General features: G+C 48.5%; 417 protein-coding genes, 2 tRNA genes and 8 pseudogenes (2 of these 427 cut by a window edge). 212 read left to right on the plus strand and 215 right to left on the minus strand.

From position 1 onward, the window contains the following. A protein-coding gene (gene idi, locus EZMO1_RS16265; RefSeq protein ID WP_051790819.1) for an isopentenyl-diphosphate delta-isomerase crosses the window boundary here: on the minus strand, positions 1-321 show its 5' portion. Its footprint begins 381 nt before the window's first position; 321 of the gene's 702 nt are visible here — the first part of the coding sequence; it begins with the start codon at positions 319-321; the stop codon falls past the left edge of the window. A gap of 217 nt (positions 322-538) precedes the next feature. Continuing rightward, a protein-coding gene (locus EZMO1_RS28240; RefSeq protein WP_420809906.1) for an IS1 family transposase occupies positions 539-1,296 on the minus strand; the annotation gives its coding sequence in 2 pieces (ribosomal slippage) (positions 539-1,029 and positions 1,029-1,296; 759 coding nt in all). A gap of 184 nt (positions 1,297-1,480) precedes the next feature. Between EZMO1_RS28240 and hpaR the strand changes: the two genes are divergently transcribed. Beyond that, positions 1,481-1,903, plus strand: coding sequence for a homoprotocatechuate degradation operon regulator HpaR (gene hpaR, locus EZMO1_RS16280; protein WP_034877154.1), 423 nt, complete (start codon positions 1,481-1,483; stop codon positions 1,901-1,903). A gap of 20 nt (positions 1,904-1,923) precedes the next feature. Here hpaR and EZMO1_RS16285 read toward each other — a convergent pair whose 3' ends face one another. After that, a complete protein-coding gene (locus EZMO1_RS16285) occupies positions 1,924-2,250 on the minus strand; it encodes a DOPA 4,5-dioxygenase family protein (protein ID WP_034877151.1) in 327 nt (108 codons plus the stop codon). Positions 2,251-2,451: 201 nt separating this feature from the next. Between EZMO1_RS16285 and EZMO1_RS16290 the strand changes: the two genes are divergently transcribed. After that, on the plus strand, positions 2,452-2,919 hold the full coding sequence (locus tag EZMO1_RS16290) for a NanQ anomerase/TabA/YiaL family protein (protein ID WP_034877148.1): 468 nt from the start codon (positions 2,452-2,454) through the stop codon (positions 2,917-2,919). Between the two features lie 419 nt (positions 2,920-3,338). Here the strand turns inward: EZMO1_RS16290 and EZMO1_RS16295 are convergent, their stop codons facing one another. The 3 genes from EZMO1_RS16295 to tnpA form a co-directional block, all read right to left on the minus strand. After that, positions 3,339-4,430 carry a Gfo/Idh/MocA family oxidoreductase gene (locus tag EZMO1_RS16295; RefSeq protein WP_082212208.1) on the minus strand — a complete coding sequence of 364 codons (1,092 nt, stop codon included), beginning with the start codon at positions 4,428-4,430 and terminating at the stop codon, positions 3,339-3,341. A 652-nt stretch (positions 4,431-5,082) separates the two neighbouring features. After that, the gene (locus EZMO1_RS26920) at positions 5,083-5,241 is read right to left on the minus strand and encodes a hypothetical protein (RefSeq protein ID WP_160173990.1); all 159 of its coding nucleotides are present in this window, start codon (positions 5,239-5,241) and stop codon (positions 5,083-5,085) included. A gap of 501 nt (positions 5,242-5,742) precedes the next feature. Then, complete coding sequence (tnpA, locus tag EZMO1_RS16300; RefSeq protein WP_034877142.1) at positions 5,743-6,213, minus strand: IS200/IS605 family transposase; 471 nt, start codon at positions 6,211-6,213, stop codon at positions 5,743-5,745. Between the two features lie 90 nt (positions 6,214-6,303). On the opposite strand from tnpA, the gene EZMO1_RS16305 reads away from it, so the two are divergent. Then, on the plus strand, positions 6,304-6,510 hold the full coding sequence (locus EZMO1_RS16305) for a nucleoside phosphorylase-I family protein (protein ID WP_034877139.1): 207 nt from the start codon (positions 6,304-6,306) through the stop codon (positions 6,508-6,510). 250 nt (positions 6,511-6,760) lie between these two features. Beyond that, positions 6,761-7,864 (plus strand): S-methyl-5-thioribose-1-phosphate isomerase, encoded by a 1,104-nt coding sequence (gene mtnA, locus EZMO1_RS16310; RefSeq protein ID WP_034877136.1) that lies wholly within the window; start codon positions 6,761-6,763, stop codon positions 7,862-7,864. A gap of 206 nt (positions 7,865-8,070) precedes the next feature. On the opposite strand, the gene EZMO1_RS16315 is transcribed toward mtnA, so the two are convergent. Further along, positions 8,071-9,498 (minus strand): transposase, encoded by a 1,428-nt coding sequence (locus EZMO1_RS16315; RefSeq protein WP_145912468.1) that lies wholly within the window; start codon positions 9,496-9,498, stop codon positions 8,071-8,073. Positions 9,499-9,759: 261 nt separating this feature from the next. On the opposite strand from EZMO1_RS16315, the gene EZMO1_RS25755 reads away from it, so the two are divergent. Next, positions 9,760-10,347 carry an outer membrane protein OmpK gene (locus EZMO1_RS25755; RefSeq protein WP_420809946.1) on the plus strand — a complete coding sequence of 196 codons (588 nt, stop codon included), beginning with the start codon at positions 9,760-9,762 and terminating at the stop codon, positions 10,345-10,347. A 116-nt stretch (positions 10,348-10,463) separates the two neighbouring features. Here the strand turns inward: EZMO1_RS25755 and EZMO1_RS16330 are convergent. Both EZMO1_RS16330 and EZMO1_RS16335 read right to left on the minus strand, forming a co-directional pair. Next, positions 10,464-10,540: transfer RNA gene (locus EZMO1_RS16330), tRNA-Arg, on the minus strand. Positions 10,541-10,643: 103 nt separating this feature from the next. Next, the gene (locus tag EZMO1_RS16335) at positions 10,644-10,838 is read right to left on the minus strand and encodes a flagellar biosynthesis anti-sigma factor FlgM (RefSeq protein WP_034877131.1); all 195 of its coding nucleotides are present in this window, start codon (positions 10,836-10,838) and stop codon (positions 10,644-10,646) included. Positions 10,839-11,160: 322 nt separating this feature from the next. Here EZMO1_RS16335 and EZMO1_RS16340 point away from each other — a divergent pair, with 322 nt between their 5' ends. From EZMO1_RS16340 to EZMO1_RS16350, 3 genes are all read left to right on the plus strand, one after another. Further along, complete coding sequence (locus tag EZMO1_RS16340) at positions 11,161-11,889, plus strand: MlaA family lipoprotein (RefSeq protein ID WP_236632034.1); 729 nt, start codon at positions 11,161-11,163, stop codon at positions 11,887-11,889. A gap of 239 nt (positions 11,890-12,128) precedes the next feature. Next, positions 12,129-13,307 (plus strand): SpoIIE family protein phosphatase, encoded by a 1,179-nt coding sequence (locus EZMO1_RS16345; protein WP_034877125.1) that lies wholly within the window; start codon positions 12,129-12,131, stop codon positions 13,305-13,307. Next, the gene (locus EZMO1_RS16350) at positions 13,308-13,835 is read left to right on the plus strand and encodes an STAS domain-containing protein (protein ID WP_051790138.1); all 528 of its coding nucleotides are present in this window, start codon (positions 13,308-13,310) and stop codon (positions 13,833-13,835) included. On the opposite strand, the gene dusA is transcribed toward EZMO1_RS16350, so the two are convergent. The 6 genes from dusA to EZMO1_RS16380 form a co-directional block, all read right to left on the minus strand. Continuing rightward, on the minus strand, positions 13,824-14,861 hold the full coding sequence (gene dusA, locus EZMO1_RS16355; RefSeq protein ID WP_051790137.1) for a tRNA dihydrouridine(20/20a) synthase DusA: 1,038 nt from the start codon (positions 14,859-14,861) through the stop codon (positions 13,824-13,826). The two genes, EZMO1_RS16350 and dusA, sit on opposite strands and share 12 nt — an antisense overlap. A 276-nt stretch (positions 14,862-15,137) precedes the next feature. Continuing rightward, a complete protein-coding gene (locus EZMO1_RS16360; protein WP_051790134.1) occupies positions 15,138-17,246 on the minus strand; it encodes a site-2 protease family protein in 2,109 nt (702 codons plus the stop codon). Next, positions 17,246-18,580: an efflux RND transporter periplasmic adaptor subunit gene (locus EZMO1_RS16365; protein ID WP_034877122.1), complete on the minus strand. Its 1,335-nt coding sequence runs from the start codon at positions 18,578-18,580 to the stop codon at positions 17,246-17,248. The genes EZMO1_RS16360 and EZMO1_RS16365 overlap by 1 nt, the downstream gene beginning before the upstream one ends. Before the next feature lie 13 nt (positions 18,581-18,593). After that, on the minus strand, positions 18,594-19,334 hold the full coding sequence (locus tag EZMO1_RS16370) for an efflux RND transporter periplasmic adaptor subunit (protein ID WP_082212200.1): 741 nt from the start codon (positions 19,332-19,334) through the stop codon (positions 18,594-18,596). Next, a complete protein-coding gene (locus EZMO1_RS16375; RefSeq protein ID WP_034877120.1) occupies positions 19,331-20,827 on the minus strand; it encodes a TolC family protein in 1,497 nt (498 codons plus the stop codon). Before EZMO1_RS16375 ends, EZMO1_RS16370 begins: the two co-directional genes overlap by 4 nt. Before the next feature lie 47 nt (positions 20,828-20,874). Then, the gene (locus EZMO1_RS16380) at positions 20,875-25,953 is read right to left on the minus strand and encodes a VCBS domain-containing protein (protein ID WP_034877118.1); all 5,079 of its coding nucleotides are present in this window, start codon (positions 25,951-25,953) and stop codon (positions 20,875-20,877) included. Between the two features lie 301 nt (positions 25,954-26,254). Between EZMO1_RS16380 and EZMO1_RS16385 the strand changes: the two genes are divergently transcribed. The 8 genes from EZMO1_RS16385 to EZMO1_RS16420 all read left to right on the plus strand — a co-directional run bounded on the left by EZMO1_RS16385 (position 26,255) and on the right by EZMO1_RS16420 (position 33,629). Then, complete coding sequence (locus EZMO1_RS16385) at positions 26,255-26,893, plus strand: phage tail protein (RefSeq protein ID WP_034877116.1); 639 nt, start codon at positions 26,255-26,257, stop codon at positions 26,891-26,893. A gap of 10 nt (positions 26,894-26,903) precedes the next feature. Beyond that, on the plus strand, positions 26,904-28,157 hold the full coding sequence (locus EZMO1_RS16390) for an SAM-dependent methyltransferase (protein WP_034877114.1): 1,254 nt from the start codon (positions 26,904-26,906) through the stop codon (positions 28,155-28,157). Positions 28,158-28,195: 38 nt separating this feature from the next. Beyond that, positions 28,196-29,137, plus strand: coding sequence for a methionyl-tRNA formyltransferase (locus EZMO1_RS16395; RefSeq protein ID WP_034877112.1), 942 nt, complete (start codon positions 28,196-28,198; stop codon positions 29,135-29,137). 22 nt (positions 29,138-29,159) lie between these two features. Further along, positions 29,160-29,771, plus strand: a complete 612-nt coding sequence (locus tag EZMO1_RS16400) for an aspartyl/asparaginyl beta-hydroxylase domain-containing protein (protein WP_034877608.1) — start codon at positions 29,160-29,162, stop codon at positions 29,769-29,771. Between the two features lie 130 nt (positions 29,772-29,901). After that, positions 29,902-30,696, plus strand: coding sequence for an arsenite methyltransferase (locus EZMO1_RS16405; RefSeq protein WP_034877109.1), 795 nt, complete (start codon positions 29,902-29,904; stop codon positions 30,694-30,696). Between the two features lie 223 nt (positions 30,697-30,919). Further along, positions 30,920-31,843, plus strand: coding sequence for an OmpA family protein (locus EZMO1_RS27830; protein ID WP_034877106.1), 924 nt, complete (start codon positions 30,920-30,922; stop codon positions 31,841-31,843). A 114-nt stretch (positions 31,844-31,957) separates the two neighbouring features. Beyond that, complete coding sequence (locus EZMO1_RS16415) at positions 31,958-32,887, plus strand: DMT family transporter (protein ID WP_051790130.1); 930 nt, start codon at positions 31,958-31,960, stop codon at positions 32,885-32,887. Between the two features lie 4 nt (positions 32,888-32,891). Next, the gene (locus tag EZMO1_RS16420; RefSeq protein ID WP_034877104.1) at positions 32,892-33,629 is read left to right on the plus strand and encodes a tRNA1(Val) (adenine(37)-N6)-methyltransferase; all 738 of its coding nucleotides are present in this window, start codon (positions 32,892-32,894) and stop codon (positions 33,627-33,629) included. A gap of 112 nt (positions 33,630-33,741) precedes the next feature. Here EZMO1_RS16420 and EZMO1_RS16425 read toward each other — a convergent pair whose 3' ends face one another. Beyond that, complete coding sequence (locus EZMO1_RS16425) at positions 33,742-34,983, minus strand: hypothetical protein (protein ID WP_034877102.1); 1,242 nt, start codon at positions 34,981-34,983, stop codon at positions 33,742-33,744. A 169-nt stretch (positions 34,984-35,152) separates the two neighbouring features. Continuing rightward, positions 35,153-36,214 (minus strand): class I SAM-dependent methyltransferase, encoded by a 1,062-nt coding sequence (locus tag EZMO1_RS16430; protein ID WP_034877100.1) that lies wholly within the window; start codon positions 36,212-36,214, stop codon positions 35,153-35,155. Between the two features lie 192 nt (positions 36,215-36,406). Between EZMO1_RS16430 and yciA the strand changes: the two genes are divergently transcribed. The 4 genes from yciA (at position 36,407) to EZMO1_RS16450 (ending at position 40,505) form a co-directional block, all read left to right on the plus strand. After that, entirely contained in the window at positions 36,407-36,793 is a 387-nt protein-coding gene (yciA, locus tag EZMO1_RS16435) for an acyl-CoA thioester hydrolase YciA (RefSeq protein WP_034877098.1), read from the plus strand. Positions 36,794-36,834: 41 nt separating this feature from the next. Further along, positions 36,835-37,455, plus strand: a complete 621-nt coding sequence (gene udk, locus EZMO1_RS16440) for a uridine kinase (RefSeq protein ID WP_034877096.1) — start codon at positions 36,835-36,837, stop codon at positions 37,453-37,455. A 497-nt stretch (positions 37,456-37,952) separates the two neighbouring features. Beyond that, positions 37,953-38,990 carry a GMP reductase gene (locus EZMO1_RS16445; protein WP_034877093.1) on the plus strand — a complete coding sequence of 346 codons (1,038 nt, stop codon included), beginning with the start codon at positions 37,953-37,955 and terminating at the stop codon, positions 38,988-38,990. A 609-nt stretch (positions 38,991-39,599) separates the two neighbouring features. After that, a complete protein-coding gene (locus tag EZMO1_RS16450) occupies positions 39,600-40,505 on the plus strand; it encodes a hypothetical protein (RefSeq protein ID WP_145912634.1) in 906 nt (301 codons plus the stop codon). A 35-nt stretch (positions 40,506-40,540) separates the two neighbouring features. On the opposite strand, the gene pflA is transcribed toward EZMO1_RS16450, so the two are convergent. After that, the gene (gene pflA, locus EZMO1_RS16455; protein WP_034877087.1) at positions 40,541-41,272 is read right to left on the minus strand and encodes a pyruvate formate-lyase-activating protein; all 732 of its coding nucleotides are present in this window, start codon (positions 41,270-41,272) and stop codon (positions 40,541-40,543) included. 84 nt (positions 41,273-41,356) lie between these two features. Further along, positions 41,357-43,639, minus strand: coding sequence for a formate C-acetyltransferase (gene pflB, locus EZMO1_RS16460; protein WP_061509586.1), 2,283 nt, complete (start codon positions 43,637-43,639; stop codon positions 41,357-41,359). Between the two features lie 573 nt (positions 43,640-44,212). Here pflB and EZMO1_RS16470 point away from each other — a divergent pair. Beyond that, a protein-coding gene (locus EZMO1_RS16470; protein WP_145912435.1) for an IS3 family transposase occupies positions 44,213-45,320 on the plus strand; the annotation gives its coding sequence in 2 pieces (ribosomal slippage) (positions 44,213-44,481 and positions 44,480-45,320; 1,110 coding nt in all). A gap of 350 nt (positions 45,321-45,670) precedes the next feature. Further along, entirely contained in the window at positions 45,671-46,138 is a 468-nt protein-coding gene (locus tag EZMO1_RS16475) for a hypothetical protein (RefSeq protein ID WP_034877082.1), read from the plus strand. Positions 46,139-46,289: 151 nt separating this feature from the next. On the opposite strand, the gene EZMO1_RS16480 is transcribed toward EZMO1_RS16475, so the two are convergent. The 4 genes from EZMO1_RS16480 to EZMO1_RS16495 form a co-directional block, all read right to left on the minus strand. Then, the gene (locus EZMO1_RS16480) at positions 46,290-46,748 is read right to left on the minus strand and encodes a methylglyoxal synthase (protein ID WP_034877080.1); all 459 of its coding nucleotides are present in this window, start codon (positions 46,746-46,748) and stop codon (positions 46,290-46,292) included. Positions 46,749-46,964: 216 nt separating this feature from the next. Continuing rightward, positions 46,965-48,275, minus strand: a complete 1,311-nt coding sequence (locus tag EZMO1_RS16485) for a sodium ion-translocating decarboxylase subunit beta (RefSeq protein WP_034877078.1) — start codon at positions 48,273-48,275, stop codon at positions 46,965-46,967. A gap of 20 nt (positions 48,276-48,295) precedes the next feature. Further along, complete coding sequence (gene oadA / locus EZMO1_RS16490) at positions 48,296-50,101, minus strand: sodium-extruding oxaloacetate decarboxylase subunit alpha (RefSeq protein WP_034877076.1); 1,806 nt, start codon at positions 50,099-50,101, stop codon at positions 48,296-48,298. Positions 50,102-50,178: 77 nt separating this feature from the next. Continuing rightward, positions 50,179-50,433, minus strand: coding sequence for an OadG family protein (locus tag EZMO1_RS16495; RefSeq protein WP_034877074.1), 255 nt, complete (start codon positions 50,431-50,433; stop codon positions 50,179-50,181). A 633-nt stretch (positions 50,434-51,066) separates the two neighbouring features. On the opposite strand from EZMO1_RS16495, the gene EZMO1_RS16500 reads away from it, so the two are divergent. From EZMO1_RS16500 to mnmC, 3 genes are all read left to right on the plus strand, one after another. Beyond that, positions 51,067-51,372, plus strand: a complete 306-nt coding sequence (locus EZMO1_RS16500; RefSeq protein WP_034877072.1) for a tRNA-dihydrouridine synthase — start codon at positions 51,067-51,069, stop codon at positions 51,370-51,372. 8 nt (positions 51,373-51,380) lie between these two features. Further along, positions 51,381-53,810 (plus strand): WD40 repeat domain-containing protein, encoded by a 2,430-nt coding sequence (locus tag EZMO1_RS16505; RefSeq protein WP_145912635.1) that lies wholly within the window; start codon positions 51,381-51,383, stop codon positions 53,808-53,810. Between the two features lie 504 nt (positions 53,811-54,314). Continuing rightward, positions 54,315-56,330 (plus strand): bifunctional tRNA (5-methylaminomethyl-2-thiouridine)(34)-methyltransferase MnmC2/FAD-dependent 5-carboxymethylaminomethyl-2-thiouridine(34) oxidoreductase MnmC1, encoded by a 2,016-nt coding sequence (gene mnmC / locus EZMO1_RS16515; RefSeq protein WP_034877068.1) that lies wholly within the window; start codon positions 54,315-54,317, stop codon positions 56,328-56,330. 204 nt (positions 56,331-56,534) lie between these two features. Here mnmC and EZMO1_RS16520 read toward each other — a convergent pair whose 3' ends face one another. The 3 genes from EZMO1_RS16520 to EZMO1_RS16530 form a co-directional block, all read right to left on the minus strand. Next, on the minus strand, positions 56,535-57,971 hold the full coding sequence (locus tag EZMO1_RS16520; protein WP_034872942.1) for a hypothetical protein: 1,437 nt from the start codon (positions 57,969-57,971) through the stop codon (positions 56,535-56,537). 131 nt (positions 57,972-58,102) lie between these two features. Next, on the minus strand, positions 58,103-58,801 hold the full coding sequence (msrA, locus tag EZMO1_RS16525; protein ID WP_034877064.1) for a peptide-methionine (S)-S-oxide reductase MsrA: 699 nt from the start codon (positions 58,799-58,801) through the stop codon (positions 58,103-58,105). A gap of 50 nt (positions 58,802-58,851) precedes the next feature. Then, positions 58,852-59,643, minus strand: a complete 792-nt coding sequence (locus EZMO1_RS16530; protein ID WP_244886703.1) for a M23 family metallopeptidase — start codon at positions 59,641-59,643, stop codon at positions 58,852-58,854. Positions 59,644-59,888: 245 nt separating this feature from the next. Between EZMO1_RS16530 and EZMO1_RS16535 the strand changes: the two genes are divergently transcribed. Next, positions 59,889-61,391, plus strand: a complete 1,503-nt coding sequence (locus EZMO1_RS16535) for a TolC family outer membrane protein (RefSeq protein ID WP_051790126.1) — start codon at positions 59,889-59,891, stop codon at positions 61,389-61,391. A 551-nt stretch (positions 61,392-61,942) separates the two neighbouring features. Here EZMO1_RS16535 and hemG read toward each other — a convergent pair. Beyond that, a complete protein-coding gene (hemG, locus tag EZMO1_RS16540) occupies positions 61,943-62,533 on the minus strand; it encodes a menaquinone-dependent protoporphyrinogen IX dehydrogenase (protein WP_034877060.1) in 591 nt (196 codons plus the stop codon). A 288-nt stretch (positions 62,534-62,821) separates the two neighbouring features. On the opposite strand from hemG, the gene EZMO1_RS16545 reads away from it, so the two are divergent. Together EZMO1_RS16545 and EZMO1_RS16550 are read left to right on the plus strand one after the other, a co-directional pair. Then, positions 62,822-63,622, plus strand: a complete 801-nt coding sequence (locus EZMO1_RS16545; protein ID WP_160174083.1) for a DUF1338 domain-containing protein — start codon at positions 62,822-62,824, stop codon at positions 63,620-63,622. A 72-nt stretch (positions 63,623-63,694) separates the two neighbouring features. Continuing rightward, positions 63,695-64,924 (plus strand): glycosyltransferase family 87 protein, encoded by a 1,230-nt coding sequence (locus EZMO1_RS16550; protein ID WP_034877055.1) that lies wholly within the window; start codon positions 63,695-63,697, stop codon positions 64,922-64,924. 24 nt (positions 64,925-64,948) lie between these two features. Here the strand turns inward: EZMO1_RS16550 and EZMO1_RS16555 are convergent, their stop codons facing one another. From EZMO1_RS16555 to alaE, 5 genes are all read right to left on the minus strand, one after another. Further along, on the minus strand, positions 64,949-65,893 hold the full coding sequence (locus EZMO1_RS16555; RefSeq protein ID WP_034877053.1) for an ABC transporter permease: 945 nt from the start codon (positions 65,891-65,893) through the stop codon (positions 64,949-64,951). Further along, the gene (locus tag EZMO1_RS16560) at positions 65,890-66,870 is read right to left on the minus strand and encodes an ABC transporter permease (RefSeq protein WP_034877050.1); all 981 of its coding nucleotides are present in this window, start codon (positions 66,868-66,870) and stop codon (positions 65,890-65,892) included. The genes EZMO1_RS16555 and EZMO1_RS16560 overlap by 4 nt, the downstream gene beginning before the upstream one ends. Positions 66,871-66,952: 82 nt before the next feature. Beyond that, positions 66,953-68,509: an ABC transporter substrate-binding protein gene (locus EZMO1_RS16565; RefSeq protein ID WP_034877048.1), complete on the minus strand. Its 1,557-nt coding sequence runs from the start codon at positions 68,507-68,509 to the stop codon at positions 66,953-66,955. A gap of 70 nt (positions 68,510-68,579) precedes the next feature. Next, positions 68,580-70,343 carry a dipeptide ABC transporter ATP-binding protein gene (locus EZMO1_RS16570; RefSeq protein ID WP_034877046.1) on the minus strand — a complete coding sequence of 588 codons (1,764 nt, stop codon included), beginning with the start codon at positions 70,341-70,343 and terminating at the stop codon, positions 68,580-68,582. Between the two features lie 369 nt (positions 70,344-70,712). Next, a complete protein-coding gene (alaE, locus tag EZMO1_RS16575; protein WP_034877044.1) occupies positions 70,713-71,144 on the minus strand; it encodes an L-alanine exporter AlaE in 432 nt (143 codons plus the stop codon). Between the two features lie 374 nt (positions 71,145-71,518). Here alaE and thiM point away from each other — a divergent pair, with 374 nt between their 5' ends. Both thiM and ubiT read left to right on the plus strand, forming a co-directional pair. Beyond that, positions 71,519-72,319, plus strand: coding sequence for a hydroxyethylthiazole kinase (thiM, locus tag EZMO1_RS16580; RefSeq protein ID WP_034877042.1), 801 nt, complete (start codon positions 71,519-71,521; stop codon positions 72,317-72,319). Between the two features lie 90 nt (positions 72,320-72,409). Further along, the gene (gene ubiT / locus EZMO1_RS16585; RefSeq protein ID WP_051790124.1) at positions 72,410-72,886 is read left to right on the plus strand and encodes a ubiquinone anaerobic biosynthesis accessory factor UbiT; all 477 of its coding nucleotides are present in this window, start codon (positions 72,410-72,412) and stop codon (positions 72,884-72,886) included. Positions 72,887-72,963: 77 nt separating this feature from the next. On the opposite strand, the gene EZMO1_RS16590 is transcribed toward ubiT, so the two are convergent. From EZMO1_RS16590 to EZMO1_RS16630, 9 genes are all read right to left on the minus strand, one after another. Continuing rightward, positions 72,964-73,854, minus strand: coding sequence for a U32 family peptidase (locus EZMO1_RS16590; RefSeq protein ID WP_034877040.1), 891 nt, complete (start codon positions 73,852-73,854; stop codon positions 72,964-72,966). 55 nt (positions 73,855-73,909) lie between these two features. After that, positions 73,910-74,908: a ubiquinone anaerobic biosynthesis protein UbiU gene (ubiU, locus tag EZMO1_RS16595; protein WP_034877038.1), complete on the minus strand. Its 999-nt coding sequence runs from the start codon at positions 74,906-74,908 to the stop codon at positions 73,910-73,912. A gap of 65 nt (positions 74,909-74,973) precedes the next feature. Then, entirely contained in the window at positions 74,974-75,585 is a 612-nt protein-coding gene (gene thpR, locus EZMO1_RS16600; RefSeq protein WP_034877035.1) for an RNA 2',3'-cyclic phosphodiesterase, read from the minus strand. Between the two features lie 76 nt (positions 75,586-75,661). Then, positions 75,662-75,829 (minus strand): hypothetical protein, encoded by a 168-nt coding sequence (locus EZMO1_RS26925; RefSeq protein WP_160174081.1) that lies wholly within the window; start codon positions 75,827-75,829, stop codon positions 75,662-75,664. 140 nt (positions 75,830-75,969) lie between these two features. Next, the gene (gene menE / locus EZMO1_RS16610) at positions 75,970-77,412 is read right to left on the minus strand and encodes an o-succinylbenzoate--CoA ligase (RefSeq protein ID WP_034877030.1); all 1,443 of its coding nucleotides are present in this window, start codon (positions 77,410-77,412) and stop codon (positions 75,970-75,972) included. After that, positions 77,409-78,446, minus strand: coding sequence for an o-succinylbenzoate synthase (menC, locus tag EZMO1_RS16615; protein WP_051790123.1), 1,038 nt, complete (start codon positions 78,444-78,446; stop codon positions 77,409-77,411). The genes menE and menC overlap by 4 nt, the downstream gene beginning before the upstream one ends. Before the next feature lie 7 nt (positions 78,447-78,453). Next, complete coding sequence (gene menH, locus EZMO1_RS16620; protein WP_051790121.1) at positions 78,454-79,296, minus strand: 2-succinyl-6-hydroxy-2,4-cyclohexadiene-1-carboxylate synthase; 843 nt, start codon at positions 79,294-79,296, stop codon at positions 78,454-78,456. Continuing rightward, complete coding sequence (gene menD / locus EZMO1_RS16625; RefSeq protein WP_034877596.1) at positions 79,296-81,047, minus strand: 2-succinyl-5-enolpyruvyl-6-hydroxy-3-cyclohexene-1-carboxylic-acid synthase; 1,752 nt, start codon at positions 81,045-81,047, stop codon at positions 79,296-79,298. The genes menH and menD overlap by 1 nt, the downstream gene beginning before the upstream one ends. Before the next feature lie 52 nt (positions 81,048-81,099). After that, on the minus strand, positions 81,100-82,503 hold the full coding sequence (locus EZMO1_RS16630) for an isochorismate synthase (protein WP_051790118.1): 1,404 nt from the start codon (positions 82,501-82,503) through the stop codon (positions 81,100-81,102). A 160-nt stretch (positions 82,504-82,663) separates the two neighbouring features. Between EZMO1_RS16630 and EZMO1_RS16635 the strand changes: the two genes are divergently transcribed. Further along, the gene (locus EZMO1_RS16635) at positions 82,664-83,017 is read left to right on the plus strand and encodes a hypothetical protein (RefSeq protein WP_034877027.1); all 354 of its coding nucleotides are present in this window, start codon (positions 82,664-82,666) and stop codon (positions 83,015-83,017) included. 66 nt (positions 83,018-83,083) lie between these two features. Here EZMO1_RS16635 and EZMO1_RS16640 read toward each other — a convergent pair whose 3' ends face one another. Both EZMO1_RS16640 and EZMO1_RS16645 read right to left on the minus strand, forming a co-directional pair. Continuing rightward, the gene (locus EZMO1_RS16640) at positions 83,084-83,521 is read right to left on the minus strand and encodes a hypothetical protein (protein WP_034877025.1); all 438 of its coding nucleotides are present in this window, start codon (positions 83,519-83,521) and stop codon (positions 83,084-83,086) included. Positions 83,522-83,703: 182 nt separating this feature from the next. Next, the gene (locus EZMO1_RS16645) at positions 83,704-83,931 is read right to left on the minus strand and encodes a hypothetical protein (RefSeq protein WP_034877023.1); all 228 of its coding nucleotides are present in this window, start codon (positions 83,929-83,931) and stop codon (positions 83,704-83,706) included. A gap of 122 nt (positions 83,932-84,053) precedes the next feature. Here EZMO1_RS16645 and EZMO1_RS16650 point away from each other — a divergent pair, with 122 nt between their 5' ends. Together EZMO1_RS16650 and EZMO1_RS16655 are read left to right on the plus strand one after the other, a co-directional pair. After that, positions 84,054-84,605: a hypothetical protein gene (locus EZMO1_RS16650; protein WP_051790115.1), complete on the plus strand. Its 552-nt coding sequence runs from the start codon at positions 84,054-84,056 to the stop codon at positions 84,603-84,605. A gap of 91 nt (positions 84,606-84,696) precedes the next feature. Then, complete coding sequence (locus EZMO1_RS16655; protein WP_034877021.1) at positions 84,697-85,071, plus strand: YacL family protein; 375 nt, start codon at positions 84,697-84,699, stop codon at positions 85,069-85,071. On the opposite strand, the gene EZMO1_RS16660 is transcribed toward EZMO1_RS16655, so the two are convergent. From EZMO1_RS16660 to pdxB, 3 genes are all read right to left on the minus strand, one after another. Next, a complete protein-coding gene (locus tag EZMO1_RS16660; RefSeq protein ID WP_034877019.1) occupies positions 85,055-85,447 on the minus strand; it encodes an ACT domain-containing protein in 393 nt (130 codons plus the stop codon). The two genes, EZMO1_RS16655 and EZMO1_RS16660, sit on opposite strands and share 17 nt — an antisense overlap. A 42-nt stretch (positions 85,448-85,489) precedes the next feature. Beyond that, positions 85,490-86,746, minus strand: coding sequence for a sterol desaturase family protein (locus EZMO1_RS16665; RefSeq protein ID WP_051790112.1), 1,257 nt, complete (start codon positions 86,744-86,746; stop codon positions 85,490-85,492). Positions 86,747-86,841: 95 nt separating this feature from the next. Further along, positions 86,842-87,981, minus strand: a complete 1,140-nt coding sequence (gene pdxB, locus EZMO1_RS16670) for a 4-phosphoerythronate dehydrogenase PdxB (RefSeq protein ID WP_244886704.1) — start codon at positions 87,979-87,981, stop codon at positions 86,842-86,844. 190 nt (positions 87,982-88,171) lie between these two features. On the opposite strand from pdxB, the gene EZMO1_RS16675 reads away from it, so the two are divergent. The 3 genes from EZMO1_RS16675 (at position 88,172) to EZMO1_RS25760 (ending at position 91,532) form a co-directional block, all read left to right on the plus strand. Next, positions 88,172-89,221 (plus strand): DUF3080 family protein, encoded by a 1,050-nt coding sequence (locus tag EZMO1_RS16675; protein WP_034877017.1) that lies wholly within the window; start codon positions 88,172-88,174, stop codon positions 89,219-89,221. Positions 89,222-89,302: 81 nt separating this feature from the next. Then, a complete protein-coding gene (locus EZMO1_RS16680) occupies positions 89,303-89,992 on the plus strand; it encodes a hypothetical protein (RefSeq protein ID WP_034877015.1) in 690 nt (229 codons plus the stop codon). A gap of 116 nt (positions 89,993-90,108) precedes the next feature. After that, positions 90,109-91,532 (plus strand): ISNCY family transposase gene (locus EZMO1_RS25760; protein ID WP_244886705.1). Its coding sequence is split into 2 segments (ribosomal slippage): positions 90,109-90,553 and positions 90,553-91,532, totalling 1,425 coding nucleotides; the frame shifts between segments, so codons are not numbered across the junction. 269 nt (positions 91,533-91,801) lie between these two features. On the opposite strand, the pseudogene EZMO1_RS16695 reads toward EZMO1_RS25760, so the two are convergent. Beyond that, positions 91,802-93,144: pseudogene (locus EZMO1_RS16695) on the minus strand (IS110 family RNA-guided transposase). Between the two features lie 264 nt (positions 93,145-93,408). Between EZMO1_RS16695 and EZMO1_RS16700 the strand changes: the two are divergent. Further along, positions 93,409-94,050 (plus strand): sulfatase-like hydrolase/transferase, encoded by a 642-nt coding sequence (locus EZMO1_RS16700; RefSeq protein ID WP_082212184.1) that lies wholly within the window; start codon positions 93,409-93,411, stop codon positions 94,048-94,050. A gap of 247 nt (positions 94,051-94,297) precedes the next feature. Here the strand turns inward: EZMO1_RS16700 and EZMO1_RS16705 are convergent, their stop codons facing one another. Together EZMO1_RS16705 and EZMO1_RS16710 are read right to left on the minus strand one after the other, a co-directional pair. Beyond that, a complete protein-coding gene (locus tag EZMO1_RS16705) occupies positions 94,298-95,152 on the minus strand; it encodes a pirin family protein (protein ID WP_034877013.1) in 855 nt (284 codons plus the stop codon). A gap of 1 nt (position 95,153) precedes the next feature. Beyond that, on the minus strand, positions 95,154-95,753 hold the full coding sequence (locus EZMO1_RS16710; protein WP_034877011.1) for an FMN-dependent NADH-azoreductase: 600 nt from the start codon (positions 95,751-95,753) through the stop codon (positions 95,154-95,156). A 218-nt stretch (positions 95,754-95,971) separates the two neighbouring features. On the opposite strand from EZMO1_RS16710, the gene EZMO1_RS16715 reads away from it, so the two are divergent. Further along, entirely contained in the window at positions 95,972-96,790 is an 819-nt protein-coding gene (locus EZMO1_RS16715; protein ID WP_082212182.1) for an ETS domain-containing protein, read from the plus strand. Between the two features lie 49 nt (positions 96,791-96,839). Here EZMO1_RS16715 and tusA read toward each other — a convergent pair whose 3' ends face one another. After that, positions 96,840-97,019: a sulfurtransferase TusA gene (tusA, locus tag EZMO1_RS16720; RefSeq protein WP_236632044.1), complete on the minus strand. Its 180-nt coding sequence runs from the start codon at positions 97,017-97,019 to the stop codon at positions 96,840-96,842. Positions 97,020-97,394: 375 nt separating this feature from the next. On the opposite strand from tusA, the gene EZMO1_RS16725 reads away from it, so the two are divergent. The 5 genes from EZMO1_RS16725 (at position 97,395) to ccoP (ending at position 101,903) form a co-directional block, all read left to right on the plus strand. Next, positions 97,395-98,321 carry a Dyp-type peroxidase gene (locus tag EZMO1_RS16725; protein ID WP_034877004.1) on the plus strand — a complete coding sequence of 309 codons (927 nt, stop codon included), beginning with the start codon at positions 97,395-97,397 and terminating at the stop codon, positions 98,319-98,321. A 393-nt stretch (positions 98,322-98,714) separates the two neighbouring features. After that, complete coding sequence (gene ccoN / locus EZMO1_RS16730; RefSeq protein WP_034877002.1) at positions 98,715-100,151, plus strand: cytochrome-c oxidase, cbb3-type subunit I; 1,437 nt, start codon at positions 98,715-98,717, stop codon at positions 100,149-100,151. Between the two features lie 18 nt (positions 100,152-100,169). Further along, the gene (gene ccoO, locus EZMO1_RS16735; protein ID WP_034877000.1) at positions 100,170-100,781 is read left to right on the plus strand and encodes a cytochrome-c oxidase, cbb3-type subunit II; all 612 of its coding nucleotides are present in this window, start codon (positions 100,170-100,172) and stop codon (positions 100,779-100,781) included. 4 nt (positions 100,782-100,785) lie between these two features. Continuing rightward, positions 100,786-101,007, plus strand: a complete 222-nt coding sequence (locus tag EZMO1_RS16740; protein WP_034876998.1) for a CcoQ/FixQ family Cbb3-type cytochrome c oxidase assembly chaperone — start codon at positions 100,786-100,788, stop codon at positions 101,005-101,007. After that, a complete protein-coding gene (gene ccoP, locus EZMO1_RS16745) occupies positions 101,004-101,903 on the plus strand; it encodes a cytochrome-c oxidase, cbb3-type subunit III (protein WP_330217124.1) in 900 nt (299 codons plus the stop codon). The genes EZMO1_RS16740 and ccoP overlap by 4 nt, the downstream gene beginning before the upstream one ends. Positions 101,904-101,986: 83 nt before the next feature. Here the strand turns inward: ccoP and EZMO1_RS16750 are convergent, their stop codons facing one another. Beyond that, the gene (locus tag EZMO1_RS16750; RefSeq protein ID WP_145912636.1) at positions 101,987-104,896 is read right to left on the minus strand and encodes a hypothetical protein; all 2,910 of its coding nucleotides are present in this window, start codon (positions 104,894-104,896) and stop codon (positions 101,987-101,989) included. A 750-nt stretch (positions 104,897-105,646) separates the two neighbouring features. Here EZMO1_RS16750 and ccoG point away from each other — a divergent pair. The 9 genes from ccoG (at position 105,647) to EZMO1_RS16795 (ending at position 115,323) form a co-directional block, all read left to right on the plus strand. Then, on the plus strand, positions 105,647-107,122 hold the full coding sequence (gene ccoG / locus EZMO1_RS16755) for a cytochrome c oxidase accessory protein CcoG (RefSeq protein ID WP_082212179.1): 1,476 nt from the start codon (positions 105,647-105,649) through the stop codon (positions 107,120-107,122). A 50-nt stretch (positions 107,123-107,172) separates the two neighbouring features. Then, on the plus strand, positions 107,173-107,727 hold the full coding sequence (locus EZMO1_RS16760; protein WP_051790109.1) for a FixH family protein: 555 nt from the start codon (positions 107,173-107,175) through the stop codon (positions 107,725-107,727). A 17-nt stretch (positions 107,728-107,744) separates the two neighbouring features. Next, complete coding sequence (locus EZMO1_RS16765; protein WP_034876993.1) at positions 107,745-110,225, plus strand: heavy metal translocating P-type ATPase; 2,481 nt, start codon at positions 107,745-107,747, stop codon at positions 110,223-110,225. Positions 110,226-110,227: 2 nt separating this feature from the next. After that, positions 110,228-110,434, plus strand: a complete 207-nt coding sequence (gene ccoS, locus EZMO1_RS16770; RefSeq protein ID WP_034876988.1) for a cbb3-type cytochrome oxidase assembly protein CcoS — start codon at positions 110,228-110,230, stop codon at positions 110,432-110,434. A gap of 82 nt (positions 110,435-110,516) precedes the next feature. After that, positions 110,517-111,236, plus strand: a complete 720-nt coding sequence (locus EZMO1_RS16775) for a sulfite exporter TauE/SafE family protein (protein WP_061509597.1) — start codon at positions 110,517-110,519, stop codon at positions 111,234-111,236. A 165-nt stretch (positions 111,237-111,401) separates the two neighbouring features. Then, positions 111,402-112,787, plus strand: coding sequence for an oxygen-independent coproporphyrinogen III oxidase (hemN, locus tag EZMO1_RS16780; protein WP_034876983.1), 1,386 nt, complete (start codon positions 111,402-111,404; stop codon positions 112,785-112,787). 430 nt (positions 112,788-113,217) lie between these two features. After that, a complete protein-coding gene (gene fnr, locus EZMO1_RS16785; protein ID WP_034876981.1) occupies positions 113,218-113,976 on the plus strand; it encodes a fumarate/nitrate reduction transcriptional regulator Fnr in 759 nt (252 codons plus the stop codon). A 121-nt stretch (positions 113,977-114,097) separates the two neighbouring features. Next, the gene (locus tag EZMO1_RS16790) at positions 114,098-114,640 is read left to right on the plus strand and encodes an adenine phosphoribosyltransferase (protein WP_034876979.1); all 543 of its coding nucleotides are present in this window, start codon (positions 114,098-114,100) and stop codon (positions 114,638-114,640) included. Positions 114,641-114,789: 149 nt separating this feature from the next. After that, on the plus strand, positions 114,790-115,323 hold the full coding sequence (locus tag EZMO1_RS16795; protein WP_051790108.1) for a hypothetical protein: 534 nt from the start codon (positions 114,790-114,792) through the stop codon (positions 115,321-115,323). On the opposite strand, the gene EZMO1_RS16800 is transcribed toward EZMO1_RS16795, so the two are convergent. Next, a complete protein-coding gene (locus EZMO1_RS16800; protein ID WP_034876977.1) occupies positions 115,324-115,659 on the minus strand; it encodes a TraR/DksA family transcriptional regulator in 336 nt (111 codons plus the stop codon). Between the two features lie 396 nt (positions 115,660-116,055). Between EZMO1_RS16800 and ttcA the strand changes: the two genes are divergently transcribed. The 3 genes from ttcA (at position 116,056) to EZMO1_RS16815 (ending at position 118,958) form a co-directional block, all read left to right on the plus strand. Continuing rightward, complete coding sequence (ttcA, locus tag EZMO1_RS16805; RefSeq protein WP_051790106.1) at positions 116,056-116,988, plus strand: tRNA 2-thiocytidine(32) synthetase TtcA; 933 nt, start codon at positions 116,056-116,058, stop codon at positions 116,986-116,988. A 177-nt stretch (positions 116,989-117,165) separates the two neighbouring features. Further along, positions 117,166-117,855: a hypothetical protein gene (locus EZMO1_RS16810; protein WP_034876974.1), complete on the plus strand. Its 690-nt coding sequence runs from the start codon at positions 117,166-117,168 to the stop codon at positions 117,853-117,855. After that, positions 117,804-118,958 carry a hypothetical protein gene (locus tag EZMO1_RS16815; RefSeq protein WP_145912637.1) on the plus strand — a complete coding sequence of 385 codons (1,155 nt, stop codon included), beginning with the start codon at positions 117,804-117,806 and terminating at the stop codon, positions 118,956-118,958. The genes EZMO1_RS16810 and EZMO1_RS16815 overlap by 52 nt, the downstream gene beginning before the upstream one ends. 22 nt (positions 118,959-118,980) lie before the next feature. Here the strand turns inward: EZMO1_RS16815 and EZMO1_RS16820 are convergent, their stop codons facing one another. The 3 genes from EZMO1_RS16820 to EZMO1_RS16830 form a co-directional block, all read right to left on the minus strand. Continuing rightward, complete coding sequence (locus EZMO1_RS16820) at positions 118,981-119,826, minus strand: DUF547 domain-containing protein (protein ID WP_034876961.1); 846 nt, start codon at positions 119,824-119,826, stop codon at positions 118,981-118,983. A 95-nt stretch (positions 119,827-119,921) separates the two neighbouring features. Continuing rightward, positions 119,922-120,746 (minus strand): DUF547 domain-containing protein, encoded by an 825-nt coding sequence (locus tag EZMO1_RS16825; RefSeq protein ID WP_034876959.1) that lies wholly within the window; start codon positions 120,744-120,746, stop codon positions 119,922-119,924. Positions 120,747-120,763: 17 nt separating this feature from the next. Beyond that, a complete protein-coding gene (locus EZMO1_RS16830; protein WP_082212176.1) occupies positions 120,764-121,642 on the minus strand; it encodes a glucosaminidase domain-containing protein in 879 nt (292 codons plus the stop codon). A gap of 275 nt (positions 121,643-121,917) precedes the next feature. On the opposite strand from EZMO1_RS16830, the gene EZMO1_RS16835 reads away from it, so the two are divergent. Continuing rightward, positions 121,918-122,529, plus strand: coding sequence for a Yip1 family protein (locus tag EZMO1_RS16835; protein WP_222842130.1), 612 nt, complete (start codon positions 121,918-121,920; stop codon positions 122,527-122,529). 14 nt (positions 122,530-122,543) lie between these two features. On the opposite strand, the gene EZMO1_RS16840 is transcribed toward EZMO1_RS16835, so the two are convergent. Both EZMO1_RS16840 and fghA read right to left on the minus strand, forming a co-directional pair. After that, positions 122,544-122,792 carry a hypothetical protein gene (locus EZMO1_RS16840; protein ID WP_051790102.1) on the minus strand — a complete coding sequence of 83 codons (249 nt, stop codon included), beginning with the start codon at positions 122,790-122,792 and terminating at the stop codon, positions 122,544-122,546. A 174-nt stretch (positions 122,793-122,966) separates the two neighbouring features. After that, positions 122,967-123,821, minus strand: a complete 855-nt coding sequence (fghA, locus tag EZMO1_RS16845; RefSeq protein WP_034876957.1) for an S-formylglutathione hydrolase — start codon at positions 123,819-123,821, stop codon at positions 122,967-122,969. 174 nt (positions 123,822-123,995) lie between these two features. Here fghA and EZMO1_RS25765 point away from each other — a divergent pair, with 174 nt between their 5' ends. Beyond that, complete coding sequence (locus EZMO1_RS25765; protein ID WP_160174080.1) at positions 123,996-124,445, plus strand: IS1/IS1595 family N-terminal zinc-binding domain-containing protein; 450 nt, start codon at positions 123,996-123,998, stop codon at positions 124,443-124,445. Positions 124,446-124,479: 34 nt separating this feature from the next. Here the strand turns inward: EZMO1_RS25765 and EZMO1_RS16855 are convergent, their stop codons facing one another. Further along, positions 124,480-125,877 carry an IS110 family RNA-guided transposase gene (locus tag EZMO1_RS16855; protein ID WP_061509599.1) on the minus strand — a complete coding sequence of 466 codons (1,398 nt, stop codon included), beginning with the start codon at positions 125,875-125,877 and terminating at the stop codon, positions 124,480-124,482. A 251-nt stretch (positions 125,878-126,128) separates the two neighbouring features. On the opposite strand from EZMO1_RS16855, the gene EZMO1_RS16860 reads away from it, so the two are divergent. The 4 genes from EZMO1_RS16860 to EZMO1_RS16875 all read left to right on the plus strand — a co-directional run bounded on the left by EZMO1_RS16860 (position 126,129) and on the right by EZMO1_RS16875 (position 129,232). Continuing rightward, on the plus strand, positions 126,129-126,569 hold the full coding sequence (locus EZMO1_RS16860) for an IS1595 family transposase (protein ID WP_061509602.1): 441 nt from the start codon (positions 126,129-126,131) through the stop codon (positions 126,567-126,569). Between the two features lie 270 nt (positions 126,570-126,839). After that, positions 126,840-127,947 (plus strand): IS3 family transposase gene (locus EZMO1_RS16870; protein WP_145912435.1). Its coding sequence is split into 2 segments (ribosomal slippage): positions 126,840-127,108 and positions 127,107-127,947, totalling 1,110 coding nucleotides; the frame shifts between segments, so codons are not numbered across the junction. Between the two features lie 382 nt (positions 127,948-128,329). Next, complete coding sequence (locus EZMO1_RS27685; protein WP_236632033.1) at positions 128,330-128,482, plus strand: hypothetical protein; 153 nt, start codon at positions 128,330-128,332, stop codon at positions 128,480-128,482. 237 nt (positions 128,483-128,719) lie between these two features. Continuing rightward, positions 128,720-129,232 (plus strand): LysR substrate-binding domain-containing protein, encoded by a 513-nt coding sequence (locus EZMO1_RS16875; protein WP_051790099.1) that lies wholly within the window; start codon positions 128,720-128,722, stop codon positions 129,230-129,232. 30 nt (positions 129,233-129,262) lie between these two features. On the opposite strand, the gene EZMO1_RS16880 is transcribed toward EZMO1_RS16875, so the two are convergent. Next, positions 129,263-130,858, minus strand: a complete 1,596-nt coding sequence (locus EZMO1_RS16880; RefSeq protein ID WP_034876955.1) for an ABC-F family ATPase — start codon at positions 130,856-130,858, stop codon at positions 129,263-129,265. A gap of 209 nt (positions 130,859-131,067) precedes the next feature. Next, a complete protein-coding gene (locus EZMO1_RS16885) occupies positions 131,068-133,230 on the minus strand; it encodes a heavy metal translocating P-type ATPase (RefSeq protein ID WP_082212165.1) in 2,163 nt (720 codons plus the stop codon). A gap of 173 nt (positions 133,231-133,403) precedes the next feature. Here EZMO1_RS16885 and EZMO1_RS16890 point away from each other — a divergent pair, with 173 nt between their 5' ends. Beyond that, positions 133,404-133,907 carry a SprT family zinc-dependent metalloprotease gene (locus EZMO1_RS16890; RefSeq protein ID WP_034876951.1) on the plus strand — a complete coding sequence of 168 codons (504 nt, stop codon included), beginning with the start codon at positions 133,404-133,406 and terminating at the stop codon, positions 133,905-133,907. A 287-nt stretch (positions 133,908-134,194) separates the two neighbouring features. Further along, positions 134,195-135,169, plus strand: coding sequence for a hypothetical protein (locus tag EZMO1_RS16895; RefSeq protein WP_034876943.1), 975 nt, complete (start codon positions 134,195-134,197; stop codon positions 135,167-135,169). On the opposite strand, the gene recQ is transcribed toward EZMO1_RS16895, so the two are convergent. Continuing rightward, a complete protein-coding gene (gene recQ / locus EZMO1_RS16900) occupies positions 135,149-136,969 on the minus strand; it encodes a DNA helicase RecQ (protein WP_034876932.1) in 1,821 nt (606 codons plus the stop codon). The genes EZMO1_RS16895 and recQ overlap by 21 nt on opposite strands. A 353-nt stretch (positions 136,970-137,322) precedes the next feature. Here recQ and EZMO1_RS16905 point away from each other — a divergent pair, with 353 nt between their 5' ends. Continuing rightward, entirely contained in the window at positions 137,323-137,949 is a 627-nt protein-coding gene (locus EZMO1_RS16905; protein ID WP_051790096.1) for a YecA/YgfB family protein, read from the plus strand. 88 nt (positions 137,950-138,037) lie between these two features. Here the strand turns inward: EZMO1_RS16905 and EZMO1_RS16910 are convergent, their stop codons facing one another. Both EZMO1_RS16910 and ihfA read right to left on the minus strand, forming a co-directional pair. After that, positions 138,038-138,442: a MerR family transcriptional regulator gene (locus EZMO1_RS16910; RefSeq protein WP_051790092.1), complete on the minus strand. Its 405-nt coding sequence runs from the start codon at positions 138,440-138,442 to the stop codon at positions 138,038-138,040. Next, positions 138,414-138,725, minus strand: a complete 312-nt coding sequence (ihfA, locus tag EZMO1_RS16915) for an integration host factor subunit alpha (RefSeq protein ID WP_034876930.1) — start codon at positions 138,723-138,725, stop codon at positions 138,414-138,416. The genes EZMO1_RS16910 and ihfA overlap by 29 nt, the downstream gene beginning before the upstream one ends. A 237-nt stretch (positions 138,726-138,962) precedes the next feature. On the opposite strand from ihfA, the gene EZMO1_RS16920 reads away from it, so the two are divergent. Beyond that, positions 138,963-139,154 (plus strand): hypothetical protein, encoded by a 192-nt coding sequence (locus tag EZMO1_RS16920; RefSeq protein ID WP_034876927.1) that lies wholly within the window; start codon positions 138,963-138,965, stop codon positions 139,152-139,154. Here EZMO1_RS16920 and pheT read toward each other — a convergent pair. Then, positions 139,132-141,522, minus strand: coding sequence for a phenylalanine--tRNA ligase subunit beta (pheT, locus tag EZMO1_RS16925; protein WP_034876925.1), 2,391 nt, complete (start codon positions 141,520-141,522; stop codon positions 139,132-139,134). The genes EZMO1_RS16920 and pheT overlap by 23 nt on opposite strands. Before the next feature lie 54 nt (positions 141,523-141,576). After that, on the minus strand, positions 141,577-142,593 hold the full coding sequence (gene pheS, locus EZMO1_RS16930) for a phenylalanine--tRNA ligase subunit alpha (RefSeq protein ID WP_034876923.1): 1,017 nt from the start codon (positions 142,591-142,593) through the stop codon (positions 141,577-141,579). Positions 142,594-142,810: 217 nt separating this feature from the next. Here pheS and EZMO1_RS16935 point away from each other — a divergent pair, with 217 nt between their 5' ends. The 5 genes from EZMO1_RS16935 to thiH all read left to right on the plus strand — a co-directional run bounded on the left by EZMO1_RS16935 (position 142,811) and on the right by thiH (position 146,708). Beyond that, positions 142,811-143,191 (plus strand): group II truncated hemoglobin, encoded by a 381-nt coding sequence (locus EZMO1_RS16935; protein WP_034876920.1) that lies wholly within the window; start codon positions 142,811-142,813, stop codon positions 143,189-143,191. 401 nt (positions 143,192-143,592) lie between these two features. Further along, positions 143,593-144,441, plus strand: a complete 849-nt coding sequence (locus EZMO1_RS16940; protein WP_145912638.1) for a hypothetical protein — start codon at positions 143,593-143,595, stop codon at positions 144,439-144,441. Between the two features lie 114 nt (positions 144,442-144,555). Beyond that, entirely contained in the window at positions 144,556-144,756 is a 201-nt protein-coding gene (thiS, locus tag EZMO1_RS16945) for a sulfur carrier protein ThiS (RefSeq protein WP_034876918.1), read from the plus strand. 36 nt (positions 144,757-144,792) lie between these two features. Continuing rightward, entirely contained in the window at positions 144,793-145,584 is a 792-nt protein-coding gene (locus EZMO1_RS16950) for a thiazole synthase (RefSeq protein ID WP_275934917.1), read from the plus strand. Further along, positions 145,584-146,708 (plus strand): 2-iminoacetate synthase ThiH, encoded by a 1,125-nt coding sequence (gene thiH / locus EZMO1_RS16955; RefSeq protein WP_034876916.1) that lies wholly within the window; start codon positions 145,584-145,586, stop codon positions 146,706-146,708. The genes EZMO1_RS16950 and thiH overlap by 1 nt, the downstream gene beginning before the upstream one ends. 77 nt (positions 146,709-146,785) lie before the next feature. Here thiH and EZMO1_RS16960 read toward each other — a convergent pair whose 3' ends face one another. Next, positions 146,786-147,040 carry an HP1242/YdcH family protein gene (locus EZMO1_RS16960; protein WP_034876914.1) on the minus strand — a complete coding sequence of 85 codons (255 nt, stop codon included), beginning with the start codon at positions 147,038-147,040 and terminating at the stop codon, positions 146,786-146,788. Positions 147,041-147,164: 124 nt separating this feature from the next. Between EZMO1_RS16960 and smrA the strand changes: the two genes are divergently transcribed. From smrA to EZMO1_RS26295, 3 genes are all read left to right on the plus strand, one after another. Beyond that, the gene (gene smrA, locus EZMO1_RS16965) at positions 147,165-147,743 is read left to right on the plus strand and encodes a DNA endonuclease SmrA (protein WP_034876912.1); all 579 of its coding nucleotides are present in this window, start codon (positions 147,165-147,167) and stop codon (positions 147,741-147,743) included. Positions 147,744-147,771: 28 nt separating this feature from the next. Continuing rightward, on the plus strand, positions 147,772-148,494 hold the full coding sequence (locus EZMO1_RS16970) for a LysE family translocator (RefSeq protein ID WP_244886706.1): 723 nt from the start codon (positions 147,772-147,774) through the stop codon (positions 148,492-148,494). A gap of 325 nt (positions 148,495-148,819) precedes the next feature. Then, positions 148,820-149,197: a hypothetical protein gene (locus EZMO1_RS26295; protein WP_145912639.1), complete on the plus strand. Its 378-nt coding sequence runs from the start codon at positions 148,820-148,822 to the stop codon at positions 149,195-149,197. A gap of 86 nt (positions 149,198-149,283) precedes the next feature. Here EZMO1_RS26295 and EZMO1_RS16975 read toward each other — a convergent pair whose 3' ends face one another. Then, positions 149,284-149,775 carry a hypothetical protein gene (locus EZMO1_RS16975; RefSeq protein ID WP_051790090.1) on the minus strand — a complete coding sequence of 164 codons (492 nt, stop codon included), beginning with the start codon at positions 149,773-149,775 and terminating at the stop codon, positions 149,284-149,286. 306 nt (positions 149,776-150,081) lie between these two features. Between EZMO1_RS16975 and EZMO1_RS16980 the strand changes: the two genes are divergently transcribed. Together EZMO1_RS16980 and EZMO1_RS16985 are read left to right on the plus strand one after the other, a co-directional pair. Next, entirely contained in the window at positions 150,082-150,348 is a 267-nt protein-coding gene (locus EZMO1_RS16980) for a hypothetical protein (protein ID WP_034876910.1), read from the plus strand. Further along, entirely contained in the window at positions 150,345-151,388 is a 1,044-nt protein-coding gene (locus tag EZMO1_RS16985; protein WP_051790088.1) for a hypothetical protein, read from the plus strand. Before EZMO1_RS16980 ends, EZMO1_RS16985 begins: the two co-directional genes overlap by 4 nt. A 7-nt stretch (positions 151,389-151,395) precedes the next feature. Here the strand turns inward: EZMO1_RS16985 and EZMO1_RS16990 are convergent, their stop codons facing one another. Next, positions 151,396-152,247, minus strand: a complete 852-nt coding sequence (locus tag EZMO1_RS16990; RefSeq protein ID WP_051790086.1) for a hypothetical protein — start codon at positions 152,245-152,247, stop codon at positions 151,396-151,398. Between the two features lie 145 nt (positions 152,248-152,392). On the opposite strand from EZMO1_RS16990, the gene EZMO1_RS28245 reads away from it, so the two are divergent. Further along, positions 152,393-152,692, plus strand: a complete 300-nt coding sequence (locus tag EZMO1_RS28245) for an N-acetyltransferase (protein WP_413783213.1) — start codon at positions 152,393-152,395, stop codon at positions 152,690-152,692. Positions 152,693-152,803: 111 nt separating this feature from the next. On the opposite strand, the gene rplT is transcribed toward EZMO1_RS28245, so the two are convergent. From rplT to EZMO1_RS17020, 5 genes are all read right to left on the minus strand, one after another. After that, positions 152,804-153,160: a 50S ribosomal protein L20 gene (gene rplT, locus EZMO1_RS17000; protein WP_034876906.1), complete on the minus strand. Its 357-nt coding sequence runs from the start codon at positions 153,158-153,160 to the stop codon at positions 152,804-152,806. A 39-nt stretch (positions 153,161-153,199) separates the two neighbouring features. Further along, on the minus strand, positions 153,200-153,391 hold the full coding sequence (gene rpmI, locus EZMO1_RS17005; protein ID WP_034876904.1) for a 50S ribosomal protein L35: 192 nt from the start codon (positions 153,389-153,391) through the stop codon (positions 153,200-153,202). Positions 153,392-153,625: 234 nt separating this feature from the next. Beyond that, on the minus strand, positions 153,626-154,195 hold the full coding sequence (infC, locus tag EZMO1_RS17010) for a translation initiation factor IF-3 (RefSeq protein WP_456077457.1): 570 nt from the start codon (positions 154,193-154,195) through the stop codon (positions 153,626-153,628). 62 nt (positions 154,196-154,257) lie between these two features. Continuing rightward, positions 154,258-156,180: a threonine--tRNA ligase gene (thrS, locus tag EZMO1_RS17015; protein ID WP_034876902.1), complete on the minus strand. Its 1,923-nt coding sequence runs from the start codon at positions 156,178-156,180 to the stop codon at positions 154,258-154,260. A gap of 433 nt (positions 156,181-156,613) precedes the next feature. Further along, positions 156,614-157,321, minus strand: a complete 708-nt coding sequence (locus tag EZMO1_RS17020; RefSeq protein ID WP_034876900.1) for a GNAT family N-acetyltransferase — start codon at positions 157,319-157,321, stop codon at positions 156,614-156,616. Positions 157,322-157,511: 190 nt separating this feature from the next. Between EZMO1_RS17020 and EZMO1_RS17025 the strand changes: the two genes are divergently transcribed. Next, positions 157,512-158,189, plus strand: a complete 678-nt coding sequence (locus tag EZMO1_RS17025; RefSeq protein ID WP_034876898.1) for a type 1 glutamine amidotransferase domain-containing protein — start codon at positions 157,512-157,514, stop codon at positions 158,187-158,189. Between the two features lie 95 nt (positions 158,190-158,284). Here EZMO1_RS17025 and EZMO1_RS27835 read toward each other — a convergent pair whose 3' ends face one another. After that, complete coding sequence (locus EZMO1_RS27835; protein WP_269077879.1) at positions 158,285-158,407, minus strand: hypothetical protein; 123 nt, start codon at positions 158,405-158,407, stop codon at positions 158,285-158,287. Between the two features lie 47 nt (positions 158,408-158,454). Between EZMO1_RS27835 and EZMO1_RS27400 the strand changes: the two genes are divergently transcribed. Continuing rightward, a complete protein-coding gene (locus EZMO1_RS27400) occupies positions 158,455-158,727 on the plus strand; it encodes a hypothetical protein (RefSeq protein WP_160174141.1) in 273 nt (90 codons plus the stop codon). Continuing rightward, positions 158,621-159,661 (plus strand): ISAzo13 family transposase, encoded by a 1,041-nt coding sequence (locus EZMO1_RS17030; protein WP_236632031.1) that lies wholly within the window; start codon positions 158,621-158,623, stop codon positions 159,659-159,661. Before EZMO1_RS27400 ends, EZMO1_RS17030 begins: the two co-directional genes overlap by 107 nt. A 334-nt stretch (positions 159,662-159,995) precedes the next feature. On the opposite strand, the gene EZMO1_RS17035 is transcribed toward EZMO1_RS17030, so the two are convergent. Next, entirely contained in the window at positions 159,996-160,409 is a 414-nt protein-coding gene (locus tag EZMO1_RS17035) for a hypothetical protein (protein WP_034876896.1), read from the minus strand. Between the two features lie 183 nt (positions 160,410-160,592). Next, positions 160,593-161,350, minus strand: a protein-coding gene (locus EZMO1_RS28250) for an IS1 family transposase (protein WP_420809906.1) whose coding sequence is annotated in 2 segments (ribosomal slippage) — positions 160,593-161,083 and positions 161,083-161,350 — 759 coding nt in all. Because the reading frame shifts where the segments join, the coding sequence is not laid out codon by codon here. Positions 161,351-161,438: 88 nt separating this feature from the next. On the opposite strand from EZMO1_RS28250, the gene EZMO1_RS17050 reads away from it, so the two are divergent. Further along, positions 161,439-161,762, plus strand: a complete 324-nt coding sequence (locus tag EZMO1_RS17050; RefSeq protein WP_034876894.1) for a type II toxin-antitoxin system RelE/ParE family toxin — start codon at positions 161,439-161,441, stop codon at positions 161,760-161,762. Next, positions 161,759-162,058: a helix-turn-helix domain-containing protein gene (locus EZMO1_RS17055; protein WP_034876891.1), complete on the plus strand. Its 300-nt coding sequence runs from the start codon at positions 161,759-161,761 to the stop codon at positions 162,056-162,058. Before EZMO1_RS17050 ends, EZMO1_RS17055 begins: the two co-directional genes overlap by 4 nt. 350 nt (positions 162,059-162,408) lie before the next feature. On the opposite strand, the gene EZMO1_RS17060 is transcribed toward EZMO1_RS17055, so the two are convergent. From EZMO1_RS17060 to EZMO1_RS17070, 3 genes are all read right to left on the minus strand, one after another. After that, a tRNA-Pro gene (locus tag EZMO1_RS17060) sits at positions 162,409-162,485 on the minus strand. A gap of 60 nt (positions 162,486-162,545) precedes the next feature. Beyond that, positions 162,546-163,073 (minus strand): O-acetyl-ADP-ribose deacetylase, encoded by a 528-nt coding sequence (locus EZMO1_RS17065; protein WP_034876889.1) that lies wholly within the window; start codon positions 163,071-163,073, stop codon positions 162,546-162,548. A gap of 6 nt (positions 163,074-163,079) precedes the next feature. Continuing rightward, positions 163,080-164,441 carry a class II 3-deoxy-7-phosphoheptulonate synthase gene (locus EZMO1_RS17070; protein WP_034876886.1) on the minus strand — a complete coding sequence of 454 codons (1,362 nt, stop codon included), beginning with the start codon at positions 164,439-164,441 and terminating at the stop codon, positions 163,080-163,082. 527 nt (positions 164,442-164,968) lie between these two features. Here EZMO1_RS17070 and EZMO1_RS17075 point away from each other — a divergent pair. Continuing rightward, positions 164,969-165,205 (plus strand): hypothetical protein, encoded by a 237-nt coding sequence (locus EZMO1_RS17075; RefSeq protein ID WP_034876883.1) that lies wholly within the window; start codon positions 164,969-164,971, stop codon positions 165,203-165,205. A gap of 39 nt (positions 165,206-165,244) precedes the next feature. Here the strand turns inward: EZMO1_RS17075 and EZMO1_RS17080 are convergent, their stop codons facing one another. The 3 genes from EZMO1_RS17080 to EZMO1_RS17090 all read right to left on the minus strand — a co-directional run bounded on the left by EZMO1_RS17080 (position 165,245) and on the right by EZMO1_RS17090 (position 167,337). Further along, positions 165,245-166,081: a sulfurtransferase gene (locus EZMO1_RS17080; RefSeq protein ID WP_034876880.1), complete on the minus strand. Its 837-nt coding sequence runs from the start codon at positions 166,079-166,081 to the stop codon at positions 165,245-165,247. Positions 166,082-166,176: 95 nt separating this feature from the next. Continuing rightward, on the minus strand, positions 166,177-166,707 hold the full coding sequence (locus EZMO1_RS17085; protein WP_034876877.1) for an acyl-CoA thioesterase: 531 nt from the start codon (positions 166,705-166,707) through the stop codon (positions 166,177-166,179). 297 nt (positions 166,708-167,004) lie between these two features. Next, positions 167,005-167,337, minus strand: coding sequence for a hypothetical protein (locus EZMO1_RS17090; protein WP_034876874.1), 333 nt, complete (start codon positions 167,335-167,337; stop codon positions 167,005-167,007). A 159-nt stretch (positions 167,338-167,496) separates the two neighbouring features. Here EZMO1_RS17090 and EZMO1_RS17095 point away from each other — a divergent pair, with 159 nt between their 5' ends. From EZMO1_RS17095 to EZMO1_RS17110, 4 genes are read left to right on the plus strand one after another with little or no spacing between them, the layout of a single operon-like run. Beyond that, positions 167,497-168,447, plus strand: coding sequence for a glycosyltransferase family 2 protein (locus EZMO1_RS17095; RefSeq protein ID WP_034877548.1), 951 nt, complete (start codon positions 167,497-167,499; stop codon positions 168,445-168,447). A 20-nt stretch (positions 168,448-168,467) separates the two neighbouring features. Further along, positions 168,468-168,833, plus strand: a complete 366-nt coding sequence (locus EZMO1_RS17100) for a GtrA family protein (protein ID WP_034876871.1) — start codon at positions 168,468-168,470, stop codon at positions 168,831-168,833. Beyond that, positions 168,830-169,657, plus strand: coding sequence for a ChbG/HpnK family deacetylase (locus EZMO1_RS17105; RefSeq protein WP_034876857.1), 828 nt, complete (start codon positions 168,830-168,832; stop codon positions 169,655-169,657). Before EZMO1_RS17100 ends, EZMO1_RS17105 begins: the two co-directional genes overlap by 4 nt. After that, on the plus strand, positions 169,638-171,170 hold the full coding sequence (locus tag EZMO1_RS17110) for a glycosyltransferase family 39 protein (RefSeq protein ID WP_051790085.1): 1,533 nt from the start codon (positions 169,638-169,640) through the stop codon (positions 171,168-171,170). The genes EZMO1_RS17105 and EZMO1_RS17110 overlap by 20 nt, the downstream gene beginning before the upstream one ends. A 62-nt stretch (positions 171,171-171,232) precedes the next feature. Here the strand turns inward: EZMO1_RS17110 and EZMO1_RS17115 are convergent, their stop codons facing one another. The 3 genes from EZMO1_RS17115 to tadA form a co-directional block, all read right to left on the minus strand. Further along, positions 171,233-171,703, minus strand: coding sequence for an outer membrane lipoprotein (locus EZMO1_RS17115; protein ID WP_051790175.1), 471 nt, complete (start codon positions 171,701-171,703; stop codon positions 171,233-171,235). Between the two features lie 330 nt (positions 171,704-172,033). Further along, positions 172,034-175,936: a phosphoribosylformylglycinamidine synthase gene (purL, locus tag EZMO1_RS17120; RefSeq protein ID WP_034877539.1), complete on the minus strand. Its 3,903-nt coding sequence runs from the start codon at positions 175,934-175,936 to the stop codon at positions 172,034-172,036. 326 nt (positions 175,937-176,262) lie between these two features. Continuing rightward, on the minus strand, positions 176,263-176,841 hold the full coding sequence (gene tadA, locus EZMO1_RS17125) for a tRNA adenosine(34) deaminase TadA (RefSeq protein ID WP_244886707.1): 579 nt from the start codon (positions 176,839-176,841) through the stop codon (positions 176,263-176,265). 284 nt (positions 176,842-177,125) lie between these two features. Here tadA and EZMO1_RS17130 point away from each other — a divergent pair, with 284 nt between their 5' ends. The 9 genes from EZMO1_RS17130 to sctU all read left to right on the plus strand — a co-directional run bounded on the left by EZMO1_RS17130 (position 177,126) and on the right by sctU (position 184,163). Then, a complete protein-coding gene (locus EZMO1_RS17130) occupies positions 177,126-177,614 on the plus strand; it encodes a type III secretion system chaperone (RefSeq protein WP_034876851.1) in 489 nt (162 codons plus the stop codon). A 92-nt stretch (positions 177,615-177,706) separates the two neighbouring features. Beyond that, positions 177,707-179,038, plus strand: coding sequence for a type III secretion system ATPase SctN (sctN, locus tag EZMO1_RS17135; protein ID WP_034876848.1), 1,332 nt, complete (start codon positions 177,707-177,709; stop codon positions 179,036-179,038). Between the two features lie 9 nt (positions 179,039-179,047). Next, entirely contained in the window at positions 179,048-179,509 is a 462-nt protein-coding gene (sctO, locus tag EZMO1_RS17140; RefSeq protein ID WP_034876845.1) for a type III secretion system stalk subunit SctO, read from the plus strand. Positions 179,510-179,537: 28 nt separating this feature from the next. After that, the gene (locus tag EZMO1_RS17145) at positions 179,538-180,269 is read left to right on the plus strand and encodes a type III secretion HpaP family protein (RefSeq protein WP_034876842.1); all 732 of its coding nucleotides are present in this window, start codon (positions 179,538-179,540) and stop codon (positions 180,267-180,269) included. A 2-nt stretch (positions 180,270-180,271) separates the two neighbouring features. After that, a complete protein-coding gene (gene sctQ / locus EZMO1_RS17150; RefSeq protein ID WP_034876840.1) occupies positions 180,272-181,291 on the plus strand; it encodes a type III secretion system cytoplasmic ring protein SctQ in 1,020 nt (339 codons plus the stop codon). A 76-nt stretch (positions 181,292-181,367) separates the two neighbouring features. After that, positions 181,368-182,027, plus strand: coding sequence for a type III secretion system export apparatus subunit SctR (sctR, locus tag EZMO1_RS17155; RefSeq protein ID WP_051790083.1), 660 nt, complete (start codon positions 181,368-181,370; stop codon positions 182,025-182,027). A 30-nt stretch (positions 182,028-182,057) separates the two neighbouring features. Beyond that, positions 182,058-182,321: a type III secretion system export apparatus subunit SctS gene (sctS, locus tag EZMO1_RS17160; RefSeq protein ID WP_034876838.1), complete on the plus strand. Its 264-nt coding sequence runs from the start codon at positions 182,058-182,060 to the stop codon at positions 182,319-182,321. Then, positions 182,308-183,114 (plus strand): type III secretion system export apparatus subunit SctT, encoded by an 807-nt coding sequence (sctT, locus tag EZMO1_RS17165; protein ID WP_244886708.1) that lies wholly within the window; start codon positions 182,308-182,310, stop codon positions 183,112-183,114. The genes sctS and sctT overlap by 14 nt, the downstream gene beginning before the upstream one ends. After that, a complete protein-coding gene (gene sctU, locus EZMO1_RS17170) occupies positions 183,111-184,163 on the plus strand; it encodes a type III secretion system export apparatus subunit SctU (protein ID WP_034876833.1) in 1,053 nt (350 codons plus the stop codon). The genes sctT and sctU overlap by 4 nt, the downstream gene beginning before the upstream one ends. Here sctU and EZMO1_RS17175 read toward each other — a convergent pair. Beyond that, positions 184,158-186,494 carry an inositol phosphate phosphatase SopB gene (locus EZMO1_RS17175; RefSeq protein ID WP_034876831.1) on the minus strand — a complete coding sequence of 779 codons (2,337 nt, stop codon included), beginning with the start codon at positions 186,492-186,494 and terminating at the stop codon, positions 184,158-184,160. The genes sctU and EZMO1_RS17175 overlap by 6 nt on opposite strands. An 11-nt stretch (positions 186,495-186,505) precedes the next feature. Continuing rightward, a complete protein-coding gene (locus EZMO1_RS17180; protein WP_051790080.1) occupies positions 186,506-187,114 on the minus strand; it encodes a Yip1 family protein in 609 nt (202 codons plus the stop codon). A 336-nt stretch (positions 187,115-187,450) separates the two neighbouring features. Here EZMO1_RS17180 and EZMO1_RS17185 point away from each other — a divergent pair, with 336 nt between their 5' ends. The 4 genes from EZMO1_RS17185 to EZMO1_RS17200 all read left to right on the plus strand — a co-directional run bounded on the left by EZMO1_RS17185 (position 187,451) and on the right by EZMO1_RS17200 (position 191,029). Continuing rightward, on the plus strand, positions 187,451-188,887 hold the full coding sequence (locus EZMO1_RS17185; protein WP_034877533.1) for an aspartate ammonia-lyase: 1,437 nt from the start codon (positions 187,451-187,453) through the stop codon (positions 188,885-188,887). Between the two features lie 528 nt (positions 188,888-189,415). Further along, positions 189,416-189,604, plus strand: coding sequence for a hypothetical protein (locus EZMO1_RS26935; protein ID WP_187300024.1), 189 nt, complete (start codon positions 189,416-189,418; stop codon positions 189,602-189,604). Continuing rightward, on the plus strand, positions 189,586-190,239 hold the full coding sequence (locus EZMO1_RS17195) for a response regulator transcription factor (RefSeq protein ID WP_034876826.1): 654 nt from the start codon (positions 189,586-189,588) through the stop codon (positions 190,237-190,239). The genes EZMO1_RS26935 and EZMO1_RS17195 overlap by 19 nt, the downstream gene beginning before the upstream one ends. 277 nt (positions 190,240-190,516) lie before the next feature. Then, positions 190,517-191,029 (plus strand): response regulator transcription factor, encoded by a 513-nt coding sequence (locus EZMO1_RS17200; protein ID WP_222842131.1) that lies wholly within the window; start codon positions 190,517-190,519, stop codon positions 191,027-191,029. On the opposite strand, the gene sbcB is transcribed toward EZMO1_RS17200, so the two are convergent. The 7 genes from sbcB to EZMO1_RS17235 form a co-directional block, all read right to left on the minus strand. Beyond that, entirely contained in the window at positions 191,018-192,451 is a 1,434-nt protein-coding gene (gene sbcB / locus EZMO1_RS17205; protein WP_034876822.1) for an exodeoxyribonuclease I, read from the minus strand. The two genes, EZMO1_RS17200 and sbcB, sit on opposite strands and share 12 nt — an antisense overlap. 13 nt (positions 192,452-192,464) lie before the next feature. Next, the gene (locus EZMO1_RS17210; RefSeq protein ID WP_051790079.1) at positions 192,465-193,094 is read right to left on the minus strand and encodes a YigZ family protein; all 630 of its coding nucleotides are present in this window, start codon (positions 193,092-193,094) and stop codon (positions 192,465-192,467) included. 81 nt (positions 193,095-193,175) lie between these two features. Beyond that, complete coding sequence (locus EZMO1_RS17215; protein ID WP_034876819.1) at positions 193,176-193,535, minus strand: PilZ domain-containing protein; 360 nt, start codon at positions 193,533-193,535, stop codon at positions 193,176-193,178. A 15-nt stretch (positions 193,536-193,550) separates the two neighbouring features. After that, positions 193,551-204,992 carry a hypothetical protein gene (locus tag EZMO1_RS17220; protein WP_034876817.1) on the minus strand — a complete coding sequence of 3,814 codons (11,442 nt, stop codon included), beginning with the start codon at positions 204,990-204,992 and terminating at the stop codon, positions 193,551-193,553. Between the two features lie 433 nt (positions 204,993-205,425). Beyond that, the gene (locus tag EZMO1_RS17225; RefSeq protein ID WP_034876814.1) at positions 205,426-208,329 is read right to left on the minus strand and encodes a hypothetical protein; all 2,904 of its coding nucleotides are present in this window, start codon (positions 208,327-208,329) and stop codon (positions 205,426-205,428) included. Between the two features lie 26 nt (positions 208,330-208,355). After that, positions 208,356-209,270, minus strand: coding sequence for a hypothetical protein (locus EZMO1_RS17230; RefSeq protein WP_061509604.1), 915 nt, complete (start codon positions 209,268-209,270; stop codon positions 208,356-208,358). A 155-nt stretch (positions 209,271-209,425) separates the two neighbouring features. Continuing rightward, complete coding sequence (locus EZMO1_RS17235; RefSeq protein ID WP_034876810.1) at positions 209,426-210,229, minus strand: coiled-coil domain-containing protein; 804 nt, start codon at positions 210,227-210,229, stop codon at positions 209,426-209,428. A 233-nt stretch (positions 210,230-210,462) separates the two neighbouring features. Here EZMO1_RS17235 and sodB point away from each other — a divergent pair, with 233 nt between their 5' ends. Further along, complete coding sequence (gene sodB, locus EZMO1_RS17240) at positions 210,463-211,041, plus strand: superoxide dismutase [Fe] (RefSeq protein ID WP_034876807.1); 579 nt, start codon at positions 210,463-210,465, stop codon at positions 211,039-211,041. A 137-nt stretch (positions 211,042-211,178) separates the two neighbouring features. Here the strand turns inward: sodB and EZMO1_RS17245 are convergent, their stop codons facing one another. After that, positions 211,179-211,898 (minus strand): hypothetical protein, encoded by a 720-nt coding sequence (locus tag EZMO1_RS17245; protein ID WP_222842132.1) that lies wholly within the window; start codon positions 211,896-211,898, stop codon positions 211,179-211,181. A gap of 224 nt (positions 211,899-212,122) precedes the next feature. After that, positions 212,123-212,692, minus strand: a complete 570-nt coding sequence (locus EZMO1_RS17250) for an FMN-dependent NADH-azoreductase (protein ID WP_034876802.1) — start codon at positions 212,690-212,692, stop codon at positions 212,123-212,125. A gap of 319 nt (positions 212,693-213,011) precedes the next feature. On the opposite strand from EZMO1_RS17250, the gene EZMO1_RS17255 reads away from it, so the two are divergent. Both EZMO1_RS17255 and EZMO1_RS17260 read left to right on the plus strand, forming a co-directional pair. Next, complete coding sequence (locus EZMO1_RS17255) at positions 213,012-213,818, plus strand: amino acid ABC transporter substrate-binding protein (RefSeq protein ID WP_201772206.1); 807 nt, start codon at positions 213,012-213,014, stop codon at positions 213,816-213,818. A 7-nt stretch (positions 213,819-213,825) separates the two neighbouring features. Continuing rightward, positions 213,826-214,491, plus strand: coding sequence for an amino acid ABC transporter permease (locus EZMO1_RS17260; RefSeq protein ID WP_034876800.1), 666 nt, complete (start codon positions 213,826-213,828; stop codon positions 214,489-214,491). A gap of 85 nt (positions 214,492-214,576) precedes the next feature. On the opposite strand, the gene EZMO1_RS26940 is transcribed toward EZMO1_RS17260, so the two are convergent. The 11 genes and pseudogenes from EZMO1_RS26940 to EZMO1_RS17300 all read right to left on the minus strand — a co-directional run bounded on the left by EZMO1_RS26940 (position 214,577) and on the right by EZMO1_RS17300 (position 222,706). Next, positions 214,577-214,756, minus strand: a complete 180-nt coding sequence (locus EZMO1_RS26940) for a hypothetical protein (RefSeq protein WP_222842133.1) — start codon at positions 214,754-214,756, stop codon at positions 214,577-214,579. Then, positions 214,750-215,190, minus strand: coding sequence for a LysE family translocator (locus EZMO1_RS17265; RefSeq protein ID WP_051790075.1), 441 nt, complete (start codon positions 215,188-215,190; stop codon positions 214,750-214,752). Before EZMO1_RS17265 ends, EZMO1_RS26940 begins: the two co-directional genes overlap by 7 nt. A 185-nt stretch (positions 215,191-215,375) precedes the next feature. Next, positions 215,376-215,522 (minus strand): hypothetical protein, encoded by a 147-nt coding sequence (locus EZMO1_RS27405; RefSeq protein WP_222842134.1) that lies wholly within the window; start codon positions 215,520-215,522, stop codon positions 215,376-215,378. A 117-nt stretch (positions 215,523-215,639) separates the two neighbouring features. Continuing rightward, positions 215,640-216,782 carry a glycerate kinase gene (locus tag EZMO1_RS17270; protein WP_034876788.1) on the minus strand — a complete coding sequence of 381 codons (1,143 nt, stop codon included), beginning with the start codon at positions 216,780-216,782 and terminating at the stop codon, positions 215,640-215,642. A 132-nt stretch (positions 216,783-216,914) separates the two neighbouring features. Then, positions 216,915-217,805 carry a 2-hydroxy-3-oxopropionate reductase gene (locus EZMO1_RS17275; protein ID WP_034876785.1) on the minus strand — a complete coding sequence of 297 codons (891 nt, stop codon included), beginning with the start codon at positions 217,803-217,805 and terminating at the stop codon, positions 216,915-216,917. A 38-nt stretch (positions 217,806-217,843) separates the two neighbouring features. Further along, positions 217,844-218,626, minus strand: a complete 783-nt coding sequence (gene hyi / locus EZMO1_RS17280) for a hydroxypyruvate isomerase (protein ID WP_034877527.1) — start codon at positions 218,624-218,626, stop codon at positions 217,844-217,846. A 289-nt stretch (positions 218,627-218,915) separates the two neighbouring features. After that, positions 218,916-220,315 (minus strand): annotated as a pseudogene (locus EZMO1_RS17285) (IS1380 family transposase). Positions 220,316-220,363: 48 nt separating this feature from the next. Next, positions 220,364-220,618, minus strand: coding sequence for a transposase (locus EZMO1_RS28255; RefSeq protein ID WP_051790073.1), 255 nt, complete (start codon positions 220,616-220,618; stop codon positions 220,364-220,366). 32 nt (positions 220,619-220,650) lie between these two features. Then, positions 220,651-220,803 (minus strand): hypothetical protein, encoded by a 153-nt coding sequence (locus EZMO1_RS26945; RefSeq protein ID WP_160174078.1) that lies wholly within the window; start codon positions 220,801-220,803, stop codon positions 220,651-220,653. A gap of 111 nt (positions 220,804-220,914) precedes the next feature. Further along, complete coding sequence (gene allE, locus EZMO1_RS17295) at positions 220,915-221,679, minus strand: (S)-ureidoglycine aminohydrolase (protein WP_034876783.1); 765 nt, start codon at positions 221,677-221,679, stop codon at positions 220,915-220,917. Between the two features lie 349 nt (positions 221,680-222,028). Continuing rightward, the gene (locus EZMO1_RS17300) at positions 222,029-222,706 is read right to left on the minus strand and encodes a GntR family transcriptional regulator (RefSeq protein ID WP_034876781.1); all 678 of its coding nucleotides are present in this window, start codon (positions 222,704-222,706) and stop codon (positions 222,029-222,031) included. A 256-nt stretch (positions 222,707-222,962) separates the two neighbouring features. Between EZMO1_RS17300 and arcC the strand changes: the two genes are divergently transcribed. Beyond that, positions 222,963-223,898: a carbamate kinase gene (arcC, locus tag EZMO1_RS17305; protein ID WP_034877522.1), complete on the plus strand. Its 936-nt coding sequence runs from the start codon at positions 222,963-222,965 to the stop codon at positions 223,896-223,898. A 95-nt stretch (positions 223,899-223,993) separates the two neighbouring features. Further along, the gene (icd, locus tag EZMO1_RS17310; RefSeq protein ID WP_034876779.1) at positions 223,994-225,241 is read left to right on the plus strand and encodes an NADP-dependent isocitrate dehydrogenase; all 1,248 of its coding nucleotides are present in this window, start codon (positions 223,994-223,996) and stop codon (positions 225,239-225,241) included. A gap of 19 nt (positions 225,242-225,260) precedes the next feature. Here icd and EZMO1_RS17315 read toward each other — a convergent pair whose 3' ends face one another. Then, positions 225,261-227,510 carry a malate synthase G gene (locus tag EZMO1_RS17315; RefSeq protein ID WP_082212157.1) on the minus strand — a complete coding sequence of 750 codons (2,250 nt, stop codon included), beginning with the start codon at positions 227,508-227,510 and terminating at the stop codon, positions 225,261-225,263. Between the two features lie 200 nt (positions 227,511-227,710). Continuing rightward, positions 227,711-228,625: a LysR family transcriptional regulator gene (locus tag EZMO1_RS17320; RefSeq protein WP_236632029.1), complete on the minus strand. Its 915-nt coding sequence runs from the start codon at positions 228,623-228,625 to the stop codon at positions 227,711-227,713. 196 nt (positions 228,626-228,821) lie between these two features. Here EZMO1_RS17320 and EZMO1_RS17325 point away from each other — a divergent pair, with 196 nt between their 5' ends. Further along, on the plus strand, positions 228,822-230,222 hold the full coding sequence (locus EZMO1_RS17325) for an IS1380 family transposase (RefSeq protein WP_034873155.1): 1,401 nt from the start codon (positions 228,822-228,824) through the stop codon (positions 230,220-230,222). Positions 230,223-230,575: 353 nt separating this feature from the next. Then, the gene (locus tag EZMO1_RS17330) at positions 230,576-232,159 is read left to right on the plus strand and encodes an isocitrate lyase (protein ID WP_034876774.1); all 1,584 of its coding nucleotides are present in this window, start codon (positions 230,576-230,578) and stop codon (positions 232,157-232,159) included. 81 nt (positions 232,160-232,240) lie between these two features. Here the strand turns inward: EZMO1_RS17330 and EZMO1_RS17335 are convergent, their stop codons facing one another. Both EZMO1_RS17335 and EZMO1_RS17340 read right to left on the minus strand, forming a co-directional pair. Beyond that, on the minus strand, positions 232,241-233,515 hold the full coding sequence (locus EZMO1_RS17335; RefSeq protein WP_034876772.1) for an amidase: 1,275 nt from the start codon (positions 233,513-233,515) through the stop codon (positions 232,241-232,243). A gap of 45 nt (positions 233,516-233,560) precedes the next feature. Beyond that, entirely contained in the window at positions 233,561-234,199 is a 639-nt protein-coding gene (locus tag EZMO1_RS17340) for a hypothetical protein (protein ID WP_034876770.1), read from the minus strand. A 200-nt stretch (positions 234,200-234,399) separates the two neighbouring features. Here EZMO1_RS17340 and EZMO1_RS17345 point away from each other — a divergent pair, with 200 nt between their 5' ends. The 9 genes from EZMO1_RS17345 to EZMO1_RS17385 all read left to right on the plus strand — a co-directional run bounded on the left by EZMO1_RS17345 (position 234,400) and on the right by EZMO1_RS17385 (position 244,817). Next, positions 234,400-234,885 (plus strand): hypothetical protein, encoded by a 486-nt coding sequence (locus EZMO1_RS17345; protein WP_051790070.1) that lies wholly within the window; start codon positions 234,400-234,402, stop codon positions 234,883-234,885. A gap of 71 nt (positions 234,886-234,956) precedes the next feature. Then, positions 234,957-235,268, plus strand: a complete 312-nt coding sequence (locus EZMO1_RS17350; RefSeq protein WP_051790068.1) for an ArsR/SmtB family transcription factor — start codon at positions 234,957-234,959, stop codon at positions 235,266-235,268. A gap of 84 nt (positions 235,269-235,352) precedes the next feature. After that, on the plus strand, positions 235,353-236,384 hold the full coding sequence (gene arsB / locus EZMO1_RS17355; RefSeq protein ID WP_034876768.1) for an ACR3 family arsenite efflux transporter: 1,032 nt from the start codon (positions 235,353-235,355) through the stop codon (positions 236,382-236,384). 127 nt (positions 236,385-236,511) lie between these two features. Continuing rightward, positions 236,512-238,275 (plus strand): bifunctional isocitrate dehydrogenase kinase/phosphatase, encoded by a 1,764-nt coding sequence (aceK, locus tag EZMO1_RS17360; RefSeq protein WP_034876766.1) that lies wholly within the window; start codon positions 236,512-236,514, stop codon positions 238,273-238,275. A 466-nt stretch (positions 238,276-238,741) separates the two neighbouring features. Continuing rightward, the gene (locus EZMO1_RS17365; RefSeq protein ID WP_034876764.1) at positions 238,742-239,323 is read left to right on the plus strand and encodes a 2-oxoacid:acceptor oxidoreductase family protein; all 582 of its coding nucleotides are present in this window, start codon (positions 238,742-238,744) and stop codon (positions 239,321-239,323) included. After that, the gene (locus EZMO1_RS17370) at positions 239,317-240,513 is read left to right on the plus strand and encodes a transketolase C-terminal domain-containing protein (protein WP_051790066.1); all 1,197 of its coding nucleotides are present in this window, start codon (positions 239,317-239,319) and stop codon (positions 240,511-240,513) included. Before EZMO1_RS17365 ends, EZMO1_RS17370 begins: the two co-directional genes overlap by 7 nt. 20 nt (positions 240,514-240,533) lie before the next feature. Next, the gene (locus EZMO1_RS17375; RefSeq protein ID WP_034876762.1) at positions 240,534-241,568 is read left to right on the plus strand and encodes a thiamine pyrophosphate-dependent enzyme; all 1,035 of its coding nucleotides are present in this window, start codon (positions 240,534-240,536) and stop codon (positions 241,566-241,568) included. A gap of 2 nt (positions 241,569-241,570) precedes the next feature. Further along, complete coding sequence (locus tag EZMO1_RS17380; RefSeq protein ID WP_034876760.1) at positions 241,571-243,202, plus strand: NAD(P)-binding protein; 1,632 nt, start codon at positions 241,571-241,573, stop codon at positions 243,200-243,202. Positions 243,203-243,548: 346 nt separating this feature from the next. Further along, positions 243,549-244,817: a hypothetical protein gene (locus tag EZMO1_RS17385; protein ID WP_061509606.1), complete on the plus strand. Its 1,269-nt coding sequence runs from the start codon at positions 243,549-243,551 to the stop codon at positions 244,815-244,817. Here the strand turns inward: EZMO1_RS17385 and EZMO1_RS17390 are convergent. Both EZMO1_RS17390 and EZMO1_RS17395 read right to left on the minus strand, forming a co-directional pair. Next, the gene (locus tag EZMO1_RS17390; protein WP_413783212.1) at positions 244,710-245,288 is read right to left on the minus strand and encodes a transposase; all 579 of its coding nucleotides are present in this window, start codon (positions 245,286-245,288) and stop codon (positions 244,710-244,712) included. The genes EZMO1_RS17385 and EZMO1_RS17390 overlap by 108 nt on opposite strands. Before the next feature lie 136 nt (positions 245,289-245,424). Beyond that, a complete protein-coding gene (locus tag EZMO1_RS17395) occupies positions 245,425-245,910 on the minus strand; it encodes a helix-turn-helix domain-containing protein (RefSeq protein WP_051789651.1) in 486 nt (161 codons plus the stop codon). 95 nt (positions 245,911-246,005) lie between these two features. On the opposite strand from EZMO1_RS17395, the gene EZMO1_RS17400 reads away from it, so the two are divergent. After that, a complete protein-coding gene (locus tag EZMO1_RS17400) occupies positions 246,006-246,230 on the plus strand; it encodes a hypothetical protein (protein ID WP_034876758.1) in 225 nt (74 codons plus the stop codon). A gap of 135 nt (positions 246,231-246,365) precedes the next feature. On the opposite strand, the gene EZMO1_RS17405 is transcribed toward EZMO1_RS17400, so the two are convergent. Together EZMO1_RS17405 and EZMO1_RS17410 are read right to left on the minus strand one after the other, a co-directional pair. Continuing rightward, positions 246,366-247,796, minus strand: a complete 1,431-nt coding sequence (locus EZMO1_RS17405) for a class-II fumarase/aspartase family protein (RefSeq protein ID WP_051790065.1) — start codon at positions 247,794-247,796, stop codon at positions 246,366-246,368. A gap of 51 nt (positions 247,797-247,847) precedes the next feature. Then, positions 247,848-249,335 carry a DASS family sodium-coupled anion symporter gene (locus EZMO1_RS17410; protein ID WP_201772205.1) on the minus strand — a complete coding sequence of 496 codons (1,488 nt, stop codon included), beginning with the start codon at positions 249,333-249,335 and terminating at the stop codon, positions 247,848-247,850. Between the two features lie 126 nt (positions 249,336-249,461). Here EZMO1_RS17410 and EZMO1_RS17415 point away from each other — a divergent pair, with 126 nt between their 5' ends. Then, the gene (locus EZMO1_RS17415) at positions 249,462-250,385 is read left to right on the plus strand and encodes a LysR family transcriptional regulator (protein WP_034876756.1); all 924 of its coding nucleotides are present in this window, start codon (positions 249,462-249,464) and stop codon (positions 250,383-250,385) included. Between the two features lie 19 nt (positions 250,386-250,404). Here the strand turns inward: EZMO1_RS17415 and EZMO1_RS17420 are convergent, their stop codons facing one another. Together EZMO1_RS17420 and EZMO1_RS17425 are read right to left on the minus strand one after the other, a co-directional pair. Further along, the gene (locus EZMO1_RS17420) at positions 250,405-252,297 is read right to left on the minus strand and encodes a collagen-like domain-containing protein (RefSeq protein WP_187300025.1); all 1,893 of its coding nucleotides are present in this window, start codon (positions 252,295-252,297) and stop codon (positions 250,405-250,407) included. Positions 252,298-252,469: 172 nt separating this feature from the next. Beyond that, entirely contained in the window at positions 252,470-253,825 is a 1,356-nt protein-coding gene (locus EZMO1_RS17425; protein WP_034876754.1) for an MATE family efflux transporter, read from the minus strand. A gap of 376 nt (positions 253,826-254,201) precedes the next feature. Between EZMO1_RS17425 and EZMO1_RS17430 the strand changes: the two genes are divergently transcribed. Then, a complete protein-coding gene (locus EZMO1_RS17430) occupies positions 254,202-254,507 on the plus strand; it encodes a hypothetical protein (protein ID WP_034876752.1) in 306 nt (101 codons plus the stop codon). Positions 254,508-254,635: 128 nt separating this feature from the next. Then, on the plus strand, positions 254,636-255,559 hold the full coding sequence (locus EZMO1_RS17435; protein WP_145912642.1) for a hypothetical protein: 924 nt from the start codon (positions 254,636-254,638) through the stop codon (positions 255,557-255,559). A 91-nt stretch (positions 255,560-255,650) separates the two neighbouring features. Here EZMO1_RS17435 and EZMO1_RS17440 read toward each other — a convergent pair whose 3' ends face one another. The 6 genes from EZMO1_RS17440 to EZMO1_RS17465 form a co-directional block, all read right to left on the minus strand. Then, positions 255,651-256,937 (minus strand): MFS transporter, encoded by a 1,287-nt coding sequence (locus EZMO1_RS17440; protein ID WP_236632028.1) that lies wholly within the window; start codon positions 256,935-256,937, stop codon positions 255,651-255,653. Positions 256,938-256,977: 40 nt separating this feature from the next. Then, positions 256,978-257,931 carry a phospholipase A gene (locus EZMO1_RS17445; RefSeq protein ID WP_051790061.1) on the minus strand — a complete coding sequence of 318 codons (954 nt, stop codon included), beginning with the start codon at positions 257,929-257,931 and terminating at the stop codon, positions 256,978-256,980. 143 nt (positions 257,932-258,074) lie between these two features. Continuing rightward, on the minus strand, positions 258,075-259,379 hold the full coding sequence (locus EZMO1_RS17450; protein WP_051790058.1) for an MFS transporter: 1,305 nt from the start codon (positions 259,377-259,379) through the stop codon (positions 258,075-258,077). A gap of 101 nt (positions 259,380-259,480) precedes the next feature. Further along, on the minus strand, positions 259,481-260,554 hold the full coding sequence (locus EZMO1_RS17455; RefSeq protein WP_034876744.1) for an alcohol dehydrogenase family protein: 1,074 nt from the start codon (positions 260,552-260,554) through the stop codon (positions 259,481-259,483). An 83-nt stretch (positions 260,555-260,637) separates the two neighbouring features. Continuing rightward, positions 260,638-261,999, minus strand: coding sequence for a protein kinase domain-containing protein (locus EZMO1_RS17460; protein ID WP_034876742.1), 1,362 nt, complete (start codon positions 261,997-261,999; stop codon positions 260,638-260,640). A 208-nt stretch (positions 262,000-262,207) separates the two neighbouring features. Beyond that, a complete protein-coding gene (locus tag EZMO1_RS17465; RefSeq protein WP_034876741.1) occupies positions 262,208-262,600 on the minus strand; it encodes a YybH family protein in 393 nt (130 codons plus the stop codon). A 142-nt stretch (positions 262,601-262,742) separates the two neighbouring features. Between EZMO1_RS17465 and EZMO1_RS17470 the strand changes: the two genes are divergently transcribed. The 4 genes from EZMO1_RS17470 to EZMO1_RS17485 all read left to right on the plus strand — a co-directional run bounded on the left by EZMO1_RS17470 (position 262,743) and on the right by EZMO1_RS17485 (position 266,160). Continuing rightward, the gene (locus EZMO1_RS17470) at positions 262,743-264,104 is read left to right on the plus strand and encodes a hypothetical protein (protein WP_034876740.1); all 1,362 of its coding nucleotides are present in this window, start codon (positions 262,743-262,745) and stop codon (positions 264,102-264,104) included. Positions 264,105-264,146: 42 nt separating this feature from the next. Continuing rightward, positions 264,147-264,809: a metallophosphoesterase gene (locus tag EZMO1_RS17475; RefSeq protein ID WP_034876738.1), complete on the plus strand. Its 663-nt coding sequence runs from the start codon at positions 264,147-264,149 to the stop codon at positions 264,807-264,809. 65 nt (positions 264,810-264,874) lie between these two features. After that, the gene (locus tag EZMO1_RS17480; protein ID WP_051790057.1) at positions 264,875-265,390 is read left to right on the plus strand and encodes an 8-oxo-dGTP diphosphatase; all 516 of its coding nucleotides are present in this window, start codon (positions 264,875-264,877) and stop codon (positions 265,388-265,390) included. Positions 265,391-265,701: 311 nt separating this feature from the next. Beyond that, positions 265,702-266,160, plus strand: a complete 459-nt coding sequence (locus EZMO1_RS17485) for an Hsp20 family protein (RefSeq protein WP_034876736.1) — start codon at positions 265,702-265,704, stop codon at positions 266,158-266,160. A 78-nt stretch (positions 266,161-266,238) separates the two neighbouring features. Here the strand turns inward: EZMO1_RS17485 and EZMO1_RS17490 are convergent, their stop codons facing one another. After that, on the minus strand, positions 266,239-266,529 hold the full coding sequence (locus tag EZMO1_RS17490) for a hypothetical protein (RefSeq protein ID WP_145912643.1): 291 nt from the start codon (positions 266,527-266,529) through the stop codon (positions 266,239-266,241). Between the two features lie 321 nt (positions 266,530-266,850). Here EZMO1_RS17490 and EZMO1_RS17500 point away from each other — a divergent pair. Beyond that, a pseudogene (locus EZMO1_RS17500) lies at positions 266,851-267,957 on the plus strand (IS3 family transposase). Between the two features lie 114 nt (positions 267,958-268,071). On the opposite strand, the gene EZMO1_RS17505 reads toward EZMO1_RS17500, so the two are convergent. The 3 genes from EZMO1_RS17505 to EZMO1_RS17515 all read right to left on the minus strand — a co-directional run bounded on the left by EZMO1_RS17505 (position 268,072) and on the right by EZMO1_RS17515 (position 270,375). Next, on the minus strand, positions 268,072-268,404 hold the full coding sequence (locus EZMO1_RS17505) for a hypothetical protein (protein WP_061509608.1): 333 nt from the start codon (positions 268,402-268,404) through the stop codon (positions 268,072-268,074). Between the two features lie 156 nt (positions 268,405-268,560). After that, entirely contained in the window at positions 268,561-269,910 is a 1,350-nt protein-coding gene (locus tag EZMO1_RS17510; protein WP_051789206.1) for a transposase, read from the minus strand. 72 nt (positions 269,911-269,982) lie between these two features. Next, complete coding sequence (locus EZMO1_RS17515; protein WP_145912644.1) at positions 269,983-270,375, minus strand: hypothetical protein; 393 nt, start codon at positions 270,373-270,375, stop codon at positions 269,983-269,985. Positions 270,376-270,395: 20 nt separating this feature from the next. Between EZMO1_RS17515 and EZMO1_RS25780 the strand changes: the two genes are divergently transcribed. Then, positions 270,396-271,819 (plus strand): ISNCY family transposase gene (locus tag EZMO1_RS25780; protein WP_244886709.1). Its coding sequence is split into 2 segments (ribosomal slippage): positions 270,396-270,840 and positions 270,840-271,819, totalling 1,425 coding nucleotides; the frame shifts between segments, so codons are not numbered across the junction. A gap of 334 nt (positions 271,820-272,153) precedes the next feature. On the opposite strand, the gene EZMO1_RS17530 is transcribed toward EZMO1_RS25780, so the two are convergent. After that, complete coding sequence (locus EZMO1_RS17530) at positions 272,154-273,086, minus strand: YfgM family protein (RefSeq protein ID WP_034876730.1); 933 nt, start codon at positions 273,084-273,086, stop codon at positions 272,154-272,156. 209 nt (positions 273,087-273,295) lie between these two features. Between EZMO1_RS17530 and EZMO1_RS17535 the strand changes: the two genes are divergently transcribed. The 5 genes from EZMO1_RS17535 to EZMO1_RS17555 all read left to right on the plus strand — a co-directional run bounded on the left by EZMO1_RS17535 (position 273,296) and on the right by EZMO1_RS17555 (position 278,837). Beyond that, a complete protein-coding gene (locus EZMO1_RS17535) occupies positions 273,296-273,820 on the plus strand; it encodes a hypothetical protein (protein WP_222842135.1) in 525 nt (174 codons plus the stop codon). Between the two features lie 608 nt (positions 273,821-274,428). Continuing rightward, a complete protein-coding gene (locus EZMO1_RS17540) occupies positions 274,429-275,937 on the plus strand; it encodes a carboxypeptidase M32 (protein WP_051790054.1) in 1,509 nt (502 codons plus the stop codon). Positions 275,938-276,076: 139 nt separating this feature from the next. Beyond that, positions 276,077-277,027 carry an EamA family transporter RarD gene (rarD, locus tag EZMO1_RS17545; protein ID WP_236632027.1) on the plus strand — a complete coding sequence of 317 codons (951 nt, stop codon included), beginning with the start codon at positions 276,077-276,079 and terminating at the stop codon, positions 277,025-277,027. A gap of 98 nt (positions 277,028-277,125) precedes the next feature. Beyond that, positions 277,126-278,175 (plus strand): AI-2E family transporter, encoded by a 1,050-nt coding sequence (locus EZMO1_RS17550; protein ID WP_051790052.1) that lies wholly within the window; start codon positions 277,126-277,128, stop codon positions 278,173-278,175. A gap of 29 nt (positions 278,176-278,204) precedes the next feature. Then, entirely contained in the window at positions 278,205-278,837 is a 633-nt protein-coding gene (locus EZMO1_RS17555; protein WP_034876728.1) for an NUDIX hydrolase, read from the plus strand. 46 nt (positions 278,838-278,883) lie between these two features. Here EZMO1_RS17555 and tldD read toward each other — a convergent pair whose 3' ends face one another. The 7 genes from tldD to EZMO1_RS17590 form a co-directional block, all read right to left on the minus strand. Further along, complete coding sequence (gene tldD, locus EZMO1_RS17560; RefSeq protein WP_034876727.1) at positions 278,884-280,323, minus strand: metalloprotease TldD; 1,440 nt, start codon at positions 280,321-280,323, stop codon at positions 278,884-278,886. Positions 280,324-280,429: 106 nt separating this feature from the next. Then, positions 280,430-284,311: a YhdP family protein gene (locus EZMO1_RS17565; RefSeq protein ID WP_034876725.1), complete on the minus strand. Its 3,882-nt coding sequence runs from the start codon at positions 284,309-284,311 to the stop codon at positions 280,430-280,432. Between the two features lie 107 nt (positions 284,312-284,418). Further along, a complete protein-coding gene (gene rng, locus EZMO1_RS17570) occupies positions 284,419-285,891 on the minus strand; it encodes a ribonuclease G (RefSeq protein ID WP_034876724.1) in 1,473 nt (490 codons plus the stop codon). A gap of 80 nt (positions 285,892-285,971) precedes the next feature. Next, positions 285,972-286,559: a Maf family protein gene (locus EZMO1_RS17575; protein ID WP_034876722.1), complete on the minus strand. Its 588-nt coding sequence runs from the start codon at positions 286,557-286,559 to the stop codon at positions 285,972-285,974. 50 nt (positions 286,560-286,609) lie between these two features. Continuing rightward, positions 286,610-287,098 (minus strand): rod shape-determining protein MreD, encoded by a 489-nt coding sequence (gene mreD, locus EZMO1_RS17580; protein ID WP_034876720.1) that lies wholly within the window; start codon positions 287,096-287,098, stop codon positions 286,610-286,612. After that, the gene (mreC, locus tag EZMO1_RS17585) at positions 287,095-288,012 is read right to left on the minus strand and encodes a rod shape-determining protein MreC (protein ID WP_082212149.1); all 918 of its coding nucleotides are present in this window, start codon (positions 288,010-288,012) and stop codon (positions 287,095-287,097) included. The genes mreD and mreC overlap by 4 nt, the downstream gene beginning before the upstream one ends. A 261-nt stretch (positions 288,013-288,273) precedes the next feature. Further along, on the minus strand, positions 288,274-289,311 hold the full coding sequence (locus EZMO1_RS17590; RefSeq protein ID WP_034876715.1) for a rod shape-determining protein: 1,038 nt from the start codon (positions 289,309-289,311) through the stop codon (positions 288,274-288,276). 411 nt (positions 289,312-289,722) lie between these two features. Between EZMO1_RS17590 and EZMO1_RS17595 the strand changes: the two genes are divergently transcribed. The 9 genes and pseudogenes from EZMO1_RS17595 to EZMO1_RS27690 all read left to right on the plus strand — a co-directional run bounded on the left by EZMO1_RS17595 (position 289,723) and on the right by EZMO1_RS27690 (position 298,435). Beyond that, positions 289,723-289,914: a hypothetical protein gene (locus tag EZMO1_RS17595; protein WP_061509615.1), complete on the plus strand. Its 192-nt coding sequence runs from the start codon at positions 289,723-289,725 to the stop codon at positions 289,912-289,914. 60 nt (positions 289,915-289,974) lie between these two features. Beyond that, a complete protein-coding gene (locus EZMO1_RS27410; RefSeq protein ID WP_222842136.1) occupies positions 289,975-290,163 on the plus strand; it encodes a hypothetical protein in 189 nt (62 codons plus the stop codon). A gap of 72 nt (positions 290,164-290,235) precedes the next feature. Then, a complete protein-coding gene (locus tag EZMO1_RS17600; protein WP_051790049.1) occupies positions 290,236-290,976 on the plus strand; it encodes a class I SAM-dependent methyltransferase in 741 nt (246 codons plus the stop codon). 142 nt (positions 290,977-291,118) lie between these two features. After that, positions 291,119-291,406: an Asp-tRNA(Asn)/Glu-tRNA(Gln) amidotransferase subunit GatC gene (gene gatC / locus EZMO1_RS17605; protein ID WP_034876711.1), complete on the plus strand. Its 288-nt coding sequence runs from the start codon at positions 291,119-291,121 to the stop codon at positions 291,404-291,406. Between the two features lie 51 nt (positions 291,407-291,457). Next, positions 291,458-292,924 carry an Asp-tRNA(Asn)/Glu-tRNA(Gln) amidotransferase subunit GatA gene (gatA, locus tag EZMO1_RS17610; RefSeq protein WP_034876710.1) on the plus strand — a complete coding sequence of 489 codons (1,467 nt, stop codon included), beginning with the start codon at positions 291,458-291,460 and terminating at the stop codon, positions 292,922-292,924. An 11-nt stretch (positions 292,925-292,935) separates the two neighbouring features. After that, positions 292,936-294,381 carry an Asp-tRNA(Asn)/Glu-tRNA(Gln) amidotransferase subunit GatB gene (gatB, locus tag EZMO1_RS17615; protein ID WP_034876708.1) on the plus strand — a complete coding sequence of 482 codons (1,446 nt, stop codon included), beginning with the start codon at positions 292,936-292,938 and terminating at the stop codon, positions 294,379-294,381. A gap of 491 nt (positions 294,382-294,872) precedes the next feature. Continuing rightward, the gene (locus EZMO1_RS17620) at positions 294,873-295,922 is read left to right on the plus strand and encodes an MFS transporter (protein WP_034876705.1); all 1,050 of its coding nucleotides are present in this window, start codon (positions 294,873-294,875) and stop codon (positions 295,920-295,922) included. Between the two features lie 42 nt (positions 295,923-295,964). Further along, positions 295,965-297,072 (plus strand): IS3 family transposase gene (locus EZMO1_RS17630; protein ID WP_145912645.1). Its coding sequence is split into 2 segments (ribosomal slippage): positions 295,965-296,233 and positions 296,232-297,072, totalling 1,110 coding nucleotides; the frame shifts between segments, so codons are not numbered across the junction. Positions 297,073-297,265: 193 nt separating this feature from the next. Further along, positions 297,266-298,435, plus strand: a pseudogene (locus EZMO1_RS27690) (NCS2 family permease). 141 nt (positions 298,436-298,576) lie between these two features. Here the strand turns inward: EZMO1_RS27690 and EZMO1_RS17645 are convergent. After that, positions 298,577-300,025 (minus strand): protein kinase domain-containing protein, encoded by a 1,449-nt coding sequence (locus EZMO1_RS17645; RefSeq protein ID WP_187300026.1) that lies wholly within the window; start codon positions 300,023-300,025, stop codon positions 298,577-298,579. A gap of 197 nt (positions 300,026-300,222) precedes the next feature. Next, positions 300,223-301,800, minus strand: coding sequence for a protein kinase domain-containing protein (locus EZMO1_RS17650; protein ID WP_034876701.1), 1,578 nt, complete (start codon positions 301,798-301,800; stop codon positions 300,223-300,225). 90 nt (positions 301,801-301,890) lie between these two features. On the opposite strand from EZMO1_RS17650, the gene EZMO1_RS17655 reads away from it, so the two are divergent. Then, positions 301,891-302,292 carry a hypothetical protein gene (locus EZMO1_RS17655; RefSeq protein WP_034876698.1) on the plus strand — a complete coding sequence of 134 codons (402 nt, stop codon included), beginning with the start codon at positions 301,891-301,893 and terminating at the stop codon, positions 302,290-302,292. Here EZMO1_RS17655 and EZMO1_RS17660 read toward each other — a convergent pair. From EZMO1_RS17660 to EZMO1_RS28260, 3 genes are all read right to left on the minus strand, one after another. Next, the gene (locus tag EZMO1_RS17660) at positions 302,248-303,312 is read right to left on the minus strand and encodes an IS701 family transposase (protein ID WP_034873259.1); all 1,065 of its coding nucleotides are present in this window, start codon (positions 303,310-303,312) and stop codon (positions 302,248-302,250) included. The two genes, EZMO1_RS17655 and EZMO1_RS17660, sit on opposite strands and share 45 nt — an antisense overlap. A gap of 150 nt (positions 303,313-303,462) precedes the next feature. Beyond that, on the minus strand, positions 303,463-305,094 hold the full coding sequence (locus tag EZMO1_RS17665; RefSeq protein ID WP_034876694.1) for an N-acyl-D-amino-acid deacylase family protein: 1,632 nt from the start codon (positions 305,092-305,094) through the stop codon (positions 303,463-303,465). Positions 305,095-305,280: 186 nt separating this feature from the next. After that, positions 305,281-305,394 carry an MBL fold metallo-hydrolase RNA specificity domain-containing protein gene (locus EZMO1_RS28260; RefSeq protein WP_160174075.1) on the minus strand — a complete coding sequence of 38 codons (114 nt, stop codon included), beginning with the start codon at positions 305,392-305,394 and terminating at the stop codon, positions 305,281-305,283. Between the two features lie 116 nt (positions 305,395-305,510). Between EZMO1_RS28260 and EZMO1_RS17670 the strand changes: the two genes are divergently transcribed. After that, complete coding sequence (locus EZMO1_RS17670) at positions 305,511-306,617, plus strand: IS3 family transposase (protein ID WP_086936491.1); 1,107 nt, start codon at positions 305,511-305,513, stop codon at positions 306,615-306,617. 292 nt (positions 306,618-306,909) lie between these two features. Here the strand turns inward: EZMO1_RS17670 and EZMO1_RS17675 are convergent, their stop codons facing one another. Further along, positions 306,910-307,767 (minus strand): hypothetical protein, encoded by an 858-nt coding sequence (locus tag EZMO1_RS17675; protein WP_034876690.1) that lies wholly within the window; start codon positions 307,765-307,767, stop codon positions 306,910-306,912. A gap of 268 nt (positions 307,768-308,035) precedes the next feature. Here EZMO1_RS17675 and EZMO1_RS17680 point away from each other — a divergent pair, with 268 nt between their 5' ends. The 3 genes from EZMO1_RS17680 (at position 308,036) to EZMO1_RS17690 (ending at position 311,312) form a co-directional block, all read left to right on the plus strand. Then, positions 308,036-309,364 (plus strand): CmpA/NrtA family ABC transporter substrate-binding protein, encoded by a 1,329-nt coding sequence (locus tag EZMO1_RS17680; protein ID WP_236632042.1) that lies wholly within the window; start codon positions 308,036-308,038, stop codon positions 309,362-309,364. Between the two features lie 89 nt (positions 309,365-309,453). Then, positions 309,454-310,449, plus strand: a complete 996-nt coding sequence (locus EZMO1_RS17685) for an ABC transporter permease (protein ID WP_034876688.1) — start codon at positions 309,454-309,456, stop codon at positions 310,447-310,449. A 17-nt stretch (positions 310,450-310,466) separates the two neighbouring features. After that, entirely contained in the window at positions 310,467-311,312 is an 846-nt protein-coding gene (locus EZMO1_RS17690) for an ABC transporter ATP-binding protein (protein WP_034876686.1), read from the plus strand. A gap of 121 nt (positions 311,313-311,433) precedes the next feature. Here EZMO1_RS17690 and eno read toward each other — a convergent pair whose 3' ends face one another. Next, positions 311,434-312,729, minus strand: a complete 1,296-nt coding sequence (gene eno, locus EZMO1_RS17695; RefSeq protein WP_034876684.1) for a phosphopyruvate hydratase — start codon at positions 312,727-312,729, stop codon at positions 311,434-311,436. A 475-nt stretch (positions 312,730-313,204) separates the two neighbouring features. Between eno and EZMO1_RS17705 the strand changes: the two genes are divergently transcribed. Continuing rightward, on the plus strand, positions 313,205-314,815 hold the full coding sequence (locus EZMO1_RS17705) for an AbgT family transporter (RefSeq protein ID WP_034877501.1): 1,611 nt from the start codon (positions 313,205-313,207) through the stop codon (positions 314,813-314,815). 74 nt (positions 314,816-314,889) lie between these two features. Here EZMO1_RS17705 and EZMO1_RS17710 read toward each other — a convergent pair whose 3' ends face one another. Beyond that, positions 314,890-316,158 carry a hypothetical protein gene (locus EZMO1_RS17710; protein ID WP_145912646.1) on the minus strand — a complete coding sequence of 423 codons (1,269 nt, stop codon included), beginning with the start codon at positions 316,156-316,158 and terminating at the stop codon, positions 314,890-314,892. A gap of 382 nt (positions 316,159-316,540) precedes the next feature. Between EZMO1_RS17710 and EZMO1_RS28265 the strand changes: the two genes are divergently transcribed. Next, on the plus strand, positions 316,541-316,651 hold the full coding sequence (locus tag EZMO1_RS28265) for a hypothetical protein (protein WP_236632041.1): 111 nt from the start codon (positions 316,541-316,543) through the stop codon (positions 316,649-316,651). 288 nt (positions 316,652-316,939) lie between these two features. Then, entirely contained in the window at positions 316,940-317,305 is a 366-nt protein-coding gene (locus EZMO1_RS17715; protein WP_051790043.1) for an STAS domain-containing protein, read from the plus strand. A 77-nt stretch (positions 317,306-317,382) separates the two neighbouring features. On the opposite strand, the gene EZMO1_RS17720 is transcribed toward EZMO1_RS17715, so the two are convergent. From EZMO1_RS17720 to EZMO1_RS17740, 4 genes are all read right to left on the minus strand, one after another. After that, entirely contained in the window at positions 317,383-318,648 is a 1,266-nt protein-coding gene (locus EZMO1_RS17720) for a hypothetical protein (RefSeq protein ID WP_034876678.1), read from the minus strand. Between the two features lie 355 nt (positions 318,649-319,003). Beyond that, a complete protein-coding gene (locus EZMO1_RS17725) occupies positions 319,004-319,639 on the minus strand; it encodes an HAD family hydrolase (RefSeq protein ID WP_034876677.1) in 636 nt (211 codons plus the stop codon). Between the two features lie 254 nt (positions 319,640-319,893). Further along, positions 319,894-321,192: an NAD(P)/FAD-dependent oxidoreductase gene (locus EZMO1_RS17735; RefSeq protein WP_034876674.1), complete on the minus strand. Its 1,299-nt coding sequence runs from the start codon at positions 321,190-321,192 to the stop codon at positions 319,894-319,896. A 74-nt stretch (positions 321,193-321,266) separates the two neighbouring features. Then, on the minus strand, positions 321,267-322,763 hold the full coding sequence (locus EZMO1_RS17740) for an aldehyde dehydrogenase (RefSeq protein WP_034876671.1): 1,497 nt from the start codon (positions 322,761-322,763) through the stop codon (positions 321,267-321,269). Positions 322,764-322,933: 170 nt separating this feature from the next. Here EZMO1_RS17740 and EZMO1_RS27885 point away from each other — a divergent pair, with 170 nt between their 5' ends. The 4 genes and pseudogenes from EZMO1_RS27885 to EZMO1_RS17755 form a co-directional block, all read left to right on the plus strand. Continuing rightward, complete coding sequence (locus EZMO1_RS27885) at positions 322,934-323,110, plus strand: hypothetical protein (RefSeq protein ID WP_330217123.1); 177 nt, start codon at positions 322,934-322,936, stop codon at positions 323,108-323,110. A 203-nt stretch (positions 323,111-323,313) separates the two neighbouring features. Then, positions 323,314-324,315 (plus strand): annotated as a pseudogene (gene aptA, locus EZMO1_RS17745) (omega-aminotransferase AptA). Further along, on the plus strand, positions 324,305-325,687 hold the full coding sequence (locus EZMO1_RS17750; protein WP_236632026.1) for a glutamine synthetase family protein: 1,383 nt from the start codon (positions 324,305-324,307) through the stop codon (positions 325,685-325,687). The pseudogene aptA and the gene EZMO1_RS17750 overlap by 11 nt, the downstream one beginning before the upstream one ends. A gap of 16 nt (positions 325,688-325,703) precedes the next feature. After that, a pseudogene (locus EZMO1_RS17755) lies at positions 325,704-326,507 on the plus strand (aminotransferase class III-fold pyridoxal phosphate-dependent enzyme); the annotation flags it as partial. 82 nt (positions 326,508-326,589) lie between these two features. On the opposite strand, the gene EZMO1_RS17760 reads toward EZMO1_RS17755, so the two are convergent. Continuing rightward, on the minus strand, positions 326,590-327,786 hold the full coding sequence (locus EZMO1_RS17760; protein WP_051789979.1) for a transposase: 1,197 nt from the start codon (positions 327,784-327,786) through the stop codon (positions 326,590-326,592). Positions 327,787-327,803: 17 nt separating this feature from the next. Then, positions 327,804-328,139 (minus strand): hypothetical protein, encoded by a 336-nt coding sequence (locus tag EZMO1_RS26300; protein ID WP_061509623.1) that lies wholly within the window; start codon positions 328,137-328,139, stop codon positions 327,804-327,806. Between the two features lie 121 nt (positions 328,140-328,260). Here EZMO1_RS26300 and EZMO1_RS17770 point away from each other — a divergent pair, with 121 nt between their 5' ends. The 4 genes from EZMO1_RS17770 to EZMO1_RS17785 all read left to right on the plus strand — a co-directional run bounded on the left by EZMO1_RS17770 (position 328,261) and on the right by EZMO1_RS17785 (position 332,073). Then, positions 328,261-328,788, plus strand: coding sequence for an aminotransferase class III-fold pyridoxal phosphate-dependent enzyme (locus EZMO1_RS17770; RefSeq protein WP_420809947.1), 528 nt, complete (start codon positions 328,261-328,263; stop codon positions 328,786-328,788). A gap of 52 nt (positions 328,789-328,840) precedes the next feature. Then, positions 328,841-329,938, plus strand: a complete 1,098-nt coding sequence (locus EZMO1_RS17775) for a polyamine ABC transporter substrate-binding protein (RefSeq protein ID WP_034876670.1) — start codon at positions 328,841-328,843, stop codon at positions 329,936-329,938. A gap of 76 nt (positions 329,939-330,014) precedes the next feature. Continuing rightward, positions 330,015-331,115 (plus strand): ABC transporter ATP-binding protein, encoded by a 1,101-nt coding sequence (locus tag EZMO1_RS17780; RefSeq protein ID WP_034876668.1) that lies wholly within the window; start codon positions 330,015-330,017, stop codon positions 331,113-331,115. 13 nt (positions 331,116-331,128) lie between these two features. Continuing rightward, positions 331,129-332,073 carry an ABC transporter permease subunit gene (locus EZMO1_RS17785; protein ID WP_051790035.1) on the plus strand — a complete coding sequence of 315 codons (945 nt, stop codon included), beginning with the start codon at positions 331,129-331,131 and terminating at the stop codon, positions 332,071-332,073. Between the two features lie 205 nt (positions 332,074-332,278). On the opposite strand, the gene EZMO1_RS17790 is transcribed toward EZMO1_RS17785, so the two are convergent. Beyond that, a complete protein-coding gene (locus tag EZMO1_RS17790; protein WP_034876666.1) occupies positions 332,279-333,616 on the minus strand; it encodes an IS1380 family transposase in 1,338 nt (445 codons plus the stop codon). 111 nt (positions 333,617-333,727) lie between these two features. Here EZMO1_RS17790 and EZMO1_RS17795 point away from each other — a divergent pair, with 111 nt between their 5' ends. After that, positions 333,728-334,654 carry an ABC transporter permease subunit gene (locus EZMO1_RS17795; RefSeq protein ID WP_051790033.1) on the plus strand — a complete coding sequence of 309 codons (927 nt, stop codon included), beginning with the start codon at positions 333,728-333,730 and terminating at the stop codon, positions 334,652-334,654. 15 nt (positions 334,655-334,669) lie between these two features. Next, a complete protein-coding gene (locus tag EZMO1_RS17800; RefSeq protein WP_034876664.1) occupies positions 334,670-335,221 on the plus strand; it encodes a cupin domain-containing protein in 552 nt (183 codons plus the stop codon). 2 nt (positions 335,222-335,223) lie between these two features. On the opposite strand, the gene EZMO1_RS17805 is transcribed toward EZMO1_RS17800, so the two are convergent. From EZMO1_RS17805 to EZMO1_RS17815, 3 genes are all read right to left on the minus strand, one after another. Beyond that, positions 335,224-335,715 carry a LabA-like NYN domain-containing protein gene (locus EZMO1_RS17805; protein WP_034876662.1) on the minus strand — a complete coding sequence of 164 codons (492 nt, stop codon included), beginning with the start codon at positions 335,713-335,715 and terminating at the stop codon, positions 335,224-335,226. A gap of 93 nt (positions 335,716-335,808) precedes the next feature. Then, a complete protein-coding gene (locus tag EZMO1_RS17810) occupies positions 335,809-336,204 on the minus strand; it encodes a hypothetical protein (protein ID WP_145912647.1) in 396 nt (131 codons plus the stop codon). Between the two features lie 262 nt (positions 336,205-336,466). After that, positions 336,467-337,828 (minus strand): glutamine synthetase family protein, encoded by a 1,362-nt coding sequence (locus EZMO1_RS17815; protein WP_034876658.1) that lies wholly within the window; start codon positions 337,826-337,828, stop codon positions 336,467-336,469. 252 nt (positions 337,829-338,080) lie between these two features. Between EZMO1_RS17815 and EZMO1_RS17820 the strand changes: the two genes are divergently transcribed. After that, complete coding sequence (locus EZMO1_RS17820; protein ID WP_034876656.1) at positions 338,081-339,658, plus strand: AbgT family transporter; 1,578 nt, start codon at positions 338,081-338,083, stop codon at positions 339,656-339,658. Positions 339,659-339,812: 154 nt separating this feature from the next. After that, positions 339,813-340,820, plus strand: a complete 1,008-nt coding sequence (locus EZMO1_RS17825) for a hypothetical protein (protein WP_222842137.1) — start codon at positions 339,813-339,815, stop codon at positions 340,818-340,820. Positions 340,821-340,906: 86 nt separating this feature from the next. Here EZMO1_RS17825 and EZMO1_RS17830 read toward each other — a convergent pair whose 3' ends face one another. Both EZMO1_RS17830 and upp read right to left on the minus strand, forming a co-directional pair. Further along, complete coding sequence (locus tag EZMO1_RS17830) at positions 340,907-342,172, minus strand: uracil-xanthine permease family protein (RefSeq protein ID WP_201772203.1); 1,266 nt, start codon at positions 342,170-342,172, stop codon at positions 340,907-340,909. A 143-nt stretch (positions 342,173-342,315) separates the two neighbouring features. Next, positions 342,316-342,942, minus strand: a complete 627-nt coding sequence (gene upp / locus EZMO1_RS17835; RefSeq protein ID WP_034876652.1) for a uracil phosphoribosyltransferase — start codon at positions 342,940-342,942, stop codon at positions 342,316-342,318. A 344-nt stretch (positions 342,943-343,286) separates the two neighbouring features. Between upp and EZMO1_RS17840 the strand changes: the two genes are divergently transcribed. Next, the gene (locus EZMO1_RS17840) at positions 343,287-343,844 is read left to right on the plus strand and encodes a hypoxanthine-guanine phosphoribosyltransferase (RefSeq protein WP_034876650.1); all 558 of its coding nucleotides are present in this window, start codon (positions 343,287-343,289) and stop codon (positions 343,842-343,844) included. Between the two features lie 133 nt (positions 343,845-343,977). On the opposite strand, the gene EZMO1_RS17845 is transcribed toward EZMO1_RS17840, so the two are convergent. Continuing rightward, complete coding sequence (locus EZMO1_RS17845; RefSeq protein ID WP_145912648.1) at positions 343,978-344,937, minus strand: hypothetical protein; 960 nt, start codon at positions 344,935-344,937, stop codon at positions 343,978-343,980. A 244-nt stretch (positions 344,938-345,181) separates the two neighbouring features. Here EZMO1_RS17845 and EZMO1_RS26305 point away from each other — a divergent pair, with 244 nt between their 5' ends. Next, positions 345,182-345,466, plus strand: coding sequence for a hypothetical protein (locus EZMO1_RS26305; RefSeq protein WP_145912649.1), 285 nt, complete (start codon positions 345,182-345,184; stop codon positions 345,464-345,466). Positions 345,467-345,660: 194 nt separating this feature from the next. On the opposite strand, the gene EZMO1_RS17855 is transcribed toward EZMO1_RS26305, so the two are convergent. Beyond that, positions 345,661-346,959 carry an amino acid permease gene (locus EZMO1_RS17855; protein ID WP_051790032.1) on the minus strand — a complete coding sequence of 433 codons (1,299 nt, stop codon included), beginning with the start codon at positions 346,957-346,959 and terminating at the stop codon, positions 345,661-345,663. 318 nt (positions 346,960-347,277) lie between these two features. Between EZMO1_RS17855 and EZMO1_RS17860 the strand changes: the two genes are divergently transcribed. After that, positions 347,278-347,568, plus strand: a complete 291-nt coding sequence (locus EZMO1_RS17860; RefSeq protein WP_034876644.1) for a PA4642 family protein — start codon at positions 347,278-347,280, stop codon at positions 347,566-347,568. Positions 347,569-347,636: 68 nt separating this feature from the next. Next, positions 347,637-348,065, plus strand: coding sequence for a rhodanese-like domain-containing protein (locus EZMO1_RS17865; protein ID WP_051790030.1), 429 nt, complete (start codon positions 347,637-347,639; stop codon positions 348,063-348,065). 82 nt (positions 348,066-348,147) lie between these two features. Here the strand turns inward: EZMO1_RS17865 and EZMO1_RS17870 are convergent, their stop codons facing one another. Continuing rightward, positions 348,148-348,711 (minus strand): pyridoxamine 5'-phosphate oxidase family protein, encoded by a 564-nt coding sequence (locus EZMO1_RS17870; RefSeq protein ID WP_034876642.1) that lies wholly within the window; start codon positions 348,709-348,711, stop codon positions 348,148-348,150. Positions 348,712-349,026: 315 nt separating this feature from the next. On the opposite strand from EZMO1_RS17870, the gene EZMO1_RS17875 reads away from it, so the two are divergent. The 4 genes from EZMO1_RS17875 to EZMO1_RS17885 all read left to right on the plus strand — a co-directional run bounded on the left by EZMO1_RS17875 (position 349,027) and on the right by EZMO1_RS17885 (position 353,186). Next, positions 349,027-350,220 (plus strand): MerR family transcriptional regulator, encoded by a 1,194-nt coding sequence (locus tag EZMO1_RS17875; RefSeq protein ID WP_034877492.1) that lies wholly within the window; start codon positions 349,027-349,029, stop codon positions 350,218-350,220. A gap of 27 nt (positions 350,221-350,247) precedes the next feature. Then, the gene (locus EZMO1_RS17880) at positions 350,248-350,751 is read left to right on the plus strand and encodes a GNAT family N-acetyltransferase (RefSeq protein WP_034876641.1); all 504 of its coding nucleotides are present in this window, start codon (positions 350,248-350,250) and stop codon (positions 350,749-350,751) included. Positions 350,752-351,060: 309 nt separating this feature from the next. Beyond that, complete coding sequence (locus EZMO1_RS27845; RefSeq protein ID WP_269077878.1) at positions 351,061-351,189, plus strand: DMT family transporter; 129 nt, start codon at positions 351,061-351,063, stop codon at positions 351,187-351,189. A 671-nt stretch (positions 351,190-351,860) separates the two neighbouring features. Then, the gene (locus tag EZMO1_RS17885) at positions 351,861-353,186 is read left to right on the plus strand and encodes a dicarboxylate/amino acid:cation symporter (protein ID WP_034876640.1); all 1,326 of its coding nucleotides are present in this window, start codon (positions 351,861-351,863) and stop codon (positions 353,184-353,186) included. Between the two features lie 184 nt (positions 353,187-353,370). On the opposite strand, the gene lpxL is transcribed toward EZMO1_RS17885, so the two are convergent. Beyond that, positions 353,371-354,402 carry an LpxL/LpxP family Kdo(2)-lipid IV(A) lauroyl/palmitoleoyl acyltransferase gene (lpxL, locus tag EZMO1_RS17890; protein ID WP_082212134.1) on the minus strand — a complete coding sequence of 344 codons (1,032 nt, stop codon included), beginning with the start codon at positions 354,400-354,402 and terminating at the stop codon, positions 353,371-353,373. 177 nt (positions 354,403-354,579) lie between these two features. On the opposite strand from lpxL, the gene tsaA reads away from it, so the two are divergent. Continuing rightward, complete coding sequence (gene tsaA, locus EZMO1_RS17895) at positions 354,580-355,299, plus strand: tRNA (N6-threonylcarbamoyladenosine(37)-N6)-methyltransferase TrmO (RefSeq protein WP_330217122.1); 720 nt, start codon at positions 354,580-354,582, stop codon at positions 355,297-355,299. Here tsaA and EZMO1_RS17900 read toward each other — a convergent pair. Further along, complete coding sequence (locus EZMO1_RS17900; protein WP_034876637.1) at positions 355,265-357,037, minus strand: hypothetical protein; 1,773 nt, start codon at positions 357,035-357,037, stop codon at positions 355,265-355,267. The genes tsaA and EZMO1_RS17900 overlap by 35 nt on opposite strands. Before the next feature lie 187 nt (positions 357,038-357,224). Here EZMO1_RS17900 and EZMO1_RS17905 point away from each other — a divergent pair, with 187 nt between their 5' ends. Then, on the plus strand, positions 357,225-357,458 hold the full coding sequence (locus EZMO1_RS17905; RefSeq protein WP_034876635.1) for a YheU family protein: 234 nt from the start codon (positions 357,225-357,227) through the stop codon (positions 357,456-357,458). Positions 357,459-357,511: 53 nt separating this feature from the next. Here EZMO1_RS17905 and EZMO1_RS17910 read toward each other — a convergent pair whose 3' ends face one another. From EZMO1_RS17910 to EZMO1_RS18015, 23 genes are all read right to left on the minus strand, one after another. Beyond that, positions 357,512-358,963, minus strand: a complete 1,452-nt coding sequence (locus tag EZMO1_RS17910) for a DUF945 family protein (protein WP_160174074.1) — start codon at positions 358,961-358,963, stop codon at positions 357,512-357,514. Between the two features lie 50 nt (positions 358,964-359,013). Next, on the minus strand, positions 359,014-359,625 hold the full coding sequence (locus EZMO1_RS17915) for a transglycosylase SLT domain-containing protein (RefSeq protein ID WP_244886710.1): 612 nt from the start codon (positions 359,623-359,625) through the stop codon (positions 359,014-359,016). Between the two features lie 14 nt (positions 359,626-359,639). Next, positions 359,640-361,694, minus strand: coding sequence for an NAD-dependent DNA ligase LigA (gene ligA, locus EZMO1_RS17920; protein ID WP_034876629.1), 2,055 nt, complete (start codon positions 361,692-361,694; stop codon positions 359,640-359,642). Positions 361,695-361,751: 57 nt separating this feature from the next. After that, positions 361,752-362,780 (minus strand): cell division protein ZipA, encoded by a 1,029-nt coding sequence (gene zipA, locus EZMO1_RS17925; protein WP_160174073.1) that lies wholly within the window; start codon positions 362,778-362,780, stop codon positions 361,752-361,754. A 155-nt stretch (positions 362,781-362,935) separates the two neighbouring features. Then, the gene (gene smc / locus EZMO1_RS17930) at positions 362,936-366,457 is read right to left on the minus strand and encodes a chromosome segregation protein SMC (RefSeq protein ID WP_034876623.1); all 3,522 of its coding nucleotides are present in this window, start codon (positions 366,455-366,457) and stop codon (positions 362,936-362,938) included. Between the two features lie 337 nt (positions 366,458-366,794). Continuing rightward, complete coding sequence (locus EZMO1_RS17935) at positions 366,795-368,042, minus strand: hypothetical protein (protein WP_034876620.1); 1,248 nt, start codon at positions 368,040-368,042, stop codon at positions 366,795-366,797. 433 nt (positions 368,043-368,475) lie between these two features. Beyond that, a protein-coding gene (locus EZMO1_RS28270) for an IS1 family transposase (RefSeq protein WP_420809906.1) occupies positions 368,476-369,233 on the minus strand; the annotation gives its coding sequence in 2 pieces (ribosomal slippage) (positions 368,476-368,966 and positions 368,966-369,233; 759 coding nt in all). A gap of 672 nt (positions 369,234-369,905) precedes the next feature. Continuing rightward, a complete protein-coding gene (locus EZMO1_RS27415) occupies positions 369,906-370,163 on the minus strand; it encodes a hypothetical protein (protein WP_061509627.1) in 258 nt (85 codons plus the stop codon). 343 nt (positions 370,164-370,506) lie between these two features. Further along, positions 370,507-370,734, minus strand: coding sequence for a hypothetical protein (locus tag EZMO1_RS17960; RefSeq protein ID WP_145912651.1), 228 nt, complete (start codon positions 370,732-370,734; stop codon positions 370,507-370,509). Continuing rightward, on the minus strand, positions 370,700-370,831 hold the full coding sequence (locus tag EZMO1_RS27850; protein WP_275934918.1) for a hypothetical protein: 132 nt from the start codon (positions 370,829-370,831) through the stop codon (positions 370,700-370,702). The genes EZMO1_RS17960 and EZMO1_RS27850 overlap by 35 nt, the downstream gene beginning before the upstream one ends. Before the next feature lie 2 nt (positions 370,832-370,833). After that, positions 370,834-371,073, minus strand: coding sequence for a hypothetical protein (locus EZMO1_RS17965; RefSeq protein WP_034876611.1), 240 nt, complete (start codon positions 371,071-371,073; stop codon positions 370,834-370,836). Between the two features lie 104 nt (positions 371,074-371,177). Further along, positions 371,178-372,749, minus strand: a complete 1,572-nt coding sequence (locus tag EZMO1_RS17970; protein WP_160174072.1) for a YfjI family protein — start codon at positions 372,747-372,749, stop codon at positions 371,178-371,180. Beyond that, a complete protein-coding gene (locus EZMO1_RS17975; protein ID WP_145912653.1) occupies positions 372,736-373,737 on the minus strand; it encodes a primase-helicase zinc-binding domain-containing protein in 1,002 nt (333 codons plus the stop codon). Before EZMO1_RS17975 ends, EZMO1_RS17970 begins: the two co-directional genes overlap by 14 nt. Before the next feature lie 19 nt (positions 373,738-373,756). Beyond that, positions 373,757-374,182, minus strand: a complete 426-nt coding sequence (locus tag EZMO1_RS17980) for a hypothetical protein (protein WP_034876602.1) — start codon at positions 374,180-374,182, stop codon at positions 373,757-373,759. Continuing rightward, complete coding sequence (locus EZMO1_RS26310) at positions 374,179-374,802, minus strand: hypothetical protein (RefSeq protein ID WP_187300027.1); 624 nt, start codon at positions 374,800-374,802, stop codon at positions 374,179-374,181. The genes EZMO1_RS17980 and EZMO1_RS26310 overlap by 4 nt, the downstream gene beginning before the upstream one ends. Positions 374,803-374,824: 22 nt before the next feature. Continuing rightward, positions 374,825-375,115, minus strand: coding sequence for a hypothetical protein (locus EZMO1_RS17985; protein WP_034876595.1), 291 nt, complete (start codon positions 375,113-375,115; stop codon positions 374,825-374,827). A 46-nt stretch (positions 375,116-375,161) separates the two neighbouring features. Continuing rightward, positions 375,162-375,566 (minus strand): hypothetical protein, encoded by a 405-nt coding sequence (locus tag EZMO1_RS17990; protein ID WP_051790024.1) that lies wholly within the window; start codon positions 375,564-375,566, stop codon positions 375,162-375,164. A gap of 67 nt (positions 375,567-375,633) precedes the next feature. Then, on the minus strand, positions 375,634-375,837 hold the full coding sequence (locus tag EZMO1_RS17995) for a helix-turn-helix transcriptional regulator (protein ID WP_034876593.1): 204 nt from the start codon (positions 375,835-375,837) through the stop codon (positions 375,634-375,636). A gap of 163 nt (positions 375,838-376,000) precedes the next feature. Then, positions 376,001-377,044 (minus strand): hypothetical protein, encoded by a 1,044-nt coding sequence (locus EZMO1_RS18000; protein ID WP_034876591.1) that lies wholly within the window; start codon positions 377,042-377,044, stop codon positions 376,001-376,003. A 91-nt stretch (positions 377,045-377,135) separates the two neighbouring features. After that, positions 377,136-377,309 (minus strand): type II toxin-antitoxin system RelE family toxin, encoded by a 174-nt coding sequence (locus tag EZMO1_RS25800; protein WP_201772202.1) that lies wholly within the window; start codon positions 377,307-377,309, stop codon positions 377,136-377,138. A gap of 10 nt (positions 377,310-377,319) precedes the next feature. Then, positions 377,320-377,520 carry a hypothetical protein gene (locus tag EZMO1_RS18005; protein ID WP_034876589.1) on the minus strand — a complete coding sequence of 67 codons (201 nt, stop codon included), beginning with the start codon at positions 377,518-377,520 and terminating at the stop codon, positions 377,320-377,322. 63 nt (positions 377,521-377,583) lie between these two features. Further along, entirely contained in the window at positions 377,584-378,969 is a 1,386-nt protein-coding gene (locus tag EZMO1_RS18010) for a tyrosine-type recombinase/integrase (RefSeq protein ID WP_034876588.1), read from the minus strand. Between the two features lie 290 nt (positions 378,970-379,259). Then, entirely contained in the window at positions 379,260-379,688 is a 429-nt protein-coding gene (locus tag EZMO1_RS18015; protein ID WP_034876586.1) for a DUF2147 domain-containing protein, read from the minus strand. Between the two features lie 179 nt (positions 379,689-379,867). Here EZMO1_RS18015 and EZMO1_RS27420 point away from each other — a divergent pair, with 179 nt between their 5' ends. Further along, positions 379,868-380,026: a hypothetical protein gene (locus EZMO1_RS27420; protein WP_222842138.1), complete on the plus strand. Its 159-nt coding sequence runs from the start codon at positions 379,868-379,870 to the stop codon at positions 380,024-380,026. A 184-nt stretch (positions 380,027-380,210) separates the two neighbouring features. Then, on the plus strand, positions 380,211-380,369 hold the full coding sequence (locus EZMO1_RS26960) for a hypothetical protein (protein WP_160174071.1): 159 nt from the start codon (positions 380,211-380,213) through the stop codon (positions 380,367-380,369). A 20-nt stretch (positions 380,370-380,389) separates the two neighbouring features. On the opposite strand, the gene ccmI is transcribed toward EZMO1_RS26960, so the two are convergent. The 18 genes and pseudogenes from ccmI to EZMO1_RS18105 form a co-directional block, all read right to left on the minus strand. After that, positions 380,390-381,568: a c-type cytochrome biogenesis protein CcmI gene (ccmI, locus tag EZMO1_RS18020; RefSeq protein ID WP_222842139.1), complete on the minus strand. Its 1,179-nt coding sequence runs from the start codon at positions 381,566-381,568 to the stop codon at positions 380,390-380,392. 2 nt (positions 381,569-381,570) lie between these two features. Further along, positions 381,571-382,041, minus strand: coding sequence for a cytochrome c-type biogenesis protein (locus EZMO1_RS18025; RefSeq protein WP_034876581.1), 471 nt, complete (start codon positions 382,039-382,041; stop codon positions 381,571-381,573). After that, positions 382,042-382,578, minus strand: coding sequence for a DsbE family thiol:disulfide interchange protein (locus tag EZMO1_RS18030; protein WP_034876579.1), 537 nt, complete (start codon positions 382,576-382,578; stop codon positions 382,042-382,044). It abuts the gene before it with no gap. Continuing rightward, positions 382,575-384,563, minus strand: coding sequence for a heme lyase CcmF/NrfE family subunit (locus tag EZMO1_RS18035; RefSeq protein WP_034876576.1), 1,989 nt, complete (start codon positions 384,561-384,563; stop codon positions 382,575-382,577). Before EZMO1_RS18035 ends, EZMO1_RS18030 begins: the two co-directional genes overlap by 4 nt. Next, positions 384,560-385,027 (minus strand): cytochrome c maturation protein CcmE, encoded by a 468-nt coding sequence (ccmE, locus tag EZMO1_RS18040; RefSeq protein WP_034876574.1) that lies wholly within the window; start codon positions 385,025-385,027, stop codon positions 384,560-384,562. The genes EZMO1_RS18035 and ccmE overlap by 4 nt, the downstream gene beginning before the upstream one ends. After that, positions 385,024-385,290 carry a heme exporter protein CcmD gene (gene ccmD, locus EZMO1_RS25805; protein WP_034876572.1) on the minus strand — a complete coding sequence of 89 codons (267 nt, stop codon included), beginning with the start codon at positions 385,288-385,290 and terminating at the stop codon, positions 385,024-385,026. The genes ccmE and ccmD overlap by 4 nt, the downstream gene beginning before the upstream one ends. 91 nt (positions 385,291-385,381) lie before the next feature. Beyond that, positions 385,382-386,122 (minus strand): heme ABC transporter permease, encoded by a 741-nt coding sequence (locus EZMO1_RS18050; RefSeq protein WP_034876566.1) that lies wholly within the window; start codon positions 386,120-386,122, stop codon positions 385,382-385,384. Between the two features lie 214 nt (positions 386,123-386,336). After that, positions 386,337-386,819, minus strand: a complete 483-nt coding sequence (locus EZMO1_RS18055; protein ID WP_051790023.1) for a rhodanese-like domain-containing protein — start codon at positions 386,817-386,819, stop codon at positions 386,337-386,339. A 238-nt stretch (positions 386,820-387,057) separates the two neighbouring features. Continuing rightward, the gene (locus EZMO1_RS18060) at positions 387,058-387,822 is read right to left on the minus strand and encodes an RNA polymerase sigma factor FliA (protein WP_082212119.1); all 765 of its coding nucleotides are present in this window, start codon (positions 387,820-387,822) and stop codon (positions 387,058-387,060) included. A gap of 2 nt (positions 387,823-387,824) precedes the next feature. Next, complete coding sequence (locus tag EZMO1_RS18065; protein WP_034876564.1) at positions 387,825-388,643, minus strand: MinD/ParA family ATP-binding protein; 819 nt, start codon at positions 388,641-388,643, stop codon at positions 387,825-387,827. 612 nt (positions 388,644-389,255) lie between these two features. Then, complete coding sequence (locus tag EZMO1_RS18070) at positions 389,256-390,737, minus strand: sigma-54-dependent transcriptional regulator (protein WP_275934919.1); 1,482 nt, start codon at positions 390,735-390,737, stop codon at positions 389,256-389,258. 262 nt (positions 390,738-390,999) lie between these two features. Beyond that, positions 391,000-392,205 carry an OprO/OprP family phosphate-selective porin gene (locus tag EZMO1_RS18075; protein ID WP_051790021.1) on the minus strand — a complete coding sequence of 402 codons (1,206 nt, stop codon included), beginning with the start codon at positions 392,203-392,205 and terminating at the stop codon, positions 391,000-391,002. 212 nt (positions 392,206-392,417) lie between these two features. Continuing rightward, the gene (locus EZMO1_RS18080; protein WP_145912655.1) at positions 392,418-392,783 is read right to left on the minus strand and encodes a hypothetical protein; all 366 of its coding nucleotides are present in this window, start codon (positions 392,781-392,783) and stop codon (positions 392,418-392,420) included. A gap of 267 nt (positions 392,784-393,050) precedes the next feature. Continuing rightward, positions 393,051-396,941 carry an ATP-dependent RNA helicase HrpA gene (gene hrpA, locus EZMO1_RS18085; RefSeq protein WP_034876559.1) on the minus strand — a complete coding sequence of 1,297 codons (3,891 nt, stop codon included), beginning with the start codon at positions 396,939-396,941 and terminating at the stop codon, positions 393,051-393,053. A 97-nt stretch (positions 396,942-397,038) separates the two neighbouring features. After that, on the minus strand, positions 397,039-398,739 hold the full coding sequence (locus EZMO1_RS18090; RefSeq protein ID WP_034876558.1) for an AMP-binding protein: 1,701 nt from the start codon (positions 398,737-398,739) through the stop codon (positions 397,039-397,041). 562 nt (positions 398,740-399,301) lie between these two features. Beyond that, positions 399,302-399,649 (minus strand): annotated as a pseudogene (locus tag EZMO1_RS25810) (transposase zinc-binding domain-containing protein); the annotation flags it as partial. 38 nt (positions 399,650-399,687) lie between these two features. Beyond that, positions 399,688-401,067, minus strand: coding sequence for a C2H2-type zinc finger protein (locus EZMO1_RS18100; RefSeq protein ID WP_187300028.1), 1,380 nt, complete (start codon positions 401,065-401,067; stop codon positions 399,688-399,690). 438 nt (positions 401,068-401,505) lie between these two features. Then, a pseudogene (locus EZMO1_RS18105) lies at positions 401,506-402,458 on the minus strand (IS1595 family transposase). A gap of 195 nt (positions 402,459-402,653) precedes the next feature. Between EZMO1_RS18105 and EZMO1_RS18110 the strand changes: the two are divergent. From EZMO1_RS18110 to EZMO1_RS18125, 4 genes are all read left to right on the plus strand, one after another. After that, positions 402,654-402,944, plus strand: a complete 291-nt coding sequence (locus EZMO1_RS18110; RefSeq protein ID WP_145912658.1) for a hypothetical protein — start codon at positions 402,654-402,656, stop codon at positions 402,942-402,944. A 114-nt stretch (positions 402,945-403,058) separates the two neighbouring features. Beyond that, a complete protein-coding gene (locus EZMO1_RS18115) occupies positions 403,059-403,985 on the plus strand; it encodes an alpha/beta hydrolase (RefSeq protein ID WP_086936492.1) in 927 nt (308 codons plus the stop codon). Between the two features lie 18 nt (positions 403,986-404,003). Continuing rightward, positions 404,004-404,480 (plus strand): MaoC family dehydratase, encoded by a 477-nt coding sequence (locus EZMO1_RS18120; RefSeq protein ID WP_034876542.1) that lies wholly within the window; start codon positions 404,004-404,006, stop codon positions 404,478-404,480. Between the two features lie 83 nt (positions 404,481-404,563). Then, positions 404,564-404,821, plus strand: a complete 258-nt coding sequence (locus EZMO1_RS18125) for a YkgJ family cysteine cluster protein (protein WP_034876540.1) — start codon at positions 404,564-404,566, stop codon at positions 404,819-404,821. An 84-nt stretch (positions 404,822-404,905) separates the two neighbouring features. On the opposite strand, the gene EZMO1_RS18130 is transcribed toward EZMO1_RS18125, so the two are convergent. Further along, positions 404,906-405,715: a hypothetical protein gene (locus tag EZMO1_RS18130; RefSeq protein WP_034876538.1), complete on the minus strand. Its 810-nt coding sequence runs from the start codon at positions 405,713-405,715 to the stop codon at positions 404,906-404,908. Between the two features lie 288 nt (positions 405,716-406,003). Between EZMO1_RS18130 and EZMO1_RS18135 the strand changes: the two genes are divergently transcribed. From EZMO1_RS18135 to EZMO1_RS18205, 15 genes are all read left to right on the plus strand, one after another. After that, a complete protein-coding gene (locus EZMO1_RS18135) occupies positions 406,004-407,257 on the plus strand; it encodes a valine--pyruvate transaminase (RefSeq protein WP_034876536.1) in 1,254 nt (417 codons plus the stop codon). Positions 407,258-407,640: 383 nt separating this feature from the next. Beyond that, a complete protein-coding gene (locus EZMO1_RS18140) occupies positions 407,641-408,378 on the plus strand; it encodes a hypothetical protein (protein ID WP_034876534.1) in 738 nt (245 codons plus the stop codon). 532 nt (positions 408,379-408,910) lie between these two features. Beyond that, positions 408,911-409,927 (plus strand): ornithine carbamoyltransferase, encoded by a 1,017-nt coding sequence (gene argF, locus EZMO1_RS18145; protein WP_034876532.1) that lies wholly within the window; start codon positions 408,911-408,913, stop codon positions 409,925-409,927. A 42-nt stretch (positions 409,928-409,969) separates the two neighbouring features. Next, positions 409,970-410,980, plus strand: coding sequence for an amino acid kinase family protein (locus EZMO1_RS18150; protein ID WP_051790019.1), 1,011 nt, complete (start codon positions 409,970-409,972; stop codon positions 410,978-410,980). Between the two features lie 275 nt (positions 410,981-411,255). Next, a complete protein-coding gene (locus EZMO1_RS18155) occupies positions 411,256-412,668 on the plus strand; it encodes a V-type ATP synthase subunit B (protein ID WP_034876522.1) in 1,413 nt (470 codons plus the stop codon). 3 nt (positions 412,669-412,671) lie between these two features. Then, on the plus strand, positions 412,672-413,292 hold the full coding sequence (locus tag EZMO1_RS18160; RefSeq protein ID WP_034876520.1) for a V-type ATP synthase subunit D: 621 nt from the start codon (positions 412,672-412,674) through the stop codon (positions 413,290-413,292). 62 nt (positions 413,293-413,354) lie between these two features. Beyond that, positions 413,355-415,154 (plus strand): V-type ATP synthase subunit I, encoded by a 1,800-nt coding sequence (locus EZMO1_RS18165; protein WP_034876518.1) that lies wholly within the window; start codon positions 413,355-413,357, stop codon positions 415,152-415,154. A gap of 2 nt (positions 415,155-415,156) precedes the next feature. Then, complete coding sequence (locus EZMO1_RS18170) at positions 415,157-415,606, plus strand: ATP synthase subunit C (protein ID WP_034876515.1); 450 nt, start codon at positions 415,157-415,159, stop codon at positions 415,604-415,606. A gap of 87 nt (positions 415,607-415,693) precedes the next feature. Then, positions 415,694-416,371 carry a hypothetical protein gene (locus EZMO1_RS18175; RefSeq protein WP_034876513.1) on the plus strand — a complete coding sequence of 226 codons (678 nt, stop codon included), beginning with the start codon at positions 415,694-415,696 and terminating at the stop codon, positions 416,369-416,371. Between the two features lie 112 nt (positions 416,372-416,483). Beyond that, a complete protein-coding gene (locus EZMO1_RS18180) occupies positions 416,484-417,173 on the plus strand; it encodes a DUF2764 family protein (protein ID WP_034876510.1) in 690 nt (229 codons plus the stop codon). Between the two features lie 83 nt (positions 417,174-417,256). Continuing rightward, on the plus strand, positions 417,257-419,104 hold the full coding sequence (locus EZMO1_RS18185; protein WP_034876508.1) for a V-type ATP synthase subunit A: 1,848 nt from the start codon (positions 417,257-417,259) through the stop codon (positions 419,102-419,104). 304 nt (positions 419,105-419,408) lie between these two features. Further along, on the plus strand, positions 419,409-428,975 hold the full coding sequence (locus EZMO1_RS18190; RefSeq protein ID WP_034876506.1) for a coiled-coil domain-containing protein: 9,567 nt from the start codon (positions 419,409-419,411) through the stop codon (positions 428,973-428,975). A gap of 84 nt (positions 428,976-429,059) precedes the next feature. Then, entirely contained in the window at positions 429,060-429,356 is a 297-nt protein-coding gene (locus tag EZMO1_RS18195; protein WP_034876504.1) for a hypothetical protein, read from the plus strand. Positions 429,357-429,460: 104 nt separating this feature from the next. Next, the gene (locus EZMO1_RS18200; RefSeq protein WP_034876502.1) at positions 429,461-429,784 is read left to right on the plus strand and encodes a hypothetical protein; all 324 of its coding nucleotides are present in this window, start codon (positions 429,461-429,463) and stop codon (positions 429,782-429,784) included. A 93-nt stretch (positions 429,785-429,877) separates the two neighbouring features. After that, entirely contained in the window at positions 429,878-430,441 is a 564-nt protein-coding gene (locus tag EZMO1_RS18205) for a response regulator (protein ID WP_034876500.1), read from the plus strand. Between the two features lie 9 nt (positions 430,442-430,450). Here the strand turns inward: EZMO1_RS18205 and msrB are convergent, their stop codons facing one another. After that, positions 430,451-430,852 carry a peptide-methionine (R)-S-oxide reductase MsrB gene (gene msrB, locus EZMO1_RS18210; protein ID WP_201772210.1) on the minus strand — a complete coding sequence of 134 codons (402 nt, stop codon included), beginning with the start codon at positions 430,850-430,852 and terminating at the stop codon, positions 430,451-430,453. A gap of 225 nt (positions 430,853-431,077) precedes the next feature. On the opposite strand from msrB, the gene EZMO1_RS18215 reads away from it, so the two are divergent. From EZMO1_RS18215 to EZMO1_RS18255, 9 genes are all read left to right on the plus strand, one after another. Further along, on the plus strand, positions 431,078-432,292 hold the full coding sequence (locus EZMO1_RS18215; protein WP_034876496.1) for a pyridoxal phosphate-dependent aminotransferase: 1,215 nt from the start codon (positions 431,078-431,080) through the stop codon (positions 432,290-432,292). A 35-nt stretch (positions 432,293-432,327) separates the two neighbouring features. Continuing rightward, complete coding sequence (locus tag EZMO1_RS18220) at positions 432,328-432,783, plus strand: hypothetical protein (RefSeq protein ID WP_034876494.1); 456 nt, start codon at positions 432,328-432,330, stop codon at positions 432,781-432,783. 134 nt (positions 432,784-432,917) lie between these two features. After that, positions 432,918-433,808, plus strand: a complete 891-nt coding sequence (gene htpX, locus EZMO1_RS18225; protein ID WP_034876492.1) for a protease HtpX — start codon at positions 432,918-432,920, stop codon at positions 433,806-433,808. Positions 433,809-434,127: 319 nt separating this feature from the next. After that, positions 434,128-434,631, plus strand: a complete 504-nt coding sequence (locus EZMO1_RS18230; RefSeq protein WP_145912659.1) for a hypothetical protein — start codon at positions 434,128-434,130, stop codon at positions 434,629-434,631. Positions 434,632-434,649: 18 nt separating this feature from the next. After that, positions 434,650-437,706: a hypothetical protein gene (locus EZMO1_RS18235; protein WP_034876488.1), complete on the plus strand. Its 3,057-nt coding sequence runs from the start codon at positions 434,650-434,652 to the stop codon at positions 437,704-437,706. A 115-nt stretch (positions 437,707-437,821) separates the two neighbouring features. Next, complete coding sequence (rnd, locus tag EZMO1_RS18240; protein ID WP_034876486.1) at positions 437,822-438,958, plus strand: ribonuclease D; 1,137 nt, start codon at positions 437,822-437,824, stop codon at positions 438,956-438,958. A 15-nt stretch (positions 438,959-438,973) separates the two neighbouring features. Beyond that, on the plus strand, positions 438,974-439,240 hold the full coding sequence (locus EZMO1_RS18245; RefSeq protein WP_034876484.1) for a YcgL domain-containing protein: 267 nt from the start codon (positions 438,974-438,976) through the stop codon (positions 439,238-439,240). Between the two features lie 32 nt (positions 439,241-439,272). Next, the gene (locus EZMO1_RS18250; protein WP_034876482.1) at positions 439,273-439,743 is read left to right on the plus strand and encodes a hypothetical protein; all 471 of its coding nucleotides are present in this window, start codon (positions 439,273-439,275) and stop codon (positions 439,741-439,743) included. 26 nt (positions 439,744-439,769) lie between these two features. Continuing rightward, a complete protein-coding gene (locus EZMO1_RS18255) occupies positions 439,770-440,219 on the plus strand; it encodes a YcgN family cysteine cluster protein (protein WP_034876480.1) in 450 nt (149 codons plus the stop codon). Between the two features lie 5 nt (positions 440,220-440,224). Here EZMO1_RS18255 and EZMO1_RS18260 read toward each other — a convergent pair whose 3' ends face one another. Continuing rightward, positions 440,225-440,788, minus strand: a complete 564-nt coding sequence (locus EZMO1_RS18260; RefSeq protein WP_236632024.1) for a nitroreductase family protein — start codon at positions 440,786-440,788, stop codon at positions 440,225-440,227. Between the two features lie 163 nt (positions 440,789-440,951). Between EZMO1_RS18260 and EZMO1_RS18265 the strand changes: the two genes are divergently transcribed. The 5 genes from EZMO1_RS18265 to EZMO1_RS18285 all read left to right on the plus strand — a co-directional run bounded on the left by EZMO1_RS18265 (position 440,952) and on the right by EZMO1_RS18285 (position 444,024). After that, positions 440,952-441,398, plus strand: a complete 447-nt coding sequence (locus tag EZMO1_RS18265) for an MASE2 domain-containing protein (protein WP_034876478.1) — start codon at positions 440,952-440,954, stop codon at positions 441,396-441,398. A 102-nt stretch (positions 441,399-441,500) separates the two neighbouring features. Further along, positions 441,501-441,905 carry a hypothetical protein gene (locus EZMO1_RS26965; RefSeq protein WP_061509633.1) on the plus strand — a complete coding sequence of 135 codons (405 nt, stop codon included), beginning with the start codon at positions 441,501-441,503 and terminating at the stop codon, positions 441,903-441,905. 23 nt (positions 441,906-441,928) lie between these two features. Further along, positions 441,929-442,255: a hypothetical protein gene (locus EZMO1_RS27855; RefSeq protein WP_061509635.1), complete on the plus strand. Its 327-nt coding sequence runs from the start codon at positions 441,929-441,931 to the stop codon at positions 442,253-442,255. Positions 442,256-442,466: 211 nt separating this feature from the next. Beyond that, positions 442,467-443,048 (plus strand): hypothetical protein, encoded by a 582-nt coding sequence (locus EZMO1_RS18280; protein ID WP_061509251.1) that lies wholly within the window; start codon positions 442,467-442,469, stop codon positions 443,046-443,048. Positions 443,049-443,100: 52 nt separating this feature from the next. Continuing rightward, the gene (locus EZMO1_RS18285) at positions 443,101-444,024 is read left to right on the plus strand and encodes an adenylate/guanylate cyclase domain-containing protein (protein WP_051790017.1); all 924 of its coding nucleotides are present in this window, start codon (positions 443,101-443,103) and stop codon (positions 444,022-444,024) included. Here EZMO1_RS18285 and EZMO1_RS26975 read toward each other — a convergent pair whose 3' ends face one another. After that, positions 444,025-444,162 (minus strand): hypothetical protein, encoded by a 138-nt coding sequence (locus tag EZMO1_RS26975; protein ID WP_160174069.1) that lies wholly within the window; start codon positions 444,160-444,162, stop codon positions 444,025-444,027. It abuts the gene before it with no gap. Positions 444,163-444,700: 538 nt separating this feature from the next. Continuing rightward, on the minus strand, positions 444,701-444,961 hold the full coding sequence (locus EZMO1_RS18295) for a hypothetical protein (protein WP_034876474.1): 261 nt from the start codon (positions 444,959-444,961) through the stop codon (positions 444,701-444,703). Between the two features lie 298 nt (positions 444,962-445,259). Between EZMO1_RS18295 and EZMO1_RS18300 the strand changes: the two genes are divergently transcribed. Then, positions 445,260-446,135 (plus strand): hypothetical protein, encoded by an 876-nt coding sequence (locus EZMO1_RS18300; protein ID WP_222842140.1) that lies wholly within the window; start codon positions 445,260-445,262, stop codon positions 446,133-446,135. Between the two features lie 305 nt (positions 446,136-446,440). Here EZMO1_RS18300 and EZMO1_RS18305 read toward each other — a convergent pair whose 3' ends face one another. Further along, a complete protein-coding gene (locus EZMO1_RS18305) occupies positions 446,441-446,881 on the minus strand; it encodes a beta/alpha barrel domain-containing protein (protein ID WP_034876471.1) in 441 nt (146 codons plus the stop codon). 125 nt (positions 446,882-447,006) lie between these two features. Then, entirely contained in the window at positions 447,007-447,831 is an 825-nt protein-coding gene (gene queF / locus EZMO1_RS18310; protein WP_034877472.1) for an NADPH-dependent 7-cyano-7-deazaguanine reductase QueF, read from the minus strand. A 272-nt stretch (positions 447,832-448,103) separates the two neighbouring features. Between queF and EZMO1_RS18315 the strand changes: the two genes are divergently transcribed. Together EZMO1_RS18315 and EZMO1_RS18320 are read left to right on the plus strand one after the other, a co-directional pair. Beyond that, a complete protein-coding gene (locus EZMO1_RS18315; RefSeq protein ID WP_145912660.1) occupies positions 448,104-449,174 on the plus strand; it encodes a transposase in 1,071 nt (356 codons plus the stop codon). Next, complete coding sequence (locus EZMO1_RS18320) at positions 449,171-449,530, plus strand: hypothetical protein (protein ID WP_034875937.1); 360 nt, start codon at positions 449,171-449,173, stop codon at positions 449,528-449,530. The genes EZMO1_RS18315 and EZMO1_RS18320 overlap by 4 nt, the downstream gene beginning before the upstream one ends. 49 nt (positions 449,531-449,579) lie before the next feature. Here the strand turns inward: EZMO1_RS18320 and EZMO1_RS18325 are convergent, their stop codons facing one another. From EZMO1_RS18325 to EZMO1_RS18335, 3 genes are all read right to left on the minus strand, one after another. Beyond that, on the minus strand, positions 449,580-450,362 hold the full coding sequence (locus tag EZMO1_RS18325) for an ABC transporter permease (protein ID WP_034876469.1): 783 nt from the start codon (positions 450,360-450,362) through the stop codon (positions 449,580-449,582). Positions 450,363-450,365: 3 nt separating this feature from the next. Continuing rightward, complete coding sequence (locus EZMO1_RS18330; protein WP_051790015.1) at positions 450,366-451,334, minus strand: ABC transporter ATP-binding protein; 969 nt, start codon at positions 451,332-451,334, stop codon at positions 450,366-450,368. Between the two features lie 113 nt (positions 451,335-451,447). Next, positions 451,448-452,365 (minus strand): TIGR01777 family oxidoreductase, encoded by a 918-nt coding sequence (locus EZMO1_RS18335; protein WP_034876467.1) that lies wholly within the window; start codon positions 452,363-452,365, stop codon positions 451,448-451,450. Between the two features lie 560 nt (positions 452,366-452,925). On the opposite strand from EZMO1_RS18335, the gene chbA reads away from it, so the two are divergent. From chbA to ptsG, 5 genes are all read left to right on the plus strand, one after another. Beyond that, positions 452,926-453,240: a PTS N,N'-diacetylchitobiose transporter subunit IIA gene (gene chbA / locus EZMO1_RS18340; RefSeq protein WP_034876466.1), complete on the plus strand. Its 315-nt coding sequence runs from the start codon at positions 452,926-452,928 to the stop codon at positions 453,238-453,240. Positions 453,241-453,276: 36 nt separating this feature from the next. Further along, a complete protein-coding gene (locus EZMO1_RS18345; protein WP_034876464.1) occupies positions 453,277-454,281 on the plus strand; it encodes a LacI family DNA-binding transcriptional regulator in 1,005 nt (334 codons plus the stop codon). 164 nt (positions 454,282-454,445) lie between these two features. Next, the gene (locus EZMO1_RS18350; protein ID WP_034876462.1) at positions 454,446-455,756 is read left to right on the plus strand and encodes a 6-phospho-beta-glucosidase; all 1,311 of its coding nucleotides are present in this window, start codon (positions 454,446-454,448) and stop codon (positions 455,754-455,756) included. Positions 455,757-455,814: 58 nt separating this feature from the next. Continuing rightward, positions 455,815-456,576, plus strand: coding sequence for a chitin disaccharide deacetylase (gene chbG, locus EZMO1_RS18355; RefSeq protein WP_034876460.1), 762 nt, complete (start codon positions 455,815-455,817; stop codon positions 456,574-456,576). Between the two features lie 495 nt (positions 456,577-457,071). Then, positions 457,072-458,502: a PTS glucose transporter subunit IIBC gene (gene ptsG, locus EZMO1_RS18360; RefSeq protein WP_034876457.1), complete on the plus strand. Its 1,431-nt coding sequence runs from the start codon at positions 457,072-457,074 to the stop codon at positions 458,500-458,502. Between the two features lie 147 nt (positions 458,503-458,649). On the opposite strand, the gene EZMO1_RS18365 is transcribed toward ptsG, so the two are convergent. The 4 genes from EZMO1_RS18365 to pfkA all read right to left on the minus strand — a co-directional run. Then, positions 458,650-459,387, minus strand: coding sequence for a copper homeostasis protein CutC (locus tag EZMO1_RS18365; protein ID WP_082212110.1), 738 nt, complete (start codon positions 459,385-459,387; stop codon positions 458,650-458,652). Between the two features lie 107 nt (positions 459,388-459,494). After that, positions 459,495-460,268, minus strand: a complete 774-nt coding sequence (locus EZMO1_RS18370) for a hypothetical protein (protein ID WP_034876455.1) — start codon at positions 460,266-460,268, stop codon at positions 459,495-459,497. Positions 460,269-460,465: 197 nt separating this feature from the next. After that, entirely contained in the window at positions 460,466-460,972 is a 507-nt protein-coding gene (crr, locus tag EZMO1_RS18375; protein WP_034876453.1) for a PTS glucose transporter subunit IIA, read from the minus strand. A gap of 176 nt (positions 460,973-461,148) precedes the next feature. Then, positions 461,149-461,373 carry the 3' portion of a 6-phosphofructokinase gene (pfkA, locus tag EZMO1_RS18380; protein ID WP_034876451.1) on the minus strand. The gene runs 756 nt beyond the window's last position, so 225 of the gene's 981 nt are visible here — the last part of the coding sequence; its start codon lies beyond the right edge, outside the window; it ends in the stop codon at positions 461,149-461,151.

Below are 461,373 nucleotides of genomic sequence, written 5' to 3' on the forward strand. Positions count from 1 at the left end.
ATCCGTTTCCAGTTCATCTTCTGAATAAAGCGGGTGGGAACAGCAGGTATTTGCCCAATAGCCGGGAAAGGTAATTTTGTCAGCAGAGCGTTTCTGAATCAGCAGTTGCCCCTGTTCATTAAACAGCAACACACTGAACGCCCTGTGCAATACACCGGTACCAACATGAGCATGGTATTTGGACACGCTGCCTGTTACCTCATCACCGGCTGTCACCCGGATGAGTAATTCCCCCATCAGGTCAGCCTGTTGCTGGTCATCAGCATGGCTATCGAGATAATGCTTCAGGGTATTTTCCTGTTCAGGAAAAGAGGCAGGCATAAAAGGAAGACTCCATTATTGAGAAGAACAATTGTACAAGGTAGCTGATTTTCGGCGAAACCATGCAGGATTAACCATCATCAGATAGTGAAGCCACTTGAGGTTGTCCGAAAAAAGCGCCAGAGAATACCTGAATTCCTGACCCGTTGCCAAAGAAGGCTCTGACTCCCTCATTCCCATCCGTTAACAAAAAACGGTCGGTAGTGGGCCAGAACTGTTATATCGCGTGAATATTGACCCCAAACTCAACTTTATTAATCAATAATCCAATAACAATATCGTGCATCTTTTCGAGCTTTGAAAAACAAATTGTCTTTCTGGCCAACCGTTTAATCCAAGTCCGAAAATTAAGGTTTTTACGCTCTATCTTCTGAGTGTTTGCTTTACCAATAATATGCATGTTTTCATCAAGGTGTCGCTCATAGGCTCCCCAATCATCGGTGTAAAATTTATTAATACCAAATGGCTTCAGAAGTGTTTTGAGTTCTTTAAAAACTTCATCTTTCCGTTTTCCGAAAACATAAGCAAGCACGGTATTTGTAGCGTGATCAACAGCATACCAAAGCCAGCGTTGGTTCGATTTATCATGAACATACGACCACTGCTCATCTAGCTCAGCCTCTTGGCAGACAAGCCCTACATGAATAATTGCATCTGACTTGAGATCAATAGTTTGAATATTTGGGTTGACCTTTACCAGACCGCTTTCTTTTTTTTTAGAGTCTTTATTACTGTTGTCTTGCTTATTCCGAGTACTTTACTTGTATCCCTGATTCCGCTGCCATTTATTGCCATATCGATGATTTTTTCTTTAACGCCAGGCTCACAGGCCTTGTAGCGATATTCAAGCATGAAGGTTTTGATTTCACATTTGTCATTACAGCAATAGTATCGTGGAACATCATGAGTGCTGTATCCGAAAGGCCGAACTTGGTTACTGCCACATGTTGTACAGAGGACTTGCGTAAGGCACATTTTTAAACCGCATTTTTCAAAGTTGCCGAATGTCGTATTTTAGCAGACAGGGCTAGAATCACAGAACTGTGCCACTACCAAACGGTCAACAGGTCGTAAAAAGCGCTCATATTTTAATCAAAGACTTGATTATCCTCTCTAAGATGAACACAATCGGCACCCTCCTACTAAAGCAGTATTCCCCATGCGTAAATACGAAAACTCTTTACCCCTGAAATTGCTGAAAGCGCGTGAAGCGGCTATGAGCTTTTTTCGCCCCATGCTTCAGGAGCACTCGATTACCGAACAACAGTGGCGTGTACTGAGGGTATTGAATGACCATGAGGAAATGGAAACCAAACAGTTAGCCGAAACCTGCTGCATTCTCAGCCCCAGCCTGACAGGCATTATCCAGCGACTGGAGCAGCAGGAATACGTACAGCGTCGTAAGTCTCCCGACGACCACCGTCGTACCCTGATCAGTGCCACAGAAAAAGCCCGCAGCCTGCTGGAAGAAATGGCACCGGAAGTTGACGCCAGCTACAACAAGCTCACCAGTAGCCTGTCGAAAGAAAAAATGGAAATCCTTAACGAACTGCTGACCGATGTCAGTCAGATTAAGCCCTGATCAGGGCTTAAATCCCCCCTCTACAGCTTGTCCAGATCCAGCGTTTCCTGATTTCCCAGCCAGAACACGTACTCGGTATGATCTCTGATATCATCGCCGGTCAGCCCGTGAACCATCACCGTCAGACTGTTCCGGTTTACCAGTAGCCAGGGAATCAGTTCTCCGAACCGCCCGGCACTGAAAGCCAGCTGGCAACTTCCTCTCGGGTGTGGCCCAACCGGCTGACTGTGCAATCGTCCCATTTTAAGATTGAAGCGCTCATCGGCGGCTCTGCATAATGATTCAGCCACCGCATATTCGTCAGGATCAAAATAGATATGGGCGTGATACCCTTTAATGGTGTCCACTGCCTTTCCTCCGTACGAATAAAATCTGTTGATTGTTTTTTATCTTGTCACAGATCAATTTTTTTTCTGGCCAACGCCATTATTTTAAAAGAACTCTGCACGCTTATCACTGAGTATCAATGAGCTGTCGTACAAAAAATTCAACAGACAGACTCAGCCTGTATCGGATTCCTTTTCCAATAACGCTATAACGAGAACGATATGATTACCGGTAATCTGAAAGACATCGACGATATCCACCAGTTTAACCCCATCATCAAGATGGCAATGAAAGACATCATTGCCAGGATGGATGATGCTCTGACCGCCTGCAAACGTTACGAAGTGATGGGCGAAGACCTGTACTGGTACTCAGACACCCTCGAAGGTTGTGACTGTGAGGAAACCTCGCCGGAATTTCATGACCAGTACGTCGATATTGAAGTGGTACTGAAAGGCCGTGAAGTGATTGGTTATTCAGAAAATAATCAATACGACACAGTGACTGATGATCATATTCTGGATCAGGACGTTGCCTACGTAGAAGGCATCAAAGATGAAAGGTACCTGTCTCTGGGCGAAGGCGACTTTGCCATTTTCTACCCAGGAGACATTCATCGCCCCTGCTATCGCAAGGATGATAAGAAAATTCAGAAGGCTGTGATCAAGATTAACAAAACCCTGCTATGACTCATCACGATTAGCTCAAGGGCAGTTTCAAAAGACTCGGAGAGACGTAGTTGAATATCGTCACGGATCTTGAATCAATCAACGACCACTTCGATGGTATTTTTTCTTTTTTATCTTACCGAGAATCCGGTAATCCCTATACCTCGCTAGAGCGATTTTGAAAGAGTCAGAATACGACGCCTTTCTCACAATGCTGTCGCTGTGTTCACAAACAAGCGTAGAACCAGCACAAAGGAAGCCCCCCAACTTTAGGAGGCTGTCGCAAAAGTCCTGAAAACGCGAAGTATTAAAACTTCGTCGTTCCCGCGCAGGCGGGAACCCACCATAAATAGTGGATCTCCGCATTCGCAGAGATGACGATTGAGAGTTAATTCCGTCATTCCATTACTTTTGCTACAACCTCTTAGTTGGGGGAGTTGTCAGGGCGCAGCACTTTCAGCGGGATATTGAACATCAATCCAGTCGCGATTCAGTCTGGACGTTTCGGCTGCCGCACCAGCTGCACACATTTGAGCCATTCGCCAAGGATTGTTCAAGGTTCGTTCACCTTGTTGCAAGGCGTTAAAAAATGCGATAACCGACTCATGAATACCTGGCCAACCTGCAACTGGAAGGATTGGGTCTACCTGCTTCTGCGACCACTCAGGATTCGCTCTGGTGCGCCATTTCAGGTTGCCAGTAAAGTAGCTGGCTACCAGGTCTCCCTCCGTACCATGTACCGTCAGTGTGGTCTCGTCACTGGCCACAGCCGCAGCAATATTGGCTCTTAAAGTCGCGGAAAAAGTACCAAAATCCAGTACCGCGAGGCTTTGGTTCTGACTAAGACTGCTGATATAGTCGGAATCTTCAAGCACCATGACCCGTTTGGGCAGTTTGCCTGACACCCGTGAGATAACATCAAAATACCAGGGCGCAATATTATTGATCAGGGACAGCTCACAGTCAGGAATTGGTCCCCAGTTTGAGTTCAGCTCCAGAGATATATGACGAATGTCGCCAATGAGATTGTCATTGATCAGATCAGAAGTCTGCTGAAACACCGGGGTATAAACCAGTTCCGTATCACCGTGAAGCAGTTGAGAAGCATTCTGCAAAACGTCCAGCATCGCCGGAATACGTTCTGGCTGATTAGAAATGGGCGGTTCATAAAAAATAGCAACCCCGGTTTCAATAGCCTGCCTCAGGTAGCTTTCATGCAATTCATCAGGTACTGCAATGAACAGGGCATCCAGGCTTTCTTGCGCTAACAGTTTTGTGAAGTCCTCGTACAGGGAAAGGTGCGCACCAATATCCTCTCTGGCCTTATCGAGGGTTGCTTTGCTGCGGGCGCAGACGGCCACAATTTCTGCTCGACCATCCTTTTGAATCGCTGGACCATAAGCTTCCCTTCCCCACCAGCCGTACCCAACAGAGCCACTCTTAAAGGGGCGCTGACGGATGAAGAAGAATCTTTTAACTTGTTGTTCATGGGATTTTACACCTGAGAAGAAAAAATACGGAGATCCAAGGATTGTAGCTGGATCATTTCATTTTGGGAGAGAGGCTGATAGTTGGATAAAACCATCATATTGACTATTTTTTAACCTGCGTGTTCTGGCTCTGATTTTAATGGTTTCGGGCAGGAAGTCTACTCCTAATCCTGTTAGAATTTTCATCAATAATAATCACAAAAATTTTGTAAGACGCTGTTTTAAAAGCTATAGACCACTGACTCAAGAAAATTCGTACACAATGTATTGTATTACCCTTCATATAGTGACAGTATTTCTGGAGAAATATTACTTGCCTGTATGATCAAGCACTTTAAGAAAATCCTAAGGTTTGGGCAGACTGCGGTTACAGAGGGTATCTGGAAGAGTGGTTTTATCGGAGAAAGCCGAGACGAGAGCTGGAAATCACAAAGCGCCCACGGGGTAAATTTGTTGTGCAAGCCAGGCGATAGGTCGTAGAGAGAACCTTTGGGTGGCTTGAAGATGGAATTGGTATAAGGGGCTGGTTTAGTTTTAAAACAGCCTCTTATGGGACTAGCAACACAGAATATACCAACTTACCTCATTCCCACGAAGGTGGGAATCGACCACGAATCGGGATAGGGTGGAGCCTCGCGGCTCCACTCCTCCCACAACACCCAGCGTACGGGTCCGTACTGGGCGTTTCGGTTAGTTAAGCGTCTACCATCAGCACAAACATGACAATGGAAGGGTCAGTGATACAAGACATATGACTCACACCACCCGCCGGGCTTTTGTAATCCTGTAATGCCGATATAGTCTCAGCTCTTATGACCTTGCAGCTTTCGGTTCCGCCGTCACCGCTTGGCATGAGCACCAGTGTTTGCTGGCCTTTGTCTGCGTCCGATATATCGAGAAACAGAAACTAATCACCGCTCTAACCGTTCAGGCCTTCACTGACTTCGCCAGCTACTATGCCGTCTGCTGACTTCTGTATGGCGATCAGGACATCTTACGATGACCTCAGTCTGAAATATCAGACACCAGACAGACCTCCCGAGGTAAGTTACACCGCCTTCCCTGCACAACTGCCGGATTTACTGTCCGAGTGTCCGGATGAGTATGGGACTTCGTCATCACATGCTGACTCGTCCTCACGCAGACAGCCTCATATCCGATTTCTATTCGTCAGCTCGCAGTTTTGCTCCACACTGCCTTCAGTCTGCACCTCGCGATACAAACCTTGTGCTTCGCTAGCCCTTCGCCCTCATCTGGCTGGGCAGGGGACTTTCACCCCCAAGCTGTGCAACATGCTCGGCACACTTGAACTACCTCGCAGCAAGCTGCGAGGTATCTATGCATAGTCGCAAGTTCACTGCATGAACAAGCTCATTTGATTTGGGTTCATTGGTGACCTATATAGCTGTTGATAGTCGTTATTTCCTTGATTCTTAACATATTTAGCTATTACGTCTTCTCCAGCATTCTGCCCTACTGTCGTCATAAAATAACCGGAACTCCATAACGCACCACCCCATAGCTCCTTCCTTACTTCTGGGTTGCGTTTAAATATTTCTCTCGCCGTAATGCTTTTTACCGTTTGGACAATATCCTTAGGACTTAGCGTTGGTACTGACTGTATCAAAAAGTGGACATGATCCTTGTCTGTTCCAATTTCCAAAAAATATATCTCATAACGGTCAGTTATATCTAAACAAACTTTCTTGAGTGTGTCGTCTACATCTGCACTGAACACTACTCGTCTATATTTTGCAGGGCAGACTAAATGATACATAAGTACAGTTACATTGTGAGATTTTCGGATAAAACTGCTTTTAGCCATCTCTCCAATGTAGACACAAACCCATGCTGCGGCTAACGCCGCAGAATCGCAGCAAGCTGCGGGGAATCAGACCCTAGGCTTCGCATTGAAATGGAAGCCTCTGCCATCTTTACCACTGCGCATCGTAAGGGGATTCGTGCCGCGGCTATTTATGGTGCCTCGGTGAACCTGGCGACTAACGAAATTTATTACGATGATGGTACCAAGGAAAGTGATAACCAGAAGCTGGTTCAGGCGTGGGAAGATGAAATTCAAATAGTGCTAGAAGCGATTTATCGCTTTGAAAATCAAAAATAAGTTTCAACTAAATTAGTTTCATTTAACCTGAAAACGGACAGGCAATTCTATTACCTGCCCGTTTTCTTTTATTCAGCATTTTCCTTTCAAACTATTTCTATTCACTCGCCCTCATACAAACGCTAATCATTTATTTAAAAAATAATTTTTCGTTCATGACAATTGTCATTTTTGCCACACACATTAATGCCTACCATAAAGTTGCATTTACGTTCGACTCTGAACCCACCGCATTATTAAAGGCAGTTCTATGAAAATTGATGGCAAGCAATACCGTTCCGTCTGGCTTTCTGACGATAAAAAAAGTATCCATATTTTTAATCAGGAACGGCTTCCCTACAGTCTGGAAATTCTTACTCTCAGCACAATGGCAGAAGCTGCAGACGCTATTGTTACTATGAAAACCAGAGGGGCTCCACTCATCGGCGTGGTTGGTGCCTACGGCCTTGCCTTTGCCATCAGCGAAGATACCAGTGACAGGCATATAGAAGACAGTTACAAGGTGCTTGTTGAAACACGTCCAACGGCCATTAACCTGAAATGGGCACTACAGCGACTGAAACAGGCTGTTTTAAACGTGCCAGAAATATCCCGAAAAGAACTGGCTTTCAAAGTCTGTGCAGACATTGCTGACGAGGATGTAGAGCTCTGCAAAAACATTGGTATTCATGGTCTTGAACTGATCAAGCAGATCGCTGCAGCCAAACCAGAAGGCGAAACCGTTAATATTATGACCCATTGCAACGCGGGCTGGTTAGCAACCGTCGATTGGGGAACCGCTTTGGCTCCTATTTATATGGCGTATAACGAAGGCATCGATGTACATGTCTGGGTTGATGAAACCAGACCCCGTAATCAGGGCACACTGACCGCATTCGAACTTGGCAAACACGGCGTAAAACATACTCTTATTGCTGATAATGCAGGCGGCCACCTGATGCAGCATGGTGAAGTGGATATGGTCATTGTCGGTACCGACCGGGTTACTGCTAATGGCGATGTCTGCAATAAAATTGGCACCTACCTGAAAGCACTGGCCGCGAAAGAGAATCGGGTTCCTTTCTATGTTGCCCTGCCCTCTCCTACGATCGACCCTGAAGTGGCTGACGGCGTAAAAGAAATTCCTATCGAACAGCGTGCCGGTCAGGAGCAGTCCCACGTGCAGGGTATAACAGAACTGGGAAAGCGGGGTATCGTTAATACCGCACCTGAAGGAACCCGTTGCGCTAACTATGCCTTCGATGTCACACCGGCAGAGCTTGTAACCGGGTTAATCACTGAGCGTGGTTTCTGTGATGCCAACAGACAATCCATAAAGAAGATGTTTCCGGAATTGCTTTCATCTTCCAAGTAATAAATTAACCACTCAATGCTCCGGAGTTTATTCCGGAGTATTCAACCAAAGCTTCTCAACATAATCTCAATACAAAGAGGCGCTGATGAAAACGAAGTATATGTTGCCCCTGTTGTCTTTGTTTCTTATTACGGGTGCTGCACAGGCTGATTTCTTATACTCGATGCTGCAGTTTTACCTAAACAAGTAACGTATTTATCTCGATTCTAAGCTGCATCTAAAAGTTTAAACTTCCGGGCGTGTGCTTTGAGTGAGTCAGTTGCCTTTTGTTCTCCCAGGTCTCTACCAGCCATATGCCTGCTCGACTCCCGCTTGGGCAAAGTATGCTCTAAGGCTAAGGCCAGAGCCTTAAGCTCGGTATCTGGATCTTCCGATTCAACCACTGATTTCACCGTAGCAAGCAAGGCTTCTGCATTGAGGCGTTCGATCAGACAGCCTGCGGGCATTCCGGCCTGTTTGTTTTTCAGTAGGACGAATTGCTCAGGGTGCAGTAACAGCATGTGTTCGCACAGCAGGCTCAGGATCACGCCGCGCTGCGATCCGTCAGCACCTTGCTGTTTGCTCAACCTGTTCCAGCCACAATGAGCTTTCCAGTCTTGAATGAAAACCTCGACCAACCACCTCAAGGTGTAAATCCTGGCTATGTCGGTATGCCGCCATGACATATCTGAAGCCACCAGATAGCGATAATCCTCTTCACCCTCATACTTCAGGGCAATAACAAAACGTCTTTTCCCATGAGCCTTAACATACAGCCGAGCAGCCAGCATCGTGACCTGCTCTTCTTTGCCACCGCGTATTATGAGTTGAGTTTCAGCGCCTTTCTGGCGCGAAAAGTAAGCTTTGAGAGTCGCTTCCGAGTGGTTTCGGTTGGATACTTTCTGATTCGAGCGCAGTTGGCTGACAACCTGGGCTCCGCCTGTTATTTCCGCAGCCTTATCCATAAAGTCTCCTGTGCCATACAGTGCATCAGCGAGAATTGCTTTGATCGTAATGTTGGGAAACGAATCAACAAATTCTTGCAGCATAACCAGCGTCAACGACTGCATGGTGGGGTAACGAACATGATCTGGCTCAGGACGGTTCGGTCGTTCTTTTTTCTGAATGCCTTGCTTCCTGAGCGCCTTGTCTTTCTTCCTCCATGCAGATAACTCAGGGTCAGGAATATAAAAGCGAAACCCTACTGGAAAGGTAGCTACTTCAGTAACGAGCACCATAAACACCAGTTCCTGCCCATTAAAATAACCACCTGTTGATTTGTCTTTTATCTTATGGGCACCGTCGATTTTTGAAGTCCTTTTAGTGCGCTTTTTTCCTGTATCGTCGATAGCAAGGGTTCCACTTTGTATTCCATAGCGTAGAAGAATATTTCTGACGCTGGCCTGTAGCAGGCTTTGCCATGCAATTTCTGCTTGATAAAACATCCAGCACAGACGGGTCGCTTTGAATCTGCCTAAGCTTCTGCGCTCAAAAGCAGCCCAGTTAATAGTTTTAGTTACCACGATTCCCATGATAAAAACGCCCAGTGCCACTTTCTGGGATCTACTCAACTGCGCAGAGGAATTGATGGACTTGAGCGAATCATTCAAAGCATCCAGAAAGGCAGTGACAACGGGTAATGGGCGAATTAGCAAGATACGACACTTGACGGTTATTAAGTTCCTATGAGATCTTACCTCCAACCTGCTGCTGTGGCTATGATGGAATCTCGCAAGGCTTGAATTCGGAGCTGCAGTAGTAGTCTGCTCTTATGCCACCCTGCCATTTCCTGCTCTCCCTCAAATATCAAAAACTGCAGCATCGAGTTATACGGTTGGGCAAAACTTAAATACGACTATCAAGCCCTTGACCATGGCACTGAAAATGTAAACAGGCCGAATCAACAACTCCTTGGTATAGAAGGAGGCTCGGCTTTCGACTGGGGGGAATTCTACGGTTTCTATGATCTGGAAGGCATTGACCGAAACAGTGCCAACAGAAACCAGGTGGTGAACCTTGAAGCCCATTATTACCTTGCAGACACCGGCTTAAGCCTGTTTGGCAAGGTGTACAGTATCAACAGTACTCATAACAATGAAACCAATCAGTTTCTCGGACTCGGGTATACCGGACTGCAAGGTAACAACTGGTGGTTTAAGCCCTGGCTTGCCAGTCATTATGTGAACGTTAACAATGAGTTCGACAACCTGAAATACTCCGGTTTTAACGGTCTCGCGCTAGGCTGGACTGCCGCCTATCGGTTCAATGTGGGTTCACAGAATTTCTTTCTTGGCAACTGGAATGAAATAGAGTTCGAACGTAATGGCAAATACGCCCGGGCCAATCACGGCAAAACTGGCGTCAATGGTGCTGTTTCACTGGGGTGGAATGCTACGGACAAAATCAGTCTTGAACTGGCCTACCGTTACTTTCATAACAAGCTAGGCTACAACAATCTGGGCGATGCCATTGTGTATCGGGTGGCATACAGCTTTGGTTCCTGACAGGTTTTCAGGCAGACTTGCCTGACCAAAGCCAAAACCTACACCTGTACCTACACCCATCCAGTAAAAACAGCAAAGCCCGAAGTGATCACTATCGCTTCGGGCTTTGTTTTAGCTGGCGCTCCCTAGAGGATTCGAACCTCTGACCTGCCCCTTAGGAGGGGGCCGCGCTATCCAGCTGTGCCAAGGGAGCATAGAAAAGCCAGCGGGCTGGTAGTTCCGGCTGGCTTGCTGCGTATTGTAACCAAATCTGTGCTGGTTTCAAACATTGTCTGCGCTATAACCCGCATTAAAAGTCATTCTTTGCTGTCAGTGCGACTCGGGTAATCCAGACTCCGTTCAAAATCTATTATTTTTTGTGCGAGTTTCGAACTGTTGACTGTTAACGTGCCGTCCAGGTAAGCCTCTCTGAAAGCTTTAACCTTCTCCTCTGAGCCACCCACTTCTACAACTTGTGTCGCTTTATATTCCGGCTGGACTTTATCTTCCATGATTCCTCCCCTGCCTAGTGAACGAATAATAGTGACATAAGCTGAAGAAGGCTTCCAGCGAACTCTATCTCATTTTCGGCAAACCAAAACGTAAATTTATGCTGATTAAAGATATGATTGAGGTGGCTCATATTTAGCAAATAATCACCGATAAAGCGTATTGTGCAGACCAGAAAACCATATGCCGGGCAATATTTGTATTTTATCAACGGTTAGTGGGATACTGTTAGCGTTATAGCCTGCGCTCCCATGAGCAAGAGTCAGCACAAGCCAAACAAGCTGGACTACTTTAAGAAAAATAAAAGGACATGAGGACAGGACTTTGACTTTTTTTGCTTGTTCTAATAGTCGTTGCGCACTGTCACGAATGCTGCAAATCCTGACTGCAGTGCTTCTGACCGGTTTCATTTCTCACTCTTATGCCGCAAAAGGTGTGTCCTTTGACGACCCCTGGGAAAATGTGAACCGGTCCATCTTTGGCTTCAATGACTGGGTCGATACCCATGCCCTGAAACCCGCTGCACAAGGGTATGACAAAATTACCCCGAAACCCATTCAATCACTGGTCAGCAACTTTTTTTCCAATCTTGGTGAACTGCGAAATGCCGTGAATTCACTGTTGCAGCTTAAACCGGTGGATACGCTCACGGCGGTGGGACGGTTTGGCCTGAACTCAACCATTGGCATGCTCGGTTTGCTGGATGTTGCCAGCCCACTGGGAATAGAACGCCGGTATCAGGACTTTGGCCTGACGCTGGCACACTGGAACGTACCCTCCGGTCCATATGTTGTCATGCCATTACTGGGCCCCAGAACGGTTCGTTCCGGGGTTGGTATTGTGCCGGACAGTATGGTCAGCCCCAAGCAAATGGTTGAGCCCATGAGTGACCGGATCATTGCTAACGGTCTGGATATTGTTAACACCCGTGCCGCATTACTGACCTCTGAAGACCTGATCGTCGGAGATCGCTACTCCTTCATTCGAGACGCCTACCTGCAGCGCCGTAATTACATTATTACCGGCGAACTGCCTGAAGACGACGACTTCTGACAGCGGCTGAACATCAGTGCATGATGATCCGACCGGGTGCCCATGCACTGCTTCTGTCGTCGATCATAAATCCCTCTAATAATAGATCACAACCATACACATTCGCTTGCAGCCATCAAAGGTTGAGAGTATGTTTCAACTGTATCTTACAGCCGTGCACCAAAGGTGGTTGAACAATCTATGCACAGGATTTTGCAAGACCGGTTTTATTTTATTAGCCAGCAGCCGTGGAATATTCTATGAGCAGAGTTGGCAATACCATTCTTGTTATTGATGATGACACCATTGTTCGGGAAAGCATCGTAGCTTATCTGGAAGACAGCGGTTTCAACATTCTGCAGGCTGAAAATGGTGAACTGGGGCTAACTGTCTTCAAAGATTCCCATCCGGATCTTATTCTCTGCGACCTGCGCATGCCACGCATGGACGGCCTTGGGGTGTTACGCAATGTCAGGGAAATTTCACCGGAAATCCCCTTCATTGTTGTTTCTGGTGCCGGCGTTATGGCTGATGTGGTTGAGGCCCTGCGGCTCGGTGCCAGCGATTACATCATCAAACCCATTGTTGACCTTGAAGTGCTGGAATACGCCATCAACCGCGCACTCGAAACCGCCCAGCTGGCGGTTGAAAACCGACGCTACCGTGAAAGCCTGGAAGAAGCCATAAAAACTCTGGAAGGTAATCTCCAGCTGCTGAAAGAAGATCAGAAGGCCGGCCGGGAAGTCCAGATGCGTATGCTACCGCGCAAGCCTCTGGAGTTTGAAGGCTATAAAGTGGATCACCACATTATTCCTTCACTCTATCTGAGTGGCGATTTTGTTGACTACTTTGCTCTCAACGATCACTGCTTTGCCTTTTATCTGGCCGACGTTTCCGGTCACGGTGCCTCTTCGGCGTTCGTTACGGTTCTGCTGAAACACATGTCCATCAATCTTCTGCAGGAATATCAGGCACACGGTGGCAAAGCCAGGGTCAAACCATCCCATGTGCTCAGCTTTATTAACCGCAATCTGTTAAAGAGTGCCCTTGGGAAACATGTTGCCGTGTTTGGCGGAGTGGTGGATACCCGCAACCACACACTGACTTATGCCTTTGGCGGGCATTACCCCCTGCCCATTCTGCAGAAGTCTGGGGAAACCAGCCTTATTGAAGGAAGAGGACTGCCCGTTGGCCTGTTTGAAGACGCCCGGTTTGAGGATGTCACCATCGACTTGCCGGAGCAATTCACCTTGACTATCCTGTCCGACGGTATTCTTGAGGTGCTGCCTCAGTCTTCCCACGAAGAAAAAGAGCAATACATGTTGTCTGTGATCAGGGATGGTGCTCATACCGTTCCTGCTCTCACCAAAAAGCTCGGGCTTGACGCTATGCGTGAAGCACCGGATGATGTCGCTTTGCTAGTACTGGCCCGGAATTGAATGACTGCTGGAAAAATACAGTTCGCAGAGAATGAAGGCACCTACGTGCTGAAGTTCGTAGGGGAAATTCGGCTGACCCTGAGTTCATCCCTCGAAAGTTTTCTGGACAATATGTTTAACGATCCTGATTTCAGTTCGGTGATCGTAGATCTGTCTGAAACGTCAACCATCGACAGCACTTCCCTTGGCATACTGGCAAAGCTGTCTATACAGGCCAAGAAACGCTTTAACCTTGTGCCTATTATTATTTCCACTCAGGAAGACATTACCCGTGTTCTGCTCAGCATGGGCTTTGACTCGGTTTTTGTGCTGGTTAGGGAGTTTGACGGCCTGGTAAAGCTGCCAATGAACGACCTGCCCTGTGAAGGCAGCACCGAACCCGCGACTCAGGAGCGGGTTCTGAATGCTCACAAGGTGCTGATGTCGTTAAATGAAGACAACCGCAAAGCCTTCAGCGAGCTGGTCGAACAGCTGGAAAAAGGCCGAAAATCCAATAAAAACGATGATGACGAAAGCTCAGGCACCTGAAGCGGTTGCCATCGCAGCCTGACGCTCTTGTGCCTGTTCCCGAATCGCTTCAACCTCATCAACCGCCGCCAGAAGCACTTCAACCCCGGCGCCTTTTCGATGGGCATTTTCGCTGATAAAGCGTCGGAATTTACGCGCACCGGGCTCTCCCTGATAGAGACCGAGCATATGACGGGTAATATGGCTGAGGTAAGTCCCCTGACTCATCTGTTCCTCAATGTACGGTACCATCTGCTCAACCACGGCACGACGCTCAGGCAAAGGCTTGGAACGTCCATACAGACGATTATCCACTTCGGCCATCAGGTAAGGGTTATGATATGCCTCACGTCCAAGCATCACGCCATCCACATGCTGCATGTGCTGGTCAATCTGGTCAAAATTGGCAATGCCACCATTAATAGTAATTTCCAGATCAGGAAAATCGCGCTTCAACTGATACACCACTTCCGGCTTCAGGGGTGGAATATCACGATTCTCTTTCGGAGATAAGCCTTCCAGAATGGCGATACGGGCATGGGCAATAAAGGTCTCACACCCTGCCTCTTTGATAGTACCTACAAAATCCACCAGCTCTTCATAAGAATCCCGGCCATTAATACCGATACGGTGCTTAACAGTAACCGGAATATCCACCACATCTTTCATAGCCTTTACGGCATCAGCTACTGTGTGGGGTTCTGCCATCAGGCAGGCACCAATTCGGCCATTCTGAACCCGGTCGCTGGGGCAGCCAACATTAAGGTTCACTTCCTGATAACCGGCGGATTCTGCCATTCTGGCACATTGCGCCAGATGATCCGGATCGTGACCACCCAGCTGGAGCGCCAGAGGATATTCAGCCACATTGTGCTTCAGAAATCGCTCCTGATCACCATAAACCAAGGCCCCGGAGGTCACCATTTCGGTATAAAGCACCGCATGCTCAGACAGCAGCCGATGGAAATAGCGACAATGGCGATCGGTCCAGTCCATCATAGGCGCAACAGAAAACCGGCGATCCAGATCTTTTTTACTTTTCATCATAAAAACAACAAGCTAATCATTTATTGCGTGCAAAGTAGCACGATGGCCTGACTTTTTTGTTCTTGTCATGTGGATATCCAAGACCGCAGTATTGCCAGAGCCAAAAAATGACCAGATCATACAGCAGGAATCCAAAACAATCAGTAAGAGGAGTCAGGCTAAGGCTTACGGAAAAAGCACATGAATGAGTCAGAAGACCCTGAATATCTGTAGAAAGTTCAACAATACAGCCTCTTTCCACTACGAGACCGATACAATTGTTTGCCAGACGATGGGTTAAAAACCACTTTCCCGGATCAGAACACCCCAGAAATCGGCCCAGAATAGCGAAAAGGCACTCCGCCCTTTTACCTCCAGATGCACACTGCCCGTTAACAGTCTCTGACTATCGATTCCTTCGAATACTGGAGCGAGAATAACTCTGTAAGAGCCTTCTACCGGAAGAGCCCTACCCTGCTGATCTCTGGTGATTTCAATGGCACCACCGTAATCCGAGCTCAGGTACTCTGTCTCCATGACCCGACTGCTGACAGGACTTACCTGCAATACCGAGACTTCAACAGCAGCCTGAGTCAGATCATCAGGATAAAACCAGCCCCTGTAACCCGAAGCTATACGATTCAAATCCGCTGCCGAGACATAAGCTTCAATCTGAACAGAATCAGTACGGGCTAACTGTAGCATTGGACTTTTAGCATGCAGCCATTGTCCTTTTGTTAACCATTCATCAAGGAAAACCACCTTACCGCTGAACGGCGATTCAACCACCAGTTCCCCCTGCTGCTGTTCAATTCCACTCAAGGCTTCAAGCAATGCATTCTTTCTTTGCAAAACAACGGGAGTCGCCTGTAGATAATCCAGATCAGCGGCTTTTCGATCCAGCAGGGTTTGCGTAAGGTTCAGTTCAATAAGCAGCTGCTGTTGTTTATGGCTTAAGTCCGGATTAGACAACCTGAACAAAGGCTGTCCTCTGGAAACTTGCTGACCGGTTGTCACCAAAACGTCTTCTATCAAGCCGCCCGATTCAGGTGCAAATACCTTAACATTATCCGTTGCCTGCGATACGGCTGGCAGATTGAGCGACCGGTCAAACGGAATGAGCGGCAACATCACTATAAATAAGACAACAGAGAAATTAATGATACTGCGCCGGTTCCAGTGGATGTTCTGACGTTGCTGCCACCAGAATCGCACTTCCTGATAAATCGGTCTGAATACCAACCAGACGATTTCAACCAGAAACAGAATCAGACCCAGTGCCTTAAAAAAGAAGTGATAGACCAATAAGGCAATAGCCAGAAACAACAGGAAGCGATATATCCAGGTACCATAGGCGTAAAACAGTAATTTCCTTTTTTGCCCTTTGCTCCAGTTCTCGGGCGCAGGAGCATTAAGATCGAACAGCCATTCCCGCAATTGCCATCGAGCCAGAGTAAACGCACGGTGCTGAAGGTTATCAATGCGCCACCAGTCCGATAACAGGTAGTAACCATCAAACCGCATAAAAGGGTTCAGGTTAATCAGCAAACTGGTCACCCAGGTAACAGCGGCCAGCATAAACACAATGTTTTTTACTGCCGCATCCGCAAGAAATGGCCACAGAAACAATGCAAGGCTGGCAACCACCAGTTCTGCAAACAGCCCAGCGGCACCAACATGAATACGCTGACGATAGGAGGCCAGTCGCCATGTATCGGTTGTATCGGTATACAACACCGGGAACATCACCAGAAAGGCAACCCCCATGGCTGGCACACGACAACCATAGTATTTCGCCACCAGACCATGTCCTACTTCATGAACGCTTTTAACGAACACCAGAGCAATCAGATAATAAAGGAACCCTGTTGGGCTAAAGGACTGAACCGCTGTGTTTATGAATGCATCCCATTGCCGGAGGGTTAAAAACAATCCGGCAACAGCCACCAGCATGATAATAACCAGCCACTGTCTACGAATAAAAAAAGCACCAACCGACAGTAACTTTTCCAGAAACCGGTCAGGATTCACCAAGGGAATACGAAAATACAGATACCCCAGTAGCATTTGCTGCAAGAGACTATTCCGGCTTTTATGTTGTTGCTCAACAAACCGCTTGGTATCGGCTTTAGAGTCAACAACCAGTAATTGATTGTCCAACAAAAAAGCATAAAGCTGCTCCAGCTGTTCCTGCTGAACAGCGACACCTTCTTTTTCCTTTACCGATGCGAGAATCCGCGTAACAGAACCAGCCTGCCAATGACGCATTAACAACAACGATTCCTGTGAAATCCGAAACCAGACATTGCGTACCGGATCGTAAATCGACCAAGAAGGAGCACCCATGGCATCGGATTCTCTCTCGAACAGCTCAAGCTCTTCACGCAACGGTAACGGATGATCCATCACATTCCCAACCATTGTCGTAAAAATGCCAAAGGTCTGCGAAACAGGTAAATAAAGAGAGAAGACCGTTCCCCGTAAAGTTTTGCAGTACCCTGCAAACCAATTCGAGGCAAATCCGTTGTATCAGAAAACGACGCTTTCAAGCGATAAGCTAATACATTCTGTGGTGTTACTTCTGCATCATAGGACGCATATCGAAGCGTGGCGGACAGGGGGTTCAGCGGGTCCGTATCAAGAAACAGTTTTATGACAGTACCGGCCTCAAGAGTAATCGCGTCCCGAACCGGTAACATGATTTGAATCTCCACCGACCCGGGATCAGCCACATACAATATCCGTTCACCCTGCTGCACAGGCCGACCTGACCAGTCATCCTCATCCCTGAAAACTGCAATACCCGCTTTCAGGGATTTAACCAGTGAACGATCCAGCAGCTCTCTGGCGTAATCGAGCTCTGCCTGTTTCAACTGAACAGTTGCCTGCAGCTCCGCCAGTTCTCCGGTAGAGCCCGGGTCTGTGAAAGATTGCTGCTGAACTTTTCGCAAACGGGCTTCTGCAACCTGCAGTTCCTCTTGAGCCAGAGTCAATTGATTGCGCAGTCGGGTATCTTCAAAAGCTACCAGCGGTTGCCCTTTCTGCACCCTGTCATTCGGTTTAACCAGAATCTCGCGAACCACACCGTTCAGCGGTGCTGTCGCCAGTTCAGGGTGAAAAGCCATCACTTCAGCCGGAGCCAGAACCGATAAACGAACAGGAAAAAACATCAGTACAACCAGAAACACAACCACCGCCCAACGAAAACGATGTTGACTGAAAATAGATAACCACTGCCTGCGAACCGGCATGGTGGCTTTCCAGGCATGAGCAAAGGTTTCTGCTATATGATTCGCCAGAACCTGTTCCTGTTCCGTAAATCCGGATTGCCGGTTTAACCAGAGGTAGCCAAGTGTTTTACCGTCAGGATGAATCACCGGTATCCAAAGACAACTGTCCTGCAGCCATTCGAGGCGGGACAATGCGGCAGCATCAAGAGACTCCAAAGGGAAACTCTGACTTCCAGAAGGGTTAGAGTTCGAATGAAAAGTCTGGGCAATGGATTCCAGATCCATGACTGACGACGAGTTCTGATCAACACTGCCTGTATCGCTACAGCGACAGAGCCGGAGTTTCCCGGCCGCTGTTAGCCGAAATAACATCAGATGACGGGCTTCAATCAATGATCGCAGCCGGTTCACCATAATCAGTTGAAGCTCGGTTTCATTCGTTGCCTGACGAAGCTCCTTCTCCAGAGCAATCAGGCGCAGATAAGGGTTATTCTCAGACTGTGATGACATGGTCGATTTGTGATTACTCAGACTGACTTTCCCTGTTAAAGGAGACGGTGCCACTCATGCCCGCCATCAACTCTTTATGGATGCCGGTTAATTCACCGGTGACGCGTATTGACTGACTGACCGCATCAACGCGCGCCCCCAGACGAACGACATGGCCTGAATACTTCTTGCCCGTTTCGTCAACTTGCAATGTGAATTCAGAGCCCTCATCAAGCCAGACTAACCACCTTGACGGTAACACCAGGTTAACATCAAGCTTCGTGTCTTCCAGCAGCCAGAGCAATTTAGTACCAAGCTCGATACTCTCGTGTTCATTCACCAGAACATCAACAACCCGACCATCAAAAGGTGCGACTATCTGACAACGCTCAACCAATAGTTTTGCTGAATCGAGCTTGGCCTGCATGCGTTGCATTTCCAGCTGGGCAATATGAACTTCCAACTCACCCGCGGAGTCAAGCTGCTGTAACTTCCGCTTGTTCTCAAATTGCGCTCTGGCAATGCCAAGGTCTGCAGCGGCTTCATCCTGTCCAGCCTGATAGATGGAACAGTCGAACCCTAATAGTTTGTCGCCTTTGGAAAAAGCATCGCCATTGCGAACATGGATTACAGCAATTCTGGCTGATAATTCACTGGATACCGTTGCTTCCTTAACAGGTTCAAGCATTGCCCGAACCGTAAAGTCATCCTGAAGCTCTTGCGCTGCCAGACAATGACTGAACAAAATCCCTGCCAATGCAATTCGAAACATCATTCCTGCTGTTCAGCCTCTACGTCCAGATGACTCCATTTTGATTCACCGGAAGCAAGGGCGTCTGCCAACCCTTGAATGGTGTGCGAAGTAATACGCTCCGGCAAAGGATCAGCACCGATGGAAAGGAATATACGACCGTAGGCCGAGTGCAGCTGGGCATAACTTTCACCCTGCTGAAGCTTGGCAAGCACTGCATTGATTTCCCGCTCAATCACGTCCAGTTCATTACCTGACTGTGAGCTGGCACTGGCTTTAACGTACTTCAACAGACGATGCTCAACATCATTGAGAGCACTGTCGGTCTGGTAAGCATGACTGGCTTCAGAAAAGTCCAGCAAAGCAATATGCACCTGACTCAACACTGCCATATTGAGCGCCAGACGACGGGTGTCAACAACACTGGCTTGTGACTTTGCCACCTGAAGGCGGTCATTCAGGGTTACGATGTCCAGGAGGTTACCGGAGATCATGGCACTGAAATCAAACCAGTTGGCGTTTTTGTTGTACTCATTACTGTCGTAGTTATAGCGGGTACTCAAGGTTAACGACGGCATCAGGCTTGCCATGGTGCGCTTGATCTCCATGGCAGAAATACGATCATGGTAGCCTTCCTCCCGTAACTCCGGGCGCTGCAGTAAGGCAAGTGTTTCCAGCTTATCGGCTGGTATATTCATCTGTAGGGGAGGATCAGCAGGTCTGACCAGTTTAAAGTCAGTACTCAGAGGCAGGCTCATTAATGTCGCCAGCTCGGTTCTGGCACTCACCAGATCTTTTCGAACTTCATGCAGTTGCCGCATACTGGTCAACAAACGCTGCTGATATAACAGACTCTCGAAAGGTGTTTTTAACCCCTGATTCTCAATTTTGCGCGAAGCCATCAGGGCACTGTCCATTCGCTGCATAAGCGGTTCGATATCCCCCAGAACCGTTTGCGCTGCAAGAGCACGCATGTAAGCGCTGCGAACATCCTGAGTAATGTTGTGAATCACCTTGCGACGGCGTTCCTCGACAATCATAAGTCGATCCGCCTGCTCCTTTGCCCGATAATAGGAGACACCAAAATCCAGCACATTCCAGGACAACCCCAAATCACCCACCAGCCGCTCACGCTCCTGCGATGTCGAAACTTCCAGACTTTCATTACCTGTAATTAAAGATCTGGAACTGGAACCCGCATCATTGTTTCGCCCCTTATATCCGGCATTCGCCGTTAATTTAGGCAACATGTCAAGCCGGGCAATATCAAGCATGTCGCTCGCCAGAGCTTGTTCCATCACTTTCAGCCGGTGATCAAGGTTATAGCGAATCGCCCTTGCAATAGCCTGATGCAGAGTCAACTCAGCCCCTACAGGTTGCTGATCGGTATAAAGCTGACTTTTATCTTCCGCAACCCGCGCCTGATGCTCCTGCTCTGATATCACGACAGGTTGCACAGAGCAGGCTGCAATAAAGATTGACGTAGCCAGTAAAGTTATCTTGAATCCGTTGTTCATTGTGTTCACTCCCTGAACGCAAAAAAACTGCATGCGCCCTGTTTTTATTATTTTGTTTCTGCAATCGTCATCAAAGCCTTGTTCAGCTGCATCAGATTATCCTGATCGTGATCAACAGCCAGGGCGAGGTAATCACTGAATCGAGTCGGTATCTCTGCACGATCGGGTGACTCCGGCAAAGGCTCTTCACCTTCAGAGTCAGAATCAGAAGCGTCTTTTTCAGACGCAGGCTGATCACGTTCATCCTCTTCTTCCAGCTCTGTATCGTCCTCCAACAGCACTTCGCTCTGTTCTGCCTCATAACCAAAACTGGATAAAATACTGGCTAGCTGTGCCGAAATGGTATTGGTTGACTGGGCAGAAGATGGCAAAACACTCAATATATTGGTCACCAGATTAGAACCATAACGCACATCGAGAGCACCTTGCTGGTTAAACAGCCCCTGCACAGTAAAAGCCTTGGTATTAACACTGCCCGATGAAATTAATCCCTGCTCGTTTTTAACCGTATCCGCTGCATTGCCTGCACCGGCATCAATATCGCTGGCAGGCGTCTCGGCAGGTTGCCCTTCGGCCAAAGCGGTCACAATATTGCCATCACCCTGTCTCACCGGATCAGGAATGGCAGGCTCTGGTGCAAACTCCAGAACAGGCTCACTAACAGGAGGGGTTGTATCAGAGGGTTGTTGAACAATCGGAGCTTCACTGGTTCCGAGAATGGTAATGGCTACCACCTGCTGCGTTCCGTCACTGGCAACAAAGGTAAACGTGTCCGATAACTGCTCACCGGCATTAAGGTTCTGAACAGCCGACGGGTTCAGTGTGTAGATCCACTGTCCTTCATTTAATGCAAAAGAACCGTAGCCCTGATCGCCTACAACAGCAGCCTGATCTGCGAACGACGGATTATCACTAGTGTCCGGGTCACTGATGTCCAGAGTTCCTGTAACGGAGGCTGCTGGACTACCTGCACTTCCCTCGGTAACAGTACCTGTGAAGGTTCCACTGATGACTGAAACATCATCGCTACCATTAATCGTTACTTTGACACGGGTCTCTGTCCCGTCAGTCGATTTTACAACAAAGTTATCGCTGACACTGTCACCTGCATCTAAAGCATCGAATGCACTGTTAGCGACGTACGTCCAGTTGCCATTAACGTCGATATTAAATGTGCCGTAACTGCCCGCTACATTGCTTTGGGGCTCGAAAGTGTTCGCGTTATCAACATCATTACTCGTCAGTGTTCCGCCAGTGCTCACAGCTTCGTTGGTTTCTGACATTGGTACATCGGCACTGATGACAACCGCGGCATCATTTGTACCGGTAATCGTCACTGTGATGGTTTGAACTGTGCCATCAGTGGCAGTGAAGTCAATGCTGTCGCTGACCTGCTGTCCTGTGCTCAGTTGTTGGACTTTGGATTGATCCAACGTATACGTCCACTGCCCTGCACTCAGAACAAAAGAGCCATAGCCCTGATCACCCGCAATGGCTGCGCGATCGGCAAACGATGGTGCATCATCGTCATCCACATCACTGATACTCAATGACCCTGTTGCGGTGACAGGAGCATCACCTGCATCACCCTCGGTGACGCTTCCGGTATAGGTACCACTCACCACCGAAGCATCATTACTACCACTAATAATCACCTTGACACTGGTTTGAGTGCCATCGGCAGCTGTGACAGAAAAGGTATCGCTGATTACATCTCCGGCATCTAAACTGTCGAATACACTGTTAGCCACATAGCTCCAGGCACCATCAGTGCCAATGTTGAACGTGCCGTAGTTACCTGCCTCATTGGTTTGAGTCTGAAAGGCATTGGCATTATCAACATCGCTATTGGTCAGCGTTCCACTGGTGCTCAAAATCGCATTGGTTTCTGTTAGCAACTTATTGCCAACACTGAGCACCGCGGCATCATTGGTGCCATTAACCGTGATCACTATTTCGGCGGTATCGGTACCGCCCTGACCATCACTGAGGGTAAAGGTGAAGATGTCTGTAGCATCCTCATTGATATTTAATGCATCCGCTGCCGCCTGATCCGCTACATAGCTGTAACTGCCGTCTGCATTCAGCGTTAATGTGCCATAAGTGCCTGTCAGTCCGGTTCCGACTGTACCAGAAGTACCACTGCCCGATTCTGCTCCGGTGCGAACCGCGCTAACAGTAAGACTGTCACCATCATCATCACTGCCATGGCTGTCAACGACACCGTTTGCTTTGGTTATCGTCAGCGTCGCATCTTCATTAACGCTGCCTGTGTCATTGGTGGCTACCGGGTCATCATTAACACCTTGAACAACAACCGTCGTACTGGTAGTGCCAGTGTTATTGTCGGTATCGGTCGTTAAAATAGAGAGAGTACGATTGGTGGTATCAGGATTCTGACTGCTATTGCTGAACTGAAGCTCTTTTAACAGACTCAGGTAGTCTGCCTTTGTCGCCGAGTTTGCGAGTGTAATCTGGCTATCACTGTTATAAGTGATGGAAATACCATTCACCGTCTGACCGTCAGACCTACCAAACAGGCTGATTTTATCCCCTGTTTTGGCATTGCTGATATTAATTACCATGCCATTCAGATTAGCGCTGTCGATATCCGTGATGCTGGCACTGGCACTGACAAGCGATACCGGTGTATTCAAATCATTCTCGACATAGGTTGCACCTGAGCCAACGTTCACAATGGGAGCCGAGATAACGGAAACCGTAGACTCTTCAGAAGCGGAAGGGTCTTCACCATCATTCACGGTAATGTTGATGGTTCGGTCTCCGGCTGTCGTGCTGACAGCCGCCGCATTGTTGCTGTATTTCACCTGCTTGATAACAGCTTCATAGTCAGCCTTTGTTGCTGACCCCGACAGGTTGATCTGGGTAGCCGATGTATAAGTAATGGTAATGTCATTCACGCTGGCTGGCATACCATCAATACTGATGCTTTCATTGCCATCATTTTTAACGCCACCCAGAGTAATGACGGCACTGGCAAGATTCGTATCATCAACGTCGGTAATCGTGAAATCGGTGTCTACAACCGTAACACCGGAAGAGCTGCCTGCAGCAAAGGTTGTTTTGTATCCGTCAACACCACCGGAGCTATTATCAGGATCTGAATCAACAACAGGGATATCATTCACTGCCGTGATATTAATGTTGATGGTACCCAGATTCACATCGCCTGAACCATTGCCATCATTTGCCGTCACCGTGATACTGTCAGCACCAAATCCACTGGCATTCTGAGCCCCGATGTATCTGATATTCGATACACCATCCAGATAATCATTAATTTTGGCCTCAGTGCCTTCAAGGGTGACGGTTTTGCTATTGACCAGTGTTGCATCAACACCGTATGTCAAAGGGAGGTTAACCAGCCAATCAAACGCCCCATGATCAACGGTCAGCGTCACTGTCAGATTACTGAAATTGTCCTCATCACCAAACGAGAGTGCTGATAGATCCAGGTTACTAGAAGTATCTTCTGTAACCGTCACACTGGCTGGCGAATCAGCTGTGGGGTCATCGTTTACAGCGGTGATATTAATCTTTGCCGACGCCTGATCCATAGCGTCGGAACCGTCTGTTGCAGATACCGTAAGAGTGGCAGCTTCATTGCCACTGTCGTTCTCTGCGCCGGTGTATTGAATATTGCTGGCTGTATCCAGATACGAATTGATGTCCTCAGCGAGACCTTGCAGAGTAATTTCTGTATCACTGACTTTTATTTCAGTGACACCCGAGCCTACACCTATACCATCCGCCAGCGACGAGAACTTGCCGGAATCAAGAGTAAGAGTAACCGTAATGGTATCGCCATTGGCGTCAGAAAATGTCGCGGCCGATAAATCAAGATTACTTTGAGTGTCTTCAGTGACCGTAATATGGGAAGGGAGACCTGTCAGGCTGGGGGCACTGTTGGCAGGAGCTGCATCAGCCAGAACAAAGTTATCCAGATATACGCCCCAATCTGCCCCTTCAATCGTAAACCCTGTAACAGAGGACCAGTTCAGAGAAACCATAGTTGCTCCTCCTATCCCTCCCACGATAGTCCCCGTCGTTACAGAAGCGTTAGCCCCACCGATTGGGGTCAACGTCATCACATAATCATCAAATGCACTGCCCAGAACAATACTTGTCAGGTCTACAGAAGAGTCAAAGGTAACCGTTATATCCCCCCCCGGATTCCTATGGTAAAGGTCAATATAAGCACCACTTAATGCTCCGGTTCCACCTGTGTATTTATTAAATTCGTAAAGCCCCTGCTGAGTCGTACTTATGTCTATTGTTACTCCTGCTTCGGAGTAACCAACTAATGGCTGGTTTGCAGAAGGAGCAACAAAACCATCAAAACCAATGGTTGGCAAGACCCCCTGATAACTTGCAAACTCTAGCGGGGTCTGAGAAGACTCACCCGTTGTCACTTCGAGATCCCAGTCCCCACCCCGGCTCAAAGAGCCGGTCATATCATCCGAAGCTGCAACATCCGCATCTGTCAGTTCTGACAGGCGCTCAATAAAGGCAAGACCCGCACCATCACTGCCTACATTACAGCCATAAAGAAGAATATCGCCTTCTTCATTTAAGGACTGACCAATAGCAGCCAGAGTTTCCTGATGTAATTCAACAGATTCAGAATTAACCGTTTCTCCACTGAGAAACAAAGCGCCGCTACTGCCATGGGAAATAATGTGAACTGCATCAAGGTTCTGATAATTGGCAAGCACATCGGCAATTTCTGCCAGAGAAGCGGAAGCAGAAAGAAGGTGAACATCGGTGTTTTCAGGCACATTCGCCAGCAGTGCCTCGTAATCAGGCACGGAAGGGTCAATCAGGATAACGCTGTTACTGGTTGCCGGAGGGTTCAATGAGTCGAGGGCTTCGGCCAGTTCAGCATTGTTGGCCTGAGGTTCACTCCCTGTCTTATTCTGCTGGATATTGGGGTCGTTTAGCGCTTCTGCTCCGGTATCGATCAAGGCCGCATCGAGCATGATACGGGGTTCCAGAGCAAAACCAGGAGACCTGGGAATAACCAGAGAGGGAGCTGTCGAAACAGCCGGTGAGTGGCGGCTTCTACGCCATAATGACGCCAGATGGCGAATGAGTCGTGCGTCCATGTTATTTGCCCGGTTTTTATAGTGTCAGATGGTAAAAGCTCTGACATTCAGGGTTCTGTTATGACTGAATAATAAACAACCATTCAAGAACAGGCAAAACTATATCGATGTCAGGTGCCTTGAGTCGTCTGTTTATTTGATGATCTAATATCCGTTCTGCATCTGGAACTCAATCAATATTGCCTTTAGGTCCATCGATCATTCCATTGCAGGTACGAAATCGAGTCGATACTTTGCAGATGTCTGGCAGGGAAGCATTACGGCTCTCAACGAAATACAGGTTATTTTAGCGGGAGTGGACATGGAATTTATGATTGGTGCTGTCATGAACTTTGGCGGCAATTATGCACCAAGAGACTGGACCTTTTGTCATGGTCAGCTGATAGCCATAGCCGATAATCAGACTCTGTACTCCATTCTGGGCACCATGTGGGGCGGCGATGGTCGCAATAATTTTGCTGTGCCTGATTTCAGAAGTCGCGCCCCTGTCGGCAGTGGCAAAGGGCCCGGGCTGACATTTTTCGTAACCGGAGAAAGAGCGGGACAAGAGCTACACCAGCTAACCATTGCCCAAATGCCTGTGCACACCCACACTGCCACGTTTACAGGTACTGGAGGTACTGCTGGTGATCCCATTACCGCAACAGCTACTGTGAATGCCTTTGACGGTAAAGGCGACTCAGATATTCCGCATAATGGCTACTGGGCAAATGCAAGCCTTGGAAGGGATCTGACCACGGGCGGCTACTCTTCAACTGCCAATACAACGATGGCAACCGGTGCGATTGATATCGCTATAGAAGGAGGCGGTGGCGGTATTACCGGTGGTACTGTTGACGTTGTTGCTAACGGCGGCTCACAAGCCTTCAGTATCATGCAGCCCATTCTTGCCATTAATTACATCCTCTGCACTGACGGTATATACCCTTCCAGAAACTAACGGAGCGTCCATGAGTACGAAGCTGCCTCCGTCTTTTTCAGGAGTTTATGAGGAACCTGCTGCAGTGACAGGTTCTCTTAATGACCTGCTACGGCAAAAACTGAATGCCATTCAGCTGAAGGAACCACCTAATGCAAACAGGGCCGACAACCTGCTGAGCTGCGCGTTAGACACGGTTGAGCACATTCTTCACGCGCCGTTTGATAAAGCCTGTCTGGATCAAAAGCTGGAAACACTGTTTGAATGCCAGCAGACCGTTTACCACCATGCCAACATTCCTGCCGAGCTGCGTAAACGACAGTTTATTGGCCGACACGGGCTGGTGATGTCTCCCGATTATTGCATTACAACGGTAAAAGACAGCCTGCGTGTCCGGGCTTTTCTCCGGGCTATTGACCACGGCATTGCAAATTTACGCAAGCGGGTGTCGGGTTCGCTGAACATTGTCTATCCGGCCTGTGGCCCGTTTGCCCCCTTACTGATACCGCTTATTGGCTATTACAAGCAAAAGGAACTGTACAGTGAACAGGATGTGCAGATTACGCTGATTGATAGTCAGCCGGGGGCTATAGCCAGTCTTCATGCCCTTATTGATGCTTTGCAGATCAGGTCGTTTATTCGAGACATTCAGCTGCTGGATGGCTGTGAGTATCAGACAACCGAACCGGTTCACATGGTAGTACTGGAGGCCATGCAACACGGCTTCAGCCGGGAAGGGCATCTGGCTCTGGCGCGACATTTTGCCAATATGATTGAACCCGATGGTTGTTTCATACCTAATGAAATCCGCCTGACGGCAGTCATCAGTGAAGGACAACAGGAATATATCGAACAGTGGCGGGGTAAATCGGGAAAAGTGTTTGAAGCCAATATGAGTCCGGAATCCCTGAAACACAGAGTTGTGCTGGGAGACATTCTGAACCTGACACCTGACAGCCTTCGTCAGCTTAAAGAACAAAAAATTGATCAATTCACCAGCCTGATTGAATGCGGTACCGTCCCTCTGCCTGATCTGCCGGATACGATAAAACAACCTCTCCTGTTGATCTGCACGAGGGTTATCACCGGTGAATATGAGGGAAGTCAGGAAGTGATTGGCGAATACGACTCCGGTATTACCCATCCACTGCCTGATATGCAGATGTGTATAAATTTCATACCAAAAGAATCAAAACCGGGCGACCTGCTGGTCAACAGCGGTGACCGGCTGAAATTCTATTATCGACTGAATGGACTGCCCGGTTTTATGCCGGTCAAAATATAGAAACTGTTTAAAACCACGCAACTAAAAAGACTATAAAAATGCCTGCCAAGCCGCCCGAGAAGAAGATTAAGCTGGCTCTGTTTGCCTCAAGTTGTATTGCTATTCCTGTTATTAACGAGCTGTTGCAAGCCGGGCGCCTGGCAGGAGTTATTGTTTCAACACGACAGGATCATGATGCACGACAATTGTCATCTCAGCTGCAACAGGCCGGTATTCCGTTTCACGTTTTTCCTGAAAGCAACCCTGATCAGCTCCTACCCATAATGGATGACTGGCAGGCCGACACCGGTCTGGTCTACACCTTTCCTCACAGGCTTCCGAAAAACATTATTCATGCATTCTGTCAGGGTACATTCAACCTGTACGCCTCACCTTTACCGAAATATCGGGGTGCTATGCCCCTTTACTGGCAGATTCGAAACAGGGAAACAGAGAGTTGTTTGTCCATAATCCGGATGGAACAGACCGTCGATACCGGGGACATTATGTTTCAGCAACCGTTGCCCCTGACAGACAGAGATACCCTCAACACACTGGCCAACACTATGTCTGCCCGGGCTCCGGCGTTTGTCACACAGTTTCTTGATCAATTGTGTAATGCAAAGCTTCATCCACGTCCTCAGGAAGGCGAGTCTACAGCCGCTCCAATGCCACAATTGGAAGATCTTCTGGTTGACTGGAAGAGTATGACGGCTGAAGGCATCGCTGCTATGGCTCGGGCGGGCAACCCGCAATTTAACGGTGCGGTTATAAAATGGCAGAACGCACAGATCGCACTGATGCAGGCGACACCGGTCGATCACCCCGGCTATGGTGTTGAAGCCGGTACCGTGTTGCATGTCGGCGAACCCGAAGGTTTGATTGTTGCCACATCCGACGGAGCCCTGAGACTGGACGTAATAATGGTAACTGAAGGAATATTCAGCGGGCTGGCATTTGCGGAACGTTTCAAACTTGATGCTGGAATGCAGTTTTCCTGACTTTTCCAAGGAAAATAGTTTTATGCCTGAGCTGGTAAACGACCTGCCGTTTAAACAACTTGATATTGGCATTCAGAACTTTGATCGTCTGCGTCAAGACGCAATCAACCTCATACAGTCAGAAGAATGGCTTGATCATGTCAATCTCAAAGACTATCAGGGCAGCTGGCAGGTTCTGCCAATCAGGGGACTTGCCTGCCATATTGACGCTCACCCCGTTCTGCAAGCCTTCCAGATATCAAACGACGATTCACAGTTATACATTAATTACCCAACTGCAGAGCAGTTGCCGGATGTGATCGACCTGTTTCAGAATTTACACTGCGACATTCTATCCGCACGCCTGATGAAACTAGCCCCAGGGGCGTGCATTAAGACTCACAGGGACAATGGTCTCTGTTTTTCCATGGGACAGGTGCGGCTGCATTTTTGTCTGGTGAGTAATCATAACGTCGCTTTTACGGTTGCCGGAAAACCTCTGGCCATACAAGAGGGTGAGCTATGGTATATCAATGCCCATGAACCTCACTCTGTCGTTAATCACAGCAACATAAGCCGCATCCATCTGGTGATTGACTGCCTGAGTAATGACTGGCTGGGAGACAGGCTAGGCACTCAGTGTTCAACACGATAATCTTTTTATTAAGCTACCAATATTCGTCCATGTTCAGGTAAATCAACCATACCCGATCTTTATGAAGCTCTTTCCTGTGACCACGCAGAGGCTATCCTGAGTTTTTGCTCATATCACAGAGGAAAGAGCAATGAGTCATGTAGTACACGACAAAATTCGTAAACATGTGCGAGACAACTACCGTAAAGTAGCAGAGTCAAAAGCACCTGATGGCGACCGAACCCATTGCTGTGATAGTTCGAAACCTGACCCGGACTCTATGTCTCTGCAAATGGGCTACAGTCAAAACGATGTAGAACAGGTACCTGAAGGTGCAAACATGGGGCTTGGATGCGGTAATCCAAAAGCCATTGCTTCCTTAAAACCGGGTGAAACCGTTCTTGATCTGGGCAGTGGTGGCGGCTTTGACTGCTTTCTTGCAGCAGCAGAAGTAGGTGACACCGGTCATGTCATCGGTGTCGATATGACTCCGGAGATGGTCAGCAAAGCCCGTGCAAATGTAGAAAAATCAGTGCATAACCATGTTGAGTTCAGATTGGGTGAAATCGAATACCTTCCCGTCGCCGACGCCACCATTGATGTTGTGATTTCAAATTGTGTTATCAACCTTTCTCCCAACAAACTCAAGGTGTTTCAGGAAGTCTATCGGGTACTGAAACCAGGCGGAAGGCTGGCTATTTCAGACACCGTAGCCAGCATCGAACTACCGAAGTCGTTTAAAAGTGAGGAAAACTATAACGCCTGTCTGTCGGGAGCAATATTAATCGAGGAACTTGAACGCATAATGCAGGAAAGCGGCTTTACTGAGATAAAAATTACACCCAAAAATGAGAGTAAAGCGTTTATACGTCACTGGGCTCCGGGAACAAACGTCGAAGACTATATTCTTTCCGCTTATATTGAGGGAGTAAAGCCAGCGCACTGACTAGCTCACTGAACTGAATAGCTCACTGAATAGCTTAGCGGGATCAACTTCAATGGATTATTTTCATAGTCCAAACCATCCTGACCTATACTTCCTCTACTTCATTAAAACTTGCTGCCAGCAACTAGCAACAGCAAATATTACGCTGAATCCGAACTGTTACTGCGAACCTCAGGGTTCAGCCTTCAGACAAGATCTTTTCTACCCGTCCGGAGTTTAAACCATGTCCAGTCCCCGCTCATTATCAGGAGTTGCGATCCTCATCCTGTTCAGTGTCATGCTATCGGGATGTGCGACAGATGGCAGTATCAAACGCTGGGGGCAGTGTGCACTGATTGGTGGTGGTTCCGGTGGTGTTCTTGGTGCCGCCATTGAAGGCGGCACGGCTGCTGCCGGTGGTGCCGCCATTGGTGCAGTGCTCGGTGGCCTTCTCTGTGCATTTACCGACAAAGACAGCGACGGAGACGGGGTCTCTGACCGTTACGACCTGTGTCGGGATACGCCTTCCGGCGTAGCCGTTGGTGAATCGGGTTGTCCGCTGGATTCAGACAACGACGGCGTGCCTGATTACAAAGACTTGTGCCCTGGAACTCCGGGTGGCATGCGGGTGAATGAACACGGTTGTCCGGACAGCGATGGCGACGGCGTTGCTGACAATATGGATCAATGCCCCAACACTCCGACCGGTGTTGTTGTGGACAGCAAAGGCTGCCCTGTTGATTCAGACAGTGATGGTGTTCCGGATGGACTGGATAAATGCCCGAATACCATGAAAGGCGCTCCGGTTGACAGCCATGGATGCTACCTGGATGTGTCTGAGAATCTGGGAGAAGTCCACTTCAGTTTTAATGAAAAAGCCATTGATGGTGCATCGCAGCAATTCCTCAACAAGGTTGCTCAGAAAATGAAAGGAAATCCTGATCTGAAAATAAGAGTCTATGGCTACACCGACAATACAGGTGAGGCCGCCTATAACGTGGAATTGTCTCAGAAAAGAGCCAACGCCGTCAGAGATTATCTGGTCAATCAGGGTATTGACACTGACCGGATAAAACCACTGGCTGGCGGTGTCATACTTGAGCACAACAACACCCGTGCCGGAAGAGCTGCCAATCGCAAAGCCAGTCTGCTCACTGGTGAAGAATAGCCCACAGCTCTAGCCATGGAAGGCTGCCAACTATTTACTGACAGCCTGTTTATGAGTGTGGTATACAAGCCCTCCCCTTTTATCTGAAAACGTCTACGCATAAACAGGCAAGCAATGACCTCTCAATCCAAAGCATGCAGTTACGCTCTGGCTACCGCGCTGTTGTGGTCTACCATCGCAACAGCATTCAAACTGACCCTTGACTATCTTGACCCTTGGCAACTGGTGTTCTGGTCAGTACTGACTTCTACCCTTTTGCTGGGAAGTATTGTTTTGCTGCAGGGTAAAGGGAAGCTACTGGTGCGTCAGGCCAGAGAGTCATTCTGGCTTTATGCAGCCCTTGGTGTATTGAACCCCTTTCTTTATCACATCTTTTTGTTTGGTGCTTACGAGCTTCTGCCAGCCCAACAGGCCCAGGCGCTTAACTACAGCTGGCCAGTGGCACTCAGTTTGCTGGCAGTCCCCATGCTGGGTAAAAAATTAAGCCGTAAAGACATCCTCTGTTGTCTGACGGCTTATCTTGGTGTTTTGATTATCAGCACCCGCGGGCAACTGCAAAGTCTGGACTTTGGCAGTCCGACAGGCGTCATTCTTGCGCTTGCCAGCACGCTGGCCTGGGCAGTGTACTGGATTTTTAATACCCGCCTGAAAGGCGACCCTCTGGTTAGCCTGCTGATCTGCTTTCTGCTGGGCATGCCCTGGATTATTGCAGCAACTGCCATTGCTTCCGACTTTCACCCCGGCAGTATTGAAGGCTTAGCCGGTGCTGCCTACATTGGCGTGATTGAAATGGGCATTGCCTACATTCTCTGGCTTAAAGCTTTGAAGCTGGCTGAAAACACCGCGGAGGTGAGTAATATCAGTTACCTGAGTCCTTTTCTGTCACTGTTTTTTATTGCCAATATTCTGCAGGAAAGTATTCATCCAACCACTTACATCGGGTTGGTAATGATTGTTGTTGCCGTCGTGTTGCAGCAGCGCAAGTCTGCCACAGTCAAAGACCGCAGCAGCGACGTATCCGGTACTGCCGTTGAACAGGGCTGACAGAATGGCTCGAAAACCCAATTCGTACTTTCAGTTCAAACAGTTTCGCATTGAGCAGGGACAGTGTGCCATGAAGGTAACACTGGATGCCTGCTTTTTTGGTGCGCTCGTTGAGGTTTCAGACAGTCAGAGAATTCTGGATATAGGCGCAGGAACCGGGTTGCTGAGCCTGATGGCCGCACAGCGCAGCTCTGCTCGGATTGACGCCATTGAACTGGACAGAGAGGCGGCCGGACAGGCAAAAGAAAACGTTACCCAAAGCCCATGGACTGATCAAATAAAGGTGATTCAGTCGTCTATTCAGACATTTTCAGGGCTGCCCGAAGGTTATGACACCATTATCTGCAACCCGCCCTTCTTTGAAAATGCCCTGAAAGCACCCGACAGGCAGCGGAATATGGCTCGTCATACCTGCAGTCTGAGTTTTGATGAGCTGGCACAGAGTCTTGATCGCCATTTAGCTCGCTCCGGTAGTGCATGGGTTTTACTGCCAACACGTTCAACGCCGTCATTTCTGAATGCAGTTGCAAATTGCCCCGACCTTAAACACAGCAGAACTATTGCCATTCGCTCCAAACCGAATCGTCAGGAACATCGGCATATTCTAACCATTACAAAGAATCTGGCTGATCAATCGTTGGAAGAAAAGTCGGAAGTCATGACAGTTCACACTGAGGCGGGAGGGTATTCAGACAGGATGAAGGTGCTTCTTGGCAGCTATTATATCCATCCTCTGGAATAGCCTTCTAATTTCATTTCTGACATAACTAATGGTGGCTCTCAACTACTTTTTAAAGAGCCACCCTTTTATTTCAAAATGAAACTAACTATTCCGAAAAATAGTTGTATTTACCTCAATCGGAGTCGGAGTCATAGGAACTACCACCCGAACTCCTTCTTTCATAAAAATTTTGCTCTTGCACTTCGCGATCTCTGCTTGATGTTTTACGCCTACGCCTTAACCCTGAACGGTTGGTTGTTTCACTGCCAAAACCTGAACTACCACTCAGATCATCTCCCTGTTTTTTTGTACCAGCAGACTCATTGTCTGAATCAGCTTGATCAGTAAAAAAGTCATCTTCAGGCTCAGTTTCATTACCTGAATCAACATCGGATTCAATGTCTTTTAAACCTTGCAGATACTTCGAAGCAATGGGTACGCCGCCTTGAACACCAAACAACTCACCGTACCGACCAAGGAATTGTTGTTTTTCCTCTCTGGCAGCATTCAAATCAAAATCATTAGTCATTTTCTTTAAGCTGGCAACTGATTCCAAAAATGCCATATGGTGTTGATATTTCCGAGCACTTGAAACATCACGACTCTTTTCCCAACTTTTCAATTGTTTTTTAACTGACCTTTCATGAACCGACCACTCTTCAGTCATCATCCTCAATGCTGATTCAAAGGTCGTTTCACCCTCTTCCTTTAAACTTGGGTTAGCATTAATTTCCTGTACAAAATGTTTCAGCCCATGCAATCTTTCACCAGATCCTGCTTTAACTTTACTTGTTCCGAACACTAGCTGATGTAAACTCTGCCACTTTGTAGCCTCTTCACTGGATTTGCCTTCAAGGAAGCGTAACATGTCGGCCCATGCAATATCTTTCAGGTGTTTAACGCCTTTAGTAAATTCTTGCTCAATATCGCTTAGCTTACCTTTGTAGCGCTCAGTTCTTGCATCAGCTCCTGAAATAAATGCTTCCAACGCTGGCTGCAATTTAATAAAAGCATCCATTAACTCCTGGGCTTCTTGCTTAGCTGATTCTGTGCCGTACTTTTCACCTTTAAGTCTGAACTGCTCCACAAGCTTTCCAGTATCAGTCCTTCTGATAGACCGGTTGTGTATGGCAGAATCAAAATCAGCTCCCAACTTGCTTCTTAGCGCAGCTTTAGGGGTGTAGACATTGCTGGCAAAATTGCGGGCACGGCGAGGTATCAGAACTTTTAACTTTTTCGCAAGCTTAACCGTTTTAAGGGCAAATTTCTTTAGTGCGATTAACGGCTTAATGTTTGCAGCCTTTGTTCGCAGTCGGCTCCCCGGCCTCAATAAGGCCGGAAGCCTAGCATTCACTTTGTCAAAAATTGAAGCCATCTGATCTCTCCCTGATCTTAGGAATCACAACTTCTGGTTAGTATAGGAAATAAATCTTCTTAAAAAGTCACGATTAATCGGGAGTCAGAATAAATAGGATTGTTTTTATAAAAACGAACATTAGCTGAGCCAGGTGACGTAAATACGACACCTGAAACTCAACGTGACATTAATGCCTGATAGCCTGATAAACCGTGAACCCATTGCGAGTCACCAGTGTTTTACAGTGACCAAAGGCTTTAACAATAATGGGTTCATAACGCAGAAAACTGTTTACCACAATTCTCAGCTCTCCTCCTTTATTAAGCCGTGGAGCAGCTTCTGCCAGAAACTGCTCAGTCACCGCATAGTGCGTCTTTACGCCCTGATGAAACGGTGGGTTCGAGACAATAAAGTCAAACGTACCTTCTACCTCTGACAATCCATCACTGGCAACGGTTCTGAATCGCTCAACACCGAGCTGTTTCAGGGTGCGTTCCGAACTGGCCAGTGCCAGAGCATCGCAATCCACCAGTGTGTAGTCGTTATCAGCCTTCAGTTTGGCAAGCGCAGCGGAGATCACACCGGCACCACAACCAAAGTCCAGCACTTTGCCAGCAGGCACTGCATCAAACGTATCCAGTAACACCTGAGTACCCACATCCAGCCGGCCATGACTGAATACGCCGGGCAATGATTGAATCGACAGACTTCCATCAGCCACAGGAATCTCAAAGCCGGTCAATACTTTTTGCCAGTCAAAGGCTTCTTTACGGGTGGGCGAAGCACCTTCCAGCAACCCACAATGACGGGCATTATCCAGATTTTTAACCGACTCGAAGGTGTTCTTCAGGCGCTTTCTCCAGGACTTGATACCCTCACCATTTTCGCCCACCAGCCAGATACAGCCATCTTCCGTCAGCAGTGGCAGCAGCATTTCCAGCCAATAGTCCATCAGTGCCTTGCTTTTCTGAAGGAAAAGAATAACGCCATCAAAACGCTGTTCTGTCGCAGATACCACCGGCGCAAATTCCAGACTCATACGCTCATTACCCTCCCAGCCGGACCTGAGACGCCGAAAAACAGCGTAATCTCTGGTCAAACCCGACACCTTGGTGGCAATACCCTCTTCCAGCAGGAGATTGCCCAGATTATCCGCAGGCATACCTACCAGCAGCATATTATCGCTTTCCAGCCACTGGGCATTGCGCATCACCAGCTGGCTGGTATTGGCGAGAGAATCAAATCCCATAAATGTGTCTAACCTTGTCTTCCGGATACATAATCTGCATTTCAAAAGCATTCATTCTAACAGAAGGGCTTTTGAGAGCCGCTCTTATACCGAAACCACAGACAAATCACAAACAGACATCTACCAATTTACAAGTGCACCGCACCGCCTTAGGATTCGCCGATCAAACCGGATAAATTTGGAGATGCTCTGATGCACGAGCCCCGAGGTGAACTGGTTCTTCGCACTCTGGCAATGCCCGCCGACACCAATGCCAACGGTGACATATTCGGTGGCTGGATACTGTCGCAAATGGATCTGGCCGGCGGTATGGCCGCCAAACAACGTGCCCACAGCCGTATATCAACCGTTGCCATAGAGTCCATGTCGTTTCATCAGGCTGTTAAGGTGGGTGACGTCGTTTGTTGTTACGCCGAGTTTATGCACATTGGCACAACCTCAATGCGTATTAAACTGGAAGTCTGGAGTATGAAGATGCCGTTCAACCAGAAACGGGTAAAGGTCACAGAAGGCATTTTCACCTATGTTGCCATAGACGACGATGGAAAACCTCACCCCGTCGATCGTCCGCAGCACTGAGCCGTCTCTATTCATCCACAGTTCCCAATGGTGGATTATTTATGAAACAGAAGACCATCCTTGTTGGTGTTGCCGGTGCCTCTGCATCCGGTAAAAGCCTGTTGGCTAACACTCTGATCGAAGAGTTACAGTCTGAGCACCTGTGCATTATTTCTGAAGACTCTTATTACAAGGATCAGACCCACCTGACCATGGAAGAGCGGGTTCGTACCAATTACGACCACCCGGACTCCATGGATCATGAGCTGATGCTGGAACATATGAACCAGCTAAAAGAGGGTAAAGCGGTTGATGTGCCCATGTACGATTACTCGGTTCATAATCGCAAAGAAGAGTGCCGTCATGTATTGCCAGCCCGCGTGGTGATTATTGAAGGCATTCTGTTGTTTACCCGTCCGGAAATCCGTGAAGCCTTCGACTTACGTTTTTATATGGACACACCACTGGATATCTGTCTGATTCGTCGTCTGAAACGGGATATTGTCGAGCGCGGTCGCGATGTGGATTCAGTCATCAAACAGTATCTTGAAACCGTGCGTCCTATGTTTCTTCAGTTTATTGAACCAGCCCGTCAGCATGCACACCTGATCATTCCCCATGGCGGTAAAAACCGGATTGCCATTGACCTGATCAAAACCAAAATCCGTGACCTGATCGATTAATACCAATTCCACCTTCTAAATATGAATTGCGCAGCCATTCTGAATCACGGGATCTGCGTTGGAACTCCTCGCAATAGCTCGCTATTACTCGTCGTTCCGCCTTTATGCCCTTCAGGGTATTGTCCCGCGATCCAGAATGACTTGCTCATGGTCATATTTAGAAAGCGGAACTGGTATAACCAACACATAATGCAGCCTCACTGTTAAAAAAACTGAAGCTGCATTGCTTATATTTGATTGGTCATTCAAAGCTATTGAATTAACAATCAACCCTTTGATCTTTGACAATGATTTTGTATACTCGACTGGTATAAGCGTCAAAACTCTGCATTCCTTTCCGATACTGCATCTGGCAGAAACGGAAACTCCTTTCAGGCACCCGCCGCTTGTACCTCACCCTCTGTATTAACCTGTAAAAACAGGCATGGGTCTTCGGCTTTTAATTCACTGCGTGAACATAGCTATTTTGAAAAGACTGATGCCTTAACGGGAAGATTATGCGCGTTGAAGCAGATATCAAGCTGGGCTTTAAAGACGTACTGTTTAAGCCTAAGCGTTCCACTCTGAAGAGCCGTTCACAGGTAAGCCTGGAACGTACCTTCCGCTTTGTTCACACCGATACAGAATGGACTGGTGTTCCTGTTATCGCTGCCAACATGGACACCGTTGGTACCTTCAACATGGCTCTGGCACTGGCCGAGCACAAAATGCTGACTGCCGTGCACAAGCACTACACCGTTGAAGAATGGAAAACCTTTTTAGCTAACGCCCCTGAAGGTATTCAGGAGCACATCATGGTCAGCTCCGGCACCTCCGACAGCGATTTCGAGAAAGTAAACGAGATTCTGGCTCTGGACAGCAAGCTGCGTTTTATTTGCATCGACGTAGCAAACGGCTACTCCGAGCACTTTGTATCTTACGTTACCCGCGTACGTAAAGCTCACCCGGACAAAGTTATCATTGCCGGTAACGTTGTCACCGGTGAAATGGTTGAAGAACTGATCCTGAAAGGCGCCGACATTGTAAAAGTTGGCATCGGCCCGGGTTCTGTTTGTACCACCCGAGTTAAGACCGGTGTTGGTTACCCACAGCTGTCCGCTACTGTTGAGTGTGCTGATGCGGCTCACGGCGTTGGCGGTCAGATCATCTCCGACGGTGGCTGCACCTGCGCAGGCGACGTTTCCAAAGCCTTCGGTGGCGGCGCAGATTTCGTAATGATCGGTGGCATGTTTGCCGGTCACGACGAGTCCGGCGGTGAAACTGTAGAAGAAGACGGAAAAGTATTCCGCCTGTTCTACGGCATGAGCTCCGACACAGCCATGGACAAACACTCCGGCGGTGTTGCCAAGTACCGCGCCTCTGAAGGTAAGACTGTTAAAGTTCCTTACCGTGGCCCGGTGGTTGAAACCGTTCAGGACATCCTGGGTGGCGTTCGCTCCACCTGCACCTATGTAGGTGCTGCCAAGCTGAAAGAACTGACTAAGCGTACAACGTTTATTCGCGTTCAGGAGCAGGAAAACCGCATTTTTAACTGATGCAATATAATTGTTTTCAGTGCAAAAAGCGCTACCTCTTACGTAGCTGTCTTTAAAATTAGCCACCGAGAAAAGTTATACTACAATCAGTGCTCAGTTTTTTTAAGCCGAGCACTGATTACCATGTCGTTCTCACTCCCCTGCTTCTGCCATAAAAAAACGATTCTCATACTTGCACTCCTGATATTATCCATCACTACATCTACACTCTGTTTCGCAGGATGGAATCAGGACTGCAGACTCTCTGACCATCAGGATCAGGATAAGAAGTTAACCTCGGATCCCTCATTAACTCACTATACGTATTACCTATGCACGGCCACCAACACCGACACCGGAGCATCGTTCGAGTACTCATTAGCTTCAGCGCAACAGACACCAAACACAATAGTTGTCATACCAGGCAGCACTCCCTTGCCAGCGGGTTTCAGTGTTGTAGCGCTTGCCAACCCTGAAAGCGATCAATATGCAATGGTCAAAACGAACAGACACAACGTACCTCGGGATGTTCTGGTTTCAGCTGCCATTCAAGCACAGAAATTTGCAGCAGCAGGAAACTGCGGTAATCAGGGGTTTTACACATACAGTTTCAAATCCCCAGATAAAAAAATGCTTGAAAAAATAAAAAAATTTGCTGAAGACAACCTGAACGAAAGAAGATCAAACGATGACTGGGAAGAAATCCCTGACAGCAACCCTATCCTCAGACGATGGCCTGAGATAAAAAAAGCCCTTCAATCCATTGTCAACAAGGCAGCAATGAGCTGGCCAGTCGTTATTTTCAGCAGTGTTTTATGGGATCAACCCATCAGACAAAGCGTTGCCAGCTTTGAGCCCAACCCAACCAACAACTTTAAGGACTGCCCTGTACAAGTCCTTGTCGATACCAATGAATTTCTCGGCGATATGCACAGACAGGGAATTACGGCCAAAAAATTTACCAGCCGCAATACCGTCAAGGAAATATCCGAAGGTTTTAATTCAGGAGTATCCACATTCCAGACAACTGGTCGTTTCATAGATTTTCTGGATGAGTCATGTCAGTGCAATACCTGTCCGGGAGATAAAGCACCTCACCCGGCTCGCTTCAGTGACTGCCTTGTTGACGTCACCATCCAAACCGATGTTATGGTGTTTGATGCATTAAGACTTACGAATAGCAACCTTAACGACTTTCTAAATTCAGAAGTACCTCTATCTGGCTACATCGCCAAATTCAACGGCACCGCCCCCGAAGCAAAAACCAGTGTATTTAAGATAAACTCAAATACAACACTGAATACTGCGACAGTCTTACATGCAAGCTTCTCAAATTTTGATACAGCCCCCGGCTCCAGTCGTTCAACCTGCGGCTGCCCGGAATGCCCCCCCGTTCAAACCAACGCCTCAAAAAACAAAGGAACCATTCTGGTAGGAATAACCAATCTCGCTATCTCAGCAGCAGCAGGCGTGACCATTTGGGCAACCCTCCTGGTAGTTAGCAAAGTCAGAACCCAACTCAGGTCACATCAATAACAAAAAAGCGCCTAACTGCTTCAGCGCCTTACCAATTAATAAGCCGCAGCCACCCCACGCTTAACAAACTCTGCTTTGATTGCGTCAAGCTGCTCCGTCGTCGGTGGCGTCACTGACTCCAGCTCATAAGTATCATTAAGCAAATCCCATTTATGCACCCCAAGCGAGTGATAAGGCAAAATCTCGACCTTTTCGACATTTCTCATAGGCGCAATAAACTCGGCCATTCTGGCAGCGTATTGAGGGTCAACTGTATACCCTTCCACAACCACGTAGCGAATCCAGACCGGCTTGTTAATCTCGTGCAGATACCGGGCAAAATTCAGCGGGTGACGATTGGTGACATACGTCAGTTTCTGATGCATGTCTTCATCAATCTGCTTCAGATCCAGCAATACCAGATCCGTATTCGACAGAAGTCGTTCAACTGGTTCGGTAATGGTTTTGGTAAAGCCATTGCTGTCCAGACAGGTATGAATGCCTGCCTTTCGACACTCGGCAAACAGGTCTGCCACAAATTCTGCCTGAATCAGGGGTTCACCGCCTGTAACCGTCACCCCGCCGGACAGAAAATTTCTGACCTTGTAAATATCCTGAAACACTTCTTCATGGCTTTTTATTTCGCCACCTTTACGCAAATCCCAGGTGTCCCGGTTATGACAATAACGGCAGCGCATATGACATCCCTGCATAAACACCACATAGCGAATACCCGGCCCGTCAACGGTGCCAAACGAGTCCTGAGAATGAACACGACCTAAAGACATAATTTTTCACTTCTTTTAATACAAAAAAGGCCGACATATCGCCGGCCTTTTTCAGATCACATCGCTAAGCGTCAACACTTTTCTTTACATGGAAGCTGTAAAGGTACGAGTGATAACGTCACGCTGCTGCTCTGGAGTCAGAGAGTTAAAGCGCACCGCGTAACCGGATACACGGATGGTCAGAGAAGGATACTTGTCCGGATTCTCTACTGCGTCTTCCAGCATTTCACGGTTCAGAACGTTAACGTTCAGGTGCTGACCACCTTCAACTTCCTGACCTTCATTGTGGAAGTAGCCATCCATCAGGCCGACCAGGTTGCGACGACGACTGCCTTCATCCTTACCCAGCGCTTTAGGCACGATGGAGAAGGTGTAGGAAATACCGTCTTTCGCGTAAGCAAATGGCAGCTTGGCAACAGAGCTCAGGGAGGCAATCGCACCGCTGGTGTCACGACCGTGCATTGGGTTTGCACCCGGACCGAACGGCTGACCTGCACGACGACCGTCTGGTGTGTTACCGGTCTTCTTACCATATACCACGTTGGAGGTGATGGTCAGGATAGACTGAGTCGGAATCGCTTCACGGTACATGTCGTTGGACGCGATTTTAGTCATGAATCGCTCAACCAGATCGCAGGCAATGGCGTCTACACGCTCATCGTTGTTACCAAACTTCGGATAGTCACCATCGATTTCGAAGTCAGTCGCAATACCGTTTTCATCACGAACCGGCTTAACAGTCGCGTACTTGATCGCCGCCAGAGAGTCAGCCGCAACGGACAGACCGGCAATACCACAAGCCATGGTACGTACTACGTCACGATCGTGCAGCGCCATCAGGGAGGCTTCGTAGGAGTACTTGTCGTGCATGTAGTGAATGCAGTTCAGCGCGGTCACGTATTGAGTGGCCAGCCAGTCCATGAAGCCATCCAGACGGGAGTTCACGTCTTCGTAATCCAGTACATCACTGGTAATCGCATCAGACTTTGGACCTACCAGCAGGCCGGTCTTCTCGTCAACACCGCCGTTGATCGCCAACAGCAGAGTCTTGGCCAGGTTAGCGCGGGCTCCGAAGAACTGCATCTGCTTACCCAGAACCATTGGAGATACACAGCAGGCAATACCGTAGTCGTCGCTTTCCATGTCCGGACGCATCAGGTCGTCGTTTTCGTACTGGATAGAGCTGGTATCGATGGACACCTTGGCGCAGTACTCTTTGAAGCCCTGTGGCAATTCTTCAGACCACAGTACAGTGATGTTTGGCTCCGGAGACGGACCCATGGTGTACAGGGTGTTCAGGAAACGGAAGCTGTTCTTGGTCACCAGAGTACGACCGTCCAGACCCATACCACCGATGGACTCAGTCGCCCAGATCGGGTCGCCGGAGAACAGATCATCATAATCAGGCGTACGCAGGAAGCGAACCATACGCAACTTCATAACGAAGTGGTCGATCATTTCCTGAGCCTGCTCTTCAGTGATCAGGCCAGCTTTCAGGTCACGCTCAATGTAGACGTCCAGGAAGGAAGCAACACGCCCCAGAGACATAGCAGCACCGTTCTGGGACTTAACTGCCGCCAGGTAACCGAAGTAAGTCCACTGGATAGCTTCCTGAGCATTCTTCGCAGGAACAGAAATGTCACACTCGTACTTGGCGGCCATTTCTTTAATCTGCATCAGGGCACGGATCTGTTCCATGATCTCTTCACGCAGCTGCAGGGTACGCTCCAGCTTCTCACCGTTTTCCAGAACCTTGTCCAGACTCTTGTGCTGAGCTTTCTTATCCTTAATCAGGAAATCGATACCGTACAGAGCAATACGACGGTAGTCACCAATAATACGACCACGGCCGTAAGCATCTGGCAGACCGGTGATTACGCCGGATTTGCGGCAAGCACGAACGTCTGGCGTGTAAACATCAAATACGCCAGCATTGTGAGTCTTGCGGTACTCGGTAAAGATTTTCTTGACCATCGGGTCCAGCTCTTTACCGTATACCTGACAGGACGTTTCCACCATGCGGATACCGCCGTTGGCAATGATCGCGCGCTTCAGCGGTTTTTCAGTCTGCAGGCCAACGATGGTTTCCAGGTCCTTGCGGATGTAACCAGCGTCGTGAGAAGTGATGGTAGAAGGCAGGTCAGTGTCAAAATCAACCGGTGCGTGAGTACGGTTTTCCTGCTTGATGCCTTCCATAACGTCAGCCCACAGAGTATCTGTGGCCTTGGTAGCACCAGCCAGGAAGTCGTCACCACCTTCATAAGGGGTGTAGTTCTTCTGGATAAAGTCGCGAACATTTACGCTGTTTGCCCAGTCGCCCTGAGCAAAACCTTCCCACTGGGGAATTTCGTTGACTTGAGTGCTCATTCAGCAAGCTCCTCGTGTTTTTGAGTCAGTCAAAGTGCTGCGGAGATAATCAGATAACAGTCGTCTGTCGTGAAGGCTATGATCGAAAGGATTGAACCATCATCAGAGTGAGAGTTGAGCTAGGTCAAAACTCGACATCTGCCTGTATAGTAAATTACATAATGTAAATTGCCATAAAGGAGGTTTTCAAAACACTCTTCACCAAACTTGCTGACATAGTTATAGCTGATAACAGAAGTCCTGCCTAAACAGATTCTTCACTTAATCTCATTGCCTGCAGCCGCTTAAAATTGCTCCGGCAAACATATCCCATGTACGGTTTTTCCACTATCAGGGCTAATACCTACGCACGTACTAACTTTTTATTAACACGATCAATCAGATTCAACCAGCCTGCAACCATCAGCCACATTTTCAGCTCACTGCATTCTTAATTGCCGTTCTTCCCTAAAAGTAAAATCAATATAATTAAATCCACTCAACAGTGATTTGCATCCTATGATGGACCCCATAAACTGGACAGGTAGCTAAGTTAAGTTTTCTGGCTGTAAGATGACCCTGCAGGAGGGAATCATGACAGCAAAAAGAAAACGACATAAGCCCGAATTTAAGGCACAGGTAGCACTCGAAGCCTACAAGGGCGAAAAGACCATAAACCAGCTGGCAAGCGAACACGAAGTTGCAGCCGTTCAGGTTAGCCAGTGGAAGCGACAGCTACTCCAGGGGGTTCCAGAAGTCTTCGGCAGGGCACGGCCAGAGGTAGATCCAGATGCGCTCACTGCCCCCCTGTATCAGGAGATCGGACGGCTTAAAATGGAGCTGGACTGGTTGAAAAAAAAATCTGGCAATGTCCATTGATGACAAACGGAGATGCATAGACCCGGATCACTCGAAGATCAGCATTCAGCGCCAATGTGAACTGGTTGGGTTAAGCAGGTCAAGCTGGTATTACCAAGCTTCTCCAGCTTTGGAAAGCCCTGAGAATCTGAATCTGATGAGGCTCATTGATGAGCAGTATACACGTACACCGTTTTACGGCAGTCGTAAGATAACTGCATGGCTGAATGAGCAGGGCTTTCCGGTCAACAGGAAGCGTATACAGCGACTTATGAGGCTGATGGGCATACAGGCTGTCGGACCAAAACCGGGCACAAGCCTGAGAAACAAAGAGCATAAGGTTTACCCGTACTTGTTGAACGGCGTTGATATTGTGAGACCCAATCAGGTCTGGAGTACTGATATTACGTACTGCCCGATGCCTCAGGGGTTTATGTATCTGGTTGCCATTATTGACTGGTACAGCCGTTACGTGGTCAGCTGGGAGCTGTCGAACACACTGGATGCAGACTTCTGTATTCATGCGCTGGGTCGAGCTTTGGAACAAGGTGAACCTGATATATTCAACACTGACCAAGGGTGTCAGTTTACCAGTAATGATTTTCTGGCACCTCTTCAGGAACGGGAAATACGTATCAGCATGGACGGGAAAGGGCGAGCACTGGATAACATTTTTGTCGAGAGGCTGTGGCGCTCCGTCAAACATGAATGGCTGTACACGCATGAATTTCAGACTGTTCCAGAGCTTTATACTGGGCTGGATGAATACTTTGAGTTTTACAACACTGAACGATTACACCAGTCGTTGAGTTATAAAACGCCTAAGGCAATTCACTTTGCATGAGGGCTTTGGACCACTGCCAGGACTTAACTTAAATTTGTTGGTTTACTGTCTTGACAGTGGGGTCCACCATATCCTTTTCACTCATCGTATAAAGAATAATTCAGTTAAAGGATTGGTTATTAACAAACCTCTTACATTCAAAAATATTATGAAACAAATAACGTCAGAAATAATCGAACTGCTATGATTCGATTGAATCCAAATTCAACCCTGAAACATTATGCCTAAGTAATGTTAATTTTATTTAGGTATTGTTACCTATACATGCCCTTTTGGGTATTTACTACCATCGTACAACAAATAAAGACATTAACTTAATAATCTGGGATGAATCTTAACTGGAGGCAATAATGAGCAAATACATTTATGCCACTGTCTACGAGCAATTTACCGGGCTTAAACCACCAGAGCCTAAATCACATAAACCAAGACGCAGACGCGGTTATGGTCATCCATACCGAATGCGACTTAACTTGCAGGAAGGTGAACAGGATACACAGGAAATAAACAACGAAGACGATGGCTCAATGGAAGCCGGTGATTCAATTAACAGCTTTGATCACAAGTTCGAAAAACCCAGATTTAACGACTCGTTTGAGATCACTTCAGCCAACTCCGGAATTCATTCCGAAAAAAGTATGAAGCCTCGGTCCGACAGGATCAGAAACCGAAACTATAACCGGTCAACCAAATCAATTTTCTCGAATAACGCGCCATTACAGAGCCCGTCAGAAGATAAATCAACCCGGGCACCCAAAGTCACCTACAAGAAACGCCGTCACTTTGCTGGTCAGGGCGACAGCGTAACCGATGCCTGAAAGCTGAAATCAACACCATCAGCTCACTGAAGAAAACAGAATTCTTTCCAGATCATTCAGTACTGGTCGAATAAGCAGGCTATTGTCCGGTCAGCTTGTTAAGGATATGCGTGCCCACCATTAACCGGCAGGCACGCATATCCGAACAACATCAGAATGATCTGGAACGCAGGTAACTGTCGTAATCGGGAATTCTGCGCTCGTGGCTCGCCTTCATCATGGGCGATGAAAAAACAAAGTCGGCAGAACTTTCGTTACAGGCTACGGGGATATTCCACACCGCTGCAATACGCAGCAAAGCCTTTACATCCGGATCGTGAGGCTGAGACTCAAACGGATCCCAGAAAAACACCAGCAAATCCAGCTTGCTCTCGGAAATCAGAGCGCCTATCTGCTGATCACCCCCCAATGGACCACTGATAAATTTATGAATGGGCAAACCGAGATGGCGCTCCAATAAAGCGCCAGTCGTACCGGTTGCAAATAATTCATGATTCACCAGTTCCTCTTTGTGACGCATCGCCCAGCTTATCAGCTCATCTTTTTTGTTGTCGTGAGCAACCAGCGCAATGCTTTTTTTCACTGGAACCTTATGACTCTTGTATTCCATCAATCAACCTGAATACTCGTTGAAAAAAACATGTTTTACGGTTAACCCTGCCCACTGTCAATTTTAAGGGGTGAGCCAAATCAATAGAGTTTTATTTTTCCTCAATATAACCAATCAATCAGATTTAATTTAAAGACAATTTCCGAAAACAATAAAAAAATCCGGCACTCAAAAGAATGCCGGATTTTTTATCGATAACCGCTCGATGTAAAGTGATTACATACCGGAAAGGTATTTAATCATGACACCGGCTGCTACCGCAGAGCCAATAACACCCGCTACGTTCGGACCCATAGCGTGCATCAGCAGGAAGTTCTGCGGATTCGCTTCCAGACCCACTTTATTGGCAACACGGGCTGCCATTGGTACAGCAGAGACACCGGCAGAACCAATCAGCGGATTCACCTTATGCTTGCTGACCTTATTCATCAGCTTCGCCATCAGCAGACCGGTCGCAGTACCAATACAGAACGCCACGATACCCAGAGTCAGAATACCCAGCGTTTCAGGCTGCAGGAACTTGTCAGCCACCAGTTTGGAACCAACCGCCAATCCCAGGAAGATCGTTACGATGTTGATCAGTGCGTTCTGAACGGTATCAGACAAGCGTTCAACCACGCCACACTCTTTCATCAGGTTACCAAAGCAGAACATACCCAGCAGCGGTGCCGCATCTGGCAGCAACAAAGCAACCAGCACTAACAGCAGCAGAGGGAACACAATACGTTCGGTCTTGCTGACTGCACGCAACTGCACCATGGTAATCTTACGCTCTTCCTCAGTGGTCAGCGCCTTCATAATAGGCGGCTGAATCAGAGGTACCAGAGCCATGTAAGAGTAAGCCGCTACCGCAATCGCACCCAACAGTTCCGGTGCCAGCACGCTGGACACATAGATGGCTGTCGGACCATCAGCACCACCGATAATACCGATAGCCGCCGCATCCGCCAGGCTGAAATTCATCAGACCCAGAGAGCTCAGACCTACAGCGCCCAGCACGGTGGCAAAGATACCGAACTGCGCTGCCGCACCCAGAAACAGAGTTTTAGGGTTTGCCAGCAGAGGGCCGAAGTCCGTCATGGCACCGACACCCATGAAGATCACCAGCGGCGCAACACCGGTCGCAATCGCTACTTCATAAAAGGTATACAAGACACCGTTCGAGTAACCGAAGTCAGCCACCACGGCATTCACCACCTGCTGAACAGCAACACCCGCTTCATTATAAAGGCTCACCAGCTCATAGGGCGTTACACCTGTCACTTCCACCTCAAGGGCTGCTGCAACAGCAGCCACCACATGAGGATGAGCGATAGACATAGCCTGCTCTATGGCAGGAAGCGCCAGACCAGCTGCCGGGATGTTCGCCATAATGCCACCAAAGCCAATCGGCACCAACAACAACGGTTCGAACTGTTTGCGGATCGCCAGATACAGCAGGACAAAGCCCACAACAATCATGGCAAATGAACCGACATCCATATTGTACAGGCCGGAGCCGTACCAAAGGTTAAGCACCTTATCCATTTTTGCTATCGCCCCCTAAATCAGGCAATGGCCAGCAGAGTGTCGCCTACTACAACACTGTCGCCTTCACGAACACCCACGGAAGTCACCTTACCGCTGCGTGGTGCGCGCACCTCGGTTTCCATTTTCATGGCTTCCAGAATCAGCAACACGTCGCCTTCGTTCACCGCATCACCGGCAGCAACGTTCACTTTCCAGATATTACCTGCCAGAGGTGCAGGCATAGGCTCACCTTCACCGGCAGGCTCAGCAACAGGTGCTGGTGCAGCGGCAGGAGCAGCAGCGGTCGCAACACTGGATACATCGCCACCTTCGCTGACCTCAACCACATAGCTGTTGCCGTTTACCTTCACACTGTAAACACCGGTATCGGATGCAGCGGCTTTTTTAGCGGCTGGCGCAGCTGGTGCTTTCTCTTCAACCTCTTCAGTACCCGGAGCAGGCTCGAACGCATCGGCATTGCCACGGTTCTGCAGGAATTTCAGACCTACCTGCGGGAACAAGGCATAAGTCAGAACGTCGTCTACTTCGTCAGAAGCCAGCTTGATACCTTTCTCACCAGCAACGTCTTTCAGCTCAGCAGTCAGCTTGTCCATTTCAGCTTCCAGCAGATCCGCCGGACGACAGGTGATCGCTTTCTTACCATCCAGAACACGCGCCTGCAGTTCCTTGTTGAATGGAGCCGGTGCTGCACCGTACTCACCCTTCAGGATGCCCTGGGTTTCCTTGGAGATAGACTTGTAGCGCTCGCCGGTCAGAACGTTCAGTACAGCCTGAGTACCAACAATCTGGGAGGTCGGGGTCACCAGTGCGATCATACCCAGATCCTTACGAACACGAGGGATCTCTTTCAGCACTTCATCAAACTTGTCAGAAGCACCCTGCTCACGCAGCTGGTTTTCCATGTTGGTCAGCATGCCACCCGGCACCTGCGCCACCAGAATACGGGAGTCAACACCACGCAGGGCGCCTTCAAACTTGGCATACTTCTTACGGACTTCGCGGAAGTAGGAAGCAATTTCTTCCAGCTTGCCCAGATCCAGACCGGTATCACGATCCGTACCCTGCAGAGCAGCAACAATAGACTCGGTAGGAGAATGGCCGTAAGTCATGGACATGGAAGAGATGGCGGTATCCACACGATCAATACCCGCTTCCACAGCTTTCAGAATGGACATGGAAGACAGACCGGAAGTAGCGTGGCAATGCAGGTGCAGTTCCAGATCGGTTTCTTTCTTCAGGCGAGTCACCAGATCAAAGGCATCGGTCGGGGTGATGATGCCAGACATGTCTTTGATGCACAGAGAGTCTGCGCCCATGTCTTCAATCTGCTTGGCCAGACTCAGCCACATATCAGTGGTATGTACTTCACTGGTCGTATAAGACAGGGTGCCCTGAGCGTGACCACCGTGACGTTTAACCGCCTGCATAGCCTGTTTCAGGTTGCGTGGATCGTTCATGGCATCAAAGACACGGAACACATCCATACCGTTTACGCAGGCACGCTCAACAAACTTGTCTACCACATCGTCTGCGTAGTGACGGTAGCCCAGCAGGTTCTGACCACGCAGCAGCATCTGCTGCCTGGTTTTTGGCATAGCCTTTTTCAGCGCACGCAGACGCTCCCATGGATCTTCGCCCAGAAAACGGATGCAGGAATCGAAAGTGGCTCCACCCCAGGTTTCCAGAGACCAGAAGCCAATGTCGTCCAGTTTCTCAGCGATTGGCAGCATATCTTCGATACGCATACGGGTCGCAAACAGTGATTGATGCGCGTCACGCAATACAACGTCGGTAATACCCAGTGGTTTCTTTACGTTGGCCATTGGTGAAGGATCTCCCCTAAATGACAAGTTTCAATTACACAAAATTCGTTTTTATGGCTCTGTTCGCGAGAGCCTTATCAAGACTGTTTATCCCGGTGCATCTTTATGGCTGCAGAGATTGCCGCCACCAGCTCGGTATCATCGGAAGCCGTCGCAGCTGGAGCCGCCGCTCTTGGAGCAGGCGCTGCCGGTAATGGGTCTGGAAAAAAGCGGGTCACCACTTTCGACATGGTTGATGTCACACCCACCAACGAAGTCAGAAACAGGAATACAAACCCCATTCCGAACAACATGAGGTTCACACCTTCCAGAAACAGATCAGATGAAACCATACGGCTCTAGTCCTTTGCTTAATTAGTGAGCGGAAATTGTGCCTGCCGACTATTCACCTACCGAGCATGCCCCGCATCGGCCATTCAGGTGATGTATCCATGAAAAGCAACATTCCGTTGTGATGTTTACTTTGATTTCACAGAGACTGGCGCAATCTAAAAACTTTTATAAAATTCCGGTCGCACAGATGCTTAACTCATTAACCAATAAGCACCCATCGCGCATTCTGCACAAATTACATACAATCGCAGTTTGACGGGTAATAATCTGCTACAGCGGCACCGTATTTGCACGAACTCAAATCAATAGAACTACATACTTTCGGTAAATACTGATTTGACGCCTTTTTTTTCGTTTATTATTTGAACGACATGAACAAGAAGAGCCTGAACAAAAACAAACTACACCACAGACGCCAGAGTTTACTCAGGGTCTGAAAACGTCAGGTATTTTTTAAAAAAGCTCTTTATGCATCTCAGTGAGCACCTTCTGATTGCGAACTGAGTAGCAAACACGGTTTGTTGCACTTGAAAATTCTGCTAAATTCCACTCGCTGCTGACAAATCAAACAAACTGTCTACTAAATATCCGACGACCAAATAACGATCAAACCAACTACCCATGCCAAATTGATGAATCATATTACTCTCGCCCCGATGGAAGGCGTTATTGACTATCTGCTACGGGAGCTGCTTAGCGAAATCGGAGGCATTGATCTGTGTGTCACCGAGTTTATCCGCGTTACCGGCACCCGGTTACCTGCTTCGGTTTTTCATCGCATCTGTCCGGAGCTGAAACAGGGCTGCCAGACACGCTCAGGCACCCCTGTCCATATCCAGTTTCTGGGCAACAATCCACAACTACATATGACCATGAGCAAGCCAATCAAAATCGCTGGACAAGGAAGAACGATGAGTAATACCAATTCCGCTTTCTAAATATGATCATGAGCAAGCCATTCTGGGTCGCGGGACAATACCCTGAAGGGCATAAAGGCGGAACGACGAGTAATAGCCAGCTATTGCGAGGAGTTCTGACGCCGAACCAGCGGTTTGGAATAGCTGCGCAATTCATATTTATACTCAAACGCCTTCAAGATGTTCATCGTAACTCGGCTACAGCCCTTTATTTACAAGGCTTAATGATGAAAAAATCCAGCACCTTGAAGTTCAATGGGTATAGAATACGAAATTGGTATTATGCACTATGTGGAACTATGCTGTGCCGTTCACGTACGGCTTTTTGGGTGGATACAATGTTTTCACAGCTAAAGGCATTACTGCTTTTCGTATATGCACTTTGCCTATTCACGATAGCAGGCCACTCGTATGCTTGGAATGACACTGATATTTTACTTTCACCTCAACAACACTCTGATCAGGTAGTGGCTGGCAATGACAGTTCATCATCTTATTACAGTGATGACGAGATGCCGGATATGTGGAAGAAGCCCAGAGGCTACTTTGTCGGAACGCTTGGGGAAATTCTGATGACTTTACCCCTGTTTAATCGGATGGACAGGGAAGCAGCGCAGCAGAAATGGTCGTATATCGTCAGTTTTCCTTTGAAAAAAAAGGGCGAGAAGCCTGAAGTCTCGACTGACCAAAGTGTAGAAAGCCCGGATCAAACAGCAACGTCTTCTGCTGCTGGTAGCAGTATTAACAACCCCAATGATCTTACAGGATCAAACGATGGGCAGCCTCCCAACCAAGAATTAATTCAACATACTCACGGGGCTTGCTGTCATGCTTCAGGGTGCAATGGTGGACGCTGCCAATGCAAGGAGTGCTCGACAAACTCAATAGAACTGCCCACTGCCAATAAAATAAAAGTTGATGGAAGTACTGATGAAAAAAAAGATCAACCTGTCGCCAATGTTCTCAAGCTATCCAGACAAAGGAAAGTTAAAAGCACACCGTTGGCAAGCTCATCTCAAGACAGGCTTTCTTCCGGGATACACGAGCCTGTATGCACATACAACATAGATATATCGCGTTTTGCCACCATTCATGTTTTACCAAATGGGCAAATAGTTTCATTCTGGAGTGATTCCGAGACGTTGACAGTACATAACCTCATGCCACAAGTTTATAGCAACGCTCAATTCAGCGCTGATCACAGTACCTCTACACATAGCCGGAACGTATATGAAATTACATCCACTGACTTTATTACTGATACTCATGCCCGCGAAAGTTCCTTATCCCAAATTGCGAATAATAGTCATCTCGTTCCCTTATTGGGACATACCAAGGAAATATGTGGCGTATTCGTTAAGCGTGATGGACGCATTGTCACCTGGTCAAAGGATCAAACCATCCGTGTTTGGACAGAGCAAAATGGCTATTGGTCTTCGGTAAAAACAGAGGTAGACAAGAACATTGATTATGCTTGGTCAATGCGAGAGTTGATTGATGGCCGTTTACTTTTTTATAACCCTTCATCCAGGGTCACTTTAGTGCTCTCTGACCATGGATATGGTTGGGAGTATGAGACGATCAATAACCATATCGGGGAACTTAGAGACGGGCGTTTATACCAATGGACCCCTGAAGGTTTGCAAATCTGGCGTCAGAATAGCGATGAAGCTCCTTCCTACTTACCTCTCTATGAAAATGCTCATGTGCTATCACAGCTCGAGGATGGGCGTATTATCACACAAACTATGGAGGGTGGCCTTAGTGATAGTGATAGCTACATCAGGTTGTGGACCGAGCAAGAAGATAGAACTTGGATATCCTGTCTTTTAGGGCAATATTCCCTAAACAGAATTTTTGCTATCAATAACCATCGTATAGTTTTATACAATTCGCGCTCTTTCATAGTTCTTACTGAAGTCGGAGACCAGTGGATTCCATCAAATCATGTAAGCATCCCCGAAGATCATAGACAAGATAACCTTCATGTTCTGAAAAACGGTCAGATTGTAACAACAGGAGAGTCCTTCAAAAATTCTCGCGGAGCCCTGATTTGGAAAGAGCATCAAAACCAATGGTACCCAGAGAGTCTTTTGGATGAAAACGGAATTCCTATTATATTTGACCATGTCATTATGCTTCAGGATGGAAGGTGGGTATCCTGGTCAGATAACTTTGAGCTCTGTGAATTAAGAATCTGGGCTTACATTGATGGGCACTATTCCTCTACCCTTTTATCAGGCCTGAGCTGGGCATACCTGGCAGATAGCTCTAGGTCCAGTCGATTAATCTGGGCTTACACTTATATGCGCTATTACTCTAACCCTTTATTATTGAGTAAACATTCGAAAGTTTTTGAATTGCCTGGCGGCTGGTTAGCAGCCGTGTCTAGTATCCCAAAATACAGTAATGTTAAAGTTTGGAACTTATTTCCTGAGCGAGGCAAACTACAAAAATAAGAAATAGTCCGCAAATTGATTCTTGCTCCACATTAGAGAATGACGTGTATAATAGTACAACTTATTTAAGTTCGCCTTAGGCATTGCAGCACAAGGGATTCCGCAGCCACTTTTGGAAGCCTGTTTCATTAAACCCACTGATTTGGACCTGAAATTACGTATTTCTGGCAGGTCCATGTGCTTTGGCAGCCCTGTATTTGCCGTTAAATGGCAATATTATACCAATTCCGCTTTCTAAATATGACCATGACAAGCCATTCTGGGTCGCGAGACAATACCCTGAAGGGCATAAAGGCCGAACGACGAGTAATAGCTGGCTTTTGCGAGGAGTTCTGACGCCGAACCAGCGGTTTGGAATGGCTGCGCAATTCATGTTTAGAAAGGGGAATTGGTATTAGAGCATCTCAGGGCAATAGGAACTCATAAAGCCCTATTTTAGCGGGTTTCATGAAGTACCTTGATACACGTAATTCTCTAAACTGGAGAACTTAACAGAAAACAACCATGAGCACATCAGATAATATCAAGACGACTCATGCCCGGCTGGAATGGCGTGAAAACGGACAACCCGTTTCCAGCCAGTACAATGACATTTACTTTTCCACCCAGTCCGGGGTGGAAGAGACGGTTCATACCTTTATAAAGCCCAACCAACTGCCTGAACGCTTTACCGGGCTGAGTACCGGTGAGTGTTTCACCATTGCTGAAACAGGGTTTGGCACCGGACTCAGTTTTTTATGTGCCTGGCAGTTGTTTGATGATCTGGCTGTCAATGGTGCCCGCCTGCACTTTATCAGTACTGAAAAACACCCATTGCAGCGGCAGGATTTTCAGCGGGCACTGAGTCTCTGGCCACTATTAAAGAAGCAAACGTCAGAGCTGACTGGCATTTACCAGCCCGCCTGTCAGGGACAACAGCACTTTGTATTTGCCGGTGGACGCGTCCGCCTTACCCTGCTGATTGGTGAAGTACAGGACACACTGCCCGATTTGTACGGCAGCGTCGATGCCTGGTTTCTGGACGGATTTTCCCCTTCCAAAAACCCCGACATGTGGAGCATCAACCTGTTCGAAATCATGGCACAAAAAAGCCATGAACAGACCACCTTCGCTACCTTCACAGCTGCCAGAATGGTACGGGATGGCCTTACCCGGTCAGGATTCAATGTAGAAAAAGCCTCTGGCTATGGAAAAAAACGGGATATGCTCTTTGGGCAGTTCCGACATACCACAAGCCTTTCCAGCGTTCGGCCTGAATGGCAGCTCCCAAAGGCGACTGCCGTACAACAGCAGCATGCTGTCATCATTGGCGGAGGTCTGGCAGGCACCTCTACTGCCCGGTCGCTCGCACAGCGAGGCTGGCAGGTAACCCTGCTGGAACAGCACCCACAGCTGGCAGCCGAAGCCTCCGGAAATCCACAGGGCATTATCTATGCCAAACTGTCACCTCATCACACGCCACTGAGCCGGTTCATCCTGCAAGGTTATCTATACAGTATCAACCTGCTGAACCAGTTAAACGACCATCAGTCGCCATTCTGGTATCAGACCGGTGTCATTCAGTTCCCAACCTCCGAAAAAGAGCTTAATCGTTATCAGGCACTGGCAGAGCAGCTCCCGAAAGACCTGCTGTATATGGCTGGTGCTGAACAGATAGAAACATTAAGCGGTTTCAGCATACATCATGAAGGACTTGTGTTCCCTGAAGCGGGCTGGGTCAAACCCGCTGAATTCTGCCATTCTCTGTCTGACCACCCAGCCATTAAGATCAAAACAGGACACAATGTTTCCTCCCTTGAGAAAGACGACAACGAGTGGATACTCCTCAACGAACAGGGTAAAGAAATCATCCGCTCAGAAGTGGTTGTTGTCGCAGCAGGCACCCATTGCCGCAAACTATCGGTACTTGAGCATCTGCCTGTCAAAGCGATACGTGGACAAATCACTCAGCTAGCACAAACCGACAACAGTCGCCGATTATCTGCCTGCCTATGCAGTGAAGGGTATATTGCGCCAGCCGCCGGGAACGAGCACACGCTGGGAGCGACTTTTGACTTTAACGACAGTTGCCAATCCGTTCGCAGCGGCGATCATCAGCGCAATATCGCCATGCTCGCCGACCGGTTCCCCGGTGTTTTTTCTGCCTTTAATGAAAACTCATCCAATCCGGTCATTACCGGAGGGCGAACAGCCTTTCGCTGCACAACCCCTGACTACCTGCCTCTGGTCGGTCCCGTCATTAACAGGGATGCATTTCTCCATACATTCGCAGCTTTACAAAAGAATGCCAAAACCCTCATTGATGGCAAGCCTGAATACCTGCCAGGGCTGTATATCAACACCGGACACGGCTCAAGAGGACTGGTTACAGCACCATTGTCCGGTGAAGTGATTGCCTCCATGATCTGCGGTGACAGTAACGTTGTCGAATACTCACTGCTGGAAGCACTCAATCCAACCCGGTTTCTCATCAGGGATGTGATCAAAGGCAATGTTCAGGTAAACGGAAAAAGCAACTAAGTAGATACCGAACCACTAGTCGTATATTTACTCAAGGCAGGAATGCAATAGAGGCACTATCTTTCAGAGCATCAATCAAGTTAGTCCTGAAGGATACTCGTTCAGCAAACTGCGTCCGGACAGCACTCCCCTCTTCGAGTCTGTCCGGTTTTTTTTGCCTCAATCTCTTCTATCAGATGGGTGAAAGTCTCATATTGACTGGTACTATAATTCCAAGTCACCTTTCTGCATGGGGAATGGGATGACATTGTCCATACCCACTTCCGTGACCTTGGCGCAGTAGGTCACCGCCAGTAACTTCCAGCCATTGTCGAACATGCCACTCTGAATTAATGACCTTGCTGTCAAAATACCTTGGCCTCCGGGATGCCGCCACCTCATTCCAGAACACTTCATTCGCTGCGTTACCAAGGTTTTACAAGTAGCCTCAATAACCCCTGAGCCTATTGGCAAGTTGTGCGACAAGTGTTCAGCATAGTTCATGCGGGTTCGATTACTTCTGAAGTACTCCAGCTCTGTTTTCAACTTCGATCGACGAGGGTGTCGTTTATGCTGGTAAGCCAGAGCTTTGATGACTTTTTCAACACCTTCGGGCTCCTCTTTGAGGATGTGGCGATAGGTGATGAACTTTTCTCTGGATTTGTTGCTGTTTTCACCATAGGACAGGTCAAACGCTTTCTTCAGGTGCTCTGCGGCATGATAGAAGTCTACAACCTCGTGACCTTCAGGGAGTTCATTGGCAAGGTAGGTCCAGTTGTCTTTTGCCCCATCAGCGACTTTAACAAGCGTCAGATCTGGCCTCTGTCGAAGAGCTTCGCTCAGGAGTGCGGAGAGTGATTGTTTCAAAGTCACTTTCTTGCTTTCAGGCATTCGACTCATCCTGACCGTTGAGAGGCGTTCACCCTGTGCATCGTAAAACGACAATGTTCCACAACTGGCCTCCTGACAGCCAGCAGGGCCACGGGTTCGCTTGCCATCGACTCTATTCTGTTCCCGCTTTTCCTGACGTTTACCATCTTTCATCGGCAACATGACGCCATCAAGAGAAGCGGCCGCAGTCACAGCTTCTTCAGGAACCTTGACGCTTTCCCAGAGAAAGTCTTCAAAGGCTTCCCTATTGGGTTCCCACTGCGCATTGAACTTTTTGGGTAGTCTGGCCAGAGAGCTTTCCGAGGGCGTCATGTTCCCTATCAGATCAAGTAGGCTTTTAGCCTCTCCGGGAGGCATTTGCGCAACCATCCAGACAGCTTGTTTAGCTGCTTTTGGTGTCCAATACCCCTCTACAATACCTGCCTGTAGCTCCAAAGGGATGATAGAGTGATCCTTACCGTTACGATAGAGCGTACGCAAAACCCGGACAGGGCCGACAGCGGATTGATAAGTTTCTGAAGATCGCAACACCCGATGGTAACAGACACCGCTTACCTCAATCGCAGGAACGTCAATATCAAGCCCGGTCAGGTCTTCTGCCAGAACGCTTTGCTCTGCTTCGATAAAGAGTTTATGGATCTCACCTTCATAGTCTTCAAAGTGCTTGATTGGGCTGTGTTCCTGACGAAGAACGGCCAGTTTTTGCTCAAGCTGTTGGATAGCATGACAAGAAAAATTGGCGGCTTCAGCTAGTGGCTGACATACTTGCATCGGGGCGGCCTTTCACTGTTGCGGTATCTTTTACAGTAACCATCATAGCGGTGTTTGGCCGTTCCTATGTAAGTCCAGAGAAAATTTGTAGCTGCTGTATAAACCACGGACGGCAAGCCCAGAAAAAATGGTCAGTATGAGACTTTCACCCTATCAGATACTGGCAGCTCAGTCGGTAAACAAACACCGGCTCCCCCAAGGCCACAATAACCATTTACGTGTTTGGCCAGATACTGCTGGTGATACTCTTCAGCGTAATAGAAGTCAGGGGCTGAACGAACTTCCGTAGTCACTGCACTATTTACAGTATCAACGCCTTTTCCTGCACGAATCATTGCTGACTGAAAAGCTACCTGAAAAGCTACCTTTGCTGCTTCAGCCAGATAATATTGTTCATCAGTGGTTGTATAAATCACCGAACGATACTGCGTGCCAATATCATTGCCCTGACGCATACCCTGGGTTGGATCATGAGACTCCCAGAACAGCTTCAATAATGTCTGCGCAGAAATCAGTGCCGGATCAAACACCACCAGCACTACTTCGGCATGCCCTGTTCCACCGGAGCAGACCTCTTCATAAGAAGGGTTTGGCGTATGCCCTCCCGAATAACCGACGGCGGTTGTCCAAACACCTGACGATTTCCAGAACAGTCGCTCTGCCCCCCAGAAACACCCCATGCCAAAATAAATGACTTCACAATTGTCCGGAAAAGGCGCCAGAATAGGGCGACTATGTACAAAGTGTCGTCCACTCAGGGAAACCGGCTCTTTCCGGCCGGGCAGTGCCTCTTCGATAGAAGGAATACTCTGCTTGCTGTAAACGGTCATAAATCTCTCCCGGGAGCTATTTTCCCTGCTATTGCGATAGCCCCAAAAACTCACTGCATCATCAGGGCCGGATCAAGCCGGACGTCGAACCAGTTTATACGCCAGTCAAGGTGCGGACCTGTTACACGACCCGTCGCACCTATTTTGCCAATCAGCTGACCTCGCTCAACGGTTTCCCCTTCTTTAACATCAATAGCACTTAAATGCAGATAACTGCTGGAAATACCAAACCCGTGATCAATAATGATGGTACCACCTGAAAAATAAAGATCCTCATGGGCCAGTCTGACAATGCCGTCTGCTGCTGAAACAACGGGGTGCCCAGTGGGGGCGGCAAAGTCGATACCATAGTGAGGCCTGCGGGGCTCTCCATTAAAGTAACGTTGACTGCCATAGATTCCGGTAATCCGCCCTCTGGCTGGCTGCGTAAACCCGGAAAAGAAATCATCAGCCGGTGTATCAAACTGCCGGGATTGTCCCACACGCTTTGCCTCAGTGCGTATACGGTGCAAAACATCCGGAGCCGGCTGAACGTATTTTCGAGCGACACCATCAATATGCTGTATATCATATTCACGGGATTTTAAGGCAAGGCTGACTTTCTCCGAGCGACCATCGTTATGCAACAGTTTAAAAGACTGCTGTAGTTCAGCATCCCTGCCAAAGCCGATAATAAACTGCCCGTCATCCGACACACGAACCTGCCTGCCCTTGTAATGTACTTCAGTTCCACTTTTAACAACCCCAACATAAAAGCCACCCGGTTTAAGTCTCGAACTGAGGCGACCAGTGTCGCTGGCAAAGACCTGAAGCGAGCAGAAAACCATCAGTAGAGTTAGCACCTTTACCATCAAGCTATTTTCCTTTTTATAAAGACAGTGCCTTTCCAAACCAATATAAAAAAACCTTATACGAATGGCAATTCCCTGCAAATTTCAAAAACTATGCTAGTTTCAATCTGGTCAGACAGGTGACTGAGGGTTAGCTCTGTTCTTTTTCTGTGGATCTTACGAAAGCTCCGTTACCGATGAACCCGTGAATCCATGAAAAGTATCACTACAGAAAACCTGCGACACCAAAAACAACCATGGCCGAGACACCTGAATACTGCCTCGACTATGACAAAAACCCGGCTTTCGCAAACATACGCCATAGTGAAGAGACCCGGATAAGGCTTATTGACATACAGCCAGACATCCGGTTTATGGCAAAGAGATTCGGAACCACTTTACCAAGCTTTGATGATTCAGAGGAACACGCCTCCATGAAAATACTTCGTGCTTCAGCCCCTGCCTTGTTGGTCGCTGCTGCCCTTCAGGGCTCAGGTGCCCATGCGGTATCACTGGAGGAAGCGATAACACAAACCCTGGTAAGCAACCCACAGGCACAAGCCTCCTATAATCGCTATCAGGCCAGTCAGGAAACCGTCAAGGCAGCCCGTGGTGGCTATCTGCCCACATTAGACTGGAAAGCCGGAATTGGTCACGAACGTCTCGATAATCCAATAACTGAAAAAGCAGGCACCAAAGATAAAGACTTCAGGCCCAAAGAGAATGCCCTTACCCTGAATCAGAACCTGTTTGATGGTTTGTCCACCACCAATGAATACCGCAAAACCAAAGAGCTGCAACACGGTCGCAAAGAACAGTTACGCACAAAAGCTGAAAGCCTTGCTCTGGAAGTCGCCGACGTCTATCTGAAACTACTGGAGAACCGTCGTCAGGTGACACTGTCCAAAAACAATCTTGCGTCCCATGAACGCATTTACAAGCTGATCCAGCAGCGCTCCGACCAGGGCGTTGCAAACCAGTCAGATCTGTACCAGATTGAAGGCCGTCTGGCGCGTGCCCGTGCCAACCTGATCAGTGCCCGCAATAACCTTGAAGATTCTGAAACCCAGTACCTTCGACTGGTCAATCAGGCTGCCGATGATCTGATTATGCCCCATCTTGATGAACAGACACTTCCGACGGATCTGGAACAGGCTCTGACGATTGCTCTTCAGGATCATCCGGCCATCCATTCCAGCAATTACGACCTGAGCGCCTCTCAATATGGCTATGACCAGACACGCAGTGCTTTCCTGCCCACGGTTGATCTGTCACTGAGCCAACGCTGGGACAAAGACATCAATGGTTTGAAAGGTCGCCATGAAGACACCATGGCCATGCTGACCATGAAGTACAACCTGTTCCACGGTGGCTCTGACAGTGCCCGCCGTCAGGAAGCAGCCTATAGAGTTGAAGAAAGCCGAGCCATGCAGCAAGACACTCAGCGCATGATCAAGGAAACCCTGAGAATTGCTTGGGCTGCAATGGAAAACCTGAGTGCAGAAGAGCCCTACCTGAAAAAGCATATGGACTCCAGCGCCCAGACGGTGAAGGCCTACCAGAAACAGTTCGAGCTGGGCAAACGTACCCTGCTTGACCTGCTCGACAGCGAGAATGAAAATTTTCAGGCTCAGCGCGCCTATACCACCGCCATTCATCGCAGCCTGTTTGCCCGCTACCGCGTATTAAATGGTCTGGGGCATCTTATGCAGCAACTGAATATCGGCCTGCCTTCCAACTGGCAAATAGTGGACAGCTGATCATCAACTACCTGACCCTCTGAATCTGACGGAAACTAAAGTTAGGCTGGCGGTTTGAAGCGGGTCAGGTCAAGATATGAATCAATGGCACTGACTCAAGGACAAACCCCATGAAGCAGTGGCTCTGTGGCTCTGCAAGCTATTTCGACGAGTTCGGGCTGTAGGTTGGGACGAGCGGAACGCGACCTCCCAACACGGTGACTATCCACATGTCACTGCAACACTACAGCCATCAACTCTATGCCCATATCAAGAGACTCACCGTATTGGGAGTCACTTCGTTCGTCCCAACCTACAGCCCTTTGCTTTCAAGAGATGAGCGCTTAAGTCAACGCTATTGAGACATGGATGTCTTTGCCTTTTCGTTTTGCTCTTTCCATACCCTGCTTAATGCTGATATGTTAAATGAGTAATTGTTTGAAAGCCCTTAGAAATAACAACAATAAAAACAGGACTCAGACATGGATCAGATTATTCTTGCTCTATCACTCATCATGCCTGCAATTTATGGCTTTGCTCTGATGCTGCCCCTTTGCAAAGAATAAGCCTTCTCATGCAGAGGCTTCTATAGTTTGGATAGCATGCTCAGGTTTCTCCTGAGCATCACTCGCCAGACAAGATATTACGTTGTCACAAAATTCATCAACCCTCCCCCAGTCGGTATACTCGATATCCTTCGAAGTATCCGTACTCCCGCCCGTTAGTTTCATAATCAGCTGAATAGCCAGCCGGTTAAACAGATCATAACGGGAATACTGCAAAGCACCGGCAAACACATCCACAAGATCCGGTTTCCACTGGGTTCTGGCGAGGTATTTTTGCAGGTAGCGATTATTATCAGGTTGGCACCGCTCTGGTTTTCTGGCCGTTAAATTAACGGAAAAGAAAAAGCTGGGTTTGTCATTCAGGAGCTGACTGTATTTCTCAACAAACTCACAAAACTCTCTGTGGTGATGTCCATAACGGATAGAGCAGCCCAGAACAAACGCATCAAAGCTATTTAAATGGGTACTCAGTAATGGGTCCCGAACATCAAACAGTATCGTCCGAAAACCACTGGCTTCCATCTTTGCTTTGACCGCATTGAGAATCTTGACGGTCTGCCCTTCACGAGTTTGGTACAGCAAGGCAAGTTTTAACATGTGCAATCCACTCGTTGTGTTTTTTTCTAGGAGGCTGTCCGAGAATAGCGCCCGTAGCGAGGATCGTAGAAAATTGAGGATAAAAATTCGGTTTTGAGAGGAGAATAGCGAGCTATTTGACGAACAAAATCGGATTTTTAGACCAATTTACTACGACCGCAGTAGGGCAGACTATTCTCGGACAGGCTCATAGGTACGATTGTACCAGCAAAAAAGCCGCGTATTACAGGGCAGCCACTGTAAATCTGTTTCATAATGATGCGGCGATTTTCTAAACAGGCCGTTACCTTGAGCCAGACGATTTACCAAACCATTCTTGCCGACCTGATAAGCCCGTTATGGACCGCTTATTGCCAGCGGGTTCCCCAGGCACTGAGGATTCACCAGCTGCTAGAAGGCCATAACAAACGGGTGGTACACGACCACATCGGCTTGCGAACCCTTAATTTCCCCTGGTCATCAAGCTCCGCTCTCGGAGAAAAGCTGGGACAATATGGCTATTGCATTCGGGATCGGGCCAGCGACCCTGAGCAACATCTTGAATATTTCTGGTTTCACCATCCGGCCCCGGAAGTTCCGGCTATTCTGATCACCGAACTGGATATTGAAGCTTTAACAAAGTCTTCCCAAATGATACTCAGGGAGCTCGCCAGTACCACCTGCCACTCAACGTTATGGAGCCTGAACCAGACTCCTGCCTGCAAACCTGCCTTACAACCATTCGAAGCCCTGTTGTCAGAAAGTGAAATCGCTGCATGGTTCAGTTTATTTGGTACTTCCGCTCATTATTTTTCTGTAAGTGTCAATCAACTGGACCGGCAGAATGACATGTCAAAGCTGATCAAACTGCTACTGGAAGAAGGCTTTACTCTTGATAGCCAGGACAGGTTAATCAGGAAGTCTGACCAGACGCTGCTCGCACAGGCCATTACTCTGCCAGACCAGCTGGAAGTCAACTTGGGAGATCAGGAAAAAGTCAGAGTATCAACCGGTTGCTACCATTTCACATTGCGTTCAAAAAGCCCGTCCGGAAAGCTCTATAAAAAATTTTTTTCCAGTACGGCCTTTTCCGGCACTCAATGCGATTAGCCGTCTATAGTATACCCATTACAAACAAAATCTCTGAGCCTGAAAGCTCGGTCTATTAAACGATAAAAACCCATGCCGCCCGATAATTTCCTGAAAAACACAACCACTTTTGAAAAGCTGGGGCTCTTTCTGTGGCTGCTGGCGCTTATTCTGATCTTTGCCAAAGTTGTACTGGAGCCCGGCAGTCATTCAGTTGTTGACAGTTACCTGCTGGGCGGACAACGCTGGGTTGACCGGGTTGCCCTTTATAGCGGTCCCGGTGGCTTTATCTACACTCCTTTGTTTGCCCTGCTGTTTACACCTTTTCTCCACATTTCCGAAGCCATGACCGACTTACTCTGGCGACTGTTTATAATATTTCTCTACCTCTATTCCCTGATTGCCCTGATCAGAATGATCAGTGATGCTCCTGCAAAAACCATGGGTAAATGGCTTGGCATGATGAGCATTATCGCCGTTCCCATTGCATTTTCCGGCTTTCGCAACGGGCAGGTCAATGTCATCCTCACGGCCGTTATGGTTCTGGTCGTCTGCCAGATCGCCGAAAAACGCTGGAACAGTGCCGCTATTCTGCTGGCACTGGTTATGAGCCTGAAGCCCACCTTTATTGTCTTCTTCTTGCTCACTACGACACTGTTTCGTCCATTATGGCTCAGGGTTCCAGTGCTACTGTTGTTTTTTCTGGCTCTTCCCATGCTCTTTGGTGGCTGGCAATATGGCTGGCAGCAATACATCAATTTTATCGAGATGGCTCAGTCCGCCATGCATCATGGCGTCCACAACCAGAACTTTGCCAGTCTGTTCAACGTGTTCCAGGTCTTCGGCGTCTTCATCTCTGACCATTCGCAACACCTGATTAAAGTGATACTGGCCGGTGCTACATGGCTCCTGTGCTGGTTTGCCATTCGTCAGTTTGATACAAAAACCGCCCTGCTTTACCTTCTCACATTCGCTTCCTGCTACCACCTGATGTTTAACCCCAGAAGTGTAAATACCGACTACATTATTCTTGGCACTGTACTCGCGCTCTGGTTTACCTGCGCCATCTACCTCTGGAACAACAAGCGTCTGGCTCTGGCAGTCGGACTTATTTCTCTGGGAGTACTGGAAGCGTTTGACCTGTCAAGGACACTGGTACCGGGAAGTACCAGCTGGGTTAATCCACTGATGGGTTTATTGTTTTCGATTCTGGTGATCTGGCAACTCTTTCAAAAACGGACGTTCGTTAAACAAACGTCCGCTCACCAACCGTTGCCAGACCAGCCCATTACCAGGCTAGAAAAGCGTTCTCAATTAGAATAACAGACAGCCTGATAACGAAAGTGCTCAACCCTTATAAAGCTTGGGGTTGAGCAAATCCCTCAACCAGTCACCCAGCAGATTAATCACCAGTACCAATACCACCAGGACGACACCGGGAATAACCGTGATCCACCAGCTACCGGAAAAAATATACTGAAATCCACTGGAGATCAGTGCCCCCAGCGAAGGTTCAGAGACCGGCATTCCCAGCCCGAGAAAAGAGAGCGCCGCCTCACTGATAATGGCATTGGCAATCTGTACCGTTGAAATAACCAGAATTGGCGAAAGACAATTAGGGAGAATATGTCGGAACATAATACGCCGGCTGCCCAACCCCATCACCCGTGCCGCTTCAACATACTCTTTTTTCTTTTCCGCCAGCACTGAAGCCCGAATAGTTCGGGCATACTGTGGCCACTCGGCAATACCAATCACAAGAATCAGCATCAGCATTGCCAGACGGTTATACAACTCTGATCCAAACGATGCCTGAAATACGGCCAGTACCACAATCGCCACCATCATCGTGGAAAACGATAACTGAATATCCGCAATCCTCATCAGAAAGCTGTCCAGTCGCCCACCAAAATAGCCAGCGGTTAAACCCAGCGTGATGCCCAATGCAGCTTGCAACAACACCGCAAACACACCAATCGTCAGTGAAATACGGGCACCGTATAGAATGGTACTTAACAAATCCCGACCTTGATCATCTGTCCCCAGCAGAAAGCGTTCGTCTCCGTATTCTGTCCAGGCCGGGGGCAACTCGGAATCCATAATATCAATGGTGGCGAGGTCATACGGGTTGGTCGGTGCAATCACCGGAGCCAGCAATGCCGCCCCCACCATCAACAGAAAGATAGCCGCCGATACCATAGCAACCCAGTCACGGGTGAAGCTGTACCAGATCGTAGACTCTTTCACTCTTTGCCAGCGAGACACTGGCGTATGCATTATCAGTTCACTCATTGCGCAGGCCTTGCCAGATTGACGGTTGGATTAATCAGTCCATAAAGAACATCGACAAGGGTATTGACGATCACAAAGATGCCACCCACCACAATCAGATACGCAACAATCAATGGAGTATCAACGCGATGCACCGCTTCCAGAAACAGAAAACCCATGCCCGGCCACTGGAAAACACTTTCGGTCAGAATGGTGTAAGCCACCATAGTGCCTATCTGCACACCACCCACCGTTAGCACCGGTAGCATGGTATTTTTCAGGGCATGAACAAAATACACACGAGCCTTTTTTAATCCTTTGGCTTTAGCAAATTTCACATACTCGGTATGCAATGCTTCCACCATTTCGGAACGGATCAGGCGAATAAACAACGGCAGCATAATACTGGCGAGGGCAAAACAGGGCAGCACCAGGTGTAAAATGCCGTCTTTAGTGAAATAGCCGCTCTCCCAAAGACCAAAAACAGACACCAGCTCACCACGGCCATACGACGGTAGCCAGCCAAGCTCAATGGAAAAGAAAAAGATACAAAAAATCGCGGTTAGAAAAACCGGTATGGAAATACCAAGAATGCTGACACCCAATATCACTCTGGTCAGCCAACTACGAGGGCGAATCGCACAATAGACGCCGGAAGGTACAGAAATAAGCACAATCAGCAAAGTGGCACCAAACACCAATTCCAGTGTGGCGGGCAACTTCGCCATAATCACTTTCAGGGCAGGTTCTTTAAAGAAATACGACGTACCCAGATCACCCCGAACCGCTCTGGACATAAATCGCCCATACTGAACCAGAAACGGGTCATTTAACCCCATTTCCTGTCGCAAAGCCTGACGTTCTGCTTCAGATACTGACTGCCCCACCATTTCACGTAGCGGGTCGCCCAGATTATCCTGAATGGAAAAACTGATCAGACTGATAACAGACATGACTGCCAGTCCCTGCATCAGCCTGCGAAATAAAAAAAACAACATAATACAACCCGGTCGTTTATTTTTAATCTTCCTGAAAATCGCAGCTGCCAGCACCTTGAAGCATGCGACAGCTGCACGACCATTACTGGGTCACCACCAGGTCACCAAGGTATGGGAAATTCATCACATTAACGACAGATTCAGCCTGAACGCCTTTACCGGCACCCCAGGCCAGATTCTGCCAGTGCAGAGGCACATAAGCAGCTTCTTCGTAAAGCGTACGCTCAACGTCCTGAAGAATAGCGGCACGCTTGGCCATATCGGTTTCCTGATTAGCCGAACGAACCATACCGTCTATCACCTGATTACAGTAGTTGCCGCTGTTGTACTGGCCCCAGCCGGTTTTTTCATCGGCACAGGCAGTCAGGTATTCGGTGAAGTTGGCAGAATCTTCTGTGTCTGAATGCCAGCCAATCAGCATGATATCGGCTGAGCGCAGATCAAACTCTGGCCAGTACTGAGCTTTCGGCAGAGTTTTCAAATCCACCCGGATGTTGATTCGAGCCAGCATGCTCGCCGCTGCCTGAGCAATACGGGCGTCATTGATGTAACGATTATTCGGAGCCAGCATGGTGATGCTGAAGCCGTCTTCATAACCCGCTTCTTTCATCAAATGCTTTGCTTTTTCCAGATCAAACTGAGGCTTCAGCTCATCGACATAACCCACATACCCTTTGGGCCCCTGTTGACCGGCTGCCGTGGCAAAACCACGCATAATCCGTTCGACAATCCCTTCATTATTGATGGCGTAGTTGATGGCCTGACGAACACGCTTATCCTTAAAAGCTTCCACCCGATCCTGATTCAGCTGCAAAGTAATCAGACGGGTACCCGGCAAAGTGACCAGATCAGAACGGGCAGAACGATTAATACGGTCATGGTCGTTCGGCGGAACAGGGAAGATAAAGTCCACATCACCCGCCAACAGGGCTGCAACGCGGGTAGGGCCTTCTTTAATCGGTGTCAGAGTGATGGTTTTGACATTACCCGGAGACTGCTTGTCCCAATACTCGGCAAAGCGCTTATAATCGGTTCTCACACCTTGCTGACGACGCTCGACAATATACGGTCCCGTACCAGAAGCATTTCTGGAAGCAAACGTATCGGCATGTTTCACCAGACGATCTTTTGGCTGACCTTTGTCGTCTTCACCGCTGTAAAAAACACTGTCCATCGGGAAGATATAGGTGGCGTTATTCAACACCAGCGGGAATGGCTTTCTGGTCACCAGGTCAATCGTGTAATCATCAACCACCTTAAGATCAGCAAAAGGCTCAAAGATGGCACGATAATCAGGACTGCTCTTTAGTCGATCAAACGTCCACTTCACGTCTTTGGCAGTGAAATCATTACCGGAATGGAATTTCACACCCTTGCGCAGATAGAAGCGCATGGTCAGATCATCCTTTCGTTCCCACTTTGTCGCCAGACGCGGTTCAAAGTTCATATCCTGATCCCAGCGTACCAGCGGATCAAACAGCAAATGCGACATTTGCAGTGTGCCGCCCGACAGCTGCTCGTGCGGATCAAGAGATACCGGATCAGAGTCGTAAGCGACCTTCAGCGTAGCAGCCTGAGCCCCCACTGCCAGTGTTGTGGCAAGCACCATACCTGCCATGGATTTAAAGATTTTCTTCATTACATCCCTCCCCTGGGATTTTTGTTTTATAGCGATTATTGATGAAGATATTTTTTATAAGCTGAAGCTCTCAGACAACAACGCACCTTTCGTTATGCAGCCTGCCGGTTTGTTCTTCTACATCCAGCCCCTCCCGGGAAAGCTGGTGCATATCCGGCATTAATTCAATCAGACTTCTGGAATAAGGGTGTACCGGCTGAGTAAACAGTTGTTCGGTGTCGGCTATCTCGACAATAGCTCCCTCCTTCATGACAGCTACCCGGTCACACATCTGGCGAATGACCGGAAGGTCATGACTGATAAACAGCATGGTTAAGCCCAGCTCTTCCTGAAGGTCTTTCAATAGGTTAAGAATCTGAGCCTGAACTGATACATCCAGTGCCGAGGTAGGTTCATCACACATCAGTAATCTGGGGCGTGTCGCCAGAGCTCTGGCAATGGAAATACGTTGCCTCTGACCACCGGAAAACTCATGAGGATATTTTACGCCCGCTTTCCAGCCCAATCCGACATGATCGAGCAGATCAGCCACAATTTGCTGAACCTGCTGTTCAGATTCAGCCAGACCATGAAAGCGAATAGGCTCGGCAATAATATTATTAACTGTCATCCGTCCATTCAGGCTTGAATAGGGATTCTGGAAAACCATCTGAATCTGTCGTCGGATAGGGCGGCGTTTTTTATCATCCAGCCTGCTGATCTCCCTGCCCGCGTACAGAATGTCTCCGCTGTCTGGCGTATAAAGACCCGCAATGACTCTGCCAATGGTTGACTTGCCCGAACCCGATTCACCCACCAGCCCGAACGTTTCGCCTTCCACTACATTAAAGGAAACATTGCTGGATGCCTGAACGTATTTACGGTTTTTCTTCAGAAACGCGGACTGGGTTTCAAACTTCAAATTGACACTCTGAACATCCAGCAGGCAGCCGTCATGAAGCTGCTTGCCTTCAATGACTTCCTGCTGCCCAAGCCAGTGATTTTTAACATCAATGTGTCGGGCTTCAACTTTCTCAATGTATTCAACCCTTGGAAATCGATGCAGTTTGATATCTGCCCTTGGCACTGCACTGATCAGGCTTTTTGTATAATCGTGGATTGGGTCGTGGAGAATCTGTCGTGTAGTACCCACTTCAACCATTTCCCCCATATACATTACCGCTACCCGGTCAGTCGTGTTGGCAATCACCCCCATATCGTGGGTGACAAGGATGCAGCCCACATCGCGTTCTTTGCAGAGTTTGCGAATCAGCTGCAATATCTGATCCTGTACCGATACATCCAGTGCCGTAGTGGGCTCATCCGCAATAATGAGCTCCGGATCACAGGACAGGGCGATGGCAATCACCACCCTCTGTCGCATACCACCGGAAAACTGATGCGGATACTGTTTTATGCGAATTTCAGGTTCAGGAATACCAACCGCCCGCAACATGGCAATGGCTTTTTGGGTGGCAGCCTGTTCATTCAGCTGCAGGTTCGTACGTATGGTTTCAACCAGTTGTGTTTCTATGGTCAGCAACGGGTTCAGGGATGTCATTGGGTCCTGAAAAATAAAACCGATTCGACTCCCCCTGACCTGTCGAATAGCCTCACCGGAATAACCCGATATTGCCTCACCTGCCAGAACCACCTGCCCGGAAGCCACACGCCCCGGCGGGCTCAACAGATCAATAATGCCATTACCAATGGTAGATTTTCCTGCCCCTGACTCACCGACCAACCCAAGAATTTCACCCCGGCTCACCGTAAAGGAGACATCGTTCACTGCCACAGCGACGCCGTGACGGGAGGGAAATTCAATACGCAGGCTATTCACTTCCAATAAAGACACGCAGCCCCCTTACAGACAGCAACAATCCCTGCAACCACCTGCATAATTCATTGTTATTTATGGCGCACGAATGCTCTGCCAGATCTGGCTGCGGACGGGTAGGAATCTGCCTGCTGAGAAATCAGGTTCACTCAGTAAAATAAAAAACCTGCGGAAGCGACAAAGCTTTTGTTAAAAAAATAGTTGTCGCATGATTAACCATGTTTGATGAATAGTTTTTCGAATATTTATTGGCAGCCCGTACCACGCATTCGGGCAATCTGCCTGCACTATATCAGAGAAAATAAGAGGAATAAAACACAAGACAGTATTCGTATATAAAAACGACAACCTGATGAAAGCTGCCGTTTAAACTGTCTGGGCTGATAATTATGCAGTTTGTATAGTGCGTTCAGCGAACCAGTTACGACACATCTGCATATAAATACCATAAGGGCGTCCCATCAGAATCAGCGCACCCAACTGCCCCATGCAAGCCGTGATGACCTGATCGACAGAAGCTCCGGAAGTGCCGACCAGCACCGCATAAACAGGTAACTGAAAGGTCAGGAAAGCGACAATGTCCATTACGGCATCGACAACAGAACCACTGACCACTCTGCGAGCCTGAGCCATAATCCAGTCACGGTAAATGCCGTAGGGACGAGCAATCAACAGGTTAACCGGGATACTTAACAAGCGTGAATGCAACGACTGCTCAATGCTTAAACCAGCAACAAACAATTCAACAGACATACCGACCACTATACCAAAAGTGATCAGCGCAAAGGTATCTGCAATGGTTTCACGCTTAATGGACATTTTTATCCCCGGACAATCAAGACAATAGAGACTCCCTGCGCCAATAAGGCACAGAAGAAAAACGGATAGTGTTTGAACGACAGATGAAGAACATCACCTGTTTTCGACGGGGCTAATTTAACGCCAAAACCATAGTATTACAATAGTAGAAATCTTTGAATTAGCACCCAAACCAGAAAATAAAACTGGAAAATAAATATAATGCTAACAATATAACCTAAAACAAAAGATACCAAGCAGAAACATCCACCAAAACCATTAAACAAGCCTCTCTGATTCATATCAATCCGCAAATTTCACCCCTCGTGTATAGTCTGACGGGGCCTTTTGCGGCTACAGTTTAGCGACCTTTTTCATCCCAGCCTGGACAAACGATGCACTCCGAAATTTTTGCCACACTGGCAGCTCTCAGACAACAGCAACCGGTGGTTCATAACATCACCAATCAGGTGGTCACCAACACCACAGCCAATGCACTTCTCGCCATTGGTGCCTCTCCTGTAATGGCGCACGCCCCGGAAGAAATGATCGATATGGTCAGTATCGCCAATGCACTGGTGATCAACACCGGCACGCCTTCCCAAGGTCAGCGCCAAGCCATGAAGGCTGCTATTCATGCAGCCAAAGAGCAGGGCAAACCGTGGATTCTTGATCCGGTAGGAGCCGGTGCCACGCCTTATCGTCTGGAGTTAAACTCGGAGCTACTTGAGTTGCAACCTAACGCCATCAGGGGTAATGCTTCTGAAATTTTAACCCTGCTGACCGGCTCACCCACAGGTCGAGGAGTAGACAGCGCCTGCGAAGACACCTTCAATGAAACACTGGACTACCTTCAGGAACAGGCAGGAAAGCTGAAGACCGTTCTCGCCGTAACCGGTGCAACTGATTACATTACGGACGGCAACCGTTTAGCCACTCTGACTAACGGTCACCCCATGATGGCCAAAGTCACCGGCACCGGCTGTACAGCAACCGCAATAACCGGTGCCTTTCTTGCCAGTTGCGACGATCCATGGCTGGCAGTGGTTGCCAGCATTGCCTGTCTGGGTATCGCAGGCGAAAAAGCGGCCTTTTCTGCCAAAGGCCCCGGCTCACTGCAAATGCATCTTCTCGACGAGCTATACCTGCTGGACGAAGAAACGATTAAGACCCGCTTAAGCCTGAGCAGTCAATAAACAACAAGACAAAGACAGTGGGTGCGGCTTTTTGTAGATGCAAGTCCGCACCCTATGCAACAAAAACACTAAAAAGATCAGGGAAACTTCATGCCGCTACCTACGCCCCCCTTACCCAGCATCAAAACCATGGCAACGCCTCTGCGACTGATGCCTGATGAATTGATGACTGCCCCCCTGGAAAAAGCAGTCAACCTCGTCTTTCGCCAATCAATTGAAGAGGGCGAGTTTGACTTTATGGAAAACCGGTGGGTAAAAATACACGTCACAGATGCAGAACTGGACTTTCATATCGGCTTTGATGGCAAGCAACTTAAAGCAGCCAAACACCGCCCGTGTGATGTAGCGTTCTGCGGCAACAGCAGTGCATTCAAAACACTGGCCTTACGCCGGGAAGACCCTGACACGTTGTTCTTTCAACGTCGTTTAATGATTGAAGGTGATACTGAGCTGGGGCTTGGCCTGAAGAATTTGCTCGATAGCATTGATACCGAACAACTACCTAAACTGTTTCAAACATTAATGAAAGTAGGCAATAAAATAGAAGACCTTAATCATAAGGCATAAAGAGTTGCGCAGGCTGGGACAAACGCAATGCGATTCCCAGCCAATCACTTCAAGTCATCAATGATATCCGGATTAACTCACCTTCTCATTAGCAGGTCTTTGCCTGAACCATTTTCCCAGTAACCATTGCACTGATCCTCTGCAGGACCGTCACCATAAGGTTGACCTGCCTTGATGACTCCTGCCAGGTTCTGTGCAATATCCAACACATCGTGAGAATGCGCTGACAGGCGCATAGAATCAACCCCCAGCCTTTCCATATCCTGCCAGCGATCAAGAATATTCATACAATGACCAGACATGGTCTGAATACCATTCAGGGTAAACAGTCGTTGATTTTCCTGGGTAGCCAGAGGAATCCCCTGCGGAACCTTCAGGCAGATAAACTCGCATTCGTCTTTACCCCTGTCGTTTGCCCTCGCAGTAAAACAACGGGCTGAGTAAGCCAGCGGCATATAACCGTAACTGAATACTTCGGTTTCAATCTTATCAGCAAGTTTCAGCGCTTCAGCCTGCATTAATATATCGGCCAATTTTTGTTCGGAGAGTTCCAGAGGCAAAACCCAGCGTTTCAAGCCCAGTTTATACAACTGTTTAAGGGTATAGGCATTATAAATATTCAGCGATGGCCCGGTACAAAATTCAAGACCGTTAGACGACAAAAACTTAACCGCTGACATGTCATTCGCTTCAACCATAAATTCATGGTTGTCACAGATTTTACGCACCTGTGATAATTCAGATTCTGATTCCAGCAGTGTCAATGTAGACAAAATAACTTTTTTTCCCGCGTCCGTCAGCATCCGGGCAATCGCCATCCAGTCGCCATGACTCAGCTCCCGACGCTTGGAACAGGTGACCTCGCCCAGACAAACACGGTCAATATCAGACCGGGATACCTTCTCATAAAAATCAAAAACATCCTGCCGGGACCAGAAATACAACACGGGTCCGAGTGTGGTTTGCATTCGGTCATTCCTCCTGAATGATCAGAATCCATTAAAATAATTCTTGGACAATCAATTACTGCCAGGGTCGGCTATAAGCACCCAGTGTCGTCTGGCTACCTTCGGACAACTTGCTAAGTTCTGCCATCCAGCGAGACTCTGGTTGTAATTCATTCTTATTCGACTGCCAGGCATTTAGCGCCTCTCGCCAGATTCGGGTGACGGCAGCTACATACGCCGGACTACGCTGGCGACCTTCGATTTTCACAGCACTAATACCCATTTCTGATAGCTGTGGAATCAAATTCAGTGTGTTCAGACTGGTTGGCTCTTCCAATGCATGCCTGACATTACCCTGCACTTTAAATCGCCCCTTACACAAAGTCGGATAGCCCGCCTGCTCATGAGACGAGAACCGGTCAATCAGAACATCATTCAACCGGGTTTCCATACTGCCACCGGCTCCCTGCTCCCAGCGTACAGCGGACGCCGGTGAGCAGGCACCTGCCGTATTGGGGGACTCACCCGCGACATAAGACGACAACAGACAACGACCTTCCGCCATAATACAAAGACTGCCAAAGGCAAACACTTCAAGCTCTACCGGACTCTTCTGAACCAGTGCTTTAACCTGCTTTAATGACAGTACTCTGGGTAAAACAGCACGACGAATATTGAACTGCTCATGGTACAGTTCCAGCGCAGCAACATTGGTTGCCGAACCCTGAACGGAAAGGTGCAAAGGCAACTGCGGGTATTTCTCGCAGGCATAGGCCATAACGCCCATATCAGAAGCAATCAACGCATCCGCCTGCAAATCGGCACAGGCATCAACGGCATACTGCCAGCGTGACCACTGACCCGCCTGGGCGTATGTATTCACAGCAACAAACAGACGGACATTATGATCGCGGGCATAATCCAGCGCCTTCAGTGCACGCTGGTCTGAAAAATTCAGACCGGCAAAGTGTCGGGCATTAGTGTTATCCCGAAAACCGATGTAAACGGCGTCGGCACCATTATCTACGGCTGCTTTTAATGATGGGTAATTCCCTGCCGGGCAGACCAGCTCCATAGTGCGCTCCCTCGTTCTGGTCTGTTAAGACTATCACAGGCAGACTGCATAGGTATTGATCCCTATCAAGCCGATTGCGCTAAGGATTGCAGCGGGTAGGTTTGCAGTGTGCGGTAGGTGGTGCCTTCCGGGCCAGTCCCACTTTGCATCAGCACCACTTCACAGATACTCATACGAAAGCTTGGCATATTAAAAAAGTGTCTTGGGGAAACATGGTGATGTTGTTTGAAGCGAGCGAGCGTCACATGAGGGCGAAAATTGCGCAGTTCCTGTCTTAATCCGCAGGACACTGCCGCTTCTTCACAGATTCTGGCCAGACTGTTGAGCTGCTGACCGGAGTGCATACTCAGGGCGAGTACTCTTGGCCGGTTAGCATCAGGAAAGACTTCGTAACGGCCGGTCATTGCAGAAAAAGCAGATTCCCGATCGAAAGCTGATTTCAGGTGTTTGCTGTATTGCTCCAGTTGCTTCTGATGACACTCACCCAGAAAATGCAGAGTAATATGCTGCTGTTGAGGAGCGATCCAGCGCATTTTATGCACAAGGGAGTCACCCGCACGATTCTGTGCTTTCTTATGCAGGGTCGCCGCCAGCTCCAGCGGTAACCTGACAGCAACAAAAGCACGAATTGTCTCTCCAGTTGATGTTCCGCATGAACTCATATTGGTGGAACTCATTGTTATGGGGCTTGTTGTACCGGAGCCCGCTCTACTGACACTCGTTACATGATATCTGGCTGGATGATGAATAGTGTTATGCTGTTCTCTGGTCATCTGGTACTTCATAATTCGATGCTTCGCCTGCACACTGAACATTCACTATCTCAATCAGCGACGGGTCTACCTTAAGCCCCAGCCCTGTGGCCAGGTACTTATCCGTTGTATTTTCCGGAAAAATCTCCAAATCATGGTCAACGCTCATGACTGGTCGAGAACACTCTCTTGTCTCCGGGAAAATAATTATGCCTGCAACCATAGAAAAATACGAGTCAGATTACGCATTTTCACGTAGAACAAAACCTGAATAGCTGCAATAAAACCACTGATTGACCAGAAATCCGCCTAAGAAAGGTGACATTCAGCCAGTGCCTGAAGCAAGCGGCGGTTAGGTTTGATACCCGAAAAAAGTGTCTGGCCGGAAAACTCCGGAGGCAGCTTTTCCGGCAAGGGAACAATGTGATCCGGTATCTTGAAACGTGCTATCTTGCCTGCCAGATAACCTTTTGTAAACGTTTCATCAACGGTTTCATTGACCATTTGAACAAATGCAAAAGGTCGCTGACCAAACTTCTCATCAGCAACGGCGACGACCACAGCCTGTAGAACCCCTTTGCAGGTCAATAACGCCTGTTCGATCTCTTCAGGATGAATATTTTCTCCCCCGGAGATCATCATATTGTCCTTTCGGCCAAGAACACGCAGCTGGCTCTCATACCATTCCCCCAGATCACCGGTATGAAACCAGCCCTCATCGTCTGCCACAGATGTCACTCTGCCCGACTTTTCATCCGATTGACTGTAATACCCCAGGCACAAAGGTTTTCCTGCCACCAGAATTTCACCGTCGTCGGCTATTTTGACCCGACGAAAAGGAAGAACATCTCCGGATGTCACCCCTTCCGGAGTGAAAATTGGTACGCCTGTACAAACCTGAGAACTCATCTCGGTCATTCCATAGGTGGTCAGCACTCTGATCTTTCTATCCTGAACCCGTCTGACCAAAGAGGCTGACGCGACACCACCACCAAGCAAAATATATTTCAGCCCGGTTTCTGCCAGATCCATACCCTGACTCACCACAATCTGCTGCAGCTGGGTATTCACCATTGAACTATGGGTGACAGGCAGTGACATCAGCAGCTGAGATAATGGCAAACCCTGTTGATCAATCAAAATCGCTGCACCCGCCAGCAGGCAACGTATGACAATACTAAAGCCGCCAACATGAAATAGAGGCAGAGACAACAGCCAGCCATCTTCAGCGGTCAGTTCAATCAAAGCCGCAGAGCCTCTGGCACTGAATAAATGATTATCCAGACTGTGCGCCACGGCTTTAGGAACACCAGTGGTGCCGGACGTTGGTATCAGGTCAAATATCCTGTCGTTATCCACTGGGATGTCTGTCTTCACACTGACCGGGCTGGCTAACAATTCAGGTTTCCCAACCTGTTGCAATGCGTTCCCATGAAAACGGTTATCGCTGACATACGCTTGAGCGCCTACCCTGTCGGCGTATTCCAATATCCGCGATTCCGGATGTGCAGGGTTGACCGGGCAATACACCCATCCGGAGCGCAGGCAGGCCAGAATCACCACCACGGTTTCCACTTTGTTCTGCAGCAACACCAACAGCCGATCCCCAATGCTCAGCTCGGGCGCCAGCTGTTGACGATAAGCCTCAACCCAGACATCCAGCTGCAGGGCAGAAACGGGGCGATCATTTATCTGCATCACCCTGTGATCAGGAGAGATCAGGGCTATCTTGCGTAAAGGACATTCAGTCATAACAATTCCATTTGCTGTAATACGTGATCAGGCAGCCGCTGCCAGAGCGCAACCGAATCATCAAACAGGTGATGCTTAAAAGCATTCAGCGTATCCAGTCCGGCCGCTTCCCGGGGAGTCCAGACTCGTGCCAGCGCCGACAGGGTATTGACACCCAGCACGGATTCAAAAGAAGAACTGACAACACAGTGAACACCTGCGTCTCTGCCGGCATTAACCAGAGATTCACAGCGGCGGATACCGCCCACCAGCGTTGGCTTGATCACCAAAGCGGCAAGACCAGACTGGGGAGCAAATTCAAACTCCGGGTTTTGTAGAGTCTCATCCCAGGCAAACGGCATCTTGGTTGCTTTATAAAAAGCCTGCTGGCTGGCAATAAAACTGCCAGAGGCATTATTCACCGGCTCTTCAATATAAGCGATTCGGGCAGGATCAATATGATCAACAAATTTAACCGCCTGCTCTACAGACCAGCGCCGGTTAGCATCCAGTTTCAGACAAACTGTTTCAGGCAAAGCGTCCAATAACTGCCGGGTTCGATAAATGTCTGACTTCAGTTCACCCCTCGCCACTTTCAGCTTAAAGGCTGCGGGCCAGCACGATGACCAGTCGTCAATACACTGCAGCATGTCGGCAGTTGATCCGGTTAACAGCGGCGCTACCGGTAACTCTGTTTCAGGATCATCTGCCAGAATAGCGGGCAATGAAATCGCCGATTCCAGAGCAAAAGCAACCGAAGGGTAAACCGGCTGCCCACACCATTCCTGACTATTGAACGACTCCGGATCAACCTGCTGACCCAGCAGAGAAGACATCAGCGCACCGAGTTGCTGGCGCGCCTCATCAAGACTTTCAGAGCTGAAATCAGGAAGAGGCGCTGCTTCACCATAGAGATAACCAACCCCAAAACCATCGTCGTTTACCTTCAGCTCAAGAACCAGCCCCTGTCGTGCATTCAGCTTGGTGCCTTTCAGCGGTAATGGCCAGGCCAGCGGCAGATTGTATTGATACAGGCGGGCACCAATGATTTCCATCTTGCCCTTACCCTTTCTCTTTCACTTTGAAATCGTTCACTTGGCACTCGTGCGCATCGACATGACTCAACTGCTGCCTGATAACATCAGCCATCCCCGAAGGCTGCTCACAATGAACGTTGTGACCTGCCGCTGCTATTTTGTGCAGACCGGACAAACTGCCAGACTTGTGCAATCGCAAGGCAATCTCAGCAAATTTCAAATCCCGTTCACCGTAAAAATAGTGAACAGGAAATGAAACGTCTTCCATCCGTCCCCAGCAGGCAGGTTGCCGGGACAAACTGCAGTGGTCCAGAATATCACCCAGATGTTGTCCATCCTGATTCACACCCAGACGATGCGCCATCAGAGCCTGTCGCTGCTGGCTGTTCAGGTCAGCAAACACGGGCTGGTGATACCAGCGTTGTAAAACCTCGTCCAGCGGCTCTGTACGAAACCGTTCCGCCCATTCCTGATCAGTCTGCCTGCGGATGGAACGGTCAGTCTCGGACTCAAGACCCGGATGGCAGGATTCCAGCAGCAACTGTTCAACCCGGTCACCATGGCTCAGACTGTGCAATAGCGCCAGACGACCACCCAGTGAATAACCCAGAAGGCTGTAGCGCTTGAGATCCAGCTGCTGCAGGGTCAGATCCAGAATATCGCTGAAAGCAGTAAAAGCATTGTTGTCCGGTAATTCAATGCTCCGGCTTTTAGCATGGCCGGGGAGATCAACAGCAACAAGATAAAAATCATCTTCCAGCAGCGACACCAGAGGCAGCCAGTCTTCACTGTCTCCCAGAAAACCATGCAGCAATACCAGGGCAGGACGCCCCCGAATACCCCAGGTTCGATAAGCAAGATTATTCATTACAACTCCTCTACCCGGGTAATGATCTGACTGATGTCACAGGCAGCTTCCCCCGGTGCCGTTTTAACTTCAAGCAGGGTACACCCGGGACTTTGCAACGACAGCTCAACAGCCTCTTTGAAAGCCGCAGTGGACTCCGGGCACCGGTACTCTATACCAAACATTGCCGCTGCGTAACGGGCATCCAGACCGTGCGGTGTTGTGAAATAATCAATAGCCTGATGCTTGATGGCCGAATCGCCCTTTGCCAAAGGCAGCAGATTAAAAATGCCGCCCCCGTCGTTATTAAGCAACACAATCAACATAGGCACATCAAGCTGCCTGACCAACTGTAAAGAATTCAGGTCATGCAGAAACGAAATATCACCCACCAGCAAAACCAGTGGCTTTTTCGTTGCCACACAACACCCGGCAGCAGTTGCTACCAACCCGTCAATGCCACTGGCACCCCGATTAGTGTAGACACCATAGGAGCGGTGGGCAGAAAACATATCCATCAGACGTATGGGTAAGCTATTACCAATAAACAACGAAGCCTCTTCAGGCAGCAGTGCTGAAAGATGAGTACCAATCCAGCTTTCCGATAGCTCTTCAACCTGCTGATGTCGTACGACAGTAGACACTTTTTGTCCCAGCATCCGGAATGCTTCCAGCCAGTCTGGCAGCAAGGGAGCATCTGAAGCGGAATGCAACTGCGCCAGCTGATGGCAGATCCTGCCAATATTGCCCACCATACGATAGGTCTGCGAGTGTCCGGTATCCATCCGCCTGATTTCCCGCCCCAGCATGTAATAGTGCTGCCAGCGATGACTACCAAGAAAACGATCCAGTCGTTTGGAAATAAGATGTCCGCCAATCTGGAAAACACGATCCGCCTGACACATTAATGCTCTGCCAGAGCGGGATGACAGCAGCAAGTCGCAGTGTGGAATCACAGCTGGGTGTCCGTGCAGCTGAGACTGAATATCGGCCAGCACCGGCCAGCCCAGCCTTTGCGCCAGAGCTAACACCGCTTCTACATCGTCACTGGTTCTTAAACGACCTACGACCACTAATCCCTTGCCAGACATAAACTCGGACCAGGGCACAGGACTGGCATTCAAACCGCCATCGCCGTGTAGTTCATATTCGGTATGAGCCGCATCGGACTCGGTCCAGCGAGTGGTTTCAGCCAGATAAAGAGAATAATCCTCATCACTCTTGTACGGATACAGCGGCTCCCTGAACATACAGTTAATGTGCAATGGCAAACCTTGCCGACAGGAACGGGCATAAGCCTGATCAATACTGGTCAATAACCAGTTAGCAGGAATATCCAGACTGGGCGTTGGCAGCCGAATCGTTGCGCCCGGATAACCGGAAAAAATATCTTGCTGTTCAATGGCCTGGTTGGCACCACAGTCAATCAGCTCTGGCGGCCGATCGGCCGTGATGATCACCAGCGGCACACCCGACTGTCGTGCCTCGACAATCGCCGGATACAGATTGGGTACAGCCGTTCCCGATGTGGTAATCACTGCAACCGGTCTGCCACTGCTCTTTGCCAACCCAAGGGCAAAGAAAGCCAGCCCCCGCTCATCAAAATGAACGTGTTGTTGCAGATGAGGGTGAACAGCCGCCGCCAGGGTCAAAGGTGCCGAGCGCGAACCCGGAGCGATACAGACATGCTCCACGCCCAGCCGCCAGAGTTCTTCCAGCAGCAGTGCAGACCATAAGCTATTCAGATTGGGATGCCGGGTTGGAAATTTCATCAACAGATTCACACAAAAGCTAATTGAGGTGGAGTACTTATGTTTGCTGTTTTCAGAGCGCAACAGTTTCCTGCTCTGCATCCTTTAACAGGGAATACACGGTAGCCAGCTTATTGTTCAGTTCCTGCCATTCTTCAGCGGCAACAGAACCCTGAACAATGCCACCACCGGAAAACAACGACAGTTGTTGCAGATTGTCTGACAACCTTCGTAACAGGCCGGAACGAATAGTCACCGCCATCTCGGTATGCTCCGGTGAGACAATGCCAAAAACGCCTGCATAGAGCCCACGGGCATAACCTTCGCGCTGTTCAATAAATGACATAGCCACTTCACGACTGGTGCCGCCCACAGCGGGCGTTGGGTGCAGAGCTGTCAGTAGCTGCGCATCGGTCACTCCGGCATGAAGCACGCCCCGGATCAGATAACGCAAATGCTGAATTGACTTGAGTTTGACCACGGAATGACTCCGGTCTGCTTCCAGCGACTGACACAAAACACCCAGTCGCTCACGTATATCATTCAGCACCAGCCGGTTTTCATGAATATTTTTGCGATCACTCAACAGCGTCTGCTCCAGCACCTTATCTTCTTCACGGGTGCCCCCTCTGGGCGTAGTACCCGCCAGTGCTTCTGTATGAAGCACCCGCCCGCGACGAGCCATCAGCCGCTCCGGCGTGCAGCCAAAAAACAGATCGCCACATTTGGCTTCAACGGCAAAAACATACGAGCGAGGATTAGCGGTACGCCAGCGCTGCAACAGCCGCCACGGACTGAAAACACCTTCAATGGTGAGAGAAGCGGAACGGGAGAGTACAACTTTCTGCATCTCACCCGCTGCAAAGGCGCGGGTTGCTTTAGCAATATTGCCATTCCAGCCAGCCTGATCCGGCTGATACTGAACGGGCCCAAGCTGATACGCTTCCCGCGCTCCGGTCACCTGCCAGTTAATAGCGTCCAACTGCTTCAATGTACTGCGAATACCTGATTGCCAGAGTTCGTCCGTACCAGCCTGAATATAACAGGCCAGTGTCGCCCCTTTTCGGGTAAGTTGCATCTCAATGCCGGGCAGATAAACACATCCGTAGCCAAATGTCGGCCAGACCATACGATCCACATCCGAAAACGACAGCCACAACAGTGAACGGGCTTTTTCCGCCCAATGACCGGAGTCGTTTATCAGGCGCTGAACCGTATTCGTAGCCTTCGACAGCTCCTGCCTCGATGGAATGGGCATTTTCCAGCACTGCCCCAAGGTCGCAATTTCTATATCAGCGTCCCGGTCACGCCAGTAAGAGCGCTGTAAGTGGGCGTTCTGGTGTTCCAGCCAGGTTAACAGGTTGCACACAGGTACAGGCTGCTCGATGCGTACAAAAGGTACACCCGGCGCAGGCTTGTGCAGAAGTTGCTGCAAACGTTTGGTTAACACAGGTGTATGAATATTAACTTCTTGCATTGTTATAGCCGGAGAGCAAAATTATCTCCCGAAAAAACCCCATCATCAGTGTGTCAGGTAAATCGGCAAATTTTACGTACATGCACTGATCACTACAGGTTGGTATTTTCCGAAACGGTGCGTAAGATAGCTCTGAAAGTTGTAAATGACAGGATCGAGTATGGCAACCAATGGCGAATCTGCCAGAAAATGGCTTGAAGCCAATCAGCACAAAACGTCTCCGGAACGTATTCGCCAGATTCGCGATAATATAGTCACGAAGTTACAGCAGCTGGATGATACTGACCATGAACACGATGGTTTGCTGGAAGCTCTGGACGTAATGGATGGCCATCTGCTACAGCTAGAACAGCAGAGCAAACCGGCTGCTCAATCTGACTCCAGCCCTGAAGACCTGCCGCCGCTGGATTACAGCCCGCTGGTTAACCATCAGGAAGAAGTGGTGCCACAGCTGAGTGCGGAAGAGAAACAGAGGCGGTTTCAGGCGTTGCTTCGTAAGGGTAAAACTCAATAAAGTAAGACTAATTAAGAGAAAGGTGGCTCTATCCGCCTTTCTCTTAATTTAAACTACTACTCCTAATTATTCAGAGTTCTCTAGTGCGCTACTCGCCGCATCCACTAGAGCTTTGTACGCACCATTCAATGCGTTAGAATCTAGAGACAACTCGGCGTTTGCAAATATATAGTTATAGGCAGTTGAAACACCATCTGTAATAACGTTTACTGTTTTAGATGCGAGATTAGCCTCTGAGCCACCATCAACCGTGATGATATCATAATTACCATCCGCAGTCTGTTTCTCTGGATCGTAGAGAAACTTCATAACTTCCCCAGTTTTGTACATAGCCGTCGCAAGCAACCCTTTCACCGCTTTACCGCCTGCTTCACCAGTTTTTAATATGAACTTAGTTACTTGAATGCTCACAGGCGGGTTTGGCCCTGTTGCATGAGTAAGAGAAGACATACTAATGAGCAATGCAAAACCGAATAAAACTTTAAAAAATGACTTCTTAAACATTTCAAATGACCACTTTAAAAACACCTAGAGGACAGAAAAAAAGTAGACCACATGATGACTATTGTCCTGAGTTATTTCTTCCATGGAAAAAACAAACGTCACAAACTACTTTTATCCGGTGGTGCACCGTGACCTTATCACCATTATCTCCCAGGCCTTTTCAGTCATCTCAAAAAATGACGTTATACTTTCAGCCGCTTGCACTCAGACACCACAAGATCGTAACTCCAGGCCAAGCCACCCGGTGCTGCGACCTCGTGCTCAATCAGTTTGTTGCACATCTGCATCGGGTTCAGTCCTTTCTTTTTCAATCGTTCCAGCGTTGATCTCAGCTCTGCATCAATGCCGTTGAGCTGACCCTGTTCATCATGACTTCCCTTTTTTCCAACACTGACTTTGACCTGTTTCATCTCGCTGCCCTGCTGCGCTGCTTTGAACGTTAATATTTCTAAGTATCAACAAGACTTTGCCTTCCTGCCAGTGCTCTATAATTTTTCAATCCGTCTTGCATGCCGTACCGCAGGAGGTCAGCATGAAACGTCTGTATTATCTGACCGGCACGCTTAACAGTGTCAGCCAGATCAGTGAAGACCTGCATCACACAGGTGTTACTGACTGGCATATTCATGTACTCAGCAAGAATGAAGCCGGTCTTTATCATCGCCATATTCACAGTGCCAATCTGTTTCAGCAGAACGATGTTATTCACTCCGGGGAACTGGGTGCCATTCTGGGCGGAATCCTCGGTCTGGTCACGGCATTTATTTTGCATCACCTGCTGCCGTTTATCTCTGAACCTGTGCCGCCACTGGTACTGCTGATGGTGGCAGGTGTTATGACACTGTTTGGTGCCTGGAGTGGTGGTCTGGCAGGTGCAATGCGGGATAACTACAAAATTGCCCAGTTTCATGACGACATAGAGCAGGGCAAACATCTCATTATGGTGGACGTTCACAAACCTCAGGAACAACAGGTTCGTCAACAGTTGCGCCAGTACCATCCGGAAGCGCTGCTCGCTGCCATCGGTTCTTCATGGATACTGCCGTTTAACCGTCGTTTCTGGTTCAGCCCGAAACGGTTATAAACCGTTTTTTTACCTATTCGGCTTTGCTGGTTCAACCAGTACAATTTTGCGCCTTTTGAATCAACAGCGAATTAACATTCCCGGAAACACTATGGAGTACGAATTTCGTCGCGATCTGACAGGTCGAGTAGAAGCCCGGTTCTCAATGGGTCATGAAGCCATGGGCAGCTGGCTGCTGGCAGAGCCTGCCGCCCGGGCCGACAGGCTGGAATCATTATTCAGCGCCATCACGGCCTTACAGACTAAGGAGTGCTGGGAGTTTAACCTGCCGGGTCAGGAATTTAACCTGAGACTGACACGCACAGATGCCTCCGTCCGCTCAACCGTCCTGCCCGAAGAGGACTGTGAAGATATGCCGGAAGACGACGACATGGACTTTTACGATCAGGAACTCTGCGCAGAATGCGGGCTGGATGATTTTAAGACCATGCTGGACGCGTGGCAGACATTTAACCTGCGGGGCTAACCTCATAGCCTGCACTCACTAATGCCGTGCAGGCATTATCCAGCTGATTCGTTTTCACTAACACATAGTCTGTGTCGTATGTTGACAGAGCAAACAGGCTGATACTGGCGTTTGCCAGTGCCGTGGCCAGCCCGGACAGAATACCTGTAAGTGAAAAATCCAGCGGGCCGGTCACTTTCAGTGCCGACCAGTCTGTTTCAGACTCTTGCGAGTTCAGGCTAATTGACGACTCACAGACAATCGACAACTCGTCGTCCATGCGCATAACAGAAAATATGTGACTGTTTAGCACGGCCTCGGGAACTTGACTGTCAACGGCAAAACGGTGAACCGAAAACGTTTGACTCAAAACAGACAGCTGCAAGGGCTTTGACATACTATCCTCCGGAAACCTGCCGGAGCCAGATCCAGCAGACGGTTAAGATTTCTGAAAATGAGCTTCAGTACTGTTGCCGCCATCCGCCCCCTGAGTGCTGCAAATTCTGTTTAGTATCAATAACGACGGAACACTGACTACTATTAACAGCCACCATAAGCTGGCAGCTACCGGAAACTGCAGGTGAGTGACCAGTAAAGCCATAGCTACAGAAGCAAAACGCACCGACTCAAGAATAACCAGCTTCTGTCTTTTTTCCAGCAGCCAGCCAATAACCAGTAACTGTATGACAAACACCACCACCCAGATCGCATTAAACCACAACGGCATCAGGTGATAACTGCCCATTATTGCCAGAGTTGCCAACATCATCAGGACAAAATGAAAACCGGCATACACCATAAGCGGTTGAGAGACAGGTGGCTGATAATTCTCATAAGCATGAATGTCCGGCATTTTCATGGGTTTGGCGACATCGGCCGGACGGTAACCGGTTCTGCGAAACCACAGCGTTAATTTATCTTTCCAGTTTCGGGTGGCTTTGCAGTCCTGCCACATATCAGAATACAAATGCAGGTTCGCCCACACCGGGTTCCAGCTGCGCAACGGTTTCAGTGTGCCGTAGCGAATCGGCTCATACTGTTCATCTTCTTCCTCAAAGGTTCCGAACAGGCGATCCCAGAGAATAAACACTCCACCGTAGTTCTTATCCAGATAACGACGATTCTTTGCGTGATGCACGCGATGGTTTGACGGAGTGATAAAAATCCACTCCAGCCAGCCCAGTTTTGGCACATGACGGGTATGAACCCAGAACTGGTACAACAGGCTAATTAGTCCAATCGTGAGATAAACCACAGGCGGAATGCCCACCACCGCCATGGGAATATAAAACAGCCAGCCAAACAGGAAGCCACTGCTGGTCTGACGCAATGCCGTTGTCAGATTGTATTCTTCACTCTGGTGGTGAACGGCATGGGCGGCCCAGAGAATATTCACTTCATGACCCATGCGGTGAGTCCAGTAGTAACAGAGATCATAGAATACAAAGGCCAGCCCCCAAACCCACAAAGACTCTGCACTCATTTCCCACAGGGCAAACACACTGTAGAAGCCGGTATAAACGCCTGCAATCACGACCTTGGTGAGAATACCGGAGGTGATGCTGACCATGCCTGCACTCAGGCTATTGATCGCATCACTGAAATGGTAATAGTCTTTTTTTCTGACAACAGTAGCGATCAGCTCGATAGCGATCAGCACCATAAAAACCGGAATGGCATAAACGATGTAGTCCACGATATTGATCCATTATTATTGTTATTGTCTGCAAAAACAGCCACCTTATTCATGGCTGCCCAATACTCTACCGCGAAACTACAACAAGAAGAACCTTATTCATCCGGCAAATGAAAACCCAGAGCGGCTAACCGCTCCTGCACTGCCTGTTCTGAACGCCGGGCATCAATTTTCAACGTGCTGAACTCACGACGTTCGGAATAATTCTTACGCATAAAATCAAATGCCAGCCTGCGAGCCTCCGGCTCCATTTTCAATAGCCGACGCATCAGGGCATCATCACGACGGATATCATACGTTGCACGCATGGCGACGGACGTCGCCTGATCGGCATCAACGGTGCCGGTAAAATCAAGCTTCATCAATGGCGGCAGGGGTGTCAGATCCCGTTGCGAGACTCTGGCCGGAAGCCCAAGAAAGCGACACAACGCCTGATAAACCATAACCGTTCCGGTGATTTTTCCGTCCAGACTGTAACCGGCAATATGCGGTGTACCAATATCCACCAGCTCCAGCAGTTCCGGATCGACGTCCGGTTCGTGTTCCCAGACATCCAGCACCACACTGAGATCATCTCTTGATTTCAAAACACTCAGCAATGCACGGTTATCAACCACAGCCCCACGACCGGCATTAATCAGAACCGTACCATGCTTCAACGCCAGCAGCTGAGATTCACCGAGCAGGTGATGGGTCGGATGACTGCCGGTGGTCGTCAGAGGCGTATGCAGCCCAATCACATCGCATCGTTCAATCAGCTCATTCAACCCTACCAGTTCAACACCCGCTTCAGGTTCCAGAAAAGGGTCATTGGCAATGACGTTTACTCCCAGCGCCTGCAGGGCACGAAAAAGCCGCCCGCCGACCTGTCCCTTGCCAACAATACCCACGGTTCTTCCCGTAATACGATAACCGTCCCGCTCTGCCAGAATATCCAGTGCGCACAGCACATACTCCACCACCGATCGGGCATTACAGCCCGGCGCACTGGAAAAACCAATACCCAGTTCATTGAGCGCTTCTACATCCACATGATCAAAACCGGCGGTGCAGGTGCCAACAAATTTCAGGCGACTGTTCTGCACCAGCTCCCGGCTCACCTTCGTCACCGAACGTGAAACCAGCACATCCGCATCGGCCAGATCATCGGCACAGATACTGCGTCCGGGCAGTGTGATCACCTCACCCAATCCGGCAAAGCATTCCCGTACAAGGGGAATATTTTCATCTGCCACAATTTTAATGGCCGGCCTGCTTGCAGCCTGCCCGGAAGCTTCAGATTTCATCACAACAGAAAACCCATCCATAAAGGGAGCGATACTAACGTCCTATTTAAAAGCTGAAAAGGATTGGCCGGAATCGATTAATTTTAACTAATGACAGGATGTTGTAGGCTACTTTTATTATCTGGTCGAATTTCTGAACATGTTTCGTTTTCTTTCTGCGCTCTTATTGTTCCTGCTGTCCGGCTGCCAACCGGGTTCGCCTGCGGATCATTTACTGGATGACTACCTGAAACGGATCAGTCGAGTGACAGAAATGGAGACACCGATTCAAGCGGAGTTTACCTACCCGGTTCTACCGCCTCTGAAGCAGCGCATTTATGATATTCCCGATATCCGCATGAAAGCACTGGCTGCCCTGAATCTGTTGGAATGCCCGAGACTGAGCAAGGTCGTGGCTTACCGGAACAGCAGTCTGGGGCGGCAAATGCTGCCCTCCCAACGACTGCACTATGAAAAAGAGCTGTTGAATGAACTGGGCGACTGTATCCATTATCTGCAGGAAACCGAACCAAAATCAGAGGTACTGCCAGAACTTAAAAGCATCAGTGAACAAAAGCAGAAACAACTGCCCGCCATTCGCTGGAATGCCCTGTTGGGTAATGTGGAACTGTCTGACCAGCTGGTGCTGAGACCAGAGTCTCTGCCTGAGGAGCACACCGGCAAAACCGGAACGCTGAATGCCCTGCTCTATCTGAATGGTTACCTGCCTGACCAAACTCTGTCCCCGCCTTACAGCCGTTCTGAAATGGAGCGACAGTTGCAGCAGCTGACCGCTTCGCACTACAGTGGGCAACTGCTTAGATCAGCTATTAAACTGACCGAAACCCTGAATACCGTTGCCGACCTGCTGGAAGCACGTCTGAAACAGCGCCCGCTGTGCCCGAATGGCAGACTGATGCCTGCCGCCGAACGATTACAAAATGTGTTTCATCTGCTTTATGCCAGCCAGATTCAGGGTTATCTGAGTCGCATTTACAGGGAAGGCAGTGAATGGCGGTCTGCCATGAAACACCTGCTTGAACAATTGCCTGCACCACCTTCGCCTGCAATGCAGCATTACCTGAACCAGATCACTTCTGACAACACTCCGGACAGTGTCTGGTACCAGCTTGAACAAGCGGTGAAGCGTCATACCTCTGCCTGGCAGGCCGTACTGAGCGAGTGCAACCTGATGCCTGCCCATCGTTAACTTCCCCTGTTGAATGCCGATAGTCTTCCCTGTGAGCAGCTTTCCTTTTCCGCCACGCCAGTTTCAGGAGACAGGGCATTTATGGATAAGAAGCCAGTAGAGAATACCAATGTCATTGATCTCTTTACCCGCAAGCCCCTTGATGAGAACGAATCCAGCAAAATCATTCGTCTGGCGCCGGAAATGGACGGTATGGAAATGCTGTACAGCAACGACGCCAACCCCGGCAAACTGTTCAGTATGAAAATTCTGTGCTGGGCTCTGACCAGAGATGGCAACGTTGACGCCATGGTTCCCTGGCTGAACCGGCTGGTGCCTGCCAGAGAGTTAAACGACCCGCTGAACGGTCACTGGGAAGGTTACTATGACAGTTTTCACGAGCTGGCCTATTTCGAACCTCCCGAGCACAAAGTACTGGAACTGGAAAGTTCAGCCAATTTTTACAACATCGAAAGCGAAGACCCTGAGATCATTCTTCAGGAAATAAACGACAACATTGGCACACATGCGATTTTATCAGAAGACAGTTTCAAAACCGTTGTGCTGGTTCATGTTACCAGTTGGCGATTGTTTAACGATGGCCGGATTCTCGCAATGGTCGCCAATGAAGAAGAAGTCGATATGACACCGATTCTGGTGGGGGATGAATGCCTTTACGCCGCTCAGGAACACGAAAACTTCCGTTATTTCTTTCACCATATTATTGCTAATAAAATCAAGAAAGGTGACCCCGATGCTATTTCGGCGTTTACCAAACTAGTGGATGAATAATGCTTTCAATTTCCTATAATTAGTGCCTGTCCGAAAACCCACAAACACTTGAAAACAGCAGCCTGTAGCCCCATATAGTACTCGAAGATTTTCCAAAACAAGCTGTTTTCACATTTATGCGCCAAACCATCAACCCACAAATGCAGTTGGGCGAAGTTGATATCTCTGCCATCACGTTTAATCCCAAGTCCAGAGACGACATTCCCCGTCTGCTTCGGGGGCTGCAACATATCTGGATAACACCTGATCTGCGACACAGGGTTTTTCAGGTGCTTGAGAACATGATTCCTGCCAGTCGGCACAACGGTCGTCCCGGTATGGACCTCTGGAACATTCTGGTTTTCGGCACTCTGCGCCTTGTCACTAATTGTGACTATGACCGCTTGCAAGAGTTGGCTAATGAACATGGGACATTACGGAAAATGCTCGGTCACGGCCCATATTGTACCCATTCCTACCACATACAAACATTGCAGGATAACATCAGCCTCTTCACACCGGAGATACTGGATCAGATTAACCAGGTCACGGTGGATGCAGGTCACCAGCTGGTTAAAAAAAAGATGAGCCGCTACATGGCCGTGCCGATTCCTTCGTAGTCAAAACCGATGTCCATTTCCCCACGGATATCAGCCTTCTGAGCGACGCTTGCCGTAAAAGCATTGAGTTTGCATCCGCTCTCTCCAATCAGTACCAGCTTCCGGGCTGGCGTCAGAGCAAATATCTTAAAGACCAGCATCGCAAACGCTACAACAAGGCTCGAAACCTGAAGCATTCCAGCGCAACCTGTGAACTGAAACAACAGCAGCGGCAGCACGACATTGAAATGGCTCACCTTGAGTACATAAAGTACAGCCTTTCAATTGTCCGCAAAGCTGAAACGACCTTGTCCTTGCTGTTGAAAAAACAACCGGATGAGCCAAGGCTGGAAAACCTCAAATACCACATAGCCCACAGCCGTCACCAGATAAACCTGATTTACCGACGGGTGATAGAACATGAGCAGATTCCCCATAATGAGAAGGTGTTCTCAATCTTTGAGCCTCATACAGAATGGATCAGCAAAGGCAAAGCCGGAACTCCGGTTGAACTGGGGTTACGGGTCTGCGTGTTGCAGGATCAGTTCGGTTTTACTTTGCATCATCAGGTCATGCAAAAACAAACAGACGACCAGGTTACAGTACCTATGGCCGAGGCTGCCAAAAAGCGGTTCCCGACATTAAGCCAGGTGAGCTACGACAAAGGCTTCTGGAGTCCGGGCAATCTTGAAAAGTTGGAAGTTCTTCTGGAACGCCCGGTTCTCCCCAAGAAAGGCAGGCTGTCAGCCAATGACAAAAAACGGGAATGCCACCCGGAATTTATCCGGGCAAGAAGGAAGCACTCAGCCGTTGAATCCGATATCAACGCACTGGAAGCGAATGGTCTCGACAAATGCCCGGATAAAGGGATAGAAGGCTTTGAGCGGTATGTCGCACTGGCTGTTGTCGCCAGCAACCTGAAGCGGTTGGGTAAAATTCTGCTGACCAGAGATCGTCAGTAGCCTTTCAGTCAGGCTCCCGTCAGTTTACTTTTGATCATGCCAAGCATGAGAGATTACTGTGCTCGTAGATAGTCGAATCAGGTTGTATTTTGAGCAGCGCAGTACAAAAAACATCCTTTGTTCGTCTGGTAACTGAAATCCAGCCGTTATCAACTTCTGTCGGCCAGGAACGACTGCCATTTTTCAGAGGTTTTCTGACAGGCACTAATTAAACCAGCTAAAAACCTTCTGAGTAACTCCCCATGAGCTCGCCGGTTGCTAAAACAACCCTAACCGACGGCGGTTTCAACCGGCGTTAATGTGAAGCCCATATCTTTAGCCTTCTGCTTCAGGGTTTTCAAAACTCTTTCTCTGTACCGCTGCTCAAAGTATTCCTGACCTTCATCTACATACTGGCTCCCATGCTTGAGCATACTGTAAACCAGCCTTGCCAGCTTATGCGCTGTTGCCGTAATCGCCTTTGGAGCACCAAGCTTGCTTCGCATTCTTCGGTAATAAGCACCCAAAGCACTTTTTGATCTGGTCAGTGAATAAGCCGCCAACCTGAATGCTGTTGCGGCTGCGCCTGGCAAACGCTTGGTTTTCCGGTTCAGAACTTTACCACCGGATATTTTGGTTCCGGGACAGAGCCCTAACCAGGAGGCAAAATGTTTAGCGGAAGGCCATCGACTCATATCCAGACCGATTTCTGAAACAATCTTCAGAGCCGTATTTTCATCAATGCCATCGATATCAGTCAGATCGACACCACTCACCCGGTTGAGCTCTGAACGCACATCAAAGTCTGGAGCGCAACGGGACTTCCGTTTTTTTGAAGGCTTATCTGGCGTAGAAGGCTTTTGAGAGTCTTTATCATCTTTGCTGTCAAATGTGTTGAGCTTCTGTTCCAGAGCTTTGTCACAAGCCCTGATTTTTTCATCATAAGTATCGTAAAGTTCAACAGCTTGCCGCAGAGCAAATACATGCTCATCCCGGTAATGCCCCTTCAGGGATTTGGCGATTTCTTCCTCGGATTTTTTGCAGTGCTTGTCACGATATCTGGCCAGCTCCACAGGATTCCGCTGCCCATTCAGTATGGCGCGGATAATAGTCATACCGGTTTTTCCGGTAATATCAGTCACCACATTATCCAGTAACAGATTCATCTGTCGAAGTGCCTTTTGCATATGCTGGATGTGGGAAGCACGGTAGCCAACAAGAGTGTCACGTTGTCGTCTATAGGATCGCAATGAACAAACCTGTTCATCCGGGCGGAACGCGCCATTGAGCAATCCGTAAGTATGTAACTGCAAAAGCCATTGGCAGTCCAGAACGTCAGACTTACGTCCGGCAACATTCTTTACATGTCGTGCATTGACCAGTTTTACATCAAGCCCCGGGATTCCAGTATTTCAAACGCAGGTATCCAGTAAATCCCGGTTGACTCCATCACAACGGTGGTAATGCCAAGCTTTACGAGCCAGTCAGCCATAGCTTCAAGGTCTGCGGTAAAACAGCCAAATGAACGCACCGGTTGTTCATCTAACTCTTCTGGCACTGCAACAAAGTGTGACTCTGACCCGATATCAATACCGGCGGCAAAGAGATTGATTTTCTCCAGATGTCCAGCAATACGCTTTTTGACTCTGTCAGAATGGGAACGGTTGGATTTGCTGCGGCGAGACATGGTTTACCCTCTATACTTCTGTGCGAAGGCATATCCGGATATGGGGCTGTCGATGATTCGCATTCTTCCGAACGAGATCGCATATTGCGTCATCAGTGATGTTGTCGCCAGCTCCCCGACCACGCTTTCAAACGGGCAAAAGGCACCAGTGTGTTTACGGTCTCTGGTCCGGATATGTCTTCCTTTCTATCATAGGCATGTAGGCAGTAGTTGGGAGAAAAGTTACTCATAGATGTTCAGCCGGGGGCCCGGCTTGGAGCGCTTTTAATTAAACGAAATGCTGACAAGCCTTTCTTTCTCGAAGTCTCTTTTACATCACCTCACGCCCCCATGTCTGCACCCGATGACTATATGAAAAGGTTTGAACACCTGGGAGAAAGGCAGACGCTGGCTGCCATAATTTCCAGCATGGACGACAATATCGGTTTAATTCTGGATAAGCTCAAAAAAGAAAACCTGACAGACAACACCATGGTCGTTCTGTTTTCCGATAACGGCGGCAAATTCGTACACGGTGGCGATAATGGCCCACTACGAGGTGAAAAGGCCGGGGCATTTGAAGGCGCCATTCGTGTGCCTTTTGCCGCAAAACTGCCGGGCAAAATAAAACCGGGCACCCGTTCCGACACCATGATCAGCGCGCTGGACCTTTTCCCGACCACCGTAAAACTGGCCGGAGGGGAAATCGATCCGGAATGGGATCTGGATGGTAAAGACATCATGCCGGTGCTCAGTGGAGAAACCACTGAAAGTCCACACGACACACTGTTCTGGCGCTATGGTGAAAGCTGGGCTCTGCGTCAGGGCGAATGGAAACTGGTGCAGAATCGCAGAGAGAAAGCAGGTCTTTAAAACCTTGCCGATGATATCGGTGAAGAAAATAGCCTGATAAATGAGTTTCCGGAAAAAACCCGACAAATGCGTAAAACCTGGCAGGAAATGAGTAAAGAGTTTGGTGGCGCAGAGTGGGGACGCTTCAAAGGTAAAACCGATCGTCGAATGAGGTAAGGTTAAGCTATTCATGGATGACAAACAGCCTGAAGGATAATTTCATCCATCAGGCTGTTCAAAGCCAGTTACCGATGAATACCGCCCATTCTTACCCAACTAGCCGGCCTTCCCGATAATCCACAAATGCCTGCTCTATTTCTTCATCAGAATTCATAACAAACGGGCCTGACTGAACCACCGGCTCATTCAAAGGTTCACCGGCAAGGACAATGAATCCACTCTCTTCACTGGCTGTGAGCTCCAGATCTCCCGACTCGCTCAATACCGCCAATGAAGATTGATTAACCGGAATAACGGATTCATTGCCAACAACGTTCACTGAGCCATGATAGACATAAATCATGACCTTGCTGGTCGTCACTGGTAAAACCAACCGGCCATTAGTATTAATATTCACATCCAGCATCAGAGCCTGCGTGCCTTCACGAACGACCGGCGCCTGAATCTGAGTTTCCTCATTGTGTAATGCCCCGACAAGTACACGACACTTGCCATCTGGTAAGATCCACTCGGGAATATCAGCACGATTGACATCAAGATATTGTGGATCGCTCATCTTGGCCTGTCTGGGTATGTTCAGCCACACCTGAAAACCATGCAGGCGATCCTGCTCGGGTAACGGCATTTCCGAGTGAATGACACCCCGTCCGGAATTCATCCATTGCATACCGCCATTACCCACTTCCCGACGATTGCCCATATGATCCTCATGGCGAAAACCGCCAACCAGCATGCAGGAGATGGTTTCTATTCCCCGATGCGGATGGGGCGGAAAGCCGCCACCCAGAGACTCGTTATCATCTGCTTTCAGTTCATCCAGCATAAGAAAAGGATCCATCAGCCGGTGAGGCGGCTGACTCATTATTCGTTTCAGTTGTACACCGGCGCCGTCGGAAGCGGGCACTGCATCTATACAATGAATGACGCTTCTTGTGGATTTCATGTTAAACCTCCAGGTGTTCAATAGCGTGCTCTGCGTCCTGCAGGGCTTTACCCCTCACATCACTTATTGCCAGCCCCTCGGCATAAACAAACTGAACGTCGTCTATTCCAAGAAACGCCAGAAAATCGGTGACATAACGGGTTTCTGTATCTTTGGGTGTACCTTTATACAGACCGCCACGGGTTGTCAGAACATAGGCTTTTTTTCCGGTTAACAACCCCACTGCCCCCTGATCGGTGTATTTGAAGGTAATGCCCGCCCTGGCAATATGATCAAAGTAAGCTTTCAGCGTTGAAGGAATGCCAAAGTTATACATTGGCAGCCCCAGCACCAGAATATCCGCTTGCTGCAGTTCATTAATCAACTGATCTGACAGCTCCGCTGCCTGACTCTGGCTTTCACTTCGCTCGGCAGCCTGAAGGGTAAAGCCCTGAAAGCTGTCTGCCGTTAAATGAGGAACCGGTTTGGCGGCGAGATCCCGATGAATGACTTCAGCATCCGGCTGTTTGACCAGCAGGCGACTGATGAAAGTCCGGGCCAGTTTCGAGGATTGTCCGTCTTTACCAAACAGACTTGAAGAGATATTCAGAATGGTGCTCATGGTGGGCTCCTGTCAGCAGGTTTGTATTTTTTTCAACATACTTATCAATTTATCGTCGAATATTACGAAATAAAAGACGAAAATTTGGAGCTTATCTATCCATTTTTTCGAAAATAATAAACAGGGAGGGAACTAACAGCAGGGTATATTGATCAAAAGGGTTCGGAAACAGGTAATTGTTTTTTTGTCACAGCTGACAAACCCCAACGGAGCGCAGAATGGATACAGCTTTTCAAAATGATCCTCTATTCAGGTCATGTTTTGTGCCGGACTTTCGCTCTTACGCCCCTGATGGCGTTGAAAAGGATGATTCGACTCTGTGGGGGCGTATACTTTCTCAAAGTGAATTATCAGACCAACCATCTGTTTCAGTAAAAGCCCCTCAAAATACGGAAACGTTCCAGACAGCAGCTCAGGAACATAGCAGTCTGGAGCAGCGGCAGGCAACAGCCGTCTCACCGTTTCCCCATCAAACAGTTTCCACTATGGTCGTAGCTGCGCCTTACAACCAGACAGTAACCCTTCCCGTTTCGTCAACCGACTCATCAAGCGCTCAGCCTGCCGGCAATTATCAAAAAAACGCAGTCGCTAAGAGGTCTACTCAGAAGAAACCCACTCTACAAAAAAAAGCAGTTGCTGAAGGTAAAGTTGCTAAAGGTAAAAAGGCCATGGCAATAAAACAGCGTAAAGTGAGCAAAGCTAAACGGGCAACAATCTATGATTTTCTACTTAAGAAGCTGTGTGACGGAAACGACGATTCTGTTATCTGGCAGAATAGATCCGAAGGCACTTTTGTATTAGCCAAGAGGAGGCAGGTGATACAGCAATGGGGGAAAGTTGGCCGTAGCAAAGGATCAATGACATTCGAATCCATGGCCAGAGGCATGCGTTACCACTACAAAACCAAAGTAATGAGATGTACAGGGCAAAGTGGTGTTTACGCCTTCAACCCCGACCACCCCAAAGTTCAACGCTATCTTGGAAGCATAAACAACGAAGCAGCCTCCTCCTCCAGTCAACAACCTGCTCCTGACTAGCCTGAATAATCAATCAAAACTGCGCTGAATGCAGCCGCTATTTCAGTCACTATTCACCCGCTTTGCGAATCACATAAATGTAGTGTTTATCTTCTTCCTTACTCTCCAGCAATTCATGATCCAGAAAGTTGCAAAACTTGGGTATATCGCGTTTGGTTGAAGGGTCAGTAGCGATCACCTTAACCACTTCACCCGCCAACATATCCCGAACCTTGTTGTGCAGCATCATTACCGGTTCAGGGCACAACAGCCCACAGGTATCGAGTTCGTGTTGTACTTCAATGTGCTCAGACACAGACCATCCTCAAAATAACTTGTCCCGAAACCATTCAGGTTCACTTTCCGCCATAAACCGGAGTATCCACCATAAACCAGAGTATAAGGCGATCAAAAGCCGTGATTACCGATACTCAAAGTAATGTACCAGACAGGTAGAAAAGCGCTTATTGTAGCGATCAACAGGTTATGTTGCATTCTCTACACAGATTCTGCCGCAATAAATACCACCCGTTTCCTGAAATCAGGTTTTATTGACTTCCGGCATAGTCATTAATCCCCGGAACTCATAGAATGTCGGGCTGGACACACAGACCCGAGGCCATCCATGTATACTCCCCAGTCAGGTATCACTCCGGAAGCCAATACTGACGCTCTGTTTCTCACATTGCTGATCAACAGAGACACAACCAGCCTTGCGCGCATCCGCAAGACCTGCGCCATCATTCCAGAAATGACCACCAAGCTGGCAGAACAATATCCCGACGCCCGTTTGTCATCGACCATCAGTATTGGCAGTGACGCATGGAGCCTCCTTTATCCTGACACCCGTCCGGAATCCCTTCGCCCATTCCCGGAAATAGAAGACGAAGAACGTCTGGCTCCTGCCACCGCAGGCGACCTTCTGCTACACATCCGTGCCAATCGCCGTGATATCGTTTTCCAATTGATGCACGATGTTCTGGAACAGTTTGGTAAAAGCATCTCGGTTGAAGAAGAAGTCTCCGGCTTCCGTTATCTTGATTCCCGCGACCTGACCGGTTTCGTAGACGGCACCGAAAACCCGACAGGGGACAGCCGCACCAGCGTTGCTCTGGTCGGAGAAGAAGATTCCGAATTTACCGCCGGTAGCTACATTCATACCCAGCGTTACATCCATCATCTGCACCAGTGGAACGAACAGCCTGTTGCCGAACAGGAAAAAATCATTGGCCGTACCAAGGCTGACGACATTGAGTTCAGCAGTGAACAAAAAGCACCAACAGCACATATTAAACGTGCCAACATCAAAGACGCCGAAGGCAAAGGGATGGAAATCCTCCGGCACAGCATGCCCTATGGCAACAGTAAAGAAGCCGGGCTGCTGTTTGCTTCCTACTGTCGTACACCCGTGCATTTTGAGCTGATGCTTGAAGCCATGATGAAGGCCGATGAAGCCGGTCATTATGACCACCTGATGAACTATTCAACGGCAGTCACTGGCTGTGCTTTTTTCGCACCTTCTATTGAGTTTTTAACTCGCCACAGCGACTGACAGCCATCGGTTTGCCGGAAGTGGGATAAAGCCTCCCGCTTCCGGCAATACCTGTTTTCCCTGTGAAAAAGCCTCGAATTCAACCCCCTCCCCCATCTACGCAAATGCCGAAAAAGCATTAGCGATTACATCTACATTTCTGTATGATTGCCGCGGGCTTACCGAATCTTTGCAAACAGCTGTCAGACTGGTAACGACAGTGTCGTGTAAAAGGCCGGCAACCACTCAGGACCGGAGAATAAAAAAAAGAAGTGCGATAGTACCGATCCAGGACAGAACTGTACCGCCATCCATGGGTTACAACCATGAAAAATTGACCCAGATCAATACTCCAGCCCTGTGTATTACCCACAATAATCGAACAATAAGTACAAACCGAAGGTAACATGGAGCATGAGCACTGTAATGCTACAGCCCGCTTACAACTATAAGGTTGTCAGGCAGTTTGCCCTCATGGCAGTGGTCTGGGCCATCGTAGGTATGGGCGTCGGACTGTTCATCGCCACGCAGATGGTTTTCCCCGAACTCAACCTGAATCTTCCCTGGACCAGCTTTGGTCGTTTGCGACCGTTACACACCAATGCCGTTATCTTTGCCTTTGGTGGCTGCGTCCTGTTTTCCACGTCGTATTATGTTGTTCAGCGCACCTGTCAGACGACGCTGGCACTGCCGAAACTGGCGGCCTTTACCTTCTGGGGCTGGCAACTGGTGATCGTGCTGGCAGCCATCACCCTGCCTATGGGTATGACATCCTCTAAAGAATACGCCGAGCTGGAATGGCCCATTGATATTCTGATCACTATTGTCTGGGTGTCGTATGCGCTGGTGTTCTTCGCCACGATTATGAAGCGCAAGGCCAGACACATCTATGTGGCAAACTGGTTCTTTGGTGCCTTTATCATTACTGTTGCCGTTTTGCATGTAGTGAACAGTGCCGCTATTCCTGTCACCCTGACCAAATCCTACTCGGCCTATGCCGGTGCCATGGATGCCATGATTCAATGGTGGTACGGGCACAACGCCGTGGGCTTTTTCCTGACGGCAGGCTTCCTTGGCATGATGTATTACTTTGTGCCCAAGCAGGCCGAACGTCCGGTTTATTCCTACCGTCTATCCATCGTGCATTTCTGGGCCCTGATTGCCATTTACATCTGGGCTGGCCCGCATCACCTGCATTACACCGCACTGCCAGACTGGGCCCAAAGTCTGGGTATGGTCATGTCATTGATTCTTCTGGCACCTTCCTGGGGCGGCATGATCAACGGCATCATGACCTTGTCCGGAGCCTGGCACAAACTCCGTACCGACCCTATTCTGCGCTTCCTGGTGGTTTCCCTGTCGTTCTACGGCATGTCTACTTTTGAAGGCCCCATGATGGCCATCAAGACCGTTAATGCTCTGTCTCACTACACCGACTGGACCATTGGTCATGTTCACTCCGGTGCTCTGGGCTGGGTCGCCATGGTCTCCTTTGGTTCACTCTACCATCTGATTCCGCGGGTTTATGGTCGTGAACAGATGTACAGCGTTCCGCTGATCAATGCGCACTTCTGGCTGGCAACCATCGGTACCGTTCTTTACGTCGTCGCCATGTGGGTTAACGGCATCACCCAGGGTTTGATGTGGCGTGCAGTCAACAACGACGGCACCCTGACTTACAGCTTTATTGAATCCGTCGTTGCCAGTGAATTCGGTTATATCGTTCGCGCCATTGGCGGTGCCTTCTTTGTCTCCGGCGTTCTGATTATGGCTTACAACGTTTACCGTACCAGTCAGCTACCTGCTCAGGATACTGAGGCCGACGCCAGTACCGAGCCCCAAGCGGTTTGAGCAAGGAGGATCATCACCATGACAAAACATGAGATTGTTGAAAAAAATATTGGTCTGATGGTGCTGCTGATTGTGGTTGCAATCAGCTTTGGCGGTCTGGTCGAGATCGTTCCACTGTTCTTCCAGAAAGAAACCACACAGCCTGTTGCCGGGCTCAAACCCTACACGCCGCTGCAATTGGAAGGGCGTGACATTTATATCCGTGAAGGCTGTGTCGGCTGCCACTCGCAGATGGTTCGCCCGCTGCGTGCCGAGGTCGAGCGTTATGGGCACTACTCAGTCGCTGGCGAATCCGTGTACGAACATCCGTTTCTCTGGGGTTCCAAGCGCACCGGGCCAGACCTTGGCCGGGTTGGGCAACGTTATTCCGATGAATGGCACAGGGCCCACCTGCACAACCCGAGAGACGTTGTTCCTGAGTCCATTATGCCGGCATACCCATGGTTGAATGAAAACACGCTGGACGGAAAGCTGACCGCCAGAAAAATGGAAGCCATGCGAACACTGGGCGTGCCCTATACCGACGAGGACATAGCCGGAGCCGCCACCCAGGTAAAAGGCAGCACCGAAATGGATGCACTGGTGGCCTATCTGCAATCACTCGGTACAGCAATTACAACGAAACGGTAACACCATGGACATCAATGACATCAGAGGGCTTGCCACGGTTCTGGCCATGGTGGCATTCCTTGCCGTCACCTACTGGGCCTACAGCAGTCGCAGGAAAAAAGACTTCGAAGAAGCTGCAAACCTGCCATTTGCTGATGATAACTTCCCTGACAACGGTAACAACACACAGAACAGTCTCAACACCGGAAATGCTGGGAAGAACAAGAAAGGAGGGGGAACACAATGATGAGTAGTTTCTGGAGCGGCTGGATCATTGTACTGACTCTGGCCTGTCTTGTTCTTGTGATCTGGTTGCTGTTCGCAACCCGAAAAACCCAGAGGCGCGACCTGACCGATGAAACCACCGGGCACAGTTACGACGGTATTGAAGAACTGGACAACCCAATGCCGCACTGGTGGTTCCTGTTGTTTGTCGCCACACTGGTATTTTCTGCTGCCTACTTACTGCTTTACCCCGGCATGGGTAACTGGAAAGGCTTCCTGGGCTGGACTTCTGTTGGCGAACTGGAACGAAGTGAGGAAAAACACGACAGACGTTATGCCCCTCTGTTTTCCCAATACGCCAGAACGCCCATCGAAAAACTGGTAGAAAACCCCAAAGCCCTGAAAATGGGGCAGCGTATTTTCCTGAACAACTGCGCACTCTGTCATGGTTCCGACGCCGGTGGCGCCTTTGGCTTTCCTAATCTTACTGACAATGAATGGCTGTATGGCGGAAGTCCGGAAGAGATAAAAACGACCATTATGGACGGGCGCAAAGGTCAGATGCCGGCATGGGGTGCTGTCATTGGTGAAAAAGGCGTGCGGGATGTTTCTACCTTCGTTCGCTACCAGGTCGGGCTTATTGATCAGGTTGACGATGATGTGATCAGTAATGGCAAAAAAATCTATGCGGACACCTGCTCAATCTGTCACGGCCCCAACGGTGAAGGCAATAAAGCCCTTGGCGCCCCTAACCTGACCGATGCTGTATGGTTATACGGCTCCAGTCAGGCAGAAATTGAATACACGGTTCGCAGTGGTCGTAACGGCGTTATGCCCGCCTGGAAAGATATTCTTGGAGAAGAGAAAGTGCATCTGGTTTCAACCTATGTCTACAGTCTGGAAGATAAGAAAAAGTAGTGACCTGATACTGGCCTGATAGTCGAAGCCATTGATTCACCCTCATCAAAAACAACTGTGAGTCAATGGCTTCAACGTTTAGTTTAATAATCCACGCTTCTCTCTACACTAACGCCACACTTTTTACAATGTTTCTCAAGTGTATCTTTAGCTTCAATCACCTCTGCCCATTTATATTCAGGCATATTGTATTGGTTTAACTGGCTGATTTTTTCCAGCAATTTTTTCGCCTTAACACAATATGGCTGGATAGGAGTAGGATCGAGTTCAAGCCCTTCCCTCATTGCTTTCATAGCATGAAATGAGTTTTTCCAGCCTTCATAAGTTTTAACAATTGGGAATGCTTCCACCAACAATGGAGTAACGTGCTCATAGGTATACAACATTCCTTCAAGGCGGGCTAAACGAAATTTAGCCTTGCTGGCTTTACTATTACGTTTAGCAACGATCTCCTCCAGTGGTCTATGCCCGAGAATAACTTCGTTGTCTGAAATATCATTGGCATAGTGCTTTTTATACATGACAACAAGATCATTGATCAGCCTGATGACTCTCTGGTATTCCTCATCGACAAGTTCTTCTATCGTGTCGTGAAGCCATACAGAAACTGGATTGTCACTCAACCTCTCCTGTAATGCTTGTAGAGAAACAAACCCTTCAAAGTCAGAAGAAATGTAGCCTTTGTCTTTTAGAGGAAGAAGATAAACCGTCGTTCCTATCATTTTCGCCTGATCTACAACAGCAACCCGATTAAACAAAACATTCATTCCATCCAGAAAGCGCATAGTGACAGGCAATTCATTAGCATCTTTGAAACGGCTGGTTTTTCTGCTTTCTACTTTCTGGAATGCTATTGCTTTAAGCCGCTCAGCAATCACCCTGTCAATGCCCTTCCAACTTTCAGGCGGCTCCAGCCCTTGCAACTTCAATACATCTTTGCTGTGAAAAAGCGGTAATCCAACGTCTGCAGTATTACTTCTCTTCGCTCCGTACATGGCAACCCAAATATTTTGCCTGATACGTTCAATAACAACCTCTTTCCATGGTATTCCTGAGTCGATATCACGCATTGCAGAAGCCAGCTCATCCAATACCGGTCTGACATTGCTCTTTTGCTTTATTCTGGCCAGCCGCGCAGCAACATCTGTTTCCAACTCATCTTCGATAACTGTTTGCTTAGTCACAGGGATATCAGTACGAGGAATAGCAGCAATTTCATTTAGAGAGTTGACCGAACCTTTCACTGATGAATCATCGCCGGTTTCCAGTGACGAGTCTATCGAGCTAAGACTGGACTTGTGGGTTTGTTTTGCAAGAGTTTCAGCTGACCCAGCCTGATCGTACTGCCCTGAGTGCTCCAACCCTGAATCCTCATACTCTGACACTAATTTTTCTCTTTCAGGCTGTGGCTTTCTACCCTCAATGCTGCTGTCAGAATCAGATAACGACTCTTCATTGACTCTATTTTCCACTACAGTGTTGGAGATTGCCTCAAACTCTGCTTTTTCTACAGTGTACTCGGGCTGGACAGACACAACTTCAACCATTTGTTTCTTGTCATCATGCTCAGGATCAATAACTGCGATTGCATCACCAGACTCTTCTAGTGTTTTAATCTCCGATTCATCCCGACTCGTCACCTTGTCAGCGTCTTCTGACCCAGCTGTTGGAGCGAGAGTGAGCACAGTATCTGGCCCAACCATTGATTGATCTAACGTCAGAACTGGTTCAGAGATGACATTTTCATCGTTAACAGCCTCCAACTCCAACACCTTCTGGGTTTCCTTAACCCCAGGTTTTGGTTGCGGTTCTTGCTGATAAAGACTTCCAATCCGTTCAACATTTTCTGCTGCAGCGGATTCAGTGTTTCGCTGACTGAACTGAGTTTTTTTCAAAGGAGCTATCTTTTGAATGGGTACTCTGGGTTTAACCATCAAGTCGTCGCGCTCTCTTTGCGTTATGGCTGCCTTAACCAACGTCACCAGATTAAACGATGACTTTTGTTTTAAGCTGTGCAACCAGTATGGAAATACCTTTCGAGGTTTCATCAACTGAAGAGCAGCAACGCTCGGCAAGCGTGACTTAACGCGAGGCACCGGATCAACCGCTAAAGTTATTTTTGCAGCAGGCTCAACAGGCAGCACTTTGGAAACCGTACCAGAAGCAGGCGCACCAGAACTTTTCTCGCCTGAAACAGGCATTCTCTTGCCCGCCATATGAACCGCCTTGCCAGCCATTATCATGGATGCCTGCACAAACAACGCTCTGTAAAGATGGTCGTAATAAAAAGCCTTTTGAGCCTCCATCCGGTTACTGGCTGAATAAGCACCCGCTACCGGTGCGGCAGAGGCCGTTTCCAGAACAGCATGGCAATAATGTCTGTCGGAAGACGGCTTCTCGATATTGATCAGGTTACCTGGCAGATAATAAACTGCTCCGTTCATAACCACTTCCAGACAACCGCTCTTTTCGCTGGGCTGAATCAACCAGTCGGACGAATAAGGGTCAGTCTCACACTCTTCAGCATTGCAGGGTTCAGAATTGATGTCTACGACTACGACTCCGTTCTCATCCTTTCCGTCATAATGACTCAGCCATTTTGTCAAAATTATTATCCAGTCCGGCCCCAACGGTGATTCAAACTGGACATCGTCTGTCCATTCCCCGGTCAATTCCGGATCTGAATTGTCTGTAATAAAATCAGTGCCATTGACGGGATCACTTTCAAGATTACTTTGAGTTCTGTGCTTTTTGGCATAAGCCCTGGTTTGCTCATAGGCAGTGATAATATCTTCAAGCCAGAAACGCCCATTGGAAGAGTGAAAATCAACCACAACTTGCCGTCGAGCCCGGTCATTAACAGGGTATACCGTCATTCTCAAAGTTTTGGATTCAATGTCATCTGCTTCCGACTGACAGAAAAACCCACTCAGATGGCAACCGTCCGGCACTGGAAAATCAAGCTCCAGATACACCTTTTTGCTTCGCAACACTCTGGTCAACTGTTGCACTACATCGCTCTCGCCTGCCGTTTTGCCCGTTACAACCGGGGATACTTCCGGCAAGGGCACAATTCGATAGAACAAGCGATGTTCGCTGAAATCATAAACTCGCTGAATATGAAGAGAAGGATAACCGGAAATCACCGTTGCTATCAGTTGAATAACATACCGGTTTTCGTCTTCGCCCAGTTGAGAAAAGCGATAAGATCTGGAAAACAGATCCAGATAAAAAGGCACCATTGAGCGGAGAGACTGCAGGAACATCGTACCATAGGCGACCCTTGCCGGGCTGAGCTTTGATGACAGCCAGTTCGGGAAAACAGCGTAAGACAGCCCGCCCACCAGCACAGAAGCCAGCGTCATCCTGAATGACGCCTCAGCGCTGTTAATTAAAGAAGACAGATAGGGTGCATGATAAGCCTCGGCCTCCGATGAATAAGATTGATCGTAGTAAGACTGTACTCCACTACCATCAAAGCCCAATGTTCCAAATGGAAGGTCGTGAAAGCGCTGGTCACCAGCACAAGACTGCCTGTTGGAACACAACAGCAAGGCGCTGAGAAAAAAAACTCTCAGGATAAATTTCGTATTATTTGTCACTCTCATCAAAGCTATTTATTTGAAAGACGGGTAATATAGACCATCGAAAATCTGGATAGTTTTTTCAAATAACACCTGAAAGCCTGTATCTAATTCGACGCAGCAACAAAAGAAATCCAAAAAAGCGGTGTTTTTAGCGCAATGAAAAAAAATCAGCCCGGCGAAAATCTCGACAAACCATCCAACAATCAGCTCAGCAAGCAGCTCAGCAAGCAGCTCAGCAAGCAGCTCAGCCATCAACCCAACGAGCAGCCTGAACTGATTGACCTGTACCAAAAGCCAGACCCCATCTACACGCGCAGCTTTACCGGCTTTTTCCGCAATCTCAGGCTACTGGGCGCAGGGCTGCTGATATTACTGTACTTTGGTACGGTTTGGGTTGAAATCAGTGGGCAACAACTGGTGCTGTTTGACCTGCCGGAAAGGAAATTCCATCTGTTTGGCACTACCTTCTGGCCTCAGGACTTTATCTTGCTGTCCTGGCTGCTGATTATCTGCGCCTTTGGCTTATTCGCTATTACCGTGTTTGCTGGCCGAATATGGTGCGGCTACACCTGTCCGCAAAGCGTCTTCACCTGGATTTTTATGTGGATTGAACGTTTCACAGAAGGTGAGCGAAACCGGCGCATGAAGCTGGATCAGCAGCCCATGTCTGGCAACAAGCTGCTGCGAAAACTGGCAAAGCATACTCTCTGGCTGCTGGTTGCACTGGCCACCGGCCTGACATTCGTCGGCTACTTTACCCCCATCCGGCAGCTGGTAGTCGATATCACCGCTTGGCAGGTTCATCCCTGGGCCGTATTCTGGATTGCCTTTTTTACACTCGCCACCTATGGCAATGCTGGCTGGTTGCGGGAGCAGGTGTGCCTGCTGATATGTCCTTATGCCCGTTTTCAGAGCGTCATGTTTGATAATGACACACTGGTGGTCGCCTACGACGAGAAGCGCGGTGAAGCCAGAGGTTCAAGAAAACGCAACAGTGATTATAGAGAAGAAGGACTCGGTGACTGCATCGATTGTCAGGTCTGTGTTCAGGTCTGTCCAACCGGAATTGATATCCGGGACGGCCTGCAGATTGGCTGCATTGGTTGTGCAGCCTGCATCGATGCCTGCGACAGCATTATGGACAAAATGGGTTATGAGCCCGGACTGGTGCGTTATACCACCGAAAACCAGCTGGCGGGCCAATCCCGCCACTGGTTCCGTCCCCGTCTGGTGGGTTATGCCAGTGCCTTACTGGTCATGGTCGGATTGTTTCTCTGGACTCTAGCTCACCGCTCGCCGTTTGAATTTGAAGTATTAAGAGATCGCAATGTTCTGTATCGCACACTGCCGGACGGGCGCATTGAAAACATCTTTACCCTGAAGGTGGCTAACAAGACCGACCGAAATCAGACACTAACTCTCAGCTTCACGGGCATTAACGACTTACAATCCGGCAGTTCGCCTACCTTTGTCGTAGACTCCGGGGAAGTGGCAGAACAGGTCATCCGGCTATCAGCGCCTGTTAATGAATTAACAAGCCCCAGTCAGGATATTGAATTTACGCTGACGAGCCAGCAGCCCGATTCGGTTTCGGTCAGTTCTGGCAGCCGGTTCGTTGCACCGTTAAAATAGCCGTTCACTCATCATAAAAAGAACAACATTCGGACAAGAGGAAGCAGTACATGACCCATCCGGTGAATCAAGAACCTTTTACCCCCTGGTACAGGGAACCCTGGGTCTGGGCGATTCTCGGACTGCTGATGACCACGTTCATCTGGGGCAGTTACCGGATTTACTATGCCTTCAAGATTCAGGACAGCGTGGTGGTGGATGACTATTACAAAAGCGGTAAAGCCATTAATCAGGATCTGACCCGGGATCAGAATGCCCGCGATCTGAACATCGCTGCCCGGCTCTATATTGATGACCTGATGGGTGAAGTACGGGTAACCCTTCAGGGCGATGCTGAAGAGTGGCCTGAGTCCCTGAAACTTAGCCTGCTCTCCCCTACCTTTGCAGACCGGGACAATATCATCACCCTGCAACGCAGCATCAGCCGCGATTCAGGCGTCGTTTACGTCGGCCAGACCGACCATAACCCGTCCGGCAAAACCTATATTCAGCTGGAAACCATGGACGAACTGATTCCGGAAGTCGGTTATGAAACCGGCTGGCGCCTGAACCAGGCCCATACCCTTGAGCCCGGAGCAACGCTTAAACTGCAAACGCATCCTTGATGCAAGGGGAGTGAAACATGAGTAAGGAGCATCATCACTGCTTTCACTGCCATCTGCCTATTCCGGGTGAACCGCCGTTTCACACCGAAATCGAAGGAATACAACAACCCATGTGCTGCCCCGGCTGCAAGGCTGTGGCAGAGGCTATTATTGCCGGAGGTCTGGACAATTATTATCAGCATCGTACCGATCCCGGCTTGCAAGCGGGCACCATCACCCAACGGCTTCAGGAAGAACTGCTGATCTATGACCGGGACGATATTCAGAAAGAGTTTGTTCTCTCAAAAGACGCCTCTCTGAAACAAGCCTCCCTGTTAATTGAAGGCATTACCTGTGCCGCCTGCATCTGGCTGTTGGAAAATCACATCGGCTCGCTAAAAGGGGTAGACCTGATCAGCGTTAACCTCAGTACGCATGAAGCACAGGTCGTATGGAGCCCTGAACAGATTCCCCTGAGTACCATCCTGCTGCATATTCACCGTATTGGTTACAAAGCTCACCCTTGGCGCGCAGACAGACAGGAAGCCTTATTAAAAGAAGAAAACCGTCGTTTTATTAGACGACTGGCACTGGCAGGCATTGGCACCATGCAGGTGATGATGTATGCCGTTGCCCTGTATTCGGGCGCCATCACCAATGATATGAGTGACCCTTACCGGGATTTTATTCGTTACATCAGTGCGATTGTAGCAACCCCTGTCATCTTTTATTCCGCCGCGCCTTTTTTTAAAGCCGCTCTGCGAGACCTGAGAGTCCGTCACCTGAGCATGGATGTGCCTGTCTCTATTGCCATCGGCGGTGCCTATGTGGCCAGCCTGTGGGCAACACTTAATGGCAGAGGTGAAGTCTATTTTGACTCGGTATCCATGTTCACCTTTTTTCTTCTGACCGGACGCTACCTTGAACTGCGGGCAAGGCATGCCACGTCAAGAGCTGCAAGAGCCTTGCAGAACCTGCTACCTTCAAGCTGCCTAAAGCAGGTCGGCGAAGAATACGTCAGAGTACCGGTCGCAGAATTACAGAAAAGCGACTTAGTACGTGTATTACCCGGCGACTCAATACCTGCCGATGGCATTATTACCCTTGGTTCCAGCCGTTTTGACGAATCCATGCTGACCGGTGAAAACCGTCCGGTGCCTCACTCACTTGGAGACACAGTGATCGGCGGCAGTCTTAATGTCGAAAACGCCATCGACTTTAAGGTAACGCAAGTAGGCGCCGAAACCCGCATGTCCGCCATTATGCAACTGCTCAACCATGCCCGACATGAAAAGCCAGCCATTGCCAGAATGGCTGACCGGGTAGCAGCATGGTTTGTCGCTTCAGTACTGATTGTGGCAACCACTGTTTACTGGTACTGGTCGGGCGTTGCTCCCGAAGACGCGTTCTGGATCACATTATCGGTACTGGTGGTCACCTGCCCCTGTGCACTGTCGCTGGCTACTCCTACGGCATTAACCGCAGCCACCGGCCACCTGCATCAACTCGGTTTTCTGATCACCCGGGGACATGTGCTGGAAGGTCTGGAAAAGATTAACCACGTCGTTTTTGACAAAACCGGAACCCTGACCAGAGGTAATATTGAACTGGCTGAGGTAAGAATGATCAGCCCGGATCATTCAAAGACAGATGTGCTTCAGATTGCCGCCGCACTGGAAGCGCATTCAGAACACCCTATTGCTAAAGCCTTTCGCAGTCGCACCTCGGCAATGCCCGCTGAGCAAGTGAGAACTCACACCGGACAGGGGGTAGAAGGTGTCGTTAATGACACTCTGTATCGAATCGGCAGAGCTGATTTCTGTCTGGCTGGACATAGCCCCGCAGCGCCAGAAGGAACAGACCAGTGGCTGATGTTGAGTCAGCGGAATACGCCTCTTTGCTGGTTCCGTATAAAAGACGACAGCCTACGCTCAGAGGCGGGCAACGTGATCAGTCAGTTGCGGCGCAGTGGCATAAAAGTGACTTTGCTCAGTGGTGACCAGACAGCCGTCGTTAGCTCGGTTGCAGAACAGTTAAACATCAGCCACTGGCAGGCAGAGGCGAACCCGGACGACAAGCTTGACTTTATTAAACGGCAACAGCAAAAAGGTGAGCGAATTCTGATGGTTGGGGATGGTATTAATGATGTACCGGTGTTGGCAGGTGCCGATATCTCTCTGGCCATGGGCAGTGCTTCCGATCTGGCAAAAACCCACGCTGACGCGGTTCTGTTATCCAACGACTTAAGCCGTTTACTGGATGCCCGCCAGCTGGCCCGGAAAACACGATCGGTTATTCGACAGAATCTGGCCTGGTCACTGCTCTATAACCTCTCTGCCCTGCCTCTGGCAGCTAGCGGGTTAATTGCGCCGTGGATGGCTGCAATTGGTATGGCCCTGAGCTCATTATTGGTGGTTGGCAACGCCTTGCGCCTGAGCAAGCAGCCTGCTCCGGAACGGCTTCAGGGAACCGATCCCCATGACACAACGGCTGTGCATCAATCAGCTATAAGGGCGTAAACATGGAAAGCCTGTTTATTCTTATTCCTATCGCTGTTCTGTTTATTGCTCTGGCTATCAAGGTCTTTTTCTGGGCGGTCGATAATGGCCAGTTTGATGATCTGGAAGGCCCTGCTCACAGCATCCTTTTCGAAGATAAAGCAACAAAAAAGAGCGCTCAGACTGACACATGTCAGAGTAGTGAGAAAGATAACCACTTACAATCCTAAAAGATGCAAAACACATGATATTTCAGAAAAGCTGTTCAAACAGCTATACCGGCAACAATAACAATACTTCGGAAGTACGGTGATGGAACTTAGCCATACCATGCCTGTTTACCTGACCGCCCTCAGCATCGGACTACTGGGCAGCGCTCACTGTATTGGTATGTGTGGTGGCATTACTTCCGCGTTAAGCCTGTCGCTGCAAGGAAAAAGTCGCTGGCAGATAACGCTTATGATGCTGGCCTATCATATAGGCAGAATTGGCAGCTATGCTCTGGCCGGTTTTATTCTGGGCAGCATTGGCTGGTACCTGGGTGATCTCAGTCGCAGTGTACATACAGCCCTGCGATGGTTTGCCGGCTTTATGCTGGTTGCCATGGGACTTTATATCACCGGATGGTGGCGAGGGCTGATACGACTGGAACAGCTAGGTGGACGGCTATGGAAGCATATTCAGCCCCGGGCCAACCGACTGATGCCTGTTTGCAGTCTGCCAAATGCCCTGGCGCTGGGCAGTCTCTGGGGCTGGCTACCCTGTGGAATGGTTTACAGCACCCTGATCTGGAGCGCCAGTCAGGGCAACGCCCTGCAGTCTGCATTACTCATGGGCACTTTTGGGCTTGGCACCTTACCCTCTGTGTTTCTAACCGGCCTGTTTGCCCGACAGTTAACCGGATTGATTCAGTCCGCTATCACCCGTAATCTGGCGGGATTACTGATGGTTCTGTTTGGTATCTGGGCGATGCCCGGACCTCATCAGAAATGGATCATGTCTTTGCTGACCCTTGCCGGTCACTCCATGTAAATTCTCCAAACCTGACCCTGATCAAACAATTCACTCAACTGTAAATTGTGCTACCTACCTATTGACACATGTCAATTATATAAGAACACCCATTAAATAGACTGAAAGCCTATTCACAAGGTCGATGACAGACTAATGACCTGATAAAAACAATCGAGAATAATTATGAATAACACACCCGTGTGGGATACAGGTCTGATCAGCAAGTACAACCTGTCTGGTCCACGCTACACCTCATACCCAACGGCCGTTCAGTTTTCTGAAGACTTTGATCAAAAGCACTATCAATCCAGTGCCTGGCACAGCTCGGCCACTGACAAACCACTGTCGCTTTATTTCCACATTCCATTTTGTCAGCACGTCTGCTATTACTGCGCCTGCAACAAGATTGTCACCCGAAATACGGATCAGGCGGAAACTTACCTGAAGTATTTATTTAAGGAGATTGAACTTCAGGCTGAACTGTACAATGCAAAGCAGGAAGTACAACAATTGCATCTGGGCGGCGGCACGCCAACGTTTCTGAATGAACAACAGATCAGTGCCCTGATCAATAAAGTGTCTGAACACTTCACACTGTCGCACGGTAACGATATTGACTATTCCATAGAGCTGGACCCCCGTGAAGTAGACTGGCCCATGATGGCAACACTGCGCGACTCAGGCTTTACGCGCATCAGCATTGGTGTTCAGGATCTGGATCCGGTCGTTCAAAAAGCGGTTAACCGGCTGCAAACGGAAGAGCAGATCCAGTCTGTTCTGGATGCTGCACACGCCATGGCCTTCAAATCCGTCCATATGGATCTGATCTACGGTCTGCCTCACCAGACACTGAACGGCTTCATGACCACCATCAATAAAATCATCACCATGCAACCGGACCGGGTGTCACTATTTAACTACGCTCACCTGCCACACCGATTTATGCCACAGCGCCGCATCAGTGAAGCAGATTTACCCGATGCCAGTGTCAAACTACAGATACTGCAACAGGCCACCCGTAAATTATTAGACAGTGGTTACGTGTATATCGGCATGGATCATTTTGCACTGCCCGATGATGAACTGGCGATTGCCCAGGAAGAAGGCACACTGCATCGCAACTTTCAGGGGTACACCACACACAGCCAGTGCGATCTGGTAGGGATGGGCGTATCTTCAATCAGCAAGGTAGGAAAAACCTACGCACAGAACCATACAGACATGGCCGAGTATCAATCAGCCATTGATGAAAACCGGCTGCCTTTGCATCGCGGCTTGAAAATGACGAAAGACGACCAGATTCGCCAAAGCGTTATTAACGAGCTGATCTGTCATTTCAGGCTTGAGCCAGCCATGATTGAACAGCAATACGGAATCGATTTTCCGACTTACTTCCTGTCTGAACTGATTAATCTAAAGCCTTTAGAACAAGACGGACTGGTCTCAGTGACACCCGAAGTTCTGGAAGTAACACCGGCTGGCAAGCTGCTGATCAGAAACATCTGTATGGTGTTTGACCGTTATTTTCAGCAGCAAAATAATGTGAAGCATTTTTCTAAAGTTATTTAAGCTCAGACGTTCAAAGGTTAACTCACTTTAACCGGTTAACCTTTGATTCCCCCAAAAACAGTCAGCAAAAACACCGGCACTATGATCAACTGAAGGCAGAGCCACAAGAATATTCCCTCATCAAATCAGCCTTGCCTGACACGTTTTTTACACAATAATTCCATAGAAGCCCCACAGAGCAACACAACAAAACATTGCTCCTGATGAAACCCAGTACAAACCAGTCGCAAAAAACCTGCTCAAAACCCCAAAAAAGAACAAAACATCCACCAACGAGACTAGGCATTAACCGCAACAAAATGCGACTTGCCGAATTAAGTTTAAAAAACGATCAATATCAACATTCGTAGGTCAACACCGCACTTACACTTTCAAAATATTTTCCATAAAATAGTCAGCGTTTTGCATTTAAAGACCTTGAGGGCACTCGATGACGTCCAAGCCCAACGTCCGACAACCAAGCCATGTGGCCTGCAGGGATTGCAGTCTCAGCTCTCTGTGCCTGCCGCTGGCGTTGAGTGTGAAAGATATTGACAATCTGGATCGCATCATTAAACGCGGTCGTCCGCTGAAAAAAGGTGAGCACCTGTTCCTGGAAGGGGATCCGTTTGACAGCGTTTACGCTGTTCGCTCCGGTGCCATCAAAACCTACACTGCTACTAACGAAGGTGAAGAACAGATTACTGCCTTCTATCTGCCAAGCGAAATCCTCGGCCTGAGTGGTATGGACACTGACGTGTATCCGGTATCCGCCCAGGCTATGGAAACCACCATGGTGTGTGAAATTCCGTTTGAGCAGCTGGAGATGCTGTCTGATGACTTCCCGGAGCTGCGTCGTCACCTGATGCGCCTGATGAGCAAAAAGATCAGGGAAGACCAGCAAATGATGATGCTGCTGTCCAAGAAGAATGCAGATGAGCGTATTGCTACGTTCCTGATCAATCTTGCCAGCCGCTTTCGTCGCCGTGGCTTCTCATCCCAGTCGTTCAGACTGTCCATGTCTCGCAATGAAATGGGCAACTATCTGGGACTGGCGGTAGAAACGGTCAGCCGCGTTTTCACACGTTTCCAGAAAAATGGTCTGATTTCAGCCGTTGGCAAGGAAATTGAAATTCGTGATGCAGTTCAACTATGCTCTCTGGCTGGCGGGAAAGCCGCCGATATTGAGCAGATCATTGCAACAAACTGATCTGATGTAATCGGATTCAGGAGCCTGCCGGATTGTTGAGTACTTATGTACACATCCGGCGGTTGCTTCCGTTCCAGCCACCAAACCTCACATCACACGCACAGTAACTGGTTGCCATTTCATGATCATCGACGATTTTTATCTTAAGTCCCAGATTCGCAGCGTTCCGGACTGGCCGAAGCCCGGCGTTCTATTTCGGGATGTCACCACTATTTTTGAAAACCCCAAAGCCTGGCGCGGCGTGATGGACAGTTTTATCCACCGCTACATGGAACTGGATTTCAGCCATATTGGCGCCATGGATGCCCGCGGCTTCCTGATCGGCTCCAACCTCTCCTATGTACTCAACAAGCCACTGGTTCTGTTTCGCAAGAAAGGCAAGCTACCTGCGAAGACCCTCTCTGTGGAATATGATCTGGAGTACGGCACCGCCAGCCTGGAAGTCCACGCCGACAGTTTGCACAAAGGTGATCGCGTTTTATTGGTAGACGACCTGATTGCAACCGGCGGAACCCTTCTGGCTGCAGTTCAGCTGATAGAAAAACTCGGAGCAAAAACCATTGAAGCCGCAGCCATTATGGATTTGCCCGACCTCGGTGGCTCCCGTCGTCTGCAAAATGCTGGCGTTCCCACTTTTTCTTTGTGTGCATTTGAGGGCGAATAATGCTTCCCGCCACTTAGGAGGCTGTCCGAGAGAGAACCAACCGGTTCTCTCTGTACAATATTTCTTACACTTTATTTCCAAATGTCTGGTGCTTCAGTATTAAGCGGGTGATACGATAAAAATGAATAATGCATAACAAGGATTCAGGCATGGGAATCTGTGCAAAGGAATTGCGCCTCCACGTTGTTCGTCCAACCCTGAAACACCTCCAGATGTGGAGCCCTACGGCTGAAAACCTGTTACTGGGAACAGCTGCACGAGAGTCTGAGCTGGGATTTCATATCAAACAGGATCATCACCGGGCACTGGGGATTTACCATATTTCTCCGCGAATGCATCGAAATATCTGGGATTTTTATCTGGCGAAACGATCAGAACTTTCAAGTCTGGTCAGAGGACTGGCCAGCCAGAGAGAATTTCTTTGCCATCCACACCTTGAGCTGGCGACAAACCTCTCTTACGCAACAGCTATTGCATGGCTGGTCTATTGCAGAACTGAAAAGAACATACACTCAATGCCTAAAGATGATATCGAGGGTCTTGGCAAACTCTGGCATAACCATTTTCACCGCCACAACCCCGGTTCAGTGCAAAGCTTTGTAGACAGTTACGAGCGGCTGATCACAGGGGAGACCAGCCAGACGGGAGAAAATCAGACATCAACAGCAATCCGCAGCCTATGATCAGCCACGGGCATCGCGGGCTTCTGCGCATTTGATGCACAGATCGGCATAGGGCATAGCTTCCAGACGGGCAGGTGCTATTTCGCCTCCGCAACCAACACAATAGCCGTAGTCATCGTTATTCATGCGATCAAGCGCCAGATTGATTTTATTCAGTTCAATCTTTGCTTCATTACCAAGAGCATCAATCACCTCATCATTCTCACGCTCCTGTGCCTGCTCCGACCAGTCGGCACTGGCTTTACGAGTGACGTCTTTTTTAATGTTATGCAGCCGCTCGCTCAGTTCATCACGGCGGTTTAGCATCCAGTCTCTCAACTTGTTGTGATCACTCATAAAAATCCCCTGAATATTGTGTTTTCGAAGGTTATTGTTGGTACTGACTATCCCTGAGTTGCTGTAAATTCAGCAAAAATGGTCATGAAAGTTAATACAGGCCAAGTCAAGAGCGCCTGATAAAAGGTTATCGGTCTTGCTTCAAGTCCACAGTCGGCTGTCTGTCGCTTGTACAGATTAAAGTTAGCGGATGATCCAAACCCTGCAGAACATTTTATCTCATATAATGACACACTCTGCCTATACGGAAACAGCATCTGACCATTGATCTACATCAATAATGCTCTCGCGGTTGTTGTTGCTCGCAGTCGCTATTGGTAGTTGCACCGGATTGCGGCTAACTATTGCACACCGCTATAATCGCGAGCTTTAACTCGGAATCAGTGTTCTAAATCTATGACCTCGACCACCCTGACTGGCGCAGAAAAATACAACTTTAACAAACTCCAGAAAAAACTCAGACGCCACACCGGCAAGGCCATTGAAGACTTCAATATGATTGAGGACGGTGACCGGGTCATGGTGTGCCTGTCAGGCGGCAAAGACAGCTACACCATGCTGGACATTCTGATGAGCCTTCAGAAAAGTGCCCCTATCCACTTTGAGCTGTTTGCCGTTAACCTTGACCAGAAGCAGCCAGGTTTCCCTGAACACGTTCTGCCAGAGTACCTTGAGACTACCGGTGTGCCTTACCACATTATTAACCGCGACACATATTCTGTCGTTAAGTCCAAGATTCCGGAAGGCAAAACCACCTGCGGTCTGTGTTCCCGCCTGCGTCGCGGCACTCTGTATTCTTTTGCGGAAGAGATTGGCGCCACCAAGATCGCCCTGGGCCATCACAAGGACGATATTGTTGAAACCCTGTTTCTGAACATGTTCTATGGCTCACGCCTGTCTGCCATGCCACCCAAACTTCGTTCGGACGACGGTCGCAATGTGATTATCCGTCCACTGGCCTACTGTCGTGAAAAAGACATCAGCCGCTTTGCTGAAATCCAGAACTACCCGATCATCCCCTGCAACCTGTGTGGTTCACAGGAGAACCTGCAACGTCAAAACATTAAAGCCATGCTGGCAGAGTGGGAAAAGAGGCACCCAAGCCGCATTGAGTCCATCTTTACCGCCATGCAGAATATTGCGCCTTCCCAGATGGCCGATACCGAACTGTTCGACTTCACCAGCCTGACCATTGACCGCTCCGGTGAGCGCAAGCCTTACGAGTTTGAAGATGGCCAGGAGATTTTTTCGGGAAATATTCCTGAAGCAACCCCGGCCAAAGAAGACGATACTGTGCAGGTGATTAATTTTGGGCCAGCTACCATCTGACCCATTCTCTGGCATCATGTTTGCCCTATCAACTTCAATGAGTTAGTTGATAGGGCAAACGGTTAATGACGACGCTACTGAAGCCCTTAAATACTAATAAACGAACGCTATGCCAATTCAGTTTTACTTTTTCACAACGATAAAAACGGTAATACCCTAAACCGGTTTTTTTCAGCCATGTTTCTTCGTCTTCTACTCGGCACATCTCTGTCCTCGGTTATTACCTTCGCAGCCTGTGCCGATAAACTGTTTGGCCTTCCGGTCAGCCTGCAGGGCCAGAAAGATGCAGCCATGCTTTATGCCTCAATCCTGACTGAGCCTAACCCACAGCAAGACCTGATCACCCTCACCACGGAAGGATATCAGGGTATGGGTAACTTTTCTTATGTAATGACTTTCTCCGACCTGCTGGAGCAGGCAATACTGAATGCCAACATCCAGAGAATCATGGGAGGCAGTGAAGAAACGGAAGAGAAGGTAGGCAAAATATATAATTTTCCATCCCGTCCAGATGACATCTGGTACCAAGGCAGTGAAGACGAGTATGTCCCAACAGAAAACACCAGCTATTTGCAAAAGCTGGCACAAAGCCAGACAGTGTATTCTTTTGTCATTCCCCCTCCTGACCTGGATCCTCTGATGGATCTCAAAGTCAACTGGATGTATTTCAGGGAAATTCATTCACCGGATATAGACGCTTCTATCCATAAAGCTCAGTATCTGGAAATGTTGGCTTTGCTTCCTTCAGGGCATCAATTAACCATTAATGACAGTTTCAGTGTTTTCCCCCCGAGTTTGTTGAAGAGGTGTTCGCCATGGACACACTCGATGAATACAACGACGGATCATCACTTGAACATCCGCTAACCCCTTCTTTTGGGGTCAACGAGAACAACATCGGTCTGTTGCTAAGACCGTCCCCTGAAACCCAAAGTAAAACTAATGATCAATATCCTCCATTTTTAAAAGCTTATAGCCGCATGCCTCAAGGCCTGACCGAAGCCATCGACCAACTTTTAAAAGCTGATGAACGACTGAATAACAATAGAGACGATATACATTTTTACACCGGATACTTTCATACCCTTTATGCAAAGCTGCTGTTCATTCATTCCATAACCAGTTCGGATAAAAAGTCCGATATGGTTCTGATGATGCCTCTAACTTTCAATGATCTCGAAATACCCGCCGTTGTTGAATCATTAAAATCCCTATCCGCAGCTAAAATTCATTACTGGAACGGCGACTACTGGAAATCAATAAAAAAAACTGAAACCGCCTATCTGGCTTCAGAGGCTTATCAACGCAGCATTGTTATCATGAACCCGTTTCCCCTTGATCATAAAATTTATCTTGAGCTTCTCAAAGCATCCGGGCCCATGCCAGTAGCAGGTTCCACCGGGGACCACAGCCTGTTTGAGGTCATTTCCAGCGGGCGCCTGCCCTTCCATGAATACATGCCTTACCAGAGAATGGTCAACGAGAACCTTGCCAGTGCGGCCGGGTCGTCTTCCATTAAGATGTTTTTCTCGGCCAGAGGATACTTGAATCGAGCAAGAGCACTGCGTCAATTAAAAAAGCATCCTGAGCTGATTCAATCGTATTTGATGAGATTGAATCAGAAATACAATGCGACACCCTTCCTGATTGAAATGGTTAAACAGAGTATTAACAACGACAGTTCATTGTGGGCTGCTATCCGATGGGCAGACCAGAGGCTTGAAAACGGGGGGTTGAATCGACCCGCCATTTCAGAGCTGGAAGCACTGATCTGTGGACGAGGCATTATGGCGCTGGTGCGAGAGCTCGCCGACAATGAACAACTGACCGACAGCGAACGACTGCTCTACCGGCAACGGATAGACAAATATTCATTTTTTCTGTTGTTGAATTACCCCAGATTGCAGCAGATGCTTTTCGCCATCAGCGATAAAATCATTGGCAATGCTTCTGATCAGGCTACGCAATAAACTCCCGTTGAGCAGGAGAGACTCAACGCCGGAACTCATTCAGCTTCCAGTTATAGCGGTAGCTGATTCCGCCCTTATAGGCCTCCAGACGAGACCGTAACTTTGCATCGGCAAACTGCAGCAACTCTTTCCAGACGCCTTCCTCGCCAGAAACGTCTTTAGCGGCAAAGTCACCACCATACCACTCAAATATTTTCGACAATACCAGGCGTCCACCCACAAAGTTAACGCCTTTGCTCTGATTAATGAAACGTCTGGCGGCTTCATCCAGCTGGGCTTCAATCCGTTTGCCGGTGTACATCTCAGGGGCAAGGTCGGGACAACCAATACTGGCGCAGTTCACCGCATAATGTATACGGGCATTATTCCAGATAGGCCGCAAAATACGATGCTCAATATCATTCAAAGAAAGTTCTTTTCCGGCGATGGAGATCAGCTCATCATCCCATGGCCCCACGCGGAACCAGCCTTTTCCCAGTTTGGTGATGGATTTCACCGGATAGTTTTTTAAGATCAGCTCAACGGTTAAGGCGTTATACAGATTAATCCAGTAGGCCAGCTGCTCGTTTTTATTCAGGGTTCCGGGGTCGATCTGAGACAGATTTTTCAAATAGCCACGCAATCGTTCTGAGTTTTCACGACTGACACCACCATAAACAAACGTATGCATCTGCAGCTTATCGGAGTAGCGGACGTATTTATCCAGAATAATCTGCCAGTCACTGTGATCCACTTCCAGCTGGCTGTGCGAGTCGTGTTTATCCCAGAATGACCAGTAATCTTTTTCCGGTGCCGCCCTGAGCACCGTTGTGAACGTCATCAGACAGAGCAGCAGCATGAGCCTGACGGCGTATTGAAACAAAACCATACACATTCATCCCTGAAACGTGAGACTAGTGACTTAAATAGTTTGCTTTAATAGCTTCTTTAATAGCTACTTCAATAGCTACTTCAATAGTTACTTCAATCGGCTGAATTTCCCTGTGATAAAGCATTCAGGTTCCAGTTGTACTGATAGATGATTTCACCTTTGTACTGGTCTATTTTGGCCGCCATGGCCATCTGGCTGTTTTCCCTGATATGCCTTAGCAGAGCCTCTTTGGAGCCGAAATCAATGGCATACCACTCATAAATTCGTGACAGTGCCAGTTTGCCATCAATAAATGCCACCCCCTTTTCCTGCTGAATAAAGCGCTTAGCCGCTTCAGCCATCATGACTTCAACCGTAGCACCGGTATAGGCTTCACCGGCCAGATCGGGACAGCCCAGGCTGGCGCAGTTCACCACATAATGAATACGCTTGTCCTGCCAGAGAGGTCTCAGGATTCTATGCTCGATATTATTCAGTGTCAGTGTTGTACCTGCCACTTCCGTTATCGGTTCATCCCAAGGGCCAAATTTAAACCATGGCCCTATTTTGGTAATGGATTCGACCGGGTAGTGTTTCAGAATCAACTCAATGGTCAGGGCGTTATAGAGATTAATCCAATAAGCCAGCTGTTCTTTTCGGTTGTAATCCCTCGGCTCCAGTGCCGTCATGTAGCCAATGTAATCCTGTAGCTTTTTACGATACGCATTTGACACTTTCCCATAAGCAAAGAGTGAACCATCCGGAAAGGGTTTCAGATACTGAGACAGCAGGTAGGACCAGTCCGAATGGTCTATGGTTTTTCGGGATGTTTCATCGCTTTTATCCCAGATTGCCCAGTATTTACTGGCGGGCGCGGCCATTGCAGGCTGGGAGATAAGTAGTCCCAGCCCCATCAGCAGGCTTATTATTATTTTCATGGGTCGTCCTGACCTGATTATTGGCTTTGGATAACTCCATCATCCGGTGCAATGGCCTCACCTTCAAGGTCATAACGCAATAAATCGTTCCCTCTGATCATTTGCACCAGCTCATCCACGTACTCCACACCACGAATGGAGTAAGCATAAAGCCCATGAGCGAGCACCGGGCCGGTTACCGGAAGCCCTGCCTCCCGTCGCTTCATACGCATCTCCCGCATGCCTTCATAATGATGACTGGAATTCAGGTTATGCATATAAGAACGCACAGAATGCGCCGGGGAGTCGAATTTTCTGACCTCGTATCGGGCACCTTCCGGCCGTCTTTCCGGTACCAGCCCACAGCCTTCGGAAAAACACCATTGTCCAAAAAAGTTATTTGCATCCAAAGCAAACCGCGATGTTCCCCAGGCGGACTCATTCGCGGCCTGAACCAGTGCCAGGGACACAGGTATTTCATCAATCTTTAATAACAGTTCATCAAAAATATCATCCAGCCCGTTCTTACTTTCATCCACTTTGTAACGACGCACCAAGCTATCAACCCATTGCTGCTCACTGTCGTTTAGTGTGTTTTTGTCTTTATAAGACAGCAATTTCTGACGAATCACACCCAGCTGCTGATTTTCCTCATCAATCATGGTCTTCATAAAAGCAAAGAATGAGGCTTTTTTCTCCCTGACATCGAGCATACTGCCAAAATCCGGAATATCCGACAGCTGTTTATCAATAGCCGCCTTTAGATCGGTATCTTCAGAAACTTCGCTGAACGCCTGCTCCGCTTCTTTCAATGCGTTATCGAGCGCAGAAGGCTGCTGATACAAATGCCACCAGCCAGACGACAATACAACAATAACCAACAGCCCCAGAAACATTTTATCGACTCGACTTATCATGTTTGATCACACTTTATTCTACAGTAAGGCTTTACATTAACTATGAAACATGCAAACACTAAGCGTAATAGCACTTTCATGGCAGTGGCGGTCTTTCATCACCTTAATGTTCTTGTTGAGGCGGTGACCAGGAAAGGAAGCTAAATAATAATAACAAAAATCAACCGCTGATTCGTAGCTCGGTCTTGTAGAGATTCTGTTAAAGCTTTTCTACAGGGCGGTGAGAGGTACAACATTGCTACGGAAGTACAGCTCGTCAACATGGAGACAGTACCATGATTTTGAGCCACTTCTGGGGTCTGATGACTCACCCCGATGAAGAATGGAACTCGATTCGGAAACACCCGCCGGGCATTGTGCGGCTCTACCTCGGCCAGATCATCTGGCTGGCAGCCCTGCCCGCAGTCTGCACGTTTTACGGAACCACCAAAACCGGCTGGTCACTGCCTGGCAGTGAGCACGTTGTCCGACTGACGGAAAGCAGCGCCATGATGATGGCCGGTTTAGCCTGGCTTGCCATTCTGATAGGCGTTGGAGTAATGGGCACTTTTGTACAGTGGATGAGTGAAACCTTTGGCAGCAAACCAAGCCTTGCCCAGAGTATTGCCTTCAGCTGCTACACCGCCTTTCCTCTTTTTCTTGCTGGGCTGTGCGGACTGGCACCTTCCATCTGGTTAACCATTGTTGCTGGTACTATTGGCGCATCCTGGTCAGCCTATCTGCTTTACAGCGGGCTCCCGGTCTTTATGAACATCCCGAAAGAGCAGGGTTTTGTGTATGCCAGCTCGGTACTTTGCATAGGGCTGGTCGTTCTGGTATCCCTGATGATTACCACCGTGATTCTCTGGAGTCTGGGTGCCGGGCCGGAGTATGTTCAGGTACTCTGACCACACAAAAGGTATTAAGAGCTGCTCTTCTTTACTTTTTGAATCACTTCCTCCGCTGCCTTGGCATTATTGGGGTAAAGGAAGTCTGTCACATAGTCGGCACCCACTTCCTGAGTGACCACATACCGTGCGCAGTCTTTGAAATTGGAAAAGCAGTAGGTGCTTTTAAGCAGTTTGGCCGTTGAAGGCATATCGGGCAAACTGCTTTGAAAAAAAGGGCACACCTCATAGAATTCACAGGTTGGCTGCTTGTCTGTCATCATCGTTGCTCCGCCTATTGAACACCTATTAAACAATGTCTGATTTATCCCTTACTGACAGATTGTCAGCATCAAAAACCAGTCATGTTGATGTCAGTCGGCGGAGCCATTCGATTCTGAATACTGTGCGTTCTTCACAGAAGGATGGAAGAACTGTCCAAGAGCGGCGACGTTCGATTAAGACTGACAAAGAACACGGCTATGAAACTCCATATGCTGCTCAATAAAGCTGGCAATAAAGTAGTAGCTGTGATCATAGCCTTCATGCCGTTCCAGCGTTAACGGATAACCAGTAGCCTTTGCTGCATCCTGCAGAGCTTCAGGCTGAAGCTGCTCCTGAAGAAATTCATCCGCCAATCCCTGACTGACCAAAGCCGGAATCATTGAAGAATCATTCGTCACGTTGGCAAGCAAGTGAGCAGCGTCGTATTCCTTCCAACTTGCCTGATGATCACCCAGATAGGCCGTAAAAGCCTTTTGCCCCCAAGGCACCTGAGAGGGCTGACTGATCGGGGAAAAGGCGGAAACACTCAGATAACGTTCCGGGTTTCTCAGAGCACAAACCAGTGCGCCATGCCCTCCCATAGAATGTCCGGAAATGGAACGGCGGCTGTTGACCGGAAAATTCGCTTCAATCAATGCAGGCAGCTCCGAAGTCACATAGTCGTACATGCAATAATGACGATCCCAGGGAGCTTGTGTGGCATTGACATAAAAGCCAGCGCCCTGCCCAAGATCATACCCTTCATCATTCGCTACCTGTTCACCTCTGGGGCTGGTGTCCGGTGCAACAATGGCAATACCCAGTTCCACCGCCATTCGCTGGGCTCCGGCTTTCTGCATAAAGTTTTCATCGGTACAAGTCAGTCCGGATAGCCAGTACAGCACCGGAACCCGATTGTTATCATTGGCCTGAGGTGGCATATACACGGCAAAGGTCATGGTGCTACCAGTAGCTTCAGACTCATGCTGGTAACGACGATGCCAGCCGCCAAAGGATCGGTTGCTGCTGAGTAGTTGTAACGTTTCCATAGCGTTTATCCAAAAATTCCCGAAGCCTCGCGAAAAGCTTCAGGAAAAATGATTTAGGCTCTTATCGGATTCCAGACTGCTGAGCTACACTTCATCAAAATCTTGCGAATGCCTGATCACGCAGTGAATATTTGTAAAATTTCAGAACTCATCAGCAATCTAACTTGCTTTGAAATGATCCGTGAAAACCGCTGGCCTGACGGGGTGGTTCATTGCCCCCATTGTGATTCAGGCCATGTAAAAAAGAACGGGCATGACACGGTACAAACTGAATGCCAACACTATCAATGCAAACATTGTGACCGCTACTTTGATGACCTGACTAATACTGTCTTTGCTGGGCATCATCAGCCTCTTAAGGTGTGGGTTTCCTGTCTGTACCTGATGGGACTCAATGTTTCCAACAGCCAGATTTCTAAAGAACTTGACCTTTCACTGAGTGATGTACATGAAATGACAACCTTGTTGCGAACCACTGTCGTTAAACGCAAGCCTGACATTACTCTTGAGGGAGAGGTAGAGTTCGACGAGGTGTACATCGTCGCAGGTCACAAAGGACATCCTGAAGCTTTAAAAAAATCTATCGCGGCCTCCCCGAAAAAGAAGATTAAAAGGAACTTCTGAGTAACTCCCCCTGAGCTCGCCGGTTAGCAAGCCCCTAACCGACAGCAGTTTCAACCGGCGTTAATGTGAAGCCCATATCTTTAGCCTTCTGCTTCAGGGTTTTCAAAACTCTTTCTCTGTACCGCTGCTCAAAGTATTCCTGACCTTCATCTACATACTGGCTCCCATGCTTGAGCATACTGTAAACCAGCCTTGCCAGCTTATGCGCTGTTGCCGTAATCGCCTTTGGAGCACCAAGCTTGCTTCGCATTCTTCGGTAATAAGCACCCAAAGCACTTTTTGATCTGGTCAGTGAATAAGCCGCCAACCTGAATGCTGTTGCCGCTGCGCCTGGTAAACGTTTGGTTTTCCGGTTCAGAACCTTACCGCCGGATATTTTGGTTCCGGGGCAGAGCCCTAACCAAGAGGCAAAATGTTTAGCGGAAGGCCATCGACTCATATCCAAACCGATTTCTGAAACAATCTTCAGAGCCGTATTTTCGTCGATGCCGTCGATATCAGTCAGATCGACACCGCTCACCCGGTTGAGCTCTGAACGCACATCAAAGTCTGGAGCGCAACGGGACTTCCGTTTTTTTGAAGGCTTATCTGGCGTAGAAGGTTTCTGGGAGTCTTTATCATCTTTGCTGTCAAATGTGTTGATCTTCTGTTCCAGAGCTTTGTCACAAGCCCTGATTTTTTCATCATAAGTATCGTAAAGTTCAACAGCTTGCCGCAGAGCAAATACATGCTCATCCCGGTAATGCCCCTTCAGGGATTTGGCGATTTCTTCCTCGGATTTTTTGCAGTGCTTGTCACGATATCTGGCCAGCTCCACAGGGTTCCGCTGCCCATTCAGTATGGCGCGGATAATAGTCATACCGGTTTTTCCGGTAATATCAGTCACCACATTATCCAGTAACAGATTCATCTGTCGAAGTGCCTTTTGCATATGCTGGATGTGGGAAGCACGGTAGCCAACAAGAGTGTCACGTTGTCGTCTATAAGATCGTAAAGAGCAAACCTGCTCATCAGGGCGGAACGCGCCATTGAGCAACCCGTAAGTATGTAACTGCAAAAGCCATTGGCAGTCCAGAACATCAGACTTACGTCCGGCAACATTCTTTACATGTCGTGCATTGACCAGCTTTACATCAAGTCCCCGGGATTCCAGTATTTCAAACGCAGGTATCCAGTAAATTCCGGTTGACTCCATCACAACGGTGGTAATGCCAAGCTTTACGAGCCAGTCAGCCATAGCTTCAAGGTCTGCGGTAAAACAGCCAAACGAACGCACCGGTTGTTCATCTAACTCTTCTGGCACAGCAACAAAATGTGACTCTGACCCGATATCAATACCAGCAGCAAAGAGATTGATTTTCTCCAGATGTCCGGCAATACGCTTTTTGACTCTGTCAGAATGGGAACGGTTGGATTTGCTGCGGCGAGACATGGTTTACCCTCTATACTTCCGTGCGAAGGCATATCCGGATATGGGGCTGTCGATGATTCGCATTCTTCCGAACGAGATCGCATATTGCGTCATCAGTGATGTTGTCGCCAGCTCCCCGACCACGCTTTCAAACGGGCAAAAGGCACCAGTGTGTTTACGGTCTCTGGTCCGGGTATGTCTTCCTTTCTATCATAGGCATGTAGACAGTAGTTGGGAGAAAAGTTACTCATAGATGTTCAGCCGAGCCCGGCTTGGAGCGCTCTCGAAAAAGACAAGCCTCCCGTTCTCTCGAAAAAGACAAGCCTCCCGTTCTGGGAATGATTCAGCGAGGAGGTCAGGTCATTATCAACATGCTGGATAATGTTCGAAAAGCCACCATAAAGCCTTTCATTACGAAGCATGTAGCCAAGGGAACCCAAACTTACACTGATGAATACAGCATTTACAACTCCCTTGAAGAGTGGGGTTACAAGCATAAATCTGTCTGTCATGGTAAAAGCGAGTACGCCCGGGATGATGACAAGGATGGTATTTATGAAGTACACGTAAACATCATGGAAGGCTTCTGGTCATTGCTCCGTTCATGGCTCAGACCTCACAGGGGGATTTCTCAGGAAAGCTTACCTTTGTACCTCGGCTTCTTTGAGTTCGTTCATAACGCCGGAATCCGGGGTAAAGGGCAATGGCACTGACTTAAGGGTAAAAACCTTGAAAATAGTGGCCTCCGGGGCTGAAGCATTGAGGCATTCATGAAGTCATATGCCCAGCAGCGGTCGATTTTACATGGCCTCAAATTTTTCCAAGTACCGAGTATGCGGTATTTTCTCCAAAATGTAGCCAGTCCGGCTCAGCTACAACCCCTTGTTTTCAAGGGGTAAATGCTTAATATGATGGACCCCATAAACTGGACAGGTAGCTAAGTTAAGTTTTCTGGCTGTAAGATGACCCTGCAGGAGGGAATCATGACAGCAAAAAGAAAACGACATAAGCCCGAATTTAAGGCACAGGTAGCACTCGAAGCCTACAAGGGCGAAAAGACCATAAACCAGCTGGCAAGCGAACACGAAGTTGCAGCCGTTCAGGTTAGCCAGTGGAAGCGACAGCTACTCCAGGGGGTTCCAGAAGTCTTCGGCAGGGCACGGCCAGAGGTAGATCCAGATGCGCTCACTGCCCCCCTGTATCAGGAGATCGGACGGCTTAAAATGGAGCTGGACTGGTTGAAAAAAAAATCTGGCAATGTCCATTGATGACAAACGGAGATGCATAGACCCGGATCACTCGAAGATCAGCATTCAGCGCCAATGTGAACTGGTTGGGTTAAGCAGGTCAAGCTGGTATTACCAAGCTTCTCCAGCTTTGGAAAGCCCTGAGAATCTGAATCTGATGAGGCTCATTGATGAGCAGTATACACGTACACCGTTTTACGGCAGTCGTAAGATAACTGCATGGCTGAATGAGCAGGGCTTTCCGGTCAACAGGAAGCGTATACAGCGACTTATGAGGCTGATGGGCATACAGGCTGTCGGACCAAAACCGGGCACAAGCCTGAGAAACAAAGAGCATAAGGTTTACCCGTACTTGTTGAACGGCGTTGATATTGTGAGACCCAATCAGGTCTGGAGTACTGATATTACGTACTGCCCGATGCCTCAGGGGTTTATGTATCTGGTTGCCATTATTGACTGGTACAGCCGTTACGTGGTCAGCTGGGAGCTGTCGAACACACTGGATGCAGACTTCTGTATTCATGCGCTGGGTCGAGCTTTGGAACAAGGTGAACCTGATATATTCAACACTGACCAAGGGTGTCAGTTTACCAGTAATGATTTTCTGGCACCTCTTCAGGAACGGGAAATACGTATCAGCATGGACGGGAAAGGGCGAGCACTGGATAACATTTTTGTCGAGAGGCTGTGGCGCTCCGTCAAACATGAATGGCTGTACACGCATGAATTTCAGACTGTTCCAGAGCTTTATACTGGGCTGGATGAATACTTTGAGTTTTACAACACTGAACGATTACACCAGTCGTTGAGTTATAAAACGCCTAAGGCAATTCACTTTGCATGAGGGCTTTGGACCACTGCCAGGACTTAACTTAAATTTGTTGGTTTACTGTCTTGACAGTGGGGTCCACCATATAAGTCAGTGCCATTAGGGTAAAGGGTTACTTCAACCATTAATTAGCTTGCTGGTTACGTAGCAGTCTGGAATCCGATAAGAGCCTAAAGAGTTTGTTGCCGTTACAGAAACCGAGTCGTTTACACTGGCCTCCAGAGGTCTTGGTATTTCCATTGCACAAGTCAGTCGTCAGATCAGCGCTCTGGAGCAAAGGCTGACAACAAAGCTGTTTTATCGAAGCACACGACGGGTCACCGTCACTGAAGCCGTTCAGCTGTTTTACAACCATTGCCGCCCTCTTCTGGATGGTCTGGAAGAAGCCGAAGCAGTGATGACCTCGCTGCAAACCCACCCGAAAGGCTCCATCAAAGTGACTGCTCCGGTGACTTTTGGTGAGAAGTATATTGCGCCCGTCGTTAATGCCTACTGTTATGAATTCCCCGACATTAACGTTGAGCTGAACAGGGTTTACGCATCAAATTAAAACAATCGTACCTATCTTGTAGAGGCTGAATATTAACGACTACAGATTTTCAAAGTATGACTGTTCGGTTTGAAACTGGTGAAAATCAGGAGATATAAAACCTACTGTCGTTTAAAAATCCTGAGAGTTTGATTATTTCAACTTCTTTTCAGCTGTGTGTTAGAGAAAACAACTACCTAATCTGCATTTGCTAGTTCAGATTGATGCGTAAGCCCTGTTGAGCTGAACCTGACCAACTTGAGAGTCGATCTGATTGAAAATGGCTTTGATCTCGCCATACGACTTGGGCAGCTGGATGATTCAAATATGATTGCCCGACAACTTGGGGTCAGAAGTCAGCACCTGTGTGCCTCACCCGGCTATCTGGAGCAGTTTGGCCGCCCGGAAACACTGAACGATCTTGCGGATCACAACTGTTTACCGGGCACACTGGATTACTGGCGATTTGAAGAGAATAAGAAGATCCGGCACCTGAAGGTTTCAGGCTCCCTGCGCTGCAACAGTGGCAATGCCTTAATGGATGCGGCTTTGAAAGGGCTGGGGCTGGCGCAGTTACCGAACCATTATGTTGCTCCCGTCATTCAGAGTGGCGAGCTTGTGGAACTGCTGGCTGAATACCAGCCTCCTGCGGAAGGCATCTGGGCGCTGTATCCCCATAATCGACACCTGTCCACTAAAGTCAGCTTGTTGATCGAGCAGATCAACCAGACTCTTCAGGAGACTGATATGACAACAACCGTCAGGGCTTAAACAAAAAGCTCTGACGGTTCAGTTAAGGGTTTACTCTTCAACAACGCCCTGGCTACGCAGGTAGTCGTCATAAGTGCCGTGGAAGTCGATCACACCTTTATCGGTGATCTCGATGATCCGTGTCGCAATGGACGACACAAACTGACGATCGTGACTGACAAACATCAGCGTACCCGGATAGTTTTCCAGCGCCAGGTTCAGCGCTTCAATGGACTCCATATCCATGTGGTTGGTCGGTTCATCCATCAGCAGAATGTTCGGGCGCTGCTGAATCAACTTACCAAACAGCATACGACCCTGTTCACCACCGGAAATCACCTTCACTGATTTCTTGATATCCGCCTGGGAGAACAACATACGACCCAGCGTGCCACGAATGGTCTGCTCGTCTTCACCTTCGTTCTGCCATTGGCTCATCCAGTCAAACAGGGTCATGTCTTTCTCAAAATCGGCACTGTGATTCTGGGCATAGTAACCAATATTGGCGTTTTCCGACCACTGAACCGCCCCTGACTTAGGCGCCATTTCGCCCGCCAGTGTATGCAGCAGTGTGGTTTTACCAATACCGTTCTGACCAATAATGGCAATACGTTCGCCGACTTCTACCATCAGGTTAACGTCTTTGAACAACAGGTCGTCGTAACCCTGGGACAGTTTTTCAACCACCAGCGCATTTCGGAACAGTTTCTTTTCCTGATCGAAGCGAATGAACGGACTCTGACGACTGGAGGGTTTCATTTCTTCCAGTTGGATCTTGTCGATCAGCTTGGCGCGGGAAGTCGCCTGCTTGGCTTTGGAAGCGTTCGCAGAGAAGCGGCTGACAAAGTTCTGCAGCTCGGCAATCTGGGCTTTCTTCTTGGCATTATCTGCCTGAATACGCTCTTTTGCCTGAGTCGCGGCCGTCATGTACTCATCATAGTTACCGGGGAACAGGCGCAGCTCGCCATAATCCAGATCCGCCATGTGCGTGCAGACACTGTTCAGGAAGTGACGGTCGTGGGAAATAATGATCATGGTGCAGTCACGCTGCTTCAACACACCTTCCAGCCAGCGGATCGCATTAATGTCCAGGTTGTTGGTCGGTTCGTCCAGCAGCATAATGTCGGGTTCGGCGAACAGCACCTGAGCCAGCAACACCCGTAGTTTCCAACCCGGTGCCACCGCACTCATCGGGCCATAATGCTGCTCCAGAGGAATATCCAGACCCAGCAACAGTTCACCGGCGCGGGCTTCGGCAGAATAACCGTCCATCTCGCCAAACATCACTTCCAGATCGGCCACACGCATGCCTTCTTCTTCGGTCATATCGCCTTTGGCATAGATGCGGTCGCGCTCTTCTTTCACTTTCCAGAGTTCGGCATGACCCATGATCACAGTATCAATGACGCTGAACTCTTCGTAGGCAAACTGATCCTGATTCAGCTTTGCCATGCGTTCGTTCGGATCGAGGTTAACGTTACCGGAAGTGGCCTCCAGCTCCCCGCCGAGAATTTTCATAAAGGTGGACTTGCCGCAGCCGTTGGCACCAATCAGTCCATAGCGGTTACCGCCACCGAATTTAACGGAAATGTCCTCAAACAGTGGCTTATCGCTGAACTGCATGGTGATGTTCGCGGTTGTGATCAAATTTTCGTCCTGCTTTTTTATCAGTAATAACGTGAAGGGGGCGCAGAGTACACGGCTAAGCCCACGGCTTCAATGACCAGAAATACTCACGCTATTTGATCAAGATATAAACAAATCAGGAGAAAACTCAAGGGCAGACGACAGAGGTTTATGAATAAAAGCGGCAGGGCTTCATACCCTGCCCTGCCAAAGGCTTTTAAAAATTTACCTTATGACTGCCTCTGCAACAGTCGCATCGCATTCATTGTCACCAGAATCGTTCCGCCCACATCCGATATCACCGCCCCCATCAAGCCGGTAATCCCAAACAGGGTTGTCAGCAGGAACAGCGTATTAATGCCCAGAGCCAGAGCAATATTCTGCCGGACAATCATCGCTGTTCGTTGAGACAGCCAAATCATCCCTGCCAGCTCTGGCAACCGTTCGTGGGTCAGTGCTGCATCAGCGGTTTCCAGCGCTACATCGCTGCCACGTCCCATGGCGATGCCCAGTTCAGCCGACTTCAGTGCAGGCGCATCATTAATGCCATCACCCACCATGGCGACAGCACCTTTGCCACTGGCTTGCAGCTCTCTGATGGCACTCACCTTGTCTTCAGGCATCAGTTCTGCCCGGTAATCAATGCCCAGTTTGGCGGCAATGGCAGCAGCGGCACGCCGGTTGTCGCCTGTCAGCATGGTACTGCTGATGCCCATTGCCTTTAACTGCTGCACCGCTTCCAGTGCATCACTGCGCAATGTGTCTGCCATAGCGATGAGTCCCTGAACCTGCTGATCTGCCTGTACGACCACCACGGTATTCCCCTGAGATTCCAGTGCATTAATTCGCTTTGACAGATCAACTTGCTGTAATGAATCCGGCAACGCTTTCGGCGATGTCACCTGTACTGCCTGGCCATCAACAACCCCTTTCACACCAGAACCCGCGATAACGACGACATCCGTTGCTTCAGATATTTTGATATCCAGCTGCTTTGCCCTGTTGATAATGGCGGTTGCCAGTGGATGACTTGAGCCCTGTTCAACCGCAGCAGCAAGCCGCAGTGTGTTGTGCTCATTACCGTTAACGGGCTGCACAACCGTTACCTCAGGTTTGCCCTCGGTCAGGGTTCCGGTTTTATCAAACGCCAGATGTTTAACCTGCTGCAACTGCTCTAAAGCCGCGCCCCCCTTGATCAATGCACCAAAACGGGCTGCCGCTGCCAGTCCCGATGTCACGGCAGCAGGAATTGACACCACCAGCGCACAGGGGCAGGCAATCAATAGCAGGGTCAGAGCCTTATAAGCCCAGTCGTGCCAGCTGGCACCGAGCAGCAACGGCGGAAGCACCATAACAACCGCCGAGAGACCTATGACCAGTGGCGTATACCAGCCACTGAAACGATCCACAAGGCGGGCAATAGGCGCACGACGCTCTTCCGCTTCTTCAATCAGCTGCACAATACGATCAATGGCATTGCCACCGGGTTCAGACAATACTGTCAGTCGAACCACCTGTCCCACCACCAGACTACCTGCCATCACCTTCTCACCGCGCTGTCGATTGACGGGAATGGACTCACCGGTTAACGCACTTTCATCAAACACACCCACAGAAGATGCATTCTTGTCCAGAATACAGTCAACCGGTAAACGGTCTCCCGGGCGAACCTCTATCACATCACCCGGCTGCAGAAACTCTGCCGGAACCGCTTCTACACGTTGCCCGTCTTCTATTCGGGTGGCGGCATCCGGTGTTAGCTGCATCAGGCTCTGAACACCCTGTCTGGCCTTTCGCGCTGCTACATTCTCCAGCATCTGCCCAATGGAAAACAGCAACAGCACCAATGTCGCTTCAAAGGTTTCGCCCAGAATCAGCGCACCTATCGCAGCCACCGACATCAGGGTTTCTATGCCGAACCAGCTACCGTTTCTCGCTTGGGTAATGGACTTACGAATAAAAGGAATTACGCCGACCAGCGCAGGCAGATAAAACGCCAATTCACCCCAGCCCGGAAGCAAGAGATAAACCAGAGAGGCCAGCACAGACAATCCTGCAAGCAAAGCCAGTTCACGGTGCGCCTGCCAGAAAGAAGGCTCTTCACCAGAGTTCTGCGAGCCTTCAAGGCTGAATCCCAGTTCCTTTACTTTTGCTTCTATGTCAGATGGCACAACCGAACTGTCCATCGTGACCAACAGGCGCTCTGTCGAATAGACCACTCTAACCCGGCTGACCCCCTGAATAGCGATCAACGCTTTTTCAACCTTGGCAGCGCAACTGCCACAATCCATACCCCTGATAAACCAGCGGTACTGCCGGACATCTGCTGCGGCGGCTGAAACATATTGAGATTCTGTCCGGGAAGAACTTTTCGTTGAGCAGCATTTATCCATGACAGCTCTCCATGACGCATAAGCAATTATTTATATGTTTACCGAGAAACATATAAATGTCAATTTATTTGAATAGGTACTCTGCATTACTCCCATAAGCAAACCTCATCACTTTACTTGCATGGCTTTGTTCTTCTACTCTTTTCGACTCTCATCCGGTTTTGTGGAATTTCATGCACACGACATCTGACTTACTTGATCAGGCGATACAACTTCGCATAGCTGAACTTTACTGTCTGGCTGAGCGGCATTTTGTAAAACGCTTTAAACGACCTGCCATACTTCTGAATCTTAGAGGGGAAACCGCAGGGCAGGCATGGCCAGAACGCAATCAGTTGAGGCTGAACAGGGTATTACTGGAAGAAAACCAGCAGCACTTTCTCAAGCATACGCTTGGACATGAGGTTGCGCACCTGATTGCTGATCAGGTGTTCGGCAGAAAAATCCGCCCCCATGGCAGAGAGTGGACGTTTATCATGGAGCAGGTATTCAATCTGCCTGCAAAACGAACGCACAGCTATGACACCAGCCAAGCCGCTAAACGACCCTTTGCGTACATCTGCAAGTGTCCAGACAAGGTTATTCATTTATCTGCCATTCGCCATAATCGTGCTCTGAGAGGAACCGTTTATCAGTGTGCCAGTTGCAAGGAGCCGTTGAAGCTTAAATCACAGTAATTAAAGCGCACTACAGAAATGCTTTCCTATAAGGCTGAACTATATTTAACCCACAGTAAAAGGACTGTAATACCAGCTCCGCTTTCTAAATATGACCATGAGCAAGCCATTCTGGGTCGCGGGACAATACGAAGGGCATAAAGGCGGAACGACGAGTAATAGCGAGCTATTGCGAGGAGTTCCAACGCAGCTCCCGTGATTCGGAATGGCTGCGCAATTCATGTTTAGAAAGGGGAATTGGTATAACTCCAACTTTCGTGGAAAAATCTAAAAGTGAAGGCTTCTAAATGAATAATAAGTATCTCAAGCAACTACTGTTTCTACTCTGTTTTAACGGGACAACCCTTTGCCGGGAGATTTTTGCTCAGGAAACTTTCTATTACACAGTACTGGTCAAAGAAGAAGTAAGGCAAGCGGTCGTCACTATATCCCGATCTGCCGAAGAAAAAGATACAGCCAGCGTGACAACAGAAATAGATGGTTTAGGGCGGCTGACTTACACTTACGAACCGGTATTTAACTCGAACAGCGATTATATCCTGACTATTAACGAACCCAATTATTTACCCGGGTACAAAGTACACGCCAGGGAGCTGGCGGCAACGAGCCAATATTTTTATGAAAATGATTTTTCAAATGGTCACTACGTATGGCTTGTAGACAGCCCTGCCATTTCCATTGATGGTATCAGTCTTCAGCTACCAGTCTTCAACATCAATTCAGCAACTATACAAACGTCTGGCAGCACGCACTCCCATCTATTCCTCGGGACTATTGCCGAGCTATCGTACTTTAATAGTAATCGTACAACAGGAGAGGTTCAGCTACTGACAGACGATGACTTTTATCTAGTTCAACTCAGCTTTTCTGACTTTCGTATGACACACATCTGGAAGCCAGTAAAAGTATCATCCGACTCCCTTTGCTTCAGGAAAGGGCTGGAATCAATATCCAGCGATGATTTGTCAGATTCCGATAGCTGCGAATCTTCGGTACATTCAACAAACCCGGGTAAGAAAGAAGAAGACGATGATGACCCAGATGTCGCAGCCTTAAACAGTATTTGCAGGGGCATCACAGCAATGTCAGTACTTTTGCCAGATAACAGCGGATTCAAACCTTTGTCAGCTTTAGCCAAAAGCAGCAAGTTTGAGGCTTCGCTCAAAACACACTGCCCTTTGAACAAACAACATCAGGAATCAGTCATTAACAGCATAGTTATGACCTTCATGTTCAAGGCTTTATACAGACTCTCTTACTAACTGACTGATCAGCTCTACAAACTGCTGCCCATACTGTTCCAATTTATACTGCCCCACCCCGGAGATATGAGACATCGCTTCCAGATCACAGGGTTTGTGTATGAGCATCTCAAACAGGGTTTTATCGTTGAAAATGATGTAGGCCGGAACGCCCTGTTTTTCCGCCATTTCACGGCGAAGTGTACGCAGGGCATCCCACAGGGGCTTGTCTTCTTCAGCAACCATCACCCGACCTTTTTCAACAGGCTTCGAGGTTTTTGTTGTTGCGTGCTCATAGCGGTCCTGCCTTAACAAAATGCGCTCGTCACCTTTTAACAGAGGACGACAACGTTCATTCAGTTTCAGCGAACCATACCCTTCCACATCCACATTGATATAACCCCGGGCCACCAGCTGTCGATAGATCGAACGCCATTCGGTCTGTTTATAATCTTTGCCAATGCCGTAAGTGCTAGTGTGCTGATGACCAAACTGGTTCACTTTGGCCGTTTCCTTGCCCATCAGCACATCAACAAGATGGCTGACTCCAAACAGCTGACCGGTACGATAAACACAGGAAAGGGCTTTTCGGGCTGCTTCGGTACCGTCCCAGGTTTCAACCGGCTCAAGGCACAGGTCGCAATGACCGCATTTTTCATCCATGGGTTCATCAAAATAGTTAAGCAACACCTGACGCCTGCAACTGGTCACTTCACACAGCGACAGCATAGCATCGAGCTTTTGCTGCTCTACCCGCTGAATGTCCTGACTGGCATTGGAACCCGCCTGAATCTGACGCAACAACACCACATCCTGCAAGCCATAAACCATCCAGGCTGTGGCCGGTAAGCCATCGCGCCCTGCCCTACCGGTTTCCTGATAATATGCTTCAATGCTTTTGGGCAAATCAAGGTGCGCCACAAAACGCACATCTGGCTTATCAATACCCATACCGAACGCCACCGTTGCCACAATAATCAGGCCGTCTTCTTTTAGAAAACGCTGCTGATTGCGACTGCGATCTTCATTCGACATACCGGCATGATAAGGCAGTGCAGCACGCCCCTGTTCATTCAGCCATCGCGCAGTATCTTCCACCCGCTTGCGGGACAGGCAGTAGACAATACCCGAGTCTTCCGGATGCTCCTTTTGCAGGAAACGTAAGAGCTGCTGCTTGCCCTGTTTTTTCTGGCTGATGCGGTAGAAAATATTGCTGCGGTTAAAGCTGTCTACAAATACTCTGGCGTTATCGAGTTCCAGCCGCTCGACAATTTCCTTGCGAGTACGCCGGTCAGCAGTGGCCGTTAAAGCAATTCGGGGAATGCCGGGATAACGATACTTCAAACGGCACAGTTGTAAATATTCCGGTCGAAAGTCGTGACCCCATTGCGATACACAGTGAGCTTCATCAATGGCAAACAGTGCCAGCTTTACCTGATCCAACAGGCGCTGCATGCTTTCTGTCAGCAATCGTTCAGGGGCAACGTACAGCAAATCAAGATGACCGGTCAGCAACTCCTGTTCGATGCGTTGCTGTTCCGGGTAAGGAGTACCGGAGTTCAGGCTTTCTGCGCGGATACCCAGCTGTTTCAGTGAACTGATCTGGTCTTCCATTAACGCAATCAGAGGCGAAACCACCACGGTGGTACCCGCCAGTGCCAGCGCAGGCACTTGATAACACAGGGACTTGCCACCGCCCGTTGGCATCAGTACCAAAGCATCCAGCCCCTGAACAACCGTTTTAATCACATCTTCCTGAAACCCGCGAAAGGATTCATAACCAAAGGTGTTGTGCAAAATCTCCAGTACAGAATCAGTCATGGGTATCCGTGTAAAGGCAGGTAAACATTACTTTATTGTTAAGTACTCAACCATATGAAATCACATTTTCTGACTCACTGTTCAGGCACTCTGACTGCGTTGCAACTCTGGTCACATAGCTTACTATGCTCCCGCCGTTGCGCCTTGCAGAGCACCTGCCCAATAAGCCAGAAATATTCGATTTTATATGGCCGAGTACTTATGAGAGCAAAAATATCAGCCTGAAAAATAAACGACAGTGAAATAATAATACGTGACAGGCACTGTACATTATAACAGGGAAAGAAATGATGATCAGGAGAATCTGAGGTAAACTGTGCCATTATTGTATTCACTCACATTGAGTCCCTCTCATGCAGAACACTCGTTCTACCATTGAACATCTTTTAACTCAGTATTCTGAAGAAGAGCCACTGAACTTTCATGCCGTGCATGGTTTTATGACTGCACTGGCTATCTGTCCGGTTGACCTGAGCGAAGCCGAACGCAACGACATTCTGTTTGACGGTCAGGTATCCCTGAAGGCTGAAGATCAGCAAGCCCTGAATCAGGCACTGTCGGATGTTGCCCGCAGTATCGACCGACAGTTTAACGAAGAAGAAGGCTTTACCCTTTCCTGCGAAGACGAACTGGACAATCCCGAAGACGAAGCCCTGTTTGACTGGTGCGGCGGCTTTATGGAAGGGCATTTCCTGAATGAAAAACAGTGGTTTGTAGAACACGAACAGGAAGTGTGTGAACTGCTGCTTCCGGTGATGCTGGCTTCCGGTCTGTTCGACGAAGAACCAGAGTTTCAGGAAATTCTGAATAATGAAGAACTCACCGAAGACATGACCAGCCAGATTCCGGAAGTGCTGATGGAACTGTATCTGCTGTTTAACTCACCGGAAGAAGCGACCAGCAAGCCGGTTACCAAAGGGACCGGTATGCCGAAGTCAAAAGGTGGAAAGAAAGGCTCACACCCTCGCAAGAAGCGCTAAGAGCTTTCGCTGTTGCAGGCTGCCAGGCCTGCGACACGTTTCATAAAAGCTTGTCATTCCGACAAAAACCACTGGCAGTCTGACTCATTCAGGAGCGCGGAATCCCGTCCAGCGTATCCAACACATCTTCCAGCTCGGCAATCATCTGCCGGATCAGCTGATTGTATTTGGAGGTATCCTGCTTCTGGGTTTCGCCTTTGAGGTGGGCGCGGGCACCGTCAATGGTGTATCGCTGTTCATAAAGAAGACTGCGGATCTGCCGTATCAGCAATACATCCTGACGGCGGTAATAGCGGCGATTGCCCCGGCGTACCGGTTTCAGTTTGGAAAACTCCTGTTCCCAGTAACGCAGGACATGGGATTTTACCTGACACAACTCACTCACTTCACCAATCGTAAAGTAGCGTTTGCCAGGAATAACGGGCAGTTCAGCCTGCTGGCCTGATTCATCCTGAATGTCTGGATCAGTCGTCCTGAACTCGGTGTCCTGCATAAGCTTCTACCCTCGCCTTCAGTTTCTGACCGGGTCTGAATGTTACGACACGACGTGGAGTAATGGGTATTTCCTGTCCGGTTTTCGGATTGCGCCCGGGCCTTTCTTTCTTGTCGCGCAGATCAAAGTTGCCAAAACCCGACAGTTTTACCTGTTCATTATTCTCCAGAGCCATCCGGATCTGTTCGAAAAATTGTTCGACCATCTCCTTGGCTTCTCTTTTATTAAAACCGAGTTCTTCGTGCAGATGCTCAGCAATATCCGCTTTCGTCAGGGCTCCCATGGTTACTTCCACTCTTTTGTATAGCCAGTAACGCACACCCTTCAACTCTCTTTATAGTCAGGATGCAGGGAGTCCTTCACGCCCTCTTCGGGTTACCAGCCGCGCAAGACTTGCGCTTGGTTCCTCTCTCAGTCGTCTAACTGTTTATGGTTAGCTGACTGACCTCCTCATTCTCCTAGAGTGCGTGAACCGTGTAGCAAGGTCAAGCATAAATAAGTACTTATCCGGAAGTAATCAATGACTTTGATCATTATCAGCGAGGGTAAGCGGCAGGCTGTGAAAAAGCAGGCAATGGACATTCAGTCCGTAGGGGAGGCAGGCAACAAGAAAGATTTATCCGGCTCCCTGAAAGCAGGGAGGCGGATAATAAAAGCCAACTTAACGATGGTCAGCAATGGCCAAGTGATCAGCCACGAAGTGTTGCACTGAAGTCTTTTTCCAGACGACCAACAATCGCTTCAACCAGCTGGTTCACTTCCTCATCTTTGAGAGTGCGTTCACCATGCTGCAGCTTCATGCCCAGCGCCAGGCTCTTGTGGCCTTCTTCAATGCCCTTACCGGCGTAAACGTCGAAGATGCGTACATCGGTCAGCAGTTCACCGGCTTCCTGACGAACGACTTCGCTCAGGTTGTCAGCAGCAACGTCCTGCTTAACAATCAGTGCCAGATCACGACGCACCTCAGGGAACTTGGAAAGAGACTTGAAGTGAGTCACTTTGCCTTTGGTCACAGCGTCCAGACGGGCTTCAAACAGGAAGACTTCATTGTCCAGACCCAGAGACTTTTTCAGAGTCGGGTGCAGAGTACCCACATGACCCACTACCTTGCCGTCACGAACCAGTGCAGCGCACTGACCCGGATGCATAGCTGAGTGTGAACCTTTCTCGAAGCGGAATTCACCAGACGCACCGCCTTTCTCCAGCAGTGCTTCAAAGTCACCTTTGATATCGAAGAAATCAACAGAGTCGCTGCCTGCGTTCCAGCCTTCAGGGAAACGGGCACCAGTAATGGCAGCCGCCATGTACTCTTCCTGTTTCAGCGCTTCGCCGTCACGGATAAAGGTCTGACCCATTTCAAACAGACGCACACGGCTCTGCTGACGGTTCAGGTTGTAAGAAATAGCCTTAACCAGACCCGGCAGCAAGGAGGTACGCATCACAGACAGATCGCTGGCAATCGGATTCGCCAGAGCGACTGCTTCACGTTCAGGATCAAACTGGCTGTGCAGCTTTGGATCAATAAAGCTGAAGCATACGGCTTCCTGATAACCACGGCTTACCAGCAAACGACGAAGGTCAGCTTCCTGCACCAGTGATTCGTCTACCTGCTTCATTTTCAGCAGAGCAGTCGGAATGGTTTCCGGCAGGCGCTCATAGCCGTAGATACGACCCAGCTCTTCCACCAGGTCTTCTTCAATGGCAATGTCAAAGCGCCAGCTTGGCACAGCAACACTCCACAGACCTTCGCCCTGAGCAGTCAGTTCCAGACCCAGACGTGTCAGCAAAGCTTCGATCAGGTCGTTTTCGATCTTGATGCCCAGCAGGGATTCGACTTTTTCAGCACGCAACTCAACGGTGCTCAGGGTTGGCAGATGTTCTTCGCTGACTTCTTCAGCAACCGGCCCCGGCTGACCACCACAGATATCCAGAATCAGCTGCGTCGCACGCTCAATGGCTTTGCGCTGCAACATGAAGTCAACGCCACGCTCGAAACGGTGAGAAGCGTCGGTGTGCAGACCGTAGGAGCGTGCCTTACCGGCAATAGTGATCTGATCAAAGAATGCTGCTTCCAGCAAAACGTTTTTAGTTTCAGCACTTACGCCGGAGCCTTCACCACCCATCACACCGGCAATACCCAGTGCATGCTTGTCGTCAGCAATCATCAGAGTATTGCTGTTCAGGGTGACTTCTTCACCATTCAGCAGAACCAGCTTTTCTTTGTCTTCTGCCATGCGCACATTAATGGCACCGTTCAAAGTGTCCAGATCGTAGCCGTGCATTGGCTGACCCAGTTCCAGCATCACGTAAGCCGTTACGTCCACAACAGGATCGATAGAACGGATGCCGGAACGACGCAGACGCTCAACCATCCACAGAGGGGTTGGTCTGGTGACGTCAACATCGCGAACGACACGGGTCAGGAAACGTGGGCAGCCTTCTTTAGCACCATTTTCAGTAGCGATGTTTACAGGGAAAGTGTCGTCGATAGCAGGCGCCACCGGCTCTACTTTCAACTCGTCTACTTCTGCCAGGAAGTTCGCACTGACTTCACGGGCCAGACCGGCAATGCTCAGGCAGTCACCACGGTTAGGTGTCAGGTCAACATCAATGATTTTGTCATCCAGACCGAGGTATTCACGGATATCCTGCCCAACCGGTGCATCAGCAGGCAACTCCATCAGGCCGTCGGAAGATTCCGCCATGCCCATTTCTTCTTCCGCACACAGCATACCGAAAGATTCAACGCCGCGCAGTTTGGCTTTTTTGATTTTGAAGTTGCCGGGAAGGACTGCACCAACAGTCGCAAAAGGTGCTTTCAAGCCAACACGGGCATTTGGCGCACCGCATACTACCTGAAAGGTTTCAGAACCGGTGTTTACCTGGGTAACACGCAGCTTATCAGCATCAGGATGCTGTTCGCAGGCAACAATTTCGCCCACAACAATACCGGTGAAGTCGCCGGCAACGGCTTCTACGTCGTCTACTTCCAGACCGGCCATGGTGATTTTGTCCACCAATTCCTGAGTATCGGCTTCAATTGCCACCCACTGGCGCAACCACTGTTCACTGAATTTCATATCGTTATCTCAAATTCCGTTAGTTAAAAACCTGTCTTATTGTTGCGAATCAAATCAGTGGAACTGATTCAGGAAGCGCAAGTCGTTCTCGAAGAACTGACGCAGGTCGTTAACGCCGTAGCGCAGCATGGCAAAACGCTCAACGCCCATGCCAAAGGCAAAGCCGGAGTATTTCTTGCTGTCGATACCGGAATATTCAAAGACTTTCGGGTGCACCATACCGCAACCAAGGACTTCCAGCCATTTGGTGGAACCGTCCGGATTCTTGCCCCATTCGATGTCTACCTCGGCAGAAGGCTCGGTGAACGGGAAGTAAGATGGACGGAAACGGACTTTCAGATCGTCACGTTCGAAGAACACACGCAGGAAGTCACTCAGTACGCTTTTCAGGTCAGCGAAGCTGACTTTTTCAGCCACATACAGACCTTCTACCTGATGGAACATCGGGCTATGGGTCTGGTCTGAATCGCAACGGTATACTTTACCCGGGCACACGATCGCAATCGGCGGTTCCTGATTCGCTTTGGCAAACTGCTCCATAACACGCACCTGCACCGGAGAGGTGTGGGTTCTCAAAACAGTATTGTCGTTGAAGTAGAACGTATCGTGCATGGCACGAGCCGGATGGTGACCCGGAATGTTCAGGGCTTCAAAGTTGTGGTAGTCGTCTTCAATCTCGGGACCACGAGCCACTTCAAAACCGATGCGGCTAAAGTAGTCGCTGATACGTTCCATAGTGCGGGTAACCGGGTGAACCGTACCCATATCCTGACCACGACCAGACAGGGTCACGTCGATGGTTTCACTCGCCAGACGCGCTTCCAGGGCGGCTTTTTCCATACCCTCGCGCTTGGCGTTGATAGCAGTTTGTACCTGCTGTTTGGCTTCGTTGATCAGACCGCCAGCCTTTGGGCGCTCTTCAGCAGACAGTTTACCCAGACCTTTCAGCAGCTGGGTCAGCTCGCCTTTCTTACCCAGAAATCGAACCCGGACCTGATCCAGATCAGCAGCGTTAGCAGCCGACTCGACTTCAGCGAGGGCACTTGAGGTAATTGTTTCCAGATTCTCCATGGGGTTTCCCGATGACAGATGCACTACAGAAAATAAACCGCCAAGTCTAGCGGTTATGGCTCGCTATTGATAGTCGTGGGCTTTTCTGTGTTAAGCAGAAGCGTTTTATCGTGACTTGCAGCTCCCAAAGAGATTACGATCGACCCCGAACATGGGACATAACCATTGTACTTGCTATAAAATGCCCTCAGTCTCTTAATCCAGAGGTATAAGAAGAATGAATGCAAAAACGCCTTATGACATCCTTGGAGACAATGGAGTAAAAGAGCTGGCCAGTGCTTTTTATGACGTCATGGATGAGCTGCCTGAAGCCGCCTCTATTCGCCGTATGCACGTTCAGGACCTTGCTGACATTAAACAAAAACTGTACGAATATCTGTCTGGCTGGATGGGCGGCCCTCATCTGTATCATGAAAAATACAACACCATCTGCATGACCAAACCCCACTCGCATTATCAGATCGGTGAACGCGAACGTGATCAGTGGCTGATGTGCATGAACCGGGCACTGGATCGAATTGATGCCAGTGACGAGCTGAAAGCCATGCTCAAAGAGCCGGTTTTTAATGTTGCAGAAGCCATTAGAAACACTCCCTGACTCTAGCTGATCCTGAGAAGCTGACGAAAGCCTCTCAGGATCAGTAGCAGCATCATTACATAGCCGTTTCCATCATCAGCCAGTTCTGCACTTCTGGTTTTAACTCAAGGTCGAGTAAGGATTCATGATGTACATTTTTTCTTCTCAGCCTGTCTGCTACCACTGACATCGCCCGATTCCACCAGCTCGATTCGGACTCCGGAACGCCCTGAACAACGGAAGGAACCGATCGTGCGATATAAAGCGGGCTGACTTCATCTGCCCCCCCAAAGGTATCGATTGTATTTTACATTTCGTCTAATAATAATGGCAATGTAAAACCCATTCAGGTCTCAGAAGCCGTCTTAAGATCTCAATACCAGTGGACGATATGAATGTTAACTCAATTGCAGGAACAGACCATGTCTTCACTCTGCCGAACGCTCTTCTTCTTCAGCTCGCTCATGCTATGCATCAGGGGTTATTCGGCACCAGTGCCTGCAAAACCAACAGGCAGTGAACCCGCCTGCTACACCTTCAAGGAAAAAGGCTGGCACTTTTATAGCAACAAGAAACGCCCAAGACTGCCTGTTATTGGCGACAAGTCGGAAATGCTGCTGATTCCCGATAACCAGTACCAGACTGGCGTAGCAGCGGCCATTTCCAGTTCGGTTAAACCACCTTTTGAAGTGACCTTCAGTTACAGCACCTGGGACGATGATGGCAGTGAGTGGGCGATCTGGAACTCTGCAGACGGACTGACTTTTTTCTTTCTGAAAGACATCTCTGACTATGGTACGCCTCCTGATGGTGACAGTCTTGGCCTGAAACCTGAAGGCGATGGCTATGCCGTCTGGCTCAAACTCTATGGCTCACGCACTATCACCCTGAGCGGTCAGAACAACATGATTCTGGACTGGGATCGTTTCAAAAAGGCTTACTCCCAGCGCCAGTGGATTCCTGTCAAAGTCACGGTTCTTAAAGATCGGATACAGGTTGAAGCCAACAATCAGCCGGTGCTCAATCATCACACTGACATAGACACCCGATTTTCAGGCATGGGTTTCTCGGCTGGCACCGGGGCCGCAGATGCTGAAATAGCCGTTAAAAAGCTGTGCGTGACCCCTCTGAAAACCCAGGCTGCAGAAACATCGCCTGCTGACCCGGCCTTTCCGGGTTCGGTCAAAGACGAAAACTTTATTCCCGCCCCCGGACTGGAAGGTCTTGATACTGTGCCAGCCGCCCCGGACAGTGTTAATCCCAAACTCTGACCCCATTACCGGATAAATTCGCCCACCTTTTGCGCAAAGCCCCTATGAAGGCTTTGCGTCTTTGATTAGAATCGTCCGTCTGACAAGTAGCTATCACAAGATCTGTGGAACAGAATGCAAATCAAGGTAAATGACCAGCCTGTCACTGTTGAAGGCTCTCTGAATATCAGGGAGCTGCTAAAAGTGTTGAGTCAGGCAGAAAAAGGGATAGCCCTCGCCGTAAACAGCCAGATAATCAGCCGTTCACAGTGGGAAAACCATTCTCTCAGAGACGGCGACCAGATCACCCTGATAAAAGCGACAGCGGGCGGATAAACCGCTGGCAAAATACAGAATTGCCCTACCCACCTGATGACAACAGAAAAAACCAGAATGCTGAAAATCGCGGACAAAACATTTAATTCCCGGCTATTTACCGGAACAGGGAAGTTTCAAAATCGACAGACTATGGCGGATGCCATTATCGCTTCCGACAGCGAACTGGTCACCATGGCACTGAAAAGGGTTGATCTCAATTCACAGGATGATGACATTCTGGAGCCTTTACTTCAGCAACCAACCATTAACCTGTTGCCCAACACCTCCGGTGCCCGGGACGCCAAAGAGGCGGTTTATGCCGCTCAACTGGCACGGGAAGCCCTGCAGACCAACTGGCTGAAACTGGAAATCCACCCTGACCCGAAATACCTACTGCCTGATCCCATCGAAACCCTGAAGGCCTGCGAAGAGTTAACACAACAGGGCTTTATTGTTCTACCTTATATCCATGCCGATCCGGTGTTGTGCAAACATCTCGAAGAAGCCGGAGCCGCTGCCGTGATGCCACTGGGTTCACCCATTGGCAGTAATCTGGGGCTGAAAACCCGCGAGTTCCTGCAAATCATTATTGAACAGACCAAAGTACCTGTTGTGGTTGATGCCGGTATTGGCAGCCCTTCCGATGCAGCACTGGCGATGGAGCTGGGTGCTGATGCCGTACTGGTGAATACCGCTATTGCCGTATCCCCCAATCCGGTAGCGATGGCCATCGCATTCAAAGAAGCTGTGAACGCCGGTCGCCGAGCCTATGAAGCCGGACTGGGATCACGAAGCCTTGAGGCTCAGGCCAGCAGCCCCCTGACCGCTTTTCTGGATGAGTTCTGATGAGCTTTCTCGATACGTTCAACCAACTCGACTGGAATGAAGTAAAGCTGTCTATCACCAGCAAAACAGCTTCCGATGTCGAACAGGCTCTTTCAGCCAGCCGCCTGAACCACGATCAGTTTCTGGCCCTGATCTCGCCCGCAGCCAGTCCCTATCTGGAGCAGATGGCAAAAAAAAGCCTGCAACTGACGCGGCAACGATTTGGTAACACCGTTCAGCTCTACATCCCTCTTTACCTGTCCAATAAATGCACGAATATCTGCACATACTGCGGCTTCAGTCTGGGCAATAAAATTCGTCGTAAAACCTTGTCGATGGATGAGCTGGATGCAGAGATCAGGGCAATCAAAGCCCATGGTTTTGAACACCTCCTGCTGGTAACCGGAGAAGCACCGGGAACCGTGGGTATGGATTATTTCCGCAAAGTACTGCCCAAGCTGCGCATGCACTTCTCACACATCAGCATGGAAGTTCAACCGCTGGATCAGAAGGATTATGAGGAATTAATGAGCCTGGGTCTGGATGCGGTTCTGGTTTATCAGGAAACTTACCATCGCCCGACCTACAACCAGGTACATCTTCGTGGTAGCAAAGCCGATTTTGATTACCGGCTCGAGACCGCAGACCGACTAGGCAAAGCCGGCATCGACAAAATCGGCATTGGCGCCCTGATTGGTCTGGAAGACTGGCGCACCGATGCAGCCATGGTGGCAGCCCATCTGGACTATCTGGAGAAAACCTACTGGCGTACACGCTACTCCATCTCGTTTCCAAGGCTGCGCCCCTGTGAAGGGGAGATGAATCCTGTATCACTTATTTCCGACCGGCAGCTGGTACAGCTGATCTGTGCTTACCGATTGTTCAAACCGGAAGCCGAGCTGTCACTGTCTACCAGAGAGTCTGCCCGTTTCAGAGACAATGTTCTCCCGCTTGGCATCACAACCATGAGTGCTTTTTCCAGCACTCAGCCCGGTGGTTATGTGAACGATGAGTTTCTGGAACATACCGCACTGGAGCAGTTTGCCATTGACGACAATCGTCGTCCTGAACAGGTGGCTGATGCCATCCGCTCAAAAGGGCTTGAGGCAGTATGGAAAGACTGGGATAACTGTTACTCGCACTAAAACGGCAGACAGACACAAGCAGGGTTCTGCGAGAGCAGCCCCCTGCAGAATAAAACTATAAAAGGGACAGGGTAAGTTTAGCTACCTATCTCATCCCACTCTTTCAATCTCTGGTAAAGCACATCCTTCAGGTGTACACGTTGTGTTTTCAAGCCGACAAAATACTCGTCACTGGTGGGTATATCACGCATTTCCAAACCTCTGACTCGATGATCCAGTTCTGCATACACCTTACTCAAACGCTGAAACTCGGGATCGCTCTGCTTCAACATGGAAACACGATCCTGCATCAGGTCAAAATCGTCTGTCAGGTTGTGCTTGGTTCTGAGCATTGCCTGCCCTCCTGTTGAGTACAGGAAAAGTCTAGTACAACATTAATATCCTTCACTTTATAGATTGTTTGCTTCGATATTGCGCTTTGGTATGCTTGGCTAAACTCTGCTTTTACCGAACACCATGAGTCTCGAAGATCACGATCTGTTCCTGCAGGAAATGCAGGACGTTACACCCATCAAAAAATCAGCCACCGCTGACATTAAAAAAGCAAACCGGGAAACACCCGGTCAGCAGCAACGTCGTCATGCTGCCCAACAGGAATTGTCAGACCCCAACTTTTTGTCTCTGGATAATCCAAGGTGGGTGAAACCTCACGACCATTTGGAGTACAAAAAGTCTGGCGTTCAGGAAGGTGTTTTCAAAAAGCTCAGGCTGGCCAAGTACGAGAACGAAGCTCGCCTTGACCTTTACCAGCACACAGTTAAAGAAGCACGGGCTGCCATTTTTCAGTTTATTAACGACTGCACAGAACATGAACTGCGTAACGTGCTGATTGTGCATGGCCGGGGTCACAACAGCTCACCTCCGGCCAAAATGAAGAGTTACGTCAATACCTGGCTACGGGAATTTGATCAGGTACTGTCATTTCACACAGCCCAGCGGGAGCATGGAGGCTCTGGTGCTGTGTATGTTTCATTGCGTAAAAGTGAGCGTAAAAAACTGGAAAACCGTGAACGACACGCTAAAAGACAAAACTGATTAGCAAAACGCTTTTAAATATCCAGCCATGCGTCTGTATGGCTTTTTAACACCCTCTGCCATTCTCAGTATGCACTATACTAGTGCAATCAAATTGCCCTACTCGCATAATCAACTCGAAAGAAATGGAGTGATGGTGGATAACTATCTGGCTGTTCTGCTGTTTTCTTTTACAACAATGATTACTCCCGGCCCCAACAACATCATGATCATGAGTTCAGGTCTGAATTATGGTGTCAGGAAAAGCATGCCGCACTATCTGGGAATCTGCCTTGGCTTTCCAGCAATGGTCGTGGCAGTAGGTCTCGGCTTTGACGCTCTTTTCCAGGAGTTCCCGTTTCTACACGAAGTGATCAAGGTCGCAGGTGTACTTTACCTTCTCTACCTTGCCTACCATGTGGCCATGGCACCTGTGAGCAATATTGGTGTGGTCAGGCGCAATCCGTTGACATTTCTACAAGCTGCCGTTTTTCAATGGGTCAACCCAAAAGCATGGATCATGGCGACCGGGGCCGTTGCTGCCTACACCACCATTGATAGCGACATGTTTTTGCAGGTCGTTTATATCACCTTTGCCTTTTTTCTGGCTACTTTCCCCTGTATTGCGATCTGGCTTTTTCTTGGTACTCACCTTAAAAAGCTATTAAGAAATGAAACGCACCAAAGACTGTTTAATGTTACCATGGCGATCCTGCTCGTTCTCTCGGTCATACCCGTTATTATTGAACTGGCTTCAGATTACCTTGCGTGATAATGATTCCCTTACAATATTCAGATTGCTACCAGCATCTCAGCCTGGTAGCTATTTATCTTTCTCATTTTTATTAAAGAGTAATTCAAGAAAACGACTGCAAAGAAAACCTTTCATAGGTTCTAAGGCGGTGGAAAAATAGCATTGAAAAAATTTAACCAAAGGAGCCAACAAAACGACAAAGTTGATCTAAAATCCCTTATCTGTTTAAAAGACTTTATAAGACTGACAGCTGATAAAAAAGCGATGTCTCTGTTTTATTCTGCTATTTTTATTTACACCTGTTTTCGCACAAACATCTAACAATGCAAGCTACTTCGAAACAGTGACGCTATCTTCAGGAGGCAATCCACCCGACCCTGGCAAAAACAATCCTTTTGCCAACAAAGCACCTCCAGCATCACCTTTATTCCCCCTAATTCTTCCAGTATTTAAACCTGTAAACAGTCGCTTCGATCACAACATCATTTTACGACCGATCCTAACCTGTGACGCCCGGTTTATTTTAGAATCACATAATAACGAGGTATCAAAACATTACTTTGGCTTCCCTGAAGGTGTTTCCAGAGAGGATGTTTTCTCTGTGATGACACGAAACTACTTCCCATCACCAAAAGTCTTATCGACCTATGTAGCTGTTGTAGATAGCGAGATTGCCAGCAATTCCCACAATGCCGACAAAAGATTCGTTATTAAAAACTGATAATATTGGCCGCAGCGTCGTCCTTCAGCAATACAGCTGATTTATTGGTCAAAGCAAATACACTGAAAAACCATTGGCAAACTCTTTTATGCTGTATCCGGAAACAAACTTCGAATGCTGATCATCTTTCTTATCTGCTGCTCTTCTGGTTTTACCCGTTTGCCTTTTTTCTTCGGCTCCGGAGCTCCCAGCAAAACCAGGCTTTTCATAAAAAGCACCCAGGAACTAATGACAAAAATCTCAAAGAAATTTCGTTGTATTTCCCAAAGTCTTTTCTTCCGCTTGTTGGCTTGTAGCGCCTTATTAAAAAGCGGGTCTGCAAGCTCTACTATTTGATCAATAAAAAAGGCAAGAAACATCAGGCAGGCAAAATTGCTTGATAGATTTTCCTCACCATGACCGTAGTTGTGTTCAAGGCTGTAGCCAAGGTTTTTCAGTGTATTGAACGTTTCGTTCTCAATAGACCACTTCGCACGTCCGGCTCGCATGACTTTCATGCAGTACAGATAGTTATGAAGGGTCAGGCTGGTTACCCAGCTGTTTTGGTAGATCAGGTTATCTTCAGAGTCGAACTCCATATATTCAAGAGAATTGACGATTAAATCCGGATGGGACTTATTAAGCGGAACACCATTCACATAGCGGAACCAGTGTCGATAGGGTGCAATTAAAAGTGTTCCGAGAATGCTGAAATCATGATTTTTCGGAATTTTGTTCCGAGCATTTCTGCAGGGTTAGGGCTTTAAAAAATGGAAAACCTAACATGTCAGGAACACTTTTAATTGCACCCGTGTCGATAGGGTGCAATTAAAAGTGTTCCCGCTCAGCAATCTCCCAGAATTTGATCATAATATAATGAGTCCACTTTTCCTCCGATACTACCTATGTCTACTTCCAAAACCCTTGCTGAAAAACTTGCGGCTCACCCTGAACTGGAAAATAGAGTATCTGAATTGATCAATCTGGTAGAAGCCGAGTCCGGGTATCTTGACCGGGCTGATGAAGCAGAAGAAGCTGTCATTGAGAACCTCAAAGAACTCGGGAATGAGCTTTTAACCGACTGGGGCTCTTGTAAAGAGAAGCAAAGATTTGATGAAGCTCATGCTCTTCACCCAGAATCAAAAGCTAAAAAAAAGACATTCACTGGATGACCACTTATGGCAAAGTCAGCCTATGTGAGCGGTGCCTGACTGTTGCAGGCCATCGTGTCCGGCCTTTTTCCGAGAACGCGCATATTCACTGTCGTGACTACTCTCAACCGCTACAACGACGTTTAGTTGATTTTGCATCAGACAGTTCCTTCGAAACAGCCTCACAGAAATTGGAAGAACATTATGGTGTTGTCGTACCCGAGTCATCTGTTCGAGCCATTACTTTGGGTCATGCCCGTTGCATGAGTGAGCAATCAAAAGCTTCCCTACAAAATCGTCAGGAATGTGTGGGGGATGGCAAACAACTGATCGGTGAGATGGACGGCAGTATGATTCCTGTGGTTCTTTTTGACGAGAAGGCTGAGGGCGACAAACGTAAGACCAGAAAAGTTGACTGGCAAGAAGCCAAACTTTGCCTGGTCTATGAGCAAGGGAGTTGTAATAAACGGCATCGTGTCATCATGGGAGAGCCTGACGAAGCCGGCGATCAATGGTTAAGTTGTGCTATTGAACAGGGCTTGAACCGGCAGTCGTCGATTCATTGCGTGAGCGATGGGGCAAAATGGATTGCCAGTCAGGCAGATCGGGTGTTTGCGTCTCAGGGGCATTTCCTGGTGGATTACTATCACCTTTGCGAATACATCGCAGACGCTGCCAAAGAGTGCGTTGGTAAAGATGAAAAAGCCTGCCAAAAATGGACTGATAAACAAAAAACAAGAATGAAAACAGGCTGCTCAGAGAAAGTTCTGGCAGAGCTTGAGCCTCATAGCAACGGCAAGTCAGGGAAGGAAGCCAATAAGTCGGAAGAGTGCCATCGCTACATCAGGAATCGTCCCGGGCAATTTGATTACCAAGCGGCAGAAGCTGCCAACCTGCCTATTGGTTCGGGTGAAATAGAGAGCTCCAATCGTTCTGTTGTCCAAACCCGGCTGAAACTTCCCGGAGCATGGTGGAAGCCAGAGTATGCACACGACATGTTGAACCTCAGAACTTTAAGAGCTAATGGTGACTGGGATAAGTACTGGAAAGCTACTGGTTAGAACACTTTTAATTGCACCCGTGTCGATACCCCTTCTTGTCTGTGTAAGTGAAACGTTGTACTTTTCCCTGTTTATCCAGGTCATCAAGCACTTCAACCAGAGCTTCGTGGTCACTGGGTTTAGCAACAGCAATGAAGTGATAGCCGTGCGACAGAACCTTTTTGAGCGTAGGCCCTTTGGAATAAAGATCGTCAAAGTTAAGGATTAGTTTCAGGTGACAATGCTCTCTTCTCAAATCCTGAAGAATACGCTCAAGCGCCCGGACTTCACAGTCATTTTTTGATGCATCAACTTGCTGTGTGATAGGTTCGGGCATGAGTGGCAGAACCGTTTTAACGCCTGGTTTGACCAGGCAAATAGCGGACAACTGGTGATAGTAGATGGTTGCTTTCTTCGGGTCATCCGCATTTTTGGTACAGCAGTTCTGGCAGTGGATTTTGTTGGAAGTGAATGTCTGGGTAGCATCAACCGGGGCCAGGTATCCTTCCTTGAAATATTGATAGTGCTTCAGCCAGCGATGCCTTTGGCAATAGGCAAAGCAAGCAGTAAAAAATGAGCGAAAATGTTCTGTCGGGATTCGGTCAATCACAGCTCTGAGGTAACTATCACAGGGGATGTGCTCAACGTGGTACAAATCCCTCGCATTGCTCTGGACAGTGGGTTGCTGTCGCTTATCATCACTGCTGAGTAGTGATGAATGCTTGAGGTGAAAAACCGCCAGCGCATACATGATGATATCTGCAAGAGTGATGTCACCTGTACGGCCATTCGATGAGCGCGGGTCTGGAATCTCTTGAGCTTTTTCAAAAACAAGATCCAGAAGCTGCTGTGTAACAGAGCGATTCAGGGAAGCAGGCATGGCTAAATCAACTGTTGAACTAAGAGCAAGTTTAGGCTGCGATTGTGAAATTAGCATCCCGGCACTGAAGCCTTGGTAAGCAAGGCTTTGTAACTATGATGGGAATTGCTGCGAGATTGCAGGTCTGGTAGGAATAGACTTTCATATGGGTTTTCCACAATTTTTTATTGTCATTCACCCTAATCATCGAAACCATGGATATGGCAGATTGCTTATCCATTTTATAAAACTCTACGCACGTCTTTTTGATCTCCCTTTTCTGATTGCCCGTGTCGTTCATGGTAATGAACCAATGCAACATATCCTTCCCAGAGAAAACTTTATCAGAATAGGACTAAAGCTCGAAATAAACCGGGGATGGGTAGTCTGGTATTTATGGCAACCCCACTCCTTTCCAGAAAGACAGCAAACCCAGTTCCAACTCTCTTTTTTCCCGTTTCAGTGAAAGGCCGAGCAACAAAGGCAAAACAGATCACTTTTAGTCTCGTTGATCAGTCAAAAAAAAACGGGGTTATGGCAAAACCATAACCCCGTTTTTAAAGCAGTTTGAAAAAACTTAAGCCAGAGCAGCTTTAGCCTTTTCAACCAGCTGACCGAAAACGGTCTTGTCGTGCACAGCGATGTCAGCCAGAACCTTACGGTCGATTTCGATCGCAGCCTTCTTCAGACCAGCGATGAAACGGCTGTAGGACAGACCGTTCATACGCGCACCGGCGTTGATACGGGCAATCCACAGAGCGCGGAACTGACGCTTGCGCTGACGACGGTCGCGGTAAGCGTACTGACCGGCTTTGGTAACAGCCTGTTTAGCTACGCGGAAGATGCGAGAACGCGCTCCGTAGTAACCTTTAGCCTGCTTCAGAACCTTCTTGTGACGACGGCGTGCAACGACGCCACGTTTTACACGTGCCATGAGCTATATCTCCGAATAAAATGATCTAAAAAGCGATGATTAGTCGCGCAGCATACGCTTAACGAGACCAGTGTCTGCAGGAGATACCATGGAGGTACCACGCAGCTGACGCTTACGCTTGGTAGTCATCTTGGTCAGGATGTGGCTCTTGAAAGCGCTCTTGCGCTTGTAACCGGAAGCAGTTTTCTTGAAACGCTTCGCGGCACCACTGTTAGTTTTCATTTTTGGCATGAAAAAGCACTCCGCATTCGCGATCACTCATCTCAGTCCTCCCGAAAAACTCGAAGAGAAAAGGACGTCCGTTTCAGGACTTGCTATCCACATGGACAAGCACATGGACAAAAGAGTGTCGGGATAGTTAAAAAACAAAGCCACTAATCACTCACTCATAAAGCACCCTAAGGCGTTTCATGAGCATAAAAAACCAGTCACATCGCAGGGAAGTGACTGGTTTTCAGCGTTTAATCACTTCTTCTTTTTCGGGGCAATCACCATGATCAGCTGACGGCCTTCCATTTTAGGACGCTGTTCTACGGTTCCGAGCTCTTCCAGGTCTTTTTCAACCCGGCGCATCAGATCCATACCCAGCTCCTGGTGAGCCATCTCACGACCACGAAAACGAAGGGAAACCTTCGCTTTGTTGCCCTCAGTCAGGAAACGTACCAGGTTGCGCAGTTTTACCTGGTAATCCCCATCTTCAGTACCCGGGCGAAACTTAACTTCTTTCACCTGAGTTTGAACCTGTTTCTTCTTGGCTGCTGCCTTCTGCTTCTTCAACTCGTACTGGTGTTTACCATAGTCGAGGATTTTACAGACGGGAGGCTCGCTGTTGGCATTGATTTCAACCAAGTCCAGCCCCGCTTCCCGGGCCCTAGCCAATGCGTCGTTCAGTTCAACAACGCCTACCTGCTCTCCATCGGCTCCGATGAGGCGGACTTCTCTGGCACGGATATTTTCGTTGATCGGCGCTTTTTGTGGACGACGATCCCGGAAGCTGTTGCGTCTGATAGGTGTATCTCCTGTAAAGGCAGCCAAGAGCGCATCCGGTCTGATGCATGACATCTGAAAATAGGCATCAAACCGGATTTTAGTGTCGATTACGCAGTACGGCCACGCTTGTTAACGTCCGCTGCCAGCAGCTCGACAAATGCCTCGACAGGCATTGTACCCAGGTCTTCCCCTGTACGTGTACGAACGGCAACGGTTTTGTTTTCCATTTCCTTATCTCCAATCACAATGAGATAAGGCACCTTGTTCAAGGTGTGCTCGCGAATTTTAAAGCCGATCTTCTCATTTCTCAAGTCCGCTTTTACCCGATAGCCTTTTTCGGTTAATAACGTCTCGAGTTCAGAAGCATACTCAGCCTGACGATCCGTGATGTTGAGAATAGCCACTTGCTTCGGTGCAAGCCACGCAGGCATTGCTCCTTCGAAGTGCTCAATCAGGATACCAATAAATCGCTCGAAGGAACCCAGTGTAGCACGATGCAACATGACCGGTGTTTTACGTTCACCGTTTTCGTCCACATATTCCGCACCCAGACGACCCGGCATGGAGAAGTCCACCTGCATGGTGCCACATTGCCACACACGGCCAATGCAGTCTTTCAGGGAAAATTCGATCTTAGGTCCGTAGAAAGCGCCTTCGCCCGGCAGTTCTTCCCATGGCAGACCTTTGGCATCCAGAGCTTCTGCCAGAGCTTTCTCGGCCTTGTCCCAGATTTCGTCGGAACCTACGCGCTTTTCAGGGCGGGTAGACAGTTTGTACAACATATTTTCAGCAGTGAAGCCAAAGTCGGCATAAACTTCATGCAGCATGTCGATGAAGTCACACACTTCCTGCTGAATCTGGTCTTCGGTCACAAAAATGTGCGCATCGTCCTGAACAAACCCGCGTACACGCATAATGCCATGCAGCGCACCGGAGGCTTCATTACGGTGACAGGAACCGAACTCTGCCAGACGCAGCGGCAGATCACGGTAACTCTTCAGACCCTGATTGAACACCTGAACGTGGCAAGGGCAGTTCATCGGCTTGATGGCCATGTCTTTGCTTTCAGAGTTCGTGGTGAACATGTCATCGCTGTACTTATCCCAGTGACCGGACTTCTCCCACAGGGAACGGTCTACCATCAGCGGTGTTTTGATCTCCTGATAACCCCAGGCGATCTGCTTCTTGCGCATATACTGCTCAAGTTCCTGATAGATAGCCCAGCCATTCGGATGCCAGAACACCATACCCGGCGCTTCTTCCTGCATGTGGAACAGATCCAGACGCTTGCCGATCTTGCGGTGATCACGCTTTTCTGCTTCTTCCAGACGCTTCAGGTACGCTTTCAGGGCTTTTTTGTCTTCCCAGGCTGTACCGTAAATGCGGGTCAGCATTTCGTTGCTGGAATCACCACGCCAGTAAGCACCAGCGACACGCATCAGTTTGAAGGCTTTCAGCTTGCCGGTAGACGGCACGTGAGGACCTCGACACAGGTCCATCCATTCGCCCTGACGGTAAACAGAGATAGTTTCGCTCTCTGGCAGATCGTTGATGATCTCGACTTTGTACTCTTCGCCCATTGCCTTGAAGGCACTGATGGCTTCGTTACGGGACATGACAACACGTTCAATGTTCATATCCTGCTTGGCCAACTCTCCCATGCGCTTTTCGATCTGTTCCAGATCGTCCATGTTGAAAGCACGTTCGTAAGAGAAGTCGTAGTAGAAACCGTTATCGATCACCGGACCAATGGTTACCTGCGCGCCCGGGAACAGATCCTGGGTCGCCATCGCCAGCAGGTGCGCGGTGGAGTGACGAATCACTTCAACACCTTCTTCGTCACGGGACGTGATAATAGACAGTTCTGAGTCTTCGCTGATCTGGGCACTGGCATCCACCAGTTCACCATTAATACGACCAGCCAGAGTGGCTTTGGCCAGGCCAGGACCGATATCCTGGGCGACTTCCATTACGGAAACGGCTTCAGCAAACTCGCGCTTGCTGCCGTCGGGAAGCGTAATAACAGGCATGGGAAAATTCCTTAAATGTTGTTCAGTTCAGTGGCAGCTCGTACCAGAAGCTGCTTGTTTTCCGTTCTTTGCAACCCATACCAGAGGCTGCGAACGCGTTTCGGGCAGCCCATACCAAGGGCTGCCCGGATAACCATCTTAGAGCAATAGAAAAAGCAATGACAGTGGCGGGTCATATCGTTGAGTTATACCAATTCCGCTTTCTAAATATGACCATGAGCAAGTCATTCTGGATTGCGGAACAAGGCGGAACAAGGCGGAACGACGAGTAATAGCGAGCTATTGCGAGGAGTTCCAACGCAGCTTCCGTGATTCAGAATGGCTGCACAATTCATAATTAGAAAGTGGAATTGGTATTAACAACGACCCTGCCGAAATAAGCGGCACATTGTGAGAACTTGCCGAACAGTTTGCAAGTGCCGGAAAGGAATTATCAGCAGCGGGCAGCCTGTAGCTTCTGAAGCTGTTGCCCTTCAGAGTTAAAGTTATCCGGATTCAACCACTGCTCAAAGGCTTTCTTCAATTCGGGCCACTCACCATCCAGCATACTGAACCAGGCGGTGTCACGGTTTCTTCCTTTGTACACCAGTGCCTGGCGAAAAATGCCTTCAAAGGTGAAACCCAGCCTCAATGCCGCCTTTCTTGAAGGTGCATTGAGTGAATCGCACTTCCATTCGTAGCGTCTGTAACCCAGCTGTTCAAAAGCGTATTTCATCATCAGATACATGGCTTCGGTAGCGGCTGCCGTTTTTTGCAGCAAGGGCGAAAAATGCAGATGACCGACTTCGATAACACCGTGCTCCGGATTAATACGCAGGTAGCTGGCAAGCCCAACCGCCTTAACGGTATCAGTAGCAACAATGGTGTAAAACACCGGGTCGTGGCTTTGGCTGATCTCTCGCAACCAGCTCATAAAGCTTTTTTCATCCGCTGCCGGTTCATGCAACAGGTAGGTCCACTCCTGTTGATCAACACTGGCATAGAGCGTTTCATACAAATCTTTTCCATGCTGGTCAACATTGACCCTTTCCAGACGGCAATAGTGCCCGTTTAAAGTCAGTGCTTCAGGCAACGATGCCATTTTCCACTGCGGCATGGGTTGACCAACAGGTTGTCCATTAAGGTTAAAGTCTTGGGTCATAACAAACCTTTCTCTGCAAACTATGTCCGGAAGAATAAATCCGAAAAAAAATTCACTAAAGAACCAGTTAGTAAAAAAGCACGGAACCACTCTGTTGACTAAACGATCAGGACGTTAGTATTGTTCAAGGCGACCTGACCACGTTAAACATCACAAATAACCATAACTTCAACCCAGTAGGGGCAAGCTGATGAACGTTCTCATTGTACTCACCTCACACGACCAGCTGGGAGAAACCGGCCATAAAACCGGCTTCTGGCTGGAAGAATTTGCCAGCCCTTATTACCTCCTGAAGGATGCCGGTGCCGATGTCACACTGGCTTCACCACTGGGCGGCCAGCCACCGCTTGATCCGAAAAGTAATGAACAGGATGTGCAAACCGAAGATACGCATCGTTTTAATAACGACCCGGAAGCCCAGTCCGAGCTGGCCAACACTAAAATACTGGCGGATATGAAAGCCGATCATTTTGATGCCGTATTTTATCCGGGGGGGCACGGACCTCTGTGGGATCTGTATCAGGATGCGCATTCCATTGCTCTGATAGAAGCTTTCGTTGCAGCAGACAAAACCGTCGCCACAGTCTGTCATGCACCGGCCGTGTTACTGAACACCAAAGACAAGAATGGTGTTCCACTGCTCAAAGGAAAAAGAGTCACTGCTTTCAGCAACTCGGAAGAAGCGGCTGTTGGGTTAACCGATGTGGTGCCTTACTCACTGGAAGATCAGCTGATTGAACAAGGCGGAATATATGAAAAAACAGAAGACTGGCATTCGCTGGCTATTGAAGATGGATTACTGATTACCGGCCAGAACCCGGCTTCTTCCGCAGCCGTTGCCAAAGCCCTGATCAGAGCGATTCAATAGCACTATCCTTCACTCACGGTAAGCCTCATAGACATAAGGCTTACCGACTGTAGTGAAAGGCTCGAACTTGCATGAACCAACCCTTTAGAGGCTGTTCACAACTCATCCAGCAGATGCAACTGTCGATTTTCCAAATGCAAACGACCACTGTAAAAGCCGTGATGCTGGTGAGCTTTAGGAATTGACCTGAAATAATATCCCTGTTTTCCTGAAGTCATGAATGCTGGATAATCCTTGCCGCTTCATCCTGTCTCTGGAAAGGATCATGAATGAATATCCTGCTGCAATAAAACGCCAGATGATTCGCCTATATACCTCACTCAACGAGCGAGACCGCCGCCGCTATGCTGCTGTTGAGGCTCAAAAGTTAGGGCATGGCGGCATTCATTATATTTCGGAACTTTTGAAATGCGATCCAAAAACGATAACTCATGGCATTCAGGAGCTGGAATCAGAAAAACCGCTTGATACCGAGCGCCAACGAAAAAAAAGGCGGAGGTCGAAAACCTCTGACTCAGATATTTCCCGAACTGGCTGACCGCCTTCTTGTGATTCTGAAAGATCACACCGCAGGCGACCCGATGCGCCAGGAGGTAAAATGGACAAATCTTTCCCGACGACAAATTGCTCAAAGGCTGAAAGAAAGCGGCACACCAGCGAACAAGAATGTTGTTTCAAAACGGCTTCACAAACTGGGATTCCGCCGTCGCAAGCCCCAGAAAAAGAGGACAATGAAGCAGCATAAAGATCGCAACGCCCAGTTTGAAAATATTGCACGATTGAAACAGCAATACCTCGAAGCGGGTAAGCCTGTTTTGAGCATTGATACGAAAAAGAAAGAGGAGTTGGGCAATTTCTACCGTGAAGGTGTAACGGATGCCACTGAACCGACAATCGTGAACGATCATGACTTTCCCAGCTACGGCAAAGGCAAGCTCATTCCTCACGGTATCTATGACCTTGGAAAAAATGAAGCATCCATACACCTGAATACCAGTCGAGATACATCAGAGCTTGCATGCGACAGCATCGAATTATGGTGGAAGGAAAAAGGCCGTTCAGATTACCCCAACGAGAACGAAATGCTCGTTTTTTGTGATTGCGGTGGCAGCAACGCGTCCAGGTCATACCTGTTCAAAGAAGATTTAGAGTCACTTGCAGACCGCCTGAAATTGAAAATTCGTATTGCTCACCTGCCATCCTACTGCTCGAAGTATAATCCGATCGAGCACCGTGTGTTTCCCCATGTGACAAGGGCCTGCCAGGGCGTGCCGTTGGAAACGGTGGAGGTTGCGAAGCATTACATAGAAAAAGCAGAAACCACCAAGGGGCTTCAAGTGGCGGTGCGCATCATGGATAAGGTTTATAAAACAGGGCGAAAATATGCAGCAGATTATAAGGAAAAGATGACTATACGGTTCGACAAATTTTTACCCAGCTGGAACTATACGGCTGTTCCAAAGGCTGGGTAAAAAAAGAATTTATTAAAGGACAGTTCCTTAGGAGTTTTTGGCTCATTCCATTCGCATCACCTTCTGAGTTTACGGGCGGCAAGCAGGTTCAGAGTTTCTTTCCATCGTGCAACGCCAGAATAGGCAGCAGAGTCAGTCTCTGGGGCAAAAAAACTCAGGTTCTGAGTAACGTCGGGCATTTGGGTTCAGAGTATGTGGCTGGGGTCCGGAGTAGATAATGTTGGGCAAAAATGCGCGAGTTCACAGTTTGGAAGGAACAGCTAACAAATGGTTCCAGTTCGTTCGCTGCGCTCACCCGACTGCCTTCGGCGGCGGCTTATGCAGGCGTTATGTGCTATTCATCAACATCAACTATTTCTGATTCAGGTCGTACCCAAGGGAAGGTAACGGGTACTCGACTGTCACTATTTGTATAGGTACAGCCATCCTTGTCACGGAAGATTTTTCCATCCAACCAATAGGCTTCCCCGTTTTCTTTGAACACGGTGCTATCCCTTTTGTTCTGGAACATACCATCACCAACGTCTACCCATTCATCATCTTCACCAGTTAGCGGCGAGATCGTCTGGAAACGAGCCAGCTTATCAAAGTGTTCGAGACAGTAAGGTGCGCTGAAACCGCTATGCCCTTGCTTCGAGAAAGTTTCCAGCAGTTCAAGTAAGCAGTCGCACATCATTTTTTGCATTTCGTCATCACCAGGCCAGCCAGCGATTTCAAATTCTTTTTTTGCGTGAGCAATTAATGACATTTTATTTTCCTTTTCTATCAATGAGATCGCACATAACAAAGTTTTCCACCAGAACTGCGCCTTCGGCTTGGCAGGTGAAAACGGCGTTATGTCGCAGCAGCCAACCCCTCATAAATCTCAGGGAACTATTTCTTGCAAGAGTTATCAAATATGATAACCTTTCTGGGTAGTGGGCCAGAACTGTTATATCGCGTGAATATTGACCCCAAACTCAACTTTATTAATCAATAATCCAATAACAATATCGTGCATCTTTTCGAGCTTTGAAAAACAAATTGTCTTTCTGGCCAACCGTTTAATCCAAGTCCGAAAATTAAGGTTTTTACGCTCTATCTTCTGAGTGTTTGCTTTACCAATAATATGCATGTTTTCATCAAGGTGTCGCTCATAGGCTCCCCAATCATCGGTGTAAAATTTATTAATACCAAATGGCTTCAGAAGTGTTTTGAGTTCTTTAAAAACTTCATCTTTCCGTTTTCCGAAAACATAAGCAAGCACGGTATTTGTAGCGTGATCAACAGCATACCAAAGCCAGCGTTGGTTCGATTTATCATGAACATACGACCACTGCTCATCTAGCTCAGCCTCTTGGCAGACAAGCCCTACATGAATAATTGCATCTGACTTGAGATCAATAGTTTGAATATTTGGGTTGACCTTTACCAGACCGCTTTCTTTTTTTTTAGAGTCTTTATTACTGTTGTCTTGCTTATTCCGAGTACTTTACTTGTATCCCTGATTCCGCTGCCATTTATTGCCATATCGATGATTTTTTCTTTAACGCCAGGCTCACAGGCCTTGTAGCGATATTCAAGCATGAAGGTTTTGATTTCACATTTGTCATTACAGCAATAGTATCGTGGAACATCATGAGTGCTGTATCCGAAAGGCCGAACTTGGTTACTGCCACATGTTGTACAGAGGACTTGCGTAAGGCACATTTTTAAACCGCATTTTTCAAAGTTGCCGAATGTCGTATTTTAGCAGACAGGGCTAGAATCACAGAACTGTGCCACTACCCCTTTCTGTATGAAGTGGCGTATTACGTTTTACAGCAAGAAAATAGAGGAAGAGACTCTGAGTTTCCCTTCGGGGATCTTGGCTAACTTCATCCATATAGCTGAAATGATTGAAGAATTTGGTCCTGCTCTTGGCAAGCCATATACAGCTCCAATGGGTGACGGTCTCTTTGAGATTAGAGCAAAAGGCAAAGAAGGTATCGGTCGTTCTCTGTTCTGTCAGGTCAAGGGGCAAGAGGTTATAGTTCTTAACTCCTTCATCAAGAAGACTCAGAAAACACCAAAAAAAGAGCTGGAACTTGCCAGAAAACGAATGAAGGAGGTCAAAAAATGACAAGACCAACATTTTCTGATTTCAAGAAAAAAGCTCTCAAAAATCCAGAAGTAAGAGCTGAATACGAAGAACTTGAATTGGCTTATGAGCTGCGCAAACAGCTCATTGCCTTGCGTAAAGAAGCAGGTTTAACCCAAGAAGAGTTGGCTGAGATTCTGCACACGCAGAAAAGCAATATCTCACGACTTGAGAACGTCAACTCAAAAACATCACCGAAGCTGTCAACAATCGAAGACTATGCAAAAGCTATTGGTTACAAGGTGAAAATCAGCTTTGTGCCACAAGCTGCAACATAACAAATGGTTCCAGTTCGTTCCGGGGCTGCGCCCCTCCACCCGACGCCGCCGTCGGCGGCGCGGCTGAACCAGGCGTTATGTGGCTAAACCAAGTCTCGGTAACCTTCAACCGAGAACTGCACGATAAAGTAATTGGTGAATTCATCTCAAGAAATCACTATCAACGTATCTAGTACGTCACCTCGAACAGAGGCAGGCAAGAAAATCTATATTCGTAAAGCCTCCAAAGTCAAGGGTTCAAAATGAACGACAGACACAACTTAAACAGTTGTTTTGTTCTCACTTTTGTTCTCAAACGCCTTTATTCAGGCACAAAAGAAGAGCTACATAACTGTAACCCTTGATTTTACTGGTCGGCGTGAGAGGATTCGAACCTCCGACCCTTTCGTCCCGAACGAAATGCGCTACCAGGCTGCGCTACACGCCGAGTATCACTCGGAATCCATTTTAGTTATCTGACCAATCGTGTCAATCCCCTACTCCAAAGCTACTTCTCTGCAACTTCTCGAAATATACGACGGTAGATATCTACCATTGGCTGACTAAAAAGAACAAATATAATTTTGTCTGGAGAGGGCGACGTTTTCAGCCACTCAGCAACTGTCGTGATAGCTATCCGGGCTGCCTCTTCATGAGGATAACCATAAACACCACAGCTAATTGCTGGGAAAGCAAGACTCTTGAGCTGTTCCTGCACTGCCAGTTCCAGTGTACTTTGATAACAGGAGCGAAGTAATTCGGCTTCACCGGCCTGACCACCCTGCCATACCGGCCCAACGGTGTGCAGTACCCTTTGTGCCGGAAGATTAAAAGCCGGAGTCGAACGCACTTGCCCTGTTGGGCATCCGTCGTATTGTCGACAGGCTTGCTGAAGTTGTTCAACACCTGCCGCCTGATGTATAGCTCCATCCACTCCACCGCCGCCAGCCAGGCGACTGTTAGCGGCATTCACTATGCCATCCACTGACATTTGGGTGATATCACCTTCTACAATCTGAATCCGGCTTTTAATCATTACTTTTCACTGATTACTGAGTTTTCGGCAATCCTTCATCGTTTCTGCGATCAGGTAAGCCAGCTCCAGAGCCTGATCGGCGTTCAGGCGCGGATCACAGTGGGTATGATAACGGTTGCCAAGGCTGTCAACTGTCACGGGTCGAGCCCCGCCAATACATTCCGTGACATTCTGTCCGGTCATTTCAAAGTGAACACCGCCTGCGTAAGTACCTTCAGCACGGTGTACTTCAAAGAACTGTTTAACTTCAGTCAGTACCTTTGATACTTCACGGGTTTTATAGCCGTTATCCGCTTTAATGGTGTTGCCGTGCATCGGGTCACAACTCCACAAGACCTTTTTACCTTCCCGCTCAACCGCACGAATCAGGTTTGGCAGATTGCTCTCAACATTGTCCGCACCCATTCGCACAATGACATTCAGCCGACCCGCTTCATTCTCAGGGTTCAACAGGTCAATCAACCTGATTAAATCTTCCGGAGGCAACGTAGGACCCGCTTTCAAACCAATCGGATTGTGAATACCACGGGCAAATTCAACGTGCGCACCTTCAACCTGACGAGTCCGGTCGCCAATCCATAACATGTGCGCTGAACAGTCATACCAGTCGCCGGTCAGGCTGTCCTGACGGGTCATTGCCTGTTCATAAGGCAGCAGCAACGATTCGTGGGAGGTATAAAAATCGGTTTCGCTAATAGCGGCAGAGTTTTCAGCAGTAATCCCGCAGGCTCGCATAAAATCAAGCGATTCATCAATGCGGTCAGCAAGATGTGAATACTGCTCAGACTGTGGACTATTGGCGACAAAGTCCAGATTCCAGGCATGCACCTGTTCCAGAGAAGCCAGACCACCCTGTGCAAAAGCGCGCAACAGGTTCAGTGTTGAAGCTGCCTGATGATAGGCCATCAGCATGCGCTCAGGGTCTGGTGTGCGACTTTCGGCTGAAAAATCCATCCCGTTGATGATGTCACCACGGTAAATGGGCAGCTCGAGACCATTGATGGTTTCTGTACCGGAAGTACGTGGCTTGGCAAACTGACCGGCCACTCGACCTACCTTGATCACCGGAGAACTGGCACCGAAGGTCAGTACCACGGCCATCTGCATCAGTACTTTAAAGGTGTCACGAATATTATCGGCACTGAATTCCAGAAAACTTTCAGCGCAATCGCCACCCTGCAACAGGAAAGCCTTCCCTTCCGTCGCCTGGGCCAGACGTCTGCGCAACTCCCGCACTTCACCAGCAAATACCAGCGGCGGCATTTTACGCAACCGGTTTTCGACCTGTTGCAGGTGTGCCTGATCTGGATACTCTGGCAGCTGGATAACGGGCATCTCTCTCCAGCTGTCAATATTCCATTGCTTCATTCACTTCTCTCATGAATCAATATTACTCAAGCTGGCAATACTACAACACTTAAATCAACAAAGCTGTGTTCTGCGCTCAAACATTTTTTGCATTTGCAGAGGCAACCATTAACCGCCACCGCAAACTAACAAGTTCACATAATCACACAAATAAACGGGTATTAAAGCACCAATAAGCTCTACGGACTTTACACAGTCGAAAATCACTGTTATACAGTACACAACGAACTCGATTAGATAGTTTTACCTAAACATGACTTTTCAGACTTCCATGACCAACACCCTTAAGAAACGCTCCATTATGATGATGTGGTGCGGGGTCTGTTGTGGATAGCTGAAAAGCACTGAACAGGCCCCCGCATCAATACGATCCGGGGGCTTTTTTTTGGGTGAATGAAACGCCTTATCGCATCTGCCAGTAAAGGAAACAGATGCAGGTAATCAACCATGAGCAGAAATTGCCGTTAATTCACAGCATTACGCTTTCAATGAAATAACAGCATTTTCACAGTAAAAAGGACAAGACAGTGAGTTATCTGAAACTGAAACTGGTCACCACCGGCAGCCTTGGCAACCTGGAAAGAGTGCTTCACTCAGATGTGGACTATGAATTGAAAATCAACCACTTCTCTGCAGAGCACAACACCGATCGTAATTGCTATGAAGTGGAAATGTGCATTTCCGGTTTTCAGACTCAGGATCAGATTATTATGAAGCTGGCAGGCGAAAAAGAGATTCGAGAACTGACTCCTCTGCGTAGATGATGGCATTTAAAGGAGTCAGCACCGCGTGTTCTGACTCCTTCACAGCGTACCAACAGGACGGGATTCATCCGTAATCCACTCACTCCAGGAACCCGGATAGAGCTTTGCGCCTGACAACCCTGCATATTCCATGGCCAGGAGGTTATGGCAAGCAGTCACACCCGAGCCACAGTAAAAAACAGGTTCCAGCCCGACAGGCAGTAAAGCGCTGAACGTCTGTTTGAGCTTTTCCGGTGACAGGAACCGCCCCTCATCATCCATATTGTCCGAGAAAGGGTGGCACAACGCTCCGGGAATATGACCAGCCTTTGCGTCTATGGGCTCCGACTCCCCTGCATAACGCTCATAAGACCGTGCATCAACCAATACAAAACGCGGATCTTCAAGTTGATCTGCAATCGTGTCGGCAGACACGGTTTCATTATCATGCAAGTGACTTACGAAATGACTGAAGCGAACTTCTGGTAACTCGGAAGTTACAGGGTACTTGCCAGCCAGCCAGGCTTTATAACCACCATGCAGTACACTGACATGCCGGACACCTATCCAACGCAATTGCCACCATGCTCTTGCTGCCATGGCATGCCCACCATCGTCATAAACGACGACATGAATGTCATCGTTTATGCCCCAGCTGCAAACACGCTGCAAAAAAACATCCGGTTCAGGCAACGGATGTCGTCCTGTTTTCCCCAGGATAATGGTTCCCGACAAATCGTCTTCCAAATCAACATAACAGGCTCCCGGCAAATGTCCCTGCTGATACAAGGCACGTCCCGCAGAAGCATTGCCCAGATCATAACGGGCATCAATAATCACGATGCGATCATCATTCAGCAGAGTAGCCAGAACTTCTGGTTCAATCAGTGGCGACATTAAGTACTCCATTAACAGGCTGGAACAATGAGAGAGTACCACGGGCGGGAATCACACAACAGGAACACCCTGCTATCAGGCTATGGTTCCGGCGGCTATGGCTCTGGCGGCCATGGGCGTAAAGCATCGCCTTCAGCCCATGCTTTTACCCAGTCAGGCAATTCGGTTTTCCATTGCTCTATACCCATCTCACGCAGTACATCCTCAGTGGGCACAGTGCCACTTTTACTGGTAATGGCCGTTCTCAACAGAACGGAGGAAACCGGTTGTCCTTTTACCCACATGGACTGCGCCACATAGGACCAGCGGCCTTCCATGCCCAACAGCTGAGTTCGCATGGTTACCCGGTCAAACATTCTGACCCGACGCCTGTAACGAACAGAACTGCCTGCGACCACAAATCCCCAGCGATTTTTTCTCAGTACAGCAGACAAGCCTGTTCGGATAGACAAATCAAAGCGGCCAATATCGTATAAAGTCAGCACGCGGCCATTATTGACTTCCATAAACATATCCAGATCCAATGGCTGGCACCGAAAGGTGGTTTCACAAACACCATCAGCAGGGACGGGCGGAGCAAATCGCGCTTTGATACTTGACGTCAGAAGACGTATAAAAGGGTACATAAAATCCTTTTTGATAATCTATTTATTAGAAGTTATAAAAATAGCGGTTGATTATCAGCCGTTCCAAGTTCACCAGAGAAACGAGACTTTTGCAACGCAGGAAAGAAGGGAAAACAAGGTTTTGAGGAAAGGTACAAAAAATAAACCCGCCAATTCCTTGGCAGGTTGTATCACATCCATGTGATGAGTGCTGTCCTTGCAATTACAAGATAACAATACCGGGATCAGACGAGCTATAGGCAGATGACAGTACTGCCTGTGAGAAATATCCTACAAAATGCTTATCCATTCAAATTCTTACTGAATCCCGGCAGACTTATCCACTACCTGGTTATCAATAATGACTTTTTCAGAAAGAATACTGGAGATTTCATCCGAATCCTCCGTGCCATTCTGAATCACAATACGGGTCACGGAGCCTGCGCTGTCGTCTTTATCAAAGTCATAGCCTTCAGGAAACACCGGTTCATTGCCCATTGGTTCCTGGAACATAACGGTTTCCTCAACAACCGCTTCTGCTGGCAACTCCGTCGCAGCCTCTTTGTTGTCATCCGGCAATAGAAACAGACCGGTGACAATTGCACCAATGCCCACTGCCAGACCTGCACCCCAAAGTACTTCCTTTCTCATATCAAACCTCAAGCCGAAAACGTTGCGACGACTTTATGGGCATACCTTACCAAAACCAGTCCCGAGTCATCTAATTAGGGTTTACAACCATAACCGTTTATACTGGTGCTGTTAACTGATCTGTTACCAATAATCATAAAAGAAACAACCGGAGTGCTGATGACCGACAACACTTCCTTTAGCCTGAGCTGTGTAGTACCCGTGTATAACGAAGGACCGGTCATTGCACAATTTCTGGAAGCGCTACAGGAACGGCTACAGGGAATCACGCCGGATTACGAGATTATCGTGGTGGACGACGGCAGCCAGGACAACACTGTCCAGCTGGTAGAAGGCTATTGCGACGGGCAACATATCAAGCTGCTTGAACTCTCCCGCAACTTTGGCAAGGAAACCGCGCTGACAGCAGGTATTGATGCCACAGACAGCGATGCTGTTATTCTGATCGATGCCGATTTTCAACACCCTCTGGACATGATTTCGGTCTTTGTCGATTACTGGCGGCAAGGCTATCAGATGGTCTACGGGATTCGTCAGGACAGAGACAACGAATCCTATCTCAAGAAAAAAGGTGCTCAACTCTTTTATCAGATCATGCACTACAGTACGGGAATAAATGTGCCTGCTCACGCCGGTGATTTCCGACTGATGGATCGCAAGGTGATTGAAGCCCTCAAATCCATGCCCGAACGCAACCGGTTTATGAAAGGCATCTACGCCTGGGTCGGGTACAAAACCATCGGACTGCCTTTTCAGGTTCAGGATCGTATGGCCGGGGAATCCGGTTGGGGGTTTGCCAAACTGACCAGTCTCGCCTTATCCGGCATTACTGCATTTACCACGTTACCATTGAGAATTGTGGGCGGACTGGGTCTGCTGATCTCGATTATCTCGGTGTTTTACGCCTTTTTCATTATATTCAGGACGCTTTTTCTCGGCACTCCTCTGCCCGGTTGGCCAACCGTCATCGTTGCCATTACGTTTATCGGAGGTATACAACTGCTGTCTCTCTGGGTGCTGGGGGAATACATCGCCGGTATATTCAATGAAGTCAAACAACGACCCAAATATCTGATTCAACGACAAATTGGTTTTAATAAAAAACAGTAACACGACGACAACGGTCATTCATGCAGATCATTAAGTTTACCGTGGTAGGGGCCTTTGCGGCGTTGGTTCACCTGATCACACTCTGGCTGGGTGTGAACTTTCTGGCACTGGACCCTGTGATTGGCAATATCATTGCTTTTGTCTTTGCTTTTACAGCCAGCTTTTGCGGTCAAAGCCTGTGGACATTTAATCACAAATCCCATAATCCCTCGGCTGCACTGCGCTACCTGATGGTACAGTTACTTTGCAGCTTCTTACTGAATCAGTCTTTCTATACGTTGCTGATTGTTTACACATCGCTGCATTATCTGGTGTCCAGTTTTATTGTCCTGATCACTATTCCTGTTATCACCTTTACTCTCAGCAAATACTGGGCGTTTCGATGAAAAAGCTGACTCTTTGCGCAGACGACTATGGTATGCACCCTCAGGTATCGAGAGCAATTGTTGAACTGATTCAACAACAGCGAGTTCAGGCCACCAGCTGCCTGGTAACTTCAGATTACTGGCAAGAGTCTGTTCATTTTGTCAACGATATCCGAACTCAGGCTGATATCGGCCTGCACCTGAACTTTACCGAAGGTAGCGGCCTCAGTAATGCCTTTGTTAATGGTCTGCCCGGTCTGGGAAAAATGCTGGCACTCAGTCATCTGCGCCTGCTGAATACCGGTCATCTGGTGGAAGAAATTTCTGCACAGTTTGAAGCCTTTACCTCGGCAACTGGTTTTTTTCCTGATTTTATCGACGGTCATCAGCATGTACATCATTTGCCTCAGGTTCGCGACGCCCTGCTGAAAGTGATCAGTCGTTATTCCTTATCTGAACGTTTTTGGGTTCGAAGTGCTTATCCAATGGTATCTGCAACGTCAGACTTAAAAGCCCAAATTATTGTAGGCAGTGGTGCCAAGGCATTTTCCAGACAACTGCAAAGCAATAGCATTCATCATAATTCATCGTTTGCGGGTGTATATTCCCTGACACCCAACCAGCCTTTCAGACAGTACATGCGACAATGGATGCATCATTTGCAACACTATGGATTGGTGATGTGCCACCCTGCACGCGCGGCCAGTCCGGGTCAGTTTGACCACTCCAGAACCCGGCTGCAGGAATATAACTACCTTAAAAGTCAAGAGTTCATTGCTGACTGCAGAGAAAACACCATTAAGCTTGTGAGGTTTTCAATAAACCATGGATCACCCGCATCCTGATGCCAATGATACGCTGAAACACCCTTTACGATGGCTCGGTCTCCTTTGCCTGTTTCAGATTACCCTGTGGACACTGGCTCCCAACTGGGTTCGGCACACACTTAATTCCGACACGCTGGAAGGCATCACCTGGGGCAACCTCTGGCAATGGGGTTACGACAAACACCCGCCACTGGCGGCCTGGATAACAGCCCTGTTTGCCCGGTTGAGTGAAACTTCAGACCTTCCGGTCTACTTTCTGGCGCAGTTGTCCATTGTTATTGTTTTTATTGCTGTATGGCGGCTGGCCAGAGAATATCTACCCACCCATGGCGCACTACTGGCTGTTTTTTTATTACAGGGTGTTTTGTTTTATAGCAACCGGATAGAAAGGGTAACACCCGACACCATTCAGGGTCCTGTCTGGGCGCTGCTGGCACTGACCTTTTATTTTGCGGTCACTCGTGAATCGCTCAAATACTGGTTATTAACCGGCGTTTTGGCAGGTCTTGCGATTTTGGCAAAGTATCAGGCTGCCGTTTTGTTTCTGCCTCTTTTGGTGGTGTTGTTCATTACCAAAGAAGGCATAAGCAACCTGAAAACAGCAGGCCCATGGCTGGGCGGAGTCGTTGCCGCCCTGATTGCTTTACCGCACGTACATTGGCTGATGGAGAATGACTTTGCAGCGGTTGGTTATCTGGAAGACACTTACGTTAATAATCCTGATATTCAATCCAGTTCGCGCTTTTATTACCCGCTATCCTTCACCATCAACAGTTTTAACAACATTATTCCCCTGTTGCTGCTATGCATTCCCCTTTACTGCGCCAGAACGCAAGACAGCCACTACAGCGCATTCAAATCCCGTTTTCTTACGGCTATTGCACTGGGACCGTTTGTGCTGACTCTATTGTTTGGGCTAGTAACCGGAGAAAAGCTGATCCCCCGCTGGGCAACCCCTTACTTCGCCTGGCTACCACTGTTTCTTCTGGTCAGGTTGCAGCCCGAAATACCCTACAAACGATTCAAAACCCTCGTTGTCTGCTGCTTAGCACTTGGTCTCACTTTCTGTGCCTTAAGAACCGGTTATCAGTACTATAAGCCCTTATATAAAGAACGGTTCTGGGAATCAGACGAATACATGCCTGCCCGCGAAGAGATGGCCTACGCCGAAAAACTCTGGCAGAAGCATCACGATTACCCAATGCCTTATTTGGGCGGATTACATTACCACATCGCCGAACTGGCAGCCTACAGCCAGTATGACCCGATCCCCTTTTTTGGACTGAATCCTGCTGAAAGCCTGTGGATGGATCCTGCCGACTTTCGTACCAAGGGTGGTATGATTCTGATACGTCATGGCCGAAAGAAAACAGGAGAAGTACAGGAACGTTTAAAGAGCAATTACCCTGAAGCCATTTATATAGGCAGCCATAACTTCAAACCTGTCAGCCGTCTGGATGTAGAGCCACCGATAGAATTCACAACAGATTACTATCTGCTGGAACCTGAGCCAGACAAAGAAATGCCTTAACAAAAAAGCCGCTCCATGCTGAATAGCAAAGAGCGGCTTTATAGAATCTGACGCACTAACGCTTACTGAACGCGCACCACACGGCTGGTTGTGCCTTGGGTCAGAACCTTCACCCGATCACCGGCGTTAAAAGTCGCAGCAGGATCATGCTGCTGAACCACAGAGACATAAGAACCATCTTCCAAACGCACAGTAATTTCAATGCCCTGTTTGGTGGTGAGCTTTTTCTCGGCCATATTACCGAGTACACCGCCAGCCACAGCACCGGCAATACCACCAATAATGCCTTCATTGCGCCCACCAATCTGGGAACCCAGAACGGCACCGGTTGCACCGCCCGCCAGTGTACCCACTTCACCCTCAGTGCCTTGAAGTTTTACAAAACGGGCTTCAGCCACTGTGCCAAAACGGACAACCTGCATCTGTCTCGCTTCACCACTGGAATAAGTGGTACCCGTCAAATCGGACATACAGCCGGTCAGCGAAACGGCAACAAGGACAGCAAGGCCAGCCTGTTTGATTTTGTTTGTCATAAATGTCATCTCCTGCATCATCCTTTATTGCCAACCGCTCAGGGTATGATGTTTAGTGTTAAAAAAGGAGCGGCCTTTTATACCAATTCCATCTTCTAAACATGAATTGCGCAGCCATTCCAAACCACTGGCTCTGCGTCAGAACTCCTCGCAATACCCAAAGGGCACAAGTAGCCAGCTATTACTCGTCATTCTTCCTTGCCCAGCGATTTAGAATGACTTGCTCATGGTCATATTTAGAAGACGGAATTGGTATTACAAGCCTGCTCCTTTATTGTACTCATTGGAGCCTCTGCCAGTCAGGGAGTTACAACCCTATCAGCCAGATTATCAGTCAACCCACACTCGTGCATTGCGGAACATCCGCAACCAGGGCGAATCATCCTGCCAGTTGTCCGGATGCCAGCTGTTCTGAACGGTTCTGAAGACTCGCTCAGGATGGGGCATCATAATCGTCACCCTGCCATCGGCAGAGGTCAGGCCGGTAATCCCGCCGGGTGAACCATTAGGGTTGTAAGGATAGCGTTCTGTCGCCTGCCCCTGGTTATCCACATAGCGCAATGTCAATTGCCCGGACTCCTGCAGATGCTGAATATGCTCTGCCTTGCGAAACTCGGCATGGCCTTCACCATGAGCCACGGCAATCGGCATACGGGAGCCTTCCATGCCACGCAGGAAGATTGAGTGACTTTTCTGAACTTCCACCATGGCAAACCGTGCTTCGAACTGCTCGGACTGATTGCGCACAAAATGCGGCCACGCCTCGGCACCGGGAATCAGCTCATGGAGATTGGAGAACATCTGGCAACCGTTGCAGACACCCAGAGCAAAGCTGTTTTTCCGATCGAAGAAGGCAGCAAACTGTTCACGGGCACGACGGTTGAACAAAATAGATTTCGCCCAACCTTCCCCTGCACCCAGCACATCACCGTAAGAGAAGCCGCCACAGGCCACCAAACCGGTAAATTCATCCAGCTGACGGCGACCATTCAGGATATCGCTCATATGCACATCAACAGCCGCAAAACCTGCCTTATCGAAGGCTGCCGCCATTTCTACATGGCCGTTTACACCCTGCTCTCGCAGAATAGCGACCTGAGGACGAACACCGGTGGCAATGAAGGGCGCCGCCACATCGTTATTGATATCAAATGGCAAAGAGGCATGCAGACCCGAATCACGATCGTCCAGCAGGTTATCAAACTCCTGACGAGCACACTCGGGATTGTCACGCAGCGCCTGGATTCGATAGCTGGTTTCTGCCCACCAGCGTTGATATTTCACACGGCTTTCAGACGTCAGCGTCTTGCCCCTGAACAGCAGGTTCACACGCTGATCCTGACGCAGGGTACCAATGGTGTGAGTACATTCACCCAAACCCGCTTCTGCCAGAATATCCTTAACCCTTCCTTTATCCTGCGCACGCACCTGAAGAACCGCACCCAGTTCTTCGTTAAACAGTGCTGGCAGAATATCATCCGATGACTGAACCAGTTTCTCCAGATGAATGTCCATGCCGGCACGTCCGGCAAAGGCCATCTCGACCAGCGTGGTAAACAGGCCACCGTCAGCACGGTCGTGATAAGCCAGCAAAAGTCCCTGTTCCATCAATTGCTGAATAGCAACAAAGTAAGCTTTCAGGTCTTCTGCAGAATCGACATCGGCAGCCGTATCACCAATCTGTCCGAACACCTGTGCCAGAGCCGAACCACCCAGACGGTTTTTGCCACGACCCAGATCTACTAACAGCAGGCGGCTATCGCCTTTGTCCAGCCGTACCTGAGGCGTCACTGTTTTACGAACATCTTTGACCGGAGCAAAAGCTGAAATCACCAGAGACAGTGGCGAGGTGACCGACTTGTCTTCACCCTCTTCTTTCCAGCTGGTGCGCATGGACATAGAATCCTTGCCTACAGGAATCGCGATACCCAGTTCGGGGCACAGCTCCATACCCACCGCCTTGACGGTTTCATAGAGTTTTTCGTCTTCACCGGGATGACCGGCAGGAGCCATCCAGTTGGCAGATAACTTGATATCACCCATCTTTTCAATGCGGGCAGACGCAATATTGGTAATCGCTTCACCAATCGCCATACGACCGGAAGCCGGACCGTTGATAATCGCCACAGGTGTACGTTCACCCATGGACATGGCTTCACCCGTGTAGGTATCAAAAGAGGTGGTAGTGACCGCACAGTTGGCAACCGGCACCTGCCAGGGGCCGACCATCTGATCCCGGGTGACCTGACCGGTAATGGTTCGGTCACCGATGGTGATCAGGAAACTTTTGCTGGCAACAGAGGGCAGTTTTAAAACACGCTCATAAGCTTCTTCCAGCGATATGCCACTCAGATCGATGGCATCCTGTTTAACCTGAACCGACTCCACATCCCGATGCATGCGAGGCGGTTTACCCAGCAGAACGTCCAACGGCATGTCCACCGGCTTATTGTCAAAGTGCGAGTCTTCAACCAGCAAGTGTTTTTCTTCTGTCGCTTCACCCACCACCGCATACAGACAACGCTCACGCTGACAGATAGCTTCAAACAGCTCCATATTTTCCGGAGCCACTGCCATCACGTAACGTTCCTGAGATTCGTTACACCACAGAGCCAGAGGTGACATGCCCGGCTCGTCATTCAGAATGTCCCGCATCTGGAAACGACCGCCACGATCTCCGTCGCTAACCAGCTCGGGCAATGCGTTGGACAAACCACCTGCGCCTACGTCATGGATAAAGGCAATAGGGTTCTCGTCACCTAGCTGCCAGCATTGATCAATGACTTCCTGACAGCGGCGTTCCATCTCCGGGTTATCCCGCTGAACGCTGGCAAAATCGAGATCTTCCTGCCCCTCACCCGATGTCATGGATGAAGCTGCACCACCACCCAGACCAATCTGCATGGCCGGGCCACCCAGAACAATCAGTTTGGCGCCGACAGGTATTTCACCCTTTTCAACATGATCAGCCCGGATATTACCCAGACCGCCCGCCAACATGATGGGTTTGTGATAGCCACGCACTTCCTCACCGGTTGCAGCCTTGGCAGTCTGTTCGTAAGTTCGGAAGTAGCCGCACAGGTTCGGGCGACCAAACTCGTTGTTGAAACCGGCACCACCCAGTGGGCCATCGATCATGATATCCAGCGCGGAGACAATGCGACCGGGTTTGCCATAGCCCTTTTCCCATGGCTGTTCGTAGCCGGGAATATTCAGGTTGGAAACGGTAAAGCCGGTAAGACCCGCCTTGGGTTTGGAGCCTTTACCCGTTGCGCCTTCATCACGAATTTCCCCGCCAGAGCCTGTCGCAGCACCTGCCCAGGGAGCAATAGCGGTTGGATGGTTGTGGGTTTCCATCTTCATCAGGATATGAATCGATTCCTGATGGTAGTCGTAGGTTTTGGTTTCCGGGTTTGGGAAGAAACGGCCAGCTCTGAAGCCTTCAATCACCGACGCGTTATCTTTGTAGGCCGACAACACGCCTTCACTGCTCATGGTGTGAGTATTGCGAATCATCTGAAACAGCGAATGATCCTGTTTCTGCCCGTCAATAGTCCATGTGGCATTGAAGATTTTATGGCGGCAATGTTCCGAGTTGGCCTGTGCAAACATCATCAGCTCGACATCGGTCGGATTCCGCTTCAGCCTGATGTAGCTCTCAACCAGATAGTCAACTTCATCGTCTGCCAGCGCAAGACCCAGTGACTGGTTTGCCTGTTCCAGAGCTTGTTTGCCACCATCCAGAACATCAACGGTGGTCAGAGGAGCTGGCCCGGACTCTGCAAACAGGGCTTCAGCGGCCTGCAGATCATCCAGTACCGCTTCGGTCATTCGGTCATGGATTAACTCGCTGACTATAGAGACCTGCTGTTCAGTCAACGCTTCTTCAGCATGAATGTAATAGGCAATGCCGCGCTCAATGCGCTGAACATTACTTAAGCCACAGTTATGAGCAATATCAGACGCTTTACTGGACCAGGGAGAAATTGTACCGGGACGGGGCAGCACCAGCAGAAGCTTTCCTGTGCTGCTGCCTTCCTGTAAACGGGGGCCATAGGTCAACAGTTGCTTCAGAACCATCAGTTCCTGTTCAGACAGCGCCTCACTGTTCTGAACGAAATGCTGGTAGTCAGCAAAAACACCGGACACTTCCGGAATAGCGTTTTGTAGAGTTTCCAGCAATTTTTTGCTGCGAAACGGAGAAAGGGCGGGAGCACCACGCAATATCAGCATGCTTTTACCGTGAAAATACAGTTTATGAAGCTGAAAGCTCATCACAGGCAGCCTGTTCACTGCTTATGACGCACTGTTCAGCAGAACTCAGGGGGATCAAGGCGGCTATGATAATCGAAACTGCGGTACGGAAACCAGTCATGGTAAATACACATCACTGCTTATTCCTGCTCCGGTCAGTCACTAATACCAATTCCACCTTCTAAACATAAATTGCGCAGCCATTCTGAATCACGGGAGCTGCGTTGGAACTCCTCGCAATAGCTCGCTATTACTCGTCGTTCCGCCTTGTCCCGTGACCCAGAATGACTTGCTCATGATCATATTTAGAAAGCGGAATTGGTATAACACAACCGCAAGCGCTTCCTTTCTTCTTTTTTCTGTCTACGTCGTTCCCTGAAAAAAGCCGACATCATTTCACTGCATTCGTCTTGAAGAACACCCCGGGTTACTTCCACCCGATAGTTCATCTGCGGTTGATCCAGCACTTGGGTGACACTGACCACAGCGCCGGATTTGGGCTCGCAGGCACCAAAAATCACCCTGCGAATGCGGCTATGAATAATAGCACCTGCACACATAGTGCAAGGTTCAAGGGTTACATAGAGGTCACAATCCACCAGCCGGTAGTTTCCCAGCGCCCTGGCAGCCTGCTGCAGAGCCAGTATTTCCGCGTGAGCAACCGGGTTACAACCGGAAATCGGCTGATTGTGGGCACGGGCAATGATCTCACCATTTTGAACGATCACCGCACCGACCGGCACTTCCAGTTTTTCCCAGCCTTTGTGGGCTTCAGCCAGTGCTTCACGCATCCAGTCACTGTCTGGTTGCTCATTCGAGGGGTTTTCACCCGATCTACTCTCTAACACCCGTTTCAATGCCTTACCTGTATCTAATTCACTCAATAGTGACGCAGTATACATGGAAAACAGCCTGCACCGTCGCAGCCGGTCAATGTTATGACAGACACTGAATCCACAAAAAAGTTTTCAGCCTGCTATTAACTTTGCCGCTGCCTGACCGATGCTCATTATTAGGGTTCTGTAACTGCTGCAATCAAGAGAAAACCGGGAATAAAAAATAAGTGATTAAATCCCCCACGCTCTTGGCAACAGCCATATATACTGAATGAAAGTAGTTTTTCTTATTCCGGATTTGATGACTTGATGCCAGCGGAGGGTATGGTCAAATGTCTTACAAGCAGAACGTCGAAGAGAATCTGCAGCATTTCGCCGAGAGCATTGGTCTTGGCGAACTTAGTCTGAACGAACACGATGCTTGCGGGCTCTGCTTCGATGACACGTTGATTGTCAACATGGAATACCTTGAAGAAGATGAAGCTTTGGTCTTCGTTTCTTCAGTCAAACCCATGGATGCTCACGATGACTCCCGCCTCCAGCTGTTCGAAAAGCTGCTATCCCTTAATCTTCAGCACCACAGCATGCAGGGTTCCTTCATTTCCCTGAACCATGACAAAACCGAAGTTCTGCTGATTCGCTCCATGCTGGCTTCCAGCGACTACGGTAACTTTGAGTCAACTCTGGAAAAGTTCGTGAACACCCTGGAATGGATTGTGTCCGAAGTGGATAACGTAGATGAAGACGCTACACCGGCAGCCAGCACCTCTGCACCACAGCCTGGTTCCGGAGGCCCCGGTGACATGGGCATGATGGTGTAACGGAATAACATGCGAGAAAGAAAGGGCTTAACGGCCCTTTTTTTCTCTGTGAATTTTCTCCGGCAACCGATGAACAGGCAGGAGGATTCGATTTGGCAGAAGCATTAAAGTATTTAACGGATGCCCTTGAAAGTGCCGTAGGTGGTGAGCGTCTGGTAGACATTCGCGGCCGGGTTACCGAAGTACAGGGCATGATCATCAAGGCTGCCGTCCCCGGCGTTAAAATTGGCGAGCTGTGCGAACTGGTTACCCCCGGGGAAGAACAGGCCAGTTATGCCGAAGTCGTCGGTTTTCAGGGACACGAAACCGTCCTGTCACCCATGGGCGAGATCATGGGGATATCCTCCACCACTGAAGTCATTCCTACCGGCAAAGTACACCACGTTGGAGTAGGTCCCCACCTGCTGGGGCACGTACTGGATGGTATGGGCGACCCTCTGGAGAAGAACGCTTTTGACGGTATTGAACCGGAAACCTATTACCCGGTTTACGCAGACAGCCCTGACCCGATGACTCGTAAAATCATCGAAAAACCGCTGCCACTTGGGCTTCGTGTTCTCGATGGCATCCTGACCTGTGGTGAAGGCCAGCGAATGGGTATTTTCGCAGCCGCCGGTGGTGGTAAGTCCACCCTGCTTTCCATGCTGGTGAAAGGGGCAGAAGTCGATGTCACGGTACTGGCGCTGATTGGTGAACGGGGGCGGGAACTGCGGGAATTTATCGAACACGACCTTGGCCCTGAAGGCGTTCAGAAATCCGTTATAATCGTTGCCACATCCGACAAATCATCCATGGAACGCGCCAAAGCAGCCTACACAGCAACAGCGGTTGCTGAATATTTCAGGGATAAAGACAAGCGAGTTCTGCTGTTAATGGATTCGGTGACCCGTTTTGCCCGTGCCCAGCGTGAAATTGGTCTTGCCGCAGGCGAGCCACCCACCCGACGGGGTTTCCCGCCTTCCGTTTTCGCAACGCTGCCCAAGCTGATGGAGCGGGCTGGCATGTCTCATACCGGCTCCATAACAGCTCTTTATACCGTTCTGGTAGAAGGCGATGACATGTCCGAACCCGTTGCCGATGAAACCCGGTCGATTCTGGATGGGCACATTATTCTGTCCAGAAAACTCGCTGCGGCTAATCACTACCCGGCTATTGATGTACTCTCCAGTGCCAGTCGTGTGATGAATGCCATTACCCCTGCCGAACACAAAGCCGCTGCAGGTCGGCTCAGGGAATTGCTGGCCAAATATGAAGAAATCGAATTACTGGTCAAGGTGGGTGAATACAAACAGGGCTCCGATGCTACCGCCGACGAAGCACTACAGAAAATAGAAAGCATCCGCAACTTCCTCAAACAACGCACCGACGAACTCGTCACCTACGATGAAACCATCCAGCTGCTTCGGCAAGTGGTCGGTGTGTGAGCCTGAACCATGCTGCACGAACTGCTAAAAGTTAAGGAAATTCGCGAAAAATCTGCACACGATGAAGTCCAGAAGCGTAAATATCGTCTGGAAGAAGCCCACAGAGCCGTCGAGCAGGCAAAAGAAGAGTTCATTGAGTATGTGGAGTGGCGCGGTAAAGAAGAGCAACGGCTCTACGATAATATTATGAATATGGAAGTAAAACAGAATGACCTGGATCAGCTGAAACAAACAGTCGGACTGCTTCGGGAAAAGGATGTACTGCTGGAACAGGCCATCGCTGAAGCCAAAAAAAAAGTTGTGGATGCCGAACAAGCGCTTGAAGAAGCCCGTGAAGAACACGTGAAGGCAATTCAGGCCGTACAGAAGTTTGAAGAATTTACCAGTGTACTGGACGAAGAAGCGGCTAAAGAAGCAGTCCGTCTGGAAGATCTGGAAATGGAAGAGTTTACGGTAAGACCCCGTCATTAATAGGAATCATCGAATCAGTGAGGTCACCATGGAAATCAACCAGAATAGTCAGCCACAAGCCAGCCCTCCTCCTGATTCGTCAGGGAACCAGCAGCAGGTGTCAGAAAAACAAGCGGATGACTTCGCCAAGAAAATGGGAAAAAAGAAGGAAGACCCAAAAAAATCCGACAAGGAAGAAATAAGCTTTGAAAGCCTGTTGGCGGCCCGCAGTAAAAAAGGATCGGATGCCGAGCGCCTGAGAGGCGAACAAGGGGCATCACAGCGTGGTAAAGGGGATCAGCACGAAGAAATGCTCGCCGCCACGGAACAACAGGATCAACCATTGCATACCCCCCGTGAAAGTCAGGCAATAACACCGACCACCGATATAAAAGCCACCGACATAAAAGCCATCGATAAAGTCAGTGGTCCAAAAGAAATTAACGAGGTCATCAACAAGCTCGTCGATAAAATCCATGTGTCTGCCAAAGACTCTATTAATGGCGCCGAAGTTCGCATCACAATGAAAGATAATATTCTACCCGGTACAGAGATTCGAATTCAGCGCGCCGGTGGAGAGCTCACTGTTACCATGAACACCACATCAGCAGACACCCATAACTTTCTGGCAGTGAATGAATCCTCTCTGTTAAAAAGCCTGAATGAACGTTTTGGTGACAAGGTGCAGGTAAACATCAACATGTCCGGTGACCAGCCCGGAGACGGCCGCTCACGAGAGCAGTATGAAGGCGATCAGGAGCAGGATGACGACGAAGGTTAATCATGTCCACTCAACCTCTGGCTTATAAAAACCTGTCAGCGGCTCAGTTAACACTGAGTCGTCTGCTTTGTGCTCGCCAGAACACCTTTACCACTGTCATCAACCAGTCTGAAACAGAGCTGGAGTTCAGCCAACAACCCGCTGATCAACTTCCTTCGCACACATTGCACCTTGAGCTTAACGGTCACCCGTACCGGATTTACCTCGGTAACCGCCTTCTAGATGCCTTCCTGCCCGGCAAGCTCGACCACCAGGGATTACAGAAATTACCCGACGATTTACGGATGGCAGTATTGAACCATGCCATTACCCCGTCGTTTCAATCATTCAGTGAACTACTGGGTATTTCCTGGTCACTACAAAACTTTGAATCCACCAAGCCAGAAGAGCCTCCCGCCACACTGGGATTAAACATTCGGCAGAACTCGATTAACACCCGTATCGAACTGCAGATTGATGATCTGCTACTGTCCATTCTTGAAGCAATTCCAACTCATCATCCACGCTCATTGCCCGATATACCTTTTTGGGCAACGCTGGAAAAAGGACAGTCCCGACTGTCACTGTCAGAGCTGAAATCACTGGAAACCGGCGACATAGTGTTTCTGGATCAGCACACCAGTGATGAACAGGTCATTGTCCGCGTCAACCGGCGTACAGCGTTTCTGGGGGAATTAGCCAACGCTGGGGTCAGCATCATACAGAGGCATCAGACCATGGACGAACATGAGCACGAAGAGCTACCTGCCGATCCCGAAGACGATCAGGGCATGGAGCATGGCGATGCTGAAGCAGGCATTGATCTGCACAACCTGCCAGTCAACGTAACCTTTGAAGTCGGGCAGCAGCAGCTCACGCTGGCCGAACTGCAGGGGATGCAGGCTGGCTATGTATTTGAGCTGGATCGCTCTGTAGAACAGCCCGTTAACATCCGTGCCAATGGCAAGCTGATCGGGCACTGTGAGCTGGTGCAGATTGAAAATCGTCTTGGAGCACGCATCACTCATCTGCACGATCAGTAAACCGGCTGAGATTTCCTGAACACTGTCGTATCAGTTTCACCGATGTTAGCGTCGATAAAAGAGACAGGAACGACCCATGGAAAGCGGTATACTGAATCTCACCAGTCCGTTTTATTTAATGATCCCGTTGGCGCTCATGGCGCTGATTCCTTTTATGGCGGTCATGGGCACCTCGTTTCTGAAGCTGGTTGTGGTCTTTTCCATTCTTCGCAACGCCACCGGTCTGCAGCAGATTCCACCCAACATCGCCATGAACGCTCTGGCGATCATTTTGACACTCTACATCATGGCTCCGGTCGGTTATGAAATGTACGAACGCATACAACCGGAAACCCTGAACTTTGAAGACCTGTCATGGATAGAAGCGGTTCAGGACGGCATCACCCCTTATCGGGAATTCCTGAAAGCCAATACCACCGCTGAGGAACGGAATTTTTTCCTGAAATCGGCACGCCTGCTGTGGCCCAGTCGCTACCAGAAAGAGCTGTCGGGTGATGACCTGATGATACTGCTGCCGTCGTTTTGTATCAGCGAACTGACCAAAGCATTCCAGATCGGGTTTCTGCTGTATCTGCCGTTTATCATCATTGACCTGATTGTATCCAACATATTGCTGGCCATGGGTATGATGATGGTATCGCCCATGACCATCTCCCTGCCTTTTAAACTGCTGCTGTTTGTGTTGCTGGAAGGCTGGACAAGACTCATTCACAGTCTGGTGCTGAGTTACAGCTGACTCAGTGATAACAGACACCCGGAGGGCATCATGGTTGACGGAGAAGTAATACAGCTGACTGCACAGGCATTGTTGCTGACCCTGATCCTGTCAATGCCTCCCATTATTGCAGCAGCAGGTGTTGGCCTGCTCATCAGTCTGGTTCAGGCGCTGACCCAGATTCAGGAGCAAACACTGCCTTTCGCCTTCAAACTCATCGCCGTTATTATCAGCATCTTTGCCACCGCCCGATGGCTGGGTATCGAGATCTATAATTACTCACTTGCCATCATGACGAAGATTGGCACGATCTGACATGCTCATCCCCATTGACGAACTCAAGGAATGGTTTTACGTGTTCTCAATGGGCGCCCCACGAATTATTGCCATGTTCACGCTGATTCCCTTTCTGAATAAACGACTGCTGGGCGGTGCCATGGTGCGCAATGGTATTGCCATGGCACTGGTTCTGTTTCTGCACCCGATGCTGGCAGAAGCCGTTCCGGAAAAAGCCCCTTCCATCTACGTCACTATGGTGATAGTGCTTAAGGAAGTGTTCATTGGCGCGCTGATTGGTTTTGTGATCACCATTCCCTTCTGGGCGCTGGAATCTGCCGGGTTCTTTATCGACAACCAGCGCGGTGCTTCCATGGCCAGTGCCATGAACCCTCTGTCCGGTGCCGAATCATCGCCCATGGGTATTCTGTTTTCCCAGGCATTTACGGCTATTTTTATGGTCAGCGGATTGTTCCTGCTGCTGGTTAAAAGCCTCTTTATCAGTTATTCCACCTGGCCGGTTTTCAGCTATTTTCCCAACCTCAACCCGGAAGGTGCTATCTTCTTCCTGCAACAATTTGACCTCATCATCAGCCTCTCTATGTGGCTGGCTGCACCGGTCATCATTTCTATGTTTATTACTGAATTCGGCATCGCCCTGATCAGCCGTTCCGCGCCCCAGTTAAACGTCTTTATCCTTGCCATGCCCATAAAAAGTGGTGTGGCTGCCGCCATTCTGGTGGTGTATGTCAGCACCATACTCACCCTCGCCCGTAAACACGACGAAGGCATTCCAACACTCTTCGTTATGTTGGGAGAGCTTTGGAAATGAGTGGTGAAAAGACCGAACAACCCACCCCGAAAAAACTCAGGGATGCCCGCAAAAAAGGGCAGGTAGCAAAAAGCAAGGAAGTATCCGGCACTTTTGGCCTGTTGCTGGTGATTGCTGTCTTGTGGTTTATGAGTGATGAATACCTGACCACCATTCAGGAAATGGTGATCCTGCCTTCAACGGTTTATAACGAGCCGTTTGAGGACGCCTTCAAAATTGTCACCATGGGCATTCTCAACAAAGCTATTGAGCTGTTGATACCCTTAGTCGCCGTCACCCTGCTGGGGGCGATTATCGGTAATGTGATGCAATTTGGCTTCCTGATGTCCGGTGAATCCATCAAGCCTGATCTCAAAAAAATCAGCCCGGTTGGCGGCTTAAAGAAAATCTTTGCCATGAAAAACCTGATGGAGTTTTTCAAGTCAGTCGTCAAGATTATCTTTCTTTCCATTGTTGTTTATTACGTCATTAAAAACAGTCTGGGCGATATGGTGAACATGCCCTACTGCGGTAGCAGCTGCATACTCCCTGTCACCGGCGTATTACTAAAAAAACTGCTGCTTTATGCCATAGCTGCGTTTGTAGTTATTGCCGTGCTTGACTTTATGTTCGAAAAGTACCAGTTCACCAAGCAGAACAAGATGTCAAAAGATGAAGTGAAACGGGAACATAAAGAGAGTGAAGGTAGCCCGGAAATCAAAGGTAAGCGGAAAGAGATTCATCAGGAGATTCTGAACGAAGCGGAAAATACCAAGAAGTCGGACGTTGTGATCAAAAACCCGACTCACCTTGCCATAGGGCTTCACTACAGTCAGGACAAAACACCGCTGCCGCTTGTGACCGTGAAAGGCCGGGGTGGACGGGCACGATTCATTCTTAAAATTGCCGAAAAAGAAGGCATTCCCATTCTGGAAAACGTTCCACTGGCGCACGCCCTGTTCGATACCGACATCGCCAGTTATATACCCAGTGAACTGATTGAGCCTGTGGCAGAAGTCTTCCGTTGGGTGGAAGACCTCAAAGAAAAAGAGAAATACGGTGAATTATGACCTTATCGACTTTGATAAACCTCTCACCTCTTCTCTGACTGCTTCATCACTCACCCGTTCAGTGATTGAGCCAATTTTCTCTGTTTTATAACCTCTGACACCGACGTTCATTTCCTGAACTTCATGATTACCGGATTTCAGCAACATTTCACGGAACAGTGCTTTTTCATCATCGGTCAGGGAGCCCGGCTCCGGAACCTTGCCATCGTTGTCGATTCTGGCTGCAAGGAATTTAATCTCGGCATCCAGCATGCCCGTCCGATCTTTACCGCTTTTGCAGTTCATCAACGGAACCGCACCCAGCTTGTGAGTCAGTAATGCCACCCTGGCCGCCAGTTTATAAGCATCCTTGTGCTCATGGTGATGAGTGCCCTTACGGTAAATCTCTTTAATCTGACGACCAAGGTCTTCTATGGTTCTCTTGTCTTTGGCCAGTTGCCCGTATTCCTGCTTTAGCTCTTCGATCAAAGCTTTGTCCGGCTCGGCACGATTCTGTTCTGCGGTCAGTTTATAAGACAACAGTGCCTGCTTCTGCTCATACTGTCCCAGCCAATGACCTGCCATACCGCCAATGTCCTCATCTTTCTCAGGCTTGCCAATCAGGTCTTTAATGGCTTGATTATTCATACGGGCCTGATTACGTCGTCCTCCAAAAATAAGCGACGCAGGGCCTACACCACCCCAGTTTACCGGAATATTAAACCGGGACTGCTTGAAGTTAACCCGAATTTTTCGAAGGCTTCCATCAGGCCCCGGCACTTCAATTTCAACGGGTTGATTTTTGGGATTAGTAAAGAAATCAAACGCTTCATTCTGTGCTTTCTGGCTCTTGGCTTCCTTGCTGGAACCTACCCCGGTGGTCACCAGTGAAATTGAGTTCGTCAGCAGCGTTGGAATATCCCGACCGGTCTCAGCCGCTTTCAAAGCCTGCCGGAACAGTTCCGGCTTGGTAGACAGGGCGGTAATCAGAATTTCTTCCGCTTTTTTTCTGGCCCCCTGTGCCTTTAATGCCTTGGCATCACCTCCTCCCTTGATACCATAAGGGTCGGCAATACCATGGCGCACGCCGGTAAATTCTGTTTGCCCGTCAATCTGGAAATCGGTGCGTAACAAATTGGTGGCATGATCTACATTCTTTGAATCAATGCAGCAAACACCTTTGTTGCCATCGTAATCCAACAGCTTTTCCAACTCTCCATTCTCTCCATTGACCTGAACCTGCGAGGCGGGTGTTTGGGTAGAACCAAAGGTTCGTCCATCGTGCTCGAACTCATTGTGAACAGTGTTCCAGTCACGGTCATTTAACTGAGAGGCATAGGCATCCTGAAACCTTGTATCCACAGTAGAAGCATCAACACCGGCTTCAACCAGAGCCTCTTTAATGAACTGAAGATATTGGTCTCTGGCCACTTTGGCTTCATCTTTTGAAACGGGCTCTTCACCTTTAAGCAGAACCGTTCGCTCAAGTTGCTGAAACTGCTCATCCAGTCGCTCAGAAATCACTTCCAGACTGTTTTGCAGGGCTTCGTTACCTGACTCCCTGGCAACCGCCAAATCACCAGCCACTAACGTCTGGGCTGCCTTAAACTGCAATGTCTGCAATTTAAACAGCTCTTTGTGGTTGTGAGTGCTCTGGGCATTCAGCTCTTCTTCATGAGGCTTGGAGAACTGCAATGAATCAAGCTCTGATTTCAATGCATCACCGCCAGCCACCTGTTCTTTGAAGGCTGTATGAACTTCTTCACCCGACAGTCCGACCTGATCCATAAAAGACGCAAAGGTCTGGGGATAATTCTTTAGAGCACTGATTGATTCGGGTGTGACATCGAACTGACCGTCAGCGATAATCTGTTGCAGCCCTGCCTTGATGTCTTTTAACGTTTCAACCTGCTCACTGCCTCGGGAGTTTTCCGCTTCTGAAATAGCTTTCTCTGTCACTGTCAATGCCGCATTCAGATACTGATGGCGAACCTCTCCAAACTCCCGGCGCACATCAGAGCCCTGATGGTTGCCAGTCTGTGACCGGGCCATTAAATCGTCCAGTGTTGCAGTAGCGGTTTTAGCCACACCGGCCTGCGACTTAACCGCTGACATCTGTTTTGGGATCGGCCCGGAGATTTCAACATTCCGGTCTAACAGAGCGCGTTTTGCCGGTTGCCGCTTGCCCGAGGCCCTTGCTGGTTTGGGAATAATCCTGAGTTTGACCCCGATTTTCTTTACCATTCGATTAATACGGGATCTCTGCTTATTGCTGGCTTCATCCTGTTTTGCAGGGTCAAGTGGCTTGTAGGCGGCATTACGAATACCACCAACTGATCCATTACCATCCATGGTCTTTCACCTTAATCCGGAATAAATTCAGGTCCAAAGCCAAGATCCCAGAGCAGGACCGTGGCCACTTTCATAGACACCAGTAACACCAGAGCAACGCACACAATGGAGGTTGCAAACAGAAAACCTCTCTCTTTTGGAATATCCATAAACAGAGGTGTTCCGAGGTACAGAAGATAAGCACTCCAGCCGATGCCGAGCAGCACAGCCAGCATGGTCAGAGGGATAGAAGGATACAGGCCGCTCAGTCCTGTTAAATAAAGGGGCGTCGCCACATAAACGGCAAAACAGACACAGTCCAGGTAATTTCGGTGACTGCCATAGGTTCTTTCCATCCAATGAATGAAGAGCCCCATAAATACCGTACCGGCAATCATTGCCAACCAGGAAGCAATCGACATGATGGCAGCGCTGTCCATGGACACCTTTACCGGATCGAGTCCGGTGGCCGACCAGCCAAAATAAACACTGCCAATAAAAGAACTGATACCCGGAATCATCGCCAGAAAGAAAAGATCAAAGAGTCCACTGCGGCTTTCTGTAGAATTTGCTCTGGAACGAATGTCCAGCCATTCATCTCGTGGATGGGTTAATAAACCCCAGACATGATTGAGCAACATTGCTTTAAACCATTGTTGTTATAAGGAAAGTGTTATAAGTAAAGCATAGTCAATTAAGAAGTTAATCAGTCCTCCGATAGTGGCAATACCCATCGTTCATGAAATAACTAATTATGCGTTAGGTAGATTTTCTTATTGCTGCAAATTCTATAGAGGCAGAGACTAACCCTATCAAACACATGGATAAAAGCCCTGCGTAAATCCGCCCCGAATCAAGGCCTCTAACCGCACTGAGTGCTCGCTTTTTTGCCGGCATACAGAGTCACAGGCACACAAAGGCGGACTGACAGCAGGATCCATTATTGCCGACCTCCAATCCTCACGGTGATGACCAAAATGGCACTGGATACTACTGAATTGAACGAGTATCGAATTGAACACGACCTGCTGGGCGATGCCAAAGTACCGAATGCGGCTTACTACGGTATTCAGACTCAGCGCGCCATGGAAAACTTTAATATCTCCGGTGTTGAACTGAGCCACTATGCCAACGTGCCAACCGCTCTGGCCATGGTAAAAAAGGCCTGTGCACTGGCTAACCGTGATCTGGGTATGCTGGACGCAGCCAAAGCTGACGCCATTGCCGATGCCTGCGATGAAATCATTGCCGGAAAACTGCACGAACAGTTCCGTGTCGATATGATTCAGGGTGGCGCCGGTACATCCACCAACATGAACGCCAACGAAGTGATCGCCAACCGTGCGCTGGAACTGATGGGTTACCGTCGTGGACAGTACGAGCACCTGCACCCGAACACTCACGTCAACATGGCTCAGTCCACCAACGACGTTTACCCGACGGCCATGCGTCTGGCCATGGTTCTGAAGCACAACGAACTGATTGTTGCTGCCAAGAGCCTGAAAAACGCCTGTGAAGTGAAAGCCGAAGAGTTCAAAAATATCCTGAAGATGGGCCGTACCCAGCTGCAGGACGCAGTACCAATGACTCTGGGTCAGGAATTCAAAGCCTTCGCCACCACTATTGGTGAAGACATTGACCGTATCAAAGATATGGCCAAACTGCTGTGCGAAATCAACCTGGGTGGTACAGCGATCGGTACCGGCATCACTGCCGACAGCCGTTATGCGCCAATGGCTGTACAGTACCTGTCCGACATCTCCGGACAGAACATGATTCTGGCAGGCGATCTGGTAGAAGCTACCTCAGATATGGGTGCCTTCGTGATCTTCTCCAGCGCCCTGAAGCGTTTGGCAGTCAAGCTGTCCAAGATGAGCAACGACCTGCGCCTGCTGTCTTCCGGCCCACTGTGTGGTCTGAATGAAATCAACCTGCCTGAAATGCAGCCGGGTTCTTCTATCATGCCAGGCAAAGTCAATCCGGTTATCCCGGAAGCCATGAGCCAGATCGCATTCCACGTGATTGGCAACGACATGGTGGTGACCATGGCTTCAGAAGCTGCACAACTGCAGCTGAACTACGCCGAGCCGGTTCTGGTGTACAAGATTCTGGAATCCATCCAGCAACTGACCAACGGTATGTTCATGCTGACCGACCGCTGCGTTAAGGGCATTACTGCCAACGCTGACGTTTGTCAGGCTTATGTAGACAACTCTGTGGGTCTGGTAACAGCACTGAACCCATATCTGGGCTACGAAAACTCCAGCCGCATTGCCAAAACTGCACTGCGCACCGGTCGCCGTGTTGTTGATCTGGTGAAGGAAGAAGGCCTGCTGACCGACGAGCAACTGGCTGAAATCCTGAAGCCGGAAAACATGGTTGCTCCACTGGATCTGAGCAGCAAGCTGGCATAAAAGGCCAAAGCTGTTTAAAGACAATCGTCGTTTAAACAGCATCGAAAACATCCGAAAAGCCCGCATTCAGATTTCTGAGTGCGGGCTTTTCGGTATTCAACCAAGCTGCAGCATGCCAAACTAGGTAGGCTTCACAACCATGCTCGCACAACTCCCAATTTAAACATCCTATCATTCGTCTAACATTGCGCAATTCGCATAAGGCAAGGTTAAAAACGAAACAGGCGAAATTCACAGAACGTAACAGCTGCTCATTATTAATGGTAAAGTGCACGATCGTAACGGGTAGAGAAATCATACGGGCTCGTACTCCGCATTGTCGTAATCCTCTGCTAAACTGTGATCGAATTCCACAGCCGTTAAGCATCTTTTTGTGACGCCCTTCATTCTACGACTACAAACGACTGTAGTTTGATCAAGTAAGCGTGCGCAAATTACCTAATGCCTGAGATGAACAGAAGTATGAAGTGGTTCTGTGTTCGTTATGCTTTACCTTATCGTGAACCGAATGACTGCCTGCATAACATCATGAAAATGATTGTATGGTCACAGGCCACTCATATCATGAATCATCACGGTATGAATCGCGGTATGGATCGCGGTATGGATCGCGGCATGGAAAGTAGGCTGAAACCTTCCGGCCAGACGACGATTATCTGTCACCCCCTTTACGATAACTTGTACTCAGTGGAGTCATTATGCAGCAACAGGACATGAAGCAGGAACCCACCGTTTTCATCATCGATGATGACGAAGCTGTGCGTGACTCGCTGAAAATGTTGATGAAGTCTGTTGGTCAGGCTGTTGAAGCGTTTTCTTCTCCGGCAGAATTTCTGGAAAGTTACGATGAGAACCGTCCGGGTTGCATTGTGCTGGACATTCGCATGCCAGGCATGAGCGGTCTGGAGCTTCAGAATAAACTGAACGAAATGCACTGCATTCTGCCAATCATCTTCATCACCGGTCACGGCGATGTACCGATGGCGGTTCAGGCCATCAAAGACGGCGCTATGAACTTTATCCAGAAGCCATTCCGCGATCAGGAGCTGCTGGATCTGATTAACGACGCGCTGAAGCTCGACACCCAGCAACGTCGCGAACTGCTCGAACACAAAGAAATCCTGCGTCGTCTGTCTACCCTGACAGACCGTGAGCGCGAAGTGCTGCACCACGTTGTGGAAGGCAAAGCCAATAAAGTGATTGCTGCTGACATTAACCTGAGCCAGCGCACTGTCGAAATCCACCGCTCCCGCGTGATGGAAAAGATGGGCACCAAATCTCTGGCTCACCTGGTGCGTCAGGTTATGCAAGTTAAAGATCACCTCGAAGGTGAGTTTAACTTCAAGATTTAAGTAATCTCCGATACTTAACCATTGGCATAGTGATACATTGAACTCAATAACACTCTGCCAACGGTTAAGATCACGAGCAAAACAGTAGTACCTATCTTTTCAGCTTCGGCTCGACACCCAATAATCAACGGCTTTCTACCATCAGAATCAGCCGCTAACATCCCTTTGCAATTCGTCACGAAACCGGAACTATCGCTTTAAGTACTCCCCGTACAACGTCTAGTAAATCCCTCCATTCAGCAATTCAGACTCTAAATCTAAACTTCCTGCAGTCTCTGTGATAATCCGCCACATCGCTTGTTTACCAAGCCCTGCAGCGATAGGTTATATTTTCTTCACAGAGAGACTACTTTTAGAACAGCGGGGTTTTGCGCCCTATTACATCATCAAGGCTGCCCATATGAGTCTGGCTAAACAAGCAACCGTATATCTGCTGGAAAAAGATACCGGTATTACCGATACCATCCGCAGCCTGTGTGATGAAAAGTCCATGCTGCTTGAATGCTTTGAATCCGGTCAGGAATTGCTGCACGCTTTAGACAGTCTGACACCAGACTGTATTATTGCCGCAAACAACGAGCCTGTCGGTCAGGCTTTGACACTGATGGAAGCACTGGATAGCCATCAACACGATATCCCCGTCATTATTCTGGGCGATCACAGTGATGTATCCAGCGCCGTTGCCGCCATTAAAGCCGGAGCCATCGATTACATCGAAAAACCGGTCATCTATGGCCGACTGGCCGAGCATTTCAATCAGGCACTGGCTCGCACAGCATTAATGAGTTAAACCAGCTTGCAGTTGGTCAGCGTAGGCGGCCAACTGGTCAAGCAACTCACGATCAGACACCGAAGCCTCTTGTCTGGCAATGTCCAGATCACTCCAGAAACGACCAAACCCCAGAACCGCCTGATCCTCATCAGACAACCTCTGACGCCTGAAGGCATGCCACTGAGACAGCTCTTCCTGTGTCAGTGTTTCAGGATAGTGGCGACCACGATAGCGGAACAGCATTTCATCAAGACGACCGTCTTCAAACGCTAACTGTAAGTGCCCAAGGGATTCAGGTGAGGCCTCACGAATACGTTCCATCTTGTCTTTATCCGCCCAGGAGAAAAAACCGCCGGAATACAGCATCTGGTCAGGATCTTCCGTCTCTTTCCGCGGTGAACCGGAAAAGACAGCCTGAATCTTTTCTACCAGCTCAGGGTGACTCAACAGTATCTCTCTATGCCGGAAACAGGCATCAAGATCGATGCCCAACCGCGTCTGATCAGCAGCCTGAAGCACTTTCAATGGCGCCAGTGCCGGACACTTATTCAGGCTGACACCCTTCAAAGGAATGCGCTCCCTTGTATCACCTTCCTGTCTCGGGGTAAAAAGGTTCTCCTGAATCTCTTCCACCGACATTGCCAACAATGGCGTTGGATCAACACTCAGGTCATAGACAAACACCTGATTGCGATTAACCGGATGCCCGGCCAATGGCATGACAACAGCCAGACAGTGCTTAGCCGCCCCAAACATGCCCGACACATGAACCAGTGGCGCTTTGGTGTGTAGATCCAGCAAGGCTCCGGCTTTGTCTTTAAAGCGGTGATCCAGATAAAACTGAAACAGTTTTGGCTGCTTATCCCGAATCAGGCGCGCCATGGCAATGGTAGCCCGCACATCAGACAGTGCATCGTGCGCATCACCATGCTCAATACCGTTGGCTTTCGTCAGCTCTTCCAGCTTATAACTGTTAAAACCATCTTCACGCTTTGGCCACTGTATACCCTCTGGTCGCAAAGCTCCGGTCATGCGCACCAGATCAATCAGATCCCAGCGGCTATTGCCATTGGCTCGCTCCCGAAGATAAGGGTCATGAAAGTTCCGGTAAAGGCTGTTTCTGATCACCTCATCGTCAAAACGAATGGTGTTGTAACCGACAGCACAGGTACCGGGCACCATAAGCTCGTCCAGAATACGCTGAATAAATTCCGGTTCTGCCATTCCTCTGGCATTCACCGCCTGAGGGGTTAAGCCCGTCACAAGGGTTGCCATCGGGTGAGGTAAGTGATCTTCAGGAAACTTGCAGAACAGGTTGACCGGCTCACCGATTTCATTCAGGTCAGCATCGGTTCTGATGGCAGCAAACTGCGATGGCCAGTCAGTAGCGGGGTTAGTGCCAAAGGTTTCGAAATCGAACCATAAAAAACTTTTTAACATAGAATTTCCCGGGTTATTCGTCTGACCATCGAATGATTGCCTGCCCTTTGCTAGCCTCTGAAACCCTGAGCCCGAAAGACTGGTGCTCAACCTCCGGAAGTGAAACCTCCAGATTTACGGCTTCTGAATAGGCATGGCTGACCACCTCACCCTTAAAGCCCTCCAGCAAATGCCTGACAACCTGCTCAGAGGCATAATCAATGGTCACTATACCCGTTTTCATGGCGACCCGCTGCTCTACCGGTAGCTCATCACAGGCGGCCTGAACAGACGCGCCATAGGCTCTTACCAGCCCACCAGCGCCGAGTTTAATGCCGCCAAAATACCGCACAACAACGGCACACAGTTCACCAATGCCTTTATGCTGAAGCACATTCAGCATAGGCTTGCCTGCCGTCCCGCCCGGCTCGCCGTCATCATCAAAACCAACAACCGTATTACCCTCAGGAGGACCCGCAATAAAAGCAAGGCAGTGGTGGGAAGCATCGGGAAAACGTTGTTTCAGGCTGGACTGAAACATCAGGGCTTCGTTTCGGGAAGTAATTCGGGCAAGAAAACAGATAAACCGGCTGCGCTTTATTTCGGTTTCCACTTCAATAAAATCGCCAACCGCCAGGGCAGGTACAGCGTAATCCTGAGACATGAAGTAACAGATCCAGATTGTGACGTTATGACACCTGTTTCCTGAGCAGCCTCATAAGAAGCCACCTGCAAAGGCTCAGGTTCACTCTATTTCCTGAAAGGTAAAAAACTCTTTCAGGGATTCAACCAGATCAATAATATCACTGTCGGCATTCACAATGCTGTAGCCCGAGTCAAAAAACTCGGGACCGACATCGGGTTTACACCAGTGACAGCGTGCTTCAAAGTCTATGGGTGTATGCTCCCCCGGTAGAATGATCCGCATACTGTACACTGCACCAATCAAAACCGGCACGGTGCTGATCAACATCAGGCCATTGCTGCTGATGTTGCCAATACTGCCCATCTCGCGCATGGTGTTGCGGTTAAAAACCCGCAGATATTCATTCAACTGGTGTCGTTTGATGGTTCGGCGTTCCTTGCCTTTTGGTATTAATGACATTCCCTGCTCACTCCCTTACTGCTCTTTTACGGTAAACTGTTGCATCAGTTTTGACTGACGCGTCATAAAGTCCACTTCTGCTTTCGACTCATCCTGAAGCTCCCCATAGAAGCCTTCCATTTTCTTGAGTGCCAGCTGCTTCCATTCCATAAGGCATTGCTTGAAAAGCGGAGCATCAGGTTTGGCACAAAATGTCCTTATTGCCTCATCATCTTTTTGTTCTTTCTTAAGGCGACAGGCTACACCAATCAATTCTCTCACCTCTTTTTCCGAGTCATACTTACCACTCAAATCCGGACTGCTGGCCGACTTCAACCTCGATTTACGGCTGAGATACGTGGATTTCGGAAACTGACCTCCCCTCGAAACAGGCCGCTCTCTGGGTACCCTCTCAGTCGTTGCCTCTGAACTGCCAAATAGCATGTCAGTAAATGTATAATCTTTATCAAATGTCCTGACTTCACTGGGTTTCGCTTTTGTCGCCGTTGTTTTCCAGACAATCAAAGAGACACTTGGATCAGGTGAAGCCTTGAAAGCTGTAGAGCCCGCTTCTTTTTTTGGCTTTTTGTTTGCACTGGTTTGCCCTGCAGCAACTTGCTCCTCATGCCTTCTGGCTGCTTCTTTTCCATGGTTCGTGCTGTAATATTGCAGCTTATGATTGGAGTTCTTTACAAATTTCGAACAGGCTTTGGTTACATCAGCAAGAATATCTTTTGATATACCCGGCTCCATTTTAGTTGACACCGATATGCTCGTTACAGCATCCATAAGCTGCTCATAGCGAGACCTCATTTCACTCTCCAGATTAATGGCCAAATCATCCTGAGAGTCTTTGGGAGTTGCCTCGCCATCAAGTACTAAGCGGAATTTAGTGATTTCTTTCAATGCCTGCTCACGAATTTTGCGCAAACCTTCCAAGTTGTAGATGTACTGCTTTGTTGATTTTCCATCCTGCGTCACTGCCTTTATAAGCTCGTTGACCCGGCCAATAAGGACCTGTCTAGCCTCAATAGACTTTTCATACAATTCTCTTCGAACCTTTTTCAAAGGGTCTGTCACTACCTGTTCCAAGCCTTTGCTTTCAATTTCCTTCACGCAACGTTCTATCTGCTGGGTGGCGTACTCTGGTTTAACAAGCCCTGCCACCTCTGACTTTTCTATTACGTTATCGGGAACACGCCGTGCACTTTTTTGCATTAGCTTTTGCGTCGTTTCGCGGAATGACTGCAGTATTGTGTGCTGTTCCCGCTCCCCTCCCAGCTGCTGAGTGACTCCATCACTAAAATTCAGGTTTTCGCACACTCCGTCACAGCCAGCTTGCAACCACTCATACTCTTTCCCGAACTGACGGCTGACATGGCTGCGAACCTGAGCCTGATCCAGTAGTTTTTCATAACGTTCAGTATCGTCGTTGTGCTCCCGGCTACCCATGGTGTCGAAAGCCACCTTGACCCAGACAGCTTTGGCTTTGCAGCTTAACTCCTTTAATTTCGCCAGATCATTAGCAAAATCGCCACGTATGCCAGCCCTGGACCAGTCAACGGTCTTTAGATGATCCAGCTGTTGCTGCATCCGCCGTTCAAAACTCTTTTCCAACTCTGCTTTGATCAGGTGCGGCGTACGTTTGTTATCACTTCTGATTTTCTTCTCTTCTTCAATGCTGTCACCAACATCCAGAGGGCTATTGACCAGAGCTTTTTGCACATCGTTCAGATTTTCCTGATTCGCTCCGGTATACCCAACAAGCTTTTGTCTGGCAACCTCAAGCTCACCGGTGAGTCGAATCAACTCCTTCTTTTCAGGAGAGTCGGGACACTGGCTAGCCACCGCATCCATATCAACAGGGACAATCAGTTTCTGCAGACTGGTTGGAGTAGAGCTTCGCATTAATCTGCCCACCTGCTGCGCAGCCGCATCCATTCTTCCTTGCTTGCCCTGTTCTATCAGCCCAATATAAACCCCTACAGAACTGCCCTGTGGCTTCTCTGGCCCTGCCTGTGGTGCATTGGTGCCTTCAGACTGTTCCAGCGTAAAGTAAACATCTTTTCCCGCACCCCCTTCCTGCCGCATCATGGCTTCTTCTTCAGGCAGTACTGTAGCCCCGTTCTCCTGACCATAGCGAGGATCACCGTCGATAAACTGCTGCATCTCTTTTTGTGGGTTATAAAACAGCATACCCCGGGCTTTTTGAGCACCAGCAGGGTCAAACGCCTTTCTGGCTGTTTTCATGTCTTCATAGAAGGCTTTCGCTTTCTCAACCGTGTTTTTACCCGACTCGGTGCCATCAAACACCAGCAACGAGCGCTCGGTACCCACTTTGCTCACTATCTGCTTCAGCAATTCTGGCCGGTTCGTGTTGGCAGGATCTTTAACAAAAATCGGTTCCGCCTTACTCATCCAGAAATTAAACCGTTGCTGTGTGGTATAAGGATCAGTATGCGCCAAAGCCTTAATGTCCTCAGGATTATCCGCTCTTGCCATAACGGCGAGCGCCTGTGTGGTTCCAGCTGTGGCGCACAATACATGCCTGCGTCTACAGCTCATCACATACTCATCGTGACTCTGGATAACCTTGTCCATGGTTAGTTCATAGTGCGGTAAAGCGCCAAGTGCATTTTTCGTAGCATCCAGAATCAGCTGTGGATCGTCCTTTCTGTAGGGAATCACCAGACTGACCCACTCATCAATAAAGGTGGGGGAGTCAGCTAATACCGAGAAAATAAAATGCAGATGATCGACTACTTTCTGTTCATAAGGCTCAAGTGTTTCAATCTTTCCCTTTGACTCAAGGGCATTCAAAAGATGCTTCAATATCTGAACATCTTTCACGGAAATGCCCACAGGTGCCTTACCTTCTTTCTCAAGCACTTTATAGCGGTCTTCTTCAGGAACATCTGGTGCCAGACCAAGCACAATATTTTCTATTTTTATTAATGTCTCTTCCGTCCACCACGCCTGATCGGGTTTTACAAAATCTTTTTCAAGATCAAGCCGTTGATAAACTTTGCCCTTCGAGGCATAGAAGCGAGAAAGGTCGATGTCCAGTTCTGCCTGGTTTGTCACCGGCGCACACACGATAACGCTGCAGTCTTTCTGCCCTTCAGCCAGTTTGGCTGCATGAGCGGTCAAAATCTTAAGGATGGTTGACTTACCCCAACCGGTACCTTTGTGAGAAACCCTGGACATGGTTTTATCTTCAGCGTCCTCAGCCATACAGTTCGTCAGTTGTTGCAGAGCAGCATCCACCTCTTCAATCTGGTTTTCTCTTAACACCGTGCCGGCACGGCGCTCAAAGGACAGCTTTGCAATCACATCCGTTGTCAAAGGGGTACCGCCATACCTTTCCAGCGAACGATGAATGTTGTCCTGCGCCGTTGCACAATTTGCCATGGCCAGATTAATTTTCCTGCAGCGACTCTCGTAAGCAGCCCGATCTCCGCCCTTATCATCAATCATCAAAGGCGCATCCGCTGCCAGCTGCTTCAGGTCACGCTTAAGCCCTTCCTGACGACCCAGAATATGCTGAGTCTGTGCCAGATCATTCTCGGCCAGCATCAGGTTGGCCACCTGATTAGCAAACTGACCATGATTACAATTGGCTGGCAGCCGGCCATTTTCAAATCCAGCCACCACCTGATCCAGAATCTGTCGTTCAGAATAATGTTTGAACGTGTTGAGGTCAGCAGCAGATACCTGTTGAACGATGGTCTGACGCAAAACCGCCATCTGTTCTCCCAAGCGGGTACAGTGATCACGGTTCACTTTCATCACGTGATCCAGCTTACCCAGTACATAACGCGGAGAACCTTCCAATGGCTCGCCGTCTACAGAGGAAGCAATACTCCCGGGTTTCAGTTCACACCCCTGAAACACAGAAAGAGGCTTGAAAACGCCTTGGCGAAACTCAGCCTGCTCTGCTGCCAGATCCTTCAAAACAGGATCATCCTGTTGCTTGAACCGCTTCTGACAGGCGCTGATAAAAGCATCACCCGCCAGATTAAATGTTGCATCAACGTTGAATGATGCATAGCGTTCAGGATCATACTCTTTCAGTGTTGCAGCACTTTTTTTCTCCTGCTCGCGTTTTGTTTTAATAATATTTCTTAACGGGTTCAGTGCAATGGTTAGCGTTTCAAGGTCACCGGAAGCGTCTACTGTTTCCATAGGTGCTTTAACTGCATCACCTGTACGACAACTTACATACAGTTGGTGTGCCTGAGCTTCACAGTTTTTCGGTAACCATCCACGATGAGTGCCCAGCACTGCTTTGACTGCCGTTTGTTTTTCAGTTGGCACATCAACCCGTTTATCAGGTCTGAGCTTTGTGACCTGTGATAAAAATCGCGCCTGCTGCAACTCTTTGACAGGATCGTCACTGATGCTTCTGGGTATCAGCTCACCGGAAGAATCAACCTCGTATAAAAAATATTGGGGCTGTTTTTTTGTTTTCTGTAGCAGGAGGATACCCGTATTGCCTTTTTCATCCCGAACCGGAATCCAGTCTCTCTGCACTGATTGCTTACCGGCGTCATGTTCAAAAGGGATCTTCAATTTAGGATTATCCAGTAATAATGAAGGGTCTACCGTCCAAATAGCGTTGGCCATGTTGACTTGCCACTTATTGCGTTTTTCTTCAAAAACCAGAGGTGGCGTACATTTCTCATTATGCAGCTGCATGTAACGCGTTCCGGTCACATGACTCTGCCTGACAACGGCGTCACCAGCACCATCAAAGAAGGTGTTGAACAAGGCATTGGTATTTTGACCAATGTCATAAACTCTGTAACTGCCAATATCTTTGGGAACGCCTGAAGTGGTATCGAGCAACTGACTCTTTGTCCCTTGTTTGAAACAGTCCAGAACCTCCCGGTGTGGATGAGCAACCAGCTTGCTGCCATCGTTCGACTGCCCCCTGAATGCTTCAGGAGTCCCTAGCAGCTTCCCTTCCTCAACCTGACAGCCTTTGACCTGATCAATCAGCTTTTGCCGCTTTGTCGTATGCTTTTTACTGGCAAAATTACCTTCACTTGCTGCCACACTGGCACTCACCAGCCTTGAAGCTTTTCGTTTTTTTAAGTCAAAATCACACGCATCGTACAATTCGCTGAAGGTCGGCACATCAATCAAACCATGTTTCTGCCGCATATCCCTTAGCCAGGCACTCGAAGCTGCCGGATACTGATACCAGGTTTTCTCAATCCCTGACTGCGCTTTGCGAGCACTGTTCAGAAAGGACAGAACATCCCGGGCAAATTCCGGTTTATCCAGTAATGACAGCGCAAGCCGCTTACCGGAAATGCCTCTGGGATCATTGTCATCAGGAGGAGCAAACTCTGCCTCATGCTCTGCTGTGTTTTGGTCGAGAATACTTTCCAGTGCAACCGCTGTATCAGCAACCTGCTTTTCCAAATAACGTCTGGAATTGGGTGAAAGGGCACGAGCCAGTTCCAGTGGCAAGCGCCCCGGAAGCATCCTGTTCAACGCTTCTTTGTAAGCTAATAGTCCTGCCAGCGCTTTTTCATCCTGTTCATCCTGAGACTGCACTTTGAGCTTCTGGATTTTCTCCTGAAACTGATTTTTCAGGGTTGAGCAGGCAGACTGCACAAGGGATGCTGCCGCATACCCGTCCAGTTCCTGCCGAATATTAGTGTCTGATGAATGCTGCTGCAGGTGACGAACTTTGGTTAAAACCCTGGTAGCCAGTTCATTAGGACGGTCTGAATCGTTTTCAACCAGACTTTCATAAGGCTTGGTGTCGGCATCAAAGCGATGCTCTGCCACTCGCTCCCGGGCACTTTCGAACACTCTCTGCTCAGCCTTGAACATTTCGGTTTTGCTATCAACCATCTTCAGGTATTCATCGATCACCATGGAAGAAGCCGATTCGCTATCCGTTGAATTGTATTTATTTTTTGCTGCTTCAATCTTATTCCTGCAACGAGTCAACGCTTCAATGATCCGCTGTCTCTTGCCTGACTGGGACGGAAGCTCATCAGACTGATAATGATAAAGCTGGCTTTCTTTTTCTATCCGGTCTCTTTCCTCATCAAGAGCCGTTCCAGCCTCAAACAAAGATATTTTCAGCTGATCCTGATGATCACTCGGTACCAGATAGTCTGAACGACCTGCATCAAAGTTCTTCAGTTCCTGAACCAGCAAGTCAAACTCGGGTGGGTTTACTGAATCTGGAGAGCCATCAGTGTCAGAGGAGTATCCAGAGTCGATACTGCCGGTCTCATCATCTCTACTGTTTTCACGAACCAACGGGCGAGTTCGGATGGTAAGCAACTCAAGCGCCTGATTCGCACTAATCAGTTCGTCTATTTTCCGACGGTCAGCCTTAGCCACCTCTATTTGAGTCACCAACTGTGCCTGCAACCCTTTGAGCTCGGCTTCTTTGACTTCAAGCTCATGTCTGGCATTTCGTTCTGTTTGCTCCAGCTTACGCAAGCTTGCATCAAACTCCCTTGCCTGTAATGCAGCCTTTTTCAGCTTGACTGATGTCTCTGACAGCTCATTCGTTTTTACGCCCAGCTGTTCACGATTAAAGTCAAGATCACTTTGTAGCTCCTGAACCCGCTCCTGCGCAGTGTTCAGCTTACTTTCAATGCCATCTTTCTCTTCCTGTACAGATGCAAGCTCTAGTTGTTTCGCAACCAGCTCTTTTCCTTTCGTGTTAGCAGCGGTTTCTATCTCTTTAATGGTTTCATGAGCTGTTTGAAGCTCTTTATTCAGTCTGGTTTCGATATCAGCTTTCGATTTTTCAACAGCCAGTTGATCTTCTTTTAACTGCTCAACCTCCTTGATTCGCTCCTGAAGTGCAGTCTGGCTTAAATGCAATTCTGAAGAAACCTTTTTGTACTGAGCCTGAAGGGCTGTCTGAGCTTCGGAACTGGTTGCCTGTAAGCTCTGAAGCTCTTTTTTTAGGCGGATTTCTTCATTCTTCAGATGTTCATTTTCAAGCTTGAGTCTATTGATCTCATCATTAGCCGCTGTATAGGATTGCTTTAAGCTCTTAATAGCTTCTTCAGACTGTTCGTACTGCTTAGTTAATCCCTCTACTCTTTTGTTTGCCAACACTGCTTCAGTTTCAAGGCTGGCAATTTTAAGGTCTAAATCACTCTTTTCATTAGACCAGGTGCGGCGTTCACCCTCAAAGTCTGCTGCCTGTTTCATTAATTCCGATTTATTGTCATTAAGGTCTGATTTAACACCATCAAATTCAATCTGTAACGCCTCCAGCTCATTTGCTTTTTCACTTAATTCATCAACTTTATGTTGCAAATCATCTTTCTCACTCTCTAATTTGGATTGAACCATATTAAGGCGGTCAATTTCTTCACTTCGCTTATTATTTAATTCACCCTTATCCTTTAGCTGTGATTTCAATTTCGCGTTAGCGTTCTGTTGCTCTTCAAGTTGGGTACTGACGGTTTCAAGTTCTGCTTTCGTCTCTCTTAATAGCTTGTTAACTTTTTCTTTTTCTGAACTAATTTCACTAATAGCTGTGTCAAGTTCACTAACTCTTGAATTTCGTTGAGTTAACTGATCATTTAATTCTCTGCGTGCTTGATCGTATTTTTCAACCAGACTCTTTTCGTGCTCGCCAAGCTGCTTAAAATCCTGATCAACTTTCGTTTTTTCAATTAGTGCATTTTTAAGATCGTTGGTCTTTTGATCACGTTCTTTCTTGATCGCTTTCACTTCATTCTGGAGCGCTACCACTTTACCGGACAGTACCCCTACCCCTTCCTCTCCCTCACTGAGTGCAGTTATCTCACTGTTTTTCTGCTTTATCTGTGACTGAAGATCATCTATCGTTCGTGCGTTTTCAGTCAGATTTTCCAGGTACTGATCCCGCTCAGCCTCTGCATTTTGTTTTTCAAGCTGAAGTGCTTCCTGATCTTCTTTGAGACTTGTAAGTTCATCGCCAAGTTGATTGGCCCGGTTCAGTTCTTTCTGGTAACCATCCGCTTTTTCTTTATGCTGTGCTATTAAGTCATTTAAACGACTCTCTACGACTTTGCGTTCTTCTTGTTCTTGATTCAATAATTTCTGAGTTTCTTCAAACTGGTCTTGCAGCTGCCTGAATTTATCTTCTTTATCTTTCAGAGAGTGGATATTGGTTGTTAGTTGGTCTTTGAGAGCGTTTTGATTTGTGATAAACTTCTGCCGCTCTGCTTCAGATGCTGTCTTTTGCTCTAGTAAATCTTCCTGCAGTTTCTTAATCTGTGCCTCTAAATTAGTGCGCTGCTGATCCCAATCCGCTTCTTTTTCTTTAGAGAGCGCTTCTTTCCCAGATTCAGATTCAGCCAGCTGCTTCTCCAGATCGAGCTTCATCTGGTCATATTCAGACGTTTTTTCCTCAAGCCTCTTATCATACTGCTCTTTTTCTTTTTCGAAATCTTTCTTGAGGGTTTCAATCGTATCAGCCGCTTCTTTTCGTTGGGTTTCCGCTTTATTAAGCTGATTTAAAAGTGCAACCTCTTTAGCTTTTAACCCTTCGAGTTCTGACTGATTTTTCTCACCGGCTTTTGTCTGCTCAGAGACAAGCTGTTGTGCGTTACCCGCTTCTTCGCGACTTGTCTGTAACTCGTCTTCGAGCTGTTTTATTTTATCCTGAGAAGCAGTAACCTGACCTTGCAGCGCCCTAATATTATCTTCTGCCTTACCCAGTGCTTCATTGGCCGTTTTAATTTCCTGAACTTTTCTGACCAACTCTTTTTCAGATGCGTCTACCTGTATTTTCCACCCAGCCAATTCGCCTTCACTTGTTTTCAGTTTTCCCTGAAGGTCAGCTATTGTTTTCTGTGCTTCACTAAGCTGATCAGCAGACTTATCAGATAATGTTTTGTATTCACTTTGGAGTTTCTGTAGAGCCGACTCTTTTTCTAATGCTTTTACTTCAGCTTCTTTTAGCGTCTTCTCACTCTCAGACAGCGCTGATTTTGTCTTCTGATCAGAATTCGATAGTTTACGATGTTCGTCTATTAGCTGATCATATTTCTTCTGCAATTCTGAAAGTTGACTACTGAGCTTTTCCTTACCGGACTGAAGTTCAGACAGTTGATCCTGAAGTGCTGAATTTTCATCCTGAGAGCTACTTTTGCTTTTCTCTAACCCAGCAATGCGCTCCTTTAAACCATAAATTTCATTATCATATTCATCAATTCTTTTGTCGTATTGCTCAACCTGAGCTTTATGTTTTCTGGTCAAGTCTTTAATTGCTTGCTCTTTATGCGCCAGTGCTCTTTTACTTTGATCAAGCAGGTTGTCTTTATCCTTGACCATCTGCTCCAGACCCACAACCTTTTTATTGGCTTTATCAAGAGACTCTTGCATTCCAGCTTTAGCTTCGGCAATACGACCATCAGTATCATCTTTAGCATGAGCCATCTCCTTTTTAGCTGCTTCTAGCTCCAAGCACCTTTTTTGCTCTTTAGCCAGCAGATGTTTTTGTTTTTCAAGATCATCTTTAAGGTGTTCAATCTCAATACTTTCCTTTCGCTCTCTGTCATGGAGTGCCTGTTTAGCCTTTTTGACCTCATCTTTGAGGGTTGACTCAACATCTTTAAAATCTTTCAATTTCTCTTCTAGATCTTTATTCAGTTTTTTTACATCAGCAATTTCTTTGCTTAGCTTTTCATTGTCATCTGTAGTCGCTTTCAAAAGGTCTTCTGACGTTTTCTTCTGGAGCTTAAGCTCTCTTTCTTTATCATCAACGACCTGTTTTAGTTGTTTAATACTGTCTTCAAGAACAGACTTTTCCTGTTGTACTGTCTTTAGAGTTGACTCAATGTCTTTCAACTGAGCTTTCAGAGATTCTTCCAAAGCTTCTCTGATAGATATATTTTCTTTTAGTGCGATTATTTCTTCATTCTTTTTACCAAGCTCTTCACTGACTTTGGATAATGCTTCCTCGGCCTGTCTAACCGCTTTATCACTTTCTGTCTTCTGAGTGACAAGCTCCTGCTGAGCTTTACTTAATTCATCCTTTGTTTTCTGATGCCCAGCTTCAAACCTTTTTTCAGCATCGGCCAACTGTTTTTCTGAAGTTTTTTCGACCTGTTCAAGCTGCTTCTTTGTCGTCTTCAGTTGTTGTTTGAGACTATCTTCAGATTCCTTTAAATTATCTATCTGTGAGTTTAATGCTGCATTTTTTTGCTCAGCCAAATCAAGTAAACGGTTTACTTCAGCCAGTTTATTTTTTGCTTCAGCAGCCGCCTGCAGGGATGATTGTTGTTCATCCTCTAACTCCTTAGTCTTTTGCTGCAGCAATTTTTTCTGATTATTGATTTCATTCCTGAATACATCTGCTTTACCTTCAAGGTCTTCTCTGGCAGATTGTGTGTCAGTCAGGGTTGATCTTAAATCTCTTTCCGTACGCTGTAGCTGATCAATAAAACTCTGTTGCTGATCAATCAGCGTCTTCTGTTGCTGGTTCTGATACCTTAACCCCCCATTTTCATTCTCCAGCAGATCATTGGCGTCCTGAAGTTTCTCCAGCTGCTTGTTTAGCCAATTTAACTCTGAGTCTTTTTTAGCTAATTTATCCTCTTTTAACTTAAGTTTGCGCAAAGATTCATTTGCTTCATCACTTTTATCAGCACGTGACCTTTCACTTTCCAATTGACTTCTGAGTGCTTTCACCTCATCGTTCAGCTCTTCATATTCCTGCTGTTTCTGCTTAAGCTGCCCCTTGAGAGAATCGATGCTGTCTTCCTTTGCAGGTGGGGGGGGTGGAAGGTCATCTTCTATAAAGCCAGGCTTAGCCCCGATATGTTTCTCTCCGGGCCTAATGCATGCAACATGGGGTTCTGGAGCAGCAAATGTTTTAGCCGCCTCATAGGGCCCGGTATACGCGTCTTCACCATAGACAGAGACTGACTCCCCCTCTCCGAACTTGCCCGGCACAACAGGGGGTAAATCGGTCGGAAAGTAATCGTTTGGTTTGAAGTCTCTGCTGCAATAGAACCGGGTAACTGCTTCCAGATCCTTCCGTAACTCTTGTAACTCTGCACTAAGAATAATGGCCCAATAAAACGCTTCAGCTGTTTTGCCTTCTTTTATAACCTCCCGTTTTTTTAATTCTTCACGCTCTTCAATGATTTCCCGCATGACGGTCGCCATGGCCAACGACAGTTTGACACTTCCCAGTGGAACCCGATCTCTGGTTATGGCGTTTAAATCCATTTGTTCCAGCGGTGGCGGGAGGGGGAGTTTAAGGGCCTTGTGTAAACGCAAAACCCGCTGTTGCATTTCATCAAATTTTCTGGCCGACGCTCTTAACAACTCATACTCTGTCACCCCCAGAGTTTCATCCCCATCGCTTGAATACATTACAAAGGGAGAATCCATACCGGGCCACAGATATCCAGGTGACTCTTCAGAAGGGGATCGTGGCGGGGTGAGAATCGGACCAGCACTTTCGTGAATCCGAATCGATCGGTCACTCATCGTAGAGCTGGTTGAGGAAGAACTCCCAGAGTATGTAGAGTATGGGCTCTGCATATAACGGGTAGGCGAAACCGGCCTGACCCTTGGCCAACTATTATTATCATTCCCATAAAACTTTCTTGGGATCTTGACATTTAAACTGTCTAGAGTATCCCAACCCGGACGCCACTCATCCATATTTCGCTACAACTCGCCTTGTTAACCTCTAAAAGCAGAAAACAAGAATAAGCACTTCTATCTTGATAGCGGAAAGGTACAACTGATGGGTAAGATCAACCTCTGCAATAAGCAGTGCCTACTGCAATAGCTAATACTCATAAAAAGACTGCGTAATGAGCGAGATAGCTTGTTCTCTAACTATTGAGGCTAGCAAGGGATAAAGCCGTGTTTTTCAACCCTAGAGATGGATTTTAAATAACAGGCTTGTTTGGAATTAGCGATCGCTATATAAGCCATCAATGACCATCACCTCTTCGTCACTATTTCGGCGGTGGAGGTCATCCACTAACTGTGAATACAGTATCGCCAGTTCCCGGTAATTGTCTTGGGACAGGCTCGTCCTGTCGAGGGCACTTATGGCAAAACTGCAAAGGCTATCCATGTTCAGGCTATCTGCAACTCGCCTATCAACCTGCCTTAATGCCTGCAAGAACGGAAATTGAGGCTGCCCGTCTGCCTTGACTTGCTGGCAAAGCATGTTCAAATGAAGGCGGATTAAAGGCATCCGGTATTCTTCATCCAGATTTTCAAGCTCAACCTGATGCCTAAAGCCTTTTCCATGACATGTTTTAATCAGATCAAAAAACAGTGCGGATAAGCAGGCTTCGGGCATTTTATGATTCAACTCTCCCCGTTCGCAGTTTTTCTGTTCACTCTCAATTACCGACCGCACTCTTTCTCTTAAAGACATCCTGTCCATCGTTGCTATTTTATGTGGCTGAAGCTCGGGGTAGTGCTGGGTCAGATATTGAAAATAAGCAGGATTTGACGTTTTCCACTGACGAAACACATCACCAAGAGCCACCATAATTTCACTGTCCTTCAAGCACCGGAAGGCTGAATACCCTAGTCCCAAAGCCTGTTTTAACTCAATGGATTGCGCCATTGCCCGAGCCTTTACAGTACCTACTTCTCTGTAAAGCAGCTTTTTCATCCAGGGGCCTGCAGCATTGATTGCTGAGTGAAGATATGGCCAAAAACCATGGTTACGTGGGCCTTTTAACCAAAGATGCACTTCCCTGAGCTGATCAACCTGTCTGGGATCAAATCCTTCCTGACACGCAACCTGACCTAACTCCGCCTCAACAATCTCTAGCATTCTCTTTCGACAAGCATGCGTATCACGGTGAACAACGCCCTCGTACATTTCCAACATACCTTTCCCGGTCATGCTGAGTGTTTCCATGGCCTGTTCGATGCTTGCAAACGCCGGGGTTCTCGAATCAATACAGCCCATCTGCTCAAGCTTATACAACTGACGATATAGCTGATCCAATGTATCGGAATGAAAGGAAAGTTCCCGATCCAGAGGTGGCAAAGCCTGATCTGGTTCCATCTCGAGATAAAGGCTCATCAGCCGCTTCCCTATCATACCGGCCTGAAACGCAACACTATCAGCATCCAGCTGGTCGCCTGCGTAAAATAACAGTGATCTGCCTATTTCATCCTTTGTTGCGTTTCTTAAAATTTCTTCCTGACGTATTTCAAGCTGCCGCATTAAAATATGAGCCTGCAAATCCCGTCCTTCAGACAGCCGGTAGCGTTTCCTGGAGTGATGCAAAGACGACTCAATGCGATGAGCCTCGTCAAGCAACTGTTGTTCGACTTTGGCAATGTAACTGTCCAGATCAATACCCTGCCAGGGGTCATATTCATCGGGTTTGATCTTTCCTGCAAACAGGTTTTCAAATGATTTTGATTCCTTGATTGCGTCGTGTGCCGCCCTGTTAAGAAGCCTCTCTTTCTGTGCCTTAATGGCCATCTGAAACTGCTGAAAATGCTCTTCGCTCAGCATGGTCAGCAAATCCTGCAAATGATAAAGCTCAAAAGCATGCAGAGTTTCAAGATCAGAGAACTCACTGCCAATCCATCCGGTCAGGTCAGCGTTGGGCTGGGAGAATAAAGAAATAATCTTGCCCTTCAACAGCTGGCTCTGGTTGAGTTTAAGCGGGTTCTGCGTTGAAACCGGTGCTGCACAACCTATTGCCGACTCCTGGGCAGCCTCACAGAACCGTTTGAGCGGTCCCTTGGGCCAGTTGAAGTTCCGTCGCCGAAGAAGGTGATGCGGCGCTATGTCCGGGTTGTCAGATCCCTGCTGTGGCACACTTTCCCTGATTGCAGAAGCTTGCGGTCTGTTATCCAGTAATGGCTTCAAACCAATACTTTCCGGACGATGGTATATTCTAGAGCCTTCAAACAAAGGATCGATGACATCAGACGGTCTTTCTGTACCCTCCTCAATCACCTCGTGCATTTCATCTCTTCCAGCCAGAGACTCATAGATATAATTAAGCAGTGTTTCCAACTTGCCCACGCCATAGCACCCGGCCTGATAGGCACCATGACATAACCAGCCCAATCCCTGACCACAGCAATGTATCAGCTGTGATGCATTCAACAGACTTTGTATAAACCGGTTCTCCCCGGCGACTCGCCTGCGGACTCTCTCACGAGCGATATCAGGGTCCAGGCGATTGGCTGCAGCGGTAATGTCTCGAGAAGTCAGAGGTCGGGAACCCAGTTGACATGCTTCATTCACAGCGGTCAGCAGCTGCCTGGAACTTGCCAGAACTTCCCTGCCTTCATCAAAAACAACTTGTAACAAGCGGTTAAGTTCTTGTACTGGTACATTCAAACCACTCATAGCCTGATTGACTTGGGTCACTGCACCTTGAAAACGAGCAAGAGCACCTTCGACACCAACTTTACCCACCCCGCTCCAGTCAGATTCAAGTGCAGGCGCATGCCCGGTTGCCAGTTGTACAGAATAAGCATGGAGACGTGAACCCAGATCAGGAATAATCTGCAAAAGATGCGTCGTCCTATGCAATACCTGCTCGATATCCTCTTTATCCCTGATTCTCCCCTTACAATTAATCAGGAACTCAGCGCCATCCATCAATTCACTCATCATAACTTCCAGTTCTGCCCCCAGCCTCTGGGGTGGTTGCATTCTGCGCCGGTGAACCAAAGGGGTAGCGGGCACTTCAAACTGCCGCCCGGGAATCAGGGGATCGGGGCTGAAAGAATAGGGTCCATAACGAACAACGCCCGGCCCGTCAACATGAGGGGCCGGGAGAAACGGATCATCGGGTCTGAAAGGGGGATCGACATCCATGTCAACGCACCATAAGAATCAGATCATTAACGATCTATCGGCAGGTGTTTCAGAGCCTGTCTGATGAATTGCCTGAATTCCGGCATCAATGCTTCCTGTATTTCCTGCTTCTCAGGAATGGAAAAGGTTTTCTGGTTTCCGTTCCAGATCAGGCGACAGAAGCCTCTGCGCTTGAACGCTTTATTCTTAACAAAGTCGTTCGAAACCCAATCCAGCTGCAAAACCCCAATATAAGGGGACACTGCTCTCATACGATCCTTATCGCCAGCTTTGGTCAGCATTCGACCATGCCGGGAATAACGGGTGTGGAGCATTGCCGGACTGTTAAACAGCTGAGCATTGGGCATCAGAAGGTACCCTACAGAACCATGAGATTTGGCCCATTGATTTAACCGCCCCCAGTCATAAAGGTTGTCACTGCTGAAAAGCCCTCCCACATTCAACCAACCTTTCAAGACACAGCCATCTATTTCTCTGGTCGGATTTTTTGGACAGGCATGTTCAACACTGCCCAGCAACGTCTGAAAGAATTCCAGGCTGCTTCCGGCAGATTCCAGTGCCAGATGCTTATCGAGGGTTTTATAAAGAGGCACACTGGCTTCAACATCCGGAGCCAGTGTGTACTGTTTATCGACTTTCAGTAATGGTAATAACAGGCCTTTCTGACCGGGGTCTGCCAAAGTCTTCAACATTCCCGGTGACATCTGGCACTGCCCCGTCACCATTACAGGGCTTTCAAGTAACGGAGAAATAGATTCAGGCAAGCCTGAAACCTGCCACTGCCGACTGTATTCCCAGCCTTGTGTGAATTCAGCCCCGGTGTCTTGCGAGTGACTGGCAGAACTCCCGGCATCAAACCAGTTCAACCAGGAGCATCCGGTCAGCAACACCGGAAGCATGACAGGCAGAAACCTCATGACTGAACGATATACTCTGGACATTACTTACCTACATCTATCCTTATTATCGTATTTTAATCTTAGATAGACCTTTTACCCGCAACGGCCCAAACCTTACAAACAAAAGTTCTGTGGTGAAGTGTCAGAAACCCGCCAGAGTCAACATCTGCAGCAATTCACACCGAGGCTTATGAGTATTACTCAAGCCCAAGTCCCTGCTCCGGTGGCTGGGTAAATTCACGCACCGTTCCCTCAAGCTGAAGAATCTGACGATTCACCTGCTGACGGAAGTTATCCATGGACTTAACCGCATCAGACTGATCGGCTATGCGCTGCTGCAATTCGACATTCAGCTTTTTCTGCCTGGCCAGCTCTGATTGCAATGCTTCCATTTCCTTCCGCATAGCCTGAAGATTAATCGTTACTTCGGACTGGGCAGCCACCTGTTCGGTGCTAATGGCTTTCAGGCTCTGACTGGCGTCCCTGACTTCCTTGTTCAGGCCCGCAATAGCCTTGTTCGCTTTGTCTGCTTCAGCGGCGGCGGCCTCTGCTTTTTTAGTGGCCTTGACCACATTATCCTTGTTAATCAGAATCCACTGACGATTACGCTTGTTGGACACATCCCATAACTTACGTATTTCAGAATTCACCACTTTTAACTCGGAACGAATGGAAGAATCACTCTGGTTCAGGTTTTCCCCCGTGGCCGACACCTCACCGGTCACCTGGCTCAGGTTATCTTTCGCATTTTGCAGCTGGGTCCGGGTTTCTTCCAGTGCCTTTTGCATCTCTACAAACTGCCATGTCCCCAAACCACCTATGGCAACTACCATCGCCAGTAACAGCCAGGACAGTCCATTGCCTGGTTTCTTGACGGGCTCAGGCACTTCCGCTTCTTTTATCTTTCTGGCAGTTCCTTTTGACTGACGGCGCTCGGGGCGCTCATCTGCCGAAATGGATAAGTCAGGAACGGCCTTTATTTTCTTGTCATCATCTCTCATGGGTTATCCATCCAGAATCAATCACGCCATTTTAGAAGAAAGGTTCTTCAGTCCCAAGAGACCCAGCTCAAAATAAACAATGTTTTCAGTATTGTGGAATGAAATGCTTTTCTTGTTAAAACAACAAACTACCTATATAGATTCGTAAGAATACTAATGATAATATCGCCACTGCGAAACACTAGATCAAAGATTGATTCTTATTCATACAAACACCACGTGGAGAGATTAACATGGCTTTTGAATTGCCTGCACTGCCATACGCTCGCGATGCCCTGGTTCCTCATATCTCTGAAGAAACTCTGGACTATCACTATGGCAAGCACCACAACACCTATGTTGTGAAACTCAATGGCCTGGTTGAAGGTACCGAACTGGAAAGTAAAACCCTTGAAGACATCATCAAGACTTCTGAGGGTGGTATCTTTAACAATGCTGCGCAAATCTGGAACCACACTTTCTATTGGAACTGCCTGAGCCCTAATGGCGGTGGTCAGCCAGCCGGTGAACTGGCTGAAGCCATCAACAAAGCCTTTGGTTCTTTTGATGAGTTTGTTGCCAAATTCTCTGACATGGCCGTTAACAACTTTGGCTCCTCCTGGACCTGGCTGGTGAAAAATGCAGACGGTTCTGTTGAAATCGTTAATACCAGCAATGCTGCCACACCACTGACAACCGACCAGAAGCCACTGCTGACCTGCGACCTGTGGGAACATGCTTATTACATTGATTACCGCAATGTTCGTCCTGACTACCTGAAGGCATTCTGGGCACTGGTGAACTGGGATTTTGCGCAGGCTAATTACGCCTGATCCGTTTCAGCTGATTGACACACAATTCAGTCAGCAATCAGGCTTGGAATATTTAGAAAAATGCGGGATTAAAGTCAGGGATTGATAAAGGTTAAATGGCAGCATACAAACTGCCGTTTAACCGTATAACATCAGAATTAACTTCGGCTTTCCAAGGCATCCAACACACGGCCAACCTGACTATTCAATTGGCTACAGTCTACGCCAAGACGAATTTCGAACGCTTCATCCACTTCCCAGAACAGTTCCAGCACGCGGAAACGATCTTCCAGATCAACCTCGCCAAAATCGATACGAGCAACTGGATGATGAGGGAATGCAGTCTGCACTTCTTTCAACAGATCCGGATTAATATCGTCCGGATGAACCGTCATGCCATCATCCCGGGTCTGGTAGGTATTAATCACATCACGCTGTGCCTGAGTTAGCAGTTCCGAGTCACCACTGGCACGCACACGGGCATCTTCCATGAGGAGATTAATCTGAATTCGGTTCAACTCGCGGGCAATGTTATTGATTGAAAACACACCCTGCATAAAGTCCGACTGATACTGTTCAAAGAACTGCTCATTTCGTGCAGCCAGTTGTTCATCTTCAACCGCCGGACATTGACTGTTTGCCAGAATCGATTCATAGGCCGCATACAGTGTTTCATCATCCAGTTCATGAATGTAGTCATAGCTGGTCGGTGTCGTCAGTCTGTTAAGGTTATCCTGACTTTGCTGCCATTGTGGTGGTAACTCTTCTTGAGTAGCAGCCTCATTACTGTTCTTCAGAACGCAACCAGACAAAACAACACTTGTAACCGCAGCGACTAAAAAACTGTTACGAAGCTTACTAGAAATTTTACGGCTCATAATCGGCCCAATAATAAACGCATTATTAAAACCCATGTGCTGTGTCATGCTAAGGATTCACATGGGCTTCTGAAATATCAAGAAATGATGCGAGTATATTGAGCACATTTATGGCAATCAATGGCACTTACCAACCATTACCGGCTTGTATAAATAGGGTTGAATTAGGAAAGGTTAGGTTACAAACAGCCTCCCGTGTATCAACGCCTTAGCCATATCATGAGTTAATGACAAACTGCATCAATCTGTGTGAATACATCATTCAGTCCCGCTTCACGTTCGGGTGTATCAAGATTAGCAGCATGAATATAAGTAATATCGTTCATACCCAACATGCCCAGTGTCTGGCTCAGCTGCATTTCAATATGCTCAACACTGCCACCACCACGAGCCAGAACGATATACACTTTTTTGTTCTTCAGGTGACCTACAGGCCCCTTTTCGGTGTAATTAAATGTCACTCCGACACGGGCAATGTAATCAATCCATGCTTTCAGAGTGGTTGGAATTGAAAAATTATACACCGGTGCACCAATGATAATAATGTCACTGTCTTTTACTTCCCTTATCAGTTCATCAGACAATGCACGAGCCTGCTGACTGGCCTGCGAGTCATCACCACTGAAACCGGAAAACGCAGAATGATCAAAATGAGGTATGGGCTGTTTCACCAGGTCACGATGCTTTACCGGCTGATCACCCGCGTTTAATTTTTCAAGCAATACCCGGGTCAACTGTCGGGAGTTGGAGTTCTCAAAACGAACGCTGCTGTTAAGTACAAGAATATTACTCATTATTTCACATTATCCAACGGCACTAACCAAAAGACAGGCAAAGCCTGACCAGAATCTGATTTGCACCTTAATACTTCAACCTAGCTTTAAGTCAATAGTTGTCACTATCATTTTTCAAACGCATCGCTGCTCAAAATAAAACCAATGCTTAGACCAGCACTGACTAAATACCTAATTATTATAAAAATATTTACAATATCCATTTCAGTTATATGAAAAAGACTGGTAGGCTCCGTACTTGCGCCAGACAGATAGTTGTTTTTACTTAACAAAACATCTGCCAAACAATAACGAGGCGCTAGCGAAAAAGGAGATGTACGTGCCCATTTCAACACTCAAAAAGCTTCTTACGGCTTCACTGGTAACAGCAGGAATCACTCTGGCCGGTTGTTCTGGTGAACCTTCAGCACAAACTGATACCACTACAACCGATACCCTCGTTAAAGTAGGCATGTCCGGAACATACTACCCCTTCACTTACATGGAAAACGGTGTTCTACAAGGGTTTGAAGTCGATCTCTGGAATGAGATTGGAGAGCGCCTGGATGCCAGCATTGAGTTTGTTACGGCGCCCTTTTCCGGTTTGTTCGGCATGCTGGAAGCCGGCCAGCTGAACACAATCTCGAACCAGATAACACTGACCGAAGCAAGAGCCGAACGATACGAATTTTCACAACCCTATGTTTACGACGGTGTTCAAATAACCGTTCATAGCGATAACTCTGACATTCAATCCGTTAGCGATCTGGCTGGTAAACGGGTCGCTGTTAACCTGGGTTCAAACTTTGAACAGGTGTTGAGAGAGTCTGACCCTGATCGGAAAATCAATATTGTGACCTACGATTCCGGCATTGAGCAGGATGTCGCCATGGGTCGGTCTGACGCATTTGTTATGGATCGCATCAGTGTTCTTGCCCTGATTGAGAAATCCGGTTTGCCATTAAAGCTGGCAGGCGAGCCGGTGAAAGTCATGGAAAGCGCTATGCCTTTTGTTCGCGATGAGCAAGGTATCGCCTTACGTAATCAGGTTAACCGTGTTCTTGACAGCATGCGTGAAGACGGAACACTGGCAGAACTCTCCGGCAAATGGCTCGGAGCTGACGTGACCACATCACCCGCTGGTTGAAAATAACATGATCGATTTTGATTACACCGTTGGCCTGTTGCCAACGGTGACTTCCAGCCTTGATGCAACACTGTGGATGACTCTGGGCGGACTGGCTCTTTCGTTGAGTATGGGGCTGGTACTGGCACTGATTAAAGTGACGCGGCCCTTTTACCTGCATTATCTGGCAGACCTTTATATCTCTTTCTTTCGGGGCTCACCGCTACTGGTTCAGCTGTTTATTTTTTACTACGGCTTACCTCAGGTGTTTCCTGCCATGCGTGGTATGCCCGCCATTATCGCCGTGATCATAGGACTGGGATTGCACTTTTCCGCTTACATGGCTGAAAGCATGCGCGCTGCCATCATCGGTATACACCACGGACAAATGGAAGCAGCACTGAGCGTCGGCATGAGTCGTATGCAGGCAATGCGTCGAATCATTCTGCCCCAGGCAGCCAGAGTGGCTTTTCCCGGCTTGATGAACAATACCATTGACCTTTTAAAAAGCACTTCGCTGGCTTTTACTCTGGGTGTGGTGGAAATCATGGCAAGAGCGCAGATGGAAGCATCCAGCAGCTTTCGATTCTTTGAAAGTTATTTGACCGTTGCCCTGGTTTACTGGCTGGTTGTTGTGCTCTGCACCTGGTTTCAAAAATGGGCTGAAGCCCGTCTCAACCGGGCTTATGCCTGAAACACTTCAACCAGAATCGACAAATGCCGTCCAAAAAGACGGCATTTGTCAGTTTTCTTCGGCACTGCTCATCTTTGTAGCATTTTCATCTCTGTAACATTGCCGTCAGGGCTCCGGCACCGACCAGCAAACTTCCACCGGTTCGGTTGAACCATTTGCGGGTAGAAGGCGAATTCAGTTTGTCATGAATATAACCTGAGAACAGACCATAAATTAAAACCGTGAATGTCGAAACCACAATAAAGCTGAGCGACATAATCAACATCTGCAGTAGCAGCGGACTGGTTTCATCAATAAAAATCGGCACCAGCATAACAAAAAAACAATGCTCTTCGGGTTCAGCGCCGTGACAATAAACGAATCCCTGAAAACCAGTCTGGCATCCATCACCCCTGATTTAAGCCTGAAAGAATCTGCCGGTGCGTGCCAATAACGAAAACCCAGATAGACCAGATAAAAAGCACCCAGCCATTTAAAAGGACCAAACATCACAGCCGATACCGACATCAGCGCACCCAGCCCGATAAACGATAACGACATAGCCAGAATATTGCCCGAGCCTGTGCCAAGAATCAGAGGTATTACCGATCGGGGGCCATGATTCAAAGCCTGCGCCATCACCATCAGAATGGTAGGGCCGGGAATCATACAGACGATAAAAGCCGCCCCGACATAAGACAGCCAAGTTTCAACATTCACCGGATACTCTCCTTATACCAGTGTCAGCTTCTTGTGCCTGCCCTTAACCAAAGTCATCTGTTAAATGACTGGCTTCCGGCTGAGAGCTGAACAGGTATTACTTCGTTAAAGGCTTCTGCATACACCTTCCAGTGACAGTCCTTCATTCAGTTATCGTAAGATGTAACACCTGCGAACACTGAGTCTCAGGCGTTCAGGATAAAATCGTTCATCGTTTTAAAGTGATAAGCCCGGAAGGAAGTCTGCCAAAGGAGGGCGTGGCCTTTTGAGGCTTCCTGCTTATCCACGACAATATAGCGTGGACACTGCAGGTCAGCATGGTTATTAAGCACGAGCCTTAATGATTCTGTGTATTGAAAGATCAGGGCGATCTTTCAATAGCAATAGACGGTTATAAGCTGAATTGGCGGCCCATCATCCTTTTATCAGCTGCCAATTGAATCATTCATTCAGTGATCAAATCCCGGAAGAATCAGAAGCCTCGCAATATTTTCAGCGGTTCGTTCAAGGTTGTCCTTTCCCGACTCCAGTGCTTCCGTCAGAGTCACAGCCCCGTGAACGACAGGGAAGACAGCATTAATCCCATGTTCATACACCACTTCGCTGCCCTGACCTACACTGCCCGCCAGTGCAATCACCGGTACTCCCAATGACCGGGCAACACGGGCAACACCAACCGGTGTTTTACCATGTGCTGTCTGACTATCCAGACGCCCTTCCCCGGTTATTAAAAGGTCTGCGCCTGTCAGCACGCTTTTTAAGCCAACCGTTTCAAGCACAATGTTAATACCCGGCTTCAGATCCGCTTCCAGAAACGTCAACAGCGCTGCCCCCATACCACCAGCCGCACCGGCTCCGGCAACATGCTCGATATCCACATCAAGACAATGCTGAATGACTTCAGCATAATTCATCAGTGCTTTATCCAGTTGCACCACCATGGCGGGGGTTGCACCTTTTTGGGGACCAAACACGGCAGAAGCTCCGGTTTTGCCCGTGAGCGGGTTATTCACATCGCAGGCGGCAGTAAAGCGCACTTTAGATAGTCGAGAATCCATAGCGCTGCAATCAATCGAGGCAAGGTCAGCCAGAGCCGCACCTCCGGCAGGCAGCAATTCTCCAGTGTCGTTCAAGAACCGAACACCTAGTGCAGACATCATTCCGGCACCACCGTCGTTGGTGGCGCTGCCGCCAATCGCTACAATAATCCGGCTGACATTAAGGTTTAACGCTTCCCTGATCAACTCGCCCGTGCCATAGCTGGTCGTCAATAGCGGATTACGAAGATGAGGCAAAACCAGCTCCAGACCTGACGCTTCTGCCATTTCAATCACCGCAGTTTTACCATCACCCAGAATACCAAAACGGGCTTCTACGGGTTCACCCAAAGGCCCTGTAACGGTGCGGGAATAAAACTGTCCTCCGGTACCATCCACTAACGATTGCAATGTCCCTTCACCGCCGTCTGCAACGGGCACTTTAACAAACTCGGCAGCAGGCAATACACGACGCATTCCTGTTTCTATGGCAGTGGCTACATCAATGGCACTCAGGCACTCTTTAAAGGAATCGGGGGCAATGACTATTTTCATAATTATCCTTTTCCCTGCGGCTGGTTTATGACTCTTTACCAAAAGCATTCAACACTTGGTAAAAAACCATCAACATCTCAAAACAAAAGAAGCCGGACAACCGGCTTCTTTAACACACCTTTCAGCCCAATATTATTCTTCACGAATACAGTGGTTGCTCATATGCTCCAGTGCCCGGATCATCGCCGAGTGATCCCAGGCCTCACCACCCAGAGCAGAACAGGTGTTAAATAATTCCTGTGCCATTGCAGTATTAGGCAAATTCAGCTGCAATGCTCTGGCACCGGTCAATGCCAGGTTCAAATCTTTCTGATGCAAAGCAATTCTGAAGCCAGGATCAAAGGTGCCTTTCACCATCCGTTCACCATGGACTTCCAGAATCTTGGACGATGCAAAACCACCCATTAAAGCTTCACGAATTTTAGCGGGATCAGCACCGGCTTTAGAGGCAAACAACAGAGCTTCGGAAACCGCTTCAATATTCAGAGCAACAATGATCTGGTTAGCGACTTTGCAGGTCTGACCATCACCATTACCACCTACCAGGGTAATATTCTGCCCCATAACCTCAAACAAGGGCTTCACTTCATCAAAAGCTTCCTGAGCACCGCCCACCATAATGGACAGTGAGCCAGCAATCGCCCCTACTTCACCACCGGATACCGGCGCATCCAGATACAAACCACCCTTTGCTCCAACCATTGCCGCAAACTGCTTGGTTTCAATAGGCGAAATAGAGCTCATATCGACAATAATCTTGCCTTCCCTGACACCATCCAGTACACCTTTTTCACGCTTTAACACGTCAGCCACATGAGGCGTATCAGGCACCATGATGATGGTAATATCACACACTTCTACCACATCAATCGGATTGGGCAGAGCGTGTCCCTGATCACCCAGCAGTTCTTCAGGTGCAGGCTCAAAGTGTTCGGTAAAGTACAGGTCATAACCGGCGGCCTGAAGGTTTTTTGCCATAGGCTTGCCCATGATACCGGTGCCGATAAATCCTACTTTTTTCATCTTATTACTCTCTGATTTATTCTGCTCTTATGTTTTGATCAGATCTGGTTATAGGTTTTTAACCAACCCAGGCCTTCTTCCGTTGTCGTTGCTGGCTTGTACTCACAGCCGACCCTGCCTTTGTAACCAATGCGATCCAGATGGCTGAGCATGAAGTGGTAATTAATTTCTCCGGTACCCGGTTCGTGTCGTCCGGGGTTGTCGGCCAGCTGAACATGCTGAATCACATCAAGATGTTGTTCACAGGTAGTAGCAATATCACCTTCCATAATTTGCATATGGTAAATGTCGTATTGCAGCAATAAATTATCGCTTCCAACCTGTTCTTTAATTTTTAAAGCCTGAGCCGTACTGGTCAGGAAAAAGCCGGGAATATCACGGGTATTAATCGCTTCAATAATCAGCCTGATACCAGCTTCTTCGAGTTTGTCAGCAGCGTACTTCAGGTTGCTCACCACGGTGGCTTCCGCCTCTGCAGCAGGCACACCCTCAGGCACAATTCCGGTCAGGCAGTTGATCTGGGTATTACCCAGCACCCTGGCATAGGCAATTGCCTGATCAACACCGGCTCCGAACTCTTCCATTCTGGCAGAATTGCAGGCTATACCCCGATCACCACTCGCCCAATCACCTGCCGGTAAGTTAAACAACACCTGTTCAAGGTCGTTTTGTTTCAATTTTTCAGCAATAACGTCAACCGGGTAATCATAAGGAAACAGATACTCAACCCCTTTGAAACCCGCTTTGGCAGCCGCTTCAAAGCGATCAAGAAAATCTGTTTCAGTAAATAGCATCGACAAATTGGCAGCTAATTTCGGCATGTCTTTCCCCCATCGAAAATTCATGGTGACGCCACAAGCACATTAGTTTTTCTAACAAGTACTCCTATCCCGGATATTTCATAAACAAGCAGCAACTACCATCCCATCCTCTTAATTTTGGACTTTTCCGCAAGCCTGTTGCTCTGTTAACCATGTGAAAGACATTGCAGCCCATACTTGCTTACAGATTAGACGCTAATCAACGAATCCTGCTATTTCAGGATAACGGAAAGCCCCAAGGCTCTTTCATCTGGTTGCTATGTACCTTGATTGAGTCTTATGAAAGTTGCTACCCCGGTCGAAGTATCGGCATCTGGTAAAAGACTTCTGTCACATGCTGCAAAAGCCTCTTGAATGGCAGCTACGCGGCAGATGAAGTTTAATTCGGTCTTTATATTCAACCACTTTGACTGCAACTTTACAGAGCTTCATGATCACCGTTGATGGCTGCGCTTTTTCCAGCTCCGTACCTTTCAAAGTCTTGGTTCTTAACTCATAGTGCAAAACATAAGCGGCACAGGCATAAAACATTCTCAAATGGTTAGCCAAAAAGCCCTGATCGGACAATCTGTCGCCGGACAGATCACTTTTCAGATGTTTGATGAAGTTCTCATCCTGTCCTCTTGGACAGTAAAGCTCTTCATAAATTACCTCTGGAGAAGCTTCCTTCATCGACGTCACAATGAAACGAGGGTTGTCGCCTTTTTGGTTGACCTCCGCCTTGTAAATTATCCGGGTATCGAGACCTTTCCAGCTCTTGGCCTGGTATTCTGCTTCCCCGTAAAGTCTGAGCCGATCAGGTTCTGGCATGTTGTTCAGTCTTGCCAGCTCAGTCTTGACCTTCAGAGCTTGACGCGCTTCATCCAACAACTCTTTGGCTTTTGGCCGCAAAGCCGTTTTGTGGCCTGCACCTTTGCCCAGGACATAATCCGAATGAGGGGCATTCTGAACCACCCACATTAACTCCGGTTGAGCGAAGTGGCTGTCTCCCCGAACCAGTAGATGGGTTTTCGGCCACTTTTTCCGAAGCAGCCGAATGACCCGTTCGAGAATGGCTGCATTTTCCTTGCCCGTTGGGGTTTTCCCCGGACGAAGAATCGCCGTAATCAGCTTGCCGCTGAGTCCCTCAAAAATCATCAGGGGCAAGTAGCAGTAGTCCTGATATTTGGCATTAAACAGGTTCATCTGCTGGCCACCATGAGTAATGGCCGGTGTATGATCAAGATCGATAACGATCACCGGAGGTGGCAGCTTGTAACTGCTGATAAAGTGATGCACAAATGCTTCAGCCATCCTGTAAATGTCGGAGCGGGTCATAGATTGTCCCAGCCGGGTAAAAGTGGGCGCTGATGCGAGATGGTTATCGCTGTCCAACGGATTGCGACCAGTGGCCAGTTTGAACATAGGGTCTTTACGCAAACGGTTACTGTCGTTGGCATCTTCATAGCCGCAGGCCATTTGCAGAACCCGCTGAACCAGAAGTTCTTTCAGGGAGTGGTCGATATAGGATTGATGGCGTCTGTCATTGATGGCATCAGTCATTTTGCAGATAAGACCGCTCTGCAGAATGGTTTCCCGTAGCAGCAGAGTGCCAAAGTCAGAAGATAACTCCCCACCATTGAAGTCTGCCCGGATGGTTTTTCCATTTGAGGGATGAAAACGAAGCTGTTCTTGTGTAGATTTGGGCATGGCAAGTTCCGGTTTGCTTCTTCCGAAGCTTTCTTTTGGTCGACCCAATTATATCAAGTGATTGGGCGGAACTTGCCTCCTTTTATGAAATATTCGGGCTAACTGATTTTCAGGTGTCCATAGGTCTGGATTTTTACCGTTGCCAGGCACGGGCACTCCTTGCGATAACGCTTTTTTTCGCCAACTGTATAGAGTCCAGTTAGAGATACCTGTTTCACGAACCAACTGCGATACAGGCGTATTATTAGGTGGCATCATCTTCTGAATGACGGATTGCTTCAACTCTTCTGAATAGCTGGCCATTGATTGCTCACTGACCGCCCCCTGTGAGATTTTTAAAAATCAGAAGAGGTGACAACTATGCTGACACAGGGGGTGATCTGCTCTTTACTGAAATCGTCCAGAAAAGTGATATTACGGCCTTTCATACCAGTAGCTTCAAGATGCTCACGAATATCTTTAGCTTTGAATTTAGAAGTGATAGCCATTTTATTATCCTGCTCTTATTAAAAGCGTTTTATATGGCTTCTGTCGTTATTACCATCACTCTGGCTAACAACAGAAAGCCTTATCCCAGTTAACACCGTTTTCAGAGTGATTCAGATTTCCACATCTCTGTGGCAATCCTTGGAATAGATATAGGTAAAGCGACCATTACCCGTGCCATAACAGGCCTGCTGAGTGAACGGACCAAACCAGATAAAGTCTTCTTTCATGGTTTGTACCCAGTCATTACCCAACAGATAAATACCTTCCCCTTCCAACAGGTAGGCTCCGTGCTCCTGTACATGGGTTTCGATAAATGGATGGCAGCCACCAGGCGCAAAACTCAGAATATGGAAGTTCATATCGAAATGCGTATCGATGGGCAGCAGGTCTTTCAGGAAAACCTGTTCCAGTCCCATATAATTCACTTCAGGGATATCATTGGTGTTGCCAAAAACAGCGTAAGGCTGCTTGCCTTCTGCCGGAATGTAACGCTGCTTGTACAGAATCACACGAACATCATCCCGTCCGGTGTTCTTAAATTCCAGGGCTTCATTATCGGGTGCATAGGCAAACCCCCCCTGCCCAAGAGTCACCGACTCCTCACCCACGCGAACTTCCAGTTCACCGTCTCCGTCCATCACCCAAATAAAGCTTTCAATACCTTCTTCAGAGGCAAAAGGTTTGGAGGTGTAACCATCACTGGCGACAGTGCCTGTATACCAGACAAAGCTGCAACCAATCTTTGGTGAACCGATAATAGACAGCTGACAATTTTCAAGTCCGGGGATGACGTTGATGACTCTGCCTTCCGGTGGAATGACGGCGTATTCACCGGGTTTTACGACTGAGCGCGTTTTCAGATCTGGAAAGCTCATTCAGAGTGCCTCCATAGAGTGCAGTAGTTTTCTTATCGAGTGACCCGGATTCCAGGGCAAGGACAGTAGCCGGGTCTATTTTTCTAAATGTGTAACTCGCTGAATTCTTATTCTTCTCTCTAAATTGCTAGCAATATTACTACTGACTGCTAATAATTTATTGACCCTTGTCAATAGTTATCAGAGATACACAAAACGGCATGATTTTTGTCTGGAAAGACAGAGGATGTCGTACAGGTTCAGAGTAAGAAAAAAGGCATCTATAAAGGAATGACTACAGGAGAGGTAAGGCACCACCAGTCGTCTTCAAGCAAGACTGATGGTGGCGCTTATTCAAACAAAGATCGATTCAGGCAAAAATAGATTCAAGATCAGGCGACTCCTGCTCCTGATAACGCAATAAAAGTTTTCTTTCAATGGAAGACAGGTGCCCAGCCATCAATGCAGGCAGACTGTCGTATTCTTTCTTCCTGATCGCATTAAAAATAATATCGTGCTCATTGATAGTGTCTGAGAAATCATCATTCTTTTCATAAAGACCTGACACCAGAGAGCTACTGGCTACCAAATCTTCAAGAATTTCATAGAGCCGTCTGTTGCCATGAATTCGAGCCAGCTCCAGATGGAATTCACCCGACTCTTTCACCAGTCCCTGGCGACTTTTACCTGTTTCTGCCTGCCTCTCCCGATCCAGTATGTCTTGCAGGCGTTGAAAATCCTGTCGGGTACATTGTTTGGCCGCATCTGAGATCATTCCACACTCCACAACGCGCCGGGCGAGAAAAATCTCTTTACACTCTTCAGGGCCGGGGTTGGCAACGTAAGCACCTTTATTCGTTTCAACCGTCACCACTTTGCGCAGACTGAGATGCTCAATGGCTGCCCTGACATGGTTGCGGTTTGCAGAAAAAATATCTGCAAGGCGGGTTTCCACCAGTCGGGTTCCTGCCTTCAGGCGTTGTTCAATAATAGCTTTATAAATAGCGTCCGATATTCTCTCTACCTCGAGAGCTTTAAATGTTTTCATAGTCTTGCTACAGCACTTAAGTCTAAAAAAGACAATTTGTTATAGTTTACAGTACATAAAAGCCTATACGACACTGTTTAATCACCAATCGACTATTAATCTAAATCACTGATATATAACACCAGTAATTTAGATGAACAATATCATAATTATTTACTTTTGCTAGCAATTTTAATTACAATCGTTATCAGGCAAGGACAAATGACTTCTTACACACCCTCCACTCATGGTCGGTGGTATCACAACAGGTATAGTTATGAAAATTGTCATTGCCCTTGGCGGAAACGCCCTGCTGCAACGCGGTCAACCTCTTGAAGCCCACATTCAGAGAGAAAATATTCGTCAGGCCGCCAAAGTCATCGCCCAAATATCCGACGATCATCAAATAATCCTGACCCATGGTAACGGCCCACAGGTTGGCCTGCTGGCATTGCAAAATGCGGCCTATGAAGCGGTTTCCCCCTACCCTCTGGATGTTCTTGGTGCCGAAACAGCGGGCATGATCGGCTATATGCTGAATATGGAAATTCGCAACCAGCGCCCGAAAATGCCCATTGTCACTATGGTGACTGAAACTCTGGTTGACATTAATGATCCGGCTTTTGAAAACCCCACTAAATTCGTTGGTCCCGTCTACAGCAAAGAAGACGCATTAAAGCTGGCTGCCGAGAAAAACTGGCACGTGAAAGCTGACGGTGATTACTATCGTCGTGTTGTACCATCACCGAAACCTGAAAAAATTGTTGAAGGCAATACTGTACGACAGCTGGCAGATGCTGGCGCGCTGGTTATCTGTTCAGGCGGAGGCGGGGTACCCGTTTGTCGGCAACCCGATGGCACCATTGACGGTGTAGAAGCCGTTGTGGACAAAGATCTGACTGCCGCAATTATGGCCAAACAGATGCAGGCCGACGCTTTAATCATCATGACCGACGTTGATTCTGTCAGCATTAACTTCGGTCAACCCGACCAGAAGGAGATCAGTCATGCCAGCCCAGACCAGATCTGCACACTGGATTTGCCTGCCGGTTCCATGGGACCCAAGGTTGAAGCGGCGGCTGACTTTGTGCGTGCCGGTGGGCAGTATGCTGCCATTGGTAGCCTGTATGATCTGGAAAAAATCGTCACAGGTGAGGCAGGTACACGTATCACTGAAGCTCACAGTGAGCCGGATATGAACTTCTACCAGTAAGTAGCTGGCTACTTAATTCAAAATCGTTTACCAGAAAGGCAAACCCATGCACAATCAGGGCAATGATAATAATGACATTGCCCTGACATCACGATATGTATTACCAGCACATTACTCCTCCTGCCAACGCTGAAAGGATTACCATCAATCCCGACCAGTCCCTGCGGGTTTCAAACCATCCGATCATCACATTTATTCAGGGTGATGGCGTTGGTGCTGATATAACCCCTGTTACTCTGAAAGTGGTCGATGCAGCTGTAAAAAAAGCTTATCAAGGGCAACGAAAGATTGCCTGGATGGAAGTCTTCAACGGTGAAAAAGCCGCTGAACTCTACGACGGTGACTGGTTTCCCCAGGAAACACTGCACGCTCTGCGAGAACATGTTGTAGCATTAAAGGGCCCTCTGACGACCCCATTAGGAGGCGGATTCCGTTCCCTGAACATTGCCCTGCGTCAAGAGATGGATTTGTTTGTCAATATGCGCCCTGTACAGTGGGTAACGGGCGTTCCTTCCCCTATCACTCACCCGGAAAAAACAAATATGGTCGTCTTTCGGGAAAACTCGGAAGACATCTACACAGGTATAGAGTGGAAAGCAGGATCATCTCAATCAGAGCAGCTGATGGAATTTCTGCAGCAGGACATGGGCGTTTCCAGAATACGCTTTACCGAACAGTGCGCGCTGGGCATTAAACCCATTTCCGAACAAGGCTGTAAGCGACTGATTCGCCACGCCATTCAGTATGCCCTTGATCATCAACGTCAGTCCGTCACGCTGGTGCACAAAGGCAATATCATGAAGTTTACTGAAGGTGCTTTCAGACAATGGGGCTTCGAACTCGCCAGAGAAGAGTTTGGAGCACAGCCCCATAGCAATGGCCGGGAACTGGTCATCGAGAATAATGGACATACGTTGCTTATCAAAGACGCCATTGCTGACAGCATGCTGCAGTACATTCTCCTGCAACCGGAACAGTTCGACGTCATTGCCACCATGAATCAGAACGGCGACTTTATTGCAGACGCGCTGGCTGCACAGGTAGGAGGTACAGCCATTGTACCCGGAGCCAACCTGAACAATGAACTGGCGATCTTTGAACCGACCCACGGTACTGCACAGACCATCGCCGGACAGGACAAAATGAACCCCTGTTCGATGCTTTTGTGTGCAGAGCTGATGTTACAGCATATTGGCTGGAATGAAGCGGCGGGTTTCATTCGAAACGGAATAGAGACAACCATTCAGAGCAAAGTCGTTACATACGACTTTGCCCGAATGATTCCGAATGCTGAAGAAGTCAGCTGTTCTGAATTTGGCAACGCCGTTATTCAGAACATGTAGCCGGACAGCCTCCCAGATCCTAGACTTCTGCAACCGCTTCTCTTGATTGAATACACTGTTGGGTCACGCTTTTCAGGTCACGGTCGTGCTTCAGGCGATAGCGGTACTTATGCAACAATGGTTCGGTATAGCCTGAAGGCTGAACCAGTCCTTTGAATACCAGAGCCAAAGCTGCCCTGAATGCCGTACTGCCGTCAAGGTCGGCGCACATGGGTGTATAGCCATCAGTATTCACATTTTGCTGATCCACAATGGCAGCCATGCGATAGAACACTTCACGCACCTGCGCTTCACTGCAAACACCATAGTGTAGCCAATTGGCAATATGCTGCGCTGAAATACGCAATGTTGCCCTGTCTTCCATCAGGTTGACGTTGTTGATATCAGGCACCTTGGAACAACCCACACCCTGATCAATCCAGCGCACAACATAGCCCAGAATGCCCTGTGCATTGTTCTCCAGCTCTCTTTGAACGACGTCAGGCTTCAGTTCCTTCTGGTTAGCCACTACAGGCACCTGCAATAAGTCGCTGAATGTCGTCTGCCTGCCTTCCAGAGATTGCTGAACATCAGTGACGCTGACGCGATGATAATGAATGGCATGCAAGGTAGCAGCCGTTGGCGACGGTACCCAGGCACAGTTTGCGCCCGCTTCCGGATGTGCAATTTTTGCCGTCAGCATATCGGCCATGGCATCAGGCATGGCCCACATGCCCTTGCCAATCTGGGCATGACCTGACAGGCCGCACTGCAAACCAACATCAACATTCCAGTCTTCATAGGACCTGATCCACTGCTGGTGCTTCATCCCTGTTTTAGGCACCATGGGGCCCGCTTCCATGTTCATGTGCATTTCACTGCCAGTACGATCAAGGAAGCCGGTATTAATGAAGATAACGCGCTCACTGGCAGCGGCAATACAGGCTTTAAGGTTCAGTGTCGTACGATGTTCTTCGTCCATAATGCCCATTTTCAGGGTATTGTCAGTCAGGCCGGTCAGCTGTTCGGTACGGGCAAACAACCGGCTGCAGAAGGCTACTTCTTCCGGGCCCTGCATTTTGGGTTTAACAATATAGACACTGCCTGTTCGACTGTTCCGCACCGGGTCAGACTCTTTCTTCGCCAGATCAAAACGGGCAATGACCGCCGTCACCAGTGAGTCCAGAATGCCTTCCGGTATTTCACAACAATGCTCGTCCAGCACCGCAGGCGTGGTCATCAGATGGCCGACATTACGAATTAACAGAGTACTGCGCCCGGGCAGACGGAACGACTCGCCGGATAATGAGCGATACTCCCGATCCTGCTCCAGAGTTCGAAGCAGGGTTTTAGCGCCTTTCTGAAACTCTGCCGACAAATCACCTTTATAAAGGCCCAGCATATTTCTATACACTTCAGCCTTGTCTTCGGCATCCACCGCTGCAACTGAGTCTTCAAAGTCCTGAATAGCGGTGATGGCAGATTCCAGAACCACATCTTTTACACCCGCCTTATCAGTACGGCCAATCAGGTGTTCACGGTCAATTTGAATTTCGACATGCAGACCGTTATTTTTTAACAGAATGGCTGAGGGCACATTGGCAGACCCCTGAAACCCTCGGAAAGCATCGGAATGTTCCAGTGTTGTCATCGCACCAGACGACAGTTCAACAGCAAACCCGTTATCCATCACACGATACTGACTGACATCACTGTGGCTTCCCTGTTGCAGAGGGAACAGCTCATCCAGTAAGTCTCTGGCATAGCGGATCACCTGCTCGCCACGCTCAGGGTCATAGCCCTGACCGGCTTCGCCGGGAATCACATCGGTACCATAGAGAGCGTCGTACAAACTGCCCCAGCGGGCATTGGCAGCATTCAGGGCAAACCGGGCATTCTTGACCGGCACCACCAGTTGCGGACCAGCAATACTCGCCAGTTCCGGGTCAACCTTTGCAGTGGTCACACGGACCTGTTCCGGCGCCTCAACAATGTAACCTGTGTCACGCAGGAACTGCTCGAATGCATCAGCATCGAAGGCGATGTTCTGCTCACGCCGTTCCCTGTGCCACTGGTCAATGTCTTTTTTATAATCAAGACGCTTCTTCAGCAGAGCCCGGTTGGTTTTACCAAACTCGTCCACCAGCGTGGCAAGAGACTCATAAAACTGTTCAACAGACACACCACTGCCCGGCAGCAACTCTTTTTCAATAAAGTGGATAAGCGGCGTATCAACAAACAGCCTGCTTCTGGACTTGTATCCCTGGTCTGAATGAAACTGAGGGGCCATACGATCTCCAACGCTCGACAGAGTTTTAAATAGTTACGTATTCAGACTAAATGCACCGGGACTATATGAAAAATGATCAATTTTTATTTTTACTATAGATTTTGTGAATAGTGCTCCATGCTTCTCAGCATCCATCTGTTCGTAACAGCCATACGACGAATGATGTACATTTTTAGTTATTTAGCGAAGAATTGCTAGCACTACCGATCTAAAACCGTTTCAGAGAACTCCAACAGTGAACGGCGCAGCCACTGATGTGCCTTTGAATGATGTCGTAAAGGGCTCCAGATCATCTTTATTTCAAAGGGCACAATCTGAAAAGGTACACGACAGACGGTCAGCTCATCACTGTTCTGGTAGATTCTTGCTAGGCGTCGTGGAATAGTGGCAATCAATTTCGGCTGCTGCAGTAACAGCTCAACCATCATATAGTGACGGGTGAATACCCGGATAGAACGGGTTTTATCGAGCTGCCAGAGCGCTTCGTCCACCCAGCCCAGTCGTTGGGCACCTGACTTATTGCTGGCAATCGATTCAGCTCCCCAGCCTGTCCGGTTTACCCAGATATGTTCAGCAGACAGATAAGTATCAAGATCCAGCTGGCTGACATAAGGGTGATCCCGATGCAACAAACAGCAGAAATTATCCCGCCAGACTGTCGCCTGATGAAACGACTTTGGCATGGCTGTAAACCGGTTAATGGCAAGATCAATGGTGCCCTTTTCCATATCGTGCAGACTGACATCGCCCGGTGACAGCAGATCAAAATTAATATGCGGGGCACTGTCCAGAATACTGCGAATAAAAGGAGTAATCAGTGCCGCTTCCATATAATCGGATGCCATGATCCGAAAAGTGGCTTCACTGTGACTGATGGAGAAATCACGGTCAGGCTGGGTAATCTGGGAAGCGAGACTGAGCAGTTCAACAATATCGGGCTTCAGTTTTTCGGCTTTATCCGTTGGCGTCATGCCATCGGCTGTACGCACCAGAATCGGATCATCGAACAATTCCCTGAGGCGTTTCAGAGCATTACTCATGGCGGGCTGGGTAATGGCCAGTTTGTCAGCAGCGCGGGAAACACTGCGCTCTTCCAGCAGTACATTAAGGTACACCAGTAAATTCAGATCTGTTTTTTTTTATATTCACCGAATCAATACCGTAAATAAAAATTATAAATTTTTTCTATTAAAGCGTCATTGGTATCATCTAACCCGAATATTTCATAAAAGGAGGCAAGTTCCGCCCAATCACTTGATATAATTGGGTCGAACAAAAGAAAGCTTCGGAAGAAGCAAACCGGAACTTGCCATGCCCAAATCTACACAAGAACAGCTTCGTTTTCATCCCTCAAATGGAAAAACCATCCGGGCAGACTTCAATGGTGGGGAGTTATCTTCTGACTTTGGCACTCTGCTGCTACGGGAAACCATTCTGCAGAGCGGTCTTATCTGCAAAATGACTGATGCCATCAATGACAGACGCCATCAATCCTATATCGACCACTCCCTGAAAGAACTTCTGGTTCAGCGGGTTCTGCAAATGGCCTGCGGCTATGAAGATGCCAACGACAGTAACCGTTTGCGTAAAGACCCTATGTTCAAACTGGCCACTGGTCGCAATCCGTTGGACAGCGATAACCATCTCGCATCAGCGCCCACTTTTACCCGGCTGGGACAATCTATGACCCGCTCCGACATTTACAGGATGGCTGAAGCATTTGTGCATCACTTTATCAGCAGTTACAAGCTGCCACCTCCGGTGATCGTTATCGATCTTGATCATACACCGGCCATTACTCATGGTGGCCAGCAGATGAACCTGTTTAATGCCAAATATCAGGACTACTGCTACTTGCCCCTGATGATTTTTGAGGGACTCAGCGGCAAGCTGATTACGGCGATTCTTCGTCCGGGGAAAACCCCAACGGGCAAGGAAAATGCAGCCATTCTCGAACGGGTCATTCGGCTGCTTCGGAAAAAGTGGCCGAAAACCCATCTACTGGTTCGGGGAGACAGCCACTTCGCTCAACCGGAGTTAATGTGGGTGGTTCAGAATGCCCCTCATTCGGATTATGTCCTGGGCAAAGGTGCAGGCCACAAAACGGCTTTGCGGCCAAAAGCCAAAGAGTTGTTGGATGAAGCGCGTCAAGCTCTGAAGGTCAAGACTGAGCTGGCAAGACTGAACAACATGCCAGAACCTGATCGGCTCAGACTTTACGGGGAAGCAGAATACCAGGCCAAGAGCTGGAAAGGTCTCGATACCCGGATAATTTACAAGGCGGAGGTCAACCAAAAAGGCGACAACCCTCGTTTCATTGTGACGTCGATGAAGGAAGCTTCTCCAGAGGTAATTTATGAAGAGCTTTACTGTCCAAGAGGACAGGATGAGAACTTCATCAAACATCTGAAAAGTGATCTGTCCGGCGACAGATTGTCCGATCAGGGCTTTTTGGCTAACCATTTGAGAATGTTTTATGCCTGTGCCGCTTATGTTTTGCACTATGAGTTAAGAACCAAGACTTTGAAAGGTACGGAGCTGGAAAAAGCGCAGCCATCAACGGTGATCATGAAGCTCTGTAAAGTTGCAGTCAAAGTGGTTGAATATAAAGACCGAATTAAACTTCATCTGCCGCGTAGCTGCCCATTCAAGAGGCTTTTGCAGCATGTGACAGAAGTCTTTTACCAGATGCCGATACTTCGACCGGGGTAGCAACTTTCATAAGACTCAATCAAGGTACATAGCAACCAGATGAAAGAGCCTTGGGGCTTTCCGTTATCCTGAAATAGCAGGATTCGTTGATTAGCGTCTAATCTGTAAGCAAGTATGGGCTGCAATGTCTTTCACATGGTTAACAGAGCAACAGGCTTGCGGAAAAGTCCAAAATTAAGAGGATGGGATGGTAGTTGCTGCTTGTTTATGAAATATCCGGGCTAATCAAGTGAGCAGACCCTAAACAGCCTTTAGCGATGACGCTTTTTTATAAGAGCCATATTAAAAGAACCATTTTTTTAATCACAATCTGTGATGAAAAATGTTGACAATAAAAACAGCAGAGGACGACCATGTCTAACTATCAGAATGCCATAACGCAGTTGCAGGGACGCATCAACGAATCCCAGGCTCTGAACCCTGAACATATTGTTCGCATGCGATTACAGAACCGCTTCCAGACCGGACTGGATATTGCCCGCCACACCGCTACGGTGATGCGCAGGGACATGGCAGCATACGATGAAAACCCTGAACAGTACACCCAGTCGCTGGGGTGCTGGCACGGGTTTGTGGGTCAGCAGAAACTTATCTCAATTAAAAAGCATTTCTCAACGGTTAAAGGTCGTTACCTGTATCTGTCCGGCTGGATGATTGCGGCATTACGCTCCGAGTTCGGCCCTCTGCCTGATCAGTCCATGCATGAAAAAACGTCGGTACCAGCCCTGATCGAAGAACTCTACACTTTCCTGCGTCAGGCTGACGCATGGGAGCTGAATCACCTGTATCGGGAACTGGATACAGCCAGACAAGACGGTAATAAAGAAAAAGCAGACGACATTCTCAACAAGATCGATAATTACGAGTCACATGTCGTCCCTATCATTGCCGACATTGATGCAGGTTTTGGTAATGAAGAGGCTACTTACCTGCTGGCCAAGAAAATGATTGAAGCCGGTGCCTGCTGCATCCAGATCGAGAACCAGGTCTCTGATGCCAAACAGTGTGGTCATCAGGACGGCAAAGTCACCGTTCCCCATGAAGACTTCCTGGCAAAAATCAATGCCGTTCGTTACGCCTTTATGGAGCTGGGCATTGAAGACGGTGTGATTGTTGCCCGTACCGACTCTCTGGGTGCAGGCCTGACTCAGAAAATCCCTGTTTCCCAACAGCCTGGTGATCTGGCTTCACAATACAACGCATTCCTTGAAACAGAAGCCGTGACACTGGACAGCGCAGAAGATAATGACCTGTTGATGAAAGTCGATGGTCAGTTAACCCGCCCGGTGCGTCTGCCAAACGGTTTGTTCCGCTTTAAGTCCGGTACCGGTGAAGACCGCGTGGTTCTGGACTGCATCACTTCACTACAACACGGTGCTGACTTGCTGTGGATTGAAACCGAGAAGCCGCATATTGGACAGATTGCCGGAATGGTTGAACGAATTCGTGCGGCAGTACCCGATGCCAAGCTGGTCTACAACAACTCACCATCCTTTAACTGGACCCTGAACTTCCGTCAGCAGGTATTCGATAAGTGGCAGGAAGACGGCAAAGCACTGGATGGTTACAAACGTGACCAGCTGATGAGTACAGAATACGACAGTAGTGAACTGGCTCAGGAAGCTGATCTGCGTATCCAGAACTTCCAGCGCGATGCCGCCAAACAGGCAGGCATTTTCCATCACCTGATCACCCTGCCGACCTACCACACTGCGGCACTGTCTACCGATGATCTGGCGAAGAACTACTTTGGTGAAGATGGCATGCTGGCTTATGTGCGTGATGTTCAGCGACGTGAAATCCGCGGTGGCATTGCCACGGTTAAGCATCAGGATATGGCGGGCTCCAATATCGGTGACGATCACAAAGAATACTTCTCAGGCGATGCGGCCCTGAAAGCCAGTGGTGAAGACAACACGATGAATCAGTTTGGTTAAACACCTTTCTGGTTAATACACATCAACTGCCCTGTTCGGCTGCTCTTTATAGAGCAGCCGTTTCTGTCATTCGCCCCTCACCTAAAGCTCACTGTGAGCGTCTACCGAAGCTGATCGGGTTTCACCGGGCTTAAAGCGTTTCACAAACGTATTAATATCCGCCTTTTCTTTCAACTCTGCGCCCATTTCCTGCTCAAGCTCACCACCCAGCGCAAGCAATAGATATTCACTGTGGTCACTGCCAATCACCTGTAAACCAAAAGGCAGGTTTTCGTGATCAAAGCCACAGGGTATCGTTACCCTTGGGCCACCTGTCAGATTGGCCAGTGATGTATTAAATGCCAGAAGGTAAGCATTGGATAAATTCAACTCGCCCGATGTGTTAGTGAACCAGGTGCTTACTTTTTTCGGCGCAGTGGTTAACGTCGTTGGCATAACAATCACATCGACTCTGGAGAAGATATTATTTTCAAAATGCTCAGTCAGCAGCTTTTGGTTTTGTCTGGCGCGATTGACCTGATCCTCAGACAGGGCTTTCCCCATCAACAACGCCATTTCTGTTTCGTAGGGTATGCCTTTACCGACAAATTTAAACTTTCCCTTCGCTTCGCCATGCCCAAACAGGATCATATGGGTTGCCCAGAGTTGTTTTCTCCAGTTCTTTTCGCCTGTATTTTCCGGCATAAACTGCATTCTGACGAAAATACTGTCGTTGCGACTCTGACGTTTTTTAAGCCTTGTACCCAACCGGTCAAGACATTCCATTGTTTTTTCTGAAACCTCTTTATCTGCATGTTCCAGCCAGTCAGGGTCAATGCCAATTTTGAGGTCATTCAGAGCTTTGTCCACTGCCTGTGTGAGATAGCGTCCACTGGAAACCTGATAGCCCAGAGCAATATCTTTAAAGCGTTGGCCAATGAGCCCGATAGCCACCAGACCCGGAGCTGCATTGTCATAATTAACTGTGGACAGTTTGTTATAGGTCGGCTTCAGACCCGGCAAGCCATTCACTGAGGCCGGGATAGATACAGATCCTCCGCCATCAGTTCCTACCGTTAATGGTGACAGTCCAAGCCCCACCATCAGCGCACTGCCACTTGAGGAACCGCCCGGAACGTGGGAAGGACTGAAAAGATTAGTCACGTTGGGAAAGTGAGGGTTTTCTCCGGTCGCCCCAAGCCCGAAAATATGCTGATTGGTTAACCCCAGTACAATAGCCCCTTTTGCCTTTAGTCGTCGGATAACTTCGGACTCAGTTTCCTCAATCGTTCTGACAAACAGAGGCTGCTCCGATACTTTTTTATGATCAAGTCCTGCCGTCGTATAGTAACCTGTAACGCTTATTTCAGATTTCACGGCAATCGGAACACCATCCAGCTCTTTTATAATCGAATCTTTTTTTCAGTCGGCTATAGAGCCCTTATAGACTGAAAAACACTTCTCCCACCGACGATCCGAATCATAAGCCGCATACATGGCAACACCATCATGACGTGCAATCAGTACATCTTTCATGTTTCCAGACAACTGATTGTCGTACCACGAATAAATATTCCGGATCAGTTTGGAAGGTTTTAGTTCGTTAGTTGCGAACAATTGTTGAATCTCATCCACCCCGCCATAGTGACCGAATAACGCCTCTAAATGGCCAATGGGTCTGTCAGGCATGCCACCTTTTTCAAACGGTGTACGTGACGATCTGGCAGGCATACTCATATTAAGCCCTGCTAATTCCGTTTCTGAAAAAAGTACAGGGTCTTGCGGATTAACACCACTGTCGGGCAAAAGCGCTTTTACATAGTTAACCTGCTGGTCAATATCAGCACCAAGAGCGATCCAGGCGCGGGCAAGAGTCAATATTTTACCTGAGAGATTGTGCGAAGACTTTAGCCAGTCAGGATAGTACTGCTTGGATATATACGGCTTTTCCTCAGTACGACGATTGATCTCAACCAGAGTCGGATCAGATAAGTCATTACCATAACTCCCGGTAGCAACCAGCATAAGGGAACAAACCAGAGTCACACCTGAAAACTTCATTTAAGTTTCCTTATACCAAACTGCCTGAGTGGAGGAGCATTATAGAATACGCACTCTTTGCTTCTTTGTTTTTCTCAGTCGGTCGGTAAAAGATTTATCAACACAAACTCTTATCATACATGGGCTATAACTGAACAAGCAGACTCTTTATTCTCAGATCAACAGTGTTGAAATTGCCCGATCTATTACCGGTGATGAAAATGGTTCAATATCTTGCTATCGCCCTCTGTAGTTTATCCGTCATTATGATCCAGAGTTCTCCAGCAGCTGATACGCCAGCTCAACCCACGAACACGCTGGAAGGTTGTTACGCTCGCAGCGACATAATCGAAGACCTTGTCAGTGGCGAATCCGACCTTAAAACCAGCTTTATCAGCATCAGTAAAGGACAGGGGACGTATTTCATAAAGGGATTTCTCTGGGGAGCAAACTGGCATATCTGTGAGATTTCCAGAGAGGATGGCGAGGCGCTGCCTGTTTCTCTGGAACAGGGCATGTTGATCTATAACGAAAATTATCCTCAAGAAGACTTGAACTGTCGTCTTGAAGTAGAGTTTAAAGCTGCCGGTATAGAGCTTCGGGACAAAAACAACCAGTGTATGAACCGAGCCTTTGCGTGTGGTGTCCGTACTTCAATCGACGGTACAAAGCTACCAAGAGTCCAGAATAAAGATCGGTGCAAATAAGATTGATGCTTGCATTCTTTGTCCGAAAAGAATATCTTTCAATCGTCATTTAACGATTGTGGATTTGTGATGTGTCCAAATGCCTGAATAATCTGGATCACCTCCGGTTTGATGAAGCTACTGAAAAAGAGTTGGCCGGTTTCGCCAAAGCCATTGCTCATCCAGCCCGCGTCAGACTGCTGAAAATACTGGCCAGTGGTGGCTGTCTGGGTACAGATCTGGTCAAACAGCTGGGGCTGGCTCAGTCCACCGTGTCAGAACATCTGAGAATTCTAAAGCAGGCCGGTCTTGTAGATGCTGAAGTTCAACATCCAAGAACCTGTTTCAGCCTGCAGCCTGAAGCCCTTGCAAGACTTAACAATCTACTGGGCTATCTGGCATAACGCCTGCTTTGCAGGCATTTTTTTACCTTTCAATATCGTTATTCGACGATAATCGATAATTGAAATAAGACAGGAGAATAGACAATGGGTATTTTCGAACGCTACCTGAGTGTCTGGGTTGGGCTGGCAATGATGGCAGGCCTTGCGGGAGGCATTCTGTTTCCTGACAGCTTTGCCTGGATGGGAAGTCTGGAATACGCCAACATCAACTTCATTATTGCCGTGCTGATCTGGTTAATGATTTACCCGATGATGATCCAGATTGATTTTTCTGCCATTAAAAACATACATCGTCGTCCAAAAGGGTTGATCGTCACTCTGACGGTTAACTGGCTGATCAAACCCTTTACCATGGCTCTTCTGGGCATCCTGTTTATACGTCACCTGTTCGGTGACTTTATGGGCCTGATCACTCCCGATCTGGCCAATGATTACATTGCCGGAATGATTCTTCTGGGAGTGGCTCCGTGTACCGCTATGGTATTTGTCTGGAGCCAGCTGACAAAAGGTGATGCCAATTACACTCTGGTTCAGGTCGCCGTGAATGACCTGATTATGGTCGTAGCCTTTGCTCCCATTGCTGCATTCCTGCTGGGTGTCACCAATGTGACCGTACCATGGAGTACTCTGATTCTGGCAGTTGCCCTCTATATTGTTATTCCACTACTGGCAGGATTGCTAACCCGTAAAGTACTCAGAAGCAACGATGCCCTTCATGCATTCGGTGCCCGTGTTAAACCTCTTTCCATACTGGGACTCATCAGTACTGTTATTCTGTTGTTCGGTTTTCAGGCGCATCAGATTCTTGCTAACCCGCTGGATATTATCCTGATTGCCATTCCATTGATCATTCAGACCGTCCTTATCTTCGCCATTGCCTATTTCTGGATGTACAAATGGAAAGAGCCACACAGTGTTGCTGCACCGGGCGGTATGATCGGCGCATCCAACCTCTTTGAGCTGGCTGTTGCAGTGGCTATCAGTCTGTTTGGCCTGAACTCCGGAGCCGCTCTTGCCACTGTTGTCGGTGTTCTGGTTGAAGTGCCGGTGATGCTGGCACTGGTATCTTTTGCAAACCGGACAAGCAATCGCTTTCCCGTAGCCTACAGCCATTAATTTTGATGGACGTCGATAACACCCTGAGCCAAGAGCGTTATCGACGTCAGTGTAATCACAGAAAGTATTGCCATATCAGGTGTCTTGTGTAGAAAATACCGCAACGATAACAACAACGACGCACCCCATGCTTCCCTCCATCACCGAACAACAGTTGTCCCATAAGTTGGCACGAGCCATTCTTGCCGGTTTTGAATCCATGTTTGCCGAGTTTCTCAACATCACACTGGGAGCTCAGTCACGATTTGAACGGGCAGCCTGGCAGGAAGTTCAGGATGCCATGCGACAGCGTCTGCAGATCTATGAAAACAAGGTTGAACTGGTGTGTGATGCTGTCAAGGTGATTGCGTATCAAGAACTGGATCATTCCGATGTCTGGCAACGAGCAAAAAACGACTACGCCCAGCTGGTTGCCGACCATGAGAATGCGCTGATTGCCCAGACCTTTTTTAACTCGATCTATGGCACCCTGCTTGTGCAACAGAAGATACGCGATGTGCATCGCTTTATTTTGCAGGAAAAGTTCCGGCCCGCCCCCAAGTCAACGGATAACATCCTTTACCGGTTCACCGAAAGTGAAGGCGTTATTGACGGTATCAGGCAGGTACTGAATGTCTTCCCATTGCGAATACCCTTTGAAAACCTTGAGCGCGACCTGAAAGCCGCTCACAGTGTGCTGGAAAAAATAAACCCGGTGCTGCTGACAAAGCAAAGTTATGTTGTCGAGTTCGGCCGCTCGCTGTTTTTCCGCAATAAAGCGGCCTATATTGTTGGGCAATTAATGGATTCCATGTCCGGCGAACGTCTGCCATTCGCCATTGCCCTGCTCAATCGGAAAAACAGTCAGGGAAACATCTGTCTCTACCTTGACGCGTTTATTATTGGCGAAGAACAGCTCAGTAAGCTGTTTGGTTTTGCCCGATCCTATTTTATGGTGGATACCGACCAGCCCGTTCGCTATGTGGATTACCTGTGTTCACTGCTGCCGAACAAAGAGCGATTTGAACTGTTTAATGCCATTGGCTTTATCAAACATGCCAAAACCGAGTTTTACCGGTTCAAGGTAGACTACACAAAACGTATGCCCAGAACGACACAATACGTCAGTGCCCCTGGCGTCAAAGGCATGGTCATGCTGGTGTTTACCACACCGGACTCAGATTATGTCTACAAGGTGATACGTGACCGCTTCCGCCCACCCAAAACCAGTAACCGCCAAGAGGTCATGGATAAATACGATTTTGTCAAACAGGCGGACAGAGTTGGACGCCTGGTCGATACCCACGAGTTTAACTACCTGGCTTTTGATCGCCAGCGATTTTCCGATGAGCTGCTGGAAGAAATGACCTCGGAAGTCGCAGACAGTATCACTCTTTCCGGCAATGCCCTGATTCTTAAACATGTTTATGTTGAGCGCAAAGTACAACCGCTGAATCTTTATATTAAAGATGCATCGGAATCAGCACTGAAAGCCGTTATAGATGACTACGGAAGAACCATTAAACAACTGGCAGCTGCCAACATTTTCCCCGGTGATATGCTGATTAAAAACTTCGGTGTAACACGATGGGGGCGGGTTGTTTTTTACGATTATGACGAAATTTGTCCACTGACCGACTGCCATTTCCGCGCACTGCCCAAGCCGGAAAATGAAATAGACGCTCTGGCCGAACAACCCTGGTTTGATATTGGCGAAGATGATGTATTCCCGGAACAGTTTCCAATATTCTTTGCCGGACACTCACAGGCAAAACAACATTTTGATAGGCTGCATCATGACTTATATGGTGTAGATTTCTGGGAGCAGACACAGAAGGCAATAAAATCAGGAATCCTGATAGATGTCTATTCCTATAAAGAAGAGTGGCAGCTTTCGAATTTCTATAACTAATAACTACTTAAGATTTCTTTTACATGAAATATAAGCGCCGTATTATTTAACCTGATGGTCAAATTCTATATAATTCCTACAGCTATTTTCGGAGTATCGACTTCTAAAATATGCTGTGTTTATGGGCTGTTTTCCTCGGGAAGTTCAATAATGCAGAGGCACATTTTTTTGCCACTGCTTGCCCACTGCCTTGCTGATGAGTGTTGATTCAAATTCAAAGCTGTAATAGTGACAACTCGACTGATAACAAAAAATACTTATTACAAAGTTGCTGAAACGTTCTTCTGTAGAAGACTGTTACAGCATTTGTCTGTCCGTTATGCCGTTGTCTCGCTCATGCATTGCTCAGTGAATCCCCTTCATTAACAAACAGTGTCTGTTACCTGCCAGATAGAATCAGCCAGTAAGTACTCACTGGTTAAACCGTTGGTGTCCTCTTGGGCATCTTATTTGCGAGCATACACCTATGTTACAAGTCCGCATTCATGGCCGTGGTGGTCAGGGCGTTGTGTCGGCTGCAGAAATGCTGTCCATCGCCCTGTTTCACGAAGGGGCTCACGCCCAGGCTATTCCCAGTTTTGGCTCAGAGCGTATGGGCGCTCCGGTAGAAGCCTATGTTCGCATCAGCGATCAGGACATCGAACTGCGTGAACCGGTTTCCGAACCCGATGTACTGATTATTCAGGACCCTTCCCTGCTCCAGTCCATGAACGTTTTTTCCGGACTGAGCGACAATGGCTACGTTTTGATCAACAGTTCCCGATCCATCGAAGAGCTGGGTATCGAACGTCAGATTGAACACCTTCCTGAAGGCCGCGTTCATTGTTTGCCGGGCACTGAGCTGGCTCTGGAGTATCTGGGTCGCCCAACCCCAAACACGGTTCTGCTGGGAGCCTTCTCCGCCATTCTCGATTCGTTTTCCAGAGAATCTCTGGGGGCTGCCATTACCCAGAAATTTCCGAAGCCGGTGGCAGAAAAGAATATCAGGGCAGCCGATGCTGCCTTCGATCTCATCAAGGAACGTATGAAAGAGGAACAGCCATGCTGAAGCAGATGGATGGCTCTTACGCCGTCGGTGAAGCGGTTGCCCTGTGTCGTCCACAGGTGGTGTCCTGCTATCCGATCACCCCCCAGACCCACATCGTTGAATCCCTTGGTAAACTGGTCAAAAGCGGTGAGTTGGCAGACTGCAGCTTTATGAATATGGAGTCCGAGTTTGGTGCCATGAGCGCCTGCATCGGTTCATCCGCTGCCGGTAGTCGTACTTACACTGCCACCTCAAGTCAGGGCATGCTGTTTATGGCTGAGGCGGTTTATAACGCATCCGGTATGGGTCTGCCCATCGTCATGACCGTGGGTAACCGTGCCGTTGGTTCGCCACTGAACATCTGGAATGACCACAGTGATGCCATGTCAGTACGCGACGCTGGCTGGATTCAACTGTTTGTGGAAAACAATCAGCAGTCCATCGACGTTCATATTCAGGCATTCCGTCTGGCTGAAAGCCTCGGTCTGCCCGTTATGGTCAACATGGATGGCTTTATCCTGACCCACGCATATGTTCGTGTTGATATGCCGGAGCAGGAACAGGTGGATCGTTTTCTGCCACCTTTCCAGCCTTTCCAGAAACTCGACCCGCAAGACCCTGTCACCATGGGAGCACTGGTTGGCCCGGAAGCGTTTACCGAAGTTCGTATGCTGGCTCATAAACGCATGGAGCGTGCACTCGAGGTAATCCCTGCCCAGATGGAAGCCTTTGCCAATATCTTCGGGCGTGATTCGGGTGGTCTGGTGAAGAAACACTATGAAGGTGAAGCCGACACGGTTCTGGTCACCATGGGTTCAGTCATTGGCACCGCCAAAGAAGTGGTGAATGAACTACGAGATCAGGGTGAATCCATCAACGCGGTCACTCTGCGTACCTATCGCCCTTTCCCCACCGAAGCCCTGAAAGAAGCAGTAAACGGCGCAAAACGTGTAGTGGTACTGGAAAAATCCTTCACTCCGGGCATGGGCGGCATTGTCTATCAGGATGTGGTGGCCGCTCTGGCGGGCACCGGTATTGAAGTGCAGTCTGTGATTGCAGGTCTGGGTGGTCGTCCGGTGACCAGAAAGTCCATCCGCACGCTGTTTGCCGGTTGCGACCAGCGCACCGGTTTTGAGGTACTGGATCTGGATCATGCCACACTGGATCGTGAAGTGACCCGTGAATCTGCGGTACTGGATCGCATCATCTGACCGAGGAAACGAATACCACTATGCAATCTCAAATTCTTCATTTCCCGGCCAAAGAAGCGGTCATCAAACACCAGCAGACCGGCGATCTGACCATCAGTAACCGTCTGTCCGAGGTAGGCGACAGCCTTCAGGGCAAAACCGATCGCCCAAACAGTCTGGATTCCGGCCATCGTGCCTGTCAGGGCTGTGGTGAAGCACTGGGTGCCCGCCACGCCATTGATACCGCTCTGGATGCCACCGATGGCGAACTGATTGTTGTCAATGCCACCGGCTGTCTGGAAGTATTTTCCACCCCTTACCCGGAATCCGCCTGGCGCACGCCATGGCTGCACTCGCTGTTTGGTAACGCAGCGGCAGTCGCTTCCGGCATTGCCCAGTCCATGAAAATTCAGCGCAAAGACAATGTGCGGGTTATTGCTCAGGGCGGCGACGGCGGCACCACCGATATCGGCATGGGCTGTCTGTCCGGTATGTTCGAACGCAACGAAGACGTACTGTACATCTGCTACAACAACGAAGCCTACATGAACACTGGCGTACAACGCTCCAGCCAGACGCCGGGTGCTGCACGTACCGCCACCACCATGCCGGTGGGTGAACATCCGGGTAACCATTTTGGTATCGGTAAAAGTGTGCCAAAAATCGCCATGGCTCATGGTATTCCCTACGTGGCAACAGCCAACATCTGTAACCCTCGCGATCTGGAAGCCAAAGTCCGCAAAGCCATGAGCATTCGCGGTGCGCGCTATATCGAGGTGTTTGTACCCTGTCCGCTGGGTTGGGGTACTGCCAGCTGCGACACTATCAAGGTGGCGCGACAGGCACACAACTGTGGTCTGACCCCTCTTTACGAGGCGGAATACGGACAGGTGACAGCGGTCAGCAAAATTGCCTGCCCGGAGCCGGTTAAAGCCTACCTGAAAAGCCAGCGTCGTTTTGCCCACGTCTTCAAGAAAGGCAATGAACATCAGCTGGAAGCCATTCAGGCCATCGCCGATGCCAACATCAAAGCCTTTGACCTGCTGGAAAACCCGCTTCAGGGAGAGAGAGTCTAATCATGCAACGACTGATTCCTTTTGCTACCACTCTGGAACCGGGCTCCAGCCGCAGCAATAAAACCGGCAGCTGGCGCAGCCTGCGCCCCGAGTACGTAAAGAACCTGCCGCCGTGTAACGACACCTGCCCTGCCGGTGAAAACATTCAGGGTTGGCTGAGTCATGCCCAGCGTGGTGATTTTCATGCAGCCTGGCAGGAAATTGTGCAGAACAACCCCCTGCCTGCCACCATGGGACGAGTTTGCTACCACCCCTGTCAGTCCGGTTGTAACCGCAAAATGACTGATGGCAGTGTGCAGATCAATGCCACTGAAAAGTTTATTGGCGATACCGCACTGGAACACGGCTGGCAGTTTGAACGCCCACAAAAGCTGACAGGTCAGCGGGTTCTGGTGATTGGTGGCGGCCCCGGTGGTTTGTCAGCGGCTTATCACCTGCGCCGTGCCGGTCACTCGGTGACCATTTACGAAGCTATGCCGGATCTTGGTGGTATGTTGCGCTACGGTATTCCCAGCTACCGCCTGCCAAGAGAAGTTCTCAATGCCGAAATCACCCGTATTCTGGCGATGGGTGTGGAAGTTCGTACCAACACACGGGTACACGACATTCAGGAAGTGATGCGCGCTGAAGGTTTCCATGCTGTGTTCACCGCTGTGGGTAACTGGATGCCCAGCCGTGTTGACGTAAAAACGACTGGAGACGTCAAAGTTCTGGACGGTATCGAAGTACTGCGGAAAGTTGAAACCGGCGAAGATCATGGTCTGAAAGGGTCGGTAGTCGTCTGGGGCGGTGGTAATACGGCTATTGACGTTGCCCGGGTTGCCCTGCGTATTACTGGGAAACGTCCGAAGATGATCATTCGCCGTGATATGGAGCATATGCGGGCTCATCAGGAAGAAATCGACGACGCTCTGGCAGAAGGTGTTGAGTTCTTCAACCTGCACACTATCGACGAAGTTCGTGAAGGTGAAATCGTTCTGGAACGAATGGAAGCTGACGACAGAGGACGTCCTTTCCCGACAGGAAAATACCTGACCGTTGCCGCCGACTCCGTGGTCATGGCTCTGGGTCAGAGTGCCGAGTTGGGCGTGATGGAAAAAATGGGCATCACCAAAGCCGGTGACTGGGAAGTGCCGGTGTCTCCGGGCATGATGACCAGCGTACCTGGCATCTTTGCCGGTGGTGATATGGTGCCGTCTATTCGTACCGTGACTGCCGCCATTGGTCACGGCAAGAAAGCCGCCCGCAACATTGACCTGTGGCTGAACGATAAGCCTGCGCCGGAACCGGTAGAACGTGTTATCGCTTCTTTTGACCTGATGAACACGGACTACTATCCACCCGCCAACAGTCATCATCGTCCAAAACTGGATGCCGATGAACGCATTGTCGATTTCAGGGAAGTCAAAGGGGATTTCACGGAAGAACAGGCCATTCGTGAAGCGCATCGCTGTATGTCCTGTGGCAACTGCATGGAATGCGACAACTGCTATGGCTTCTGTCCGGACAATGCCATTAAAAAGCTGGGCAAAGATCAGGGCTTCGAGATTGACCATGACTACTGCAAAGGCTGCGGTGTCTGCGCCACCGAGTGCCCGCTGGGCGCTATCGAGATGGTAGCAGAAACGATTTAATGCCTCTGAATCTTCCCTGCTGGTCGGGGGAAGATTTTTATTTTACACAGTGCAGACAGAAGATCTGGCTGGGGTCTATTATTGTGTAACCGTTTAATTTCTGGCTCACTATTTCTGGCTCATTAAGCCGGTGCGCTGGCAAGCACCGAAACGGGAGCATAATCATTTGGTTGACCAGCACCGCAACGCTATCAGAAGCGTATGGATACTGGAGGATAAGTAATACAGAGCCTGAGGCCTGTCGGACAGCCTTAAGTCTGACAGACTTCTGGTCTCGGATACAGCCTGATAATAATTCAGAAAAACGGCTTATCACAATTCACTGTAACCAAACAAAGGGGAAGTGATGTTGTTAAAAGCGTCTAAAACCATCAGTCTGCTTATTGTAATGTTCTTTGTCACAAGTGTTTTTGCCCATCGCTGTCCCGAATGTGGTGAGGAGTCTGAGCCTCAACAGCACTGTGATCGATGCCAGCATTACAGAGAGGCCGGTGAGGTATTTCTGCAGCAGATCCAAAAAATTACACGAAACACAGAATCTGGTTTGCTTCAGGACGATGAAACTCGCAATATAATTGATAGTACTGAAATGCAACACCTTATATCCCAGCTACTTCTACCTTATCTGAGAGTTCTAACTCATCAGGGAGACCTTGAGGTAATACCTTATTCAAGCCGACTTCAGGCAGGTATTATTTTAACCGGGGTGAGACGTATGCAAAGTTATTTTAACGTCCAACTTGACCTCAGCTTTGGCCGTTTCATTATTGCCTATGCCACAGCTTTGGCTCGTAACATCTCCGGATCATCTGAGCAGGAAACAGACTGGATATGGGTCTTCAGAGAAACGCTTTTCTGGCTGTTTATGATGAATACAGATCGTATAGGCTCCAGATACAATGAAGTTTTCGACTTATTATCTAAATTTTTAAAGACTGGCCTGGAAAATCTGAGTTTTGAGAATGGTGAGCAAAAACCGGGGGAAACTCTGAATAATTATGAAACACGTATGCAAAATGCCGCACGTGATGGCACCATTACAATAGCCAGATTAAGCAGTGATCCCAGCTCTCCAGTCTCGGTCAGTATTAACTCTGCAACCAATATGGTGACGTATATCATGTCACGACCGTCTTTGATTATCACGACCAGCACCGATGAACCGATGTTTTTCCGGATGCAGTCTATAATTGCGTGGTACAATCGCTTACTACAAGCATTTGAAAGCAACAATTATTCAGCCTTATTCACTCTGCTGCAAAGACTGGAAAGCGTATTTCCAGATACATGCGCGATCCAGAGTTCTACGCATCCGTTGTCTGGTAACTCTCCTGTTACCGAAGGCGTATGCACTGATTGTCTGAGTCGTTTATCTGATTGCGGTGTATACCTTCCTGCCAGCTTACAGCGTAATTTTATAGCTCAGCTCACGACTACAGGGCAGTTGGATTTTAACACCCTGCTGGGCGTTTCTCTAGTGCTGGAAAGCTCTAATATCCATACACTCTTATGCTTGCAGAGGCCGAGCCCGATAAGTCCACTTAAAAGGCTTGGCCATCCGCTCATTGAAGAAATCTACAAAACCATGAAGTCTGGTTTTCAGGTCTTCAGTTGATGTAAATATGCCTCTTTTCAAAAACCGTCTCACCAAAATGGAAAACCAGATTTCAATTTGATTCAGCCATGATGCGTGCTTTGGCGTGTAATGAAATACTACTTTATGGGATGGGTCACTGAGGTAAGCCGCCCGAGTTTCCATATTTTTCAAAATACCGGATTTACCTTTGACGCCAAGCTCATTAGCTGGTGTGTTTTCGATAGCTGCAACCTTCATGACAGCCGCTTCTGACATGTGTGTATTGAGCTGATCCATGACCAAATGCCAACCTGCTGCCTTTGGGTCACTGGCCAGAACAAGATCCAGCCAGTCAGCAAAATCCTGCTCTGTTCGAGTATCTCTAATAAGAGGAATTATCTTTCCTGTAGCCACATCCATACCGGCCAGCAAAGCTTGCGTTCCATGACGAGTATACTCAAACTCACGCTTTTCTATGTGACCCGGCTTAACCAGTTTGTTTGGTTTCACGGGCTCCAGAGCTTGCATGCCTGTTTTTTCATCAAAGGAAAAGGTATTGATGCCTTGCTCTGCACGCTTAACGGCTTTCTGATAGGTGTCACATATATCGGCGCAGCGGATTTCAAACGCTTCATCTTTCGGAGTATCAACCCAGCCTTTGACCTTGTCTGGACGAATGTCGGCCTGATTTTAAAAAACGCCCCACCTGTCTCTGCGAGATGGATGAGACAATTTTTTTGTCTACTGCCACCATGGCTAATAAGCTTTCTGACCAATGGCTGAAGGGGTAGCCATGGTCTTCTGGCTTGTCGCAAGACAGGGCAATAATCTGGCAAATCTGTTCAGCGGTAAACTTGGGCGGAGTGCCCGGCCTTTGGGCTTCTTTCAGCTTTTCCAGGGTGGATTGGTCATCAGGTCGTTCGACCCAGTGCTTGCGCCAGCGGGTAACCGTTTCTCTGGTACATTTTAATTTTTTAGCTGTTCCGAGCAGGCTTTTACCTTCTGCACCAGCCAGTATGATTTTGGCTCTGAGCACAAGTGACTGACTACTTTTGCGTCTGCGGACTATGAGCTCAAGGTCTTTACGCTGCTGGTCTGACAAGACGATTTTCTGGGTGTGTTTTGACTGCATCCGTGCTGCTTCTGACAAAGCTGGGGGGCGAAAAATGGATGCAGATCAGAACACAACATGAGGTGTATGTATATTAGAGCTTTCCAGGACTAGCTATGGCATCTCACCATGGTGGTATGGTAACCGCACTGTTAGCACTTGCTAATAACGATATGGATGCAGCAGCCAATGCCTATGAGGGTAATGAGTTCACTGAACAGTTGCAAAATGCGATCCTTGCTGACATTCAGTCTGTAGGTCAGGCATCAGAAAATCTAATACTGTTTTTATTTTTGCTTCGTCGGAGTTTGCCAGTCAGCAATCCGGACTGTACAAACTAGGAGGCTGTCCGAGAATAGTCTGCCCTACTGCGGTCGTAGCAAAAGTATAGGTATACACAAAACCCTCCCTGTGATCTCGCAGGGAGGGCTCCAAACACTCAACCCAGCTCTTGCCGATGTCAATTTACAAAGGTATTACTGCCTTCTGGTTCTGACCTCCTGCACCGCACGTTCAACGGTTTCTTCAGCTACACCCAGATAATTGGACGGGTTCAGAGCCGCATCAATTTCTTTCTCACTCATGTTCCGGGTGATATCAGGCGTGCTCTTGACAATCTCCACAAAGCTGGTGCCCGGCTCGGCATCGGCAATGGCGTCTTTCACCACATCATAAGCTTTGGCACGACCGATTTTTTCTGCCAGATCGTTCATCACGGCTTCTGACATAACGTAGTACTGGGAAGCGTTGAAGTTTTCCAGCATGCGATCCTGATTGACGATCAGATTGGCAAACAGTCGCTGAGCGCGCTCAATAGACTGCGATGTCACCATAAAGGAATCAGGAATGACAGACCATTCCAGAATCCATGGAGCGCCCTGACGGGTATCGGAGTGGCTCATCATGTCCAGTGCTGCAGCATTGTACATTTTGCCCATACGACTCAGGCCACCCATAAATTCAGCCGCGCGTGGATTACGCTTCTGCGGCATGGTGCTGCTGGCACCACCCTCGCCTTCCTGTACTTCGAGAATCTGGGTACGCCCAAGAATATTGATGTCATTGGCAATACGACCGAAGGTGGCATTCACCAGCCCCAGTGTCTGGACAATTTCAGCAAAAGTATCACGGCTTGGGTTCCACGGTGCTGACGGTGTTTTCAGACCCAGTTCTTCCGCAACGCCAGCCTGAAGCTCAAGCCCCTGGTCACCGTAGCCAGACAACGTGCCCACTGTTCCGCCAATCTGAACCGCAAGACGGGAAGACGCTTCATCCAGTCGGGTGATGTGACGATCCAGCTCGGTCATATAAGTAATCAGGTGCAGACCAAAGGTAGTTGGAATCGCATCCTGACCATTGGTACGGGAAATCATCACCGTATCCTTATGCTTTTCAGCCAGATCAGCTAACTGCAGCACCAGTTTTTTCAGGTCTTTCTGAACCAGTTCGATTCCCTGAGACACCTGCATAACGGTGGCAGTGTCCATGATGTCCTGAGTGGTACTGCCGAAGTGCAAATAAGTTGCCACATTGTCATCACCCGCTGCACGCAGTTGGCCCAGCAGTGGGCTGATGCCACGACCCACCCGGTTGGTGCCGGCACGCAGAGCATCGTAATCAATTTCTACGGAGTCGGCTGCCTTTTTGATGGAGCGATAAGCATCCACAGGAATCATGCCCATCTCGGCCTGTGCTTTTGCCAGTGCCACCTCAACCTTGATCCAATGATTGACCATGGCCTCATCACTGAAAATATTACGCATCGCCTGTGTGCCAAACAGGTCACGGTAGACACGGGAATCAAAGACGCTGACCGCTGCATCATCGCTGACTTTTACGGGTTCTGCGTGTGCAGTCAGAGTTACCAGAGCGCAGGCTGTTGCCAGTACCAGTTTTTTTAATTTCATTGTCGTATAGTCCGAAGTCGTTTAATAAGGGAATAAGTTGAAAAGCCAGACTCAGGCACCCAGCAGTGCCCACCAGGCCAGACCGGATGCCATAAACAGACACATGCCAGCCACTGAAATCACCAGACCAATTCGCATCCACTCACTGTCTGTGTGGTAGCCGTAGCCCATTAACAGAGGGTTACGGGCATGACTGTAAGTACTGAGGTTGCCACCAATATTAGTAATACCTGCCACGGCCAGCACTGCGACCATGGGGTTTACACCCAGTGTCATTAACGCACCGAGAATAACCGGCCCCAGTGCCACAACCTTGGCTGTGGCAGATGCAAAGAAGTAGGCGGTGAACAGGTAAAACACCATCATTGCCAGCAGGAACAGTGTCGGGCTGGCACCACCCATTGCCATGGACAAGGCTTCAGACACCTGATTGCCAACCCAACCGGTAAAACCAAGGTCTTTCAGATGACCCGCCATACCCATAAGAACAGAGAACCAGATCAGCGTGTCCCAGGCACCCTTTTCCGCTTTAATATCGCCCCAGCTCAACACGCCAGTGAGAAGCAGAATAGACAGCCCCACAAAGGCGGCCGTGGTCGAATGAATACCCAGAGCAGAACCGCCAACCCACATCACAATCAGGGCAATAAACACACCCACCAGCTTCCATTCGCTGCGGGTCACTGCACCCATTTTCTGCAGCTCACCACGGGCAAAGGCTGGTGCTTCTGGCGTTTCCTTGGTGTCAGGAGAGATAAAGGCATAAAGAATCAACGGGATCACAGCCAGCAACACTAGTGCAGGCAACAGCAGATACAGCATCCAGTCAGTAAACGACAGCGTTACACCTGCAACGGTAGTGGCAATGCCCACCAGTGCGAGGTTACCGGCAAAGCCCGTCTGGAATCCGGCACCCGACGCATCGTTCATGGCACTGGAACAGGAAATCAAAAACTGACCCAGCTTTTTATCAGCCTTATTAATGGTTTGAGCCAGAGAGTGAGCAATGGGAGACACAATAGCCGCACGAGCGGTATTGCTTGGGGTGGCCGGTGCAATAATAAAGTCTGCCAGTCCCAGGCAATAAGCAATACGCAGGGAAGACTGGCCGAACAGGCTCAGAAGCAGCAAAGCAATTCGACGACCAAGGCCGGTTTTGCTGAACGCTCTGGCAATCATAAACGCGATAACAATCAGCCAGATCAGAGCATTGTTAAAGTTACCAATGGCATTGTTGATCACCACTGCGGCCGACTCTTCACCGCCGGGACGCAGAATGGAGTAAGCCGCTACCGATACAACTGCTACTGCTCCTGTCGGCATAACGTTGGCCACAATGGCTGCAATAGTGGCAATAAACACGATCGCTGTTCGATACGCCGCTACCTCCAGTCCATCGGGTGGTGTGACACCCCATGCCAGCGTGCCAACCAGAATAATTAACAACAGTGGAATCATGCGGGCAGCAAACCAGGGCTCGGTGCCTGATTGATCGAGCTTTGGTAATGCTGCAGAAGGCATTGCTAACGACGAAGCCATGGGCGTGTATTAACCAATTACTTAATAGATGAACAGTTAACATCCAAAGTAATTGAGAAAACAGGTTTGGACAATCGCAAAGAAAGCAATAACAATTGCACATTTTGCAATAGTTGCTGTCTACGCATGAACCTGAACTTCAATCTTAAAGCCCTGCAGATTTTTGCCTCGATTATGGAACAGGGTACGTTGTCCAAGGCGGCAGAGATGCACTTTCTCAGTGAGTCGGCTGCCAGCCGACAGATTGCTTCGCTGGAGAATCAGATGGGGTTTAAGCTGTTCTCCCGAGAAAAACGACAGTTGATCCCTACCGTTCAGGGTCGGGAGTTTCATAAAGAGGCTCAGAGAATCATCTACGGTTTGCAGGAGCTACCGGACATTCTGGATAACATTAAACGACAGTGCAGCCCACAACTACGTATCATCACAGTGCCAAGGCTGATAAAGCAGATAGTGTCACCCGCTGTTGCCAGAATCTGTTCACAAAATACTGATCTGAAGATAAACGTCGATGTTCAACCCATGCGATACCTGCAACGATGGGTGGCAGGCTTTCAGTTTCATCTTGGGCTGGGTCGTCTGCCTGCACGCCATCCCGATATTGTCACCCGAGCATTCTGTTCGTTACCGGCTGTGGCTGTTTTGCCAAAAGGCCATAAGCTGTCAGGCAAATCAGAGCTGACACTGACCGACCTGCACGGTGAAAAACTGGTCTGTACTTATCTGAAACAGACCTTGCTGGGTCGAAATATTGCCAGTATCTACCAGCAACAGGGTTTGCAGCCAGAGCCTGCCGTTGAAGTCGCCAGTTCCTTTCATGCCTGCAGCATTGTGGCAACCGGATTTGGTTTTACCATTGCCGACCCGCTGGCTGCCCATGACATGGGGAGTGATGTTATACAGATCCCAATCAAAACAGATTTTCGCTACGACTTTGCATTTTTTGAACCCCACCTCACCAGAGATGACCCTGTGGTCAGGCAGTTCAAGCATCAGGTGGAAGAAGTAACGGCAGAGTACCTGCAAGCACTACACTTTTCACGGCTGTAAAGATGGAGTTTGGAAAGAGTCATAGTTCTGTGTGTTCTTCACTCTTCGGCGTATGCGCCACTACATTGCTGACCATCACCTGACCACTTTTATTCGTACATTCTACGACCGGGTTACTCAGCCAATGATTAATGATAACTTGATTGTTCGTATCGTCCAGACAGGCAGGATTTTCTGAAATTCGCATGGCGGTCAAAACAGCCAACCCATGACGTTTCGTCAGAGGGCCATATCCTGCCTGATCCCATAAATAGGTATAACCTGAGTCGCTGGTATGAAACACATTGACCAGCGCCATCAACAGCCGAAACAGGCGTTTGGCTTTGTCCGGATCACTCAGCTCATTGTAGTGTTTGTGCAACTGGAAAAAGGTTGAGGATTGAAATTCTGTGAGAGAATGAAGATGCTGAACCTCTCGGGATACATCAAAATCATCCGCTATCAGATCATTCTTCCTGGCATTGATAACAAGACGACTACGATTTGATAAACCATTATTTAGCTGCTCAATGGTCGTCTGGTTAAAAGTCACTTGTTCTGAAGCAGTTTCGCTATCGACCGGCAGTTGTATCTCGATATCAGGTAAATCGATCGACGTTAAACCGGTCTTTTTCATGAACGTAAGGATCATAAAGTGGTTAAAGGGTATCAGTCCACCATAAGCCAACTGTATTCCTACGCAAAGCTCCATCAACTGTGTAACCTCTTCACCCAGCATCGCATCGCACGTCATATCAACTGTCATTTGTCGTTTATTATCTTCACCTGACGACCAAACATAGACGGATACACCATTAATAAACAGATTGATGGCTACAGCACCCATTATGTTTTTTGCATTGAAACCGGAATCGCCTTTTGCCCCCACAACCCCGGGGGCGCCTTTCATCCCCTGAGCACCGGGAAGACCTGCACCACCTCTGGGACCTTCCTTACCCTCTGCTCCGCGAGCACCGGGTTCTCCCTTAGGGCCCGGCTCGCCTTCCACACCTCTTAGCCCTTCATTGCCAGGGTTTCCTTTCACTCCTCTGCTCCCTTTCGCTCCTTCCGCGCCCACGTTGCCTGTCTCACCCTTGGTACCGGGTACACCGTGCTCCCCTTTAGGCCCAGCCCCGGGCTCTCCTTTCTCACCATTCAAACCGTTAGAACCAGAGCTACTATGCTCCCCCATCTCTCCCGTCTCGCCCCTGAGGCCTTTTTGTCCATCCACCCCTCTGGGGCCATCCTGACCTCTTTTGCCTTCCTGTCCCTGAATACCCTTTGGGCCCTGCTCTCCTTGCTTACCTCGCTCACCTTTGACAGAGTCTCCCTGAGAGCCTTTTTTACCGGGCTCGCCTTTATCACCTTTAGCTCCTGACGGACCTTTCGCACCCTTTGCTCCGGGCTGCCCAGTATCTCCTTTAGGGCCAACCGGCCCCTGAGGGCCTACAAGCCCCTGAAACGCGGTCATGACCTGGTTAAGAGCAGCCATATTGACTGCACCACCACTGCCCGCTGGAAGTACAGGGGCAATTGCGGCGGCTCCATCTGTTACGGAAGGGACACGATCCAGTACTACCTCTTCAGTATTAAGTCTCTCTTCCTGTGAGCTGTTCGATCGAGAGTCAGAATACCGCGCAGTTCTCGTGTTCCCACGAAAATGGTTCAGACGACGTTCGAATTCATCCCTCTGCATGACTATGTTGTCGGTATACCCATTGAATATGACCCGAAGGTCGTCCAGAGTATAATGATAGCCATCAATCATCAGTCCCCTGTCGGTTCCACCAAAACGAAATCTATGCCCGTTTTCACCGACAAAAGACAAGGGTAATATCAGGACTCCATTCTGGGCAGAATAAGAGAGTTCGTTATTTTTATACGATCGATCATTCTCTATTATTACAGCCAGACCATCTAAAGATATCAGCAAGCAAAGCAGAGCTACTGCAATTCTGAGCATAGGGTTATCACTTAAGAAAAATGCTTTTTACAAACGCTCAAAAGACTAGCAGCAAAATGAATATAGGCTAGGTTTTATATTTATCATCTAAAGATGACTGTGCCGACATTATCAGCACAGCCTATTGAAAAAACCAGGCGTTTCAGGCCATGGCCGGAGTAACGACATTTGTCGTTGATGGCTGAAGGTAACGACGCAGCATCAGCAGACTGAAAACAACCGTTACCGCTTCAGCAAACAGCAGACTGAGCCACACGCCGTGTTCAGACAGGAAAACAGGAATCACCAACAAACCAACGACGACCAGAACAAACCCTCTTGCCAGAGACAAAACCGTCGCACTGGCAGAACGCTCTGTCGCCTGGAACAGGTTCGCCACCATCAGGTTAAAGCCCATGAAAGGATAAGCGAGAAAGTAATAGCGCAGCGCTACTGCCGCCATGGCCACCAGCTGCGGATTATCCACAACAAACAGACTGGCAATAGACTCGGCTTCCAGCCATACAATCGCTACCGCAGCAAAACCTGTTGCAACCGCAAATCTGAGGCCAATAAACAGCGTCTCCTTCACTTTATTCACAGCTCCGGCACCATAGTTAAAACTGATGATTGGCTGACACGCCTGACCAATTCCGACCAGTATAAACAGGGTTAACACCGCCGTGTTTAGTACTATGCTGTAGACAGAAATATAAAGGCCACCTTTCGCCAATAGCACCGTATTGAACACCATGGAAGTCGCTGCCACGGAAGACTCTATAAAGAAGATGGGCAGACCAATCGTCAGTATACGACGTATTCTGCCCAATCCCATACCCGACAGATTGAAGCGCAATCGTCCACGTCGGGTCAGAAAATGAATGAGGAGAATGATCATTGAAATAAGATTGGCGATGATCGTCGCATAAGCTGCACCCTGTACACCCCAGCCAAACTGCATGATGAACAGGTAATCCAGCACGATATTCATTAATGCCCCGCCTGCCAGAGCGTACATTGTCAATGCGGGGTTAGTATCGTTTCGAACAAAACACGACAGCACCCAGCCCAGTGAATACAGCACAAAGAAATTGAGCATAATCCCCAGATACTGACCTGAATAAATCGCTATCTGCCCCGTCGCACCGACCAGAGCCAGAATGTCATCCAGCCAGAACTGTCCGCCCAGTGCCAGACCGCCCGCCACCAGAATAGCCAGCAGGACAGACTGAACAAACAACCCCTGACCGGCCTGATAGTTACCTTTGCCAAATTCAATGGACATCAGGGCAGAGCCACCAATACCAATCATCATGGCGATGGCCGTAAAAAACGAAAAGAACGGCACCGCCATGGATATTGCTGCAAGGCCATCAGCCCCGACACCACGACCTATGAAAATGGTATCCACCATGATAAAGATGGATTTTATCACCATGCCGGTAATGGCAGGCATCAGATAACGAAAGAAAGATTGTTTAATCGGGTCGTTTTTCAGATCAATACTCTTACGCGCCACTCAATGTTCCTATTTAATTAATTTAAGTCATCAGGGGGCGGTATTATCTGCGAGTCTCAGGCAACAGAAAATAGATAGATTGCCCATAAACAGTACTAAGTACTCGACCATACGAAATCATATTTTCTGACTCATTGTTCAGGCACTGCACGGCGTTACAACTCTGGTCACATAGCTCGCTATGCTCCCGCCGTTGCGCCTTGTTCAGCACCTGCCCAATAAGCCAGAAATATTCGATTCCGTATGACCGAGTACTTATTTACTAACCAATCAATGTCCGTTCTTTTTCGTTAGCGCTCCTGACACTTCTGTTATGCAAGCCCATACCGTTATTCCATAAGATCTATTCCACGAAGGTGATAACAGGGATAGAACCATGTTTATGTACATGCAATACACAAAGCCATTCAGGCGTATCAGAGGGGTGTTCCAGATCATGATGACGCTGGTCAGCTTTTTTGGTTTCAATGAAGCCGTGCTGGCAGAACGGTACCGGAGTTCACTCTATATAAAGAATGACAATACAAGAATGATTGTTGTCAAAAGCCCGATGACAGAACCAATAAAACTGAATCAGACGGTGTCTGGCTACTATTCAGAGCTGGTTAATCCAGCCGGTCTCATTCCGGATGAGGATAAGACGAAAGTCGTAGCTCTGGACCTGCACTCCCTGGTGTTCTGAGGACACTGCAGCCAGTATCGACTGCTTTGTTAGTCATGCTGACAACCCTGTCATTCATCTGTCTCACCGATACCGATACATTAAAGGAATACAAAGCAGGCATTGTGCTGCAGCAAGGAGGAGTTAATATGCTTTTAAACATGATGAGCCAAATAGCAAACATGGGATACGCACCACGAACACAAACTGCCGATTCCAAAACATCTTCAGATAACACCTCGGTTGAATCAAAAGCCGGTTTAATGAGCACGTTGGGCTCACTGGCTGGAAAAACGGTCGAAGTGGTTAAAGCTCAAAGAAACTGGCTGCTGGGAACCGCTAGTGCAGCATGGAAAGCAATGACACTGGATAATGCCGCCTATTGTCTGAACTTAATGCCTTATGAGTTTGATATCAGCAGCGCCTTTGAAGGCCCTGAACATCGCAGATCCGTAAGCGTTGTTGAGCCTCAGTTACAACTTGCATCTACCAGACCCGAAAGAAAAAACACCAGTAAAATTCCACAGCGAATCGCCGGTCATCAATTTCCGAAAAAACCGGAAGGTGTCGCACTGACCAGACCAGATCTGGGCAAAACCGGCATTCCCATGCCAACGCGTCAGGCTATACCCCGCAAACCAGTTCAGATGAATGCAGAAGTCGCTTCATCTGCAAGCCCAAAACAAGCAGCAAAAAAAGCTGAAAAAGAATCCATTTTTGCCTTTAACACGGTCATACGTGATCCCTATGACCTCAAAGGTGATCTCCCAGCTGCAGAAACTATTCGCAAGTTGAATGAGCATGCCCGCAAAGCCAGACTACGCACCCCGAAAGAACGTGCAGCCAGACCATCAATCAAGCCGATCAGCGATGAAGCCTACCGGCGTTTGATGGGCAAGCGTTATAGCAAAGGTAAAAAGGCAGAAACCACTGCCATTGATCAAAGTGCTGAAAAAAAGGTATTCAAGGGTGACCTGAACAGACTGATGAAACCTCTGGAAGGTCAGAAGGGAGAAAAGTTTGTATCAGATGCGGAACGTGTCGCCAACTTCCCAAAGACGCTGCGCACCTGATCTTTAATGAATCCGGATCGTTGGGACGAGCGGAACGCGACTCCCAACCCTTTGTTTATTTATACGCCAATCATTAAGCCAGCATCATTCATCACAACTGCGCCGCAGAAGGCCTGCGTGGCACACTCATCATACATGTTGCCAACAGTCCAAACAGGCCACTGACCATCAGATACCATGCAGGTGATTGAAGGTTATTCGTCCAGCCAATCAGGGTCATGGCAATCACCGGAGTCAAACCACCAAACAGGGCAAAGCTGACGTTGTAACAGAAAGCAATGCCTGAATAACGAACATTCACCGGAAACAGTTCCGACAGCGCAAGGGGAGCAACACCTGTGATGCTCCCCTGTATCAGGGCACTGACCAGCATGACACTGTAAACATCAACACCTGCTCCATACCAGTAAAAAACCGGTACTGAAAACAGAACAATAATGCCCGACGCCACGCATAAAAGACTGCGAAGTGACACGGTATCCGCCAAAAGCCCGAACGCAATAAACACAACCGACGACAGGAATATCCCTATACTTCCCGCCAGTGCAACGTCGCCAGCACTGTACCCCAGCATCTTAGTCAGATAACCCGGCGTAAACAGAAACAGCAACGTCATTGAGGTGGCAACAGGAAGAATCAGGAAAATACCCACCAACAATTGACGACGGTGTGATTGTAATAAATGGAACAAAGGAACCGCGGACTGGGCTTTACGCTTGGCGAGTTGCAGAAACAGGTCGGATTCCTGAAATTGTTTACGTACTACATAACTGCAAATACCCATTGTTCCCCCAAGCCAGAAGGGTATCCGCCAGCCCCACGCCTTCATTTCATCAACCGGTAACCACCAGAGCATAAAAGCGTGCACCAGTGAACCAAACACGACACCGTTGGCTAATACCATAAACAGCAGGCTCATCACCAGCCCGCGCCGCCGGTCAACGGTTTCACTGAGATAGGTCATCGCCCCTGGAATCTCTCCGCCGATGGAAAAACCCTGCAACACCCGCAGCCCTACCAGCATCAATGGTGCCCAGAGTCCGACCTGACTATAGGTTGGCAGACAGCCCATCAGAAAAGTAGACAACGCCATAATCAGCACGGTTGCCACAAACGTCGGTTTGCGTCCAAAACGGTCGCCCAGATGCCCAAACACTAAGCCGCCCAAAGGCCGGACAAAATACCCCACTGAAAACGTCGCAAACGTGGTCAGCATTGAGGTAAAACTGTCGTGACTGGGGAAAAACTGATCGGCAATGTAGACTGCCATCAGCGCATAAATAATAAAATCGTAAAATTCCAGAAAACCGCCAAGAGAGGTCACAAGAATTAACCCTTTGTGCTCCCTCGACAAACCTTCATGACTGCTAAAGACCAAAACTCACTACCTTACTTATTGATTTAATTCGTGTTCATGTTTACATCCAGTCCGTCAGCATCACACCCAGACTGATACGATTCGTATTTTTGTTGTAATCGATCAGGCTCTCGCCATAACCATTAAAGTACTGAACATAACCCCGGAATTTTTCAGTCAGCGGGAACGACCAGTCCAGCTGGACAGCTCCAAGGTTGTCCGAGCGCAGGTTGTTTCTTAACATTACGCCCACGTTATGGCGGTTAAACTTGTAACCAAACAGAAGCTCGCCACTACCCATGTAACGTTCAATGCCCGAATTGTCGTCACCTTTGACGTTAGGGTAGTCAGAGTCATTGATATCCTTGCGCTTTTCAGGGATGCGATACCATGGACAAATGGCCAGATAAAAATTGCCCCGCTCAAAGAAAACCCCGAATTTAACGCGGTTCCAGCTGCGGGAAAGTGAGCCATATCGCCCATTGGACTGATGATTGATGCCAACACTTAACCCCCTCATCCTCAGACCCAGAAGATCGAAATCGGCGGGAAAGATAAAAAAGGCTTCCGGCTCATGGTTGGTTTCCCTGAACGGCGATGACAGGCGGTTATAAGCCTGCCACCAGGAGACATTGGTGTACGCAACAAACAGATCGCCATAACCCTTAAACACACCACGCCACAGCGGTGCCTTAAGACTGATCTGGAACTTCACTTCATATCGGGACAATTTGTCGCCTTCGTTGCCAAAGGGTTCACCGTTGGGTGAGTCGTTATAGGAGAAAGGCAACAGGTAGTTGGGTTTGTGAGGTGTAATCACAAACCGGTTATCAACCACACTTTTTTCACTGAGGATTCGATCAGTGATGACACCGTGTTCATCATTCAGTAGCTCCCGGTGCTCGCCAGAATCACTGACAACGTTCAGATCTTCATGCTCCGGATTGAAAAATTGACAACGTTGACGAACCTCTTGCAGCGTCACCTGTCCATCCCCCTGCTTAAGCTCTTGCATAAGACAGCGCTCGTATGCCTGCTCAGATTGCTCCGGCCTGTTATCGGAAAAACAGTGAACCGTAAAAGTACACGTGAGGACAAAGAGACCACAGTATAGGTTGCGCATCATTGGAAATCTCTTGCTAATTGCCAAATGAAAAGCTACTGATCTTCCCCGACCATCGTCGCAGAGTAATCCGGCCAGGTGATGAACAGAATCAGCAGGGTAACGAGCGAAATAATGATCAGGTACAAAGCAGGACCCAAGGCCAAACCATAAGCCTTGATCAACGGCGTGATTGAGACAGGGGCAAGACCACCAAATAATGCCATGCCCAGATTATACGACGTTGCCACACCGGTATAACGCACTTCTGAGGGAAACAGCCGTACCAACATGGGTGGCAGTGTTCCGATCACAAACGAAGAAAGGATAGCCGCTACCATCATAATCCGGCTGAGTTCTGCCTCATGAGAACTGACATATTGATAGTAAGGCAGACAAACACCGGCAATGAGAACAATACTGCAGAACAGTAGCTTTTTATGAGAACAACGATCCGTCACCAGCCCCATCAGCAAACACAATGGAGCAAACATGATATAGGCCAGCGACGAATGCCAGGCAACTTCAGCGCGGGAAAAACCGTGCAATGTTGTCAGATAACCGGGCATGTAAGCACCCAGTAACGTGACGGCCGAACCACAAACAGCCGCAATGCCAAAGCCGCAGAAAAAACCGCGCCGATGCTTTCGAACCAACTCCAGCATTGGAATCATTTGCCGCTGACGCACCAGATTCAGAGCCATAAACAACCCCGACTCATCAAACCTCAACCGTATGTAATAGCTCAGCCCCCCCAGCAGCCCGCCCACCCAGAACGGAACCCGCCAGCCCCACCCGGACATTGCTTCAGGCGATAAAATCAGAGTCAGCAGACCATGCACAAACGTGGCCAGAGAAAAACCCAGCGTGAACGACATAAACAGAATACCGATCACCAGTCCGCTACGCCCCGGAGTGGTTTCGCTCACATAAGTCATTGCACCGGGCAATTCTCCTCCCAGAGAAAAGCCCTGAAACAGTCGCAGTAAAACCAGCAGTGCCGGAGCCAAAATGCCAATACTGTCGTAAGTCGGCATACAGCCAATCAGTGCCGTGGTCAGAGCCATAATGGAGATCGTTAGGGTAAAGGTACTTTTACGTCCATAACGATCCCCGAGATGCCCAAAGAAAAAACCACCCAGAGGACGTGACAGGTAACCCACTGCAAAGGTAGCGAAGGTTCCCAGCAGAGAAGTCATCGGGTCACTGGAAGGAAAGAAACTCTCGGCAATATAGCTTGCCATCATGGCGTAAACCATGAAGTCATACATTTCCAGCATACCGCCCAGTGAAATCGCGAAGGCCAGCCGGAACTGTTCTTCGGGCACATTCACACAGCGTCGGGCATGTTGTTGGCTCATTATCGGCTCCCCCGGATCGTGTCGAATAACAAAGATTAGGTGCGACCGATAGAACCGGCAAATCAACAGCGTAACAGTATTGACCAGACGAATGAGTCAGCTCACTCGTCACAGTCCGGCGAGGTTCCTTTTACAGACAGTACTATCTTGCCAGTGTGACCCTTCTCCAGAAACAGAGTCTGAGCCTCCTTTATGTTTTTCAGAGGCAAACAGTGAGCGACCACAGGCTTGATGGCAGCCGCTTCAATATGACGAACAAGGTTGGCGAACACATCAGACTCAAGCACTGTACAACCAAAGAAGCTCAAGTCTTTCAGGTACAGCGTTCTGATATCCAGCTCAACCATAGGGCCGGCAATGGCTCCGGCGACAGCATAGCGTCCACCGGGTTTCAGCACATTCAGTAACTCACCCCACTGCTGACCTGCTACCAGATCAATCACAACATCCACACTGTTTTCACCAAGATGTTCAACCACACTGTCGTTGCGGTTTACTGTGGATGACGCACCAAGAGCCAACAAATCTTTTGATTTCTTCGGGCTGGTCACGGCTATGACCGTTGCTCCCCTTGCTTTCGCCAGTTGAACAGCAGCCGATCCCACACCACCGGAAGCTCCGGTCACCAGAACGGTTTCTCCGGATTTCACTGCCGATTTTGTCAGCATATTTTCTGCCGTTGAATACGAGCAGGGAAATGAAGCCAGCTCAACATCGGTCATAGAACTTGAGACTTTGTGGGCATGCCTTTCGGATACTGTCGTATATTCAGCAAAACCGCCATCACACTCCGATCCGAAGTACCAGGGCTGCTCCAGAACCTTCCCATCGGCTTCACGAATGCAGGGTTCCACTAACACTCGTTCGCCAATGCGGGTTTCAGAAACGCCCTCACCCACACCAACAATAACGCCACATACATCCGCCCCCTGTATACGGGGAAAACGTAATGCCTGCCCGCTCCAGCTGGCATCCTCAGTGGCGGCTTCTGCTTTGGAATACCAGGCAATCCGGGTGTTAATGTCGGTATTATTAACACCTGCCGCAGCGACTTTGATCAGAACTTCGTTATCACCGGGTGTCGGCACCGGTATATCGGTTCGATATTCAAGCTGGTCAAACCCGCCATGCCCCATCAGGGCCACTCCACGCATCTTCTCTGGCAACGAATTCATTGTTGACGTCCTGTTTGCAAAAGGTCGTCACTCTACAGGCAATCCTGTGAATATCAATGCAGCACAGAAAGCGATCAGAGAGGTCAGGGAGAGGAAAGAGAAGGCAGAATGTGACTCATCGTGTCATGGGCTGCTTGTGCAGAAGGTCTTTCCTGCGGGTTAACTTTAATCATATTCTGAACCAGTTCGACCATGGCCATTCCTGGCTCATCCAGCTCCGCTGAAGATTCGGTGATCAGTTGTAATTGCCCGTCAGGTTGCTTATTTCGCAGGGTACCCATACTGAGAATACCCAGACCAATCAGAGAATCCATTAGCATAATACCGGCAGAATACACATCTGCGGCATAACCGGCAGGTAAGCCTTTACGAACTTCCGGAGCCGCATAATAATCGGTTCCGCCCACGTCAACACTTTCGCCCTCACGAAATGGCTTTGCCATACCAAAATCGGTGATTTTCAGCTGACCGGTTGCCGAATGCACCAGCACATTGCCATGTTTGATATCAAGGTGAAGAATCTTTTTCTGTTGAAGGTAACTCAGGCCAGCCATTAGCTGTTTGCCACAGTTTACCAGTTCCGGCAGATGTTCTTTGGAACGCTTACCCTCAAAAGCATCATCAAGACGGGTTCCACCATCCTCCATCGCCATTCGCAACTGATAGGAAGCACCCTGTTTCTGCGCAGAGTAACCTTTCAGTTTTATGATGTTGGGATGATCCAGTGTTTCCAGCAGTCTGGCTTCGGCTGCATCTTCAGCGAGGGTTTCCCGGGCTTCTGAGGATGATGACTCAACGACCCTGAGGCGCTCTACCCAGTTACCCTGTTTTCTGGAGCTGAAGTGCGCCACGGAACGTCCGTTTTCGAAAGGGACAATCATCGCTTTTCTGGCATTTTTATGGTCTGGCATTTTACCTACAGTGATCAGCAGGTCATTCAATTCAGATTCTGCAAGTGACGGCCTGTGAGTAAAAGACACTTCTTCAGAATGGTGTTGCCGTTCAGACCCTAGCGAAATATCAGATTCGTAGCCTGAAGTCTCACTGTCTGAACCGGCAAATACAATACCGTCATCCTCAGAATCACTGTCAGCTGCAAAAGAGTCACTGCCAGCTGCAAATTCAATGTCACTGTCGCTATCATCAGTGCCAGAATCAGCCAGATCCGAAGATACTTCATTACCGGAAAAGTAGTCAGAAGTCACTGTGCTTGTGGTTGAAACTGAACGCTTTATTTCACGGGAACCCAACCCTTTTTCAGGTTTGAGACTTTCATTGTCTGAATCATCAGCCTCCTTATCAGAGGATATGGATTCACGCCCCGAACCCCGTGACACCTTACGGTGTTTAAAATGGCTATCATCCTGAGTTTTATGGGAGTCATCAGCCGACCCGGGGCTAACCGGCAGCCCCGGAACGGATGAGGGGGAACCTTCCGTTTTCATTGTCACCTCCCTGCGTCAAGGTCGTTGTGCTTTTTCTGTGGAATGATACCAATTCCACCTTCTAAACATGAATTGCGCAGCCATTATGAATCACGGGAGCTGCGTTGGAACTCCTCGCAATAGCTGGCTATTACTCGTCGTTCCGCCTTGTCCCGCGACCCAGAATGACTTGCTCATAGTCATATTTAGAAAGCGGAATTGGTATGAATCATTGCGGGGAAGCGTGTAAATGGACGATTTTCCATTCATTTCCGATTTTTTTAAGGATATGGGTCGCTCTCAGTGACTGCAGTTCCAAGGAAGAACCTTCCTTTTTCATTCTGGTTTCGAACTGCCAGATACTGCAACAGCCAATAATCTGGCCAGAGGTCCAGAACGATTCTACCCGGTATTGAACGGAATCGATTTCAAACTGGTCAAACAGTGATTCATACCAGACTCTGAGAGCATGTTGTGTGGTACAGCTGACATTTTCACTGCTCCAGAACAGCAACTCGGCGTCCGGGGCGTAGTGTGCCAGCATGCCATCAATATAGCGTTGCTGATAATTATCAGCCTGCTGGTCAAACAACGTGGTAATCGCTTCCGGTTGACTCTCCATCGCTCTACCCCCTTGCTTTTACTTAAAAGTTTCTGATGCAACGTTTATTCATCGCCTCCTAAGTATAGGTTTGATCACCCCCTGACCCATGGATTGCTATGCTTAGGCTGCCTATTGAGGCTGCAACCCCCGGAGAGTCACCATGAAAACACTGGCCCGAATACTCTTTCCGATGATGTTGCTGGCGACCGAAAGCATTCTGGCCAGCGACAATATCACGGCACTCAGAGATTATATCAAAGCCACTTACGGCGAAGAGCTGATGATCTCTGACGCTCAGGTCAGCCAGCTGAGCTGGGTGATGGACAACCCCCATGCGACACCGGAAATGGATCACCACAAGCTGGCGGGTATGCATAAAGAAGTACCAAGAGCTTTATCCCGAATTTACAACCTGCAACGTCTGCGCTCAGGCACCCCGCAAGATTACGAGCAGTTTATTGCTCCACAGAAGAAGGAAATGGTAACGCCTCTCTCGCCAGACAGTTTCAGGCAGCTGTCAGACGCTATTCGTTCAATGGATGAGTATCATTACGAAGTTCTGGCAGCCGCCGCCATTATTTCTTCTGTCACCCTGTCACCAGAAGCCATTAAAAGAGCGCGACTTGTTCCTGATCTTAAACTGCCAACCGACAGTGTACAGTTTCTGGCCGTCACAGCACCGGAAGCCAGCAAAATTTATCCACTGGCACAATTACTGAGTAAACGTTTCAAAACCGGCAACCACCTGTTCGAAATAGCCTTTATGCCCAACAGCCACCTACGGCACATGATGTATAACGAAGGCTCACTGACAATGTATGAGCACATCGAACGGGGACTCTCAAACGGTTCAGTGTCCAGAAACGACCTCACCTTCTGGTACTACCACTGGGTGATTAACATCGCTGGTTTTCGTGGCCAAATAGCTCCCAAAGGCTCACTGTACCTGACCCAGAATACCTACAACGCCATGTCAGCGGTTAAGGCGGTACTGGATAAGCTAGGCAAAGACAAAGGCAATAAAAGCTTCAACCCGATGCGGGCTTATCTGGGCAAACGTGCAGACTGGCTGAAGTTAGACCACTATACCCATAACACTGACGAGCAGATTGCTCTGGCATCCATCGCGGCCTCTCTTCGATTGTTTTCGCCGGATCAGGGCAAGCAGCTTTATCAGGCTTTTCACAAACTTTCATCCAAAGATCAGAAGCGCTGGCTTGATTACAGCCATTATCAATTAAGCAACACCACAACACCGGCACCTACCTATGCTCCGGCCCTGTTCGCCAATGCTGTTGTAGAAGCCGGGCTGGCCGACACGATAATAAGTGTCCTGCCGCTGTTTCTCGACGTTATCGACAAAGAACAGCAGATGCGAAAAAACGGTCAATTAAACCCGGAAGTTCCGGTATCATTTCGTTTACTCAGCCAGCATCAGCAGGTACATCGACTTCTGCACCAACTCCACAGGGGGCTGGTCATTATTGATCCGGTCACCGGTGTCGCGTCGATCACAAAATAATCAAACCACCTCAATCACAGGGACAGTGTCGGAGGCTTTAGCGTGTTTCATCAGTTTTATACCGCCAACCAAGAGGGCAGGGACTTTGCCATTGGCGATCTGCACGGCATGTACGACCTGCTGTTTGAAGAGCTGGATCAAGTGGATTTTGACTTTACTAACGATCGCTGCTTCAGCGTTGGCGACCTGATTGACCGGGGTGCCAAGTCCGAACAGTGCCTTGGCCTGATTAACGAGCCCTGGTTCCACCCGGTGTGCGGCAATCATGAAGATACCCTGCGCAAAGTGGCTCGCAGCCTGTCATCAGCAGCCACCACAGCCGACTGGATCCTGAATGGCGGGCGCTGGCATTTGATGGTTTCAACCCAAAAAATGCACGACTACGCCGATCTCGTGGATACTCTGCCAGAGCTGATCTCCGTGGCGACACCTTCCGGTAAACTCATAGCCCTTTGCCATGCCGAGTACCCCCTGCCCTACTGGGCACCCGATGAAATTGCCAATGACGATGAACTGCGAAGACAGCTGATGTGGTCACGGCAAAAAGTCAGAAGCCAGAACCATTCAACGGTTTCCGGCATCGACAGCATCATTTGTGGGCACACCATCGTAGACCAGCCACAACAACTGGGTAACTCCTTTTACATAGACACCGGTGCGTTTGAATCCAAGACCCTGACTCTGGTGAATCTGGAAACACTCTAACCGTTTGGATGAGTATCGTTCAGTGTGTGTCATAATGGTTGCTCAATGACCGTTATGTGAACACTATGACGACAACCCTCACCTCTCCAAAGCGCCTGACTGATATTGACTGGCAAAACTGGCAGGCTAAAGACCCTGCTACCCTGACATTCGTGATCAAGCATGGAAAAATCCTGTTGATACGCAAACAACGCGGGCTGGGTGCCGGCAAAATCAATGGACCCGGTGGACGACAGGAGCCCGGCGAAACCATGTTGGAATGCGCTGTCAGAGAGGTGCAGGAAGAGCTGTGTATTACCCCGCTCAATATGCAACACCGGGGTGAGTGCCGGTTCCAGTTTGTCGATGGTTACTCCATTCATGTCCATGTTTTTACAGCCAACGATTACGAAGGCACCCCCACTGAAACAGAGGAGGCCATTCCACTCTGGTTTGATCTCGACGCTATTCCTTACGATGAGATGTGGGCAGACGATAAAATCTGGCTACCCCTTATGCTGCAAGGGAAAGCATGCTCAGGACGCTACCTGTTCGACAACGACAAGATGCTGGATTACCGGCTGGATCACCCACTCGATTAAAAATAATTTAAATCAAGGGGTTGAAAGCACAAACCATCGTCCTTATTAATAATAACGACGATGGCTCATACGAGCATTGTCGCAAACCAACGACCTGTTCCTGAGGAAAGGTCACTACTAAGTACTCAACCATATGAAATCATATTTTCTGACTCATTGATCAGGCGCTCTGACTGCGTTGCAACTCTGGTCACATAGCATGCTATGCTCCCGCCATTGCGCCTTGCATAGCACCTGCCCAATAAGCCAGAAATATTCGATTCCATATGGCCGAGTACTTAATCACATATTGCTCGATTGAGGATATGATCATGCGTACTATCGATTTAGACTTCAGCCCACTGTACCGTTCCGTTATTGGTTTTGACCGTGTTGCCCATCTGCTGGAAGGCATGTCCAATAACCAGAACACCAAGCAAGGTGGCTACCCTCCTTACAATATTGAACTGCTGGCAGAAAACCAGTACCGAATCACCATGGCGGTGGCCGGTTTCTCGGAAGACGAACTGGACATTGAAAGCCGTGAGAATGTTCTGGTGGTTCAGGGCAAAAAACAGGCTGACGACACTGAACGTCAGTATCTGCATCAGGGCATTGCCGAACGTAACTTTGAACGAAAATTCCAGCTGGCAGACTATGTAAAAGTCACCGGCGCACAAATGGACAACGGCCTGCTCCATATCGAACTGGAGCGTGAAATTCCGGAAGCCATGAAACCCCGTAAAATATCTATCAGTGGACAGCGTATGCTGGAGGCTGAAGCTGAGTAAATATAAAGCTCAGTGACATAATAAACAGCCTCTACAGATTTAAACTGTGGAGGCTGTCTGTAAGTAATCAAAAACGTCCTAAAATCCACAGCTGCTGTGACGAATCCCCCCGTTAAGCTCCATGCCTATAATATACCTCCTCAACGGTTGCTTAAGCTCTTTCTCTACCACCAGATAAAGCCTGTTGGTCAACCGTAAAAAGGCTTCATTCATCTCCTCCTGTTTATTAGTGAGTAAATCAAATCGTTTCTTCCTGACGTCAAACCGGTACAACGCCAATGGCTGATTGTTGGGAGCATTATTGATCGTGTGTCGAGTACCGCTTTGCACCCCTTCCGGTAACGTCGAAAAGTGTGAAATATCTGCCACTCCACTGTCAGTCACCCAGGCAGGTATCAGTCGTTTAGCGGGCTTTCCGGATAGTTGTTTTTTTACCCTCCATGAAGGAACCAGAGCCAGCAGGGCTTACGCATCAATCTGAACTAGCAAATGCCGATTAGGGAGTTGTTTTCTCTAACACACAGCTGAAAAGAAGTTGAAATAATCAAACTCTCAGGATTTTTAAACGACAGTAGGTTTTATATCTCCTGATTTTCACCAATTCCAAACCGAACTATGATGGACCCCATAAACTGGACAGGTAGCTAAGTTAAGTTTTCTGGCTGTAAGATGACCCTGCAGGAGGGAATCATGACAGCAAAAAGAAAACGACATAAGCCCGAATTTAAGGCACAGGTAGCACTCGAAGCCTACAAGGGCGAAAAGACCATAAACCAGCTGGCAAGCGAACACGAAGTTGCAGCCGTTCAGGTTAGCCAGTGGAAGCGACAGCTACTCCAGGGGGTTCCAGAAGTCTTCGGCAGGGCACGGCCAGAGGTAGATCCAGATGCGCTCACTGCCCCCCTGTATCAGGAGATCGGACGGCTTAAAATGGAGCTGGACTGGTTGAAAAAAAAATCTGGCAATGTCCATTGATGACAAACGGAGATGCATAGACCCGGATCACTCGAAGATCAGCATTCAGCGCCAATGTGAACTGGTTGGGTTAAGCAGGTCAAGCTGGTATTACCAAGCTTCTCCAGCTTTGGAAAGCCCTGAGAATCTGAATCTGATGAGGCTCATTGATGAGCAGTATACACGTACACCGTTTTACGGCAGTCGTAAGATAACTGCATGGCTGAATGAGCAGGGCTTTCCGGTCAACAGGAAGCGTATACAGCGACTTATGAGGCTGATGGGCATACAGGCTGTCGGACCAAAACCGGGCACAAGCCTGAGAAACAAAGAGCATAAGGTTTACCCGTACTTGTTGAACGGCGTTGATATTGTGAGACCCAATCAGGTCTGGAGTACTGATATTACGTACTGCCCGATGCCTCAGGGGTTTATGTATCTGGTTGCCATTATTGACTGGTACAGCCGTTACGTGTCAGCTGGGAGCTGTCGAACACACTGGATGCAGACTTCTGTATTCATGCGCTGGGTCGAGCTTTGGAACAAGGTGAACCTGATATATTCAACACTGACAAAGGGTGTCAGTTTACCAGTAATGATTTTCTGGCACCTCTTCAGGAACGGGAAATACGTATCAGCATGGACGGGAAAGGGCGAGCACTGGATAACATTTTTGTCGAGAGGCTGTGGCGCTCCGTCAAACATGAATGGCTGTACACGCATGAATTTCAGACTGTTCCAGAGCTTTATACTGGGCTGGATGAATACTTTGAGTTTTACAACACTGAACGATTACACCAGTCGTTGAGTTATAAAACGCCTAAGGCAATTCACTTTGCATGAGGGCTTTGGACCACTGCCAGGACTTAACTTAAATTTGTTGGTTTACTGTCTTGACAGTGGGGTCCACCATAAACAGTCGTACTTTGAAAATCTGTAGTCGTTAATATTCAGCCTCTACAAGATAGGTACGATTGTTTTAATTTGATGCGTAAACCCTGCCAGAGCCAGACAGTCTGAATGACCATCACACATATTCTTTTTATCAAGATTTTCATGAAAACAGGAACTGGGGAAAAGCTTTTGATCTGAAATTTCGCTTAAATAAAGCTCATACAATTGCCGATATAAAGCTGCTTCGTTGGCAGCTCCGGAAAAGACTCCAACTTCTTTCAGGCTTTCTTTCAGAACCAGGTCAGATGAAAGGTCGTTTAAAGTGGCTGATTCCAGAGTGAACTTCTCAATACCTTCAGGAGAATCAATTTTCGTTCCGTATTTGTTTTTAATCACGTCAAAGACTGTACAGCTAATCCCGCACAACATAGCCTTAAGTCGTATTAAAACTGATTGGTCGTACAGATAATTGATGAGCGCATAAAAACTGCCTCACGCTTTTCGTGCTCCTTTTCCAGTTTGTTTACCCTGAAACCCCGGCTACGATGATCGCTATGATGTGTCGAACTGGATCTTTCTTGCAGCAGTACCGTGAATGATCGCTTGGAACATCTCCTCCCAACTCTCAATCAGCCAGGAAAGAAAGTAACGCAGAATCAATTTCCAGAGATAGGTGCGTGTTCCACGCGCCCTTAGTTTCAGGGCTTTCTGGAAGACCGGGCAACATAGTTGCTGTATTTGATCCACCAGGAAAGCCAGGAAGGTCAGGTAAGCCAGATTGGTTGCCAGGTGCTGCTCACCGTGACCATAGTTGTGTTCAAGTTCGTAGCCTTGGTTCTTCAGGGTATTGAAGGTTTCATTTTCTATGTGCCAACGACATCTTCCTCCTTCGGCTGTGGGGAGTACAGTTTCTTCGGTTAACGGGATGTCGGTTATCCAGCCCCAGGTGTGCCGTTTGCCTTTCTTGTCTGTTTCGACGTAATCAAGCACATTGACGATTTCAACCGGTTCAGTCTTGTTCAGGGGAACCCCATTGGCATAACGGCACCAGTGTTTGGCACCGTTGCCGTCAGTCATCTCAAATCGTTTGACATCGCCCTTCTGATCCAGCGCATCCATAGCCTCAATCATCGAAGTGTGATTGCCATCTTTGGCAACAATGATGTAGTGCCACCCATAACTTCTTATCAGTCGAACTGTCGGGCCATCAGCGTAGAGACCGTCCAGCACAATAACCAGCTTCAATTGTGGGTGATCTCGCTTGATGTCTGAAAGGAGACGTTTGAGGGCATTTTTTTCACAGTCATTCTTGGTTGTGCCATCTTGGTGAACAATGGGCTCGGGGGCCAGAGGCAATACGGTTTCTCTGTCAGGATGGACAATGCAGGCGGCCAGCATCTGGTGATAGTAAGCTTCATTGGCCTTACCTTCATTTTTTATACAGCACTCCTGACAGCGGCACTTGCCGGAGTAGTAAAGCCCTGTCCCATCAATGGCTAACAGGTAATGATCCTTCAGGCCGGCGCAAGAAAAGCGGAAGCCCTTGAGCCCTCCACCCCGCTGTACTTCATTGAACAGCAGCTTGAAAGGTTCTCTCATTGCCCCTGGATCTACAGGATCAAGGGTGGAGCGCATGTAAGTGTCACAGGGTATCCTGCCTTGAACCCGGTATAGATGCTTCAAGTTGAACTTGAGTTCTTCGGTTTCCCGCTCACGGTCAAACTCCAGCAAGGATGGGTACTTGAGGTGCATCATAGCGAAAGCCGACATCAAGGTGTCCAGCAATGAAATCTTGTCTTTACGGCGGTTTGGGCGGTGGTCTGGAATGCTGTCGAAGCTGTCGTAGATCATCTGGATCATGCTGTCGAGGCACAGATGTTTTCGTGGTTTATGATCAGGCATGGCTCTGAATAACTGATTACGGTCGTCTATCCCCCAAAATTAGACGCAAAAGTCTGCGAATGCTTCAATTTTCTACGCTGCTGAATCCCTTGTGATTACTGGTTGTAATTGAAAGTGCGGGATTAGCTGCCAATTCACTTCTTCGACAACATGACTTAATACCATCAACGAACCGGTTTCTGTTAATGTACCGTCATTAAAAACCAACCCATGATTAACAAGGTCTTCTTTAGTAAATAATTGAATCGCTTCCGAAGACTGACAGATAACCAGTGCCAGTAAAAAAACTACTGCTTTTATAACTTCTGTCAGGTCGCTTTTCTCAAACCTGCGGTATTTTAGAAACGACAAAAAAGCAGGCTTGTTCTTTTTATGAACAGACGTATAAGTAGTGCCTGTCCGAAAACCCACAAACACTTGAAAACAGCAGCCTGTAGCCCCATATAGTACTCGAAGATTTTCCAAAACAAGCTGTTTTCACATTTATGCGCCAAACCATCAACCCACAAATGCAGTTGGGCGAAGTTGATATCTCTGCCATCACGTTTAATCCCAAGTCCAGAGACGACATTCCCCGTCTGCTTCGGGGCCTGCAACATATCTGGATAACACCTGATCTGCGACACAGGGTTTTTCAGGTGCTTGAGAACATGATTCCTGCCAGTCGGCAAAATGGTCGTCCCGGTATGGACCTCTGGAACATTCTGGTTTTCGGCACTCTGCGCCTTGTCACTAATTGTGACTATTACCGCTTGCAAGAGTTGGCTAATGAACATGGGACATTACGGAAAATGCTCGGTCACGGCCCATATTGTACCCATTCCTACCACATACAAACATTGCAGGATAACATCAGCCTCTTCACACCGGAGATACTGGATCAGATTAACCAGGTCACGGTGGATGCAGGTCACCAGCTGGTTAAAAAAAAGATGAGCCGCTACATGGCCGTGCCGATTCCTTCGTAGTCAAAACCGATGTCCATTTCCCCACGGATATCAGCCTTCTGAGCGACGCTTGCCGTAAAAGCATTGAGTTTGCATCCGCTCTCTCCAATCAGTACCAGCTTCCGGGCTGGCGTCAGAGCAAATATCTTAAAGACCAGCATCGCAAACGCTACAACAAGGCTCGAAACCTGAAGCATTCCAGCGCAACCTGTGAACTGAAACAACAGCAGCGGCAGCACGACATTGAAATGGCTCACCTTGAGTACATAAAGTACAGCCTTTCAATTGTCCGCAAAGCTGAAACGACCTTGTCCTTGCTGTTGAAAAAACAACCGGATGAGCCAAGGCTGGAAAACCTCAAATACCACATAGCCCACAGCCGTCACCAGATAAACCTGATTTACCGACGGGTGATAGAACATGAGCAGATTCCCCATAATGAGAAGGTGTTCTCAATCTTTGAGCCTCATACAGAATGGATCAGCAAAGGCAAAGCCGGAACTCCGGTTGAACTGGGGTTACGGGTCTGCGTGTTGCAGGATCAGTTCGGTTTTACTTTGCATCATCAGGTCATGCAAAAACAAACAGACGACCAGGTTACAGTACCTATGGCCGAGGCTGCCAAAAAGCGGTTCCCGACATTAAGCCAGGTGAGCTACGACAAAGGCTTCTGGAGTCCGGGCAATCTTGAAAAGTTGGAAGTTCTTCTGGAACGCCCGGTTCTCCCCAAGAAAGGCAGGCTGTCAGCCAATGACAAAAAACGGGAATGCCACCCGGAATTTATCCGGGCAAGAAGGAAGCACTCAGCCGTTGAATCCGATATCAACGCACTGGAAGCGAATGGTCTCGACAAATGCCCGGATAAAGGGATAGAAGGCTTTGAGCGGTATGTCGCACTGGCTGTTGTCGCCAGCAACCTGAAGCGGTTGGGTAAAATTCTGCTGACCAGAGATCGTCAGTAGCCTTTCAGTCAGGCTCCCGTCAGTTTACTTTTGATCATGCCAAGCATGAGAGATTACTGTGCTCGTAGATAGTCGAATCAGGTTGTATTTTGAGCAGCGCAGTACAAAAAACATCCTTTGTTCGTCTGGTAACTGAAATCCAGCCGTTATCAACTTCTGTCGGCCAGGAACGACTGCCATTTTTCAGAGGTTTTCTGACAGGCACTAAGTAGCACATACATCCTGCGCGACTGAATTCATAGCTACCTCATAATACCGAACAAACCCAGCCTGTTTCTAAGCCGTCCATAGCCTGTGTTTTATTGGGTTACTGGTAAAGCTAATTCACTGACCATCAGGGGGATGGTTGATTATTATTGTCAATACTTACCTGTAGCGCCTTGATTCGATCCAGATCAGCTCTGGCATCAAGAGATACAGCCAGTTCTCTGGCTTTTTCAATATCCTCACCGGCTGCCTGCCATTCGTTCATCGCCAGCAATACCTTGGCGCGCTGCTGAAAAAACAACATTCGTGTTCGGGGTTGAACCAGCTGGCTCTGAATACTGTTCAGTCGTTTCAGAGCTTTATCGTAATCTTTTTGCAGATAACAAACTCTTGCCAGCCTGATCACCGTTCTCGACACATCGTATTGGCTACCTGCTTCTTTAAACAGTGCTTCAGCCTGAATCAAAACCTCCCGGGCTCGCGCAAGGTTTTTCTCTTCACCGTCCGTTAACGCCGCAGCCAGATTATATAAAACCTTGCCACGAAGAAATTCAGCTGGCTCTTTCTGTTGATCAATAATCGACAATGCCTTTTCAGCAAGCTTAACCGCCTGACCTCTTGACTGAACTCTCGCAACAGCTGATTGCAGATACAAACTTTCAACCATCGTTTTCCAGTCTTTCACCGGGTCTGACAGTGTCTCTGCAGCTTTGGCAAAGCTAAGACAACGGACATAATCCCCCAAATAAAAGAAGCTGGAGGCAAGACTTAACAGCAAAGCCCGCTGCTGATCAAACTGTTTGCGCTTTCGCGCCTCTTTAAGTGCCTGCTCACCCCAGTAAATATGGGATTTCCAGCAGCCCTGTTGCTTCAACTCCGCACCCTGAGCCAAGACCCAGTCAGAGAGAGCCAGACGGTCTTTATCCGTTGGCTGCAAATGCTGACAGTGAGCGGGTTCATCAGAATGGTAGAAGGCATTCCGGCTGATGTCTTTGCTTCCACTTCCATAGACGGAACAAGACAACAAAATAACGGCCAGTAAAAGCTGTATTTTTTTCATGGAGGCGATTATAGACCATGTTAATCATATATTTTTCCGATCTATCCTGATCGTTTACTATGTAAGCTTGGCTAGCAAGAGTGTGATCAAGTTTTCAATAAATGTTGAAACCTCACATAACTCCTAAACCTGAGTGGTGGCTGATCAATATCAGCAAGGTGGCAGCCAACAATGAAAGGAAGAAATTGATATGCGCTTATAATGTTACAATGAGTAAATTCAAAGATGGTATCCATACTATGCGTCGTTTGTTCGAATTCACCTCCGCAGCTATTTATACAATCGCAGCAATTTCGCTTGTCTTAATGGCCGTATCCATAGTGGGCTACTCATTGTACACAACCTGTAACATATTATTTTTTCAACAGAAAACCGTAGACTTTATATTCACAATCTTACAGTCCGTAAGCTCTGTTATCATATCTATAGCTATCATTGATGTGGCGAAATACATGGTGGAGGAAGAAATACTGAGGGACAAGGAACTCAGAAAACCAAAGGAAGCAAGAGAAACCATTACTAAAATTATGGTTATTATCTCCATAGCCGTCAGTATGGAAGGGCTTGTTTATATATTCAAAGCAGGCACTAAAGATGTAGCTCTTTTAATCTATCCCTCGATACTTATTTTGTGTTCTGTTTTGGTCATCATAGGTTTGGGGATTTACCAAAGATTGAGTTCAGTCATTGAAGAAAAAGATCAAAAAAGGCATTTGACTATTAGTCCTGATTGATAATCGCTCATCATACCAATACTTAAAAAGTGATTATTTTGATAACCTACCTTTTGTCAATACCTTGTCTCCATGCTGAACAGGATCCTAGGAGGTTGCCCGAGAATAGTGAATCTCTAATATATTGCTAACCACTATAAGCTAGGTCTTACTCATCAATATGAACTACTCCGGAGCAAGCTGCGGGAAATTAAACCCAAGACTTAGCATTGAAACAATAGTACAGATTGCTTAGAGCTTGAGTATTAAGGGCTTCAGTAAGATTGGGTACATTCACTCAGATTAGATGCTGCCGGAAGTTTTGAGATTACTAACCGACTATCGTTTAATTTTATGATGAAATTGATCATATCAACTGCACAGGAATTGTATAGCAGGAGAAAACTCTATATATCTTGTATTTAACAGGTCCGATTGGTGCATGAGCCCTACACTGTAAGCCGAATATTTTCGGTTCCTTACACAATTACTTATAGCAATTGCTCTTAGTGCTGAACCTTGCAAAAAAAACCTGCGACCGGACCATGAGAGTACTTACAGCAGCATAGGGTCTAATGTTGATGACTCTGATTTGAAAATTCAGTATAACTGTTATCGAGGTAATCCTGATGAGCAACCTGAATATTGCCGCCTATGACAAGCTGGTTGAACGTTTCAAAAAACTGCACCGGCTCAACCACCTGAGCGCCCTGGCCACCTGGGACCAGGCAGCCATGATGCCGTCCGGCAGCAATCAGGCACGCTCGGAAGCACTGGCAGAAATGTCTACCCTCACCCATGAATTGCTCACCGCATCTGAAGTGGGTGACTGGATAGAAGTTGCCCGTGAAGAATCTCTGGATGACCTGCAAAAGGCATCCCTGCGAGAAATGGAACGACAGTTTGAACAGACTTCAGTGATGCCTGCAGACCTGGTGAAAGCCAAATCACTGGCTGCTTCTGGTTGTGAACACGCCTGGCGCTCCCAGAGGCCGGAAAATGACTGGCAGGGATTCAGCAAAAACCTTGAAAAGGTTCTGAAGCTGACACGTGAAGAGGCAAGCATTCGCTCGGAGTCTTCAGGCGTTTCACCCTATGATGCCATGCTGGAACTCTATGAACCGGGGGTAAACTGCCAACAGCTGGATACACTGTTTGGTGATGTCAAACAATGGCTACCCGATTACGTTCAGCAAGCTACCGAACGACATCAATCCTCTCACTATGAGATGCCCGAAGGCCCTTTTGCCACTGACAACCTGAAAGCTCTGGGTCAGGAAGTCATGACCCTGTTGGGCTTTGACTTCAACAGAGGTCGCCTCGACGTCAGTGCTCACCCATTCTGCGGAGGGGTCTCGGAAGATGTGCGTATTACCACCCGTTATCGGGACAATGACTTTATCGAATCACTCATGGGTGTAGTGCATGAAACAGGACACGCCCGCTATGAGCAGAATCGTCCGGCAGAGACTCTGGGCTTACCAGTCAGCAACGGTCGTTCAATGGGCATTCATGAAGGGCAGAGCCTGTTCTTTGAAATGCAGATTGGTCGTAGTCGTGAGTTTCTGGCACTGATCCGCCCACTCTTGCTGAAACACCTGACAGGCGGCGAAGAGTTGCCCGCCTATCAGCTGAACAATCTGGAAACCATTTACCGACGTGTTCAACCCGGTTTTATTCGTGTTGAAGCGGACGAAGTCACTTATCCCGCTCACATAATCCTGCGCTATGAAATTGAAAAGGCACTTATCAGTGGTGACATGACCGTGTCAGATTTACCCGACACCTGGCATGAAAAAATGCAGCAGTACCTGAACCTTTCCACTGAAGGTAATTATAAAGATGGTTGCATGCAGGATATTCACTGGCCCCTGGGTGCCTTTGGTTATTTCCCCAGTTATACGTTAGGTGCCATGTATGCAGCGCAGCTCTTTGCCACCATTCAAAACACCATCCCTGATGTTCATGCGAAGATCAGTAGTGGTGAACTGTCGGTTATCTTTGACTGGTTGAAAGACAATATCTGGAGTCAGGGTAGTCGTTATTCCACCTCAGAGCTCATTACCAGAGCAACGGGTGAAGACCTGAATGCCAGCTTCTTTAAGGAACACCTGAAAGCTCGCTATCTGACAGATTGAAACAGCTTTAATCTCTGCTGTTCAACATTCAGCAGAGATTACAGCCAGCCACAGTGAAATACGCATAAAAAGCTGTTACCGCCGCGTTGTTTTTCAGGCATTATCGCCGGACTACGTCGTCTACCACAGAGATTGCCCCGTGTCTGACCAAAAGGACTATTCCGGCTTTAATGTTGCCTTAATGGCATTTTCATTCTGGGGACTTATTCCCCTGTATTTCAAATTACTCAGCCATGTTCCGCCAACTGAAGTACTGGGGCACCGGGTCCTGTGGTCGGTAGTGCTACTATTTGGTCTGATGCTTATTAAGCGACAATTGCCGCAATTTCTGGCAATTCTGAAAAGTCCCGCCACCATGGCATGGTTGTCACTGTCGGCGGTACTGGTAGCAGCCAACTGGTTAGGCTTCATCTGGGGGGTCAGTAACAATCGCGTACTGCAAACCTCGCTTGGCTACTTTATCAATCCGCTTCTGAGTGTTCTGCTGGGTTTTGTTTTTCTGGGTGAGCGACTGAATAAAACACAGTTACTGGCAGTCGCTCTTGCGGCCATCGCAGTGATTATTCAAACCATTATGCTGGGCGAAGTACCCTGGCTGTCACTCGGCATTGCCGGATCATTTGGTCTTTACGGTCTGATCCGCAAAAGAACCGTGGTGTCGGCGTTACCCGGGCTGGCTTTTGAAACACTGTTCCTGTTGCCTATTGCCCTGATCTATTTCACAACCCTCTACCAATCCGGAGACTACCATTTCCGTATGGATGATCCAGCCACGTCTGTTCTACTGGCGCTGGCAGGCTTTGTGACAACATTCCCGCTGATCTGCTTCAATATGGCAGCCAAAAAGCTACCGTTATCCACCCTGGGCCTGATGCAATATATCGTTCCCACCATGTCCTTCCTGTTTGGTGTGTTCCTGTTTAAAGAACCCTTTACCCAGGCTCAGTTGATCTGTTTTGGTATCATCTGGATTGCCCTGATTATCTTCAGCACCGACAGCCTGCGTCAGCATCGTAAAACTGAACGACAACTGGCAGACAGTTCGAGTGATTCCGTAAATACTACAAAAGAAAAAACTGTAAACAGTTAGCCCTCCCATCAGGGTCTTGGTGTTCCGGGCATTGGCAAACTCATCACTTTAAGAGATGATTCGCCTGTGCCCTCCATACACTGAACAATGACCCTTTTATGATGCTTACACACAGCCGGTCTACCCAGGCCCTGCTCACCATTGCGGCGGTGATCGTTATTCTTGCCGGTATACGCCTCGGCAGCGATATCATTTCACCTTTATTACTGGCTTACTTTATATCGATGATCCTGAATCCGGTCATTCATGGTCTGGAAAAGCTGTACCTGCCAAGAGCACTGGGCGTTCTGTTGATCATCTCCCTGCTGGTGCTTATTTTTGCTTCACTCGTAGGCGTTGTCGGTCATGCTGCACAGGAGTTTTCCAGAGTTTTGCCGGGTTATCGCCAGGATCTGTTTGATATGATCACGCGCTTTCAGGGCTCGCTAGCGAAACGAAATATCAGTGTTGATTTCAGTACCCTCTTTAATACACTGGACTCCAAGTGGTTGTTTAACCTTGCTACCTCGTTCGTTTCACGCATGAGCAGTGCCACCAGCTATGCCGTGGTCATCATACTGACCGTTGTCTTCATGCTGTTCGAAGTACCACTACTACAGGGCAAGTTGCAGCGCGCACTGCCAGACCCCGGAAGGCAGATGCTGGATGTTGAACGGTTTGTTTCCAGTGTGAACCGGTATGTCATTCTCAAATCGGTTCTCAGTGCCATTACCGGTATTCTGGTCACCCTCATGCTGCAGGTGAAAGGCGTTGAGTTTTATGTACTCGCCGGACTGGTGGCATTCTTTTTGAATTTCATCCCCAATATCGGTTCCATACTGGCCGCCATTCCGGGCATTCTGATCACACTACTGCAAAAAGGCCCCGGTGATGCCGCCCTGATTGCCGCCGGTTATGCGGCTATCAATATGGTCATTGGCAATCTGATCGAGCCAAGAGTGTTGGGCAGGGGGCTGGGGTTATCTTCTCTGGTCGTATTCCTGTCTCTGATGCTCTGGGGCTGGCTACTGGGTCCTATTGGTATGCTGCTTTCGGTTCCCCTGACCATGTGCATCAAAATATTGCTGGAATCATCCGACCACAAAGGTCTGGCCCAATTACTGGGAGCCGGAGATGAACTGGCCGATAGGGAATTAAATAAAGACTAATATTTATAATTTTTCACGAGGCACAGACTATGCAGGATCATCCAAAACAACAATGGTTTGAATGGGTAGAGCAGCTGAGGGCCATTGCCCAGAATGGTCTGGCCTATGCCGACGGAGAATTTGATATTGAACGCTACCACCAGCTTCAGAGCATTGCCCACGACATGACGGCTTTGCTGAGTGGTGCCCCAAGGTCTAAAGTCGATCACTACTTTGTCGGAGAACACGGTTACGCCACGCCAAAGCTTGATATTCGGGCAGGCGTCTTTAAAGACGACAAGATTCTTCTGGTAAAAGAGCGTTCTGATGGCTGCTGGGCTATGCCCGGTGGCTGGGCAGATGTGTGTGAATCCCCCGCCCGAGGCGCCGAGCGGGAAACGCTGGAAGAGTCCGGTTATATCGTTAAGGTTCGTAAGCTGGTTGCCGTCAGGGATACACAACGACACCCTTATCACCCACGCAATGCCTATCACTTACTGAAGATGTTGTTTCTCTGTGAACTGGAAGGCGGATCACCCAAAGAAAACATCGAGATTTCAGACATCGACTTTTTTGACGTGAAGCAGTTACCTTCTCTGTCACAGGGCAGAACCATTGCCGATGATGTTGCCCTGATGGTCAGGCACCGGAATCAACCGGATTTACCCACTGAATACGACTGATGTTCAGTAGGTTATTTTTAAGAAGCTCTCAACCAGACGAAATCAGTCAGGCCGTACCACCGACGGTGATATCATCGATCTTCAGCGTTGGCTGGCCGACGCCAACCGGTACTGACTGACCATCCTTACCGCAAACACCAATGCCGGTATCCAGTTCCAAGTTGTTACCAACCATGGACACCTGATTCATGACATCCGGACCATTGCCAATCAGCGTCGCGCCTTTCACCGGCGTTGTCACTTTACCGTTTTCGATGAGGTAGGCTTCACTGGTTGAGAAGACAAACTTGCCGGAAGTGATATCCACCTGACCACCGCCCATATTGCTGACATAAATGCCACGATCCACACTGGCAATGATTTCATCAGGATCATGTGCACCTGCCAACATGTAGGTGTTGGTCATGCGTGGCATAGGCAGGTGTGAATAAGACTCCCGTCGTCCATTACCAGTCGGTGCAACCCCCATCAGGCGAGCGTTCAGTTTGTCCTGCATGTAACCTTTGAGGATACCGTTCTCAATCAACACGGTGCTTTCAGTGGGGACACCTTCGTCGTCCATATTCAGTGAACCACGACGACCGTCCAGAGTGCCGTCGTCAACAATGGTACACAATGGCGACGCTACCCGTTCACCAATACGACCCGCGTAAGCAGAGCTGCCCTTACGATTAAAGTCGCCTTCAAGGCCGTGCCCTACCGCTTCGTGCAATAATACGCCTGACCAGCCAGCCGCCAGTACCACTGGCATACCGCCCGCCGGTGCCGGAACCGCTTCCAGATTCACCAGTGCCTGACGCACAGCCTCGCGGGCAAAGCCTTTGGCAGTACCATCCAACAAGAACTGCTGGTAATCGCCACGGCCACCACCACCGGCAGAACCTCGTTCAATACGTCCTTCGTGTTCGGCAATTACACTGACATTCAGACGAACCAGCGGTCGGATGTCACCCGCCAGAGTGCCATCCGATGCAGCCACCATCACCACTTCATGCACACCGGCCAGGCTGACGGTAACCTGCTTCACACGGCTGTCCATTTTACGGGCTTCCTGATCAACCGCTTTCAACAAAGCTACCTTGTCTTCCCGGGTCATGGAATCCAGCGGATTCTTTGTTGGATAAAGGGCAAGAGGCTGACTACGTCCCCAGGCCCGAACCTGCTTCTGCTGACCCTGTCGGGCGATGCTGCGAGCCGCACCGGCAGCCTGTTCCAGTGCAGGCACAACGATTTCGTTAGAATAGGCAAAGCCGGTTTTTTCCCCGCTGATGGCGCGCACACCCACGCCGCCATCAACGTTAAAGCTGCCCTCTTTAACAATGCTGTCTTCAAGCACCCAGGCTTCATGGCGGGTTGACTGGAAGTAGAGATCAGCGGCATCGATATTATGACCCAGGATGCTGTCCAGTACTCTGGACAAATCTCCGGCTTCAATATTAGCGGGTGCCAGCAGATGATCCTGCGCCTGTGAAAGAATATCAGTCATAGATTACTCAGGCTGGTTATGAATAGGTTTTATAGTAAGTAGGTATACGGATGAAAACAATGATTTCAGACAGAATACCGGACATCATCATCCGGCATTTGTCGTTTTATTGACCGTTTGTGCCATTTTTTTGAGGATCACCGGAAAACAGTTGATTCAGTGTAACCGAAGGCTCATCGAAGCTGCCGGTGATCCGGTAACGAATGCTGGCAAGCTGGTCAACCTGTCGCCCGACCAGCTTGTCGGCCAGATAGATAATCCCTGCCACCTGCGGCGCTGTGCCAAACAGCACGCTAAGAATAGGCAGGTTTGACGTTACCGGCAATGTCACCACCAGACTGAGATCCATGACCTCATCACGGGTGTTCACCAGACCGTCCAGTTTAAAGTTAGACGACGGGCCTTCAACACTCAGAGGTTCTTCAAACGTAATAATGCCATTGTCAAAGTCCAGCTGTCCTTTCATGGTGTCAAAGCTGACACCGGATGAGTACAGATCGGAAAAATCGAGCCTGATCCGTCGTAGCAATGCTTCTGTATTGAAGATACCAAACAGCTTCAAAGCGCCGGCACCACCATCCAGCTGTTTCAGGATGCCCTCCTTATGGCGCAGTTTTAACGTGCCATTGAGGGTATCCATGTTGACCCCGAGCGGTGAACCCTGCCAGTCCAGCGTGGTATCAATCCGGGTGTCCTTCGCTTCCACCATGACGGGCAGACCAAGAGATTCCTGCAATCTGTCAATGTGCTTACCTCTCAGCCCGCCCTGATAGCGGGTATGATGCTGATCATTCACATACTGCCAGTCCAGCGATCCGGTAAATCTCATGCCTTCAATGCCGGAATTGATGTCACTGATCCGTTTGCCGCCGGGAACAGGCTGCATTATAAACGACAGGTCACCTAAATTTCGGTGCCCGATTTTCAGAGAATCGATTTTCACAATGGCAGAAGGCAGATCCCGGGGATCGATGTGTGCCAGCCAGTCTTCATCACCGTCAGCCTGATCATCATCCTTCTCTGGAGGTTCCGGCAGATGCAGACGGTTCATATCCAGTGTAAAGGGCAGAGACGGACGACTCGGGATCAGCAGCTGTCCGTCTACAGGCTCGCTGTTTACGGTCACTTCCGTATAGTTCGACCCCAGTTTGACCCTGAGCATCAGATCTTTCAGAACATAATCGTCGTAAATCAGCCGGTCTATTTTGACATTGTCCATCTCTACCTGTGATAACAGCGTCAGCTCTTCTTCACCAGGCGGCTGTCCGTCAAAAACAGCGATCCACGGCTCAATATCCAGTTCCGGAACCGTACCTGATACCAGAATTTTACCGGGTTCCATGGACGGCAGGGCGCCATTTTTACCCAAATGGACAGCCGCTGCTTTGAAGTCATACTCGGGGTCAAACAAGAAGTGCGCCCGACCGACATCACCCAGCCGGACAAACAGTTCATTACGATCTCTGTAGACATTCTGCCTGATCGTCAGCAGCTTCTTGTCATCGGCAGCGACACCCAGCGGCGCCGGTAACTCAATTTCTATACCTTCAAGCTCACTACTGATGGAAACCTGTGCCTGAAGAGGGCCGGAGTCTTTCAGCACAAGGCTACCCGAATAATCCGACGCACCTTCCAGCAAGCTGAGGAAATCCAGTTCCAGCCAGTTCTGCAATGCATCGGTGGCTACCCTGCCCTGCCAGTCCACCTGCATGGTCTCATGACCAAGATAATCGATGCTCGACGTGATGGAGCCCTGAATGGTATCCCCCAGAAAGCGCGCCTGCAGCTGTTCAGACTGCAAACCGTTTGCAGTGTCGTAAGCGAAGGCACCCTGAATCTGATCCAGTTCTATATTAGGCGTCTTACTTGCAAAAGAACCATTAGCGGTTTCAAGATCGACCTTAACCTCAACCTTCTCGACATCCTCAATGGGCAACACCAGACTGAGCTGGCCAGAAAAGTCACCGCCCATTGTCCAGCCTTTGGCAATGCCGCCAGAGTAATCCACCAGCGGTGTTTCAGTCAGCAACCGGACAATATCCTTACCCTGCCCTTTTACCTGACCATCAAGATGCAGCGTCAACAGCGGATCGTTCATATCAAGAGATACAGCGGCCTGCTCTAACAACGCACCAAACACCCGACCTTTATCGGCGGCGATCTTTACATCATCGTTATCAACAGCTATGCGTCCTTTAAAACCGGTCACAACCGGCCAGTCCGGATCGTAGGCAAATTCACCGTTTTCAACATCAAAGAACAGATTCCAGAGCAGAGGTTCTTCCACATTGCTGTCCAGCGGGCCTGCCATGCTGAAACCACCGTCGTGAATCGTTGCGTCGACAATGGCTTCTTCCAGCCAGTCGCTCAGGCTGTCTTCCAGAATATGCACCGGCAGATATTTCATTGCGTATCGGGCATCACCTTCTGCAATGGAGACATCAATATCCAGAAAATTGGGTTGATCCGACCTGCGTCCAAACGGTATATCCAGCAGCATAGTGGCATTCAGCCGCCCTTCATCACCGACAACCGCAATGTTATCGCTTTTCAAACGATAGATGTCGTCCACGACATCCCAGTAAAGCCGGGCTTTGGCCGTAGAGTAAACCCACTCATCACGAAACAGTTCAGGAAAGCCCAGTCTGAAATCTTCGGTGTCCAGATCGAAATAACCGCTCAGGGTATTCATGTGCAACCGGCCGGACACATTGCCGCCAGAGGGTGCACCTTCCCAGGCCCCTACGGCCACATTGTCCAATAATGCCCGGGTGACAATAGAGCCGTCAGCCAACGGATCTCTGTCTGGCAGATAACGAACGGTGATCTCTTTCAAAACGCCTGACGGGTCCAGTGTTCTCACCAGATCAGCAGTAAACCCGGGTAGCATTCCAGACTCCAGAGCCAGACGCTTCACCGGTGCCAGATCCAGCGTTTTAACCGCAAGGTTAATAACGGCTTCACCCTGATGCTGACCGCGCAGTTTGGTGTTATCAATGAATACCTTGTTTTCACCCAAAGCAATGCGGGTATTATTCAGTTCCGTATTCCAGTCCGAGACTACTTGTCCCTGACTGTATCCCAATACGCTAAAATCGGTTTCAACCGAGGTTGGAACGGTAGAAGCTTCACCACCCAGCGAGTAAAACAGATCAGTCAGTGCCAGCTGTCCGTCAAACTGCCAGTGCCCGGTCTGGAAACGCCATTGACTGTCTGCGTTCAAATGAGCATCCAGCAAATACTGGCTACAGTCGTCTACCAGCAGACACAGCCGGGAAAGGTCGGCATTGTTAATAGCCAGCGTGCCGGACCAGTTGGCATTCCAGCGATTCGTACCACTGCCATGAGAGGTAAAGTTGACGGAGCCATCACCCACCTGTAATAACCAGTCCAGATGCTTCTGCCCCGATTCTTCACTTAACAACAGATGACGGGTATCAAAAACCACCGGCTCCTGCCCTTCTGGCAGCAGCTCCAGCTGAATACTGGTCAGGTCAACATAGCCCTGCATACTCAGCCAGTGCAAAAAGCCCTGAATATCGAATGTTGGCGATGCCTGCCGGTCTTCATCCAGCTGCTTTATGCCAAACAGTGACCACCTTTTTTTGGCATCGCCTTCCAGCACCACACTGATGGCATTGGCTTCCAGATGGTCAACAATCGGGGTGAAGCTCAACAGGGTAGAAAGTGTATTCAGTTCCACATCCAGCCGATCCACCAGAAACGCAGGACGCTCCGCTTCATGCCCCTGCAGGCTTAAGCCGCGCAGGGTCAGGGTCGGGTTAATCCCATCCCACTCCGGTTCCAATACATCAATAACAAAATCGGTGTCCAGCTGATCATTCAGATAACTCACCACCCGCTCGTGAAACAGGGGCAGCAGACTGAAACTGACACGCACACCCAGCAATAGCAGAGCCAGCAACAGCAGGCTCGCCAAGGTCAGCTTGAAACTCCAGCGTAAAGCACGTTTAAGACGGGGTAGCATCAACTATAAAACCTATAGCTGCTCATTCTTTGCATTTCTCTCACACATTCATTTCCACAACAGGGGACATTTAAAGAAAACGTCCCCGACGCTGCTTTATTAATCAATCAGACAAGAATGACGTCAAACTGTTCCTGACTGTACATAGGCTCAACCTGAAAGCGTATCGTTTTCTCAATAAACTCTTCAAGGTCAGCCACATTACTGGACTCTTCATCCAGCAGGCGATCCACTACCTTTTCTGATGCCAGTACGGTGTAGCTTTTACTGTCGTAAGCACGAACCGCGCGGAGAATTTCCCTGAACACTTCGTAACACACCGTTTCTGCCGTTTTCAGGCTGCCTTTGCCCTCGCAGGTGGTGCAGGTTTCACACAGTACATTTTCCAGAGACTCACGGGTGCGCTTGCGGGTCATTTCCACCAGCCCCAGCTCACTGACACCGGTAATATTGGTTTTGGCGTGATCTTTTTCCAATGACTTCTCAAAGGTACGCTGCACCTGACGCTGGTGCTCCTGATCGTCCATATCGATAAAGTCGATGATGATGATCCCGCCCAGGTTCCGCAAACGCAGTTGGCGGGCAATGGCAACCGACGCTTCCAGATTGGTTTTGAAAATCGTCTCTTCCAGATTACGATGACCGACAAAAGCACCCGTGTTGACGTCAATCGTGGTCATTGCTTCTGTCTGGTCAATAATCAGATAACCGCCGGACTTGAGCTGCACTTTGCGACTCAGCGCCTTGTTGATTTCATCCTCAACCCCAAACAGATCGAAAATAGGGCGTTCGCCCGGATAATATTCAACCCGTCCATCCACCTGGGGTACCAGTTTTTTCACAAACTTGGAGACTTTGGTGAAGGTTTCCTTGGAATCAATCCGGATTTTTTCAATATCAGGGTCTACCAGATCTCGCATGGTGCGAAGGTATAACGGCAGGTCTTCGTAGATAGCAGCAGGCGCACGGTTTTCCTTGATGGTTTCCAGAGTGGTGTCCCACAAGCGGTGCAGAAACTGGATATCCGCCATCACTTCCGTTTCGCCAATGCCTTCAGCGGCAGTGCGCAGAATGAAACCGCCTTTGTCCTGACAACCTTCCTGCTCAATGCACTTTTCTACCAGCTGTCGCAGACGTTCACGTTCATCAGCGTCTTCAATACGCAGGGAAATACCCACATGATTGTTCTGGGGCATGAGCACCAGATAACGGGCCGGAATGGAAATATGGGTGGTCAGCCGGGCACCTTTGGTGCCCAGAGGGTCTTTGGTCACCTGCACCACCAGCGACTGCCCTTCATGCACCAGCTCGCCGATGGGGCGTTCAACCTGCTCATCAGTCTTTTCGCTGTTACGCGGGGCGATTTCACTGGCATGAATAAACGCAGCGCGCTCCAGACCAATATCAACAAAAGCTGCCTGCATGCCAGGAAGCACCCTGACTACCTTGCCTTTGTAGATATTGCCTACAATTCCACGGCTTCGGGCTCGCTCAATATAGATTTCCTGAAGGACTCCATTTTCTACCAACGCCACTCGTGATTCCATCGGCGTGATATTCATCAGAATTTCTTCGCTCATTCCCTTCCCCTTAAGCTGGCATATTTGTGCACATCCAACGCTGCACCGATACCAGAACAATCAAAACCAATAAAAAAACATTACAGGGAATGCCAGGGAGTGATACCAAATTCGCTTAAAACGTCTGCGGTTTCCTGTAGTGGAAGCCCTACTACACCGGAATAGCTGCCCCGAATCGATTCAACCAGAATGGCTCCGTAACCCTGAATGCCATAGGCACCCGCCTTGTCAGAAGGCTCACCGGTGGCGACATAGGCTTCGGCACGTGCCCGGTCAAAAGGTGTCATCTGCACCTGCGTGGTAGAAAGTCGAACGATGGTCTTATGCCCATTGGTTACCGCTATGGCCGTCATCACTGCGTGACAGTTTCCACTTAACGACAACAGCATATCACAGGCCTGTTCAGGATTATCGGGTTTACCGAGTATTTTCGATCCCATGACAACGGATGTGTCGGCTGAAAGTAGTGGCATTTCCGGTAAATCACGAGCCTTCATGACGGTCCAGCCAGCCTGTGCTTTCTCCTTTGCCATACGACAGACATAATCCTCAGGAGATTCATCCACCTCAGGGATTTCATCAATTTCACACACCAGCTGCTGAAACGGAATACCGATCTGTTTCAGCAATTCCTGCCGTCGTGGGGATTGGGAAGCCAGATAAATCATACGCTCACTCTACCAGATAGCTCTTTAAATAACGCGGTCAAATAACTCGGTCAGATAACACGAAAGTAGCGCCGCAAAAACCTTAGCACTCCGGACACCCAGGGCCATAAAGCCGCACTACTGACGGATGGCAGTAAATACCATAAGGAAGGGGTCGTGCCACCCAGCAGGGCGCGCATCCACAGATTGAGCATCTGATAAAGACCAATTATGACAAACACCATAAAGGCTTGTTGCCACCAGGGGAACATGCGCAGACGCCGGTGCAAACCCAGTACCACCACCGCTACCAGTAACAATCCCATGGAACTCTGGCCGAAATACGTCCCGAGGAAAACATCCAGAATAATTCCCGTTAAAAACGCGAACAGCAAACCAAACCGTTCCGGCAACGCCATGATCCAGTACAGGATGACCATGGGAATCCATGCCGGTCGTGCAATCGACAACCAGGCGGGCATCGGCAAAATACTCAAGACATAAGCCACCAGCAGGCTGACCCACACAACCCAGTGGGCATTCGCTCTTTGTACGCTCATGACGCCTCTCCCTGTCCATCAGCGGCCTGTTCTTGCGACTCTTCACTGCTATTGCCGGTCTCGTCATCCACCGGCAGATCCAGTATGGACTTGTGAGGGGTTCGGAATACCAGCAGAACAAAACGGCTGCGGTTAACTTCTGCCAGCAGCTGAATTTCCACATTGGAGAACGCATCGCCGGGATGATGAACCACCTTGCGAACCTTGCCGAGCGGGTAACCGGCAGGATAGCGCTGCCCCAGACCGGAGCTGGTTAACAAGTCACCTTCCCGTATATCTGCCGTATCGGGAATATGCATCAGCTCCATGGAATCCGGCAGTCCGGTGCCTGCTGCCACAGCACGATAACCGGTGCGATTGACCTGCACGGGTACTCGACTGGAGTTATCCGTCACCAGAACAACCCGGCTGCTCAGAGGTGTGACTTCAACCACTTGTCCCATAACACCATGGGCATCAACAATAGCCTGCCCTTCAAACACTCCGTTCAAAGAACCCTTGTTGATGGTCACAATATGCCTGAAAGGATCGGGGTCTACACCAACAATCTCTGCCACCAGCACCTGTTCATCCACCAGTTCCGAAGAGTTCAACAACTCACGCAGACGAATATTCTGAGCTGTCAGGCTGGCCAGCTTCTGAACTTTCTGTTCCAGAATCAGGTTTTTTGCTTTCAGACGAGCATTGTCTTCCATCAGATCACTGCGGGATGTCACAAACTCATCGGCAACACCCCAGATTCTGGTGGGGATGTCTGCAAGAAACTGCACCGGCGTTGCAGCCGCCGTCATCCAGTTACGGACAACGGATAAATAATTAAAACTATGGTCAACAAACAAAAGCCCCAGAGACAGGAGCGTCAGCAGAACAAAACGTGTTGCCAGTGACTGTTGTTGACTGAATATCGGTTTGATAAAAGAGCTCCTTTTACCATCTGAAAGCGTTCAGGCCAAAACGAACACTGTTTTTAACTCATGGCTGCATACATGCAGTCGCTTTTTTCTTTAGAAGCTGTTCATGATCTTTTGAGAAAAGTGAACAGTTTCTTTGCCCCGTTAAACGCGAAAAGGCCAAACAAGTAACCCTGTTTGACCTGTCGCAGGCTGTAAGCCGTTATGACTGACTTTCTGCTACTCACTCCGGATGGGAAAACCACTCCGTGTGCAGATATGCTATCAGTCAGTAGACAGCAGATCCATACGATGTTTGTCCATCATTTCCAGTGCCCGACCGCCACCACGGGCAACACAGGTCAGAGGATCTTCAGCAATCAGAACCGGCAGGCCGGTTTCTTCACTGATCAGCTTGTCCAGATCGCGCAGCAAGGCACCACCACCGGTCAGAACCATACCACGTTCGGCAATGTCAGACGCCAGTTCTGGTGGAGACTGTTCCAGAGCACTCTTGACCGCCTGAACAATAGCGCTCAGAGACTCCTGCAGTGCATCCAGAATCTCAGCACTGTTCAGGGTGAAGCTGCGTGGAATACCTTCTGCCAGATTGCGACCACGTACGTCAATTTCCAGCAGTTCGTCACTTGGGTAAGCGATCGCAATTTCCTGCTTGATGCGTTCAGCCGTAGCATCACCGATCAGGCTGCCATAGTTGCGGCGCACATACGTCACAATGGCATCATCAAAGCGGTCACCACCGAGACGAATGGATTCGGAATAAACGACACCACTCAGAGAGATAATGGCGATTTCAGTGGTACCACCACCGATATCCACCACCATGGAACCGCTGGCTTCTTCCACCGGCATACCGGCACCAATAGCAGCCGCCATTGGTTCTTCGATCAGGTATACCTCGCGAGCACCCGCACCCAGCACGGATTCCCGGATCGCCCGACGTTCAACCTTGGTGGACTTGCACGGCACACAAACCAGAACCCGTGGGCTTGGTTGAATAAAACTGTTCTCATGCACTTTATTAATAAAGTGCTGGAGCATGCGTTCACACACGTCAAAATCGGCGATAACGCCGTCTTTCATAGGACGAATCGCTGTGATATTGCCAGGCGTACGCCCCAGCATACGCTTGGCGTCAGCACCAACCGCTACCACACTCTTTTGAGATCCCAGATTGCGAATGGCCACAACCGATGGCTCATTCAGGACAATGCCCTTCTCACGGACATAGACCAGTGTATTGGCGGTTCCCAAGTCGATCGATAAATCGCTGGAAAACAGACCCCGTAACCTTTTCAGCATTTTGTGAGTTACCTTGACTCAAGGCTTTCTTTAAAATGGCGCAAACTCTATCAACGCATGATATTCAGAGCAAGCATCAAATCCTAGCACTTCTTTAATCTGACAGGGCATTTACCTCATAAACCAGCTTGATTTGGTGTGGTGAATAACCAGTAGCCTGAAACACACCTGTCAGTGGCGCAGGCTCAGGAGCGCATGCATATTCTCCATCAGCTACTGCATAATTCACCACATCGTATCACCAAAAGCTACAAGCATAGTGAATTAATCCCGTCGTACATAAAAGTTACCGGAAAGTTGCTCAGGTGAAAACCACTTAGACCAATAGTTACGCAAGGTTTATGTCAGTTTGGTCAAATTTCTTAAATAATTATGAGTTTTCCACTGAGCGGATGTCTTCAGAAGCTGTTCATGATTTTTTTGAGCGACAGCAACCATCTGCAAAAGCTGACCGGTTTGCCCGTTCGCACTGCAACAACCAAGGTTGTTAAAAATAACAATGATGACCTGTCAATGAACATCGAACTGCTCCACAACCAGCACCATCGAACCATTTCAGTCATTAATGCATGGCTGTGGTTAACCGGGAAACCTGAACCATGAGCCTGCAACTCTTACTGGTAAAGTATTTTCTAATCCCAAAAAATACAAGCTTCATCTATTATGATCGGGTTGGTTTCAGGGCTTGGCGTGCTGGCTATAGCCATTGCATCAGACGTCAAAGCTGTTCACGGCATCAATGCCCGTCTGGTGGCCCTGACTTTCGATATGACGGATTGTTCGTGCACCACCTTGCTACTCAGCGTTTCGCTCTTAAACGCACTATTAAGTAAGACTTACCCAACCGAGTGATCCGGCAGAATAAACAGCATTCAACGGCTGCTGGTGTCACCGGTTATTCGTTCACAAACGTGAGGAAGCAGGATGATTGAGCAATACATGGTTGCTCCCTATGACTGGAGTCAACAGATTCGCATGAATGATCTCGCCCTGCCCAAAGGCGATCAGGTCATTAACTTCTTTTCTGCTAACAAACCCTATCGAGATTGTCCAGACAATCGCCAGTTTGTAGAAACTTATTTATCCAGAGCCCGGGTTTTCTCAATAGACGCTCAGGTGCTTCACTATGCCTGTGACCAGATTGCCATAAAAAACGGTTTCATCATGGAGATGGGAGTCTGCACAGGACGAACCATTAACTTTATTGCAGCCCTGAACCCGGCATCAAGAATTTACGGCTTTGACTCTTTTGAGGGTTTGCCACAACCCTGGAATGGCGGTGAGGAATATAATTTCCCAACCGGTGAATTCGGCTTTAAAGAGCGCTCTGCAGTTCCGCCCGTTCTGCATAATGTCTGCCTGATCAAAGGACTTTTCTCTGAAACCCTGCCGGTTTTTTCCCGTGAAATCCTACAGGAGGCGCCCATCAGTTTTTTGCATATGGATTGTGATATCTACCAATCTGCCACCGAAGTCTTTCAACATCTCGGTCACCGGCTGGTGCCTGGCTCCGTTGTAGTATTCGATGAACTGTATAATTACCCCAACTGGAAAGAGCACGAGTGGAAGGCTTTGCAGGAGTTTTTGAAAGCAACAGACAAGCAGGTCGAGTTTATTGCATTTAATGAAAACTGGGGGCAGGTTGCGGTGCGTTTTACTGATTAAATCTCGATTTAATCTCATCAATACCTTGAGATTCCTCCCCATAGACCATACATTTAGCGATTATTTTTGATATTTGCACTGACGCTTGCCCGTCAGTGCAAATACCGCTCCCTGATTCAAGTACCCGATTCCGGAGATCGCCATGGCCATTGATGCCTCTGAAATTCAGAAGGTTGCCCATTTGGCACGCCTGTCTATTGATGACAGTCAGGTAGAAGCCACTGCCGGCACCATCAGCAACATTCTGGATCTGGTGGGCCAGATGCAGTCTGTCAACACTGACAATGTAGAGCCTATGGCTCACCCTCTGGACGCTACACAACGTCTGCGTGAAGACGTGGTGACTGAACCCAATAATCGCGAAAAACTGCAGAGCGTTGCGCCTGCCGTTGAGGACGGCCTGTTCCTGGTGCCTAAAGTGATTGAGTGATCACCAGAATCCATCAGACCCATTCCAGAAACGCTGCGATTGACGAACATCATGTACGAAAAAACTCTTTCCGAGCTCTCCTTATCAGAGCAAAGCCAGGCTCTAGAGTCAGGCGAATTGTCCAGTGTCGAACTGACACAAACCTATCTGGAACGCATTAAGCAACTGGATAGTGACTACAACAGTTACATTACTGTGACTGAAGAACTGGCACTGACACAGGCCAAAGAAGCCGACGAACGTCGTGCAGCGGGCGATGCCACCGCCCTGACCGGTATTCCGGTAGCGCACAAAGACCTGTTCTGCACCGAAGGTGTGAAAACCACCTGCGGCTCCAACATTCTGGACAACTTTGTTGCCCCTTACGAGTCCACCGTGACCCGCAAGTTCAAGGAAGCCAGCGCCGTTATGCTGGGTAAAACCAACATGGACGAATTCGCCATGGGTTCTTCCAATGAAAACAGCCACTACGGCGCGGTGAAAAACCCCTGGGATACCAAAGCCATTCCCGGCGGTTCATCGGGTGGTTCTGCCGCTGCTGTAGCAGCACGTCTGGCGGCTGGTGCCACGGGCACAGACACGGGCGGCTCCATTCGCCAGCCCGCTTCCCACTGTGGCATTACCGGTCTGAAACCTACCTATGGTCGTGTATCCCGTTACGGCATGATCGCCTACGCTTCCAGCCTGGATCAGGCTGGCCCGATGGCTCAGACCGCTGAAGATTGCGCCCTGATGCTGAACACCATGGCCGGATTCGACCATCGCGATTCCACCTGCATGGACCGTGAAGTACCGGATTACACCGCCACCCTGAACGATTCTCTGGAAGGCATGACCATCGGTCTGCCAAAAGAGTATTTCTCCACCGGTCTGGATGCTGCCGTTGAACAGCGTATCCGTGACGCTGTGGCTGAATACGAAAAGCTCGGTGCCAGGGTCAAGGAAGTCAGCCTGCCGAATCTGGAACTGTCCATTCCGTCTTACTACGTGATTGCGCCAGCAGAAGCGTCCACCAACCTGTCCCGTTTCGACGGTGCCCGCTTTGGTCATCGCTGCGACAATCCGGCTGACCTGATGGACATGTACAAGCGCAGCCGCAGTGAAGGTTTCGGTGAAGAAGTCAAACGTCGTATTCTGGTAGGTACGTATGCCCTGTCTGCCGGTTACTACGACGCCTACTACCGCAAGGCACAGCAAATTCGTCGTATGATTCGTGACGACTTTATGAATGCCTTCGAACAGTGCGACATCATCATGGGACCGAATGCGCCAACACCTGCGTTTAACATTGGTGAAAAGAGCGACGATCCGGTTGCTATGTACCTGTCCGATATCTACACACTGTCTGTTAACCTGGCAGGTTTGCCGGGTATGTCTGTACCTGCAGGTATCGTGGAGGGTCGTCCGGTGGGTCTGCAGATGATTGGTCGTCACTTCGACGAAAGCCGTCTGCTGAATGCTGCGCACCGCTTCCAGCAAGCCACCGACTTCCACAAAGCCAGTCCATTTAAAGCCTGAGGTAACACACAATGCAATGGGAAACCGTAATCGGGCTGGAAATTCACGTTCAGCTCGCCACCAAAACCAAAATTTTCTCCGGTGCCTCCACGGCGTTTGGTGCCGAGCCAAACACCCAGGCCTGTGCCGTTGATCTGGGTCTGCCGGGCGTTCTGCCGGTGGTGAACGAAGAAGCCATTAACATGGCGATTAAATTTGGTCTGGGTATTGATGCCGAGATCAATCGTGTTAACGTCTTCGAGCGTAAAAACTACTTCTACCCGGATCTGCCAAAAGGCTACCAGACCACACAGCTGGACAAGCCTATCGTGGGCGCGGGTCATGTAGATATTACCCTGAAGGATGGTTCTTCCAAGAGCATCCGCATTCACCATGCGCACCTGGAAGAAGACGCCGGTAAGAGCCTGCACGAAGATTACCACGGCATGTCCGGTATCGACCTGAACCGTGCCGGCACACCACTGATTGAAATTGTCACCGAGCCGGATATCAGCAACGCTGATGAAGCCGTAGCCTTTGCGAAAAAACTGCACTCGATTGTGACTACGCTCGGCATTTGTGATGGCAACATGTCTCAGGGTTCCATGCGTTTCGACGTCAACGTATCGGTTCGCCCTAAAGGTCAGGAAGAGCTGGGTACTCGTACAGAAACCAAAAACCTGAACTCCTTCAAGTTTATGGAAGCTGCGATTCTGAAAGAAGTAGAACGTCAGATTGATGTGATCGAAGACGGTGGCAAGATTGTTCAGGAAACCCGCCTGTACAATGGTGACACCGGCGAAGCCCGTTCCATGCGCAGCAAGGAAGAAGCCAACGATTACCGCTACTTCCCCTGCCCGGATCTGCTACCAGTAGTGATTGAAGACAGTCGTCTGGAAAAACTGCGCGCCGACATGCCGGAAATGCCGGATGCGAAGAAAGCCCGCTTTATCAGCGAATTCGGCCTGAGCGATGTGGATGCCGACATCCTGTCTGGCGATCAGGCGACAGCCGCCTTCTTTGAAACCGCCGCCAAAAGCAGCGATGCAAAACTGGCTTCTAACTGGGTGCTGGGTGAAGTGTCCCGTTCCCTGAACGCCAATGAAATCACCATCGCCGACAGCCCGGTTTCTGCTGAGATGCTGGCAGGGCTGATCGTTCGTATCAAGGACAACACCATCTCCGGCAATATCGCCAAGAAGGTGTTTGAAGCCCTGTGGAACGGTGAAGGCAAAGACGCTGATGAAGTCATCGAGAAAAAAGGTCTGAAGCAGGTCACCGATACCGGTGCCATTGAAGCCATGATTGATGACGTGCTGGCCGCCAATGCCCAGCAGGTCGAAAACTATCGCGCTGCACCTGTGGAGAAACGTGGCAAGATGATCGGCTTCTTTGTTGGTCAGGCTATGAAGGCTTCCAAAGGTAAAGCCAACCCGGGCATGGTTAATCAGATTCTGAAGAAGAAACTGGATAGCTAAAGCCGGTATAAACGACGCATCCAACTAAAGGTGCGTCGTTTATTTTTCAAAATGACAGCAATAAACAGATACAGACAAAGTCCCACACAGATCAATAAAATCGATTAAACATAATCTTATACTCGGGCTATCTGTCTTTTCCGATAACAACGATAAGCAGAGTTTCTAATTTGTCCTGAAAACACTCAACACCGTTGAGACGTTGCCAACTGGATTGGTTGAAAGATAATGAGAGTGAATGGTTGTCATAAAATACCTTACTTCCTATGCAGTCAGGCTCCCTTCCTGGCTCTGACATCCCTTTTGTGTACGTCTGTCTCTATCCTGCAGTTCTATTATCGTAAGCTCACATCGCCTCGTTGATCTCCGTGGGATAAACACGTCCCATCACTATTGAACCGGGTCTTTCTACCCATTTGAAAACCGTTGCATCCATTTTTGCTGATATTGGTCAGTTGCGGATTCGTTTGTCTATTTAATAGGTGATTGCAATGAAATTTCGCTTCATGGAGCCATTTTATCTGGCTGCCATTGCCTATGGCTTTGTTTTGGAAGGCATCAACATCATGTTGATTCCACAGTTATTGGCTCAACAAGTTGAAGGCGGAGAGTACTATTCCGGATTTATTCTGGGTATGCAGGCTGCCGGAGCTTTGCTTGGGCCACTCTGGGGAATGCTGTGTGAAAAAAGTGGCCGTCACCGAATGTTGTTGACCGGCGTTCTGCTGCTGGCGTCCATCAGTCAGGCAGCCCTGCTGCTTGCATCAGAACTCTGGCACTGGATCGCACTGGTATCAGTGTTGTCAGTTTCTATACCAGCCAGCCTTACGTGCCTTATGTGCTGCATATTCCATCGTCATCCGGCGATTGAATGGGATCAGCGCCAGAATAATCTGCTGATGGTTCAGGCGGTCGCTGCCGTGGGAGGCTTAGCGATTGCCAGCTATTTCCCCGGTGAGCGCGCGGCTGAAGGTATGTTACTGGGTGCTTTGATTATGTTTATCTCAGCTCTGGCTGCCCTTTTTACAACACCTGGTCATCAGGCGTTTCAAACCGTTCAGAAAGAGACTCCGTCAGCGTCTTCTGAGCGCAACTTACGCGGCTCTTTACCTCTCGTATTCTGGGTAGTGATGCTGGCCTGGGTGCTGGTGAATACTGCCAACAACCTGTTCTTTTACAGCTACTCCCAGGCGATGGATATCATCTTTGATATTGGGCAGAGCGTTTCCCCTTTAATCATCGGTGGAGCCAGCGCTCTTGCTCTGCTGGTGTATCCAAAGATTGGTGACATCTGTCGTCGGGTTAATGCGTTTCACCTTCTGCACACGGCTTTCATTGTACGAATCAGTTCGGTAACCGGCCTTCTGTTGGCGGCACTTTATTTGCCCACAGGCACTCAGCAGCTATTACTGGCCGTCTCTTTTCTTATGTGTCTGTACCGGTTGTCATGGAATGCCATGTTTACCGGGGCATCGGTTCTGCTCGCCAAGCTGGGGCACAACAACCGTATGATGGACCCCATAAACTGGACAGGTAGCTAAGTTAAGTTTTCTGGCTGTAAGATGACCCTGCAGGAGGGAATCATGACAGCAAAAAGAAAACGACATAAGCCCGAATTTAAGGCACAGGTAGCACTCGAAGCCTACAAGGGCGAAAAGACCATAAACCAGCTGGCAAGCGAACACGAAGTTGCAGCCGTTCAGGTTAGGCAGTGGAAGCGACAGCTACTCCAGGGGGTTCCAGAAGTCTTCGGCAGGGCACGGCCAGAGGTAGATCCAGATGCGCTCACTGCCCCCCTGTATCAGGAGATCGGACGGCTTAAAATGGAGCTGGACTGGTTGAAAAAAAAATCTGGCAATGTCCATTGATGACAAACGGAGATGCATAGACCCGGATCACTCGAAGATCAGCATTCAGCGCCAATGTGAACTGGTTGGGTTAAGCAGGTCAAGCTGGTATTACCAAGCTTCTCCAGCTTTGGAAAGCCCTGAGAATCTGAATCTGATGAGGCTCATTGATGAGCAGTATACACGTACACCGTTTTACGGCAGTCGTAAGATAACTGCATGGCTGAATGAGCAGGGCTTTCCGGTCAACAGGAAGCGTATACAGCGACTTATGAGGCTGATGGGCATACAGGCTGTCGGACCAAAACCGGGCACAAGCCTGAGAAACAAAGAGCATAAGGTTTACCCGTACTTGTTGAACGGCGTTGATATTGTGAGACCCAATCAGGTCTGGAGTACTGATATTACGTACTGCCCGATGCCTCAGGGGTTTATGTATCTGGTTGCCATTATTGACTGGTACAGCCGTTACGTGGTCAGCTGGGAGCTGTCGAACACACTGGATGCAGACTTCTGTATTCATGCGCTGGGTCGAGCTTTGGAACAAGGTGAACCTGATATATTCAACACTGACCAAGGGTGTCAGTTTACCAGTAATGATTTTCTGGCACCTCTTCAGGAACGGGAAATACGTATCAGCATGGACGGGAAAGGGCGAGCACTGGATAACATTTTTGTCGAGAGGCTGTGGCGCTCCGTCAAACATGAATGGCTGTACACGCATGAATTTCAGACTGTTCCAGAGCTTTATACTGGGCTGGATGAATACTTTGAGTTTTACAACACTGAACGATTACACCAGTCGTTGAGTTATAAAACGCCTAAGGCAATTCACTTTGCATGAGGGCTTTGGACCACTGCCAGGACTTAACTTAAATTTGTTGGTTTACTGTCTTGACAGTGGGGTCCACCATAGTGCTTTTTCTGGTTTTAAAGAAAAACTTGATTCGTACTTTGAAATCAGAAAACGACACTCAACCTTGAACACAGAAATCATTGCCGGTATTACCTGCTTTCTGGCCATTATTCATATACCCGTGGTACACCCGGCTATTCTTGCCGACGCAGGGATACCCATTGGTCCTGTCACTACGGTCACCATTCTGATGGCCGCTATCAGTTGTCTGATAATGGGACTTTATGCCCGCGTTCCTTTTATTATTTCTCCATCCATTGGAGCTGATGCCTTACTGGCCTATACGCTGGTAGGTGCAGGCTTTATGACCTGGCAACAGGGGCTGGCTGTTAACTTCATGGCAGGAGTCCTGTTTATTATTGTCAGTGTACTTGGCATCAGGGAGTTCATTGTCAAGCAATTGCCCAAGACCATAAAGATCGGTATGGGTGCCACGGTGGGCTCTTTTCTTGCCCTGATCGGTTTTAAAAACACAGGACTGATGTCTGTTGCCAATGGTCGTGTAGCACTTGGAGATTTAACCTCACCAACCACATAGCTGGCCGTCTTCAGTCTCACACTGGTGATATGCCTTCTTGCCCGCAAAGTAAAAGGTGCCATTCTCATCGGTATTATTATGTCAACACTGGTTGGAATACCCATGGGAATCACAGTCATTCCAGACAGTTTTCTGACCATGCCACCCTCCATTGGTGAAGTCGCCTTTAAGCTGGATATTGCCGGAGCGATGAACTTTGCCTTTTTTGTCAGTGACTTCTTCGGCACTCTGGGTACCGTTATGGGGGTAGGTTCCAGAGCTGGTATGCTGGATGATGAAGGCAACCTGCCCGGTATTAAAAAGCCCTTTATGGTTGATTCGGTCAGCACCGTCGCGGGAACCATGCTGGGCACCACCACCGTTTCTGTCTTTCTGGAATCCGCTGCAGGTGTTGAAGAAGGTGGGCGTACCGGCCTTATGCCAGTTGTGACCGGACTGTTATTTTTAGTTCTGCTGTTTATGACACCCTTTGCCATGATGGTGCCCGGTGCCGCCTCTTCGGCCATTCTGATTTATCTCGGTGGCAGCATGATGATGTCACTACGCACCATTGAAGGAGATGATCTGGTCGATATTTTCCCGGCTGCTATTATGCCACTGACTGCAGCCTTTACCATGAACATTGCCAATGGCGTCAGTGCCGGCATCCTGTTCTGGATGATTCTGAAAATAGGCACCGGTAAAATTAAAGAAATTCCTGTCGCACTTTATCCGCTTTCTGTATTCCTTGTGTATTACTTTGTCGTTGTCTGACCGGTGACCGGGCGCCCTGCAGCTGACTTTATGAGGGCGCTCACAAAACCAATTTGAGCAATCTTTAACACGATCTTGAAGACAAAGCTTGATAGCAAAGCAGCATAAACGATACGCCTATTTACAAACGAGTCGTCTACTTTAGTCGCCTTCCACTTCTTCAACGTCAAAATCAATTTTCCGCCTCTTTTCAGGGGGTGATTCATTATCAGAGCGATCATCATCGTCAGGGCATTCATCATCAGAATCCGGACACTCTATTTCAAAAACGTCCAGAATGTTCACCAGACAATCATCAAGTTGACCAAAGTCCGGGCGCTGATCGGGATTAATCTGACAACATTGATAGCCTGTATCCAGCAAACCTGCATATTCAGCAACTACTGTTTCTTTCCATTTCTTAATCAGTGGGCGCAATAAAGTACTTTTATTTTGCAATCGCCTTTCCTCAATCAAAGTCTGACTATTATTATCTACTTCGATGCATCTGGATTCCAGGATCTGTATTAACAGCAGACCAACACCGTAAATTTGCCCTTTTACCGTTACAGGTTTGCCTTCTTTAATTTCTGGTGCCAGATAGCAGCTTGCCGCAGCATAAGGCCACGCCTCTAATGTATTTAACTTAAAGAGCTTCCCAAAATCTGCCAGCACCACAACACCACGATCGTTAAGCCGGACATTATAACTGTGCAAATCAGGGTAAAGTATATTTCGATCATGCAAATACTTAAGAGCATTAACCAGACTTGAGAACATCTCAATAAAGCCATGCGGAGAATGGTAATGAGAAAAAGCCTGTTGTAGATTAAACAACATCGAATCAGCCATTAAATGCCGCAAGCAATAAGGCAGGTATTCCAGATAAAGTACTGCTATTTCCTCCTGATCGCCTATTTCAACTCTTATTAGTTTGACAACATTTTCATGTGTAATTTCACCTAGGACTTTAGCCTCTTGTTTCAAGCAACCAAACAACTCGCTCTTTTTTTTAGCCATCTTTGTTTTAGATGTCTCTTTTTTTCTAACCTTTACAGCCACCTCTCTTCTTTGTCCCTCATCGAGAATATTAATTAAAAACACATCACAAAAGGATCCACTACCCAAGAGCTGACTACTGCTTCGCCAATGTGCTATTTTTTGCTTTAGTGAGCTGTTACTTTGCGTGTTACACTCTGATTGATTCCCTGAGCTACCTTCTGGCCTATCCTGATCTTGTTCGTCAACGCCACTATCCTCCGAACTCTCTTCTTCAGAGTGATCTTCTTCAGAGCTATCTTCGCCTGAACGATCAGAACCACTCTCATCAGACGTATACTGTCTTATATGCTGATTATACTCGTCAGAACAGAGCATTTTAATACCGTTACACAGTTGTCGATGAGCTGGTTTAATCGAAACTTCATAAGAATCATCCTCATCCTCATATTCAGAGTTCAAATCAAGCTCATCATCTTCCAGATCCGTAGTTAAACAGTCTTTGTCTTTATGGGAAGGTATTTCGGTATCAAAATAATAGTCAGGTGTTTCTATGGCTGTTGAATGGACTTCATCGGGCGCGGAATGCATGTAGGCATAAGCCAGCAACAACAGTGGCTCCAGTATATTTTTATCATGACTGGGAGAGATACTACCCGATAGAGCTAAAACTCCTGAAAACACGCATTCGAGAATCATATAAAACCGAACTGTGAAATATAAAGCTAACCAGATTAGCTAAGATATGCTTTTCATCCAGTAAAATTGCTATGATCACCGAATTAAATCTGATACCGGTACGATTGTTTTTAATCTTCTGGGACTATCTGATCAGACTCCAGTTTCTGCCGTTTCACAGGCAGCGTGTAGGATTCTAAATACTCAACGTCTTCAGGCTCCTGAATCAAATCGGCCACTTCTGCTTCCTCACTGTCAAGAAGACCTGAAGGTACAAACTCGGGATCCATGATGTCCGCAATATCCGAGGCAGTGCTTCTCAGTATTTCGATCACTTCATCCATATCGGGTCGCTTATCCGGATCAGATTCGCAACATGGGTAAGCAACCTCATCGAGTACGTATATATACTCGTTGATAATATCTACTTCCCAGCCCATTATCAGCATGCGCATAAATACGCTTTGATCTATCGAACGAGTAAGATCAATATACTCTTGGGCTTTGGAACAATTGCCAAAATACTTTCCATGAATCATCTGCATCATTAACAGTCCAACACTGTACATTTGCCCTTTGACGGTTATTTTTTTTCCATCACGAATTTCAGGCGCCAGATAAAAACTATTTTCAGCGTGATTGATGTTTAATTCCTTATTAATATCGAACAGTAAGCCAAAATCAATCAGCTTTAATATACCGTTTCCAGTAAAGCGAATATTATCCACATGCAGATCAATATAAAGAATGCCTTTTTCGTACAGAAATTCAAGAACATCAAGCATGCAGCTAAAGCTGTGAAAAAAGCCATCCTCTGTTAATAAAGTCTTTTCAAGACTCTTGAACTCCTGAAGCGGATCCTCACTAACAATCAATTGATAATAGCCATAAGGCAGAAATTCAAGATAAATTACCTGATTTAGTATCCCGTCTGATTCATAGCCTATCAGCTTCACGATGCCCGGGTGATGAAGAGTCTTCAGCCACCGCCTTTCCCGATCCAGAATTTTGAATCCATTCTGGTCCTTATTTTTCATTGTTTTAGCCGCTGCACGCACAGGTCCCGTCGCGTGCTTAATCCTTACCAGATAAACAACGCCATAACGGCCAGAACCAAGCCGAGAACCCCGACGACGTATTTGATCAATCTTATTCTCCAGAGGTTCGGGCGACGGGCAGCTTGCCGACGATGGTCCGGGTGTATCCTGCGCTGGAGCCTCCGGCTCGGCTTCTGTTTCATTGCGTTTACTATCGTCATTTCCCTCCTCTCCTGCCCCTGTACCCTGTTCGTCGTCAGGTGTGCGTCGCCATAAATGGCTAAAGTCAGTGAACCATAACACAGTAGCCTGACCATGCCTTACAGGAGCGGGCACACCGCTTGCCTGAAACTCCTCGACTTCCGAGGGATTGAGATCTTCCTGCGTGACAAACAGATCTAAAGAATGGCGACTCTGCCATTCCTGCAAAAACTGCTCATAAGCGGTTAACACTTTGTCATGAAGTGGAGGCCCGCACTCAGGAAGGTAATCAATATCAGAAGCATCTATTAAGAGTGAATGAAGGGTTTCAGGCACTGAATGCATGTAATCAAACGAAAGTCGCATCCGTGGTACCAATAGTGTTTTATCATCAACAGGAAACCATTCCCCGGATAGTTGAAACGGCTCGGTAAACATCAGAGTAAGAGACATAACCCACTTGATGAACATAAACACCGCCCCGAATTAATTGGCGTCCATCTAAAACGTGTACATAGTGTAGACTGGATTTCACCTAACAGGCTGACTCCGGATCATGTTATGCATAACGTAAAGCGGTTGATTTGTGCCTTGATGTTGCTGGGCTCCATGCCTGCCTTTTCCCAACAAATGGTTAAAGATTACAAGAAGCTGAAAAGCGCCATTGAGAACAATCACGCTCCGAGTGGATATATTGACCTGAACCACTGCACCGTACAGGAAAGGCTCGGCGGCTCTCCCCGGGAACAGTGGTCATACCAGATTTCCTTTGAACAACAGTTCAGTATCAATCACCGTAATGGCATGATTCTGACCACGGACATCAGTGAGGAGCTGCATAACGAATCGGCAGACAAAGCGACTCTGGCCAAACGATTTGCTACCTTCTCTGCCTGGCCAGACAGCAAAGTTACCAGCTCATGTTACGCACCCCTTCATCGACTGAAGTTTCTGGAACGATGATTTCAATGCAGTGAGATAAAGCTTTGCCCGCAACTCAAAATGGTTTAAATCAAGCTTATTAGCCAGCACCTCGAGACGAAATGCCGAATATATCGACATAAACAGATGATTACTCTGCGTCAAAACTGTATAAGTCGGTGACTTGGCCATTGACGCATTAGATTTGAGTGTTTTATGGAAGACTTCAACTTTCCACCGTTTTTTGTAGATCGCCTTCAAAGCCTCTGCGTCACACTCAAGATCACTGCATATCAGATAGAGAATGCCCTTACTGCCATCTTTGTTTGTAAAGACCTGCCGGAACAGCAGAACGGGGAAGTCCACGCCTGCAATCCAGCCTTTGATAGGCTTTTCTTCTGAGAAATCAATGGAATCTATGCGCTGTGAGCGCCCCCGACTTTTATCTTCCTCACTCAGCGAAACCTTCCGGTTTGACTTGCTGGCCATGACAAAATGCTTATCGCATTCGTGTCGTATATACAGCATGTTGTCGTTAGAACAGAACCAGCTATCTGCCAGCACGTAACGAAATTTGAGCTGATTATCACAGCAAACTTTCAGCATCTCCCGAAAGTCTTCGTTCTTGGTGGTTTCAGCCTTGCGTTTAACTTTTTTAGTTTTTACGTCGGAGTATTGAATAGGCTTTTCGATAAGCTTGTAGGCCACGGGAATAGAGATATCACCGACATGGTAAACAAAGTTGAGAAGGTTGATACCTTTTACCGAACGACCAAAGGTGTGATCAAAGTGCCATGCAATCAGGTCGTTCTCATCAGTGTAGAGTTTCTCCTGAATAGTGTCGTCGGCAATAAGTACTCCATCATCGCGCTCTTCCTGACGCACAACGGCTTTAACATGGTGCCAAAGAGTCTTACTGTCGAAGTGATTACGGGACAGAAGGCGTGTTACCTGATCATGGCTGTATGCGCCGTCCAGCAAAGATGACAGCTGTGTAGCTGTCGTTTTGCCGAATGAGGACAGCAGGTAATCGCTATACAGCTCAAACAGCTCTGTGTTCATGCTCTAAAGCATGGCAGATTTTTCTGGGTGCGTAACATGAGTTACCAGTTACCGGGTCACCATTGTAGACACTCACGGAAAGGTTCTGATCAGAAGGCTATACCAGTGTCCGTGGGCCGGTGCTGTTCACCTGTGGCGCAAATGATCTGTTCAGGCAGTGGCTTTTAAAAAGTCACCATTGCGCTGATCAGACAACACCTGACCATTATTAATCGTATGAACGCCGTTGATAAATACATGCTCAATGCCTGTCGGTCGTGCACTGCAGGCAGCGCGGCTGGTATTGTCCCTGACGGTGTTCCAGTCAAACACAACCACATCGCCTTTGTAACCGTCCTTAATCAGTCCCCGTTGTTTAATACCAAAGCGTTGAGCGGCTTGCGACATCATTCGGGCAATCACCTGTTCTAAAGCCATTGAGCCATTGTCCCGGGCCAGTTGCAGAAATTTAGGAAATGCCCCATAGGTTGCCGCATTTTCAATACCGGAAGGCTCCGGCCATGAGTCGGTCATATACAGAGCTGCCGGGTGCTGCATTAATGTCTGGATGATGTCTTCATTGTAATATCGATGAATCATTACCCGGGCTTCAGCGTTGGAAAAATCAAGGATATCCACCATGACTTCAAACGCTTCCTTACCAACCTTTTCTGCAATCTCGGATATGAACAAGCCATTGTATTGCCGGTATTCATCGCAGCAGGCATCGGTAATCTGAATGCAATGATAACCCAGACCTACACCTTTAAAGCCGAAATACGCTTCGAGACGCAGACGAAGCATGGGTAACCTTTGCCGCAAAACACCCGGCATTTTCGCCATAACCCACTCAGGCAGCAGTGTATTCAGCAAGGTAGCACCAAACGGGTAGGGAAACATATCAAACCTGACATCCACACCATCGGCAATGGCACGGTCAAACTTGTCCAGCGCCTGCTGCAACGTTGGCCAGGTTTTTTCACCCACAAAAATAAGATGGGAAAACTGCAGTTTCACACCGGTTTCACGGGCAAGGTCCAGCATTTCATCAATAGCCCGCAGATTATGGGCTTTACCCAACGGATTCATGGGATAAGTGCCTGATAGCACCGAATAGGCTTTGGCATGAACCGTTAACACCTTGTCGTGTTTTTTTACCAGTCTGGCAACGTCTTTTAATTCTCCGATATTGGCAAACACCCCCGGCTTATACTGCAATCCCAGCGACACTCCGGCAGCACCCTGTGCTAATGCCTCATCCAGCAACGTCAGCATTTCCTCGTGCTGCTGTTGATTCAGTGAACCGGAGTTAAAACCATTTAACGATGTACGACAGACACCATACCCCACCAGACTCAAAAGGTTCGGGCTGGTGCCGTGGGATTGAATACGCTGCTGGTAGCCAGAAAAGCTGTTCCAGTCGATAGAACCATGACCTTCTTTAAACAGCGAGTTTTCAATAAGGTGCTGATGCTGAGTACCGTGTTTAAAACCAAAAGGGCTGAACCCGCAGTTGCCCACTACCATGGTGGTAACGCCCTGAGCCACGAACGGATTAAAATGTTCGGGGTTATCACTGATGGCAAAATAATCCATATGGCTATGCACATCGATAAACCCTGGTACAACCACTTTGCCAGTGCAATCGACCTGAATAACACCCTCAAGATCAGAAGCTGTCATCACGTCATCGTCGGACAATACTTTCAGCCGATCTGACTGGATCAACACATGAGCGGTTCTGGCAGGGTTACCGGTTCCATCAACCAGCGTGCCATTCCTCAGCAAATAGTCAGACGTCATAGCTGCACCCTTTTAGCTGCATCCATTTAGCTGCACCTTTTATTGTTATTATTGAAAAGTCAGGGTCAGACTAAGTTAGCGCATAACCTATTGCAAGATGCACTCTGGCATAAAAACGCCATAAAAAAAGCCTGCGCCACTTCTATCGATGAATGGTCACAGGCTTCTGTCGCTCAGAGACTGCTTTTATAATTCAACCCACTCTTCCAGCTCCGGCACCCGGGCACTCCAGCCCAGTTCCTGATGAATTTTTTCCGACATTGCCTGAGCAGCCTCAGCTTCACCGTGTGTTACAAACACCTGTTGCGGAGCCGTCTTGATGCTGCGCAGCCACTCGATATATGATGGACCCCATAAACTGGACAGGTAGCTAAGTTAAGTTTTCTGGCTGTAAGATGACCCTGCAGGAGGGAATCATGACAGCAAAAAGAAAACGACATAAGCCCGAATTTAAGGCACAGGTAGCACTCGAAGCCTACAAGGGCGAAAAGACCATAAACCAGCTGGCAAGCGAACACGAAGTTGCAGCCGTTCAGGTTAGCCAGTGGAAGCGACAGCTACTCCAGGGGGTTCCAGAAGTCTTCGGCAGGGCACGGCCAGAGGTAGATCCAGATGCGCTCACTGCCCCCCTGTATCAGGAGATCGGACGGCTTAAAATGGAGCTGGACTGGTTGAAAAAAAATCTGGCAATGTCCATTGATGACAAACGGAGATGCATAGACCCGGATCACTCGAAGATCAGCATTCAGCGCCAATGTGAACTGGTTGGGTTAAGCAGGTCAAGCTGGTATTACCAAGCTTCTCCAGCTTTGGAAAGCCCTGAGAATCTGAATCTGATGAGGCTCATTGATGAGCAGTATACACGTACACCGTTTTACGGCAGTCGTAAGATAACTGCATGGCTGAATGAGCAGGGCTTTCCGGTCAACAGGAAGCGTATACAGCGACTTATGAGGCTGATGGGCATACAGGCTGTCGGACCAAAACCGGGCACAAGCCTGAGAAACAAAGAGCATAAGGTTTACCCGTACTTGTTGAACGGCGTTGATATTGTGAGACCCAATCAGGTCTGGAGTACTGATATTACGTACTGCCCGATGCCTCAGGGGTTTATGTATCTGGTTGCCATTATTGACTGGTACAGCCGTTACGTGGTCAGCTGGGAGCTGTCGAACACACTGGATGCAGACTTCTGTATTCATGCGCTGGGTCGAGCTTTGGAACAAGGTGAACCTGATATATTCAACACTGACCAAGGGTGTCAGTTTACCAGTAATGATTTTCTGGCACCTCTTCAGGAACGGGAAATACGTATCAGCATGGACGGGAAAGGGCGAGCACTGGATAACATTTTTGTCGAGAGGCTGTGGCGCTCCGTCAAACATGAATGGCTGTACACGCATGAATTTCAGACTGTTCCAGAGCTTTATACTGGGCTGGATGAATACTTTGAGTTTTACAACACTGAACGATTACACCAGTCGTTGAGTTATAAAACGCCTAAGGCAATTCACTTTGCATGAGGGCTTTGGACCACTGCCAGGACTTAACTTAAATTTGTTGGTTTACTGTCTTGACAGTGGGGTCCACCATACCACCAGAATCTTACGACCATGACACTCGACAAGGTATTTCGAACCGGTCACGGTGCCTGTTGCGCCAAGGAACTGTAACTTCATTGTTTTCCTCCCACAGCCTGATCTGATCTTATCGCAGATTTATACGATCAGACAGTACATCGTAAGGTTCGGAACAAGATTGAACTCAATTTATTTTCTGGCTGGCTCAAAGGCTGATCATTGGATCTCGAAGCTACTATTCTCCATACATCGCCTGATACCTTCCAGCTCCAAAAAAGCAGCGGCTAAAAAAATAAGTGAACCAATAAATGGCTCTCTGCCGCGAGATGTTATTCTGAAGTCGCCCGTCTGAACCATTGATTAACAAAGTGCCTGAAGGGCTACTACCAGATGTTGAACCAGAACACCTTCTAAACCAACTAGCCGATACTCCATACTGCGCCTCCCTGGTAAAACCAGTAGCATAAACGGTGTCATCCACTGGTGTTAAAAATCCAAGAGTTGATTGGCTCCAGACACCGTAACCATCCTGAGTGCTATGTTCCAGTGGGTATATATCAATGGTAATCTGGCGAGCGACATGACTAATCGTCACCGAGCTAACCCCTGAAGGTATATAGTTAATTTGATAATTCCACCATCTATCTATCACACCTGTGACGCCGTTATAGCCAATTTGAGCAAATCTATACCTCGGTAAAAATATTTCATCAAACTCAAAATCATCGGCATCGATCAACTCTCTCAAATGCAGCACAGGCCATCCTGCCAAAGCCAGAAATTCACCATTACTAAGGTGTGTATCAGCCCCTTCAAAGTGAACAATCTCACCAGCGTCATCACCCTGCTCATTACCTTCAATTCTTCTATAGAGAAACCGGTTTGATGACATCTGGTAATTGTCACTCAACCGGCCAACCTCTGAAACTGACAGAGTCGGAGTCGTTTCTGATTTCATTCCCAATACAAAAAGATACTTAGTAAATATTTCATCATTTTTAGTTACAACGACTTTAAAATACTGCATGGCCTTCACTGATTCGCCATACAGTACAACAAAAAGAACAAGCAATGTGCAGTTCAGAGCTTTCATTAATAATGGCATCCTGACTTTTTTGATAAGTAAAACACTTCATCACCAGTTCATTCTAACTGTGCAGTCCCGCACCATAAGCATTCATACGACCACCAGAAACGCACACCTTTAGGGCAACCAGATTCTGTGAACACCGTCAAACAACCAGAATGGGCACTGATCGTTATTGGCACAACTTTTGAATATTCAGGTTCAAACCCACCCTATTGTTCGGAGAAAAACAAAAATGAAGTGGTTAAAAAGGCTGGCTGTCAGCAGCCTGATTATGGCAGGCGTTACTGCCACCTCCACCCATGCCAAAGAACTGGGCTGGCCGGAAAAAGAAGAGCTGACCTTCGGCTTTATCAAGCTCACCGATATGGCGCCCATTGCCATTGCCTATGAAAAAGGCTATTTCGAAGATGAAGGTCTGTACGTCACCATTGAGGCTCAGGCCAACTGGAAAGTCTTGCTTGATGGCGTTATCGATGGCCGGCTGGACGGTGCCCACATGCTGGCCGGACAACCCATTGCTGCCAGCATTGGCTATGGCACCAAAGCCAATATCATTACCCCCTTTTCCATGGATCTGAACGGCAATGGCATTACCGTATCCAACGAGATCTGGAAACAGATGAAGCCTAACATTCCTAAAATGGCAGATGGACGACCACAACATCCTATTAAAGCCGATGCCCTGAAGCCGGTGGTTGAAAAATACAAATCCGAGGGCAAGCCCTTTAACATGGGCATGGTCTTCCCGGTATCCACCCATAATTACGAACTGCGCTACTGGCTGGCAGCCGGTGGTATCAATCCCGGTTTCTATGCGCCTCATAAAGGCGACACTTCTGGTCAGATTGATGCCGATGCCCTGTTATCAGTGACCCCGCCACCGCAAATGCCTGCCACTATGGAAGCTGGCACCATCTACGGCTACTGCGTCGGCGAGCCATGGAATCAACAGGCGGTTTTTAAGAACATTGGCGTACCCGTCGTCACTGACTACGAAATCTGGAAAGACAACCCGGAAAAAGTCTTTGGCATCACCGAAGCCTTTGCCGAAAAGTATCCCAATACGACTATCCGTCTTACCCGTGCTCTGATTCGGGCTGCCCAATGGCTGGATGAAAACAACAATGCCAACCGCCCGGAAGCAGTAAAGATTCTTTCCCAGTCAAACTATGTGGGTGCCGACTATGAAGTCATTGCCAACAGCATGACCGGCACCTTTGAGTACGAAAAAGGCGACAAACGTCCGGTACCCGATTTCAATGTTTTCTTTCGCTATAACGCCACCTACCCCTACTACTCGGATGCCATCTGGTACCTGACCCAGATGCGCCGCTGGGGACAGATTTCAGAGGACAAGAGCGACGAGTGGTATTTTGAAACGGCGAAGAAAGTGTATCGCCCGGATATCTACGAAGCCGCAGCCAAATCACTGGTAGCAGACAAACTGGCAACGGCTCAGGATTTCCCGAACTTTGCCACTGAAGACGGTTTCCGCTCGCCCCAGACCCACTTTATTGATGGCATTGTTTACAGCGGCCTGAAGCCCAACGAGTACATCAATAAGTTTTCTATTGGCCTGAAGCAGGGTGAAACCCTTTAAAACATCCAACGGAAATGCAGGGAGCAGTCGCATTTCCATCAACCACCAGCCATGAGCGGAAACGCTATTCAATAAGGAGTCTGATCACAATGGCATCAACCACACCGGTGGCAGGTACACCCGACAGGTCAGCCATTTCGCTGTCCCTGTTACGCAGTAAACTCTTGCCTGCTCTCAAACCAGTCATTGCCCCGGTTATCGGTGTGCTGGGTTTTCTACTGCTCTGGACCATTGCCTCACAAAACATTAATACGTCGCTGGGTCAGTTTCCCAATGCAGGCAACGTGTTTGAGCAATTTAGTGCACTTTATCAGGAGCACGCTCAGGAGAGAGAAAAAGAAGAGGCTTTTTATGAGCGACAGGAAAAGCGTAATGCCGGTCGTGTTGCCAAAGACCCGTCTTATGTACCCAAAATTCGTGCCTACACCGGCAAGGAAACCTTTTTTGACCAGATCGGCACCAGTCTGATCACGGTGATGAGCGGATTTTTGCTGGCAGCCATCACTGCCATCCCCCTCGGCATCGCCGTCGGACTCAGCAAAACACTGAATGCAGCCGTTAATCCTATCATCCAGATTTTTAAGCCGGTCTCGCCGCTGGCCTGGCTGCCTCTGGTGACCATGGTCGTCAGTGCGTTGTACGCAACACCCGACCCGATGATTCCCAAGGCGTTCCTGAATTCCATGATCACTGTCACACTCTGCTGCCTGTGGCCCATGGTGATTAATACGGCCGTGGGTGTCGCATCCATTGATAATGATTTAAACAATGTCAGCAAAGTGCTGCGTCTTCCTGCACTGAAGCACGTTCAGAAAATCGTTCTGCCCGCTTCTGTACCCATGATTTTCACCGGTATGCGCCTGTCTCTCGGCGTTGCCTGGATGGTACTGATTGCTGCCGAAATGCTGGCACAGAACCCGGGGCTCGGAAAGTTTGTCTGGGATGAGTTCCAGAATGGCAGTTCACAATCCCTGAGCCGGATCATGGCGGCTGTTTTTGTCATTGGTTTTATTGGCTTTCTGCTCGACCGCTCCATGTTACAGCTGCAAAAGCTGGTTTCCTGGGACAAAAAATCACTGGCATGACTTAAAGGACTAACACCATGACTCCTATTCTCGACATCAGTCAGATCGATATGGAATTCCCTACACCCAAGGGGCCGTTTACGGCTTTGAAGGAGGTGGATCTGAAGATTAACAAAGGCGAGTTTGTCTCTCTTATCGGGCACTCGGGCTGTGGCAAATCGACAGTTCTCAATATTGTTGCCGGCTTGTATCAGGCAACCCGGGGAGGCGTCATTGTTAATGGCAAAGAGGTATTTGAACCAGGACCAGACCGCGCTGTCGTCTTCCAGAACCACTCTCTGCTTCCCTGGCTGAGTGCTTATGAAAACGTAGAGCTGGCTGTTGACCAGGTCTTTGGCAAGAAGAAATCCCGCCGGGAAAAACGGGACTGGATCGAACACAACCTGCAGCTGGTGCATATGGAACACGCCATGCACAAACGACCCGGAGAAATATCCGGTGGTATGAAACAGCGTGTTGGTATTGCACGGGCACTCGCCATGCAGCCGGATATTCTATTGATGGATGAACCCTTTGGTGCGCTGGATGCTCTTACTCGTGCCCATATGCAGGACTCATTAATGGAGATTCAGAACGAACTGAACAACACTGTGATTATGATTACTCACGATGTTGATGAAGCCGTCCTGCTGTCAGACCGTATCGTCATGATGACTAATGGACCGGCAGCCACCATTGGTGAAATTCTTGATATCAACCTTGAACGACCCAGAAACCGCCTGGAACTGGCCAGCGATCCGGAATACACACGACTGCGTTCGGAAGTTCTGAAATTCCTGTATGAAAAGCAGAGAAAGGTTGAATCCATTACGGTCAAATCCAAACCACTCAGTCCTTTGAGAAAAACGACCGAAGCCGCTTAATAGTTTCTTTTTATGAGACACAGGGAGGGAAACAACACAAGGAAAATCAGCCATTGCATACTCTTGCTGGTGAAAAGCCGCGTCCCCGGCTTTTCACCCTTTTTCCAATCAACGGCCTGTTTTACCACTCTACAGGACGAACAAAAGCCTCCTTACCCGCGTATTCCGCCATATCCCCCAGCTCTTCTTCAATACGCATCAGCTGGTTGTATTTTTCGATCCGCTCACCACGACAAGGGGCTCCGGCTTTTATATGTCCGGCTCCCAGTGCGACGGTCATATCGGCAATAAATGTATCCATGGTTTCACCGCTGCGATGAGATACAAACGCTCCCCAACCACAGCTGTGACAAAGGTGTACAGCATCAACGGTTTCTGTCAGTGTCCCAATCTGGTTCAGTTTGATCAGTGCCGAGTTGGCCACTTCCTGTTCAATGCCTCTGGCAATGTATTCAACGTTGGTGACAAAAATATCATCGCCCACTATTTCAATCCGGTCACCCAGGGCATCATTTAATTGCGGCCAGCCTTCCCAGTCATCTTCAGCCAGACCATCTTCCAGCAGGACGATAGGAAAAGCATTAACCAGTTCCCGGTAATAATCGGTCATCGCTTCAGCACTCAGGGAACGTTTTTCGGTCTGTAACTGGTATAAACCGTCTTTATAAAATTCAGACGACGCCGGATCAATACAAATACCCACATCCTTGCCAGGCTTCAGGCCGGTTTTTTCGATACCCGCAACAATCAGCTCCAACGGCTCCCTGTTAGATGACACCTGTGGTGCAAACCCGCCTTCATCCCCTACGCCAGCATGGTAGCCTTTTTCCAGCAGCACCGAGCGAAGCGCATGATAAATCTCGCTCGCCCAGCGCATCGCGTCAGTGAATGTATCGGCGCCATAGGGGGCAATCATGTATTCCTGAAAGTCTGCTCCCTGCCAACGGCTGTGAACGCCACCATTCATAACATTGAGACAGGGTACAGGCAGAAGATTTGCACTGATTCCACCGATGTACTGATAGAGAGGCAGCTGTACAGCTGCCGCTGCAGCTCTGGCGGTTGCCAGTGACACACCCAGAATGGCATTGGCACCCAGTCTTGATTTGTCCCGCGTGCCATCCAGCTGGATCAGTTGATTATCAATCCATGACTGATCCCGAACATTGGCACCATAAAAATGCTCACTGATTTCTGTGTTAATCCCTTCAACAGCCTGGTGCACCCCTTTGCCGGAATACCGCCCTTCTTCATTGTCTCTCAGCTCAACAGCTTCCCGGGAGCCGGTGCTGGCACCTGATGGAACGGAAGCTCTTGCCGTTATGCCATTGATCAGACTGCACTCCACCTCAACGGCGGGGTTTCCTCTGGAATCTAAAATTTCACGGGCATGCAGGCCGTTAATTTCGAAATCCATGGGCGTTACCTCCACATAGAGAGAGGTAAATATAGAATGGGCTACCCGCAATTGGTAAATAAATTATGGTTTAACCTTATAGACAAAACACCGCAAAAAACCACAAAACAACGGCTAACAGAATCAGAAAACTTCGAAAAAAACACAAATTCACAGCTCAAATTTCGGCAATTGCACAATTGTTTCGTTTCGCGCTATGATGCCCGCTCATTTTTGTTGGACGACATATACCGTATGTTGTCCGGCATGATTTTTGTCGGGAAGTGATTGCCCGGCCATAAAAGCAATTAAGCCTGAGAATAAAAATACTTATCCGAAGGTTTAATTGAAACAGGTTGTCACCATCAACCTGCCCGTACGCTGTTATCCCATACCCGATAACCGTCGTACACCTGCCAAAAGGATCTCTGGAAGACTATTTCAGTACAGCACGATTGGCAGGCATCACAATGAACAAAAACTGTTGGAGTGGATAATGTCGTACAATTCCGAAGTACTACCAACAGGCAATGCAGATAATCTTAATAACAAGCGCAGTGCCTTTTCCCGTTTCCTGGCCGCCGTTGAATGGCTGGGCAACCTGTTACCTCACCCGATCACCCTGTTTGCCCTGTTTGCGGTAGGCATCGTGGTGCTCAGTGGCATTGCTTCCTGGGCAGGGCTGAGTGTGATTGACCCCCGTCCCGTAGGTGCGCCCGGTCGTGCCGCCAGTGGCGTTATTGAAGTCGTCAACCTGCTCAGTGCCGATGGTCTGCGCATGATTGTCAGCAATCTGGTGCGTAACTTCACCGGTTTTGCACCGCTGGGTACAGTACTCGTAGCCCTTCTGGGTGTAGGTATTGCTGAAAATTCCGGCCTGCTCAGTGCTGCTGTGCGTTCGCTGGTGATGAAGGCTTCCCGCCATACGGTCACTATGATTGTGGTGTTTGCCGGTGTTATTTCCAACACGGCTGCCGAACTGGGCTATGTGGTACTGATTCCACTGTCTGCCATGATCTTTCATTCGCTTGGACGTCACCCGATTGCCGGTCTGGCAGCTGCGTTTGCCGGTGTGTCTGGTGGTTACAGTGCCAACCTGTTGATTGGTACCGTTGACCCGCTGTTGTCCGGTATTACCGAAGCCGCGGCTCAGATCATCGACCCGACCTATGCCGTTGGCCCGGAAGTGAACTGGTACTTTATGATGCTGAGTACCTTTATGATCACCTTCGTAGGCTCCTGGGTCACCACCAAGATCGTTGAACCACAACTGGGTGAGTACAACAGCGACGAAGCCAGCATTGATCTGTCTGAAGAAAAGATGGAAGAAATCACCGCTGTTGAAAAGCGCGGCCTGAAACTGGCGGGTCTGTCGCTTGTGATTCTGACCGCACTGATTGCCATGACCGTTGTACCTGAGTCCGGCATTCTGCGTCATCCGGAAACCGGAGCCATTGCCGGTTCACCGTTCCTGCGTGGCATCGTTGCCATGATCCTGATTTTCTTTGCCGTACCCGGTATTGTTTACGGTAAGGTGGTGGGCACCATCAAGAATGACCGCGACGTTATTGATTGCATGTCCAAGAGTATGAGTACCATGGGCATGTACATTGTGCTGGTATTCTTTGCAGCACAGTTTGTCGCCTACTTCAGTATGACCAACTTCGGTACAATCTTTGCGGTACTGGGCGCAGAGTTCCTGCAGAGCATTGGTCTGACCGGTCCACTGCTGTTCCTGTTCTTTATCCTGATGTGTGGCTTCGTTAACCTGATGATTGGCTCTGCGTCTGCCCAGTGGGCAGTCACAGCACCGATCTTTGTACCGATGCTGATGCTGGTCGGTTATGCACCGGAAGTAATTCAGGCGGCCTATCGTATTGGTGACTCGGTGACCAATATCATCACTCCTATGATGAGTTACTTTGGCCTGATCGTTTCCTTTGCTACTCGCTACAAGAAAGACCTGGGTATTGGCACACTGATTTCCGTGATGCTGCCGTACTCTCTGTTCTTCCTGCTGGGCTGGAGCCTGCTGTTCTTTATGTGGGTATTTGGTCTGGATATGCCGGTTGGGCCAGGGGCTGCAACTTTTTATAGTGCTGGCTGACTATACGGGCACTGTCAACCAAAGTACTACGGTTGACAGTGCAAGACATGGAGCCAATACTCCTCTTTATAAATTTATAAATCGGTGGACGATCCCATATTATCCACTACCCATTCAACTCCACTAGGTTCATACTGAACTTCATTATTTACATCAGACAACTCGGTAGCATTTTTCCCGGCATTCTCTTCATCAGGAGGTGTTTTTGAAGGGTCATTTTTTGACTTTTCAATAGGCTCTTGCTCACCAGGCTCGCTGCTCTCCTTTTCATCCTGCTTACTTGTTTTATCCCGGGAGATGGAAAAAGTCAGTTCATCTTCTTCATCTTCTTCTTCTTCATCTTCTTCATCTTCTTCAGCTGAAGCTAAAGGTACATTACCCGAACCGGAAACTTGCTCACCAGGCTCGCTGCTCTCCTTTTCATCCTGCTTACTTATTAGGGAGATCAAAAAACTCAGTTCATGCTCTTCAGCGTTGCCTTCAACTTGAAAGCTCTGGAGTTGGTCTGAATCATTTATGGTAAGCGAACCATGGACAGAGACTTGCAGTTCCGATTCTTCATTTTCAAGCGTCAGATACCCAGAAAAGCTAAATTGATCTGTTTCAGTTTCAAATGCAAAAAAATTACTCAGGATGCCATTAGTTTGATAAACCTCGCCGAATGACACAGTAGCGAATGGCAACATTACCGAGGGCGTAGTCTGATGACCAGTTTGGGTGACCTCTTTCAGTAGCTCATGGGTTAAAAGTTTAAACGGCTGAACTTTTCCACTATTACTTTTAGCTTTTCCTACTTTCCGCTCACTGTTTAACAAAACTGTCTTCAACACGGAAGATTTGGAAGAACTTGAGCTTTTATCATCTGGTAACTGCTCATTATCTACTGGCAAATTTTCATTTTCAGCCTTTTGTACAAGGGTTTCATTGGGCTGTAGAGGAGCTTGCTCTGAATCTGCCAGTGAATCTTGAGCAGTTACTTCATCTGTTTCATCTGTTTCATCTGTTTCATCTGTTTCATCTTTATTATCATCTGCTCCATGTTCAAATGAGGCTAAAACAGGTCCTTCCTCGGAGCTCCCAACCCACGCCGAAGATTCAGATTTTTCATGATCCTTTCCTTTGACAGTGCATGTAATCGTATAACGATTGACTTTATTAAATTCATACCATGGTTGTGCTTGTAAATTAAGAGTCATCACTGCCAGTGCCAAAAACAAGGTTTGCTGCAAGATTAACTTAAACGCTCTCACTACCGAGTACCTTATATCAATAGAAAAAATGCTACATTCAGTTAAAGAACTATAGTCAATATTTTGAAAATGCGAAGGTTTAGTCTTTTCCAATATAAAATGAGCCTAAATAACCCTTACACTGTCGTGTATTGTTCTATGTCTGTTCAAATCAGTATCCAACCATCCACACCCTGCGTATGATGCTATCTCTTTAACACAAATCCTGAAACCCTTGCGGCACAAGCTCTGTAGGAATAACTACAACAGTCGTATAACGAGTCGGTCAAGTTTTCATAGTCTCCATTTATCAAGGGTTTCAGGACGGTCGCCCTGTCATAAATTGTCAGAAGGTTAAATATTCAATATTTGTGTTAAAGAGATAGCGTATGATGGAACATCAACAGTACCTGTCGACGTTGCTCGTGGTTACGAGACGAAGAACAAGGCACTTTACTGGTTTACCCGTGATCTGAGACTCTCCGATAACCCTTCACTGCTAAAGGCAGCGGCAGATTCAAGGCAGCTGCTCTGTGTCTATTGTGTTGATCCGGCGTGGTTTGTTGCCGGTCGCTACGGACTAATACCAATTCCACCTTACAAGTAACTCACTCCACAAGCCTTGTTGTCACTGGATTTATATTTTTGATAATAAAGTACAAGAAAGGGCTTATTGGAACGTTAGTTACTCATAGATGTTTGGCCGCGTTCGGCCTGGGGCGCTTCTAAACATGAATTGCGCAGCCATTCATGTTTAGAAAGGGGAATTGGTATAACATACCACTGGCAGGTTTTGTTCCTGTCAGTGGTACTAACAGGTTCGTCATACCAGCTTCCCAAAGGACTCTGTAGGATAGGCACCAGTTAAGGAAAAACCCCATGGAAGGAGTACATCATGGCACTATCCATTAATCTGGAAGACCACTACAACTACACACTGGTAGAAATCGAAGGCAAGGTCGATGCGATGTCAGCAAAGATGCTTGATCGCGCACTGGAATCAGCCACATTTGACGGTAACAGACATCTGGTTCTGGACTGCTCACACCTGTCGAGCATCAGCTCGGAAGGACTGAGAGTCTTGATGAATGCCAGAACCCAGTTGGCACGGTTTCACAGCCTGACACTATGCAACGTATCTTCAGCCGTTGCTTCCCTGTTCAAACTGTGCGGTATTACCCGCTACATTCCACTGGTCAAAGGTGTTGATGAGGCTGAAGCTCTGCTTTATGCGCACGATGCAGCACTGGGCAAAATTTAACTTATATTTGGCTTATAAAAAAACTCCCCACCAGCAATCTGGCAGGGAGTTTCCAACACTCTGACAATTCTGCTTTCTTAGAAGAAGAAAGACACTGCCAGCAGCAGAACCATACCAAACATCATGGCAGGACGCTGGAACAGGTTCGCTTCTTTCAGCTCAGAACCTTTAATCACAGGAATAACAGTCGCCAGAGCCGCTACCGGGCCACCGGTCAGGTAGTACTGCATCACCGCGCCACCACCGGCAGCCATTACCGCCAGACCCAGCGGGCTTGCTTCAGGAACAGCGGTCATTACTGCCTGCAGGAACGGAATAGAGATAGCAGCAGACGCACCGTTAGACTGGGTAATAAACGACGCAATACCTGCCACAATCAGCATGCTCTGCAAAGGTGCAACCGTCAGCATTGGGCGGAACAGGTTGGCAATAGAGTCAGCCATACCGATGTTGTTGATCACGGAAGACATGAACAGGAAGCCAATAGTTGCTACCAGAGGCGTTGCAATACGACCCACGCCGTTCAGCATGAACTGCTCAGCCTTGGAGAAGCAGGTAGCACTCAGGAACATGGTCACGATGCTACTCAGCACACCAACCACAAAGATCGGGTAACCCATTACGAAACCAACCATCAGCACCAGGAATGGCATCATGGTTTTCCAGAACGCGTAGTTGTGCTCACTGCTTTCAAACTCTTTAGCAATCGCATTCACTTCTTCATCCGTCATAGGACCGTTTTTCGCGGTTTCCTTACGCAGACGCATAAAACTGAAAGCAAAAATTGCCAAAGAAATCAGCACACCGTAAACGTTGATCATACCGAAGCCGATACCGGTAATCGCAACAACAGCAACCTGAGTCGGGTGAGTGAAACCACCGAAGTTACCCAGATGACCCGCATGAGCGTGAACACCGGCAGACTTGGAAGGGTTAACACCCAGCTTGGAGCTGGCAGCACCAGTCAGTACAGCGGTAATGGCAGGCTGGGTAAAACCGGTCAGCATACCGATGAAACCTGCAGCCACACCACCAGCAGTGGCAACACCGGCACCGCCACCCAGACGACGACCGACTTTAATGATGTTACGGATGATCACATCCAGGAAACCTACACGTTCCATTACACCAATAAACATCAGTACACCCGCCATATCGGCGATAACCGGATTCAGACCACCGTTAATCAGAGAGGTTACCGAGGGGCCTTCGCCACCGGTCATTGGGAAACCGGCAATCATGGCTGTGATAAAAGAACCGACAATAGCGGTCAGGTAAAGAGGAGTACGGCCGGATATCATTAATAATAATGTTATCCCCATGACAATTTGAGCGATCAGCATAACTACTTAATATAATAACTATAAGAGAGGGAGCCGCGACTATACGCAAACCGTAACTAACAATTTTTGATCAATATCAAATATGTTAACTATTAGGCAGAAACTGCATTCAATCTATTGATATCAACCATTAAGTTTCGATTTATTCTCAAGAATAAGCACAAAACGAACAAAGAACGAACTACAGATAACAACAAATTAACAGCGGCGTACTATTAAGAAAATATACCTACTATTGACTGCATGATTTTTAGCCTTTTGTTGTTACCGCATGTTTTGGTGCAACAAGGAAACGAATCTTTTCCAGATCTTATTCCCGCCTGATTAATGAAGGTGATAACAGACAGGCTGATCACTATTTACCCATCAAAAACTCACATTCAACCAGAGGCTTAGTCAGGTGCAGTGTCTGAAAACCTAATACTTCTGCACCGAGAATATGCTGCCTGGAATCATCGATAAAAAGGGTTTCTTCGGGTTTTAAGGCGTTCTCGTCCAGTACTAATTGAAATATCTCTTTATCAGGCTTACGCATACCAAGCTCGTGGGAGTAATAGACCCGTTCAAAAACGGACTCGAAGGCCGCTACACTTCCCAAGTCCCTGAGAATACCTTCATTAACACGGTCAATATAGATTTTATTGGTATTGCTTAATAGAAAAACTCTGCGGTTTTCAACCACGTCTTTGATCAGTTCAAGAGCCTCAGGAATCAACGGCCCTAATAAAGCATTCCAGGCATTATCGAGGCTTTCATCACTCAGCGTTTGACGCTCGCAAAGCGCCCGAAGGCCGTCACGAAACTCAGCAACACTCAGAAGACCAGTTTCTATCCCGTTAAACAACTCGGACTGTTCAGCCTGTGAAAAACCGGCATGATCGCCCCTTTTCATCAGAGACCCAAGGGCTTTCTCTGTCTTGCTATAATCGATTTCGAGAATGACCCCTCCAAAATCAAAGATAACATTTTTAACATTTCTATAGCCTTCCAATTCGCGCCTCCGCCATAGTTTTGAATGATGCAAAACACACTGATGAAACCAAATTCCAAAAGCTGCCCCGTAGCCTCAGAAGCTATAAAGGAGTTATTGAGGAGCGATAAAAAGCACTCTACCGGATTGATTATGCCTGCGTAAAAGCCAATAAAATGTAGCCTATGTTCACTTTCTCTTCCAATAGAAAATGAACCTGTAAATTGTGAACAATTGTTCATGGTGAAGCCATGAACATCATCATGAGCACTGGCTTACAGAAGCTCCTTCAACCGATACCAGAGCATCCCTAATGCGAGCAATTCCGACCGGAAGTATTTGCCCTCGGGGAACCGCCGGTGGTGAATACCCGCAAACACATCAAATCGTTCCGCCTGTCCACTGATCACTTCTGCCAGCACATGTCCGGCCATATGGGTGGCGTTAACACCGTGTCCGGCATAAGCCTGAGCGTAATAAACAGAAGAATTCAGTCGTCCAATCTGTGGCATTCGGTTAGCACCGATACCGAGATGTCCACCCCACTCAAAATCAATGGCAACCTCGTTTAACTGTGGAAAAACATCCAGCATTTTCGGACGCATAGCCGCCGTAATATCCTGAGGATCACGGCCCGAATAATTGCAACGGCCTCCAAACAACAAACGACGGTCAGCCGATAACCGGTAATAATCCAGTGCAACCGCTGCATCGCAAATGGCCATGTCTTCAGGAATGATTTGCTGGCAGACTTCTTCAGATAAGGGTTCTGTAGCAATAATATAGCTTCCGGCTGGCAACACTTTCGCACTGATCTCTGGTTCCAGATCTCCCAGATAGGCATTGCCTGCCAACACCAGAAAATCACAGGTAACCGAGCCATGATCCGTTTTTACCACGGGTCGGCTAGTTTTCTGGATCTCTGTCACCACCGAGTATTCAAAAAAGCGGGTTCCCTGCTGCTCTGCCACTTCCGCCTCGCCCAGCAAAAGGTTTAATGGATGTAAGTGCCCACTTCCAGCGTCGTATAAACCTCCCACATAACGCTCAGTGCCTACGTAGTTCTGAATAGACTCTGCACTCACCATTTCTATCTCGTGAGGGTATTGCAGTGCTTTCAGTTGTTCATAATCTTCCTCAAAGTCGCGGTAATGCTTCCGGTTCAGGGCCACATCCATATAACCCATTTTCAGATCACACTGGATGTCGTGTCTGGCAATCCGGTCTCGAACCAGTTGAACGGATTCAAACCCCATGTGCTGAATAGCCCTGACACCGTCAGTACCTATCTGGTTATGAAACTGTTCAGGGTCTTCACCAATCCCCCGAATCAGCTGACCACCATTTCGGCCACTGGCTCCCCAGCCGAGTTTGCGAGCTTCCAGAACGATAACGCTGAAACCTTTGGCAGACAGTTCCAGCGCGGTAGATACGCCAGTGAAACCACCGCCCACAATACAAACGTCAGCCGTCTGTGAACCTTCCAGCTGAGGATACGCAGTTTCCCGATTGGCACTGGCCGCATAGTATGAAGCCGCATGATTCGACGAGTGAAGGGAGGCTTTTGCAGTCATAGTGTTCAGCTTTTTTATTATTGTTAGCGGAGTTGAATGACAGGTGCCCCATTTAAGCGACACCCGTTAAATAGTCAGGACAAGGCCACCCAGGTGGTTTTCAGTTCGGTGTATTTATCAAAGGCATGCAACGACTTGTCACGACCATTACCGGACTGTTTAAAGCCACCAAAAGGCACCGTCATATCCCCACCATGGTAATTGTTAACAAACACGGAACCGGCACGAAGCCTTTTTGAGACACGATGCGCCCTGCCCAGATTATCCGTCCATAGTGCAGCGGCAAGACCATAAATTGTATCGTTGGCAATCTGCACCGCTTCTTCTTCGGTATCAAAGGCAATGGCTGACAGAACCGGCCCAAAAATCTCTTCACGGGCAATAGCCATGGTGTTATCAACCCCTTCAAACACCGTTGGCTCGATATAGAAGCCACCGGTTTCCTGCATCACCTGCCTGCCACCAAAGGTCAGTCTTGCGCCGCCTTGCTTGCCTGATTCGATGTAATCCAGAACCCTTGTCGTCTGAATCTGATCAACGATAGCACCGGAAGAGGTTTGAGGATCAAGGGGATGCCCAGGGTGCCAGTCGTGCATATAATGCTTCACGAGTTCCATGAATTCATCATAAATAGAACGCTCAACCAATAAGCGTGAAGCCGCTGTACAGACCTCACCCTGGTTATAGCCAATCGCCATGGCTGCAACGCTGGCAGCTTTATCCAGATTTTCACAATCAGCAAAGACAATCTGCGGGCTTTTACCACCGGCTTCCAGCCAGACCCGTTTCATATTCGATTCACCGGCATAGACCTGTAACTGTTTGGCCACTGCCGTTGATCCGGTAAACGCAATGCAGTCCACATCATTATGCAGAGCCAGCGCCTTGCCAGCGGTATGACCAAACCCCGGTAACACCTGAAGAACCCCTTTGGGCAGTCCCGCCTGTTCAGCCAGCTCAGCAATGCGAATAGCGGTTAACGGGGATTTCTCGGAAGGTTTGAGGATAACGCTGTTACCGGCAGCCAGAGCCGGCCCCAGTTTCCAGCAGGCCATGTTCAGCGGAAAATTCCACGGCACCACGGCTGCGACCACACCCACAGGTTCGCGAGTGACCAGGCCCAGTACATCGTTTTCAGTCGGTGCCACCTCGTCGTACAATTTATCAATGGCTTCCGCACACCACCGAATACTGTTAACACTACCGGTAATGTCGTCATTCAATGATTCGGAAATGGGTTTACCCATATCCAGCGTTTCCAGCAGAGCCAGCTCTTGTGCATTTTCTTCCATCAAAGCAGCAAAAGCCTGCAAGGTTTTCTTACGCCTGACCGGAGACAACTCTGACCACTCTCCCGATTCAAAAGTATTGCGGGCGACACTTACAGCTTTATTGACGTCTGCAGAGTCACAACTGGCGATACTGGCCAGATGACGTCCATCCACCGGAGACTGACAGTCGAAAGTTTCACCTGACTCTGCATCGGTATATTTGCCATTAATCCATGCCTTGCCATTAATCGAGAGGCTGGCTGCCATGGTTTCCCATTCGGAACGAGTCAAATTGCTCATGTCACCTCCGGTAACAAACGTTAAAACTTGTCACTCTTGCTCAGCGAACGCGTTCAATATTGTGAACACTAAATCAGAATCAGGTCTTGATTCAATGACCAATGTTTGAAATATTCTACGAATCGTTCGAAATAACATAGCAGCTGTGATTAAGTTCACAGATGCTCTGAATGCCTGAAAATCAAAATAATAAAGGTATGCCAATGTCCGAGTTCACGCTGGCCAACCCTATTTTCAATAAAAGTGAAGATCAGCAAGCTTCTCTGTCCGCATTCTGGATGCCATTTACAGCAAACCGCCAATTTAAGTCTTCCCCCAAAATGCTGACCACTGCAAAAGGCATGTAATTTTACAAACGACAAAGGTCAGCAGATTCTCGACGATTGCGCAGGCCTCTGGTGTGTCAATGCGGGTCACGGGCGGGAGGCTATTTCAGAAGCCGTTGCCCGTCAGGTCAGTCAGCTGGATTACGCGCCGCCCTTTCAGATGGGGCAGCTGGCCTTTGAGTTTGCCGAGCGCCTGATCCAGCACACTCCCGGTCACCTTAACCATGTGTTCTGAATCGGTCGAAACTGCGTTAAAAATTGCCCTGAATTACCACCGTCTTAAAGGTCAGGGCACACGACAGAAACTGATTGGTCGTGAACGGGGTTATCACGGCGTGAATTTCGGCGGAATTTCCGTGGGCGGTATTCCAAACAATCGCAAAGCCTTTGGTTCAGGACTGCCAGGCACAGACCACCTGCCACACACTCTGAATATTGATCTGAACGCTTTCAGCCGTGGCTTACCTGAACAGGGTGTAGAACTCGCTGAAGCTTTGGAGCAGATCATTACCCTGCACGACGCCTCCAATATAGCCGCAATGATTGTCGAACCGGTGGCAGGTTCCGGTGGTGTGATTATGCCCCCGGTGGGCTACCTGCAAAAGCTTCGTGAGATCACCCGCCAACACAATATCCTGCTGATTTTTGATGAAGTCATTACCGGCTTTGGCCGTGTTGGCGAAGCCTTTGCTGCCAACCGCTGGGGCATTGAGCCGGATATTATGACTACTGCCAAAGGGCTGACCAATGGTGCCATCCCCATGGGTGCCGTGTTTGTCAGTGAAGAAATACACGACACTTTTATGACCGGTTCTGAAGCTGCCATTGAACTGTTCCACGGTTACACCTATTCCGGCCATCCTGTCGCCTGTGCCGCCGGACTGGCAACGCTGGACATCTATGAACAGGAAGGTTTGTTCCAGCGCACTTTAGCCATGTAGTCCAGCTTTGAAACCGGACTGCACAGCCTCAAAGGCTTACCCGGCGTCATTGATATTCGCAATACCGGGCTCATCGGTGCCATCGAATTACAACCGTTGTCAGGACAACCCGGTGAGCGCGGAAGAAGGGTATTTCAATACTGTTATGAGCAGGGTGTACTGGTGCGCTGGACAGGCGACATTATCGCCATGTCGCCACCACTGATCATTGAACAGGAACACATAAACCAACTGGTGAATACCTTGAAAGCCGGAATACAGCTGGCTTTTAAAAATGAAAAATAACAATAGCATTCAAACCGAGTTCACTATGAAAAAACTGGCGGCCTGGTTAAAAGAACACAACATCACCGAGGTTGAAGCCGTTATCTCCGATTTCACCGGCATCGCCCGGGGCAAAATCATGCCCAGCAGTAAATTTCTGGCTGAAGCGGGTATTCGCTTACCTGAAAGTGTACTGATTCAGGAGGTCACCGGCGATTATGTAGACGACAGCGTTTACGATGACCTGATCAGTAACACAGAAATGGATATGGTACTGAAACCGGATCAGAACGCTATTCATAGGGTTACATGGGCTTTGGAAGCAACAGCACTGGTGATCCACGACTGTTACAGCAAAGAAGGCGAGCCGGTTGAGATGGCTCCCCGCAACCTCTTAAAAAAAGTGCTGGCACTCTACAGCGAAAAGGGCTGGACTCCGGTGGTTGCCCCGGAGCTGGAATTCTACCTGACCCGCACCAGTGATAATCCTGATTACCCGTTGCAGCCCCCTGTCGGACGTTCCGGTCGGCCTGAATCCGGACGACAGTCGTACAGTATTGATGCCGCTAATGAGTACGACCCTCTGTTTGAAGATGTCTATGACTGGTGCGAAGCTCAGGGACTCGACATTGACACCCTGATTCATGAAGAAGGCGCGGCCCAGATGGAAATCAACTTCCGTCACGGTGATGCGCTGTCTCTGGCTGATCAGGTGTTTATTTTCAAAAGAACCGTACGGGAAGCTGCCCTGAAGCATGGTATCAATGCCACCTTTATTGCAAAGCCCATCAGCCACCAGCCCGGCAGTTCCATGCACCTGCATCAAAGCATTCTGGATGATAAAGGCAACAATATTTTCACGCTGCGTAATGGCAACGACAGCAAAATGCTGCACCACTATGTAGGAGGCTTGCAGAAATACCTGCTGGAAGCCATGCCACTGTTTGCCCCGAATGTTAACTCCTACCGACGTTTTCTGTCGTACACCTCGGCACCGGTTAATCTGGCCTGGGGCATTGATAACCGCACCGCAGGTTTGCGGATACCGGACTCTACCCCGGAAAACCGACGCATAGAAAACCGCATTGCCGGAGCCGATGTGAACCCGTATCTGGCCTTTGTCGGGTCATTACTGTGCGGCTATCTGGGCATGGTAGAGGAGATCGAACCCAGTCGTATGATTACCGGCAGTGCTTACGACGAATCCAGTATTGAGCGACTGCCACTCAATCTTGAAGAAGCCCTGGAACGCATGGAAAACAGTGACATCATGAAACAGGCGCTGGGCAGTCAGTTTGTTAAAGCCTTTGTTGAAGTCAAGCGGGCGGAACATCAGAACTTTAAGCAGGTTATCAGTTCCTGGGAACGGGAATATCTGCAGCTAACCGTTTAATGGAGGAGGAAGCATCATGCAAGAGCTTAAACAACCTGAAACCTGTCGCTTCAGGCAGAGAACCGAAGCGTTGCAGACCAGCAACCACAAGCATCACCTGCACCCCTTCTCCGATAATGGTGCGCTGACGCAGGAAGGTGCCAGAGTCATAGAAAAAGCACAGGGTGTTTATCTTTACGACAGTCATGGCAACAAGATTCTTGATGGCATGGCAGGGCTGTGGTGCGTCAATATCGGCTACGGCAGGCAAGAACTGGTGGACGCAGCCAGCGCACAGATGCAACAGCTTCCGTACTACAACACGTTCTTTAAAACCACGCACCCGCCTGTTATAAAGCTGGCGGAGAAGCTGGCGGAGATTACACCAGAGCCTTTGAATCACGACTTTTTTACCGGCTCCGGTTCCGAGTGCAACGACACGGTACTGAGAATGGTGCGCCATTACTGGGCAGCCAAAGGCCAACCCGACAAACAGATCATTATCAGTCGGGATAATGCCTACCACGGCTCTACGGTAGCGGGTGCCAGTCTGGGTGGCATGAAACCCATGCACAAACAGGGGCAACTGCCTATTCCCGGCATTGTGCATATTCAACAGCCTTACTGGTATGGAGAAGGTGGCGACCTGTCGGCTGATGAGTTTGGCCTTCAGGCTGCACAAGCTCTTGAGGAACAGATTCAATCACTGGGTGAAGACCGGGTGGCAGCCTTTATTGCAGAACCCATTCAGGGTGCCGGTGGCGTGATTATGCCAGACACCTACTGGCCTGAAGTCAAAAAAGTCCTCGATAAATACGACATTCTTCTGGTGATGGATGAACCTAAATTCAGCAGTTGAGCGATTACCCACCGCGCTCTAAGAGAGCAATGCCAGCTACTATCCTGCTAAACCTTGCTTTCGCTTAACTTGAGTTAATAAGCTGGACAGGCGTAATAATTTCACCTTTTGTTAAAAATTTCGACACAGCCCTCGTTAATATTCGGCACCAGATATCAATTGGAGTCAACTGCGCTGCAGTCTTCTTAATGGCATCAAAAAATACACAGAGATCTTCCTGCATTGTTTGGATCTTTTTTATCAAATTATGCTGACTGGTAATCGTTATTTTTTTCTTACGCCCACTCTCTGTTAACTTGCCAATAGCACTCATCAATAATGGCCTGCTGGTTATTGCTTCTTTATGCGAATCAGGATTGCTCAGTCTTACAAACAAAGTCCACCAGTTATATGCCAGTGCAACCATCCTTGATAGAATACGACATCGCTTTATATCCTTGGTTGTGTAACCTCCCCATCCCCAGTGATTTTTGATTTCATCAAAATTATTTTCACAGTCAGCTCTGTCTCTGTAATGATCTATGATGGATACAACGTCATTATCAAGACTGGTCACTAATACTGAGTACTCAAAGAGTTTGATGTTTTCAGGGTCTGAGATAAAAGCGATTTCTTTTTGCTTCTTATTATTCTCTTTCTCCAGCAACAGAGAATCACCTGATAATCTTCTTCGAACAATAATGATTCGTCTTGATTTCTCCCAACCACCTAGTTTTAATTCTGACTCCTTGCCTTCCCAATATCTGTTGTAGCGAACCCATCCCCCGCTACAGTGCGCATGGTATATGGACTTTTTGACGTTGGCTGTCTTCTTTACTTTGAATAGATAACCACAATTTGCTTGTTCGAGTTCTGACATCACTCTGTCACTGCCCCAGTCACAATCACCTCGAACAAATTCAGGCCAACACTCTTTTGGTAGACGGTTTAATAGATTTATTAAACCGGGCAATGAATGCTTACTGTTTCCTTTATCACCGGGCTGAACTTCAACATCAAGAACCAGCTTTAAATTAGCCATCATGTAAGAATGATAAGTATGTGAAGGACGCCCTTTCTTATGAGGGTTATAACCTGTTTCTGCTCCTTCCTGACTTCCGTAAATGGTTTTTATCGTAACGTCGACATCTAATATCCATGGTAACTTTAATAAGGGTTCATAGCATTCCTGCAAATGATGCTGCATCCATTCAACACCTTCTTTCTCATCTATTTTGAGTAAACCCCGACGAGCAGAATCATCACTGACTACCTTTGTCATACCCAGTAATTTGGGATTCACTCCATCCCGGTTAACGTTCCAATATGAGCATAACGTTTGTGACCTGAGAGTATTGAGAGAAAAAGGGAACCTATTACATTAACTTTTTCAGGTGCGTTATTGCTTTTGTAAGTTAAAGGGCAATCTTCAACCCATGGTTCAAATCTACAACCTGTTTTTAAAAACTGAATAAAAAAGGGTAACTGCCCCATTGGTGCGACTGATGCGCCAGGTTCCCACTCAACATGGATTTTTCCCTCAAACGTGTCCACTTCAAGAGAGGTCGTTGAGCACTTTTTGCTGAGTTCTTTAAGTTCACCTTTTGGGTGAACAGATTTTGGTGGAAAAATCATCTGTATCCCTCTTCGCAGATGGGGTTACAGTTTAGTCGGGATTCTCAAGTGATGAATTTAGGATGAAGTCATTTGCGGCTTTGGTCGAACTGGACAGTGGTTTGGCAGTAATTATTATGACCTGCAACCCGACCTGATGAGTCTGGCGAAAGGCATCACCTCCGGTTATCTGCCGCTGGGTGCAGTGATGGTCAGTGACAAGGTGGCTGAAGTGATTAAAACCAGTGGCGAGTTTAACCATGGTTTCACTTACTCCGGTCACCCAACCGCTGCAGCCGTTGCACTGGCCAACATAGAAATACTGCAGAAAGAAGCCATTATCGAACAGGCCGGAACCATCACAGGCCCATACCTGCAACAACGCTGGTCAGAGCTGGCAGCATATCCTCTGGTGGGTGAAACCCGTGGCGCAGGTATGGTCGCAGCGCTGGAAATCACCAATGACAAGAGCCGCCGAACACGCTTTGACGATAAAGGCACAGCCGGTACCCTGTGTCGGGATTTCTGTTTTAACAATGGTCTGGTGATGCGTGCAGTAGGCGACACCATGATTATTTCACCTCCACTGGTGATCTCGGAACAGGAAATTGATGAACTGATTGAAAAGGCATGGAAAAGTCTTGATCAGACCGCCAAAGCTTTAACGTAAAGATATTTTTGAAAACGCAGCAGAAATAACGATAAAAACAGGAACCATAAAAATGATAAAAAAACTCCTAACCCACAGCCTTATGGCAAGTACGCTGGCATTGTCTTCCCTGACCATGGCGAATGACAAAACCCTGAATATCTACAACTGGTCGGATTATATTGCCGAAGACACCATTGCCAATTTCGAGAAGAAAACCGGCATCAAGGTTCGATACGATGTCTTTGACAGCAATGAAGTATTGGAGGCAAAGCTACTCTCCGGAAAGACCGGATACGATATTGTGGTACCGTCAGCAATGTTTATGGCCAGACAGATACAGGCGGGTGTTTTCGCACCACTGGAAAAGGACAAACTCGAAGGCTGGAAGAATCTGGACAACAACCTGCTGAAACGACTGGAAATCTACGACAACAATAATGACCATGCCTTTCCCTATCTCTGGGGAACAACCGGCATTGGCTACAACCCTGATCTGGTTAAAAAGCATCTTGGCTCTGCAGCGCCACTGGACAGCTGGGACCTGCTATTTAAAGAAGAAAACATTAGCAAACTCAGCCAGTGTGGCGTAGCGGTTCTGAATGCTCCGACAGAAGTCATACCCGCTGCCCTGCAATATCTGGGACTCGATCCAAACTCGAAAAAGAAAGGCGACTACGCGAAGGCCGAACAGCTGCTGCAAACCATTCGACCACATATCACTTATTTCCACTCTTCCAAATTTATCAGTGATCTGGCCAATGGGGATGTTTGTGTAGCCCTTGGCTGGTCTGGCGATATTCTTCAGGCCAGTGACCGTGCCGCAGAAGCAGACAATGGCATTACGGTTGAATACGTGATTCCAAAAGAAGGCGCTGGTATGTGGTTTGACATGCTGGCGATTCCCAAAGATGCAGAAAACGTTGAAGAAGCTTATGCCTTCCTGAACTATCTGCTGGAGCCGGAAGTGATGGCAGAAATCTCCAACTATGTCTCTTACGCCAGTGGCAACAGTGCCGCGGTCAGTTTATTGGATGATGGAATTGTTCAACATCCCGGCATTTACCCTTCTCGGGAAGCGGAAGAAAACCTTTACGTTTTTGAGGTTTTACCTCCCAAAATTAACCGGCTGGTAAACCGCACCTTTACCAAGGTGACCACCGGACAATAAACGTCAATCTGCGGCTATCGCCAATGGAAATAGCCGCATAAGCAACAGAACAATAATTATAATCGGTTGTAAGATCATGTCCGAACCCAGCACCAATATCCTTGAAATCAGGGAAGTCGCCAAACAGTTTGATGGCGTCACCGCCGTTGATCATGTCTCACTGGATATCAGACGGGGAGAAATATTTGCCTTGCTAGGTGCCTCCGGTTCGGGCAAATCAACCCTGCTACGCATGCTGACAGGGTTTGAATCACTCACGTCCGGACAGATTTTACTGGATGGTCAGGATATTACCGACCTTCCGCCATACAAACGCCCCATCAATATGATGTTCCAGTCGTATGCCCTGTTTCCTCATATGACCGTTGAACAGAATATAGCCTTTGGCCTGAAACAGGACCGGCTCGCAAAAACCGAAATCAGGGACAGGGTTGAAGCCATGCTGAAGCTGGTAGACATGAGTCGTTTTGCCCGACGCAAACCTCACCAGCTGTCAGGCGGTCAGCGACAACGTGTCGCCCTGGCCCGCAGCCTTGCCAAACGCCCGCAATTGCTATTGCTCGATGAACCCATGGGGGCTTTGGACAAACAGTTACGAACCCGCATGCAGCTGGAACTGGTGGATATTATCGAACAGGTCGGCGTCACCTGTCTGATGGTGACCCATGATCAGGAAGAAGCCATGACCATGGCGGACCGGATTGGCATTATGGATCATGGCTGGATTGTCCAGACCGGCTCGCCCGTGGATATCTATGAAAGCCCTAACAGTCGAATGACTGCTGAGTTTATTGGCTCGGTAAACCTGTTCGAAGGCGAGATTACCGAAGACGAAGCCGACCATGCCATTATTCGCTCTCACCTTCTGGAAGCCCCGGTGCGAATCAGTCACGGCATCAGTACTGCACAGGAAAACCCGCAGGTCTGGGTGGCCGTTCGACCGGAGAAAACCCGCATCAGCATTGAAAAACCCAGCGCATCCAGTAACTGGTCAGAAGGCATTATTGATGACATTGCTTATCTCGGCACGCACTCGGTGTATTACGTCAAACTGCCTTCCGGAAAAATTGTTCTGGCAAACCAGACCAACACCGAACGCCGCGGCACCCGTTTAAGCTGGAACGAGCCGGTGTACATCAGCTGGGATGCTTCCAGCCCTGTGGTTTTGAACAATTAGGGAGTCGAGTCTTATGAACCGGTTATCACTCTCTGTTCGGCATTTATTCAGCCATAAGAACCTGGCCGGCAAACGGCTATTAATTGGCATTCCGTACCTCTGGTTACTGCTGTTCTTTCTGGTGCCGTTTGCCATTGTTCTGAAAATCAGTTTTGCCGAAATGGCGATTGCCATCCCTCCTTACACACGACTCTTTGAATACGCCGATGAATCCCTGATTGTTGTCCTTAATATTGGCAACTACCTTTTTCTGGCAGACGACGATTTGTATGTAAATGCTTACATCAGCTCGGTCACCATTGCGTTTAACTCAACCCTGCTGTGCCTGCTGTTGGGATATCCAATGGCTTATGCCATGTCGAAAGCCTCAAAGCAAATGCAGATTACCCTGCTGTTGCTGATCCTGCTGCCGTCGTGGACATCGTTCCTGATTCGAATCTACGCCTGGATGGGGATTCTGAAAAACAACGGACTGATCAATAACTTTTTGATGTCGATGGGTATTATTGATAGCCCACTGATCATGCTGAATACAAACTTTGCCGTCTATATCGGTATTGTTTATGCCTATCTGCCTTTTATGGTGCTACCTCTGTACGCCAACCTGATGAAGCACGACGGTTCACTATTGGAAGCCTCTGCCGACCTCGGGGCAAAACCCTGGAAAACCTTTCTGACAGTGACCCTGCCACTGTCCCGAAACGGGATTATTGCCGGTTCCATGCTGGTCTTTATTCCATCCGTTGGGGAGTTTGTTATCCCGGAACTGTTAGGCGGGCCTGACACGTTAATGATTGGCGGCGTGCTCTGGCAGGAATTCTTTGGCAACCGCGACTGGCCGGTGGCTTCTGCCCTTGCCATTGTCATGCTGCTCCTGCTGATTCTGCCTATGGCACTGTTCCATCATTATCAGTCGCAGGAGTTGGAGGGACGTTATCCTGAATCCGTGACTTCTTGATTACAGAGAAGATTTTTTGCCCATTGAATTCAAAACAGCAAGTTGTACGATTTCAGCGCGTGCTATTCACCCCAAAATAGCTGAACAGATTTTAAAACAATGCTCTTTTCTAATGAATATCGGAAGAATTCTGCTCTGAAGGCGTGAAAATCCCTGCCAGTGTCAGACATATTTTTCCATTCGGTCGAGAGAAATGAATAACCAGCTAACAGAGCTGTTTTTCAGGAAATAGCTGCATAAAAGCCGACAGACCCGGGCTATGCCGCCCAAAACGGAGAATGAATTGGCGACTCTTTTTCATGAATCTTGCAGATTGATAAACCAGCTCTTGCATAACCGTCTTGATTCTTCGGCGCTGAGCTTTGTGGCGAACCGGAGAATTAGAGCCAAGCAAACAGGTTTGTCCCATGTAACGCAAAATATTGTAGGTCAGTGCACCAAGACACATGACAAGATCATTCGTATCAAACTTACCTGAAGGCAGTCTTTCCAAATCCATGTCAGTCTTGAATTCACTATGAAACTGTTCACTGGTTGCATGATCTTCATAAAGCAATATAACGTTGTCATTATCGTATTCAGCTTCATCCAGTGTCGTCCACCAACCATCCAGTTCATAGTCTGGTGTTAAAAAATACTGCCCCACCGCGTCAGTAGTACGCTTGATAATACGGATGATCAGTCGCTGCTTACCGTAATCGGTCTCATGGATAACTGAGAGTGTCGCATAAGTTTTCCCGGGACGAAGCTCTGTCCACTGCACATTCGCTGCCTCAAAGGCTGGCAACCAGGCTGTAACGGTATACTGCTGACGTGGGTTGAGTTTGATGATGTGATTAACATTGTTGTGATTGGCAACCTGCCGGCGAGTATCTTCTGCATCATGGCCGCTGTCGAGTCGCAGTAATACCGGAGCCTGAGTAATACGACGAAGTCTGTGCAATACAGCGCTTAGAAAGGGGATGAAATCGTTTTGTGAATGTTGTGAGCCAGGACGAAGCTCGGCACCTATACACCATCCCTCTGTACCAACATAAGACATAATAGGTGCAAAGCCATGAAAGTGTTTATAAGTCCATTGTGAGCCTTCCTTTTTGGTTTTGCTGTTATCTTGCGGAGTAACGTCTATATCCAGCGGGATATGCTGAAAGTGATCAAGTTCTTTTGAAAGTGGAGAGATGGGTGCATCCAGTTCAACCAATAGCTCGGGAAGGGCCTCTTCAATTAAAGGGATCAACTGGGTGGCATCTTCATTAAAACGCTGGCGCAAGCGACTGGCGGAAGGCATTTGGTTAATGCCCATACTACGCTTGAACCAATCATCATGGCGATAGTTATCAATGGCATCAAAATCGGTTTTACCTAAAGCTAATAAGCCGACAAAAGCCCGCACCAGATCAATATTAAGAATGCCATGACGCTTTTTGATAGAACGCAGCGACTTCTTTAGATCGGTGTTCTTGTTCAGAGCATGACCGAAAAAACAGAGACCGGCTGCTGGTGTATAAAATTCGGTCTCAGATTGCTCAAATTTAAGTTTCACAAAAATGCACTTATAAGGTGAAAATAGAGATGAGCAAATATTAGCCTACAGATACTGGTACGACTGAGTTTTTAGCGGATTTAGTGATGATGAACTCACGGATTCAGGGTTATGAAAACTAAAATGGGTTTCTCTAACTGGGTACTGATTGCGGGCTTGCTATTTCTGTATGTGCCCATGCTGATTCTGGTGATTTATTCATTTAATGAATCCCGTCTGGTCACCGTATGGGCGGGGTTTTCCTCCAAATGGTATCTGGAGCTGTTTCGTGATGAGCAGATTATCGACGCGGTCTGGACCAGCCTGAAAATTAGCTTCTGGAGTGCCAATATGGCAGTAGTGCTGGCAACCATGGCCGCCTTTGTCATGACGCGCCTGCGCAAATTCCGGGGCAAAACGGCCTTTTCCAGTATGATTACCGCGCCGCTGGTCATGCCCGATGTCATTACCGGTTTGTCTTTGCTGCTGCTGTTTGTGGCTATGGCGAACAGTGTTGGCTGGCCTGCGGATCGGGGCATGCTGACCATATGGATTGCCCATGTGACCTTTTGTACCGCTTATGCCACCGTGGTGATTTCATCACGCCTGCAGGAAGTGGACCGCTCTGTGGAAGAAGCGGCCATGGATCTGGGCTCGCCACCGTTCAAAACCTTTATGCTGATTACCCTGCCCGCTATCTTGCCAGCTATTGCTGCCGGATGGCTGCTGTCGTTTACATTGTCACTGGATGATCTGGTGATCTCCAGCTTCGTTTCAGGCCCCGGTGCAACAACCCTGCCCATGGTGGTCTTTTCTTCAGTCAGACTGGGCATTACACCGAAAATTAATGCACTGGCGACCCTGATTATCCTTGCTGTGTCGCTGGCAGCGTTCGTATCCTGGTGGTTGCTAAGGCGACAGGAAGCCCGTCGTGTCGCGCTGTTAAAGCGTGAAATGGAAGACTCTGAGCCACTGCCGCTTCCGGAACGACGCATCAGAACAGTGCTGACCGTAGAAGAGAAAAAGCAACGTCAGGAATTAACCGTGGCAACGGATTAAAGGGATTTTTTTACCATGGATGTCGGAAGTCGTTTAAAAGCCGTACGCAAGATGCACACTTTGTCACAGAGAGAGCTGGCAAAACGTGCAGGTGTAACCAACAGCACCATTTCAATGATAGAGAAAAACAGTGTCAGCCCTTCGGTCAGTTCCCTGAAGAAGGTGCTGAGTGGCATTCCCATGTCGCTGGTGACGTTTTTCTCTCTGGAACTGGATGAAGAAGGCTATGAGCCAGTGATCTATCGGGAGTCCGATATCCTGCCCATGGAAATGGGTGGTGTGCGTATGAAAGTGTTCGGGCAGTTTCGTCAGCAAAAGGCCATGTCGTTTCTTGATGAGTGTTACCCTCCGGAAACGGACACCGGTGAAGAAATGCTATGCCATGAAGGTGAAGAAGCAGGCGTGGTGATATCCGGTACACTGGAGCTGATTGTTGGCACCGACAGTTACACCTTACTGCCCGGTGACGGCTATTACTTTGACAGCAGCCGCCCTCACCGTTTCAGAAATCCCAGTAAGGATGAAAACTGCCGGTTGATCAGTTGCACAACGCCTGCAAATTTTTAGACTCAGCGATGACGGGCTGAAGGCAACAACAGCTTTTCGTCGATGGGTATAAACTGCGTGGCTGCATCTATCAGAGAGCTGGCGGTTAAGGCAGGAACACCATACACATCAACGTTGGTGTTAAAGCGATCCTGCAACCGTTTCACCAACAGGTCAAAGTCGCCATCACCCGATGCCAGTACCACCCGATCAACGTCTGCGCCGTGCTCGATGCCATCGAGGGTAATACCGACATCCCAGTCCCCTTTGGCGGAACCGTCACTGCGCTGAATAAACGGCTTCAGTTTCACTTCAAAGCCAATCGCCCTGAGAATTCTCTGGAATTGCCGTTGTTTCTCATCACCACGGTCAATGGCGTAGGCAATGGCCTTAACCACTTTCCGTTCTCTGGTTGCTTCGGCCCAGAATGCGTTGTAATCAAAATTGCACTGATAAGCACTTCTGGTGGTGTAGTAAATATTTTGCACATCAACCAGCAGTACAACGGTTTCCATTAATAGCGCCTTCTTTTAATGTTGATTCAGATAGTCACGTAGAATAACAGAATTATGCATAACTAATGAAGCAGTGCTCAAATCAGACAGATATCAGGCAGCGTCAACGGCATTGATGGTTTCATAGAGCTTTCCCAGGACCGGAACCGCTTCTTCTACCGCGATAAACTGGTCAAAGATATTCAACTTGGCGTATTTGCCTTCCTCTCTGACAACACAGCCTACTTTGTTGGCGATATGAATCAAATGTTCCCGGTCTTCCGACTTTGGGGTTAATGCCCGCAAATCTATTTTAAATCGTTCCGGGGCTGTATGTCTCCGTTTCACCTGGATAAGCACACCGTTGCAATCCAACTGAAGGTTGGTCATTTTGTTATCACGCTCATCCAGCTCTTCCCGAAACTGAATATCCAGGCTGCGCTCAAATTCCTCCCGCAGGTTTTCCAGATACGGAACCACCCCAAACATTTTTCCTTGTTCCCGGCTCATTATAATACTCACCATGATAAATTTTTTTGGAATCAGGATTCTTACTCCATTTCTGACGAATGAATATGATATGGGTCATACAATGGCGAAAAATGAATAACATTTTAACTACCTGATTCAATCAAAACTCTCTCGTTATTTAAAAAATGTTTAACAACGTTAAATCAAGTGAATTAAAGCTCGGCGATGACAATTTGATTTCAATGGATTAAGAATGTGATTCATTTTGAAATCTGAATCACACCCTTAATAAAGATTATTCTCAAGCCGTTGCCAGCAACCATTCCATTTCCAGATGGGTTATATGTTGCTCAAACTGACGCAGTTCACTCTGTTTAAGCACTCCATAGGTATCAAGAAATTCTTTGCTGAGATAACGGGACAGATGTTGACTGTTACGCAGTTGTTCCAGAGCATCTGCCGGCCGACAGGGCAACATGGGCAGCGTCTGGTTCAGTCCATTGCCTGTCACAGCTTCTGGCGGTGTCAGTTTATTTTCTATGCCATAAAGAATACCAGCCAGAACAACAGCCAGAGCGATGTAAGGGTTAGCATCGGCACCAGCCAGGCGATGTTCGATACGCCGGTTCACCGCATCACTGACGGGGATTCTTAACGACACTGTTCGATTATTATGACCCCAGCTGGCATTTAAAGGCACGTACATGTCCGGAGTCATACGACGATAAGAGTTTATATTAGGACAGAGCAAAGCAACGGTGTCCGGCATTAAAGCCAGCGAACCGGCGATCGCCTGATGCAGTGTATCGCTGTCCTGACCATCACTGATGGCAAATACATTATGATCAAACTGGTCAAGCAGGCTGGTATGAATATGCAAGCCATTGCCGGTGTACTCAGCATACGGCTTTGCCATAAAGGTCGCTTCGTAGTTATAACGCCGGGCCACAGCCCGGATAAGGCGTTTCAGCAGAATCGCATGATCGCAGGCCGCTATCGGATCGTTACAATGACGCAGATTAATTTCAAACTGCCCCGGCGACGCCTCGGCAATGGCGGTATCGGCAGGAATGTTCTGCAACTGTGCCAGTTCATTCACATCATTTAAAAAGTCACTGAAATCATCCAGCCCGTCCACCGTGTAGAGCTGGCTGCGGGTTTCCCGTTCTCCGGAAATATAACCAATGGGCGGCTGGATATTACCCTGATCATCCCGTTTCGGGTCGATCAGATAAAACTCAAGCTCTAATGCGACAACGGGTTGATAACCGGCCACGGTATAGCTGTCTACAAGGTTGGCCAGCAGGTTTCTGGGCTCGTACAAAAACCGTTCGCCCTCTTCATCCAGCATGGTCAGCAGCACCTGACCGATACGTTCAGGATCGGCTGCCGAAGGTGCAAGAGAGCCCGGAACCACTTTGCAGTGCCGGTTCGGATCACCGATATCCAATCCGATACCTGTGTCTTCTATTGTTGTGCCCGTGATATCCAGAGAAAAAACAGAGCCGGGAAAATAGCAGCCTTTGCCCAGTTTTTTAGCCGCTGCCAGAGGAAATCGTTTGCCCCGGACAATACCATTGGTATCGGGCAACAGTGTGTCGATGTACTGCATATTCGGGTAACGTTCGAGGAAATCTGCCAGCTCTGCCCTGAAATCACTCATTGTGAGTACCGCCTGCTACTTATACTTATTATCAGTCAGCATTTATACTGTAACTTAAGGGACAATGGTTCAATATAATTGACACAAATCAATACCTGCCACAGCGTTTTTGCCGTTTTTCCCGACTCCTTATCGTGCATAAAAATTCAATAATCCTGTTGACCTGATCAATGCAGTTTCTTTTCACTGTCATAACACACCCATGCTCTGCATTGCCCGCTGCCCTGGCAGCCTATTCAAACAGGAATTTTTATGAGTACAGCGGTCAACGCAACAGCCAACAATAAACAGAAAGGTGCACTGCAACGCTTTCTGGATATTATCGAGCGCGGTGGAAATGCCCTGCCTCATCCGATCATCATGTTCTTCTACTTTGCAGCAGGCACCATTGCCCTGTCTGCGATTCTGAACATGCTTGGCGTATCGGTGACCTACGATGCCATGGATCGGGCGACCGGCGAACTGATGCCTACCACCGTGACGATTCAAAGCTTGCTGACCGCAGACGGCATTCGCTTTATGTTCACCAATGCCATTCGAGCCTTTACCGGCCATGCGGCTCTGGGCACCATTCTGGTGGCTATGCTGGGTGTCGGCGTTGCAGAATCATCCGGACTGATCAGCGCCATGCTCAAGCGCGTGGTACTGGCTACGCCTAAACGACTGATCACCCCTATTCTGGTATTTGCCGGTATTATGTCGAACGTCGCCTCCGACGCTGGTTACGTAGTACTGGTGCCACTGGGTGCCATTGTCTTTATGAGTTTTGGCCGTCATCCACTGGCGGGTATTGCAGCCGCGTTTGCCGGTGTTTCCGGTGGTTTCTCTGCCAACCTGGTGATTGGTTCTACCGACCCATTGCTGGGCGGTATCTCAACCGAAGCCGCACGCATTCTTGACCCGACCTATATGGTGACTCCGGTTGCAAACTACTACTTTATGTTTGTTTCCACCTTCCTGATCACCATTCTGGGTACCTTTGTTACTGACAAAATTGTTGAACCCCGTCTCGGTCAGTATAAAGGCGAGATGACGAAACAGGCTGACCAGATGACGCCTGAAGAGATGAAGGGCCTGAAACGTGCGAAGTGGGCATTCCTGATTCTGGCCGCGACGGTGGCAGCCCTGATTCTGCCCGAATCTGCACCACTGCGTGACGCCACCACCGGTGCGATTCTGGGTAATTCTCCGTTCATGCAGTCGATCATTGTGATTCTGACGGCCGCCTTCCTGATTCCCGGTATTGCTTACGGCTACGGTGCCAAGACCATTACCAGCCCGGACGATATCGTCAAAGGTCTGGTGAAAGCCATGTCGTCCATGGGCAGTGTGCTGGTGATTATTTTTGTCTCTGCACAGTTTGTGTCTTACTTTGCCTATTCTAACCTCGGCATTGTAGCAGCGGTGTCTGGTGCGGATATGCTGCAGGGGATTGGCTTTACCGGTATTCCTCTGGCCGTATCCATGGTGGTTCTGGCCGCTGTAACCAATCTGTTCATGGGCGGTGCCAGCTCTAAATGGCTGATTATGGCACCGGTGTTTATCCCGATGTTCATGCAGCTGGGCTTCACTCCGGAATACACTCAGGTGGCTTATCGTATTGGTGATTCCACCACCAATATCATTACGCCACTGATGACCTATTTCCCGATCATTGCCAGCTTTGCGGCTCGCTATGAAGAGAAGAACGGTCCGAAGATTGGTATTGGTACTGTGATCTCCATGATGATGCCATACACCTTCTTCTTCCTGGGTGGCTGGATTGTGATGTTTATTATCTGGAGCATGCTGAACCTACCTCTGGGGCCGGGTGCAGCGATTATGTTGTAAGTTGGAGCTTCTCAGCACGGCTTGATAAAACGCCCGGCGATCGATTTGATCCCGGGCGTTTTTTTATTGGTCTATAACATTATCCTTTCATTCAGGAACCTTGAGGTTTTAGCCTGTGATAAAAACGACTATCAAGCAGCTGTTACTGCCCATAGTGTTTGTATTGATCAGCCATGAAATTATGGCAATGACGTTTAATTATTACGATGAAAGCGGTGATCACCTTTATCACCTGAGTCAAACCTTTGGCGAATATCTTCACTTAAGTGTTCATCAGAACGCTGAGGCTGAAAATGGTGTCACCCCAGACTGGCAGGCTTTTTATCAATTTATGGCCTTACACAACTGGATGATACGAATTCATACCTCCAGCCTGTCTCCGCAACACTTAACCATTCATTTTCCTGAATATCATCTCTATACCGCTACAGACAGAAAAAACAGCCAGATTATTATTGGCGTAGAGGTCAGGATCAAAAACGATGAATCATTATTATTTCAATATTCGGAGCTGGCTGACCAGTTGAATACAGACCATTCAACCACACTACCGGAAGAGCGCATTCACAGTAGTATCGGTACAGGATTCAGTGTGGCAAATGTATTTTCTAATTCTGAAGTCGTCCATGAGATCGTTGAAATTTACAATAAGAGGGCAACTCTTCTCCAGAAAAACAAGGATTATGAACAAACTCTTCCTGTCGTCAGAAAAATTCACAGTAATGGCAAAAGGCTGAATGTAGCAAGTGACTTATCAGTCTCTCTTCACATTGAACAAAACCTCTATAATTATGACCAGTACAGCCTGCGATTTTCAGAACCGGTAGAATCTGACGAACCGAGTATTGTTTTAATTGCTCTTCGTCCTTTCACAGTACAAGATAAAAAAAATGAATATCAATGCATGATAAAAAATAAAAACGCCCGAATTAAATCGTTACAATCAGCTGTACATCAAAAATCCATGACACAGACCAGCAAAAGAAAATTAGAATTTGAAGAAAACAGTGAGTGTACTTCTGACTCAATCGAGACAAAACTTATCAAAGTTTCATCCAAAGTCGCGAAAGCTCTAATGAAAAATGCTGCTCGAAAAGGTCTGTATCATCTTCTAGATACTGTTTTTCGATTAAGGCTTTCATATAGGTCAGGGAAGGTATGAACAAGGCCAGAAAAACCAATGAGAAAGTAAAAGACTCTCTCATTGGCAACCCATAATTAAGGGCAATCATTTCTGAAGAGTAGAAATCAGGAGCCAACTTCCATGGACTGATAGCGATCTTCTTTTTCGGTGTGTGGCAGAATCAGATTCAGCAGCACTGCCGTGATGGCACACAGGGAAACCCCGCGCAGGGTGAAATCACCAAAGCTCAGAGCCATATTACCAATGCCAAATACCAGCACAACGGAAACAATGACCAGGTTACGGGCTTTACCCAGATCCACCTGAGCCTTGATCAGCGTATTCAGCCCCACCACAGCAATGGAACCAAACAGCAGAATCATAATGCCGCCCATAACCGGTGTCGGGATGGTCGCCAGGAAGCCTCCGACTTTGCTGACAAAGGCAATGGCAATGGCGATCACCGCAGCCCAGGTCATGATTTTGGGATTAAACGCTTTGGTCAGCATCACCGCACCCGTCACTTCACTGTAAGTGGTATTGGGAGGACCACCAAACATTGCTGCTGCAGACGTTGCCAGACCGTCACCCAACAGGGTGTTTTGCAAGCCCGGTTTTTCCAGATATTTTTTACCAGTCACAGAGCTGATGGCCAACATGTCGCCAATGTGTTCTATGGCCGGAGCTATCGCCACCGGAATCATAAACAGAATAGCGTTAATGTTGTATTCCGGCAGGCTGAAGTTCGGCAGACCAATCCATGCCGCTTCGTGCATGGCAGTAAAGTCTACAACCCCCATAAACGCAGCGGTGATATAACCGGCTGCCACACCACACAAAATCGGAATCAGTTTCAGAATACCGCCAGCGACGGTTGATACCAACAGCGTCGTCAGCAAAGACACACCGGCCAACATAATCGAAGTGGTTTCGTTAATGGACGGATTAGCCGTACCGTTAGCCATACTGATGGCGGTGGGTGCCAATCCAAGGCCAATCACCATAATCACCGGCCCGACCACAACGGGTGGGAACAGACGATACAGAAAGCCACTGCCCCGAACCCGGACAATCAGACTCAACACAACATAAAACAGACCGGCAGCCATCAAACCACCCATGGTGGCTGGCAAACCCCACTGGCCCACACTGAATGTGATGGGTGCAATAAAAGCAAATGAAGAAGCCAGAAAGATAGGTACACTGCAACGTGTCACCAGTTGGAAAATCAAGGTACCCACACCCGCCGTAAAAAAGGCGACATTCGGGTCAAGGCCGGTCAGGATAGGCACCAGCACCAGCGCACCAAAGGCAACAAACAGCATTTGTCCGCCCATCAGTACCTGACGCACCAGAGACATATCTTCTCCCAAAAGGTTTGTGTCGGTCATAATTGTTCTCTTCAAATCTGCAAACTTAATAAGTGCCACTCAGTTTCTGTCTGGGCAGCCGTTTACGTTCATTGTTTTTATATGGCTCTGCGGCCATGCTTTTCTACGCTTATAAAAAAAGGCCGGAAGGCCTTTTTTATGGATTACTTCGTCCCGAAGATTTTGTCTCCGGCATCGCCCAAGCCCGGCATAATATAGCCGTGTTCGTTCAGGCAATCGTCCACAGAAGCGGTGTACAGTTTTACGTCCGGGTGTGCTTCCAGCAGTTTTTCAATGCCTTCCGGTGCGGCCACCAGAACCAGACAGCGAATTTCCTTACAGCCCGCTTTCTTCAACATATCGATGGTGGCAATCATGGAGCCGCCAGTCGCCAGCATTGGGTCCAGCACCAGCGCCATACGCTCATCAATATCTTTTACCAGCTTCTCAAAGTAAGGCACCGGCTCCAGAGTTTCCTCGTCGCGGTACAGGCCGACAACGCTGACACGGGCACTTGGCACCAGATCCAGAACACCGTCCATCATGCCCAGTCCGGCACGCAGGATAGGCACGATGGTGATTTTCTTACCCTTGATCTGCTTGACCTGAACATCGCCAGCCCAGCCATCAATGGTCACATCTTCCAGTTCCAGATCTTTGGTCGCTTCGTAAGTCAGCAGGGAACCCACTTCATTTGCCAGGGTGCGAAAGCCCTTGGTGCTGATATCACGCGTGCGCATAATACCCAGCTTGTGCTGAACCAAAGGGTGTTTAATTTCCTGTACACTCATGCCAAACCTCGACCAGTGTGGTGTCTCTCAATTCATTCCGGTGTTTCTGTCTTTTCTCCCGCCCGAGTTTAGCTCTTCTGGAAAACTCCGGAAAAGCAACAGACCAATATGGAGAAAAGCGGCTGTCTGAACTGACAATGCCTTAGAATGCACCGCTAACAGCGTAAACCCTCTTATTGTCACACAACTTGGACACAACTCCATAGGTTTTTTACGAAAACCATCCCGTACAGCCTCGACTTGCTGTTCTGTCCAAACACAGGTATTTTTTTCTCCTTTTGATCAGGGTCAAACTTATAGTCGGTTTGACCAGATTGCTCACCTTATTTTGAGGTTCACACCCAATGTCTGTTGATCTCGATCATATCCGGCAAGTTCGTGAAGAAGCTGACTGTCTCTACAATGAGCAGCAGATTGAGGAAGCTATTGCCAACATGGGTAAAGCCATCACCGAACAGCTGAGTGACAGCAACCCGCTGATTTACTGTGTGATGAACGGTGGTCTGGTCATCACCGGCAAGCTGATGACTCACCTGCAATTTCCTCTGGAAGCGTCTTACGTGCACGCCACCCGCTACAGAGACCAACTGACCGGCGGCCAGCTGAACTGGAAAGTACGCCCGACTCAGGACATGAAAGGCCGTACCGTGGTAGTGGTTGATGACATTCTGGACGAAGGCCACACTCTGGACGCCATTGTTGACTTCTGCAAGGAGCAGGGTGCCGAGAAAGTACTGACTGCTGTTCTGATCGACAAAAAGCACGATCGCAAGGCTCGTCCGGGTATGAAGGCCGACTTCTGTGGTCTGGATATCGAAGATCGTTACATTTTCGGTTATGGTCTGGACTATCAGGGTTACTGGCGTAATGCCAATGGTATTTTTGCTCTGAAAGGTCATTGAGTAGCTGATCATTCGATTCCGAATGATCAGCTACTTAAGACCAGAACAGAACCTGAAAAAGGCGCTTACTCTATTGAGTAAGCGCCTTTTTCTGATCACTGCACTTCACGGTCTTAATAAAGTTTTGTCAGTATTACAATTTACGCCCCTTCAGGTCACTTTTCAGACCCCTTCGTTCTCTTCTGGTCGCTTTCGTGGCGTAATCATGTTCTTTTTCTGCTTTTTTATCTTCTTCCAAAGAGCTTTTATCTAGCTTTTTGAGTGTCGTACTAAGGACATCTTTCTTATCTTTCTTAGTGGCTTTTTTAAGCTGCTCCTTTGATGCGTTCAGTTTATTTCTCAACTCAGCTCGATCAGAAAAGTAATCATCAACGGTGAACTGCATACTTCTTTTTTCATCTTTTGCTTTAGCCAGTTGTTGTTTGAGTTCCGTCTTGTCACCTTTTTGCCGTTTCAGCTGTTTTTCCAGTGCTTTAATCTGCCTTTCTTTCTTGGGTATTTCGACCTCTTTAAAACGATCCCTTCTTGCTCTCAAATGACTCAATTCTGTTTGGGCATTTTCTACCTGATTCTGAAGTAGTTCTACCGTTTTATGGTGTTCTACCCTTTTTGCACTCTTGTCGCTATCCAGCTTTCGATGCCTGTTTTGAGTCATTTGGTCAATATAAGCATGCTGTCGACCCTCGGAGCCGGCATAATGACTATCAAGCTCTGCTTTCATCTCTTTATTCAACTTCGAAATCTGATCTTTAAGGTCTGCGCGCTGTGCATCAATGCCGGTTGTTTCATCTGACGCATTTTGGTAATTCTCGTATCCTCCGGAATTCTCAAAAGCCTTTTTAAATTCACTCAGCATCTGATCTCTCTGACGCATGGACTGAGTTTTGGAAAACGTGAACTTCTGCCCGGTATCCGGAATTTTAAATGTGCCTTTCTTTGGAGGGCTACCAGCTTTAAGTAAGTCTACTTCCGAACCAAACTCGCGCTCAAACTGCTGCCATTCAAGCTTGCTAGCCTTCAAAGAATCTAACCGATCCAACTTGGTGTTTCTTTCCTGTACTTTTGCATGCAATTGCTCTGGAAAGCCTTTCAACCGCTCCGGTGAGATTTTTTTCCAGTTTTTTCCCGTCAGGAAGCGTTTAGCACGACCGTAAGTTTCTGACTTCAGCTTCCGTCCGGCAGAATGTAACTCGTCGCCTACCTTCTGCTTCTTGCTTCGGGTGTCTTTTCTTTCTGTCGGCTGGGCTTCTACCTTCTCCGTGGTATCGCTTGGTTGAGTATCAGGTTGGAAGGAGTCAGGCGGTGGAGGCAAGTCATCATCAACGCTACCAAGGCTATTGAATGAAGAAAAATTACTGATAAAGCTGTCAGAACTATTGCGCGATGAAATACCGCTATCCCCTCCTTGGGAAGAGTTTGAAGCAGGAGCAGGCCTTGGCATGAAGGATTGCTTTGGAGTCCTGATTGAAGCACTTCGGCTTGGGATAGAAGTGGGCTTTACTGGAGTCTTTGCCACTGAGGTAGCCGCAGGTCGGACTGAAGGCATGGAGGCTAACTTGGCTGGCAAACTAACCGAACGACTAAACGCTTTCTTTTTTGCCGTTTTTGGCGATTCTGACTGAGTTGGCGAAGTAAGACTTTGTGCTGGCTGAGCAGCTCCGGAGCCGTTGATAGATGACATAGCTATTCCCTTAAACATCCCTGTTTTCAGACTGCAGAAGTCATTTGCAGTCATCACTGAGTCTTTTCCGTTATAAACTAAGTATCAGCTATAGCCGTCAGGCTTATTGGTTTGAATCTATATCAATTCGAAATATCAAAAAATCTTGTCCAAAAGAAAAGCGGTTATGGCTATGAGTCCTACTAACACAGTAAACCCGTCAAGCAATGGCTGTCTGAAGTGCTTAAGCCGCTCAACCCGGTAAAACCCATAAACCGGCATCAGGTAGAGTATGGTAGCCAGAACCGGTACCACCACCATTTCGACCATGCCAATCACGCTCCAGTTGGCATAGCCCGCAATCCAGCAGGTCAGCACGACGAAAATCACCGAAAAACGCTTTAAACCGGTTGTGTGCACAGGTTTGTCCGGCCACTTCTTGACCCACTGCTGCACAACCAGCCCCTGAATACCTTCCAGTGTGCCCAGATACACGCCAAACCATGAGCTGGCAATCGCCAGAAAGGCAATACAGGGCGCAATGATAGAGAAAAACGGATTGCCTGAGCGATTGGCCAGAATCGACAAAATAGGCAGATTCTCGGTTTTTGCCTGAGCCATATCCTCTGCAGACAGACTGAGTACCGAGGAAAAGACAAATAACAGGATCACCACCAGCAACAGCTGCGTATTGCGTTTCAGTATCTGTGCCGTTTTGCGGGCGCACGCCTCTTCATCCTTTATCTGAACCCTGTATGCCTGAGCAAAGGCTGAACATGCGGGCGAATGATTGAATGAAAAGATGAGCAATGGTGTTGTCAGAAACAGTGTCACGCAGACACCGTGAAAATCAACGGGTTGATCGAATGCCGAAAGATTCCATTGAGGCACTAGATACAGAGATATCCCCAGTAATACCGCTACCAGCGGATAACAGAGAAGTTTAACCGCCCTTAACATCCAGGTTTCACCAGCATGCATCACCGCCACCAGCAGAACCACTAAAGACAGGCACAGCCAGAGGCGAGACGGAATTTCCATATGCAACTGGTGCTCAATAAAGCTGAGTACCACATTGGTAATACCGATGCCATACAGCAGGATAATGGGGTAGATCGAGAGGAAATAGGCAAAGGTCAGCACCTGCCCGGCCTTTTCACCAAAATGATCTCTGACTGTAGACGTGATGTTAGCGGCAGGGTCTTTGCCCGACAGGCAAAAGCGAACCAGATTTCGATGCGCCAGCCAGACCATTGGACCAGCAAGCATCGACAGGATAATCAGGGGCCAGATACCACCAACCCCTGCGCTGATGGGCAGATAAAGAATTCCTGCACCAATCGCCGTTCCGAATAGGTTGAGCATCCACCCGGTGTCACGGGCCGTCCAGTTGCTGACAGGGTTGCCAGAATCCCCTGCCCGCCGTCCATCAAACTCTGCAGAACTTTCTGGCATTTAGAACTCCTCAAACTTAGCCATTTCTGTAAAAGACGAGTTAGCAGTCCATTTTAATAAAACGGCCCAATAGTCCTTTGTAAGACTGATAAAGCGAAGGGCTGTTGCAGAAAGCAAACAGCATTACAAGAAAAAAGCCTGACTCTCATACCAAATCAGGAAGCCATAGGAGTATAGACATCCTGTGCAGAAAAATTTTCCGTGCTTACAGAATGAAACACTTTTAGAGAAAAACTGAATATCTATATAGCCAGCCGGATTAATATGTCAGGCATTTATTCAGTTAGAATCGTGCTGACTTATTGTCCGGATCACATCATGAAAAAAGATAAGAAAAAGGTTATCGGAGAAACGCTCAGCGATGCGCGAATCCAGGAGCTGCTGACACTGCAACCACCTGCCGGTGAGAACCGTGCCTTTCATATTCTGACCAGAGCCTACCGAACCCTGAGGGAAGACGATTTTTCCCGTTTCATGGTGTTCTACACGGAGGCAGAACTGGACCTGAACCCCTGCAACCGTTCTGGTCATTATTTTGTTGATGTAATCGCCAGACACCAACACTCAGAACCTTATTTACGAGCCCTGCAGGCCGCTGGTCACCATTAGAATCATGATGGCAGTTTAATAACTGTCATCTATACTCCAGATGTTTTTTAATCCGGAGTATTCAGGTCATGAGCGCTTCAAAGTTGCACTATTTTTTTGCTCTTTTTTTAACCGTTTTGTGTAATCATCTCTTTGCCGGAGAACTCGATCAGGCAAAAGCTTACGACAAACATTATCCGGAAATTAAATATCAGGACTTAAGAAAATCCATCGATGCAGGCGAAGTCTTTATCATCGACGTTAACAGTGAGCAAACCTACAAACAGGGCCACTTGCCAACTGCTGTCTCCATGGTCGATGAAAAGAAGCTTGAAGAACGCATGCCCTTTAACAAGGACTACCCGATTGTTGTTTACTGCGGCGGACCTCAATGTACTGCATGGTACAAAGGAGCAGACTTTGCTGCAGCCAGAGGCTACAACAGTATTCGTCACTATAAAGGTGGTCTGAAAGACTGGAAGGCTCAGGGAGAACGGCTATCAACTACGGCCAACTAAAAGGCTCTTACCCCTGAGTCATTGCTGCATCCATAGCACACCTGTTGGCAGGCAAGCCGTCCGGGCAAAGCTAAAGTGCTAATTATTTTGTCTCAAGCCCGGACAACCCGGTAATATTCGTATCAAAACCATCAATACTTTTCTGGTTCTTTTGCTGCCAATAGTCCTCTGTCCCTTCTTTCCCCCTGCGCCTGAACGTATTCACCAATGCGTCCCGATCCTGTTTGTAGTCATAAAGCGGTACACCCATACCGCATGAAATCTGAGTTTTCTCCACATGTAACAAGAAGATTTGTCTGGATCCCGGCATTTCCGGGAACAAACTAATGTAGTTACCCCACTCCCTGTGAGCCGGGTGCAGCACATCTGACTGCCCATAAAGTCTCAAAATAACAGGCCTTCCCTCGAAAGCACAAAACATGATCGTCATTCTTGGATTGATTTGCACATGGGCAGAAGTCTCGTTGCCGCTACCGGTTAAATTCAACCAGGCAACCGTATTCCTGTTAAGCACCTTCAAAGAATCCATGCCCTTGGGTGATACATTGACCGTCCCTTCCTGAGCAGCGGTACCTACAAAAAAGATGTGCTGTTTTTCGATGAACTCAATCTGCTCATCGGTTATCTCCAAAAACTGTTTTCCCATACTTATCACCCGCCTTTAGAATATTTCTTCAGAGGTATAGCAAATGTTGACTTGTCTACAGCTTTATACTTTACACTTCATCAATCGTTGATTCCTGAGTAATACCAATTCCGTTTTCTAAATATGACCATGAGCAAGCCATTCCAAATCGCTGGGCAAGGAAGAACGACAAGTAATAGCTCTGGCTATTGCGAGGAGTTCTGACGCAGAGCCAGTGGTTTGGAATGGCTGCGCAATTCATGTTTAGAAGATGGAACTGGTATACCTTTGTATTCAGGGTCTGCTGCTTACCCTCTGCCGCTGAAGCTTGCGCCTGTGTATAAAATCTCTGAACTTGCCAGAAAAGCCGGTTTATCCCGTTCAACGTTACTGTACTACGAAAAAACAGGGCTACTCTGCGGGCAACGCAGTTCAAACGGATACCGATATTACAGCGATCTGGATTTACAAAGGCTGATACTGATTAAACAACTTCAGGCTGGCGGACTGTCCCTCAAAGACTGCCTTAGCTGCCTGAACAAAGGGCCTGACCCTGCTCTTCTCAGGCAGAGACTGGCAACGCTGGATCAGGAAATAGCTCAAAAACAGCAGGCCAGACAACTACTGGGCTCTCTGCTGGGCGAAGACTCCACAACACTGCGGCGTTTTCATCAGCATCTCGAGCAGACAGCGCCTCTCGCTCATGGGCAATGGTTACAGGCCCGGGGGCTGAATGAAACAGATAGTTTGCATGTACGCTGGCTATCACATAATCCTTATGAACATGATGGTTATATGAACGACTTTAAACGTATATTTGAAGGACTTGAACGACACGGGCCGGGCTCTGAAAAAGATTCTCTCTGGGCACTTTCGCAGGTTCCGGGTCAGCCTGAAAACATACTTGATATAGGCTGTGGTACAGGTGCATCAACCTTCATGCTGGCCGAACAAACCTCAGCAAGGATTACAGCACTGGATAACCTGCAGGAAAGTCTTGATTTCCTGCAACAACAGGCAGAAAGCCTTAAGCTGCGCAGCAGGGTCACCACCTGCAATGCCAGCATGACCAGCATTCCTTTCGCGCCTGCCAGTTTTGACCTGTTATGGAGTGAAGGCAGTGCTTACATCATGGGTTTTGCCAACGCCCTGAAACAATGGCGCTCTTTGTTAAGCGACAATGGTTATTTGGTTATCAGTGACCTGGTCTGGACTGACGAACTCATAGACGATGAGATAACTGACTTCTGGAAGACAGGCTATCCCGACATGCAGACAGTCGAGCACAGACTGGAACAATGTCGCCAGCATGGCTACAAAGTGAAGGCTCACCGGATGATGGGCAAAGAAGCCTGGGACGGCTATACCAGACCGTTAGAACAAAGACTGGACGAACTAGAGCCAACAATGCCTGACTCGCTGGCTATCAAGGATCTTCGTAAAGAAATTAACATTCTCGACCGTTTCGAGGGGCGTTTCACCTATATGATCATGGTACTGAAAAAAAGCCCTGAGACGACAGAGGCATAATATATCCCTATAGCTATAGAAAACCGCATGAATATTCGTAAAGAAACCACTGAAGATACTGGCGCTATAAGTAACCTGATTTACAGCGCCTTCAAAGGGCATCCTCACCACGAGCCCGGTGCAGAACCGACTGAACATCTGATTGTCGATCAACTCAGAAAGCAGGGTGAGCTATCGCTTTCCCTGATTATGGAGCAGGATGGAGAGATCACGGGGCATATTGCCTTCTCTCCCATCAGAATAAACGGAGAACAGAGCCACTGGATGGGTCTGGGGCCAGTTGCCGTCTCACCCTCTCATCAAGGTAAAGGAATTGGCTCGGCACTGATCAATGAGGCAATAAGACAACTGAAAGAACAAGGTGTCAGAGGCTTTGTTGTGCTGGGAGAACCTGAGTATTACTCTCGATTTGGCTTCACGCACCATTCAGGACTGACATTAAACGGCGTTCCACCGGAATACTTTATGATCATGCCAAATGACCCGGAAATTCCTACCGGCACTGTCTCCTACTCAACAGCCTTTAGTTGAGCGCAAAAGTTGAGCGCAAAGAAGCTTCAATTAACAGACCAACCACCGCCAGCTCTTAAAAACAGCCCTAAGAGGGCTGGCAGTCTCACTCTGAAACACCTGCAGGCAAGAATCCGCGCTGCGTTAAACAGTCTCTTCTCGTTGACGATGAACTCTTTATCAGACGACAACGATAACTAATACCAATTCCCCTTTCTAAACATGAAATGCGCAGCCATTCCAAACCGCTGGTTCGGCGTCAGAACTCCTCGCAATAGCCAGTTATTACTCGTCGTTTTTCCTTGCCCAGCGATTTGGATTGGCTTGCTCATGGTCATATTCAGAAAACGGAATTGGTATTATTTCTTCCTGAAAGAGCCGGTCAGCCTTATGCAACTGGCCAGTGTCGCATTGATCATAACCGGCGTTATTGAGTTAAAAGTCACCTCCAGTGGATAAGCATTGCCAAGTTCTCCGGGAGGCTTTGCATATAATTTTACCAGCGCCCCTGACGATAATGATCAATAAACACCCATTCCCACCTTTTCGTATTGATTCAGATCAACACCCACCAGTTACGTACTAGCCGAAATCGAACAAATGCAGACCGAACAAGGTAGTGAAAAAAACTGCAAAAGATTACAAAAACGTCTTTTTAACCCTAAAACAGCTATTTTCAGTATCCGTTTTGCTGTTTATTGACTTAAATCAACCATGGTTACCTTGCGACTCTCTAACCTTTATAACCGCCGGGGTTCTGGTTGATAAGCTACACCTATAAAAACTCTTCACCGTCTGAGAGATCATAAGTGATTCTTATGCTCACAGAAGCTTCATCACCTGCTGAGATTACACAGCCATAACAACCACAACAGTCTGATCGACAATCCTCCCCCGCACTGAGCCTGCAAGTTCTCAGCCATACGAAATCGAATATTTCTGGCTTATTGGGCAGGTACTGAACAAGGCGCAACAGCGGGAGCATAGCGAGCTATGTGACCAGAGTTGCAACGCCGTGCAGTGCCTGAACAATGAGTCAGAATATATGATTTCGTATAGCGGAGTACTTAGATACGACACAACAACGAAATTAATGCAGGCGTTTTGTTCGGCAATAAAGGATAAATAATATGCAGCAGTGGATTCGACTCTCTCTCACCGCCAAAGTACTGATTGGTATGGTCACAGGCCTGCTGATCGGTCTGATCATGCGTCACCAGTTTGAAGGTGTGGCCTTCGTTGAACAGTATCTGGTCAACGGAGTGTTTGACGTCATAGGACAGGTATTCCTGACCGTTCTGAGAATGATTGTGGTACCTCTGGTTTTCACCTCTATCGTGTGTGGAGCCTGTTCTCTCAAAGATATTACTGTACTGGGACGCCTGGGCGGTAAAACCATTGCCCTGTATCTTTTAACCACCTGTATTGCTATCAGTTTGGCGATGGCTGTCGCCCTGGTGGTATCTCCGGGTGAAGGAGCCAATCTGGAGAGTGTCAGCACCTACGCTGCATCAACCGCACCTTCCATTTCAGAAGTCATTATCGGCATGTTCCCAAGCAACCCGGTAGAAGCCCTGGCGTCCGGCAACACATTGCAAATCATTGTATTTGCGCTGTTGTTTGGTATCGCTATTGCAGCGGCAGGCAAGCCTGCCCAGCCCGTGGTTAACCTGTTCATTGCCCTGAATGAAGTGATGATGAAACTGGTCACCCTGATCATGAATCTGGCACCTTACGGTGTGATGGGTCTGATGGCGAAACTGTTCTACAGCATGAACCTTGGCGCTATCGGTAACCTGTTCCAGTACTTTATGGTGGTTATCGGGGTACTGGCCCTGCAGGTATTCATCACTTACTGTGGTCTGCTGAAAGTCACCACTGGCCTGAGTCCAAGTCTGTTCCTGAAAAAAATTCAGGACGCGTTCATGTTTGCATTCACCACTGCGTCCAGTAATGCCACCATTCCGGTGACGCTGGAAGCTGTCACCCGTCGCATGGGTGTGAAGAACCAGATCGCTTCTTTCACCATTCCTCTGGGCAGTACCATTAACATGGACGGTACCGCCATCATGCAAGGCGCAGCGACTGTATTCATTGCACAGGCATTCGGTGTCGAGCTGTTCCTGAACGACTACCTGCTAGTGATCATGACCGCTACTCTGGCTTCCATCGGTACCGCTGGTGTTCCGGGTGTGGGGCTGGTGATGCTGGCAATGGTGCTGCAGCAGGTAGGTTTGCCGCTCGAAGGTATTGCCCTGATTATGGGTGTTGACCGTCTGCTGGATATGGTGCGTACCGCCGTTAACATTACCGGCGACAGCGTAGTGACCTGTATTGTTGCGAAAAGTGAAGGTGCTCTGGATCAGGCCGTCTTTAACGATGCAACCGCAGGCGAAAAAGAAGAAAACATCGACTTCCACCGCATTGGCAATCGCCAACAACCCCTGGAAGCCTGATTAGACCAATTCATGTTTATAACTGGAGTTACGCACCCTCTACGAATCATCAAGATTTCCGAACGAGGTCATTGCTCTGTAGCCCTGATTCCTTCGTTTAAGGTGCGTAACATCAGTTTATAAGGCGGAATTGGCATTAATTGTCCATAGCGACAAAAGGGTAAAGATTTACCCTTTTGTCGTTTCAACTAGCCTCTGCTATTACTGATACATCAGCAAACTCAGGCTGCTTCCCGTACAAACTTGGATCATCCGGATTGGGTCGTGTTTTAAAACGACGATGTAACCACATGTACTGCTCCGGCGCCTTCAGAATGCCCTGCTCTATAATCTTGTTACAGCGAATAGCATCAGCCCGGTCATCCCCACTGGGAAAGTCATCCAGCGGCTCGGAAATTTCCAGTGTATAGCCTGAATCGTCGGCATTTCGGGTTGCCAGAAAAGACATCATCTTCGCCTTGGAAATACGGCACATGGTGCTGCTGCCAGTAATGGTGGCTGCTTCTTTCACGGCAAAAAACGGTACAAACTCGGCACCGTCACGACCAAAGTCCTGATCAGTGGTATACCAGACAATTTCGCCCTGTCGCAAAGCCCGGATGGCTGATTTCAGTTTGAACTTGTTAATCATGCCCTTGTTTGAACGGGAACGACCACGCACCTGTAGGTATTCCATGACCGGATTATTGTGCGGACGATAAACCCCAAGACCATCTGACTTAAGACCAAACAGACGCACACCAATTTCCAGTGTCAGGCTATGCAGAGAAAACAGAAGAACGCCACGACCCTCTTGCTGAGCCTGTTCTATATGCTCCAGCCCTTTAAACGTCAGTAGCTTACTCAGTCGTTTATCAGACCACCACCAGGCCATAGCCAGCTCAAACAGGGCAATGCCGGTGGATTCAAAATTCTTGATCAGCAGCGCTCGACGCTCGTCGTCTGGCATGTCGGGAAAGCAAAGTTCAAGGTTACGCTCAGCGGTTTTCCGGCGCGAAGGCACAACCGTCATTAACAGTCGTCCGAGTCTGCGCCCCAGTGCAAGTTGCCAACGATAAGGAAGCGTCTGTGTGGTTATCCACAACAGTCCCACTAACAACCACAATGCCCAGTATTTTGGATGCAGAAAAGCCAGCTCAAATTTAACAGTATCTGCAGATACCAGAGAGCTGATGGTTTTACCAGAAGGTCGCGAGGTCTTGGATGTTTTTTGCATGTCAGCATTCTATTAAAAATAAAGAATGCTGAACTTCAGTACTAACCGTAAATTACCCGACACAACACTATTATTTACCGAAGCAACACAGATGAGCGCATATAAACCAACAGCTATTGAATAATTCTGCCCGTACGGTAAAGTCCGCGGGTTATTGTTATCCCAGATGGAATCAGTGTGTCCAGAAGCTTTCAGTTCGACCAGATCGGTGTTATTCACTCCTGCTACCGGCAGAAGTTTGGTATTCCCCGTCAGCCCGGTATTGTGACGGCAGCCGAAGCGGAACTGGAGCTGTTACCGCCTTACAATCAGGAAAACCTGGTGCGGGGTCTGGAAGGGTTCTCGCATCTCTGGGTGCATTTTATTTTTCACGAAACCATGAACGAAGGCTGGCGACCCACCATTCGTCCGCCACGCCTGGGCGGTAAACAGCGAATGGGCGTGTTTGCGACTCGTTCAACACACCGTCCTAATCCGGTTGGTCTCTCCGTGGTGCGACTCGAAGGTATTCAGTCCGGTCATGGTAAGTTGACTCTTCAGCTGGCAGAAGCCGACCTTCTGGATGGTACGCCGGTTATTGATATCAAACCTTACCTGCCTTATGCCGACGCCCGGCCTGAAGCCAAAGGCGGTTTTGCTCCATTACCCGCCGTCATGGCTGAAGTTGAATTCACAGAACGAGCCATGGCCAAATGCTTACAGTACGAACAAAGAACCGGCAGACAGCTGGTACTTCTTATCCGGCAGGTGTTGGGGCAGGATCCTCGTCCGGCTTATCTCCGTGAAACCACCGGACGACGACACGGATCGGCTTTATGGGATGTGAATGTGGTGTGGGAATCCCGGGGCGACCACTTTCTCGTCACTGACTTGGAAGCTTATACGGCTGAAAATTAACACGATGCCTGCTGCCATCATCAACATAGTGACCAATGGTAAGCCTCTGGTCAGCCTGAACCAGGGTTCTTATGGGCGCCCTTGGCACAGAGGCGTTTGTCATCATATCCGCGATCAATTTTGTGAACAGCACCGAGGTTGGTCCGACATAGTTCAGGCTCACATGCAGGGCTACTCCTTTTGCTAATGAGTGAGCAACAAACAGCTCGGGAAAAAGCTTAAACGAGAGAAGTCGCTCAGCACCCGGGAAAGCTTTGACAGCTCCACCGGCAAGGCCTCCAGCTTTGCCCGTTAACCAAAACAGGTTGTTTGCCCCTTTTGCTGCCAGAGCATACCCTGGTACAGAAGTTTGCGCGACAGAAGCCAGATAAGCGATCAGCTTCGCAGCATACGGAGAGGCTATGGCCGAAGCCTGAAGCCCGGCAAGCGCCCCAAGGGTTACGAGCCCTCCGTTAATCTGCCCCTGGAACCACTCTTCCACTTCTTGCATGCGCTGGTTACTGGACAACTCATAACCCATAAACGATGAGCTTGTTTGCTTTAAAAACTCATCAAATAAAACCTTGGTTACCTTTCCTTCTCCCCCTAAAAACGACATCGATATGTAAACCAACCCTTCCTGAAAAACCGAATATATTTCAGCATCCGCCCCTCTCTCAAGCTCGGTTAAACATCTAATAAAATGACGAATTCGTCCTCCTGAGGAAATAGTTACCTTAACCAACATAGCCTTCAGCATTGCATTTTTTGCAGTGGGGGCAAGCAAACTGGCTGCGCCAAAGCCACTATATGCAGACCAGGCATCCGTGATTAAGTTACTTGCGGGTTGCCGAACAGTACCATTAGCCGGTGAAATATACTCGGCAACCGGTTGAATAACCGCCTGCGTAATACAATCCAAGGTGTTACCTGACAGGGGTGAAAGCCAAAACGTAGCGTAACGACCTGCCAATGTAAGATCTTTCATTTCGGTTAAGAAATCTACGAGCTTGAAGTAAGCTAATGCCCCCTGTATAGCCATAGTTGAACAGGTAGATCCAGCCGCTGAGAAACCGTGATTGATAAAAAAGCGCTTCAGATCACGACCCGCCTTTAACTGAGCAAACAACATGGTATAACCATGTATATGAGCAAAGGGGTTTATGCCACCAAAGTTATTTAGCCTGTTTCCTGTCAACTTGTCGATTCCCCCGGAAACAGTCAGCATCATGGCATGATACCCTAGGGTTTCCAGCACAGAAGGCACCCTTTCATAAGGTGATTTTCCGGGTTTATGCTGGGTAAAAAGGCAGATACGCTTACCTTCATTACCGGGAGAATAAATAGCTCGCAGGCTGGTACGAGGTATATCAAGCCTTTCGCTGTCAACAGTCGAATGCCCCAAGCGATTCATGCCAGCGAGATCCAGATACAAACCATGATGCGTGTAATCAAACCCTTCATCCATGGCGGTGCTACCGGGACGAATCGGGTTGTAGTACTTGCTGTCCCAATAATCATCTTTAAGCTGAGACGGGGCGGTCAGATAGAAATGGGCGTAACCTTCGGAATCAACCAGCGCACAGTTGCTACCATCATCCGGAATCAATCCATCAGGGGAAATTTCAATAACAGGAAGCAGACTATCCATGCCGACGGGCTGAGTGACATACCTATATTCGCTGCTGGCCTGAGCAAGACCAGACAATAAAACCAACATCAGCTGGAAGCGTTGAAATAAAGAGAAAAACTGTCGCATATCATCTATTGGCTATTAAAACAGAGCTTTAAGAATAGACAGTTATTTAAAAGGTGCTTTGAGCGATTAAAATATTTTATTGATTAGAATATGAACTTGAAAATTATATTCAAATTTATCCAAGTGTTCATTCCAAAACAAAAGTGCTATTTTCTCATCACTAATAAACTGGATATCGGAACACTTAATGATTATTCCTTATAAGGACATTACACCTGAAACGCTTGAAAACCTTATTGAAGAGTTTGTTAGCCGTGAAGGTACCGACAACGGTTATGACGAGACTCTGGAGCAAAAAGTTAAACAGGTTCTGAAGCAACTGCAGCAAGGCGAAGTCGTCATTGTTTTTGATTCGAACCTGGAAAGTGTCAATATTGTCCCATACAGTCGTGAGCTGGAAAAAAGTCTGCAGGCTGGATAGCCACTGATCATTCACAGGCAGGGGTAAACCCTCACCTGTGAATAAAAAACCAATCAGAGCGGAAAACCATTCAACTCAACGCCATTCAAAAGCAGCTGACCATCTTCCAGCGCCATTTTCACGGTTCTGCTTTCCTTCCACGCGCCTTTTGCCTGCTGCATGCTGTTCAGACATTGCATTTGCTGTTCCGCTTCCTGAAACTGCAGGCAGGACATCGTAAGAAAGTCGCCACTGTTGACCATGGTGTTACACAGCGTACTGTACAGTACCGCTTCGGCTGGCTGACCACCCTGTTCCTGCACAATTTGTTGTGGAATAAACTCGCAGCCCCAGTCCAGTAAATCATCCGATAAATGCACTGAAGCCGACATCGCCATGGACTGCAGAGCCGCGTGAGCCATCAGGCTTTCTTCGACCAGGGTCTGCGGCGGGTTGTCCAGCAAGCCCTGAACAAAGGCTCTGGTCTTGTCGGTACCCGCCAGATCAAAAGCAAAGGCAAAGCTGCCTTTACTGGTTTGCACTGCGAGTTCATCAACAGCCACGCGAGGCTGCGAAGTCACCAGATCAAGCAACCACTGGCTGGCATCATGCACCGACATCAGCTGTTCGGCGTCACCACGCCCCAGCAGTTCCGGAATACGCTCCAGCAGCTTTCGATCAAGGTTTTCAACACTGGAGCGAACGGTTACGCCTTCAATCAAGCTATCCAGCCCCTGCTCAGACAAAGACGGTACCTGTACCGGGCCAGTATTGACTGCAAAATGGCTATTTACCTGATCGTCATCGCTGGTCTGACGACCTTCCGCCTGAATGTTATCCACAACCAGTAACACGTCCGAAGAAACGGCAGGCATGGAATAGGACACTTCCGGAGCCGTCATCGACCAGCTTTGCTGGCGGGTGCTGAACTCCATCACCGGCGAGTTCATATCCATCACAAACAGTGGTTCACTGTTTTCAGTCACCGTCCACATCAGAGGTTCCATATCAACGGCAATGGTTCCGGAGCGATGACTGGTCAGCTGCCCTGCTGCCGGAGCCACTTGCAGGGTCAGAACCGCTCCGGGATCCAAAGGCAACTCTATGCCTTCTGTCGTCAATCTGGCAGACACCGAACCATTCAGATTCATGGAACCACTCAGCGTTCCGGGCATGGTAAAGCGCACACCCTGTTCATAAGCGTGATAACTGATATCCAGATCGCCGGAGATCATGCCCGGCACCGAAAAGAAATTGCCATGCTCCAGAGTGCCGGCCAATTCCAGTGACTGACCATTAATCTTGCGAAGCCCTGTTCCCTGAAGTGACAGCTCCAGCTCCGTGCTGCCATAACCCCGGTTAATCTCCAGACTTTCAACCCGATAATCGTGTTGTTCTGCCAGAGCAATCAGGTCATTGTTCAGGCGCCCCTCAAGAAGAAAGCCGTTGAGTGCTGGCATGCCGAGCACCGCAAGCCCTGCGAGTCCGGAAACACCGGATATCCATATTTTTTTGGTCTTTGTCATTGATAGTGTCATTGATAGGGTCATTGATAGGGTCATTAATAGCGTCTTATTTACAATCTGCAACGTCTCAGTTGTTCACCATAATTACTGGCGCGACTCTTCACCCGTTGCGCAGTATTCATCAGCCAGGGCTTACTTTTGTAGCTACCGCGGCGATATCCGCCATAACCTTCATGATAATTGAGGTACAGTTGATCAGCTCGCCAGAGTGATACTCCATTTACACGACGAGCCTTGTTGGTGTACCAACCAATAAAATCAATCGCATCGGCAAAATTAGTGCGGCTTCTGAAAAAGCCACTGGTCTCGTCCAGATATTCCTGCCAGGTGCCGTCCTGAGCCTGGGCATAACCATACGCCGAAGACTTTCGCGGCAAAGGAATAAACAGGAAGTACGGGCGAGGTGGCCGAACATTGTGTCGAAAACTGGATTCCTGATACATGATCGCCATCTGGATCTGCACAGGGGTTCCCCATTTTTTCTCGGATCGTTTTGCCGCCCGGTACCAGCTGGGCTTCTCCTTGAAAATACTGCACAGGTTGTGGGCATCCGCTGGCGGTACTGTGCTACTGCATCCGGTTAGCAGCAGGCTGGTCAGTAAAACCAGCCCGCCCAGTTTATTGAAGTGCTTTCTTATTAATAAGCCTCTGTTCAAGAGCAAGGCCGACATCTTTATCATTCAACGCCCCAGTCCGTTTTCAGTGCCATAAAATCGTCTTCGGAAATGACCTTAACGCCCAGATTCTGAGCCTTGGTCAGCTTTGATCCTGCCTTTTCACCCGCCAGCAGTACTGTTGTTTTGGCTGAAACCGAGCCGGACACCTTGGCACCCAGCTGTTGCAGGATTTCTTTCCCCTGATCTCTGGTCATAGAGTGCAAAGTGCCGGTCAATACCCAGGTTTCACCGGCAAGCGGCTGTTCCGTTCCTGCCGCCGGAGCTTCAACCGTTGGCCAGTGCACACCCTGTTCAATCAGTTCAGCAATCACTTCCTGATTATGAGGCTGTCGGAAAAACTTTTCGATGTGGGATGCCACTACCGGCCCGACATCGTCCACCGTTTGCAGGTCATCAACGCACACTGACCGAATTGCTTCCAGCTCTTTGTAATGACTGACCAAGCTGCGTGCGGTGGCTTCACCCACTTCCCGAATGCCCAGCGCATAAATAAAACGGGCAAGCGTCGTCGTACGACTACGATCCAGCGCATTGACCAGGTTCGTGGCCGATTTTTTGCCCATGCGTTCCAGACCTGACACCTGTTCGACGGTCAGGCGATACAGGTCAGCCACGGTATTAATCAAACCTCTGGCAACCAGCTGATCCACCAGCTTATCACCCAGCCCTTCAATATCCAGTGCCTTGCGGGAAGCGTAATGCTTGATGGCTTCTTTACGCTGTGCCGAACAGTACAATCCACCAGAACAGCGGGCAGCTGCTTCCCCTTCATCCTGCTCAATTTCAGAATCACACACCGGACAGGTGTCTGGCATCACTATCTCACGCAACTGGTCTTCAGAAGGTCGGCGGGAGTGTACGACACCCACGACTTTCGGGATAACATCTCCTGCCCGGTGGACAATCACAGTGTCACCAATCTTCAGATCGAGCCGGGTGATTTCGTCCATATTGTGCAGAGTGGCATTACTGACAGTAACGCCACCCACAAACACAGGCTCTAGTCTGGCCACCGGTGTAATCGCACCGGTGCGACCCACCTGAAATTCCACATCTTTCAGCAGAGTCATCTCTTCCTGGGCAGGAAACTTGCGGGCAATCGCCCAGCGTGGCGCACGGGCAACAAAACCCAGCTGTTCCTGCATCGCCAGATCATTCACTTTATAGACAATGCCGTCTATTTCATAAGGCAGATCCGGCCTTTTTTCTGCCAGCTGTTCGTAATAGGCTTCACAGGCTTTTATACCTGTTACCACCTGCATTTCGGGGTTAATGCGCAACCCCCATTGACTGAACTGCTCCAGAATGTCGGCGTGTTTTTCCGGCAGGCTGCCACCTTCAACAATACCGGCACTGTAGCAGTACATATCCAGCGGCCGACGTGCCGTCACCTTTGAATCCAGCTGGCGCAAACTGCCTGCGGCTGCATTGCGCGGATTAACAAATACTTTTTCTTCTCTGGCCCGGGCGCGGGCATTCATTTTTTCAAAGCCTTCTTTAGGCATGAAAATTTCTCCCCGTACTTCCAGCCGCTGTGGCCAGCCATTCCCCATAAGCTTCAGAGGAATAGAAGGAATGGTGCGTACATTCAGGGTGATATCTTCTCCGGTGGTACCGTCACCACGGGTAGCTCCGCGCACCAGCAAACCATTCTCGTACAGCAAGCTCACAGCAATGCCATCCAGTTTCGGTTCACAGGCGTATTCAATATCACCTGTTTCCGTCAGACGCTCTTTGACACGGCGGTTAAAGTCCTTCAGGTCATCTTCATTAAAAGCGTTATCCAGCGACAGCATCGGCATTTCATGGCGCACCTGACCAAACTCTTTCAAGGCCGGTGCCCCGACACGCTGGGTCGGAGAGTCTTCCGTCACCAGCTCAGGATATTCCGTTTCCAGCTGTTTCAGATGTTGCAGCAGCTTATCGTAAGCGGCATCGCTGATCTGGGGATCATCCAGCACATAGTAGCGATGATTATGGTGATTAATCTGCTGACGCAGGCTCTGAATTTCCTGCTCAACGTCTTCCTGAGAGAATAGATTTAGGTCAGTCATGATCTGGGAGAGTTTAAAAGCCCTGTCACCAAGAAGGTAACAGGGCGAAAAAGAGAATTAGTGAGAGAGTTTAATGGTCAGCTGCTTGCGTTCGTAATCACGAATTCGCTGACGACAATGCTCCAGCGTCTGCTGGGTCATGACACTCATATTTTCGTCCTTGAGTTCACCGCCAAGATCCAGCGCCAGCTGTTTTGCTGTCTCTTCCATCTGGGCAAACGCTTTCTGCGGTGCTTCCGGCCCGGGCAGACACAGGAACAGACTGAGAATAGTCGTCTCGGTTGCTTCCATATGCTCAATATCAAAGGTACCCGGCTTTACGCCGTTAGCCAGGCTGAACTGTATCTGACCACTGCCTTCTTTGCTGCTGTAACGATGAAAAATCGACCGGTCACCAAAACGCATACCCGCCGTCAGTACGCTTTGCAGCAGGCGCGCACCGTCAAACAACTCATTGTTTTTAGCCAGCACGTTTATCACGACCACTTCTTCAATCGCAGGTCGATCAGATAGCTTTTCCTTGTCTTTTTCCATCTTTCGGGTCGTTCGTGCTTTAGGCACCGGCTCAGAAATCGTCAGCTCATCTTCTGGCTGCATTTGTAATTCAGTCTGAACCCCTCTGGGAGTCTGAGCTGGATGAGCCGGTTCAGAGGCAACCGCAGGTTGTTCGAAACCGTCACCCGCACTGTCTGTACGACTGCTGACAGCGGCACTGGTCACCGGCTCTGACAGATCCAAATCGGGCTCAATCGCAGAGCCAAAATCCATCGCGTCAAAGTCAGGCTCAATCCGGTCAAATCGCTCTGACCGCTCCCTGTCTTCCCTGCGTGACCGCTTTGGGGCGCTGGTTCCTGCCGTTACTTCCGGATCAGAAGTACCCGGCAACTCATCCTGCACTTCGGTTCGACGCGCACCGCCATTGGGTAATTCACTGGAAAATGACTCGTCGTAACCTTTTACTTCTTCAATTCCGAACGTCAGCTCAGTGGCTCGTTTACGAGCCAGACGCATACGGCGATATCCATCAATAATAACTCCAATAATGACGATAACTCCGATTACTATCAGCCACTCTCGTAAACTCATGTCCATGCCATCCGTCTTACCGCACTTTCCGGCTGCTCAGTGCTTACTGTCTGACTCCCGAACCGGAAAAATAAGGTGTATTTCATTCAATGGTACATCAAAAATACATGAATCGGACAGCCTCCAAGAAAGCAATACACGACCATGTTTTTATACTACATTGCTGCCATGGCAGCTGCTTCTTCAATATCCACAGACACCGGACGGGATACACCAGGCTCCTGCATGGTAACCCCCACCAGCTGATTCGCCGCCTGCATCGCAATCTTGTTGTGGGTGATGTAGATGAACTGAACCTTGTCACTCATCTCCGACACCATTTTTGCATAGCGACCAACGTTAGCGTCATCCAGTGGCGCATCCACCTCGTCCAGCATGCAGAACGGTGATGGATTCAACTGGAAGATGGCAAATACCAGCGCAATGGCTGTCAATGCCTTTTCACCGCCGGATAACAGGTGGATAGTACTGTTCTTTTTGCCCGGTGGCTGCGCCATAATCGCAACACCGGTATCCAGCAGATCTTCGCCCGTCAGTTCCAGATAGGCCCGGCCACCGCCGAACACTCTGGGAAACAAGTCCTGCAGACCTGAATTTACCTTATCAAAGGTATTCTTGAAACGTTGCCGGGTCTCCCGGTCAATTTTCCTGATAGCATTCTCTAACGTTTCCAGCGCAGATTCCAGATCTTCATTCTGGGCGTCCAGATAGTTTTTGCGTTCTGATTGCGTTTCATACTCTTCAATGGCAGCCAGATTGATCGCACCCAGTCGCTCAATTCTTGCCTGAAGCCGCTCCAGTTCGTATTCCCAGCTCTGTTCCGACGCTTCTTCCGGCATATTGGCCAGAACCGTCTGCAAATCAAACTGGTCTTCCTTCAGCTGCTCGGCCAGAGTTGTCCGCCTGACCTGCATGCCCTGCCAGTCCATACGCAGTTTTTCCAGGCGCGAGCGAGCAGTCTGGGCTTTCTGATCGGCTGCCTGACGCTCTTTTTCGTACTGTTGCAGGCGCTGTTCCACTTTTTCCAGCTGACTGCGAGCCGCCTGCATCGCCTCTTCTTCTTCCAGTCGGCGGGTCAGCAGTTCTTCCAACTGTTCCTGCAGTTCACTCTCGGGGGAGTGAGACTCACTGAGAGAGGACTGCAACAGTTCTCTGCGCTCACGCAGTTTAGTGGACTGCTGACTCAATCGTTCAATGGCTGCCCGCAGTGACATGACCTGACTGTTAATACTCTGCTGCCGCAGAGCCAGCTGATGGGAGCGTTCTTTATCATGACGGGAACGTTGTCGTACGTCTTCCAGTTTTTCACGGCAACGTTCGCGTTTTTCCAACAGCTCCTCTTTATGGCTGCTGTCGTACTCCATGATGTCCAGCGCTTCCTGCAGCTTCAAACGGGATTCACTGATGCGTTCCTGCTCATGCAGTTGCTGTTCACGACAGTCGGCCAGTTCCTGCTCCAGACGTTTACGTCGCTCGGAAAACTGTTCCAGCCGGACTTTGCGCCCCTGCAGATCGGCTCGTACCTCACCTTGCTGACGACTGAGATCCGACAACTGTTGCTGGATATCCTTGCGCAGGTTCTCCAGAACTTCACCCTGTTCCCGCCGGGTTTGCAGGTCATCAGCCAGTTGCTCCAGTGACTGTTCGATCTGCTCCAGCTTGATGGTCAGCTCTTCCAGTTCCTGCTGACGTTCCAGCACACCGGAGTTGCTGTCAGCACTGCGATTGATGCGCAGCCAGCTTCGGGACAACCAGATCCCCTCAGGCGTTATGATCGACTCCTGAGGTTCCAGCGATTCACGCAGCCCTAATGCTTTGTCCAGCGACTCACAAGTATAAATGCCTGTCAGCAGTGGCAAGGCCTCGTCTCCTGCCAGAACTTTGCTGGCAAGAGTGATTAAACCGGTCTCTTTACCCTTTGTGCTGTTTTGAAGGTGATTGGTTTGACTGGAATCCAGTAATACCGCCGAGCCTTGTTCGAGATTGCCAAGAAAACCCGCCACCGGATCAATGCCATCAACACACAATGCCTGCAAGCTGTCGCCCAGCACGGTTTCCATAGCCAGCTCCCAGCCACTTTCCACCTGCAACTTTTCTGCAAGCTTGGGGCGGTTCTGCAAACCATGTTCTTCCATCCACACCAGCACGCCGGTATCCTGACCCATGGCTGCCTGTTGCAAAGCTTCCAGCGAGGCATGGCGTCCGCGCAGGGTACTGAGCTCGGAACGGCTGCGATCGCGCTGCTCCAGCAATTCATCCACGGACGTACGATTCTGTTCGATCTCGGTCAGAGTATCTTCCTGACGCAGCTCCTGAGTTTCACGAGTCATTTCCAGTTCGGTCAGTCGCTCGGCCAGCAGTTCCATCTCTTCCTGATCTTCACCGCCACCGAGACCATCAAGCTCACCTTTCAGATGCTGGTCACGTTCAGTCAGGCGTTGAATTACCTGTTCGGCGTGCTGAATACGGGACTGCTCCACTTCAGCCGTACGACGCGGCTCGTGTGAACGCTGGTTAAACTGATCCCACTCCTGCTGCAGACGATGCATCTCTTCTTCAACCTGGGCCAGTGCATCGCCAGAACCGGCTTCCTGCTCCAGCAACATTTCCAGCTCAGGCTCAATCTCCAGCTTCTCGGCTTCTAACAGTTCCAGCTGTTCCTGATCATCTGCCATCTGTTCACGGGCTTCCTGCCAGCTGTGTTCAAGCTGCTCAAGGTCGTGATTCAGCTCTTTGGCTCGCTCTTCCCTGTGTCTCAGGGTCTGCTCAATACGGGTGACTTCATTACCGGTGCCATAGAAGCGTGCCTGGGTTTCATGGAAATGATCACTCAGCTCCATCTGCGCAGCACGGTCTTCTTCAGAGCGGGCATCGGCTGCACGCTGCTGACTGACAGCGGCTTCGAGCTGCACTTCCAGCTCACTGATGACGTGCTCCTGGGATTGCGCCCCTTCGTCAATGGTTTTCCAGCGTAATGCCTGTAACTGGGCTTTTTTCAGACGTTCATCAGCTTTGTATTCTTTGTATTTTTCAGCAGCCTGAGCCTGTCGTTGCAGGTGACCAAGACGCCGCCCCAGCTCTTCACGCAGGTCGGTCAGACGTTCAAGGTTTTCATTGGTGCGACGAATGCGATTCTCGGTTTCCCGACGGCGTTCTTTATATTTGGAGATACCGGCAGCTTCTTCAATGAAAACCCTTAATTCTTCCGGCTTGGATTCAACCAGGTTCGAGACAATGCCCTGACTGATAATGGCATAGCTGCGCGGCCCCAGACCGGTGCCCAGGAAAATGTCCATGACATCCCGGCGGCGGCACTTGGTGCCATTCAGGTAGTAAAAATTCTTGGCTTCGGAGGTAAGCAAACGCTTGACGGAGATCTCGCTGAATGCAGCGTACTCTCCGGTGACTCGACCTTCATTATTGTCAAAGACCAGCTCAACCGACGCTTTGGCGGCCGGCTTACGACTGTTGGAACCTTTGAAAATAACATCGGTCATGGACTCGCCACGCAGGTGCTTGGCAGAGGATTCGCCCATTACCCAGCGTACCGCGTCGATAATATTGGACTTTCCGCACCCGTTTGGTCCGACCACACCGCTCATATTGGAGGGGAAATGAACCACCGTCGGGTCCACAAATGATTTGAAACCGGCCAGTTTGATCGATTTTAGACGCATCTTATCCTTTAGCTCATCGCTTTCGGGGCCACAGTATGCCGTTTATCTTGAAAATGAATTCATCACACGCACTGTCTGTACCTGTACAGGTAGCCTCTCGCGGCCCCCATTCCCTGTCCTCGAGAGTTGCCTGGATCACCTACTGACGTATTGAACGAATTAAATCTGATGGCGTACACAGGCATTAACTGCCTACACCTTAACTACCAGAGTGTACACAGGATTAGACTAACAGGAAAAGTCGTTAAATCCGAAAAGATAAGACAAGATGATTGAAAAGTAGTTCAGAAGTCGTTGGAAACCGCATCCCTGCAGTCTCTATATAAGCCAATCGTTCTCAAGGCTCGTCATGAACAGGATGGGAGAAGGTTTCAACGTCAGAATACAGAGTACTGGTGACCTCCATCCGTGTACCTCTGACCATGGGGATAAAGATTTCACCTTCCTTGCTGACATCTCTTCGCCAGAATTTGGTGTCATCCATGTAGGTCGCCTTATGATACTTGCTCAATTCACCGCGAACCGTGATATCCCCTGGGTCTGTATCATCAATATCGCTGCCTTTAGGCAGTGCATTGACACCGCTGGCTATAACGTCCAGCCATTCGGATTCCACGCCAGATCGGCCAGCGGCATGTTTGATCGCTGAAAAAGCAAACTTAAGCACCTTAATGAATGAAATATTAAGATCCCTTTCCTTCATCACCAGCCGAACCTGATCTGCTCCTTTCCAGTACAACAGCTCTGTCTTGCCGACATTCACGCCTTTTTCTGTCGCCCAGTCGATATCGACCGTATCCATGCGAATGAATTTGCCCTGCTTGTAATAGAGAACCAGAAAGTAGATTTCCGGATCGCCAAACCACTCTTTTGTCTCTCTTAACGTTAATTTGATCACACTGGTGTCTTTTGCCCACTTTTTACCATCGGTTGATGTAGGCGTTTCCACATCAGGGGCTGCTTCCATGGAAACGGGCTTCAGCCGGTATACCAGCCTTACGGCATCCTGCTTCACATCTTCAGTTTTTATATATCTGAAATCACAGACTCCCTGACGACAATTTTTACCGTCGGTTACATAGCCAATCTCAGGTACCTTTTCACCCTCGTTGACGACTACCTCAGGGTCAGGTCTGACATAGCCCACCAGGGGATTATCTGTTTTACCCAGACGGTAATAACGCCACCTGAGCACAGATGGGTCTGACGGATTGATTTCTCCATACATAAAGCATTTAGCAACGCTTTCCACAGCATTCTGTGATTCCTCCAATGCGGGTATTTCACCAATCAGTTGTGGGTAGTGTTTTTTGACGGCATCGGGGAATGCTTCGAGAGACAGCTCAAGATATTTGCCAGTACTGCTTCCTTCCTCCATCACTTTCCGGAACTTATCCCCATGGAGATCCAGCCTTAGTGAGGTAATAAACACATCCTGAGCTCTCGTTAACTCTTTGAACTGATCTTCATCGGACTTCTGCTGGAATGCAGCGCATTCCTCAGGCGTCATTGCCCAGCCGGGTAAAGACGCCAGTGTTCCAAGTAGTGGTAAAGCAAATAAGCAACTGCGGGAAAAACTAACCATAGCAGGCATACCTGATCGTAGTGATAGGATATAGGGACAAGAGAAAAGAAAGAGGCTGACAAGACGTCAGCCCATTAGATTGTAGAACAGATCATTTATATTTTTATTTTTCAGTAACTTATATTAAAAGCAACATCGTACAGACAAGAACTTAACGAAATAGCTCCCCGCATTGCTCCCCGTTTTTGTCGGACTGTACCGGTAATCCATGGAATAATGATCAGCCAATTTCAGGCATTACAGATCCTTTGAAATGCCACCATTTACAACTACTCCAGCCCTATACCAACATCTGACAACAATTCCCCTTTGAACAATCCAGCATTACCACCAGCCCTGAATGAATGCTGTCGAACTTATCTCCTGCTTTCTGGTCTATTGATTGGTTGGTGCTGGTGTAGGCCGATGATGGTTGGGTAGTGGGCCAGAACTGTTATATCGCGTGAATATTGACCCCAAACTCAACTTTATTAATCAATAATCCAATAACAATATCGTGCATCTTTTCGAGCTTTGAAAAACAAATTGTCTTTCTGGCCAACCGTTTAATCCAAGTCCGAAAATTAAGGTTTTTACGCTCTATCTTCTGAGTGTTTGCTTTACCAATAATATGCATGTTTTCATCAAGGTGTCGCTCATAGGCTCCCCAATCATCGGTGTAAAATTTATTAATACCAAATGGCTTCAGAAGTGTTTTGAGTTCTTTAAAAACTTCATCTTTCCGTTTTCCGAAAACATAAGCAAGCACGGTATTTGTAGCGTGATCAACAGCATACCAAAGCCAGCGTTGGTTCGATTTATCATGAACATACGACCACTGCTCATCTAGCTCAGCCTCTTGGCAGACAAGCCCTACATGAATAATTGCATCTGACTTGAGATCAATAGTTTGAATATTTGGGTTGACCTTTACCAGACCGCTTTCTTTTTTTTTAGAGTCTTTATTACTGTTGTCTTGCTTATTCCGAGTACTTTACTTGTATCCCTGATTCCGCTGCCATTTATTGCCATATCGATGATTTTTTCTTTAACGCCAGGCTCACAGGCCTTGTAGCGATATTCAAGCATGAAGGTTTTGATTTCACATTTGTCATTACAGCAATAGTATCGTGGAACATCATGAGTGCTGTATCCGAAAGGCCGAACTTGGTTACTGCCACATGTTGTACAGAGGACTTGCGTAAGGCACATTTTTAAACCGCATTTTTCAAAGTTGCCGAATGTCGTATTTTAGCAGACAGGGCTAGAATCACAGAACTGTGCCACTACCGATGGTTGTTTTGCAGCCGCCCGGAGATGCCGCCAGCATCAACCATCTTATCCACCTTCCTTACTGACTCGTTGTGTTCAGCCTGCCAGCCCTCAACATATCAGGCATCAATGCTTGTCACTGGTTCGAACTCCAAACTTCGAACTTTCCTTCGAACCACTATTCGAACCTGTAGTTTTCTGGAGCGTCTGACAATCACTAAAGAACGTTCTCAAAGCCCTATACTAACTGGCCTTTGCTGCCACTGGTTCGCAGTTGGAAGTGCGAACTTTTGTGCGAACCACTGCGAACCGGTTTGCACTTCAGACTGCAAACTTTTCTGCAAACCATTAGAAAGGTGAATGGGTTGTTCCTGCTGGTGGCCTGCTGTCTTTACATGGTTATCAAGCTTGGTGACTGTGTTAAAGCAGGTAGTTATGCAGACCACGGACAACACTGTCCGTTTGTATGTAGGCTGGTGGATCGGATTACTTCAATGCTGCTGACTGTAACCATTGATGGTTAAGAGAGTGCGTAGTTCCATGACTGGTGCGCATTCTCAACTGCGCACTACTCTGCGCACCGGCTGCGCATTCCCTTGATTTACCGGGCTTTCAGGCAAACGGTACGAATCCTGAAGTTCGTACTTCTGTTCGTACCTTCATTCGTACCGGCTGCTTACTTGGCTCCAGCAATGCCATAAATTGATAAAGGGCAAAAAGTACGCAGTTGAAAGTGCGTACTTTCTTGCGTACCGGCTGCGTACTTTTATCATTCGCTATGCTTACAGTGGACTCTGTTGTGGGATGGAGCGACACATCGGCAATCATCAGGTTGTGCGGATGCTCACCATCGATGCCCGCAGAGTCCACCTTCTAACATTTTCCTACATTCCATCTGTTCGCTAAGCACTGGTTAGGAGGAAAGCTTTTATACATTGATGTTTAAAAGCACTCCAAACTTTTGCACATCAATGTGTAAAAGGCTCTGCTGCTTGAAAAAACTTGAGAGAGTCATGTTTAACGGGAGAGTATTCACGCTGGTTGCTGCCCGTCATTACAGGCCAGTCGAATTTATGGCCCACCCTGAACTACTTGTCTCAAAGGTTAACATTGCTTAGCAGGCAGGATCGGGGGTCATTGGTTGGCCTACCTCCGGTACTTTCACTCAGGAATGAGTAAAAGTCAGAGTATCAACAAGGTCAGCCTGTCAGTATCAGCTTGCCCGGTTAATCAATGCCTCTAACTGCTCGATGGACTCCGTGTATTCAATGGTCAACCTTCTTACTTCCTTCATGAGTCCGTCTAATTCGTCGGCTCTGGCAAGGTCGTCAAGGTCGTTTGTTAGCCTGTAGGCTTGGACGTGATAACCGGCTGCAAACTCAAGCCGCTTTCTCAAGCCTTCCAGTTCAACCACTGCTGCATCCAATACTTTGTTTTCCATGTTCCGCTGCTCCTTCATCGTGTACCGTCTTACCGGACAAATAAAACCGGGCAATGTACCCGGCTTTGAAAGTGTTGTATTCAACATTTCTCAACATGCTTACTGCTGCTTTTGCTGGTGCTGCTCAAAGTCAGCATGGACTCTGGTCAGTGTATTGAAGGCTCGCCACTTCCTCCCCCTAGGCTTTTTGTATTCGCCCTCGATCTGCAAGCCCTGTTCAGGATCGTTATCCAGTCGGGTTATCCTTACATGGGTTGCAGGTACTTCCAGATACGCCGCTACAAGGTTGATCACGAACCATTGGTTTTTTATGAATCGGTTTTGAGCGTTGATCAACATGATTGTCCTCCTGAAAAATTCAGAAAATATGTAGGGTAGGACACCCGAAAATACCCGTTTTAATAAGATGCTTTATTATTTCGGGTATATTCGGGGTATCTACCTTAGCCTTTCTCTTGTTTTTCTTCCTGATCTGCCAGTGCTGCCGGGTTGATATGATATGTCACCATTGCTCGACCTTTCGCACTTTTCCTTTGTTCTTCCCTGTACACATAACCGTGTGCCTCAAGAATTGCTAAGGCTCGTTCACGCTCTGGTTTTTCGGTTAGCCCCATCCAGCCTTTATCCCTCAACTGATCACCCTTGAAAGACAGCGGCAACTTTTCCAATCTGTCGATCAGTATTCTGGCTCCTGCAAATGGGTTGTCTGCCAGTGCGTAAACCCTTTGAGCATGAGTTTCCAATACATCACACCAGCGTATAGCCATACTTGCAGACTCCTTGCTGATACTTCCTGCTGCCCCGTTCTGGATAACATGAAAGACAAGTGCCAATGCAGGCATCAATGCGGGAAACTTTCCAAGGTGACTTTCCATTTGCAGGCTGATCCCTTCACTGCTGATACGAGTCATCAGCTTGCAGTACCAGTCGTTGAATACTTCCTGTGCCTGATCATCAAACCTCAGCGATAGTTTATCGCCTTCATCATCCTGATACTGAATGTCATTCAGCCTGCGGAACACTTGATAAGCTTTTTCCTGCAACGCTTTGTTGGGTCTGCGGTCAGTGTGCTTGAACTCTCCGGCATCGGGATACACTAGCAACTGCAATCGCTCAACAAGCCCGTCATCCCCTGAGCCTTCCCTTTGAGTCATCAGTAACGGGAGTAGTCTCCCCGGTTGAATACCTCCCAGCAATGCAACTGTGTTTGATGGAATGTACACATCATCCCTCGATACACGGTCATAGCTGAATGTACCGTCACCGTTGAATGCTTCCAGCCAGAACGCTCTATCCTGCTGCCGGTCATCACGGTTAAGTCCTGCAATCCATCCTGCAAGTTCATCACGGAACAATAACAAGCCCCATGGGTTTTCAGACAACAGAATGCCCAGCTTTTCTATCGTGGCATCGTTGATAATGTATCGACGGTTGAGCGGCTTTTCCGGGTCTGTCGTGTCATCCATAAGCAAAGCTTCTGCTGCCTGCATGTCACCTTTTTTCACCAATGCAGCCGCTTTCTTTTCAGCTTCCTTATTTGCCATTTGGTTTATTTTTTCTTGTGCCTGGTATCGCTTCAGATCGTCTTTATGTTGCTCTCTGGCTTCCGCTTCCAGTCGGGTTAACGGGTGAGTTGCAGCTTTGATGACCGGTGTCTTTTTCTGGCTTGGCCTGCCAATACAACAGCCCCACAAGTTCGGGATGATTGCCCAGTCGTCATACTGCTTTGGCTTAACACTGACCTTTCGACCAATCAGGCTACCCAGTGCTGATATTGCAGCAACAGCGGCATACTCATAAGGCGCATTGTCCATACGCTGAACAACGTCTGTTAACCAGCCTGACAATTCATCGGGCAACATATCCGGTGTAATGGGCTTAACAGGTAACAGATCATTCCTGATTGGCTTCAGTTCAGGCCACTCAATAACGGGTTGTCCTGCTGCCTGCCGGATAGCTTCCTGAATGTTGACGGGGTTCATTACTGTTACTTTCGGGTCGTCACACATTGCCATGCCTAAGCCCTCCATTGGCAAGGTAGTAATCGGAAAAGTCAGCCCCGTTGCTGCTGTTCTGCATTGCAGGCGGTAGCATGATCAAAGCCCCTACGGACTGCGCAGCTTTCATTGCGTCGGTCAGTCCGGGGTTGTCTGGTTGGTGGGTGTCGTTGTCGGCTGCAATGATCAACCGGCTATCAGGGTTCTGTTCGCTGGCGATCCGGGCAACGCCTTCAAGGTTGCCTTTACCCATAGAGGAATAAACCCTTATGGTTTCCCTTTCCATCAGGTACAAGCTTGCCCCTGTTGCCCAGCCTTCACAGATGTACACTGTCCAGCTTTCATCACCAAAGCGGTGATATACATTCGTCCTCAATCCGTCCTCAAGGCCAAACTTAAAACCATCGGGTTTGATCTTCTCCACGTTCACCAGCTTGTGACCTCTGGCAAACAATGGAATCAGTAACAGGTTTCCATCCTGCCTGAGATTCATTGGTGGTAATTGCTTTCGAACCAAGTACGGGTGATTCGGGTCTGCCGGTAAAGCCTTGCCCAGAATAGACGGCACGGTATCGGCTACCTGCTCCTGTCGTTTCTTTTTCTGTTCGGCCTCCTGTTGCCTTCTGGCTTCCTGCTCCTGCCGTCTGGCTTCCATGCTGGCAGTTATACGGGCTTGATCTGCAAGGGCTTCAGCTTCATTGCGGTATGACCTGCGCTCAATACCCAGCCACCTTGCAACCTGATCAACCGCATCAGGAAAACGACACTCCTGCATTTTCATAATCAGGCTAAACCCGTCGCCTGCTCCGCAATGCCTGCAAAAGTAATTGCCGTTGTCTGCACTCTTGAACTCGTACCGGTCGCGCCCTCCACAATGAGGGCACGGGATATTGCGCTTACGTGGGTTGACCTCGTTATCAGTCAGCCCACACAGCGATTGAAGAATACCGTCCCACTGTCCACCAGCGGCAAGCTTTACCTGTTCAGTGAATACCTGTGCTTTCACTGGAAAACCTCCATTGCCTTCACTCCGTCCATTCGTCGTCACAATCTGACGGGAAGTACATGCTGATTCCCTGAGTGACTGCGCATAGTTTCCTGACTGTGGAGTGACAAACCCTTAGTGATAAAGCTTCCTCACTGGTTAGCTTTCTGATCTGGCCTTCTGACTCCAGTACCTTTGCGGTTGCGTCCAACTGTTCAGCAATTCGACTCAGCGCAATGATCGGATCATTGGAAGCACTGTATAAACGCTCCAAGTCATCGACCTTTTGAATGGTTGGGGTTGCTGGCTGTTCAACAATCACACTCGGCTTTTCAGCTTCAAGCGTGTCATTGCTCCGATGAAGAACTTCACGGGCTTTTTGTAACCAACGGTTGCCACTGGCAAGGCGGTAAGGGTTTCTGATCCTGAAACGGCGGTTGGTTCCTCTCAGTGCTACATTGCTCATGCTGCTCCCCTCCCGGTATTCCATCCACACACAACAGCGTTCAGCCTGTGGGCTTCCTTTCTGGCTGCATTGCGGGAGTTGAACGACAAGGTAATGTAACCACGTACACGACGGTCACAAAGGCGGGGTGATTGGCCTTCCAGTAAGGCGAGACGGTAAGTAGCCATAGGGCAGTCTCCTTTGAGTTTGGAGCCTGTCACCCAGTGCGAGAATACTGATATGGCGACAGGACTGAAGGGGTTCTCACCACCGGCCTCAAAGGATACCGGCCTACCCGAAGGTAGCCCCTTCAGCCCCGTCATTACATGGGTATGCTGAAGTAATACGCAACAAAAAAGCCGCTCTGCTGGCGACTGCTGCGCCTTTGAGAATACCGGGGTGAGAGTCCGGGTTCCTGATTTTGCAGGAACACTGTTAACGTTAGCGCAACGTTTTATTGCTGGCAATACCTTAACATTCCTTAACTTCTGCCTGCATCGTGAATACTGCTGATTGACGGCAAGCCGTTGAGCCTGCCGATTGATTGCCTGAATCATGTTTGCTGTCCGTTGTCGTCTTCCAGTGCGTTTACTTCCTGCCGCTCTGGTGGTTTGTTCCTGAATGGCAAGGCGGTACTTCACGCCCTGCCATTGTTGCCGGTGTTTAGTGCTGGCTACCAAGCAAACGAATCTTTCTCAGGATGTTGTAGCGTTTGGCTTTGGCCTGCTTCCACTTCTCGGCAAGTACTTCTGTTTTCTGGCAACGTGGGCAGTGTTCGCCCTGCCGATCTCTGCATGTCTTGGACTGATCTGCTGTTACCTGCTCGCAATCCTGCCGTGAAGGAAACTGTTCTTTCAGCTTTGAAAGCTTCTGCTCGATCTTTGCCAGTTCACGGGAGAGGTGAAGGGCTTTCTTTTCAGGGGTGACACGAACGGTCATTGATACGGTTTTCATTCTGCTTATCCTTGCCTGATTATTTAAGAGGGTTTTTCAGGGGTAGCTACCCTGTATGTTTTTTATTTTCCGGTTCGTCATTGGCTGCAAACTGTTCCACCAGCATTGCAGCCAGATTCACAGTTAAGTGATTGCTTCCACGCTTTAGCCGACACTGGTTTAACAAGCTGAGTGCCTGCTCTGCTGTCTTCCTGTTCGGTAGCCAATAGCGGTTGAATTGCGCCTTACTGCCATCGTGCCGGGTGTAAGGATCGGGAGAGCGAGCAATGGTAATGCCTGCTTTTTGCAGCCTCGACACATCGGTATTCAGGCAACTGCTCCAGAACAAGCCGGGTTGGTGTTTGAAGTGATAGCCTTGATGCGGGCTGGCTACTTCAATTTGCCTTAAACCTTCCCTGCCAGATTCCAGAAAGGCATACAGGCAGTTTTCTAACTTAGTGGGTTGCTTCATAATGGGTTGTCCTTTCCTGTGCTGTACGGGCTCTTCAGTGGCGACTGATAGCCCGTTACCTTCCTGCTCAATCGTTGGCTGCTTTTCGCTGCTGCTCCCATTCCTCCAATTCAGTGATTTTCCAGCGAGCGCAACGAATCCCCATTGAATACGACTTGGGGAACTGTATGTCTTCGTCGTTCATCCAGCGGTAAAGGGTGGTGTTACCAATCCCGTAGCGGGTCAGTACTTCTTTGCGGGTGAGGTAGGTTTGCAGGTTTGTATTTGTCATTCTGCTTGGTTCCTTGCTGTGCTTTGGTTTTCCATGAGCATGGACAAAGTTAGAAGCAGAAAAGAAAATTAGTAAGATGGTCTAGGTAGGCTATGTAGAGGTAATCAGGGTGGGCTAAGTTGGCTGTAGCCCCTATGAATAAAGAGCTACAGGGTAGGCTAAGTTATTTTTTGTTTCTTATCATTAAGTAGTCTTCCAGCGATGGATAATATTCACTTCCTCCTTCTGGTGCCCACCCTATGATCTGTGCCAACTTATCTCTCCCTCCCATCTTCGGGTAGCGTTCATCAAGTAATGCTTGAGCTGCAATTTTCGGTGTTCGTTTTCCAGTTCCATTTTCTACTAGCTCAAGCCATACACTGATAGCTGCCCATAACTTTTCGCTGAGGTAAGGATTGTTTTTGGTAAACAGGGCATCCAATGAGGCATTATTAACGGGCTGCTTATTATGTGGTTCTGTTGGATGTTTATAAGGAAAGTTCAACCCATTTGATTTCGCCCATTCTGTTATAAACTTGCTTTGCAGGTAAATGATCTCAGGTTTGTTGTCTGATTCGTCCTTAATGACTTCAGGTTCCGCTAAGCCTTCTCTGTTAATCACTACTCTGATTTGTCCGTAATATAAATCCGCTTTTTCCCATCCCGCTATATTTTTTTTCTTTGCAACAAGAACTAACAAGTCCGATTCGTCGTCACCAAATGCAGAGACTTTTTTGATTTCTTGAGGGTCAATTCCAGCCAAGAGCAAGCAGGCTTCATCCAGTCTGTAATAGTCTCGGATATTCCAATATGACAGGTCTATCTGTGATTTGGGTGCTTCATCCTGCAAGCTGATCAAGCTATTAAGATCGACTCGTTTGACTCTCAGAGAGGATTTAGAAACGGTAAATTTATGCCTGAATATACCACCATCACTCCACCTCAGGTCATGACTGATAGTACCTTCACCACACTCAAGGATCGCAGACGCAACCATTGGCGAAACCTGCTCATAATCCGGGAATTGAGCGGTGGGTTCTTCGTCTGTAAAGCCACCATACTCAATAACCTCATAAGGAACCTGCTTTACCATATCTGAAACTTTGAACTGGTAATATGCTGGCAATACTCCCTCACAAATCATTTGCTCAATCAGGTCATTACTTAGCCCTGCAATCTCAACTCCCATGCTCAAAGTGACATACTTGGTAAGTGCGTCAATTTTCATCGCTGCCCCCAGCAAACCTACATTAAGTAGCCAGACAGAGCGGGTAGGTAATCCGCCTTTTCGGGTAGCTCTCCCTAGTCTGACCAAACGCTTACCGGTAAACCCCTTTCCGGTGGCCTACCTTCACTACTTCGATTATCAGTTGTCCGTTGTGTATCTGGTATATCAGCCGGTAGTCACCAGCCCTTACCCAATATGTATGTTCTGTGCCTGCCAGCTTCCGGCATTCGTCCGAGTGTGGATCGTCCACCAGCAATTCAGCCAAAGCTACCAGTTTATTTACTGTTGTATTGGGTAGCTTTCAGAGACTTGATCACTTCACCACGGGATACCGTGTCTTCATCCCTGCGCTCTGCAACTGTGGCAAGGTCTTCAAGGTCTTCTAATAGTTCCTGGTACTGATCGACAGGCAGGACAACAAAAACACGATTGCCTTGTTCATCGATAATGTATTGCGGTTTGGCTGGTGCTGGCATTGTGCCGCCTCCAGTATTAAATCGGGTATTTTCGGGTGACCTACCCTGCATGTTTTTTAAAAACTATGCCTTGTTGCCGGACTGCTTATACTGCTCCAGATCAACGACCTTTACGTTTTCACCTTTCAGTATCTTATCCAGAAAGGCATCGTACTTTTTCAGGGCTTCCCGTTTCTCTGGCAGTCGGTCTGAATGATCATAGTGCTTGCTCTCAATGCTGCCATCCTCACGACTTTGAATGAGGTATCTCTGCTCACGGGGTACACGACATTCAATAAGTAAGCTGGTTGCTGTGCGTCTGAAATCTTTTGGGGTGAATCGCTCCGGGGCTTTCTCGCCTTTGGCTCTCGCTTCTACTTCCAGAAAGTTACAGTATCGGCCTACCTTTACACCCAGCGTAGTTTCACTGATAGGTTTGCTTCCCCTGATAGTAAATATCCATTCAAAGCTGCCTGAAATATCCCTCAAATCATACAGTATTTGCATTGACCGTGGTGTTAGCGGCATTACCCGTTTGCGAGGCTCACCACGCCCTTTACCATCCATAAAGGTAAGGGTTCGTCTTTCAAAGTCCACATCTGACCACTTGCATTCAATTAACTGCTCTGGCCTGTTGCCCCCAGTTGACAGCATAAGTTTAAGCAACAAGCCGAATACCGGGCTACACCTTCCCATAGCGTGATCAAAGCCATACCAGAACTTTTTCACTTCAGCATGGGAAAGGGTGCGTTCCCTCACATACTCAAAAGCCTTTTGACTGGTAACATTGGCTACCGGGTTATGCTCGATATGAAAACGTGTATTGTGGTGTACCTGCTCCATTGGGTCATTGTCGGCTTTAATGCCATAAGCAAATGAGGAATGAAGATAGCTTCTGACCCGATTGGCTATTGTCGTTCCACCTCCCTCTATGATTCGCCGAATAATTTTAACTATGTCATCAGAAGTGATATCACGCGCTTTCGTTTTTGACAGTTCAGGAAATGCTCGGTGTACATGCTTGTTCAATGCGTTTCTGACATCTTTTTCTGACTTCTTTTTATTCTTGTTTCTCAAAGAAGCAATATAGTTGTCGCAAAGCTGTTGAAGTGATCCTTGAGAGGCTTCTATCTGCGCCTGAGCTTTCAACTCTTTTGCTGCCTGATTTTGCTTGAGTAACTCAGCTTCCAGATAACCCTTGAGATCACCACCGCACTCTCTCCGGGTTCTTGCCAACTCTTGAGCTTTGTCCCTGCATTCAGCCAATGTGTAACCGTGGCTGCTCTTTGTGATTTTGTACTGCCCTACTTTGATAAGGTTCTCGTCACCTTTGTTTCGATAACGATAGTAAGCCTCAACATTCCCTGAGGCACGTTTCCAGAACAGTAACGCGCCATCCCCCCGACTACCTACAGATTCACTCGCCTTACCTTGTAGGTTTCTCAGTTGTAAGTCTGTCAGCTTTCCCATGGCCTGTACTCCTGTTCTTATTTTTGATCTGCCGGGGTTGCTCCCTGTAAGGAAAGGGCGAATTTGCTCCCCTTATTGCTCCCCGTTTCTATCGGCATAGTGAGGAATACTATAGTACAGAAAAGTACGAAAAGGGAATTAAAGCCCCATATATCAAGGGCTTTAGAGGTTATTAAGGAATTGTACGGTAGTACTAAGAATAAAAAGAAGGCTGACAAGACGTCAGCCTGACTATTAATTAGAAGGCTATATGGCCAGTGTCAAATAAAGCAGGATTGAAAGGAACTGAACTAGTTTGCCTTGAGCCAGACCTGAGTTCTGCCCAGCAAGGCGAAGCCCAGATAACCCCTGACTTTTAACTTCTCGCCTCCGTCTATCAGCGACAGGCTGGCGCTGTATATTTTTCCGGAAGCAGGATCAAGAATTTTACCATCGTCGTATTTATCGCCATCCTTCGTTAACCCCCAGATAAAGGTCATTCCCTCTATTTTCTGGTTCTTGAACTCTCCAGTGCATTCATCACAGAGTTTATCTCTGGATTCGGGGTCTGCGATCTGCTCAATACGCCCTTTCAGCTGATTATCTTCCATATAAATGGAGACAAGGCTTTCAACTTCATTGGTCTTTTCATTCACGGTGTGCCACTGGCCTACATAGTCATTGGCAGAAACAGCGAGCGATAAGCAACAGGCAGAGGCGAGTAAAAGTTTTTTCAGCATAATTTTCTTCTTATTGTTTTGGCAGCAGATAGTCAGATCAGACCATAGCAAGCCGCATAAAGGCAGACAACACTTATCTTGCGAACGATCTCCGTACTGATAGCTGAATCGTTTCTATTCCTGTAATGTAAAGCCCTCGTTCCCATCAGATAAATTCACTGCACCTGTTGTTCACTGTTATGCGTCACTTCATTTCCGCACTGGCCTTTTCGTTGCCATTGACTGCTTTTGCTTCTGCCCAGCTCGCTAACCAGCAGGGACACCCTGTTGCTGATCCTGCCAAAGCCCGCTTTGTTCGTACAGTGACCTACTCCCTCCACTTAGTCCAGCAACGGTGACGCTTGAGTATCTGTCCAGAGGCTTATCTGTCTGTCGAGTAGGCTGTTTTCTCAGCCACCAAACCCATTATGCAGGGCTTCGCAGTGGTTTGAGAGTAATACAGGGGCTTGCTCTACGCAAGCCTCGCTATCCATCTCCATCCAAACCTTCAAAGGTCGCTATGCTCCCAATGAGAGGCTATGGATGGAGAATTTCGCGGATTCCGTTAAAATTCTGTCTGAAATATCAAAAGAGGAAGAGACCGTTATTGTGAATGCCCTTGAAAACAGCCCTGCATGGACACCGGCAACACTGCGGGGAGTGACTGTCGATCACCAGCAAGTGATGACGCTTTCCTTGTGAAATGAATCCGGCCAGCGGCATTAACCGGCTGGCCTGATTAACAGCTCAACAACTTCCGCACTTTCCAGGCGTACGGATTTAACTTCACCTTTATAATCAGGATTGGTGACATCGCCTGACAGACTGATCGTGGCGACGACATCAAGCAATGCGGTTTCTGATAGTTTATTGCCGCCCATCATCATCGCTGTGCTGTCGTCTAATACAACTTCCCTTGGAAGCTCTGACACCAGCACCGGCTTCACGGCTAAAGGCATGCGACCTTCTTTCGCCCGGGCAAACACCATGACACGGGTATTCCCCGGCAGGGACTGCAACTCTGGCGACAGAGAAACCATCACACGGACACCTGGCATCGGTTCACCCAACATCTTCTTCGCCTGATTAATGCCAGTCAGTAACGACTCCCTTGCAACCGGATCGGTTTCAACCGACAGGGCTTTATCCCATAGAGCCATCGCTCCGGCGTAGTCTTTCTGCTCGAACGCGGCAATACCCTGCATTCCCAATGCCGTGGTATTAAACTCGTTGCGTGTCAGGGCTTCATGGAGTAGCTGGCCAATCTCCCGATCAAACTGGTTGCTATTTTTCAGATACAACACCTGTGCCAGTTGTGCAGCCCCCTGATCACTGTCTGTCAGTTGATAAAAGCGCCGATAAGCCTGTTCTGAATCACTCATGCGTCCCAAAGCCAGATAACGTCCACCCAGCAGATACAGAGCCTGAGGGCTGTCTGGTTTTCTCTGCTGCCAGTTTTCCAGAGTTTCCAGCAGTGAATCGGCATTCAGTTCAGGTTCAGCCAATGCTTCCGCCACCTGCAACTCGGTCTGGGCACCCAGCTTCCAGTACAAAGGTAATGCCAACAGGGGAATCAATAACAGCAGAGCGACAGACATCGCAATACCGGGGCGGCTATCAAAAGAGCGACTATCAAAAGAGCGACCGGACTTCCGTTCTGCTTCCGGAACATCATCCAGCAATTTTTTTTCAAGTTCCGCACGCATCTCTGCCGCCACCGACGAGGTAACCACCCCCCGTTCAAGTTGAGCTTCCAGCTCTTTCAGCTGTTCCTGAAACTCCTCAATATTGGTTTCCTGAGCTGAAACCCCAGACGATTTGCGTCGTTTAACCAGCAGAGGAGCGACAGCGAGAGCAATGGCAGCCAGAATCAGTAAGGCGGCAGAAAACCAAAAATTCATTATCATTGTTTACCGTCCATTATTTTATCCAGCTCAACCTGTTCTGCCGTGCTCAGCACACCGGGCTGATGGGTCTTGCGATGTTTTCTTAATAATAAGCCGAGAATACCCAATGCCAGTATCAGAAGAAGCAAGGGACCAAACCAGAGCAGGAAGGTTTCAGCATTGAGCCGCGGCTTGTAAAGCACAAAATCGCCATAGCGTGCCTGCATGAATTGAATAATGGCCTGATCATCCATGTCTTCATTGATCATCCGGTAAACTTCACGACGTAAGTCTTCTGAAATACCAGCGTTGGAATCGGCAATGGACTGGTTCTGGCACTGTGGACAACGCAATTCCGTTGTCAGCTGAATAAACCGGTTCTGCTCTTCGGGGTTTGTAAATACATAGTCTTCTACGACAGCAGCACCTGCTGTCATCACCAGACAGAACGACAGCAGGCAGATAATCGGTTGAACGAGTCTTTGCATTTAGCCTGACTCCTTTAATAAAGCCTGATAACGAAATTTAAGTTCTTCCTCCCAGACCCGCTTATCCACTACGCCAATGTGCTTGTAGCGGATCATGCCCTGCCGATCGACCAGAAAGGTTTCCGGCGCGCCATAAACGCCAAGATCAATCCCCAGCCTGCCATCAATATCCGCAGCACTGAAAACATAAGGGTCATCTTTTAACTTCAGCCACTGCCGGGCGTCACTCTGTTCATCCTTGTAATTCACGCCATAAAGGGTGACACCCTGTTCAGCCAGTTCCATCAGAAACGGGTGCTCAACCCGGCAACCGATACACCATGTCCCCCAGACATTGAGCAGGGATACCTGCCCTAACAGGTCTTTTTCCGTAACAACGCGTTCAGGGTTTAGCACAGTTGGTAACTGAAAAGCGGGCAATGGGCGATTCAGAAGCGCTGAAGGCAAATCATTTTTATTTTCCCGAAACAGCGCCTGAAAAAACAACACAGATAACACCAGAAATAAAACCAGAGGCACCAGAGTCCATTTCTTCACGCTGTTACTCCTTCTGCTCCATCCTTGTCTGAAGCGGTCGCAGACGCTTTTCTTGTTACCCGCCGACGATAACGGCGATCGGCAATAGCAATAAACCCACCCAGCGCCATAAAGACAGAACCCAGCCAGATAAATCGAACAAAGGGCTTAACATGCAGCCGGACTGCCCAGCTGCCATCGCCAAGACTTTCACCCAGTGCAACATAGAGGTCGCGGGACAGTCGTGGATGAATAGCCGCTTCGGTCATGGGCATGTTCTGCACCTGATACAACCTCTTTTCCGGGTGCATCAGCGCCACCTGCCTTTGATTTTTGAACACTGTCAGAGTGCCATAATCAGACAGATAGTTAGGCCCCTGCCGACGCTGAATACCATCGAACCGGAAAGTGTAATCTCCCAGAACCGCCCTATCGCCCGGTGCCATACGAACATCCTTTTGTACGGTATAACCGGCACTGATGGCGACACCGATAAAGGTTACTGCCAACCCAAGATGAGCCAGTTGCATTCCATAATAACTGGCTCGCAGCTTTTTCATGCCCTGCCACAATCCCTGATGACGGGTTTTCAGTAGAATATCCCGGCCAATGGTGAGCACGATCCACAACACCAGTCCCATGGCTAACGCTTCGCTAATCAGGAACAGATCACCGTAAAGCAGACTGAAGGCAAAGCCTCCCACCGCAGAAACCAGTGCAATCCAACGCACCTGCAGCCATAGCCAGGATGCCAGACTCTGCTTCCAGCTGAGCAGAATGCCTGCTCCAAGACACAAAGCCAACAGCATTGAAAGAGGCACAAACAGCGTATTGAAATAGGGAGGGCCAACGGAGATCATGCCCATATCCAGCGCATCAAGTACCAGTGGAAACAGGGTTCCCAGCAGCACTGTGGCAGCAGCAATGGTCAGAAGGATATTGTTAAGCAGCAGGAAGGTTTCCCGTGACAGAAAGGCAAAACCAATCCGCCCTTTCACCTGAGGTGCCCTGAAGGCAAACAGGGTCAGTGAGGCGCCGACCACAACCACCAGATAAGCCAGAACAAACAGTCCACGCTCGGGGTCGCTGGCAAAAGCATGCACCGAGGTCAATACACCCGAGCGAACCAGAAACGTACCAAACAGGCTTAGAGAAAAAGTGAAAATGGCCAGTAGCAGGGTCCAGCTTTTAAACAGCCCCCTTTTTTCCGTTACTGCCAGAGAGTGCATCAGCGCCGTTCCCACCAACCATGGCATAAAGGACGCATTCTCCACCGGGTCCCAGAACCACCAGCCACCCCAGCCTAATTCGTAGTAAGCCCACCAGCTGCCCAGAGCAATACCCAGCGTCAGAAAACACCATGCCACTGTCGTCCATGGCCTTGCCCAACGCGCCCAGGCACTGTCCATTTTTCCCTCTATCAAGGCAGCGATGGCAAAAGCAAAAACGACAGCAAAGCCCACATAGCCCATATACAACATGGGTGGATGAACGATCATACCGAAGTCCTGCAAGAGAGGGTTCAGGTCATTACCATCCAAAGGAGGAAACGGCAGGATGCGGGCAAACGGGTTAGAAGTGAACAAAATAAACAGCAAAAACCCGACACTGATCATACCCAACACTGACAGCACTCTGGCAGTCAGTTCATGAGGCAGACGGTAGCTGAACATGGCAACAGCCTGGGTCCAGCCTGCCAGTACCAGAATCCACAACAATAATGAGCCTTCATGCCCACCCCAGGTGGCGGTGATTTTGTATTGCAGTGGCAGCAGGGTGTTGGAATTATTGGCAACATAAGCAACCGAGAAGTCATCACTGACAAACGCATACACCAGACACATAAACGACAGTAACACAAAGGCAAACTGCCCAAAGACCAGAGTTCTGCCCATGTTCATCCAGCGTATCTGGCCTGTAAAACTGCCTGCCAGAGGGATGATCCCCTGCAGAAGAGCCATACAAAATGCAAGAATCAGCGCTAACAGTCCAAGTTCAGGATTCATTCTTCACCCCCCTCAGCGCCGGGCTTTTTAATAGGATGTGGTGCGGCATTCTCGAGTGCCTTTTGCACCTCGGGCGGCATGTAATTTTCATCGTGCTTGGCCAGTATTTCGTCAGCAACAAAACGACGCTGACTGTCCAGTTTTCCGGTACCGACCACGCTCTGTCCCTGCCTGAACAAATCCGGAAGTATGCCGGTGTACTCCACGTCTACTTCAGCCGAACCATCAGTGATTTTAAAATGCACCGTTAACCCCCCGGAGTCTCTGCTGACAGAACCCGGTACAACAATGCCCCCCGCACGAAAACGACTGTTTAGTGGTGCTTCACCGGAGACAATCCGGGAGGGCGAGTAGAAATGGTTAATATTATCCTTCAGAGCCAGCATCATCAGCGTCACCGCCAGCCCGACTCCACACACCAGCAATACAACCAGAATTAAACGCTGTCGCCGAATCGGGTTCATACTGCTTCCCCCCTGCCTGTTGCTTTCTCACTTCTACGAGTATTTCCGGCTGTTTGCACAGGGCTGACTGACTGTGGTGTCGCGGCTATGTCTACCGATGTCCTTCGGTACTGCCGTTGAATCGAATGGATCACCTGCCGGTTGCGCAGCACAGGCGCCAGAATATTATAGAGAACAACCAGCAAGCCAACCCCATAGGTGCTCCAGACATAGACACCATGCCCACCCATATCCATCAGGCTGCTTAAACTGTCAAAATACATCCAACACCTTCCCAAAAATTTATTCTGTTTATTGCTGATGCAGATTTATAAGGTTTTCCGTTTCCTGAAGCTTTGCCCCCTCTACAAGGCTTCAGGAAGGTTTCACTAATAACTGAACCCACCGGGTGCGCCTTTCGCGGCTCAGAATCTCGGCGCGCATTCGCAATAGAAGCACGACTGCAAAAAACAGGTAAAAGGCCGCAATAGAAATGAGCAGTGGCCATAGCATTTCAGGTGCCATTGATGGCTTGCTGGTCAGCTTTAATGTGGCTCCCTGATGCAGGGTATTCCACCACTCAACAGAAAATTTAATGATGGGCAGATTGACTACCCCTACCAGCGTCAGAATGGCACAGGCTTTAGAAGCAGCATGAGTTCCCTGAACCGCCCCCCGAAGCGCAATCACTCCGAGATAAAGAAAGAACAGAATCAGCATCGAGGTAAGGCGGGCATCCCAGACCCACCAGGTGCCCCAGGTAGGTTTGCCCCAAATCGCACCGGAAACCAGTGCCAGAAAGCAGAACGATGCGCCAACGGGGGCACTGCATTGCAGCGCAATGTCAGCCAGCTTGATTTTCCAGATAAGGCTGACGGCGGCAGCCAGCGCCATCATGGCATAGATAGCAGACGCCAGAAAAGCACTGGGGACATGAAGAAAGATGATGCGATAACTGTTTCCCTGCAGATAGTCCGGAGGGGCAAACAGTAGTCCCCAGCCCAAGCCAGTAATGATCAGCAAAGCTGATGACAGTAACAGCCACGGCAAGCATCGGCCGCTGATTTCATAGAACCATTTGGGAGAACCCAATCTGTGGAATATACGCCAGCTCATTACAGCAAAGACTATCTCGTTGTTATTTATTAATTTTTACGGTGAAAATGCCACCAGCAAAATCACAGCTAACGAAACAGTACCGGATTATACCTAAAATGCACAGCCGTATAGGATAGAAAACCGAAATCAGTAGAAAAACACAGGAGGGTAAAGTTATACACAGGCCGAAAGGGTCTTCCGCACCTGTGGATAACAAAAGGCTTTTAAGCGATCAAATATCACCATCACTGGCAACTACAGGCTCAGGCCGCATAGTGACCACTTCTTCAACATCCGAGTCAGACTTGAGAGTGACAGGAAAGTCCAGAGCCAGCCAGGAATAGTAGCCATCACGGAAGAAAAACACGCGTTTGTAGCCCCAGAGTGCAGCCAGATAGCTGGCGATGGCACCCCGCATATGATAAGTGCTATTACCGTAAATCACGATCGGTGTGTTTTTGTCCAGAGTCCCCGGCATAAATAACTGTCGGAAACCTGATTTCAGATCAAGATTATGAGCGCCATCGACCCTGCCCCAGCGCCACTGATTCAGTGGACGAACATCGATGAACAGGGCTCCCAGCTCGTGCAGCCTTTTGGCCTGGTGGGTATTCACTGTGACGACATCCTTGATATTGACGGGGGCTTCCTGCGCGGAGAGAAAAGAGCTGGACAAGGCAAGAATGATTCCTGCCACATAAGAAATCCATTTCATATTGATACAGTCCGTTATAAAACTTCTTAATAAAAAAGTATATGGAGCGCATGACGGCCTACATGGAACATTAAGAAACTAAAAATAATCTGTTCAAAGCGATGTAATATATGAACGGCGAAAATCAATGAATTAACCAATAATCATCGACTTTTCAGGCACTGACCGTCTTGTCATTGATGATCAGAACTTCCTGACCTGAAAGGAGAGTCAGTCGAGAGGACTGCACTGGAAGAGCTCAGCTCAACCAGTGGTGTAGTTTGCCTCTGAGTCGCAGAGCGGCCTGAGAATGGATCTGGCTGACACGGGATTCACTGACCCCCAGTACTTTGCCAATTTCCTTGAGATTCATTTCTTCATCGTAATAAAGCATCAAAACCAGCTTTTCACGCTCCGGCAGTTTTTCAATGGCATCAACCAGTGCGTATTTAAACTTCTCTTCCTGAGTGTCGGCCTGAGGCCCCTGATCACCAGATCGTGCCTGCATCCTTGACTCTTCACTATCAAACAGCTCTTCAAAGCTGAACAACCGGCAACCCCGCAGATCACTTAAAATGGTATAAAACTCGCCTACTTTGACATTCAGTTCTGCCGCTACTTCAAAATCTCTGGCATCACGCCCGAGCCGGGACTCAACCCGTTGAATAGCTTCTGACACTTTACGACTGTTACGGTAAACCGATCTTGGCCCCCAGTCCCCTTTGCGAATTTCATCCAGCATCGCACCACGGATGCGAATGCCTGCAAATGTTTCAAAACTTGCACCTTTACTGGCGTCGTATTTGCCCGCAGCTTCCAACAAACCAATCATGCCGGACTGAACCAGGTCATCGATCTGGACACTGGCTGGCATTCTGGCAGCCAGATGATTGGCAATGCGTTTAACCAGACCGCGATGCAGTTCAACCAGCTCTGTCACTTCTGCTTTTTTCTGCTGCTTTTGAGCTTCGGTTAGCTCCTGCTCTGAGGGTTTCTTGCCAGACTCTTGAGTGATCTCGTTCATGGTTAAACTCTCTCTTTTATTCTTGTTGGTAAAAAGAACTCAATCCGCCCACGAGGTGGAGCAGCTGGCATGGAATACAACTGATGAGCAATACGGAGAATGGCTTTGGCAGCACGACAATCAGGATTGTGTTCAAGCAGGGCTTTTTGTTGCGCCAGAGATTCCGCTACCGTTTTGTCGAAAGGAATGGTTCCCAAAAACCTGAGGACAATTTCCACCTCGTCTTTCAATTGCACCTGCAGTTTTTCAAACTGTTGCGCACCTGAACGACGATTACTGACAGCGTTGACGATGATCCCAAACGTCTGGACACCGTAAATCCGGTACAGCACCCGAATTAGACGTAATGCGTCGAGTAATGAAACCACTTCCTGATTAACAACAATAAGAATTTCACCTGCAGCCTGAATCAGAGTGATATTGTCCGGAGCCAGGCCCGGCGAGGTATCAAGAATCAGTGTATCGAGAGAGGGAGCGAGCGGCTCAAGGCTATCGATCATTTCCACTGCATGACCGACGCTTATGGACTCGCGCCAGATGGGTTTTCCTCCGGGAGTAAGAACATTAACGCCCGCTGGCCCCTGCCTTAAGAGACCATGGTCATACGCTTCCAGCTGACTGATATCTGGTGCATTCATATCCAGATCTTTTTCAAGACCCAGAGTAACCCCTACATCCGGAACATCGAGATTTCCATCGACCAGAACAACTTTTCGTCCTTTCTTCGCCAGTGCAAGGGCAAGGTTCACTGATACCAGCGTTTTGCCTACTCCGCCTTTGCACCCTGCAACAGCAATCACTTGTTTTGTTGATGAGTTCATAATTGACCAGCTTTAGATTATTTTTGTCGAGACTTAAAAACGACATCTATCTTTTACTGCTACATCAATTGATTACTTCAACAACTTTTTAAGCGTTACCTTTTATATAACAAGACCCATGCCATTCTCTAAAAAACATCAAAAACAATCTTTAGTCACTGTATTGACGTGGCAGCAATTTGACTCCCAATCCAATTGAAAGCATAAGCTATTGATTTAATTGATCTTTTATAATTGGATTCATTTTCTTGTCGTGCTGGCAAATTGACACTACACAAACACTGTCGCCATTTTTATAAAACCTGATATTTCCTTGAAAAAGGTAAAGCAAATTATTTGACAGTGTCAGTTTATAGTGACGATTTAATGGCAAACTTGTTTGATAAACCCTATAAAAAAAGGCATTTTTTTGTCACAAAACCACTGCATTATCTTTTAAAGATAAAACGACAGTTTTATGTCACTGTATTTTTTATTAAGGAAATCTATAACCGTGCGTTAGTGAAAACACATGACAACTGGGAATGGGTGTGACTAACAGAAAAGGCTGTTAAAAAAAACGCCATAGACAAGTCTATGGCGTTTTTCTGTATGGCAGAAAAAGTTAAGTATTTAGCGGGCAGCTTCTTCGTAACGATGCAAACTGTACTTTCTCATTTTCTCAACCAGCGTCGTACGACGAATCTGAAGTTTATCAGCAGCCCTGGCAACGACATTATTGCAATCACTCAATGCCTGCTGAATAAGACTTTTTTCCAGACGGGTCAGAAATTCTTTAAGATCCAATCCGCCGACGGGTAATACCGCCAGTTCATCAACGCCACCACTGCCTGCTGGTTGGATGCTATCGGGGAAAAGATCCGCAACACCATCATCATCTCCCGTGTGCTGATCAAAGTGGCAGAAGTTTGGCGGCAAATCCTGAATACCAACAACGCCATAAGGGTACATTACAGCAAGGCGCTCCAGCAGGTTTGCCATTTCCCGAACGTTGCCAGGCCAGTCGTGACGACACAGGGAGAGGATTGAAGCAGAGCTGAGCCGGATTGATCCACGTCCCTGTTTCTCCATGGCACCCACCAATTCATTTAGAATCAGGGGAATGTCTTCAGGTCGCTCTCTTAAAGCAGGCATTTCGATAGGAAATACATTTAACCGGTAATACAGGTCTTCCCGGAATTCACCCACCTCAATCATGTCTTTCAGGTTTTTGTGCGTTGCTGCAATTATTCTGACGTTTACCTCAATCTGCTCGGAACCACCCACGCGCTCAAACGTTCTTTCCTGTAGCACACGCAGTAACTTAACCTGCATATGCATTGGCATGTCGCCTATTTCATCCAGAAACAGAGTTCCGCCCTGGGCGAGTTCAAAGCGACCTTTCCGAGTGGTTATAGCACCTGTGAAAGAACCTTTCTCATGGCCAAACAGTTCACTTTCCAACAAATCGTGCGGAATCGCACCACAATTCACCGGTACAAAAGGGCCAGTCTTTCGATCGGAATGTTCATGCAGGTTGCGGGCAACCACCTCTTTGCCAGTGCCCGACTCACCGGTAATCAATACACTGACATCGCTGTTCGCCACTTTTGACATGGCGGCACGCACTTTGCGTATTTTCTCGCCTTTACCGACCAGCCCGCGAAACAGTTCAACCTGGTGATTAAAACCAGTCTGATGCACTTGCCGCCACTGCTCACGATAAACCTGCCCGTAATGTAAACAGGAGAGTAATTGTGGTTTGGTGCAAGGCCAGTCAATGCGGGCAATAATTTGACGGCGAAGAGAGGATTGAAGGTTTTCGGGAAGGGGCTCGGCAATGCGGACAACCGGAACGCCTCCGCTCCAACGCTGTATCCGGGCAATCATTCCCTGCAGAGAGCTTTCTGCCTGAAGAAAATCTCCCAGAAACAAGGCACAGAAGCCGCCCTTATCCATATCACTAACGGCTTCTTCCCAGTATGCAGCACCGACAGCTTTGGTGCGATACCCCATAAATTCGAGTATGGTGCTGAGATCATGCCGACGCTGTTGAGCATCTTCTATGATGAGCACCTGATCCACTGTCTCCATTGTAACGACGGTCCCTGTCATCAAAGCAATGAAAAAAAACAGCTTGAATTAATCAGAATCGCTATAAAACATACTCTTATTAATTCAGTTAAGGTCTAAATCACTGTTTCGTCAAATTTATTTCGAACTTTAATGAATTTTTGTCGGGATTTTTTCAATTTGTCGAAAATGCGGCTTTATTTCCGGCGGGGTCAAGTGTTTTTTGTTGCCTGATTAAAAAGAAAAAAGCCCCACCCTGAATAAAGGTGAGGCTCTCACAACCATAAGAAGCGATCTAAAAAGGTCAGAATACGTACTGAAGACGCCCAACAACGGCTGAACCTTTATCGTTCTGATCAGCAGTGACGGCATCGTCATCCAGCTTGCCAGTAACATAATTCAGGCTGGCACGAATATTCTTGGTAGGGAAGTAATTCACACCCAGTGTATAGCTGCTCAGTTTGACATCATCGGTGGCGCTGTCGATATCAAGGTTTACATCACTGTAACGACCAAACACTTCCCACTGACCACCTTTGGGCGAACCAAATGCGCCGTCTTTATAGGAACGCTTACCACCATCCAGCATGTATGATGCCTGAGCGTAGTAAGCAGACACTGTCACATCCGAATTAGCATTATCGGATTTCAGATTTCTGACTGCGTATTCAGCCTGAAGCTGCAATGACTGAAACTGGGCAGCGGCCTCAAGCAGGTATTCGGAATCAGATTTTACCTTTTCAATTTCCAGTTTAAGCTCGTAGCCTTTCTTCAGCCCCACTGTTGTTCCCAGTGTTACTTTATTCTTGGCATCCGGATTCTTGTTGTAGTAGTTAAGTCCCAAGTGCACCAGCATATTGTCTTCCATAACGGGAGCAAAGGTTCCCCGAACAACGTAACTGGCCAGACGCTCTTCACCGGTTTTTTCATCAGTCTGGTCATCATTATGGATGCCAAACACTGCCGTGTAATTATCACCGCCAGTAGCGAACTCAATACCATAGTTGTTACCTTCGCCACCCTGCAGGAAGTCGTACATCATGGAACGTTCAATGCCCATAATCCAGGACGAGCTCACTGTGTTTTCCAGACCATAATCCCTACCCCAGCGGCCAACAGTCACATCAACGGTTTTAAAACCGGTGTAGGTGATTTTAGCGTCATCAAGCTTGATGGTGTCGTCTTTGTTTTCCATGGAAAGCTTATACTTCCAGTCTCCGTAGGCTTTGCCACTGAAACCAATCTCAGCCCGGCGAATATAACCTTTACGTCCTTTGTCATCTGCTTTTGCAATACCCGCATAAAGATCGTCGTAGCTGGCATAATCCCATTGCAGTTTGCCACTGACTTTAAAAGAAAAGTCACCGCTTTCTGTCTTTAGCTCCAGCCCGCCTTTTTTGGTGCTGATAATAATATCTTCACCTTCTGTTTTAACAACACCGGCATTGGCAGACAAAACAACCCCTGCTGTTGCAGCAGCAACAGTCATAGAAATAGCCTTGAGTTTCATCAAACTCTCCTTGATATGTTTTCGTTCTTATTCGTGTGTTGGCGTTTTTCTTATTAGTGCGGGGAGGTATATTGGTGGGGTAGTGTTACTTTGACGTGACAATTAAAATAAAGTTTAGTGACTGTCACGTAACAAACATTGAACCTGAAAACAAAGCCTTTGCAATAAAGCTTTAACACTAAAGGCTTTGTTTAAACACAAGGAATGACCAATTACTCTTCTTCATAACCCTCTGGATCTGAATAGTCATCTTCACCCTCAAAGTCATCATACGCTTCCGAATCATCATCACTACTCATTGATTCATCGTAATACTCATCTTCATAGCCAGAATCAAACTGCTCATCCTGATAATCGTTAATTCCACTTTCTTCATCATTGAACATTCCAGCAGGATCAAAGCTATCCTCAGAAGCATCTTCAGAAACATCTCTAGAAGCATCTTCAGAAGCATCTTCAGAAGCATCTACAGCGGTCTGCTCTTCCCAATTATCACCAGTCGGATAATCAAGTTCTTTGTTTGCCAAGAGGTTTAATGAAAAACAGACGGCTATAACCGTTAAGAAAGTTCTGATCATTTCAGCCTCCTTGCTGATTGTTCTGATCATGAGAGGTAAGTATCTGACCACACGAAATCATATATTTCTGACTCCTTGCTCAAGCACTCTGCGGCGTTACAACTCTGGTCACATAGCTTGCTATGCTCCCGCCGTTGCGCCTTGCATAGCACTTGATCAATTAGCCAGAAATATTCGATTCCGAATGGTCAGCTACTTATCGATAAAAAATGCCACCTGATTATATTTCGGTGGCATTTTAAATAGATTCAGTCACATTATAGGTGTTTAAACATCCTGAACCTCTTCCCAGAGTTTACGCAGTCGCTTGGCAGACACTGGAAAACGGGTTCCCAGCTGCTGGGCAAACAGTGATACCCGATACTCTTCCAGCATCCAGCGGTACAGCATCAATTTCTCATCCATCAGTTTATGTTTCCGGTGAATTTCACGACGCTTTTCCCAGCCCTGATAAAGCAGGGTCAGTTCTTCCGTCCATGCCCTGTCTTTATTGATCTGGGCTGGCAATTTTTCCTGACGAAGCTCAATTCCCCGCAGAAAGCGAGGATAATGTCTCAGCCATTCACTACCTGCATCCTGCATAAAGCCAGGATAAATCAGTTGCCCCAGGTGCGCCTTGATATCCGCCAGAGAAAACGCTCGATCAAAAGAAATCTTGCCCTTGAGGTTCTTACTGACAGAGTGAGCGGTTTTAAAAATCTCCAGCAATAGTTTGTCGATGTCCTCAGCAAAAGGCACCAGATTACCCTTGCGCTGATCCACCAGTGCCTGAAAAGCCTCCTGATTTCTCGGCCACTCTTCAGGGTTCCGGACAAACACTTCAGCAATCAGGAAATTCTGCAGGTCATCCTCTAATGCCCTCGCCTGAACAATACCGGTGGTCAGCAGTTTCACCTGAGCAAGACTTTTCATCTTACCCAGCGCAAACTTCAGCTGGTTTGACAGTTTGAACCGGAACAGTCGTGTTAATCCTTTTCGATGCTCATTCGCCGCCATGCCCTGATCTTCAAACAGTTTCACCGCCACACTGTTTTTCTGATCCACCAGAGCCGGGTAGGTTTTCAGCACCAGCCCGCCGACTTTACGCGTGATTTCCTGTGGCAGCTCACCACAGCTCCAGTCTTTCAGACCTTCCTGTTCCAGAGAACTGTCAGTCAGTTTACGCAGGCTGTCCTGCGACTGGTTGCCAAACTTTTCTTTTAATTTGACCAGATCGCGTCCCTGCCCCAACACTTTGCCATTCTCATCAATCAGGCGGAAATTCATGCGCAGATGCGGGTCAAGATCATCCACATTCCAGTGCTCTTCCAGAATGCGAACCCCTGCCATACGATGCAGATGATGACCAAGAATCTCGGTTAACGGCTCATCACAAATCGACATGGCTTCCATGGCACCACGAACATAATCCGGCACTGGCACAAAGTTCTTCCGAACCGCTTTTGGCAACGCCCGTACCAGCGCTACACACTTGTCGTACAACATACCCGGCACCAGCCAATCAAGGCGGTGTTTGGGCAACAGACGCAATGCCTGAACCGGCAACGTCAGGGTCACACCGTCGTCAATAGCGCCCGGTTCAAAATGATACGTCAGCGGCAGTTCCAGACCTTCCCAGCGTAAACGATCCGGATATTTGTTCTCAGTTACCTGATCCGCATCGTGACGCATCAGATACTCTTTAGTCAGAAACAACAGCTGAGGCTGCTCCTTCTCAGCGGAAGATCGCCACTTCTCAAAACCAGCGCCATTGTGAATGCCTTCCGGCAGGCGTTCATCGTAAAACGCATAAAGGGTTTCCGGATCGACCATAATATCCCGACGACGGGATTTGGCTTCCAGCTCATCCACCTCACCGATCAGGTCGAGATTATGCTGCTGGAAAGCACCCTTTGACTGATAATGCCCTTCAACCAACGCTTCTCGAATAAACAACTCTCGGGAAACCACTGGATCGATAGCGCCATAGTTCACACGACGACGCCCGACAATAATCAACCCGTACAGTGTCACCTGCTCATAAGCGACCACCTGAGAACGCTTTTTCTCCCAGTGCGGCTCAAAGTAATTCCGCTTCACCAGATGACCCGCCAGAGGCTCGATCCACTGGGGTTCAATTTTGGCATTGACCCGGGCAAACAGTCGGGACGTTTCAACCAGTTCCGCCGTCATCACCCATTTGGGTTTGCGTTTGTACAGAGTTGAAGCCGGGAACAGATAAAAACGACGATTTCTCGCCCCCATGTAATCCGCTTCTTCATCCTTGTTACCCAAATGAGACAACAAACCGGCCAGCAGCGACTTATGAACGTCGCCATAGCTGGCCGCGTCATCGTTTGTTTTCAGCCCAATATCTTTGCAGGCCAAAGCCAGCTGACGATGAAGGTCACGCCATTCGCGCATGCGCATAAACGACAAGAACTGTTGCTTACAGTATTTACGCAACTGATTCTGGGACAGTTCCTGACGCTGCTCTTCGTAACTCTCCCAGAGCTGAACAAAACTCATAAAGTCCGAGTCGTCGTGATAATGTTCCCGATGACGCTGATCCGCTGCCTGCTGTTTCTCTGCCGGACGTTCTCTCGGGTCCTGAATCGCCAGCGCACTGGTGATAATCAACAGTTCATTCAATGCCCGGTTTTTATCAGCCTCAATGAGCATACGTGCCAGTCTCGGGTCAACCGGCAGCTGCGAAAGCTGTCGTCCAACACGGGTCATGCGACGACCGTCATTAACCGCCCCCAGCTCCTGCAATAATTTAAAACCGTCGTTAATGGCTTTAGAGTCAGGCGAATCCACAAACGGGAAAGCAGCAATATCACCCAGCCCCAATCGCAGCATTTGCAAAATAACCGCCGCCAGATTGGTTCGCAGGATTTCAGCATCGGTAAACTCAGGGCGTGAAAGAAAGTCTTCTTCACTGTACAGTCGGAAACAAATACCTTCTGCCACACGACCACAGCGGCCTTTCCGCTGATTGGCAGATGCCTGGGAAACCGGTTCAACAGGCAGCCGCTGTACTTTTGAGCGAACGCTGTAACGGCTGATCCTCGCCGTACCCGGATCAATCACATAACGAATACCGGGAACCGTCAGAGAGGTTTCCGCGACGTTTGTGGAAAGAATCACACGACGCCCGGAGTGCGACTGAAAAATACGGTTCTGTTCTGCCGCCGACAAACGGGCATAGAGGGGAAGAATCTCTGTGTGTGGCAGGCGGGCATCACGCAGAAACTTTGCCGTTTCACGAATTTCACGTTCACCGCTGAGAAACACCAGCACGTCACTCAGCCTGCCACCTTTAGAGCCTCGCTCAAGGTCTTCAATTTCTCTCAGGGAAGCCAGAATGCCTTGCTGTAAACGCTGATCCGCATCACGGCCTTCAAGTTCCAGATCTTCCAAAGGCCGATAGTTCACATCAACGGGATAAGTACGACCCGACACTTCAATCACCGGGGCGTTATTAAAATGCTTCGAAAAACGTTCAACGTCGATGGTCGCCGAAGTGATGATCACCTTCAGGTCAGGGCGTTTGGGTAGCAGATGCTTCAGGTAGCCCATCAGGAAATCGATGTTCAGGCTGCGTTCGTGCGCCTCATCGATAATGATGGTGTCGTAACGATTCAGAAAACGGTCATTCTGAACCTCAGCCAGCAGAATACCGTCGGTCATCAGTTTGACCAGGGTGTTTTCATTGCCGTGGTCGGTAAAACGTACCTGATAACCCACCTGCTCACCTACAGGCACTTTCAACTCTTCGGCAATACGACTGGACACCGACCGGGCTGCCAGTCGTCGTGGCTGGGTGTGACCAATCAGGCCGTGCACACCCCGACCCGCCTCAAGGCAGATTTTGGGTAACTGGGTGGTTTTACCCGAGCCGGTTTCACCGGCAATCACCACTACCTGATGATCACGAATGGCTTTGGCAATTTCATCACGACGCTGCACGACCGGAAGCGCATCATCGTATTCCACCGCAGGAATAGCGGCAGCCCGCGCCTGAGCGCGGCTCATTGAGCGTTCGATACGATCCTGCAGCTTTTTCAGTGCTGGCTCATCGCTGCGCTTCAGGCGCTGCAACTGCCGCCGCAGGAGATAGCGATCCCTGATCATGCACTGGTCAATGGCACTGCGTAGTTCGTTTTTACCGGACACTCAGCTCTCCTGCGATCTGATATCGATAGATAAAGAAAGGGCGGGATTATACCCGCCCTTTCTTTATAAACAACAATCGTAAGTATTAAGTACTTACCTATGCCGCCAGCTTTTTCAACTCTTCGTCACGCAATTCACGACGCAGAATTTTACCTACGTTCGTGGTTGGCAACTGATCGCGGAACTCAACCTGTTTAGGCACCTTGTAACCAGTCACATGCTTACGCAGATGAGCAATCACATCATCACGATTCAACTGAGGATTAGAAGAGACAATAAACACCTTGATCGCTTCACCGCTGCGCTCATGGGGAACGCCGATAGCCGCACTCTGAGTAACATCAGGATGCATCGCCAGCACTTCTTCCAGTTCATTCGGGTAAACGTTGAAACCGGAAATGCAGATCATATCTTTTTTACGGTCAACAATGGTGGCATAACCCTCATCGTCGATGGTGGCAATATCACCGGTTTTCAGCCAGCCGTCCGCATCAATGCTGTCAGCAGTGGCTTCATCGTTCTCCCAGTAACCTTTCATGACCTGCGGGCCACGAACGCACAGTTCACCCACCTCGTTCAGTCCAAGGTCATTGCCATCATCATCAATCACCTTCAGCTCACAGGAAGGTACCGGAATACCGATAGTACCCAGCTTGATGCGATCAAGTGGGTTGATGGTGACAATGGGCGAGGTTTCGGTCATGCCATAGCCTTCACAGATCTTACAACCGGTCAGCTGTTCCCAGCGCTCCGCCGTGTCCATCTGCAACGCCATACCACCGGAAACCGTGTTTTTCAGGTGGCTGAAATCCATCTGGCGGAACTCTTCATTTTTCATTAGTCCCACAAACAGGGTGTTCAGACCAACAAACATGCTGAACGGTTTACCCTTGATGTCTTTCATAAAGGTTTTCATATCCCGCGGATTGGTAATCAGCAGGTTATGAGCGCCCACCAGCATGCCCACCATGCAATGAACGGTGAAAGCGAAAATATGGTACAGCGGCAGCGGTGCAATCAGCAGCTCTTTGCCGTCTTCCAGATTGCGAGCCACCATCGCTTTGGTCTGGAACATATTGCTGAGAATATTACGGTGGGTCAGCATCGCCCCTTTCGCGACACCTGTCGTACCACCGGTGTACTGCAGCACAGCCGTTTCATCGCCTTCTTTGCGAGCATCCAGAGGATTATTCAACGCACCCAGTTTCATGGCTTTTGTGAATGGTATTGCACCAGGCACCACGTAGTCCGGCACCATTTTCTTAACGTGCTTCACTACAGCATTGACCAGTACCCGTTTAACGGCTGGCAACATATCACCGACATTCGTAATGACAACATGCTTGATGCTGGTTTTAGGTACCACTCGCTCAGCCATATGCGCCATATTGGAAAGCACCACCAGAGCCTTGGCACCGGAGTCATTAAACTGGTGCTCCATTTCACGCTCGGTGTACAGCGGGTTGGTGTTTACTACCACCAGACCGGCACGCAAAGCGCCAAACACTGCAACAGGGAATTGCAGCAGGTTTGGCAACATAACGGCAATACGGTCACCCGGACGTAAATCGGTATGGTTTTGCAGGTAACTGCAGAACAGGCCACTCTGGTGATGCAGCTCTGCATAAGAAAGCGTTTTCCCCAGATTACTGAACACCGGCTTGTCGGCGTATTTGCGGGCGGAATAGTCCAGAACGTCCAGAATAGAACGGTACTGTCCGGTGTCTATCTCGGATGGTACGCCATCAGGGTACTTGTCATGCCAGAACTTGTCATGCCAGAAATTACTGTTAGTCACTGCTGCCCTCCCTGAGCACTAACGAGGAGGGAACCGGTGCGTTGCGGCAGCTGCCCTTTAGACATAGAAATCACGAAATCCGTTACCACTCAATACGGTCAAAATTGAATCAGATCGGGCTGAATGCAAAGGTTTTGGTAACCCCTGCCCAACCCCGGCGGCGAAAGGTTATCAGTTTTGACATTTTACGAACAGGCAGTCTTCGGTAAATACCTTGTTGTTTATTGTAACAGGGTTAAAACTGCGTTTAGCTAAACAGGACATTCATTTAAAAGCGGTATTTCTTGATTTATACCGTTGTGCCTCATAATCAACTGAACGACAGCGCATAAATACTAACGATACTGACAATACTCCGGAAATTTAAAGCAACCTCAATCAATATTCACTACTTATAATAAAGCTTTCTCTAAAGAACATCTGATATATCAATCAACATTGAAATCAAAACCTTCCTGCCCTAAACATCGTAACCAGAGATGCTCTTCATGAAGTGCCTTTTCTCAATTGCATTATTCTATTTCATCGCCACTCTGGCTTTGGCTCAAAGCCCGGACAATAAATATCGGAATATCTCCCAAAGCTCCGAAGGCATAGTGAAAGTGATGTGCTGCCACTTGGTATCAGGAAGGGTGTCTTTCTGTTTTTCTATCCATTGATCCGTGAGTTTCTTGCCGCAGGTGGGGCAGAACCGGCTTTTGCAACTGAAACAGATTTTCTTTTGATGGGTACAGCTCTGATTGCTGCACTGAAACACGGCATAGCCACGAACGGTCAGTCCGCAGCTGAGCATTTTGATGACGTTATCCACGATGGCGGAGCGCATACGGTGTTTGTATTTCTGATAAAAACGCCACCACAAGCCATTCTTATGGAACAGTTCTTTAAGGCGTGTTGGAAGCCGAATCACTCTTTACCTTTCGGATCCACATGAACAGACTTGCGCCTTCAATGCTTTTTTTTGTGATAATACAGCGCTCTTTTGTTGGGCAGCGTCTTGCTACACACTGTGCAGACTTGCTTTCCGGTGTGGTACTGGCTTTTGTGATTCGACAGCGCTTTTTTGCTGGGCAGCTTCTTGCAACACTCAGGCACAGGGCAGGTTTGCTCTTCGGTGTGCTCACTCCGGTTGTGATCATCCAGCGCTTTTTTGTTGGGCAGCTCCTCGTTACACACAAGGCAGATTTGCACTCCGGTGTGCTTACTCCGGTTGTGATCATACAGCGCTTTTTTGCTGGGCAGCTCCTCTCTACACTCAGGGCAGATTAGCCCTCCTGAGTGGTAATGGCTTTTGTGACTGTACAGGCTATTTTTACTTACGAACGTCCTGTCACAGATATTGCATTGAAAGTGATTTTTTTCGTCTTCTCGATTCATACCCACTTTACTTCGGCTAGAGCTATTTGTATTTTCTATATGGCTGCTATCAATTCTTGTTCTGCAACTAGGGTTGACAATTGCGACTGATTTTGAAGGTGTTGTACTGTTCGCTTCTGTAGTGCAGGAGTTAGAATTCATTGAAGTAAAGTGAGTAGCAGCATCTGTACTTTCAGAATCCGAATCGAAAAAAAAAGTTGGATCAAGGCAACTCACCCATACACAGTTTTCAGTATGTGTACTATGGTTTGTCCCCCCGGTGTAATCCTTTTCAGTATTGGCCTGCCCGTATGTTTGCTGCCCATATCCATCAGCGAATATATTTTTATACTGATCGGTGTCGTACTGATTATCGTACACAAGTGCTTCATTAGGCAGTGCATATTGGCACCTTCCCCAGCAGCAGCCGATGTAACAGTTATCACCTAAGGTATGCTGGCTTTCTTGCCAGCCGCCACCATCACCACCACCATGAGTATTAGCCCTGGCATTGTAGACCCGAGACGAATGAGGATAGTTTGGTTGCGGGGGGTCGAATAGAACCATTGATGAATGAGAGCTATTGGAAGGCGGCTCGAACATAAATGAGATTATCTGAAGTTCATGTTGCTTGTTAAACTCTTGCTCATCGAGTTGATTAAATAGTGGCGTTTCCGGGTTCCAGCGATTTCTGGATAACCAACCAACGACAACAGTCGCTACCACGGGTATCCATAAAAAAGGTTGAGGGGATAGCGAGTCTTCCTGAAGTGTCAGAAGCAGCTCGTAACCTATGACTTCATTGGAGGCATAGAGCAGTTGCAAAGTAACCGACTCAACAACCGTTGTCAGGCTTTCCCAGAGACCTCTTGGCCTATAGGGCTTATCTTCAGGTGGCGTGTCTGAGCCTGAATAGCAGTTTGTGCTGATAATTTCTGTTGGTTTGCCTTGTAAAGGTTCCATATCAACCATCTGCATTGCAGGCAATGTGTCCGACTCAAGCTTTATAGATAAATTCTGGTTTGGCGAATCCGCATTGTATCCAAGCTCAACGATAAAACTGTGAGTCTGTGACTCGGCCAAACAGGCAAAAGATACGAAGGGCAGTATCTGAAAAATTAGACTTTTAATAGTCTTTATCCTTCCTGATTACCATTGATCGTACGCCAAAACACAGGTAATGCCAATTTGAGAATATCCGCATGTCTTTTCATTCTTTCCGCTTATAACCCTGCAGAGAATTAATAAGAGTTCTCCAGTATTGCTAAAGGAAACAGGAGTCATGAGAGCTTCTACCCCAATTATTACAGCAAGATCTACTTCTATCAGTGCCAACCAGGCAAAGGCTTACATCACCACCCGAAAAGATGATTAAGCAACTTTTGTCTTTTGATTATCTGGTAATGGCTATCACGACTGCCATTGAACATCTGGTAGCTTAAGTAGTCGTTCCGGCATGGGAGCTGTATTGACAGCTGCTTTCCCAAGCCTCGTGATCATTGAAGGCATATCAAAGCGTCGGTTAAAACGATAGTTGAACTCGGACAAGTAACGAGGCAAATGCTTTGGATTCAGCTTATGGTAAGTGCCTGCAATCGCCATTTTAACATTACCGAGCATGGTGTTTACCCAGGTAAACAGCTTATTCTTCATTGATGCATGGCCTCCGCCAGTAATAACTGCTATGTGCTCACAATCCGCATCATCAATGCCCCGAAAACATGACAGCCCATCACTAACAACGTGTGTACCCTTTTTCAAAGCATGCTCAGCCCAATCTTTAATTGTTTTACGTCGAAAGTTGTCTACAGCATTGAAACTCATATAAATAGGGTGGTTCTTCGAGTTGGTCTGAACTGCTGCTACAAATGGAGCTTTATTTTCTGAACCCCTGCCACGACGACCTCCATGTATCTCGCCACCCCAGTAAGCATCATCAACTTGAACAAAGCCACTCAGATGCCAGCTATTATCTCTTTCCATCATCACCTGCATGAGCTTGTGTTTCATGCGAAACGCAGCATTGTAAGAGATACCGAGTTGTCGGTGCAGCGTCAAAGCAGAAATACCTGCTTTATTCTGAGTGATCAGATATATGGCTAAAAACCATGTGGTCAGAGGCAGCTTTGTTGAATCAAAGATGGTATTACTGGTAAGAGACGTCTGTTGGTGACAGCGATTACATTGAAATTCAGCCTTTCGGTGGAGTTGGCAGTAACTGTGAGAGCCACATGCCGGACACTGAAAGCCGTCTGCCAACGCCACGAGAATACCGCATCATGGCATTGTTCTTCAGTACCGTAACTGGCCAGAAATTGCATAATACCAATGCCTTTTTGGAACTGAATGACATTTTTACGCATCAGCTTAGCCTCCAATAATGCATTACTTCGTCGTTTATTATAGCACCTGCATTATGGCGTAGGTTCGGTGGTAATCAGGTTATCCTTTGTTGTTTTACAACCAGAGACAGCAAGGATAGACAAGAAAAAGTGTGGAAGCTTTATCAGTTGTTGGAGGGCTGCACAGATCAAAAAGTCGCCGCGAAGCGGCCTACCTTGACCAGCAAAAGCCCGGAACTGGATATTGGCTTATCCGATGCGTGGGGGCGATTACAGCAAAACGACTTTGTCACCCAGCAGGTGATCTATCGAAAGGGAGCACTGTTCTGGCAAGCTCTGGATCAGGCACTGCAAAAGCATGATTCGAACCTGGACAGACTTCTCCCCTTTCTTATCACACCCGATACCAAAACGATTCTTAACGCCCGGTTTCAAAGAGAGGTCTCTGCCGTCATAGGCAACCAGCTATGGAAGCAGTTAAAAAGTGAATATGGTATACAGGAATAGCAAGTCGAAAACCTGAGCATCGGTTTCACATAGCAACCAGTCATCTGTAAAGATACGGACATAAAACCAATACGATGGTATAACTACGCAAAAAATAATCGAGCCAGAATGAGCATGGATCAAACAATAAACCTGCCAGCTGATGACGGTCATATTATTCCGGTCTTCCAATGGTCATGTGATCAGCCAAAAGCTGTCATCCATATCAGCCATGGACTCAGCGAACACGCTTCTCGCTATCAGAATCTCGCACTTCAGCTGAACAATGCCGGATTTGACGTTTTTGCCCACAACCATCGTGGACACGGCCCCGCTGCCACCCAACCCGGCATTTTTGCCCACAAACGCGGATGGGACAAAGTGGTAGAAGATCTTGATATTGTGGTTCAACACATTAAAGAGCAGCACCCCGGCAAGCCTCTCTTTCTGCTGGGGCACAGCATGGGCAGCTACATACTGCAAAGTTACCTTATCGACGGTGCACCCAGATCACTGGCCGGCGCTGTATTGTCCGGCTCCAATTTCGCTCCACAGCCACTACTGAAGCTGGGACGGGGGGTTGCGCGCTTTGAAAGCTTCCGGCAGGGCAAAACCGGACAAAGCCCGATTATTCATGCTCTGGTCTTTGGTCAATACAACAAAGCCTTCAAACCCAACCGCACCGAGTTTGACTGGCTTTCCAGGGATCCGGCCACCGTGGATGCCTACATAAACGATCCACTCTGCGGCCAGCGCGCCAGCAACCGGCTGTGGTACGACCTGTTTGGAGGACTACAATCCATTTCATCGGTTTCTGCACTTCAGCACATCAACTCCAGCCTGCCCGTTCGGGTGGTGGGTGGCACCCACGATCCGGTCAGCGCACCGTCATCACCACCGGAAAAAAACGGACAACACAAACTTGCAAAAGCACTACAGAAAGCGGGCATCAAAGATGTCACGCTGACACTCTACCCTGAAGGCCGTCACGAGATGCTGAATGAAATTAATCGTGAGCAGGTTATCTCAGACCTGATAGAATGGCTGGAAGCTAAAATTTAATATTGGTATCAATGACGTATGCGCCAGCTGGAAAACATCCCCTTTGAAGAACTCACTGTGGGCCAGACAGACTCCCTGACCCGCACTCTGACCGAAGAAGACCTGTTGCTGTTTGCCAAGGTTTCTGGCGACACTAATCCGGTTCATCTTGATAAAGACTATGCCGCCACCACCCAGTTCGAGGGTCGTATTGCCCACGGCATGTGGACATCGTCGCTGATTTCCTGCGCACTGGCGACCAAACTGCCCGGCCCCGGCGGTATCTACCTGTCTCAGGAAGTGAAGTTTATGCGTCCGGTCAAGGTAGGCGACACTGTGACCGTTAAACTGGAAGTGCTGGACATTAACGAGCGCCGCAAACGTGCAACTGTTTCCACCAATGTCGTCAATCAGGATGGTAAAACCGTTGTTAAAGGCAAGGCTGAAATCATGCCAGCTGTCGAAAAAGTGGTGGTCGATGAATACCCTCTGCCCGAGGTTGAGCTGAAGGCTTAATCTATGAAAGCCAATTAAAGTCAGATCGCTCACTTTTCTCTCCGGATCAGGGTACAATCCCACGCTTTTTCCGGATAACAGCTATGAAATGCCGACTCGGGTGCGGTGCCTGCTGCATTGCACCCTCTATCTCTAGTCCCATACCCGGTATGCCAGAAGGAAAACCTGCTGGAGTGCGCTGTGTACAATTGGACGACAACAACCTGTGCAAAATGTTTGGCAAGCCGGAACGTCCAGCCGTATGCCTGAGTTTTCAGGCAGAGTCCCAGCTTTGTGGCAAAAGCAGGGGGCAGGCCGTGGAAAACCTGATTCAACTTGAAAATATTACGCAGGTTGATTAACAGATAGTTTGATGAATGAATAAAGCACTATAGCTGTTTAAGAAGAGCCCTGAACCAGTTATTGGTCCAGAGCCCACACCCTGATCAACGGTTCAGAGCGTCCTGAAGCTCATCGCGGCTGACGACCATCCTTGTGATATAGCCGGAGATTCTCATATCTATAAAATCAGGCACATCGAACAGACTTCTTCCCAGGCGAGCGCAGTGATCAATAACCTTGCCGGAATAGATCACCGCTAATAAATTAAGTTGCTGTTCATTAACTGTAAGTCTTAAGGTATTTCGAATGTGATCCCTTAGGACTTCTTTGACACGTGACTGAATTTCGCCGGCTCTTGCCGCTTCATTAATGACATTGGCCCGTATTAACTGACCTGGGTCAGAGCGGAAGTTTTGTTGAGAGGCAGAAGGAGAACTGCGAGGGCCTCGACTCAATATCCCACTGGTATCCACATAACCAGGGCGTTGGTCATCGATGTTCCGAGGACGACCCGGGTCTCCCCAACTATATACACCGCCTCTGGTTGAGTTTGCAGTATTCGCTGGACGCCTTACCTCAGCTCTTGCTGGGCCATTACCATCGTTAAGCCGCCTTCCCTGACCGTGGTCAGAGCGATAATCTTGCTGAAGGGCAGAAGCAGAACTGCGAGAGCCTCGACTCAGTACCCCTCTGGAGTCCACAACACCAGGGCGCTGTTCACCGGTATCCCGTGGACGGTCCGGGTCACCCCGTCGATGTACACCACCTCTGGTAGAAGATGCCGCATTGGTCGCAGGTCTGACGTGACGTTCAGTAACGGCCTCATTGCGGGGAGCGGAGTCTCGGTTGCGATTAAAAAAGTAGTGAGCAGCAGATAGAAGTGCCAGAACTGTCACCGTCCTGACTGATCGCATCGTTCTCCATAACCCCCTGATAGGGCTAGTCAGAGCATTAGCAAACCGGGCAAGTTGCGATATCACGGTTCCAGCTGTATTAATAACAGGCTGCATAGATTTTATCTTCCTTATTCAACCAGATTTAGAAAATATGCAGATTGGAACCAGTGCTTCAACGAAAAGTTCATAACAAGGTTGTCAGCAGTAATGACATCTGACAAAGGCTTTCACCAAGACCATGCAGAGTCCGCATTAGTCAGTTAGAATTGCCCCTTTGCAGTATTATCAATAAGAATCGAGGCAAGCATGAAGCTTTCCACCTTTGGTACCAAGTTCACAACTCACTCCGGCATACTCTCGTTAATGGATGATCTTGGTAATGCTCTGGCAACAGACGACGAGATGATTATGATGGGCGGCGGTAATCCAGCCCATATTCCTGAAGTGGAAGATGTCTTTCGTGCCCGCCTGCAACGCATTCTGGACAGCCAGAACGAATTCACCCGACTGGTAGGCACCTACGATCCGCCCCAGGGAGAAAAAGAGTTCATTCACGAACTGGCCGCTTTTCTTAACCGCCAGTTTGGCTGGCAACTAAGCGAACGCAACATTGCTCTGACCAATGGCAGTCAGGCAGGCTTCTTTATGCTGTTTAACATGTTTGCCGGTGATTTTGACGACGGCTCACACAAACGCATCCAGCTTCCTATCGCTCCGGAATACATCGGATATGCCGATGCAGGCCTGAGTGAAAACTTTTTCACAGCCAGCCGCCCGACCATCGACCAGACTGGCCCTCACGAATTCAAATATCGGGTTGATTTCGCCAATCTGACCATCAATGAATCCACCGGTGCATTGTGTGCTTCCAGACCCACCAACCCGTCCGGTAATGTCCTGACAGACGAAGAAGTCAGCCATCTGGACAGCCTTGCCCGCTCGCACGATATTCCCCTAATCATTGACGGAGCCTATGGCACACCGTTTCCTAACCTGATCTACACCAGCGCCAAACCACAGTGGAACAGCAACACCATCCTGTGCCTGACCCTTTCGAAACTGGGTTTGCCTGCGGCCCGTACCGGCATCGTCATCGCCAACGAAGAAATCACCAAAGCGCTAACCGGCATTAATGCCATTATGAACCTTGCTCCGAACAGCTTTGGCAGTCTGCTCGCACTCGATATGGTGCGTGATGACAGCATTGTCGATATCAGCAATTCACTGATTCGTCCGTTCTACAAAGAAAAGGCAGAATATGCCGTGCAGTGCCTGCACCGCCATATGGACAATGAACTCCCCTGGCAGGTTCACAAACCCGAAGGCGCCATGTTCCTGTGGCTCTGGTTCAAAGACCTGCCCATTTCCAGTCTTGAACTCTATGAAAGACTGAAGCGTCGCCATGTACTGGTGGTCTCCGGTCATTACTTTTTCCCGGGAATAGACGACTGGCGACATAAACATGAATGCATACGTATGACCTTCACCCGGGACAATGCAACCGTTGAAAAGGGCATTGCTATCATTGCTGAAGAAGTTCGCAAAGCCTACGCTCAGTAGCACCCTTGCCCGCAGGTTTCTTTCAGTGATGAGCTGAAAGGAACCTGCCTTGCTTTTCCCCGAATCAGTCCTAAAGTTATCGAATGCAGAGTTTGCTGTTCAGTGCGACAGCCGTGAAGCCTGATATCCGGTCAGTTTTTTTGCTGTAACACCTGTAGTGATAGTCCTACAGCCTCTGAAATAACATGTATACCCATTGGATTTCAAGATGCTACTAGGCGACAAGTGAGCGAAGCCCCGTGAGCCTACGAGTAGTAGGTGATCGGGGTGAGCGAACGCAGACAACAACGTAGCATCTTGAAAGGCGATGGGTATAACTGTGCGACAACGAGTCACCATCATTGGCTAACAAGAACGTCAATGCCTTCATAAGGAAGGTCATTATGAATGCTTTTATACGGTCAAAAATACAGTTTGTACTGGCACCGCTGCTTGCTGTCACCCTGACCGCTGCAATACCAGCCCATAGTCTGCCAAACACAACCACCAAGCGCCCGATACCGCTGGAACAAATTATCAGCCAGATGCGCAAGCAGCATGGAAACGTTGTCGTTTATAACGCCCGCCTTATTCAGGAAGACCGGCGCACGGTTCGTCTTATCGATTTTAATTCTGAGCTAAAACCCGGTCGGCATGGAATGCAGCGTCTGGTCATCGACGCCTTTACCGGTAAAGAAATTGAACTGGTGACCATGCGCACACCAATGCCTCTGGAAAAAACGCTGGGCAACCTGCGCAAGAATCACCAGATTGCCAATATCACCAAAACATGGATGGAGAACGAGGGTGGCAATGAAGTCCGGGTGATTGAATTTACCGACATCCGGAAAAAACGCTGGCATGCGCGAATGGATGCTTATACCGGTTTATTACTGGATGAACATACCTTTGAGTTAAAACCCTCCGGTAAACAGGTGCCACTGAGAGATATTATTAGCGAGGCACGCAAGACCCATAAATATATGGTTATACTCAGGACAACCTCAAAAAACCGAAAAAACGTTCCTGTCAGAGAAATTGTTTATCTGAATGAAAACGGTTTACGGAAGCGCCTGATTGTCGATGCCATTACAGGCGAAACCATTAGTGACCAATTGGCAACAAACGCATTCTACCAATAACAATCAACAACAGCTGAGTGTAAATAAAATTTACATATTAAGTATTTAATCCCAGTAAAACATCGCAATGATAGGGAATAACACCCCGGGCAGCCTGCAAAGCGAGATCAGAAAACGCCACAAACCAAGCAATTCCGAATAAATGCTGCGCCCTACCATTGCGCAAACGTATTTATACGTAGTGCCATCTACATACGTCAGCGATAATCTATACCCGTTGTGTTCAATCCGTAAACGATATGGGTTTTCACGATTCGGCATACAGGGTTGTTTAGAATTTTTTCATCAGCGTGATAACTGCACGCTATTCTACCCGATATTACTTATTCGCATTCAATGTCTGGACATAAGGCCTGATGCGATAGAAGATGTTCGATTCTGCGATTAGGACTCTGTTTATTCTGGAATCAATTCATTCCAAAAAACAGCAGCCACTCAATCAGCGATCCAACCTTTTCTGTTTATTCGGGGTATTTGTTGGACTTTTATCCCAAATACTCTGACAGGAAATTAATTAAAAAAGAGCAATATTATGGATTTCAGACTGAAAAATCGTCACTTCGTCAAGCTTCTGGATTTTACCCCTGAAGAAATCAACAGCCTGCTGAAACTATCCCGCGAATTAAAAGCTGCAAAGCAATCGCGCGATGAACCCCGTTTTTTACAAAACAAAAACATTGCCCTGATCTTTGAAAAAGCGTCCACCCGCACACGGTGTGCCTTCGAGGTAGCTGCTTTTGATCAGGGAGCCTGTGTGACTTACATTTCCAGCGGTTCACAAATGGGAAGTAAGGAGTCCGTAAAAGACACAGCCAGAGTACTGGGACGCATGTATGATGGCATCGAATTTCGCGGACATTTACAACAGCACGTCGAAGAACTTGCAGAATTCGCCGGTGTTCCCGTATGGAACGGCCTGACTAACGAATGGCACCCAACGCAGATTCTGGCTGATTTCCTGACCATGATTGAACACGGCAATGGTCGTCCACTGAACCAGCTGAAACTTTGTTATACCGGCGATGGACGCAACAATGTCGCCAACTCACTTCTGGTGGGTTCAGCTAAAATGGGTGTGGACTTCCGAATTGCCGCTCCGGCTGGTTTTGCTCCCGATGAAGCACTGGTTGAACAATGTCGTCGCATTGCCAGAGACACAGGTGCAAAGCTGACCATCACAGACTCTGTCGAAGAAGCAGTTAGTGGCTGTGACTTCATTTACACCGACGTCTGGGTATCCATGGGTGAGCCGATGGAGGCCTGGGAAGAACGGGTAAAACTGATGACCCCTTATCAGGTCAACCAGAACCTGCTGGCAAAAACCGGCAATCCGGATGTTCGCTTCCTGCACTGTTTGCCTGCGTTCCACAATGACGAAACCACTATTGGTCAAGAAATTGCTGAACACTTCTTCAAAGGTGAAGAGGGCATGAAAGGGCTGGAAGTCACCGAAGAGGTCTTCGAGTCTGACCACTCCATCGTGTTTGATCAGGCTGAAAACCGAATGCATACCATCAAGGCTGTCATGGTGGCAACACTGGGCGATTAATCCCCCGTATTCCCAGCGGCCTTGTTCGACCGGAGACGTTCAATGCTGGTTGTCATTGCCCTGGGAGACAGTGCGATTGTGCAAAGAGAGCAACCGCTCAATTCACACGCACTGCGACAATGCATTCAACACGCAGCCCAATGCATTGCTGAAATAGCCAACCAACATCAGGTGATATTGCTGCACGGCAACGGGCCCGCAATCGGCCTGCTGACCCTGATGAATGGTAACTGCGCTGACTTGAACACAGGAACTGCCGATGTTCTGGGCGCCCAGACCCGGGCCATGATTGGCTTTCTACTGGAACAGGCATTGAGAAACCAGCTGCCGCAAAAATCCTTTTGCAGCATGACGCACCTGACGCTGGTTGACACCAATGACCCGGCAATGATGCAGCCAACGCGATATATAGGACCACTGTACAACAGAGTACAGGCGCAGCTGATTCAGGAACAGAACCCCGACTGGGTACTGCAACAGACCGGAATACTGTATCGCCGGATGGTGCCTGCTCCGGCTCCCGGAGAAGTTCTGGAAATGGAGACGCTGAAACATCTGGTCGCCGCTGACAATATGTTCGTTATCTGTGGCTGCGGCGGTGGTCTGCCCGTCCGTAAAAGTCCGGATAACCACCTTCATGGTGTAGAAGCCATGGTAGACAGAGACGAAACTGCGGCATTGATTGCACGCACTCTGAATGCCAACGCCTTGCTGATGCTGTCCAGCATCGATGCCGTTGTTGACAAACCCGGCCATCCACAGGCAAGACCGATTCGCAGTATTGACATCCAGCGTCTCGAATCACTGGGGTTCAATGACACCGCGATGGCACCAAAGGTAAAAGCCGCCAGTGGCTATCTGAGCAATGAGCCACCGGGTAACCATCAGTCATGTGAAAGCAAACCGGCTGATCAGTCAGCCCGTGGCCGTCGAAGGTTTTGTGCAATAGGCAATCTGCACAACGCTGCCAGCGTCCTCTCCGGTGAAGCCGGAACACGTATCAGCGCATCAGCGTCTTCTTCAAGCGAAAGCGCTGAGATTGTCTACTATTGAGAGATTTTGGGTCGCCCTTACACCAGAATTTTCTGAAACAAATATAGGACGCATGTCTTATATCGCTTGGGGTTGTTGCAAAGGTTTGGCGTCTTTGGCGCTCTGGTTGCTGTCAAAGCTACTCCGTTCTTTTGCAACAGCCTCAATTGAGGGCATTGGTATGAGTGTTTCTGTCTGAAACACTGTGTTTTCCATGGAACCTGAACGGATTATCTGTACCACTATCAGGCTACTGATTTAGTCCAACAGGCTCCGAGCAGTACAGAGGAGCAGAGATGCCCCAGAGCTTATTGCGATACACCAACATTCTCAGCATTGTTGGTGACCTTATTCGCGTTCAAGTGCCAAACCTGACGGAAGGCAATGCCCGGGCCAATTACGGCGACCTGGCATTGATCGAGCAGAATGGTCAGCCGTACTCCATGGCCCAGATCATCAAGATCGACCATGAAGAGGTTTCCCTGCAGGTATTCGCAGGCACCAAAGGTCTTTCTACGGGTGCCGCCGTATGCTTTTTGGGTGAGCCGATGAAAGCGACTTACTCTCCAAACATCCTTGGCCGTATCTTTAACGGTGCCGGTGAGCCGATTGACGGCGGCCCTGCGCTGGAACAGGACCCCAAGGTGGAGATCGACGGTCCTTCTGTAAACCCTGTTCGTCGTGTATTGGCGTCACGCATGGTGCGTACTAACGTACCAATGATCGACGTATTCAACACACTGGTAGAGTCCCAGAAGATTCCTATCTTCTCCGTGGCGGGTGAACCTTACAACCGCTTCCTGGCCCGTATTGCGATTCAGGCAGAAGCCGACGTCGTAGTATTCGGTGGCATGGGTCTGATCTTTGACGATTACCATTTCTTCCGTAACGAATTCGAGAAGGCCGGTGTATCTTCCCGTACCGTTATGTTCACCAACCAGGCCTCCGACCCGACAGTAGAACGTCTGCTGACACCGGACATGGCGCTGGCAGTGGCTGAACACTTTGCGGTGGAAGAGTCCAAGAAGGTACTGGTTCTCCTGACCGACATGACTTCCTACGCTGACGCGATGAAGGAAATCGGTGTTGCCATGGACAAGATCCCGGCCAACCGGGGTTACATGGGTGACCTGTACTCCCAGCTGGCGAAGCGTTACGAAAAAGCCTGCGACTACAAAGGTGCCGGTTCCGTCACCATTCTGGCGGTAACCACCATGCCGGGTAACGACGTAACCCACCCGGTACCGGATAACACCGGCTACATCACCGAAGGTCAGTTCTACCTGCACGACGGTGTACTGGATCCGTTCGGTTCCCTGTCACGTCTGAAGCAGATGGTTCAGGGTAAAGAGACCCGTGACGACCACGCGCCGATCATGAACACCATGATCCGTTTCTATTCCGACTCCGTGAATGCCAAGCAGAAGCAGGCCATGGCGTTTGAACTGTCCAGCTACGACCTGAAAACCATCCGGTTCGGCGACCTGTTCAAAGAACGCTTCATGTCTCTGGATGCGGCCATGAGCCTCGAAGACGCTCTGGATCTGTGCTGGGAAACTCTGGCGGAATGCTTTGAACCGGGCGAAACCCTGATGAAGCAGAGCCTGCTGGAGAAATACTGGCCCGGCCTTGCTAATGAAGAGCAAGCAGCTGTTGGTGTCGAGGAACAAACCGCCGGGGCTAATAAAACGGCCGCAGCAGAGGCATAAACCATGGCCAAGGTAGCCCTCAACAAAAGTTCGCTTAACAAAGAAAAGCGCAGCTTGAAAACGTACAACCGTTATCTGCCGGCACTGGAACTGAAGCGCCAACAGCTGATGGCTGAACGTAAAAAAGCGGAAGAGGCACTGGCTGAGGCTCGCACCGAACTGGCGGACGTTGAACGTCTGGTACAGGCACAACTACCTATGTTGGCTCGCGCCGACGTTCCGGTAGAAAATCTGGTGCGTGTCAAAAACGTCAAACTGATCGATGAAAACATTGTCGGAACCACTGTTCCAGCGGTGGGCAACATCGATATCGAACTGACGCCATACAGCGACCTGGCCAAGCCTCACTGGGTGGATTTCCTGGTGGAACTGTTGCAGAAGATGGTACGACTGCGTGTTGAATATCAGGTACGCGAACTGCGTCACGCTGAACTCGACAAGGCAACCCGTACGACTTCTCAGCGAGTCAACCTGTTCTCCAAGGTACTGATTCCTCAGACCAAGAAGAACATCCAGAAAATCCAGATTTACATGTCCGACCAGGACCGCGCCAGCGTAATGAACGCCAAGCTCTCCAAGGGCAAGGTACTGGCGCAGGAAGCCAAAGCCGCTGCGGCTGGCTAAATGGCGACTCCTGGCAAGCGGCTGCGCCTTGCAAAGAGAGGCAATGTATCTGGGAATAAGACATGGCTATAAAACAACTTAAAAAGATCACCCTGTACGGACAGAGCCAGGACAAGGCTCATGTTCTGCAGGGACTGCAGGCGATGGGCTGCCTGCATCTGATCCCGTTAACGGACCAGCCTGCAGAAGCTTCGGTACGCATGCAACCGGCAGAAGCCAGTGAAGCACTGGCATGGCTGGAGCGCGCGCCCAGAGCCAGACGACAGGTGAAAGACAAGTCCGCTGCGGACATTGACACCATTGTTCGTGAAGTACTGGTCAACAAATCCAGCACTCGCGAAGTCAGCGATGCCCGTGACAAACTGGAAGAACGTATCCGTGAAGTGCGCCCCTGGGGCGAGTTCCACTTTCCGGAACTGTCCGAGCTGAGCGGTCAGCGTCTCTGGTTCTACGCTCTGCCACAGGGCGACCTGCCTGCACTGGATGACATCGAGCTGCCCTGGCAGTTGATGGCAAAAGACGACCGGCAGAAAATGGCCTACGTGATCGTGATCAGTGAGCAGGAACCTGCCGAAGACCTGTTGCCGGTGGCACGTTCGCACGTTGGTATCGTGCCCCTGTCTCGTCTCGAAGACGAACTGGAAGAGTCCGAGCAGCTTCTGGAAGACCTGTTTGCAGAGCGCGAAGCCCTGACCCGCTGGAACTACCTGTTAAGTCAGGCAGTAGCAGCCAAACAGGACGCTGCAGAGCTGGCAGAAGCCCAGAGCGGCACGCTGGATGAACAGGCCTTTTTCCTGGTTCAGGGCTGGATGCCGGAAAGTGAACAACAGGCGGCAGAAGCCTTCTGTATCGAGAACGGTGTCGCTGCACTGTTTGAAGAACCGACCGAAAACGACCAGCCACCAACGCTGCTGGAAAAAACGCCGGGCACCGGTGGTGGTGCCGATGCTCTGGGTTTCTTCCAAACCCCGAATTATCGGGCGTGGGATCCGGGCAACGTAGTGTTCTACTCGTTCTCGCTGTTCTTCGGCATGATCATGTCCGATGTGATGTACAGTTTTCTGTTCGGTCTCATCGTCTTCATGTTCCGCGGCAAACTGAAAAAGTCCGAAGCAGGTTCCCGCCTGATGAATCTGGCTTATTTCATGTCTGCTGTGGGTATCGTCTGGGGTGCCATGATTGGCAGTTACTTCGGAGCCTCGCCCGGTGGCGGGATACTCGACAGTATCGCCTTCGTAGACCTGAACGACTACAACGCCATGATGAAGCTCTCGGTATTTATCGGTGTAGCCCATCTGATGGTCGCCAACATCATGACCGCCTGGGTGAATCGCTCCAGCAGCTTTGCTCTCTCCCCGCTGGGATGGGCACTGGTGATGGGCGGCGGACTGAGCATCTGGCTTGGCATGACCGGAACGCTTCCGGAAGTGTTCGCTGATCTCGCCGGTCCGGGCATGATGATCCTGGGTGGTGCGTTTGTGTTTCTGTTTACCAGTACCCGAAAGGTTCGCTCGGCAGGAGACCTGTTCCTGCGCGGTCTGGACGGTCTGAAAGCGGTTTACAGCATCACATCGGCCTTTGGTGATGTTCTGAGTTATATGCGTCTGTTCGCACTCGGCCTGTCCGGTGCGTCCCTTGCCATGACCTTTAACTCTCTGGCAATGGGCGTACTGCATTCCAGCCCCGTCAGCGGTGTCTTGTTTGCAGGTCTGATTCTGCTGCTGGGTCACGTCTTAAACTTCGCTCTTTGTATTATGAGCGGCGTGGTTCACGGCATGCGTCTGAACGTCATTGAATTTGTTAACTGGGGTCTGTCCGACGAGGGCTACCCGTTTAAAGCATTTAGTAAGAAAGAGGATTGATAATGGAACAGTTAATTATTGCACTGGGCTGGTTGGGTGTTTTCGCTCCGGTTGCACTGGGCGCGGTAGGCTCTGCGATTGGTTGTTCGGTAGCCGGTCAGGCAGCTTGTGGTGCAATGCTGGACGTTGAGAGTGGCTACGGTAAATTCGTGGGTCTGTCGGCAATGCCTTCTTCCCAGGTTATCTACGGTATCGTGATCATGTTCACCCTGAGCGGTCTGGGTGTGACTGAAGCCACTGCTCCGGGTCTGTTCGGTATTGGTCTGCTGACCGGTGTTGCCCTGATGTACTCTGCAACTTACCAGGGTCAGGCAGTTGCTGCGGCTATCAACGCTTCCAAGAACAAGCCTGAAGTCTTCGGTCTGTCCATCGCTCCTGCAGCGATCGTAGAAGGCTTTGCGGTATTTGCTTTCGTATTCGCTCTGGTTATGGGTCAGGCTATCGGCGCCTGAGCCGTCTGACGCATCCCGTGATGATGCTGAGCCAGCACGGTTTAACCGGTGACTGGTTCAGCCAATGGAAATCAGAGGAAACACACAATGACTGCAGCGATGCACCCCGAAGGTAAAGCGTCCGTTGGCGTTCAGGAACTGATTGAAAAGCTGCGCAAGCAGGGTGTTCAGAACGGCCGTACTGAAGCGGACAAAATCATCAGCGACGCCGAGGCAAAAGCCGCCGAGCTGATTAAAGAAGCACAGACCAAAGCAGACGCCATTGTCGGCAAGGCTCGTGAAGAAGCAGACTTCATTACCAAAGCCGGTAAGGAAGCCCTACAACTGGCAGAGCGTAATGCCATTCTGGAACTGAAAGATTACCTGCTGGAACAGTTCTCCCAGCAAGTGACAGCCGTTGTCAGCAGCTCCATGGAAAAAGAAGAGCTGCTGCAGAAGATGATTCTGGAAGTGGCTGGCGAAAACAATCTGCGCGGTGAAGACAACGTTGAAGTAGTTCTGCCACGCAAGGTGATCGGAGTGGACGAACTGCGTTCACACCCGGAGCTGGTGAAGAAAGGCCCGCTGCTGGAGTTTGTGACCAAACAAGCCGCCGACATGCTGGGTGAGGGCGTGACCTTCGCTATCGACGACAACACCGGTATCGGTTTCCGTCTGAAAGACAAGGACATCGAAGTTGAGCTGGACGATGAAGCCGTAGCTGCCGTGCTACTGCGTCACCTGCAGCCACGTTTCCGTGCCCTGCTGGAAGGCATCGTTAAATAATTAATTGGGTCGGACGTTCGTTCGACCCAATTAATACACCTATTGCAGATGCAGGTCATTCCAACACCCCGCATCTTAAAAGGCGATGGGTATATAAGCCAAGGAGAATGAAATGGCAGAAAATGCCTACTACACCTTGCTGACATCGTTGCCGCATATCGACTCCCTGTTTGACAGCAAGATCACACCGATCTCCCGTCTGCAGCTGGATCGACGTCTGTCCATGCTGTCCAGGGAAGACCGTGACACCCTGATCAAGGTCGAACAGCTGATGCACTGGAGCCACCTGGGTGAAGACGTGGACGAAGCCGCGCTGATCCGGCTGGCGGCACGCCTGAGTGCAGAGCTAACCAGCGAAACCCTGAAAGAACTGGTGGACTGGCGTCTGGATATGCGCACCGTGGTCGCCGCCCTGCGTCGTAAAATGCGCGGAGCACAGGCACCTGGTGACCCCCAGTGGAGTTACGGCTCCCGTTACGCTTACATCCGTCGTAACTGGAGTAACCCGACCCTGGGACTGCAGCACGCCTTCCCATGGATTCCAACGGTTATCGAGTGCCTGAACAAGCAGGACTACCTGACGCTGGAAAAGACTCTATTGGAAGCCGTGTGGCGCAAGCTGGACGACGTTGGTCGTAAGCATAGCTTCGACTTTGAAGCCGTTATTATTTACGTGCTGCGCTGGAGCCTGGTTGCCCGCTGGACCGCCTTCGATGGCGAGCAGGCAATGGAGCGTTTCCGCGAGCTGACCGATCAGGCTCTGGGCGAGTTTGTTAAGCAACTGCCCGGCACTGCTGCCTGACAGGCTAAATATACAGGTAGGTTGGGACGAGCATAGCACCTCTCAACCTACGCCCTTGAGCGGGCACATTGGAAACAGAAATTATGAGTGAAAAACTTACGAACGAGTCTGCTGACATTCAGCCTACGGCAAGAGTCGTAGCGGTGATGGGCGACATCATCACCATCGAAAGCACCAGCGAAAAGCCACTGGTCAAAAACGAAGTAGTGTACGTTCTGCCAAGCCGACGCTCCAACGAAGCCGTTGAAGAGCAGCTGATGGCCGAAGTACTGCGGGTTCGTGGTAACACCGCCGACATCCAGGTGTTTGAAGACACCCGTGGTGTTGCGGTAGGCGACGGTATCCTGCAAACCGGTCAGCTGCTGTCGGTGGATCTGGGACCAGGTATTCTGGGCATGATCTACGACGGTCTGCAGAACCCGCTGGAGCGTCTGGCAGCCATTCACGGCAAATTCCTGCAGCGCGGTGTTGCCGTAGAATCCCTGGACCGTGCCCAGACCTGGGCCTTCACCGCTGTTGCCAAGATTGGCGACAAGCTGCGTGCCGGTGAAACCTTTGGTACCGTACCGGAAGGTCGTTTCACCCACAAAATCATGATTCCATTCGACACCGATGGTGAAGTGGAAGTTGTCTGGATTCAGGAAGGCACCTTCTCTGTAGATACCGTGGTGGCACGAGTAAAAAATGAGCGTGGCGAAGAAGTCGAGCTGACCATGTACCAGAAATGGCCGGTGCGTCGCTCTATTTCCGAAACACTGCAGAAGAAAGGTAAAACCACTCGTCAGTACCCGAACACACCTCTGGTAACGACACAGCGTATCGTTGACACCTTCTTCCCGATTGCCCGTGGTGGTACCGGTTGTATTCCGGGTCCGTTCGGTTCCGGTAAAACCGTACTGATGCACTCTTTCTCCCGTTACAGTAACGCTGACATCGTTATCGTGACCGCCTGCGGTGAGCGTGCCGGTGAGGTGGTAGAAACCATCGAAGAATTCCCGCACCTGCAGGACCCGACCACTGGCGGCGCACTGATCGACCGTACCGTGATCATCTGTAACACTTCTTCCATGCCGGTAGCAGCGCGTGAAGCCTCCATCTATACCGGTCTGACGCTGGGTGAGTACTACCGTCAGATGGGTTACAACATTCTGGCTCTGGCTGACTCCACCTCCCGTTGGGCGCAGGCCATGCGTGAAACCTCCAACCGTCTGGAAGAGATTCCGGGTGAAGAAGGTTTCCCGGCCTATATGGACTCCGCCATCAAGGGTGTTTACGAGCGTTGCGGTGTGATCACCAATGAAGAGGAGCAGGAAGGCTCTCTGACCATGATCGGTTCCGTATCACCTGCCGGTGGTAACTTTGAGGAGCCGGTGACTCAGGCGACTCTGGGTACCGTGAAAACCTTCCTGGGCCTGTCCTACGACCGCGCTTACAAGCGTTTCTACCCGGCCATTGACCCACTGATCTCCTGGTCCCGTTATCTGGATCAGCTGAAAGACTGGTACGGTAACAACCTGTCTCCGGAGTGGGTGGAAGACGTTAAGGAAATGCAAAAGCTGCTGGTACAGGGCGACAGCATTAACCAGATGATGCAGGTAACCGGTGAAGAGGGTGTGACCCTGGAAGACTACGTGACTTTCCAGAAATCCTTCCTGCTCGACATGGTTTACCTGCAGCAGGATGCCTTCGACGACGTAGACAGCAGCTGCCCGCTGCCACGTCAGAAAGCCTGCTTCGAACTGGCTGTCAGCCTGATTCGCCAGCACTACAACTTTGCTGATAAAGAAGTGGCCCGTGACTACTTCGTGAAACTGACCGGTCTGTTCAAGAACCTGAACTACTCACACGATGGTTCGCCTGAATACAACGGTTATATTCAGAAAATTGAAGAACTGCGCAGCCAGTATATTGGTGCCGCAAAAGCCGCCTGATTCAAACAACGTTTAAATCAGGATTGAAGCCGTAAACAGCTTGTCTGCTTGCGGCTTTTTTATATCTGCACATCAAACCAATAAAAAAATAATTTTTATTTCAATTTTTTATATAGACCCTGAATTTCCTCCAACTGCCCTACAAGCCAAACCTTTCGGGAGTAATTCCCGTAATTCCATGGTCAAAAAATCAAAATGGCAGTCATCGACTTGCAGCTATCTCATTAACTGCTAAAAGTCTTTGTTTAATATCATTTTTTTCACGCAACGCTTTGCTATTTTCCAAACGCTTTGAGGTAGTAGAATGAGTAACAAACGTCCCGGTTTTATAAAAAGTGCCATTGCAGCGGCGATTAGCTCATCGTTCATCTGTACTACTCTCTCTGGGGAAGAAACTGATTTTGGCCTCTTTGTATGGAAGCACGATGGCACGCAACTACTACCTGAACCTGTTACCCATTCATATCCAAAAGCAGATTCAGTTAATTTTTTTGACAACATAGAGACCTCGGGCAAAGACCACGACTTTACCCAGCCTTACTTACAACAGGTCCACGAGTTAAAGAGCAAAGGCATCACAGTCACCATTCAGACAGGCAGCCCGGACGTAGAAGGCTCTGCCCGCCCGTCTCGTTTTGCCGTTATTATTCACAAAAACAATATTCCACTGCTGGCCATGACGGAAGACCTTGCTTCAGGGGATGTAAGGTTCCATATGCATCCGCACCTGAAGGATGCATTTACAAACAAACTCTCTAGTGAGCTGGGAGATACAAAGCTGACGGAATCAGACACCGGTATAGTCACTGTTGCCGGAACACGAAGAGTTCTGGAAAAACTTGCGACTATAGATGAACTGCAAGGCTTTGAAAATGAGAATTTCATAACATTTGCAACAGAAAGCGTAGCAGTTATCGAACAGACAGCTCCCTTTATTAATGACTTATCACCTGGCACTCATCTGCCAGAAAAAGTGGCCATGGTTGACACTGATAGTGCCATTGCCGCTATGACAACAGCCTGGGTCAGCAAACAATTGCCACAGGCTGTTGGCGACCACCCTTTATGGAAGGGAGACACTGATGGCGACCCGGGTAAACCTTCTCCCCTCCGGTTAATGCTTGCAAACCAACCCGGCATCAGGTTTGGCGCAAGAAAAGTTGAGCATCTGGCAGGGATCAACACCCCGGTATTTCTGTTTAAGCAGGAAACACTGACTGACCCCGTCACAGCCACCTATATCCCTCATTCAGGCATATCGACAGCCTATTTGAAGCGCCACCAGCTTATGAAAGAGGCTGGTGAGTTCGAGCCACTGAAAATGACCAGAGACACGGTAAAAGACCTTCGTCAAAAAGCATTCAGTGCCTCATTCAAAAAACTCATACAGTTAAGTGCCGACTATCAAACCAGTGGCACTACTCCAGACAAAGCCGATATGGAGCAGCTCGCCGCTTTTGAGGAAGTTCGCATTCTATGTGATGCCAAGCTACGCAAGAAGTGGCAGACAACGACCTTCTCCCCTGAAGAGCAAAGTGGCATAGCCGTCCGAGTCCACCAGAAATCACTGCCTGATCTGATACAAAGTCAATTTTCACTCAACCCGGAAATCAGTGGTTTTGTATTAAGCGATGCTTTCACCGGTGCTGCTTCCCTTTTGCCAGACACCAGTGGGGCGATTCCTTCCGATGATGGACTGGAACATATTGACAAATATATCGAAAGCAACATCAAGCGATACCACAGAATGCTTGGCCTTTCCGCCAAAGTAGCCCCCCACACACGGGAAGAAGCTGAAGAAGTCATCAGAAAGGCGGCTGGCGCAGAAAAGGGCGAAACATTACTGGATGCTGCCAAGCGTGTTAGTCAGAAAATCGCTAATTTAAAGACTGATTTAAAGACTGAACAGAAAGAAAAGGCAGACTCGCTCAAGAATATACTTCTTGAGCTGGGCAATAAACAAAAAAAGTTTACAGGAAAGCTGGAAAGCTTAACAGATAAACTGGACTCTGCCAGAAATAGCTTCGCTGCCCTGAAGCAAACAGCAGGATTAGGCAAAGATGCAACCACTGAAAAAGTATTAGATGTACTTAAAAAGGAGAGCGAACAGGCCACTTCAGTTAAAGTGGACACTGAAGATGAGCTATCTTTCGCTAAGAGCGAGTTCAAGGTATTACAAGATAAAAATATAGAGCTTTTAAAGGTTTTAGGAATTACCAGTGATGACGAGCTCATTCCTACTGTAGAAAAACTCCAAACTGACTTAACTGAGAAAGATCGGCAGTATACTCAACTATTGGAAGAACAAAAGACTGAAAGCAACAGGGACTTAGTACACTCAGCGCAGCTGAAAAGCAAAATTGAAACAGCTGCCAATGAAAAGGATGAGTTGGACAAAAAGCTTGGCAGTCTTGCTGCATTACTAGGTATTGGAGAAAATGAAGACCCTGTACCTGTTGTAGAGCAGTTTAACTCGAGACTGACCGATACAACTGAGCAACAACAGAGCCTTAAGGATAAACTCACAGCCGCTGTAAGCGGAGTTACGAAGCTGCAGGAAGAACTGACAACCAAGAGATCCGAAGTAGAAAAACTCACCCTACAGCTTGGTCAACAGAAAGATCGCAAAAACCAAGCCGATAAAGCCTTGAGCAAGGCGAGAAAACTCACTGACGAACACGACGCAGCACAAAAGTCACTAAAAGAAATCCTGCAGCCCGTTGGCGAAGAAACAAATGAGGAAGCAGCCGAACATTTGCAGTATAAATTAACCCGGACAACAAAGGAATTAGGAAAACAATTAGAAGCCGACAGACAGTCAGCACCTTCCGGACCACCGATCAAACAGGAAACCGTAGCTAGCGATTCCAATGAGAAAACAATCAAGCGCCTTCAGAACGAAATAGAACAACTGAATGCTAAAGTTGAAACCTTGGAAAGTAAGGAAAGAGATATCAATGCAGCCGTTGGAAAGATAGGGGAAACCTTAGATGGCACGTTCCCCGGATATGAATCCCGTGGTGCCGCCACTTCAACTTTACAACGAATCAGTGATATCGACGATTTTAAAGAACAAGGCAGAGGTGAACTGGAACGCAAGGTACATTCTACTACCTATTTAAGACGGGCCAAGAATGAACTGCTTGATCCAGAGCTCGTAATGCACGAAACCATTTTAAGTTATACCGAGTTCAGTGCTTTAAAAGAATTAAACCTGCCCGAAGACATGCAGCCAGAAGCCATTGTTAACTGGTTGAGGTATATGGCTCCTTTGGTCGATCATTTTCAAGAAGAATCGACTACAGCAACCATAGAGACATTGGTTGAAGATCTAGATACACTGAAAAGCTTTCTTCTGCAACCCGATACAGCAGGCGAACTTCCCAGAATTAATCCTGAAAAGAAAGGCGCTTTTGAATCACATATACGTGAAAAATACCAGACTGAAGACACGGATCAATTCCTTCAGGTCATTACACGTTTCAACGCTAATGATGTCCAGACTTTTGGCAACGCAGTCAGCTCAATCAAAGTGATGGATGAATCCTTACTGGATCGTCTTGAGCGGCATCATATTCTATCTGTACTTGGAGAGGGTGACTATGAGACGCTGGCATCAATGCATGAGGTTTACAAACATGCACCTGAAAAATATGAAAATACCTGGCAACAGATAATGTTGGAAAACTTCCAACGATGGCTAGTCAAGACCCCTGTTGTCCCCAGCGAGCTGGAACTGGATGAGTTTCCGAATGAAGACAATCTTCCCTCAGAGAGCACACTGGCGGCTCTTAAAGTAATTACGGGCATAGCTCCAGACCACCTGACAGCCGGTGAACTGACCCGGTTCGTAAAATCAGCAGGCGTTGTATTATCCCGTATCGAGGAGAAGAACCAAGGCTTATTCTATGATGATTTGTCGGAGCTTCACAAATATATAGACTCTTCAACAAAGGTAATTAATGAAGCTTACCTTAAAGGGTTAGCGGAAGCCTATGGAATAGACGAAACGGCCCTGAATGATCTGGTTACGCTGACAAAACAACCTAAATGGTTAATTGTCAATACTTTTGAGTCCATCAAGACATATGGTGGAATCGATAAAGTACAACCTTTACATATCACTGAAGAAGACATAAAACTGGCTCGTTCCCGGTTTGATTCCCAAACCGTGATGGAAGCCCAAAAATACCGAAAACAGTACCGCTTTGCATACCATGAAAAAGTACGTTCACAGAATGCTGCAGAGAATGATTTCAAAGAGCGTATGGCCAAAATCGGCAATATTGTTGTGGACGATGAAGTTTATTCGTCTGCCGAACTGGCTAAATTTCCCGAGGATGAAGCCCTGAGAGATCTACGTTGGGCCGACCCGTTGAGAGACCTCCGTCTAATGCTTCCTAATCAATTCAACAAGGAGCAGGTGATTCTTTCTGCCAGACTGCTGACCCGCCTTACAGACAGTGAATACGACATACTGATCAATGCAGTCGATACCCTTGTACCTCTCATTGATGACACCGGTGCCTTGCCACGGGAAAATGAGGCTGAATTTGATAAAGCACTTGCGAAAGTTGGTCTTCAAGACCGATCTCAGGAGGTATTGGGGGTTGTTCAACTGTTAAGAAATAATAGCAGGGTCTATCTGAAAAAACTCCAAACAGAGGTTCGATTACTTGGGCGACATCCTGAATCCAGCAAGCTGACCGTCAAACATCTTGACATTGCGCAGGAAAAAGCCAACCCGAAAAAGATTCTTGAGCAAAGAAAAGTGCTTCAGGAAAACCCGGATCTTTACGACGACCTGACAGCAGGCATTACTGCCTATAACAAAGGCGTACAAGCCCGTGAATGGCTGCAAGAGCATGAAAAACTGGTGGTTATGCCAAAAGAGTTAATGTCAGAAACTGAACACCACGCCTTAAGGCGCTTTGTTAATGCCGTTGCTTCTAAATGGGATTACGAAGAAGATAAACAGCATAGTCTGATCAGAGATATAGTTTCTGTAAGGCGAGTCCTCACTCATATCGGTAATAATCAACTGCTTGAGCAACTGGCTGCTCAGCCTGGGCTTACGCCAGGTCGTGTGCTGGATGCCCACGGTCAAATTGCCGACCCTGAAGCGTTTGCAGTCATTGCCAGCCGATTGGGCGTCACCCGGCCTACTGACCAGAGTACACTGGGCAAATTATTTCAATACTATGCATCTCCGGAAAAACTCAAAAGGGTCAGTGCCGAGCTGGGGGTGCTCGCCGATGCAGGCCTCTCACCTGATAGTATCACTCCAATCCGACTGCAGATGATTAATCACCCATCACCTGATGAGGTTGATCTGGCAGGAAGACTGGCTCGTGAAGCACCAACAGAATACGCAGTTATTTGGCATGCTATTCGGAGCAAGACGGCCATTGCTGAGATAGAAGAGATAGAGCAGGAACTCAGTAAATTTGACGCAGTAAAATCATTAACAGCAAGATATCTGGATTCTGGCGACTTTGACGCAGAGCAGTTTGAACAGCAAGAAGCTCTGGTAGAAACGCTTACCCAGGTTCAGGAAGAACTGAAAAATGTCAAACTGCTTGGCTATAAAGAAGATCCGGGAGCTGAAACCCCTCATTACAACGAGCTGAAAGCAAAGCTTGAGAGTCTGCCAAAGAACCCGACGCTAAGAGGAACAAGACAACAGATTAAAGATCTGGAAAACGACCCACTGGTGAATACAGCTGATAAACTTGCCGTTGGTTTGAAAATCATTATTGATACGGATTTGCCTGACAGAGAAAGGTTTCCCGACGGTTCAGACATGCCTAAGTTCGATTCACATGGAGGTTTAAAAACGCGCGGTCATACCCCACCCGAAAGAAAGGCCGAACTACAGGCGCTTGAAACTCTGATAAACGTTAAGGATCCTGCTGAATTTAAACGACAATGGGAAACCTTTGTAGCCAATAAAGAACTCGATATTAACGTAGACGCAACAGTACACAGAGATATGCTTAAGCTTCAAATACTGATTGAAACCCCTGACCCTGAATGGAGCCAGAAACAGGCAGAGGAAGCTTTGGGTATTATAACCCCCTGGATAGAGGACCCATCCTCAGACACAGCCAGAGGCTTTCTTCAGTATCTCAGTGTCAAAAGACATAAGGCCAGGATGCAAAAGGCTATGAAAAAAGCCATCAATGCCGGTAAGGAAACGCCCATTTTAGTTCAAAAGTACATCCGAGAGGCGTTTGGTGATTATGTTGCTATACAAGGTATAGATGTCGCTAAAGTCCGTCATGATCTGTATAACGCAGCCATGGAGTTGGAAAGTATTGAGAATTTCCGCACAACTCTCCTTGACTTCAAGCGCACAGCGGAACAACCCGAAGCGCTAGAGCTCGAAGGCATGACAACCATTGCGGCTGCACTCGATCAAATCAGTAAAGACTCTACGAACGCTGAAGTACTTCATGCTGCCAGAAAACTTCAGCCTAGAGATCTTGGCCTTGCAAAAAGAATGGCGAATGACATTTCTAAAGCTTCCGCAACAGCATCAAAAACAATCCCGACCATTGAAGGCGATTACGGACTGTATGATGACATTCCAGATATCAACCCTGATCGCTACCAAAAAGATGTGAAAAGAATAGAGGCTTTCTACAAAGAGTGTAGAGAATGCAATCTGGATCCTACAGAATTAGTCGGTAAACCCGGCGGCCATCCAGATACGGAAAAAGTCAGACAGTTACACCAGTGGGCCTCTTCTGAATATGAAGAGCTTAATATGATTCGCTCAGTAGCCAGAATGGTCACACAGTACCCTGGTAAAACCGTGACAAGTTATCTGACGCTTGAGAAACAAAATCGACAGCTGGAAGCAGAAAAAACAACGTTCGAACAAGTGCAGGAGCTACTTGGGGGTACTGCCGAAGTACTGGCAACAACGGGGTTTGTAAAAAAAGCCGCAAAGCAGAGACTCTATGACGATCAGGAGTTGAAACAGGCGATTTTATCTCACCTGAAGCCTCTGGAAAAGGAAGCCTTTAAAAATAAGGATGTTCAGGATTTTATTAAGAACCACCTCACAAACAGGGCAGGTTTTAAGGCATACGGACCGGAATGGGAATTGATACTGACAGGCCGGGATCCGGAAACCGAAGAGACTATCACACTGGACGAGCAAGAGCTGATTGTTGAGCAGCTGTTCAGCGGCTCGACAGCCCCGATATACAAGATTCCTGTCAGCGAAAAATTGGAAGCGGATGATGCCACTTACATTGATGAACATCTTGAACTTGATCTGGGCAGTGCAGAAGCGCTGGTTATGGGTGATTTACTCAGACTTAAGCAGGCAGGCGTGCCATTGGAAGCCTTTGAGCTTTTCACCTTCACAACTCCAGTCGAGGCCGTCTGGTTGAAAGCACTGGCTAACGATAAAATCAACCCGGAATCTCTGGTAGCAATCACTCATCGACTGATAAAAAACAGCAAACACTTTAAGCCAATGCTGGATAAAATGCGGGAAATTGAGGGTATTTCAGGACGTTATCAAAAACGTCATGTCATAGCGGTACTGCAAAAAAATGCTGAAGCAATGGATCCAGACACACCGGAATCGTCAGCCAGAGCCCATATCAATGCCAACAAGACAGAACAGTCCTACATGCAGTTTTTAAGACTGTTCCAGCGGGCAATCCAGAAAAATCCAAGGTCTCAACAGCAAGTTACAGAGACCATGGAATTCTACGTTCGTGATGGCTATGCTGTTGATCCTGATCAACGAGCACCGCAGCAGGATGATCTGGATCAGCTCGGCTTGACGAAAGAAATGTGCGTCAATTGGATTAAATACGTCACCAAAAATAATTTATTTCCCGGAAAAAACAAAGCGCAGCTCTTAAGAATAGCTCTTCTTGATGCGTCGAATGCGTATATCAGCCAATACGAAGACAGTATCCAGCCGAAAGTGACCGCAATGAAAGCCTACGCCAGTCAAGCTGCGACCACTTTAAAAGACGGCACCTACAGTGTCGGAATCTCTTCTCTTTACACCGCAGAAGCCCTGATATACCTGCACTTCAGAAATCGTCTCAATGTCTATCTGGACGATATTGCCTACAACAAAGGTAGAAACCTGATTGCTGCCATCAGGGGTAGCGCTGAAGGGCTGGATGAATTCCTGAGGGCTGCCGGACTAGTTTCCGGAGAACATCAAAAGCAGGTTATTTCCGACATTCTTAACTTTTTCGGTCGTGAGTTCCTTCGGGTTTACGATGAAAAATTCCAACACGTACTGGGTGACCGGGCTGACTTTATGAACAATGTTCTCAGACCGGCTGCTTTCCTCGTTCAGGCTCCGGTTGGCGCTCAGGAAATTGGCGCTGTACTGCAATTCAATGGTGAAAATGCGGTCTTCAGCTGGAATACGGCCTGGCACTCACTGCAATACGCTGCAGTCGGGGTTATTGCCGATATGACCCGGGGCAGCCAGTACAACAAGATGATGATCGAAGCCATTGACCCCGCCATGAAAAACTTCGCGGCATGGATGGACGGCGTGGCGCCTTTGTATTCCGACCAGTCCTCACCGGAAGACAGGTATTACACCGACACATGGCTCTCAATCGCCAAAGGCTGGAATGGTTTTCACGACTACATGGGGCAAACCATGGTCATGAAGGCCGGTCGGCCATTGGCAACCGTTGCGCAGAACTATATTTCCACCAAAATCTGGGGTAAGGCTTTTATTCCTATTTTAAATGCCAGAACATTTGCCATTACGAACCCAGCCAGAGCAGCTCAAGGGTTACCAGCACAAGCCTACTGGTCACCCGGCTTTGGCAGCGTGGTGGCCTATCACGTTACTAAAGCCGTCTTTTATGACTGGGCTTATAATGGTCTGGCTGATGCCAAGTATGGCCTTGAGGGTTGGGCCGAAATGCAGGATCGGGCCAATGGCGTACCAGCAGATGCCAAAGAAAGCTCAACCAAATGGGTTAAAAACAACCTGCAAAAATACAGCCTCAATGCAGAAGACACCTATTTCGCTCCGGGTCGTGATTATGCATGGGCAACCCCCGTTACAGACAGGGTAAAAGAGGTGGCCACCATGGGAGCACGAGTTGCCAAGGTTACTGGTCTTGACACTCTCTCAGGTTACGAGCAGGGCACTTATAACATGGAAGGCAAGCCTGATTTTGCCAGCCGAAGCAGAGAACAGAACTTCGTTTCATCATGGATAGGCACTATTGGTGGATATACTGCCTGGGCTATGAATGAGTCTGGTTTTTCAGCCAATGTTCTGTTGCCAGCCATCGGTCTTGCCACACCTCCAGTTAATGCTGGCATTGGCGTACTTAAAACAACTATTGATACTGCTGCTAGCATGGCATACGCAGCCAATGAAAAACGACAGGATGCAGAAGGATGGATTTATAAAAATGTTCTCGGCTATCACATTCCCGATAATGTCGGCACAGCATCTGTGACAGAGAATAAAGCGAGCCCAACCGATCCGGAAAACAGTCAAAACACCGGCAACGTGGCGGGTGAAAAACTCGACCAGAATCCACCGGTTTCTGAAGATGAGCCGACAAAAGCTCGGACAGCGACTCGTCGGGATGATACCGATCATAATCATACAATTGACACTTCAAGCACAGAACAAGCTGAAACGGTTCCGTCAGACACAGACAACACTGAAGAGAGCAAATCAGTGGCAAGTGGGGACGATAGAAAAGAGACTCCGGATGTCAGTAAGGAAAAAGAGTCCGCACCCAACAAAGAAAGAGATCCATACGAAAACGATGATGATGAGGACGAAGACGAAGAAGCCCCTGAAGAGGAGTCAGATGAGCCACAAGGAAGAAGGGGTGGTCGCCGCTAACCTGTAAATCAGGGAGAGAATCAACATTCTCTCCCTTCGATACTGACATAAATATTCCAAAGACAACAAACAGAGACAGTCACTATGAAACGATTATCACCGCGTTTTTTCCCGGCAATACTGCTGGCTTCCATAATGCTGTTAATCCCTGAAGATCTGATCGCAAATGATGACTACGACTATAGTGATTACCAGAATGCCACATCGGAAGAGGGAACCGAGGGCGACTATATGAACACCAGCACTGAAGAAACTTCTGACAATCAACTTAACCAGGATGAAACGGGTTATCAGGAGGATATTGATGAGGATGAAATGGATGGTGTACAGAGTTATGACTCTGAAGAGTATTTCGAGGGAGATGAAGATATGGAAGATTGAGGGTTAAAGAGTATTCTGAAACCTTGATAACCCTTGAATACGTTGCTTTTCAGATCTAAAAAGAGTAGAAACTCAGAAAAGCAACGCACTGACGCCTGTCCTGCATGGCAAGAATAAATAAAACCGAAACAAACCATTCATTATTCCTCTACATCTGGGGCATTCTTTTTCTGGGGTTCACCACCTGCCTGTTCTTTTTACTGTCCAGCTATAACGACTATAGCCGTATAGTTGACCTCACTATTGAAGAACAACTTGCAGCCTTGTTCCTACCAGCATCAACCGCTCAGTATTCACAACAGGCGTTAGAACACCAGATGACCAGCCTGTCGCAACACCCGTTCATCAAAGAAGTCCGTTTAATCGCAACTGATGGGCAGTTATTAACCAGTACCCGACATGAGACGTCTAAAGAAGCCTTACCCTAGCCGGTTACACTGCTGTTTGGTTCAGATCGTACTTATATAAGGGAAATCCAGAAAAATCCCGGTCAGTCATCGCCAGAGCTCTGGCTAAAGGTGGTGGCAGATATCAGACAGCCCGGAGAACAATTTATACAATCCGCAGCCCAATACCTTGCCTCTGCAACCGCAGGTTCCTTGTTTCTTATTATTTTGCTGATCGCTGCCCGCCGGAACGTTTCTGAAAAAGCAGCCATACAGCCGGCTGCACAAGCCACCAGTAATGCTTGTTCCGAGCTTTCGTCTGCTGACAATAACCCGCCCGCGTTACTGGTGGTAGACGATAACCCGGTAAACCGTATGGTTGCCGGAGAAATGCTGCAGCAACTGGGTTATCAGGTCGATACCGCAGACAGTGGTCGTTTGTGCATCCGGTATTGTCGGGAAAAACCTTATAACGTGATCTTTATGGACTGTAATATGCCGGGCATGGATGGTTTCTCGACCACAGAAGCGCTTCGGAGACTGCCGAAAACACGAAGTACTCCGATTATAGCGCTCACTGCCAACACCCTCAGCGAACATAAAGACAAATGCCTTGAGGCGGGCATGAATGATTACATTGCCAAACCTTTCAACCGGAAAAAACTGCAAAGTACTCTGGCTCGATGGGTCACTCCTTAACGGAAACAGTCACTTTTCACTGTTTTCCCTGAAGTTCAGAGCCACCGAGTTCATGCAATACCGGTGACCCGTTGGTTCAGGACCATCCGGAAAAACATGCCCAAGATGAGCGTCACAGCGCGCACAGCGAACCTCCGTTCTATGCATGCCATGACTGTGGTCTTCCCGATAAACAACGGCCTCCTGATCGACGGCCTCCCAGAAACTGGGCCAACCACAGCCTGCATCAAACTTCGTGCTTGAATCAAATAACAACTGATCACAGCAGACACAGTGATAATGACCACCGCGTTCAAAAACAGCGTATTCACCCGAAAAAGGGGCTTCAGTACCGGACTGACGACACACCCGGAACTGTTCATCGGTCAGCTGTTCACGCCACTGTTCTTCTGTTTTTTCAATCTTCATTATTTTTTCTGCTCCCGAAACCAAGGTTAAGAATTAACACATCAGGCTAGACATCAGTAGAAGACGGCGATAAATTACCCTGAAATAGCGTCTTTTTTCACACAAAAGCTCGAAAAAACCGACTAAAACCAGAATTAACCCTTTAAGCTGTGCCTGTCAGACACTTCGAGCGGAGAGTCTCTGACACCATAACGCCCGCCAGCAGGAAGTAGTATTACCGGTATCACCATGAAGGCAATCGAAAAATCCCTGAAACTGGATAATGTCTGTTACGACATTCGCGGCCCAGTATTGCGAGAAGCAAAACGCCTTGAAGAAGAAGGCCACCGTATTCTGAAACTGAACACTGGCAACCCTGCAGCTTTTGACCTTGAAGCACCTGAAGAAATTGTTCAGGACATGATCCGCAACCTGCCCAACGCCCAGGGTTATTCGGACTCAAGAGGTCTGTTTTCGGCACGAAAAGCCATTATGCAGTACTGCCAGCAGAAGAACTTTCCCCAGGTGGAACTGGACGACATCATCATCGGCAACGGAGTCAGTGAACTGGTGGTAATGGCCATGCAGGCACTGCTGAATAATGGCGATGAAATGCTGGTACCGGCGCCGGATTACCCGTTGTGGACCGCTGCCGTCAACCTGTCCGGAGGTCGTGCCGTACATTACCTGTGTGATGAACAATCTGACTGGTATCCGGACATAGAAGATATCCGCAGTAAGATCACCTCAAAAACCCGTGGCATTGTTGTCATCAATCCCAACAACCCGACAGGGGCTGTGTATCCCGAGGAACTGCTGGAACAGATTGTGCAGCTGGCGCGCGAGCATGAACTGATCATTTACGCTGACGAAATCTACGACAAAATACTTTATGACGGCACTGAACATACGGCACTGGCCTCCATTGCCGACGATGTGTTGTGTATTTCATTTAATGGTCTGTCCAAGTCTTACCGGGCAGCCGGTTTTCGCGCTGGCTGGCTGATTGCCAGCGGGCCCAAGCATCTGGCTCAGGACTATCTGGAAGGTCTGGAAATGCTGGCTTCCATGCGATTGTGTTCCAATGTACCGGCGCAGTATGCCATTCAGACCTCGCTGGGAGGTTACCAGAGTATCAATGATCTGTTATTGCCCGGTGGCCGACTGCTGGATCAGCGCAATACCATTTACAGCATGCTGGATCAGATTCCCGGTGTTTCCTGTGTCAAACCGAAAGGCGCACTCTACGTTTTTCCAAAGCTGGACCCAAAGATGTACCCGATCCACGATGATGAAAAGCTGGTACTGGATCTTCTGCTTCAGGAGAAAATATTGCTGGTTCAGGGTACTGCCTTCAACTGGCCAGATCCGGATCATCTGAGAATTATCACTCTGCCCAGGGTTGAGGATCTTGAGTCGGTTGCCACTAAGCTGGAACGCTTTCTGAGCCGATACAAGCAGTGACTGAGCCATTAAATTAACATAGACAGGGGAAGGTCATGGCAGACATTCATATCGACGACTTCTACCATGATTGCACACGTATTCTGGTACGACTGCATGAGGTTTTCCCCCGTCTGACATCCGTGTATATCGATGACATCATCGGGCGCTTTGAGACCGATGAATACGGCATAGCTTCGCACCGCCACCAGGCTTGCTTTGATACGTTGTTATGGCTGGCTGCAGAAGGGTATATTCGTTATCAGGATCGCGTCCGGACTGAAGGACTGGATCAGGTGGTTCTGACCGAAAAAGCCTTTTTACGACTGAGCCGGTTTTCTCCCTGTGAGCCAGAGCCCTCAACACCTGCAAGCATTATCCGTAAACGCTCAACACTGCTCTGGTCAATGAAACAGGCGCTAAAATCCGGCAGCAGTGATACCATTTGTCAGGTGGCCTCACGCTTCTTCTCCAGCAATTATCACCACGAGCCGAAAGAGATGTCTGAGTGATCTTTCAGCAAACTGTAAAAGTAATTAATCGCTATTGATAAACACCTTAACTCACATCATATTTCCAATATCCAATGGTCAGATTTGTAAACCGTCTGGTCAACATTGAATCAATACAGGTATCCAATCTGCTAATGAAAAGAATACTGCTATTTCTGGCCACAAACCTTGCAGTTATGCTGGTGGCAAGCATCACCCTTAACATTCTCGGTGTCGGCCGCTTTCTGACTGCGAACGGGCTGGATATGGGCGCACTGCTGGCGTTCTGTGCCGTATTCGGATTCGCTGGCTCCTTTGTCTCCCTGATGCTGTCCAAAACCATGGCCAAAATGGGCACCGGCACCCAGATCATTGACCAGCCACGTACCGAGCAGGAACGCTGGTTGCTGGATACAGTGAAAGAACTGTCCGACAAGGCGGGCATCGGCATGCCGGAAGTGGGTATTTTCCCTTCTCCCGAGTCCAACGCCTTTGCCACCGGCTGGAACAAAAACGCTGCACTGGTGGCGGTCAGCCAGGGCCTTCTGGATCGCTTCAGTCCAAGGGAAGCCAGAGCCGTTATCGGGCATGAAATCGGACACGTTGCCAATGGCGATATGGTCACTCTCAGCCTGATTCAAGGGGTTGTTAACACCTTTGTGATGTTCTTTGCCCGGATCATTGGCTACGCCGTGGACAGCTTCCTGCGTCGTGATGATGATAACGCTGGCGGGGTGGGTATTGGTTACTACATCACCAGCATCGTGGCAGAAATAGTGCTGGGTATTCTTGCCAGTGCCATTGTTATGTGGTTCTCCCGTCAGCGGGAATTCCGCGCCGACCAGGCCGGTGCAGAGCTGGCGGGCCGCAGCGATATGATTGCAGCCCTTGAGCGTCTGCGCTCTGAATACGATGCTCCCAGCGTTATGCCTGCCACCATGAGTGCCTTTGGTATTCGCAGTGGGCTGAAAAGCGGCATTGCCGCCATGTTTACCAGTCATCCTCCTCTGGAAGACCGCATCCTGGCTCTTCAGTCCTCTCGTTAAATGATCTGTTGTGAGGGTAGCCCTTACCCTCACAACCCGTTTTTATCTGAATCGTAAGACCTCTATGCCATTTACTACAGATAAATTGGCATAACGATCAACTCTGCCAAATTAAAAATAATTATTCACCCTTCAGTTTTTTCTACTACTTTGTATCTTTGTTCCAATTTCTGACGTGTCAGAGGCAACCCTTTTTTATCCAATAAAGATAATAATTATGCTTGGATGTCGATGTTCAATATTCGTCGCAGGTCTGTTTTTATTCAGTTTGCTGTCTGTCAATAGCGCTCATTCAACACTACCTGAGTGGAATCTCGTTGTGCCCACCGGCAGCCTGAACAATAGCGAGGAAACATCCATCTTTTTAATCCAAAAAAACGGACTTATTGATGGTTTAGCAGGTTATAATTCAGGGCACAGCAGTACGCTTCTTTCAACCTTTATCCCGAGTCAGGAAGCCTCGTTCCTGCAGCTGGGAGGCAATGACTATACCAGAGTCATCGGCCTCTTAAATCAGCACCTCGACATTCCATTGAATCTTGAAACATTTATTCCAAACCTGCGCCAGGACAGCCAAACACCATGGAGTCGGCAATCTCAACACAGCTTATTGATTATCCCTTCTCTGAATCAACTACTACCTCAAAACAATGCGGCAGCATCTGAAAGTTCAGATACCCTTGTCTTCGATATCTATGGGACAGGTTTAGAGGACTTTAATACAGACTTCTGTGGTGATCACGCCATCGAGCTAATAGGCAATAATAACTACTGGTATCTAATGATCCGGCTCAGCCACATTACCAGTACGTGCCTGATATGATTTCCTGAAACAGCCTCTGTGTCATTACGTTCCGCTGAACTCAACCGCTCATTAAACAAGATTTCTATACCTGTTGAAGCGAAGCAGATCGACTCCACAGATCAAACGCCGGAACCCCCTCCATCAACAGCCACTTCCAGTGAAACTATTGCAACAGATTCAGCACTGGTCGTCTATTTGCCACCTGCCGTTACCATTCAGAACTCTTACAACGAACATCATGAAACCCGTTACTATACTCACCTATGGCTAATAGCGAGAGCAGAGCCATTACCCATAATTAACCTTCACAATCATCAACTGGCCTTATCTGAACATTTTAATTTTGCAACATCATTCTCCAAAAAAACAATAAAACCGCTCCATCATCCGACCAGAACACTGAGTCCGCAGGAGGCTATACAATTATCAAAACAGCTCGACAAACAAATTAAAGAGCTGAAACAACAAAGCGAGTATGGTGTTCCTGACATAGCGTTGGCAATGCCTGCTATTGATACAACCGCGCAGTTATTGAGTCAGCTGGATTCTGTCAGAAGAACGATTGCCTTCCCAAAAAAGCGAACCGGAAACAGGAAAACAGGTAATAGCCTCCAGAACCTGAAAGCCATTTATCAGTCAATCCGAACTGCCATGGAAACGTTGCTGATCCGAACCGGGGATATGACAACCGATCAGCTACTCGAAACGATGACCATTAACGGTGAACAAACCACCTTCATCGATTTTATTGCGGACTGTTACAGTGCTCTGCCAGCCATACTCTCTACCGAGGGCTTACGTTCAACCCAGTTCATGTCAATCCGTTACGACACCAATCAGGCTTTGATCGACACTGTGCTATCCATACATTACGATCAGGGCAGTGATAAACTACCTGAAAAAATATACCATCTCGTCGCCAGACTATTCAGTATTACCATTAACAACCAATGGAACTTCGAAGACGACGAACGTATCTACGATATGTTCAGCATTGCTGGTCTGGCCTTTATTGATAATAACGATGTTGAACTGATGTTACTGCTCGCCCGGCATCTGAGTGAGACTTATTTCACAGACACCTATTCTGAGGCGGAGAACAATGGCAGTGACAAAACGGCATTAACCCATGATCTATTTCTGATTATCTGGAGCAAGCTATTAGAGTTGATGCCAAATCAGGATATTCCGGTTGGGCAACTACTGCAGTTCGAACAACAGGCAAAACGTATCAATATTGACACTGTTGGCTGGAGTGATTTCATTCACCAATACAAGAAGCTCAAACAGCAGACAAAAGAAGACTTCGCTAAAAAGCGAGCGAATAGCTTATTGCAAGAGCTGGAGAAGGAGTATCAGGAAAGACAGGCAGTACTGAGCAAGGCGAGGCAAGGCAGAAGTCTGATGAGCAGCAAAGGCATCACTCACTCCCGTCCAATGCAGGCTGTTGACAATACCTCTGACGCTCCGGAACCGTCGCCTGCATCAAACACGCCTGAGCCTGAGCAGCAAGAACCATGGGAAATACTCTACCAGCAAGGAGCCCGCAAGCTGGCTGGCAGTCAGTTTGCCAATGCTCGCTCACTGTTTCAGGAAGCACTGAGTGCCAACCCTTCGCTACTGGGTGAGGCCATCATCTATTCGGCCATTGCTGACACCTACTTCGTGCCCGGAGAGGAGCAGCTGAAACAGATTCGCCAGTCATTTGGTCAAATTCAGCTGGTGCGCGATACCATGCGCCATGCCATACATCAGCCTGTCGATAAAAAGCGCCTCAACACATTGTCGGAACAATTTATTTCGCAGGCAAAAACGCTGGATGAACCGATTAAACACTCGGCTGAATACCATCTCAAATCAATACAACGTCTGAGTTTCATTCCTGCATCACAGAGAGAAAGTCTTCTGGCAAAGTCTCAGGCTGAAGAGCTGCTCGCCATTCTTAAGCAGGAGGGTACTCAGCTTGAGCAAATAAAACACCTGATCTCGGAAGGCGTCGATGCCCTGCTTGAAACCTATACACTGAGAAGAGACTTCATTCTTGATATGCCATCTGCCGAACCTAAGAAAGCCGCGGATAACGAACCGCCTTCCAGAGAAGCTCAGTTCAAACAGTCACTCGAGTCATTAAAGCATCAACTCAATCCCGGACAGCAAAAAGAGACATCGTCACTGTCTGCTAAAAGCAATTCCTCGCGAAAGCAGCGAGTTGATCTTCGCAAACCGCATACGCTTTACAATACGTTTGAAGAGGCTTTGAAAGCAGCCCATAACATGGAACGCCACTGGAACCTGGGGGCTGAGCCTGTCTCTGAAGAAGCTCATTATCACAGTCTCAGAGTGATCAGGGAGATAGTGAGTCAGTTTTATAAAGAGAACCGACAGCTCACTTTTAAAAAGCTCGGCAACAAACTCAAGAGGAGCATGATCCGGCCTTCCAATATTCAGTCACTTCTTGAACAGTTGAATGGCCTGTCACTGGCTTCGCACCCCGCTCAACCTATTTCATACAGCCGCCTGAACGAGTTTCTGTCACCCCGGAATAGAGCCATCGTTGATGTTGAGGCGGATCACCTCTGTCTGTTTAATGCCATTGCTCTCTGGCTCAACGAGCACCGCGACGCAACATCAGCCTTTGCAAACATTAACAGCGGGCAGGAACTGTTTCTGGCTCTGGCTCCCTTCGCTATGCAGCTGGCAGCCATGCATCCTGATAACATCGATCTCAATGCCATTGCCGCGGCGTTTCATGTAAACCGTCCAAATGTTCAGTTATGGGGTACCACTGATATGTTGCACACACTGATCGCGCCCATATTACAGGTTCCGGTTATGGTATTTGATAATGCCGCCATCGCAGCCGGTTCGCCGATAATAGCGACTCTGGTTGACCCGTCAGGCAGTCAACACCATGTGCAACAACAGGATATTTTCAATGTTATGACCAGAGATACCATGATTCTGGTGCATGATACCAATCACTGGATGACCGTATTACCTGTGCCTGCCTACCAGGATCCTGCCAGCCAACTGGATCATTTACCAACCCCGGCTGACTCACTGACAGGTCAGACTGGACGATTGAACTACTAATAACCTGACCAAATTAGCAGCCTGACCAAAAAAGACATTAATGCTTCGGCAATTATTCATTCGCATTAAATGCCCATTTTTTTATAATGGCCATTTACTCTGACAGCGGTCGATTATGCCAGTCCCACATCCTGATCCCATCTGGGTTACAGACAACGACACTCTTGCCACGTACTGCACCCAATGGCTGAAACTGGATGCCATCGCGCTGGATACCGAATTCATTCGCACCGATACTTTTTACCCGAAACCCGGTCTGATTCAACTGGGCACAGGTCAGGAAGTCTTTCTGCTCGACCCTGTCACCATCGACAACTGGCAACCTTTTGCACAACTGTTGAACAGTGAAGAAGTCGTTAAAGTGTTGCACGCCTGTAGTGAAGACATCGAAGTGTTTCACCTTCTGACCGGTAAGAAACCCGCTGCTATGTTCGACACACAGCTGGCGGCGTCTTATGCCGGTCTGGGGCATTCACTGGGTTATCAGAATCTGCTGAAAACACTGCTGGATATTGACCTGCCCAAAGATGCCACCCGTTCTGACTGGTTGCAGCGCCCCCTGACCGATGTTCAGGTCAGTTATGCCACGCTTGATGTGGTGCATCTGCTTGAGGTTTACCAGCTGCTCAAAGAACGCTTACAGCCATTACCCCAATGGCACTGGTTGCTGGAAGATTGTGCAAACCTGTCCAAAGGCGATCTCTACCCCGATCCGGAAGAACAGTGGAAAGAGGTCAAACGTGCCTGGCAGCTTCGTCCGAAACAGTTGTGCGTACTCAAGGCTCTGGCAGAATACCGTGAACGTGAAGCACGCCGCAGCAATGTACCCAGAAACAGAGTCATTCCCAAAGGTTCTCTGTGGCCACTGGCGCGCTATATGCCGGACAATGCCCGTTCACTGTCGGCTATTCAGGATATGCGACATACTGTTATACGCCATTACGGGGAAGAAATTCTCAGCCTGATCAAAATGGCCAGTGAATTGCCCAGAGAGCAATACCCTGAACCCCTGCCTGCTCCTCTGCCAAAATCCGCCAAAGAACATGGCAAACAGGTGAAACAGTACACCAGTGAAAAAGCACAGGAACTCAATATTTCTGTAGAGCTGCTAATGCTGAACAAACTGCTTTCTTCCCTGCTCCGAAGCCGGCTGGAACACGGTCAGTTTATCGTGCCGGAGCAAGCCAGAGGCTGGCGTCGTGAAGTGTTTGTAGAACCCATGATTGAACAACTCAACCAACCCGAACAATAACCAGAAAATAGCATCATGAAGAAGTTACTGGTCTCTATCTATAAAAGCAGTCGCCGAGAAGAAATGTACCTTTATGTTCTCAAGCAGGAGCAGTTGCAGAAGGTACCCGCTGCACTCATGGGCATGTTTGGCAAAGAGCAGCATGTTATGGATTTACTGCTCACCCCGGAACGACAACTGGCGAGAGTTGAGGTGGATAAAGTCATCAGCGAGATAGAAGACAAAGGCTTCTATTTGCAGATGCCTCCCTCCGATTCAGAGAAGCAGGCAGCGCAGCGCTGACCCTCAATATAAAAGGTTGTAACCCCTCTACTATGAAATTGACGACACACTGTACACTGGTGCTTTTACTGGGTTTCCTGACGGCTACAGCAAACGCTTCTAAGCCTGTAGAGGAAGACTATCTGGCCGTCACCACCCGCCCTTACTTCCATCCGGCTTATGAATTTGAAGATGGCCGGGCAGGAGGCTGGTGCTTTGATACCGCATTATTCAGGCTGGACAATGACGACATCCGGCAGGTCAGCATTGAAGAAAAGATCCGCGATCAGAAGCTGAAGACGGTTATTCCGGAACTGGCTGGTTATCCGGACAAGCCCACTCTGACCGAAACCTTTGATCAACACGACGGAAGACGTACTTTCTGCCTTCCCTACATTTTGCGTGGACCAGCGCTGGATGAACTGTCCGCCAGCGCCCGATTTATCTTTCCGGGCAACCCACAACCGGTAGAGCTGCAAAGTATTGAAACAGAAGCAGAAGCTGTGCCCGGTTTTCGTTTCTGAACTGATCCCAACACCTTTGACTGACTATGACTGAACAACATTTCTGGGAACAGAAAACCCTGTCTGAAATGACCCGGGAAGAATGGGAAAGCCTGTGCGATGGTTGCGGTCGCTGCTGCCTGCACAAGCTTGAAGACGAAGAAACCGGTGAGGTTTATTACACCGCCATCGCCTGTCAGCTTCTGGACACACATTCCTGCCAGTGCGCTGACTATCCAAACCGTAAGGCAAAGGTTCCGGGTTGCCTGAAACTGGGGCTTGAAGACATCCCGCAGTTTCACTGGTTACCTGACACCTGTGCCTACAGGCTGTTGGCGGAAGGCCAACCATTGCCCAAATGGCACCGGTTGATTTCCGGCTCGGACAACAGTGTCCACGAAGCCGGAATATCGGTACAGGTATTTGCCATTCCTGAGCAGCAGGTGCCGGAAGAAGACTGGGAAGACTACATTATTCCCATGTTACCCATTGAGTGAACCTTTCAGCCCTGCCACGACGTCACATAATCCTTTGTTTCCAGTGGTTCCTGCTTTTTCGCGGAGCCACCGGGTGTTCCCATATAAATAAACCCCAGCAACTGCTCATTTTCGGACAACCCGAGACCTTTTGCTGTTTCCGGATGATAATTCACCGCACCGGTTCGCCACATGGCACCCACACCCAGCGCATAGGCAGCATTCAGTATATTCTGAGCCGCCGCCCCCACTGACAACTGCTGTTCAACAGCCGGTACTTTAGGATGCTGTTTCACCTGACAGATCAGAGCCACCAGCAAGGGGGCTCTGAGTGGCAATCCTTTAAAACGGGTAATCGCTTCCGGTGCCAGATCCGGCTTTTCTGCCAAAGCCGCCTTGGCAAATACTTCACCCAGTGCGTGCCGGGCTTCGCCACTGATAGTCAGAAAACGCCAGGGGCGTAAACGGGCATGATCGGGAGCACGCAAGGCCGCCTGAAACATCTTTTCCAACTGTTCGGCATCCGGAGCTGGTTCGGTCAGCTGTGGTGTAGAAACTCTCTGGTGCAGCCCTTGCAACATATCCATCATCACTCCCCCTGACTGTGGTTTGCAGGTCAATACACTAGCATGAAATGAGGCCGGTGACTCCGAGAGGCCACTTTAAAAGCATCTCCCAATAAAAATTGTATTTCGAAAGCAAAACTGTGGAATAATTCACATCTGGAAAATAAGAATAAAAACTGACAAGCCCATGAGCGAGAACACCACTGGCAGTCTACTTCGCCAACCGGTTTGCAGAAACTACCCCTTAAGGTTTCTGTCTTATAGTCTGGTCGGCCTGGCGATAGCGTTCGGCATGTATCTTGGCAGTATCCCTGAAGATCGTTTCATCTTCGTCGTATACTGTATTGCCTACCCCCATGTCGCCACGCTGGTATTATTTTTTCTGAAGCGATACACAAACCGCAATGCGCTGATGCTGTCGCACATGGCGGACGCTCTTAATCTGGGCGCATTATTAACCATCAGTTGCCTGCCACTGCTTGAAACCCCTCTGTTTGTCACTATGTTAATCTCCACCGGACTGATCCGTTTCGGAACCCGGTCGCTGCTCTACAGTGTTCCCTCCATACTGGCAGCCATAGGGCTTATTCACTACCTATATCAACCCAAACCGTGGTCATGCCCCCGGAAATGACCCTGCTCAGCATTGTCACCTTCGCACTGCATTCTTTTATCCTAAATTCATCACTTGAGAATCCCGACTAAACTGTAACCCCATCTGCGAAGAGGGATACAGATGATTTTTCCACCAAAATCTGTTCACCCAAAAGGTGAACTTAAAGAACTCAGCAAAAAGTGCTCAACGACCTCTCTTGAAGTGGACACGTTTGAGGGAAAAATCCATGTTGAGTGGGAACCTGGCGCATCAGTCACACCAATGGGGCAGTTACCCTTTTTTATTCAGTTTTTAAAAACAGGTTGTAGATTTGAACCATGGGTTGAAGATTGCCCTTTAACTTACAAAAGCAATAACGCACCTGAAAAAGTTAATGTAATAGGTTCCCTTTTTCTCTCAATACTCTCAGGTCACAAACGTTATGCTCATATTGGAACGTTAACCGGGGATGGAGTGAATCCCAAATTACTGGGTATGACAAGGGTAGTCAGTGATGATTCTGCTCGTCGGGGTTTACTCAAATAGATGAGAAAGAAGGTGTTGAATGGATGCAGCATCATTTGCAGGAATGCTATGAACCCTTATTAAAGTTACCATGGATATTAGATGTCGACGTTACGATAAAAACCATTTACGGAAGTCAGGAAGGAGCAGAAACAGGTTATAACCCTCATAAGAAAGGGCGTCCTTCACATACTTATCATTCTTACATGATGGCTAATTTAAAGCTGGTTCTTGATGTTGAAGTTCAGCCCGGTGATAAAGGAAACAGTAAGCATTCATTGCCCGGTTTAATAAATCTATTAAACCGTCTACCAAAGAGTGTTGGCCTGAATTTGTTCGAGGTGATTGTGACTGGGGCAGTGACAGAGTGATGTCAGAACTCGAACAAGCAAATTGTGGCTATCTATTCAAAGTAAAGAGACAGCCAACGTCAAAAAGTCCATATACCATGCGCACTGTAGCGGGGGATGGGTTCGCTACAACAGATATTGGGAAGGCAAGGAGTCAGAATTAAAACTAGGTGGTTGGGAGAAATCAAGACGAATCATTATTGTTCGAAGAAGATTATCAGGTGATTCTCTGTTGCTGGAGAAAGAGAATAATAAGAAGCAAAAAGAAATCGCTTTTATCTCAGACCCTGAAAACATCAAACTCTTTGAGTACTCAGTATTAGTGACCAGTCTTGATAATGACGTTGTATCCATCATAGATCATTACAGAGACAGAGCTGACTGTGAAAATAATTTTGATGAAATCAAAAATCACTGGGGATGGGGAGGTTACACAACCAAGGATATAAAGCGATGTCGTATTCTATCAAGGATGGTTGCACTGGCATATAACTGGTGGACTTTGTTTGTAAGACTGAGCAATCCTGATTCGCATAAAGAAGCAATAACCAGCAGGCCATTATTGATGAGTGCTATTGGCAAGTTAACAGAGAGTGGGCGTAAGAAAAAAATAACGATTACCAGTCAGCATAATTTGATAAAAAAGATCCAAACAATGCAGGAAGATCTCTGTGTATTTTTTGATGCCATTAAGAAGACTGCAGCGCAGTTGACTCCAATTGATATCTGGTGCCGAATATTAACGAGGGCTGTGTCGAAATTTTTAACAAAAGGTGAAATTATTACGCCTGTCCAGCTTATTAACTCAAGTTAAGCGAAAGCAAGGTTTAGCAGGATAGTAGCTGGCATTGCTCTCTTAGAGCGCGGTGGGTAATCGCTCAACTGCTGAATTTAGGTTTATTCAATCACGGCAGCTGCGTCAGAAGCACAAAGCATTCACCGGCCTCAAGCAGGAAGCAGAAGAGCAGCAAAAACGTTATACGAAGCTGGCACACAACCTGTCCAAATACCTTTCACCGCAAGTCTGGGAATCCATCTTTCTGGGCAAGAAAGCGGTCAAGCTGGGCAGTCAACGCAAAAAACTGACCCTGTTTTTTTCGGATATCAAAGGTTTTACCGAGCTCTCTGAAGAACTGGAACCGGAAACCCTGACGGAACTGCTGAACCAGTACCTGACGAAAATGTCGAACATAGCGCTGCAACACGGTGGCACCATCGACAAATTTGTCGGAGACAGTATCGTTGTCTTTTTCGGCGACCCAAAAACCCGGGGACCCAAAGCCGATGCCAGAGCGGCTGTATCCATGGCCTTAGCCATGCGTGAGCAGATGCAGGTACTGCGAAAAAAGTGGCTTGATCAGGGGATCGAGAAACCCCTTGAAATTCGCATGGGCATCAACACCGGTTATTGTACGGTGGGTAACTTTGGCGCAGACAACCGCATGGATTACACCATTATTGGCAAAGAGGTAAACCTTGCCAGTCGTCTGGAAAGCGTTGCTGACGCCGGAGAAATACTGATTTCCCATGAAACCCGGTCGCTGGTCAGAGATGTCATTCTCTGCGAACCCATGGGCGAGCTTCCAGTAAAAGGCTTTAGTCGTCCAGTTTTGACATACCGGGTGCTGGACTTCCGGAGAAACCTCGGCTCCAACAAAAAACTACTGGAATTTGAAACCAAAGGGTTTTCAATGTCACTGGATCTTAACTCAATAGAAGATCATGAAGTCCGGCGAATCATCAAAACCCTTAACAGCAGTGCCAATGCCCTGCTGAAAAAAACAGATTGATTACAGTATTGCATGGTCAGGCTTTTGCTGAATCGTTCCCGGGTCGGCATAGCTGTAGTAAGTTCCTGCGGTTGGCTGATGAAGCTGGGACTGTACTGTTACCGGCTGCTGGTTGATAGACCGGTCATTACTGTACATTCAGATCCGGACTGGATAAGCATGCTAAGCTCATCAGCGCAGTCATGAGATATAAAAAAATCAATGACTAACTCCGGATCGATATCGATGTTCCTGTAATGCTCTGACAGGGCTGAAAAAACACGGACCCAGTCAGCACTCTCACATTCTTCGACTTCCAGTATGGAGGATGACCTCGGCCCGGTGGGTGATGCCATGACAAAGCTCTCTGCCCAGCTTATCAGTGCATGGTTTGGAACAATATTCAGTACCTCCTGTATCTCATAGATTTTGTACGGATTTCTGGTGATGACCTGCAAGAGTTGTCGGATCAGCGTCAGATAGGCCCTTCTTTCTCCCGCCATAGGGTCTGAATCCGAGAGCGTTTTCTCGTAATTTGAAAAAGGAGGCTTGTTACCATCACCACCAGCCCCATAATTGTCTGATGTTCTTAAAGGAAGTGTTGGAGATGCCTGATTGCTGGCCTCTAGATGATTCTGGTCACCACTGGATGGCGATCCTCTACATGATCTGAAACAATTCAAAAAGCCAAACGCTGTTACTCCGGGAACCGTTTCCCCAGTTTACTGTAGGTAAGGTAGCCTGTAGCAACAGGAGCATTGATGCTTCCCCGGTAGAAAAGACTGATGGAAGAACGGGAGGAAAGAAGAGAGTCATGAATCTCAAGTGTTAGCCCCGGTTTCAGATGGTTGACTGTGAAATAAGATAACAGACCGGCTGATGATATTTCATCAAGAGCAATTACCTTGTGACTGACAGTGATGAAAACAATAATCAGAATGTTTAGTTGTCTATTCATAGGTACCTCCTGATTCTTCAAAGTGTTTTCTCAGTCATTATATTTTGTTATCCGGTAACATCCGTACTGACGAAATTAAAGCATAGGTTATTAATGTTACTTTAAAACTTTGATGTTGCGCTGTTTGATAGCCCTTGTACAAACCGTAAGATTTCTTGAAAAAACGTTCCAGTTTTTTTGTTTTAAATGACCGGTTGTTTAAATCAATTTGGAGGAAGCAATTCTATATCCCCTTTAATTAAGGCAGCAGAAAGAATAATAGCTATTTTGTTAAGGTGCCATTTACGGAGATAATACGTTGAATAAAAAAATCATCTCTACATTACCAATGATTTTGGTACTGGTTTCCATTTCCTCAGTTGCAAAGATGGACGTAACTTGGTTTTACAGTAAAAAAGGAGTAATCGAAAAAAAAGTGATTACCCAGTATGATGAAGACAAAAGGCCATTTGCTTATTCTCTGCCTGAATCACGTCAAGGCCATTCTACTGATATGGTGGAGGAAGTGGTAGCGGGGTTTTCAGAGGGGCCGGATCTGATGCAGTATTTTCCAAGGGATAGCATGTTTCTTGCCGGTTCAATTGAACACAGCATTCCGGTTGAGGATTATGAATCCGCTAACTTTCGTTTCCGGTTGTTTCCTATTGGCTTTCTGCCCGGATTTTCTTCCAGCTACCGATCACTGAGGGTCGAACATATTGGAACTCTGCATAATACTGTTGTTGCCTATTTGAGAGCCGAAAGGCAGCCGACCGTTCGACTTTCAGAGTTTGAGCGAAATGAAATTATTCTGGAAACCAAAGCAGCCGGGACTCAAGCAGCAGAATCTTCCTCGACAGAGATTGAACCAGCCGAACCGGGCTCAGCAGAACTTGAGTCAGTGGTATCAAATTATTATTTAAGAGAGTTCAGAGATCAGACGGTCTCTGAATCTGATATACCAGAATCAACCTGTACCGTTGTTGTTAACTATCAACATGGCCTCTATCGAATTTTTATTATCAGAGGTTTTGCCAATGCATCACAGATTCAGAATATCATCTATCTGGCGACCTTAGGTCGGACTTACCGGGGTCGAACCTATTATCAGGCCTCTGTCTATGTGGATGCTTTTCATTCCATGTTAAGGCTTGATCCTGAAAGAGGGTGGCTGGATGAACCTGATGCTGACTGAGTTAGAGGCAGCACAAAAAACGATATTTCATAGTTTTAAGCAGATGGCAGTGTATCTATTCTGGTATATGGCGTATGACCTTAATAAATCTTCAGGCTGGGCACTGAAATAATCTCGGCTATCTCTGCTGGTCAAAAAGCAGCGGCGTATTTTAGTACGCTAGAGCTTAAATCGAATGACTGGCGGTTGGTTCATACCATTTGTTCGGCCTACTCACCACCGTTCCTGAACTAATGAAATACAGCAGGGCTACAAATTGACTCCTTAACAACAGTGCCAATGCCCTGCTGAAAAAAACAGATTGATTACAACCATTTAAAGGATTCAGCCAGTCGATTCAGAAACTGGCAAATGAGCTTCACATCCGGCTTTTCACCCCGTTCATTCCACAGCACTGCCACTGTGTTTTCCCTGCAGATCACCCGAACCACAGAGTCTGGTAAAGCCGTCAGCCAGTCCCGGGTAATGCCTGCAGAACCGCTCCAGATTCCCTCCGGGCTTTTTTCCATGGAAACCGCCACCATTTCATCGGAAGCTTCAATAGGCAGCGAATACTCCAGCCATGGACCATCAGTCGGATCTACACCCACAGGCAACGCACTGGCACCTTTAATCTCACGACAGCTTAACCCGAGCTTGATGGCTTTATTACGCAACGACATTCGGTGACGCTCTGCGCGGGAAGGCAGCAACCAGAACAGATTGCCAAGAATAATCAGAAGGACAAGGGCGATAATCCAGATCATGATATTGTTCTCATTATTATTACTGGATGCTGTTCAGCAGGCTATGTCAGGACAACACAAACCTGCTAAAAAGCCTGTCCCAAATATACAACACTGGTCAGTTATTGGAACTGTTTTACCGCTATTTATTGCCTGACCAGACGCAGACGATTGGTTTCTTTGTGATGAGTACTGCGCCATGGATTGATATCCAGACCACCACGACGTACGTACTGGGCATACACCGTCAACTCATCCATCTGGAACCGTTGCTGAATGTCAGTAAACACTCGCTCAGCACACTGCTCGTGAAATTCCTGATGTTCACGGAAAGAACAAATATAACGCAGGAACGATTCGTGGTTGATCGCCTCTCCCTTGTACTCCACCACAATGGTGCCCCAGTCAGGCTGTCCGGTGACCGGGCAATTGGACTTCAACAGGTTGGAATGAATGGCTTCTTCAACCTTCCCGTCACCCTTGGTCAGAAAATCCGGCTGGTACATGTAGGTATCAATGGCAACATCCAGTTCGTCCACACAGGTGCCCGGAGCCTTACTGAAGCCAAAGACTTCCATTTCAGCCACGGTCATCAACTCGACCTTCACCGGTGCACCCGCCGCGTCAGACAAGTCTTTCACCATCGTCTCACGGGCTGCTGATACACTCTCGAACCGACTCTGATTAAAAGAGTTCAGGTACAGTTTGAACGACTTGGACTCAATCAGGCAGGGAGAGTCGCAGGGCAGCTCGAAACGGGCGACCATCGCCACCGGCTTACCGCGACCATTCAGCCAGGAAATTTCATAGGCGTACCAGACATCACAACCCACATAAGGCAGGTTTTGCGGGTCAAGCCCCAGCTGTTCCTGCTTCTCTTTACGGGGAATGGGAAAAAGAATGGAAGGGTTGTATTCCGTTTCGTACAGACTGGTCTTGCCCAGCTGGGACATTTCGACCGAATTCGCCATGATCATTTACGCCTTTATGTCAGAGTCTGACTGAAAAATAGTCGTTCAGGGCGTGAATTATCGTGGATGACAGTCTTTTATTCAAACAGACTACTTTATTACTCGATGCTGCAGTTTTTGATATTTGAGGGAGAGCAGGAAATGGCAGGGTGGCATAAGAGCAGACTACTACTGCAGCTCCGAATTCAAGCCTTGCGAGATTCCATCATAGCCACAGCAGCAGGTTGGAGGTAAGATCTCATAGGAACTTAATAACCGTCAAGTGTCGTATCTTGCTAATTCGCCCATTACCCGTTGTCACTGCCTTTCTGGATGCTTTGAATGATTCGCTCAAGTCCATCAATTCCTCTGCGCAGTTGAGTAGATCCCAGAAAGTGGCACTGGGCGTTTTTATCATGGGAATCGTGGTAACTAAAACTATTAACTGGGCTGCTTTTGAGCGCAGAAGCTTAGGCAGATTCAAAGCGACCCGTCTGTGCTGGATGTTTTATCAAGCAGAAATTGCATGGCAAAGCCTGCTACAGGCCAGCGTCAGAAATATTCTTCTACGCTATGGAATACAAAGTGGAACCCTTGCTATCGACGATACAGGAAAAAAGCGCACTAAAAGGACTTCAAAAATCGACGGTGCCCATAAGATAAAAGACAAATCAACAGGTGGTTATTTTAATGGGCAGGAACTGGTGTTTATGGTGCTCGTTACTGAAGTAGCTACCTTTCCAGTAGGGTTTCGCTTTTATATTCCTGACCCTGAGTTATCTGCATGGAGGAAGAAAGACAAGGCGCTCAGGAAGCAAGGCATTCAGAAAAAAGAACGACCGAACCGTCCTGAGCCAGATCATGTTCGTTACCCCACCATGCAGTCGTTGACGCTGGTTATGCTGCAAGAATTTGTTGATTCGTTTCCCAACATTACGATCAAAGCAATTCTCGCTGATGCACTGTATGGCACAGGAGACTTTATGGATAAGGCTGCGGAAATAACAGGCGGAGCCCAGGTTGTCAGCCAACTGCGCTCGAATCAGAAAGTATCCAACCGAAACCACTCGGAAGCGACTCTCAAAGCTTACTTTTCGCGCCAGAAAGGCGCTGAAACTCAACTCATAATACGCGGTGGCAAAGAAGAGCAGGTCACGATGCTGGCTGCTCGGCTGTATGTTAAGGCTCATGGGAAAAGACGTTTTGTTATTGCCCTGAAGTATGAGGGTGAAGAGGATTATCGCTATCTGGTGGCTTCAGATATGTCATGGCGGCATACCGACATAGCCAGGATTTACACCTTGAGGTGGTTGGTCGAGGTTTCATTCAAGACTGGAAAGCTCATTGTGGCTGGAACAGGTTGAGCAAACAGCAAGGTGCTGACGGATCGCAGCGCGGCGTGATCCTGAGCCTGCTGTGCGAACACATGCTGTTACTGCACCCTGAGCAATTCGTCCTACTGAAAAACAAACAGGCCGGAATGCCCGCAGGCTGTCTGATCGAACGCCTCAATGCAGAAGCCTTGCTTGCTACGGTGAAATCAGTGGTTGAATCGGAAGATCCAGATACCGAGCTTAAGGCTCTGGCCTTAGCCTTAGAGCATACTTTGCCCAAGCGGGAGTCGAGCAGGCATATGGCTGGTAGAGACCTGGGAGAACAAAAGGCAACTGACTCACTCAAAGCACACGCCCGGAAGTTTAAACTTTTAGATGCAGCTTAGAATCGAGATAAATACGTTACTTGTTTAGGTAAAACTGCAGCATCGAGTATTACGTCCTCAACCCTTTTCCGGTTCTGAGCAACCAAAGGGCAACAGCACCGAACAGGACAATCGCCAGAGCCATCACTACAAACGCCATGGTGACATTAACACCGCCATCTTCCCCCAGAATGCCGTACCGGAATGCATTTACCTGATAGAGAATCGGGTTCAGCATGGAAACGGATCGCCAGGGCTCAGGCAAGAGTTCTATGGAATAAAATACGCCGCCCAGATAGGTCATGGGCATCAGCACAAAGGTGGGGATAATGGAAATATCATCGAACTTCTTGGCAAAGATGGCATTGATAAATCCGCCCAACGCAAACAGAACCGCTGTCATCAAGACTGCCAGCAGAGTGATGGAAATGCTGTAGATCTGAAGATCGACAAAAAAGGCACCCATCATCATCACCAGTATGCCAACCAATAAACCTCTGACCGTACCTCCCAATACGTACCCCAGCAGAATCACACTGCTGGACACCGGAGAGACGAGCAATTCTTCAACGCTGCGCTGAAACTTGCTGCTGAAAAAACTGGACACCACATTGGTAAAGCTGTTGGTAATCACCGACATCATCGCCAGACCGGGCACGACAAAGGTCATATAGTCAAAGCCCGCCATTTCACCAATGCGGGAACCAATCACTGTGCCAAAAATAATAAAATACAGCGCCATGGTAATGACCGGCGGCAACAGGGTCTGAGGCCAGATGCGCATAAACCGGCGCACCTCCCGAACAAAAATAGTTTTGAACGCAACAGCCTGATACTGCCATTCTGAAGCCATTGTCTATCCTCGCCCGGGTTTACTGTTGGAAACAGGCACCGCTTCCACTGCTGGTTGAGCATGGGCTGACGTCATCTTCATAAACAGTTCTTCCAGCCGGTTCGCTTTGTTACGCATACTGGCGACTTCAATCCGGTAATCGCTGAGTTGACGAAACAGGTCATTCACACCCTGCTGCTTACCCACTTCCACTTCAATGCTGTTCTCTTCAACTCGCTTAACTTCATAACCGGCAAAACTGGGTAACTCCGTCAGCGGTTCCTTAAGATCCAGCACAAAGCTTTCCTGTTGCAACTGACTCAACAGTGCTTTGATGCTGGTGCTTTCTATAATTTCACCTTTGTCGATAATCCCGATATTCCGACAAAGCTGTTCTGCTTCTTCCAGATAATGTGTCGTCAGGATAATCGTGGTGCCCTGCTCATTAATTTCCTGAACAAATTCCCACAGCGAACGTCTGAGTTCGATATCCACACCTGCCGTCGGCTCATCCAGAATCAGAAGTTTTGGGTCGTGTATCAGAGCCCGGGCAATCATCAGACGACGTTTCATACCGCCCGAAAGCATTCGGGACATGGTATTGCGCTTATCCCACAGCCCCAATTGCTTCAGGTATTTTTCTGAACGTTGCCGGGCAATGCGGCCGGGAATTCCGTAATAACCCGCCTGGGTCATGACCACATCTTTGACTTTTTCAAACTGGTTAAAATTAAATTCCTGCGGAACCACACCGAGCATACGCTTTGCATGGGTAAGGTCTTTGTCCAGATTATGACCAAACACTTCGACATAGCCCGACGTTTTTCTCACCAGAGTAGAAACAACGCCAATGGCGGTTGACTTACCCGCACCATTAGGGCCAAGCAAAGCGTAAAAGTCGCCTTCATGGACAGTCAGATCAATTCCCTTCAGTGCCTGAAAACCATTGTCGTAGGTTTTGTGCAGGGATTTTATTGTTAGAGCCTGATTCATTGTCTGCCGGGTAGTTATTGTAATAATGGCAATGCTATTGTTATAAACGGCGATGTTATTATATACGGCTAAGAGCAAAAAAAGACAGGTAAAACCTGTCTTTGCCAGTGAGTTTAAAAATAAGAGGGTTTGACCAGAAGTTGTTTCAGGGCAGCATCAATGTCGGGCTGTTCCCAGGTAAAACCTGCTTCCTGTAAACGTTCTGGAATCGCAGCCTGCCCATTCGTGACCATGGTGGCCGATTCACCCAGCAGCAGTTTCAACGCAATAACAGGAACCGGAATCAAAGCCGGACGACGCAGCGCCCTGCCCAGCGCCGTAGCAAACTCCCGGTTAGACACCGGATTCGGCGCGGTTGCGTTGAAAGCACCTCTCAGGGATTCATTGTTTAACAGAAACAGAATGATTCGGGTCATATCGTCGGAGTGAATCCACGACATCATTTGCCTGCCCGAGCCGATGGGACCTCCCAGTCCAAGTCGAAACGGTGGCAGCATTTCGTGCAGGGCACCGTTGTTTTGATGTAAAACCAGCCCGGTTCGGACAATGCAAACTCTGACACCAAAATTTTCAGCCCGCTTTGCCGACTGCTCCCAGCGTTCACACAGTGACGCTGCAAAATCGGAACCCGCTGGCGATGATTCATTCTGAGGTTCTGAAATATCGTGATGCCCGTAGTACCCTATAGCAGAACAGCTAATCAATACTTGGGGACGAGTTTCCAGACGTTCAATCAGATCCACCAGCTCGCTGGTGACGCCTACCCGACTGTCGAGTAACAGCCTTTTGCGCTTATGAGACCAGCGCTTTGCCATAATCGGCTCACCCGCCAGATTGATGATGGCGTCAAAGCCGGTTGATGGATTGATGGCGGTAAATGACTGCACAGGGCGGACGGAACTGGTCAACAGTCTTCTGACATCACTGGGAGACTGCCGACTGTAGACCGACACCTTGTGTCCATCCCTGATGAGCGCGCGAACAACACGCCTGCCTATAAAACCTGTGCCACCTGTAATCAGAATATGCATGACACTTCATTACCTGTGTATCAATGTGTCTATCTTATTACGTTCTTTTCATCCTACATAGAACGATAAAAGGGTATTTTTAGAAATATCTAAAAATTTATCGACATCAACACAGGTGAACTTAACAAACAAAAAAATACCCGGATCCCCTCAAACCCGGGTTTTTACTGGCTGGCTGTTTTGGCGGTTCCCGCTTCTGTTATTGTATCCATCACAGGAGTTGTGAGACTTGTCTGACGCTACCAGATCCAGACAGGAGTTATTTTTAGCTTATCTGGTTGGTGAATCGTTCACGGCTCTAACTATACGTATTGCTACGTAGTTTCGAATTGACACAAATCAATAAACTTCGCCTTTTACTTATTTTTGTCGTACATGCCGCTATCGATACCTTCTATTGCTCAAAAAGCGTTCGGGGACTGATTCATGTAAGACAATAAGTTTGACATGAATCAAACTTGTTCTCAGTTAATGTAACCGGTCTCAGTAACCGGTTTCAAAAGCCGTTCGGGCACGGTACACTGACCCCGGTCATGAACAGTGAAAGACTGGAGTAAAGCATGGATCTTGAAGCAGTAGTGATGGATATCATCATCAACTCAGGACAAGCCCGAAGCTATGCCTACGAGGCTCTGAGCAAGGCAAAAGAAGGTGACTTTGACGGTGCAGAAAGCCTGATGAATGAGTCAGCGGAAGCGGCCAAAGAGGCTCATAAAGTTCAGACAAAACTGATCGAGCAGGATCAGGGTACAGGCAAAACACCCATGACTCTGGTCATGGTTCATGCACAGGATCATTTAATGACCTCCATGCTCGCACAGGAAATGGTCAACGAATTAATTACGCTTCACAGAAGGCTGGCACAACGGGGATAATGCCAGTTTTCCCATTTAAAATCAGAAAGACTCACTATGGCCACGATAAAAGACGTAGCAGAACATGCACAGGTATCACGGGCAACCGTTTCAAGAGTGCTCAATAACACTGGACAAGTAACAGAAAGCACCCGCGATCGGGTCAATGCCGCTATCAAGGAACTGGATTACCGCCCTAACCCCGTGGCTCAGTCGCTGGCATGCAATACGTCAAACACTATTGGCCTTATGGTGTCGTCTTTTCGCGGGGGATTCTTCGGAGACCTGATGGCACAGGTACAGCAAGTGGTAGACACGGCTGGAAAAGTCATGATTGTCACTCAGGGAAAACATTCTGCCGACAGTGAACGGGCAGCTCTTGAGCATTTGACGAATATGCGTTGCGACGGCCTGTTGTTGCATGTTCGGTACCTGAGCGACGAGGAACTGATAGAACTGGCAGAAAAACTCCCACCCTTTGTTTTGCTGGATCGTCATATTGAAGCTCTGTCTGACCGCTGTGTGACCTTTGACCATGTCGCCGCTGGTGAGAAGGCCGTTCAGGTGCTGATGGAGCAGGGCCACCAACAGATAGCCTGTCTGGCCGGTAAATTATTCAAGGACAACGCCCGTCAGCGCTTTCAGGGGTATGCCAACAAACTCAAAGAAAAAGCGATTCCTCTGGATATGGAACTGGTCACCGAAGGCGGTTACGACCGGGAATCCGGTTACCGGGGCATGAAACAGATTCTGAAAACCGGAAAGACTATTACGGCCGTCTATGCCTGCAGTGAAGAAATGGCAGTCGGTTGCATGGATGCTTTACAGGAGCAGGGGATAAAAGTGCCAGACGACATCTCACTGATCAGTTACGACAGTGTTGACCTGTGTACTCTACTGACACCCCATGTTTCGGCTTTGCATTTCCCGATTACCGAAATGGCCAGTGTTGCAGGCACGCTGTTGATGAACCAGATGCATATTGAAGGCTTCAATAAACCGGCACATCAGCACTTTGAAGGAGAGCTGAGAATCAGGCAGTCCGTTAAATCGTGCTTATAACCAAAGGTCAGACCCTCTGAAGAACCGGCCATTCTTACGGCTACTGACCTGTATAACAAAGATGTTTGGCATTGACTGAAATGCCCTAATTTTAATCTTAACGACCCAACTATAAATGAGATGGCTGCTAACAGTCGTGCTCAACAAACGATACAGGTAAGTCAATGGAATCTTTAAAGCTAGCCGTAATTGGCGGGGGAAGCAGTTATACACCGGAACTGATTGAAGGGGTCATAAAACGTATTGAACGCTTGCCTGTCACCCGGATTGATCTGGTGGATGTTGAAGCCGGGAAAGAAAAACTCGACATCATCACTCAGCTGGCTCAAAGAATGGTCGCTCGGGCGGGGCTAAACATTGAAATCCGTCATACCTTCAATCGCAGAGAAGCCATTCAGGGTGCCCGTTTTGTCATGACCCAGCTGCGGGTCGGGGGCTTGCAGGCGCGAGCCAGAGACGAGCGAATTCCACTGAAATACAAGGTTATTGGTCAGGAAACTACGGGACCTGGTGGTTTTGCCAAAGCACTGCGTACCATTCCGGTCATTCTGGACATCTGCAAAGAAATGGAAGAACTGGCACCCGACGCCTGGCTGATTAACTTTACCAATCCCGCTGGCATGGTCACTGAAGCCGTGCAGAAATACACATCCGTTAAAGCACTCGGTTTATGCAATGTTCCTATTAACATGCACCACCAAACCGCAGAAGCACTGGGTGCTTCCATTGACCGAGTGAAAGTCAATTTTGCCGGGCTAAACCATCTGGTCTGGATGAGTAATATTCGTCTGGACGGAAAAGACGTCACGGAGCAGATTATTGATAAGCTGTGCGACGGCGCACAGATGAATATGAACAATATTCACGAGTCCCCCTGGGACCCACAGTTTCTCAAATCACTGGGCGTAGTTCCCTGCCCTTACCACCGTTACTTCTACATGCAGGACGATATGCTGAACGAAGAGCTGGAGTCTGCAGCCAGTTCAGGCACCCGCGCAGAAGTAGTAATAAAGACCGAGCAGGAACTGTTCAAACTGTATCAGGATCCTGATCTGGCAGAAAAACCTGAACAGCTTGAACAACGGGGCGGTGCTTATTATTCCGATGTTTCGCTCAATCTGGTTGATGCGCTTTACAATGATACCGGCGCGATCAATGTCGTTAATACCATGAATAAAGGTGCTATCAGTAACCTTCCCGATGATGCAGTGGTTGAAATCAGCTCAGTGATCGACAGTGCCGGTGCCCACCCCCTGTCTCAGGGAAGATTACCTGAAAACCAGATTGGTCTTGCCAGCAGTGTAAAAGCTTATGAACAGCTGGCCATTGATGCCGCAGTGAAAGGGGACTACGGAATGGCACTTCAGGCTCTGGTGGCTAACCCTCTGATTCCCAGTGCCAAAGTAGCGAAGCTTATCCTGAATGACATTCTGGAACAGAATGCCGACTACCTGCCTCAATTCCAGACAACATAAAAATCAGCGAGCTGAAAAGGAAATCTCTTCTTTTCAGCTCTGCCATCAGGGAAAAAGCATGAAACTGATAATCAATGCAGACGATTTCGGCCTGAGCCCGGGCGTCAATTACGGCATCATAGATGCTTTTCGTTCAGGTGTTGTTCGCTCTACCACCATGATGATTGGGATGCCAGGGGAAGCTCACGGTGTTGAACTGGCAAAAGCCAATCCACAACTGGCTGTCGGTATTCATTTGCGTCTGACTGCCGGAAAACCTTTGTGCAAAAACCTGACGACACTGGTCGATTCATCCGGACAGTTTCTCGATCAGCTGAGTTTCTACAGCAATAATACGCTTTGCCCAAAAGAAATTGAGCAAGAATTCCGGGCCCAGATTGAACACTTCATCGGACTCGGGCTGACACCTTCGCATCTGGATGGCCACCATCACTGTTATGGTCACCCTATTGCTCAACCCGTCATTAAACAGCTTTCCACAGAGTACGGCATCCCTTACCGAACGGTAGATTCCAGTGAAGTGACTCAAATCAGGGATTACAGCTATCGCTTTACCGATCACTTCTACGGTGATGTCAGTCTGGACATGCTGCTGAACATTGTTGATGAAGAGCTGAACACCCGGGGACACAATACCCTTCTTGAAGTAATGTGCCATCCGGCCTACATCGACCCCGAACTCATGAAGGCCAGTTCTTACACACAGGCCAGAGTAACAGAGTTTGAAATTCTGACCTCGGACGCGCTTACAAAGGCTCTGCAACAGAGAGAAATAGAGCTGACAGACTACAACGAGGTCACCAGACTCAGAAACGCCTGAAAGGCTCTTCAATACGATCTGACAAAACAGCAACTCAACTCCACCGGGCGAAACAGAAAAAAAGCTCTTCCCTTCCCCGGCTGGAGAACCGAGCCCTCATTTTCAGATAAACTTTTTAGCCCGAACCCCAAAAGAAACAAGCCTGATTTTACCTCCACCAAACCGGAATACATAAAGCAGAGCTTTAATTTACTCTGCGAGAATGAGATTGCCGAGTCACACATTTAGTCTATGCTTCCAGAGTTTTACCTCTTAACTTGCAGCGTTATTTTCTCCACTAATACCAATTCCGCTTTCTAAATATGACCATGAGCAAGTCATTCTGAGTCGCGGGACAAGGCGGAACGACGAGTAATAGCAAGAGCTATTGCGAGGAGTTCCAACGCAGCTCACGTGATTCAGAATGGCTGCGCAATTCATGTTTAGAAGGTGGATTTGGTATAAGACACGACTCTGACGTTGCTGCCCAGCAGAATCCTTCTGGAGTTTTTCCCCATGGTTAAAACTGTGTTCGGCACACTGCAGAAAATTGGTCGAGCACTGATGTTACCCGTAGCCGTACTGCCTGTAGCAGGCATACTGCTCGGCGTAGGCAGTGCCGGTTTTTCCTTTATACCAGACCTTATGTCCAGCGTTATGGCGCAGGCGGGCGGGATGGTGTTTGGCAATCTGCCCATCATCTTTGCGATTGGTACTGCCATAGGCTTGTCCGAGAATGACGGCGTTGCCTCCGTTGCTGCCGTTGTGGGCTATGTTGTCATGCTGGGAACCATGGGGGTCATGGCTCAGCAGCTGGGCGTAGAACCCAGTGTCATCATGGGGGTAGACTCCATTGATACGGGCGTTTTTGGCGGGATTCTGGCAGGTCTTCTGGCCTCTGTGATGTTCAACCGGTATTACAAAATCCAGCTACCCGAATACCTGGGTTTCTTTGCCGGAAAACGCTTTGTTCCAATCATAACGGCGCTGTGGGCCATTATCCTCGGTGGGGTACTGAGCTTTATCTGGCCTTCAATTCATGAAGGCATTGATGCGTTCTCCCGATGGTCTGTAACCGAAAACCCTGTACTGGCCGGATTTGTTTACGGCGTGGTTGAACGAGGCCTGATTCCTTTTGGTCTGCACCATATCTGGAACGTGCCCTTCCACATGGAAATGGGTCAGTACATCGACAGTGCCGGCAATGTGTACACCGGTGATATCGGGCGCTTCTTTGCAGGCGACCCCACTGCCGGTTTTCTGGCTGGCGGCTATCTGTTCAAGATGTTCGGACTCCCTGCTGCTGCCATTGCCATGTGGCACTGTGCCAAACCCAAAAACCGGGCAGCTGTTGGCGGCATAATGGTATCTGCCGCCCTGACATCCCTGTTAACCGGTATTACCGAACCCATCGAATTCTCATTCCTGTTTGTCGCGCCCATTCTTTATGTTATCCACGCATTCCTGGCGGGTCTGGCATTTGCCATTACCAACTATCTGGATGTAAAAATGGCGATGTCATTCTCCAACGGAATGATTGACTATGTTCTTTACTACACCATTGCCACCAAACCTTCCTGGATCATTGGCCTTGGTCTGGTTTATGCCGCCGTGTATTACAGCGTGTTCCGGATCGCCATTCTGGCTCTGGACTTAAAAACTCCGGGACGCGAAGAGGAAACCCGTAAAGGTAAAGTGGAAGTTTCACCGGAACTGGCAAGAAACCTTGTGGAAGCATTTGGCGGCAAAGGCAATATCAAAAACCTTGACGCCTGCATCACCCGCCTGAGAATTACCGTTAACTCCGTAGAGGATGTCGATCAGGATCGAATAAAATCGCTGGGAGCTACGGCCGTTGTCGTCGTTGGAAAAAACATGCAGGCGATTTTCGGGCCGCAGTCAGACAACATCCGAACCGAAATGCAGGAAGCCATCAAAACCATGTGATAGATCAATGGCGCAGACTTAAGCATCAAACCTTTAAAAACAAAGGGCTGTAGGTTGGGACGAACGAAGTGACTCCCAACACGGTGAGTCAGTTGGTAGGCATAGTGCTTACCCTTAAGTCAGTGCCATTAATTTCAGGACTACTCCTTAACACTCTCCAAAACTCTTCTGACCGATCATTTCCACACATTTAGACGACACATTCCCTTCTTCCAGAACTCCGCTATAAGCATGAAGACTGACACGACCCGTTACTGGCAACTGACTCAACAAACTGTGACTGTTCGCAGGAGTGATGCCGCCACCTATAACGATTTCAATAGCATTACCCGCCTGAGTAATAAGCTGCCTCAGTAAGGAAATGCCTTTCAGCGCGCTTGCATCAGAGCCCCACGGCATTCCACTGGTCAATACACGATCAACACCGTATTGCATAAGAATATCCAGAGAACGAACAGGCTCCACAGTGGCATCAAAAGCCCGGTGAAACGTGGTTTTCAAGTTGAGTCCTCTTGTCACATCCAGCAATCGCTCCAACAAACCTTCATCAATGCCATGATCACGGGCTCTCAACCCGCCAAACACAACACCATCAGCGCCAGCCTGTGCAGCCATTTCTATCTGCCTGACCATGACATCACTTTCTTCAAGACTGTAGAAAAAATGACCGGAACGTGGACGAACCATCACCATGAGACCATCAGACTCAAAAGACTGTCTGGCCGCATGGATGTGTTCAACGGCAGGGGTCAGACCATCCTCTTCCATGGCCGCACACAGCTCTATTCGACTCGCGCCACCCTGTTCAGCGGCACAAACTGCACGCCGAACATACGCTTCACTCTGGCTATTAACACAAATTTCTACTTCAACGTTTCGCAACATGCCAACTACTCCAAAGCCCTGCTAAGAACATTAACAGCGAATAGCGGAAGGGTGTTGATTTAAATCACTCTTTGGAAGGGAGACACTGACTGTTGAGCCAGTGGCAATCAGAACGGCTTACCGGTCATGCGCTTTGCACTGTCAATCAGAACCTTGTTCAAATCCTGAATTTCCTGATGCAACTCCATAACCCCTTTTCGGGCTTTCACCCGAATTTTTCTGGCAGGCTTTCCGGTCATCAGCACCGGCGCCTCAATTTCATAATCAATGTATTCATGTTCCGGGTATTCTGAATACGCCTGTTCCGGTGCTGGCTCAGCCTCTGGTGTTTCTTTAGTCTTGTCATAATCATTGAATTTAGGAGCGGGCACCATTTTCCCTACCCCCTTCAAAGCCCGACGAATCAGCACATCGCCCAGCTCGGCTTCCACTTCTCTTAGCTGATGAATAGCCTCATTCTTTTCTGTCTGAGCTTTCTTTGCTGTTTCCGCCCGAAGACGGTCTTTTTCTTTCGCCTTTCGCTCTTTATCTTCCAGTTGTGCCAGACGGTCACGCAGCTGATCCTGATAATCAAGCAGGTCTCCGATACTCATAGACCGGACAGATTTCCCGGAATTGACAGGTGCCTCAGGCTGCTGTTGGGCTGAACCTTCAGAATCATCATTTTCAACAGGCCGCTTAAAATCAAAGCCCATCGCATTCAACTTGCGAACCATTTCATCGATCTCGGCCTGACGCGCATCATTGGCTGCTTTAATACGATCCTGATCACTTTCCTGAACAGGTGGTGTTTGCGATTGTCTTGAATCCACCGGCACAGCCCAGACAGGAACCGCCAGCAGACAAAGAAGTGTCAAGGGTAAGACAGGTAATGCTTTCATACTGATCCAGTCCATTGGTCGTTGATGTCATCGAAAATGACGTTTATAAACTGGACGAAAGCTTAGTTCAGAAGTAAGCATTCATCACTGACAGGCTGGTTAGGAATACTGACAATGAGGAGAAGAAGGAGAACAGAGGTAAGGAGAAGACAGCCCCCGTTAAGTGCACGGGGGCTGAAAAGGCAATGAAGTAGAATTTACTTCATTTTAACCACGAGCAGGTCGCTAGCACCTTCAGTCACTGCACCGGTAGACTTCTCCAGAGACTCAACGTCGTCCATGTTGGAGATAACAACCGGAGTGATAACGCTGTTGGCGTTAGCTTTCAGGAATTCCAGGTCCACTTCGATGATGGTGTCGCCAGCTTTTACAGTCTGACCTTCGGAAGCGATACGCTTGAAACCTTCACCCTTCAGTTCAACGGTGTCGATACCGAAGTGAACAAACAGCTCAACGCCGGAAGGAGTTTCCATGCTGAAAGCGTGGTTGGTTTCAAAGATTTTGCCGATTTCACCGTCGCAAGGTGCAACCATCTTGTTACCAGTCGGGTTGATGGCAATGCCGTCGCCTACTACTTTCTCGGAAAATACCGCGTCTGGCACTTCTTCGATTGGCAGGATTTCACCCGTCAGAGGTGACTTGATCACAGTGCCTTCTTCGCCACCGAGACCCATGCTTTTCTTGATTGAATCGAACAGACCCATACTACTTATCCCACATAATAAGATGGATTGGATTTTAGACGGTTATAAGTACTCAGCCATGCTGAATACTTATAACCCTTTCTCTGAATTAACGATGGCTCTGGCTGCATCCAGAGTCTTCGTTAACAAAAAAACGCCCCGCCTTGGCGGGGCATTTTTTAATAACTCTCTATTTATCAGACAGTTACGATGTCTGCAACTCTCAGCAGATCGTCATCAATCGCATTATGCTTGCTGATGGCTTCTTCCAGAGGCGTGGTCACCACTTTCTGGTCACGAACACCCACCATGACGCCGCTTATACCTTCGCGCAGCTTCTCAACGGCTGCAACGCCCAGACGGCTGGCCAGTACACGGTCAACACAGGTCGGCTTGCCACCACGCTGGATATGACCCAGTAC

It is taken from the genome of Endozoicomonas montiporae CL-33, from assembly GCF_001583435.1.
Lineage (GTDB): Bacteria > Pseudomonadota > Gammaproteobacteria > Pseudomonadales > Endozoicomonadaceae > Endozoicomonas_A > Endozoicomonas_A montiporae.

Bases quoted from the DNA above. Each gene is read 5' to 3' on its own strand.
- EZMO1_RS16810 (WP_034876974.1), top strand. From the start codon at position 117,166: ATGTTTCTTCGTCTTCTACTCGGCACATCTCTGTCCTCGGTTATTACC.
- EZMO1_RS17575 (WP_034876722.1), bottom strand. From the start codon at position 286,559: ATGATTTATCTGGCTTCCCAATCCCCACGACGGCAGGAATTGCTGAAA.
- EZMO1_RS17455 (WP_034876744.1), bottom strand. From the start codon at position 260,554: ATGAATTCGTTGCCAGAGAAGATGCGTGGAGTGGCCCTGATGGGGCAT.
- EZMO1_RS17345 (WP_051790070.1), top strand. From the start codon at position 234,400: ATGGTTCAATATCTTGCTATCGCCCTCTGTAGTTTATCCGTCATTATG.
- EZMO1_RS17885 (WP_034876640.1), top strand. From the start codon at position 351,861: ATGCAGCAGTGGATTCGACTCTCTCTCACCGCCAAAGTACTGATTGGT.
- EZMO1_RS18160 (WP_034876520.1), top strand. From the start codon at position 412,672: ATGGCCAAGGTAGCCCTCAACAAAAGTTCGCTTAACAAAGAAAAGCGC.
- EZMO1_RS26975 (WP_160174069.1), bottom strand. From the start codon at position 444,162: ATGTACAGTAATGACCGGTCTATCAACCAGCAGCCGGTAACAGTACAG.
- EZMO1_RS27845 (WP_269077878.1), top strand. From the start codon at position 351,061: ATGGTCATATTCAGAAAACGGAATTGGTATTATTTCTTCCTGAAAGAG.
- EZMO1_RS17660 (WP_034873259.1), bottom strand. From the start codon at position 303,312: ATGAACACAGAGCTGTTTGAGCTGTATAGCGATTACCTGCTGTCCTCA.
- EZMO1_RS17090 (WP_034876874.1), bottom strand. From the start codon at position 167,337: ATGAGAAAGGAAGTACTTTGGGGTGCAGGTCTGGCAGTGGGCATTGGT.
- EZMO1_RS18050 (WP_034876566.1), bottom strand. From the start codon at position 386,122: ATGAGCTGGCGTATATTCCACAGATTGGGTTCTCCCAAATGGTTCTAT.
- EZMO1_RS16485 (WP_034877078.1), bottom strand. From the start codon at position 48,275: ATGGATAAGGTGCTTAACCTTTGGTACGGCTCCGGCCTGTACAATATG.
- EZMO1_RS17250 (WP_034876802.1), bottom strand. From the start codon at position 212,692: ATGAGTAATATTCTTGTACTTAACAGCAGCGTTCGTTTTGAGAACTCC.
- EZMO1_RS16480 (WP_034877080.1), bottom strand. From the start codon at position 46,748: ATGGAATACAAGAGTCATAAGGTTCCAGTGAAAAAAAGCATTGCGCTG.
- pflB (WP_061509586.1), bottom strand. From the start codon at position 43,639: ATGAGCACTCAAGTCAACGAAATTCCCCAGTGGGAAGGTTTTGCTCAG.
- EZMO1_RS16800 (WP_034876977.1), bottom strand. From the start codon at position 115,659: ATGAGTGATCACAACAAGTTGAGAGACTGGATGCTAAACCGCCGTGAT.
- ccmD (WP_034876572.1), bottom strand. From the start codon at position 385,290: ATGTATTTTGACAGTTTAAGCAGCCTGATGGATATGGGTGGGCATGGT.
- EZMO1_RS16775 (WP_061509597.1), top strand. From the start codon at position 110,517: ATGGAACTTAGCCATACCATGCCTGTTTACCTGACCGCCCTCAGCATC.
- EZMO1_RS16405 (WP_034877109.1), top strand. From the start codon at position 29,902: ATGAGTCATGTAGTACACGACAAAATTCGTAAACATGTGCGAGACAAC.
- EZMO1_RS27420 (WP_222842138.1), top strand. From the start codon at position 379,868: ATGCGTCACTTCATTTCCGCACTGGCCTTTTCGTTGCCATTGACTGCT.
- EZMO1_RS17685 (WP_034876688.1), top strand. From the start codon at position 309,454: ATGGCATCAACCACACCGGTGGCAGGTACACCCGACAGGTCAGCCATT.
- EZMO1_RS17540 (WP_051790054.1), top strand. From the start codon at position 274,429: ATGAGCAACCTGAATATTGCCGCCTATGACAAGCTGGTTGAACGTTTC.
- EZMO1_RS18065 (WP_034876564.1), bottom strand. From the start codon at position 388,643: ATGAACTCATCAACAAAACAAGTGATTGCTGTTGCAGGGTGCAAAGGC.
- EZMO1_RS18220 (WP_034876494.1), top strand. From the start codon at position 432,328: ATGGCAGACATTCATATCGACGACTTCTACCATGATTGCACACGTATT.
- EZMO1_RS17750 (WP_236632026.1), top strand. From the start codon at position 324,305: ATGAAAAATAACAATAGCATTCAAACCGAGTTCACTATGAAAAAACTG.
- EZMO1_RS17430 (WP_034876752.1), top strand. From the start codon at position 254,202: ATGTTTATGTACATGCAATACACAAAGCCATTCAGGCGTATCAGAGGG.
- EZMO1_RS17900 (WP_034876637.1), bottom strand. From the start codon at position 357,037: ATGCGACAGTTTTTCTCTTTATTTCAACGCTTCCAGCTGATGTTGGTT.
- EZMO1_RS18180 (WP_034876510.1), top strand. From the start codon at position 416,484: ATGGCAGAAAATGCCTACTACACCTTGCTGACATCGTTGCCGCATATC.
- EZMO1_RS16520 (WP_034872942.1), bottom strand. From the start codon at position 57,971: ATGCAAGTATGTCAGCCACTAGCTGAAGCCGCCAATTTTTCTTGTCAT.
- EZMO1_RS16590 (WP_034877040.1), bottom strand. From the start codon at position 73,854: ATGCAAACCACACTCGGACCCGTGTTGTATTTCTGGTCCCGGCAGGAT.
- EZMO1_RS17095 (WP_034877548.1), top strand. From the start codon at position 167,497: ATGACCGACAACACTTCCTTTAGCCTGAGCTGTGTAGTACCCGTGTAT.
- EZMO1_RS16425 (WP_034877102.1), bottom strand. From the start codon at position 34,983: ATGGCTTCAATTTTTGACAAAGTGAATGCTAGGCTTCCGGCCTTATTG.
- EZMO1_RS18010 (WP_034876588.1), bottom strand. From the start codon at position 378,969: ATGGGAAAGCTGACAGACTTACAACTGAGAAACCTACAAGGTAAGGCG.
- aceK (WP_034876766.1), top strand. From the start codon at position 236,512: ATGCTTCCCTCCATCACCGAACAACAGTTGTCCCATAAGTTGGCACGA.
- EZMO1_RS16420 (WP_034877104.1), top strand. From the start codon at position 32,892: ATGGCTCGAAAACCCAATTCGTACTTTCAGTTCAAACAGTTTCGCATT.
- hemN (WP_034876983.1), top strand. From the start codon at position 111,402: ATGAATAACACACCCGTGTGGGATACAGGTCTGATCAGCAAGTACAAC.
- EZMO1_RS17020 (WP_034876900.1), bottom strand. From the start codon at position 157,321: ATGACCCAAGACTTTAACCTTAATGGACAACCTGTTGGTCAACCCATG.
- gatC (WP_034876711.1), top strand. From the start codon at position 291,119: ATGGCCATTGATGCCTCTGAAATTCAGAAGGTTGCCCATTTGGCACGC.
- arcC (WP_034877522.1), top strand. From the start codon at position 222,963: ATGAAAATTGTCATTGCCCTTGGCGGAAACGCCCTGCTGCAACGCGGT.
- EZMO1_RS16935 (WP_034876920.1), top strand. From the start codon at position 142,811: ATGAATGCAAAAACGCCTTATGACATCCTTGGAGACAATGGAGTAAAA.
- EZMO1_RS18115 (WP_086936492.1), top strand. From the start codon at position 403,059: ATGGATCAAACAATAAACCTGCCAGCTGATGACGGTCATATTATTCCG.
- EZMO1_RS17065 (WP_034876889.1), bottom strand. From the start codon at position 163,073: ATGATTAAAAGCCGGATTCAGATTGTAGAAGGTGATATCACCCAAATG.
- zipA (WP_160174073.1), bottom strand. From the start codon at position 362,780: ATGAGTTTACGAGAGTGGCTGATAGTAATCGGAGTTATCGTCATTATT.
- thiH (WP_034876916.1), top strand. From the start codon at position 145,584: ATGAGCTTTCTCGATACGTTCAACCAACTCGACTGGAATGAAGTAAAG.
- EZMO1_RS18245 (WP_034876484.1), top strand. From the start codon at position 438,974: ATGAAGAAGTTACTGGTCTCTATCTATAAAAGCAGTCGCCGAGAAGAA.
- EZMO1_RS16705 (WP_034877013.1), bottom strand. From the start codon at position 95,152: ATGAAATCCACAAGAAGCGTCATTCATTGTATAGATGCAGTGCCCGCT.
- EZMO1_RS17085 (WP_034876877.1), bottom strand. From the start codon at position 166,707: ATGTACCCTTTTATACGTCTTCTGACGTCAAGTATCAAAGCGCGATTT.
- EZMO1_RS26920 (WP_160173990.1), bottom strand. From the start codon at position 5,241: ATGCCAAGCGGTGACGGCGGAACCGAAAGCTGCAAGGTCATAAGAGCT.
- allE (WP_034876783.1), bottom strand. From the start codon at position 221,679: ATGAGCTTTCCAGATCTGAAAACGCGCTCAGTCGTAAAACCCGGTGAA.
- EZMO1_RS28255 (WP_051790073.1), bottom strand. From the start codon at position 220,618: ATGGCCAGCTATTCAGAAGAGTTGAAGCAATCCGTCATTCAGAAGATG.
- udk (WP_034877096.1), top strand. From the start codon at position 36,835: ATGAAACAGAAGACCATCCTTGTTGGTGTTGCCGGTGCCTCTGCATCC.
- EZMO1_RS17410 (WP_201772205.1), bottom strand. From the start codon at position 249,335: ATGGCTTCGTCGTTAGCAATGCCTTCTGCAGCATTACCAAAGCTCGAT.
- EZMO1_RS17035 (WP_034876896.1), bottom strand. From the start codon at position 160,409: ATGTCATTAATTGCTCACGCAAAAAAAGAATTTGAAATCGCTGGCTGG.
- EZMO1_RS16710 (WP_034877011.1), bottom strand. From the start codon at position 95,753: ATGAGCACCATTCTGAATATCTCTTCAAGTCTGTTTGGTAAAGACGGA.
- EZMO1_RS17775 (WP_034876670.1), top strand. From the start codon at position 328,841: ATGATAAAAAAACTCCTAACCCACAGCCTTATGGCAAGTACGCTGGCA.
- EZMO1_RS18060 (WP_082212119.1), bottom strand. From the start codon at position 387,822: ATGAACGAGATCACTCAAGAGTCTGGCAAGAAACCCTCAGAGCAGGAG.
- menE (WP_034877030.1), bottom strand. From the start codon at position 77,412: ATGACTGAATGTCCTTTACGCAAGATAGCCCTGATCTCTCCTGATCAC.
- EZMO1_RS16345 (WP_034877125.1), top strand. From the start codon at position 12,129: ATGAGCAGAGTTGGCAATACCATTCTTGTTATTGATGATGACACCATT.
- EZMO1_RS17590 (WP_034876715.1), bottom strand. From the start codon at position 289,311: ATGCTGAAAAGGTTACGGGGTCTGTTTTCCAGCGATTTATCGATCGAC.
- EZMO1_RS17480 (WP_051790057.1), top strand. From the start codon at position 264,875: ATGACGACAACCCTCACCTCTCCAAAGCGCCTGACTGATATTGACTGG.
- recQ (WP_034876932.1), bottom strand. From the start codon at position 136,969: ATGACTGATTCTGTACTGGAGATTTTGCACAACACCTTTGGTTATGAA.
- menD (WP_034877596.1), bottom strand. From the start codon at position 81,047: ATGAAATTTCCAACCCGGCATCCCAATCTGAATAGCTTATGGTCTGCA.
- EZMO1_RS18080 (WP_145912655.1), bottom strand. From the start codon at position 392,783: ATGATCAGAACTTTCTTAACGGTTATAGCCGTCTGTTTTTCATTAAAC.
- EZMO1_RS18150 (WP_051790019.1), top strand. From the start codon at position 409,970: ATGCTGGTTGTCATTGCCCTGGGAGACAGTGCGATTGTGCAAAGAGAG.
- gatB (WP_034876708.1), top strand. From the start codon at position 292,936: ATGCAATGGGAAACCGTAATCGGGCTGGAAATTCACGTTCAGCTCGCC.
- tusA (WP_236632044.1), bottom strand. From the start codon at position 97,019: ATGATGCTGCACAACAAGGTTCGGGATATGTTGGCGGGTGAAGTGGTT.
- EZMO1_RS16895 (WP_034876943.1), top strand. From the start codon at position 134,195: ATGAATAATAAGTATCTCAAGCAACTACTGTTTCTACTCTGTTTTAAC.
- EZMO1_RS16825 (WP_034876959.1), bottom strand. From the start codon at position 120,746: ATGAAAATAATAATAAGCCTGCTGATGGGGCTGGGACTACTTATCTCC.
- EZMO1_RS18035 (WP_034876576.1), bottom strand. From the start codon at position 384,563: ATGAATCCTGAACTTGGACTGTTAGCGCTGATTCTTGCATTTTGTATG.
- EZMO1_RS16360 (WP_051790134.1), bottom strand. From the start codon at position 17,246: ATGGATCATCCGTTACCGTTGCGTGAAGAGCTTGAGCTGTTCGAGAGA.
- ccmI (WP_222842139.1), bottom strand. From the start codon at position 381,568: ATGAATTTTTGGTTTTCTGCCGCCTTACTGATTCTGGCTGCCATTGCT.
- EZMO1_RS27410 (WP_222842136.1), top strand. From the start codon at position 289,975: ATGATCGGGTTGGTTTCAGGGCTTGGCGTGCTGGCTATAGCCATTGCA.
- EZMO1_RS16655 (WP_034877021.1), top strand. From the start codon at position 84,697: ATGGAGTACGAATTTCGTCGCGATCTGACAGGTCGAGTAGAAGCCCGG.
- EZMO1_RS16790 (WP_034876979.1), top strand. From the start codon at position 114,098: ATGATCATCGACGATTTTTATCTTAAGTCCCAGATTCGCAGCGTTCCG.
- sbcB (WP_034876822.1), bottom strand. From the start codon at position 192,451: ATGTTAAAAAGTTTTTTATGGTTCGATTTCGAAACCTTTGGCACTAAC.
- EZMO1_RS17935 (WP_034876620.1), bottom strand. From the start codon at position 368,042: ATGGTTAGTTTTTCCCGCAGTTGCTTATTTGCTTTACCACTACTTGGA.
- arsB (WP_034876768.1), top strand. From the start codon at position 235,353: ATGGGTATTTTCGAACGCTACCTGAGTGTCTGGGTTGGGCTGGCAATG.
- ligA (WP_034876629.1), bottom strand. From the start codon at position 361,694: ATGACTGACCTAAATCTATTCTCTCAGGAAGACGTTGAGCAGGAAATT.
- EZMO1_RS17880 (WP_034876641.1), top strand. From the start codon at position 350,248: ATGAATATTCGTAAAGAAACCACTGAAGATACTGGCGCTATAAGTAAC.
- chbA (WP_034876466.1), top strand. From the start codon at position 452,926: ATGGATCTTGAAGCAGTAGTGATGGATATCATCATCAACTCAGGACAA.
- EZMO1_RS16550 (WP_034877055.1), top strand. From the start codon at position 63,695: ATGCCGCCCGATAATTTCCTGAAAAACACAACCACTTTTGAAAAGCTG.
- EZMO1_RS16290 (WP_034877148.1), top strand. From the start codon at position 2,452: ATGATTACCGGTAATCTGAAAGACATCGACGATATCCACCAGTTTAAC.
- EZMO1_RS17405 (WP_051790065.1), bottom strand. From the start codon at position 247,796: ATGAAATTAAAAAAACTGGTACTGGCAACAGCCTGCGCTCTGGTAACT.
- mtnA (WP_034877136.1), top strand. From the start codon at position 6,761: ATGAAAATTGATGGCAAGCAATACCGTTCCGTCTGGCTTTCTGACGAT.
- EZMO1_RS18025 (WP_034876581.1), bottom strand. From the start codon at position 382,041: ATGCAAAGACTCGTTCAACCGATTATCTGCCTGCTGTCGTTCTGTCTG.
- EZMO1_RS17740 (WP_034876671.1), bottom strand. From the start codon at position 322,763: ATGAGCAATTTGACTCGTTCCGAATGGGAAACCATGGCAGCCAGCCTC.
- EZMO1_RS26925 (WP_160174081.1), bottom strand. From the start codon at position 75,829: ATGAGCGTTGACCATGATTTGGAGATTTTTCCGGAAAATACAACGGAT.
- EZMO1_RS16905 (WP_051790096.1), top strand. From the start codon at position 137,323: ATGCAGAACACTCGTTCTACCATTGAACATCTTTTAACTCAGTATTCT.
- EZMO1_RS16740 (WP_034876998.1), top strand. From the start codon at position 100,786: ATGGACATCAATGACATCAGAGGGCTTGCCACGGTTCTGGCCATGGTG.
- EZMO1_RS17860 (WP_034876644.1), top strand. From the start codon at position 347,278: ATGAAAAAAGATAAGAAAAAGGTTATCGGAGAAACGCTCAGCGATGCG.
- EZMO1_RS16725 (WP_034877004.1), top strand. From the start codon at position 97,395: ATGTATACTCCCCAGTCAGGTATCACTCCGGAAGCCAATACTGACGCT.
- EZMO1_RS16675 (WP_034877017.1), top strand. From the start codon at position 88,172: ATGTTTCGTTTTCTTTCTGCGCTCTTATTGTTCCTGCTGTCCGGCTGC.
- smc (WP_034876623.1), bottom strand. From the start codon at position 366,457: ATGCGTCTAAAATCGATCAAACTGGCCGGTTTCAAATCATTTGTGGAC.
- sodB (WP_034876807.1), top strand. From the start codon at position 210,463: ATGGCTTTTGAATTGCCTGCACTGCCATACGCTCGCGATGCCCTGGTT.
- EZMO1_RS16970 (WP_244886706.1), top strand. From the start codon at position 147,772: ATGCGTCTGTATGGCTTTTTAACACCCTCTGCCATTCTCAGTATGCAC.
- EZMO1_RS17300 (WP_034876781.1), bottom strand. From the start codon at position 222,706: ATGAAAACATTTAAAGCTCTCGAGGTAGAGAGAATATCGGACGCTATT.
- EZMO1_RS16560 (WP_034877050.1), bottom strand. From the start codon at position 66,870: ATGTTGTTTTTTTTATTTCGCAGGCTGATGCAGGGACTGGCAGTCATG.
- EZMO1_RS17965 (WP_034876611.1), bottom strand. From the start codon at position 371,073: ATGTTGATCAACGCTCAAAACCGATTCATAAAAAACCAATGGTTCGTG.
- ccoP (WP_330217124.1), top strand. From the start codon at position 101,004: ATGATGAGTAGTTTCTGGAGCGGCTGGATCATTGTACTGACTCTGGCC.
- EZMO1_RS17830 (WP_201772203.1), bottom strand. From the start codon at position 342,172: ATGACCGACACAAACCTTTTGGGAGAAGATATGTCTCTGGTGCGTCAG.
- EZMO1_RS17225 (WP_034876814.1), bottom strand. From the start codon at position 208,329: ATGGATGTCGATCCCCCTTTCAGACCCGATGATCCGTTTCTCCCGGCC.
- EZMO1_RS17840 (WP_034876650.1), top strand. From the start codon at position 343,287: ATGTCTGTTGATCTCGATCATATCCGGCAAGTTCGTGAAGAAGCTGAC.
- EZMO1_RS17680 (WP_236632042.1), top strand. From the start codon at position 308,036: ATGGCAGGCGTTACTGCCACCTCCACCCATGCCAAAGAACTGGGCTGG.
- EZMO1_RS18170 (WP_034876515.1), top strand. From the start codon at position 415,157: ATGGAACAGTTAATTATTGCACTGGGCTGGTTGGGTGTTTTCGCTCCG.
- rnd (WP_034876486.1), top strand. From the start codon at position 437,822: ATGCCAGTCCCACATCCTGATCCCATCTGGGTTACAGACAACGACACT.
- oadA (WP_034877076.1), bottom strand. From the start codon at position 50,101: ATGGCCAACGTAAAGAAACCACTGGGTATTACCGACGTTGTATTGCGT.
- EZMO1_RS18295 (WP_034876474.1), bottom strand. From the start codon at position 444,961: ATGAATAGACAACTAAACATTCTGATTATTGTTTTCATCACTGTCAGT.
- EZMO1_RS26300 (WP_061509623.1), bottom strand. From the start codon at position 328,139: ATGATTTTTCCACCAAAATCTGTTCACCCAAAAGGTGAACTTAAAGAA.
- EZMO1_RS17400 (WP_034876758.1), top strand. From the start codon at position 246,006: ATGGCATCTCACCATGGTGGTATGGTAACCGCACTGTTAGCACTTGCT.
- EZMO1_RS17620 (WP_034876705.1), top strand. From the start codon at position 294,873: ATGAAATTTCGCTTCATGGAGCCATTTTATCTGGCTGCCATTGCCTAT.
- EZMO1_RS18370 (WP_034876455.1), bottom strand. From the start codon at position 460,268: ATGAAAGCATTACCTGTCTTACCCTTGACACTTCTTTGTCTGCTGGCG.
- hpaR (WP_034877154.1), top strand. From the start codon at position 1,481: ATGCGTAAATACGAAAACTCTTTACCCCTGAAATTGCTGAAAGCGCGT.
- EZMO1_RS16415 (WP_051790130.1), top strand. From the start codon at position 31,958: ATGACCTCTCAATCCAAAGCATGCAGTTACGCTCTGGCTACCGCGCTG.
- pheS (WP_034876923.1), bottom strand. From the start codon at position 142,593: ATGGAGAATCTGGAAACAATTACCTCAAGTGCCCTCGCTGAAGTCGAG.
- EZMO1_RS16430 (WP_034877100.1), bottom strand. From the start codon at position 36,214: ATGGGATTTGATTCTCTCGCCAATACCAGCCAGCTGGTGATGCGCAAT.
- EZMO1_RS18255 (WP_034876480.1), top strand. From the start codon at position 439,770: ATGACTGAACAACATTTCTGGGAACAGAAAACCCTGTCTGAAATGACC.
- hyi (WP_034877527.1), bottom strand. From the start codon at position 218,626: ATGCCGAAATTAGCTGCCAATTTGTCGATGCTATTTACTGAAACAGAT.
- upp (WP_034876652.1), bottom strand. From the start codon at position 342,942: ATGAGTGTACAGGAAATTAAACACCCTTTGGTTCAGCACAAGCTGGGT.
- EZMO1_RS17380 (WP_034876760.1), top strand. From the start codon at position 241,571: ATGCAACGACTGATTCCTTTTGCTACCACTCTGGAACCGGGCTCCAGC.
- EZMO1_RS26940 (WP_222842133.1), bottom strand. From the start codon at position 214,756: ATGTTGATTATGTCGCTCAGCTTTATTGTGGTTTCGACATTCACGGTT.
- ccoN (WP_034877002.1), top strand. From the start codon at position 98,715: ATGAGCACTGTAATGCTACAGCCCGCTTACAACTATAAGGTTGTCAGG.
- EZMO1_RS16350 (WP_051790138.1), top strand. From the start codon at position 13,308: ATGACTGCTGGAAAAATACAGTTCGCAGAGAATGAAGGCACCTACGTG.
- EZMO1_RS16380 (WP_034877118.1), bottom strand. From the start codon at position 25,953: ATGGACGCACGACTCATTCGCCATCTGGCGTCATTATGGCGTAGAAGC.
- EZMO1_RS17800 (WP_034876664.1), top strand. From the start codon at position 334,670: ATGGATGTCGGAAGTCGTTTAAAAGCCGTACGCAAGATGCACACTTTG.
- EZMO1_RS17100 (WP_034876871.1), top strand. From the start codon at position 168,468: ATGCAGATCATTAAGTTTACCGTGGTAGGGGCCTTTGCGGCGTTGGTT.
- EZMO1_RS16385 (WP_034877116.1), top strand. From the start codon at position 26,255: ATGGAATTTATGATTGGTGCTGTCATGAACTTTGGCGGCAATTATGCA.
- EZMO1_RS17655 (WP_034876698.1), top strand. From the start codon at position 301,891: ATGCATAACGTAAAGCGGTTGATTTGTGCCTTGATGTTGCTGGGCTCC.
- sctQ (WP_034876840.1), top strand. From the start codon at position 180,272: ATGTCCACTCAACCTCTGGCTTATAAAAACCTGTCAGCGGCTCAGTTA.
- EZMO1_RS18325 (WP_034876469.1), bottom strand. From the start codon at position 450,362: ATGGCTTCAGAATGGCAGTATCAGGCTGTTGCGTTCAAAACTATTTTT.
- hemG (WP_034877060.1), bottom strand. From the start codon at position 62,533: ATGTTAAAACTTGCCTTGCTGTACCAAACTCGTGAAGGGCAGACCGTC.
- EZMO1_RS16760 (WP_051790109.1), top strand. From the start codon at position 107,173: ATGACCCATCCGGTGAATCAAGAACCTTTTACCCCCTGGTACAGGGAA.
- EZMO1_RS17025 (WP_034876898.1), top strand. From the start codon at position 157,512: ATGAACGTTCTCATTGTACTCACCTCACACGACCAGCTGGGAGAAACC.
- EZMO1_RS17110 (WP_051790085.1), top strand. From the start codon at position 169,638: ATGGATCACCCGCATCCTGATGCCAATGATACGCTGAAACACCCTTTA.
- EZMO1_RS17340 (WP_034876770.1), bottom strand. From the start codon at position 234,199: ATGAAGTTTTCAGGTGTGACTCTGGTTTGTTCCCTTATGCTGGTTGCT.
- EZMO1_RS17665 (WP_034876694.1), bottom strand. From the start codon at position 305,094: ATGACGTCTGACTATTTGCTGAGGAATGGCACGCTGGTTGATGGAACC.
- argF (WP_034876532.1), top strand. From the start codon at position 408,911: ATGGATTTCAGACTGAAAAATCGTCACTTCGTCAAGCTTCTGGATTTT.
- EZMO1_RS16630 (WP_051790118.1), bottom strand. From the start codon at position 82,503: ATGCAAGAAGTTAATATTCATACACCTGTGTTAACCAAACGTTTGCAG.
- EZMO1_RS17385 (WP_061509606.1), top strand. From the start codon at position 243,549: ATGTTGTTAAAAGCGTCTAAAACCATCAGTCTGCTTATTGTAATGTTC.
- EZMO1_RS18185 (WP_034876508.1), top strand. From the start codon at position 417,257: ATGAGTGAAAAACTTACGAACGAGTCTGCTGACATTCAGCCTACGGCA.
- msrA (WP_034877064.1), bottom strand. From the start codon at position 58,801: ATGACCGTTTACAGCAAGCAGAGTATTCCTTCTATCGAAGAGGCACTG.
- EZMO1_RS17510 (WP_051789206.1), bottom strand. From the start codon at position 269,910: ATGCCTGATCATAAACCACGAAAACATCTGTGCCTCGACAGCATGATC.
- thiM (WP_034877042.1), top strand. From the start codon at position 71,519: ATGCACTCCGAAATTTTTGCCACACTGGCAGCTCTCAGACAACAGCAA.
- EZMO1_RS27835 (WP_269077879.1), bottom strand. From the start codon at position 158,407: ATGACTTCAGGAAAACAGGGATATTATTTCAGGTCAATTCCTAAAGCT.
- ubiT (WP_051790124.1), top strand. From the start codon at position 72,410: ATGCCGCTACCTACGCCCCCCTTACCCAGCATCAAAACCATGGCAACG.
- EZMO1_RS17450 (WP_051790058.1), bottom strand. From the start codon at position 259,379: ATGAGCCAACAACATGCCCGACGCTGTGTGAATGTGCCCGAAGAACAG.
- EZMO1_RS17535 (WP_222842135.1), top strand. From the start codon at position 273,296: ATGAGTAAATTCAAAGATGGTATCCATACTATGCGTCGTTTGTTCGAA.
- EZMO1_RS17865 (WP_051790030.1), top strand. From the start codon at position 347,637: ATGAGCGCTTCAAAGTTGCACTATTTTTTTGCTCTTTTTTTAACCGTT.
- EZMO1_RS17795 (WP_051790033.1), top strand. From the start codon at position 333,728: ATGAAAACTAAAATGGGTTTCTCTAACTGGGTACTGATTGCGGGCTTG.
- EZMO1_RS17115 (WP_051790175.1), bottom strand. From the start codon at position 171,703: ATGACAAACAAAATCAAACAGGCTGGCCTTGCTGTCCTTGTTGCCGTT.
- EZMO1_RS18365 (WP_082212110.1), bottom strand. From the start codon at position 459,387: ATGTTGCGAAACGTTGAAGTAGAAATTTGTGTTAATAGCCAGAGTGAA.
- EZMO1_RS17185 (WP_034877533.1), top strand. From the start codon at position 187,451: ATGGCACTGGATACTACTGAATTGAACGAGTATCGAATTGAACACGAC.
- sctR (WP_051790083.1), top strand. From the start codon at position 181,368: ATGGAAAGCGGTATACTGAATCTCACCAGTCCGTTTTATTTAATGATC.
- EZMO1_RS17465 (WP_034876741.1), bottom strand. From the start codon at position 262,600: ATGGAGAGTCAACCGGAAGCGATTACCACGTTGTTTGACCAGCAGGCT.
- EZMO1_RS18215 (WP_034876496.1), top strand. From the start codon at position 431,078: ATGAAGGCAATCGAAAAATCCCTGAAACTGGATAATGTCTGTTACGAC.
- EZMO1_RS17365 (WP_034876764.1), top strand. From the start codon at position 238,742: ATGTTACAAGTCCGCATTCATGGCCGTGGTGGTCAGGGCGTTGTGTCG.
- lpxL (WP_082212134.1), bottom strand. From the start codon at position 354,402: ATGCAAAAAACATCCAAGACCTCGCGACCTTCTGGTAAAACCATCAGC.
- EZMO1_RS17375 (WP_034876762.1), top strand. From the start codon at position 240,534: ATGCAATCTCAAATTCTTCATTTCCCGGCCAAAGAAGCGGTCATCAAA.
- EZMO1_RS17670 (WP_086936491.1), top strand. From the start codon at position 305,511: ATGACAGCAAAAAGAAAACGACATAAGCCCGAATTTAAGGCACAGGTA.
- EZMO1_RS18140 (WP_034876534.1), top strand. From the start codon at position 407,641: ATGAATGCTTTTATACGGTCAAAAATACAGTTTGTACTGGCACCGCTG.
- EZMO1_RS16565 (WP_034877048.1), bottom strand. From the start codon at position 68,509: ATGAAGAAAATCTTTAAATCCATGGCAGGTATGGTGCTTGCCACAACA.
- EZMO1_RS18125 (WP_034876540.1), top strand. From the start codon at position 404,564: ATGAAATGCCGACTCGGGTGCGGTGCCTGCTGCATTGCACCCTCTATC.
- EZMO1_RS17080 (WP_034876880.1), bottom strand. From the start codon at position 166,081: ATGTCGCCACTGATTGAACCAGAAGTTCTGGCTACTCTGCTGAATGAT.
- EZMO1_RS27830 (WP_034877106.1), top strand. From the start codon at position 30,920: ATGTCCAGTCCCCGCTCATTATCAGGAGTTGCGATCCTCATCCTGTTC.
- EZMO1_RS16940 (WP_145912638.1), top strand. From the start codon at position 143,593: ATGTCTTCACTCTGCCGAACGCTCTTCTTCTTCAGCTCGCTCATGCTA.
- EZMO1_RS17810 (WP_145912647.1), bottom strand. From the start codon at position 336,204: ATGAGCCGGGAACAAGGAAAAATGTTTGGGGTGGTTCCGTATCTGGAA.
- fghA (WP_034876957.1), bottom strand. From the start codon at position 123,821: ATGGAAACGTTACAACTACTCAGCAGCAACCGATCCTTTGGCGGCTGG.
- rpmI (WP_034876904.1), bottom strand. From the start codon at position 153,391: ATGCCAAAAATGAAAACTAACAGTGGTGCCGCGAAGCGTTTCAAGAAA.
- EZMO1_RS27885 (WP_330217123.1), top strand. From the start codon at position 322,934: ATGCCTGAAAATCAAAATAATAAAGGTATGCCAATGTCCGAGTTCACG.
- EZMO1_RS17555 (WP_034876728.1), top strand. From the start codon at position 278,205: ATGCAGGATCATCCAAAACAACAATGGTTTGAATGGGTAGAGCAGCTG.
- EZMO1_RS18195 (WP_034876504.1), top strand. From the start codon at position 429,060: ATGAAACGATTATCACCGCGTTTTTTCCCGGCAATACTGCTGGCTTCC.
- EZMO1_RS17235 (WP_034876810.1), bottom strand. From the start codon at position 210,229: ATGAGAGATGATGACAAGAAAATAAAGGCCGTTCCTGACTTATCCATT.
- EZMO1_RS16660 (WP_034877019.1), bottom strand. From the start codon at position 85,447: ATGTCAAAGCCCTTGCAGCTGTCTGTTTTGAGTCAAACGTTTTCGGTT.
- thiS (WP_034876918.1), top strand. From the start codon at position 144,556: ATGCAAATCAAGGTAAATGACCAGCCTGTCACTGTTGAAGGCTCTCTG.
- EZMO1_RS27400 (WP_160174141.1), top strand. From the start codon at position 158,455: ATGAATGAATATCCTGCTGCAATAAAACGCCAGATGATTCGCCTATAT.
- icd (WP_034876779.1), top strand. From the start codon at position 223,994: ATGTATTACCAGCACATTACTCCTCCTGCCAACGCTGAAAGGATTACC.
- EZMO1_RS16365 (WP_034877122.1), bottom strand. From the start codon at position 18,580: ATGTCATCACAGTCTGAGAATAACCCTTATCTGCGCCTGATTGCTCTG.
- ccoS (WP_034876988.1), top strand. From the start codon at position 110,228: ATGGAAAGCCTGTTTATTCTTATTCCTATCGCTGTTCTGTTTATTGCT.
- EZMO1_RS17215 (WP_034876819.1), bottom strand. From the start codon at position 193,535: ATGTCATTAATACCAAAAGGCAAGGAACGCCGAACCATCAAACGACAC.
- EZMO1_RS16650 (WP_051790115.1), top strand. From the start codon at position 84,054: ATGAAACGTCTGTATTATCTGACCGGCACGCTTAACAGTGTCAGCCAG.
- EZMO1_RS17070 (WP_034876886.1), bottom strand. From the start codon at position 164,441: ATGAAGCAATGGAATATTGACAGCTGGAGAGAGATGCCCGTTATCCAG.
- ubiU (WP_034877038.1), bottom strand. From the start codon at position 74,908: ATGGAGCTGGTCTGCCCGGCAGGGAATTACCCATCATTAAAAGCAGCC.
- pflA (WP_034877087.1), bottom strand. From the start codon at position 41,272: ATGTCTTTAGGTCGTGTTCATTCTCAGGACTCGTTTGGCACCGTTGAC.
- EZMO1_RS17470 (WP_034876740.1), top strand. From the start codon at position 262,743: ATGAAAACACTGGCCCGAATACTCTTTCCGATGATGTTGCTGGCGACC.
- EZMO1_RS18330 (WP_051790015.1), bottom strand. From the start codon at position 451,334: ATGAATCAGGCTCTAACAATAAAATCCCTGCACAAAACCTACGACAAT.
- EZMO1_RS16335 (WP_034877131.1), bottom strand. From the start codon at position 10,838: ATGGAAGATAAAGTCCAGCCGGAATATAAAGCGACACAAGTTGTAGAA.
- EZMO1_RS17855 (WP_051790032.1), bottom strand. From the start codon at position 346,959: ATGCCAGAAAGTTCTGCAGAGTTTGATGGACGGCGGGCAGGGGATTCT.
- EZMO1_RS26960 (WP_160174071.1), top strand. From the start codon at position 380,211: ATGGAGAATTTCGCGGATTCCGTTAAAATTCTGTCTGAAATATCAAAA.
- EZMO1_RS16645 (WP_034877023.1), bottom strand. From the start codon at position 83,931: ATGAAACAGGTCAAAGTCAGTGTTGGAAAAAAGGGAAGTCATGATGAA.
- chbG (WP_034876460.1), top strand. From the start codon at position 455,815: ATGAAACTGATAATCAATGCAGACGATTTCGGCCTGAGCCCGGGCGTC.
- ccoG (WP_082212179.1), top strand. From the start codon at position 105,647: ATGAAAAAAAATCAGCCCGGCGAAAATCTCGACAAACCATCCAACAAT.
- EZMO1_RS18075 (WP_051790021.1), bottom strand. From the start codon at position 392,205: ATGAAACTCAAGGCTATTTCTATGACTGTTGCTGCTGCAACAGCAGGG.
- EZMO1_RS17315 (WP_082212157.1), bottom strand. From the start codon at position 227,510: ATGGCCCCTCAGTTTCATTCAGACCAGGGATACAAGTCCAGAAGCAGG.
- EZMO1_RS18155 (WP_034876522.1), top strand. From the start codon at position 411,256: ATGCCCCAGAGCTTATTGCGATACACCAACATTCTCAGCATTGTTGGT.
- menH (WP_051790121.1), bottom strand. From the start codon at position 79,296: ATGAATAATCTTGCTTATCGAACCTGGGGTATTCGGGGGCGTCCTGCC.
- EZMO1_RS16835 (WP_222842130.1), top strand. From the start codon at position 121,918: ATGATTTTGAGCCACTTCTGGGGTCTGATGACTCACCCCGATGAAGAA.
- EZMO1_RS17905 (WP_034876635.1), top strand. From the start codon at position 357,225: ATGATTATTCCTTATAAGGACATTACACCTGAAACGCTTGAAAACCTT.
- sctS (WP_034876838.1), top strand. From the start codon at position 182,058: ATGGTTGACGGAGAAGTAATACAGCTGACTGCACAGGCATTGTTGCTG.
- EZMO1_RS17220 (WP_034876817.1), bottom strand. From the start codon at position 204,992: ATGAGTGACCGATCGATTCGGATTCACGAAAGTGCTGGTCCGATTCTC.
- EZMO1_RS18165 (WP_034876518.1), top strand. From the start codon at position 413,355: ATGGCTATAAAACAACTTAAAAAGATCACCCTGTACGGACAGAGCCAG.
- EZMO1_RS18130 (WP_034876538.1), bottom strand. From the start codon at position 405,715: ATGCGATCAGTCAGGACGGTGACAGTTCTGGCACTTCTATCTGCTGCT.
- EZMO1_RS16635 (WP_034877027.1), top strand. From the start codon at position 82,664: ATGGCAACCAATGGCGAATCTGCCAGAAAATGGCTTGAAGCCAATCAG.
- EZMO1_RS16855 (WP_061509599.1), bottom strand. From the start codon at position 125,877: ATGTCTCGCCGCAGCAAATCCAACCGTTCCCATTCTGACAGAGTCAAA.
- alaE (WP_034877044.1), bottom strand. From the start codon at position 71,144: ATGTCCATTAAGCGTGAAACCATTGCAGATACCTTTGCGCTGATCACT.
- menC (WP_051790123.1), bottom strand. From the start codon at position 78,446: ATGGAAATCATTGGTGCCCGCCTGTATCAATACAATCTGCCGCTGGCC.
- mreD (WP_034876720.1), bottom strand. From the start codon at position 287,098: ATGAGCGTACAAAGAGCGAATGCCCACTGGGTTGTGTGGGTCAGCCTG.
- crr (WP_034876453.1), bottom strand. From the start codon at position 460,972: ATGGGTCTGTTCGATTCAATCAAGAAAAGCATGGGTCTCGGTGGCGAA.
- EZMO1_RS18250 (WP_034876482.1), top strand. From the start codon at position 439,273: ATGAAATTGACGACACACTGTACACTGGTGCTTTTACTGGGTTTCCTG.
- EZMO1_RS17485 (WP_034876736.1), top strand. From the start codon at position 265,702: ATGCGTACTATCGATTTAGACTTCAGCCCACTGTACCGTTCCGTTATT.
- EZMO1_RS17980 (WP_034876602.1), bottom strand. From the start codon at position 374,182: ATGAGCAATGTAGCACTGAGAGGAACCAACCGCCGTTTCAGGATCAGA.
- EZMO1_RS18070 (WP_275934919.1), bottom strand. From the start codon at position 390,737: ATGACAGGGACCGTCGTTACAATGGAGACAGTGGATCAGGTGCTCATC.
- smrA (WP_034876912.1), top strand. From the start codon at position 147,165: ATGAGTCTCGAAGATCACGATCTGTTCCTGCAGGAAATGCAGGACGTT.
- EZMO1_RS17530 (WP_034876730.1), bottom strand. From the start codon at position 273,086: ATGAAAAAAATACAGCTTTTACTGGCCGTTATTTTGTTGTCTTGTTCC.
- EZMO1_RS16815 (WP_145912637.1), top strand. From the start codon at position 117,804: ATGGACACACTCGATGAATACAACGACGGATCATCACTTGAACATCCG.
- EZMO1_RS16830 (WP_082212176.1), bottom strand. From the start codon at position 121,642: ATGATAAGTCGAGTCGATAAAATGTTTCTGGGGCTGTTGGTTATTGTT.
- EZMO1_RS17325 (WP_034873155.1), top strand. From the start codon at position 228,822: ATGCCCAAATCTACACAAGAACAGCTTCGTTTTCATCCCTCAAATGGA.
- EZMO1_RS18135 (WP_034876536.1), top strand. From the start codon at position 406,004: ATGAAGCTTTCCACCTTTGGTACCAAGTTCACAACTCACTCCGGCATA.
- EZMO1_RS25765 (WP_160174080.1), top strand. From the start codon at position 123,996: ATGATCCGTGAAAACCGCTGGCCTGACGGGGTGGTTCATTGCCCCCAT.
- EZMO1_RS28245 (WP_413783213.1), top strand. From the start codon at position 152,393: ATGGGTTTTCCACAATTTTTTATTGTCATTCACCCTAATCATCGAAAC.
- yciA (WP_034877098.1), top strand. From the start codon at position 36,407: ATGCACGAGCCCCGAGGTGAACTGGTTCTTCGCACTCTGGCAATGCCC.
- EZMO1_RS17785 (WP_051790035.1), top strand. From the start codon at position 331,129: ATGAACCGGTTATCACTCTCTGTTCGGCATTTATTCAGCCATAAGAAC.
- EZMO1_RS16535 (WP_051790126.1), top strand. From the start codon at position 59,889: ATGGCCGAGACACCTGAATACTGCCTCGACTATGACAAAAACCCGGCT.
- mnmC (WP_034877068.1), top strand. From the start codon at position 54,315: ATGAGCACATCAGATAATATCAAGACGACTCATGCCCGGCTGGAATGG.
- sctU (WP_034876833.1), top strand. From the start codon at position 183,111: ATGAGTGGTGAAAAGACCGAACAACCCACCCCGAAAAAACTCAGGGAT.
- EZMO1_RS17910 (WP_160174074.1), bottom strand. From the start codon at position 358,963: ATGACAAAGACCAAAAAAATATGGATATCCGGTGTTTCCGGACTCGCA.
- ccoO (WP_034877000.1), top strand. From the start codon at position 100,170: ATGACAAAACATGAGATTGTTGAAAAAAATATTGGTCTGATGGTGCTG.
- EZMO1_RS18265 (WP_034876478.1), top strand. From the start codon at position 440,952: ATGAGCGAGAACACCACTGGCAGTCTACTTCGCCAACCGGTTTGCAGA.
- EZMO1_RS17985 (WP_034876595.1), bottom strand. From the start codon at position 375,115: ATGAAAACCGTATCAATGACCGTTCGTGTCACCCCTGAAAAGAAAGCC.
- EZMO1_RS17715 (WP_051790043.1), top strand. From the start codon at position 316,940: ATGGCACTATCCATTAATCTGGAAGACCACTACAACTACACACTGGTA.
- EZMO1_RS16640 (WP_034877025.1), bottom strand. From the start codon at position 83,521: ATGTTTAAGAAGTCATTTTTTAAAGTTTTATTCGGTTTTGCATTGCTC.
- EZMO1_RS17370 (WP_051790066.1), top strand. From the start codon at position 239,317: ATGCTGAAGCAGATGGATGGCTCTTACGCCGTCGGTGAAGCGGTTGCC.
- EZMO1_RS17760 (WP_051789979.1), bottom strand. From the start codon at position 327,786: ATGACAAAGGTAGTCAGTGATGATTCTGCTCGTCGGGGTTTACTCAAA.
- EZMO1_RS16765 (WP_034876993.1), top strand. From the start codon at position 107,745: ATGAGTAAGGAGCATCATCACTGCTTTCACTGCCATCTGCCTATTCCG.
- EZMO1_RS16820 (WP_034876961.1), bottom strand. From the start codon at position 119,826: ATGGTTTTGTTTCAATACGCCGTCAGGCTCATGCTGCTGCTCTGTCTG.
- EZMO1_RS17990 (WP_051790024.1), bottom strand. From the start codon at position 375,566: ATGAAGCAACCCACTAAGTTAGAAAACTGCCTGTATGCCTTTCTGGAA.
- EZMO1_RS16500 (WP_034877072.1), top strand. From the start codon at position 51,067: ATGAATCATATTACTCTCGCCCCGATGGAAGGCGTTATTGACTATCTG.
- EZMO1_RS17960 (WP_145912651.1), bottom strand. From the start codon at position 370,734: ATGGAAAACAAAGTATTGGATGCAGCAGTGGTTGAACTGGAAGGCTTG.
- EZMO1_RS17330 (WP_034876774.1), top strand. From the start codon at position 230,576: ATGTCTAACTATCAGAATGCCATAACGCAGTTGCAGGGACGCATCAAC.
- EZMO1_RS17260 (WP_034876800.1), top strand. From the start codon at position 213,826: ATGATCGATTTTGATTACACCGTTGGCCTGTTGCCAACGGTGACTTCC.
- rng (WP_034876724.1), bottom strand. From the start codon at position 285,891: ATGAGCGAAGAAATTCTGATGAATATCACGCCGATGGAATCACGAGTG.
- eno (WP_034876684.1), bottom strand. From the start codon at position 312,729: ATGGATTTCGAAATTAACGGCCTGCATGCCCGTGAAATTTTAGATTCC.
- EZMO1_RS16985 (WP_051790088.1), top strand. From the start codon at position 150,345: ATGACCACTTATGGCAAAGTCAGCCTATGTGAGCGGTGCCTGACTGTT.
- EZMO1_RS16505 (WP_145912635.1), top strand. From the start codon at position 51,381: ATGAGCAAGCCATTCTGGGTCGCGGGACAATACCCTGAAGGGCATAAA.
- EZMO1_RS27850 (WP_275934918.1), bottom strand. From the start codon at position 370,831: ATGTTGAGAAATGTTGAATACAACACTTTCAAAGCCGGGTACATTGCC.
- EZMO1_RS17995 (WP_034876593.1), bottom strand. From the start codon at position 375,837: ATGACAAATACAAACCTGCAAACCTACCTCACCCGCAAAGAAGTACTG.
- EZMO1_RS16680 (WP_034877015.1), top strand. From the start codon at position 89,303: ATGGATAAGAAGCCAGTAGAGAATACCAATGTCATTGATCTCTTTACC.
- EZMO1_RS17175 (WP_034876831.1), bottom strand. From the start codon at position 186,494: ATGGATGGTAATGGATCAGTTGGTGGTATTCGTAATGCCGCCTACAAG.
- EZMO1_RS26935 (WP_187300024.1), top strand. From the start codon at position 189,416: ATGAAAATGATTGTATGGTCACAGGCCACTCATATCATGAATCATCAC.
- EZMO1_RS17435 (WP_145912642.1), top strand. From the start codon at position 254,636: ATGCTTTTAAACATGATGAGCCAAATAGCAAACATGGGATACGCACCA.
- EZMO1_RS17720 (WP_034876678.1), bottom strand. From the start codon at position 318,648: ATGCTGATCGCTCAAATTGTCATGGGGATAACATTATTATTAATGATA.
- EZMO1_RS16950 (WP_275934917.1), top strand. From the start codon at position 144,793: ATGACAACAGAAAAAACCAGAATGCTGAAAATCGCGGACAAAACATTT.
- EZMO1_RS16840 (WP_051790102.1), bottom strand. From the start codon at position 122,792: ATGATGACAGACAAGCAGCCAACCTGTGAATTCTATGAGGTGTGCCCT.
- EZMO1_RS16475 (WP_034877082.1), top strand. From the start codon at position 45,671: ATGAGCAAATACATTTATGCCACTGTCTACGAGCAATTTACCGGGCTT.
- EZMO1_RS16370 (WP_082212200.1), bottom strand. From the start codon at position 19,334: ATGATGTTTCGAATTGCATTGGCAGGGATTTTGTTCAGTCATTGTCTG.
- ccmE (WP_034876574.1), bottom strand. From the start codon at position 385,027: ATGAACCCGATTCGGCGACAGCGTTTAATTCTGGTTGTATTGCTGGTG.
- EZMO1_RS17595 (WP_061509615.1), top strand. From the start codon at position 289,723: ATGATTTTTTTGAGCGACAGCAACCATCTGCAAAAGCTGACCGGTTTG.
- EZMO1_RS16795 (WP_051790108.1), top strand. From the start codon at position 114,790: ATGGGAATCTGTGCAAAGGAATTGCGCCTCCACGTTGTTCGTCCAACC.
- EZMO1_RS17050 (WP_034876894.1), top strand. From the start codon at position 161,439: ATGAAGTGGCGTATTACGTTTTACAGCAAGAAAATAGAGGAAGAGACT.
- rplT (WP_034876906.1), bottom strand. From the start codon at position 153,160: ATGGCACGTGTAAAACGTGGCGTCGTTGCACGCCGTCGTCACAAGAAG.
- ptsG (WP_034876457.1), top strand. From the start codon at position 457,072: ATGGTTAAAACTGTGTTCGGCACACTGCAGAAAATTGGTCGAGCACTG.
- EZMO1_RS17870 (WP_034876642.1), bottom strand. From the start codon at position 348,711: ATGGGAAAACAGTTTTTGGAGATAACCGATGAGCAGATTGAGTTCATC.
- EZMO1_RS17735 (WP_034876674.1), bottom strand. From the start codon at position 321,192: ATGACTGCAAAAGCCTCCCTTCACTCGTCGAATCATGCGGCTTCATAC.
- EZMO1_RS18345 (WP_034876464.1), top strand. From the start codon at position 453,277: ATGGCCACGATAAAAGACGTAGCAGAACATGCACAGGTATCACGGGCA.
- EZMO1_RS17245 (WP_222842132.1), bottom strand. From the start codon at position 211,898: ATGAGCCGTAAAATTTCTAGTAAGCTTCGTAACAGTTTTTTAGTCGCT.
- htpX (WP_034876492.1), top strand. From the start codon at position 432,918: ATGAAAAGAATACTGCTATTTCTGGCCACAAACCTTGCAGTTATGCTG.
- pheT (WP_034876925.1), bottom strand. From the start codon at position 141,522: ATGAAATTCAGTGAACAGTGGTTGCGCCAGTGGGTGGCAATTGAAGCC.
- EZMO1_RS17230 (WP_061509604.1), bottom strand. From the start codon at position 209,270: ATGTCCAGAGTATATCGTTCAGTCATGAGGTTTCTGCCTGTCATGCTT.
- EZMO1_RS17145 (WP_034876842.1), top strand. From the start codon at position 179,538: ATGGAAATCAACCAGAATAGTCAGCCACAAGCCAGCCCTCCTCCTGAT.
- EZMO1_RS17105 (WP_034876857.1), top strand. From the start codon at position 168,830: ATGAAAAAGCTGACTCTTTGCGCAGACGACTATGGTATGCACCCTCAG.
- EZMO1_RS17180 (WP_051790080.1), bottom strand. From the start codon at position 187,114: ATGTTGCTCAATCATGTCTGGGGTTTATTAACCCATCCACGAGATGAA.
- EZMO1_RS18000 (WP_034876591.1), bottom strand. From the start codon at position 377,044: ATGAAAATTGACGCACTTACCAAGTATGTCACTTTGAGCATGGGAGTT.
- EZMO1_RS17130 (WP_034876851.1), top strand. From the start codon at position 177,126: ATGTCTTACAAGCAGAACGTCGAAGAGAATCTGCAGCATTTCGCCGAG.
- EZMO1_RS16920 (WP_034876927.1), top strand. From the start codon at position 138,963: ATGACTTTGATCATTATCAGCGAGGGTAAGCGGCAGGCTGTGAAAAAG.
- EZMO1_RS16960 (WP_034876914.1), bottom strand. From the start codon at position 147,040: ATGCTCAGAACCAAGCACAACCTGACAGACGATTTTGACCTGATGCAG.
- EZMO1_RS18015 (WP_034876586.1), bottom strand. From the start codon at position 379,688: ATGCTGAAAAAACTTTTACTCGCCTCTGCCTGTTGCTTATCGCTCGCT.
- EZMO1_RS18120 (WP_034876542.1), top strand. From the start codon at position 404,004: ATGCGCCAGCTGGAAAACATCCCCTTTGAAGAACTCACTGTGGGCCAG.
- EZMO1_RS27855 (WP_061509635.1), top strand. From the start codon at position 441,929: ATGCAGCATCATTTGCAGGAATGCTATGAACCCTTATTAAAGTTACCA.
- EZMO1_RS17210 (WP_051790079.1), bottom strand. From the start codon at position 193,094: ATGTCTCAGGATTACGCTGTACCTGCCCTGGCGGTTGGCGATTTTATT.
- tnpA (WP_034877142.1), bottom strand. From the start codon at position 6,213: ATGGCTAAAAGCAGTTTTATCCGAAAATCTCACAATGTAACTGTACTT.
- EZMO1_RS17445 (WP_051790061.1), bottom strand. From the start codon at position 257,931: ATGCAAGAGCTTAAGCAGGGGGATGGACAGGTGACGCTGCAAGAGGTT.
- EZMO1_RS17195 (WP_034876826.1), top strand. From the start codon at position 189,586: ATGCAGCAACAGGACATGAAGCAGGAACCCACCGTTTTCATCATCGAT.
- tldD (WP_034876727.1), bottom strand. From the start codon at position 280,323: ATGACTGATATTCTTTCACAGGCGCAGGATCATCTGCTGGCACCCGCT.
- EZMO1_RS16890 (WP_034876951.1), top strand. From the start codon at position 133,404: ATGCACACGACATCTGACTTACTTGATCAGGCGATACAACTTCGCATA.
- EZMO1_RS17780 (WP_034876668.1), top strand. From the start codon at position 330,015: ATGTCCGAACCCAGCACCAATATCCTTGAAATCAGGGAAGTCGCCAAA.
- EZMO1_RS16715 (WP_082212182.1), top strand. From the start codon at position 95,972: ATGGATACAGCTTTTCAAAATGATCCTCTATTCAGGTCATGTTTTGTG.
- EZMO1_RS18055 (WP_051790023.1), bottom strand. From the start codon at position 386,819: ATGAAATGGATTTCTTATGTGGCAGGAATCATTCTTGCCTTGTCCAGC.
- EZMO1_RS16980 (WP_034876910.1), top strand. From the start codon at position 150,082: ATGTCTACTTCCAAAACCCTTGCTGAAAAACTTGCGGCTCACCCTGAA.
- EZMO1_RS17055 (WP_034876891.1), top strand. From the start codon at position 161,759: ATGACAAGACCAACATTTTCTGATTTCAAGAAAAAAGCTCTCAAAAAT.
- purL (WP_034877539.1), bottom strand. From the start codon at position 175,936: ATGCTGATATTGCGTGGTGCTCCCGCCCTTTCTCCGTTTCGCAGCAAA.
- EZMO1_RS17395 (WP_051789651.1), bottom strand. From the start codon at position 245,910: ATGCAGTCAAAACACACCCAGAAAATCGTCTTGTCAGACCAGCAGCGT.
- sctO (WP_034876845.1), top strand. From the start codon at position 179,048: ATGCTGCACGAACTGCTAAAAGTTAAGGAAATTCGCGAAAAATCTGCA.
- EZMO1_RS16990 (WP_051790086.1), bottom strand. From the start codon at position 152,247: ATGCCTGCTTCCCTGAATCGCTCTGTTACACAGCAGCTTCTGGATCTT.
- EZMO1_RS18100 (WP_187300028.1), bottom strand. From the start codon at position 401,067: ATGGTTGATATGGAACCTTTACAAGGCAAACCAACAGAAATTATCAGC.
- EZMO1_RS16305 (WP_034877139.1), top strand. From the start codon at position 6,304: ATGGAAGCCTCTGCCATCTTTACCACTGCGCATCGTAAGGGGATTCGT.
- EZMO1_RS27685 (WP_236632033.1), top strand. From the start codon at position 128,330: ATGACCTCGCTGCAAACCCACCCGAAAGGCTCCATCAAAGTGACTGCT.
- EZMO1_RS18175 (WP_034876513.1), top strand. From the start codon at position 415,694: ATGACTGCAGCGATGCACCCCGAAGGTAAAGCGTCCGTTGGCGTTCAG.
- EZMO1_RS17970 (WP_160174072.1), bottom strand. From the start codon at position 372,749: ATGGCAATGTGTGACGACCCGAAAGTAACAGTAATGAACCCCGTCAAC.
- EZMO1_RS17270 (WP_034876788.1), bottom strand. From the start codon at position 216,782: ATGAAAATAGTCATTGCCCCCGATTCCTTTAAAGAGTGCCTGAGTGCC.
- EZMO1_RS17415 (WP_034876756.1), top strand. From the start codon at position 249,462: ATGAACCTGAACTTCAATCTTAAAGCCCTGCAGATTTTTGCCTCGATT.
- EZMO1_RS17650 (WP_034876701.1), bottom strand. From the start codon at position 301,800: ATGTTCATCAAGTGGGTTATGTCTCTTACTCTGATGTTTACCGAGCCG.
- EZMO1_RS17600 (WP_051790049.1), top strand. From the start codon at position 290,236: ATGATTGAGCAATACATGGTTGCTCCCTATGACTGGAGTCAACAGATT.
- EZMO1_RS17030 (WP_236632031.1), top strand. From the start codon at position 158,621: ATGGCATTCAGGAGCTGGAATCAGAAAAACCGCTTGATACCGAGCGCC.
- EZMO1_RS18260 (WP_236632024.1), bottom strand. From the start codon at position 440,788: ATGATGGATATGTTGCAAGGGCTGCACCAGAGAGTTTCTACACCACAG.
- EZMO1_RS16495 (WP_034877074.1), bottom strand. From the start codon at position 50,433: ATGGTTTCATCTGATCTGTTTCTGGAAGGTGTGAACCTCATGTTGTTC.
- ttcA (WP_051790106.1), top strand. From the start codon at position 116,056: ATGACCTCGACCACCCTGACTGGCGCAGAAAAATACAACTTTAACAAA.
- EZMO1_RS17820 (WP_034876656.1), top strand. From the start codon at position 338,081: ATGAGTACAGCGGTCAACGCAACAGCCAACAATAAACAGAAAGGTGCA.
- EZMO1_RS17815 (WP_034876658.1), bottom strand. From the start codon at position 337,828: ATGAGTGATTTCAGGGCAGAGCTGGCAGATTTCCTCGAACGTTACCCG.
- queF (WP_034877472.1), bottom strand. From the start codon at position 447,831: ATGGCGAATTCGGTCGAAATGTCCCAGCTGGGCAAGACCAGTCTGTAC.
- thrS (WP_034876902.1), bottom strand. From the start codon at position 156,180: ATGCCTGTTATTACGCTTCCCGACGGCAGCAAGCGCGAGTTTGCTGAA.
- EZMO1_RS17460 (WP_034876742.1), bottom strand. From the start codon at position 261,999: ATGAAAACGGAAGGTTCCCCCTCATCCGTTCCGGGGCTGCCGGTTAGC.
- EZMO1_RS26965 (WP_061509633.1), top strand. From the start codon at position 441,501: ATGATTTTTCCACCAAAATCTGTTCACCCAAAAGGTGAACTTAAAGAA.
- EZMO1_RS16395 (WP_034877112.1), top strand. From the start codon at position 28,196: ATGCCTGCCAAGCCGCCCGAGAAGAAGATTAAGCTGGCTCTGTTTGCC.
- EZMO1_RS16975 (WP_051790090.1), bottom strand. From the start codon at position 149,775: ATGGAGTTCGACTCTGAAGATAACCTGATCTACCAAAACAGCTGGGTA.
- dusA (WP_051790137.1), bottom strand. From the start codon at position 14,861: ATGATGAAAAGTAAAAAAGATCTGGATCGCCGGTTTTCTGTTGCGCCT.
- EZMO1_RS26945 (WP_160174078.1), bottom strand. From the start codon at position 220,803: ATGGCTATCACTTCTAAATTCAAAGCTAAAGATATTCGTGAGCATCTT.
- thpR (WP_034877035.1), bottom strand. From the start codon at position 75,585: ATGAGTTCCACCAATATGAGTTCATGCGGAACATCAACTGGAGAGACA.
- EZMO1_RS16390 (WP_034877114.1), top strand. From the start codon at position 26,904: ATGAGTACGAAGCTGCCTCCGTCTTTTTCAGGAGTTTATGAGGAACCT.
- ihfA (WP_034876930.1), bottom strand. From the start codon at position 138,725: ATGGGAGCCCTGACGAAAGCGGATATTGCTGAGCATCTGCACGAAGAA.
- EZMO1_RS16375 (WP_034877120.1), bottom strand. From the start codon at position 20,827: ATGAACAACGGATTCAAGATAACTTTACTGGCTACGTCAATCTTTATT.
- EZMO1_RS16910 (WP_051790092.1), bottom strand. From the start codon at position 138,442: ATGCAGGACACCGAGTTCAGGACGACTGATCCAGACATTCAGGATGAA.
- EZMO1_RS17705 (WP_034877501.1), top strand. From the start codon at position 313,205: ATGTCGTACAATTCCGAAGTACTACCAACAGGCAATGCAGATAATCTT.
- EZMO1_RS16885 (WP_082212165.1), bottom strand. From the start codon at position 133,230: ATGGATAAATGCTGCTCAACGAAAAGTTCTTCCCGGACAGAATCTCAA.
- EZMO1_RS17275 (WP_034876785.1), bottom strand. From the start codon at position 217,805: ATGAAAAAAGTAGGATTTATCGGCACCGGTATCATGGGCAAGCCTATG.
- EZMO1_RS17550 (WP_051790052.1), top strand. From the start codon at position 277,126: ATGATGCTTACACACAGCCGGTCTACCCAGGCCCTGCTCACCATTGCG.
- EZMO1_RS18350 (WP_034876462.1), top strand. From the start codon at position 454,446: ATGGAATCTTTAAAGCTAGCCGTAATTGGCGGGGGAAGCAGTTATACA.
- EZMO1_RS17675 (WP_034876690.1), bottom strand. From the start codon at position 307,767: ATGAAAGCTCTGAACTGCACATTGCTTGTTCTTTTTGTTGTACTGTAT.
- EZMO1_RS18335 (WP_034876467.1), bottom strand. From the start codon at position 452,365: ATGCATATTCTGATTACAGGTGGCACAGGTTTTATAGGCAGGCGTGTT.
- EZMO1_RS16400 (WP_034877608.1), top strand. From the start codon at position 29,160: ATGCCTGAGCTGGTAAACGACCTGCCGTTTAAACAACTTGATATTGGC.
- EZMO1_RS16450 (WP_145912634.1), top strand. From the start codon at position 39,600: ATGCTTGAAAAAATAAAAAAATTTGCTGAAGACAACCTGAACGAAAGA.
- EZMO1_RS18190 (WP_034876506.1), top strand. From the start codon at position 419,409: ATGAGTAACAAACGTCCCGGTTTTATAAAAAGTGCCATTGCAGCGGCG.
- EZMO1_RS16445 (WP_034877093.1), top strand. From the start codon at position 37,953: ATGCGCGTTGAAGCAGATATCAAGCTGGGCTTTAAAGACGTACTGTTT.
- EZMO1_RS17805 (WP_034876662.1), bottom strand. From the start codon at position 335,715: ATGGAAACCGTTGTACTGCTGGTTGATGTGCAAAATATTTACTACACC.
- EZMO1_RS18305 (WP_034876471.1), bottom strand. From the start codon at position 446,881: ATGATCTGGATTATCGCCCTTGTCCTTCTGATTATTCTTGGCAATCTG.
- EZMO1_RS18005 (WP_034876589.1), bottom strand. From the start codon at position 377,520: ATGCCAGCACCAGCCAAACCGCAATACATTATCGATGAACAAGGCAAT.
- gatA (WP_034876710.1), top strand. From the start codon at position 291,458: ATGTACGAAAAAACTCTTTCCGAGCTCTCCTTATCAGAGCAAAGCCAG.
- fnr (WP_034876981.1), top strand. From the start codon at position 113,218: ATGACGTCCAAGCCCAACGTCCGACAACCAAGCCATGTGGCCTGCAGG.
- EZMO1_RS17690 (WP_034876686.1), top strand. From the start codon at position 310,467: ATGACTCCTATTCTCGACATCAGTCAGATCGATATGGAATTCCCTACA.
- EZMO1_RS18200 (WP_034876502.1), top strand. From the start codon at position 429,461: ATGGCAAGAATAAATAAAACCGAAACAAACCATTCATTATTCCTCTAC.
- EZMO1_RS17565 (WP_034876725.1), bottom strand. From the start codon at position 284,311: ATGCTACCCCGTCTTAAACGTGCTTTACGCTGGAGTTTCAAGCTGACC.
- EZMO1_RS16555 (WP_034877053.1), bottom strand. From the start codon at position 65,893: ATGAGTGAACTGATAATGCATACGCCAGTGTCTCGCTGGCAAAGAGTG.